The organism is Sphingomonas sp. Leaf34 (genome assembly GCF_001421805.1).
Classification (GTDB): Bacteria; Pseudomonadota; Alphaproteobacteria; order Sphingomonadales; family Sphingomonadaceae; genus Sphingomonas.
The window spans coordinates 112601-570157 of sequence record NZ_LMLC01000005.1; the positions used below are offsets into that span (position 1 = coordinate 112601).

General features: G+C 66.6%; 417 protein-coding genes, 3 tRNA genes, 1 other RNA gene and 5 pseudogenes (2 of these 426 only partly in view). 222 read left to right on the plus strand and 204 right to left on the minus strand.

Annotated elements, in window-relative coordinates:
* The 3 genes in view from ASF00_RS14915 to petA are tightly spaced (at most 21 nt apart) and all read right to left on the minus strand, a layout consistent with a single transcriptional unit that may run on beyond the window.
* Positions 1 to 210: the start of a cytochrome c1 gene (locus ASF00_RS14915; protein WP_055880987.1), read on the minus strand. The gene continues 633 nt to the left of window position 1, outside the view; 210 of the gene's 843 nt are visible here — the first part of the coding sequence; it begins with the start codon at positions 208 to 210; its stop codon lies beyond the left edge, outside the window.
* A gap of 21 nt (positions 211 to 231) precedes the next feature.
* Positions 232 to 1551: a cytochrome b gene (locus ASF00_RS14920; RefSeq protein WP_055880990.1), complete on the minus strand. Its 1320-nt coding sequence runs from the start codon at positions 1549 to 1551 to the stop codon at positions 232 to 234.
* 10 nt (positions 1552 to 1561) lie between these two features.
* Positions 1562 to 2128 (minus strand): ubiquinol-cytochrome c reductase iron-sulfur subunit, encoded by a 567-nt coding sequence (gene petA / locus ASF00_RS14925; protein WP_055882319.1) that lies wholly within the window; start codon positions 2126 to 2128, stop codon positions 1562 to 1564.
* 193 nt (positions 2129 to 2321) lie between these two features.
* Here petA and ASF00_RS14930 point away from each other — a divergent pair, with 193 nt between their 5' ends.
* The 3 genes from ASF00_RS14930 to ASF00_RS14940 all read left to right on the plus strand — a co-directional run bounded on the left by ASF00_RS14930 (position 2322) and on the right by ASF00_RS14940 (position 4403).
* Positions 2322 to 2771, plus strand: coding sequence for a tRNA (cytidine(34)-2'-O)-methyltransferase (locus tag ASF00_RS14930; RefSeq protein ID WP_055880993.1), 450 nt, complete (start codon positions 2322 to 2324; stop codon positions 2769 to 2771).
* Positions 2772 to 2965: 194 nt separating this feature from the next.
* Entirely contained in the window at positions 2966 to 3808 is an 843-nt protein-coding gene (hemF, locus tag ASF00_RS14935) for an oxygen-dependent coproporphyrinogen oxidase (protein ID WP_055880996.1), read from the plus strand.
* A gap of 1 nt (position 3809) precedes the next feature.
* Positions 3810 to 4403 carry a GNAT family N-acetyltransferase gene (locus ASF00_RS14940; RefSeq protein WP_055880999.1) on the plus strand — a complete coding sequence of 198 codons (594 nt, stop codon included), beginning with the start codon at positions 3810 to 3812 and terminating at the stop codon, positions 4401 to 4403.
* A gap of 115 nt (positions 4404 to 4518) precedes the next feature.
* On the opposite strand, the gene ASF00_RS14945 is transcribed toward ASF00_RS14940, so the two are convergent.
* Both ASF00_RS14945 and ASF00_RS14950 read right to left on the minus strand, forming a co-directional pair.
* A complete protein-coding gene (locus ASF00_RS14945; RefSeq protein WP_055881002.1) occupies positions 4519 to 5259 on the minus strand; it encodes a hypothetical protein in 741 nt (246 codons plus the stop codon).
* Positions 5256 to 6077, minus strand: coding sequence for a hypothetical protein (locus tag ASF00_RS14950; RefSeq protein WP_055881007.1), 822 nt, complete (start codon positions 6075 to 6077; stop codon positions 5256 to 5258). Before ASF00_RS14950 ends, ASF00_RS14945 begins: the two co-directional genes overlap by 4 nt.
* A 128-nt stretch (positions 6078 to 6205) precedes the next feature.
* Here ASF00_RS14950 and lipB point away from each other — a divergent pair, with 128 nt between their 5' ends.
* The 3 genes from lipB (at position 6206) to ASF00_RS14965 (ending at position 8229) form a co-directional block, all read left to right on the plus strand.
* Positions 6206 to 6874 (plus strand): lipoyl(octanoyl) transferase LipB, encoded by a 669-nt coding sequence (lipB, locus tag ASF00_RS14955; RefSeq protein WP_200910555.1) that lies wholly within the window; start codon positions 6206 to 6208, stop codon positions 6872 to 6874.
* Positions 6875 to 6962: 88 nt separating this feature from the next.
* Entirely contained in the window at positions 6963 to 7229 is a 267-nt protein-coding gene (locus ASF00_RS14960; protein ID WP_055881015.1) for a hypothetical protein, read from the plus strand.
* Between the two features lie 292 nt (positions 7230 to 7521).
* A complete protein-coding gene (locus ASF00_RS14965) occupies positions 7522 to 8229 on the plus strand; it encodes a hypothetical protein (protein ID WP_055881019.1) in 708 nt (235 codons plus the stop codon).
* A 176-nt stretch (positions 8230 to 8405) separates the two neighbouring features.
* Here the strand turns inward: ASF00_RS14965 and queE are convergent, their stop codons facing one another.
* From queE to parE, 8 genes are all read right to left on the minus strand, one after another.
* Positions 8406 to 9038, minus strand: a complete 633-nt coding sequence (gene queE, locus ASF00_RS14970; RefSeq protein WP_055881022.1) for a 7-carboxy-7-deazaguanine synthase — start codon at positions 9036 to 9038, stop codon at positions 8406 to 8408.
* A gap of 2 nt (positions 9039 to 9040) precedes the next feature.
* Complete coding sequence (gene queC / locus ASF00_RS14975) at positions 9041 to 9745, minus strand: 7-cyano-7-deazaguanine synthase QueC (protein ID WP_055881027.1); 705 nt, start codon at positions 9743 to 9745, stop codon at positions 9041 to 9043.
* A gap of 300 nt (positions 9746 to 10045) precedes the next feature.
* On the minus strand, positions 10046 to 10951 hold the full coding sequence (gene hslO, locus ASF00_RS14980; RefSeq protein ID WP_055882322.1) for an Hsp33 family molecular chaperone HslO: 906 nt from the start codon (positions 10949 to 10951) through the stop codon (positions 10046 to 10048).
* Between the two features lie 289 nt (positions 10952 to 11240).
* Entirely contained in the window at positions 11241 to 12161 is a 921-nt protein-coding gene (gene argF, locus ASF00_RS14985) for an ornithine carbamoyltransferase (RefSeq protein ID WP_055881031.1), read from the minus strand.
* Between the two features lie 141 nt (positions 12162 to 12302).
* On the minus strand, positions 12303 to 13493 hold the full coding sequence (locus ASF00_RS14990; protein ID WP_055881033.1) for an aspartate aminotransferase family protein: 1191 nt from the start codon (positions 13491 to 13493) through the stop codon (positions 12303 to 12305).
* A 106-nt stretch (positions 13494 to 13599) separates the two neighbouring features.
* On the minus strand, positions 13600 to 13860 hold the full coding sequence (locus ASF00_RS14995) for a BrnA antitoxin family protein (RefSeq protein ID WP_055881037.1): 261 nt from the start codon (positions 13858 to 13860) through the stop codon (positions 13600 to 13602).
* Positions 13853 to 14110, minus strand: a complete 258-nt coding sequence (locus tag ASF00_RS15000; RefSeq protein WP_055881040.1) for a BrnT family toxin — start codon at positions 14108 to 14110, stop codon at positions 13853 to 13855. The genes ASF00_RS14995 and ASF00_RS15000 overlap by 8 nt, the downstream gene beginning before the upstream one ends.
* A gap of 39 nt (positions 14111 to 14149) precedes the next feature.
* The gene (gene parE, locus ASF00_RS15005; protein WP_055881043.1) at positions 14150 to 16159 is read right to left on the minus strand and encodes a DNA topoisomerase IV subunit B; all 2010 of its coding nucleotides are present in this window, start codon (positions 16157 to 16159) and stop codon (positions 14150 to 14152) included.
* A gap of 158 nt (positions 16160 to 16317) precedes the next feature.
* On the opposite strand from parE, the gene ASF00_RS15010 reads away from it, so the two are divergent.
* Positions 16318 to 17166: an outer membrane protein gene (locus ASF00_RS15010; protein WP_235525894.1), complete on the plus strand. Its 849-nt coding sequence runs from the start codon at positions 16318 to 16320 to the stop codon at positions 17164 to 17166.
* 245 nt (positions 17167 to 17411) lie between these two features.
* On the opposite strand, the gene ASF00_RS15015 is transcribed toward ASF00_RS15010, so the two are convergent.
* Positions 17412 to 18197, minus strand: coding sequence for a GcrA family cell cycle regulator (locus tag ASF00_RS15015; protein WP_055881051.1), 786 nt, complete (start codon positions 18195 to 18197; stop codon positions 17412 to 17414).
* Positions 18198 to 18275: 78 nt separating this feature from the next.
* On the opposite strand from ASF00_RS15015, the gene ASF00_RS15020 reads away from it, so the two are divergent.
* Together ASF00_RS15020 and ASF00_RS15025 are read left to right on the plus strand one after the other, a co-directional pair.
* Positions 18276 to 19130, plus strand: coding sequence for an ABC transporter permease (locus ASF00_RS15020; protein WP_055881054.1), 855 nt, complete (start codon positions 18276 to 18278; stop codon positions 19128 to 19130).
* Positions 19112 to 20401 carry a serine hydrolase gene (locus ASF00_RS15025; protein ID WP_235525897.1) on the plus strand — a complete coding sequence of 430 codons (1290 nt, stop codon included), beginning with the start codon at positions 19112 to 19114 and terminating at the stop codon, positions 20399 to 20401. Before ASF00_RS15020 ends, ASF00_RS15025 begins: the two co-directional genes overlap by 19 nt.
* 236 nt (positions 20402 to 20637) lie before the next feature.
* Here the strand turns inward: ASF00_RS15025 and ASF00_RS15030 are convergent, their stop codons facing one another.
* The 10 genes from ASF00_RS15030 to thrS all read right to left on the minus strand — a co-directional run bounded on the left by ASF00_RS15030 (position 20638) and on the right by thrS (position 31462).
* Positions 20638 to 21165 (minus strand): GNAT family N-acetyltransferase, encoded by a 528-nt coding sequence (locus tag ASF00_RS15030; RefSeq protein WP_235525899.1) that lies wholly within the window; start codon positions 21163 to 21165, stop codon positions 20638 to 20640.
* A gap of 41 nt (positions 21166 to 21206) precedes the next feature.
* Positions 21207 to 21989 (minus strand): LysR family transcriptional regulator, encoded by a 783-nt coding sequence (locus tag ASF00_RS15035; protein WP_055881064.1) that lies wholly within the window; start codon positions 21987 to 21989, stop codon positions 21207 to 21209.
* A 10-nt stretch (positions 21990 to 21999) separates the two neighbouring features.
* Positions 22000 to 22398 (minus strand): Co2+/Mg2+ efflux protein ApaG, encoded by a 399-nt coding sequence (gene apaG, locus ASF00_RS15040; RefSeq protein WP_055881070.1) that lies wholly within the window; start codon positions 22396 to 22398, stop codon positions 22000 to 22002.
* The gene (locus ASF00_RS15045) at positions 22395 to 23600 is read right to left on the minus strand and encodes a trans-sulfuration enzyme family protein (protein WP_055881074.1); all 1206 of its coding nucleotides are present in this window, start codon (positions 23598 to 23600) and stop codon (positions 22395 to 22397) included. Before ASF00_RS15045 ends, apaG begins: the two co-directional genes overlap by 4 nt.
* 115 nt (positions 23601 to 23715) lie before the next feature.
* Positions 23716 to 24816, minus strand: coding sequence for a glycosyltransferase family 2 protein (locus ASF00_RS15050; protein ID WP_055881077.1), 1101 nt, complete (start codon positions 24814 to 24816; stop codon positions 23716 to 23718).
* Entirely contained in the window at positions 24813 to 25859 is a 1047-nt protein-coding gene (gene leuB, locus ASF00_RS15055) for a 3-isopropylmalate dehydrogenase (RefSeq protein WP_055881081.1), read from the minus strand. Before leuB ends, ASF00_RS15050 begins: the two co-directional genes overlap by 4 nt.
* Before the next feature lie 40 nt (positions 25860 to 25899).
* Positions 25900 to 26631 carry a DNA repair protein RecO gene (recO, locus tag ASF00_RS15060; RefSeq protein ID WP_055881083.1) on the minus strand — a complete coding sequence of 244 codons (732 nt, stop codon included), beginning with the start codon at positions 26629 to 26631 and terminating at the stop codon, positions 25900 to 25902.
* An 83-nt stretch (positions 26632 to 26714) separates the two neighbouring features.
* Entirely contained in the window at positions 26715 to 28640 is a 1926-nt protein-coding gene (gene uvrC / locus ASF00_RS15065; RefSeq protein WP_055881087.1) for an excinuclease ABC subunit UvrC, read from the minus strand.
* A gap of 197 nt (positions 28641 to 28837) precedes the next feature.
* Positions 28838 to 29368 carry a translation initiation factor IF-3 gene (infC, locus tag ASF00_RS15070; RefSeq protein WP_031396176.1) on the minus strand — a complete coding sequence of 177 codons (531 nt, stop codon included), beginning with the start codon at positions 29366 to 29368 and terminating at the stop codon, positions 28838 to 28840.
* A 102-nt stretch (positions 29369 to 29470) separates the two neighbouring features.
* A complete protein-coding gene (gene thrS / locus ASF00_RS15075; protein ID WP_055881091.1) occupies positions 29471 to 31462 on the minus strand; it encodes a threonine--tRNA ligase in 1992 nt (663 codons plus the stop codon).
* Positions 31463 to 31597: 135 nt separating this feature from the next.
* Here thrS and ASF00_RS15080 point away from each other — a divergent pair, with 135 nt between their 5' ends.
* Entirely contained in the window at positions 31598 to 32149 is a 552-nt protein-coding gene (locus tag ASF00_RS15080; protein ID WP_156348391.1) for a hypothetical protein, read from the plus strand.
* Between the two features lie 159 nt (positions 32150 to 32308).
* Here the strand turns inward: ASF00_RS15080 and ASF00_RS15085 are convergent, their stop codons facing one another.
* A complete protein-coding gene (locus ASF00_RS15085; RefSeq protein ID WP_055881098.1) occupies positions 32309 to 33124 on the minus strand; it encodes an LD-carboxypeptidase in 816 nt (271 codons plus the stop codon).
* Between the two features lie 52 nt (positions 33125 to 33176).
* Here ASF00_RS15085 and ASF00_RS15090 point away from each other — a divergent pair, with 52 nt between their 5' ends.
* From ASF00_RS15090 to ASF00_RS15135, 10 genes are all read left to right on the plus strand, one after another.
* Complete coding sequence (locus tag ASF00_RS15090; protein ID WP_055881101.1) at positions 33177 to 34574, plus strand: glutamate ligase domain-containing protein; 1398 nt, start codon at positions 33177 to 33179, stop codon at positions 34572 to 34574.
* 25 nt (positions 34575 to 34599) lie between these two features.
* Entirely contained in the window at positions 34600 to 34854 is a 255-nt protein-coding gene (locus ASF00_RS15095; protein ID WP_055881104.1) for a DUF6356 family protein, read from the plus strand.
* A 181-nt stretch (positions 34855 to 35035) separates the two neighbouring features.
* Positions 35036 to 35440, plus strand: a complete 405-nt coding sequence (locus ASF00_RS15100; RefSeq protein ID WP_055881108.1) for a hypothetical protein — start codon at positions 35036 to 35038, stop codon at positions 35438 to 35440.
* Positions 35437 to 35640, plus strand: a complete 204-nt coding sequence (locus ASF00_RS15105; protein WP_055881111.1) for a helix-turn-helix transcriptional regulator — start codon at positions 35437 to 35439, stop codon at positions 35638 to 35640. Before ASF00_RS15100 ends, ASF00_RS15105 begins: the two co-directional genes overlap by 4 nt.
* A 9-nt stretch (positions 35641 to 35649) precedes the next feature.
* Positions 35650 to 36450, plus strand: coding sequence for an alpha/beta hydrolase family protein (locus tag ASF00_RS15110; RefSeq protein ID WP_082463485.1), 801 nt, complete (start codon positions 35650 to 35652; stop codon positions 36448 to 36450).
* Entirely contained in the window at positions 36447 to 37310 is an 864-nt protein-coding gene (locus ASF00_RS15115) for a hypothetical protein (protein WP_156348392.1), read from the plus strand. Before ASF00_RS15110 ends, ASF00_RS15115 begins: the two co-directional genes overlap by 4 nt.
* A 66-nt stretch (positions 37311 to 37376) precedes the next feature.
* Entirely contained in the window at positions 37377 to 37793 is a 417-nt protein-coding gene (locus ASF00_RS15120; RefSeq protein WP_055881114.1) for a VOC family protein, read from the plus strand.
* A gap of 7 nt (positions 37794 to 37800) precedes the next feature.
* The gene (gene gloB / locus ASF00_RS15125) at positions 37801 to 38526 is read left to right on the plus strand and encodes a hydroxyacylglutathione hydrolase (protein WP_055881117.1); all 726 of its coding nucleotides are present in this window, start codon (positions 37801 to 37803) and stop codon (positions 38524 to 38526) included.
* Positions 38527 to 38566: 40 nt separating this feature from the next.
* A complete protein-coding gene (locus ASF00_RS15130) occupies positions 38567 to 38983 on the plus strand; it encodes a hypothetical protein (RefSeq protein ID WP_055881121.1) in 417 nt (138 codons plus the stop codon).
* Positions 38983 to 39336 carry a hypothetical protein gene (locus ASF00_RS15135; RefSeq protein ID WP_055882330.1) on the plus strand — a complete coding sequence of 118 codons (354 nt, stop codon included), beginning with the start codon at positions 38983 to 38985 and terminating at the stop codon, positions 39334 to 39336. Before ASF00_RS15130 ends, ASF00_RS15135 begins: the two co-directional genes overlap by 1 nt.
* Before the next feature lie 246 nt (positions 39337 to 39582).
* On the opposite strand, the gene ASF00_RS15140 is transcribed toward ASF00_RS15135, so the two are convergent.
* Complete coding sequence (locus ASF00_RS15140; RefSeq protein ID WP_055881124.1) at positions 39583 to 40377, minus strand: crotonase/enoyl-CoA hydratase family protein; 795 nt, start codon at positions 40375 to 40377, stop codon at positions 39583 to 39585.
* Positions 40378 to 40471: 94 nt separating this feature from the next.
* On the opposite strand from ASF00_RS15140, the gene ASF00_RS15145 reads away from it, so the two are divergent.
* Complete coding sequence (locus tag ASF00_RS15145; RefSeq protein WP_055881127.1) at positions 40472 to 40927, plus strand: PaaI family thioesterase; 456 nt, start codon at positions 40472 to 40474, stop codon at positions 40925 to 40927.
* Positions 40924 to 41313, plus strand: a complete 390-nt coding sequence (locus tag ASF00_RS15150) for a PaaI family thioesterase (RefSeq protein ID WP_055881130.1) — start codon at positions 40924 to 40926, stop codon at positions 41311 to 41313. The genes ASF00_RS15145 and ASF00_RS15150 overlap by 4 nt, the downstream gene beginning before the upstream one ends.
* A gap of 121 nt (positions 41314 to 41434) precedes the next feature.
* On the opposite strand, the gene ASF00_RS15155 is transcribed toward ASF00_RS15150, so the two are convergent.
* Complete coding sequence (locus ASF00_RS15155; RefSeq protein ID WP_082463486.1) at positions 41435 to 42574, minus strand: PQQ-dependent sugar dehydrogenase; 1140 nt, start codon at positions 42572 to 42574, stop codon at positions 41435 to 41437.
* Positions 42575 to 42752: 178 nt separating this feature from the next.
* Between ASF00_RS15155 and rimP the strand changes: the two genes are divergently transcribed.
* The 6 genes and pseudogenes from rimP to rbfA all read left to right on the plus strand — a co-directional run bounded on the left by rimP (position 42753) and on the right by rbfA (position 49581).
* On the plus strand, positions 42753 to 43349 hold the full coding sequence (gene rimP, locus ASF00_RS15160; protein WP_055881131.1) for a ribosome maturation protein RimP: 597 nt from the start codon (positions 42753 to 42755) through the stop codon (positions 43347 to 43349).
* Positions 43349 to 44956: pseudogene (gene nusA / locus ASF00_RS15165) on the plus strand (transcription termination factor NusA); the annotation flags it as partial. The gene rimP and the pseudogene nusA, both read left to right, overlap by 1 nt.
* A gap of 161 nt (positions 44957 to 45117) precedes the next feature.
* Positions 45118 to 45357, plus strand: a complete 240-nt coding sequence (locus tag ASF00_RS15170) for a tautomerase family protein (RefSeq protein ID WP_055881134.1) — start codon at positions 45118 to 45120, stop codon at positions 45355 to 45357.
* A 124-nt stretch (positions 45358 to 45481) separates the two neighbouring features.
* On the plus strand, positions 45482 to 46222 hold the full coding sequence (locus ASF00_RS15175) for a DUF448 domain-containing protein (protein ID WP_055881137.1): 741 nt from the start codon (positions 45482 to 45484) through the stop codon (positions 46220 to 46222).
* Entirely contained in the window at positions 46219 to 49065 is a 2847-nt protein-coding gene (gene infB, locus ASF00_RS15180; RefSeq protein ID WP_055881139.1) for a translation initiation factor IF-2, read from the plus strand. Before ASF00_RS15175 ends, infB begins: the two co-directional genes overlap by 4 nt.
* Positions 49066 to 49185: 120 nt before the next feature.
* On the plus strand, positions 49186 to 49581 hold the full coding sequence (gene rbfA, locus ASF00_RS15185) for a 30S ribosome-binding factor RbfA (protein ID WP_055881142.1): 396 nt from the start codon (positions 49186 to 49188) through the stop codon (positions 49579 to 49581).
* On the opposite strand, the gene ASF00_RS15190 is transcribed toward rbfA, so the two are convergent.
* Entirely contained in the window at positions 49578 to 50072 is a 495-nt protein-coding gene (locus ASF00_RS15190) for a hypothetical protein (RefSeq protein WP_055881145.1), read from the minus strand. The two genes, rbfA and ASF00_RS15190, sit on opposite strands and share 4 nt — an antisense overlap.
* Positions 50073 to 50169: 97 nt before the next feature.
* Between ASF00_RS15190 and ASF00_RS15195 the strand changes: the two genes are divergently transcribed.
* From ASF00_RS15195 to ASF00_RS15225, 7 genes are all read left to right on the plus strand, one after another.
* Entirely contained in the window at positions 50170 to 50745 is a 576-nt protein-coding gene (locus ASF00_RS15195) for a thymidine kinase (RefSeq protein ID WP_055881148.1), read from the plus strand.
* Between the two features lie 215 nt (positions 50746 to 50960).
* Positions 50961 to 51956, plus strand: coding sequence for a tRNA pseudouridine(55) synthase TruB (gene truB / locus ASF00_RS15200; RefSeq protein WP_055881150.1), 996 nt, complete (start codon positions 50961 to 50963; stop codon positions 51954 to 51956).
* 18 nt (positions 51957 to 51974) lie between these two features.
* Positions 51975 to 52244, plus strand: coding sequence for a 30S ribosomal protein S15 (rpsO, locus tag ASF00_RS15205; protein WP_055881152.1), 270 nt, complete (start codon positions 51975 to 51977; stop codon positions 52242 to 52244).
* A 240-nt stretch (positions 52245 to 52484) separates the two neighbouring features.
* Positions 52485 to 54899, plus strand: coding sequence for a polyribonucleotide nucleotidyltransferase (gene pnp / locus ASF00_RS15210; RefSeq protein WP_055881154.1), 2415 nt, complete (start codon positions 52485 to 52487; stop codon positions 54897 to 54899).
* Positions 54900 to 55040: 141 nt separating this feature from the next.
* Positions 55041 to 55409 (plus strand): response regulator, encoded by a 369-nt coding sequence (locus ASF00_RS15215; RefSeq protein WP_055881156.1) that lies wholly within the window; start codon positions 55041 to 55043, stop codon positions 55407 to 55409.
* Positions 55410 to 55662: 253 nt separating this feature from the next.
* Entirely contained in the window at positions 55663 to 56307 is a 645-nt protein-coding gene (locus tag ASF00_RS15220; RefSeq protein WP_235525901.1) for a GDSL-type esterase/lipase family protein, read from the plus strand.
* The gene (locus ASF00_RS15225; protein WP_055881162.1) at positions 56304 to 57452 is read left to right on the plus strand and encodes an acyltransferase family protein; all 1149 of its coding nucleotides are present in this window, start codon (positions 56304 to 56306) and stop codon (positions 57450 to 57452) included. Before ASF00_RS15220 ends, ASF00_RS15225 begins: the two co-directional genes overlap by 4 nt.
* 91 nt (positions 57453 to 57543) lie before the next feature.
* On the opposite strand, the gene ssrA is transcribed toward ASF00_RS15225, so the two are convergent.
* Positions 57544 to 57899, minus strand: a transfer-messenger RNA (tmRNA) gene (gene ssrA / locus ASF00_RS18130).
* A 110-nt stretch (positions 57900 to 58009) separates the two neighbouring features.
* Here ssrA and ASF00_RS15230 point away from each other — a divergent pair.
* The gene (locus ASF00_RS15230) at positions 58010 to 58441 is read left to right on the plus strand and encodes an RrF2 family transcriptional regulator (protein WP_055881164.1); all 432 of its coding nucleotides are present in this window, start codon (positions 58010 to 58012) and stop codon (positions 58439 to 58441) included.
* A gap of 146 nt (positions 58442 to 58587) precedes the next feature.
* Here the strand turns inward: ASF00_RS15230 and mscL are convergent, their stop codons facing one another.
* Positions 58588 to 59058 (minus strand): large conductance mechanosensitive channel protein MscL, encoded by a 471-nt coding sequence (gene mscL / locus ASF00_RS15235; RefSeq protein ID WP_055881167.1) that lies wholly within the window; start codon positions 59056 to 59058, stop codon positions 58588 to 58590.
* Between the two features lie 105 nt (positions 59059 to 59163).
* Here mscL and ASF00_RS15240 point away from each other — a divergent pair, with 105 nt between their 5' ends.
* The 4 genes from ASF00_RS15240 to ASF00_RS15255 are packed head-to-tail and all read left to right on the plus strand — an operon-like array spanning position 59164 to position 61846.
* On the plus strand, positions 59164 to 59760 hold the full coding sequence (locus tag ASF00_RS15240) for a LemA family protein (protein WP_055881169.1): 597 nt from the start codon (positions 59164 to 59166) through the stop codon (positions 59758 to 59760).
* Positions 59761 to 59776: 16 nt separating this feature from the next.
* Entirely contained in the window at positions 59777 to 60673 is an 897-nt protein-coding gene (locus ASF00_RS15245) for a TPM domain-containing protein (protein WP_055881172.1), read from the plus strand.
* A gap of 1 nt (position 60674) precedes the next feature.
* Complete coding sequence (locus tag ASF00_RS15250) at positions 60675 to 61346, plus strand: TPM domain-containing protein (protein WP_055881175.1); 672 nt, start codon at positions 60675 to 60677, stop codon at positions 61344 to 61346.
* The gene (locus tag ASF00_RS15255) at positions 61343 to 61846 is read left to right on the plus strand and encodes an NUDIX hydrolase (RefSeq protein WP_055881178.1); all 504 of its coding nucleotides are present in this window, start codon (positions 61343 to 61345) and stop codon (positions 61844 to 61846) included. The genes ASF00_RS15250 and ASF00_RS15255 overlap by 4 nt, the downstream gene beginning before the upstream one ends.
* A gap of 130 nt (positions 61847 to 61976) precedes the next feature.
* On the opposite strand, the gene ASF00_RS15260 is transcribed toward ASF00_RS15255, so the two are convergent.
* Entirely contained in the window at positions 61977 to 62258 is a 282-nt protein-coding gene (locus tag ASF00_RS15260) for an ETC complex I subunit (RefSeq protein WP_055881180.1), read from the minus strand.
* Between the two features lie 10 nt (positions 62259 to 62268).
* On the minus strand, positions 62269 to 64791 hold the full coding sequence (gene hrpB / locus ASF00_RS15265) for an ATP-dependent helicase HrpB (RefSeq protein WP_055882335.1): 2523 nt from the start codon (positions 64789 to 64791) through the stop codon (positions 62269 to 62271).
* A gap of 292 nt (positions 64792 to 65083) precedes the next feature.
* Between hrpB and ASF00_RS15270 the strand changes: the two genes are divergently transcribed.
* The 3 genes from ASF00_RS15270 (at position 65084) to ASF00_RS15280 (ending at position 69560) form a co-directional block, all read left to right on the plus strand.
* Positions 65084 to 67600, plus strand: coding sequence for a penicillin-binding protein 1A (locus tag ASF00_RS15270; protein ID WP_055881182.1), 2517 nt, complete (start codon positions 65084 to 65086; stop codon positions 67598 to 67600).
* A gap of 113 nt (positions 67601 to 67713) precedes the next feature.
* Complete coding sequence (gene prfB / locus ASF00_RS15275) at positions 67714 to 68841, plus strand: peptide chain release factor 2 (protein ID WP_055881185.1); 1128 nt, start codon at positions 67714 to 67716, stop codon at positions 68839 to 68841.
* A 23-nt stretch (positions 68842 to 68864) separates the two neighbouring features.
* Positions 68865 to 69560: a class I SAM-dependent methyltransferase gene (locus tag ASF00_RS15280; protein ID WP_055881188.1), complete on the plus strand. Its 696-nt coding sequence runs from the start codon at positions 68865 to 68867 to the stop codon at positions 69558 to 69560.
* A 158-nt stretch (positions 69561 to 69718) separates the two neighbouring features.
* Here ASF00_RS15280 and ASF00_RS15285 read toward each other — a convergent pair whose 3' ends face one another.
* The gene (locus ASF00_RS15285; RefSeq protein WP_235525903.1) at positions 69719 to 70090 is read right to left on the minus strand and encodes a JAB domain-containing protein; all 372 of its coding nucleotides are present in this window, start codon (positions 70088 to 70090) and stop codon (positions 69719 to 69721) included.
* 106 nt (positions 70091 to 70196) lie between these two features.
* Between ASF00_RS15285 and ASF00_RS15290 the strand changes: the two genes are divergently transcribed.
* The 7 genes from ASF00_RS15290 to ASF00_RS15320 all read left to right on the plus strand — a co-directional run bounded on the left by ASF00_RS15290 (position 70197) and on the right by ASF00_RS15320 (position 77266).
* The gene (locus ASF00_RS15290) at positions 70197 to 70991 is read left to right on the plus strand and encodes a thymidylate synthase (protein WP_055881192.1); all 795 of its coding nucleotides are present in this window, start codon (positions 70197 to 70199) and stop codon (positions 70989 to 70991) included.
* A 75-nt stretch (positions 70992 to 71066) separates the two neighbouring features.
* Complete coding sequence (locus ASF00_RS15295; RefSeq protein ID WP_031395906.1) at positions 71067 to 71585, plus strand: hemerythrin domain-containing protein; 519 nt, start codon at positions 71067 to 71069, stop codon at positions 71583 to 71585.
* 102 nt (positions 71586 to 71687) lie between these two features.
* A complete protein-coding gene (locus tag ASF00_RS15300) occupies positions 71688 to 72152 on the plus strand; it encodes a dihydrofolate reductase (RefSeq protein WP_055881195.1) in 465 nt (154 codons plus the stop codon).
* A gap of 117 nt (positions 72153 to 72269) precedes the next feature.
* Positions 72270 to 73196 carry a bifunctional riboflavin kinase/FAD synthetase gene (locus ASF00_RS15305; protein WP_055881198.1) on the plus strand — a complete coding sequence of 309 codons (927 nt, stop codon included), beginning with the start codon at positions 72270 to 72272 and terminating at the stop codon, positions 73194 to 73196.
* Positions 73197 to 73373: 177 nt separating this feature from the next.
* A complete protein-coding gene (locus ASF00_RS15310; protein ID WP_055881202.1) occupies positions 73374 to 76364 on the plus strand; it encodes an isoleucine--tRNA ligase in 2991 nt (996 codons plus the stop codon).
* Entirely contained in the window at positions 76357 to 76860 is a 504-nt protein-coding gene (gene lspA / locus ASF00_RS15315) for a signal peptidase II (RefSeq protein WP_055882336.1), read from the plus strand. Before ASF00_RS15310 ends, lspA begins: the two co-directional genes overlap by 8 nt.
* Positions 76853 to 77266 (plus strand): DUF3035 domain-containing protein, encoded by a 414-nt coding sequence (locus ASF00_RS15320; RefSeq protein ID WP_055881204.1) that lies wholly within the window; start codon positions 76853 to 76855, stop codon positions 77264 to 77266. The genes lspA and ASF00_RS15320 overlap by 8 nt, the downstream gene beginning before the upstream one ends.
* 385 nt (positions 77267 to 77651) lie before the next feature.
* Here ASF00_RS15320 and ASF00_RS15325 read toward each other — a convergent pair whose 3' ends face one another.
* The 4 genes from ASF00_RS15325 to ASF00_RS15340 form a co-directional block, all read right to left on the minus strand.
* Positions 77652 to 78506, minus strand: coding sequence for a TorF family putative porin (locus ASF00_RS15325; protein ID WP_055881207.1), 855 nt, complete (start codon positions 78504 to 78506; stop codon positions 77652 to 77654).
* A gap of 255 nt (positions 78507 to 78761) precedes the next feature.
* A complete protein-coding gene (metC, locus tag ASF00_RS15330) occupies positions 78762 to 79958 on the minus strand; it encodes a cystathionine beta-lyase (RefSeq protein WP_055881209.1) in 1197 nt (398 codons plus the stop codon).
* Complete coding sequence (locus tag ASF00_RS15335) at positions 79955 to 80785, minus strand: sulfurtransferase (RefSeq protein WP_055881212.1); 831 nt, start codon at positions 80783 to 80785, stop codon at positions 79955 to 79957. The genes metC and ASF00_RS15335 overlap by 4 nt, the downstream gene beginning before the upstream one ends.
* Before the next feature lie 23 nt (positions 80786 to 80808).
* On the minus strand, positions 80809 to 82365 hold the full coding sequence (locus tag ASF00_RS15340) for a cryptochrome/photolyase family protein (RefSeq protein WP_055881215.1): 1557 nt from the start codon (positions 82363 to 82365) through the stop codon (positions 80809 to 80811).
* Positions 82366 to 82385: 20 nt separating this feature from the next.
* Here ASF00_RS15340 and queF point away from each other — a divergent pair, with 20 nt between their 5' ends.
* From queF to ASF00_RS15355, 3 genes are all read left to right on the plus strand, one after another.
* Entirely contained in the window at positions 82386 to 82844 is a 459-nt protein-coding gene (queF, locus tag ASF00_RS15345) for a preQ(1) synthase (protein WP_055881218.1), read from the plus strand.
* Positions 82845 to 82990: 146 nt separating this feature from the next.
* The gene (locus tag ASF00_RS15350) at positions 82991 to 85261 is read left to right on the plus strand and encodes a glycosyltransferase family 4 protein (protein ID WP_055881222.1); all 2271 of its coding nucleotides are present in this window, start codon (positions 82991 to 82993) and stop codon (positions 85259 to 85261) included.
* 64 nt (positions 85262 to 85325) lie between these two features.
* Positions 85326 to 86609, plus strand: a complete 1284-nt coding sequence (locus ASF00_RS15355) for a glycoside hydrolase family 130 protein (RefSeq protein WP_055881225.1) — start codon at positions 85326 to 85328, stop codon at positions 86607 to 86609.
* A gap of 317 nt (positions 86610 to 86926) precedes the next feature.
* On the opposite strand, the gene ASF00_RS15360 is transcribed toward ASF00_RS15355, so the two are convergent.
* Together ASF00_RS15360 and ASF00_RS15365 are read right to left on the minus strand one after the other, a co-directional pair.
* A complete protein-coding gene (locus tag ASF00_RS15360; RefSeq protein WP_055881227.1) occupies positions 86927 to 88912 on the minus strand; it encodes an OPT family oligopeptide transporter in 1986 nt (661 codons plus the stop codon).
* 160 nt (positions 88913 to 89072) lie between these two features.
* Positions 89073 to 90314 carry an N-acetylmuramoyl-L-alanine amidase gene (locus ASF00_RS15365; RefSeq protein ID WP_055881229.1) on the minus strand — a complete coding sequence of 414 codons (1242 nt, stop codon included), beginning with the start codon at positions 90312 to 90314 and terminating at the stop codon, positions 89073 to 89075.
* A gap of 562 nt (positions 90315 to 90876) precedes the next feature.
* On the opposite strand from ASF00_RS15365, the gene ASF00_RS15370 reads away from it, so the two are divergent.
* The 5 genes from ASF00_RS15370 to ASF00_RS15390 all read left to right on the plus strand — a co-directional run bounded on the left by ASF00_RS15370 (position 90877) and on the right by ASF00_RS15390 (position 98178).
* Positions 90877 to 93789 carry a ribonuclease E/G gene (locus ASF00_RS15370; RefSeq protein ID WP_055881231.1) on the plus strand — a complete coding sequence of 971 codons (2913 nt, stop codon included), beginning with the start codon at positions 90877 to 90879 and terminating at the stop codon, positions 93787 to 93789.
* Positions 93790 to 94261: 472 nt separating this feature from the next.
* On the plus strand, positions 94262 to 95617 hold the full coding sequence (locus ASF00_RS15375; protein ID WP_055881234.1) for a M48 family metalloprotease: 1356 nt from the start codon (positions 94262 to 94264) through the stop codon (positions 95615 to 95617).
* On the plus strand, positions 95614 to 96324 hold the full coding sequence (locus ASF00_RS15380; protein WP_055881237.1) for a DsbA family protein: 711 nt from the start codon (positions 95614 to 95616) through the stop codon (positions 96322 to 96324). Before ASF00_RS15375 ends, ASF00_RS15380 begins: the two co-directional genes overlap by 4 nt.
* Before the next feature lie 166 nt (positions 96325 to 96490).
* On the plus strand, positions 96491 to 97420 hold the full coding sequence (locus ASF00_RS15385) for an ABC transporter ATP-binding protein (RefSeq protein ID WP_055881240.1): 930 nt from the start codon (positions 96491 to 96493) through the stop codon (positions 97418 to 97420).
* Positions 97417 to 98178, plus strand: coding sequence for an ABC transporter permease (locus ASF00_RS15390; protein ID WP_055881242.1), 762 nt, complete (start codon positions 97417 to 97419; stop codon positions 98176 to 98178). The genes ASF00_RS15385 and ASF00_RS15390 overlap by 4 nt, the downstream gene beginning before the upstream one ends.
* Here the strand turns inward: ASF00_RS15390 and ASF00_RS15395 are convergent.
* From ASF00_RS15395 to ASF00_RS15410, 4 genes are all read right to left on the minus strand, one after another.
* Entirely contained in the window at positions 98150 to 98902 is a 753-nt protein-coding gene (locus tag ASF00_RS15395; RefSeq protein ID WP_055881245.1) for a CPBP family intramembrane glutamic endopeptidase, read from the minus strand. The genes ASF00_RS15390 and ASF00_RS15395 overlap by 29 nt on opposite strands.
* A gap of 247 nt (positions 98903 to 99149) precedes the next feature.
* Complete coding sequence (gene glpX, locus ASF00_RS15400) at positions 99150 to 100166, minus strand: class II fructose-bisphosphatase (protein ID WP_055881247.1); 1017 nt, start codon at positions 100164 to 100166, stop codon at positions 99150 to 99152.
* A gap of 16 nt (positions 100167 to 100182) precedes the next feature.
* Positions 100183 to 101001 (minus strand): 2,3,4,5-tetrahydropyridine-2,6-dicarboxylate N-succinyltransferase, encoded by an 819-nt coding sequence (gene dapD, locus ASF00_RS15405; protein ID WP_055881250.1) that lies wholly within the window; start codon positions 100999 to 101001, stop codon positions 100183 to 100185.
* The gene (locus ASF00_RS15410) at positions 100998 to 101663 is read right to left on the minus strand and encodes a pyrimidine 5'-nucleotidase (protein ID WP_055881253.1); all 666 of its coding nucleotides are present in this window, start codon (positions 101661 to 101663) and stop codon (positions 100998 to 101000) included. The genes dapD and ASF00_RS15410 overlap by 4 nt, the downstream gene beginning before the upstream one ends.
* 132 nt (positions 101664 to 101795) lie before the next feature.
* On the opposite strand from ASF00_RS15410, the gene ASF00_RS15415 reads away from it, so the two are divergent.
* The 12 genes from ASF00_RS15415 to ASF00_RS15460 all read left to right on the plus strand — a co-directional run bounded on the left by ASF00_RS15415 (position 101796) and on the right by ASF00_RS15460 (position 111396).
* A complete protein-coding gene (locus ASF00_RS15415; RefSeq protein ID WP_082463490.1) occupies positions 101796 to 104090 on the plus strand; it encodes a S8 family peptidase in 2295 nt (764 codons plus the stop codon).
* Positions 104091 to 104253: 163 nt separating this feature from the next.
* Positions 104254 to 105252, plus strand: coding sequence for an LLM class flavin-dependent oxidoreductase (locus tag ASF00_RS15420; RefSeq protein ID WP_055881256.1), 999 nt, complete (start codon positions 104254 to 104256; stop codon positions 105250 to 105252).
* Between the two features lie 724 nt (positions 105253 to 105976).
* The gene (locus ASF00_RS19345) at positions 105977 to 106696 is read left to right on the plus strand and encodes a helix-turn-helix domain-containing protein (protein WP_082463491.1); all 720 of its coding nucleotides are present in this window, start codon (positions 105977 to 105979) and stop codon (positions 106694 to 106696) included.
* The gene (locus ASF00_RS15425) at positions 106602 to 107309 is read left to right on the plus strand and encodes a hypothetical protein (protein WP_055881258.1); all 708 of its coding nucleotides are present in this window, start codon (positions 106602 to 106604) and stop codon (positions 107307 to 107309) included. Before ASF00_RS19345 ends, ASF00_RS15425 begins: the two co-directional genes overlap by 95 nt.
* Complete coding sequence (locus ASF00_RS15430; protein WP_156348394.1) at positions 107302 to 107568, plus strand: hypothetical protein; 267 nt, start codon at positions 107302 to 107304, stop codon at positions 107566 to 107568. Before ASF00_RS15425 ends, ASF00_RS15430 begins: the two co-directional genes overlap by 8 nt.
* 35 nt (positions 107569 to 107603) lie before the next feature.
* On the plus strand, positions 107604 to 108134 hold the full coding sequence (locus tag ASF00_RS15435; RefSeq protein ID WP_055881264.1) for a hypothetical protein: 531 nt from the start codon (positions 107604 to 107606) through the stop codon (positions 108132 to 108134).
* 132 nt (positions 108135 to 108266) lie between these two features.
* Positions 108267 to 108761, plus strand: coding sequence for a hypothetical protein (locus tag ASF00_RS15440; RefSeq protein WP_055881267.1), 495 nt, complete (start codon positions 108267 to 108269; stop codon positions 108759 to 108761).
* 1 nt (position 108762) lies between these two features.
* Entirely contained in the window at positions 108763 to 109251 is a 489-nt protein-coding gene (locus ASF00_RS15445) for a hypothetical protein (RefSeq protein WP_055881270.1), read from the plus strand.
* A gap of 200 nt (positions 109252 to 109451) precedes the next feature.
* Positions 109452 to 109811, plus strand: a complete 360-nt coding sequence (locus ASF00_RS15450; protein WP_055881272.1) for a helix-turn-helix domain-containing protein — start codon at positions 109452 to 109454, stop codon at positions 109809 to 109811.
* On the plus strand, positions 109808 to 110365 hold the full coding sequence (locus ASF00_RS15455) for an ImmA/IrrE family metallo-endopeptidase (RefSeq protein ID WP_055881275.1): 558 nt from the start codon (positions 109808 to 109810) through the stop codon (positions 110363 to 110365). Before ASF00_RS15450 ends, ASF00_RS15455 begins: the two co-directional genes overlap by 4 nt.
* A gap of 357 nt (positions 110366 to 110722) precedes the next feature.
* Positions 110723 to 110848 (plus strand): hypothetical protein, encoded by a 126-nt coding sequence (locus tag ASF00_RS19195; protein WP_268795104.1) that lies wholly within the window; start codon positions 110723 to 110725, stop codon positions 110846 to 110848.
* A 62-nt stretch (positions 110849 to 110910) separates the two neighbouring features.
* Positions 110911 to 111396, plus strand: coding sequence for a hypothetical protein (locus ASF00_RS15460; protein WP_156348395.1), 486 nt, complete (start codon positions 110911 to 110913; stop codon positions 111394 to 111396).
* Between the two features lie 1492 nt (positions 111397 to 112888).
* On the opposite strand, the gene ASF00_RS15465 is transcribed toward ASF00_RS15460, so the two are convergent.
* On the minus strand, positions 112889 to 113425 hold the full coding sequence (locus tag ASF00_RS15465) for a hypothetical protein (RefSeq protein ID WP_156348396.1): 537 nt from the start codon (positions 113423 to 113425) through the stop codon (positions 112889 to 112891).
* A gap of 284 nt (positions 113426 to 113709) precedes the next feature.
* Between ASF00_RS15465 and ASF00_RS15470 the strand changes: the two genes are divergently transcribed.
* The 4 genes from ASF00_RS15470 (at position 113710) to ASF00_RS18880 (ending at position 116482) form a co-directional block, all read left to right on the plus strand.
* Positions 113710 to 114027, plus strand: coding sequence for a hypothetical protein (locus tag ASF00_RS15470; protein WP_055881283.1), 318 nt, complete (start codon positions 113710 to 113712; stop codon positions 114025 to 114027).
* Positions 114024 to 114308 carry a hypothetical protein gene (locus ASF00_RS15475; protein WP_055881287.1) on the plus strand — a complete coding sequence of 95 codons (285 nt, stop codon included), beginning with the start codon at positions 114024 to 114026 and terminating at the stop codon, positions 114306 to 114308. Before ASF00_RS15470 ends, ASF00_RS15475 begins: the two co-directional genes overlap by 4 nt.
* Before the next feature lie 65 nt (positions 114309 to 114373).
* Positions 114374 to 115012, plus strand: a complete 639-nt coding sequence (locus ASF00_RS15480) for a MerR family transcriptional regulator (protein ID WP_055881290.1) — start codon at positions 114374 to 114376, stop codon at positions 115010 to 115012.
* A 210-nt stretch (positions 115013 to 115222) separates the two neighbouring features.
* On the plus strand, positions 115223 to 116482 hold the full coding sequence (locus tag ASF00_RS18880) for a hypothetical protein (protein ID WP_200910556.1): 1260 nt from the start codon (positions 115223 to 115225) through the stop codon (positions 116480 to 116482).
* A 16-nt stretch (positions 116483 to 116498) separates the two neighbouring features.
* Here the strand turns inward: ASF00_RS18880 and ASF00_RS15490 are convergent.
* Positions 116499 to 116573, minus strand: a tRNA-Val gene (locus ASF00_RS15490).
* A gap of 44 nt (positions 116574 to 116617) precedes the next feature.
* Positions 116618 to 116995: a cell cycle two-component system response regulator CpdR gene (gene cpdR / locus ASF00_RS15495; protein WP_055881295.1), complete on the minus strand. Its 378-nt coding sequence runs from the start codon at positions 116993 to 116995 to the stop codon at positions 116618 to 116620.
* Positions 116996 to 117106: 111 nt separating this feature from the next.
* On the opposite strand from cpdR, the gene ASF00_RS15500 reads away from it, so the two are divergent.
* A complete protein-coding gene (locus ASF00_RS15500) occupies positions 117107 to 117994 on the plus strand; it encodes an N-formylglutamate amidohydrolase (protein ID WP_055881298.1) in 888 nt (295 codons plus the stop codon).
* Here ASF00_RS15500 and ASF00_RS15505 read toward each other — a convergent pair whose 3' ends face one another.
* Together ASF00_RS15505 and ASF00_RS15510 are read right to left on the minus strand one after the other, a co-directional pair.
* On the minus strand, positions 117995 to 121141 hold the full coding sequence (locus ASF00_RS15505) for a TRCF domain-containing protein (RefSeq protein WP_327196365.1): 3147 nt from the start codon (positions 121139 to 121141) through the stop codon (positions 117995 to 117997).
* 141 nt (positions 121142 to 121282) lie between these two features.
* Positions 121283 to 121996: a FadR/GntR family transcriptional regulator gene (locus ASF00_RS15510; protein ID WP_055882344.1), complete on the minus strand. Its 714-nt coding sequence runs from the start codon at positions 121994 to 121996 to the stop codon at positions 121283 to 121285.
* A gap of 231 nt (positions 121997 to 122227) precedes the next feature.
* Between ASF00_RS15510 and ASF00_RS15515 the strand changes: the two genes are divergently transcribed.
* The 9 genes from ASF00_RS15515 (at position 122228) to ASF00_RS15555 (ending at position 130400) form a co-directional block, all read left to right on the plus strand.
* Positions 122228 to 123091 (plus strand): 2-dehydro-3-deoxygalactonokinase, encoded by an 864-nt coding sequence (locus tag ASF00_RS15515; RefSeq protein ID WP_055881304.1) that lies wholly within the window; start codon positions 122228 to 122230, stop codon positions 123089 to 123091.
* Complete coding sequence (locus ASF00_RS15520) at positions 123088 to 123729, plus strand: 2-dehydro-3-deoxy-6-phosphogalactonate aldolase (RefSeq protein ID WP_055881306.1); 642 nt, start codon at positions 123088 to 123090, stop codon at positions 123727 to 123729. Before ASF00_RS15515 ends, ASF00_RS15520 begins: the two co-directional genes overlap by 4 nt.
* A 199-nt stretch (positions 123730 to 123928) precedes the next feature.
* Entirely contained in the window at positions 123929 to 125050 is a 1122-nt protein-coding gene (locus ASF00_RS15525) for an 8-amino-7-oxononanoate synthase (protein ID WP_055881311.1), read from the plus strand.
* The gene (gene bioD, locus ASF00_RS15530; RefSeq protein WP_055881314.1) at positions 125047 to 125664 is read left to right on the plus strand and encodes a dethiobiotin synthase; all 618 of its coding nucleotides are present in this window, start codon (positions 125047 to 125049) and stop codon (positions 125662 to 125664) included. Before ASF00_RS15525 ends, bioD begins: the two co-directional genes overlap by 4 nt.
* A complete protein-coding gene (locus ASF00_RS15535; RefSeq protein ID WP_055881317.1) occupies positions 125661 to 126920 on the plus strand; it encodes an adenosylmethionine--8-amino-7-oxononanoate transaminase in 1260 nt (419 codons plus the stop codon). The genes bioD and ASF00_RS15535 overlap by 4 nt, the downstream gene beginning before the upstream one ends.
* Positions 126921 to 127011: 91 nt before the next feature.
* Complete coding sequence (locus ASF00_RS15540) at positions 127012 to 128121, plus strand: extracellular catalytic domain type 1 short-chain-length polyhydroxyalkanoate depolymerase (protein WP_055882347.1); 1110 nt, start codon at positions 127012 to 127014, stop codon at positions 128119 to 128121.
* Between the two features lie 169 nt (positions 128122 to 128290).
* Positions 128291 to 129661, plus strand: coding sequence for an MATE family efflux transporter (locus ASF00_RS15545; protein ID WP_055881319.1), 1371 nt, complete (start codon positions 128291 to 128293; stop codon positions 129659 to 129661).
* A gap of 88 nt (positions 129662 to 129749) precedes the next feature.
* A complete protein-coding gene (locus tag ASF00_RS15550) occupies positions 129750 to 129968 on the plus strand; it encodes a hypothetical protein (RefSeq protein ID WP_055881323.1) in 219 nt (72 codons plus the stop codon).
* A 36-nt stretch (positions 129969 to 130004) separates the two neighbouring features.
* A complete protein-coding gene (locus tag ASF00_RS15555; RefSeq protein WP_055881326.1) occupies positions 130005 to 130400 on the plus strand; it encodes an MAPEG family protein in 396 nt (131 codons plus the stop codon).
* 3 nt (positions 130401 to 130403) lie between these two features.
* On the opposite strand, the gene mmsB is transcribed toward ASF00_RS15555, so the two are convergent.
* From mmsB to ASF00_RS15590, 7 genes are all read right to left on the minus strand, one after another.
* Positions 130404 to 131279, minus strand: coding sequence for a 3-hydroxyisobutyrate dehydrogenase (mmsB, locus tag ASF00_RS15560; protein ID WP_055881330.1), 876 nt, complete (start codon positions 131277 to 131279; stop codon positions 130404 to 130406).
* A gap of 187 nt (positions 131280 to 131466) precedes the next feature.
* Positions 131467 to 132243, minus strand: coding sequence for an enoyl-CoA hydratase (locus ASF00_RS15565; protein ID WP_055881333.1), 777 nt, complete (start codon positions 132241 to 132243; stop codon positions 131467 to 131469).
* Between the two features lie 104 nt (positions 132244 to 132347).
* On the minus strand, positions 132348 to 133388 hold the full coding sequence (locus tag ASF00_RS15570) for an enoyl-CoA hydratase/isomerase family protein (protein ID WP_055881336.1): 1041 nt from the start codon (positions 133386 to 133388) through the stop codon (positions 132348 to 132350).
* 112 nt (positions 133389 to 133500) lie between these two features.
* On the minus strand, positions 133501 to 134646 hold the full coding sequence (locus tag ASF00_RS15575) for an acyl-CoA dehydrogenase family protein (RefSeq protein ID WP_055881340.1): 1146 nt from the start codon (positions 134644 to 134646) through the stop codon (positions 133501 to 133503).
* Positions 134647 to 134698: 52 nt separating this feature from the next.
* Entirely contained in the window at positions 134699 to 135544 is an 846-nt protein-coding gene (gene purU / locus ASF00_RS15580; protein ID WP_055881342.1) for a formyltetrahydrofolate deformylase, read from the minus strand.
* A complete protein-coding gene (locus ASF00_RS15585) occupies positions 135541 to 135924 on the minus strand; it encodes a VOC family protein (protein WP_055881347.1) in 384 nt (127 codons plus the stop codon). Before ASF00_RS15585 ends, purU begins: the two co-directional genes overlap by 4 nt.
* Complete coding sequence (locus tag ASF00_RS15590) at positions 135924 to 137450, minus strand: CoA-acylating methylmalonate-semialdehyde dehydrogenase (RefSeq protein WP_055881350.1); 1527 nt, start codon at positions 137448 to 137450, stop codon at positions 135924 to 135926. Before ASF00_RS15590 ends, ASF00_RS15585 begins: the two co-directional genes overlap by 1 nt.
* A gap of 106 nt (positions 137451 to 137556) precedes the next feature.
* Between ASF00_RS15590 and ASF00_RS15595 the strand changes: the two genes are divergently transcribed.
* Positions 137557 to 138462 carry a LysR family transcriptional regulator gene (locus ASF00_RS15595; RefSeq protein ID WP_055881354.1) on the plus strand — a complete coding sequence of 302 codons (906 nt, stop codon included), beginning with the start codon at positions 137557 to 137559 and terminating at the stop codon, positions 138460 to 138462.
* 54 nt (positions 138463 to 138516) lie between these two features.
* Positions 138517 to 138834 (plus strand): hypothetical protein, encoded by a 318-nt coding sequence (locus ASF00_RS15600; RefSeq protein ID WP_055881359.1) that lies wholly within the window; start codon positions 138517 to 138519, stop codon positions 138832 to 138834.
* A gap of 179 nt (positions 138835 to 139013) precedes the next feature.
* On the opposite strand, the gene ASF00_RS15605 is transcribed toward ASF00_RS15600, so the two are convergent.
* From ASF00_RS15605 to ASF00_RS15620, 4 genes are all read right to left on the minus strand, one after another.
* Positions 139014 to 140093, minus strand: a complete 1080-nt coding sequence (locus ASF00_RS15605; RefSeq protein ID WP_055881362.1) for an acyl-CoA dehydrogenase family protein — start codon at positions 140091 to 140093, stop codon at positions 139014 to 139016.
* Positions 140094 to 140097: 4 nt separating this feature from the next.
* A complete protein-coding gene (locus tag ASF00_RS15610; RefSeq protein WP_055881365.1) occupies positions 140098 to 141294 on the minus strand; it encodes an acyl-CoA dehydrogenase family protein in 1197 nt (398 codons plus the stop codon).
* A 172-nt stretch (positions 141295 to 141466) separates the two neighbouring features.
* Positions 141467 to 143023, minus strand: coding sequence for an alginate export family protein (locus ASF00_RS15615; protein ID WP_235525904.1), 1557 nt, complete (start codon positions 143021 to 143023; stop codon positions 141467 to 141469).
* Between the two features lie 52 nt (positions 143024 to 143075).
* Positions 143076 to 144422, minus strand: a complete 1347-nt coding sequence (locus ASF00_RS15620; RefSeq protein ID WP_268795105.1) for a dicarboxylate/amino acid:cation symporter — start codon at positions 144420 to 144422, stop codon at positions 143076 to 143078.
* Positions 144423 to 144628: 206 nt separating this feature from the next.
* Between ASF00_RS15620 and ASF00_RS15625 the strand changes: the two genes are divergently transcribed.
* Both ASF00_RS15625 and ASF00_RS15630 read left to right on the plus strand, forming a co-directional pair.
* Positions 144629 to 146428 carry a sensor histidine kinase gene (locus tag ASF00_RS15625; RefSeq protein ID WP_055881368.1) on the plus strand — a complete coding sequence of 600 codons (1800 nt, stop codon included), beginning with the start codon at positions 144629 to 144631 and terminating at the stop codon, positions 146426 to 146428.
* A complete protein-coding gene (locus ASF00_RS15630) occupies positions 146425 to 147750 on the plus strand; it encodes a sigma-54-dependent transcriptional regulator (RefSeq protein WP_055881372.1) in 1326 nt (441 codons plus the stop codon). The genes ASF00_RS15625 and ASF00_RS15630 overlap by 4 nt, the downstream gene beginning before the upstream one ends.
* 139 nt (positions 147751 to 147889) lie before the next feature.
* On the opposite strand, the gene ASF00_RS15635 is transcribed toward ASF00_RS15630, so the two are convergent.
* The 14 genes from ASF00_RS15635 to rpiA form a co-directional block, all read right to left on the minus strand.
* Positions 147890 to 148945 carry an AbrB family transcriptional regulator gene (locus ASF00_RS15635; RefSeq protein ID WP_200910557.1) on the minus strand — a complete coding sequence of 352 codons (1056 nt, stop codon included), beginning with the start codon at positions 148943 to 148945 and terminating at the stop codon, positions 147890 to 147892.
* A complete protein-coding gene (locus ASF00_RS15640; protein WP_055882357.1) occupies positions 148942 to 149604 on the minus strand; it encodes a hypothetical protein in 663 nt (220 codons plus the stop codon). Before ASF00_RS15640 ends, ASF00_RS15635 begins: the two co-directional genes overlap by 4 nt.
* Complete coding sequence (locus tag ASF00_RS15645; RefSeq protein WP_055882361.1) at positions 149604 to 150896, minus strand: Hsp70 family protein; 1293 nt, start codon at positions 150894 to 150896, stop codon at positions 149604 to 149606. The genes ASF00_RS15640 and ASF00_RS15645 overlap by 1 nt, the downstream gene beginning before the upstream one ends.
* Before the next feature lie 107 nt (positions 150897 to 151003).
* On the minus strand, positions 151004 to 151477 hold the full coding sequence (locus ASF00_RS15650; protein ID WP_055881378.1) for a YaiI/YqxD family protein: 474 nt from the start codon (positions 151475 to 151477) through the stop codon (positions 151004 to 151006).
* Between the two features lie 285 nt (positions 151478 to 151762).
* Positions 151763 to 153529, minus strand: coding sequence for a DEAD/DEAH box helicase (locus tag ASF00_RS15655; protein ID WP_055881382.1), 1767 nt, complete (start codon positions 153527 to 153529; stop codon positions 151763 to 151765).
* A 56-nt stretch (positions 153530 to 153585) separates the two neighbouring features.
* Entirely contained in the window at positions 153586 to 154767 is a 1182-nt protein-coding gene (locus ASF00_RS15660) for an NAD(P)/FAD-dependent oxidoreductase (protein ID WP_055881384.1), read from the minus strand.
* A 372-nt stretch (positions 154768 to 155139) separates the two neighbouring features.
* A complete protein-coding gene (locus tag ASF00_RS15665) occupies positions 155140 to 155322 on the minus strand; it encodes a hypothetical protein (protein WP_055881387.1) in 183 nt (60 codons plus the stop codon).
* Positions 155322 to 155789, minus strand: coding sequence for a GreA/GreB family elongation factor (locus tag ASF00_RS15670; protein ID WP_055881389.1), 468 nt, complete (start codon positions 155787 to 155789; stop codon positions 155322 to 155324). The genes ASF00_RS15665 and ASF00_RS15670 overlap by 1 nt, the downstream gene beginning before the upstream one ends.
* 4 nt (positions 155790 to 155793) lie before the next feature.
* The gene (locus ASF00_RS15675; RefSeq protein WP_055881392.1) at positions 155794 to 156537 is read right to left on the minus strand and encodes an HAD-IIB family hydrolase; all 744 of its coding nucleotides are present in this window, start codon (positions 156535 to 156537) and stop codon (positions 155794 to 155796) included.
* Positions 156534 to 157361, minus strand: coding sequence for an HAD family hydrolase (locus ASF00_RS15680; RefSeq protein WP_235525905.1), 828 nt, complete (start codon positions 157359 to 157361; stop codon positions 156534 to 156536). The genes ASF00_RS15675 and ASF00_RS15680 overlap by 4 nt, the downstream gene beginning before the upstream one ends.
* Positions 157358 to 158350: a phosphogluconate dehydrogenase (NAD(+)-dependent, decarboxylating) gene (gene gnd, locus ASF00_RS15685; RefSeq protein WP_268795106.1), complete on the minus strand. Its 993-nt coding sequence runs from the start codon at positions 158348 to 158350 to the stop codon at positions 157358 to 157360. Before gnd ends, ASF00_RS15680 begins: the two co-directional genes overlap by 4 nt.
* 121 nt (positions 158351 to 158471) lie before the next feature.
* Positions 158472 to 159596: a transaldolase gene (gene tal / locus ASF00_RS15690; protein ID WP_055881398.1), complete on the minus strand. Its 1125-nt coding sequence runs from the start codon at positions 159594 to 159596 to the stop codon at positions 158472 to 158474.
* On the minus strand, positions 159596 to 161686 hold the full coding sequence (tkt, locus tag ASF00_RS15695) for a transketolase (RefSeq protein WP_055881401.1): 2091 nt from the start codon (positions 161684 to 161686) through the stop codon (positions 159596 to 159598). Before tkt ends, tal begins: the two co-directional genes overlap by 1 nt.
* Before the next feature lie 68 nt (positions 161687 to 161754).
* Positions 161755 to 162429: a ribose-5-phosphate isomerase RpiA gene (gene rpiA, locus ASF00_RS15700; RefSeq protein ID WP_055881404.1), complete on the minus strand. Its 675-nt coding sequence runs from the start codon at positions 162427 to 162429 to the stop codon at positions 161755 to 161757.
* A 437-nt stretch (positions 162430 to 162866) separates the two neighbouring features.
* Between rpiA and ASF00_RS15705 the strand changes: the two genes are divergently transcribed.
* The 3 genes from ASF00_RS15705 to ASF00_RS15715 are packed head-to-tail and all read left to right on the plus strand — an operon-like array spanning position 162867 to position 168973.
* Positions 162867 to 164102 carry an efflux RND transporter periplasmic adaptor subunit gene (locus tag ASF00_RS15705; RefSeq protein WP_055882366.1) on the plus strand — a complete coding sequence of 412 codons (1236 nt, stop codon included), beginning with the start codon at positions 162867 to 162869 and terminating at the stop codon, positions 164100 to 164102.
* Between the two features lie 6 nt (positions 164103 to 164108).
* Complete coding sequence (locus tag ASF00_RS15710; protein ID WP_055881408.1) at positions 164109 to 167384, plus strand: multidrug efflux RND transporter permease subunit; 3276 nt, start codon at positions 164109 to 164111, stop codon at positions 167382 to 167384.
* Complete coding sequence (locus tag ASF00_RS15715) at positions 167381 to 168973, plus strand: efflux transporter outer membrane subunit (protein WP_055881412.1); 1593 nt, start codon at positions 167381 to 167383, stop codon at positions 168971 to 168973. The genes ASF00_RS15710 and ASF00_RS15715 overlap by 4 nt, the downstream gene beginning before the upstream one ends.
* Positions 168974 to 169112: 139 nt before the next feature.
* On the opposite strand, the gene ASF00_RS15720 is transcribed toward ASF00_RS15715, so the two are convergent.
* The gene (locus tag ASF00_RS15720; RefSeq protein WP_055881415.1) at positions 169113 to 170252 is read right to left on the minus strand and encodes a Gfo/Idh/MocA family protein; all 1140 of its coding nucleotides are present in this window, start codon (positions 170250 to 170252) and stop codon (positions 169113 to 169115) included.
* 322 nt (positions 170253 to 170574) lie between these two features.
* Between ASF00_RS15720 and ASF00_RS15725 the strand changes: the two genes are divergently transcribed.
* The 4 genes from ASF00_RS15725 to ASF00_RS15740 all read left to right on the plus strand — a co-directional run bounded on the left by ASF00_RS15725 (position 170575) and on the right by ASF00_RS15740 (position 178779).
* Positions 170575 to 173232: an EAL domain-containing protein gene (locus tag ASF00_RS15725; protein ID WP_055881418.1), complete on the plus strand. Its 2658-nt coding sequence runs from the start codon at positions 170575 to 170577 to the stop codon at positions 173230 to 173232.
* 95 nt (positions 173233 to 173327) lie between these two features.
* Entirely contained in the window at positions 173328 to 174050 is a 723-nt protein-coding gene (locus tag ASF00_RS15730; protein ID WP_055881421.1) for a haloacid dehalogenase type II, read from the plus strand.
* Positions 174051 to 174137: 87 nt separating this feature from the next.
* Positions 174138 to 176231: a PAS domain-containing protein gene (locus tag ASF00_RS15735; RefSeq protein ID WP_055881425.1), complete on the plus strand. Its 2094-nt coding sequence runs from the start codon at positions 174138 to 174140 to the stop codon at positions 176229 to 176231.
* 628 nt (positions 176232 to 176859) lie between these two features.
* Entirely contained in the window at positions 176860 to 178779 is a 1920-nt protein-coding gene (locus ASF00_RS15740; protein WP_055881428.1) for a ribonucleoside-diphosphate reductase subunit alpha, read from the plus strand.
* 100 nt (positions 178780 to 178879) lie between these two features.
* On the opposite strand, the gene ASF00_RS15745 is transcribed toward ASF00_RS15740, so the two are convergent.
* Positions 178880 to 179140, minus strand: a complete 261-nt coding sequence (locus ASF00_RS15745) for a DUF2171 domain-containing protein (protein ID WP_055881432.1) — start codon at positions 179138 to 179140, stop codon at positions 178880 to 178882.
* 56 nt (positions 179141 to 179196) lie between these two features.
* Between ASF00_RS15745 and ASF00_RS15750 the strand changes: the two genes are divergently transcribed.
* The 4 genes from ASF00_RS15750 to ASF00_RS15760 all read left to right on the plus strand — a co-directional run bounded on the left by ASF00_RS15750 (position 179197) and on the right by ASF00_RS15760 (position 181967).
* Complete coding sequence (locus ASF00_RS15750; protein WP_055881435.1) at positions 179197 to 179400, plus strand: hypothetical protein; 204 nt, start codon at positions 179197 to 179199, stop codon at positions 179398 to 179400.
* A gap of 60 nt (positions 179401 to 179460) precedes the next feature.
* A complete protein-coding gene (locus ASF00_RS15755; RefSeq protein ID WP_055881438.1) occupies positions 179461 to 180513 on the plus strand; it encodes a ribonucleotide-diphosphate reductase subunit beta in 1053 nt (350 codons plus the stop codon).
* A 153-nt stretch (positions 180514 to 180666) separates the two neighbouring features.
* Positions 180667 to 181179, plus strand: a complete 513-nt coding sequence (locus ASF00_RS18615) for a hypothetical protein (protein ID WP_156348399.1) — start codon at positions 180667 to 180669, stop codon at positions 181177 to 181179.
* Positions 181176 to 181967: a DUF1828 domain-containing protein gene (locus ASF00_RS15760; protein ID WP_055881443.1), complete on the plus strand. Its 792-nt coding sequence runs from the start codon at positions 181176 to 181178 to the stop codon at positions 181965 to 181967. The genes ASF00_RS18615 and ASF00_RS15760 overlap by 4 nt, the downstream gene beginning before the upstream one ends.
* 300 nt (positions 181968 to 182267) lie before the next feature.
* On the opposite strand, the gene ASF00_RS15765 is transcribed toward ASF00_RS15760, so the two are convergent.
* The gene (locus ASF00_RS15765; RefSeq protein ID WP_235525907.1) at positions 182268 to 183053 is read right to left on the minus strand and encodes a thermonuclease family protein; all 786 of its coding nucleotides are present in this window, start codon (positions 183051 to 183053) and stop codon (positions 182268 to 182270) included.
* 546 nt (positions 183054 to 183599) lie between these two features.
* On the minus strand, positions 183600 to 184265 hold the full coding sequence (locus ASF00_RS15770; RefSeq protein ID WP_055881446.1) for an outer membrane protein: 666 nt from the start codon (positions 184263 to 184265) through the stop codon (positions 183600 to 183602).
* Between the two features lie 295 nt (positions 184266 to 184560).
* On the opposite strand from ASF00_RS15770, the gene ASF00_RS15775 reads away from it, so the two are divergent.
* The gene (locus ASF00_RS15775; RefSeq protein ID WP_055881450.1) at positions 184561 to 184776 is read left to right on the plus strand and encodes a hypothetical protein; all 216 of its coding nucleotides are present in this window, start codon (positions 184561 to 184563) and stop codon (positions 184774 to 184776) included.
* Between the two features lie 36 nt (positions 184777 to 184812).
* Here the strand turns inward: ASF00_RS15775 and ASF00_RS15780 are convergent, their stop codons facing one another.
* Both ASF00_RS15780 and ASF00_RS15785 read right to left on the minus strand, forming a co-directional pair.
* Entirely contained in the window at positions 184813 to 185157 is a 345-nt protein-coding gene (locus ASF00_RS15780; RefSeq protein WP_055881454.1) for a hypothetical protein, read from the minus strand.
* Between the two features lie 79 nt (positions 185158 to 185236).
* Positions 185237 to 186496, minus strand: a complete 1260-nt coding sequence (locus ASF00_RS15785; RefSeq protein WP_055881458.1) for a multidrug effflux MFS transporter — start codon at positions 186494 to 186496, stop codon at positions 185237 to 185239.
* A gap of 136 nt (positions 186497 to 186632) precedes the next feature.
* Here ASF00_RS15785 and ASF00_RS15790 point away from each other — a divergent pair, with 136 nt between their 5' ends.
* The 4 genes from ASF00_RS15790 to ASF00_RS15805 all read left to right on the plus strand — a co-directional run bounded on the left by ASF00_RS15790 (position 186633) and on the right by ASF00_RS15805 (position 193072).
* The gene (locus ASF00_RS15790) at positions 186633 to 187121 is read left to right on the plus strand and encodes a hypothetical protein (RefSeq protein WP_055881461.1); all 489 of its coding nucleotides are present in this window, start codon (positions 186633 to 186635) and stop codon (positions 187119 to 187121) included.
* 224 nt (positions 187122 to 187345) lie between these two features.
* Positions 187346 to 188302 (plus strand): isopenicillin N synthase family dioxygenase, encoded by a 957-nt coding sequence (locus ASF00_RS15795; RefSeq protein WP_055881463.1) that lies wholly within the window; start codon positions 187346 to 187348, stop codon positions 188300 to 188302.
* Positions 188303 to 188664: 362 nt separating this feature from the next.
* Positions 188665 to 191439 carry a DNA polymerase I gene (gene polA, locus ASF00_RS15800; protein ID WP_055881466.1) on the plus strand — a complete coding sequence of 925 codons (2775 nt, stop codon included), beginning with the start codon at positions 188665 to 188667 and terminating at the stop codon, positions 191437 to 191439.
* Positions 191440 to 191557: 118 nt separating this feature from the next.
* Positions 191558 to 193072: a lipopolysaccharide biosynthesis protein gene (locus ASF00_RS15805; RefSeq protein ID WP_055881469.1), complete on the plus strand. Its 1515-nt coding sequence runs from the start codon at positions 191558 to 191560 to the stop codon at positions 193070 to 193072.
* Here the strand turns inward: ASF00_RS15805 and ASF00_RS15810 are convergent.
* Complete coding sequence (locus ASF00_RS15810) at positions 193069 to 194385, minus strand: Nramp family divalent metal transporter (protein WP_055881472.1); 1317 nt, start codon at positions 194383 to 194385, stop codon at positions 193069 to 193071. The two genes, ASF00_RS15805 and ASF00_RS15810, sit on opposite strands and share 4 nt — an antisense overlap.
* Before the next feature lie 185 nt (positions 194386 to 194570).
* A complete protein-coding gene (locus ASF00_RS15815) occupies positions 194571 to 195194 on the minus strand; it encodes a DNA-3-methyladenine glycosylase family protein (RefSeq protein WP_055881474.1) in 624 nt (207 codons plus the stop codon).
* 60 nt (positions 195195 to 195254) lie between these two features.
* On the opposite strand from ASF00_RS15815, the gene ASF00_RS15820 reads away from it, so the two are divergent.
* The gene (locus ASF00_RS15820; protein ID WP_055881476.1) at positions 195255 to 195572 is read left to right on the plus strand and encodes a 2Fe-2S iron-sulfur cluster-binding protein; all 318 of its coding nucleotides are present in this window, start codon (positions 195255 to 195257) and stop codon (positions 195570 to 195572) included.
* A gap of 159 nt (positions 195573 to 195731) precedes the next feature.
* Here ASF00_RS15820 and rlmB read toward each other — a convergent pair whose 3' ends face one another.
* Positions 195732 to 196475 (minus strand): 23S rRNA (guanosine(2251)-2'-O)-methyltransferase RlmB, encoded by a 744-nt coding sequence (gene rlmB / locus ASF00_RS15825; protein ID WP_055881478.1) that lies wholly within the window; start codon positions 196473 to 196475, stop codon positions 195732 to 195734.
* Positions 196476 to 196625: 150 nt separating this feature from the next.
* On the opposite strand from rlmB, the gene ASF00_RS15830 reads away from it, so the two are divergent.
* From ASF00_RS15830 to ASF00_RS15860, 7 genes are all read left to right on the plus strand, one after another.
* Positions 196626 to 196711 (plus strand) — tRNA-Tyr (locus ASF00_RS15830).
* Between the two features lie 164 nt (positions 196712 to 196875).
* Complete coding sequence (locus ASF00_RS15835) at positions 196876 to 199302, plus strand: glycogen/starch/alpha-glucan phosphorylase (RefSeq protein WP_055881480.1); 2427 nt, start codon at positions 196876 to 196878, stop codon at positions 199300 to 199302.
* The gene (gene glgB, locus ASF00_RS15840; protein ID WP_055881483.1) at positions 199299 to 201461 is read left to right on the plus strand and encodes a 1,4-alpha-glucan branching protein GlgB; all 2163 of its coding nucleotides are present in this window, start codon (positions 199299 to 199301) and stop codon (positions 201459 to 201461) included. Before ASF00_RS15835 ends, glgB begins: the two co-directional genes overlap by 4 nt.
* Positions 201462 to 201548: 87 nt before the next feature.
* The gene (gene glgC, locus ASF00_RS15845; protein WP_082463496.1) at positions 201549 to 202811 is read left to right on the plus strand and encodes a glucose-1-phosphate adenylyltransferase; all 1263 of its coding nucleotides are present in this window, start codon (positions 201549 to 201551) and stop codon (positions 202809 to 202811) included.
* Between the two features lie 40 nt (positions 202812 to 202851).
* The gene (gene glgA / locus ASF00_RS15850) at positions 202852 to 204300 is read left to right on the plus strand and encodes a glycogen synthase GlgA (RefSeq protein ID WP_055881485.1); all 1449 of its coding nucleotides are present in this window, start codon (positions 202852 to 202854) and stop codon (positions 204298 to 204300) included.
* The gene (locus ASF00_RS15855) at positions 204297 to 205916 is read left to right on the plus strand and encodes an alpha-D-glucose phosphate-specific phosphoglucomutase (RefSeq protein WP_055881494.1); all 1620 of its coding nucleotides are present in this window, start codon (positions 204297 to 204299) and stop codon (positions 205914 to 205916) included. Before glgA ends, ASF00_RS15855 begins: the two co-directional genes overlap by 4 nt.
* A gap of 14 nt (positions 205917 to 205930) precedes the next feature.
* On the plus strand, positions 205931 to 206767 hold the full coding sequence (locus ASF00_RS15860; RefSeq protein WP_055881504.1) for an HpcH/HpaI aldolase/citrate lyase family protein: 837 nt from the start codon (positions 205931 to 205933) through the stop codon (positions 206765 to 206767).
* Positions 206768 to 206780: 13 nt separating this feature from the next.
* On the opposite strand, the gene ASF00_RS15865 is transcribed toward ASF00_RS15860, so the two are convergent.
* From ASF00_RS15865 to ASF00_RS15885, 5 genes are read right to left on the minus strand one after another with little or no spacing between them, the layout of a single operon-like run.
* A complete protein-coding gene (locus tag ASF00_RS15865) occupies positions 206781 to 207044 on the minus strand; it encodes a hypothetical protein (RefSeq protein WP_055881506.1) in 264 nt (87 codons plus the stop codon).
* Positions 207045 to 207092: 48 nt separating this feature from the next.
* Positions 207093 to 207674 (minus strand): ABC-type transport auxiliary lipoprotein family protein, encoded by a 582-nt coding sequence (locus ASF00_RS15870; protein ID WP_055881508.1) that lies wholly within the window; start codon positions 207672 to 207674, stop codon positions 207093 to 207095.
* Positions 207675 to 207682: 8 nt separating this feature from the next.
* Entirely contained in the window at positions 207683 to 208645 is a 963-nt protein-coding gene (locus ASF00_RS15875; protein ID WP_055881510.1) for an MlaD family protein, read from the minus strand.
* Positions 208645 to 209541 (minus strand): ABC transporter ATP-binding protein, encoded by an 897-nt coding sequence (locus ASF00_RS15880; protein WP_055881512.1) that lies wholly within the window; start codon positions 209539 to 209541, stop codon positions 208645 to 208647. Before ASF00_RS15880 ends, ASF00_RS15875 begins: the two co-directional genes overlap by 1 nt.
* Positions 209541 to 210650 (minus strand): ABC transporter permease, encoded by a 1110-nt coding sequence (locus ASF00_RS15885; protein ID WP_055881514.1) that lies wholly within the window; start codon positions 210648 to 210650, stop codon positions 209541 to 209543. The genes ASF00_RS15880 and ASF00_RS15885 overlap by 1 nt, the downstream gene beginning before the upstream one ends.
* A 62-nt stretch (positions 210651 to 210712) precedes the next feature.
* On the opposite strand from ASF00_RS15885, the gene ASF00_RS15890 reads away from it, so the two are divergent.
* Both ASF00_RS15890 and ASF00_RS15895 read left to right on the plus strand, forming a co-directional pair.
* On the plus strand, positions 210713 to 211429 hold the full coding sequence (locus tag ASF00_RS15890) for an HAD family hydrolase (RefSeq protein ID WP_055881518.1): 717 nt from the start codon (positions 210713 to 210715) through the stop codon (positions 211427 to 211429).
* Positions 211430 to 211725: 296 nt separating this feature from the next.
* Positions 211726 to 212337 carry a cupin domain-containing protein gene (locus tag ASF00_RS15895; RefSeq protein WP_055881520.1) on the plus strand — a complete coding sequence of 204 codons (612 nt, stop codon included), beginning with the start codon at positions 211726 to 211728 and terminating at the stop codon, positions 212335 to 212337.
* 429 nt (positions 212338 to 212766) lie between these two features.
* On the opposite strand, the gene ASF00_RS15905 is transcribed toward ASF00_RS15895, so the two are convergent.
* From ASF00_RS15905 to ASF00_RS15915, 3 genes are all read right to left on the minus strand, one after another.
* A complete protein-coding gene (locus ASF00_RS15905; RefSeq protein ID WP_055881527.1) occupies positions 212767 to 214035 on the minus strand; it encodes a DUF445 domain-containing protein in 1269 nt (422 codons plus the stop codon).
* 87 nt (positions 214036 to 214122) lie between these two features.
* Entirely contained in the window at positions 214123 to 217353 is a 3231-nt protein-coding gene (locus ASF00_RS15910; protein WP_055881530.1) for an efflux RND transporter permease subunit, read from the minus strand.
* A 5-nt stretch (positions 217354 to 217358) separates the two neighbouring features.
* A complete protein-coding gene (locus ASF00_RS15915) occupies positions 217359 to 218537 on the minus strand; it encodes an efflux RND transporter periplasmic adaptor subunit (RefSeq protein WP_055881533.1) in 1179 nt (392 codons plus the stop codon).
* Between the two features lie 230 nt (positions 218538 to 218767).
* On the opposite strand from ASF00_RS15915, the gene ASF00_RS15920 reads away from it, so the two are divergent.
* A complete protein-coding gene (locus ASF00_RS15920) occupies positions 218768 to 219499 on the plus strand; it encodes an SIMPL domain-containing protein (protein ID WP_055881536.1) in 732 nt (243 codons plus the stop codon).
* 197 nt (positions 219500 to 219696) lie between these two features.
* On the opposite strand, the gene ASF00_RS15925 is transcribed toward ASF00_RS15920, so the two are convergent.
* From ASF00_RS15925 to ASF00_RS15935, 3 genes are all read right to left on the minus strand, one after another.
* The gene (locus ASF00_RS15925) at positions 219697 to 219954 is read right to left on the minus strand and encodes a GlsB/YeaQ/YmgE family stress response membrane protein (RefSeq protein WP_055881539.1); all 258 of its coding nucleotides are present in this window, start codon (positions 219952 to 219954) and stop codon (positions 219697 to 219699) included.
* A 93-nt stretch (positions 219955 to 220047) separates the two neighbouring features.
* Entirely contained in the window at positions 220048 to 220347 is a 300-nt protein-coding gene (sciP, locus tag ASF00_RS15930) for a CtrA inhibitor SciP (protein ID WP_055881542.1), read from the minus strand.
* A 103-nt stretch (positions 220348 to 220450) separates the two neighbouring features.
* On the minus strand, positions 220451 to 220678 hold the full coding sequence (locus tag ASF00_RS15935; RefSeq protein ID WP_200910277.1) for a hypothetical protein: 228 nt from the start codon (positions 220676 to 220678) through the stop codon (positions 220451 to 220453).
* Positions 220679 to 220873: 195 nt separating this feature from the next.
* On the opposite strand from ASF00_RS15935, the gene mnmA reads away from it, so the two are divergent.
* The gene (gene mnmA / locus ASF00_RS15940; RefSeq protein WP_055881546.1) at positions 220874 to 221983 is read left to right on the plus strand and encodes a tRNA 2-thiouridine(34) synthase MnmA; all 1110 of its coding nucleotides are present in this window, start codon (positions 220874 to 220876) and stop codon (positions 221981 to 221983) included.
* A gap of 14 nt (positions 221984 to 221997) precedes the next feature.
* Complete coding sequence (locus ASF00_RS15945) at positions 221998 to 222246, plus strand: UvrB/UvrC motif-containing protein (protein ID WP_055881551.1); 249 nt, start codon at positions 221998 to 222000, stop codon at positions 222244 to 222246.
* Positions 222247 to 222401: 155 nt separating this feature from the next.
* On the opposite strand, the gene ASF00_RS15950 is transcribed toward ASF00_RS15945, so the two are convergent.
* The 3 genes from ASF00_RS15950 to pdxH are packed head-to-tail and all read right to left on the minus strand — an operon-like array spanning position 222402 to position 224712.
* Positions 222402 to 223193, minus strand: coding sequence for a PhzF family phenazine biosynthesis protein (locus ASF00_RS15950; RefSeq protein ID WP_055881554.1), 792 nt, complete (start codon positions 223191 to 223193; stop codon positions 222402 to 222404).
* Positions 223190 to 224137 carry a cation diffusion facilitator family transporter gene (locus ASF00_RS15955; RefSeq protein WP_055881558.1) on the minus strand — a complete coding sequence of 316 codons (948 nt, stop codon included), beginning with the start codon at positions 224135 to 224137 and terminating at the stop codon, positions 223190 to 223192. Before ASF00_RS15955 ends, ASF00_RS15950 begins: the two co-directional genes overlap by 4 nt.
* Positions 224134 to 224712, minus strand: a complete 579-nt coding sequence (gene pdxH / locus ASF00_RS15960; protein WP_055881561.1) for a pyridoxamine 5'-phosphate oxidase — start codon at positions 224710 to 224712, stop codon at positions 224134 to 224136. Before pdxH ends, ASF00_RS15955 begins: the two co-directional genes overlap by 4 nt.
* Positions 224713 to 224821: 109 nt before the next feature.
* On the opposite strand from pdxH, the gene ku reads away from it, so the two are divergent.
* The 4 genes from ku (at position 224822) to ASF00_RS15980 (ending at position 232142) form a co-directional block, all read left to right on the plus strand.
* The gene (ku, locus tag ASF00_RS15965) at positions 224822 to 225688 is read left to right on the plus strand and encodes a non-homologous end joining protein Ku (RefSeq protein ID WP_055881565.1); all 867 of its coding nucleotides are present in this window, start codon (positions 224822 to 224824) and stop codon (positions 225686 to 225688) included.
* A gap of 77 nt (positions 225689 to 225765) precedes the next feature.
* On the plus strand, positions 225766 to 228309 hold the full coding sequence (gene ligD, locus ASF00_RS15970) for a DNA ligase D (protein WP_055881568.1): 2544 nt from the start codon (positions 225766 to 225768) through the stop codon (positions 228307 to 228309).
* A gap of 268 nt (positions 228310 to 228577) precedes the next feature.
* Positions 228578 to 231085, plus strand: coding sequence for a circularly permuted type 2 ATP-grasp protein (locus ASF00_RS15975; RefSeq protein WP_055881572.1), 2508 nt, complete (start codon positions 228578 to 228580; stop codon positions 231083 to 231085).
* Between the two features lie 163 nt (positions 231086 to 231248).
* A complete protein-coding gene (locus ASF00_RS15980; RefSeq protein WP_055881575.1) occupies positions 231249 to 232142 on the plus strand; it encodes a transglutaminase family protein in 894 nt (297 codons plus the stop codon).
* A gap of 124 nt (positions 232143 to 232266) precedes the next feature.
* On the opposite strand, the gene ASF00_RS18620 is transcribed toward ASF00_RS15980, so the two are convergent.
* Positions 232267 to 232413 (minus strand): hypothetical protein, encoded by a 147-nt coding sequence (locus ASF00_RS18620; protein WP_156348401.1) that lies wholly within the window; start codon positions 232411 to 232413, stop codon positions 232267 to 232269.
* A 95-nt stretch (positions 232414 to 232508) separates the two neighbouring features.
* Between ASF00_RS18620 and ASF00_RS15985 the strand changes: the two genes are divergently transcribed.
* The 6 genes from ASF00_RS15985 to ASF00_RS16005 all read left to right on the plus strand — a co-directional run bounded on the left by ASF00_RS15985 (position 232509) and on the right by ASF00_RS16005 (position 237315).
* Complete coding sequence (locus ASF00_RS15985; protein WP_082463497.1) at positions 232509 to 233444, plus strand: DnaJ C-terminal domain-containing protein; 936 nt, start codon at positions 232509 to 232511, stop codon at positions 233442 to 233444.
* An 82-nt stretch (positions 233445 to 233526) separates the two neighbouring features.
* Positions 233527 to 234417 carry a YihY/virulence factor BrkB family protein gene (locus ASF00_RS15990; protein ID WP_235525940.1) on the plus strand — a complete coding sequence of 297 codons (891 nt, stop codon included), beginning with the start codon at positions 233527 to 233529 and terminating at the stop codon, positions 234415 to 234417.
* Between the two features lie 8 nt (positions 234418 to 234425).
* Positions 234426 to 235217: an enoyl-ACP reductase FabI gene (gene fabI, locus ASF00_RS15995; protein WP_055881582.1), complete on the plus strand. Its 792-nt coding sequence runs from the start codon at positions 234426 to 234428 to the stop codon at positions 235215 to 235217.
* 77 nt (positions 235218 to 235294) lie between these two features.
* A complete protein-coding gene (locus ASF00_RS18145; protein ID WP_082463498.1) occupies positions 235295 to 235711 on the plus strand; it encodes an endonuclease domain-containing protein in 417 nt (138 codons plus the stop codon).
* Entirely contained in the window at positions 235708 to 236775 is a 1068-nt protein-coding gene (gene aroC / locus ASF00_RS16000; protein ID WP_055881586.1) for a chorismate synthase, read from the plus strand. Before ASF00_RS18145 ends, aroC begins: the two co-directional genes overlap by 4 nt.
* A 57-nt stretch (positions 236776 to 236832) precedes the next feature.
* Positions 236833 to 237315 (plus strand): hypothetical protein, encoded by a 483-nt coding sequence (locus ASF00_RS16005; protein WP_082463499.1) that lies wholly within the window; start codon positions 236833 to 236835, stop codon positions 237313 to 237315.
* Between the two features lie 58 nt (positions 237316 to 237373).
* Here ASF00_RS16005 and ASF00_RS16010 read toward each other — a convergent pair whose 3' ends face one another.
* The 4 genes from ASF00_RS16010 to ASF00_RS16025 form a co-directional block, all read right to left on the minus strand.
* Positions 237374 to 238663, minus strand: a complete 1290-nt coding sequence (locus ASF00_RS16010; protein WP_055881592.1) for an adenylosuccinate synthase — start codon at positions 238661 to 238663, stop codon at positions 237374 to 237376.
* 30 nt (positions 238664 to 238693) lie between these two features.
* Positions 238694 to 239794, minus strand: coding sequence for an ATP phosphoribosyltransferase regulatory subunit (locus tag ASF00_RS16015; RefSeq protein ID WP_055881595.1), 1101 nt, complete (start codon positions 239792 to 239794; stop codon positions 238694 to 238696).
* Positions 239795 to 240136: 342 nt separating this feature from the next.
* A complete protein-coding gene (serA, locus tag ASF00_RS16020; RefSeq protein WP_055881598.1) occupies positions 240137 to 241714 on the minus strand; it encodes a phosphoglycerate dehydrogenase in 1578 nt (525 codons plus the stop codon).
* Positions 241715 to 241894: 180 nt separating this feature from the next.
* A complete protein-coding gene (locus ASF00_RS16025) occupies positions 241895 to 243049 on the minus strand; it encodes a phosphoserine transaminase (RefSeq protein ID WP_055881603.1) in 1155 nt (384 codons plus the stop codon).
* Positions 243050 to 243234: 185 nt separating this feature from the next.
* On the opposite strand from ASF00_RS16025, the gene ASF00_RS16030 reads away from it, so the two are divergent.
* Together ASF00_RS16030 and ASF00_RS16035 are read left to right on the plus strand one after the other, a co-directional pair.
* Positions 243235 to 243906 carry an extensin family protein gene (locus ASF00_RS16030; protein WP_055881606.1) on the plus strand — a complete coding sequence of 224 codons (672 nt, stop codon included), beginning with the start codon at positions 243235 to 243237 and terminating at the stop codon, positions 243904 to 243906.
* A gap of 46 nt (positions 243907 to 243952) precedes the next feature.
* The gene (locus ASF00_RS16035; protein WP_055881608.1) at positions 243953 to 244837 is read left to right on the plus strand and encodes a TIGR00730 family Rossman fold protein; all 885 of its coding nucleotides are present in this window, start codon (positions 243953 to 243955) and stop codon (positions 244835 to 244837) included.
* Positions 244838 to 245066: 229 nt separating this feature from the next.
* On the opposite strand, the gene ASF00_RS16040 is transcribed toward ASF00_RS16035, so the two are convergent.
* Positions 245067 to 245783: a c-type cytochrome gene (locus ASF00_RS16040; RefSeq protein WP_055881612.1), complete on the minus strand. Its 717-nt coding sequence runs from the start codon at positions 245781 to 245783 to the stop codon at positions 245067 to 245069.
* A 105-nt stretch (positions 245784 to 245888) separates the two neighbouring features.
* Between ASF00_RS16040 and ASF00_RS16045 the strand changes: the two genes are divergently transcribed.
* Entirely contained in the window at positions 245889 to 246791 is a 903-nt protein-coding gene (locus tag ASF00_RS16045) for a prephenate dehydratase (protein WP_055881615.1), read from the plus strand.
* Between the two features lie 143 nt (positions 246792 to 246934).
* Here ASF00_RS16045 and ASF00_RS16050 read toward each other — a convergent pair whose 3' ends face one another.
* From ASF00_RS16050 to ASF00_RS16060, 3 genes are read right to left on the minus strand one after another with little or no spacing between them, the layout of a single operon-like run.
* A complete protein-coding gene (locus ASF00_RS16050; RefSeq protein ID WP_443024420.1) occupies positions 246935 to 248341 on the minus strand; it encodes an ATP-binding protein in 1407 nt (468 codons plus the stop codon).
* 19 nt (positions 248342 to 248360) lie between these two features.
* Positions 248361 to 249026: a response regulator transcription factor gene (locus tag ASF00_RS16055; RefSeq protein ID WP_055881618.1), complete on the minus strand. Its 666-nt coding sequence runs from the start codon at positions 249024 to 249026 to the stop codon at positions 248361 to 248363.
* Positions 249027 to 249049: 23 nt separating this feature from the next.
* Positions 249050 to 249361, minus strand: a complete 312-nt coding sequence (locus ASF00_RS16060) for a hypothetical protein (RefSeq protein WP_055882382.1) — start codon at positions 249359 to 249361, stop codon at positions 249050 to 249052.
* A 121-nt stretch (positions 249362 to 249482) separates the two neighbouring features.
* On the opposite strand from ASF00_RS16060, the gene ASF00_RS16065 reads away from it, so the two are divergent.
* Both ASF00_RS16065 and ASF00_RS16070 read left to right on the plus strand, forming a co-directional pair.
* Positions 249483 to 251258 (plus strand): ABC-F family ATP-binding cassette domain-containing protein, encoded by a 1776-nt coding sequence (locus ASF00_RS16065; RefSeq protein ID WP_055881620.1) that lies wholly within the window; start codon positions 249483 to 249485, stop codon positions 251256 to 251258.
* A gap of 89 nt (positions 251259 to 251347) precedes the next feature.
* The gene (locus tag ASF00_RS16070; RefSeq protein ID WP_055881624.1) at positions 251348 to 251596 is read left to right on the plus strand and encodes a hypothetical protein; all 249 of its coding nucleotides are present in this window, start codon (positions 251348 to 251350) and stop codon (positions 251594 to 251596) included.
* A 42-nt stretch (positions 251597 to 251638) separates the two neighbouring features.
* Here ASF00_RS16070 and ASF00_RS16075 read toward each other — a convergent pair whose 3' ends face one another.
* From ASF00_RS16075 to ASF00_RS16095, 5 genes are read right to left on the minus strand one after another with little or no spacing between them, the layout of a single operon-like run.
* Complete coding sequence (locus ASF00_RS16075; RefSeq protein ID WP_055881627.1) at positions 251639 to 252442, minus strand: DUF815 domain-containing protein; 804 nt, start codon at positions 252440 to 252442, stop codon at positions 251639 to 251641.
* 52 nt (positions 252443 to 252494) lie between these two features.
* Positions 252495 to 254495 (minus strand): tetratricopeptide repeat protein, encoded by a 2001-nt coding sequence (locus ASF00_RS16080; protein WP_055881630.1) that lies wholly within the window; start codon positions 254493 to 254495, stop codon positions 252495 to 252497.
* A complete protein-coding gene (prsR, locus tag ASF00_RS16085) occupies positions 254488 to 255846 on the minus strand; it encodes a PEP-CTERM-box response regulator transcription factor (protein WP_055881633.1) in 1359 nt (452 codons plus the stop codon). Before prsR ends, ASF00_RS16080 begins: the two co-directional genes overlap by 8 nt.
* Positions 255843 to 257882, minus strand: a complete 2040-nt coding sequence (prsK, locus tag ASF00_RS16090; RefSeq protein ID WP_055881635.1) for an XrtA/PEP-CTERM system histidine kinase PrsK — start codon at positions 257880 to 257882, stop codon at positions 255843 to 255845. The genes prsR and prsK overlap by 4 nt, the downstream gene beginning before the upstream one ends.
* A 19-nt stretch (positions 257883 to 257901) precedes the next feature.
* Positions 257902 to 259290 carry a TIGR03013 family XrtA/PEP-CTERM system glycosyltransferase gene (locus ASF00_RS16095; RefSeq protein WP_055881638.1) on the minus strand — a complete coding sequence of 463 codons (1389 nt, stop codon included), beginning with the start codon at positions 259288 to 259290 and terminating at the stop codon, positions 257902 to 257904.
* A gap of 157 nt (positions 259291 to 259447) precedes the next feature.
* On the opposite strand from ASF00_RS16095, the gene ASF00_RS16100 reads away from it, so the two are divergent.
* Both ASF00_RS16100 and ASF00_RS16105 read left to right on the plus strand, forming a co-directional pair.
* Positions 259448 to 260524, plus strand: coding sequence for a mannose-1-phosphate guanylyltransferase/mannose-6-phosphate isomerase (locus tag ASF00_RS16100; protein ID WP_082463500.1), 1077 nt, complete (start codon positions 259448 to 259450; stop codon positions 260522 to 260524).
* A gap of 434 nt (positions 260525 to 260958) precedes the next feature.
* Entirely contained in the window at positions 260959 to 262770 is a 1812-nt protein-coding gene (locus ASF00_RS16105) for a DUF885 domain-containing protein (protein WP_055881644.1), read from the plus strand.
* A gap of 145 nt (positions 262771 to 262915) precedes the next feature.
* Here the strand turns inward: ASF00_RS16105 and ASF00_RS16110 are convergent, their stop codons facing one another.
* The gene (locus tag ASF00_RS16110; protein ID WP_055881648.1) at positions 262916 to 265228 is read right to left on the minus strand and encodes a glycoside hydrolase family 3 C-terminal domain-containing protein; all 2313 of its coding nucleotides are present in this window, start codon (positions 265226 to 265228) and stop codon (positions 262916 to 262918) included.
* A 267-nt stretch (positions 265229 to 265495) separates the two neighbouring features.
* Between ASF00_RS16110 and ASF00_RS16115 the strand changes: the two genes are divergently transcribed.
* On the plus strand, positions 265496 to 266008 hold the full coding sequence (locus tag ASF00_RS16115) for a MucR family transcriptional regulator (protein ID WP_055882386.1): 513 nt from the start codon (positions 265496 to 265498) through the stop codon (positions 266006 to 266008).
* Between the two features lie 87 nt (positions 266009 to 266095).
* On the opposite strand, the gene ASF00_RS16120 is transcribed toward ASF00_RS16115, so the two are convergent.
* The 13 genes from ASF00_RS16120 to ASF00_RS16180 all read right to left on the minus strand — a co-directional run bounded on the left by ASF00_RS16120 (position 266096) and on the right by ASF00_RS16180 (position 276866).
* Positions 266096 to 267001: a flagellar motor protein MotB gene (locus tag ASF00_RS16120; protein WP_055881652.1), complete on the minus strand. Its 906-nt coding sequence runs from the start codon at positions 266999 to 267001 to the stop codon at positions 266096 to 266098.
* Between the two features lie 4 nt (positions 267002 to 267005).
* Entirely contained in the window at positions 267006 to 267869 is an 864-nt protein-coding gene (gene motA / locus ASF00_RS16125) for a flagellar motor stator protein MotA (RefSeq protein ID WP_055881656.1), read from the minus strand.
* Positions 267870 to 267979: 110 nt separating this feature from the next.
* Positions 267980 to 268906, minus strand: a complete 927-nt coding sequence (locus tag ASF00_RS16130; protein ID WP_055881659.1) for a flagellin N-terminal helical domain-containing protein — start codon at positions 268904 to 268906, stop codon at positions 267980 to 267982.
* Positions 268907 to 268911: 5 nt separating this feature from the next.
* Positions 268912 to 270258, minus strand: coding sequence for a flagellar hook-associated protein FlgK (gene flgK, locus ASF00_RS16135; protein ID WP_055881663.1), 1347 nt, complete (start codon positions 270256 to 270258; stop codon positions 268912 to 268914).
* Positions 270255 to 270578, minus strand: coding sequence for a rod-binding protein (locus ASF00_RS18625; RefSeq protein WP_055881665.1), 324 nt, complete (start codon positions 270576 to 270578; stop codon positions 270255 to 270257). Before ASF00_RS18625 ends, flgK begins: the two co-directional genes overlap by 4 nt.
* Complete coding sequence (locus tag ASF00_RS16145; RefSeq protein ID WP_055881667.1) at positions 270575 to 271735, minus strand: flagellar basal body P-ring protein FlgI; 1161 nt, start codon at positions 271733 to 271735, stop codon at positions 270575 to 270577. The genes ASF00_RS18625 and ASF00_RS16145 overlap by 4 nt, the downstream gene beginning before the upstream one ends.
* Before the next feature lie 74 nt (positions 271736 to 271809).
* A complete protein-coding gene (locus ASF00_RS16150) occupies positions 271810 to 272541 on the minus strand; it encodes a flagellar basal body L-ring protein FlgH (RefSeq protein ID WP_055881670.1) in 732 nt (243 codons plus the stop codon).
* A 14-nt stretch (positions 272542 to 272555) separates the two neighbouring features.
* A complete protein-coding gene (gene flgG, locus ASF00_RS16155; RefSeq protein WP_055881672.1) occupies positions 272556 to 273344 on the minus strand; it encodes a flagellar basal-body rod protein FlgG in 789 nt (262 codons plus the stop codon).
* Positions 273345 to 273357: 13 nt separating this feature from the next.
* Entirely contained in the window at positions 273358 to 274110 is a 753-nt protein-coding gene (locus ASF00_RS16160) for a flagellar basal body rod protein FlgF (RefSeq protein WP_055881674.1), read from the minus strand.
* Between the two features lie 25 nt (positions 274111 to 274135).
* A complete protein-coding gene (locus tag ASF00_RS16165) occupies positions 274136 to 275404 on the minus strand; it encodes a flagellar hook protein FlgE (RefSeq protein ID WP_055881675.1) in 1269 nt (422 codons plus the stop codon).
* A gap of 28 nt (positions 275405 to 275432) precedes the next feature.
* Positions 275433 to 276113, minus strand: coding sequence for a flagellar hook assembly protein FlgD (locus ASF00_RS16170; protein ID WP_055881677.1), 681 nt, complete (start codon positions 276111 to 276113; stop codon positions 275433 to 275435).
* 2 nt (positions 276114 to 276115) lie between these two features.
* Positions 276116 to 276526, minus strand: coding sequence for a flagellar basal body rod protein FlgC (gene flgC / locus ASF00_RS16175; protein ID WP_055881682.1), 411 nt, complete (start codon positions 276524 to 276526; stop codon positions 276116 to 276118).
* Between the two features lies 1 nt (position 276527).
* Positions 276528 to 276866 (minus strand): flagellar basal body rod protein FlgB, encoded by a 339-nt coding sequence (locus tag ASF00_RS16180; protein ID WP_268795231.1) that lies wholly within the window; start codon positions 276864 to 276866, stop codon positions 276528 to 276530.
* Positions 276867 to 277527: 661 nt separating this feature from the next.
* Between ASF00_RS16180 and ASF00_RS16185 the strand changes: the two genes are divergently transcribed.
* From ASF00_RS16185 to ASF00_RS16220, 8 genes are all read left to right on the plus strand, one after another.
* Complete coding sequence (locus ASF00_RS16185) at positions 277528 to 278202, plus strand: motility protein A (protein WP_082463502.1); 675 nt, start codon at positions 277528 to 277530, stop codon at positions 278200 to 278202.
* Complete coding sequence (locus ASF00_RS16190; RefSeq protein WP_055881687.1) at positions 278199 to 278735, plus strand: hypothetical protein; 537 nt, start codon at positions 278199 to 278201, stop codon at positions 278733 to 278735. The genes ASF00_RS16185 and ASF00_RS16190 overlap by 4 nt, the downstream gene beginning before the upstream one ends.
* Positions 278732 to 279226 (plus strand): flagella basal body P-ring formation protein FlgA, encoded by a 495-nt coding sequence (locus ASF00_RS16195; protein WP_055881690.1) that lies wholly within the window; start codon positions 278732 to 278734, stop codon positions 279224 to 279226. The genes ASF00_RS16190 and ASF00_RS16195 overlap by 4 nt, the downstream gene beginning before the upstream one ends.
* Before the next feature lie 84 nt (positions 279227 to 279310).
* A complete protein-coding gene (gene flgM, locus ASF00_RS16200) occupies positions 279311 to 279628 on the plus strand; it encodes a flagellar biosynthesis anti-sigma factor FlgM (RefSeq protein WP_055881692.1) in 318 nt (105 codons plus the stop codon).
* Positions 279615 to 279932 (plus strand): hypothetical protein, encoded by a 318-nt coding sequence (locus ASF00_RS16205; RefSeq protein ID WP_055881695.1) that lies wholly within the window; start codon positions 279615 to 279617, stop codon positions 279930 to 279932. The genes flgM and ASF00_RS16205 overlap by 14 nt, the downstream gene beginning before the upstream one ends.
* 200 nt (positions 279933 to 280132) lie before the next feature.
* Positions 280133 to 280990, plus strand: a complete 858-nt coding sequence (locus ASF00_RS16210) for a hypothetical protein (RefSeq protein ID WP_055881699.1) — start codon at positions 280133 to 280135, stop codon at positions 280988 to 280990.
* Positions 280991 to 280993: 3 nt separating this feature from the next.
* Positions 280994 to 283081: a flagellar biosynthesis protein FlhA gene (gene flhA / locus ASF00_RS16215; RefSeq protein WP_055881702.1), complete on the plus strand. Its 2088-nt coding sequence runs from the start codon at positions 280994 to 280996 to the stop codon at positions 283079 to 283081.
* A complete protein-coding gene (locus ASF00_RS16220; protein WP_055881705.1) occupies positions 283078 to 283842 on the plus strand; it encodes a sigma-70 family RNA polymerase sigma factor in 765 nt (254 codons plus the stop codon). The genes flhA and ASF00_RS16220 overlap by 4 nt, the downstream gene beginning before the upstream one ends.
* Here ASF00_RS16220 and ASF00_RS16225 read toward each other — a convergent pair whose 3' ends face one another.
* The 3 genes from ASF00_RS16225 to ASF00_RS19245 form a co-directional block, all read right to left on the minus strand.
* Complete coding sequence (locus tag ASF00_RS16225; protein WP_055881708.1) at positions 283843 to 284829, minus strand: helix-turn-helix domain-containing protein; 987 nt, start codon at positions 284827 to 284829, stop codon at positions 283843 to 283845. It abuts the gene before it with no gap.
* A 254-nt stretch (positions 284830 to 285083) separates the two neighbouring features.
* Entirely contained in the window at positions 285084 to 285647 is a 564-nt protein-coding gene (locus ASF00_RS16230) for a septal ring lytic transglycosylase RlpA family protein (protein WP_055881710.1), read from the minus strand.
* 13 nt (positions 285648 to 285660) lie between these two features.
* Positions 285661 to 286347: a cell wall hydrolase gene (locus ASF00_RS19245; protein ID WP_156348403.1), complete on the minus strand. Its 687-nt coding sequence runs from the start codon at positions 286345 to 286347 to the stop codon at positions 285661 to 285663.
* Between the two features lie 145 nt (positions 286348 to 286492).
* Here ASF00_RS19245 and ASF00_RS16240 point away from each other — a divergent pair, with 145 nt between their 5' ends.
* The 11 genes from ASF00_RS16240 (at position 286493) to ASF00_RS16290 (ending at position 303709) form a co-directional block, all read left to right on the plus strand.
* A complete protein-coding gene (locus tag ASF00_RS16240; protein WP_082463504.1) occupies positions 286493 to 288160 on the plus strand; it encodes a L,D-transpeptidase family protein in 1668 nt (555 codons plus the stop codon).
* 338 nt (positions 288161 to 288498) lie between these two features.
* The gene (locus ASF00_RS16245; protein WP_156348404.1) at positions 288499 to 290817 is read left to right on the plus strand and encodes a TonB-dependent receptor domain-containing protein; all 2319 of its coding nucleotides are present in this window, start codon (positions 288499 to 288501) and stop codon (positions 290815 to 290817) included.
* Between the two features lie 154 nt (positions 290818 to 290971).
* Positions 290972 to 294367: a M10 family metallopeptidase C-terminal domain-containing protein gene (locus ASF00_RS16250; RefSeq protein WP_055881717.1), complete on the plus strand. Its 3396-nt coding sequence runs from the start codon at positions 290972 to 290974 to the stop codon at positions 294365 to 294367.
* Positions 294368 to 294391: 24 nt separating this feature from the next.
* On the plus strand, positions 294392 to 295789 hold the full coding sequence (gene pelG, locus ASF00_RS16255) for an exopolysaccharide Pel transporter PelG (protein WP_055881718.1): 1398 nt from the start codon (positions 294392 to 294394) through the stop codon (positions 295787 to 295789).
* Complete coding sequence (locus tag ASF00_RS16260; RefSeq protein ID WP_235525908.1) at positions 295786 to 296670, plus strand: endo alpha-1,4 polygalactosaminidase; 885 nt, start codon at positions 295786 to 295788, stop codon at positions 296668 to 296670. The genes pelG and ASF00_RS16260 overlap by 4 nt, the downstream gene beginning before the upstream one ends.
* Positions 296667 to 298361 carry a tetratricopeptide repeat protein gene (locus tag ASF00_RS16265; protein ID WP_055881720.1) on the plus strand — a complete coding sequence of 565 codons (1695 nt, stop codon included), beginning with the start codon at positions 296667 to 296669 and terminating at the stop codon, positions 298359 to 298361. The genes ASF00_RS16260 and ASF00_RS16265 overlap by 4 nt, the downstream gene beginning before the upstream one ends.
* Positions 298358 to 299824, plus strand: coding sequence for a hypothetical protein (locus tag ASF00_RS16270; RefSeq protein ID WP_156348405.1), 1467 nt, complete (start codon positions 298358 to 298360; stop codon positions 299822 to 299824). Before ASF00_RS16265 ends, ASF00_RS16270 begins: the two co-directional genes overlap by 4 nt.
* On the plus strand, positions 299821 to 300786 hold the full coding sequence (locus tag ASF00_RS16275) for a hypothetical protein (protein WP_055881724.1): 966 nt from the start codon (positions 299821 to 299823) through the stop codon (positions 300784 to 300786). Before ASF00_RS16270 ends, ASF00_RS16275 begins: the two co-directional genes overlap by 4 nt.
* Positions 300783 to 301667 carry a hypothetical protein gene (locus tag ASF00_RS16280; protein ID WP_055881727.1) on the plus strand — a complete coding sequence of 295 codons (885 nt, stop codon included), beginning with the start codon at positions 300783 to 300785 and terminating at the stop codon, positions 301665 to 301667. The genes ASF00_RS16275 and ASF00_RS16280 overlap by 4 nt, the downstream gene beginning before the upstream one ends.
* Positions 301664 to 303175 carry a GT4 family glycosyltransferase PelF gene (pelF, locus tag ASF00_RS16285; protein ID WP_235525910.1) on the plus strand — a complete coding sequence of 504 codons (1512 nt, stop codon included), beginning with the start codon at positions 301664 to 301666 and terminating at the stop codon, positions 303173 to 303175. The genes ASF00_RS16280 and pelF overlap by 4 nt, the downstream gene beginning before the upstream one ends.
* Positions 303176 to 303181: 6 nt before the next feature.
* Positions 303182 to 303709 (plus strand): AAA family ATPase, encoded by a 528-nt coding sequence (locus tag ASF00_RS16290; RefSeq protein ID WP_055881729.1) that lies wholly within the window; start codon positions 303182 to 303184, stop codon positions 303707 to 303709.
* A 74-nt stretch (positions 303710 to 303783) separates the two neighbouring features.
* Here ASF00_RS16290 and ASF00_RS16295 read toward each other — a convergent pair whose 3' ends face one another.
* The 3 genes from ASF00_RS16295 to ASF00_RS16305 are packed head-to-tail and all read right to left on the minus strand — an operon-like array spanning position 303784 to position 308490.
* Positions 303784 to 305385, minus strand: coding sequence for a TolC family protein (locus ASF00_RS16295; protein ID WP_055881730.1), 1602 nt, complete (start codon positions 305383 to 305385; stop codon positions 303784 to 303786).
* Positions 305375 to 306748: an HlyD family type I secretion periplasmic adaptor subunit gene (locus tag ASF00_RS16300; protein WP_055881732.1), complete on the minus strand. Its 1374-nt coding sequence runs from the start codon at positions 306746 to 306748 to the stop codon at positions 305375 to 305377. Before ASF00_RS16300 ends, ASF00_RS16295 begins: the two co-directional genes overlap by 11 nt.
* Positions 306745 to 308490 (minus strand): type I secretion system permease/ATPase, encoded by a 1746-nt coding sequence (locus ASF00_RS16305; protein ID WP_055881734.1) that lies wholly within the window; start codon positions 308488 to 308490, stop codon positions 306745 to 306747. Before ASF00_RS16305 ends, ASF00_RS16300 begins: the two co-directional genes overlap by 4 nt.
* Positions 308491 to 308677: 187 nt before the next feature.
* On the opposite strand from ASF00_RS16305, the gene clpB reads away from it, so the two are divergent.
* Positions 308678 to 311257 carry an ATP-dependent chaperone ClpB gene (clpB, locus tag ASF00_RS16310; protein ID WP_055881736.1) on the plus strand — a complete coding sequence of 860 codons (2580 nt, stop codon included), beginning with the start codon at positions 308678 to 308680 and terminating at the stop codon, positions 311255 to 311257.
* A 78-nt stretch (positions 311258 to 311335) separates the two neighbouring features.
* Here the strand turns inward: clpB and ASF00_RS16315 are convergent, their stop codons facing one another.
* Complete coding sequence (locus tag ASF00_RS16315; protein ID WP_055881739.1) at positions 311336 to 314461, minus strand: TonB-dependent receptor domain-containing protein; 3126 nt, start codon at positions 314459 to 314461, stop codon at positions 311336 to 311338.
* Between the two features lie 281 nt (positions 314462 to 314742).
* Between ASF00_RS16315 and ASF00_RS16320 the strand changes: the two genes are divergently transcribed.
* Positions 314743 to 315267, plus strand: coding sequence for a hypothetical protein (locus tag ASF00_RS16320; RefSeq protein ID WP_055881740.1), 525 nt, complete (start codon positions 314743 to 314745; stop codon positions 315265 to 315267).
* On the opposite strand, the gene ASF00_RS16325 is transcribed toward ASF00_RS16320, so the two are convergent.
* The 3 genes from ASF00_RS16325 to xseA are packed head-to-tail and all read right to left on the minus strand — an operon-like array spanning position 315264 to position 317740.
* A complete protein-coding gene (locus tag ASF00_RS16325) occupies positions 315264 to 316106 on the minus strand; it encodes a M23 family metallopeptidase (protein WP_055881742.1) in 843 nt (280 codons plus the stop codon). The genes ASF00_RS16320 and ASF00_RS16325 overlap by 4 nt on opposite strands.
* Positions 316103 to 316303, minus strand: a complete 201-nt coding sequence (locus ASF00_RS16330; protein WP_055881745.1) for a DUF2093 domain-containing protein — start codon at positions 316301 to 316303, stop codon at positions 316103 to 316105. Before ASF00_RS16330 ends, ASF00_RS16325 begins: the two co-directional genes overlap by 4 nt.
* A gap of 12 nt (positions 316304 to 316315) precedes the next feature.
* Positions 316316 to 317740 carry an exodeoxyribonuclease VII large subunit gene (xseA, locus tag ASF00_RS16335; protein ID WP_055881747.1) on the minus strand — a complete coding sequence of 475 codons (1425 nt, stop codon included), beginning with the start codon at positions 317738 to 317740 and terminating at the stop codon, positions 316316 to 316318.
* On the opposite strand from xseA, the gene purD reads away from it, so the two are divergent.
* The 3 genes from purD to ASF00_RS16350 all read left to right on the plus strand — a co-directional run bounded on the left by purD (position 317739) and on the right by ASF00_RS16350 (position 321258).
* Complete coding sequence (gene purD / locus ASF00_RS16340) at positions 317739 to 319001, plus strand: phosphoribosylamine--glycine ligase (RefSeq protein ID WP_055881750.1); 1263 nt, start codon at positions 317739 to 317741, stop codon at positions 318999 to 319001. The genes xseA and purD overlap by 2 nt on opposite strands.
* 97 nt (positions 319002 to 319098) lie before the next feature.
* A complete protein-coding gene (locus tag ASF00_RS16345) occupies positions 319099 to 319929 on the plus strand; it encodes a hypothetical protein (RefSeq protein WP_055881754.1) in 831 nt (276 codons plus the stop codon).
* Between the two features lie 165 nt (positions 319930 to 320094).
* Positions 320095 to 321258, plus strand: coding sequence for an MlaA family lipoprotein (locus tag ASF00_RS16350; protein WP_055881756.1), 1164 nt, complete (start codon positions 320095 to 320097; stop codon positions 321256 to 321258).
* Between the two features lie 142 nt (positions 321259 to 321400).
* Here ASF00_RS16350 and ASF00_RS16355 read toward each other — a convergent pair whose 3' ends face one another.
* On the minus strand, positions 321401 to 322702 hold the full coding sequence (locus ASF00_RS16355; protein ID WP_055881758.1) for a hemolysin family protein: 1302 nt from the start codon (positions 322700 to 322702) through the stop codon (positions 321401 to 321403).
* Positions 322703 to 322886: 184 nt separating this feature from the next.
* Between ASF00_RS16355 and ASF00_RS16360 the strand changes: the two genes are divergently transcribed.
* Positions 322887 to 323558 carry an OmpA family protein gene (locus tag ASF00_RS16360; protein ID WP_055881766.1) on the plus strand — a complete coding sequence of 224 codons (672 nt, stop codon included), beginning with the start codon at positions 322887 to 322889 and terminating at the stop codon, positions 323556 to 323558.
* A gap of 43 nt (positions 323559 to 323601) precedes the next feature.
* Here ASF00_RS16360 and ASF00_RS16365 read toward each other — a convergent pair whose 3' ends face one another.
* The 3 genes from ASF00_RS16365 to asd all read right to left on the minus strand — a co-directional run bounded on the left by ASF00_RS16365 (position 323602) and on the right by asd (position 325701).
* Positions 323602 to 323961: a tRNA-binding protein gene (locus ASF00_RS16365; protein WP_055881769.1), complete on the minus strand. Its 360-nt coding sequence runs from the start codon at positions 323959 to 323961 to the stop codon at positions 323602 to 323604.
* Entirely contained in the window at positions 323948 to 324622 is a 675-nt protein-coding gene (locus ASF00_RS16370; RefSeq protein ID WP_055881773.1) for a glutathione S-transferase family protein, read from the minus strand. Before ASF00_RS16370 ends, ASF00_RS16365 begins: the two co-directional genes overlap by 14 nt.
* Positions 324623 to 324849: 227 nt before the next feature.
* On the minus strand, positions 324850 to 325701 hold the full coding sequence (gene asd / locus ASF00_RS16375) for an archaetidylserine decarboxylase (RefSeq protein WP_055882404.1): 852 nt from the start codon (positions 325699 to 325701) through the stop codon (positions 324850 to 324852).
* A 246-nt stretch (positions 325702 to 325947) separates the two neighbouring features.
* Here asd and ASF00_RS16380 point away from each other — a divergent pair, with 246 nt between their 5' ends.
* Positions 325948 to 326175 (plus strand): hypothetical protein, encoded by a 228-nt coding sequence (locus ASF00_RS16380; RefSeq protein WP_327196367.1) that lies wholly within the window; start codon positions 325948 to 325950, stop codon positions 326173 to 326175.
* Positions 326176 to 326420: 245 nt separating this feature from the next.
* Here ASF00_RS16380 and ASF00_RS16385 read toward each other — a convergent pair whose 3' ends face one another.
* Both ASF00_RS16385 and ASF00_RS16390 read right to left on the minus strand, forming a co-directional pair.
* Positions 326421 to 327113 (minus strand): VIT1/CCC1 transporter family protein, encoded by a 693-nt coding sequence (locus ASF00_RS16385; protein WP_055881776.1) that lies wholly within the window; start codon positions 327111 to 327113, stop codon positions 326421 to 326423.
* Between the two features lie 370 nt (positions 327114 to 327483).
* A complete protein-coding gene (locus ASF00_RS16390; RefSeq protein WP_162233600.1) occupies positions 327484 to 328362 on the minus strand; it encodes a glycosyltransferase family 2 protein in 879 nt (292 codons plus the stop codon).
* A gap of 192 nt (positions 328363 to 328554) precedes the next feature.
* Here ASF00_RS16390 and ASF00_RS16395 point away from each other — a divergent pair, with 192 nt between their 5' ends.
* The 4 genes from ASF00_RS16395 (at position 328555) to ASF00_RS16415 (ending at position 335211) form a co-directional block, all read left to right on the plus strand.
* Positions 328555 to 329688 (plus strand): glycosyltransferase family 4 protein, encoded by a 1134-nt coding sequence (locus ASF00_RS16395; protein ID WP_055881783.1) that lies wholly within the window; start codon positions 328555 to 328557, stop codon positions 329686 to 329688.
* Positions 329689 to 329844: 156 nt separating this feature from the next.
* Complete coding sequence (locus ASF00_RS16400; protein WP_055881786.1) at positions 329845 to 330984, plus strand: NAD-dependent epimerase/dehydratase family protein; 1140 nt, start codon at positions 329845 to 329847, stop codon at positions 330982 to 330984.
* Between the two features lie 133 nt (positions 330985 to 331117).
* Positions 331118 to 332209, plus strand: a complete 1092-nt coding sequence (locus tag ASF00_RS16405; protein WP_162233431.1) for an acyltransferase family protein — start codon at positions 331118 to 331120, stop codon at positions 332207 to 332209.
* A gap of 1202 nt (positions 332210 to 333411) precedes the next feature.
* On the plus strand, positions 333412 to 335211 hold the full coding sequence (locus ASF00_RS16415; protein WP_162233601.1) for a glycosyl hydrolase family 28-related protein: 1800 nt from the start codon (positions 333412 to 333414) through the stop codon (positions 335209 to 335211).
* Here ASF00_RS16415 and wzx read toward each other — a convergent pair.
* Positions 335201 to 336589, minus strand: a complete 1389-nt coding sequence (wzx, locus tag ASF00_RS16420; RefSeq protein WP_055881797.1) for an O-unit flippase-like protein — start codon at positions 336587 to 336589, stop codon at positions 335201 to 335203. The genes ASF00_RS16415 and wzx overlap by 11 nt on opposite strands.
* Positions 336590 to 336777: 188 nt before the next feature.
* On the opposite strand from wzx, the gene ASF00_RS16425 reads away from it, so the two are divergent.
* Positions 336778 to 337749 (plus strand): hypothetical protein, encoded by a 972-nt coding sequence (locus ASF00_RS16425; RefSeq protein WP_055881801.1) that lies wholly within the window; start codon positions 336778 to 336780, stop codon positions 337747 to 337749.
* 68 nt (positions 337750 to 337817) lie between these two features.
* On the opposite strand, the gene ASF00_RS16430 is transcribed toward ASF00_RS16425, so the two are convergent.
* The 3 genes from ASF00_RS16430 to ASF00_RS16440 are packed head-to-tail and all read right to left on the minus strand — an operon-like array spanning position 337818 to position 341980.
* Complete coding sequence (locus tag ASF00_RS16430) at positions 337818 to 338981, minus strand: hypothetical protein (protein ID WP_235525916.1); 1164 nt, start codon at positions 338979 to 338981, stop codon at positions 337818 to 337820.
* Positions 338982 to 339039: 58 nt separating this feature from the next.
* Complete coding sequence (locus tag ASF00_RS16435) at positions 339040 to 341250, minus strand: GumC family protein (RefSeq protein WP_055881809.1); 2211 nt, start codon at positions 341248 to 341250, stop codon at positions 339040 to 339042.
* A gap of 25 nt (positions 341251 to 341275) precedes the next feature.
* A complete protein-coding gene (locus tag ASF00_RS16440) occupies positions 341276 to 341980 on the minus strand; it encodes a polysaccharide biosynthesis/export family protein (protein ID WP_235525918.1) in 705 nt (234 codons plus the stop codon).
* Between the two features lie 277 nt (positions 341981 to 342257).
* On the opposite strand from ASF00_RS16440, the gene ASF00_RS19105 reads away from it, so the two are divergent.
* The 13 genes and pseudogenes from ASF00_RS19105 to ASF00_RS16500 all read left to right on the plus strand — a co-directional run bounded on the left by ASF00_RS19105 (position 342258) and on the right by ASF00_RS16500 (position 355587).
* Positions 342258 to 343694 (plus strand): exopolysaccharide biosynthesis polyprenyl glycosylphosphotransferase, encoded by a 1437-nt coding sequence (locus tag ASF00_RS19105; RefSeq protein ID WP_082463505.1) that lies wholly within the window; start codon positions 342258 to 342260, stop codon positions 343692 to 343694.
* A 185-nt stretch (positions 343695 to 343879) separates the two neighbouring features.
* Positions 343880 to 345208 (plus strand): O-antigen ligase family protein, encoded by a 1329-nt coding sequence (locus ASF00_RS16450; protein ID WP_162233602.1) that lies wholly within the window; start codon positions 343880 to 343882, stop codon positions 345206 to 345208.
* Positions 345201 to 345773, plus strand: coding sequence for a dTDP-4-dehydrorhamnose 3,5-epimerase (gene rfbC / locus ASF00_RS16455; RefSeq protein ID WP_055881821.1), 573 nt, complete (start codon positions 345201 to 345203; stop codon positions 345771 to 345773). Before ASF00_RS16450 ends, rfbC begins: the two co-directional genes overlap by 8 nt.
* A gap of 11 nt (positions 345774 to 345784) precedes the next feature.
* A complete protein-coding gene (rfbB, locus tag ASF00_RS16460) occupies positions 345785 to 346840 on the plus strand; it encodes a dTDP-glucose 4,6-dehydratase (protein WP_055881824.1) in 1056 nt (351 codons plus the stop codon).
* The gene (gene rfbD / locus ASF00_RS16465) at positions 346837 to 347748 is read left to right on the plus strand and encodes a dTDP-4-dehydrorhamnose reductase (RefSeq protein WP_235525921.1); all 912 of its coding nucleotides are present in this window, start codon (positions 346837 to 346839) and stop codon (positions 347746 to 347748) included. Before rfbB ends, rfbD begins: the two co-directional genes overlap by 4 nt.
* Positions 347745 to 348614 carry a glucose-1-phosphate thymidylyltransferase RfbA gene (gene rfbA, locus ASF00_RS16470; RefSeq protein WP_055881831.1) on the plus strand — a complete coding sequence of 290 codons (870 nt, stop codon included), beginning with the start codon at positions 347745 to 347747 and terminating at the stop codon, positions 348612 to 348614. The genes rfbD and rfbA overlap by 4 nt, the downstream gene beginning before the upstream one ends.
* A gap of 1119 nt (positions 348615 to 349733) precedes the next feature.
* The coding region (locus tag ASF00_RS18635) for an FAD-dependent oxidoreductase (protein WP_156348425.1) at positions 349734 to 350083 on the plus strand (350 nt) is incomplete at its 3' end.
* Position 350084: 1 nt separating this feature from the next.
* A pseudogene (locus ASF00_RS18640) lies at positions 350085 to 350414 on the plus strand (FAD-dependent oxidoreductase); the annotation flags it as partial.
* A 62-nt stretch (positions 350415 to 350476) separates the two neighbouring features.
* Positions 350477 to 350924 (plus strand): annotated as a pseudogene (locus tag ASF00_RS18645) (FAD-dependent oxidoreductase); the annotation flags it as partial.
* Position 350925: 1 nt separating this feature from the next.
* Positions 350926 to 351618 (plus strand): annotated as a pseudogene (locus ASF00_RS18160) (FAD-dependent oxidoreductase); the annotation flags it as partial.
* 19 nt (positions 351619 to 351637) lie between these two features.
* Positions 351638 to 351995: pseudogene (locus ASF00_RS16490) on the plus strand (FAD-dependent oxidoreductase); the annotation flags it as partial.
* A gap of 164 nt (positions 351996 to 352159) precedes the next feature.
* On the plus strand, positions 352160 to 353974 hold the full coding sequence (locus ASF00_RS16495) for a hypothetical protein (RefSeq protein ID WP_055881844.1): 1815 nt from the start codon (positions 352160 to 352162) through the stop codon (positions 353972 to 353974).
* A gap of 11 nt (positions 353975 to 353985) precedes the next feature.
* On the plus strand, positions 353986 to 355587 hold the full coding sequence (locus ASF00_RS16500) for a hypothetical protein (RefSeq protein ID WP_055882414.1): 1602 nt from the start codon (positions 353986 to 353988) through the stop codon (positions 355585 to 355587).
* Here the strand turns inward: ASF00_RS16500 and ASF00_RS16505 are convergent.
* The 4 genes from ASF00_RS16505 to ASF00_RS16520 form a co-directional block, all read right to left on the minus strand.
* A complete protein-coding gene (locus ASF00_RS16505; RefSeq protein WP_055882417.1) occupies positions 355535 to 356695 on the minus strand; it encodes a GNAT family N-acetyltransferase in 1161 nt (386 codons plus the stop codon). The genes ASF00_RS16500 and ASF00_RS16505 overlap by 53 nt on opposite strands.
* Positions 356696 to 356859: 164 nt before the next feature.
* Positions 356860 to 357324 (minus strand): RidA family protein, encoded by a 465-nt coding sequence (locus ASF00_RS16510; RefSeq protein ID WP_055881847.1) that lies wholly within the window; start codon positions 357322 to 357324, stop codon positions 356860 to 356862.
* Positions 357325 to 357562: 238 nt separating this feature from the next.
* The gene (locus ASF00_RS16515; RefSeq protein WP_055881851.1) at positions 357563 to 358189 is read right to left on the minus strand and encodes a hypothetical protein; all 627 of its coding nucleotides are present in this window, start codon (positions 358187 to 358189) and stop codon (positions 357563 to 357565) included.
* Entirely contained in the window at positions 358186 to 358455 is a 270-nt protein-coding gene (locus ASF00_RS16520; RefSeq protein ID WP_055881855.1) for a DUF3572 domain-containing protein, read from the minus strand. The genes ASF00_RS16515 and ASF00_RS16520 overlap by 4 nt, the downstream gene beginning before the upstream one ends.
* Positions 358456 to 358491: 36 nt before the next feature.
* On the opposite strand from ASF00_RS16520, the gene ASF00_RS16525 reads away from it, so the two are divergent.
* Positions 358492 to 358854, plus strand: coding sequence for a response regulator (locus ASF00_RS16525; RefSeq protein WP_055881859.1), 363 nt, complete (start codon positions 358492 to 358494; stop codon positions 358852 to 358854).
* A 387-nt stretch (positions 358855 to 359241) separates the two neighbouring features.
* Here ASF00_RS16525 and rpmG read toward each other — a convergent pair whose 3' ends face one another.
* Positions 359242 to 359409, minus strand: a complete 168-nt coding sequence (gene rpmG / locus ASF00_RS16530) for a 50S ribosomal protein L33 (protein ID WP_055881863.1) — start codon at positions 359407 to 359409, stop codon at positions 359242 to 359244.
* A gap of 192 nt (positions 359410 to 359601) precedes the next feature.
* Here rpmG and ASF00_RS16535 point away from each other — a divergent pair, with 192 nt between their 5' ends.
* The 5 genes from ASF00_RS16535 (at position 359602) to ASF00_RS16555 (ending at position 363336) form a co-directional block, all read left to right on the plus strand.
* Entirely contained in the window at positions 359602 to 359934 is a 333-nt protein-coding gene (locus tag ASF00_RS16535; protein ID WP_232090185.1) for a hypothetical protein, read from the plus strand.
* Between the two features lie 3 nt (positions 359935 to 359937).
* Positions 359938 to 360504 carry a TMEM165/GDT1 family protein gene (locus ASF00_RS16540; protein ID WP_055881868.1) on the plus strand — a complete coding sequence of 189 codons (567 nt, stop codon included), beginning with the start codon at positions 359938 to 359940 and terminating at the stop codon, positions 360502 to 360504.
* A gap of 107 nt (positions 360505 to 360611) precedes the next feature.
* On the plus strand, positions 360612 to 360797 hold the full coding sequence (locus ASF00_RS16545; protein WP_055881870.1) for a DUF1328 family protein: 186 nt from the start codon (positions 360612 to 360614) through the stop codon (positions 360795 to 360797).
* A gap of 101 nt (positions 360798 to 360898) precedes the next feature.
* On the plus strand, positions 360899 to 362491 hold the full coding sequence (locus tag ASF00_RS16550; protein WP_055881873.1) for a cisplatin damage response ATP-dependent DNA ligase: 1593 nt from the start codon (positions 360899 to 360901) through the stop codon (positions 362489 to 362491).
* A gap of 71 nt (positions 362492 to 362562) precedes the next feature.
* Positions 362563 to 363336: an AcvB/VirJ family lysyl-phosphatidylglycerol hydrolase gene (locus ASF00_RS16555; RefSeq protein ID WP_055882424.1), complete on the plus strand. Its 774-nt coding sequence runs from the start codon at positions 362563 to 362565 to the stop codon at positions 363334 to 363336.
* Between the two features lie 250 nt (positions 363337 to 363586).
* On the opposite strand, the gene ASF00_RS16560 is transcribed toward ASF00_RS16555, so the two are convergent.
* Complete coding sequence (locus ASF00_RS16560; RefSeq protein WP_055881876.1) at positions 363587 to 364411, minus strand: glutaminyl-peptide cyclotransferase; 825 nt, start codon at positions 364409 to 364411, stop codon at positions 363587 to 363589.
* A 34-nt stretch (positions 364412 to 364445) separates the two neighbouring features.
* Positions 364446 to 365294 (minus strand): cold-shock protein, encoded by an 849-nt coding sequence (locus tag ASF00_RS19250; protein WP_055881879.1) that lies wholly within the window; start codon positions 365292 to 365294, stop codon positions 364446 to 364448.
* Positions 365295 to 365598: 304 nt separating this feature from the next.
* Between ASF00_RS19250 and ASF00_RS16570 the strand changes: the two genes are divergently transcribed.
* The 5 genes from ASF00_RS16570 (at position 365599) to rpoN (ending at position 369984) form a co-directional block, all read left to right on the plus strand.
* The gene (locus ASF00_RS16570) at positions 365599 to 366219 is read left to right on the plus strand and encodes a ribonuclease D (RefSeq protein ID WP_055881883.1); all 621 of its coding nucleotides are present in this window, start codon (positions 365599 to 365601) and stop codon (positions 366217 to 366219) included.
* On the plus strand, positions 366216 to 366872 hold the full coding sequence (lptC, locus tag ASF00_RS16575) for an LPS export ABC transporter periplasmic protein LptC (protein WP_055881886.1): 657 nt from the start codon (positions 366216 to 366218) through the stop codon (positions 366870 to 366872). Before ASF00_RS16570 ends, lptC begins: the two co-directional genes overlap by 4 nt.
* A gap of 5 nt (positions 366873 to 366877) precedes the next feature.
* Entirely contained in the window at positions 366878 to 367417 is a 540-nt protein-coding gene (locus ASF00_RS16580; RefSeq protein WP_055881890.1) for an LptA/OstA family protein, read from the plus strand.
* A gap of 131 nt (positions 367418 to 367548) precedes the next feature.
* A complete protein-coding gene (gene lptB / locus ASF00_RS16585) occupies positions 367549 to 368331 on the plus strand; it encodes an LPS export ABC transporter ATP-binding protein (protein WP_055881895.1) in 783 nt (260 codons plus the stop codon).
* Between the two features lie 153 nt (positions 368332 to 368484).
* A complete protein-coding gene (gene rpoN, locus ASF00_RS16590) occupies positions 368485 to 369984 on the plus strand; it encodes an RNA polymerase factor sigma-54 (RefSeq protein ID WP_055881898.1) in 1500 nt (499 codons plus the stop codon).
* A 218-nt stretch (positions 369985 to 370202) separates the two neighbouring features.
* Here rpoN and ASF00_RS16595 read toward each other — a convergent pair whose 3' ends face one another.
* The 3 genes from ASF00_RS16595 to ASF00_RS16605 form a co-directional block, all read right to left on the minus strand.
* Complete coding sequence (locus ASF00_RS16595; protein WP_055881901.1) at positions 370203 to 371855, minus strand: S10 family peptidase; 1653 nt, start codon at positions 371853 to 371855, stop codon at positions 370203 to 370205.
* 186 nt (positions 371856 to 372041) lie between these two features.
* The gene (locus tag ASF00_RS16600; protein WP_055881905.1) at positions 372042 to 373040 is read right to left on the minus strand and encodes a ligase-associated DNA damage response exonuclease; all 999 of its coding nucleotides are present in this window, start codon (positions 373038 to 373040) and stop codon (positions 372042 to 372044) included.
* A 164-nt stretch (positions 373041 to 373204) separates the two neighbouring features.
* The gene (locus ASF00_RS16605) at positions 373205 to 373711 is read right to left on the minus strand and encodes a hypothetical protein (RefSeq protein WP_156348407.1); all 507 of its coding nucleotides are present in this window, start codon (positions 373709 to 373711) and stop codon (positions 373205 to 373207) included.
* A 191-nt stretch (positions 373712 to 373902) separates the two neighbouring features.
* Here ASF00_RS16605 and ASF00_RS16610 point away from each other — a divergent pair, with 191 nt between their 5' ends.
* The 3 genes from ASF00_RS16610 (at position 373903) to ASF00_RS16620 (ending at position 378950) form a co-directional block, all read left to right on the plus strand.
* Positions 373903 to 376326: a ligase-associated DNA damage response DEXH box helicase gene (locus ASF00_RS16610; RefSeq protein WP_082463528.1), complete on the plus strand. Its 2424-nt coding sequence runs from the start codon at positions 373903 to 373905 to the stop codon at positions 376324 to 376326.
* Positions 376327 to 376524: 198 nt separating this feature from the next.
* Positions 376525 to 377493: a retroviral-like aspartic protease family protein gene (locus tag ASF00_RS16615; protein WP_082463507.1), complete on the plus strand. Its 969-nt coding sequence runs from the start codon at positions 376525 to 376527 to the stop codon at positions 377491 to 377493.
* 59 nt (positions 377494 to 377552) lie between these two features.
* A complete protein-coding gene (locus ASF00_RS16620; RefSeq protein WP_055882432.1) occupies positions 377553 to 378950 on the plus strand; it encodes a M20/M25/M40 family metallo-hydrolase in 1398 nt (465 codons plus the stop codon).
* Between the two features lie 161 nt (positions 378951 to 379111).
* Here ASF00_RS16620 and ASF00_RS16625 read toward each other — a convergent pair whose 3' ends face one another.
* Complete coding sequence (locus ASF00_RS16625) at positions 379112 to 381103, minus strand: potassium transporter Kup (protein WP_082463508.1); 1992 nt, start codon at positions 381101 to 381103, stop codon at positions 379112 to 379114.
* Positions 381104 to 381238: 135 nt separating this feature from the next.
* Here ASF00_RS16625 and pdeM point away from each other — a divergent pair, with 135 nt between their 5' ends.
* Positions 381239 to 381901 (plus strand): ligase-associated DNA damage response endonuclease PdeM, encoded by a 663-nt coding sequence (gene pdeM, locus ASF00_RS16630; RefSeq protein ID WP_055881915.1) that lies wholly within the window; start codon positions 381239 to 381241, stop codon positions 381899 to 381901.
* Between the two features lie 157 nt (positions 381902 to 382058).
* On the opposite strand, the gene msrA is transcribed toward pdeM, so the two are convergent.
* On the minus strand, positions 382059 to 382718 hold the full coding sequence (gene msrA, locus ASF00_RS16635) for a peptide-methionine (S)-S-oxide reductase MsrA (protein WP_055881919.1): 660 nt from the start codon (positions 382716 to 382718) through the stop codon (positions 382059 to 382061).
* On the opposite strand from msrA, the gene ASF00_RS18650 reads away from it, so the two are divergent.
* On the plus strand, positions 382702 to 382962 hold the full coding sequence (locus ASF00_RS18650; RefSeq protein ID WP_156348409.1) for a hypothetical protein: 261 nt from the start codon (positions 382702 to 382704) through the stop codon (positions 382960 to 382962). The genes msrA and ASF00_RS18650 overlap by 17 nt on opposite strands.
* A 301-nt stretch (positions 382963 to 383263) precedes the next feature.
* Here the strand turns inward: ASF00_RS18650 and ASF00_RS16640 are convergent, their stop codons facing one another.
* On the minus strand, positions 383264 to 384463 hold the full coding sequence (locus ASF00_RS16640; protein WP_055881923.1) for a pyridoxal phosphate-dependent aminotransferase: 1200 nt from the start codon (positions 384461 to 384463) through the stop codon (positions 383264 to 383266).
* A 51-nt stretch (positions 384464 to 384514) separates the two neighbouring features.
* Entirely contained in the window at positions 384515 to 386275 is a 1761-nt protein-coding gene (gene pabB / locus ASF00_RS16645; protein ID WP_055881926.1) for an aminodeoxychorismate synthase component I, read from the minus strand.
* A gap of 80 nt (positions 386276 to 386355) precedes the next feature.
* On the opposite strand from pabB, the gene ASF00_RS16650 reads away from it, so the two are divergent.
* A complete protein-coding gene (locus ASF00_RS16650) occupies positions 386356 to 387015 on the plus strand; it encodes an MBL fold metallo-hydrolase (RefSeq protein ID WP_055881929.1) in 660 nt (219 codons plus the stop codon).
* A 259-nt stretch (positions 387016 to 387274) separates the two neighbouring features.
* On the opposite strand, the gene ASF00_RS16655 is transcribed toward ASF00_RS16650, so the two are convergent.
* Both ASF00_RS16655 and ASF00_RS16660 read right to left on the minus strand, forming a co-directional pair.
* Complete coding sequence (locus ASF00_RS16655; protein WP_055881931.1) at positions 387275 to 388900, minus strand: M28 family metallopeptidase; 1626 nt, start codon at positions 388898 to 388900, stop codon at positions 387275 to 387277.
* Positions 388897 to 389340: an MAPEG family protein gene (locus ASF00_RS16660; protein WP_055882438.1), complete on the minus strand. Its 444-nt coding sequence runs from the start codon at positions 389338 to 389340 to the stop codon at positions 388897 to 388899. Before ASF00_RS16660 ends, ASF00_RS16655 begins: the two co-directional genes overlap by 4 nt.
* A gap of 225 nt (positions 389341 to 389565) precedes the next feature.
* On the opposite strand from ASF00_RS16660, the gene rpmF reads away from it, so the two are divergent.
* The 5 genes from rpmF (at position 389566) to ASF00_RS16680 (ending at position 392585) form a co-directional block, all read left to right on the plus strand.
* Positions 389566 to 389745, plus strand: a complete 180-nt coding sequence (gene rpmF / locus ASF00_RS18165) for a 50S ribosomal protein L32 (RefSeq protein WP_056054400.1) — start codon at positions 389566 to 389568, stop codon at positions 389743 to 389745.
* 41 nt (positions 389746 to 389786) lie between these two features.
* Positions 389787 to 390815 carry a phosphate acyltransferase PlsX gene (gene plsX, locus ASF00_RS16665; RefSeq protein WP_055882441.1) on the plus strand — a complete coding sequence of 343 codons (1029 nt, stop codon included), beginning with the start codon at positions 389787 to 389789 and terminating at the stop codon, positions 390813 to 390815.
* Complete coding sequence (locus ASF00_RS16670) at positions 390812 to 391780, plus strand: beta-ketoacyl-ACP synthase III (protein ID WP_055881934.1); 969 nt, start codon at positions 390812 to 390814, stop codon at positions 391778 to 391780. Before plsX ends, ASF00_RS16670 begins: the two co-directional genes overlap by 4 nt.
* 94 nt (positions 391781 to 391874) lie before the next feature.
* The gene (locus tag ASF00_RS16675; RefSeq protein WP_055881937.1) at positions 391875 to 392174 is read left to right on the plus strand and encodes an integration host factor subunit alpha; all 300 of its coding nucleotides are present in this window, start codon (positions 391875 to 391877) and stop codon (positions 392172 to 392174) included.
* Between the two features lie 33 nt (positions 392175 to 392207).
* Positions 392208 to 392585 carry a MerR family transcriptional regulator gene (locus ASF00_RS16680; protein ID WP_055882447.1) on the plus strand — a complete coding sequence of 126 codons (378 nt, stop codon included), beginning with the start codon at positions 392208 to 392210 and terminating at the stop codon, positions 392583 to 392585.
* 126 nt (positions 392586 to 392711) lie between these two features.
* On the opposite strand, the gene ASF00_RS16685 is transcribed toward ASF00_RS16680, so the two are convergent.
* From ASF00_RS16685 to rpmI, 7 genes are all read right to left on the minus strand, one after another.
* A complete protein-coding gene (locus ASF00_RS16685) occupies positions 392712 to 394280 on the minus strand; it encodes a peptide chain release factor 3 (protein ID WP_055881941.1) in 1569 nt (522 codons plus the stop codon).
* A gap of 314 nt (positions 394281 to 394594) precedes the next feature.
* Positions 394595 to 395479 carry an aldose 1-epimerase family protein gene (locus tag ASF00_RS16690; protein WP_055881944.1) on the minus strand — a complete coding sequence of 295 codons (885 nt, stop codon included), beginning with the start codon at positions 395477 to 395479 and terminating at the stop codon, positions 394595 to 394597.
* A gap of 156 nt (positions 395480 to 395635) precedes the next feature.
* The gene (pheT, locus tag ASF00_RS16695) at positions 395636 to 398050 is read right to left on the minus strand and encodes a phenylalanine--tRNA ligase subunit beta (protein ID WP_055881945.1); all 2415 of its coding nucleotides are present in this window, start codon (positions 398048 to 398050) and stop codon (positions 395636 to 395638) included.
* Positions 398047 to 399141: a phenylalanine--tRNA ligase subunit alpha gene (pheS, locus tag ASF00_RS16700; protein ID WP_200910411.1), complete on the minus strand. Its 1095-nt coding sequence runs from the start codon at positions 399139 to 399141 to the stop codon at positions 398047 to 398049. The genes pheT and pheS overlap by 4 nt, the downstream gene beginning before the upstream one ends.
* Positions 399142 to 399163: 22 nt before the next feature.
* On the minus strand, positions 399164 to 399505 hold the full coding sequence (locus ASF00_RS16705; RefSeq protein WP_055881950.1) for a GIY-YIG nuclease family protein: 342 nt from the start codon (positions 399503 to 399505) through the stop codon (positions 399164 to 399166).
* Positions 399506 to 399751: 246 nt separating this feature from the next.
* Complete coding sequence (gene rplT, locus ASF00_RS16710) at positions 399752 to 400117, minus strand: 50S ribosomal protein L20 (RefSeq protein ID WP_031395288.1); 366 nt, start codon at positions 400115 to 400117, stop codon at positions 399752 to 399754.
* Between the two features lie 19 nt (positions 400118 to 400136).
* Complete coding sequence (gene rpmI, locus ASF00_RS16715; protein ID WP_031395289.1) at positions 400137 to 400340, minus strand: 50S ribosomal protein L35; 204 nt, start codon at positions 400338 to 400340, stop codon at positions 400137 to 400139.
* 200 nt (positions 400341 to 400540) lie between these two features.
* Between rpmI and ASF00_RS16720 the strand changes: the two genes are divergently transcribed.
* Positions 400541 to 402676: an AsmA family protein gene (locus ASF00_RS16720; RefSeq protein ID WP_156348410.1), complete on the plus strand. Its 2136-nt coding sequence runs from the start codon at positions 400541 to 400543 to the stop codon at positions 402674 to 402676.
* A 256-nt stretch (positions 402677 to 402932) separates the two neighbouring features.
* On the opposite strand, the gene ASF00_RS16725 is transcribed toward ASF00_RS16720, so the two are convergent.
* Positions 402933 to 403784 (minus strand): inositol monophosphatase family protein, encoded by an 852-nt coding sequence (locus ASF00_RS16725; protein WP_055881954.1) that lies wholly within the window; start codon positions 403782 to 403784, stop codon positions 402933 to 402935.
* Between the two features lie 102 nt (positions 403785 to 403886).
* On the opposite strand from ASF00_RS16725, the gene ASF00_RS16730 reads away from it, so the two are divergent.
* From ASF00_RS16730 to ASF00_RS18655, 3 genes are all read left to right on the plus strand, one after another.
* Complete coding sequence (locus ASF00_RS16730; protein ID WP_055881957.1) at positions 403887 to 404423, plus strand: peroxiredoxin; 537 nt, start codon at positions 403887 to 403889, stop codon at positions 404421 to 404423.
* 145 nt (positions 404424 to 404568) lie between these two features.
* Entirely contained in the window at positions 404569 to 405639 is a 1071-nt protein-coding gene (locus tag ASF00_RS16735; RefSeq protein ID WP_055881959.1) for a GGDEF domain-containing protein, read from the plus strand.
* Between the two features lie 282 nt (positions 405640 to 405921).
* Entirely contained in the window at positions 405922 to 406065 is a 144-nt protein-coding gene (locus ASF00_RS18655) for a hypothetical protein (protein WP_156348411.1), read from the plus strand.
* Between the two features lie 7 nt (positions 406066 to 406072).
* Here the strand turns inward: ASF00_RS18655 and ASF00_RS16740 are convergent, their stop codons facing one another.
* Both ASF00_RS16740 and ASF00_RS16745 read right to left on the minus strand, forming a co-directional pair.
* Positions 406073 to 406690: a YbhB/YbcL family Raf kinase inhibitor-like protein gene (locus ASF00_RS16740; protein ID WP_055881961.1), complete on the minus strand. Its 618-nt coding sequence runs from the start codon at positions 406688 to 406690 to the stop codon at positions 406073 to 406075.
* Between the two features lie 4 nt (positions 406691 to 406694).
* Entirely contained in the window at positions 406695 to 407213 is a 519-nt protein-coding gene (locus tag ASF00_RS16745; protein ID WP_235525922.1) for a hypothetical protein, read from the minus strand.
* Positions 407214 to 407353: 140 nt separating this feature from the next.
* On the opposite strand from ASF00_RS16745, the gene ASF00_RS19200 reads away from it, so the two are divergent.
* Positions 407354 to 407479, plus strand: a complete 126-nt coding sequence (locus tag ASF00_RS19200) for a hypothetical protein (protein ID WP_259466878.1) — start codon at positions 407354 to 407356, stop codon at positions 407477 to 407479.
* Between the two features lie 115 nt (positions 407480 to 407594).
* On the opposite strand, the gene ASF00_RS16750 is transcribed toward ASF00_RS19200, so the two are convergent.
* From ASF00_RS16750 to ASF00_RS16760, 3 genes are read right to left on the minus strand one after another with little or no spacing between them, the layout of a single operon-like run.
* On the minus strand, positions 407595 to 408236 hold the full coding sequence (locus ASF00_RS16750; protein ID WP_055881965.1) for a heme exporter protein CcmB: 642 nt from the start codon (positions 408234 to 408236) through the stop codon (positions 407595 to 407597).
* Positions 408233 to 408805: a heme ABC exporter ATP-binding protein CcmA gene (gene ccmA / locus ASF00_RS16755; protein WP_055881967.1), complete on the minus strand. Its 573-nt coding sequence runs from the start codon at positions 408803 to 408805 to the stop codon at positions 408233 to 408235. Before ccmA ends, ASF00_RS16750 begins: the two co-directional genes overlap by 4 nt.
* Positions 408802 to 409224 carry a metallopeptidase family protein gene (locus ASF00_RS16760; protein WP_443024419.1) on the minus strand — a complete coding sequence of 141 codons (423 nt, stop codon included), beginning with the start codon at positions 409222 to 409224 and terminating at the stop codon, positions 408802 to 408804. The genes ccmA and ASF00_RS16760 overlap by 4 nt, the downstream gene beginning before the upstream one ends.
* Positions 409225 to 409272: 48 nt before the next feature.
* Between ASF00_RS16760 and ASF00_RS16765 the strand changes: the two genes are divergently transcribed.
* A complete protein-coding gene (locus ASF00_RS16765) occupies positions 409273 to 409569 on the plus strand; it encodes a 4a-hydroxytetrahydrobiopterin dehydratase (RefSeq protein WP_055881974.1) in 297 nt (98 codons plus the stop codon).
* A 146-nt stretch (positions 409570 to 409715) separates the two neighbouring features.
* On the opposite strand, the gene ASF00_RS16770 is transcribed toward ASF00_RS16765, so the two are convergent.
* The gene (locus ASF00_RS16770) at positions 409716 to 410510 is read right to left on the minus strand and encodes an SDR family oxidoreductase (protein WP_055881977.1); all 795 of its coding nucleotides are present in this window, start codon (positions 410508 to 410510) and stop codon (positions 409716 to 409718) included.
* Between the two features lie 54 nt (positions 410511 to 410564).
* Between ASF00_RS16770 and ASF00_RS16775 the strand changes: the two genes are divergently transcribed.
* Both ASF00_RS16775 and ASF00_RS16780 read left to right on the plus strand, forming a co-directional pair.
* The gene (locus ASF00_RS16775) at positions 410565 to 411323 is read left to right on the plus strand and encodes an ATP-binding cassette domain-containing protein (protein WP_055881980.1); all 759 of its coding nucleotides are present in this window, start codon (positions 410565 to 410567) and stop codon (positions 411321 to 411323) included.
* 13 nt (positions 411324 to 411336) lie between these two features.
* Complete coding sequence (locus ASF00_RS16780) at positions 411337 to 412875, plus strand: ABC transporter permease/substrate-binding protein (protein ID WP_055881982.1); 1539 nt, start codon at positions 411337 to 411339, stop codon at positions 412873 to 412875.
* Between the two features lie 26 nt (positions 412876 to 412901).
* Here ASF00_RS16780 and ASF00_RS16785 read toward each other — a convergent pair whose 3' ends face one another.
* A complete protein-coding gene (locus ASF00_RS16785; RefSeq protein WP_055881986.1) occupies positions 412902 to 415514 on the minus strand; it encodes a TonB-dependent receptor plug domain-containing protein in 2613 nt (870 codons plus the stop codon).
* A gap of 84 nt (positions 415515 to 415598) precedes the next feature.
* Positions 415599 to 416921: a sugar porter family MFS transporter gene (locus ASF00_RS16790; RefSeq protein ID WP_055881990.1), complete on the minus strand. Its 1323-nt coding sequence runs from the start codon at positions 416919 to 416921 to the stop codon at positions 415599 to 415601.
* Between the two features lie 174 nt (positions 416922 to 417095).
* Here ASF00_RS16790 and ASF00_RS16795 point away from each other — a divergent pair, with 174 nt between their 5' ends.
* Positions 417096 to 418112, plus strand: coding sequence for a spore coat protein U domain-containing protein (locus ASF00_RS16795; RefSeq protein ID WP_055881993.1), 1017 nt, complete (start codon positions 417096 to 417098; stop codon positions 418110 to 418112).
* On the opposite strand, the gene ASF00_RS16800 is transcribed toward ASF00_RS16795, so the two are convergent.
* From ASF00_RS16800 to ASF00_RS16850, 11 genes are all read right to left on the minus strand, one after another.
* Positions 418109 to 420502, minus strand: a complete 2394-nt coding sequence (locus ASF00_RS16800; RefSeq protein ID WP_055881996.1) for a DUF3772 domain-containing protein — start codon at positions 420500 to 420502, stop codon at positions 418109 to 418111. The genes ASF00_RS16795 and ASF00_RS16800 overlap by 4 nt on opposite strands.
* A gap of 339 nt (positions 420503 to 420841) precedes the next feature.
* Positions 420842 to 422926, minus strand: a complete 2085-nt coding sequence (locus tag ASF00_RS16805) for an acetyl-CoA carboxylase biotin carboxylase subunit (protein WP_055882000.1) — start codon at positions 422924 to 422926, stop codon at positions 420842 to 420844.
* A gap of 55 nt (positions 422927 to 422981) precedes the next feature.
* The gene (locus ASF00_RS16810) at positions 422982 to 423344 is read right to left on the minus strand and encodes a lysozyme inhibitor LprI family protein (protein ID WP_055882002.1); all 363 of its coding nucleotides are present in this window, start codon (positions 423342 to 423344) and stop codon (positions 422982 to 422984) included.
* Positions 423335 to 424423 carry a biotin synthase BioB gene (gene bioB / locus ASF00_RS16815; RefSeq protein WP_082463510.1) on the minus strand — a complete coding sequence of 363 codons (1089 nt, stop codon included), beginning with the start codon at positions 424421 to 424423 and terminating at the stop codon, positions 423335 to 423337. The genes ASF00_RS16810 and bioB overlap by 10 nt, the downstream gene beginning before the upstream one ends.
* A complete protein-coding gene (gene scpA / locus ASF00_RS16820) occupies positions 424420 to 426690 on the minus strand; it encodes a methylmalonyl-CoA mutase (protein WP_055882005.1) in 2271 nt (756 codons plus the stop codon). Before scpA ends, bioB begins: the two co-directional genes overlap by 4 nt.
* A 130-nt stretch (positions 426691 to 426820) precedes the next feature.
* The gene (locus tag ASF00_RS16825; protein ID WP_055882008.1) at positions 426821 to 427600 is read right to left on the minus strand and encodes an enoyl-CoA hydratase-related protein; all 780 of its coding nucleotides are present in this window, start codon (positions 427598 to 427600) and stop codon (positions 426821 to 426823) included.
* Positions 427600 to 428025: a methylmalonyl-CoA epimerase gene (gene mce / locus ASF00_RS16830; RefSeq protein WP_055882011.1), complete on the minus strand. Its 426-nt coding sequence runs from the start codon at positions 428023 to 428025 to the stop codon at positions 427600 to 427602. Before mce ends, ASF00_RS16825 begins: the two co-directional genes overlap by 1 nt.
* Positions 428022 to 428243 carry a hypothetical protein gene (locus ASF00_RS16835; RefSeq protein ID WP_055882014.1) on the minus strand — a complete coding sequence of 74 codons (222 nt, stop codon included), beginning with the start codon at positions 428241 to 428243 and terminating at the stop codon, positions 428022 to 428024. Before ASF00_RS16835 ends, mce begins: the two co-directional genes overlap by 4 nt.
* Positions 428240 to 428548 carry a hypothetical protein gene (locus tag ASF00_RS16840; RefSeq protein ID WP_055882017.1) on the minus strand — a complete coding sequence of 103 codons (309 nt, stop codon included), beginning with the start codon at positions 428546 to 428548 and terminating at the stop codon, positions 428240 to 428242. Before ASF00_RS16840 ends, ASF00_RS16835 begins: the two co-directional genes overlap by 4 nt.
* 54 nt (positions 428549 to 428602) lie before the next feature.
* Positions 428603 to 429118, minus strand: coding sequence for a hypothetical protein (locus ASF00_RS16845; RefSeq protein ID WP_055882019.1), 516 nt, complete (start codon positions 429116 to 429118; stop codon positions 428603 to 428605).
* 135 nt (positions 429119 to 429253) lie between these two features.
* Positions 429254 to 430780, minus strand: a complete 1527-nt coding sequence (locus ASF00_RS16850; RefSeq protein WP_055882022.1) for an acyl-CoA carboxylase subunit beta — start codon at positions 430778 to 430780, stop codon at positions 429254 to 429256.
* A 101-nt stretch (positions 430781 to 430881) separates the two neighbouring features.
* Here ASF00_RS16850 and ASF00_RS16855 point away from each other — a divergent pair, with 101 nt between their 5' ends.
* Positions 430882 to 432276 carry a helix-turn-helix domain-containing protein gene (locus tag ASF00_RS16855; RefSeq protein ID WP_055882024.1) on the plus strand — a complete coding sequence of 465 codons (1395 nt, stop codon included), beginning with the start codon at positions 430882 to 430884 and terminating at the stop codon, positions 432274 to 432276.
* A 63-nt stretch (positions 432277 to 432339) separates the two neighbouring features.
* Here ASF00_RS16855 and ASF00_RS16860 read toward each other — a convergent pair whose 3' ends face one another.
* Positions 432340 to 432747: an acyl-CoA thioesterase gene (locus ASF00_RS16860; RefSeq protein WP_055882460.1), complete on the minus strand. Its 408-nt coding sequence runs from the start codon at positions 432745 to 432747 to the stop codon at positions 432340 to 432342.
* Between the two features lie 145 nt (positions 432748 to 432892).
* Positions 432893 to 432966: transfer RNA gene (locus tag ASF00_RS16865), tRNA-Gln, on the minus strand.
* A gap of 185 nt (positions 432967 to 433151) precedes the next feature.
* Between ASF00_RS16865 and ASF00_RS16870 the strand changes: the two genes are divergently transcribed.
* Entirely contained in the window at positions 433152 to 434192 is a 1041-nt protein-coding gene (locus tag ASF00_RS16870; RefSeq protein WP_055882028.1) for a Ppx/GppA phosphatase family protein, read from the plus strand.
* Complete coding sequence (locus ASF00_RS16875) at positions 434189 to 434869, plus strand: RlmE family RNA methyltransferase (RefSeq protein WP_055882031.1); 681 nt, start codon at positions 434189 to 434191, stop codon at positions 434867 to 434869. The genes ASF00_RS16870 and ASF00_RS16875 overlap by 4 nt, the downstream gene beginning before the upstream one ends.
* A gap of 381 nt (positions 434870 to 435250) precedes the next feature.
* Here ASF00_RS16875 and rpoZ read toward each other — a convergent pair whose 3' ends face one another.
* The gene (rpoZ, locus tag ASF00_RS16880; RefSeq protein WP_055882033.1) at positions 435251 to 435595 is read right to left on the minus strand and encodes a DNA-directed RNA polymerase subunit omega; all 345 of its coding nucleotides are present in this window, start codon (positions 435593 to 435595) and stop codon (positions 435251 to 435253) included.
* Positions 435596 to 435714: 119 nt separating this feature from the next.
* Between rpoZ and ASF00_RS16885 the strand changes: the two genes are divergently transcribed.
* Positions 435715 to 436875, plus strand: a complete 1161-nt coding sequence (locus tag ASF00_RS16885; RefSeq protein WP_055882463.1) for a phospholipase D-like domain-containing protein — start codon at positions 435715 to 435717, stop codon at positions 436873 to 436875.
* 51 nt (positions 436876 to 436926) lie between these two features.
* On the opposite strand, the gene ASF00_RS16890 is transcribed toward ASF00_RS16885, so the two are convergent.
* Positions 436927 to 437541, minus strand: coding sequence for a class I SAM-dependent methyltransferase (locus tag ASF00_RS16890; protein WP_055882467.1), 615 nt, complete (start codon positions 437539 to 437541; stop codon positions 436927 to 436929).
* A 194-nt stretch (positions 437542 to 437735) separates the two neighbouring features.
* Here ASF00_RS16890 and ASF00_RS16895 point away from each other — a divergent pair, with 194 nt between their 5' ends.
* Positions 437736 to 438059 (plus strand): antibiotic biosynthesis monooxygenase, encoded by a 324-nt coding sequence (locus ASF00_RS16895; protein WP_055882037.1) that lies wholly within the window; start codon positions 437736 to 437738, stop codon positions 438057 to 438059.
* 47 nt (positions 438060 to 438106) lie between these two features.
* Complete coding sequence (locus tag ASF00_RS16900) at positions 438107 to 439363, plus strand: MFS transporter (RefSeq protein WP_055882039.1); 1257 nt, start codon at positions 438107 to 438109, stop codon at positions 439361 to 439363.
* Positions 439364 to 439722: 359 nt separating this feature from the next.
* Here the strand turns inward: ASF00_RS16900 and ASF00_RS16905 are convergent, their stop codons facing one another.
* The gene (locus tag ASF00_RS16905; RefSeq protein WP_055882042.1) at positions 439723 to 439920 is read right to left on the minus strand and encodes a hypothetical protein; all 198 of its coding nucleotides are present in this window, start codon (positions 439918 to 439920) and stop codon (positions 439723 to 439725) included.
* Positions 439921 to 440101: 181 nt separating this feature from the next.
* On the opposite strand from ASF00_RS16905, the gene ASF00_RS16910 reads away from it, so the two are divergent.
* From ASF00_RS16910 to ASF00_RS16920, 3 genes are read left to right on the plus strand one after another with little or no spacing between them, the layout of a single operon-like run.
* Positions 440102 to 441241 carry an acyltransferase family protein gene (locus ASF00_RS16910; RefSeq protein ID WP_055882045.1) on the plus strand — a complete coding sequence of 380 codons (1140 nt, stop codon included), beginning with the start codon at positions 440102 to 440104 and terminating at the stop codon, positions 441239 to 441241.
* A complete protein-coding gene (locus ASF00_RS16915; RefSeq protein WP_055882047.1) occupies positions 441238 to 442158 on the plus strand; it encodes an isoaspartyl peptidase/L-asparaginase family protein in 921 nt (306 codons plus the stop codon). Before ASF00_RS16910 ends, ASF00_RS16915 begins: the two co-directional genes overlap by 4 nt.
* Positions 442155 to 443018 (plus strand): S1/P1 nuclease, encoded by an 864-nt coding sequence (locus tag ASF00_RS16920; RefSeq protein WP_055882050.1) that lies wholly within the window; start codon positions 442155 to 442157, stop codon positions 443016 to 443018. The genes ASF00_RS16915 and ASF00_RS16920 overlap by 4 nt, the downstream gene beginning before the upstream one ends.
* Positions 443019 to 443179: 161 nt before the next feature.
* Here ASF00_RS16920 and pal read toward each other — a convergent pair whose 3' ends face one another.
* The 9 genes from pal to ASF00_RS16965 form a co-directional block, all read right to left on the minus strand.
* The gene (gene pal / locus ASF00_RS16925; RefSeq protein WP_055882052.1) at positions 443180 to 443707 is read right to left on the minus strand and encodes a peptidoglycan-associated lipoprotein Pal; all 528 of its coding nucleotides are present in this window, start codon (positions 443705 to 443707) and stop codon (positions 443180 to 443182) included.
* A gap of 52 nt (positions 443708 to 443759) precedes the next feature.
* Complete coding sequence (gene tolB / locus ASF00_RS16930; protein ID WP_055882055.1) at positions 443760 to 445172, minus strand: Tol-Pal system beta propeller repeat protein TolB; 1413 nt, start codon at positions 445170 to 445172, stop codon at positions 443760 to 443762.
* Positions 445173 to 445354: 182 nt separating this feature from the next.
* The gene (locus tag ASF00_RS16935) at positions 445355 to 446428 is read right to left on the minus strand and encodes a hypothetical protein (RefSeq protein ID WP_055882057.1); all 1074 of its coding nucleotides are present in this window, start codon (positions 446426 to 446428) and stop codon (positions 445355 to 445357) included.
* Between the two features lie 13 nt (positions 446429 to 446441).
* Positions 446442 to 446879, minus strand: a complete 438-nt coding sequence (gene tolR / locus ASF00_RS16940; protein ID WP_055882060.1) for a protein TolR — start codon at positions 446877 to 446879, stop codon at positions 446442 to 446444.
* A gap of 1 nt (position 446880) precedes the next feature.
* Positions 446881 to 447573, minus strand: coding sequence for a protein TolQ (gene tolQ / locus ASF00_RS16945; protein WP_055882062.1), 693 nt, complete (start codon positions 447571 to 447573; stop codon positions 446881 to 446883).
* Positions 447570 to 448028 (minus strand): YbgC/FadM family acyl-CoA thioesterase, encoded by a 459-nt coding sequence (locus tag ASF00_RS16950; RefSeq protein WP_055882066.1) that lies wholly within the window; start codon positions 448026 to 448028, stop codon positions 447570 to 447572. Before ASF00_RS16950 ends, tolQ begins: the two co-directional genes overlap by 4 nt.
* A 200-nt stretch (positions 448029 to 448228) precedes the next feature.
* A complete protein-coding gene (locus ASF00_RS16955) occupies positions 448229 to 448987 on the minus strand; it encodes a hypothetical protein (RefSeq protein WP_055882069.1) in 759 nt (252 codons plus the stop codon).
* A gap of 435 nt (positions 448988 to 449422) precedes the next feature.
* Positions 449423 to 450481 carry a nitronate monooxygenase gene (locus ASF00_RS16960; RefSeq protein WP_082463529.1) on the minus strand — a complete coding sequence of 353 codons (1059 nt, stop codon included), beginning with the start codon at positions 450479 to 450481 and terminating at the stop codon, positions 449423 to 449425.
* A 61-nt stretch (positions 450482 to 450542) separates the two neighbouring features.
* On the minus strand, positions 450543 to 451796 hold the full coding sequence (locus tag ASF00_RS16965) for an aspartate kinase (RefSeq protein WP_055882470.1): 1254 nt from the start codon (positions 451794 to 451796) through the stop codon (positions 450543 to 450545).
* A 52-nt stretch (positions 451797 to 451848) separates the two neighbouring features.
* On the opposite strand from ASF00_RS16965, the gene ubiG reads away from it, so the two are divergent.
* Together ubiG and ASF00_RS16975 are read left to right on the plus strand one after the other, a co-directional pair.
* A complete protein-coding gene (gene ubiG / locus ASF00_RS16970) occupies positions 451849 to 452589 on the plus strand; it encodes a bifunctional 2-polyprenyl-6-hydroxyphenol methylase/3-demethylubiquinol 3-O-methyltransferase UbiG (protein WP_055882074.1) in 741 nt (246 codons plus the stop codon).
* A gap of 226 nt (positions 452590 to 452815) precedes the next feature.
* On the plus strand, positions 452816 to 454249 hold the full coding sequence (locus ASF00_RS16975; protein ID WP_055882076.1) for a hypothetical protein: 1434 nt from the start codon (positions 452816 to 452818) through the stop codon (positions 454247 to 454249).
* Here the strand turns inward: ASF00_RS16975 and ASF00_RS16980 are convergent.
* Genes ASF00_RS16980 through ASF00_RS16990 form a run of 3 tightly spaced genes read right to left on the minus strand, consistent with a single transcriptional unit; the run spans position 454191 to position 456928 of the window.
* The gene (locus tag ASF00_RS16980) at positions 454191 to 455375 is read right to left on the minus strand and encodes a glycosyltransferase (RefSeq protein ID WP_055882078.1); all 1185 of its coding nucleotides are present in this window, start codon (positions 455373 to 455375) and stop codon (positions 454191 to 454193) included. The two genes, ASF00_RS16975 and ASF00_RS16980, sit on opposite strands and share 59 nt — an antisense overlap.
* Before the next feature lie 24 nt (positions 455376 to 455399).
* Complete coding sequence (locus ASF00_RS16985) at positions 455400 to 455915, minus strand: DUF2141 domain-containing protein (RefSeq protein WP_055882080.1); 516 nt, start codon at positions 455913 to 455915, stop codon at positions 455400 to 455402.
* Positions 455912 to 456928 carry a hypothetical protein gene (locus ASF00_RS16990; RefSeq protein WP_235525923.1) on the minus strand — a complete coding sequence of 339 codons (1017 nt, stop codon included), beginning with the start codon at positions 456926 to 456928 and terminating at the stop codon, positions 455912 to 455914. The genes ASF00_RS16985 and ASF00_RS16990 overlap by 4 nt, the downstream gene beginning before the upstream one ends.
* Before the next feature lie 54 nt (positions 456929 to 456982).
* Here ASF00_RS16990 and ASF00_RS16995 point away from each other — a divergent pair, with 54 nt between their 5' ends.
* On the plus strand, positions 456983 to 457557 hold the 5' portion of the coding sequence (locus tag ASF00_RS16995; RefSeq protein WP_055882082.1) for a glycosyltransferase. Its footprint extends 484 nt past the window's final position; 575 of the gene's 1059 nt are visible here — the first part of the coding sequence; it begins with the start codon at positions 456983 to 456985; the stop codon falls past the right edge of the window.

Below are 457557 nucleotides of genomic sequence, written 5' to 3' on the forward strand. Positions count from 1 at the left end.
GACCTGGAAGCCGCGCTGGAGCTGGCGACGGTCGAACTTGCCGAACACGCCGTTGGAGGCAAGCTCGAGTTCCTTGGGATGCTTGTGCGCGACGCTCTCGGCCGAGGGCGCGACGGGGTCGGTGATCGCCCCCGAGATGCTGCCGAAGAGCGCGATGCCGAGCACCAGCACGAAGGCCGCGCCGACGATGGATGCGATGAGACGAACCATGTGTGTGTCCTCGAGTTCGTATCAGTGCGCGGCGTGCGGCGTGGACGACGTCGGCGACGTCTCAAGGGCGGTATGCGCGGGGCTGGTCCCGCCATGATTGGCCAGCACCGCCTCGGTGATCGAGTTGGGCAGCGGCCGAGGCCGTTCCGACCGCGAGATCAGCGGCAGGATGATCAGGAAATGCGCGAAATAGTATGCCGCGCAGATCTGGCTGAGGATCACGTAGAACGCGTTGGCAGGCGCGCCACCGCAATAGCCGAGCACCAGGATGTCGGCGACCAGCACCCAGAACGCGATCCGCGCCTTGGGACGGTAGTTCATCGAACGGACCGGCGAGCTGTCGAGCCAGGGCAGGAAGAACAGCAGCAGGATCGAGCCGAACATCGCCAGCACGCCCCACAGCTTGGCCGGCAGGATGAAGTCCGCGGTGAAGGCGCGCAGGATCGCGTAGAACGGCCAGAAATACCATTCGGGGACGATGTGCGCGGGCGTCGAGAGCGGGTTCGCCGGGATGTAATTGTCCGGGTGGCCGAGATAGTTCGGGAAGAAGAACAACAGGCTGGCGAACACGAGCAGGAAGATGCCGAGCCCGAAGCCGTCCTTCGCGGTGTAATAGGGGTGGAAGGGCACGGTGTCCTGCTCGCCCTTCACGTCGACGCCGGTCGGGTTGTTCGAACCCGGGATGTGCAGCGCCCAGATGTGCAGGATGATGACGCCCGCGATCACGAACGGCAGCAGGTAATGCAGCGAGAAGAAGCGGTTGAGCGCGGCGTTGTCGGGCGCGAATCCGCCCAGCAGCCAGATGCGGATCGTGTCGCCGACGAGCGGGATCGCCGAGAAGAACCCGGTGATGACCTGCGCGCCCCAGAAGCTCATCTGCCCCCAGGGAAGGACATAGCCCATGAACGCGGTCGCCATCATCAGCAGGAAGATGACCACGCCGAGCAGCCACACCATCTCGCGCGGCGCCTTGTACGAGCCGTAATAAAGCCCGCGGAAGATGTGCGTGTAGACGACGATGAAGAACATCGACGCGCCATTGGCGTGCGCATAGCGCAGGAACCAGCCCGCGTTGACGTCGCGCATGATGCTTTCGACCGAATCGAACGCGACCGCGCCGTTGGCGGCGTAATGCATCGCCAGCACGATGCCGGTGATGATCTGGATCGCCAGCGCGGCGCCAGCGAGGACGCCGAAGTTCCAGAAGTAATTGAGGTTGCGCGGGACGGGATAGCCGCCGCCGAGTGAATTGTAGACGAGCCGGGGAACGGGAAGCCGCTCGTCCAGCCACCGCGTCAGCGGCAGCTTCGGTTCGTATTGCTTGGCCCAGGGAAAGCTCATGTCGTTTTCCTCAGCCTACCGTGACGACGGTGTCGGAGTTGAAGGCATAGTCCGGCACGTGGAGGTTGGTCGGTGCGGGGCCTTTGCGGATGCGCGCGGCGGTGTCGTAGGCCGAGCCGTGGCACGGGCAGAAATAGCCGCCGAACGGGCCCTTATTCTCGCCCTCGCCCGCGCCGAGCGGGACGCAGCCGAGATGCGTGCAGACGCCCAGCGTGATCAGCCAGTTCTTCTTGCCCGCCTTGGTGCGCTGCTCGAGCGTCTGCGGATCGCGCAAGGTCGAGATGTCGACCGCGTCGGCTTCCGAGATTTCCTTCGGCGTCAGGTTGCGGACGAACAAGGGCTGCTTGCGGAACGACGTCTTGATCGCCTGGCCGGGGAGGATCTTCGACAGATCGATCTCGGTGGTCGACTGTGCGAGCACGTCGGCCGAGGGGTTCATCTGGTTGATGAGCGGCAGGACGATCGCGACCGCGCCGACCCCGGCGAAGGAAACCGCTGCAATATTGATGAAATCACGGCGGCGAGGGTCATGGTCCTCTTCGTGAAACGGCTCTGGCGATTCGCCGGGAGGAACCATGTCGTCGACTGTCGCCATTCATCTCGCCCTTGCACGTTATTTTTTTCGTGGCCGACTGGGTTGCTCGGTTTCGCGAAACCCTATCCCCAATCCACCCGACCGTCCCCACGGAGGCTGCGTTCTGATAGACGGCGTGACCGCGCTTTGCCAACTCCCTTTTGCTTTGGGTTACTGCCACGCTAGAGGATCCGGTATGCGTATTGCCCTGTATCAGCCCGATATCGCCGGAAATGTCGGCGCCATCCTGCGCACCGCCGCGTGCATGGGGATCGGCGTCGACCTGATCGAACCAATGGGATTCACCTGGAGCGAAAAGGCCGTGGCGCGCTCGGGCATGGATTATGTCGGCGCGGTCGACGTCGTTCGCCATGTCGACTGGGAGACGTTCCTGCGCCAAGCGACGGGGCGGATCGTACTGCTGACGACGAAGGGTGCGGTGCGGCTGGACGTGGCCGCGTTCCGCGACGACGACGTGCTGCTGATGGGCAGCGAGGGGGCCGGCGTGCCCGACGCGGTCCATGCGCGCGCCGACCTGCGCGTGCTGATCCCGATGCGGCCCGGCTTGCGATCGATGAACATCTCGGTGGCGACGGGGATCGTCGCGGCGGAGGCGCTGCGCCAGACGGGCGGCTGGCCAGCCTAGCGCGTGGTCGGACGAACACGGTCGATTACGCGCGCCCGTCATCCTGACGAAAGTCAGGACCCAGGGCCACAAACGGCGGCGCCCGTTACCCTGGGTCCTGACTTTCGTCAGGATGACGGGTGGCTGTGATAGGCGCCGTATGCAGATCACCTGCCCCCTCCCCGTCCCGGGGAGGATTTGGTAGGGATGGCGCCATGATCGACCTCGACCCCCAGCAAGCCGCCGCCCGCCACTGGTTCGAATCGCTGCGCGACCGCATCTGCGCCGAGTTCGAGGCGATCGAGCGCGAGGCCGGCTCCGACGCCGCGTTCGCCTATACGCCGTGGGATCGCATCGACCCGTCGGGCGGGCCCGGCGGCGGCGGCGTGATGGGCGTGATGAAGGGTCGCGTGTTCGAGAAGGTCGGCGTCAACGTCTCGACCGTCGGCGGCACGTTCGAGGGCGAGTTCGCCAAGTCGATCCACGGCGCGGGCGAGGATCCCCGCTTCTTCGCGACCGGGATCAGCCTGGTCGCGCACATGGCCAACCCGCACGTGCCCGCGGTGCACATGAACTGCCGCTTCCTCAACACCACCAAGCGCTGGTTCGGGGGGGGCGGCGATCTCAACCCGCCACTGCCGATCGAGGAGGACACGGCCGACTTCCACGCGACGATGAAGGCGGCGTGCGACGCGCATGATCCGGCGCACTATCCGCGGTTCAAGGAGTGGGCGGAGACCTATTTCTACATCCCGCACCGCAAGGTCGGCCGCGGCGTGGGCGGGATCTTCTTCGATCATCTCGACGGCGATTTCGAGACCAACTTCGCGTTCACGCGCGATGTCGGCGAGGCGTTCCTCGACGCCTATCCGCGGATCGTGCGGCGGCGGATGAACACGCCGTTCGATGCGGCCGACGAGGCGCGGATGCTCGAATGGCGCGGGCGCTATGCCGAGTTCAACCTCGTCTATGATCGCGGCACGCTGTTCGGGCTGAAGACCGGCGGCAACATCGACGCGATCCTGATGAGCCTGCCGCCGCGCGCGGTGTGGTCGTAGAATGGCGCTGATCCCGGTCGCCGGCGACACGCTGGCGACGATCGTCACGACGCTAGAGATGCGGACGCGGCCGCCGCTTCGGCCGAGCCCGGGATCGCGGTTGCGACTGGTGCGGTGGGATAAGCCAGCGCTGGACAAATACCGCGCACTGTTCCGGCGGATCGGCGGTCCGTGGCTCTGGTTCTCGCGGCTGGTGATGGCGGACGATGCGCTCTCGGCGATCGTTCATGATCCGGGGATCATGGTGTATGCGGTGCTCGATCCGGCGGGGATCGAGGTCGGAATGCTCGAACTCGATTCCCGGCAAGCGGGCGCGTGCGAAATCTCGTATTTCGGGCTGATCCCCGAGCTGGCGGGGCAAGGTCATGGCCGCTGGCTGATGGCCGAGGCGTGCGCGCGCGCCTGGGCGAAGGGCGTGACGCGGGTCTGGCTGCATACCTGCACGCTCGATCATCCCAGCGCGCTGGGCTTTTACCGCGCGCAGGGGTTCGTGGCGGTGAAACGGACGATCGAGACGTTTCCCGATCCGCGGGCGTCGGGGGTGCTGCCGCCGGAGACCGCGCCGCAGATCCCGTATCTGGCGAAGCTGGGGTAGCTCGCAAGACATGGTTCTCCCGCGAAGGCGGGGACCCAGACTGGGCTCCCGCCTTCGCGGGAGACCAAGGAGGCGGAAGGTGCCGGCGTCTTGCGCTGCCTCTTGAGTCGTTGCCCTACCGTGCCAGACGGCGGTAGGCCGAGATCGCGATCAGCGCCATCGCGATGCCCGCCGCCATGGCCGCGACCGCGGCGCCCGCATCGACGATCGCGAGCGCCACGGGATTGGGCTCGCCCCCGTCGCGCAGCGCGCGGTCGAGCATCATGAACGGCGCGCCCGCAAGCCAGCCCGAGATGTAGCTGAACGCCGCCAGCCCCATCAGCGGCAACCCCGCGCCCCGGCTCAGCACGAAGCTGCGGCGGATCGCGCCGAGTGCGCCGAGCGGGGCTTCGGCGAACAGCGCCGGCCCGGTCAGCATCGTCCGGCCAAGAATGTAGAGGCCGGGGATCGCATACAGCAGCAATCCCGCCCCCGCCGGCAGCGACACGATCACCATCGCCAGCAGGAAGCGCGGGAAGATCCGCAGACAGCGCGTCAGGCTGGTGCGCAGGTCGAGCCGATCGCGGTCGAGATACAGCGCGTAGAACAGCGACGTCCCGAAGAAGCTCGTCACATAGGCGAGCAGATACCAGCCGCCATGCGCCGCCGCCCAGCTCTGCACCGCATCGGCCCAGGCCATCGCCTGCACCTCGTTGTCGCCGGCACCCGCCACCGGCATCGGCGGATCGGGGACGACGAGCGCGAGCGCGAAGGCAGGCAGGAACAGGAACGGCGCGGCGATCCGCAGCAACAGGTCGCGGTCGCGCTTGAACAACGTCCAGGCATCGGTGAGGACGGTCGCGAAATCGAGCTTCATGGGACGGCGTGTTTCTCTCTGACGGCGACATAGAGCTGCGCGGTGAAGACCGCGGCGAGCACGGTGAAGGCGGTGGTGACGATCGTCGCGGCGATGCCCGACAGGAAGGTCGCGGTCACGATCCCGTCGGCGCCGAGCGCGAGGCGGAAGATGACCCCCGTCACGGACTGTGCGGCCCAGGTGGAGACGAGCATGACGATCGCGAACAGGATCAAGACGCCGATGATCCGCCATGTCAGCCCCCTGGTCAGCTGGACCGAGCGCCGGATCGCGCCGATCCCGCGGCGTTCGTTGAGGATGACCGGGTTGAGCAGCACCAGCCGCGCGCCGATCCAGAGCGCCGCGACCAGATAGGCCAGCGCGTAGAGCCCGGTGAACCCGGCCGCGCCGGCGCTGGGCGGGGTCATCTGCACGCTGCTGCCACTGGCGGCGGCGGAAACATCGAACCCCGACTGGATGAGGACGATCACCGGCGGCACCGCCAGCAGCAGCGCGAGGACCGTGAGCAGCGCGGTGACGCCGAGTGCGGGCAGCAGGCGCGCCCCCGCCTGGCGACGCGCGGAGGCCGCGTCGGTGGCGGGATCGGTCGCGATCGCCACGATCGCGAGTTGCGCCCAGAGCAGCGCGGCCAACGTCCCGATCGCCAGGATGACCCCGACCAACGCAAACGATATCGTGCCCGGCGTCGCATAGGCGACGAAGCCGTCCCGAACGACGCTGGGCAATAGCATGCCGACCAGCGCGATCGGCGCGATCATGCCGGTGCGACCGTTGAGCACCTCGACCGTGCGGTCCCAGACTGTTCCCATCTTCACCATGCGCCGAACTCCCCGTTCTCGTTCCTGCGCGGACTAGCCCAACCCCCCGCGCTTGACCACATGGTTGCGGGATAGATGCTGGGCGCGTCGTGGTTGCAACTTGGGCGACGGGTGCGCAATTGGGATCGGTGACCAGCCCCCTTCCCCCCGAGATCGAGTGGCGCACCAGCGCCGGCCTCACCCCCTATGCCGATGCGCTCGCCGAGATGGAGGCGCGCGCGGCCGCGGTCGGCGCCGGCGACGCGCGCGAACTGCTGTGGATGCTCGAGCACCCGCCGATCTACACCGCGGGGACCAGCGCGGAGCCGGGCGACCTGATCGATGCGCGCTTTCCGGTGATCCCGACCGGGCGCGGCGGGAAATACACCTATCACGGGCCGGGCCAGCGGATCGGCTATGTCGTGCTCGACCTCACCAAGCGCGGGCGCGACGTGCGCTGCTACGTCCATGCGCTCGAATCCTGGGTGATCGCGGCGCTCGGCGAACTTGGCGTCGCGGCGTTCGCGGTCGAGGGCCGCGTCGGCATCTGGACGCTCGATAACGGACGTGAAGCGAAGATCGGTGCGATCGGCGTACGCGTGAAACGCTGGGTGACGCTCCACGGCTTTTCGGTGAACGTGGCACCCGACCTGGCCCATTTTGGTGGCATCGTCCCGTGCGGCCTTCCCGAATACGGTGTTACCAGCCTGCAATCGCTTGGCATTTCGGCGGACCTTGCAACCTTCGACGCTGCGCTTGCGTTGACGGTCGATGCTTTCCTTGAAACAGTTTCTTGTCCTCAAGAAAACGAGGCTTGAGGGCAAAGCGTTATCGGATTAATGTCCACTACGATTTGGGTATTAAGGGCGAGCAGCCAGCCAAATCCTCTATCTAGGGAGCTTCCACATGCGTGCACTCATTTCCAAGGTCCTGACCGGTTCGCTGATCGCCAGCGCGGCACTCGCCGTGTCGGCCTGCGGTCCGAAGACCGAGACGACCACCGACAACACGATGGTCACCGACATGAACGCCACCGAGGGCATGGACACCATGACCGACAACATGACCGCCGTTGACGGTGCGTCGAACGGTGGCATGATGGCCAACGACACCATGATGGCGAACGACACGATGATGTCGAACGACACCATGATGACCAACAACGCGATGTAATCGTCGCGAGGGCCAGCCGCCTCGGCAGCCGGCCTTCAAAGACATTGCTTGTGTGAAGGGCCGTCCGGGCAACCGGGCGGCCCTTTCGCGTTATCGTGCACCGGGACGCGATACCGGGGATGATGAGGCAACCCGGCCGGTGCGCAAATGGCCGTAGAGCTGGGTCGTTTCGCAGCCGTCGAATCGACCGGCGGCCCGCGCGAAATCGTCCTGCCCAAAAGGTTAAAATCGCTTGGGGGTTTGACGGAAACGCTTTAGATTCGTCGACTTGGAATGCCCTGGGGAGGTTTGAATGAAGGTGTTGCGTACCGCGCTCGCGCTATGCGTAGCGTCGAGCGGGCTCGCTATGGCGCAGTCGGCGTCGGCGCAGTTTTTCTTGCAGTCGCGCGATTTTTCGGGGGCGGCTGTCACGGGTGATGAATCCGACCTGGGTCAGGTGTTGCCCGGCGCCACGTCGACGGAGACGCGCGCCGCTTTGGTGTGGCACATGCGCGCCGCGCTCAACGTCGCGGCGCTCCAGTGCCAGTTCGAACCGACCCTGCTGACGGTGCCGAACTATAACGCGATCCTCGCCGATCACGGCGAGGAATTGAAGGGCGCGTTCGACACGCTGACCAAGTATTTCCTGCGCGTGAACAAGGCAGCGGGCCCCAGGGCGGGCCAGGCCGCGCTCGACCAGTTCGGCACCCGGACCTATTCGAGCTTCGCCACCGTCGCCGCCCAATATGGCTTCTGCCAGACGGCGGCGTCGATCGGTCGCGATGCGGTATTTGCGCCCCGCGGGCATTTCGCCGACGTGGCGCTCGCCCGCTCGCGCGAGTTGCGCAACAGCCTGATACCGTGGGGCGAACAGCGTTTCCCGCGCTATATCGGCCGGGACCGCAACGCCCCCATCGTGCGCTTGGACGCGATCTGCTGGGACAAGAAGGGCGAGTGGGTCGTCAAGAAATGCGGTGCGCAGAACTGGCCGCCGGTCGGCCTGGGCATAGCCGGACGGTAACAAGGCCGTCCTGCTGGAGGCCGCCACCCTCCGGGGCGACGTCCCGGCGGACGCCGCCCCTCTCTTTTGAGACAGGGCGCGGCGGCGATGGTCAACGGTATCGGGCGGGTCGGCGCGTGCCGGGATGACGGACGCGCGACAGCAGCATCGCAGACCCCATCTTCCCCGCGGGTCGTTCAGCGCAATCCGAGCAGCTTGTGCGTCTGCAACGACAATCGCCACTGCGGCCGCTGCATCACCGTCTCCACGCACGCCTCGCGGTTCGCGTCCGCCTGCGGATCGTCGAGCGGCTGGAGCAGCAGGTTCGCGAAATCCCAGGTTTCGATATCGGCGATATCGGTGCCCGGTTGCGGCCAGACCAGTTTCAGTTCGTCGCCGGTGCGCTGGACGACGATGCTGCCCGCCTTGGGGCTGATGCAGACCCAGTCGATGCCGGGATGCGCGGCAATCGTCCCGTTGCTCTCCATCGCGATCCGGAACCCCTCGGCATGGAGCGCATCGACGATCGCGTCGTCGATCTGGAGCATCGGTTCGCCACCGGTCAGCACGACGAAGCGGTCGCGCACGCCCTCCCCCCAGAGGCCCGCAACCGCCGCGGCGAGCGCCGCCGCATCGACGAACCTGCCGCCGCCCAGCCCATCGGTCCCGACGAAGTCGGTATCGCAGAACCGGCACACCGCGGTGCTGCGATCCTGTTCGCGCCCCGACCACAGGTTGCAGCCGGCAAACCGCACGAACACCGCGCGACGCCCGGCGTTGACGCCCTCGCCCTGCAGCGTCAGGAACATCTCCTTGACCGCGTAGCTCATCGTCAGACGGGCTTCACGGCGTAGCGCGTCGGGTCGGCGATCCCCGCCTCGTCGAAGCCGCGCGCGCGCAGGCGGCAGCTGTCGCACTCGCCGCAATGCAGACCACCCGGCGCGGGATCGTAGCACGACCAGCTCAGGCCGAGGTCGAGCCCGAGCCGCGTACCTTCGCGGACGATATCCGCCTTGGTCATGGTCTGCAGCGGCGCCTGGATGCGGAACGGATCGCCCTCGACACCGGCCTTGGTCGCGAGTTCGGCGAGCCCTTCGAACGCGGCGATGAACTCGGGGCGGCAATCGGGATAGCCCGAATAATCGAGCGCGTTGACGCCGATATAGATGTCGCGTGCGCCCGCCGCTTCCGCCCAGCCGAGCGCGAGGCTGAGGAAGATCGTGTTGCGCGCGGGGACGTAGGTCACCGGAATGCCGCCGCCGTCTTCGGTCCCCACGCCGTCCTTCGGCACGTCGATATCGGCGGTCAGCGCGGAGCCGCCGAATGCGGACAGGTCCATTGGCAGGACGATATGGCGTTCGGCGCCGAGTGCATCGGCGATCCGCCGCGCGGCGGCGAGTTCGACGCGGTGGCGCTGGTTATAGTCGAACGAGAGCGCGAGCAGACGTTTGCCCGATTCACGCGCCAGCGCGGCGGATATCATCGAGTCGAGCCCGCCCGAAACGAGCGCGACCGCAAAAGGAGCAGGAGATGTCATGATGCGACGTCCGCTAGGCCAGCGGCGCGCAAAAAGAAAGGGGCCGCCCAGTGAGCGGCCCCCGAAGGTTGGCGCGAACCGCGCCATAAGGGAGAAAAAACGTGCCGAATAAAAGCACCGGTTCAGGGCTAGCGGCAAAGGGTGAAAAGGACGTTAACGCTCCGTTTATCCCTCTCGCCCCCAAGACGAGCCAAGGCAGCGCCCTAGGAGACGGCCCCTGGCCTGGGCGGCCCCACGATCAATCCCCTCACCTCGCATGCGTGCGTCGCGGGCTGGTCTGGCTTTACCAAGGACGAGGAATTACTCACCCACCGCCACTGGGAATTTCTTCGCGCAGAATGCGCAGTCGACGATGATGAACCCCGTCTCGTCCGCCATCGAGCGCCGTTCCTCGATCGGGAATTTCGAGATCACGCCCTTGATGTACGCCGGATCGCAGCGGCAGCCGCGCGTGATCGGGATGTCGGCGAGGATGCGGACATCCTCCTCCTCGTTGAACAGCCGCCACACGAGCGTCTCGAGCGGCAGCGCGGCGTCGGTCAGTTCGTCCACGCCCATCGTGTTGCCGAGCGTGGCGACATGCTCCCATTCGGGATGGTCGAGCTTGGTATGCAGCCGCTCGCGGCCGTCCTCGCCTTCGGGCAGGTGCTGGAGGAACAGCCCGCCCGCGACGCAGCGACCGTCGGGGCCCTTGGCCATGCCGGTGCGGACCATCGTCGGAATCTGTTCGGACTGCGTGAAATAGCTCTGCGCCGCCTCCGACAGCGTGTCGCCGTCGAGCGGGACGATGCCCTGATAGCGCTCGTTGCTGCTCGCCATGTCGAACGTAATCGCGAGATAGCCCGCGCCGAACAGCGCGAACAGCGATGGCTCGGCGGGCGCCTCGGCGAGCTTGTCCGCGTCATATTCGATATAGCCGCGGACCTCGCCGCCGCGGTAATCGCAGACCAGCAGCTGGACGACGCCATTGTCGGTCCGCGTCTGCATCGTCAGCTGGCCGCTGGCGTCCTTCAGCGTCGAACCGATCAGCGCGGCGAGCGTCAGCGCCTCGGCGAGCAGCTTCTCGATCGCGGGCGGATAGGCGTGCGCGGCGAGCACCTCGTCGAGTGCGGTACCGAGCCGGACGATCCGGCCGCGCGCGCTGCGCGCGGGGATCGCAAACGCCAGCGCGCGATCGAGATCGGTCATGTTGGGGTCGTTCACCATCATTCCTTCGTCATTCCCCACCGCGTCGTGATCCCCGCGCAGGCGGGGATCCAGAGCGGCAAACGCTCACGGTCTCAACGCCGGCTCGGAGTTTATGGATTCCCGTCTCCACGGGAATGACGGAAATGGGGGCGCGCAGGCGCTCGATCAACCGATCGGGTAATCTGGCGATCGCCCGATCTCGCTCCCGTCCGTCACCCCAGCGAACGCTGGGGCATCCCGATTGGCGGACGCAGCGGCCCAAACGGGGGGATCGCAGCTTTCGCTGGGATGACGGACGGGGTTCAGACTAGCCGATCTGCCCGAAGCACCAGCGCAGCACCGATTTCTGCGCATGGAGGCGGTTTTCGGCTTCCTGCCAGATCAGCGACTGCGGGCCGTCGATGACCTCGGGCGTGACCTCCTCGCCGCGATGCGCGGGGAGGCAGTGGAGGAACTTCGCGTCGGGCTTGGCCATCGCCATCAGCGCGGCGTCGACCTGATACGGTGTCAGCGCCTTCAGCTTGGTCTCGGCATGTGCCTGCCCCATCGAGATCCAGGTGTCGGTGACGATGATGTCCGCGCCCTCGACCGCCTCTTGCGGCGACGCGACGACGCGCGCGCGGCCCTTGCCGAGCGCGACGTCGGCCTCGGTCGGCTGGTAGCCTTGCGGACAGGCCGCGGCGACGTCGAAGTGCATCAGCCCGGCCGCCTCGACGATCGAGGCGAGCACGTTGTTGCCGTCGCCAAGCCACGCGACCTTGAGGCCGGGCAGCGTCTTGCCGCTCTCGATGATCGTCAGCAGGTCAGCCATGATCTGGCACGGATGCGACGCGTCGGTCAGGCCGTTGATGACGGGGACGCTGGCATAGTGCGCCATCTCCTCGATCTTGGCGTGATCGTCGGTGCGGATCATGATCGCGTCGACATAGCCCGACAGGATGCGCGCGGTATCCGCGATCGATTCGCCGCGGCCGAGCTGCATCGAGCCGGCGTCGGACACGATCGAGGTGCCGCCGAGCTGGCGGATCGCCATGTCGAACGAGAAGCGCGTGCGGGTGGAATTCTTCTCGAACACCATCGCGAGGGTGTGACCGGCGAGCGGCGCGTCGGCATCGGCACGACCCTTGGGGAAGCCGGCGCGCGCGGCCTTGCGATCGAGCGCGTCGGCCAGCATCGCGGCGATGCCGTCGGCACCCGCGTCGGTGAGATTCAGGAAATGGCGGGTCATATTATCCTCCCCGGCACGGGGAGGGGGACCGTTCGCATGGCGAAGGGTGGAGGGGGCCCTCCACGAACGCAACACCGCGGGGCGATCCCCCTCCACCATGCTTCGCATGGTCCCCCTCCCCGCATGCGGGGAGGATCGGTTTTAATCGTCGGCGGCGGGCACGTAGACACGCGCGGCGGTCGACAGCTTGTCGATGCACTCGGCGATATGGCTCTCGTCGATCACCAGCGGCGGCAGGATGCGGATGACGTTCTCGCCCGCCGACACCAGCAGCAGATTGTGATGATCGCGCGCAAACGCGACGAACGCGCGGCTGTCGCTCTTGAGCTTCAGCCCGAGCATCAGCCCGGTGCCGCGGACGCTGTCGAACAGATGATCGTGATTGGGAATCATCTGCTCGAGCCCCTGCCGCAACCGGTCGCCCATCGCGGCGACGTGGTCGAGGAACCCGTCCTCCAGGATGACGTCGAGGATCGCCTCGCCCGCCGCCATCGCCAGCGGGTTGCCGCCATAGGTCGAGCCATGCGTGCCCGCGACCATGCCCTTGGCCGCCTCCTCGGTCGCGAGGCACGCGCCGAGCGGGAAGCCGCCGCCAATGCCCTTGGCGACCGACATGATGTCGGGGGTGATGCCGTACAGCTCGTGCGCGAAGAACTTGCCGGTCCGGCCATAGCCGCACTGGACCTCGTCGAGGACGAGCAGCAGGCCGTGCTCGTCGCACGCTTTCCGCAGGCCCTGGAGAAATTCCGGGCTCGCCTGGCGGATACCGCCCTCGCCCTGGATCGGCTCGACCAGGAAGCCCGCGGTGTTGTCGTCGATCAGCGCGAGCGCGCCTTCGAGATCGTTGAACTTGGCATAGGCGAATCCGGGCAGCAACGGTTCGAACCCGTCGCGCATCTTGGCCTGGTTGGTCGCCGAGATCGCGCCGAGCGTGCGGCCGTGGAACGCGGTGTCGAACGTGATCAGCGTGTGCCGCTCAGGATTGCCGTTGGCGAAATGATAGCGCCGCGCGGTCTTGATCGCGCATTCGACCGCTTCCGCACCCGAATTGGTGAAGAAGACGGTGTCGGCAAAACTGTTGTCTACGAGCCGCTGCGCGAGATGCTCGCCTTGCGGTGACCCGTACAGGTTCGACACATGCATCAGCGTGGCGGCCTGGTCGGCGATCGCCTTAGTCAGATGCGGGTGCGCGTGGCCGAGCGCGTTGACCGCGATGCCGCTGGCGAAATCGAGATATTGCTGGCCGTCCTCACCGAAGAGGTACGCGCCCTCGCCTCGGACCGGACGCACGCCACACCGCGGGTAGACGGGCATGAGCGGGGTGATGGTCACAGGCGCTTCCTCTTCGAAACGAGAAGGGCGGCCCCGATGGACCGCCCGGAATGCCTAATACGGGCGGTGAGGGAGGTGCGTCAACCTTGGCCGGACGTGGCGCGGCTCAGACCTTGGCCTGTCGCAGCGCCTCGTTCATCCGCGACTGCCACCCCGGGCCGGTGGCCTTGAACTTGTCGAGCACGTCCGGATCGAGGCGAAGGGTCACCGTCTTCTTGGTCGGCGCGGCCTGCGGCCCGCGGCGGCGTACCAGCAGCGCGGCGACGTCGGGGGGCAGGACTTCGGATGCGGGGCGGGCCTTGGCGAAGTCCTCTTCGGTCCACTCGGGATTCTCGTCGAAGTCGGGCGGTGGGGGCATCCTATTCATAACGCCGCATCTCCTTTTCATGCGCTCGTCGAAAACTGATGAGGCGGATCATCGCCTCTCTCCGCATGAAGATGATACAGAAACCGCGGCCAGCGATCCGGCCATACGCACGGTAGCGAACTTCCCCATATTCGTATCGACCGTCGATCCTGACGATCGGATCATCGTCAAACCCTGCGAACGCCGCCAGAGACACGCCATGCTTGGCGATGTTGGCCGCGTCTTTTTCAGGGTCGAACGTAAATTCCACCTAAGCCCACCCCGCCAAATTGTCAATACGATTAGCGTCTCACGCGTCGATCGCTTCCTCGTCCATCCGGCCCGCATTTTCCTGGATGAAGGCGAAGCGGTGGGCAGGGTTGTTGCCCATCAGGCGGTCGACGAGATCCTTCACACCAGCCCGCTCCTCATATTCCTGCGGGAGCGTGATGCGGAGCATGCCGCGCGTGGCGGGGTCCATGGTGGTTTCGCGGAGCTGGCCGGGGTTCATCTCGCCAAGGCCCTTGAAGCGGCCGACATCGACCTTCTTGCCCTTGAACACAGTGCGTTCGAGCTCGGCCCGGTGCGCGTCGTCTCTCGCATAGACGCTCTTGGTGCCGACGGTCAGGCGGTAGAGCGGCGGCTGCGCGAGGTAGAGATGCCCGCGGCGGACGAGTTCGGGCATCTCCTGGAAGAAGAACGTCATCAGCAACGTCGCGATGTGCGCGCCGTCGACGTCTGCGTCGGTCATGATGACGATGCGTTCGTAGCGCAGCGTGTCGGGCGTGCAGTCCTTGCGCGTGCCGCAGCCAAGCGCCAGCGTCAGGTCGGCGATTTCCTGGTTGGCGAAGATCTTCGCGCTGGTGGCGGACGCGACGTTGAGGATCTTGCCGCGGATCGGGAGGATCGCCTGCGTCTTCCGGTCGCGCGCCTGCTTGGCCGAACCACCGGCCGAATCGCCCTCGACGATGAACAACTCGGTGCCTTCGGGCGAGTTGGCGGAGCAGTCGGTGAGCTTGCCGGGCAGGCGGAGTTTCCGCGCGGAGGTCGCGGTCTTGCGCTTGACGTCGCGTTCCTGCTTGCGGCGCAGGCGTTCGTCCATCCGCTCGAGCACATAGTTCAGCAGCGCCTTGCCGCGATCCATGTTGTGGCTGAGGAAATGATCGAAATGATCGCGGACCGCCTTTTCGACGAGGCCGGCTGCCTCGGGGCTGGTGAGGCGATCCTTGGTCTGGCTCTGGAATTGCGGTTCGCGGATGAAGACCGAGAGCATCAGTTCGCTGCCGACCATCACGTCGTCCGCGCTGATATCCTTGGTCTTCTTGTTGCCGACGAGATCGCCGAACGCGCGCAGGCCGCGGACGAGCGCCTGGCGCAGGCCCTGCTCGTGCGTGCCGCCGTCGGGGGTCGGGATGGTGTTGCAATACCAGCTGTACGAGCCGTCGCTCCACAGCGGCCACGCAACGGCCCATTCGACGCGCCCTTGCGTCTCGCCGTTCGCGCTCGGGAAATCCTGCGAGCCCGAGAAGAAATCGGAGGTCGCGCATTCGCGGCCGGCGATCTGGTCGCGTAAGTGATCGGCGAGGCCACCCGGGAACTGGAAGACAGCCTGTGCGGGCGTGTCGTCGCCGATCAGGTCAGGCGCGCAATGCCAGCGGATCTCGACGCCCGCGAACAGATACGCCTTCGAACGGACGAGCTTGTAGAGGCGCTGCGGCTTGAAGTTCAGTTCGGTGCCGAAAATCTCGGTATCGGGGGTGAACGCGACGCTGGTGCCGCGGCGATTGGGCGTGGGCCCGAGATGCTCGATCGGGCCGAGCGTCTGCCCCTTGGCGAAGCGCTGTCGGTAGAGCTGTTTGTCGCGCGCGACCTCGACGACGGTGTCCGACGACAGCGCGTTGACGACGCTGATGCCGACGCCGTGCAGGCCGCCCGAGGTCGCGTACGCCTTGCCCGCGAACTTGCCCCCTGAGTGCAGCGTCGAGAGGATCACCTCGAGCGCCGACTTGTCGGGAAATTTCGGATGCGGATCGACCGGAATGCCGCGGCCATTGTCGACGATCGTCAGGCGGTTATTGGCGTCGAGCGTCACCTCGATCCGCGTGGCATGCCCCGCCACCGCCTCGTCCATCGCATTGTCGAGCACTTCGGCGGCAAGGTGATGCAGCGCGCGCTCGTCGGTGCCGCCGACATACATGCCGGGGCGGCGGCGTACGGGTTCGAGTCCCTCGAGGACCTCGATCGAGGAGGCGTCATAGGTAGTGGCGGCGGGTTTGCCGACGCCAGGTGCGCCCGGGGACGCGAACAGATCTTCAGCCATGCGCCGAGCGTAGCCGCAGGCGTCGGACAAAGCCACAGGCTCCGTTTGTTCTCGTGTAACCCGAAAGCCACATTGACGCAGATTATTGTGGCGAAGGGATAAATTTTCCGTCGATCGCCGTTTATGAAAAACCTGTCATGTGGTTTCCGGGAGTGAATATGAGCAAGAGAATGATGTCGGCCTTGATCGGGAGCGCCGCATTGGGATTCGCCGCAACGCCTGCCGCCGCGCAGGAGGTCACCGCCGACGCACCGTTCAGCGGCGTCTATGTCGGCGGATCCTTCGGCTATGACGTCCAGCCGAACGATGTCGGCGAGACGATCGAGTTCGATCGCAATCTGGACGGTGTCTTCCGCGATACCATCTCGACTGCGACCGTCGCCAACGCGTTCTCGCCCGGTTTCTGCAACGGCCGCGCGACCAGCAATATCGCACCCGGCAACGGTGGTCGCGGATGCCGTAGCGACAAGGATGGCATCGGCTATTCGGCGCGCGTCGGCGCGGATTACCAGCGCGGCAACATCGTCGTCGGCGTCGTCGGCGAGTTCGGCAAGAACGAGGTCAGCGACAGCGTTTCGGCGTTCAGCACCACGCCCGCCTTCTACACCATGACGCGCGACCTGAAGTGGGAAGCCTCGGCGCGCGGTCGCCTCGGCTATGCGGCGAACACGACGCTGTTCTACGGCACGTTCGGCGTCGGCTATGCCAACATCGACAACAGCTTCACGACGGGCAACACCGCCAACACCTTCACCACCAACGGTGGCAGCAAGGAATGGGGCATCGTCGGCGGCGGCGGTATCGAGCAGAAGCTGGGCAAGAACTTCTCGGTGGGCCTCGAATATCAGTACCACCAGTATGAAGACACCGACTACCGCGTCCGCGCTTCGGGTGGACCGACCGGCGGCCCCTTCACGCGCGGCAACGCGTCGGGCACCGATTTCCGTCGTAACTTCGATTATTTCCGCTGGCACAGCCTGCGCGCCACGGCCGCGTTCCGGTTCTGAGGCGAAGGGCGGCCGCTGCCACGCTGGCAGCGGCCGCCCAAGCCCCGGCCGGCGCGGCCCGCCGCGTCCCCCGCCGCGTCCGACGACATGGGCTTTGCCCATGCCTAGCTAATACAGAAGAGGCCGCTTCCCCAGCTGAGGAAGCGGCCTCTTCTATGTCACGATCGATGTACCACCCACTCCGTCATCCTGACCCAAGTCAGGATGACGGATGAGGTTTGCGGCCCGCCCGCATCGAAGCAGGCTTATCGAGGCCGAGGACCGCCAAACGGGAGCGGCGGAGTCGGACGGCGATCGCGCCGCGGCAGCTGCGCCTGATAGGCATGGCCGCAATGGTCGACGCAATAGGGGAAGCCGGGGTTCACCGCCTTGCCGCAGAAATGAAAGTCGGGCTCGCCAGGATGGCCGAGCGGCCATTTGCAGATCCGATCGTTCAGCTCGAGCAGGCTCGTCTTGTTCGCCATCTCGGCGGACGGCTTGGCGGGCACCAGACGGCGCGGCGGCGCGGGCGTGCTCGGCGGCTGCTGTTCGCCGGGGGCCTGGCGGAGGAAGCCGCCGGGGCCGACCGAGCGCAGGATCGGCTGTGGCGCGCGAGCGGCCGGTGCCACCGGAGCGACCTCGTCCTCGTCCCCGTTCTCGTCCCCGTCCTCGTCGCCGTTCTCGTCCTCAGCGTCCTCGGGCTCTTCAGCGACCGGCTCGGGCGCGACCGGCGCAGCAGGCTTGGCCGCCGCGCTGGGCGGTGCCGCCACCGGCGGCGCGACGGGCGCAGGCTCGGGCGTGACGAATACCGGCTCGGCCGCGTCCGCCGCAACCGGGGCCGAAGCCCCTGCCCCTGCAGCAGCCGCCGCCGCCTTCGCTTCGGGATCGTTCGGCTTCACCGGCGACGGGCGCGCCTGCAGCTCGAGGCGATGCGCCTTGCCGATCACGGCATTGCGGCTGACGCCACCCAAGGCTTCGGCGATCTGGCTGGCGGTCTGCCCCGCCTCCCACATCGTCTTGAGCGTCTCGATGCGCTCGTCGGTCCAGGACATATTCGTTCCTTAGTCAGCGTCAGCCGGCCAGTGTTAAGCGGTTGCGGGCGGCGGCGGCAGCGATTACCCGCAATGCCTATGAGCAGCCAGCCCCCAATCGGTGAAATCCATTCGGCGGTGCACTCCGCCCCCGGCGTTCCCGTCATCAAGAGCGTGAACTGGGAGGGACTGCGCACCCTCTATATCAAGGAGGTGCGCCGGTTCTTCAAGGTGCAGCTTCAGACGGTGTGGGCGCCGGCGATCACGACGCTGCTGTTTCTGATCGTGTTCACCATCGCGACCGGCGCGAAAAGCCCGGTTCCGGTCGATGGCCAGATCGTCGCGTTCGCCGATTTCATCGCCCCCGGGCTGATCATCGCGCAAGGGATGATGGGGCCGGCATTCGCCAATGCGAGCTTCTCGCTGCTGGTCGGCAAGATGCAGGGGACGATCGTCGACTATCTCCAGCCGCCGCTGTCGACGGGTGAGTTGCTCGCCGCGCTGGTCGGCGGCGCGGTGACGCGCGCGGTCATCGTCGGGGTCGTGGTGTGGGCTGCGATGGCGCTGTATCCCGGCGTGCACGTGACGCCGCATGCACCGCTCGCGATCATCTGGTTCGGGTTGCTCGGCGCGGTATTCCTGGCATTGCTGGGCGTGCTGACGTCGATCTGGGCGGACAAGTTCGATCATGCCGCCGCGGTCACCAACTTCGTGATCGCGCCGCTCTCGCTGTTGTCGGGCACCTTCTATTCGGTCGACAAGCTCGCGCCCGCCTTCCGCGCGTTCAGCCATGCCAACCCGTTTTTCTACATCATCTCGGGCTTTCGCTACGGGTTCCTGGGGATCGCCGATTCGCCGGTGATGATCGGCGGGATCGTGATCCTGGTGATCGACGTGGTGCTCGCGACGCTCTGCTACCGACTGCTCAAGAGCGGGTGGAAGCTGAAGAACTGATGCGCAGGCTGGCGCTCCGGCTGCTCGCGATCCTGATGGCGCTGTTGCCCGTCGGAGTCGGCGCGCAGGGGGTTCAGCCAGACCCGGCGTTGCGCGCCAGGGCGGACGCACTCGTGGCGATACTGGACGGTCGCGGGGCGTACAGAACCTATTTCGCCGCGAGCTTCCGCGACAAGGTGCCGGCGGCGCAGCTGTCGGCGATCGCCGCGCAGTTGAAGGCGGCGATCGGCGCGCCGCAAAGGATCGACGCCTTCACCGCGACCTCGGCATGGTCGGCCGACCTGACCGTCAGGTATGCGCGCGGCACGGCGAGCGTCCGCCTGGTGATCGATCCCGCCCCGCCGCATGCCGCGACCGGGCTGCTGATTACCGGCACGGCGCCGCGCGACGACAGCATGGCCAAGCTTGAAGCCGAGTTTCGCGCGCTGCCGGGGGCCAGCGGGTTCGGGCTGTATGCGCTGGGTCAGGGCAAACCCGTGCCGATTCTCGACTATCGTGCCGACGTCGTCGCGCCGCTCGGGTCGGCGTTCAAGCTGTGGGTGCTGGCGGAGTTGGCGCGACAGGTGGCGGCGGGCGAGCGGCACTGGGCGGACGTCGTGACGGTCGGCGCGCCGTCGCTCCCCTCGGGTGTGTTGCAGACCTGGCCGGCGGGATCGCCGGTGACGGTGCAGACGCTGGCGACGCTGATGGTCTCGATCAGCGACAATACCGCGACGGATACGCTGCTGGCGACGCTCGGACGCGCAAAGGTCGATGCGATGGCCGCATTGGCCGGCGGCAGCGTGCCGGTGATGACGACGCGCGAGATGTTCGCGGTGAAGGGCGATGCCGCGCTGACCAGGGCCTGGGCGGCAGGCTCGGTCGATGCGCGCCGGTCGCTGCTGGCCGAGACGGCGGCGACGATCGCGACGGCCACGCTCGACCCGACCGTGTTCGCCGGCAAGCCGGTGGCGATCGACAGCGTCGAATGGTTTGCCAGCCCCGCGGCGATGGCGGGGCTGCTCGATCGGTTGCGCGGGGCGGATGCTACGACCCGGGCGATAATGTCGATCAACGCGGGGGTGGATCCGGCGATCGCCAAGCGGTTCGGCTATGTCGGGTTCAAGGGCGGCGGCGAGCCTGGGGTGCAGACGTTGAACTACCTCGTCCAGGCCAAGGACGGACGCTGGTACGCCGCGACCGGTAACTGGCACCGCGCAGATGACGCGGTGAGCGAGGTCCGGTTCGCGGGGCTGATGGGGCGGGCGCTGGCGTTGCTGGCGGCGCGGTAAATAGCTTCATCGCACCACGGTTCCCCCGCGAAGGCGGGGGCCCAGGATACCAAACGCCATCGCCCGCAACCTGGACTCCCGCGTTCGCGGGAGAACGGCAGTGGGGCCTGTGGAGCTGGAGCCCCCCCCGGCGAAGGCCGGGGCCCAATTGGGGACCGTCGCTAACTAAGGGCGGCGCTTCGTTACGCCGACCTTTCCAGTTGGGCCCCGGCCTCCGCCGGGGTGGGAGAAACGGCCTAGGCGCGCCCGGCGGCCTGCCAGCTGTCCGCGCACAGACCGTAGATCAGGCTGTCGCGCAGGCCGAGATGCGTTTCCCATTCGTCGCGCAATAGTCGCTCGCGGCGAAATCCCAGGCGCTCGAGCAACAGGATCGACGCGGTATTCTCGGTATCGGCGTCGGCGAACACGCGTTTGCGCCCCTCGGCGAACAGCCGGTCGATCACCGCCGACACCGCCTCGCGCGCAATCCCCCGTCCCCACGCCTCACGCGCGAGGATGAAACCGATCTCGGTTACCCCGGCCCCGTCGGCCTCGCTGCCCGAGACCCAGCCGATCGCGCGGTCGTCGCCGGTGCGTGTGATCGCCCAGGTGCGCTGGTTGCCCGGCGCGGCCTCCTCGGCGAGATAGCTGCGGACATCGTCGACGCTGTCGAGCGGGCCGTCGGCGGAATAGGCCATCAAGTCCGCATCGGCGAGCATCGGATGCAACGCCGTCGCATCCCCCTCGACGAGCGGGCGCAACCGGAGCCGGCGGGTCTTCAGCACCGGCGAAACGCCGGCACGCCGCGGTCTGCGCCCGGGCTGCCTCACGCGGTGAGCGCGTCGACGAGCGCGCGGACCTTCTTTTGGCGCCATTGCGGCAACGGGGCGACCAGCCAATATCCGCCCTTGGACGGCTGCGACTCGCCGATCAGCCGCACGCGGGCCTGCGCCAGATCGCGCCGCGCCAGCAATTCGGGGACGGTCGCACGCCCCAGCCCCGCCGCCGCCGCATCGATCGCGAGCCCGGCGTCGGTAACGCGGACCAGTGCCACGCCCTCCTCACCAGACCACGCGATCGCCGAGTCGCCGTCCATGCCGGGCGCGGCGATCGTCACCATGCCTTCGGACTCGAGCGCCTCGCCCTCATGCTCGCCCGGGCCATCGCCCCAGCGGATCGCGAGATCGAGATTGGCTTCGGTGAAGTCGACATTCTCGTCCGCGGTGATCAGCACGAAGCGGAGTTCGGGATCGGCCTCGGCGATCTGCGCGAGCCGCGGCATCAGCCATTTTTCGGTCAGGTCGCGCGGCGCGGCGATCGTCAGTGACTTGGACGACTGGCCAGCCTGCATCGCGCGCACGGCTTCCTCGAACTGGAGGAAGCCGCCGCGCAGCGCGCCCAGCCCCGCCTCCGCCTCGGGGGTGAGTTCAAGCCCGCGCGTGGTGCGGCGGAACAGGACGACGCCGAGCGTATCCTCGAGCGCACGGATCTGCTGGCCGACCGCGGCCGGCGTCACCGCCAGCTCGTCCGCGGCGCGCGTGAAGGACAAATGCCGCGCCGCCGCGTCGAGCACGCGCAGGCCGTTGAGCGGGAGATGCGTGCGCTTCATCGCGGACTTCTCAATGCAGCACCGCGGGTGCGAGGAGCGCGAAGCGGGGGATTTCGACGTCGAAGATCGCGCCGTCCTCGCGGACCATCCGGTACGTGCCCTGCATCGCGCCCGACGGCGTCGCGAGCGGGCAGCCCGAGACGTAATCGAAGCTCGCCCCCGGCTCGATCACCGGCTGCTCGCCGACCACGCCCTCGCCCTCGACCGAGTGACGTGCGCCACGGCCGTCGGTGATAACCCAGTGGCGGGTGAGCAGCTGGACGCTCTCGTCGCCCCCGTTCTCGAGCCGGATATGATACGCCCAGAACCAGCGGCCGCGATCGGGCTCGGACTGTTCGGGCAGATAGCTGACCGACACGCGGACCGTTACCCCATCGGTCGTCGCCGCGTTGGGGAACAGCGCCTTCACAGGCCGGCCTTGCTCAGGGCCTGGTCAAGATCGTCGATCACGTCCTGCGCGTCCTCGAGCCCGACGTTGATTCGCAGCAGCCCTTCGGTCACGCCCATCTCGGCCTGCTTGTCGGGCGAGACGCTCGCATGCGTGGTCGAGGCCGGATGCGTCATCAGCGAGCGCGAATCGCCGATGTTGTTCGAGATATCGACCAGTTCGAGCCCGTCGAGCAATGCGTGCGCCTGCTCGCGCCCCTCGACCTCGAACGCGAAGATCGGGCCGCACGCATCCATCTGGCGCATCGCGAGCTCGTGCTGCGGGTGGCTCGGCAGGAAGGGGTGCAGCACGCGCGGCACCCGGCCTTCGAGGAATTGCCCGACCTTCATCGCGTTCTCGGACTGGCGGTGGATGCGCAGGTCGAGCGTCTCGAGCCCCTTGAGCACCACCCATGCGTTGAACGGCGACAGCGTCGGGCCGGTGTTGCGCGTGAAGGGCAGCAGCGTGTTGGTAATGAAATCCTCGGTCCCGCAGACCGCGCCGGCGAGCACGCGGCCCTGCCCGTCCATCATCTTGGTCGCGCTATAGGCGGTGACGTCGGCGCCGAACTCCATCGGCCGCTGGAGCGCCGGCGTCGCGAACGCATTGTCGACCACGGTGGTGATGCCGCGTTCGCGCGCGATGTCGCAGATCGCCTTGAGGTCGGCGATGTCCATCGTCGGGTTGGCGGGCGTCTCGAAGAAGAACACCTTGGTCTCGGGGCGGACCGCGTCGAGGAACGCCTGCGGATCGCGCGCATCGACGATCGTCGTCGCGATCCCGAACTTCGGCAGCAGCGTGTCGGTCAGCCAGCGGCACGAGCCGAACGCCGCGCGGCCGCCCACCAGATGGTCGCCGGTCTGGAGCTGGCATAGCAACGCCGCGGTCATCGCCGCCATGCCCGTCGCCATCGTCCGGCACGCCTCGGCGCCTTCCAGCAGCGCGATCCGCTCCTCGAGCATCTGCACGGTCGGGTTCTGCAGGCGGGAATAGGTCATCCCCTCCTGCTCGCCGGCAAAGCGCGCCGCGGCGTCGCCCGCCTTGTCGTAGCAATAGCCCGAGGTGAGGAACAACGCCTCCGACGTCTCGCCATATTCGCTGCGGGCGGTGCCGCCGCGGATGGCGCGCGTCGCGGGACGCCAATTCTGGGTGATCGAACGATCCTGGCCGGTCTTGCGCTTCATGCCCGCCGCTTTGCCGCTGGGGAGCCGCGATGACAAGCCTTGCGGTCTTGTCGGGCGGCGGAGATGCACCGTGCCGTCTCCATCCTCCCCCGCCAGGGGGACTATGGAGACGTCGCTAGTACCGCCCCCAGGTGAATTTGGACGACAGCGCGTAGTTCCACACCGCGCCGACCAGCACGCCGACCAGCGCCGACGCCGCCCACGCGCCGTTGCGGAAATCGTGGAGGAACGCCGCGACGCCGACGTTGGCGACGGCCCCCACCGCGCAGATCAGCGCGAACGACACCCAGCCGTCGAGCATCTGCCGCCAGCCCTTCAGGCGGCGGTCGCGATAGGTGAGCGCGTTGTTGAGGAAGAAATTGAGCGTCAGCGCGGCGAACGTCGCGAGGATCTCCGCGGGCAGGAACGGGATGCCGAGCCCGAGATAGGAGGCAGTGAGCACGCCCATATGCACGCCGACGCCGAGCACCCCGATCGCGGAGAACATCGCGAACCGCACGGGCACGACGCGCCCGAACATCCGGTCGTAGATCGCGATCAGATATTCCATCGCGACGACGTGATCGAGCTTGCTCTCGCCCTCGGTGCGGCAGCGGAAGGTGTAGGGGACCTCCACGAAGCGGAGCGGCGTCGGCGACGCGGTGAGCAGGTCGAGCAGGATCTTGAAGCCGATCGCCGACAGCGCGGGGGCGAGGCGGCGGACGATATCGGTGCGGATCATGAAGAACCCGCTCATCGGATCGTTGAGATCGCATTTCAGCACGCGGCGCGACATGCGGGTGGCGAGCGCCGACTTGGCGACCCGGTCGCTGTCCCACTCGCCGGTGCCGCCGCCACTGACGAAGCGCGAGCCGATCACCACGTCGGTCTCGCCATCCTTGAGCCGGTCGAGCATCGCCGGCAGCAGCGTCTCGTCATGCTGCAGATCGCCGTCGATCACCGCGACGACCGGCGCCGCGGTCGCGCACATCCCCTCGATACACGCCGAGGACAGCCCGCGCCGGCCGATCCGCTGGATCACGCGGACGCGCGTGTCGAGCCGGGCGATCGCGCGCGCGGCGTCGGCGGTGCCGTCGGGACTGTCGTCGTCGACGAAGATCGCCTCCCAGTTGCGCCCGGCCAGCGCTTGGTCGAGCTTGGCGATCAGCGTCGGGACATTGGCCTTTTCATTGAACGTCGGGATGACGACCGCGAGTTCGAGCAGGTCGGGCGTCAACCGAGCGTGGCCAGCACCGCATCGCCCATCGCGGACGTCGTCAGCGTGCCACCGAGGTCGGGTGTGCGCGCACCGCCGAGAATCGCCGCCGCGACCGCAGCCTCGATCCGGTCGGCGGCGTCGGGCAGGTCGAGCGAATGGCGCAGCATCATCGCCGCGGACAGGATCGCGGCGCACGGATTGGCCTTGCCCTGCCCGGCGATGTCGGGCGCGCTGCCGTGGATCGGTTCGTACATGCCCTTGTTCGAGTCGTTGAGCGCAGCCGACGGCAGCATCCCGATCGAACCCGCACACATCGACGCCTCGTCCGACAGGATGTCGCCGAACAGGTTGCCGGTGACGATCACGTCGAACTGGCCCGGGTTGCGGACCATCTGCATTGCCGCGTTGTCGACATACATGTGGCTGAGTTCGACATCGGGATAGTCGGCCGACACCTCGATCACGACGTCGCGCCACAGCTGCGAGGTCTCGAGCACATTGGCCTTGTCGACCGACAACAGCTTGCCCTTGCGCGTGCGGGCGGTCTCGAAGCCGACGCGCGCGATGCGCGCGATCTCGGTTTCGTCGTAGCGCATCTCGTCATGGCCTTCGCGCAGACCGTCGGCGGTGGTGCGGATACCCTTCGCGCCGAAATACACGTCGCCGGTCAGTTCGCGGACGATGACCATGTCGATCGACCGGGCGATCTCGGGCCGCAGCGCGGACGCATCCTCGAGCCCGGCGAACAGCTTGGCGGGGCGCAGGTTCGCAAACAGCCCAAGGTCCTTGCGCAGGCCGAGGATCGCTTGCTCGGGGCGGAACTGGCGTTCGAGCGCATCGCAGTCGGGATCGCCGACCGCGCCGAACAGGATGGCGTCGGCACGCCGCGCGAGGTCGAGCGTCTCGGGCGGCAGCGGATGACCCGCGGCCTTGTACGCGGCGCCGCCGACGAGACCCTCTTCATAGGTCAGGTCGAGGCCGAGCGCATCGAGCACCCGGCGCGCTTCCGCGGTGACTTCGGGTCCGATGCCGTCGCCGGCCAGTATCGCGATCAAGGGCATGTGCGTTCCTCCTGCGCGGCCCTTGCCGGGCGGTGCGCACTCACGCAACCGCCCTTTTGAGCCGATCGACCAGCCGATCGCGTGCCGCCAACGGGTCGGCGCGCCGGTCGACGAGGATGTCGCGCGCGAGGAAATGGCCGGTCAATCGCAGCCCATCGAAGATGTCGGGCCAGTCCGCCTCGCCGCCGACCATGAGGAAGCTGGGCAATCTGAGCAGCTTGGCCTCATAGCCGAACGCGGCCGCGCGCGAGACCGCGGCGCCGCTCTTGGGGCTGACGAAACCGAGATCGTCCGCGATGCCGCTCGCGACGCACCGGTCGAGGTCGAGGCCGAAGCCGAGTTCCGCGAGCATCAGCAATTCGTACCGCACCAGCGCCGCCGCCCAGCCACGCGCCGACGGCGCCGCCTCGATCGCGCCGAGCACGCCGTCGAGCGCGTCGTGGATCTGCGGATAGGGCTGTGCTTCGGGCAGCGCCGCCGCGGTCAGCGCGGTCGCCCATTCGAGCGCCCCCGCGGCGAGCGGCTCGCCGTGCATCTGCGCGCGACTGTGGATCAGCTCGGCGGTGAGCGAGGCGAGCTGTTCGCCGGTGCGCGCCCGCCATTCGCCCTGGATGACGTTCGCCTGCAGCAACACCGGCCGCATCGCCCGCGACCGCCCGCCGCGGACATAGCCGGGCTGGACGCCGTCGTTCCTCGTCAGCGCCCGCACGATCGCGCCATGCTCGCCATGCTGACGGACGGCGACGACGATGGCGGCTGCGCGGAGGTGCATGATCGTCCTTACCCTTCCCGTCGCGGCGAGGGCATCCCCCGCAGACGACGCATCACAGGGCCGTGCGCTGGACGGTCCAGACGCTACCGCGAATGATAGAAGTCATACACCTGTTGCGCGACGCCCGCCGAGACGCCCGGCGCCTGTTGCAGATCCTGCAGGCTCGCATTGCGCACCGCGCGGCCGGTGCCGAAATGCATCAGCAACGCCTTTTTCCGCGCGGGGCCGATGCCGGGGACCTCGTCGAGCGGGCTCGCGCCGATCGCCTTGCTGCGCTTGTCGCGGTGGACGCCGATTGCGAACCGGTGGACCTCGTCGCGCAGCCGCTGGAGGTAGAACAGCACCGGCGCGTTGACCGGCAGCTGGAATTCGCGGCCGTCGAGCATGTGGAACACCTCGCGCCCGTCGCGGCCATGCTGCGGCCCCTTGGCGATCCCGACGAGGCACACGTCCTCGACGCCGATCTCTTCGAGCGCGGCCTTGACCGTGTTCAGCTGCCCCTTGCCGCCGTCGATCAGCACCAGGTCCGGCCATTCGCCCGAATCGCGATCGGGATCCTCGGCCTGCGCGCGCGCGAAGCGGCGGGTAAAGACCTCGCGCATCATCCCGAAATCGTCGCCCGGGATAGTGTCCTTGTCCTTGATGTTGAACTTTCGATACTGGCCCTTGCGGAAGCCCTCGGGCCCCGCGACGACCATCGCGCCGGTCGCGGCGGTGCCCTGGATATGGCTGTTGTCGTAGATCTCGATCCGCTGCGGCGGCTCGGCGAGGTCGAACAGGTCGGCGACCTCGCGCAGGAGCTTCGCCTGCGTGGTCGATTCGGCCTGGCGACGCTCGATCGCCTCGATCGCGTTGCGCTTGGCCTGATCCATCAGGCGACGGCGATCGCCGCGCTGCGGGACCTGGAGCGCGACCTTGTAGCCCGCGCGCTCGCCCAGCGCCTCGACGAGCAGCGCTGCTTCAGGGAGTTCGCGGTCGAGCAGGATCTGCCTCGCGGGCGGCACGTCCTCGTAGAACTGGCCGAGGAAGCTGGTGAGCACCTCGTCCTCGGGCACGTCGTTGGTGTGCTGCGGGAAGAAGCTGCGATGCCCCCAATTCTGGCCGCCGCGGATGAAGAACGCCTGGATGCCGATCAGCCCGTCCTTGCACGCCATCGCGAAGATGTCGGCGTCGCCCACGCCCTCGGCATTGATCGCCTGCGTGCCCTGGATGAACGTCAGCGCCTTCAACCGGTCGCGCAGCAGCGCGGCGAGCTCGAAGTCCATATTCTCGGCGGCGGCCTGCATCTGCGCGCCGAGCTTGGCCTGCACGCCGGTCGACTTGCCCGCGAGGAAGCTCTTCGCGTCCTCGACCAGCTCCTTGTACGCGGCCTCGTCGATCCGGCCGACGCACGGCGCGGAGCAGCGCTTGATCTGGTAGAGCAGGCACGGCCGGTCGCGCGTCTTGAAGAAGCTGTCAGTGCACGATCGCAGCAGGAACAGCTTCTGGAGCGCGTTGAGCGTGTTGTTGACCGACCCTGCGCTGGCGAACGGGCCGTAGTAATTGCCCTTCGCGCGCCTGGCGCCGCGATGCTTCTGGACGCGCGGGAAATCGTGATCGTCGCGCAGCAGGATGAACGGGAAGCTCTTATCGTCGCGCAACAGCACGTTGTAGGCGGGCCGATAGCGCTTGATGAGCTGCGATTCGAGCAGCAGCGCCTCGGCCTCGTTGTTGGTCGTGACGATCGTCATCGACCGCGTCTGCGACACCATCCGCTGGAGGCGCTTGGTCAGCCGCTCGACCTGGACATAGTTGGCGACTCGATTCCGCAACGCGCGCGCCTTGCCGACGTAGAGCACGTCGCCGCGCGCATCCTGCATGCGATAGACGCCGGGACGGACCGGCAGCGTGTCGAGCACGTTGCGGATTGCTGCGACGCCCGCCGCAAGGTCGGGTGCTTCACCACCGCCGCGCACCGCGAACGTGGATTTGTCTTCGTTGAATCGATCGGGAGAATTGGGAGAGGACATTGCAGGGGAATCTAGGCGCTACCCCCCGCTTCCGCCACCGTTGGAAAAAATCTTAGATCCCGCGCGGTTGAACCGTGCAGTCCGACCGTTGCAGACCCGACCCCGACCGCGACCGCCGCGGACATGACAAAGGCCGGCCCGACCCCTGTCGAACCGGCCTTCCAGACCTGCATGCGCTGATACCAGCGCCGCCGGGGTTATTTCGGCGCGAGTACCATCAGCATCTGACGGCCTTCCATGCGCGGATATGCCTCGATCTTGGCGATCTCCGCGACGTCGTCCTGGACGCGCTTCAACAGGTTCATGCCGAGCTGGCCATGGCTGAGCTCACGGCCGCGGAAGCGCAGCGTGATCTTGACCTTGTCGCCCTCGCCGATGAAGTCGTTCACCTTCTTCATCTTCGTGTCGTAGTCATGGTCGTCGATGTTCGGACGCATCTTGATCTCCTTGATCTCCTGCGTCTTCTGCGACTTGCGTGCGAGGTTCGCCTTCTTCTGCGCCTCGTACTTGAACTTGCCGACATCGAGGAACTTGGCGACGGGCGGATCGGCGTTAGGCGACACCTCGACCAGGTCGAGGCCATGCTCGGCTGCCTGCTCGATCGCTTCGCGCGTGTACATCACGCCCAGATTCTCGCCCTCGTGATCGATCACGCGGACCTTCTGGCTCTGGATGAATTCGTTGAATCGCGGGCCGTTCATTGCGGGCGTCTGCATCGGCCGGCGCATCGTGGGAGGACGTATGGGGGTTGCTCCTGTTGTTTCTGACAAAGTATTTGGGCCGGCATATAGCGCAAATTCGCACTCGCGAATAGCCGGCCCGTTACGGACTCACATATCGGGAGCGCGAGCCTCCACCGCAACCCGTGCCGCTGCATCGTCGAGACTCATCATCTCCTGCCCCTGGCTGCCGAGCCGACGGATCGCCACCGTGCCTTCGTCCGCCTCGCGCTTGCCCACCACGAACAGCAGCGGCACCTTGGCCAGCGAATGCTCGCGCACCTTGTAGTTGATCTTCTCGTTGCGCAGATCGGTCTCGACGCGGAGCCCGGCCTTGCGCAAGGTCGCAGCGACCTGATGCGCATAGTCGTCGGCATCGGACACGATCGTCGCGACCACCACCTGCACCGGTGCCAGCCACAGCGGGAAGCGCCCGGCATGATGCTCGATCAATATGCCGATGAACCGCTCGAACGTGCCCAGGATCGCGCGGTGGAGCATCACCGGCCGGTGCCGCTCGCCGTCCGCACCCACGTACGACGCGTCGAGTCGCTCGGGCAGCACGCGGTCCGACTGGATCGTGCCGACCTGCCACGTCCGCCCGATCGCATCGGTCAGGTGGAATTCGAGCTTGGGTGCATAGAAGGCGCCCTCACCCGGCAGTTCCTCGAAGTTCGCCTTGATCGTGTCGCTCAGGCCTGACTGCATCACCGCCTCGCGCAGCTCCGCTTCGGCCTTGTCCCACATCGCATCCTCGCCGAACCGCTTTTCGGGGCGCAGCGCGAGCTTCACCGCATACTCCTCGAAGCCCAGATCCTTGTAGACGCTGTCGAGCAGCTCGCAGAATTTCCGGACTTCCTCGACCAGCTGGTCCTCGCGGACGAAGATATGCGCGTCGTCCTGCGTGAACTGGCGGACGCGCATGATGCCGTGCAGCGCGCCATGCGGCTCGTTGCGGTGGCAGCAGCCGAACTCCGCCATCCGGATCGGCAGGTCGCGATACGACTTGATCCCCTGCTTGAAGATCAGGACGTGCGCCGGGCAGTTCATCGGTTTCAGCGCCATCAGGTCACCCTCGCCCGACAGGACCGCGCCCTCGTCCTCAACGTTCGGGATCTCGTCGGGCACCACGAACATGTTCTCGCGGTACTTGCCCCAGTGGCCGGACTGCTCCCACTGCTTGGCGTCCATCAGCTGCGGGGTCTTCACCTCGGCATAGTCGGCCGCATCGAGGCGGCGGCGCATATACGCCTCCATCTGGCGCCAGAGCACGAAGCCCTTGGGATGCCAGAACACCGACCCCTGCGCCTCGGACTGGAGATGGAACAGGTCCATTTCCGCGCCGATTTTCCGATGATCGCGCTTGGCGGCTTCCTCGAGCCGGAAGAGATGCTGGTCGAGCTGCTTCTTGTTGAGCCAGCCGGTGCCGTAGATCCGGCTGAGCATCGCGTTCTTCTGATCGCCGCGCCAGTAAGCCCCCGACACGCGCGTCAGCTTGAACGCGGCAGGGTCGAGCTTGCCCGTCGAGACCATGTGCGGCCCCCGGCACATGTCGAGCCACTCGCCCTGGCGATAGATCGTCAGCTCCTCGCCCTCGGGAAGCTCGGCGGCCCATTCGGCCTTGAACGTCTCGCCCTGCGCGGTCCAGCGGTCGATCAGCTGCTGGCGGCTCCACACCTCGCGCAGGAACGGCTCGTTGCGGGCGATGATCGCCCGCATCTCCGCCTCGATCGCTGGCAGGTCCTCGTCGGTGAACGGCCGGTCCTTCGGCGCGAAGTCGTAATAGAAGCCGTCATCGGTCGCCGGCCCGAAGGTGATCTGCGTACCGGGGAACAGGTGCTGGACGGCTTCGGCCATTACGTGCGCGAGATCGTGCCGGACGAGTTCGAGCGCCTCCGCCTCGTCGCGTGCAGTGACGAGCGCGAGCTGCGTATCACCCTCGAACGGCCGGCTGAGATCGCGGACCTGCCCGTCGATCCGCGCGGCGAGCGCGGCCTTGGCGAGCCCCGGCCCGATCGCTGCGGCGACGTCTGCGGGGGTAGTCCCGGGCGCAACCTCGCGGACGGAACCGTCGGGAAGCGTGATTCGGAACATTGCAGACATGGGAGACTTTCTCTCGGGATTGGTGCGTACGAGCGCGCATCGCGCCGTGCGTATATAAGGCGATCCGCGAAGAGGGCTACTCTAGACGGACATGACGGACCGGTGCAGCATGGCGGCAACGTTTGGGAGACAGGAATGCTGGGTGCTTTGCTGATGTTGTCCGCCGCCGCTGCGCCTGCACCACGATGCGCGCCAACCCGACTTGCGGCGTGTCGCGATACGAACCAGCTGATCATGGCGCCGGCGTTCACCGCCGCGGTCCGGCGGTTCATCGGCACGCGCAAGGCGTCGTACCTGTACGCGAATGGCGACGTCGCGGATCAGCAGATCGAGGTCTTGCACGGACCACCCGACGAACCGACGCGGATCGGAAGTCTCTATCGCTTCACCGCGTGTCGCGCGCATAGCTGCCCGGAAAAGGGCGCGGCGGTGCTCGATCCCGCCGGGAAAATCGTGGCGCTGGCGATCCTCTATTCGCCATGCGCGACGGCGGACGCGCGCGACTGCAACCGACGCAACGATCTGGTCGTGTTCATGCGCGAGCGGGATCGGCAGCAGCGGATCGAGGTGGTCGCGAATCTGCGCGCCTGGGCGGTGGATCAGGTGGCGGCGAGCTATACCTTGCCGGGGCAGCCCAAGGTGCGGTTTGGCGGGATGCAGCTGATCGATCCGACGGCGGTGCGATAAAGCGCATCTTCAGGAAGAGATACCTCCCCGGCGGAGGCCGGGGTCCAATTGGGAAACGGTGCTAACGGCGGATCACGCTTCATTACGCCGACCTTTCCACTTGGGCCCCGGCCTCCGCCGGGGAGGTGCTGGTTCTTATCGCGCGCGCCGTTCTACCGCTCAGACCACACCGAACGGCACCACCCGGTTCGCCTGCGTGTGCCCGATCTCCGCGCGCCCGAGATACGGTACGCCCATGTCGCGCGACCAGCGGATCATCATATAGTCGAGCGTCTCGCCCCAGGGCGGATCATTCTCCTGCACCGCCGTCACCGCCCCCAGCCGCAGCCCCGCAATGCCCTTCAACTGCGTGGCGTTGGCGACTTTGAACAGCATGCGGTCGATCGCGTACATCGGCTCGGACACCTCCTCGACGATCAGCACGTGATCGGTGAGGTCGGGCAGCCACGGCGTCCCGATCAGCGAGGTCAGGATGCTCAGGTTGAACGCCGCCGACGGCCGCCCCTCCAGCCCCGGCTCCAATCCTGCCCGATCGCCGTGCACCATCCAGCCAAGCGACCGCGCGACCGTCGCTTCACCATCGTGGCGGTTGATGTCGCTGACCATCGGCCCGTGCACCGGCCGCCCGATCCTGCGCGCATAAAGCGCCCCGAGCAGGAACCCAACGTCGGAATAGCCGAGATACGTCTTGTGCCGCGCCGCGCGGCCGAGTTCGGGCATCACCATCGCGAGGATGCGGTTCGCGCCATAGCCGCCGCGCAGGAACCAGAGCGCGTCGAACGCCGGGTCGTTGGCGTATTCGAGAAATGCGGCGGCACGGCGAAAGTCGGAGCCCGCGAAATGGCCGTCGGTCTCCAGGCATTGCGGATGGAAGACGAGCTCGACCTCCGGGAAGGCGGTCGCCGCATACGCGGTGATCTTGGCAATCGCCGCGGGATTGGTCCGGCTCGACGCGGCGAGGACACCGATGCGCATTGTTCGTGTTCCCGACCTTGCCCCGTTACCGAACCGCCCATATCGCGGGCCGATGGATATCAGCAAATCTTGTTTCTTCGTCGGCATCGGTGGCTCGGGCATGATGCCGCTCGCGATGATCCTCGCGGGCCGCGGCGCGACCGTCGCGGGATCGGACCGCAACCTCGACCAGGGGCGCGTCCCCGCCAAGTTCGACGACCTTGCCGCCAAGGGCGTCGCGCTGTTCCCGCAGGACGGCAGCGGGATCGCCTCGGCGGACCAGTTGGTGATCGCCTCCGCCGCGATCGAGGCGAGCGTGCCCGACATGATCGCCGCCGACGCTCTGGGCTGCGAGCGCGCGACGCGGGCGTCGATGCTTGCGTCGCTGTTCAACGACAGCCGGCTGCCGATCGGGGTCGCGGGGACGAGCGGCAAGTCGACCGTGACCGGGATGATCGGCTGGATCCTGCATGCCGTCGGGCGCGATCCGACGGTGATGAACGGCGCGGTGATGAAGAACTTCGCGACCCCCGACGCACCGTTCGCGAGCGCGCTGGTCGGCGCGGGCGAGGTGTTCGTGAGCGAAGTCGACGAAAGCGACGGATCGATCGCGGGCTATGCGCCGAAGATCGCGGTGCTCAACAATGTCAGCCTCGATCACAAGTCGCTCGACGAACTCCGCCTGCTGTTCGGCAACTTCATCGCCGTGGCCGAGACGGCGGTGGTCAATGCGAACGATCCCGACGCCGCGGCACTCGCCGCGCGGCTGCCGCGCGGTCAGGTGACGACGTTTGCGATCGATGCGTCCGCCGATCTGCGGGCGGAAAACCTGAAGCCCGAGCCGTTCGCGATCCGCTTCGATCTCGTGTCGCGCGGCGTGCGGACGCCCGTCAGGCTGGCCGTTCCGGGCCGGCACAACGTGTCGAACGCGCTGGCCGCGATCGGCGCGGCGATGGCGGCGGACGTGTCGCTGGGCGACGCGGTCAAGGCGATCGCGGGGTTCACGGGCCTGCGTCGTCGCTTCGATCGCGTCGGAGATGCGGCCGGCGTCGCGGTGATCGACGATTTCGGGCACAACCCGGACAAGATCGCCGCCACGCTCGACACGCTTCACGCGTTTCCCGGGCGACTGCTCCTGCTGTTCCAGCCGCATGGTTATGGCCCGCTGAAGGTGATGGGTCGCGAACTCGTCGCGACGTTCGTCGACCGGATGGCGGAGGAGGACGTGCTGGTCCTCCCCGACCCGGCCTATTACGGTGGCACCGTCGATCGCGCGGTCACCAGTGCGGATATCGTCGGGCAGATCGTCGCGGGCGGTCGCGACGCGCGGCACATCGCCGACCGCGCCGAGGCCGCCGCCGCGCTGGTCGCCGAAGCCCGCCCCGGCGACCGGATCGTCGTGATGGGCGCGCGCGACGACACGCTGAGCGTCTTGGCGGCGGGGATGGTCGACGCCCTGGCCGCGCGCTGATATAGCGGAGAGCAGGAGACTGCCGATGTTCCGCCGCCTGTTCCTCGATCACCCCGCCACCGTCGGCGAAAGCTATGCCGAGCATTTCGGCGTCGCCGGACGCTTCGGTATCACGATGATCAAGGGCGGCCTCGGCGCGCTGGTCCATGCCTTCGTGCCGGCACTGTGCAAGACGCGCGGGAGCGAGACGGTCGCCGAACTGCACCGGCAGATGGTCGAGAAGCGCGGCGCGGTCGCGGCGGACCAGGTGCAGATGAAGACGGTCGAGTTCATCATCTGACGATTGCCGGGAAGCCCGCGGGCTTCCAAAGGTTACGATAAAGTCACGCCTGGAACGCTTCTGCGATCGTCCCCCGCCAGGGGGAGGATTGTGATGACGTGTGTGATGACGTGTAAAGCTTCATTGACTCTGCGCGGTGACAATGACAAGTTTCCTTTACCGATTCGAAAGGACGCTTTCCATGCTCACGAACCCTGCCATTCGCCGGTATAACCGGCGCGTCATCGTGCTCAGTCTCGTCTACGTAGCGCTGCTGTTCGCCACGATTTATCTATTCCGGCGTGGCGCGCTGCACGGGCCGATCGCCTATGTCGCCGCGCTGCTGCCTGCGCTGCCGCTGATCGGCATCTTCCTCGTGCTCGGCCGCTATATCGTCGAGGAAACCGACGAATATCTGCGGATGCTGATGATCCGCCAGTCGCTGGTCGCCAGCGGGTTCATGCTGAGCGTGATGACCGCATGGGGATTTCTCGAAGGCTTCGGGCTGGTGCCGCACATCGCCGCCTATTACGCGGCGGTATTGTGGTTTGCCGGTCTGTGGGTCGGCTGGGGCTATAACATCGCCACGATGCGTCGCGGCGCATGAAAAACCGTCTCAAGGTGCTGCGCGCCGAGCGCGACTGGAGCCAGGGCGACCTGGCCGAGCGGCTCGACGTGTCGCGGCAGAGCGTCAACGCGATCGAGACGGGGCGTTACGATCCGTCGCTGCCGCTGGCGTTCAAGATCGCCGAACTGTTCGGGCTGGCGATCGAAGACATCTTCACCAGCCCCTCGAAGACGGTCTAAAGCTGCGGGATGACCGATACGACCACGCCGCCCGCCGCCCCGCACTCTGCCGACACGCCGTCTGCTGATACGCCGTCTGCTGATACGCCGCCCGCCAGGGAGCGCCCGCGCCTCGCCTATCATCACACGCCGGGCACCGCGCCGACGATCGTGTTCCTGTCGGGCTACGCGTCCGACATGGCCGGGACCAAGGCGGTGACTCTTGAGGCGTGGGCGAAGTCCGAGGGGCGCGCGTTCCTGCGGTTCGATTATGGCGGGTGCGGACAGAGCGAAGGCGCGTTCGAGGAGCAGACGCTGGCCGATTGGCGCGACGACGCGCTGGCGATGCTCGACGCGCTGGTCGAGGACAGCGCGGTGATCGTCGGGTCGTCGATGGGCGGGTGGCTGATGCTGCTCGTGGCGAAGCTGCGCCCCGATCTGGTCAAGGGGCTGGTCGGGATCGCGCCCGCGCCCGACTTTACCGACTGGGGCTTCACCACCGACGAGAAGATGGCGTTGCTGACCAACGGGCGGCTCGAGCGCAAGAACCCGTACGGTCCCGAGCCGACCGTCTATACCCGCGCCTTCTGGTCGTCGGGCGAGGCGAACCGGCTGATGTTCGGCGAGATCGCGATCGACGGCCCGGTCCGGCTGGTCCAGGGGCAGCGCGATCCCGACGTGCCGTGGCACCGCACCGCGCGGCTGGCCGAGCTGTTGCGTTCAGCCGATGTGCAGACATGGCTGGTCAAGGACGGCGACCACCGCCTGTCGCGCGACAGCGACATTTCCCTCATCATCCGGGCGGTCGAGGATGTGATCGCCGCTTTATGATCCTGCCATTGCTGCTTCTGTCGCTGGCGCAGGCTGGCCCCGCGGCCGCCACGCCCAAGCCCAACGTGGCGTCAATAAAGCCGAACGCAGCATCGCCCAAGGCGATGGCGGGCCCGCTCGACATCCGGACCGACCGGTTGCAACGCTGCGTCGCGCTTGCCGAGAGCGATCCGGCGGCGGCGCGCGCCGAGGCGGGACGCTGGCGGATCGCCGGCGGGCGTTTTCTCGCGCGGGGATGCGCCGGGCTGGCGTTCGCGGCGGAGAAGAGTTGGCCCTCCGCCGCGGGCGAGTTCGAGGAGGCCGCGCGTGCGGCACAACTCGCCAAGGATATACGCGCCGCGACCTACTGGGCGCAGGCGGGGAATGCATGGCTGGCTGCGGCACAGCCTGCCAAGGCGCGCGCGGCGCTCGATTCGGCGCTGACCGCGGGGACGCTCACCGGTCTGCCGCTGGGCGAGGCGCAGCTCGACCATGCGCGCGCGCTGGTCGCGACGGGCGATCTCGAATCGGCGCGGACCGATATCGATCTGGCGCTGACCAATGCCGCGGACGATCCGCTCGCGTGGCTGTTGTCGGCGACGCTGGCGCGGCGCGAGGGCAATCCCGCGCGTGCCAAGACGGATATCGGCGAGGCGTTGAAGCGCGCGGCGGACGACGCGTCGGTGCAGCTCGAGGCGGGCAATATCGCGGCGCTGGCAGGCGACGAGGCTGGCGCGCGCGCGGCGTGGGGACAGGCGGCGCGGCTGGCGCCCGAGACCTCGGTGGGACGGAGCGCGGTGACCGCGCTGCGGCAGTTCGACGCGGGCGGCAGCGCACCGCGTGCCGACCCGCCCAATGCCGGCGTTCCGGTCGGACGCTGACGTCGCGCCCTTTCACCACCCCCTCCCAGTGCCTATCTCCCGTTCCGAACAACCCTCGGAGCAAGCATGAAATACCTCCACACGATGATCCGCGTGACCGATCCGGCCAAGACGATCGCGTTCTTCGAGCTACTCGGGCTGAAGGAGGTCCGCCGGATGGAAAACGAGAAGGGCCGCTTCACGCTGATCTTCCTGTCGGTCCCCGGCGACGAGGGCGCCGAGGTCGAGCTGACGCACAATTGGGATCCCGAAGAGTATGGCGAGGGTCGCAATTTCGGGCATCTCGCCTACCGCGTCGACAATATCTACGACACCTGCCAGCGGCTTCACGATGCCGGCGTGACGATCAATCGGCCGCCGCGCGACGGGCACATGGCCTTCGTGCGGACCCCCGACAACATCTCGATCGAGCTGTTGCAGGCCGACGGTGCGCTCGATCCGGCCGAGCCCTGGGCGTCGATGCCGAACACTGGCAAGTGGTAAGAGGCTGATGCTTGATATCGTCCGCGTCCCCGTCCTTTCCGACAATTATGCCTGGCTGATTCACGACACCGTCTCGGGTGAGACGGTGGTGGTCGATCCGGGCGAGGCGGGGCCGGTGATCGCCGCCGCCAAGATGCGCGACTGGCGGATCGACCGGGTGTGGACGACGCACTGGCATCCCGATCACACCGGCGGCAACGCCGAGATGAAGGCGTATGGCGCGACGATCGTCGGCCCGGCGGCAGAGGCGGACAAGATCCCGACTCTCGACGAGCAGGTCGGCGAAGGCGATGTCGTGCGGATCGGCGCGCATGCGGCGACCGTGATGACGGTGCCGGGGCATACGCAGGGGCATATCGCGTTCCATTTCGCCGCCGATTCGGCGATCTTCACCGGCGACACGCTGTTCGCAATGGGGTGTGGCCGGTTGTTCGAGGGCACGCCCGCCGACATGTTCGCGAACATGCAGCGATATGCGATGCTGTCGGACGAGACCGAGGTGTTCTGCGGGCACGAATATACGCAGAGCAACGGCCGCTATGCGCTGGTCGCCGAGCCGGACAATGCCGATACCGTCGCGCGGATGGCCGAGGTGGACGCGGCGCGCGCGAAGGGTGAGCCGACCGTGCCGACGACGATGGGGCTGGAGCGCGCGACGAATCCGTTCCTGCGGGCGACGTCGGTCGAGCAGTTGGCGGGCTATCGCGCGGCGAAGGATGCGTTTCGCGGGTAAGAGGCGTATGGAGGTGGCAAGACTTTCGAGGAGCGTTGCGATGCGTATGCTTTTCCTGCCACTCCTGATGCTGCCGGCGGCGCTGCTCGGCGCGTGTACGCAGACGCAGGCCGATGTCGAGCGCGCACAGGTCCGCGAGGCGGGCGTGCAGGAGAAGCTGGCGAAGGAACTGGCGGGGCTGGTGCCGGGCAAGCCGGTAAGCTGCATCAACCAGTTCCCGCAAAAGCAGAGTTCGGGCTATGGTGCGACGATCCTGTACCGCGCCAGCGGCAACCTGGTCTATCGCAGCGATACCGTCGGCGGGTGCGAGGGGATCGCGCGCGGCGACGTGCTCGTCACGCAGACGCCGACCGGGCAGCTGTGCCGAGGCGACATCGCCCGGACGTTCGACCAGGCGTCGCGCTTCCCGACCGGCAGTTGCAGCTTCGGCGCGTTCGTACCGTATCGGAAGCCATGATGCGCGCACCGGTTCTCGCGGCGGTGGCGCTGATGCTGGTGGCGGGCAAGTCCGACCCGCTCGCCGGGCGACCGGCGGGCGCCCCGGTGCGGTGCATCAACCTGCAACAGCTGAACGGGCCCGAGATCGTCGATTCGCAGACGATCCTGTACCGGCAATCGGGCAAGCGGATCTGGAAGACCGGGCCGGTGGGCGGGTGCCCCTCGCTGCGGCCGCTCGATACGATGATCGTCGATGTTTACGGCGGGCAGCTTTGCCAGAACGACCGCTTCCGGACGGTGTCGCCGGGCATGTCGATCCCGTCGGGCTATTGCCGGTTCCGGGATTTCACGCCGTACGACAAGGTGAAGTAGCGGCACCCCCCCAATCCGTAACACACCACCCCGGCGAAGGCCGGGGTCCAGTTGGGCGATGCTGATGGTGTAGGACGGCGCTTCGTTACGACAACCTTTCCAACTGGCCCCCGGCCTCCGCCGGGGTGGTAACGAACGCCCTCCCCCGTCATCCTGACGAAAGTCAGGACCCAGAGTACCACGCGCCGCCCTCCGCAACCCTGGGTCCTGACTTTCGTCAGGATGACGCGCGCGCCCGCGGGGGCCTTAGTCGACGAACACTGCCGCGCGCTTCTCCATGTTGGCCCGCACCTGTTCGACCTGGTTGGGCGTGCGGATGACCTTCAGCTGTTCCTCGGTCTCGGCGTGCAGGATCGCCACCGCGTCCGCATCCGCCGCGAGGTTGTAGAGACGCTTCGCGCCCTGGATCGCGTGGGGGTTCCTGGCGGCGATCTCGCGCGCGAGCATCATTGCCTCGCCGAGCGGGTCTTCGGACAGCCGCGTGACGAAACCGTGGCGCACCGCCTCCGCGCCGTCGAACTCGCGCGCGGTGTAGGTGAGTTCGCGGAGCACGTCGTCGCGCGCCAGCGTGCGCCACAGCGCGATGCCGGCCATGTCGGGGACGAGGCCCCAATGGCTTTCACGGATCGCGAAACGCGCGCTTGGATGCGCGATTCGGATGTCCGCGCCCGACATGATCTGGAACCCCCCGCCGAACGCGACGCCGTGGACCGCGGCGATCACCGGCATCGGCAACGTGCGCCAGCCCCACGCGACCTGCTGCGGGAGGTTCGCGCCGCCCGCGGTCCGGTCGCCGAGCTCCAGCCCCGACCCGCCGCTCGCCATCGATGCCATGTCGAGCCCGGCGCAGAACGCCTTGCCCTCGCCCGACAGCACGACGCAGCGGACGTCCTTCATGGCCGCGAGCTGGTCGATAGCCGCGGCGATGCCCGCGAACATCGCCGGGTCGATCGCGTTCATCTTGTCCGCGCGATTGAGGCGGACGTCGGCGACGCCCTCGGTGACGGTGATGGTGACCCGGTCGTTGCTGGCATCGTTCATTTAGGCGATCCTCTCGATCTTTGCGGCGACGCTAACCGCGCCCGCGCTCGCCCGCAATGTTGCGCCCCGACGCGCGGCGTGTAGAGGCGGGCGGATGGCTGGTTTTGATCCACAATGGTTTGCGACGCGCGGCTTCGGCGGGCACGGCGCCGCGCTGGGGATGCGCTATCACGCGCATGGCGACGACTGGGCGGAGCTCGCGCTGCCCTATGACACCAAGCTCATCGGCGATCCGGCGAGCGGCGTGATCGCGTCGGGGCCGATCATCACGATGATGGACATGGCGACGAGTCTGGCGATCTGGATCAAGCGCAACGCGTTCGTGCCGCACGCGACGCTCGACCTGCGCGTCGATTATCTGCGCCCCGCCACGCCGGGGAAGACGGTGATCGGGCGCGGCGAATGCTACCGGATCACGCGCTCGATCGCGTTCGTGCGCGGGCAGGCGCATGACGGTGATCCGAGCGATCCGCTCGCGCACGTCGCGGGGACGTTCATGGTGGTGGGCGATGTCGCGGGCATGGGCCTCAACCGAAGGATCGAGGCATGAGCATCGGCCTGCCGCCCTATGCGGAGATCCTGCGCGTCTCGGTCGAGATCGAGGAAGGCGCGCCGCCCGTGCTGCTGATGCCGTTTGCGGACGACGTTTTGGGCCGGCCGGGGTTCTTGCATGGCGGTGCGATCTCGGGGTTGCTGGAGATGGCGGCGATCGCGGCGTTGCAGCATGCGCTGGAGGCTGAAGGTGGCGGCGCGATCAAGCCGGTGAACGTCACCGTCGATTTCATGCGCGGCGGCAGGGATAAGCCGACGCGGGCGGCGGGCGTGGTGACGCGGCTGGGCACGCGCGTGGCCAATGTCGAGGCGACCGCGTGGCAGGACGAGCGCGACAAGCCGATCGCGGCGGCGCGGATGAACTATCTGATCGTGAGAGACTGATCTTCTGCTCCCCTTCCGCTTGCGGGAGGGGTCGGGGGAGGGGCGCGCGCCACCAGCCTGACGCCGGTACGTACGTAGCCCCCTCCCCTAACCCCTCCCGCAAGCGGGAGGGGATTGTGGCCTACTTCGCGGTCAGCTTAATCAACCGGCCTTGCGAATCGCCGCCGTCCTCGAGCACCCAGATCGCGCCGTCGGGCCCCTGTTCGACGTCGCGGATGCGCGCCCCCATGCCCCACTGGTCACCCTTGGCCGCATTCGTGCCGTTCAGGTCCACGCGGACGAGCGATTGCGACGACAGCCCGCCGATGAACGCATCCCCCTTCCACTGCGGAAACATCGCCCCCGAATAGATCATCAGGCCGCCGGGCGAGATCACGGGGTTCCACGACACCTTGGGCGGCTCATAGCCGTCGCCCGGCTTGTGATCGGGGATATCCCGGCCGTCGTAATGGCTCCCGTTCGACGCGTTGGGCCAGCCATAGTTGAGGCCGGGCTTGATCAGATTGACCTCGTCGCCGCCCTTGGGCCCCATCTCCTGCTCCCAGAGATTGCCCTGCGCGTCGAACGCGATCCCGAGCAGGTTGCGGTGGCCGTAGCTCCAGATTTCGGGCGCGAAGCCCTTTGCGGCAAGCGGATTGCCGGGCGCGGGTTTGCCGTCGAGCGTTAGCCGCAGCACTTTGCCGAGCGTCATCTTCGGGTCTTGCGCGGGGGTGAACTTCTGGCGCTCGCCGTTGGTGAAGAACAAATATTTGCCGTCGGGCGAGAACGCGATGCGGCCGGAATAATGGCCGTTGCCCTCGACGAACGGGCGGGCACGAAACAGTTCCTCGACACCCTCCAGCCGCGGGCCGCGGTTACTCAAGACAAATTTGCCACGCCAAAGCGCGACGCCCTTACCCCCTTCGCCGACGGTCGATCCCGAAAAATAGACGAGATGGTTTCGTGCATAATCAGGAGCCAGAACCACGTCCATCAAAGCCCCTTGCCCGGCGGAGTCGATTTTGGGGACGCCGGCGACGGGCATCGTAGCCACGACACTGCCTTTTGCTCCGGAACCAAGCATCAGGAAGACCATCCGGCCGTCCTTTTCGGTCACCAACGCACCTTCTGGCAACACCGTCATCGCCCAAGGCGACTCGAAATCGGCGACCACCGTCTCCTTGAACGGCTTCCCAGCCGCCGCGGGTTGCGCGGAACAGGCGGTTGCGGCGAGCGGCGTGGCGGACAGCAGAACGGTTGCAAACAGAGTGCGACGGATCATGATTCTCTCCCGGAAATCCCTGTGCAAACGCGGCGTGACGAACGAAGGTTGCTCCCGCTTGCGGAGCGACACCAGCCGGCGTATAGAGACATCACTTCTCTACATCGCCAGGTGAAGAGGCTGCGGGGCTTGCTCCGCGGCGGAAACCCCCTGTGCTTTGGCCCTGTTTGGAATTTCGATGGCGAATATCGCCCTGCTGACCGACCTGATCGAACCCGAAGCCAAGGCGCTCGGCCTCAGCCTCGTGCGCGTGCGCATGCAGGGCGGCAAGTCCGACCCGACGCTACAGGTGATGGCCGAACGCCCCGACACCCGCCAGCTGGTGATCGAGGATTGCGCCGAGCTGTCGCGCCGCATCTCGGACAAGTTCGATGCGCTCGAGGCCGAGGGCAAGGACCCGGTCGGCGAGGACGCGTATCGTCTTGAGGTATCGAGCCCCGGTATCGACCGCCCGCTGACCCGGCTCCAGGACTTTGCCGACTGGGAAGGCCAGGAGGCGCGTATCCGCCTCGTCGAGCCGTTCGAGGATCGCAAGCAGATCTCGGGCAACCTGATGGGCGTCGAGGGGACCAAGATCACCGTCGACGTGAACAAGCACAAGATCATGACGATCGACTTCAGCCAGGTCGCCGATGCCAAGCTCGTCATGACCGACCGACTCATCGCCGCGACCGCGCCGCTCTCGATCGAAGGCGCGGACGAAGTTTTCTATCAAGACACGCCCACCGATGAGCCTGACGCTCACGAGGCCGACACCGAAGAAGGACAGCATTGATGGCCACGGCAGTCACCGCAAACCGCGCGGAACTGATCGCGATCGCGAATTCGGTCGCGTCGGAGAAGATGATCGACAAGGCGATCGTGATCGAGGCGATGGAGGACGCGATCCAGCGCGCCGCCCGTTCGCGCTACGGCGCCGAGAACGACATCCGCGCCAAGCTCGATCCGAACACCGGCGATCTGCGCCTGTGGCGCGTCGTCGAGGTGGTCGAGGCGGTCGATGACTATTTCAAGCAGGTCGACGTCAAGGGCGCGCAAAAGCTCCAGAAGGACGCAGCGCTCGGTGACTTCATCGTCGATCCGCTGCCCCCGATCGAGTTCGGCCGCATCGCCGCACAGGCCGCCAAGCAGGTCATCTTCCAGAAGGTCCGCGACGCCGAACGCGAGCGCCAGTTCGAAGAGTATAAGGACCGCGCGGGCGAGATCATCACCGGCGTCGTCAAGCGCGTCGAATTCGGCCATGTCGTCGTCGACCTAGGCCGTGCAGAAGGCGTCATCCGCCGCGACGCGCAGATTCCGCGCGAAGTGGTACGCGTCAACGACCGCATCCGTTCGCTGATCCTCAACGTCCGCCGCGAGAACCGCGGTCCGCAGATCTTCCTCAGCCGCGCCCACCCCGACTTCATGAAGAAGCTGTTCGCGCAGGAAGTCCCCGAAATCTACGACGGCATCATCGAGATCAAGGCTGCGGCCCGCGATCCCGGTTCGCGTGCCAAGATCGGCGTCATCAGCCATGATTCGTCGATCGATCCGGTCGGCGCCTGCGTCGGCATGAAGGGCAGCCGCGTGCAGGCCGTCGTGCAGGAAATGCAGGGCGAGAAGATCGACATCATCCCCTGGTCGCCCGACATCGCGACCTTCGTCGTCAACGCGTTGCAGCCGGCATCGGTCAGCCGCGTCGTGATCGACGAGGAAGAAGAGCGCATCGAGGTGGTCGTTCCCGATGACCAGCTTTCGCTGGCGATCGGCCGTCGTGGCCAGAACGTGCGACTCGCGTCGCAGCTGACCGGCAAGGCGATCGACATCCTCACCGAGGCCGATGCTTCGGAGAAGCGCCAGAAGGACTTTGTCGAGCGCTCGGCGATGTTCGAGAAGGAGCTCGACGTCGACGAGACGCTCGCGCAGCTGCTGGTCGCCGAAGGGTTCACCAGCCTGGAAGAGGTCGCCTATGTCGAGGTCGAGGAGATCGCCGGCATCGAGGGCTTCGACGAGGATCTGGCGGGCGAGCTGCAGAACCGCGCGACCGAGGCGCTCGAGCGTCGCGACGCGGCCAGCCGCGAAGAGCGCACCGCGCTCGGCGTGGAGGACGCGCTGATCGACATGCCGTATCTGAACGAGGCGATGCTCGTCACGCTCGGCAAGGCGGGGATCAAGACGCTCGACGACCTCGCCGATCTGGCGACCGACGAGCTGGTCGAGAAGAAGCGCGTCGAGCCACGCCGTCGCAACGACGACGCGCCCAAGCGTCCCGAGCCCAAGGGCGGCATTCTCGCCGAATACGGCCTGAGCGACGAGCAGGGTAACGAGATCATCATGGCCGCGCGTGCGCACTGGTTCGAGGACGAGGCCCCCGAAGCTGACGCCGACGAGGCGGACGAGGCTCCGGTGGAAGCGGCTTCGGCTGATGACGCCGTGGTCGAGGACGCTGCAACTGAAGAGACGACGGCCGACGAAGCCGTGGCTGAGGACGCTCCGGCGGACGACGCTTCGGTCGAGGACGCTGCGGACAAGACCGACACGAAAAGCGAGGGCGACAAGGCCTGATGCCCTTCGTCAGCATTCGCATCTCGGGGTCTGCCACGAAGGACCAGAAGTCCGGCATCGTCGCCGACGTCACCCAGTCGCTCGTGCAGCGGCTGGGAAAGAACCCGGCTGCGGTGCAGATCGTGATCGAGGAAGTCTCGACCGAGAATTACGGCGCGGGCGGCCAGCTGCTGGTCGACCGCGACGCGCCCAAGACAACTCCAGCGCAGGAGGACGCACATGCGGAACCCTCCCGATGAGACGCTAGGCGCTACCGACGACCTTCCTTCCTCCCCTCCCGCTAGCGGGAGAGGACCGAAGGGTGGGCGCCCGGCCTCGGCCAAGAACAAGGATGGTGCCGGGCGCAAGCCCAAGCCATCTCGCTTGCGCGAGGGGGATGAAGACGCCCCCATCCGCAAGTGCATCCTGTCAGGCGAGCGCGACGTTCGCCCGCATCTGGTGCGACTCGCGCTGGCCCCCGATGGCCAGATTCATCCCGACGTGCGTGCCAAGGCTCCTGGCCGCGGTGCGTGGATCGGGGTGACGCGACTCGAACTCGAGGCGGCGATCAAGAAGGGCAAGCTGAAAGGCGCGCTCGCGCGAGCGTTCAAAACCGGCGAGTTTACCATCGCACCCGAGCTTCCAGCGATGATCGAATCCGCACTTGCGCGTAACGCGCTCGACCGGCTCGGGCTCGAATCGCGCTCGGGGACGGTGCTGATCGGCTCCGACCGGATCGAGCAGAACGCACGCCAGGGCAAGCTGAAGGCGCTGTATCACGCGTCCGACGCTGCCGAGGATGGCAACCGCAAGCTCGACCAGGCCTGGCGCATCGGCAACGATGTCGAGGGCTCGGGTTTGCGGGGGTTGGCACTGCCTGCGTCGCGCACCATATTGGCGTTGGCGCTGGGACGGGAAAATGTGGTACACATTGGCCTGACAGACCGCGCTGCAGCAAAGCGGGTGAGCGAAGCGCTTGACCGTTGGCTGCATTTTATCGGCTCCGAACCTTCTTCCGTGTCTTGCGAAACGGCCTCGCAGGGCGCATCGGCGTCACAAAATATAGGGGCGTCCGGATCGACCGGACAACGCCCGGCCGTGGACATGACTGAGGAATTTGAGTGAGCGACACGGACAACGAGAAGCCGAAACTTGGCATGCGCGCACCTTTGGGTGTGAAGCGCACGGTCGAGACCGGCCAGGTGAAGCAGAGCTTCAGCCACGGCCGATCGAATACGGTGATCGTGGAAACCAAGCGTGCGCGCGTGCTGCGCCGTCCGGGCGAGCCCGACGTGCAGGTTGCGGACGCGGCACCGATTGCCGCGCCCGCCCCGGCGGCTGCCCCCGCAGCCCCGGCACCGCAGGCGCGCGCACCGCAGCCTGCGCCCGCCCCTGTGCGTCAGCAGCAGAGCAATCTGTCGCCGCAAGAGCGCCAGGCCAAGCTGCTCCGCGAGGCTGAAGAGCAGCGCATGAACACGCTGGAAGAAGGGCGTCGTCGCCAAGAGGCCGAGCGCGCCAAGGCGATCGAAGACGAGCGTAACCGCGTCGCTGAGCGTGCGCGTGCCGAGGCTGAAGCCAAGGCGCCGAAGCCCGTCGAGGCTCCTGCGCCCGCACCCGCTCCTGTGGTCGAAGCGGCTCCCGCTCCGGTCGCAGCACCGACGCCAGCGCCTGCGCCGGCTCCGGTCGAAGCCCCCGTTGCTGCGGCGCCCGCCCCGGCTCCGGTTGCTGCACCGAAGCCTGCGCCCGCGCCGGTTGCCGCGGCGCCTGCACCGGCTCCCAAGCCTGCGCCGGCGCCTGTCGCACCGCCGGCACCGCCGCCCATCATCGAACTGACTCGCGATCCGGCATTCCCGGCACCGCGCCGGTTCTCGCCGGTCGCACGTCCAGAGCGTCCTCCACCGCCGCCGAAGCCTGTCGCTGCCCCCGCTGCCGCGGCGCCGGCAACGACCGGCAACGCCGGCACGACCGCCGCTCGCCCAGGTGCAACCGGTGCGAATGCTCCGGCCGGTGGCGTCCGTCGCGACGCAGTGCCAGCGCGTCCGCAGCAGCGTGACCGCAAGGGTGACGATCGTCGCACCTCGGGCAAGCTCACCGTCAACCGCGCGCTCGGCGATGGTGATGGTGCACGTGCCCGCAGCCTCGCCGCGCTGAAGCGTGCGCGCGAGAAGGAGCGTCGCGGCACGGGTGGTCCGCGCGAGGCGCAGGCCAAGCAGATCCGCGACGTCGTCGTCCCCGAGGCGATCACGGTGCAGGAACTCGCCAACCGCATGGCCGAGAAGGGCGCCGACCTCGTCAAGGCGCTGTTCAAGATGGGCATGCCCGTCACGATGACGCAGACGATCGACCAGGATACCGCCGAGCTGCTCGTCACCGAGTTCGGCCACAACCTGACGCGCGTCAGCGATGTCGACCAGGATCTGGCCAACGACACGATCGACGATGCCGAAGAGACGCTGAAGCCCCGCGCTCCGGTCGTCACGATCATGGGTCACGTCGATCACGGCAAGACGTCCCTGCTCGACGCGCTGCGCGGCACCGACGTGGTGCGCGGCGAAGCGGGTGGCATCACTCAGCATATCGGCGCGTATCAGGTCACGCTGAAGGACAAGTCGAAGATCACCTTCCTCGACACGCCGGGCCATGAGGCGTTCACGCAGATGCGTGCGCGCGGCGCGGACGTCACCGACATCGTCATCCTGGTGGTGGCGGCGGACGACGGCCTGATGCCGCAGACGGTGGAGGCGATCGCCCACACCAAGGCAGCGGGCGTGCCGATGATCGTCGCGATCAACAAGATCGACAAGGAAGGCGCCAATGCCCAGAAGGTGCGCGAGCGCCTGCTGAGCGAGGAGATCGTGGTCGAGGACATGGGCGGCGACGTCCAGGACGTCGAAGTCTCCGCGACCAAGAAGATCGGTCTCGACACGCTGATCGAGAAGATCCAGCTCCAGGCCGAACTGCTCGAACTGCGCGCCAATCCGGATCGCGCGGCCGAGGGTACGGTGATCGAGGCCAAGCTCGACAAGGGTCGTGGCCCGGTCGCGACGATCCTCGTCAACCGCGGTACGCTCAAGGTCGGCGACATCTTCGTCGTCGGCGGCGAGAGCGGCAAGGTCCGCGCGCTGGTCGACGACAAGGGCAAGCAGATCAAGGAAGCGGGTCCGGCCATGCCGGTCGAGGTCCTGGGTCTGTCGGGCGTGCCGTCTGCGGGCGATCCGTTCCAGGTCGTCGAGAACGAGGCACGGGCTCGCGAAGTCGCGGAATATCGTCGCAGCGTGAAGACCGACAAGCGGACCGCCTCGGTTCCTGCCAGCCTCGAGAGCATGTTCTCGGCGCTCAAGGAAAAGCAGGCGATCGAATATCCGCTGGTCGTCAAGGCCGATACGCAGGGCACGGTCGAGGCGATCGTCGGGGCGATCAACAAGATCTCCACCGATCTGATCAAGGCGCGCGTGCTCAGCTCGGGCGTCGGCGGCATCACGGAGTCGGACGTCACGTTGGCGGCGGCATCGGGTGCACCGATCATCGGCTTCAACGTCCGTCCGAACGCCAAGGCACGCGAGATCGCCGAGCGCCAGAAGGTCGCGTTCAAATATTACGACGTGATCTACGACCTGATCGACGAGATCCGGGCGGGGATGGCCGGTGAGCTTGGGCCGGAAGCGTTCGAGACGGTCGTCGGTCGTGCCGACATCCGCGAGGTCTTCTCGGCGGGCAAGCATGGCAAGGCGGCGGGTCTGCTCGTCACCGAAGGCAATATCCGCAAGGCGCTCAAGGCGCGCATCACGCGCAACGACGTCATCATCTACCAGGGCGAAATCGCATCGCTGCGTCGCTTCAAGGATGATGTCGCGGAAGTCCGCGCCGGGCTGGAATGTGGTGTGACGTTCACGTCGAACTTCGTCGACATCAAGGCCGGCGACGTCCTCGAGACGTTCGAAGTCGAGATGCGCGAACGCACGCTTTGATGACGTAGAGCCCTTTCCTCCTCGGAGGAGAGGGTCGGGTGAGGGGCTGCCCCGGGCGATAGCGTTCGCGGCCTCCCCTCACCCCCACCCTCTCCCCGGAGGGGCGAGGGAGAGAGAAGAATGAAAGCCGATACCTCAGAAGTAAAAGTCGTCCGCAGCTTGCGGGTCGGCGAACAGGCGCGTCACGCGCTGTCGGACATCCTCGCACGCGGCGACGTCCATGATCCGGTGCTCGAAAAGCACCTCGTGACGATCACCGAGGTGCGCATGTCCCCCGACCTGCGTCACGCCACCGTCTTCGTGAAGCCATTGCTCGGCAAGGACGAGGAAAAGGTGCTGAAGGCGCTGCGGACCAACACCGCCTATCTCCAGCGCGAAGTCGCGAACCGGGTGCAGATGCGGTATGCCGCCAAGCTGAAGTTCCTCGCCGACGAGAGCTTTGACGAGGGCACGCATATCGACACGCTGCTGCGCGACCCGCACATCGCCCGCGATCTGGCAGCCGACGAGGGCTAGAAGAGGACGCCTCGTCGCGCCCGTTGGCCGATGGCGACGCAGCTTGCCCAAAGAATGATCGCGCAGGGAATACCCGTTGCGGTGTGCCGATCCGCCCCGGGCAGCAGCAAAGCGACCGCGCCCGTCGCGATCATCGCCAGCCCGGTCGCATAATAGACCGGCATCGGGATGCCGCGCGCGAGCGGCAGGAAGTGCAACCCGACGACGATCGCCAGGATCGGAACCGCGGCATCGGGGATGCCGAGCTTCGGGGTCAGCGCGAACGTCGCGAATATCGCGACTCCCTCGACCATCGTCCAGATTCCGATCAGCCGACCGATGCGCTTGGAGTCCGCCGCTGTCCGCTCCGGCGCGGGTATACGGCTCGCCCAGGTGATTAAAATAACCGAGATCACCATCGGGATAGCCTTCGCCGGCCATCCGAACCCGGCAAGACCGATAGCGCCCCAAACCGTCGCGAAGATATTAAGAACCCAGATGGCACCGCGCATGACAATCCCCCGATATCGTCGCCGATGGTATCTGGCCGGGATGCAATGTCCATACGCGCAGTGGACGCATCATAGGGCGCACGCCTAGAGACGCGCCATGGCCAAGCTGTATTTCTACTACGCGTCGATGAACGCGGGGAAGTCGACGAACCTGTTGCAGGCGGACTTCAACTATCGCGAGCGGGGGATGCGGACGATGCTGTTCACCGCCGCGATCGACGACCGGTTCGCGGCGGGCACGATCACCTCGCGGATCGGACTGGAGGCACCCGCGATCTCGTTCGATGCGACGACCGATATCGGTGCGTGCGTCACCCAGCAGCACGGGGAGGAGGCGATCTCGTGCGTACTCGTCGACGAGGCGCAGTTCCTGACGCCCGCACAGGTCGACCAACTCGCCCATGTCTGCGACGTCGTTGGCATTCCGGTGCTGGCGTACGGGTTGCGCACCGATTTCCAGGGTGCGCTGTTTCCGGGGTCGGCGCGGTTGCTGGCGCTGGCGGACTCGCTGGTCGAGATCAAGTCGGTGTGCATGTGCGGGCGCAAGGCGACGATGAACCTGCGCGTCGATGCGGGCGGGCGGGCGATCGCCGAGGGGCAGCAGACAGAGATCGGCGGCAACGACCGCTATGTCGCGCTATGCCGCCGGCATTTCACCGAGGCTTTGGGGTAGCTCCGCCGCCCTCCCATTACCCCCTTCCGTTCGTGCTGAGCGAAGTCGAAGCACTCGTGCCAATGCCCTTCGGCTTCCCACTACCCCGTCATCCTGACGAAAGTCAGGATCCAGAGTTACGGATCGCGGCCTACATGGCTCTGGATCCTGACTTTCGTCAGGATGACGGAGCGTGCGGGGCTCGCCCCGACTTACGATCTTCAAGGACTTTTCTCATGCATGGCTGGATCATTCTCGACAAGCCACTCGGGCTCGGCTCGACCCAAGGTGTGTCCGCGGTGAAGCGCGCGCTGCGTGAGGGCGGCTATGGCAAGTTTAAGGTAGGCCACGGCGGTACGCTCGATCCGCTCGCGACCGGCGTGCTGCCGATCGCGGTCGGCGAGGCGACCAAGCTTGCCGGGCGGATGCTCGACAGCGACAAGATCTATGATTTCACGGTGATGTTCGGGGTGCAGACCGACACGCTCGATGCCGAGGGAGTGAGCATCGCCACCTCCGACGTGCGACCGACGATGGCGGCGGTCGAGGCGGTGTTGGCGCAGTTCACCGGGCCGATTTCGCAGGCGCCACCGGCCTATTCGGCGCTGAAGGTCGATGGCGAGCGCGCCTACGACCTCGCGCGCGCCGGGCAGGACGTGGTGCTGGCCAGCCGCAACGTGACAATTTATTCGCTATCCTCCCCGGTACGGGGAGGGGGACCAGCGAAGCTGGTGGAGGGGGGCTTCGGCGAACGGGACGGTCTCGGCGAGTCCCCCTCCACCACCGTCCAAGCGGACGTTGATCCCCCTCCCCGTTCCGGGGAGGAATTGGACGAAGTCACGCTGACCGCGCACGTCTCCAAGGGCACCTATATCCGCAGCCTCGCGCGTGACATCGCGCTGGCGCTCGGCACGGTCGGTCACGTTACCATGCTGCGCCGCATCAAGGCGGGTCCGTTCGACCTCTCCGCCGCGATATCGCTGGACAAACTGGACGAACTCGCTAAGGCCTCCGCGCTTGAAGATGTACTTCTGCCCTTGAGGGTGGCGCTGGACGACATCCCGGCTCTCTCCCTCACCCCCGACCAGGCAGGGGCGCTCCGACAGGGGCGTATCTTGGCCGGGATCGCCGCAGACGATGGCCAATACTTTGCCGAGCTGGACGCCGTCCCGGTCGCGCTGGTCGAGGTCGAGGACGGAGACGTCCGGGTCGTTCGCGGTTTCAATCTGTGATGTCGTAGGACGAATTTCATGACGATTACCGCTGAACGCAAGACCGAGCTCGTCAAGGAGCATTCGCGCGCCGAGGGCGATACCGGTTCGCCGGAAGTCCAGGTCGCGATCCTGACCGAGCGCATCAAGAACCTGACCGAGCACTTCAAGGGCCACAAGAAGGACAACCACTCGCGTCGTGGTCTTCTCATGATGGTCAACAAGCGCCGGACGCTGCTGGATTATCTCCGTCACAAGGACGGCCAGCGCTACCTGGATCTGATCGCGAAGCTCGGCCTTCGCAAGTAACCGAAGGGGCGGCCGAAAGGTCGCCCCTTTTGGCATTATGGCAAAAAGATTCTAGAATGGCGGCGCGCGCGACACGCAGTGTACCCCGATTGGGCCCCGGCCTTCGCCGGGGAAGACTTAAGGGAAAGGCAATTCGGCCGATCCCTTTAGGAGCGACAACTCGCTCCACACCGCCGCGAGCCGGCTTAGCTCGCACATAGGCCCCGGTCGGCATCTGGCCGCCGGAGTGAAGGAAACGAAATGTTCGATACCAAAACAGTAAGCGCCCAGTGGGGCGGCAAGACGCTGACGCTCGAGACCGGCCGCGTGGCCCGTCAGGCAAACGGCGCCGTGCTCGCCACCCTCGGCGAGACCGTCGTTCTGTGCGCCGTCACGGCTGCACGGACCGTCAAGGAAGGGCAGGATTTCTTCCCGCTCACCGTCCATTACCAGGAGAAGTTCTCCGCAAGCGGCCGCATCCCCGGTGGCTTCTTCAAGCGTGAGCGCGGCGCGACCGAAAAGGAGACGCTGACCAGCCGTCTCATCGATCGCCCGATCCGTCCCCTCTTCCCAGAGGGTTTCTACAACGAGATCAACGTGATCTGCCAGGTTCTGTCGTATGACGGCGAGAACGAGCCGGACATCCTCGCGATGGTCGCGGCATCGGCAGCGCTGACGATCTCGGGCGTGCCGTTCATGGGCCCGATCGGCGCAGCGCGCGTCGGCTATGTCGATGGCGCCTACATCCTCAACCCGACGCTCGACGAAGCCAAGGCGGGTGATCTCGACCTCGTCGTCGCCGCCACCGGCCAGGCCGTGATGATGGTCGAATCGGAAGCCAAGGAGCTTTCGGAAGAGATCATGCTCGGCGCGGTCCAGTTCGCGCACAAGGCATGCCGCGAAGCCGCCAACCTGATCATCGATCTGGCCGAGCAGGCCGCCAAGGATCCTTGGGAAATGGCCGAGCAGGCCGACCTGTCGACCGCCAAGGACAAGCTGAAGAAGCTGATCGGCAAGGACATTGCGGCTGCCTACAAGGTGACCGACAAGTCCAAGCGTTCGGACCTGCTGAACGCCGCTCGTGGGAAGGGCAAGACCGCCTTTGCCGATGCGACCCCGCAGGACCAGATGGCGGCCGGCAAGCTGATGAAGAAGTTGGAGGCGGAGATCGTCCGCGGCGCCATCCTCAAGGACGGCACCCGCATCGACGGCCGCACCACTACGCAGATCCGTCCGATCGAGGCGATGGTCCACTTCCTCCCGCGCACGCATGGCTCGGCGCTGTTCACGCGCGGCGAGACGCAGTCGATCTGCACCACCACGCTCGGCACGCGCGACGCAGAGCAGATGATCGACGGCCTGAACGGGCTTTCGTACGAAAACTTCATGCTGCACTACAACTTCCCGCCCTACTCGGTCGGTGAAGTCGGTCGCTTCGGTGCGCCGGGTCGTCGCGAAGTCGGCCACGGCAAGCTCGCCTGGCGCGCGCTGCACCCGGTGCTGCCGTCGAAGGAAGAGTTCCCGTACACGATCCGCGTTCTGTCGGACATCACCGAGTCGAACGGCTCGTCGTCGATGGCGACGGTCTGCGGCGGTTCGCTGTCGATGATGGACGCTGGCGTTCCGCTGAAGCGTCCGGTGTCGGGCATCGCGATGGGCCTGATCCTCGAGGGCAAGAACTTCGCGGTTCTGTCGGACATCCTGGGCGACGAGGATCACCTCGGCGACATGGACTTCAAGGTGGCTGGCACGTCCGAGGGCATCACCACGATGCAGATGGACATCAAGATCGCCGGCATCACCGAAGAGATCATGGGCAAGGCGCTGGCACAGGCCAAGGAAGGCCGCGCGCACATCCTGGGCGAAATGGCCAAGGCGCTCGACCACACGCGTGAGGAGCTGTCGGCACACGCACCGCGGATCGAGACCTTCACGATCGAGAAGTCGAAGATTCGTGAAGTCATCGGCACCGGCGGCAAGGTGATCCGCGAGATCGTCGCGCAGACCGGCGCCAAGGTCGACATCGACGACGAGGGCGTGATCAAGGTGTCGTCGTCCGACCCCGCGCAGATCGAAGCTGCAATCAAGTGGATCAAGGGCCTCGTCGAGGAAGCCGAAGTCGGCAAGGTCTATGACGGCAAGGTCGTCAACCTGGTGGACTTCGGTGCGTTCGTGAACTTCATGGGTGGCAAGGACGGTCTCGTCCATGTGTCCGAAATCAAGAACGAGCGCGTCGAGAAGGTCTCGGATGCGCTCAGCGAAGGCCAGGAAGTCAAGGTCAAGGTCCTCGAGATCGATCCGCGCGGCAAGGTTCGCCTGTCGATGCGCGTCGTCGACCAGACGACCGGCGAAGAGCTGGAAGATACCCGCCCGGCGCGTGAGCCCCGTGAGGGTGGCGATCGTGGTCCGCGCGGCCCGCGTCGCGATGGCGATGGCGGTCGTGATGCCGGTAACGGCGGCGGCGGTCGTGGTCCGCGCGGCGAAGGCGGCGGTGACCGTGGTCCCCGTGGCCCGCGTCGTGACGGCGATGGCGGTCGTGATGCCGGCGGCAACGGCGGTGGCCGTGGCCCGCGTCGTGACGGCGGTGGCGGCGAGCGCGCACCCCGCGCCGAGCGTTCGGACGGCGACAAGGCCCCCGAGTTCGCGCCGGCGTTCCTGACGGGCGATCGCGACTAAGTCTTTGCGACTTAACATAAATTAATGCAGGGGCTCGGGAAACCGGGCCCCTTTCTCGTTAGACCAACCGCCTGCCGCATTGTTTCACGAAGAAGACGGTTAATCTCGGAACGGAGCAATGGGCCAGCAGTTCGAACCGATATGAATTGCACCCTGAAGTCCGTCATCCTCGTCGTCGACGACGATCCTCTCGTCCGCGTCCACTCTCACTTGGCCCTAGAGGACGCAGGTTTCGAAGTAGTCGAGGCCAGTAACGCCCGCGACGCCTTGGCGCGTCTCGAGGAACGCCCCGACATCGGCGCGCTGTTCACCGACATCAGAATGCCGGGCCACCTCGATGGCGTGGGCTTGGCCAACGCGGTTTACGATCGGCGTCCGGACATCGCCATTCTCGTCACGTCGGGTGCGGGCGAGATTTGCGAGACGACGTTACCCGGGGAGGCCCGCTTCATCGCGAAACCCTATACCGGCGCGCAGTTAAGCCGGCTGTTGCACAAGCAGCTCGATTGACAGCGTTCGCGACGACCGTCGCGGATTAACGTTTGGCTTACGCCCCGCCGCTATGTCGCCCTACCGAGGCAATAGGTGAGGCGCAGTGGCGCGAGGCGACAACGATATTCCTGCGGCCCGGCGTCATGAAGGTCTTAGACGCTTCACGCTGTCCACATCGCGATTGGCTGAACTCGGCAAGCTAAGCGTCGCCGTTTTGGTTTTTGCGGTAATTTTCGGGGGCGGTCTGTTCGTGATGCAATCGCGCGCCGCGATGCGGGCAGCATCCGCGACGCTGCCCAACCGCGCGCACCCAAGCGAATGCCCGCTGTGGTTTATCGGCAGTTCGACAATCCAGAAATGGACGACGCTGGCGAGCGACATGGCGCCTTTTGACGTCCGCAACCGCGGGGTCGACGGCGCGACGATGCCCGAGTTGCTGCAAATGGTCCGTAACGAACCCCATGGAGCGCCGCCTCGCGCGATCGTCTTCTACGCGGGTGAGAACGATATCGCCAAAGGAGCAAGCGCCGCCGACGATGTCGCCAATCTACGGACATTCCTGGCACTTAAGTCGGCGAAATGGGGTAATGTCCCGGTCGTGATCGTGTCGCTCAAACCGACGCCGACCCGGTGGGGCAACCTCCCAGAACAGACCAGCTTCAATACTGCCGCGCGCGCGATCGCGCGGCGTACGCCCGGCGCGACCTTCGTCAACATCGTCCCGCTCTTCTTGGTCAACCATCGGCCCGGTGCATTTTATGTCGATGACGGCATCCATCTGAATTCGAAGGGCTATGGCAGGCTGACCTCTGCGATGAAGCCGGTACTGACGGCAATCGTTCGACACACGTCTGCACGGGCGTGTCCGCCATCGCTCGAAGCGCGGTCCACAGGTCCGGCGATCGTTCGGCTATGAGCCCGGGCGCAGCTGGCACCAGGATCGAAGGTCTGTCGATGTGGCGGGCGATCCTGATGCTCGGCGGCGTCATCCTGCACGGTGCGATCGGCTTGGAACATATCCCCGTATTTGCCGCGATCCCGCTGATATCGCACGCATTCCGGATGGGGAGCTTCATGCTGATTTCCGGGCTGTTGTGCGGGTACGCCTTGGCGCGCCGCCGGTCACCGCTGGCATGGCTGGGTCGGCGCACCGTTCAGATCGGCATGCCGCTGCTGGTCGGGCTACTCGTGATATGTCCGCTGATCGGCTACATGCTCGACGATCTTCCCGATCGCACGCGCTGGCCCTTTGTGATCGCGCAGGACTGGTATCACCTCTGGTTCCTTGTCGCGTTACTCGCCTACGCGCCGCTCAGCTACGCGTTCCACCAGTGGGATCGCCGCTCCGGCGCAATCGCTCGGATCGAGCGCGCTCTCACCAATCGTTCAATTGGCTCCAGCCGGTCGGCGCAGACAATCATCCTCCTCGCGACCGCGCTTGCTTGCTGCGCGCTGATGATGCTTACGCGACAGGTTCTGGCGGGGCAAACCCCGCCGCGCTATGCCGCGCCTTTGTCGCACATCCAGCTGATGCTCGGTTATGCGCCTTTCTATCTGCTCGGGTTCCTGCTCGCGCGGTCGCCGATGCTGTTCCGGACGATGACTCACTCGATCCGGACACCGGTCATCATCTTGGTCTGCGTTGGTATCACCTATGCGAGTTGGTTCGGCGGCGCGAGCCTGGCGCTTGATCCGCTCCGCCGGGCGATCGTCGGCGATCTCGTCGAGCTTATCGGCATGGCGGTCTGCCCGCCCGCCGCATCGATCTTGATCCTGCGCTCGGCCGTGAAGATACGGACCATCCCGACGATCGTTCGGCAATTTGCCGATGCATCGTTCACGATTTATATCCTGCACTTCCCTATCATCATCGCGACAAAGTTGATACTCGTGCGCGTGTCGTGGAATCCTTATGCCGCGTTCGCATTCACCGTCGCGCTGGCATCGGCAGTCGCATACGCGGCGCACGTCCTGCTGGTCGAACGCTACGCACCCGCGGCGTTTCTCTTGAACGGGCGCTATCTGGAGGCGGCAAAGGCATCTGCCGACACGATCGCGTGAGGATAACGACCGCCGTGGCCTAAAAGCCGCATCTTGGACTGACCATGCATGAAGTGGGGAGCTTCTGTTGCTCGGTGCCCCCCGTACCGCCGGTGTCCACTTCTGTTGCCCGGTGTGGCCCGAACCGCGCTTTCGTCCGTATAACTTAGGTCGTTAGACCGTCAGTTATGCGGCAATTGCGAGTGCTTCGTTATCGTTGGCACTTGTGTATGGGCCGTTGCGGTGGTCCCATTCCGAGCGAAACATAGCGTCGTTGAACACACGTCGATCCTAGTTCGACCCCGTCATCGTCCCCCTCTTGCGAAGAGGGCGGTGGTGGAGTCGCCGGGTACTGCCCCCGGGTCCGCTGTGTCTATGACACGCCACGGTTTATCGCCATAGCCGCCAAGAGAGAATTCCCCCAACGGCAAGCCCGATATAGGGAAGGCGCAGCGCGATGAAAAGCCCGGCTTATGCTGCTTTCTTGGCCCGATCGGCCCCGATCGCCATTCTCACCGCACGCAACGTGCCAAACCGCCTTCCACTCGCCACAAACCGCGTGCATAGCAATTTGCATTATGTTGACGCAGCGCTCCCGCTACGCGCTTCGCGCGATGATCTTTCTTGGCGGGGCCCCCGTCGGTGGCCCTCCGATCCCGATGACTCGCATCGCTGCCGAAGCGAACGTGCCGCGCAAGTTTCTCGAGCTGATCCTTGCCGATCTGCGCGAATCCGGCCTGCTCCACAGCCATCGCGGCAAGATGGGCGGCTATCGCCTGTCGCGCCCCAGCCACCTGATCTCGCTCGGCGAGATCATCCGGATCATCGAGGGGCCGCTCGCGCTCGTCCCGTGCGTCAGCCGGACGGCCTACCGGCCCTGCCTCGACTGCAAGAGCGAGGCGGATTGCGCGATCCGCTATGCGATGATGCGCGTCCGCGACGAAACCGCGCGGATCCTCGACGGCACGAGCCTGGCGGATGCAAACGCCGAGGATCTCGCCGCCGCGTGAAGTTTTCCTTCTCCCCATCGGGGAGAAGGTGGCGCGGCAGCGCCGGATGAGGGGGTGTTGGGATCCCGCGCCGAAGCCTCAGGCCCCTCACCCTTCCGTCGCCTAACGGCTCCTTCCTCTCCCCGCAGGGGAGAGGGACAGGGCGGTCACCCCCTAGCCTTCAGCTCGTCGCGGATCTCGCGCAGCAACGCGATCTCGACCGGCTCGGGTGCAGGCGCGACCGGGGTCGCCTCTTCCTCGCGCTTCAGCCGCGCGGTCTCGCGCTCGATCAGCGCCGCGGTGCGGTTCACCACGCGCAGGATCATGAAGATGATGCCAGCGACGATCACGAAATTGACGAGCTGCGTCGCGAACGCGCCATAGCCGAGCAGCGGCACGCCCGCCTTCTTGAGCGCCGCGTAATCGCTGAGCGAGCCCGCATAATTCGCCGGCACTGGCCCCATCTGCCAGAAATAGCTCGAGAAATCGAGCCCGCCAAAGATCTTGCCGATCACCGGCATCAGCACGTCGTCGGTCAGCGACGTGACGATCTTCCCGAACGCCGCGCCGATAATCACCGCGATGGCGAGATCGAGCACGTTGCCGCGCATGATGAACGCCTTGAATTCCTTGAGCATCCGCGCCCCCTTCTTAAATCCCGCATAAAGTTAACCGCCGATTTCGGTTTCGCCAACCCTGCCGGCTGTCCTATGAGGGCGATACAGCTATTCAGGAGAACCCCGATGTCACGTGCCCCAATCGCCCGCGGCGGCGCCGCGATCCTCCTCGCATTCGCGCTCGCGGGCTGCGGGATCAACAGCATCCCAACCGCCGAGGAAAATGTGAAGGCGCGCTGGGCCGACGTGCAGAACGACTATCAGCGCCGCGCCGACCTGATCCCCAACCTCGTCGCCACGGTGAAGGCGGCGGGCGCGCAGGAGAAGGATATCCTAGTCCAGGTGACGCAGGCACGTGCTGCTGCGAACTCGGTCCAGGTGTCGGCGGACGATCTCTCCGATCCGGCCAAGATGGCGCAGTATCAGCGCGTCCAGGGCGCGGTCGGAGTCTCGCTCCAGCGGCTGCAGGAGGCGTATCCCGAGCTGAAGAGCCAGGGCAACTACACCACGCTGATGAGCCAGCTCGAGGGTACCGAGAATCGCATCACGATCGCGCGCCGCGATTACAACGGCGCGGTGCAGGCGTACAACACCAAGATCCGCACCTTCCCCGACGCGGTCGGCGCGAAGATCTTCTACGGTGCCAAGCCGATGGTGCCGTTCGCGGCGACCACGCCCGGTGCAGAGACCGCGCCGACGGTAAACTTCGGCAACGCGAGCTGATGATGGGGTCTGCGCGATGACCCGCTACCTTGCCACGCTGGCCTGCGCGGTGCTGCTGGGAAGCGGCACCGTCACCGGGGCCGCCACCGCGCAGACCTTGCCCAAGTTCACCGGCTTCGTCGTCGATGCGGCCAATGTCATTCCGCCCGACCAGGAAGCGGCGCTGACCAAGCGGCTCGACGATTTGAAGAAATCGTCGGGCAACCAGCTCGTCGTCGCGACCGTGCCCGATCTCGAAGGCTATCCGATCGAGGATTACGGCAATCGCCTGATCCGGGGCTGGGGTGTCGGGTTGAAGGATGCGAACAACGGCGCGATCCTGCTGGTGGCGCCGAACGACCGCAAGGTGCGGATTGAGGTCGGCTACGGGCTCGAACCCGTACTGACCGACGCGTTCTCCAGCGTCGTCATCAACCAGCAGATCCTGCCGCGGTTCAAGGCAGGCGATATTCCCGGCGGCATCGTCGCGGGGACGAATGCGGTCGCGGACCAGCTCGCGCTGCCCGATGCCGAGGCGCGCGCGAAAGTGGCGGCGGCGGCGGCCGAATATGACAAGACGCATCGGCGGTCGACGTCGGGCGGCGGCGGCGTGCCGATCGGGCTGATCTTCTTCGGGATCGTGCTCGCGGCGATCATCATCCCGATGCTGTCGCGGCGCGCCGGCGGCAGGCGCTATACCGATGGCGGCAGCGGTGGCGGCAGCGGCGCCCTGCCGATCGTGCTGTGGAGCATCGCCGACGCGATGACGCGTGGCGGCGGTGGTGGTGGCGGCGGCTGGAGTGGCGGCGGCGGTGACAGCGGCGGCGGTGACAGCGGCGGCGGTGACAGCGGCGGCGGCGGCTGGGGCGGCGGCGGTTTCGGCGGTGGCGGCGGTGGATCCGGCGGCGGCGGCGGCGCATCGGGGAGTTGGTGACATGCGGTTGAGCGAAACCGATCACGACCGGGTCACCGCGGCAGTGACGCAGGCGGAGACCGCGACGACCGGCGAGATCGTCACGATCGTCGCGCGGCAGTCCGATTCTTATCACGACGTATCGATGCACTGGGCCGTGCTGGGCATGCTGCTGACGCTGGCGCTGCTCGCGTTCCGGCCGATTGTGGCGGATCATATCTATGTGCGTCTCGTCGATCCCTGGGCGCAATCCGCCCCGCAGGGCGCGCTCTATGCGATCGCGCTGGTGCTGGTGACGCTGGTGTTCCTCGGCGTGCGGCTCGTTCTGGCGGCGACCTCGGTGCGCGTCGCGCTCACCCCCGGCGCGACCAAGGCGCGTCGCGTCCGGCGGCGCGCGCTGCTCCTGTTCCGCGCGGGCGCCGAGAAGCGGACCAAGGGCGCGACCGGCGTGCTGCTGTATCTGTCGCTTGCCGAGCACCGTGCCGAGATCATCGCCGACGATGCGATCCACTCGCGCGTGCCGAACGAAACCTGGGGTGCGGCGATGGCGGCGGTGCTGGCCGGCGTCCGCGACGATCGCCCCGCCGACGGCATGGCCGATGCGGTCGCGCAGATCGGCCGCGTGCTCGCCGAGCATTTCCCGCGTACCGGTGCGCCGGTCAACGAACTTCCCGACAGGCTGATCGAACTATGAGCAAGACCGTATGGGCGGGCAAATTCCTGACCGTCCAGACCGAGGGCACGTGGGAATTCGCCGCGCGTCAGGGCCAGATCGCCGCGGCGGTCATCGTCGCGATCGACGATGGCGACGTGATTCTGGTCGAACAGTTCCGCGTTCCCTTGGGCCGCGCCTGCCTCGAACTGCCCGCGGGGCTGGTCGGCGACGAGACCGCGGGCGAGAGCGTCGCGGTGGCGGCCGGGCGCGAGCTTGAGGAAGAGACCGGCTACCGCGCCGACTCGATCGAAGATCTGGGCGTGTTCTACTCGTCGCCCGGGATGACCTCGGAATGCTTCACGCTGGTGCGTGCGACCGGGCTGACCAAGGTCGGTAACGGCGGCGGCGACAGCGACGAGAACATCACCGTGCACCGGGTTCCGCTGGCCGAGGTGCCGGCGTTCGTCGCGGCGAAGCGCAAGGCCGGCATCGCGATCGACACTAAGATGCTGCTGATCCTGGCGGGGTCCATACTCTAGCCCAGCCCCAGGCCGTCATCCTGGGCTCGACCCAGGATCCAGAGCCACGAGCGTCCGTGCCCGTAACTCTGGATCCCAGCCTTCGCTGGGATGCCGGTAAGACAGCAGCCGCGCGGCGAGCGCGCCCCGCTTACTTGAAGTTGTCGGCGTAGCTCTGAAGCTTCAGCGTCTTCTGCGGCGCAGGAACGACGGTGTACCCGAACCCTTCACGCTCGCAGTGCGCGATCGCCGCCTCCGCGGTCGGGAACAGCAGCCGGAGCTGGTCGCGCGTGTCGCCGCTGCCGGCCCAGCCGGTCAGCGGGTCGGGGCGCTTGGCCTCCGAGGGTTCGAATTCGAGCTGCCAGGCGTCGGTCCGGTGTTTGCCGGACTGCATGGCGTTCTTGGGGCGCTGGAAAATACGGGCGGTAGGCATGGATGCTCCCTTATCGCGAACCGGCGCCCCTTGCATCCGCCTTTTTCGTCCGCAGCGTGGCCGAGGCCGCGGCGGGGTCGTCGGGCCAGGGATGCTTGGGGTAGCGCCCGCGCATTTCCTTCGCCACCGCGGTCCAGCTGCCCGCCCAGAATCCCGGCAGGTCGCGCGTCGTCTGGATCGGTCGGCCGGCGGGCGATGTCAGGCTCAGCACCAGCGGCACGCGGCCCTCGCCGATCACCGGATGCACGCCGAGCCCGAACAGCGCCTGGACGCGGAGTTCGACGCGCGGGCCGCCCTCGGCCGCATAGTCGATCGCGTGCGTGCTGCCGGCGGGGCTGGTGAAATCGGGCGGGGCAAGGCGGTTGATCGTCTGCATCGCGTCCCAGCCGAGCAGGTTGCGCAACGCTTCGGCCAGCGCACCGGGCGCGATCGCATCGAGCCGGCGCTTGCCCGCCAGTAGCGGGGCGAGCCATTCCTCCACCCGGTCGAGCAGCGTCGCGTCGTCGAGCGGCACGCCGGCATAGGTGGCACGGTCACGCAACGCCTGCGCGCCGTCGCTCCACGCGAGTTGGCCGAGGCCATGCTCGCGGACGCCGGCCAGCAGCGCGGCGAGAATCGAGTCCGGATCCGCGCCGCTATCGGGGCCGCTGGACAGACGAATCGCGCCGAGCCGGCGTTCGCGCAACGCCTGGATCCCGCCGGTCGTGGAATCGAACACCACCGTGCGGCGCGATTCGATCCGGTCCGCGAACAGCGTTTCGACCGTGGCCTGCTCGATCGCAACGGCCGAGAGAATGCGTGCGCCCGCCGCCGAGCCTTGCGTGTCGGCGACCGCGAGCCATTCCGACCGCGCCAGCGGCGAGGTCGGGTCGAGCCGGAACCCCCGCCCGCCGACCGAAGCCCAGGTCTCCCCGGAGGCATCGCGCCGGCGCGCGACCCGATCGGGGAAGCCAAGCGCGACGCATACCTCTGCTCCCCTCCCGCCTGCGGGAGGGGTCGGGGGAGGGGCTGACCCAGCAACGCCGCGCCCCTGGTGTATGTCACGCCCCCCCCCAACCCCTCCCGCAAGCGGAAGGGGGGCAAGTTTCGCCCATCTCTCGGCCATCCCCCGCGCCGCCTGCGCCTTCGGCCCGCGCTCGGTCTTCCACCGGCGAAGACGCGTTTCGAGATCGACGTCCTGCCCGCCAATCCCGCGCTCGCCGAGCAGCACCGCAACCTGCGCCGCGACCGGCGCGAGGCCGCGCTCCCCCGCCCGCAACAGCATATGCGCCAGCCGTGGGGGCATCGGCAACTTCGCGATCGCGCGTCCGTGCGGCGTCGGGCGGCCGTCCTCGATCGCCTCCAGCGTCGTCAGTCGCGCCATCGCCTCGTCGATCGCAGCAGCCGGGGGCGGATCGATCCAGCGCAACTCACGCGGATCGCCGACGCCCCACAGCGCGCAGGCGAGCACCAGCGCCGACAGGTCCGCCTCCAGGATCTCGGGCGGATCGTAGCGCGGCAGCCCCGCGGTCGCCGCCTCTTCCCACAAGCGATACGCGACGCCCGGCCCAAGGCGGGCAGCGCGGCCGGCGCGTTGCGTCACCGCGGCCTGGCTTGCGCGCTCGGTCACCAGCCGAGTCATCCCCGCGGCGCGGTCGTAGCGTGGGCGCCGGGCGAGGGCTGAATCGACGACGATGCGGATCCCGTCGAGCGTCAGGCTGGTCTCGGCGATGCTGGTGGCGAGCACGACCTTGCGGCGGCCATCGGGTTCGGGAAGGATCGCGGCACGCTGCGCGGCGGGGTCGAGGCTGCCGTGAAGCTCGTGCAGCACGATATCGTCGGGAAGATTGGCGAGCCGGTCGGCGGTGCGTTCGATCTCCGCGACGCCGGGAAGGAAGGCGAGCACGCCGCCTTCCGCTTCGCCGAGCGCGCGACGGATCGCCGACGCGACCGAATCCTCGATCCGCAATTCCGCCTGGCGGCCGATATGGCGCAGCGTCAGCGGATAGCTACGCCCTTCGCTCTCGATCACCGGAGCGCCGTCCATGAGCGCAGCGAACCTAGCGCCATCGAGCGTCGCCGACATCGCGACGATACGCAGGTCGGGCCGGAACGCCGCCTGCACGTCGAGCGCGAGCGCGAGACCGAAATCGCCGTCGAGACTGCGCTCATGCACCTCGTCGAACAGCACCGCGGAGATGCCCGCGAGTTCGGGATCGCCCTGGATTCGCGCGACGAAGATGCCCTCCGTGATCACCGTGACCCGGGTCGCGGCGGACCGCTTGCTGTCCATGCGGGTCGCATAGCCGAAGGTCTGGCCGACCGGTTCGCCCGCGGTCGCCGCCATCCGCTCGGCCGCCGCCCGCGCCGCCAGGCGCCGCGGCGACAGCAGCAGGATCTCGCCGGCGCACCATGGCTCGGCTAGCAGGGCCGGCGCAACCGCGGTGGTCTTGCCCGCACCCGGCGGCGCGACGAGCACCGCCGATGATCGCGCGCGCAAAGCGGCGAGCAGGTCGGGCAGCACGGCAAGGATCGGCAGAGCAGGCGGAGTCATCGGCGCCTGCTGCCACAAGCAAAGCCGCGGCGACAGCGTTCGGGCTGCAAAACGTCGCATGCCGCGGTTCAATCCTCCCCCGCCAGGGGGAGGTGGCGCCGAAGGCGACGGAGGGGGAGGACACGGAACAGGCGTTTCTCCTTCCTCCCCCTCCGTCAGGCTGATGCCTGCCACCTCCCCCTGGCGGGGGAGGATCGCTTGCGATCGGCTTCGGCGACGGCGACTGGCCCACCCCTGCGCCACCGAAGGCTGGCAAGCGCCCGGGAACCTGCTAGATGCGACGCCAATATTTATGGCGTCCGACCCCTCCCCCAATCCGACGACGGCGACCCGCCGCACCACCGACAGGTTGCGGGGCGGGTTGTCGCGCGCCTGGGCAAGCCGCTGGACCAAGGCCGCGCTCGCGCTGGTCGTGCTCGGTTTCGTCGCGATCTTCGCGTTCTGGCTCGCGGTCATCCGCGACCTGCCGTCGGTCGATACGCTGCGCACCTACGAGCCGCCGTTGCCGACCAACGTCCGCGGGATCGATGGCGCGCCGATCCACAGCTATGCGCGCGAACGCCGCGTCGAGCTCAGCTATGCCGAATATCCGCCGCTGCTGGTGAAGGCGTTCCTCGCCGCGGAGGACAAGTCGTTCTTCGAGCATCACGGCGTCGACTATCCCGGTCTTGCGGGCGCGGTCTATGATTACGCGACCAAGCTCGGCACCGGCAAGCGCGCCAAGGGCGGATCGACGATCACGCAGCAGGTCGCGAAGAACCTGTTGATCGGCAACGCCTATTCGCCATCGCGCAAACTGCGCGAGGCGGTGCTGGCGTACAAGATCGAGGATACGCTGACCAAGCAGCAGATCCTCGAGCTCTATCTCAACCAGATCGCGCTTGGTCGCAACGCGTTCGGCGTCGAGGCGGCGAGCCATGCCTATTTCGACAAGGAGCTCGACCAGCTCGATCTCGCGCAGATGGCGTATCTCGCGATCCTGCCCAAGGGTCCGTCGAACTATGATCCGGTGCGCAATGCCGAGCGCGCGATGATCCGCCGCAACTACGTACTCAACCGGATGCTCGACAACGGCTTCATCACGCGGGCGCAGCATGACCAGGCGAATGCCGAGCCGCTGGGTGCGGTGTTGCGTCGCACGCCCAAGTTCGAGAGCGTCGGCGGCTATTTCGTCGAGGAGGTCCGCCGCCAGCTGATGGCGAAGTTCGGCGAGAACGCGAAGGACGGCCCGTACAGCGTCTATTCGGGCGGGCTATGGGTGCGGACCTCGTTCGACGCGAAGTTGCAGGATCTCGCGCAGCAGGCGCTTCGTGATGGCCTGGTGCGGTTCGACAGCGGGCGCGGCTGGAACGGCCCCATTCGCCATGTCGATATCGAGGATGACAACTGGCTCCAGCCGCTGCTCAACAGCAATATCGCGCTGGATTACCGCGACTGGGTCGCGGCGATCGTGACGGGCAAGGACGGCAACGCCTGGAGCCTCGGCTTCCGCACCGGCAAGACCGGCACGCTGCCGCGCTATGCCGCGCAGATGGCGGTGCGCGGCAAGGGCGGCAACGCGTTCGGCGCGATCAAGACGGGTGACATCATCGCGGTGGCGCCCGACGGCAGCGACTTCTCGTTGCGCGCTATTCCCAAGGTGTCGGGCGCGTTCGTCGTCGAGGAGCCCGCATCGGGCCGCGTGCTGGCGATGCAGGGCGGGTTCGACGACCGGTTGCAGGCGTTCAACCGCGCGACGCAGGCGATGCGGCAGCCGGGATCGACGATCAAGCCGATCGTCTATTCCGCCGCGCTCGACAACGGCATGACGCCCGCCTCGATCATCGTCGACGGGCCGTTCTGCGTCTATCAGGGCGCGCGGCTTGGGCAGAAATGCTTCCGCAACTTCGGCAATTCGCGCGGTGCCGGGCCGCACACGATGCGCTGGGGCATCGAGCAGTCGCGCAACCTGATGACGGTGCGCACCGCCGCGCAGACCGGGATGCCGAAGGTCGTCGCCACCATCAAGAAGATGGGCGTCGGCGACTATGCGCCCTATCTCTCGTTCGCGCTGGGTGCGGGCGAGACGACGGTGGGACGGATGGTCAACGCCTATTCGATCCTCGCGAACAACGGCAAGGGCGGGCCGCCCTCTCTGATCGACTTCGTCCAGGATCGTCACGGCAAGGTGATCTGGCCCGAGAACTGGCGCGCCTGCGACCGCTGCAACGCCCCCGACTGGGACGGCAAGCCGATGCCGCGTCCGGTCACGCGCCAGCGCCAGGTGCTCGACGCGATGACCGCGTACCAAATGGTCCATATCACCGAAGGCGTCGTCCAGCGCGGTACCGCGGTGACGCTGCGCGATCTCGACCGGCCGATGTTCGGCAAGACCGGGACCAACAATGGCCCGACCGACGTGTGGTTCATCGGCGGCACGCCGCAGTTCGTCGGCGGGCTGTATATCGGCTTCGACACGCCGCGGAACCTGGGCGGGGCCGCACAGGGCGGCACGCTCGCCGCACCGATCTTCAAACAGTTTGCGGTCAAGGCGTATGAGGATCTGCCCAAGCTGCCGTTCCGCGCGCCGGCGGGCATCCGCATGGTCCGGATCGATCGCGCGAGCGGGCGTCCCGTCTACGGCACATGGCCCAACACCGACGATCCCAAGCCCGCGGTGATCTGGGAAGCGTTCAAGCCCGAAAGCGAACCGCGCCGAGCCGCACGCCGCGCAGGCCCCGCCCCGGCGGCCGCCGCGACAGTCGCCGTGAAGAAGGCCGAAGCGCCGCGCGACAGCGATTTCTTGCAAAGAGAAGGCGGAATCTACTAGCGCAGTTCCTACATCGTCATCCCAGCGTACGCTGGAATCTCTGCCTACACCCGCGCGCTCGCGAACGGGGATCCCGGCGTCTGCAGGGATGACGGACATTTTGGAGAATACCCATGCGCGCCGAAGCGCAGGCTCACGTAGACACCATCAAAGACGCGCTGGCCTTGCTGCGCCGCTTCCTCGACTGGGACCGCGCGCTGCGTCGTCTCGACGAGCTGAACGCGCGCGTCGAGGATCAGGCGCTCTGGTCCGATCCCAAGGCCGCGCAGGAGGTGATGCGCGAGCGTCGTCGGCTCGACGAGGCGATCGGCGCGACCCGCGCGATCGAGAGCGAGCTGGCAGACACGTCCGAGCTGATCGAGATGGCCGAGGCCGAGGGCGACACCGCGATGGAGGCGGACGGCGTCGCCGCGCTCGCCGAACTCGCCGCGCGTGCCGACAAGGACAAGATCAAGGCGCTGCTCGCGGGCGAGGCCGATGGCAACGACACCTATATCGAGGTCAACGCCGGCGCCGGCGGCACCGAGAGCCAGGACTGGGCGGGGATGCTCAGCCGGATGTATTCGCGCTGGGGCGAACGCCACGGGCTGAAGGTCGAGCTGATCGACCAGCATTCGGGCGAGCAGGCGGGCATCAAGTCCGCCACGCTGCTGCTGAAAGGCGAGAATGCGTATGGCTATGCCAAGACCGAGAGCGGCGTCCACCGCCTCGTCCGGATCAGCCCCTACGACTCGGCCGCACGCCGCCACACCTCGTTCGCCAGCGTCTGGGTCTATCCGGTCGTCGACGACAATATCGAGGTCGAATACAACGAAAGCGACCTGCGCATCGACACGTACCGCGCGAGCGGCGCCGGCGGTCAGCACATCAACACGACCGATTCCGCGGTGCGTATCACGCACGTGCCAACCGGCATCGTCGTCCAGTGCCAGAACCAGCGATCGCAGCACAAGAACAAGGCCGAGGCGTATAACCAGCTCCGTGCGCGTCTGTACGAGCGTGAACTGGCGATCCGCGAAGCTGCCGCCAATGCCGAGAATGCGGGCAAGACCGATATCGGCTGGGGCCACCAGATCCGCAGCTACGTGCTTCAGCCGTACCAGATGGTGAAAGACCTCCGCACCGGGGTCGTCTCGACCAGCCCGTCGGACGTGCTCGACGGCGATCTCGAGCTGTTCATGGCCGCGGCATTGTCGCAGCGCGTGACAGGCGAGGCGGTCGAGGTGGAGGACGTCGATTGAGGCTGAGGGGTGCCCTTGCCCTGATGCTGTCGCCGGTTTTCCTGCTTGCGGCCTGCGATGGCAGCAAGCCGCTGATCAAGCGCGAGCCGAAGCAACTGGCGTTCCCCGCCGCCGATCGGCCGGTCGCGTCGATCGTCTCGGCGCGCTGGTCGAACGAGGAGGCGCGCGACCGGCTCAACGAGGCGGGCGAGGTCATGAACAAGGCCGAGATCCGCAAGGGCATGACGGTCGCGGACATCGGCGCGGGCGAAGGCTATTACACGATTCGCATGGCCGCCCGTGTCGGCAAGGACGGACGCGTGCTGGCCGAGGACATCGTCGCGAGCGTCCGCGACCAGCTGGCGGAGCGGGTCGCGCGCGAGGATCTGGCGAACGTCAGCGTGAAGCTGGGCGAGGCGAACGACCCGAAGCTGCCCGATGCAAGCTTCGACAGGGTGGTGATGGTGCACATGTATCACGAGATCGAGCAGCCCTACGAGTTCCTGTGGCGGTTGCGACCGTCGCTGAAGCCCGACGGGCTGGTCGTGGTGGTCGATGCGAACCGCCCGACGCAGGACCACGGGACGCCGCCGGCGTTGCTGAAGTGCGAGTTCGCCGCGGTGGGATACACGCAGGTCGATATGGACGAGATGCCGTCGGCCGGCGGCTATCTCGCGACGTTCCGCGCGACCGGGCCGCGGCCGGCGCCGGAGGCAATCCGGGGGTGTCGCTTGCAGTGAGTTTTGGCTTCGGCCCTGACCGAACCAGATGCACCACCCCGGCGGAGGCCGGGGCCGAAGTGGAGAGGTCGCAGTAACTGCGTACTGGACTCCGTTAGCACCATCCCCAATTGGGCTCCGGCCTCCGCCGGGGTGGTGCCGGATAGAAGACCCGTCGCTCACACGACGCCCATCGCCCGCAGGCTCGTGACCTTGCCCCCAGCGATCACCAGATGGTCGAGCAACACCACCTCCAGCGTCCGCAACGCCGCCGCCAGCGCGCGCGTGAACGCCAGGTCGCGCGCGCTCGGCGTCGCATCCCCGCTGGGATGGTTGTGCGCGATCACCACGCCGGCCGCATCGAACGCCAACGCATCGGCCGCGACCGTCCGGATCGAGATCGCGACATGGTCCCTCCCCCCGACGATATGCCGCAGGCCCAGAAGCCTCCGATTCGGATCAAGATACGCGACCGCCGCCATCTCGACGCAGGCCTCACCCAACCCCGCGAACAGCGCACACGCGGTGGCAAGGTCGGTGACAGAACGCAAAGGCTCGGGCGATGGCGGCACGGATCAGCCTGCCCCGCGCCATTCGCGACCACACGCGCAACTACATCCGCTTGAGCCCCCGCCCCCCCGCCGCTACGCAGGCCCAATGCGCCAATATCTTGACCTCATGGACCGCGTGCTCTCGACCGGCGTCGAGACGATGGACCGCACCGGCACCGGCACGCTGAGCGTCTTCGGCGCGCAGATGCGGTTCGATCTCGCGGCGGGCTTCCCTGTCCTCACGACCAAGAAGCTCCACCTCCGCTCGATCATCGTCGAGCTTCTGTGGTTCCTGCGCGGCGACACCAATGTCCGCTGGCTGCAGGAGCGCAAGGTCGCGATCTGGGACGAATGGGCGGACGAGGCCGGCGATCTTGGCCCGGTCTATGGCAAGCAGTGGCGCGACTGGGCGACCGCCGACGGCCGCCATATCGACCAGATCGCCGCGCTGATCGACCAGATCAGGACCAACCCCGCCTCGCGCCGCCAGATCGTCAGCGCGTGGAATCCGGGCGACCTGCATGCGATGGCGCTCGCGCCGTGCCACTGCCTGTTCCAGACTCACGTCGCGAACGGCAAGCTGTCGCTCCAGCTCTATCAGCGCTCGGGCGACATCTTCCTCGGCGTGCCGTTCAATATCGCCAGCTATGCATTGTTGACGCACATCCTTGCGCAGCAATGCGGGCTCGAGGTCGGTGAGTTCATCTGGACCGGCGGCGACTGCCATCTCTATGCGAACCATCTCGAGCAGGCGCGGCTGCAGTTGAGCCGCGACCCCGGCCCGCTCCCGCGGCTCGATATCGTCCGCAAGCCGGACTCGATCGACGCGTATGAGTATGAGGATTTCGTGCTCCACGACTATGTCGCGCAGCCGCACATCAAAGCGCCCGTCGCCGTCTGAACAGAGAGCGAATCGCAATAGGAACTGGGTGCCGTCCGCACGGTTGACCGTCCGAACCTATTCGGAAGGCCTATCATGGACATCACCCAGCTCATCCTCGACGAACACGCGCAGCAGCGTGCGCTGTTCGCGCAGATCGATTCGATCGACGCCAAGGATACCGAGGCGCTGTCGGCACTGTGGACCCGCCTCAAGAACCTGCTCGACGCGCATGCCGAGGCGGAAGAGCGATTCTTCTACCCGCGGCTGATGAAGATCGGCACCGGCGGCAACGACGCCGACTCGGCGGCCGAGGAGACCGAGGACGCGATCGAGGATCACAACGACATTCGCGAGACCGGCGAAGCGGTCGACAAGCACCCGGTCGGCTCGGACGCGTGGTTCGAGGCGGTCGGCGAGTGCAACAAGGCGAACAGCGATCACCTCGCCGAGGAAGAGCGCCAGGGCCTGACCGACTTCCGCAAGCATGCGACGCTGGAAGAGCGGCACGAGCTGGGCGTCCGGTTCGCGGCGTTCGAGGCGAACCACCTGAACGGCGTGAAGGTCGTTGAGAAGGATCCCGAGGCGTATGTGAAGGAACACGCCCCGAACTGATCCCTTCACCACCACCCCGGCGAAGGCCGGGGTGGAGGAGGCTGGGGTGCCACCCTATACGGGGGAGTAGCCCCCAGCCCCCCGATCCGGCATGATGTCCGCATGATCACCTTCTACATCGCCCGCGCCAGCAACGGCGTCATCGGCCGCGACGGCCAGCTCCCCTGGCGCCTCCCCGCCGACCTGAAGCGCTTCAAGGCGCTGACCATGGGCAAGCCGATGGTGATGGGCCGGAAAACGTTCGAGAGCTTCCCCAGCCCGCTTCCCGGCCGCCGCCACATCGTGCTCACGCGCGGCCACTGGCACGCCGATGGTGCGGAGGTAGCGCACTCGATCGACGAGGCGCTCGCGTTGGCCGGCGACGACGTCGCAGTGATCGGCGGCGCGCAGATCTATGCGCAGCTGCTCCCGCATGCGGACCGGATCGAACTCACCGAAGTCCACGACGAACCCGAAGGCGACGCCATCGTCCCCGCGTTCGAGGGCTGGCACGAGATCGCCCGCGAAGACCATGCAGGCGAAAAGCAGCGCCCCGCCTTCAGTTTCGTCACCCTCACCCGCCGGTAAGGGCACGACTCCCGCGAAGGCGGGAGTCCAGACGGGGCTGCCGCCTTCGCGGGAGAACAAGGCGCGGGGAACAAGAGGTGTAGCGTGCCCCCTTCCTCGCCCCTATAGCCCGCCCCCATGCAGCGGCTCGACGGCGGCGCGGCCATTCCTTCGCAGCTTGCGGGCGGGATCGTCGCGCTAGGCAACTTCGATGGATTTCACCTCGGTCACCAGGCGGTCGTCGCGCGCGCGATCGCGTGGGCGAAGGCGGAGGGCCGCCCGGCGCTCGTCGCCACCTTCGACCCGCACCCGGTTCGCCATTTCCGCCCCGACGCGCCCCACTTCCGCCTGACCACGCTCGACCAGCGCGAACGGCTGTTCGCCGAGGCGGGTGCCGATGCGATGGTGGTGTTCCATTTCGACGGCGATCTCGCCGCGCTGACCGCCGAGGAGTTCATCGCTAAGCGGCTGGGGGATAATCTCCGCGTCGGCGGCGTCGTTACCGGCGAGGATTTCACCTTCGGCAAGGGCAAGGCCGGCACGGTCCACACGCTGGCGTCGCACGGCCCAGCGCACGGCTTTCGCGCGGTGTCGGTCGCCGCGGTGTCGCTGAACGACGAGACCGTATCCTCGACCCGTATCCGCGACGCGCTGCGCGCCGGCGACATGGCGACCGCGACGCGCCTCCTCACCCGCCCGTTCGCGATCCAGGGCGTGGTGCAGCACGGTGACAAGGTCGGCCGAACGATCGGCTACCCCACCGCGAACGTGGACATGGGCAAATATCTCCGCCCCGCCTACGGGATTTACGCGGTCACCGCGCGACTGGAGGATGGCCGCGTGCTGAAGGGCGCCGCCAATCTCGGCATCCGCCCCAGCTTCGACCCGCCGAAGGAATTGCTGGAGCCGTATTTCTTCGATTTCTCGGAGGATCTGTACGGCCAGACGATCGAGGTCTCGCTGATCGCCTATCTCCGGCCGGAGGCCAAGTTCGACAACCTCGACGCGCTGATGACGCAAATGGATGCCGATTGTGCGCGGGCACGCGCGATTTTGGCGCGCTAGACTTACCTCAATCCGTCGCCGCCATTTGCCTCATACCGTCACACCACGGAAAGCTGGCGTATCCCGGTCATGGAACCGGGCCCCGCCGCACGAGATCCGGGCTTTCGTTGGGGTGACGGCAGAGGTGGGAGGGGGGATGGCAACGCGTCCTCCGCTCGGCTACAGCCCGGCCCACTTATGACCGATACTCCTGCGCCCGCCCGCGATTACCGCGACACCGTCTTCCTGCCGAAGACCGACTTCCCGATGAAGGCGGGCCTCGCCGCCAAGGAGCCGGCGATCCTCGAGCGCTGGGCGAAACTCGGCATCTACGACCGGCTGCGCGAACAGCGGCTCGGGCGCGAGCGGTTCATCCTGCACGACGGCCCCCCCTACGCGAACGGCGACATCCACATGGGTCACGCCATGAACAAGGTGCTGAAGGACATCATCGTCCGCTCGCAATCCTTGATGGGCAAGGACGCACCCTATGTCCCCGGCTGGGACTGCCACGGCCTGCCGATCGAGTGGAAGGTCGAGGAAGCGTATCGTGCCAAGAAGCTGAACAAGGACGACGTCCCCGTCGACCAGTTCCGCGCCGAATGCCGTGCCTATGCCGAAAAATGGGTTGCCGTGCAGAAGGGCGAGTTCGAGCGGCTCGGCGTGATGGGCGACTGGGCCGATCCGTACCTGACGATGAAATACGACGCCGAGGCGACGATCGTCGGCGAGCTGCTCAAGTTCGCCGAGAGCGGCCAGCTGTACCGCGGCGCCAAGCCCGTAATGTGGTCGCCGGTGGAAAAGACCGCGCTGGCCGAGGCCGAGGTCGAGTATGAGGACATCGTCTCGACTCAGATCGACGTCGCGTTCGAGATCGTCGACGCGCCGAACGCTCGTGAGCTGGAGGGCGCCTATGCGGTGATCTGGACGACGACGCCGTGGACGATCCCGGTGAACCAGGCGCTGAGCTATGGGCCTGAGATCGAGTATGCTTTGGTAGACCTTGGCTACAACGCTGGCGTCGTTGGCATGGCCAGTCTTGAAACAGAACTAGCCAATCATCCGTTTCGGAATTTGTGGGAAAAGCAGTTCATTGTCGCGTCGTCTCTGGTCCCATCCCTTGAGGCTCGTCTCCGAGAGGAACTGAAGCGCATCTCAGCACCGCTTGCTGGCGGTTCGACGTATGGCGTTTGGGCGAACGTCGTGAAAACAGTTCGAGGATCCGACCTCGCCGACGCCACAGCACGCCACCCGATGCACGCGCGCGGCGGGTTCTTCGCAAAGCCGCGCCCGTTCCTACCCGGCGACTTCGTCACGACCGACGCGGGCACCGGGCTCGTCCACATGGCGCCGGACCACGGCGAGGACGATTTCGAGCTCTGCAAGCAATACGGCATCGACCCGGTCTTCGCGGTCGACGGCGCGGGGATGTACCGCGCCGACTGGGCCTGGCTCGGCGGGCAAGGGTCGGTCATCAACAAGAAGTTCGTGGCCGCCGACGGTCCGATCTGCACCGATCTGCGCGCGACCGGCGCGCTGCTCGCGGCGAGCGACGACTTCAAGCACAGCTACCCGCATTCGTGGCGCTCGAAGGCCAAGGTGATCTTCCGCGCGACCCCGCAATGGTTCATCCCGATGGATGCGCCTTCATCGGTCGGGACCGAAGGTGCTTCGACTGCGCTCAGCACGAACGGGGTTGGGGATGCATCCACACCCACCCCGTTCGCCCTGAGCGAAGTCGAAGGGCCTGGGTCGAGCAACGGCGCCACGCTCCGCGAAATCGCGCTCGACGCGATCGCCGCGACCACCTGGATCCCCGCGCGCTCCGAAAACCGGATCACGTCGATGGTGCAGGGCCGACCCGACTGGGTCATCTCGCGCCAGCGCGCCTGGGGCGTCCCCATCGCGCTGTTCGTCAACCGCGCCACCGGCCAGTATCTGAATGACCCCGCGGTCAACGCGCGCATCGTCGAAGCCTTTCGCGAGAACGGCGCGGATGCGTGGTATGCCGACGGCCACCAGGCGCTGCTCGGCCCCGACTACGCGCTCGCCGACTATGAGGTCGTGAAGGACATCCTCGACGTCTGGTTCGATTCGGGCTGCACGCACGTCTTCACCGTCGAGGCGCGCTACGGCGAAGGCACCCGCGCGAACCTGTATCTCGAAGGCTCGGACCAGCATCGCGGCTGGTTCCAATCGTCGCTGCTGGAATCGTGCGGCACGCGTGGTCGCGCACCGTACGACGCGGTGCTCACGCACGGCTTCGCGCTCGACGGCCAGGGCCGGAAGATGTCGAAGAGCCTCGGCAACGTCGTCGATCCCTTGAAGATCATCGGCGAGAGCGGCGCGGACATCCTGCGCATGTGGGTCGCCTCGACCGACTATTTCGACGACGTGAAGATCGGCAAGGAGGTGCTCGCCACCGCCTCCGACGCATATCGCAAACTGCGCAACACGTTCCGCTACATGCTTGGCGCGCTCGAAGGCTTCGAGGAGTCGGAGCGCGTCGCGGTTTCCGACATGCCCGAGCTGGAGCGCTACGTCCTCCACCGCTTGCGGATGATCGACACCGAACTGCGCCAGGCGGCCGAAGCGTATGAGTTCAACCGCTACACGCGCCTGCTGACCGACTTCGCGAACGAGGATCTGTCCGCGTTCTTCTTCGATATCCGCAAGGATTCGCTCTATTGCGATGCGTCGGACGATGTGAAGCGACGGTCGTACCGTACCGTCCTCGACGTGCTGTTCCACGCGCTGGTCCGCTACGCCGCACCGGTGCTCTGCTTCACCGCGGAGGAAGTCTGGCAGGCGAGGTTCCCGAGCGACGACAGTTCGGTGCATTACCTCGAATGGCCGTCGCTCCCGTCGCTCGACGCGGACGACGTGGTCGGCAGCAAGTGGCGTGAGATCCGCGAGTTGCGCGTGGCCGTCACCGAGGCGATCGAGCCGCTGCGCCGCGAGAAGACGGTCCGCTCCAGCCTTGAGGCCGAAGTCACCGTCCCCGCGATGCTGCTCGACGCCGACGCGCTGGCCGAGGCGTTCATCGTCGCCAAGGTCACGCCCGGCGACACGGTTACCGTGACGCGCACCGACTTCCACAAATGCGGCCGCTGCTGGCGCCACCTTCCCGAGGTGAAGGTCGATGGCGAGCTATGCGATCGCTGCGAAGGGGTCGTGGCGCATGCGTAACCTCCCCAAGGTGGGGTTCGCCGCCGCCGCCGCGCTCTTCCTCGCCGACCAGCTGAGCAAATGGGCGGTGACGAAGCTGCTCGGGATCGATACGCTCGGCGATTCGCAGACGATCACGTCGTTCTTCGACCTGCGGTTCGTGCCGAATATCGGCATCTCGCTCGGGCTGCTCCCCGCCGACGGCCACCTGACGCGCTGGGCGCTGGTGCTGCTGACCGGCGCGATCGCGGTCGGCGTCGCGGTGTGGATGACGCGCGAGAAGAACCCGGCCGATCAGGTCGCGCTGGGCTTCGTACTCGGCGGCGCGATCGGCAACATCCTCGACCGGATCCGGCTCGGCTATGTCGTCGATTTCGCCGACCTACACATCGGCGAGTGGCGTCCGTTTTTGGTCTTCAATGTCGCCGATGCAGCGATTACTGTCGGCGTGCTCGTCCTGCTTGTTCGGGCGCTGCTCGTGCGCGAGAAGCCCCCTGTGGAGAATTCCCATGCGTAAGTTCGTACCCCTGGCTGCCGGTCTGGCGAGCGTCGCCCTCCTGTCCGGTTGCGGCGCAGGCCGAAGCCTCGACCGTGCGCGCCCGGACGAGTTCGCCGTAGCGCGCCAGGCCCCGCTCGTGATCCCGCCCGACTTCGCGCTGGTCCCGCCGCAGCCGGGTGCCGCCCGCCCGCAGGATACCGCCGCCAACGCGCAGACGCTCGACGCGCTGTTCGGCGGCGCCGCCGCGCGCAGCCCGGCGGAATCGGGGGTCGTCGCCAATGCCGGCGCGGACAGCGACGATCCCGGCATCCGATCGAGCGCGGGCGATCCGGGCACGACGGTCGTGGACAAGGGCTCGACGACGCGCGACATCGTCGCTGCGCCAGAGGGCGACGGCCAGGACGCGCGCACCACCGCGAACTGATCGCGACGAACGAAAAAGGGCGGCTCCCGCGCGGGAGCCGCCCTTTTTTTGTGCCGGTAAGACTTGCTCCGTAAGGCTTGGTCCCTCGTCGGGAAGGGCCCACCCCACCGTCATCCCAGCGCGCGCTGGGATCTCCCCCTGTGGCAGACGTCATCTGCCCCGAGAGATACCCCAGCGTTCGCTGGGGTGACGGGTTGGGAAGTCTCGGCGCGGCTCCCGTGTTCTCCCGAAAGAGTTGGGAAGTCTCGGCGCGCGCCTTGTTCTCTCGCGACGAAGTCCGCAAGTTTCATCTCGCCCTCTTGTTCTCCCGCGAAGGCGGGAGCCCAGTCTGGGTCCCCGCCTTCGCGGGGACGCAAGGGTCAGGAGCGCCGTCTTCCGAAACCGTTCAGAACGCCGCGGTGAGCGAGACGAGCACCTTGCCGTTGGCGATCGAGCCATTGCCGTCCTGCCCGCGGCTGAAGCTCGGCTGGAGATAGGCCGACTCGCCCTTGCCGATGTCGGTATCGACATACGCAACGCCAAGCGTCAGCGGGGTCGACGGGATCACATAGTCTGCGCCGAGCAGCCAGTCGAAATACTCGCCGGTCGGCGACACGCTGGTCGCGAACGGCCCGAGCCCCTTGTTGCCGTTCGAATAGCCGACATGCCCCTTCACGGTCAGCCCGGTGTTGGGAATACCGCTGCTGACGTCGCCCCACAGATACAGGTTGCTGTCCTTGGCGTTGACGCGGTCATAGCCGACCGCCACCGAGGCGCCGCTGCTGTACCACGGCCCCAGCGCCTGCTGCTTGGGCGCATAGGCGACGCCAGCGGTCAGCGCGACAGGTCCGGCGGTGCCCGACAGCTTGGCATAGGGTTCGATGAAGTCGGTGTTGTTGAAGCCCGACGGGTACATGTACCACGTCGCCCCGACGTCGAGTGTCCCGCCGCCGCCGACGGGCAGCTTGTAGCCCGCGATCAGGTCGAGCTCCATGTTCGCGCCGCCGAACGTACCCCAGCCCGCCAGGTTCGATCCCCAGGTGCCGATGTACAGCCCGCTCTTGTGCGCGATGGTGATGCCGCCCTGCACGGCGAGATTCTCGTCCGACTGAGACACGCCGCGAAAGCGATAGTCGCTGACCAGCCCGACCGAGCCCGAGACGGTAATGTCCTTGGGCGGTGCGGTCGCCTCGTCCTGTGCGAACGCGGGGGTAGCAGCGGCCAGTGCGATGCCGCCGAGAAGAAGTGTGGTGAAGCGCATCGTTTCCCTTTCGATACTGGAAATGCGATGTCCCCGCCTGCAACCGCGGACGCCGCATCTATCAAGGGCGTGCCCTCCGAGTGCGGTCTTTCCTTGCGATGACCAACATGTGACAGCGGAGCGCCGGCCGCACAAGATAATATTGCGCCAACCGTGGGATTGACGACACGGATGTTGCGCAACAGCCACAGTGATGCGCGACACGCGCGCGCGCATCGCGTCGAACCGAGCACGCACTTGCAAGGGTATTTGCGCTTACCCCCGCGCGACTGCGAACGCGGCCAGCCCTGCTTCGAGATCGGTCATGAGGTCGACGGGGTCTTCGAGGCCGATCTGGAGACGGACCATCGGCCCCGCCGCGTCGCGTCTGGTGACGCTGCGGTACCGCTGCGGGTCGGCGGGGATGGCGAGGCTTTCGAACCCGCCCCAGCTATAGCCAATCCCGAACAGCTCTAGCTTGTCGATCAGCGCAGCGCGCGCCGCCTCGTCGCCGCCGTTCAGCACGAACGAGAACAGCCCGCTCGATCCCTTGAAGTCGCGGACGAACAGGTCGTGGCCGGGGCAATCGGGGAGCGCCGGATGGAGCACCTGCGCGACCTCGGAACGCGCCTGGAGCCACTTGGCGATCTGGAGCGCGCTCGACTGGTGCTGCGCGAGGCGGACCGCCATCGTGCGCAAGCCGCGGCTGCCGAGCCAGCAATCGTCGGGGCTCGCGACCTGGCCGAGCTGGAAACTCGTCTCGCGCAGCTTCTTGAAATGCCCGGGGCCGGCGGTGACCGAGCCGAGCATCACGTCCGAATGGCCGACGACGTATTTCGTGCCCGCGAGGATCGTGAGGTCGACGCCGCGTTCGATCGCGGGGAAGAACAGCGGGGTGGCCCAGGTGTTGTCGAGCAAGGTCGTCACCCCCCGCGCCTTCGCGGCGGCGACGATCTCGGGGACGTCCTGCACCTCGAAACTGAGCGAGCCGGGGCTTTCCATGAAGATCGCGCGCGTTTTGTCGCCGATCAGGTCGGCGATGCCCGCGCCGATCATCGGGTCGTAATAGCGCGTCGTGATCCCGAACCGCTTGAGCAGCCCGCCCGCCATCCCGCGCGTCGGATCATAGGCGCTGTCGACCAGCAGCAGCTCGTCGCCGGGCGACAGCACCGACAGCAACGCCGCCGCGATCGCCGCGACGCCCGAGCAATAGAGGAACGTCCCCTCCGCACCCGGCTCGAGCGAGGTGAGCGCATCGGCAAGGCTCCACTGCGTCGGCGTCCCCTTGCGGCCGTAGAACAGCCGGTGATGCGTATCGCGCGTCGCGCTGTCGCGGAGGTGGCCGACCGAATCGTACAGGATGGTCGAGGCGCGCCAGACCGGCGGGCTGACGATGCCCTGCGTCCATTCAGGGCGACGACCGGCGAGAACGACCTTGGTCGCATCGCCGACCGACTTGTTCGTCTCGCTCATGCCGTTCCTGTCGCCTTGGGAGTCGTGGGATCGCCACCCCATTCGGACCAGCTGCCGTCGTACAGCGCCGCCTCGTTGCCGAGCAGATGCGCGCCGAACGCGAGCACCGCCGCGGTGATGCCGGAGCCGCAGGTCATCACGAGCGGCTTCGACAGATCGACGCCCGCCTTGTCGAACTCGGCCTTCAACGCGGCGCCGGTCTTCCACGTGCCGTCCGCGTTGAACACTGCGCCCTGCGGCAGGTTGCTTGAACCCGGAATATGTCCCGGCGCGGTGCCCGGCCGCGGGTCTTCCTCCGCACCGGTAAAGCGCGCCGCCGAGCGTGCGTCGAGCACCTGCTCCGCGCCGCTTTCGACGTTCGCCGTCATCTGGTCAAGATCGCGCACGCCCTTGAGATCCGCCCAGGTCGTGAAGTGGCGATGCCGCAGCGTTTCCTTGCCCGACGCCGTCTCGCGCCCCTCGGCCTGCCATTTGGCCAGCCCGCCGTCGAGGATCGCCACGTTATGCGCGCCGAACAGCCGCAGCATCCACCATGCGCGCGCCGCAGTATGCCAGGGCGAGCTGTCGTACAGTATGATCCGGCTGCCATCGCCCAAACCCAGCGTCTGCATCCGGCTCGCGAACTTCTCCGCGGACGGCAGCATGTTGGGCAGGTCGCTGTCGGTGTCGCGCAGCTCGGCGAGGTTCATGAACACCGCGCCGGGGATGTGCGCCGCCTCATATTCCGCCGCCGCGTCGCGTCCCTCGGCATAGGTCGCGTCGACGATCCGCAGATCGCTCGCACCCAGTTCGCTTGCCAGCCATTCGGTGGTCACCAACGCGTCCATATCCGGCTCCTTTTGCTGACGTATTAGTAGCCAGCGGGGCCGCTCGCGTCGAGGGAGGCGAGAAACTGCGCGGCCTGTGCGCGCGTCGCGTCGCGGTCCGCCTGCGTCTGCTTGGCCCAGTTGCGATACGGCATCGCCAGCCGGTTGTTGCGCCCGAGCTTGTCCTCGTGTCGCGCGAGGAAATCCCAGTAGAGCGCGTTGAACGGACACGCGTCAGGCCCGATCCGCTGCTTCACCTTGTACCGGCAAGTTCCGCAATAATCGGACATCCGGTCGATATACGCGCCCGACGAGATGTACGGCTTCGAGCCCAGCAGCCCGCCATCGCCGAACTGGCTCATCCCCAGCGTGTTGGGCAGCTCGACCCATTCATACGCGTCGACATACACCTCCAAATACCAGAGGTGCACCTTGGCCGGATCGGCCCCGATCAGCAGCGCGAAATTGCCCGTCACCATCAGCCGCTGGATGTGATGCGCGTGCGCGGTCTCCAGCGTCTGGCCGATCGCCTCGCGCAGGCAGTGCATGTCGGTCTCGCCGGTCCAGTACCAGCCGGGGAGTTCGCGGTGGTGGTCGAGGAAGTTGCGCTCGACGTAATCGGGCCCCTCGCGCCAGTAGATCCCGCGCATATATTCGCGCCAGCCGATGATCTGGCGGATATACCCCTCGACTGCGTTGAGCGGCGCACGCCCGGCGCGATATTCCGCCTCCGCCCGCCGGCACAGGTCGAGCGGATCGAGCAGACCCGAATTAATATAGGGCGACAGGATCGAGTGCCACAGATGCCGCTCGCCGGTGAGCATCGCGTCCTCGTAGTCGCCGAACTGCGGCAGCGCGTGTTTGAAGAAGTTCGCCGCCTGCCGCTCGGCATCGTCGGCGGTCACCGCATAGTCGAACCCGTCGAGGCTCCCCGGATGCTCGACGAACCGGTCGGCCACCAGCGCGAGCACCTCGGTCGTGATCGCATCCGGCTTGAACACCAGCGGGCGCGGCATCAGCAGGTCGTTCTTGGCGGGCTTGCGGTTCTCCTTGTCGAAGTTCCAGCGGTCGCCCTCGGGCTTGCCGTCGGTCATCAACAGCCCGGTACGCGTCCGCATCTGGCGGTAGAACCATTCCATCGTCAGCGACTTGCGCTCGGCCGCCCAGGTCTCGAAATCGGCATGGCTTGCCAAAAACCGGTCGTCGCTGCGGATCGTGACGGGGATGCCGAACAGCGTCTCCCAGCTTTCGAACATCGCCATCACGCGCCACTCGCCGCCCTCGGTGACGACGATCCGCGCGGGGTCGTGCCGCGCAACCGCGCGCGCGATCTCGCCGGTGAAGCTGCCCGCATTGTCGGGATCGTCGAGCCTGGTGTATTCCACCGTCCAGCCCGCCGCGCGCAACGCCTCGGCATGATGCCGCATTGCGGACAGGATATAGGCGATCTTGCGCTTGTGATGGCGGACATAGGTCGTCTCGTCGTCGACCTCCATCATCAGCACGATCGTCGTCGCGGGATCCTGCCCGCGCAGCGCGGCGAGGTCGATCGTGAGCTGGTCGCCGAGGATCGGTACGAGTGTGGTTTTCTTGCGCGTCATCGCATCCTACATGGCGGCGTATGACCGCTCCCCAGAACCCATTGCATCTTGGCCAGAACAGCGCCCTTCCCGCCTCTCCAGAAGAGGCCGTGCTCGATTATGTTCCGAACCCGCGGCCCGGACGGACCTATCTCGTGCGGTTTGCGGCGCCCGAGTTCACGTCGCTCTGCCCCGTCACCGGCCAGCCCGACTTCGCGCATCTCGTGATCGACTATGTTCCCGGCGAAACGATCGTCGAGTCGAAGTCCCTGAAGCTGTTCCTCAGCAGCTTCCGCAACCATGCCGGCTTCCACGAGGATTGCACCGTCGGCATCGGCGAGCGGCTGTTCGAGGAGATGAAGCCCGTGTGGCTACGCATCGGCGGCTATTGGTATCCGCGCGGCGGAATTCCGATCGACGTGTTCTGGCAATCGAGTGCACCGCCACAGGATCTGTGGCTGCCCGATCAGGGGGTCGCGTCGTACCGGGGCCGCGGATAGGGCTTGCGAAATATCAAATTGATTTGGATTGATATTTTTCCCGTGCTGCACTGCAGTATGGGATGAAACTTTATGCTACCTGAACCGTTCAAATGGATGCGCGACCGGGTTCTCTCAGAAGTGCGCGCTCAAACGAGGGACAGGGTATGGTGAAACCGGCGGACGGTGGGAATATCGCGCGACTGGCGCTGATCGGTAATTTCTTGCCGAGGCAGTGCGGGCTCGCCACCTTCACGACCGACGTTTTCACGGCCATGCGCGCGCGCTTTCCCGAAATCGCCGTCGATGTCTACGCGATGGACGATCACCCCGGTAAATACGATTATCCGGCCGAAGTCACCGGGACGATCCCCGAGCCCGAGCTGTCGGCCTATATCGACACCGCGCGGAAGATCGAGGCGAGTGGCGCGCAGGCGATCTGGCTCCAGCACGAATATGGCATCTTCGGCGGCCCCGCCGGCGAACATATCCTCGCGCTGCTCGACCGTACGACGCTGCCGGTGATCGTCACGCTGCACACCATCCTCGAAAAGCCCAACGCTGACCAGCGTCGCGTGCTCGAAGGCCTGCTCCGCCGCGCCGCGCGCGTGGTCGTCATGGCCGAGCGTGGCCGCGACATTCTGCAGCGCGTCTATGGCGCCAATCCGCGCCAGGTCGTCATGATCCCGCACGGCGTGCCCGATCGCGACCTGCTCGATCCCGCGACGCTCAAGGACAAGTTCGGCTGGGACGGCCGCAAGGTCATGCTGACGTTCGGCCTGCTCGCGCCCAACAAGGGGATCGAGACGGTCATCAACGCGCTGCCCGCGGTGATCGCGAAGCATCCCGACCTGCTCTACGTCGTGCTGGGTGCCACGCATCCGAACCTCGTCGCCTATGAAGGCGAGAAGTACCGCGACAAGCTCAAGGCGCTCGCCGCCGACAAGGGCGTGGCCGACAATGTCGCGTTCGTCGATGCGTTTCTCGAACATGGCGAGCTGCTCGACTATCTCCAGGCCGCGGACGTCTACGTGACGCCGTACACCAACCCTGCGCAGATCACGTCGGGTACGCTCAGCTACGCGATCGGCGTCGGCAAGCCCGTCATCTCGACGCCATACGTCCACGCGACCGAAATCCTCGCGGACGGCCACGGCGTGCTCGTGCCCTTCGGCGATGTCGACGCGTTCGCGCGCGAGATCGACACGCTGATGTCGAACGATCGCGATCGCAACCGGCTGGCCGAGCGTGCCTATGCGCGCGGTCGCACGATGATCTGGCCCAAGCTCGCCGAGGCGATGATGACGGAAATCCGCGCGATCGTGGCCGCACGCCCGTTCCGCCTTGCCAAGGTGCCCGCGCCGCTCAAGCAGCTCGCGCCCGATTTCGCCGCGGTCGAGCGGATGAGCGATTCTACGGGCATGCTCCAGCATTCGATCTATTCGATCCCGGATCGCCGTCACGGCTACTGCATCGACGACAACTGCCGCGCGCTGATGCTGATGAGCGCGATCCCCGACATGGACGAGGTCCTGCGCGACAAGTGGATGACGATCTACGCGTCGTTCGTGCAATATGCCTGGAACCCGGACACGCGCCGCTTCCGCAATTTCATGAATTTCGATCGCACCTGGTGCGAGGATGCGGGGTCGGAGGATTCGAACGGTCGCACGCTCTGGTCGCTCGGCGTGACCGCGCGCGATGCGCAGGCGGCCAAGCATCGCGACTGGGCGACCGCGATGTTCGATTCGACCGCATCGATGGCGCTCGAACTCGGCAGCCTGCGTGCGCAGGCGTTCGCGATGCTCGGCGCGGCGGCGATGCTCGAGGCCAAGCCCGGCCACCAGCTGTCGCTGTCGATCCTCGAGGCGTTCCCCAAGGTCCATCTCGACCTGCTCGCCAAGGCCCGCCGCCCCGAATGGCAGTGGTTCGAGATCGTGCTCGCCTATGACAATACGCGTCTCCCGCAGGCGTTGATCCGGGCGGGCCAGACGCTGGGGCGTCAGGACCTGATCGAGTGCGGCCTCGCCACGCTCGACTGGATCGTCGCCAAGCAGACCTCGCCCGAAGGCCGCTTCCGCGCGGTCGGGTCGGAGAGCTTCAACCGGCCCTATGCCGAGCCGTTGCAGTTCGACCAGCAGCCGCTCGAAGCGCAGGCGACCGTCGACGCGTGCGCCGCTGCCTATGACGCGACCGGCGACGTGCGCTGGCGCGACGAGGCGTTGCGCGCCTATGGCTGGTTCCTCGGCGTCAACGACCTCGATCTGCCGCTCGCGAGCGTCGCGGATGGCGGCTGCTATGACGGTCTGATGCCGACCGGGCTCAACCGAAACCAGGGCGCCGAGTCGATTTTGGCACTGCAACTCGCAAGTTGCGCCATTTCAGGGGTATCTAAAGCAGCGCAAAGCGTGGCAGGAGCCACCCGCGTCGTCGCTTAGCCGGACCTCAGCGGGTCCTGGTCTTGACGGCGCGTTGAGTGGAACGACGCGGGGCACTGCTACGATGGATCTGTTCAACCACCAGCTGCGGCTGCACGCGGACCCTTCGCGTGTCGTCGTCCGGCCGTTTCACATCGCCTGGGGCGGTCATGGCGGCGCGCCGAGCCGCACCGAGCGGCTCGTCGGCGAAGTGCTGGAAATGACGCCCGCACAAGCGCGGTCGCAGCTTGAGGTCGTGCTGAAGGATTTCGAGGCGCGCCACTGGCAGACGCGCCGCGTATTCATGACTCGCTACGACCAGATCGAGGACATGCTCGGGCTGAATGGTGCCGAGATCGGCGACGAGAAGCGCCAGCTGATCGGCGCCTATTTCTGCCACGAATACAGCTATGCCGCCGCCGCGCTGATGAACCCGAGCGCGGTGCCGCATTTCGACCAGTCGGGGATGCCGCCGGGCTCGATGCGCATCCTGATGAGCCTGCGCGCGGTCGGCGAGGGGCACATCTCGTCGGTCGCGTTCCGCGAAGGCATAATCACCTGCGAAAACCAGATGAAGCTCGCGCCCGAGCCGCCGTTCGCGACCGCGACCGATGCGGTCGGCAGCGGCGAGGACGAGATGCCGATCGGCCCCGTCACCGTCTATCGCCACCGCGACAGCACGCTGAGCGGCACGGTGATCTTCCCGATCACGCAGGCGCAGTCGAAGGGCCTCGAGGATCTGCGCATCGTCCGCTTCCAGCACGAGAACGGCGATTACGAATGGATCGGCACCTACACCGCGTATAACGGCTCGGTGATCCAATCCGAGCTCATGCGCACGCGCGATTTCCGCGCGTTCGATCTGGTGCCGATGACCGGCCCCGCCGCGCGGAATAAAGGTATGGCGCTGTTCCCGCGGAAAGTGAACGGCCAGTATATGATGATCGGTCGGCAGGACGGCGAGAACCTGTTCCTGCTCAAGTCCGATACGCTGACCGACTGGGACGATGGCGAAAAGATCCTGACGCCCGAATATCCGTGGGAGCTGGTCCAGATCGGCAATTGCGGTCCGCCGATCGAGCTCGACGAAGGCTGGTTGCTGCTGACTCACGGCGTCGGCGCGATGCGCAAATATTCGATCGGCGCGGTGCTGCTCGACAAGGACGATCCGTCGAAGGTGATCGGCCGCACCAAGCAACCGATCCTCGCCGCGAAGGACCAGGATCGCGAGGGCTATGTCCCCAACGTCGTCTACAGCTGCGGCGCGCTGAAGCATGGCGACACGATCTTCATGCCGTACGGGATCGCCGACAGCTCTGTGGGCTTCGCCTTCGTGCCGATCAAGGACATGCTCGCCGCGATGCTGTGAGGGGGCGTTCAGACGGACGCCAACTCATCCTACGCGATAGCACCACCCCGGCGAAGGCCGGGGCCCAATTGGGGGACGCAGATAGCGGCGGATTGCGCTCCGTTACTCCCACCTTTCCAATTGGGCCCCGGCCTCCGCCGGGTGGTGGAATGGGCCAAGGTCTCAGCCCAATCGTGTTCTCCCGCGAAGGCGGGAGCCTGGTCTGGATCCCCGCCTTCGCGGGGAAACACGCTTACCTTCCCCCCTCCCCCCCCCCTCGGGGGCGAGGGAAGGGCCCGCCCGGCTCTTGCCGGGATGGGAAGGGTGAGGGCACGCGTCTACAGCGACGCCGTCATCGTCCGCCGGTACATCACCCACGTCAGCACGCCGAACAGCAGCGTCCCGCCCACCAGCGCCACGCTAGCAAACCCGTCGCCGACCAGCGCCAACGGTGTCTCCTGGTTGGTCAGGTACACGATCCCCGCAAAGCCGACGCCCCACAGCGATTCCCCGACGATCATGCCGGTAGCGGTCAGCACGCCCATCCGCTTGGCCAGTTCGGGATCGCGCGCGCGGTCCGCCCAGCGGTCGTACATATAGCCGACGACCGCACCGATCGTGACCGGCAGCGTCACCGACATCGGCAGATACACGCCCAGCCCGACGCCGAGCGGCGGCAAGCGCAGCTTGCCCGCCTTGCCCAGCAGCTCGTCGACCGCGATCACCACCACGCCGGTCAGCGCGCCATAGCCGATCATCGCCCAGTTGAGATTGCCCCCGAGCACACCCTTCGCGAGCGCCGAGATCAACGCCGCCTGCGGTGCCGCCAGCGCGTTGGGCCCCGCCCCCGGCGCGCCCGCAAACCCCAAAGTGCTGCCGAGCAGATTGAGCACCGGCGGCACGACGATCGATCCGAACACCACGCCGATCAGCAACGCGACCTGCTGTTTCCACGGCGTCGCGCCGACCAGCTGCCCGGTCTTCAGATCCTGCAGATTGTCGTTCGAGATCGTCGCGATCCCGAACACGATGCCCGTCACGATCAGACCGTAAGCGACCAAAGCCTGCGTCGTCCCCGGCTCGACCGCGCGGCCGAACCACGACACCAGCAGGATCGAGGCGGCGAGAATGGCGAGGATGCCGATCCCCGAGACGGGCGAGTTCGACGCACCGATCAGCCCGGCCATATACCCGCACACCGCCGCGATCACGAGGCCGATGACGAGAATGAACATCAAGCTCCCCGCGATCAGCCCGATCGCCGACGCCTCGAGCGGACCGCCCTGCAAGACGGTCCAGAGCAGAATGCCAATCGGCACGAGCATCGCCAGCGAACCGATCCCGACGATCCCGATCGGAATGTCGCGCTCCTCCAGCGCCAGCACTTCGCCGCCCCGCTTGGCCGCCGACGCCGCCAGCGCCGAGCGCACGCCGCCGACCACGGGTCCTGCGATCTTGAGCAACGTCCAGATCGCCGCGACGCCGATCACGCCCGCGCCGAAGAAGCGGACGTCCGATCGGAATACCGTGGTCGCGATCACCTCCGCGGTCCCGGTGATGCTCCCGCCCGAGGTCAGGATCGGCAGCAGGATCCACCAGCCGATGATGACGCCCGCGAACATCGCCATGCCGACCGAGATGCCGACCAGATGGCCGGCGCCGAGCAGCGCGAACGACAGCCCGCCCGAAATCCCGGTCGCGCCTGCGCCGACGCGGAACCACGTCGCGGCCTCGGCGGCGACCAGCTTGGTCTGAGTCAGGATCGCGAAGCCCGCCGAGACGATGGCGTTGGCGACGATGATGCCGAGTCCCCGCGCACTCTCCTCGCCGCCCTCGCGACTACCCGCGCCGACCTTGAGCACCTCGGCCGCCGCGCGCCCCTCGGGGTAGGGCAGCACTGTGTCGACGACGAGCGCGCGGCGCAACGGCACCGAGAACAGCACGCCGAGCACGCCGCCGAACATCGTGATCGCCGCGGTGGTGAAGAACGGAAAGCCCTGCCACCAGCCGATCATAACGAGGCCGGGCAGCACGAAGATAATCGCCGCCAGCGTGCCCGCGGCGGATGCGATCGTCTGGACGATGTTGTTCTCGAGGATCGTCGAATCCTTGAACAATCGCAGCACCGCCATCGAGATCACCGCGGCGGGGATCGACGTTGCGAACGTCAGCCCGATCTTGAGCCCGAGATAGACGTTCGCCGCGGTGAACAGCAGCGTGATGATCCCGCCGAGCACGATCCCGCGAAAGGTAAGCTCGCGAATGCTCGTTTCGGGGCTCGTCTCGGGCCCCGTCTCGGGTGCGCCCCGCGTCGCGTCGGTCATGTCGTCAGCCTCAAAGCAATTCGGGCGACTTGTGGCATGATGTGGGGCGGGAGGAAACCGCAACGCCCGCCAGAAGCATGTTCTCCCGCGAAGGCGGGAGTCCAGACGGGGGCTCCCGCCTTCGCGGGAGAACAAGAAGGGGCTGCCCCCTCCCCAAACCCTATCGCGTCGCCATCCGCCGCGCGAAATTCACCTCGACTGCGCGCGTCACGCTTTCCGCGATCCGCTGCCGCCCCTCGGCGCTGTCGAGGAACGCCGCGTCCTGCGGGTTCGAGATATACCCCGTCTCGAACAGGATCGACGGCATGTCCGGCGCCTTGAGCACCATCAGCGACGCCATCCGGTGGAAGTTCGCTTTGAGCGGCATCAGCGGCTTGGCCTCGCGCCCGAGCAACCGCGCGAACGTCGCCGACGCGTTCATCGTCTCGCGCTGAGTCAGGTCGATCAGGATCGACGACACGTCCGCGGGCGCCTCGCCCAGGTTCACGCCCGAGATCACGTCCGCCTTGTTCTCGCGTGCCGCCAGCCGGGCTGCCTCCTTGTCCGACGCCACCTCGGACAGCGTGTACGCGGTTGCGCCGCTCGCGGTCTCGGTGCCGGTGCTGTCGCAGTGGATCGAGATGAACAGATCGCCCTTCAGCCGCCGCGCGACGCCGTACCGCTCGCGCAGGATCAGATAGCGGTCGTCGCTGCGCGTCAGCGCCACGCGCACGCGCCCCGATGCCAGCAATTCGTCGCGAATGGCCTTGGCGACCTTGAGCGTCACGTCCTTCTCGCGCAGCCCATTGGGCCCGATCGCACCCGGATCGACGCCGCCATGTCCCGCATCGATCACCACCAGCGGCCGCGTGTCGTCACCCTCCACGCGTGGCAGCCGGACCCCGCGCGCCTTGGGCGGCACCGGCACCGACACCTTGTATCTGGGCCGCGACGCCGCCCCGAAATTGAAAGGGAAGAAATTGATCGGCCCGGCGATCCCGGCCTGCGCGAACTGGGCGTCGTCGACCGTGCGCAGCGCCAGCGTGAGTTCGCGGCCGTCGGCATCAAACCCGCCATCGGTGACGATCGCCGGCTCGGCGAGATCGAACACCATCCGCATCCCCGAATGTCCGCTGCGCATTTGTGTGACGCCCGTCACCAGCCCGCGCGCCGCGACCTCGCGACCCGGCGTCGCGCCGGTCACGTCGACCGCGATCTGCCGCGGCCCGGTCAGCACGCGGCTGGCGGCATCGCCGACCGCCTCATCGAACCGGATCACGATCCGCCCGTCCCGGATCGCGACGCTCTGCACGGTCGCCGCCCAGGCGGGCACGCTCGCCAGCCAGCCGGCCATGAGGGCGATGACGGTCAACACCCCGCGTCCTTGCCGTGCGGACGTGCCGCCGGTCCAGCGAAAATCCATGCTACACCCCTTTGATCGATACATCCGATCGCTGCACGGACAGGTAAGCCCCGGTGTCACAAGGGCGCGTTGCGGTGTGCGGTTAATTTGCCGTTTGCCACGAATTTGCCGGCAACGCGCTGCCGCTCCGGCAATTCTGCGCCTTGCTGCCCCAGTTCCGCGGTGAAGCGCGCGTGTCTGCGGGCGGTTTGCCGACACAATGTGGCGCATTGCGGGATCGGGTATGCAGTGCTAGTCCTGTCGTACAGCCGTGTGTCGCCTGGTTTTGACCAGCGACGCGCTGGTCTCGACGCCCGCCTGCGGATCTTCGCCGGCGCGGCAATTCAGGTTGACGCTCGAATGACGCATTCCCCCCGCCCCGCTCTCCGACCGGCCTTCGCCGACGGGATCGCGGTCGTGCGGGCGCCGCAGGGAGAGTTCCCGCGGCATGCAAACCGAGCAGAGGCAGTTTCGCATACCTTCCGCGGCTCAGGACGTCCGTGTCCGACCGCCCCACCATCAAGCGCGCGACGGCTGCCGACAGGCCCGGCGCGCGCGCGGAGATTCTATAATGACAACGCGCATGCTGATCGACGCACGCCACCGGGAAGAAACCCGGATCGCCGTCGTCAAAGGTAACCGGATCGAGGAATTCGATTTCGAGAGTGCCGAACGCAAGCAGCTGAAAGGCAATATCTACCTCGCCAAGGTCACGCGGGTCGAGCCGTCGCTCCAGGCGGCGTTTATCGATTACGGCGGCAATCGCCACGGCTTCCTCGCGTTCAGCGAGATCCATCCCGATTACTACCAGATCCCCAAGGAAGACCGCGACGCGCTGCTCCGCGAGGAAGCCGAGCATGCCGCCGAGGAGGCCGCGCTGCGCGCCGACTATGACGCGGACGACGAAGAGGGTGACGACGAGGACGATATCGAGCGCTTCGAGGACGATGGCGGGGTAGATCCCGACGTCGCCGAGGAGCTCGAAGGCGGCGAAGCGGGCGACGCCCCGCGCCGCAAGCGCAAGTCGAGCAGCGACGATGCCGCGGTCGAAGACCTGCGCGAGCGTCGCATGAACCTGCGCCGCCGCTACAAGATCCAGGACGTGATCCATCGCCGCCAGGTGCTGCTCGTCCAGGTCGTCAAGGAAGAGCGCGGCAACAAGGGCGCGGCGCTGACGACGTATCTGTCGCTGGCCGGCCGCTACTGCGTGCTGATGCCGAACACGAGCCACGGTGGCGGCATCTCGCGGAAGATCAGCAACGCCGGCGATCGCAAGCGCCTGAAGTCGATCATGGCCGACATGCAGCTGCCGCCCTCGATGGGCTGCATCGTCCGCACCGCCGGGCTCCAGCGCAGCAAGGTCGAGATCAAGCGCGACTTCGATTATCTCGCCCGCCTGTGGGACGGGATCCGCGAGGCCACGCTGCAGGCGTCGGCCCCCGCGCTCGTCTATGGCGACAGCGACCTGATCAAGCGGGCGATCCGCGACATCTACAACAAGGAAATCGAAGAGGTCATCGTCGAGGGCGAGGACGGCTATCGCCAGGCGCGCGAGTTCATGCGCCTGCTGATGCCGACGCACGCGCGTCGCATCAAGCATTACGCAGACCCCGTGCCGCTGTTCCAGCGCGCGGGCGTCGAGGATCAGCTGTCGGCGATGTACCATCCGGTCGTGCAGCTGAAGTCGGGCGGTTATCTGGTCATCAACCCGACCGAGGCGCTCGTCTCGATCGACATCAACTCGGGCCGCTCGACGCGCGAGCATTCGATCGAGCAGACCGCGACCGCGACCAACCTCGAGGCCGCGCAGGAAATCGGCCGCCAGCTGCGTCTGCGCGACATGGCCGGGCTCGTCGTCATCGACTTCATCGACATGGATAACAATTCCAACGTCCGTAAGGTCGAGAAGGCGATGAAGGAGGCGCTCAAGAACGATCGTGCGCGCATCCAGATCGGCCGCATCTCGTCGTTCGGCCTGATGGAAATGAGCCGCCAGCGGCTGCGCACCGGCGTGCTCGAAGCATCGACGCGCGCCTGCCCGCATTGCGAGGGCACCGGGCTGGTCCGCACGGCATCGTCGTCGGGCATCTCCGCGCTCCGCCTCATCGAGGACGAGGCCGCCCGCGGTCGCGGCTCGCTGCTGACGCTGCGCGCGAGCCAGGAGGCTGCGGTCTACATCCTCAACCGCAAGCGTGCGGACATTGCCGAGATCGAGGATCGCTACGGCGTGATCGTCGAGATCATCCCCGGTCAGGACGAGGAAGGCGCGCACATGACGGTCGAGGCCAGTGGCCCGCCGCCCGCGCACGCACCCAAGTTCGTCCAGATCATCGAGGAAGACGAGGACGACCTCCCCGAGGAGATCGAGGACGAGATCGAGGAGGACGAGGTCGAAGAGGCCGAGGCCGAGCAGCCGCGCCGTCGTGAGGGGGGTCGTGAAGGTAATGGCGAGCAGCGCGCGCCGCGTGAAGGTCGCGATGCGGACGGTGAAGGCGGCAAGAAGCGTCGTCGTCGCCGTGGTCGTCGCGGTCGTGCGCGTCCCGGTGAAGAGGGCGCGGTCGAAGGCACCAACGGCGAGGGTTCGTTCGAGGACGCCGACACCAACGTCGAGGAAATCGACGCGGTCGAGGGCGACATCGTCGAAGTCGGCGGTGGCGAGGAGGCCGAGACCATCATGTCGGCCGAACAGGCCAACGGCGTGGAGGGCGAAGGCCGTCGTCGTCGCGGTCGTCGGGGACGTCGTGGCGGTCGCCGCAACGAGCAGGGGTCGGAGAACGGCCAGTCGGTCGCCGTCAGCAGCATCGACGATGCCCAGCTGATCGCCGAGGCCCCCGAGCCCGAGGCGTATGAGCCGGTTGAATCGACCTATGCCGAGCCCCCCTACGAGCCGGCGCAAGAGCCGGTCGTTCAGGAGGCGCCGGTCGCAGAGGTCGCGGACGGTCCGAAGATGCGCCGTCGTCCCCGCGCCCGCGCAGCAGCCGCTGCGGCAAACATCGCCGAGCCGGTTGCAGAGGCAGCCCCCAAGGCCCGCCGCGGTCGCAAGCCGCGCGCGGTCGAGGCGGACGTCGAGACGGTCGCGCCGGAGCCCGTCGCGGCCGAGCCGGCTGCGCCAAAGCCGAGCCGCCGTCGTCGTGAGGCGATCGCCGAAGCGACGATGGACGAGGTGAGCGCAACGCCCGCCGAGACTATCGAGGCTGCGGCGCCGAAGCCCAAGCGTGCGCGCCGCAAGGCGTCGGACGCGGTGGCCGAAACGCCCGTCGTCGAGGAAGCGCCTGCCAAGGCCGCCAAGCTCCGCGGTCGCCCGCGCAAGGCTGCCGTGGTCGACGCCGGCGATGCCGCGCCGACCAGCGAACCGCTCGATACGCCGATCGACACCGTCCCGCCCAAGGCCGAAGTCCAGCCGCAGGACGTCGCGACCGACCGCACCGACGATGGCACCAACGACGGCCCCGACGGCGCTCCCCGCCGCGGCTGGTGGCAGCGCACCTTCGGCTAACGCCGGACGCTGTTACCAAAGAAACGGGCGCGACCGAAAGGCCGCGCCCGTTTTCGTTTGTGGAGGGCAAGCACTCTCGGTGAACCGCTCCCTGTGCGAAAACCTGTGTCCCCGCGAAGGCGGGGACACAGTCTGGGCTCCCGCCTTCGCGGGAGAACAAGGAGGCGGGCGCGATGCGCAGTTGGGACGTTTGGCGTGCTGAGGGTCGCGCCGCTCCCCCACCCACCCCCCACCCCGGCGAAGGCCGGGGCCCAATTGGAAAGGTGGCAATAAAGAAGTGCCACCCTCAGCCAGCACCGTCCCCCAATTGGGCCCCGGCCTTCGCCGGGGAGGTGGCCGGCAGAAGCGCCCCTTCCTTTACAGCGGGAGGGTGTCGACACGCGCGGGCGGCGAACGACCCCGCGTCTCCTACCACGCACACCCAACCCCCCAGCCATTGCCCCCCCGCCACCAATCGACGATAACCCCCGGCATGAAGCGCTTCGTAGCCGCCGCAGCCACCGCCCTCCTCCTCTGGACGCAACCCCTTCAGGCGCAGTCGATTCTTCGCGACGCCGAGACCGAGACGATGTTCGCCGAGATGTCGAACCCGCTCATCAAGGCCGCCGGCCTGTCGACGCGCGACGTGAAGGTCGTCCTGATCAACGACGAGTCGATCAACGCGTTCGTCGCGGGCGGGCAGACCGTCTACGTTCACTCAGGCCTGATCCAGGCCGCCGACAACGCCAACGAAGTCCAGGGCGTCATCGCGCACGAGCTCGGCCACATCGCCGACGGCCATGTCGTCCTCGCCGACCGCGGCACCAAGCCCGCCATGGGCATGTACCTGCTCTCGATGGTGCTCGGCCTCGCCGCGATGGCCGCGGGCAGCGGCGAAGCCGGCGCGGGCATCATGGCGGCGGGTCAGCAGGCGGCGATGGGCAGCTATCTCTCGTTCAGCCGAGTCCAGGAATCGACCGCCGACGCGACCGGCGCGAAATTCCTGCGCGAGGCCAACGTCTCGGGCCGCGGCATGCTCAGCTTCTTCAAGAAACTGCAGCAGCAGGAATATCGCTTCGGCACCGCGAACATCGATCCGTTCATGCAGTCGCATCCTCTGTCGGGCGAGCGCGTCGCGACGCTCACCGCCGATCTGCAAGCCTCGCCCGCCTGGGCCAACAAGCCCGATGCCGCGCTCGAGGAACGCTTCCGCCGCGTGAAGGCGAAACTCGCCGGCTACGTCCTGCCCGCCGACCAGACGCTGCAAGCGTTTCCGCCCAGCAACCAGTCGATCTACGCGCACTACGCCCGCGCCTATGCCTATCACAAGGCCGGCTACCCCGAGAAAGCCGATGCCGAGGCGAACGCGCTGGTGAAGGCCGAGCCGACCGACCCCTATTTCCTCGAGATCAAGGGTCAGATCCTGCTCGAGGCGGGCAAGCCGACCGACGCTCTGGTGCCGTTGCGCGAGGCGACCGAAGGCTCGCGCAACAACCCGCTGATCGCGACCACCTTCGGCCACGCGCTGATAGCGACCGAGAACAAGGCGAACTATCCCGAGGCGACTCGCGTCCTGCGCACCGCGGTCGGCCGCGACGACCAGAACCCGTTCGCCTGGATGCAGCTCGGCACGGTCTACGAACTGACCGGCGACACCGCGCGCGCCGCGCTGGCGACCGCCGAGCGCGCAAGCATGGGCGGCGACATGCGGACCGCGTCGGCCAGCGCGCAATATGCGCTCGCCAATATCCCTGCGAACACCACCGACTGGATCCGCGCGCAGGATATCGCGATGGCCGCGCAGAACGTGATGGACGACAATCCCAAGCAGTATAAGCGCCGCAAATGAGCAAATTCACATTCCCGGCGATCGCTGTCGCCGGCGCCGTCATCGGAGGCCTCGCGGTCTGGGGTTTCGATCGGCAAGGCGGCGGCGTCGAGCGCGCGCAGGTCGAATCGATCGTCCACGATTACGTGCTGGCGCACCCCGAAATCCTCCCCGAGGCGATGGAGAAGCTGCGCGACCGCGAGTCCGGCAAAACCGTCACCGCGAACCGCGATGCGATTCTCACGCCGTTCGGCAGCGCCTGGGCGGGCAATCCCAAGGGCGACGTCACGCTGGTCGAGTATTTCGATTACAATTGCGGCTATTGCCGTGCGAGCCTGCCGATGATCGCCAAGCTGATCGCCGCCGATCCCAAGGTCCGCGTCGTCTTCCGCGAACTCCCGATCCTCAGCGCCGAAAGCCGCATTGCCGCACGCGCGAGCTTGGCGGCAGCACAGCAGGGCAAGTTCGCCCCGTTCCACGACGCGCTCTACGCCGGCGGCCCGGTCAGCGACGCCTCGATCGCCGCAGCGGCGGGCAAGGCCGGGGTCGACCTCTCGCAGGCGGGCTTCACGAAGACCGCCGACGCCGAGATCGCCAAGAACATGGAAACCGCCGCCAAGCTCGGCCTGACCGGCACCCCGAGCTGGGTCGTCGGCGACCGAGTCCTGTCCGGCGCGCTGCCGCTCGAAGACCTGCAAAAGGCCGTAGCGGCAGCGCGGGCGGGCTAACCCCACCCACTCCGTCATCCTGACGAAAGTCAGGACCCAGAGCCACAATCGGAACGTGCATGGTTCTGGATCCTGGGTCGAGCCCAGGATGACGGGATTTGGGTAGCCCGCCCCCTATCAATAAGCTCCCCCCACCCCCATCTCCCCCACACAAAAAGGGGTGCCAATGACCGAACCGATCCTGTCCGTCGCGGGCGTCACCAAGACCTACAAGAGCGGTACCACCGCGCTCCACCCCGTCGATCTCGACATCCGCAAGGGCGAGATCTTCGCGCTGCTCGGCCCCAACGGCGCGGGCAAGACGACGCTGATCAGCATCATCTGCGGCATCGTCACGCCCACCGCCGGTACGATCAAGGTCGCCGGCTACGACGCGATCCGCGACTATAAGCAGGCGCGCAGCCGAATCGGGCTGGTGCCGCAGGAACTCAACGTCGACATGTTCGAGACGGTGCTCGCCACCGTCACCTTCAGCCGCCGTCTGTTCGGCCGCTCCGGCCACAGCGCGTATATCGAACAGGTGCTCCGCGACCTGTCGCTGTGGGACAAGCGCCACGCCAAGATCATGGAATTGTCGGGCGGGATGAAGCGCCGCGTGCTGATCGCCAAGGCGCTCAGCCACGAGCCCGAGATCCTGTTTCTCGACGAACCAACCGCGGGCGTCGACGTGGCGCTGCGCCGCGACATGTGGAAGCTCGTCCACCGCCTGCGCGAAGGCGGCACGACGATCATCCTGACGACGCATTATATCGAGGAGGCCGAGGAGATGGCCGACCGTGTCGGCGTCATCAACAAGGGCAAGCTGCTGCTGGTCGACGACAAGGCGGCGCTGATGAAGCAGCTCGGCAAGCGCGAACTCGACGTGTCGCTCCAGGATCCGATGACCGTGATCCCCGCCGAACTGGCGGACTGGGACGTGTCGCTTCAGGACGACGGCAAGCGTCTGCGCTACGTGTTCGACGCGCAGGCCGATCACACCGGCATCCCCTCGTTGCTCCGCAAGCTCGCCGAACTCGGCATCGGCTTCAAGGATCTCGAAACCAGCAAATCGAGCCTCGAAGACATCTTCGTCGATCTCGTCGGAGAGCGCGCATGAATATCCACGGCATCTGGGCGATCTACCGCTTCGAAATGGCCCGCGCGCTGCGCACCTTGTGGCAGAGCCTCGTCACCCCCGTCCTTACCACCTCGCTGTATTTCATCGTCTTCGGCGGTGCGATCGGCAGCCGGATGCAACAGGTCGGCGGCGTCGGCTATGGCAGCTTCATCGTCCCCGGCCTGATCATGCTGTCGCTGCTCACGCAGAGCATCTCGAACGCGTCGATCGGGATCTACTTCCCCAAATTCACCGGCACGATCTACGAGCTCCTGTCCGCGCCCGTCTCGGCGATGGAGATGGTGATCGGCTATGTCGGCGCGGCGACCACCAAGTCGGTGATCCTAGGCCTCATCATCCTCGCGACCGCCTCGTTCTTCGTGGATCTGCGCATCGAACACCCGCTCGCGATGATCGCGTTCCTGGTGCTGACCGCGGTCGCGTTTAGCCTGTTCGGGTTCATCATCGGCGTCTGGGCGAACGGGTTCGAACAGCTGAACTTCGTGCCTGCGCTGCTGATCACGCCGCTCACCTTCCTCGGCGGCGCGTTCTACTCGATCGACATGCTGCCCGAGCCGTGGCGCACCGTCAGCCTGTTCAACCCGGTCGTCTATCTCATCAGCGGCTTCCGCTGGAGCTTCTTCGGACAGGGCGACGTCGCGGTGGGGATCAGCCTCGCGGTCACGGCGGGCTTCCTCGCCGCATGCCTCATCGTCATCGCGCTGATCTTCAAGACCGGCTGGCGGATGAAGAACTGACGCGCCACGCTCCGGCAAGGATCGGCCGTATGACCAATCCATTCAGGTCGATCAGCGCGTGAACTAGCATCGCCAGCCACAGCGATGCGGCCATGAGGTAAATCGCGGTCAACAAAGCGCCGACGACCGTCGTGGCGATGACGCCGGCCCATCCCTGATACCGGTGCATCGCCCCGAACAGCGCAAGCGACAGACAGAATGCGACGATCGCGCTGCCGCTGAGGAGCGCCAACAGAAGCGGGAGGAACAGCCGAAAGGCGAGTTCCTCGGCGATGCCTGCCGCGATCGCCATGGCGGCGGCGTTCGCGATCTCGGCGCGGTTGCGCGGCAGGAGCGATCCGACGTTGCCGATCGGCTTCAGCATGCGCCCGTTTCGCCGGGTCGCGAGGAACGCGCCGATCGCCAGTCCTGCAAGCGCACCGCCTCCCATTATCCCCAGCACAAACGCGCGACTGTCCCCCTCGAAACGCGGGAGCAGCATGCGAAGGTCGTCGAACTCCGACGGGATCATGATAAGTGCGTCGAGCCGCTCGAGCAGCGCGAGCCCAGCGGCGGCCGGCAGGACGAAGGCGATCACCGCCTTGGCGATCCACAGGCGGTAGGTCTTTTGACGTGATGCGGTGTCGGGGAGACGCTTGGTGCGACGATAGCCGAGCAGGTCGCCCTTGAGGAACCAGAGCATCGCCACGAGAGTGGCGAATAGAAGAACGGTCGGAAGCATCATGCCGGGCCCTCCTCCTCGTTCACCCGCGAACGCGGGAGGTCGGAATGGATCCCCGTGTTCGCGGGGAAACAGCATTGCGGTCCGCACCCCGAACCAAATACCTCACCCCGGCGAAGGCCGGGTCGCGATCGGAGCGGACTGGATACCGAAGCGCGTCGCCTGAGTGGCGACGCGCCCCGGCCTCCCGCCGAGGAACTGCCTATGCCAGCGGACGCCGTGGCCGAACGTTCGCCGGGTGTTGCCCCGATCAATCCGTCCGATGCTCGCCCTTGACCCAACGCACCGTACCCGACGACGCGCGCATGACCACGCTCTCGGTGGTCATCTTGCCCTTCTTCCGCTTTACGCCGGCCAGCAGCGAGCCATCGGTCACGCCGGTCGCGGCAAAGATGCAGTCGCCCTTGGCCAGCTCGGACAGGTCGTACTGCTTGTCGAGATCGGTGATCCCCCACTTCGCCGCACGGCCGCGCTCGTCGTCGTTGCGGAACAGGAGACGCCCCTTGAACTGGCCACCGACGCAGCGCAGCGCCGCACATGCCAGCACGCCCTCTGGTGCGCCACCCGAGCCCATATACACGTCCACGGTCGTCTCCGGATCGGACGTCGCGATCACGCCGGCGACATCGCCGTCGCCGATCAGCATCACGCCGCATCCGACCGAGCGCAACTCGGCGATCAGCTTTTCATGACGCGGGCGATCGAGCACGCACACGATCAGGTCGCGCGCGGGCACGCCCTTGGCGGCTGCAACCGCCATGATATTTTCGGTCGGCGTCTTGTCGAGATCGATGATGCCCTCCGGATAGCCCGGCCCGACCGCGATCTTGTCCATATAGACGTCGGGGGCGTTGAGCAGCCCGCCCTCTTCGGCGATCGCCAGCACGGCGAGGCTGTTCGGCCCTGCGGTGGCGCAGATTGTGGTGCCTTCGAGCGGATCGAGCGCGATGTCGATCTTCGGACCCTTGCCGATCGCCGAGCCGACCTTCTCGCCGATGAACAGCATCGGCGCCTCGTCGCGCTCGCCCTCGCCGATGACGACGGTGCCGTCCATGTACAGCGAGTTGAGCGCCTCGCGCATTGCCTCGACCGCGGCGGCATCCGCCGCCTTCTCGTCGCCGCGCCCGACGAGCGTGGACGCGGCGATCGCCGCCGCCTCGGTCACGCGGACCATTTCGAGAACGAGGACGCGGTCGAGCACCTGGCTGGCGGCAGCGGTCAAAATATTTCTCCTAGGTGTGTTTCGACCCGGATAGGCAGCGCCCATCCGGTTGTCGACCCGATCAGTCCCTCAGCAAGTCATTGATCGAGGTTTTGGAACGAGTTTGCGCATCGACCCGCTTTACGATGACCGCGCAGTACAAGGCAGGCTTGCCGTCGCCGCCGCCGATCGAGCCCGGCACGACCACCGCATAGGGCGGCACCTCGCCCTTGAACACCTCGCCGGTCGCGCGGTCGATGATCTTGGTCGACGCGCCCAGATACACGCCCATCGACAGAACCGCGCCCTCGCCGACGCGAACGCCCTCGGCGACTTCGGCGCGTGCACCGATGAACGCGCCGTCGCCGATGATCACCGGGTCGGCCTGGAGCGGCTCGAGCACGCCGCCGATGCCGGCACCGCCCGACAGATGGACGTTCTTGCCGATCTGCGCACAGCTACCCACCGTCGCCCAGGCGTCGACCATCGTGCCCTCGCCGACATAGGCGCCGATATTGACGAAGCTCGGCATCAGGATCGCGCCCTTGGCGATGAAGCTGCCACGCCGCGCGACCGCGCCCGGCACGACACGGATCCCCGCCGCGCGGAACTCGGCATCGCCCCAGCCGGCGAACTTCGACGGCACCTTGTCGAACGCAGGCGCGCCGGCCGAGCCGCCGTCTATCACGACGTTATCGTTCAGCCGGAACGAGAGCAGCACCGCCTTTTTGAGCCACTGATTGACCTGCCAGCCATCAGCCGTCGGCTCGGCAACGCGCGCGGTGCCCGCATCGAGCATCGCCAGCGCGGACTCCACGGCATCGCGAATCTCGCCCTTCGTCTCCAGGCCGAGGTTGGCGCGATCGTCCCAGGCGGCGTCGATGATGGTCTGCAAGGTCATGATGTCTCCAGGATGGTTTCGAGCCACGGTGCGAGCACCGGCACGGTGAAATCGATGTGGTCGCGCGCCGCGTCGGGCGACTGTTCGGAGCCGTTGTCGATCCACACGGTCGTCATCCCGATCGCCTTGGCCGGCGTCAGGTTGCGCGCCATGTCGTCGGCGAACAGCGATTGCGCCGGATCGATATCGAACGCCGCGCAGAACCCGGCATAGGCCGACGCATGCGGCTTCGGCATCAGGTTCATCGCATGGATGTCGTGGATCGCCTCGAAACTCTCGCTCAAGCCGAGCCGGTCGAGGATCCGCGTCGCGTACGGCGTGTCGCCGTTGGTGAAGACGAGCTTGCGCCCCGGCAGCTTGGCGATCGCGGCGACCAGGGGCGCGTCATGCTCGATCACGTCCATCTCGATATCATGGACATGCGCGAGGAACGCGTGCGGGTCGACGTGATGCTCGGTCATCAACCCCGACAAAGTCGTGCCGTGATTGTGGAAATACCCCTTCTGCACGCGCCGCGCTTCGGCATGATCGAGCCCCAGCAGATCCTGGATGAACCCGGTCATTCGCGCGTCGACCTGCGCGAACAGGTCCGCGCTCGCCGGGTACAGCGTGTTGTCGAGATCGAAGATCCAGTTGCGAACATGGTCGAGGCTGGCAAGCATGGCGCGAACCTCTAGGCACCGCGAACCGGGCGGGCAAGCCGGCTCCGACCGCCGCCGTGTCTGCCCGCTATGTTTACCATCGCGTAACGCTTTATATTCCAGTAGCTTGGCGGGGTAAAAGGGGTGGGACTCATGCGACGGATCAAGGCCGACCTGTTGCGATCGGCGCCAGTGGCAACAGGACTTCTCCTTGCGGCCTGTGGGGGCGGTGGCGGCGGCATCAACAGCACGCCGACTCCGCCGTCGGTGACGATTCCGGCACCGACCCCGCCCCCCGCTCCTACGCCGACCCCGACTCCGTCCAGCAACGACACCACCGAATATCGCGCGACCGTCGGCGCCGTCTCGATGAACGCGCTCGCGGCCTATACCGTCGGCGCGACCGGCAAGGGCGTCGGCGTAGGCGTGATCGACAGCGGCATCGACCTGCAGAGCCAGGAGTTCGGCAGCCGCATCTCATCCGCGTCGCAGGACGTCGCCGGCAACACGTCGATCGACGACGAGGGGGGCCACGGCACCGCGGTCGCATTCACGCTCGCCGGACGCCGCAACGGCACGGGCACGCACGGCGTGGCGTTCGACGCGACCCTGATCGTCCTGCGCGCCGACCGCCCCGGGACCTGCGCTACCGCAAGCAAGGACGACGAGGATTCGGGCTGTAAGTTCGGCACCGACGCAATCGCCAAGGGCCTCGACGCGGCACGGGTCGCGGGCGCAAAGGTCGTCAACATCTCGCTCGGCGGCTCCGATATGCCGCAAAGCCTGAAGGATGCGGTCGGCCGCGCCACCGCCGCGGGGCTCGTCGTCGTGATCGCCGCGGGCAATGACGGCTCGACCAACCCCGATCCGTTCACCAACGTCGCCAGCGAGGCGCAAGGCCGCAGCCAGGTCATCATCGCCGGCTCGGTCGGCGCGGGCGACGGCATATCGAGCTTCAGCGACCGCGCCGGCACCGGCGCCGCGCATTTCCTCACCGCAGTCGGTGAAAGTGTCCGCGCGCCCGACCAGACCGACACCGCCTATCTCTGGTCGGGCACGTCGTTCGCCGCGCCGCAGATATCGGGTGCGGTCGCGTTGCTGGCGCAGGCCTTCCCCAATCTCACTGGCGCGCAGATCGTCGATATCCTGTTCAGAAGCGCGCGCGACGTTGGCGCACCGGGCGTCGACTCAGTCTATGGTAATGGCGTGCTCGACCTGACGCGCGCATTTCAGCCACTCGGGGCGACCTCGATGGCGGGCTCGAAAGCCGTCGTCTCGACGAGCGGCAACGCCACGCTCTCTGCCCCCATGGGCGACGCAGTGCAGGGCGAACTCGGCGCGGTAATCCTCGACGGCTACAGCCGCCCGTTCGCAATCGACCTTGCCAAGACGATTGCCCGTCGCAGCCCGGAACGCTCGCTCGGCGGCGCGCTGCAATCGCGCTTCCGCACCGTCGCGCTAGCACAAGGCGGGATGACCGTATCCATGACGCTCGCCCCGCGCGCCAACGGCGACGTCGCGCTCGATCGCACATCGCTGTCCACCACCGACGCGACCAGCGCGCGCGCGATCGCCGGGATGGTGACGCAGCGGCTCGGCGGCAATTTGTCGTTCGGTTTTGGCTTCGCGCAGGGATCCGGCGCGCTAAGCGCGCAGCTTTCCGGCCAGTCCGAACCCGCGTTCCTGATCGCCAACACCGGCGGCATGGGCTTCGACAGCACCACGCGCGCCTCCAGCGCGATGCGGCAGAGCGTTGCCGGGTTCGGCTTCACCGCGGGGATCGAGAACGGCGACGTCCTGACGCAGCGCGGCGGCGACGTGCGGCTCCGCGATCGCTGGCAGCGCTCGGCCTATACCCGCGCCTTGCTGACGGTCGATCGTCGCTTCGGCAGAATATCCACGATGATCTCCGCCACCCGGATGGACGAGCGCGACACCGTCCTCGGCGCGCGCTTCGATGCGGCGCTCGGGGCGACGCGCGCAGCGACGTGGTTCGTCGATGCGAAGACACGATTCGACGCGGGCGCGGGCTGGAGCGTCGGCGGATCGATGCGGAAGGGCTGGACGCGTGCGCTGGTCCGCGGCGGGCTCGACGGCGATGGCCTGATCCGCACCACCGCGTTTGCCGCCGACATCTGCAAGGACGGCGTGTTCGGCCGCGACAGCTTGGGCCTGCGCATCGCCCAACCCTTGCGCGTCGCGCGCGGCGGCGTCGACCTCCGCCTCCCGACCTATTTCGACTATACCAGCGGCACCGTCACCGACTGGACCACGCAACGCCTCAACCTCGCCCCGCAAGGCCGCGAACTCGACGTCGAGCTGCGCTACGGGCTGGCCGCGTTCGGCGGCGGGCTCGACACGAACCTGTTCTGGCGCCGCGACCCCGGCAACATCGCCGCGCTGCCCGACGACCACGGCATGGCCGTGCGGTACAGTCTGGGGTTTTGAGGGCCACGCCCCCCCCAATCCGTCATCCTGACGAAAGTCAGGACCCAAAGCCAAAAGCGCCGCCCCCCGTAACCCTGGGTCCTGACTTTCGTCAGGATGACGGCGGTAGACGTCAGGATGACGGGGGGTGGATAAGCTACCGCTCGGTACCTATCTTTGACGGATGACACGCTATTCCCTGCTCGATCTCGTCCCCGTCGTTGAAGGCGGCACCGTCTCCCAGGCGCTCACCAATGCCGCCGATCTCGCGCGCCACGCCGAAAGTGTCGGCTTCCAGCGCTATTGGGTCGCCGAACATCACGGCATGACCGGGATCGCCTCCGCCGCGACCGCGGTCGTGATCGCGCATATCGCGGCAGCCACCAGCACGATCCGAGTCGGCTCGGGCGGCATCATGCTCCCCAACCACGCGCCGCTGACGATCGCCGAGCAGTTCGGCACGCTCGACGCGCTGTTTCCCGGCCGGATCGACCTCGGCCTCGGCCGCGCACCCGGCTCGGACCAGCGCGTCGCGCGCGCGATGCGCCGCACGCTGGAGACCGACGCCAACGCCTTCCCGCAGGACGTGATGGAGTTGCAGAGCTATTTCGCGAACGACGGCCAGACCGGCATCGTCGCGACGCCCGGCGCGGGCGCCGACGTCGACATGTGGATCCTCGGCTCCAGCACGTTCGGCGCGCAATTGGCGGCCGCGCTCGGTCTGCCCTACGCCTTCGCGTCGCATTTCGCGCCCGATGCGCTCGACGCCGCGCTCGCGATCTACCGCCGCGATTTCCGCCCGTCCGCGCGCCTCGCCAAGCCGCATGCGATGGCCGGGTTCAACGTCTTCGCGGCCAACACAGACGCCGAGGCCGAACTGCTCGCCAGTTCGCAGCAACAGTCGTTCGTCGCGCTGCGGACCGGCAACCCCCGCCAGCTGCCGCCGCCCGTCGCGGGCTACCGTGAGTCGCTCGGCGCGCAGGGCAACCAGATCCTCGGACATGTCCTGCAATGCTCGGCGGTCGGCAGCCCGGCCACCGTCGCGCGCGGGATCGCGGCGTTTGTTGCCCGAACCGGTGTCGACGAGGTCATGGTGACGAGCGCGATCTACGATCACGACGCGCGCAAGCGGAGCTTGTCGATCACCGCCGACGTGATGCAGGACCTCAAGATCGCAGCCTAGTTTGGTTCGATGAAACCGAAGCGCTTCTGGTGGTACGCCCGGACCGTATCCAGGCCGATTTCCGCGCTGCGATGATCGACGATAGGTCGCGTTCTTCGGTCATCGGCGCGGGCGGGTTCATTCCCGCTACGTAGCCACGGCGCGTCGGCACCGCCACCGTTGGCCATGCCTCGTCACACCACGGCAATTGAGGATCGTTCCCGTTCCTCACGAACCGGATTTCTGCGCGCCGGGCCGATCCAAGATCGACTGACCCGCGGTTCATCGCATTTTGGGGGGATCGACGCCGATACATCGCGCGTCGCGCGCACACCGTGCGGTGAAGCGGCTCTATCCGTCGTTTCCGCCGCAGGGCAGGAGATGACCGGATAGAGCCAATTCAATGGTGGGCGTGGCAAGGATTGAACTTGCGACCCCTGCGATGTCAACACAGGGGCACGGTTCAAAAACGGCAGATTTCCGCCACATACGGGCGTGACGCCGGCAGAACAGGCCACGAACAAACAGCGAAATGTTGCGAGTTTCACCGGACCGACACCGGAGCACCTGAAGCTGCGGTGATTGCACGGTACCGTCCACCGCCGCCCCCGGAATCAGAAACCCCCGTACCGGCGGCAACCGGAACGGGGGCTGAATTACCTCACCAGGCGGGCGGGCATCGATCGAATAGCATAGCTATTTGCCCTCGCCAACGGACAGTATCGCAGTTGCCGGAGCGCGTCGGATGAGCAGGGCCGCCTATTGGGCTGCTCGGCAAGCGCCCCCGCGTCCGCTCGATAAACTCGTGCTGATCGCGTTCGCGGATCACGCGGATAAAACGACGACTGAGTGCTTCCCATCCGTGGCAGCGCTTTGCGAGTGGACCGGCTGCGACCGCAAAACGGTAATGAAGTCGGTTGCCTCCCTCGAGGCTGCTGGACTGCTGATCGATACCGGCCGTCGGTGCGGACGGACGCGCCAAATCAAGGTCTATCGCCTCCCGATCGAAACAGTCCCGGAAACGGCACCCTTATCGGAAAGAGTGCCAGAAACGGGACCGTTAAACAGTACCGTTTTTCCCACGAAAGGGTCCCAAAAACGGGACACGGAACCTCCCAAGGAACCTATCTCTCAGAAGACTTCGTCTTCTTCGAGGAAGCGCGCGCACGCGAAAGCCGACATCCCGGCCGATTTCGCTCCGATCATGACAGGTAAAACCGCGGCCGTGGTCGCTGGTTGGCCTCCCGGCAGGCTGGAAGCTGAGATCGAGGCGATGGCCGATTGGCACGCAAAGGAAGGGAAGCTCAGCGCCGACTGGCAGGCTTCCTGGAGAACATGGGTTCGCAATTCCACACGATGGGAAACTTCGAATGAGCAATCTCGCCAGGCTGGACGATCGGCGCCAAATCGCGGCTCAGCCCGTGACGCCATCGTTACCGCGTTCGATCGCGTCGACTTTGGCTGACAATCGGTTCCGCAGCACGCCGTGGAATGCGGCCGACGCCATGTTTTCGATCGTGTCGACCGATGAACGCCGGCAGGTCGCGGATGGTGCACGAGCCTACCGCGCTTCGCTTGCGCCCTGCCCCCGCGACTGGCTGAAAAAACGGCTATCGTCGATGGCGTTGGCACACGGCCACGAGAAAGACCCCGACCGCGTAACCGCATGGCTTCAAGAGACCGGCCGGCTACTCCTGGACCTCCCGCACGATATCCTCGCCTATTCGATAGACGAGGCGATCAAGCGTTCCGAACGCGGCTTTATGCCCGTCGTAGGGCAAATCCGCGCGATCGCTGATCCGTTGGTCGCGACCCGCCGTGAGGAAGCCTACCGCCTAGAGGCGATGGTGCAGGTCATGGACGGCCGGACCCGCGGCGATGCCGACGCGAAGCCCTGGGAACGTGTGGTCGCAGCGGTCGCGCCCGAGGCTGATCGTATCCCAGCAGCCGACATTGCCGCCTTTAATCGGAACATGCGCAAATTCGGTACGGCCATGCGCGCTCGGGCGGACGGCTCGACGTACTCAATGGGACCAGGCGACCGCGAGCCCGACGACGAGGCCACGTCGAATGCATGAGTCTGCGCCAACCCGTCGTGACGGTCCAACGATCGAGGCGGCGGTCCGCCTGTTGCACATCGCGTTCGACATGATGCCGGACGGCAAAGCGGCATCCGCCGCGCTGATCGAGGCCGCCAGCGGCGCGGCGGTGTGCCTGTCGGACGACGTTCCGACTGCCGCTCTTGCCGCCCTCAACGACGCACTCACCCGCGCGTCCACCATCCTAGCCTTCGCTGGCGGTCCTTTGGACCTGATGCACCCTGACGGCTGCGCCTGATCGAATCCTACCAGTTCACAAGAGGAGTTACCCTAATGCCGAATGACACACCGCTACGTCTCGTGAAGGACGAGCCGCTATTCCGGCTCGGGCAACCGGGACCCGAGACCGATATGTTTCTGCCCGACGTCGCGCGCGAGGTGATGGTGAGCGCCATCGAGACGGCGCAGCACGAGCAAGGCAACACCGTGGAAGCAACCGAGACAGCGGCGCGCATCCTTCTGCTCGCCGCTGCTGATCTATGGTGGGGAGACATCGAAGTGGCGGGCCGGGGAATGCTCCTGTCCACGATGCTCTTGGCCGGGCTGGACGAGCTTCGCGAGCAACTCATTGCGCCGCCAGCACCTGCCGACGAGGCAGGCGTGCGTGCCAAGCTCGATGCAGCGGCGCGGGCCGGACTACGCGGGGATGATGCACCGCCCCGCGCCGCAGGCGACGGCGTACCGTTGGTTGTGCCTCAAGGCATGGGAGGCTTCACCCGCTCCCTGCTCGCCGCCTGCACACCGCCCAAGCGCGGCGGCAGCACCGAGGGTGACGGCGACGCCCCACCACCCCTCGCCGCGTAGGGCGCCACGGGGCGCGGGGGCGCGGGCCGCCCCCGCCCCCTTTTGGGTCCTTCCCTCGCCCCCGGGTAATACGGGCGGCAAAGGCGCATAACATTCCCAGCCATGAGCATCCCTAGGGGGGTTATAATAACCATGACGACGCAGAAGCAGGTAGCAGCGCACCTAGACCTATCGCAGGCGGCAGTGTCGCAACTGGTGGCATCGAGCATCCTGAAACCGACGAACGGGCGCGGCAGCTACAGCCTGGACGAATGCCGGGTGGCATATATCCGCCACCTACGCGAGGTCGCCGCGGGACGGTCGACCGGCGATCCCGAGGCGCCGAACCTCGTGCTCGAACGCGCCCGGTTGGCGCGAGCGCAAGCCGTCGCGCAAGAACGGAAGAACAGGGAAGCCGACGGCGAACTGATCGACATGCAGCAAGCCGAAAGCCTGTTCTTCGAGGTCAGCCGAACCGCGCGCGACGCATGGCTGAACTGGCCGTCTCGCATCTCGCCACTTATCGCCGCGACGATCAACACCCAGTTCGATCCGCTGTTCGCTGCCCTAAACGAGCATGTCCACCAGCAGCTATCGGATCTAGGCGACCCCGACCTTGCTACGGCGATGCTCGAGCGGAGGGATTGAGATGGCAACGCAGCGGGATATTGCCGATCATCTTGGAATCACTCAGCCTGCAGTCGCCGGCCTCGTGCGGGACGGCGTCATCACGCCGGCCGCGCGCGGCAGCTATGACCTGGACGTAGCCCGGCTGGCTTACTGTTCCCACCTTCGCGAACAGGCGGCGGGACGAGCCAGCCAGCCAGGCGCGGCCCTTGATCTTGCGACAGAGCGCGCTCGCTTGGCAGCGGCGCAAGCGGAAGCTCAGGAGAGGAAGAATGCGAGGGAGCGCGGCGAGCTTGTCGACCTTGTGGAGATTACGAACACCATTACCGGCCTGATCGAACTCACCAAAGCGTACCTCTCGCGGGTTGGTGCCGTCGTGGCGAAGGGAGATGCCGCGCTTCGGCAGCGGATCGACCAAGCCGTGAACGATGCTCTGATCGACCTTAGCGACATAGAAGTGATCGACATGACCGCTACCACGCAGACCGGTGCGATCGAGCCTGAGGGCTGACTTCCGACTCCACCCCGTCCGAAACGCTCGAACAAAGGCGCATGGCGTCAGCGCAGCGTCGAATCAGCAAGCCTCGGAACAAACCCCTTGCGCTTCCGTTTCACTTTTTGGTAAACAAATTCACCGGAGAGCAGGGGGCTGGGTATGACGAAGGTAGAGACGAGCAATGGGGGACACATTCGTGATCAAGGATTACAACAATGACCCCATTCGGAAAGGCCGTTCGGCATCTCCGGATCGAGCACGAGATGCTCTTGGGAAGCATGGCCGATTCGCTATCGGTAAGCTCGAGCTATCTCAGCCAGATCGAGTCCGGCAAAAAGCCCATCCCACCCGGTTTCGCCGATCGTGTGGCCGCTTTGATGCGTTTGGATATGATCGCGGCAGCCAAGCTGCGACAGGAAGCAGCCCTGTCCATGGCTGAGTTCAAAATCCAGATCGCCGACAGCGCGCCGGCTTCGGACCGAATTCTGGCGGGTGAGCTCGCGCACGAGTTTGCCCGCCTAACCCCAGAAGCGAAGGATGGCATCGCAAAGCTCCTCCGAGGGGGCAGCAAATGAATGGTCAGGTAGTCGTTGCGGCATTGAGCCGCGCTAGCATCGAGAAATTCGCCAACGACGTGAGGGCTGCGCTGGGTATCGGGTTGCATGATCGCATCGACATGCTGCGTCTGATCGAGTGGGTTTTGCCGAAAGTGATGGACGGGTTTCGGTATGAGATTGTCCCAGACCATGAGCTGGGCGTCGCCGAAGCAACGACTTCGACCACGGAACGCGTCATCAAGATCAGCGAATCTTGCTACGACGCGGCCCGTCGAGGTCATGCCCGATACCCCTTCACTTTGGCACACGAGTTTGGGCATCTTCTGCTCCACACCGGTAAGCCATTCTCGCTGGCGCGCGGCGAAATCAAGGCGTTCCTCGATCCGGAGTGGCAGGCGAACAACTTCGCTGGCTCGTTCCTGGCCCCCGAGGAAATGGCACGGTCCTGTAAATGCATCAGCGAATTGATGCTCAAGTCGGGATTGTCGCGTGACGCCGCAGAGGTTCGAAATCGGGTGCTCGGTCTGGGACTACCGTTCCTGCCAGCATCCCTAACGAATAAGGGGTGCTGACCTAAGGCCCGCACCCCTTAAACCTAGCTCAGAACCGCGGCCCCTGTGCAGGTGCGCGATCCGAAACTTCGCTTGGCAGCACGTGCGTTAGCACGACAAGATTCGGGACGCAAAGATCATCGGGCCGCCAACGAATGGAGGCGTTCATGTCGCCACCTCCCCGCGGTAAGCGGTGGGTGTGTCGTCCGTGGAAGACGCTGCCGGACGGTACGCGTATATTTGCTCGCCAATATGGCAAGCGCGCGTTCTGCTGGCTCGTTGACGACGAGTGACACCCTACCCCCGGTCGCAGCTTCGGCTGCGGCCGGGACCCCTTGGGTTGGCGCCTAGAAGCCTCTCCACCTTTGGAGACAGATAATGAAAATTGGACGTAACGCAGGCACTGGTAAGTTCACGACTGTGAAAAAGGCGCAAGGCGACAAGAAGGGTTCGGTCGTCGAGACGATCAAGCGTGCCCCAGCAAAGAAACCGACGAAGAAGTAACTTAGAAGGCCGGCGGCAGTGTCGCCGGTCTTTCTTGCAATCATCAAAGACAAGGATCGCCGATGTTCGTTCCATTCGATCAGATTACCGCTACGAGCCTTGGAACTACCAGAAACGGACTATTCCGCGCCAGCAAGCCAACCCCGGCTGGTGCCAACATGCTCGTCGTTACAGACCAAGATGGTCGATTTGCCGTTCTCCTGGACGACGGACCGCAACGGTTTCGCTTCTATCCGATCGAACAAAGCTGGGGCCGCATTACGGGTGCCACATTCCTGAGTGCACGCCTTGAGGTCGACCACGCCAGCAGTTTCGATCCCGAGCGGGGCGAGGCTCTAGGCGATCTCGTGATCGTGGGCGCCGTGCCAGCTATTGTTGTCACGAATGGGTCAAACTCCTGGGGCGACCCTATGCGGTTCTTCCTTGCGCCGCATGAAGCGAAGGGCGGCGGGCCGGCGGTAGGATTCCACCACTGGCGCTACGTCGTGGGGCCGGAGACGGCCCCCATCGTAGTTTGGGAGCACGCAGCAGAGCCAGCTGAGGGATAGGCCTCGACGACCGGCCAGTCGACACGAACAAACCACTGCGAGGATTTGGGACGAGGGCAGGATATGTTGAGTGGTAGCAGTGTTTAACACCGCCACCGGCGGCCTTGCACAGTGCAAGCCTCATCCTCCCTCATGTCCGATCGCGAGCCGCGTAAATCGAGGGTTTGGGGCTAGGGCAGGATATGTTCGGTGGTAGCAGGTTACTAACCGGCGGAGGTTGTGAGGCTTGCACAGTGCAAGGATCGAACCCCAACGCCTGTGATCGGACTAGGGCGGGATATTGTCGCTGGTGGCAGGGTATTACAGCAGCCTCGCCTGCGGAAACCGGCAGACGGTATTTGCGCCCGCCAGCGGGCAGGATGAAGGTCGATAAGGCCTGCGGCTCGGCACCAATCTCATTCGGGTCCAGCCATGGTCTCAGGCGGCGTGCTTTGCTATCACCTGACCAATTCAGGGGAGTGCGCCATTGGAAAGCCTAAACGTAGCGTTCTTTATAGGTATCTTGTGCGCTATCCCGCTAGCAATTTTGGCGAACCTTCTTACGCCGAAAATCCAGACTTATCTGGCCAATCGCGCCGCAGCAGGTGCGACTGCCCGTGCTCAGCAACTGAGAAAAAGGCTCGATTCGGTAGCGTCCGCGGCAGCAAATAATATCCAACCGTCTGAGCTACTGATTGAGGCGGTCGTCACATCGAGTCTGGTAGGAGCTATCGGAGCCGTAGCAGCAGGAATATGCTTTAGCGCGGTTACAGCCCTTGCCGCGATCCCGTCCTTATCGCCCACATATGTTGCCAGCTTGAGCCTCAACGTTTGGCCCGTACTTCAAACTACGGGAACTGTTGTTAGCGCATTAACGAGCCTAGTCGTAATAAACATTCTTAGCCGGGCGAAGAGCCGAGCTTCCGATTTGCGAAATAGCCGAGGTTTGGAAGAAGAGCTTTCAGCATTGACGCAAGTAAATCACGAGGAAACACAATGAACCATCTAACCGCCAATGAACTGGCTTCTATAGCGCGTAACGGCGGCGGCGTTACCGTAAGTGGTCGACGTTTTACTTCGAGTGAACTAGCATCTATCGCCCGAAATCTAACCGGATCGGCTGTGCTTCACGTATCGCACTGCGAACGGCTAACCGCGATGGAGATGGCTTCAATAGCACGTAATGCGCGTGCACCGGCTTATGCGATGTTTTCCGCGTCTGAGTAACTAGGCGTTCTTACCGGCTCAACTTTTCGTCAGGTTGCAACATTGACGTGAAAGGAGGCGCGCTCACCCGAAGCGCTTTCCGAGCAACACTTGTATTGCTTCCGGGCGACTTTGCGGTGTCGACTGCGAGGCTATCCAAGCATCCAGAAGCGCCCCGGCGGGCTTGCACAGTGCAAGCCTTATCCCTTCCTCATGCCCGGTCGCGAGCCCAGCAGATCGGGGCTTTGGGCTGGTAGTGTATTACAGGATCTCCGCCTGGAGGTTGTCTAGCGCGGTTCGTTCGCCCTCAAATTCCTGAACCGTACGCCCACTTGAGCAGCGCGAAGCCAACAATCATCACCAGACCATATTTCGTTAGCTGGAACGTTGCCTCGCCGTCCTTCACGCGATCCCACTCACGTTTCAATACCTGTTGAGAGAGAGCGGTAACTGAGTCCTGCAAAAGCTCAAGTTCGCCTGAAATGTCTTCTCCGTCGGTCCCTCGTTTAATGAGCTTCTCGGACTGCCTTATTAGCCCCTGGAGTTCCAAGTGATCGGGCTCCACTATGTTGAGCCTAAGTTCGACAAGAGAGAGGGACTTAGAAACTTTTCGCCAAGCCTCGGCAATCATTTCGGCATTATCATCGTCGATAATCATATCAGCGATAATATGCATAGCAGCAACTGCTGAGATTGCATCCGATATACTTTCACGAAGAGCGTTGATCCACTCTTGTCGGAACTCTGAAGTCTTGTTTTCCTTTGCAACGATCAAACCAATCAGCGATATGACCGCGGCAATTACCGCCGCGCCTACTGCGCCGATCGAAAAATCTCCTGACACTTACTTTGACGCCAAAATGCTGCGAAGGAGAGCTCGGATTGCCTCGGGGCGAGATGGTTGGGGCGTCGCCTGGCCTGCTATCCACTCATCCAATTGCGCCAACTGTTCGGGATGAAGGCGCACACCGACTACATGGCCTTGCCCTGTGGGCTTAGGGCCGCGTTTCCGTGTTAACGAAGTTTGTTGACCAGTCATATAAACCGCGTTAACGCAGAAACGAGCCGAGGGGAAGTTCGTACCTTCCCGCCCGGCTCTAACCGCAACCGATCCTATGGAGATCGATCATGGCTGTTCATGCCTTAAAGCCGGCCGCATCGCCGGCCAATACCGATCGCGCCCGTTTCAATCTCGCGCTGGCACACTGTGCCATAGCCGGGGACGCTCGGAACGCCCTGCCGTCCACTTCTACCATTCACGACGAAATCGCCGCCGGTGAAGCCCTCGAGCGCGCCCAGGCCGTGCTGGCAATGGCGATTGCTCCCGACCATGCGACGTTCGCCAAAAAGCTTCGACTGACGCTCTTGTGGGCCGGTGTACATCCGGCAGTGATCGATAGCCTTGTCGCGGACGTGTCTGCGCTCGATCGGAGAGCACAGGCATGACCTCGACACGCAGCATCGAGGGCAAGGGCCTTCACTTCCCCGCCTCGCTCGCAACCGACGAGTCTGGCGTAATTATTGCCCCGCCTATCGAGACCTTGCCGATGATCGCGGCGGCTGTCGAACCAACCCAGCTGCTCTATTTCGCGCAACGCCTGATCCGGGGCGTGAATCGCCGACGCCATCAGTTACGATGGTCAGCCATAAATGAGCAGCGCCTAGAATTGGCGCGGCTTTGCATCGCTCGCGCTATGTCGGATCCGCAAACCGGCTTTCCGGCGTAAGCGTGGCCGCCAAAGCGCCCGCAGTTCATGTTGACAATGATGATCGGTGGTCATACTCCGTCATTATGACTAACGATCATCATTCCCGCAGTGACATCGTACGGCTCGCTAAGGTCGAGAACGACGTGCTTACCGTCTGGCTCCGCCAAGGTTTGATCCGGCCAATCGACGCCGGAGTGGGTCGTGGGAAGTCGTTGCGATTCGATCCCTACCAAGTTCGGGTTGCCAGGGTCTTGGCGGACGGCCGATCGGTCGGCCTAAACCTCGACGCATTGAGGGCCATCGCTGAGGCCATACAAACGGCGATACAGACATTCTCAAAAGCGGACGTACACCCCCGGCTGCTGTCCTCGATCATAGAAGAGATTGAGGCGCCCGGGCACTTTCAGGATAACCTGGCATCAATTCGACGATTGGCGACTAAACACCCCAGCGATGAATTGACCGACCTGCTCGAGATGTATGAGCAGGATGGATTTGAAGAGGCCGTCAAAAAGGCCGCGGCAATTTTCTCCGCCAAGGATCTAGAACACCTTTGGCTTTGCGTTCAGCTATTCGGCGCCGAAGGCTATCTCATGGCCTATTGGGATATCTATAACGGGCTGTGGAAGGTCGAACGACATCCCACCCTGGACGGTTCAAGGCTCCCTTCGGCAGCTTGCATTCTGCTGGATCTTTCGCCGTTGTCGGACTTGCCGGAATGACCTCCGTCGGGAAAGCCGACCGGGTAAGTGACCTGTTCAATGTCGCTGCCTCATGAAAGAGCTAGTCGATCTTGATCGACGGTGGTCGAGGGCGTTGCAAGCCGGTCGGGGTCTGCGCCTTTCCGACTCCGACTTAGATTTACTCGCCTCGATCGGCGGCTACGCCGTACTGCATCAAGCAGCCGAACAAGCACTAAGGGAGCAGGCTCGATGCCGCGTGAGCCGAAGGAACTCTATCGACGGGGGCAATTCTGGCTCGGCTGGGATCGAAAGCTCGACGGCTCCCTTCGTTCCCCGTTCCTTGCCATCTTCTGGTACGATCCCGAGCGGGGACGCGAACGAAGCACTTCTACGCGCACAGCGGACGTTGAGCAGGCAAGGTACCGCCTAGATGCCCACTATCTTGAGCGCGATCGCGGTGCGTCGATCTGCCCTACTTGCGGGCAGCAACGTGCAGTGGCGTCTGGCTTCCTCGTGACCGACGCCATCTCAAACTATCAGATCCTGCACGGCCAGCTGCGCGCCTCTTCCGAGGCGATTGCGGCGAGGCTGGCGCACGTCGTCCGGTACATCGTGACCCTGCCAAGTGCGGCGGTCGCGTGTGAGCAGGTGAACGACGAATGGATACAGCGCTTCCGAACGTGGCTGACTGCCCAGCCGATTGTGAGCACCGGAGGCAATCATCGCTCTAGATCGGCATCGACGGTTGAAAACAGCGTCATTCAGCTGGCGGCGGTCATCAACGCGGCACATCGGCGCGGCGACGCTTCTAGGCCGGCGGGCTTTCGACCTATCCCCCTCAAGGAGCTTTCTGCGACCCCGCAGCATCGCGCTACGGTGCCCGAGCTCGCAGCCATGTTCCGGTACGCGCTCAGCCGTAGGCGGCAGAGCGACGGCGCGGGGCTTCATCGCTTCCTTATCGCATCTGTCTCGACCTTGGCCCGGCCCGATGCCGCGCACGAGATATCGACGGCCGCAGACCGCGGACAGTGGAATAGTCAGCGTCGCGTGCTCGACCTCAACCCTAGGGGGCGGCGGCAGACCAAAAAGTATCGGGCAACGGTGCGCGTGCCTTGGCAGTTTGCTGAGCACCTGGACAACGTCGCCGGGAAGTTCGTTCCAGTCTCGACTGTGCGATCTGCATGGCGTGGCATGGCGATCGAACTCAATCTGCCGGGGGATGGCGAAAGCGGTATGAAGCTGATTCGTCGTTCAGTCGCGCAGCTGTTGCGCGATCGCCGTGTACCGGCGGAAGAGATCGAGCTTATGATGGGGCACCGCAAGCTAGACGCCGTAACGGACCTCTACGCGGCTTTCCGCCCCGAGCATCTATCGAATGCTGTTACAGCCTTGGAGGGCATCATCGACGAAATCGAGAGCTTTGTTCCGGGTGCCTTCCACCGGAAGGACACCGGACAGACTGGGTCAAGTCTGAAACTTATTTCGGGCGGAGTAGCCAAAAATGGCTGAACTCCGCCAGAAACAATGGTGGGCGTGGCAAGGATTGAACTTGCGACCCCTGCGATGTCAACACAGTGCTCTACCACTGAGCTACACGCCCGCCGGAGCGCTCCACTAGCCGCGCTTATCGCGGGGCGCAAGCCTTCAATGCATCCCGGTGACATTATCCATCTCGAACAGCCGATCCACCTCGGCGACCAGGTCGCGCAGGTGGAACGGCTTCGACAGGACGCGGGCCTGCGGCATCGCGCGGCCGGCCTTCAACGTGACCGCCGCAAAGCCGGTGATGAACATGACGCGCAGGTCCTTGCACATCTCGCCCGCCTTCTGTGCGAGCTCGATCCCATCCATCTCGGGCATGACGATGTCGGTCAGCAACAGGTCGAACGTCTCGGTTTCGAGCAGCGGGATCGCCGCCGTCCCACGGTCGACCGCGGTCACGGCATAGCCCGACCGTTCGAGTGCCCGCGTGAGATATTCGCGCATGACCTGGTCGTCCTCGGCCAGCAGGATTCGCAACATCGATCTAAAGTCCTGTTTTCACGCCTACATTGAGACACTGTTCGTACGCGCAAAGCGGTTAACATTTCCAGATCGATTGCCCGCGCCGACGCGTCGCTATAGCGTGGCGCGATGCATCTCCCCTCCTTCGACGGGCCCTCCCTCGATGGGCCATCCTTCGACAGGGTCGACGCCGCGCCGCCGTCGAGCCCGGTGGTTATCTCCGTCCCGCACGCCGGGCGCGACTATCCACTAGCCCTGAAAACTGCGTTGCGGGTCCCGCTAGCGGCATTGCTCCCGCTCGAGGATCGGCTGGTCGATGCGGTCGCGCGGGCAGCGCGGACCGATCAGGCGATGATCGTCCAGCGCCGGGCACGCGCCTGGATCGATCTTAATCGCGCCGAGCACGAACGCGATCCGCTGCTCGACGAGGGTGCCGCGACGATCGCCGCCGCGCACCAATCCGCCAAATTGCGCAGCGGCCTAGGCTTGGTGCCGCGCCGTGTATCAGGCGCGGGCGATCTGTGGGCGCGGCGGTTCAGCGATGCGGAGGTGACGGCGCGGATCACGAACGATCACCGTCCCTATCATGCCGCGGTCGCCGCCGCGCTCGAGGCCGCCCATGCGCGGTTCGGCGCGGCGGTGCTGCTCGACCTGCATTCGATGCCGCCGCTTGGACCGGGCGGGACGCGTATCGTGCTCGGCGATCGGTTCGGCCATGCCGCCGCGCCGCGGTTCGTCGATCGGGCCGACGCGATATGTGCCACGCGCGGCTTTTCGGTTGCGCGCAACGCCCCCTATGCCGGCGGGCACATTCTCGAACGCCATGCCCGTCCGGCTATCGGCATCCACGCGATCCAGCTCGAACTCGACCGGACGCTGTATCTCGACCGCAAGCTGCACGCGCCGGGTGCCGGGTTCGCGCGCGTCGTCGACCTGGTCCGCGCCATACTGGCGGCACTGGCCGACGAAGCATTGCGTGGCGACGCGGGATCGATCCCGCTGGCCGCCGCCGAGTGATCAGTCGGCGAGCGTGTCGAGTATCGCCTCGATCCGTGCAGCACGCTCTACCGGATCGTCGATCGCGAGCCTGGCGATCCAGCGGCCGTTCTTCTTGACCAGATCGGCGGCGGGTACATTCCGGCGCCGATCGTGCGGCGTGAACGCGATCGCGGCGGGGCCGGCATCGATCCGGCGGATTCCCGCCGCGCAGGCGCGCAGGCGGATGCGGGTCGCCAGCAGCAGATGGTGGGCCGGATCGGGAATGGTTCCGAAGCGATCCTCCAGTTCCGCCTCGAACTGGTCGAGCGCGGCGACGTCTTCGAGCCGCGCGAGGCGGCCATAGAGCGACAGCCGGATTTCCTCCTCGGGGATCCACGCCTCCGGCAGGCTCCCACCGATGTCGAGATGCAGGTCGGGAACCCAGTCGTCGACGCTTTCGCCGCGCGCCAGCCGTAGCGCGCGGCCGAACAGATGCTGGTACAAGTCGATGCCGATCAGCTTCATATGGCCCGCCTGCGCTTCGCCGACGAGATCGCCCGCCCCGCGCAGATCGAGATCGCGTGCGCTGATCGCGAAGCCCGCGCCGAGCCTATCGAACGCCTGCAACGTCCGCAGCCGCTTAAGCGTCGCCTCGGCGATCGTCGCGTCGCCGTCGGTCAGCAGCATGATCTGCCCGCGCCGCCCGCCACGCCCGACGCGCCCGCGCAACTGATGCAGCTGCGACAGGCCGAACCGATCGGCGTGGTGGACGATCATCGTGTTGGCGCGCGGCACGTCGAGCCCCGCCTCGATGATGTTGGTCGCGAGCAGCACGTCGCCGTCCCCCGCGGCGAACGCGACCATCGCTTCGTCGATCTCGGCGGCGGCCATCTTGCCGTGCGCCTGGACGAGCCCGAGTTCGGGCACGAGCTTGGCGAGTTTCGCGGCGAGCGGCGCCATGTCGTCGATCCGCGGCACCACGACGAAGCTCTGCCCGCCACGCGCGCGTTCGCGCCGCAATGCCGCACGGACGGCGGCGTCGTCAAAGGTCGCGACCGCGGTCCGGATCGGCTGGCGACGCGCGGGCGGCGTCGCGATGACCGACAAACCCTGCAGCCCGATCATCGCCGATTGCAGCGTCCGGGGGATCGGTGTCGCGCTGAGCGTGAGCACATGGCCCGCACCGAGCGCGTGCAGCTTGGTCTTGTCCGCGGCCCCGAAACGCTGCTCCTCGTCGATCACGACGAGCGCGAGATCGCGATAGGCGACGCCCTTGCCCGCAATCGCGCCGGTGCCGATCACGACGCCGATCGACCCGTCCGCGAGCCCCGCCTTCACGCGGGCCTTTTCGGCCGTGCTCGAAAGACGGGACAGCCCGGCAACCGTGACGCCGGTGCCGGCGAAGCGGCGCGTGAACGTCTCGATATGCTGGCGGACGAGCACCGTCGTCGGTGCGGCGATCGCGACCTGCCGGCCCGCCAACGCGACCGCCGCCGCCGCGCGCAAGGCGATCTCGGTCTTGCCATAGCCGACATCGCCGATGACCAGCCGGTCCATCGGCGTGCCGCGCGCGAGGTCGGCCAGCGTGGTCGTGATCGCGCGCGCCTGATCGGGGGTTTCGGTGAAGGCGAATCCGGCCGCAAAACGCTCATAGGCGGCGCGGTCGGGGACGATCGGGTCGGTCGTACGCGCCGCACGTTCGGCGGCGAGCGCGGCAAGCGTGCGAGCGCTCTCCGCGATTGCCGCATCGATCGCACCACGTCGTTTCTGCCACGACGATCCATCGAGCGCGTCGAGCGTCACCGCATCCGCATCCGCACCATAGCGCCAGATACGATCCGCCTCCGCGACCGGCACAAGGCGACGGCCGTCCTTAGCATAGCCCAGGACGATCGCATCGCCACCGGTATCGGGCAGCATTTCCAGCCCGCGGACGATGCCGATCCCGAACTCCTCATGGACGACGACGTCGCCGCAGCGCAGTTCGCTCGACAGGCCGGCAAGCGCAGCGCCGCCGCTCGCGCCGAGTTCGTCACCGCGGGCACGGCCACCCAGCAGGTCGGCGCTCGCGACGACGGTGACGCCCGCCGCGACGAAGCCACGGTCGACCGGCGCAGCAAGCATCATCGCAGTGCCGGGCTTGGCGGCCGCCACCTCGGACCAGCAGGAGATCGTCGCGAATTGGATCTTCGCACCGCGTTCGAGCCGCGGCTGGAGGAACCGCAGGTCGCGCGGCGATCCCATCAGCACCAGCCGCGAATCGGCGAGGACATCGCGTGCCAGCCGCACAAACCCGCGCGTCGGATCGCGCAGCTCGATAAAGCGCGGTACCCGGTCGTCGCCCGGCGCGAGGGCAACGACGTCACGCTTGGCGACTGCGGCGTCCCACGCCTTTGCCGTGACCAGATCGGCGCTCGCCCTGCGCCGCGGCAGGCCATCGGCGGCGAGCGAGAGAAACCGGTCGCGACGACGATCGACGCCGGGATCGAACGCCACCGCCGCGCCGGGGAGATGCACCAGGATCGCGACGCCCTTGTCCGCCGATGGTTCGGTCGCACGGCCGATCTCGACGAAAGCGACGTCCGCCGACCCCAATTGCGACACAGGGTCATAATCCCGAAGCGCGGTGATCCGGCCATCGGCGAATTCGATCCTGACGGGCGAGGCGCGGTCGGCGGGAAAGATGTCGATCACGTTGCCGCGGACCGCGATCTCCCCGGGTTCGTCGATACGGTCGTCGACGCAATAGCCGATTTCCGCGGCGGTCGTGGCGAACGCGTCGCTGTCGATCGTCTCGCCGACCGCCAACCGCGGTGGCGCGGCGTCGAACATCGCAGGGTCGGGATAGCGCACCGCAGTAGCCTCGGCGGTCGTCACCAGCAGGATTGGTCCGGTTCCACTCGTGGTCGCAGCCCGCAAGCGACGGAGCGCAGCCACCCGCAAGCCAACATTGGCGGGCGATGCCGGCGAATCGTCACCTGGCAACGCATCGCTCGACGACAATGCGACGACGACCGCATCGGGTGCCAATGCGCTGGCGATCGCGGCGATCTCGGTCGCGCGCAGGTCATCCGCGGCGACATAGACCATGCCGCCGTGCGCCAGTCGGTCGACCAGTGCCGCCGCCACCGGCGCCGGCGCCATCAATTCTACACTATTCTCTACGCGTTCACTGATCTTGAGCACCGATCCGCATCCCTCTTTTGCAGATCAACGGCACGCCAACGGGCCCGTTCCGGCAATCCTATCGTGGATCAGCCAAGTGAATCGAAAACCGCCGGGAAAGGTGATCGAGGATAACGCCGCGCTCGCCAGATCGGCGGACGGTTACTCGTCGCCGATCAACGTCAGTACGTCGCCGATGATCCGCCGCATGGCGATCCGGGCGGCGTCCGGATCGCGTGCGGCGATCGCGGCCGCGACCGCACCGTGGTCGGCGACGTTCGCCGAGCGGCCCTTGATCCGGTTGGTGAAGCGGATTGAGGTCTGCAGCGCGGTCGATACGACAGACTGGAATTGTGCATAGAACGGGTTCTTCGACGCCCGCAGGATCGCGACGTGAAACGCGATGTCCGCATCGAGCGGGTCGCCCGAGCCGGCCTCCGCCGCGGCCATCCGGTCCAGCCCGCGGTGGATCGCCAGCAGGTCCGATTCGTCGCCGAACTGCGCCGCCAGCGCAGCACCTTCGGGCTCGATCGCGATCCGCAACTGGTTGAAGTGCCGCAACAGGTCGACCGAGAATTTACGCTCCAGCGTCCAGCGCAGCACGTCGGTGTCGAACAGGTTCCAGGTGCTCGATGGCTGCACCATCGTCCCCTGCCGCGGACGGGCGCTCACCAGCCCCTTGGCGGTCAGCATCTTGACCGCCTCGCGCGTGACCGAACGGCTGACGTCATGCTTGGTGGCGATGTCCGCCTCGGTTGGAAACGACCGCGTCTCGTAATAGCCGGTCACGATCGCGCGACCCAGCGTATCGAGCAGCGCCTGAGTCAGGTTCCGCCCGCCGGCCGTCACCGGGATCGCCCCATCATGCTCTGTCATGTCCGCCGTCATCGCCCGAAGTTCTGGCGCAAGATCAGCGCGCTGTCACCTGTCTGGATCGAGCGAGCATATAATGGCGTCATCAGGCACCCCACTGGACTTTGAACAATTGTCGTATAATTGTCCCCTAACGTCCAGAGCGTCGCTCTGGGGACATGATATGGGTTTGCCTGGAGACGGCCAGCGATATGCAGGCGCGAGAACCAGGCTGACGGGATCGAGGGTGCGGGGATGACGTCTTTCATCGCAGTCGACTGGGGCACCTCCAATCGGCGCGCGTTTCGGATCGACGATGGCCATGTAGCCGCGGTCGAGCGTGACGGACGCGGTGCGGCCAGCGTGAAATCAGACGATTTTGCGGGCGAGGTCGCCGGCATCCGCGATCGGCTCGGCGATCTGCCGATGCTGCTTGCCGGCATGGTCGGGTCGACCATCGGCTGGCACACCGTTTCCTATGTCGCTGCCCCCGCCGGGCTCGCGGAGATCGCCACCGCGCTCCACCGGATCGACGATAGAACCGCGATCGTGCCTGGCCTGTCGTACCGCGACGGATTGCACGCGGACGTGATGCGCGGCGAGGAAGTGCAGTTGCTCGGTGCGGTCGCTGCCGGGCTTGTGCCTGCCGACGCATTGCTGTGCCAACCCGGCACGCACTGCAAATGGGCGACGATCGAGCGCGGCGCGATTACCCGCTTCACCACCGCGATGACCGGCGAACTCTTCGCGCTGCTGCGGACGCACGGCATTCTCGCCAGCCAGCTCGGCCATCCGGTCGAACCCGGCCCAGCATTCCGCGAAGGCGTTAGCGAGGGCGCGAAACGCGATCTCGCCGCCAGCCTGTTTGCGATCCGCGCGCGCGGTGTGCTCGGACTCGCCGACGATGCGCACGCCGCCTCGTTCGCAAGTGGTTTGCTGATCGGGGCGGATACTGCCGCGCGGATCGAGCGCGGAACGACGGTACATATCCTTGCCGACCCCGCGCTTGGCGCACTCTATGCCGACGCGATCGATGCGCTCGGCGGCATCTCACACCATATCGACAGCCAGGCCGCGTTCGTGGCCGGCATCACCCGCATCCAGGATCTTGCAGCATGACCCCCGGCACAACGCACCGCCAAGCCTTTGACGACGCCTTCGCCAAATGCCCGCTGATCGCGATCCTGCGCGGCGTGAAACCCGATGAGGTCGAGGCGATCGGCGAAGCACTGGTCGAGGCGGGCTTTACGATCCTCGAAGTGCCGATGAACTCGCCCGACCCGCTCGACAGCATCGCGCGGCTGGCGCGGCGGTTCGAAGGGCGTGCGGTCGTCGGCGCAGGCACGGTCTTGCGCGTCGAGGACGTCGCGGCGGTCGGCGCGGCGGGTGGGACCCTGATCATCGCGCCCAACGCGAATGTGCGCGTGATCGCCGCCGCGGCAGAGCAGGGCTATGTCGCGCTGCCGGGCATCGCGACGCCGACCGAGGCGTTCGCCGCGCTTGACGCCGGCGCCGCTGCGCTCAAACTGTTCCCCGCCGAAGCCGCAAGCCCAACGGTGTTGAAGGCGATGCGCGCGATCCTCCCCAAGGACGCACGTGTCCTCCCGGTCGGCGGGATCGTGCCCGAGATCATGGCGGGTTGGCGCAAGGCGGGTGCGGCTGGATTTGGCCTCGGCTCTGCCCTGTATGCGCCAGGGATGACCGCAGCGGATGTCGGCGCGCGCGCGCGCGGGTTCATCGCGGCGTTAAAGGCCTAACCTAGCGCCGCGGGTGCGATTGGCCAGCGCGAGACTTTCGCGACGAGCGCGACTCGCGGGTGTCGATGTCCGGTCGTCGGAGTCGCGATATCGAGCGATGAGCGACGTGCCGTAGCATGAAGCGCCGTCCGCGTGCAGTGGCGCGAGGTTTGGACCCCGCGCTATCGTCTTCGCGCCGCATAATGACTAGGGCGGCGCGATGATGTTCGCCGACCAGGAACGAGACCTCGCCACGCTGACCGCCGCCGACCGGTACCGGTCGCTCCGCCCGCGCACAGGCATCGACTTCGCCTCGAACGACTATCTGGGGCTTGCCGGATCGGAGCGATTGCGCGCCGCGATGACCGAGGCTCTGGCGACCGGCGTACCGGTAGGCTCAGGCGGATCGCGGCTGCTGCGGGGCAATGCGCCCGAGCATGAGGCGCTGGAAACGGATGCCGCGCGATTCTTTGGGACCGAGGCCGCGTTATTCTTCGCCAGCGGATATGTCGCCAACACCATCCTGTTTGCGACGCTGCCGCAGCGCGGCGACCTGATCGTCCACGACGCGCTGATCCATGCCAGCGCGCACGAAGGGATGCGCCTGACGCGCGCGACCATCGTCGCGGCGGCGCATAATGACGCGGCCGCATTCGCGGACGCGATCGTCGCATGGCGCACGTCGGGCGGTACCGGTCGCGTGTGGATCGCCGTCGAAAGCCTCTACAGTATGGATGGCGACCAAGCCCCGCTCGCCGCACTCGCCGAGATCGCCGATCGCCACGACGCGATCCTGCTGATCGACGAGGCGCATGCGACGGGCGTGTTCGGCACCGATGGTCGTGGCCTTGCCGAGGGACTCGACGGGCGGGAGAACGTCATCAGCCTGCGCACCTGCGGCAAGGCGCTCGGTTGCGAGGGCGCGTTGCTGTGTGGCGCCGCGGTGATGCGCGACTTCATCGTCAATCGCGGTCGTGGCTTCATCTTCTCGACCGCGCCGTCGCCGCTGATGGCGCTGGCCGTCGGCGAGGCGTTGAGGATCATGGCGGACGAACCCGCGCGGCGCGATCGGCTGTGGGACCTCGTCGCGGTCGCCGAGCGCGTGCTGGCGCCCTATGACGTGGCGGCGACCGGGTCGCAGATCCTGCCGTTGGTCCTCGGCGATGCGGCGCGGACGATGCGCGTCGCGGGCGCGATCCAGGCGGCAGGGTTCGACGTGCGCGGGATCCGGCCGCCGACCGTGCCCGAGGGCGGGTCGCGGTTGCGGATATCGTTGACGTTGAACGCGACCGCGGCGGATATCGAGGCTTTGGGTGCGGTTATGAAAGAGGCGCTGCAATGACGATCGTCGTCACCGGGACGGACACCGATATCGGCAAGACCGTGTTCGCCGCGGGACTGACCGCCGCGCTCGGCGCGCGCTACTGGAAGCCGGTGCAGGCCGGGCTGGCGGACGGCAGCGATGCGGCGTCGGTCGTGACGCTCGGCGTCCCCGCGGACCGCGTCCTCCCCGAGGTCTACCGGCTGACGACGCCGTGCTCGCCGCATCTCGCCGCCGAGATCGACCGCGTGGCGATCGATCCGGAGCGGCTCGCGCTGCCCGAGGTCGACGGCGCGCTGGTGGTCGAGGGCGCGGGCGGAGTCATGGTGCCCGTCACGCGCGAGTTGATCTTCGCCGACCTTTTCGCGCGATGGGCAAAGCCCGTGGTGCTCGTCGCGCGGACCGGGCTCGGCACGATCAACCACAGCCTGTTGTCGATCGAGGCACTGCGCAACCGCGGCGTGCCGATCCTCGGCATCGCGTTCGTCGGCGACGCGGTCGAGGATAGCGAGGCGACGATCGCCGCGCTCGGTAAGGTCCGCCGGCTCGGCCGCCTGCCGCGTCTCGATCCGCTGAACGCCGCGACGCTGGCCGAAGCGTTCGTCGCGAATTTCGACCTGGCGGCGTTCCGGTGAGCGAGTCCCCCGTCTGGCACCCCTTCACGCAGCACGGCCTGCGCGAGCCGATCCCGCTCGTCACGCATGCCGAGGGCGCCGCGCTCTACACGGCGGATGGCCGGCGGATCGTCGATGCGATCTCGTCCTGGTGGGTGACCACGCATGGCCATGCCAACCCAAAGATCATGGCGGCGATCGCCGAGCAGGCGGGCAAGCTCGACCAGATCATCTTCGCCGGCTGGACGCATCAGCCCGCCGAGGACCTCGCGCGCGGCCTCACCGCGATCATGCCGCCCGAACTGACGCGCGTGTTCTTCTCCGACTCAGGATCGACCAGCGTCGAGTGCGCGCTGAAGATGGCGCTCGGCTATTGGCTCGACCGCGGCGAGTATCGCCACCGCATCCTCGTGCTCGAACATGGCTATCACGGCGACACGATCGGCGCGATGTCGGTCGGCGCGCGCGGCGTGTTCAACCGGGCATATGCGCCGCTGCTGTTCGACGTCGGGACGATCCCGTTTCCCGCCGCGGGGCGCGAGCAGGCGACGCTCGACGCGCTGGAGAAGGCCTGCGCCGCGCATCCGGCCGCGTTCATCGTCGAGCCGCTGCTGCTCGGCGCAGGCGGGATGCATATCTATCCCGCGCATATCCTAGCCGAAATGCGCCGCATCTGCGCGCGCCACGGAGTCCTGTTTATCGCCGACGAGGTGATGACCGGCTGGGGCCGCACGGGCACGCTGCTCGCGTGCGAACAGGCAGGCGTGGTGCCCGATATCCTGTGCCTGTCAAAGGGGCTGACCGGTGGCGCGATCCCGCTCGCGGTGACGATGGCGACCGAGGCAATCTACCAGGCGCATTACGGCACCGACCGGTCGCGGATGTTCTTCCACTCGTCGAGCTACACCGCCAACCCGATCGCCTGCGCCGCCGCCACTGCGAACCTGTCGATCTGGCGCGACGAACCGGTGCGCGACCGCATCGCCGATCTCGCCGCCCGTCAGGCGACGCGGCTGGAGGCACTCGCCCGACATCCCCGCATCGCCAATGCGCGCCAGATCGGCACCATCACGGCGGTCGAACTGCGCGGCGAAGACGGCTATCTGTCGCAGATCGGCCCACGCCTGCTCGCGTTCTTCGGCGCCCGCGACCTGCTGCTCCGCCCGCTCGGCAACACCGTCTACGTCATGCCGCCCTATTGCATCGACGATGCCGATCTCGACCGGATCTACACAGCGATTGGCGAAGCGTGCGACACGCTCGGGCAAGACACCTGACCTTTTTGCTGCAGTGCAGCAACAAATGATGTACTTCCCACGTTGAGACATGATCGCGGCCGAGTTCGCGTTGCGACGAAAGGCTCGATTTGTGAGAAACATCGCCGATACCATCGCCCGCATGGCGCGTGCCGGGGCACCAATCCCGCGCGACACTGCGCCGACCCGCCTGACACCGTTGATCGAATTCGGCACGAACCCGGGCGCGTTACTCGGCTACAGCTATGCACCGCCCGGTCTGCGCGCCGGCGCGCCTTTGGTCGTCGTCCTGCACGGCTGCACGCAGACCGCGGCGGGCTATGATCACGGGTCGGGCTGGTCGCAGCTTGCCGACCGGGCCGGCTTTGCGCTGTTGTTTCCCGAACAGACGCGCGCGAATAATCCCAACCTCTGCTTCAACTGGTTCGCCTCCGAAGACACCGCGCAGGCGGGCGGCGAGGCGGAATCGATCGCACAGATGACCGAGACGATGATCGCGCGCCACGCTCTCGACCGCAGCCGCGTGTACGTCACCGGTCTGTCCGCGGGCGGCGCGATGACGGTCGCGATGCTGGCCACGCGACCCGACCTGTTCGCGGGCGGTGCCGCGATCGGTGGACTCGCCTACGGCACCGCGACAGGCGTGTCGCAGGCGCTCGACCGGATGCGCGGGCATGGCGACACCAGCGACACGGCGCTGGTCGAGCTCGTCCGCAGCGGCGCGCGCGGTCATGACGGGCGCTGGCCGACCTTGGCGATCTGGCATGGCGGCGCGGACGCGACCGTTAGCGTCGCCAACGCCGACACGATCGCAAGGCAGTGGCGCGGCATCCACGGCGTCGACGCGAAAACGGTGCGTGAGGACCGCAAGGGAAACGCGGTGCACCGGACCTGGTCGGACGCGCAGGGGCGCGCGGTGGTCGAGGATTGGACCGTGCCGGGGATGGGGCACGGCACGCCGATCGATCCATCGCGCGGCGAACGGCTCGGCGCTGTGGGGCCGTTCATGCTCGACGTCGGGATTTCGAGCACCGCGGTCATCGCCAGCTCCTGGGGCCTGATCGACACCGCCGCCGCGCCCAAGCCCGCGGCGGGCGACCGCGTTGCGAAGATCGCGATTCCGGTGACGCCCAAGCCCGCCGCGAAGCCGCGCGCGGCGGCTCCGGCGGGGGTCCAGGCGACGATCGAACACGCACTCCGCGCCGCCGGGTTGATGCGATAGGGCGGCATACCGACTAGCGTTAAGGTCTTTGATGCGCACTCACCCCCCTTTCGTCAGGATGACGGAGTAGGTAGTGGCGGGGTCCTCGCCGCGAGCGCGCGCCGGATTGCCCCACGCCGAAGCATCGGTCGGTGATCGACTTGCCGGCGAACCGGGGTAAAGCCGGGACATGATCACCCCGCCCCGCCCCTGGCGCACCGAATTCAAATCCACGCTGACACTCGCGTGGCCGCTGGTCGCGACGAACCTCGCGCAAGCGCTGGTCGGCGCGACCGACGTGGCGATGCTCGGGCGGCTCGGGTCGGATACGCTGGCCGCGGCGACGCTGGGGCTCAACCTCTATCTCGTCTTCCTGATCTTCGGCATGGGCCTGACCACCGCGGCGGTGCCGATGATCGCGCGCGAGCGTGGCGCACGGCCGCATGCGGTGCGCGATATCCGGCGGACCGTGCGCCAGACCATCTGGGTCGCCGCCACGCTCTGCATCCCGTCCTGGATCATCCTGTGGAACGCCGAAGCGATCCTCGTCCACCTGCTCGATCAGGATCCGCGCCTCGCGCACGAAGCGGCGCGGTTCGTACGCGCGGTCATGTGGGGGATGTTGCCGAGCCTCGCCTTCCTGGTGTTGCGCGCGTTCGTCGCCGCGCTCGAGAAACCGGCCTGGTCGCTGGTGGTGATGGTCGGATTGCTGGTCGTCAACGCCGCGCTCAACTGGCTGCTGATCTTCGGCCATGCAGGGCTGCCCGCGCTCGGCCTGCTCGGGTCTGGCACCGCGAGCAGCATCGCCAACGGTCTGAGCTTCGTCGCGATGGCCGCCGTCATCGTCTACGTTCGGCCGTTCCGCCGCTACCGTCTGCTCGGCCGGTTCTGGCGCCCGGATTGGCCGAGGTACCGCGCGGTGTGGACACTCGGGCTGCCGATCGCGATCACGCTCGGGTTCGAATCGACCGTGTTTATCGCCGCCGTCTTCCTCATGGGCCTGCTGGGCACCGTGCCACTTGCCGCACATGCCATCGCGATCCAGATCGCGAGCGTCACCTTCATGGTCCCGCTCGGCATCGCGCAGGCGGCGACGATCCGCGTCGGTCTCGCCTCGGGGCGGGGCGACCGCGCCGGGATCGGCCGCGCCGGCTGGACGGCGTTCGCGATCGGCGAGGGCTTCATGGTGCTGACCGCCCTGCTGCTCGTGCTCGCGCCGCAACTGCTGATCGGTATCATCCTCGACGTCGACGCGCCTGCCAACGCCCCGGTCGTCGCGCTGGCGATCTCGCTGCTCGCGGTGGCTGCGGTGTTCCAGGTCGTCGACGGCGCGCAGGTGATCGGCGCGGGGATGCTGCGCGGGCTCGGCGACACGACGGTGCCGATGATCTTCGCGGCGATCGGCTATTGGGGGATCGGCATCGGCGTCGGCGCCTGGCTCGCCTTCGCACACGGCTGGGGCGGGGTCGGCATCTGGACGGGACTGGCGACCGGCCTGGCGGTGGTGGCGGTGCTGATGATGACGCGGTGGCACGCCCGCGAACGGCTTGGACTTGACTAAGCCTCGCTTGATCCCTTTGTCGTATAATAGTTGTGATACATAACCGCTTTGGCGTGTTAACATGTGTTACACTATGGGAGCCTGACACATGCCTGATCAAGACCGCATCGTCGCGATCGGGTTGCTCACGCAGCGCGACGTCTTCGCGCTCGGCCACGACCTGTCGCGAGTCTATCCGATCGACGAGGCGCCGTGCTTCGGTGCGTTGCTCGGCGCGATCGACGATGCCGACCGCGCGTTCCACCGCGCGCATGATGCGCGGCAGCTTGCCAGCGCACCCCGACACGGCGCAACCTCGCGCGGGTAGCGGCGTTCGAGACCCGCACCCCTGCGGAGATCGACGATGACGCTGCCTACCGAATTGCTGCTGCTGGGCTGGTCGACGGTCCTGCTGTTCGCCTATGTCATGATCCAGGGACAGACCGCGACGCGCGATCGCGGGCTCGACTGGAATGCCGGCCCACGCGACGGCGACCAGAAGCCGCTGGGCGAGATGGCCGGCCGCGCCGAACGCGCGCTGAAGAACTTCCAGGAAACCTATCCGGTGTTCGTCGCGCTCGCGCTGGGGCTGGCGGTGACCGATCGCACCGGCGGGCTCGGCGCGATCGGTGCTTGGCTGTGGTTCGGCGCGCGGATCGCGTACATCCCGCTATATCTGTTTGGCATCCGCTATGTCCGCAGCCTGTGCTGGCTGGCGTCGATCCTCGGGCTTCTGCTGATGCTGATCCGCTTCCTCTGAGATTCAGTCGCGCAAGGTGCGGATGATCGCCGAGAAGTCGAGCCCACCCTGCCCGGCCGCCGCGAACGCTTCGTAGCGCTCGGCGGCCTTCGCGCCCATTGGCGTATCCGCGCCGACGTCCTGCGCTGCCGCCATTGCGAGGCGCAGGTCCTTGAGCATCAGCGCGGCTGCGAACCCGCCCTGATAGTCATGGTCGGCGGGCGTGTCGGGCCCGATCCCGGGCAGCGGCGCATAGCTCGTCATCGACCAGCTCTGGCCCGAGGATACGCTGGCGATGTCGTAAAAGGCCTGCGGGTCGAGCCCGAGCTTGTCGGCCAGCACGAACGCCTCGCAGGTCGCGATCATCGTCGCGCCGAGGATCATGTTGTTGCAGATCTTCGCCGCCTGCCCCGCGCCGTTCGCGCCGGCGTGGATCACCGCTTTGCCCATGTCGGCGAGGATCGGCTGCGCGCGATCGAACGCCTCGCGCGAACCGCCGACCATGAAGGTGAGCGTCCCCGCATTGGCCGCACCGATCCCGCCCGAGACGGGCGCGTCGACCGCGGCGAGACCCTTGGCCTGCGCCGCCGTCGCGACCTGCTTGGCGGTCGCGACGTCGATCGTCGAGCAGTCGATCAGGATCGCGGAGGGCGATGCGACGCCGAACAGCGTGTCGTACACCTCGGCGACGTGCTTGCCGGCGGGGAGCATCGTCACGATCGCCTCGGCACCGTCCGCGGCTTCGGCGGCGGAGGCGACGGGCAGGCAGCCGGCGGCTTTCGCCCGGTCCAGCGCGTCGGTGCTCAAGTCGAACGCGCGGACGTCATGACCCTTCTTCGCGAGGTTGGCAGCCATCCCGCCGCCCATGTTGCCGAGCCCGATGAATCCGATGCGTGCCATGTTCTCTCTCCTAAATCTGCCGCGGCGACTGTGTCGCTCGCGATCCAACCCCGCGATCTGCGGCTACGTCCTGCCCCCCAAACTCCGTCGCCCTGACGAAAGTCAGGATCCAGAGCCAAGACCGACACCGCCCGTAACCCTGGATCCTGACTTTCGTCAGGATAACGGGCGGGCGGCGACGCGCCTGCTACTTCCCCGTCCAGCTCCCCGCGCGCTTCTCGACGAAGGCGGCCATGCCTTCGCTCTGGTCCGCGGTGCCGAACAGCCCGTGGAACAGCCGCCGCTCGAACTGGACGCCCATCGCGAGCCCCGTCTCGAACGCCGCGTTGACCATCTCCTTGTTCGCCAGCACCGCCAACGGCGCCATCGCGGCGATGGTGGCTGCGGTCTTCACCGCTTCCTCGACCAGCTCGTCGGCGGGGATGATCCGCGAGACGAGGCCTGCACGCTCCGCCTCGACCGCATCAATCATCCGCCCGGTCAGCACCATCTCCATCGCCTTGGCCTTGCCGACCGCATGCGTGAGGCGCTGCGATCCCCCCATGCCGGGGGAGACCGCAAGCTTGATCTCGGGCTGGCCGAACTTGGCGGTGTCCGCGGCGAGGATGAAGTCGCACATCATCGCAACCTCGCAGCCGCCGCCCAGCGCATAGCCCGCGACCGCGGCGATGATCGGCTTGCGCGTCCGCGTCACCTGCTCCCAGCCGGCGAAGAAGTTGCTGGCATACATGTCGGCAAAGCCCTGGCTCTGCATCTCCTTGATGTCCGCGCCCGCGGCGAACGCCTTGGCGCTACCGGTCAGCACCGCGCAGCCCTGCGACGGATCCGCATCGAACGCGGTGAATGCGGCGATCAGGTCCGCGAGCACCTGCGAATTGAGCGCGTTGAGCGCCTGCGGCCGGTTGAGCGTGACGAGCGTGACCTGCCCGCGCTGCTCGACGAGGATCGTTTCGTAATCGGCCATGTCAGTCTCCAATAAGCATCGTCATCCTGGACTTGATCCAGGATCCAGAGCCACGAGCGTCATCGCAAATGGCTCTGGATCCCGACTTTCGTCCGAATGACGGATTAACCCGGCGTCCACGCCTCGCTCTCCGGCAGCGGCGCGAAGATCTGGTCGATCACGTGATCGGTCACGTCCTCGGGCGTCGCCGGATCCCAGCGCGGCGCATTGTCCTTGTCGACGATCACCGCGCGGACGCCCTCGATGAAGTCGTGCCGCTGCACGACATGGGCGCCGACCGCGTATTCCTGTTTCATCTCGTCCGCGAAGCTCGCCATCGCCGCACCCTCGTGGAGCAGCCGCAGCGACACCTTCATCGTCTGCGGCGACTTGGTCCTGAGCGTCGCAAGCGTCTTTGCCGCCCACGCGCCACCATCGGCGTCGAGCGCGGCAAAGATCTCCTCGAGCACGTCGGACGCAAACAGCCGGTCGATATCCTCGCGATGCGTCATGATCTCGGCATCGTCGGGTACGTCGGACGACCCTTCGAGTATGACGTCGATCTCGCGCGGACGCTCGGCGATCCAGTCCTTCACGCTCTCGAGCTTGGCGCTCGTCAGATAATGCGTCGCCAGGCCTAGCGCCAGGCAATCGGCGCCGTTAATCCGGTGCCCGGTCAGCGCGAGATACTGCCCGATCCGCCCCGGCAGCCGCGACAGATACCATCCCCCGCCGACATCGGGGAACAGCCCGATCCCCGTCTCGGGCATCGCGAACTTGGTGTTCTCGGTCGCCACGCGATACGTACACGGCAAAGTGAGCCCGACGCCGCCGCCCATCGTGATCCCGTCCATGAAAGCGACGATCGGCTTGGCATAGACGAACAGCCGGTGGTTCATCCGGTACTCGGCATGGAAGAACGCCCGCGCCTCGACGCCGTCGGTTGCACCCGATGCGGCCAGCATCCGGATATCACCCCCGGCACAGAATCCGCGACCCTCGGCATGATCCACGACGATCGCCTCGACCGACGCATCCCCGCGCCACGCCTCGAGCGCCTCCAGCACGCCTTCGCACATGGCGAGGTTCAGCGCGTGCAACGCCTTTGGCCGGTTCAACCGTATCCGGCCGACAGGCCCCTCTTTCTCAACGATCAGGTCGGTCACGACGCAAGCCTTTCGGGCAACATCTCTGCGCTCTCTGCGCCTCCGCGCGAAAAATCTTTGCGCGCAGAGGCGCAGAGAGCGCGGAGAAGAAAGATGGGATCGCTGCGCGGGCTCATTGCCGGGTCAGTTCGCGGCCGACGATCATGCGCATGACCTGGTTTGTGCCCTCGAGGATCGAATGCACGCGCAAGTCGCGCCAGAAACGCTCGATCGGGTAATCCTGCAAATACCCATAGCCGCCGTGCAGCTGCAACGCGCGGTCGACCACCGACGAGCCGGTGTCGGTCGCCAGCCGCTTCGCCATCGCCGCGAACTTGGTCTTGTCGGGCGCGTTCGCGGTCACCTTGGCTGCCGCGATGTACAGCAGCGCGCGCGCCGCCTCCAATTCGGTCGCCATGTCGGCCAGCATGAACTGCGTGTTCTGGAAGTCCGCGATGGGCTTCCCGAACTGCTTGCGGTCGCGCGTATAGACGATCGCCTCGTCAAGACACCGCTGCGCACCGCCGAGCGAGCACGCCCCGATGTTCAGCCGCCCGCCATCGAGCCCCATCATCGCGATCCGGAACCCCTCGCCCTCGCCGCCGACCATGTTGGCACCCGGCACGCGCACGCCGTCGAAGATCACCTGCCGAGTCGGCTGCGAATGCCACCCCAGCTTCTTCTCGTTCGCGCCGAAGGACACGCCGGGCATGTCCTTTTCAATCACCAGGCAGGAGATGCCCTTGGGGCCGTCCTCACCCGTGCGGACCATGGTGACATACACCTCGTTCTCACCCGCCCCCGAGATGAACTGCTTCGAGCCCGTCACGATCCAGTCGTCGCCGTCGCGCACCGCGCGCGTCTTGAGCGCGGCGGCATCCGACCCCGAACCCGGCTCGGTCAGGCAATAGCTGGCCAGCCGGTCCATCGTGACGAGATCGGGAAGATACTTGTCCTTCACCGCGGCCGATCCGAACCGGTCGATCATCCACGCCGCCATGTTGTGGATGCTGATGAACGCGCTCGTCGACGGGCACCCGTACGACATCGCCTCCATGATCAGCGCGGCTTCGAGACGCCCGAGCGCGATCCCGCCGCTCTCCTCGCTGACATAGATCGCCGCGAAGCCGAGCTCGGCCGCCGCCTTGATCGTGTCACGCGGAAAGATGTGCTTCTCGTCCCACTCCGCCGCATGCGGGGTGATCCGGTCGGCGGTGAAGCGGCGCGCCAGCTCCTGGATCTCGCGCTGGTCATCGGTAAGGTCGAACTGGTTCATCATCTGTCCTTCAGCGCGCGGCGCCGGTTCCGGTCGTCCGCGCAAGTCCTCTCGTTCAGCGGAATACCACGGTCCGCTTGCCGTTGCGCAGCACGCGCCGCTCGGCGATCCATCCCACCGCCCGCGCGAGCACCTGCGCCTCGCTGTCGCGACCGATCGCGATCAGATCCTTGACGGTCGCGCGGTGATCGACCCGCTCGGCAGCCTGCTCGATGATCGGCCCCTCGTCGAGGTCGCTCGTCACGAAATGCGCGGTCGCGCCGATCAGCTTCACGCCGCGCGCATGCGCCTGGTGATAGGGCCGCGCGCCCTTGAAGCTCGGCAGGAAGCTGTGATGGATGTTGATGCACCGCCCCGCCAGCCGCTCGACCAGCCCGGCGCTCAGTACCTGCATATAACGCGCGAGCACCAGCAGGTCGGCCCCGCTCGTCTCGAACAGGTCGATCAGCGCCGCCTCCTGCGTCGCGCGGCTGTCCGCATCGACCGGCAGGTGATGGAAGGGCAGCCCGTGCCATTCGGTCAGCCCGCGCAACGCCTCATGGTTCGACACCACGCCGACCGGATCGATCGGCAGCGCGCCGGTCGACCAGCGATGGAGCAGGTCGTTCAGGCAATGCGACGTCGTCGACACCGCGACCAGCACGCGCGGCCGCGCCTCGGCGGCAACCAGCGCCCAGTCGAGCGCAAACGCCGCGCCGACGGTGCCGAGCCGCGCGCGCAACTCCGCCTCGCCGTCATCGAGCGCGCTGAACACGACGCGCATGAAGAAGCGCCCGGTCTCGAGATCGGCATATTGCTGGCTGTCGAGAATGAACCCGCCTGCCGCGGCGAGCGCGCTCGTCACCGCGGCGACGATGCCGACGCGGTCCTCGCAGGTGAAGGTCAGTATCTGCGTGGTCATGCGCGCGTCCCGATCAGGTCCCATCGGTTGCCGTATAGATCGGCGAACACGACGACCCAACCATAGGATTCGCAGCGTGGTTCCTCCTGAAAGGCCACGCCGCGTGCCCGCATCCGGTCATAGGCGGCGTGAAAGTCGTCGACTTCGAGGAAGAACGCGACACGCCCGCCAGCCGCACGGCCCAGCGCATCGGCCTGCTCCGATCCGACCGCACGCGCGAGCAACAACGAGGCACCGCCGCCCGGCGGGGCCACGCGGACCCATCGCTTGCCGTCGCCGAGATCGATATCCTCGACCAGCGCGAACCCGAGCGCATCGACGAAATAGCCGATAGCCTCGTCATAGTCGCGAACGACCAGAGCAACCGACGCGAGCCGCATCACCCCATCGTCGGAATGACGAACGCGTCGGTATTCCGCGCCGGCCCGCCATCCTCGGCCATCGCCGGCAATGCCGACCCATCCGGCCAACGCTGCGTGATCGTCTTGACCTTGGTCCAGAACTTCACGCCTTCCATCCCGTGCTGGTTGGTGTCGCCGAACGCGCTGCGCTTCCACCCGCCGAAGGTGTGATACGCGACCGGCACCGGAATCGGCACGTTGATCCCGACCATCCCGACGTTCACCCGCGCCGCGAACTCGCGCGCGGCGTGGCCGTTGCGCGTGAAGATCGCGACGCCGTTGCCATATTGATGCTCGCTCGGCAGCCGCACCGCCTCCTCGAAGTCCGTCGCGCGGACGATCTGCAGCACCGGCCCGAAGATCTCCTCCTTGTACGCCGACATCTCCGTGGTGACGTGATCGAACAGCGACGGGCCGATGAAGAAACCCTTCTCATGCCCCTGAAGCGCGAACCCACGCCCGTCGACGACGAGTTCGGCGCCTTCGTCGACACCCGTCTGGATCCAGTTCTCGATCCGGGTGCGATGCGCCGCGTTCACCACCGGCCCGTAATGCGCGTCGTTGTCGGTCGACACGCCCACGCGCAATGCGGCAATCGCCGGGATCAGCTTCTCGCGCAAAGCAATCGCGGTCTTCTCGCCGACCGGCACCACCACCGGCAGCGCCATGCACCGCTCGCCCGCCGAGCCGAACGCCGCGCCCGACAGGTCGGCGACGACCTGGTCGAGATCCGCGTCGGGCATGACGATACCGTGGTTCTTCGCCCCACCCATCGCCTGGACGCGCTTGCCCGCCTCGACGCCGCGGCGGTACACATAATGCGCGATGTCGGACGACCCGACGAAGCTGACCGCCGCAATCGCCGGATGATCGAGGATCGCGTCGACCATCTCCTTGTCGCCGTGGACGACCTGGAAGATGCCCTCGGGCAGCCCCGCCTCGACGAACAGCTCGCCCAACCGCACCGGCACCGACGGGTCACGCTCGGACGGCTTCAGGATGAACGCGTTGCCGGTGGCGATCGCGACGCCGCTCATCCACAGCGGGATCATCGCCGGGAAATTGAACGGCGTGATCCCAGCGCCGATGCCGAGCGGCTGGCGCATCGAATACACGTCGATCCCCGGCCCCGCCCCTTGCGTATACTCGCCCTTGAGGATGTGGGGGATCCCGCAGCAGAACTCGATAACCTCGAGCCCACGCTGGATATCGCCCTTCGAATCCGCGATCACCTTGCCGTGCTCGGACGAGAGCATGCGTGCCAGCTCGTCCATGTTCGCCTCCACGAGCCGCTTGAACTCGAACATGACGCGCGCACGACGCTGCGGGTTGGTCGCCGCCCAGCCCGGTTGCGCCTTCTGCGCGGCGGCGACCGCCGCATCGAGATCGACCGCACCCGACAGGCGTACGCGCGCCTGTACCTCGCCCGAATTCGGGTCGAACACGTCGCCGAAACGCTCGGCGGTGCTCGCTGCACCACTCGTGAAATTCTCGATGGTCCGCATGGCATCCTCTTCTAGTTGCGGGCATCGTCGGCCATAAGCGTTTCGCAGCCAAGTGGGGCTGTTTGCAGATCCGCTCTGCAAATGTGCAGCTTGAGGTGAGGCGGTCATGGATTGGGACGACGTCCGGTATTTCCTGGCCCTGGCGCGCGCGCACCGGCTCGGCCCAGCCGCAAAACTGCTCGGACAGGACGCGACCACAGTCTCGCGACGCCTGCAACGGCTCGAGCGCCGGCTCCAGACGACGTTATTCGAGCAGACCGTCGCGGGCTACGCGCTGACCGAGCGCGGCGCGGCACTCCTCGAACATGCCGAGACGATGGAGGCCTCCGCGCTCGGCATCCAGGAAGTCGTCGGCACCGATGCGGGCGTGCTCGCGGGGCCGATCCGGTTGAGCGTGTCCGAAGGGTTCGGCAGCCGTATCCTCGCGCCCCGGCTCGCCGCCTTCACCAACCAGTATCCGCGCATCGCGATCGACCTGATCGCCTCGACCGGGTTCCTCAACCCGTCGCGGCGCGAGGCGGATATCGCGGTGATGCTCGCGCGCCCGAAAAGCGGGCCGCTGGTCGCACGCAAGCTCACCGATTATCATCTCGGGCTCTACGCGCACCCCGATCACCTTGCGCGGAGTGGCCCGATCGCGACCACCGCGGACCTGATGCGGCACCGGCTGATCGGCTATGTCCCCGACATGATCTACGCGCCCGAGCTCCGCTATCTGGCCGAGATCGACAGCCGGCTCGACGCGTCGATCCGCAGCTCGAGCATCGTCGCGCAGGCCGAGCTGATCGCCGCCGGCGCCGGGTGCGGCATATTGCCGTGCTTCATCGGCGACGGCGTGCCGGGGCTGGTCCGCGTGTTGCCCGAGGCGGTCGATATCCAGCGCTCGTTCTGGCTGGTCGTCCACCGCGACGTCCGCCGGATCGCGCGGATCGACCGGTTCATCGCGTGGCTGGACGCGACCATCGGCGATCTGAAGCCGCTGATGCTGGGCACGATTGTCGCTCCCGGCTGAGGCTCGTATAGGCTGGCACTGACGCGGCACCGCCGTTTTTGTTCGGAGTGACGCGTGATCCCCAAACTCTATCATGATGCCATTATCTGGATCGGGGACGGCACCGGATTGCCCGACGCCATCCTCCATATCCACGCGGGCATGGCATTGTTGATGATCGCGCGGCTGGTCACGCGGCGATCGTTCGGGACGTTCATTCCGTGGTGGGTCGTCGTCGCCGGTGAAGCCTTCAACGAAATCATGGACCGGCTGAGCTTCGGGTCGTGGCGGTGGGAGGATACCTCGCTGGACATCCTCAACACCTTGCTCTGGCCGACCGTGATCTGCCTCGGCGTGCGGCTGCGCCCGATGATCGGGAAGCGCGGGCGGTAGGCTGCGCTTCCTTCCTGCCCCCCCTCACGGTCATCCCCTCACCGTCATTCTGACGAAAGTCAGGATCCAAAGCCACAAAAGCCGATGCCCGTGACCCTGGGCCCTGACTTTCGTCAGGGTGACGGGACAACTCGAAGTGACGGGGCGCGTCAGGACGACGGAGCGGCGGTGACGGGCTCTTACCCCAGCGCGATGTAGCGTTGCAGGTGATGATCCTCGTCGCCGAGCTGGTGGTCGATCATCACCAGCCGCTTTGCGTAATGCGACACCGCATATTCCCACGTCATGCCGATCCCGCCGTGCAGCTGGATCGACTCCTCCGCGACCAGCGCGCCGGTCCGCCCGATCGTGTACTTCGCCGCCGCCAGCGCCCGTGCGCGCGCCTTCGCATCGTCGCCGTCGAACGCCGAGGCGGCATTGATCACCGCGGACTGCGCCTGCTCGATCTCGAGCAGCACCGTCGCCATGCGGTGCTGGAGCGCCTGGAACTTGCCGATCGGCACGCCGAACTGCTTACGGTCGCGCAGATAGCCGAGCGTCGCCTCCTTGACGAACTCCATCGCGCCGACCGCCTCGGCCGACAACGCGAGCAACCCGGCGCCGACCGCCGCATCGACGATCGCCTGCCCCTGCCCTCCACTCCCAATGCGTGCGTCGGCGCCGAGCGTCACGCCATCGAACGTGACGTCGCCAGCGCCACCGCCCTCGACGACGTTGTAGCTGCGGACCGACACGCCGGCGGTATCCGCGGGCACGAGGAACACGAGCGGGTCGTCCTGCTCGACCACCACCACGAACACCGACGCCGCACCAGCCTGCGCCACGACCGCCTTGGTCCCGCTGAGCGTCCAGCCATCGCCGCTCTTCGTCGCGGTCACCGGCGTCGCGCCATCCTCCTGCGCAAACGCGGCGATCGTCTCGCCGGCGACGATCGCGGCGAGCGTCTCGTCATGCCCGCCGCCCGCGGCCAGCGCGCGACCGGCCATCAGCGCGCCCAGGAACGGCTCGACCACCAGCGCGCGGCCAAGCGCCTCGAACACCACCATGATGTCGAACCCGCTGCCGCCGAAGCCGCCCGCCGCCTCGTCGAACAGCGCCGAGACGATGCCGAGTTCGGTCAACTGCTGCCAGACCGCCGGGTCGTACCCGGCGTCGCTATACGCGCCCGCATTGCGCGTATCGATCGGATAGCCGTCCCGCAGCGCGCGAACGAGCGTGTCGGCGAGCATGCGGCGATCGTCGGTATGGTCGAAGTTCATGTGCTCAGAGACCCAGAATGGCTTTGGAGATGATGTTCTTCTGGATCTCGTTCGATCCGCCGAAGATCGACAGCTTGCGGTTGTTGAAATAGCTCGGCGCCGCCATCGCCGCATCCTCCGGCCCGACATCCTCGCCGTTCCACCCGGCTTCCAGAGCCTCGGGTATGTAGGGCGCAGCATAGGAGCCATAGGCGCGACGCGTCAGCGCGGTGATCTCCTGCCGGATCTCGGTGCCCTTGATCTTGAGCATCGAGCTTTCCGCCCCCGGCGCGCCGCCGCCCGCGACCGCGGCCAGCACGCGCAGGTTGGTCGTCTGCATGTTGGCGAGATCGATCTCGACGCGCGCCATCCTTGCAGCGAACAACGGATCCTCGGCGAGCGCCCGCCCGCCCTTCTTCTGCATCTGCGCGACTGCCTTCAACCGCTCGAACGACGCGATCGAGAAGCCGACGCCGGCGATGTTGGTGCGCTCATAGGTCAGCAGATACTTGGCATAGGTCCAGCCCTGATTCTCCTCGCCGACGAGGTTGGCGACGGGTACCTCGACATCGGTGAAGAACACCTCGTTCACCTCCTGCTCGCCGTCGATCAGCGTGATCGGGCGGACTTCGATGCCGGGCGACTTCATGTCGATCAGCAGGAACGAGATTCCCTCCTGCTTCTTGGCGGTCGCGTCGGTGCGGACGAGGCAGAAGATCATGTCGGCATGCTGGCCGAGCGTCGTCCAGGTCTTCTGGCCGTTGACGACATAGACGTCGCCGTTCCGAACCGCGGTGGTCTTGAGCCCCGCGAGATCGGAGCCTGCGCCCGGCTCGGAATAGCCCTGGCACCACCAGTCGGAGCCATCCAGGATGCGCGGCAGCCAATGCTTCTTCTGCTCTTCAGAGCCATATTTGATCAGCACCGGGCCGAGCATGTTCACGCCGAACGGCACCACGCGGGGCGCGTGCGCGAGCGCCGATTCGTTGTCGAAGATGAACCGCTGGATCACGCTCCAGCCGGGACCGCCCCACTCTTCGGGCCAATGGTTCGCGAGCCAGCCGCGTTCGTTCAGGATCGCGTGCCATTCCTCCATGTCCGCCTTGCGCAGGCGTTTGCCTTCGCGGACCAAAGTCGAGAGGCGGGCGGGGAGTTTGTCGCGGAAGAACGCGCGGACTTCGTCGCGGAACGATTCTTCTTCGGGCGTGAAGCTAAGATCCATGGCCATGTGCTCCTGATGTTGGAGTCCATGTGCCACAGTCGAACGCGAAATTGAAGGACCGGTATGGTCTAAATCGCATGGATCTTGACGCAATGTGTCGCAGGTTAATTCAGGCGGTATCACCGCCGTCCGCGTCATCCTGACTTGCGTCAGGATGACGGCGTGAGACCGATCAGAACCGGTAGCTGATCCAGCCGGCCAGGAAGTCCGAGCTCTTATAGCCCGCATTCGCCAGCGCGGGCCCGGCGATCAGATGCTCGTACCGCCCCGTGAACGACAGCCGCGAGGTGAACGGGTACACCGCCTGGAACCGGATCGTGTCGGCGATCTTCTTACCGCCAACATTCTGCGTGCCCGCAAACGCGGTCCCGTTCGCGCGGTACACCGCATCGCGTGTCGTATCGCGCCACGACAGCTGATATTCCGCGGTCATGCGCAACTTGCCGAACGGCGTGAACGTGACGTTCGGGGCAAGCGCCATCAGGTTGGTCGGCGTCGCGAACAGCTGGTAGCTGTAATAGATGTTGTTGCCGAACGGCGCGAGCGCGGTGCGCAGCGTGCCGTTCCCGTACGCGCCGCCACCGCTGGCATAGTCCGCATGGAAACCGATCCGCGGCGCGGTCTTGCCCTTCCCCAGCTGATACGTCTGCGCGAGCAGCAACAGCCACGCCTTGATCGAGCGGTTGTCGTAGGATCCGCCCTGATAGTTAATGGTCCAGTCGAGATTGACCGGCCCGGCATCGCCCCAGATGTGCAGCCCGTAGAAGTTACGGACTTCGCGGGCGGTGTCGGTGCCCCACACCGCCGAGCGGTTGCGCAGCCGCCACAGGAACGGATCGACATAGAGTTTCGACCCGCCGAACAGCGATTCCGGCACGACCAGCCCGGTCGAGATACCCGAGAACCGCCGTGCGCTCTCGGCATTGTCGTCCTGCGTCCCCCCGTTCCCATAAGCGGTCGGCTTGAAATCGAACACGTCGGCGCGGACGCCGGCGGTGCGCGCCCAGGCCCGGAACCCGTTGAACCCGAAATACAGCGTGTTGTTGTCGCGCGGCACCACCATCAGGTTCGGACCGTCGGCAAACGTCTGGCGACCATAGCGCACGCCGACATCGACATCGGCGACCGTCCCGGTCAGGTCGACGAACGCCTGCTGCACCGCCAGCCTGTTACGCAGGTTCGGCAGCGCGGTACCCAGGTTTTGCCCCTCCAGCGTGCCGTGCGCGAGTTCGCCATAGAAGCGAAGATGCTGGCCGACATGCAGATCGGCGCCCCCGAACAGGCGCAGAATATCCTGCCGCTGCGCTTCGGCGTTGCGCAGATTGGGATTGGTCGTTTCGTTGACGCGCAACCGCGCCTCGCCCGACAGCGTCAGATAGACGTCGCCGTCACGCGCGATCGAGATGAACTTGAGCTGGTCTACGATGTCCTTGCGCTTCTTCGGATCGCGCAGTTTCGACCAGTCCTCCGCCCAGCGCGACTGGTTGTAGCCGCCTGCGGTGACACCATCGCCGATCGCGGCATTGGGATAGGCCTCGGCGATCGGCGACGCTTCGGCCGTGCTGGACAGCTCCTTGGCGCCAATTCTCGCCTGCGTCGAAGGCGCGTCGTTGGCAGGCGCCGGCGCGGTCTGCGCGGCAACGGTGGTCGAAAGTGCGGCGGTGGTCGAAAGTGCGGCCGCGGCAAAGCCGGCCGCATACCGCAAGCGGCGCATCGTCGGTAGGGTCATGAGATAATCCGGTACTGGTGGGTGGGGACGGACCAAGCCGTCCCCACCGACATCAATGGGCAGTCGCGGCATCGGCGGGCAGCGCCGCCGGCACGAACTCGGGAAGCTTGCCCGACAGCGCCGCGTCGAGCTTGTCGCGGTCGAGTGCGCCTTCCCAGCGGGCGACGACGATCGTCGCGACCGCGTTTCCGATGAAGTTGGTCAGGCTACGGCACTCGCTCATGAAGCGGTCGACACCGAGGATCAGCGCCATGCCCGCGATCGGCACGGTCGGCACGATCGACAGCGTGGCGGCCAGCGTGATGAAGCCCGCGCCGGTCACGCCCGCCGCCCCCTTCGAAGAGATCATCGCGACGACCAGCAGCAGCAATTCCTGCCCGAGCGTCAGATGCGTGTTGGTCGCCTGCGCGATGAACAGCGCCGCCAGCGTCATGTAGATGTTGGTACCGTCGAGGTTGAACGAATAGCCGGTCGGCACGACCAGCCCGACGACCGACTTCTCGCAGCCCGCAGCCTCCATCTTCTGGATCAGGTTCGGCAGCGCGGCTTCCGACGACGACGTGCCGAGCACCAGCAGCAGTTCGGCCTTCAGATACTTGATCAGCTTGAAGATCGAGAAGCCCGTCAGGCGCGCGACGGTGCCGAGGATGACCACCACGAACAGGATTGCGGTCAGATAGAAGGTCGCGACCAGCGCACCGAGATTGGCGAGGCTGCCGATCCCGTATTTGCCGATCGTGAACGCGATCGCGCCGAACGCACCGAGCGGGGCTGCGCGCATCAGGATGCCGACCAGCTTGAAGACGATCAGGCTGAGCCGCTCGAGGAAGTTCAGCACCGGCTTGGCAGGCTCGCCGACCAGGCTGAGCGAAATGCCGAACAGGATCGCGACGAGCAGGATCTGAAGGATGTTCCCTTCGGTGAACGCGCTGACCATCGTGTCCGGGATGATGCTCATCAGGAACCCGGTGATCGTCGTCTCGTGCGCCTTGACGGTGTAGTCGGCGATGCCCTTGGTATCGAGCGAGGCGGCGTCGATGTTCATCCCCGCGCCCGGCTGGACGACGTTGGCGACGATCAGGCCGACGATCAGCGCGAGCGTCGAGAAGAACAGGAAGTAGGCGAACGCCTTGCCCGCGACGCGGCCAACCGACCCCAGTTCCTTCATGCCCGCAATACCCGTGACGAGCGTCAGGAAGATCACCGGAGCGATGATCATCTTCACCAGCTTGATGAACGCATCGCCGAGCGGCTTGAGCGCTGCGCCGTACGTCGGATAGAAATGCCCGAGTGCCGCGCCCAGCGCGATCGCGATCAGCACCTGGATGTAGAGCTGGCCGCTCCAGCGCTTGCGCGCGGGCGTTTCCGCGACGCCATATGTCTGGGATGGTAGGGTCAACATCGCCTCCTGAAAACCTTCGCCCGTTGTCACGGGACGTTATGGCGACGGTAATGCCGGGCCGGACCGCGGACTACAATACCGGGTCGGACCCTATCTAAAACGTTGGTTTTGCGTGGTTTATGGACATACCCTGTCTTCTGATGTGCGAAAAATGTCACTTTTCAGCGGTAGCGGGACGCTTTGGTGTGTGATAATCCGCACAAATGGCGCGGTTCAAATCCCCCCTTTTCATCACCGCGCTGGCCGTTCTGCTGGCATTCGCCGCGCTCGGCATCGTCGTCGCCGGAGTTGCCTCGATCTACGGCCCACGCGCGGTGGCGGACGCGACCGCGTCGGTGCGGCTGCGCGCGGTCCAGCAGACCCGCAGCAACCTTCGCCTGCTCGAGGCGGAGCTGCAGACCTATCGCCTGCTCCCGGTCATGCTCGGCGAATATCCGGACGTCCGTGCCGCACTCGCCTCGGGCACGGTCGACCCCGCGCTCAACGCGAAGCTGGCACTGTTGGCGGCGCGGACCGGCGCCCCGGTAATCTACGCGCTTGATACGCAGGGCATGACGATCGCCGCCTCGAACGCCGCACGCGCGGACAGCTTTCTCGGCCACGATTATCGCTATCGCGACTATTTCACCAAGGCGATGGCGTCAGGCGCGACCGAGTTCTTCGCGCTCGGCAGCGTGAGCGGGCGGCCTGGCCTGTATCTGTCGCGGCGTATCGATCGGGACGGCCGGCCGCTCGGCGTGGTGGTGGTGAAGGTCGAGTTCGGCAAGATCGCACGCGCGTGGATCCAGGACATGATGGCGACCTTCGTCACCGATCCCGATGGCATCATCCTGATCGCGAGCGATCCGAAGCTCGAATTCCGAACGACGCGCACGTTGCCCGCTGCGCGTCGCGCGGCACTGATCGCGACACGCCAGTTCGGCACCTCGCCGCTCGACCCGGCACCGCTGACGCTGCGTGGCGGCGTATGGCACGAGGGGGTGTCGCGGCTGCCCAACGGGTCGCCGGCGATCGCGGTCTCGCTCCCGGTGCCGATCGCAGGCTGGCGGCTGGTGCATATGGAGCCGCTCGACGCCGCGTTGCGCACCGCTGCGGCACGCACGCGCTGGGCGACCGCGATCGCGGCGCTGCTGACGATCGCGGTGATCGTTGCCGCCTGGTGGCTTCAGGCACGCCGCAAGCGCAACGCGGGCGCACGCGCCGAACTCGAGGCCGAAGTCGCGCGGCGCACCGCAGAGCTGCGCGCCACCGCCGACCGGCTGCAGATCGAGGTCGAGCAGCGCGAGGCGTCCGACCAGCGCTTTCGCCAGGCGCGCGAGGAGCTGGCGCACGCCAACCGGGTCGGCTCGATCGGCACGATCACCGCCAGCGTCGCGCACGAGATCAACCAGCCGGTCGCCGCGATCCGCACCTTCGCCGACAATGCCGCCGCCTTCCTCGCGCGCGGCGAACCCGCACGCGCGGCGACCAACCTCCAGTCGATCGTCAACCTCACCAGCCGGATCGGCACGATCACCGCCGGCCTGCGCCGCTACGCACGACGCGGCGCAGGGTCGATCGGCCCGGTCGCGCTCGACGAAGCCGTCGACGGCGTCCGCCTGCTCATCGGCGACCGCTTCCGCGCGAAGGGCGTGACGCTCGACCTCCCCACCGGTCCCGAGGCGCGGCTGACCGTGATCGCCGGCCGCGTCCGGCTCGAGCAGGTCCTCGTCAATCTCCTCCAGAACGCGCTCGACGCGGTCGCCGACCGGCGCGACGCCCGAGTCAGCGTCACGGTCGGCCGGAAAGGCCGCGACGTCGTGCTGACCGTCGCCGACAACGGCCCCGGCATCGCGCCCGCGATGGCCGACCATCTCTTCACCCCGTTCGAGACGAGCAAGAAGGACGGCCTCGGCCTCGGCCTCGGCATCGCACGCGACATCATGACCGAGTTCGGCGGCACGCTCGACCTCGTCCCAGCCCCCGAAGGCGCGATCTTCCGCATGATCCTGGTAAAAGCATGACAGAGCAGGCCGTTCTCCTTGTCGACGACGACGACGTCCTGCGCGGCGCGCTCGAACAATCGTTCGAACTCGCCGGGATCGCGGTGATCGCCGAGCGCGATCCGACCGTCGCGCTGGCCCGTGTGACCGCCGGGTTCGACGGCGCAGTGGTGTCCGACATCCGCATGCCGAAGATGGACGGGCTCGAGCTGTTCCGCCGGATCGCCGCGATCGACCACGAGATCCCGGTGCTGCTGATGACCGGCCACGGCGATGTCGCGATGGCGGTCGCAGCCCTCAAGAACGGCGCGTTCGACTTCATCCCGAAACCCTTCGCGACCGATCACCTGATCGCGGGCGCCAGGCGTGCGCTCGAAATGCGCCGCCTCGTCCTCGACAATCGCCGCCTGCGTGCGGCCGCCGAGGAGACGATCGGCGCCGAGCCGCTGATCGGCGAAACGCCCGTCATGGTCCGCCTCCGCGAAACCATGCGCCAGATCGCGCAGGCCGATATCGACGTGCTGATCGAGGGCGAGACGGGTACCGGCAAGGAGCTCGTCGCGGTCCTCCTCCACCGCTGGAGCAACCGCCGCTCGCGGCCGTTCGTCGCGGTCAACTGCGCCGCGCTGCCCGAGGCGGTCGCCGAGATCGAGCTGTTCGGCCATGACGGCGACTCGCGGCTGCCGCGCACCGGCCGGATCGAGGCCTCGAACCGCGGCACGCTGTTCCTCGACGAGATCGAGAGCACGCTCCCCGCGTTCCAGGCGAAATTGCTCCGCGTGCTGGAGGAGCGCGAGGTGATGCCGGTCGGCGGCGACCTGCCGCGCGCGCTCGACCTGCGCGTGATCGCTGCCGCCAAACCCGGGCTCGACCAGGCGGTCGAGGACGGCCGCTTCCGCGCCGACCTGCTGTTCCGGCTCGACGCGGTCCGCCTCCGCATCCCGCCGTTGCGCGAACGTCGCGACGACATTCCGCTATTGTTCGGCCACCTGCTCCACCAGGCTGCCGAGCGGTTCGGCCGCGACGTGCCGACCATCGACACCGCGACGCTCGCCTATCTCGGCCAGCACGACTGGCCCGGCAACGTCCGCGAACTCGACAACCTCGCCAAGCGGCTGGTGCTCCGTGTCGAGGCGGAGGACGCGGTCGACGAAGACAGCGACATCCCCCTCCCCGCGCGCGTCGACAAGTTCGAGGAAGCGACGATCCGAGCGACGCTGCAACAGGTTAGCGGCGACGTCCGCTCCGCGCTCGCGGCGCTCGGCATCCCGCGGAAAACCTTCTACGACAAGCTCAAACGCCACGACATCGACGTCGAAGCCTACCGCCCGACCAAAAGCTAGCTGATCCTCCCCCGCCAGGGGGAGGTGGCACCGCAGGTGACGGAGGGGGAGGACACGCAACCGCTGTTACCCTTCCCGCCCCCTCCGTCTGGCAAGTGCCAGCCACCTCCCCCTGGCGGGGGAGGATCAGCCGATCGCCCTAACTCGGAATAACCGGCGGCACCCCGCCCTGCCGCGTCGCCACGAACCGCGCGAGCGGCGGCCCGATCAGCAACACCCCGAGAAACCGCAGCACCTGCAGCGCCATCACGAACGGCACGTCGACCGGGCTCGACGCAGCGATGATCGCGACCGAATCCATCCCGCCCGGGCTGGTCGCGAGATAGGCGGTGACCGGATCGATCCCCCACCAGCGCGTCAACGCCGCCGCGATTCCGCCGCAGAACGCGATCAGCAGCGCCACTGATAGCAGGATTCGCGGCATCGCCCTGCCCGCGACGCGCAAGGTGTCGCGCGTGAACGACAGCCCGATCTTCCATCCGACCACCGCATAGCTGATCGCGAGCAGCCACTGCGGCAACACCGGCTGCGCGATCCCGGTGACGTTCAACGCTGCCCCCGCGACCAGCGAGCCGAGTAGCGCCCCCGCCGGCAGCCGCAGCGCGACACCAACCCCCGCACCAACACCGGCAATCGCGATCGTCCGCAGCACCGCAATCGGATCGACCGCCGCGAACCACGTCGCGGCAACGTGATGCCCGCTCCCGCCGCCGACCATCACCGCCGCCAGCACCGACGCGACCACCGCGACGCAGACGACGCGCGTATAGGTCATCACCGCGACCAGCCGCGAATCCGCGCCATACGCCTGCGCCATCAGCACCATCGCGCTCGCCGCCCCCGGCGTCGATCCCCACACCGCGACGGTGCCCGGCAACACCTGCCACCGGCTCAGCAGATAACCGAGCACGCTGCTCGCCGCGAGCGTGACGCCGTTGACCATCAGGAACACCGGCCAGTGATCCGCGACCGTCGCGACGATCCCCGTCGTGATCGAGCCCGCAATCAGCGTCCCCACCGCCGCCTGCGCCGCGCGAAACGCCGATAGGGGCACGCTCAACGACCACCCGCGCACCGCGAGCGCCACCGCCGCGATCATCGGCCCGAGCAACAGTCCCGCGGGCAGCCCGACGAGTTCCAGCACTGCCGCAACCACCGCCGACAGCGCGACCAAGACGGTCCAGCGCCCGATCAAGATTTGGTCGCGAACCAGATCACATGCCGCGCCCCACCCTTGCGCGTAGCCCGCGCGATAACCTCATCGACCGCGAAACCCGCCTCGTCGAGCCGTTTGGCGAACGGCTTGCTCGGCGCAGACGACCACACCGCCAGCACCCCGCCGGGCCGCAGCGCCGCGCGCGCACGCGCCAGCCCCGCCGCCCCGTACAGCCGATCGTTACCGGGCCGCGAAATCCCGTCCGGACCATTGTCGACATCGAGCAGGATCGCGTCCCACTCCCCCTCGCCGATCGCCGTCGCCACGTCGCCCTCGAAGATTCTAGTCCGCGGATCGGTCAGGCTCTCCCCATGCAGCGCCGCCATCGGCCCCTGCGCCCATTCGATCACCGCGGGCACGATCTCCGCCACAGCCACCTCGGCATCAGGCCCCAGCCGCGCGAGCGCCGCGCGCAACGTGAACCCCATGCCCAACCCGCCGATCAGCATCCGCACGCCTGGCCGCGCACCGATCCGGTCGCACGCCTGTTCCGCCAGCGCCTCTTCCGAGCCGCTCAGCCGGCTGTTCATCAGCTCGTTCGCGCCGAGCATGATCGAAAACTCGGCACCCCGCTGGAGCAGCCGAAGCTCGCCCCCGCCCGGGACCTGCGCCGTCCCCAGCAGAACCCGCGGCACCATCAGGCGGACCACGCCGCGATGTCGTCCTGATCGCCGATCAGGGCCAGCCCGTGCGCGATCGACGTCAGTTCGCCGCCGCTCATGATCGCCGCCTCGCCGAACCGCTCGACGAAGATCCGGCGGATGCGCGGGATCAGCGACGACCCGCCGGTCAGGAACACGCGGTCGATATCGCCCCCACCGACGTTCGCGACCTCGAGCGCACGGTCCACCGCCGCCTCGATCCGCACCACGTCGTCGGCGATCCAGCCCTCGAACTGCGCACGCGTCACGTCCGCCTCGATCTCCAGCCCCGCCCCCGCGAAGTGGAAATGCGCGTCCTCGCCGCTCGACAGCGCGCGCTTGAGCGACCCCACCGCATCGTACAACGGATAGCCCAGCTCATTCTCGATTACCGCGATCATCCGCCCGATCGCGTCCGGATCGACCGCGGTCTTCTGCAACCGCTCCAGCTCGGTCATCGTCTTGCGGTTGCGCATCAGCGCCAGCCTGGACCAGTCCGCGAAATCGGCGAAATAGGCGCGCGGGATCTCCAGCTCCTTGCCGAACGACTTGTACGCGCCGCCCTTGCCCAGCATCGGCAGCACCAGCCGGTCGAGGATCCGGTAATCGAACCGGTCGCCCGCAATCCCGACGCCCGCATGCCCGAGCGGCGTACACCGCCGCGCCGCGCCCGGCTCGGCCACGCGCACGACCGAGAAATCGCTCGTACCGCCGCCGAAATCCGCCACCAAGATCGTCGCCGGCTCGGTCAGCCGCGTTGCATAGCTGTACGCCGCGCCGAGCGGCTCATAGACATAATGGATCTCCGCGCCGAAGCCCTTGAACATGGCGTCATAGCGCGTCCTTGCCAGCGCCTCGTCGGGCCGCGCCCCCGCATATTCGACCGGCCGCCCGACCACGATCCGGTGCGGCCGCGTGTCGAGCTTGCCGCCCGCATGCGAAATCAGCTTCTCGAGGAACAGCTGCCCCATCTCCTCGAAGCGATAGCGCTTGTCGAAGACCGAGGCCTGCTCGAACGTCTTCATCGCCGCGACCGACTTGAACGACTGGATGAACCGGCTGTCGAGCGGGTATTCCATATATTCGGCGATCGCCCACGGCCCCGCATCCGACGCGAGCCCCTTGCCGCTGTCGTCCTGCCAGAAGCACAGCGCCGAGCGGAACACCGGGCTCGTCTCGGCGGGGGCGGCGAAGCTCACGAGTTCGGGGGCGCCGCCCTTCGTCCCCAAGGCCACGACGCTGTTGGTCGTGCCGAAATCCAGCCCCAAGGCCGGGCCGCCAGCGTCCATCTGCATGCGTCGTCCTTCAATGAACGCGCGCCTATGCCGATGCCGAGGCGGGCATGGCAACCCCGCGCGTGCTCGCCAGCCGGTAAAACGGGTCGTGCCGCGGGCGCCTAGCCGCGCTTCAGCCGGACCAGGGCCGCGTCCAGCGCGGACAGGAAACTCGACCGGTCGCTTTTCGAGAACGGCGCCGGCCCGCCGATCACGTCGCCGCCCGCGCGCAGATCGGCCATGATCGCCCGCGTCGCGATCGCGCCGCCGATCGAGCTGGTGGTGAACGGCTTGCCGGTGTTAGCCAGCACGGTAGCGCCGGCCTTCAGGCAGCGATCGGCGAGCAGGATGTCGGCGGTGATCACCACCGCTTTCGCATCGCTTTGCTCGGCGATCCAGTCGTCGGCGGCATCGAACCCGTCGCTGACGACGACGCGGCTGATCAGCGGATGGACGGGGATGCGGAAATGGCTGTTGGCGACGATCGTGACGGGCACCGCATGGCGCCACGCGACCTTGTAGATCTCGTCTTTGACGGGACACGCGTCGGCATCGACAAGGATACGCAGCGGGGATGGCAGGTCGGTCATAGTCATCTCACCCCTCTCGTCATCCTGACGAAAGTCAGGACCCAGGATCAAGCAGGACGGCGTTCGTTACTCTGGATCCTGACTTTCGTCAGGATGACGGAGGTAGGGGGGGGCGGCACCAGCGCACCGGGCGCAATCCGCAAAGCCGATCCCCCTCGATCCTCCCCCGCCAGGGGGAGGTGGCAGGCATCAGCCTGACGGAGGGGGAGGCATCCACAACATCCGTTGCGCGTCCTCACCCTCCGTCACCTTCGGCGACACCTCCCCCTTGTGGGGGAGGATCGCGATGGCTCAGCCCCGCTCGCGATTGCCGCGATACGGCGGCTTGCGGGTCGGAGCCGGACCGCCACGCGGGGCCGCCCGGTGCAGCGTCGAGCGCGGACCGCCCGCATTGCTGCGACCGCCGCCGCCGTCATGCCGCGCACCGCTCTCGGGCGCGCCCTGCATGGCTTCGATCGCGACGCCGCTCTCCTCTTCGCCCTGTTGCGCGGTGCGCTGGATCGCCGCCGAGAAGCGCGACGCCACCGCACGCGGGATCTCGAACGCGGTCTCGTTCGGGCCGATGCGGATCGCCCCGATCTCGGACTTGGTGATGTGCCCGCGACGGCAGATCAGCGGCAGGATCCAGCGCGGATCGGCGTTCTGGCGACGACCGATATCCATGCGGAACCAGACGGTGTCCTCAAAGCCCGCGCGCGGACCCTGCGAACGATCGTCGCTGACCGACTGCTTGCTCTGGTCGATCAGGTCCTCGGCCTGCGGCATCGTCGCGCGGTGCATGTGCACCAGGGCGGCGGCGATATCTTCCGGCGTCTTCTCGGCCATCAGGCGGACGGCGAGCGCGCGATCCTCCTCCTCGACCTCGACCGGCTGCAACAGCATGCCGATCAGCCGCTCGTGATCGTTCTTGCGGATGTCCTCGGCAGTCGGGGCGTTTACCCATTCCGCGTTGATCTTCGCACCGCGGAGCATCATCTCGACGCGACGGCGACGCGGGAACGGCACGATCAGGACGGCGGTGCCCTTCTTGCCCGCACGACCGGTACGACCCGAGCGATGCTGGAGCGTCTCGGCATCGCGCGGCAGCTCGACGTGCACGACGAGGCTGAGCGTCGGCAAATCGATCCCGCGTGCGGCAACGTCGGTCGCGACGCAGACGCGGGCACGGCGGTCACGCAGCGCCTGCAGCGCCGCGTTACGCTCGTTCTGCGAATGCTCGCCCGACAGCGCGACCGCGGCAAAGCCACGCTCGACCAGGCTCGCATGCAGATGGCGCACGTTATCGCGAGTCGCGCAGAACAGCATCGCCGTCTCCGCCTCGTGGAAGCGCAGCAGGTTGATCACTGCATGCTCGATCTCGGACGGCGAAACCGTGACGGCCTGGTACGAGATGTCGCCATGACCGCGATCCTCGCCGACGGTCGAGATGCGCAGCGCGTCCTTCTGGTAGCGCTTGGCAAGCGCCACGATCGGCCGCGGCATCGTCGCCGAGAACAACAGCGTACGGCGCTGCTCGGGCGATGCGTCGAGGATCTGCTCGAGATCCTCGCGGAAGCCCATGTCGAGCATCTCGTCGGCCTCGTCGAGCACCGCGACCTTCAAGGCCGACAGGTCGAGCGCGCCACGCTCGAGATGGTCGCGCAGACGGCCAGGCGTCCCGACGACGATGTGCGCGCCGTGTGCGAGCGAACGACGCTCTTTCGAGGCGTCCATGCCGCCGACGCAGGTCGAGATGCGCGCACCGGCCTTGGCATAGAGCCACATCAGCTCGCGGCTGACCTGGAGTGCGAGTTCGCGGGTCGGCGCGATGCAGAGCACGAGCGGCTTGTGGGGGGCGGGCAGGCGCTGGACGCCGTCTTCGCCTGCTTCACCAAGCAGCTCGCCGGCCATCGCCAGGCCGAACGCGACGGTCTTGCCCGAACCGGTCTGCGCCGACACGACGAGATCGCGACCGATCGCATTGTCCTCGATCACGTGCGCCTGCACAGGGGTCAGCGCGGTATAGCCACGCGCGGCGAGCGCCTCGGAAAGAAGCGATGGAATATTTGTAAAAGGCATGTACGTCCTACTTGGTGGCCGGCTTACGCAACGGCAAGGCTCTGGCGTGGTGGTCCCTACAGGACTTGACCCGCGGCCCACCCGCTCGACCATGCCCATTGGAAATTGTAGCCGCCGAGCCACCCTGTGACATCGACCGCTTCGCCGACTGCATACAGCATTGGTACGCGTTTGGCTTGCATTGTTTGCGAGGAGAGTTCCGCGGTGCTGATTCCGCCCGCGGTGACCTCGGCCTTGGCATAGCCCTCCGAGCCATTTGGCGTGAACTGCCAATGGCTTAGCGCGCGTTCGGCGTCCTGGAGCTTGCGATCGGTGAGCGTGGAAATCTCGTTTGCCATGCCCAATCGGTCGCTCAAAGTCTCCGCGAGTCGGTCCGGCAGCGTGTTTGCGAGCAGTTTGCGCAGAGTCGCACGCGGCGTGGTACGCTTGGCGGCGGGCAGCCAGCCGGAGTCGCGGTCGGGCAGAAAGTCGATCCCGATCGGCTGGCCGTTGCGCCAATAGGACGACGCCTGCAGGATCGCCGGGCCCGACAGCCCACGGTGCGTGAACAGCGCCGCCTCGCGGAACCTGATCTTGCCGGCGGTCGCGACGACATCCGCGGCGACCCCGGAAAGCTCGCGAAACAGGATTTCGTCGCCGCCCAGCGTCAGCGGCACGAGTGCGGGGCGCGGCTCGACCACCTTCAACCCGAATTGCCGCGCCAGGTCATAGGCGAAGCCGGTCGCGCCCATCTTCGGGATCGATGGCCCGCCGGTCGCGATGACGAGCGCCGGCGCGGTGACGGTGCGGCCGTCGAGCGACACCCGATATCGGCCATCGGCATGCTCGACCGCGGTGACCGCGCGGCCAAGCGACAGATCGACCCGCCCCTTGTCGCACTCGTCGAGCAGCATCTCGACGATCTGCTTGGCGGAGCCGTCGCAGAAGAGCTGGCCCAGCGTCTTCTCGTGCCACGCGATCCCGTAGGAGTTGACGAGCGCGATAAAGTCCTGCGCGGTGTAGCGGCCCAGCGCGGACTTTGCGAAATGCGGATTGGCGGAAATGTAGCGGTCAGCCGCGGTATGGACGTTGGTGAAATTGCACCGCCCGCCGCCGGAGATCAAGATCTTCTTGCCCGCCTGCTCGGCGTGATCGACGAGCAGAATCTTTCGACCACGCTGGCCGGCGACCGCGGCGCACATGAGGCCGGCGGCGCCTGCGCCAAGGATGATCGCGTCGTAGTCGGGAGAGATCGCCAAGACAGATCACCAAAGCTCCCCTTCCGCTTGCGGGAGGGGTCGGGGGAGGGAACGCATCCAGGAGCGAACCGGCGCGTATGCGGCACTGCCCTCCCCTAGCACCTCCCGCAAGCGGAAGGGGAATTTAGGGTAGCGCTTGCTCTCAACGAAAACACCACCCCGGCGAAGGCCGGGGCCCAATTGGGGGACGGGCATGACGCAGGTTGCGCGCCGTTACTACGACCTTTCCAATTGGGCCCTGGCCTCCGCCGGGGTGGTGCATTGGGTCGATTTTCCGTCATCCTGACGAAAGTCAGGATCTAGAGCCATAAGCGGCTACGCTCGTGGCTCTGGATCCTCGATCAAGTCCAGAATGACGTCAGGCGAAAGCCCCTACCGCAACTTAGCGATATTGAGCGAGTCTTCTTTCGCCCTTACCTTTACCGACTCCTCGCTCCGGGTCAGCGCCTTGGCGATCGCCTTCAGCGCCATGCCCTTCTTGGCGAGCGTGTGCAGCTTCTGAATCTCGTCCTGCGTCCACGCCTGACGATGCCGCTCGAATTTCGCTTCAGCCATCAGCCTTCATCCTTGTCGATCGCGAGCACCTCGATCGCATCTGCCTTATCCGCGAACGCGACCTTTTCGCCGACCGCTGCGCCCATCAGCGCGCGCGCTAAAGGCGCCGAGAACGCCAGCCGATCCTCGCCAGGCTCGGCCTCGTCGCCGCCGACGATCGCAATCACCCGCTCGACGCCGTTCATGCGAACCCGGACACGCGACCCGATCCCGACCTCGTCCTCCTCGGGCGACGGCGCGATCTCCGCGGTCGTCTGGCGCGTGTGCCGATAGCGCAGGTCGCGCAGGAGGACCTTGCGAGCCTGCTCGTCGGTTTCTGCCGCAACGGCAGCCTCGATCGCGTCCACCCGCTCGCCGATCAGCGCCAACCCACGCACCGTGACCAGATTGGGCCCCGGCGCGATCGGCTGTTCGAACTTCGGCTCGAGATGTTCCTCGTCGCTCTCCCGGCGAAACGCAACGCTCATGCGATCACTTCAGGCACGCGACGATCCCGGCGATCGCCGCCAGCGTCCCGTCGACATTCCTCACCTTCACGACATCGAGCCCAAGCTGCTCCGCCGGATAGTCGTTCCCGCCCGGGAAGATCGCGTCGCCGATGAACATCATCTTGTCGAGCGCGATGCCGCTCGCCTCGTTAAGCTTCTTGAGGCCATACGCCTTGTCGACGCCTTCGCGCGTGATATCGATCGAGGTCGCGCCGCCCATGTTGATCGACAGCCCCGGCAGGCGCTGGCGCAGATCGGCCTGGATCACCTTGCGCTTGGCGAAGTCGGGATCCCAGCTGTGCTTGGCGTCGATCGGCGCTTCCTGGCCCAGTGCCGAGAAGGTGATCTGGCTGCCGCGATCCTCAATCCGCTCGCCCCAGGTCTGCTCGGGCACGAACCCGGTCGCCTCGAGCGACTCGTCGAACGCGGTCAGGATCTTCTGCTTCTCGTCGTCCTCGAACAGCTCGGCATAGACCGCACGCCATTCGCCATCGAACCGGTACAGCTTGGTCCCCGTCGTCGGCATCAGCCACAGCTTGGTGCGATCGGCGCGCTCGGGCAGACGGCTCGCGACCTGCTTTTCGAACTGCGGCCAGTCGCCACCCGAGATCACCGCGACATGCGCGACGTCGAGCAGGTTCGCCAGCGCCTCGCCCATTGGCTCCTGCAAGGGCTGCTTGCTCTCGGCCAGCGTTCCATCGAGGTCGAAGGCAACCAACTCTTTCATGCGGAAACTCCATTCAGGATAAAGGTATCGATCGCGTGCGCGACGCCGTCAGCATCGTTTGGCGATGTAATCTCGTGCGCGACGTCGCGGACGGTCTGCGGCGCGTTGCCCATCGCGATCGCGAGCTTGGCGCGCTTGAGCATCGCGATGTCGTTCGCCTGATCGCCGATCGCCGCGGTCTGCGTCAAGCTGATGCCGAACGCGTCCGCCAGTTCCTCGATCCCGCTACCCTTGTTGCCCGCAACGGGCGTGATATCGAGATAATAGGTCTGCGACTGGACGATTGTCGCCTGCGTGTCGAACTTCGCCGCAACCTTGGCATGCAGGTCGCGCAGGAGATCCTCGTCGTCGCTGACGAATGTCACCTTGTCCGCCTTGGCAAGCAGATCGGTAAAGTCGGAGACGATCACCGGATCCTGCGCCGACGCCGTGCGCTCGCTGCCGACATGACCGCCCTGGTCGGTGCTGGCGTACCAGATGTCATCTGCGAAAAACCACGTATCGACCGGCGCATCGCCGACGATCTCCATCGCGCCGCGCACGACATCGACGTCGATCATGTGATGCTCGATCACGGTGCCATCGCGCTTGAACACGATCCCGCCGTTGAACGCGCCCATCGGCTCGTCGATGCCGAGCAACTCGGCGATTGGCATCATCCCCGAGCGAGGCCGTGCGCTGATGATCGTGAAGCCGAGGCCCGCCGCCTTGAGCCGCTTAACCGCATCGACGGTCGCGGGGGTGACCTTCTTCTCCTTGTCGACGAGCGTGCCGTCGACATCGGAAACGAGGAGCTTGATCGCCCCGCTCACTTCGCCGCTCACTGGGGCATCTCGACATGACCGCCAAAGCCATAGCGCATCGCCGACAACAGCTTGTCGCCGAACGTATGGTCCACCCGGCTACGATAGCGCGCATAGAGCGCGGCGCTCAGCACGTTAGCCGGCACCTTCTCCTCCATCGCCGCGTCGATCGTCCACTGGCCTTCGCCCGAGTCCGCGACGCTGCCGCTGAACCCTTCGAGCGTGCCGTCCTTCGCCAGCGCGATCGCCGACAGATCGAGCAGCCACGACGAGATCACGCTACCGCGACGCCACACTTCGGCGACGTCGGTCAGGTTGATGTCGAAGCGTTCCTCCTCGACGACATGCTCGCCCGACTTGCCCTTGAGGATGTCGAAGCCCTCGGCATAGGCCTGCATCAGGCCGTATTCGATACCGTTATGCACCATCTTGACGAAGTGCCCCGCGCCCGACGGCCCGGCATGGATATAGCCCTGCTCGGCGCGCGGATCGGCCTTGCCCTCGACGCGGCCGGGCGTGCGGACGATCTCGCCCATCCCCGGCGCCAGCGTCGCGAAGATCGGATCGAGCAGGTCGACGGTTTCCTTGTCGCCGCCGATCATCATGCAATAGCCGCGCTCGAGCCCCCACACGCCGCCCGACGTGCCGACGTCGACATAATGGATGCCCTTTTCGGCGAGTTCCTTCGCGCGGCGGACGTCGTCCTTGTAGAAGCTGTTGCCGCCGTCGATGATGATGTCGCCCGCGCTCGCCTTTTCGGCGATCGCCTGCACGGTGCTCTCGGTCGGCGCGCCCGCGGGCACCATCACCCACCAGATCGCCGGGCTCGCAAGCTTGGCGTGCATGTCGTCGAGCGACTCCGCGCCTTCCGCGCCGTCGGCGGCGAGTTTCTTCACCGCCTCCGCATCGCGATCATAGGCGACGACCTCATGGCCATCCTTCATCAACCGGCGCGCGATATTGCCGCCCATCCGGCCGAGGCCGATAAGTCCGATCTTCATAGGGGAAATCCTTGTCTTCTCCCTCTCCCCTCCGGAGAGAGGGTCGGGGTGAGGGGCAGTTCCGGGCGGAGGCGCTCTTGGCAGCCCCCCACCCCGGCCCTCTCCCCACAGGGGAGAGGGGGCAGAAGGCTCACGCCGTCGCGGGCTGCTTCTTGGCGATCGCGCCGAGCAGGTCGTCGAACGCCTTCACGAACGACGCCACGCCCTCTTCGACCAGCGTGCCCGTCACGCCGTCGAGGTCGAGACCCAGCCGCTCGGCTTCCGCCAGCGTGCGCTTGGCACCGTCGACGTCCTGCGTGATCGTCTCCGCCGACGTGCCGTGATCGCGAAACGCGTCCATCGTCTTCGGCGGCATCGTGTTGACCGTGTCCTTGCCGATCAGCGTGTCGATATACAGCGTGTCGGGATAGCTAGGATCCTTGACCCCGGTTGACGCCCACAACAGCCGCTGCGGCTGCGCGCCCTTGGCAGCCAGCGCCTGCCAGCGATCCGACTTGAGGAACTCGAGATACCATTGATACGCCATCTTCGCGTTGGCGATCGCGACCTTGCCGCGCACGGCCTTCAACGCATCCGCCTCGGCGTCGCCCTTTTCGAGCCGCGCATCGATCGCCTTGTCGATCGTCGAATCGATCCGGCTGACGAAGAAGCTCGCGACGCTGGCGATCCGGTCGATCGGCTTGCCCTCGGCAACGCGCTTCTCGAGCCCTGCCGCATACGCCTCGGCGACGCGCACATAGGCCTCGATCGAGAACAGCAGCGTCACGTTGACGTTGATCCCTTCCGAGATCGCGGTCGAGATCGCCGGGCCGCCCGCGAGCGTCCCCGGGATCTTGATCATCAGGTTCGGCCGGTCGACCGCCGCCCACAGCTTCTTCGCCTCGGCGATCGTCGCGTCGGTATCGTCCGAGATATAGGGCGACACTTCGAGGCTGACATAGCCGTCCTTCGCATCGAGCTTATCGTACACCGGCTTCAGCGTCTCCGCCGCCGCCTTGATGTCCTGGATCGCGAGATGCTCGTACCGGTCGATCGTCGCCGCGCCGGGGTTCTCCTTGTCGAACGTCGCCAGCGTCGAGTCATAGGCGTCGCCATGCCCCATCGCCTTTTCAAAGATCGACGGGTTCGACGTGACGCCGGTCAGGCCATCCTCGTCGACCAGCTTCTGGAGACCACCGGCCTCCAGGAACTTCCGGTCGACGAAATCGAGCCACACCGCCTGGCCGAAGCCTTCGAGATCGTTGAGCGCACCCATCACTTGGTCTCCATAACCTGGCGGGCAACCTTGACGACATTGTCGACGGTGAACCCGAACTTGTCCTGCAGTTTGGCGAGCGGTGCCGAGGCACCGAAGGTCGACATCGTCACGGTCGCGCCGTCGAGACCGACATAGCGGTCCCAGCCGATCGACCCGGCCATCTCGATCGCAACGCGCGCGCGCACCGAACGCGGCAGCACGCTCTCCTTGTACGCCGCGTCCTGCAGCTCGTAACGATACCAGCTCGGCATCGACACGACCCGGCTCTTCACGCCGTCCGCGACCAGCTTCTCGTGCGCGTCGACCGCGAGCGAGACTTCGCTGCCGGTCGCGATCAGGATCACGTCTGGCGTGCCGTCGCTGTCGGCAAGGACGTAGCCGCCCTGCGCGACGCCATCGGCGCTCGCATACTTCGCCCGGTCGAGCGTCGGCAGCGCCTGACGCGAGAGGATCAGTGCGGCGGGTGTGCTGGCGTCCTTCAGAACGGCCTTCCATGCTGCGACGACTTCGTTCGCATCGCTCGGACGGATCGTGTCGAGACCGGGGATCGCGCGCAGCGTGGCGAGATGCTCGATCGGCTGGTGCGTCGGGCCGTCCTCGCCGACGCCGATCGAGTCGTGCGTGAACACCCAGACCGCGCCGACCTCCATGATCGCCGACAGGCGCACCGGTGCGCGCATGTAATCGACGAAGACGAGGAAGGTGGAGCCGTAAGAGCGCAGATGCGACAGCGCCATGCCGTTGACGATCGCGCCCATGCCATGTTCGCGAATGCCGAAATGGAAGTTCCGGCCGCCATAATTTGCCGCCTCGAACGAGGGCTGGCCCTTGATGTCGGTCTTGGTCGACGGCGCGAGATCGGCCGACCCGCCAATCAGCCACGGCACCTTTGCGGCAATGGCGTTAAGCACCTTGCCGCCCGAATCACGGCTGGCGAGACCCTTGGGATCCGCCTCGAACACGGGGATGTCCGCATCCCAGCCCTCGGGCAGCTCGTCTTTGAGCATCATGTCGAGCTCGGCCGACAGCTCGGGATGCGCATCGCGATACTTGTCGGTCAGCGCGACCCACTCGTCACGCAGCTTGGCGCCACGCTCGGCGATCGCACCGTTGAAATTCTCGATCACGCCATCGGGCACGTAGAACGACTTGTCCTCGGGCCAACCGTAAGCCTGCTTGGTGAGACGGATATTCTCCTCGCCCAGCGGCTCGCCGTGGGCCTTCTCGCTGCCCGCCTTGGGGCTGCCGTAACCGATCACCGAATGCACGACGATGAAGGTCGGCTTGTCGGTGGTCGCCTTGAACGTCTCGATCGCACGGCTGAGGGCCGCGGTGTCGTTAGCATCGTCGATATGGATGACGTTCCAGCCATAGGCGTCGAAACGAAGCCCGACATCCTCGTCGAACGCGAGATCGGTCGCGCCCTCGATCGAGATATGGTTGCTGTCGTAGATCCAGCACAGGTTGCTGAGCTTCAGATGGCCGGCAAGACTTGCCGCCTCGGCCGAGACGCCCTCCATCATGTCGCCGTCGCCGCACAGCGTGTAGACGTCATGGTCGAACAGCGTGAAGCCGTCCTTGTTGTAGCGCGCCGCGAGCCAGCGCTCGGCGATCGCCATGCCGACCGAATTGCCGCAGCCCTGGCCGAGCGGCCCGGTCGTGGTCTCGACGCCCGTCGTGTGGCGATATTCGGGGTGGCCCGGAGTCTTCGACGACAGCTGACGGAACTGCTCGATATCCGCGAGGCTCACGGCCTCCTTGCCGGTCTTGTTACCCTCGGCGTCGATCTCTTCGATCTTGGCGAGGTGGATCAGCGAATAGAGCAGCATCGATGCATGCCCGACCGACAGCACGAACCGGTCGCGATTGGGCCAGTCGGCGTGCTTGGGATCGTAGCGCAGGAATTTCGACCAGAGCGTATAGCCGACCGGCGCCAGCGCCATCGGCGTGCCCGGATGGCCCGAATTGGCCTTCTGCACCGCGTCCATCGACAGGGTACGGATCGTATCGATCGCCAGACGCTCGGGCGAGCCATCCTCGTGCAGCATGGGGTCCGCCTTGGGGGCGACGGTTGCGGTATCGGTCATGAAAGAAAGCCTCGCTCTAGACTGACCGAACGCCGCGCATCCGATCTGGTTGCCAAGATAGGGAGCCTTTAGGCGGATGCACCCGAGCGTTCCAGTCGCGTAACGACGCCGTTCGTTGCGATATACGCCGCATCGACCTCGTCGAGGAACAGACCGTGGCCCAGAATCCCGGGGATTGCGGCGAGCGTGACGGCGGTAGCGCGGGGGTCTTCGATCGTGGCGAAGTGGCAGTCGACGACCAAATTACCTTGATCCGTCCGATACTTGTCGCGGATCACCGGCGCCGCTCCTAGCTCGGTCAGTGCACGCATCACAAAGGTCAAGGCGAACGGCAGCACCTCGACCGGGAGCTTGGCCGCGCCGATCCGGTCGACCTGCTTGGACCCATCCGCGATCACGATCATCCGTGCCGAGCTTGCGGCAACGATCTTCTCGCGCAACATCGCGCCCCCCGCCCCCTTGATCGCAAAACATCGCGCGTCGATCTCGTCGGCGCCGTCGATCGTCAGGTCGACGCGCGCGATGTCCGCAAAATCGAGGACGTCGATTCCCACGTCGCGCGCGAGCTTGCCGCTGGCGTCGGAGGTAACGACCGCACGGACCACCAAACCCATCGTGACCCGCTCGCCCAGCGCCCGGATCGCGAACGCGGCGGTCGACCCGGTGCCAAGCCCGACGAGCATCCCGTCCCGAACTTCCGCCACGGCAGCAACCGCGGCTGCCTTCTTGTCGTCATCGATCATAGCGCCCCCCAATCCGTCATGCCGGGCACGTTCCGGCATCACGCTTCAACACATCCGAGAGGATTTAGTTTGCGGGACCCGCGGACGAAGCACCACCCCGGCGAAGGCCGGGGCCCATTGGGGGGACTTCGCTGACGGAGCGCAGTCCGCCGTTACTACGACCTTTCCATCTGGACCCCGGCCTCCGCCGGGGTGGTGCCGTAATGGTGCGGACTCGCCACTGGTCTCCCGCGAAGGCGGGAGCCCAGTCTGGATCCCCGCCTTCGCGGGGAATCACGTCTGGACGTCCCCCGGCTGCTACGGCACCGAATACCCCCACCCAGCAAACCAGGTTACTCTTTCTTCCCTATTTCTCACGCCTGCTTTTCAACTGACATACTTCTGGTACATCCTCGTGGTTTAGCCCGACATACACCTGATCGCGGATACCAAACTTGATAGCCAAACGATTTTCTGCGCGCCGGTCCGCCGTTCTGCTCGTCCCCGCGCTGGCGCTCGCAGCCTGTTCCGGCGGCGACGACAAGGCCCAGGGCAAGGCCGGTCGTGCCGGCCAGCCCGGCCAGGGCACGCCGACCGTCGGCTATGTCGTCGTCCAGCCGACAAGCGTCGCGATGACCACCGAGCTGAGCGGACGCACGACCGCGTTCGAAAGCTCGGACGTCCGCCCGCAGGTCACCGGCATCATCCGCCGCCGCTTCTTCACCGAGGGTACGCTCGTCAAGAAGGGCCAGCCGCTCTACGAGATCGATCAGCGCCTCTACCGCGCCGCCGCCAACGAGGCGCAGGCGAACCTGCAGAGCGCACAGGCGAACCAGCAGGCGCAGAGGGTGCTCGCGGACCGCTACAAGCCGCTCGCCGAGATGGAGGCGATCAGCAAGCAGGACTATACCAACGCGGTCGCCACCTCGCGCCAGGCCACCGCCTCGGTCGCGCAGACGCGTGCCGCGCTCGAGACCGCGCGGATCAACCTCAAATTCACCACCGTCCCCGCGCCGATCACCGGGCGGATCGGCCGCTCGCTGTTCACCGTCGGCGCGCTGGTCTCCGCGACGCAGACCGATCCGCTCGCGCAGATCCAGCGGCTCGATCCGATGTTCGTCGACATCCAGCAATCCTCCGGCGACCTGCTCGCGCTGCGGCGTTCGCTCGGCCAGAACGGCATCGTACCGACCCGCGCCGAAGTCCGCCTCACGCTTGAAGACGGCAGCGAGTACGGCGCCACCGGCACCGTCGAATTCGCCGAGGCGCTGGTCAATACAGAGACCGGCACCGTGACCCTGCGCGCGCGCTTCCCCAATCGCGAAGGACTGCTGCTCCCCGGCATGTTCGTCCAGGCGAAGTTCGCGCAGGCGATCAACCAGCGCGCGTTCCTTGTGCCGCAGGCCGGCCTGTCGCGCGACGCCAAGGGCAATGCAACGGTCTATGTGGTCGATGCCAACAACAAGGCGGTGCAGAAGACGGTCAAGGCGGACCGGACGCAAGGCGCCTTCTGGGTGGTCACCAGCGGGCTCAACCCCGGCGACCGTATCGTGACGCAAGGCCTGTCGAAGATCGCGCCGGGCCAGGGCGTGAAGCCGGTCCCCGAAAACACCGCGCAAAAGATCGAAGCGCCCAAGGATGATGGCTCGGGCGAGTCCTCCGGTGGCCAGTCCAGCCAGAAAAAGGGCGGCTAAGCCCTTATGTTGTCCCGTGTATTCATCGACCGCCCGATCTTCGCCTGGGTGCTCGCGATCATCGTGATGCTCGGCGGCATCGGTGCGATCATGGCATTGCCGATCGCGCAATATCCCGACGTCGCGCCGCCGCAGGTCTCGATCCGGGCCAGCTTCCCCGGCGCCAACGCGCAGACGATCCAGAACAGCGTCACGCAGGTCGTCGAGCAATCGCTGACCGGCATCGACGGACTGATCTATTTCAGCTCGTCCTCGTCGTCGCGCGGCTCGGTGTCGATCACGGTCACGTTCGAGAAGGGCACCGATCCCGACATCGCGCAGGTCCAGGTCCAGAACCAGGTCCAGCAGACGATCTCCCGCCTGCCGCAACAGGTCCAGCAACAGGGCCTCGTCGTCCGCAAGTCGAACCCGGACAACCTCCTGATCGTCGGCGTCTATGACGAGACCGACAAGCTGACCAACCAGGACGTGTCGGACTATCTCGTCTCGAACCTGCAGGACCCGCTCGGCCGCATTCCGGGCATCGGCGACAGCAACGTCTTCGGCGCGCAATATGCGATGCGGATCTGGCTCGATCCGAACAAGCTGGCGAGCTTCCAGCTGATCCCGAGTGACGTCACGACCGCGATCCAGTCGCAGAACACCGAGGTCGCCGCGGGCGAACTCGGCGGTCAGCCCCAGCCCGATACGCAGATGCTCAACGCGACCGTCACCGCACAGTCGCGCCTGCAGACACCCGAGCAGTTCGCCAACATCATCCTGAAGACGACGAACGACGGCGCCACCGTGAAGCTGCGCGACGTCGCCCGGATCGAGCTGGGTGCGGAGAATTACAACGCACGCAGCCGCATCAACGCGCATCCCGGCGCCGGCATCGCCGTGCTGCTCGCGCCCGGCGCCGACGCGCTGAAGACTGCCGAACTGGTCAAGGCCTATGTCAACGACGCGGCGAAGCGGTTCCCGCCCGGCCTGAAATTCGCCTATGCCAACGACACGACGAACTTCATCAAGCTGTCGATCGACGAGGTCATCAAGACGCTGATCGAGGCCGTCATCCTCGTCGTGATCGTGATGTTCGTGTTCCTGCAAAGCTGGCGCGCGACGCTGATCCCGACGATCGCCGTTCCGGTCGTGCTGCTCGGCACGTTCGGCGTATTCTATCTCGCCGGCTTCTCGATCAACACGCTGACGCTGTTCGGCCTCGTGCTCGCGATCGGTCTTCTCGTCGACGATGCGATCGTCGTCGTCGAGAATGTCGAGCGCCTGATGGAGGAAAATCCCGACCTTTCGCCGCGCGAGGCGACGATCGAATCGATGAACGAGATCACCGTCGCGCTCGTCGCGATCGCACTCGTCCTGTCGGCAGTGTTCCTGCCGATGGCGTTCTTTGGCGGATCAACCGGCGTGATCTACCGCCAGTTCTCGCTGACGATGGTCTCGGCGATGGTGCTGTCGGTGCTGGTCGCGCTGATCCTGAGCCCCGCGCTGACCGCGACCTTGCTCAAGCAGAAGAAGAAGGACGCCGAGGGCAAGTCCGAGCAGAGCTGGGGCGAGCGCAAATTCCCGAAGGTGTCGCATTTCTTCACGCGAGCGGGCGACAAGTTCAATTCGACGTTCGAAAAGGGTACGCAGAAATATACCCGTGGGGTGCAGTCGGTGATCGACCGCAAATGGCTGTTCCTGCTGATCTACGCGGGGACCGTGGCCTTGCTGGCGGTGCTGTTTCTGCGGTTGCCGACGGGCTTCCTCCCGACCGAGGACCAGGGCACCGGGATCGTTCAGTTCCAGCTTCCCGCCGGCGCGACGCAGGGCCGTACCTTCGCGCTGCAAAAGCAGATCGAGCAATATTACCTGACCAACGAGAAGGCGAACGTCGGCACGATGTTCACCGTCAGCGGCGGCGGCGGCGGCGGTGCGAGCGGCCAGAACACCGGCCAGGGCTTCATCTCGTTCGCACCTTGGGACGAGCGCAAGGGCAAGGAGAATACCGCCGACGCGATCACCGGTCGCGCATCCAAGGCCTTCGCAAACTTCCGCGACGCTCAGGTCTATTCGCTCGTTCCGCCCGCAATCCGCGGCCTTGGCTCGTCGAACGGCTTCACGATGCAGCTGCAGAACAGCGGCAGCCTCAGCCAGACCCAGTTCAACGCCGCCCGCGACAAGCTGCTCGCGCTCGCCCGCGCGGATTCCTCGCTGACCGCGATCCGCCTCACCGAACTGCCCGACGTCGCCACGCTCCGCGTCGAGGCCGATCAGCAGAAGCTGTCGGCGCTCGGACTCACGCAGACGAACGTGAACTCGACGCTGTCGACGGCATGGGGCGGGCAGTACGTCAACGACTTCATCGACCGCGGCCGGGTCAAGCGCGTCTATGTCCAGGGCGACGCGCAATTCCGCTCGCAACCGTCCGACCTCAGCCAGTGGTTCGTCCGCGGCTCGAACGGCCAGATGGCGCCATTCTCGTCGTTCGCCAAGACGAGCTGGGGCCAGGCACCGACGACGCTGTCGCGCTTCAACGGCATTTCCTCTTACGAAATCCAGGGCTCGGGCGCGCCCGGCGTCAGCTCGGGCGACGCGATGGAAAAGATCGCCGAGCTCGCGGGCAAGATCCCCGGCACGTCGGTCGCATGGTCCGGCCTGTCCTATCAGGAGCGCCTGTCGTCGGGCCAGGCGCCGTACCTGTACGCGCTGTCGCTGCTCGTCGTGTTCCTGTGCCTCGCCGCGCTTTACGAAAGCTGGACGATCCCGATCGCGGTGCTGCTCGTGATCCCCTTGGGCCTCGTCGGCGCGATCCTCGCGGTGACGCTGCGCGGGCTGATCAACGACGTGTATCTCCAGATCGGCCTGCTCACGACGATGGGGCTCGCCGCGAAGAACGCGATCCTGATGATCGAGTTCGCCGAGCAGGAGGAGAAGAAAGGCAAGCGCGTCATCGAGGCGGCACTGTCCGCAGCGAAGATCCGTCTGCGTCCGATCTTGATGACGTCGTTCGCGTTCATCCTCGGCGTGCTCCCGCTGGCCCTCTCGACCGGTGCGGGCGCGAACAGCCGCATCGCGATCGGCACCGCCGTGGTCGGCGGCATGCTGACCGCGACGATCCTCGCGATTTTCTACATCCCGCTGTTCTTCGTCCTCGTCCGCCGCGGCGCCCGCGACGGCATCGCCAAGCTGCGTGGTCGCCCGACCGGTCATCAGGGCGGGCACCACGATAGCGACGGCGACCGCCACAAACCGCTGGGTCCGCCCGAACCACAGGGCCCTCACCGGCCGGAGCCCGCATGATGCGTCCGCTAGTCCTGATTCTCGCCGCCTCAACCGCGCTCGCCGGCTGTTCGCTCGCGCCCAAATATGCGCGCACCGAACTCCCGGTGCCGCCATCGCTCCCGATCGGCGACGCGTATCTGCGCCAGTCCGAGGCGACGCTGCCCGCGATCACCTATCGCGACGTGTTCCGCGACCCGCGGCTCCAGCAGATTATCGTCCAGGCGCTGGCGAACAACCGCGATCTCCGCGTCGCCGCCGCCAACATCGCCGCGACGCGCGCGCAATACCGGATCCAGCGCGGCGACCTGTTGCCGCAGGTCGATGCGAGCGGTCGCTACACCTATTCGGACGGTGGCAACGGCACGCGCAACACTGTCACCAGCGGCACCGGAACGGGCGGCAATACCGGCACCGGCACTGGTACGGGTGGGACGGGCACAGGCACGGGGGGCACGGGCACCGGGGGCACCGGGGGCACCGGCGGCACCGGATCGGTGGTCAGCTCGTCGAACTCGAACAGCGCCTTCTCGGTTGACCTCGGCACCACCGCGTTCGAACTCGATCTGTTCGGCCGGATCCGCTCACTCACCAGCGCCGCGCTCGACCGCTATTTCGCGACCGAAGCCGCCGCACGCGCGACGCGGCTGACGCTCGTCGGCGACATTGCCGATGCGTGGCTGACCTACGCGTCCGACCAAAGCTTGCTCAAGATCGCGCAGGACACGGTCGCCAGTTCGCAACGCAGCGTCACGCTGACCAACGCGCGACTACGCGGCGGCGTCGCGCCGCGTACCGATCTGCGCCAGGCGCAACAGATCCTGTTCACCGCGCAGTCCGACCTCGCGCAACAGCGCACCGCGCTCGCGCAGGACGTCAACGCGTTGCAACTCCTCGTCGGCGCACCCGTCGACATACGCCTGTTGCCAACCTCGATCGAGCAGACGTTGCCGACCATCGCCACGCTGCCGGCCGGGCTGGACAGCAGCATCCTCCTGCGCCGGCCCGACGTGGTCGAATCGGAATATGAACTGCGCGCGACCAACGCCGAGATCGGGGCAGCACGCGCCGAACTTTTCCCGAGGATCTCGCTGACCGGCATCCTTGGATTCGCCAGCACATCGCTCACCTCGCTCTTCAGCGGCGGTGCGTTCAACTATTCGGTCGCGCCCTCGGTCAGCTACCCGATCTTCCGCGCCGGTGCCGGGATCGCCGGTGTCGCCTATTCAAAGGCGCAACGCGACGCCGCACTCGCCACCTACGAAAAGACCATCCAGACCGCGTTCCAGGAAACCGCCGACGCGCTGGCGCGCCAGGGCACGATCGCCGATCAGCTCAAGGCAAACCAGGACTTCTCCGCCGCGGCGCAGGACACCTACCGGCTGACCGACGCACGCTATCGCGGCGGCATCGACACGTTCCTCAACTCTCTCGACGCCCAGCGCTCGCTCTATACCGCGCAACGCAATCTGGTGGCGACCCAATTGATCGGCGCGAGCAACCGGGTGACGCTGTACCGCGTGCTCGGCGGTGACTCGACGCTCGAAGCGACCGCCAACGGTCCGCAACCCGTGACGATGAGCGGCGCGCGGCGACCAGAAACCAACTGACGCGCCGCGTCGTCGGCACGCCGTTTGTTCCCACGTCTTAACGCCTCCCTTCCGTCATCCTGGCTTTCACCAAGATGACGGAAGGGGGTGCAAAACTATGCACCCCCAAAAACCATCACGGGGGCAGCGGCGCATCGCCTCACCCAGTCGGGCTGGCGGCATGCACGAGGTCGGGGGTCTTGACCGGCGACAGCGTCTGCGCCTGCTCCGCCGAAATTCGACGCGAGCGCACGAATGGCGGTAATGTCACCGGGGCACGCGTCTTCAGCGACTCCAGCACGCCCTCGATCACGCGCAGATCAGCAAGCCCCTCCTCCGCATCGGGCTCGGGATCGCGGTCTTCGAGGATGCAGTCGGAGAAATAGCGCATCTCGCCGCCGAACTGGTCGGTCGGCTTGAAGCTCTCATGGCTCTTCTTCTCGCCGATGGTCACGCGCTGCTCCATCGCATCACCAAAGCCATAGGCCGGGTCCATGTGGATGCTGCCCTTGGTGCCCGCGATCGTCAGACTGTCGACATTGTTGGCGGCATAGGAGACGGTGAACTGCGCGAGACGGTTGCCGGGAAAGCGCAACGTCACCGCGAACGTATCGTCGAGATCGCCCAGCCCCAGATCGGGATGTCGCGTCGCGACTGCCGAGACCACTTCGGTCGGCTCGGCGCCGAACAGATAGCGCGTGGCGTTAATCGGATACGGCGCCATGTCGAACAACGGCCCGGCCAGCACGCCGTTCTTCACGCGGTGATTGGCGGGATCGACCTTCTGCGTGAAGCATGACGTGAAGGCGATCAGTTCACCCAGCTCGCCGCTACGGATCCGCTCGATCGCCGCAAGCGTCGACGGCTCGAAATGCAGCCGGTACGCGGTCATCAGCTTGGCCGTCGACGCGCGCTCGGCATCGCGGATCGCCTCGGCCTTCTCGACCGAAATCTCGAGCGGCTTCTCGGACAGCACATGGATGCCCGCCTTCAGCGCGGGGATCGCGAACTCGGCATGCCGCCAGTTCGGCGTCCCCAGATAGACCGCATCGATAGTGCCCGAGGCAAGCAGCTGGTCGAACTGGTCGTAGCGATAGGTCGCCTCTACACCGTATTTCTTGCCCAGGTCGCGTGCCTTGACCGGATCGTCGGTGACGAGCGCGGTAATCTCCGAATTGCCGGTATGCGCGACGCCGGGCATCATCGACGCCTGCGAGATATCGCCGAGCCCGACGATCGCATAGCGGACCTTCTTCTTGCCCAACCCTAGGGCGGACGTGATCGTTGAAACTGCGCTCATGGGAAATGCCTCGCTGAGGGGTTTGCGTGTTGAACGCGGCAAGGCGGATAGTTTTCCCCCGGTGACGACGGAATCGGTCGAAGCGAACCCGACGCGACGACTCGAGCACAGCGCGAACCCCTTGTTTACGCAAAAGAAACCAATCCGGGTGGATTGTCGCCGCACGCGATTGATCGGGCATCGCGCACCGCATCCGGCCCCCGCCCCGCCTTGGTGATCACCGGATGACCGTGTTTGTTTCCCGTCGTCTGGCGCACGCCGGGGATGATGCCGCTGCCCCGAGTGCACTTTCGCAAGCTTTGCCCCGCTAAGGATGGTTCCGATGTACGCGCCGCTCCCCACTGCTGAACGTCGTGCGCAAAGCCGCCCGCGCAGCCTGCCCTTGCGCGGGCTGTTCGGGCTGACCGAAGACGATCGCGATCAGGTGAGCGATCTGTTGGTGGCAAAGCTCGCGCAGGTCGCGGCGGTCTGGCCGTTCACGCTGGCGATCCAGGTCGTCGCTTGCGCCTTGCTGTTCGCGCTGGCCGCGGTCGATGTCACGCGTGTCCCCGGACGGATCGGCGGGATCGCGATACATGCAGGCGTTCTCGCGATCGGCTCGCTGCTGGTGTTCGCAACCGTCCGGCTGCCGGCGTTCGGCGCGCTGGCCGCACACAAGCGTAACCAGATCGTCACGCTGTGCGCCGCCGCGTTGGCCGCGACGCTGACGTCGTTGCTGTGGGCGATCACCTCGGCTCCTGACGGCCCGGTCCAGTTCGCCAGCGCGATCGCCGTCGGCGGCGTGCTCGGCATCACCGCACTCAGCCTCCACCCGATCCGCGCCGCCGCTCTGGGTTTCAGTGCGGCGCTTGTCGCGACGCTCGCGATTCTTGCCGGACCGTGCATCCCGGTGGCGATCGCACTGGTGTTTCTGGGCTGCCTGGTCGCCGCGATCATCAGCCTGGCGCGGATCGATCACGCGCTCGAACTCGACCGCGCGACTGCGTCGATCGAAGGGCGTATTGCGGTCAAGATGATCGCCGAGTTCGAGGATCATGGCGCAGGCTGGTTCTGGGAGGCCGACCGCCAAGGTCGCGTCACGTATTTGTCGGCCAAGGTCGCGCACGATCTCGCACCCGGCGGCAGCGCGGTCGGCCGGTCGCTGCCCGAGCTGTTCCGGATGGATAACGACGCCCCCGGCACCGAACGCACGCTCGCCTTCCACATCTCGTCGCGGACGTCATTCGCGGACTATTCGGTATGCGCCGCGGCGGCCCCCGATAGCGAACGCTGGTGGTCGATCTCGGGCCGGCCGGTGGTCGACGATCTCGGTCGGTTCCAGGGCTTCATAGGCTCGGGCAGCGACCTGACCGAGAAACGCAAGTCGGAGGCGGAGATCACCCGGCTCGCGCTGTTCGACGGGCTGACGGGGCTCGCCAACCGCCAGCGGATGCGCGTCTCACTCGACAAGACGCTCGCACAGAATACCGGCCCCTACCGTGCAACGTCGCTGTTCCTGATGGATCTCGACCGGTTCAAGGCGGTCAACGACACGCTCGGTCACCAAGCCGGCGACACGTTGCTGCAACAGGTCGCGCAGCGATTGCAGCGCGGGGTCGGCGATGCCGGGCTGGTCGGACGCCTGGGCGGCGACGAGTTCAAGGTCGTGCTGCCGGGGATCGACAATCGCGACACGCTGGCGGCGCTCGCGCGCGATCTGATCGCGTCGCTGTCGCAGCCCTATTTCATTAGCGGGACCGCGGTCACGATCGGCTGCTCGATCGGCGTCGCGATCGCCCCCGACGATGGGGCCACGTCCGAAACGCTGGTGCGCAACGCCGATCTCGCTCTGTATGCCGCCAAGGGTGATGGACGCGGCGTCCACCGGTTCTTCTCCGACGATATGCTGGCCGGCGCCCGGACGCGCAAGCTGCTCGAAGACGATCTGCGCGTCGCCGTTACCGAGGGTGCATTCCATCTATGTTATCAGCCCGTCGTCAGCACCAAGACGGTGCGGATCGTCGGCTACGAAGCGCTGATACGCTGGAACCACCCGACGCGTGGATTGGTCTCGCCGGCCGACTTCATCCCGGTGGCGGAGGAATGCGGGCTGATCGAAGCGATTGGCGAATGGGTCCTGCGCACCGCGTGTATCGAGGCCGCGCGCTGGCCCGACACGATCCGCGTTGCGGTCAACGTCTCGCCGATCCAGTTCGCCAATCCGGTTCTCCCGGCGCTCGTCACCAGTGCGCTCGCACAGTCGGGGATCGCGCCAGGCCGGCTCGAACTCGAGATTACCGAGGGCGTATTCCTCGACGAGACGCGCTCGTCCGAACAGATGTTCAAGGCTCTCAAGGGCCTCGGCGTACGGCTCGCGCTCGACGATTTCGGCACCGGCTATTCGTCGCTCGGCTATCTGCGCAACGCGCCGTTCGACAAGATCAAGATCGACCAGTCGTTCGTGAAGGGCGCTGCCGAACCCGGCAACCGCAACGCCGCGATCATCAAGGCGATCGTCACGCTCGCCGACACGCTCGGCATGGAGACAACCGCGGAAGGCGTCGAGATCCAGGACGAGATCGACCTGTTGCGCAATCTCGGCTGCACGCACATCCAGGGCTATGTCTATGGACGCCCGATCCGCGCCGAGGAGGCACTCGTGCAACTCGGCCTCGAGAACGGCACGGCGACCGCAAGCGGCTTCAAGGTCAGCCGCGCACCGCGGACCAAGATGCTTCGCTCGGCCCGGATCCTGATCGGAGGGGTTCGCGGTGATGTGCGCATCCGCGACATCTCGACCTCGGGAGCGATGCTCGACGGGCTCAGGATCGACGGTAATCCCGATGGCGTCGAGCTGCAGATCGAACTGCTCGAAGATCAGATGATCCCCGCCCGTGTCCGTTGGGCCCGCGACGGCAAGGCGGGAATCGAGTTTCACGAGGCGTTCAACCTGGAGCGGTTGAATCAGGGCCAGGCTTCGCGCATCCGCCGCGTAGGGTGAGACGTCGCCTCGCGCGCCCCGTCGGGGAGGGAGAGGCGAAGATACGCGTCGGCGCCCGCGCGGAACCAACCACCCGCCAGCGCAGTCTTCCCCACATGAATAATCCTCCGATCAAGGCGCTCGCGTTCGACGTGTTCGGTACCGTCGTCGACTGGCGCTCCGGGATCGCGCGCGACGCCGCGCCGGTCCTTGCGCGCCTCGACCGCAGCGACATCGACCCGCACCGCTTCGCGGATGGCTGGCGCAAGCGGTATCAGCCCGCATTGGAAGAGGTGCGCAGCGGCCGGCGTCCGTTCGTCATCCTCGACACGCTCCACCGCGAGGCGCTCGAAGACCTGCTCCGCCATCACGCGATCGATCCCGCCACGCTCGACGAAGCCACGCTCGCCGACCTTACGCATGCCTGGCATCGCCTCGACCCCTGGCCCGATTCGGTCGCGGGCCTGACGCGGCTCAAGGCCAACGTCCCGATCGTCACGCTCAGCAACGGCAACATCGCGCTGATGCTGGCAATGGCCCGGCGCGCCGGTCTTCCCTGGGATGCGATCCTCGGCGCCGAAGTCAGCCGTATCTACAAACCGCTCCCCGACTCCTATCTGAGCACCGCGCGCATGCTTGGTATCGAACCCGCCGAGCTCTGCCTCGTCGCTGCGCATCACAGCGATCTCGCCGCCGCCCGCGCAGCTGGCTTGCAGACGGCCTATGTGGATCGGCCGTTGGAGTATGGCGGTCGTCGCGCGCCCGATGCCGATGCGGCGCAGGACTGGGAATATCGGGTCGACAGCCTCACTGCGCTTGCCGACATCCTGGGCGCGTGACCTGCAAACGCGCCGTTCGCATGGTGGATAAGGCCCCCACCATTCGCTATCGGATCGCGCCGAACGACGCGCGCGCAAGGACCTGAGATGACGGACGCCGATTTCCTGACCGGTGGCGGCGACATGGCCGCGATGATCCGCACGCACGACTGGTCGCGCTCGCCGCTTGGCCCGCCCGCGCGCTGGCCACAGTCTCTGCGTTCGATCGTATCGTTGATGCTCGCCTCCGAATTCGCGATGTGCGTGGCGTGGGGGCCAGAGCTCGGCTTCCTCTACAACGATCATTACGCGCGCATCCTGCACGATAAACATCCAGCCGCGCTGGGCGAGCCGTTACCCGAGGTCTGGGCCGAACTCTGGTCCGATATCGGCCCGCTGGTCGACCGCGCTCTCACTGGCAAGGCCTCGTATTTCGAGAATCTGCCGCTCGTCACGAATCGGAAGGGGTATGACGAGCAGACCTGGTTCACCTTCTCCTATTCGCCGGTCCGCGACGAAAGCGGCGCGGCGGCCGGCTTGTTCTGCACGACATATGAAAGCACCGAAAGCGTCGTCGCCGAGAGCGCCTTGCGCGACGAACGCGAGCGGATGGGGCAGATGTTCGCCCAGGCGCCGACCTTCATGGCGATGCTGCGCGGGCCCGAGCACCGCTTCGAACTGACCAATCCCGGCTACGACAAGCTGATCGGCCACCGCCCGGTGCTGGGCCGCACGGTCGCCGAGGCATTGCCCGATGCCGTCGAGCAAGGGTTCCTCGACCTGCTCGACAGCGTGTTTTCGACAGGCGCCCCCTTCACCGCGACGGGCATGCTGTATGCGGTCCAGGCCGAGCCGGGCGGTGCGGTTGATAATCGTTATGTCGATTTCGTCTACCAGCCGATCCGCGACGCGAGTGGCGCGGTCGTCGGGATCTTCGTCGAAGGCGCCGACGTCACCGATCGCAAGCGGCTCGAACGCGACCTGCAGGCGCTCAATGCCGATCTCGAACAGCGCGTCCGCGATCGCACGCAGGAATTGATCGAGGCTCAGGAAGCGTTGCGCCAGGCGCAGAAGATGGAGGCGGTCGGCCAGCTCACCGGCGGCATCGCGCATGATTTCAACAACCTGTTGCAAGGCATCACCGGCAGCCTTGAGATCGTCCAGCGCCGCGTCGCGCAGGGGCGGATCACCGAACTCGATCGCTTCATCCAGGGTGCGACCACCGCAGCCAACCGCGCGGCATCGCTGACCCACCGGCTGCTCGCCTTCTCGCGCCGCCAACCGCTCGATCCGCGCCCGGTGCAGGTCAACGCGTTGGTCGCCTCGCTCGAAGACCTGCTCCGCCGCACGACCGGCGAGCAGATCGATTTCGAGATGGTGCTCGCTCCGGGGCTATGGACCACGCTCTGCGATCCGCACCAGCTCGAGAACTCGCTGCTCAATCTGGTCATCAACGCGCGCGACGCGATGCCCGACGGCGGCAAACTCACGATTGAAACCTGCAACGCGCATCTCGACGATCACTTTGCCGCCAGCGGGCGCGACGTCCGGCCCGGCCATTATGTCTGCATCTGCGTGTCCGACACCGGCACGGGCATGTCCGCCGACACGATCGCCAAGGCTTTCGAGCCATTCTTCACCACCAAGCCGATCGGCCAGGGCACCGGGCTCGGGCTGTCGATGATCTACGGTTTTGCACGCCAGTCGGAAGGCTATGCAAAAATCTATAGCGAGCTCGACCATGGGACGACGATCAAGCTCTATCTTCCCCGCCATGATGGCGTGGCGGAGCAGGGCGAGGCGCTCCCGAGCCTGACCCGGGACCAAGGTACCAACGCGGGCGAGGTCGTGCTGGTCGTCGAGGATGACGGGGTCGTCCGGTCGCTGATCGTCGACGTGCTGGCAGAGCTCGGTTATCAGGCGGTCGAGGCGCATGACGGGCCCGCAGGGCTCGAGCGGTTGCGCACGATGGAACGCGTCGACCTCCTCGTTACCGATATCGGCCTGCCCGGGCTCAACGGCCGTCAGGTTGCCGACGCAGGCCGGGTGTTGCGTCCCGGACTCCGCGTGCTGTTCATGACCGGCTATGCCGAGAATGCAGCGCTCGCGTCGGGCTTCCTCGAGTCGGGCATGTCGATGATCACCAAGCCGTTCTCGATGGAAGCGCTGGCGATGCAAATCCGCACAATCATCGAAGGATGAGACACGCGCCGATTGCCACCACCCCAGGATCACCTCCTCCCCGGCCTCCGCCGGGGAGGTGCAGTAGGGATGGCGGTGGTGGATTGAACGTGGCGTGGACGTGATCCTCCCATCCCGTTCCCCCGCGCAGGCGGGAGCCCAGGACTCAAGCAGGGCGGCGCGCGTGCCCCCTGGGCCACCGCTTCCGTGGGGGAACGAGAAACGGCATCGCGCCGCTATACCGGGCACCGCCCCCTCGCCCAAACCAAAGCAACATTTGCCATCTTCCCCGCGTAAATAATTTTTCGTTCCCGCTTCGTCCCCTTGCACATCGCGAACCCCGCGGAAGTCCACGCGTCGCGAATCTCGCCGCTGCTCAACCCGCGACGGACACGACGAACCGAGCCCCGGACACCCCCCGCACCCCCTTGCGTCTCTGCGCGGTTTGGCACAATCTCTTGGGGTTGCGTTCGGGGGCGGACCCAATCGCTGGTAGAACAACCCTCGCATAGTCCTATGCGATATGACCGTAAGCGCGCCTTCCACCGCCGCGATGGTCACTTTTTGTTCTCCCGTTCGGGGCCGTCCGATGGTAGCATGGCAACATGACGCCGATTCGAACGAATACAGAACACTAGGAGCGGTTTCGATGGATTTCAGAGACAGCAGCCGGGATAGCGACATGACCACAGACACGATCGACCAAACAGCCCCCGCCATCGAAGCAGAGGCCCCGAAGGCGCCGCGCCAGGCGCAGGACAGCCACTCCGTGCGCGCGCAGATCTACCCGGTCGAGGTCGATCACAGCCGCGACGCGCTGCTGACCGAATTCGGCAAGGACACGCTCAAGGACCGCTACCTACTCCCGGGCGAGAGCTACCAGGATCTGTTCGTCCGTGTCGCCTCGGCCTATGCCGATGACGCCGGCCACGCGCAGCGCCTGTACGACGCCATCTCGAAGCTCTGGTTCATGCCCGCCACCCCCGTTCTGTCGAACGGCGGCACCGGTCGCGGCCTGCCCATCTCCTGCTATCTCAACTCGGTCCCCGACAGCCTTGGCGGGATCGTCGACACCTGGAACGAGAATGTCTGGCTCGCCTCGCGCGGCGGCGGCATCGGCACCTATTGGGGCAATGTCCGCGGCATCGGCGAGCCGGTCGGCCTCAACGGCAAGACCAGCGGCATCATCCCGTTCGTCCGCGTCATGGATTCGCTGACGCTCGCCATCTCGCAAGGGTCGCTGCGCCGCGGATCGGCTGCGGTCTATCTTGACGTCTCGCACCCCGAGATCGAGGAATTCCTCGAGATCCGCAAGCCGTCGGGCGATTTCAACCGCAAGGCTTTGAACCTGCACCACGGCGTGCTGATCACCGACGACTTCATGGAAGCCGTGCGTAACGGCGAGGAATGGCACCTCCGCTCGCCCAAGGACCAGGCGATCCGCGCCACCGTCGACGCGCGCTCGCTGTTCCAGAAGCTCGTCGAGACGCGGCTTCAGACCGGTGAGCCGTACATCGTCTTCGCCGATCACGTGAACAAGGCGATGCCCAAGCATCACCGCGAGCTCGGCCTCAAGGTCTCGACCTCGAACCTGTGCTCGGAAATCACGCTGCCGACCGGCAAGGATCATCTCGGCAACGAGCGGACCGCGGTGTGCTGCCTGTCGTCGATGAACCTCGAAACCTGGGATCAGTGGAAGGACGAGAAGGGCCTGATCGAGGACGTCATGCGCTTCCTCGACAACGTGCTGCAGGACTATATCGACCGCCACGAGCCCGGCATGGAACGCGCCGCCTATTCGGCGGGCCGCGAGCGCTCGGTCGGGCTCGGCGTGATGGGCTTCCACAGCTTCCTCCAGGCGCGCGGCATCCCGTTCGAGGGCGCGATGGCGAAGTCGTGGAACCTGCGGATGTTCAAGCACATCAGCAGCCAGGCGAACGAAGCCTCGATGCAGCTCGCGATCGAGCGCGGCCCCTGCCCCGATGCCGCCGATGTCGGCGCGATGGAGCGGTTCAGCTGCAAGATGGCGATCGCCCCGACCGCGTCGATCAGCATCATCTGCGGCGGCACGTCGGCCTGCATCGAGCCGATCCCGGCGAACATCTACACGCACAAGACGCTATCGGGCAGCTTCTCGATCAAGAACCCGTATCTCGAGAAGATGCTCGCCGAGAAGTCGAAGAACTCGGACGCGGTGTGGAACTCGATCCTCGAACAGGGCGGGTCGGTCCAGCATCTCGACTTCCTCTCGGTCGAGGAAAAGGACTGCTACAAGACGTCGTTCGAGATCGACCAGCGCTGGCTGCTCGAGCTCGCCGCCGATCGCACGCCCTATATCGACCAGGCGCAGTCGCTGAACCTGTTCATCCCGGCAGACGTGGAAAAGTGGGACCTGCTGATGCTTCACTTCCGCGCGTGGGAGCTCGGCATCAAGTCGCTCTATTACCTGCGCTCGAAGTCGGTCCAGCGCGCCGGTTTCGCCGGCGGGGTCGAGGCGGACAACACCATCGACCTGCGTCAGATCGACGTGGAATCGAAGGATTACGATGAGTGCCTTGCCTGTCAGTAAGGCCCTTCGCTGCGGCCTGACGCAAAAAACCCCGGCCCGCATGACGCGGACCGGGGTTCAAGCAGGCTCGGCGGCACGCGTTACGCGTACCGCCAGCGAGTCAGGCCTCTTCTTCGAACGTCACCGCCACGTCGGCGTTGGCCGAAAGGCGGACCTTGCCGTCCTCGATATCCGCAACCAGCCCGAGCGAGATGAAGTGATGATGCCCTTCATGGCTGCCCGTGCCCTCGTTGACCTGCGCGCCCGAGTCCTTCTTGGTCAGCTTGATGCGGTTGCCTTCGACCTTGTCGACGGTGCCGACATGGACGCCGTCCGCACCGATGACTTCGGCATGTTCCTGAATCTGGGTTGCATCGACCATGGTCGTTCTCCTGTGTTGGGTTCCGTCGCTGAACGCACGCCATGCGAGTTGGTCGCATGACATATGGTTCAGCTATCATGTTCGCGGTCGCAACTGTGCTCGGAATCGTCGGCATCGTAATGCTGTTCCGCTTGCGCAGCGACACCGTCACCGAACGGCAGACCTATGCGTTCAGGATGATCGGCATCATGCTCACGTCGGGCGCGATCGTACTCGCGATGTCTGCCGCCGCGATGTGGCGATGGAGCACGCAGATATGACACCCCCCATCTGATCCCACCAGTTTCACCTATTCAAGACATTCCCCGAAAGGCTTACCCATGTCCCTCCTTCACGCCTCCAAGCAGTACAAGCCGTTCGAATACCCCTGGGCGTTCGAGTTCTGGAAGCGCCAGCAGCAGCTCCACTGGCTCCCCGAGGAAGTGCCCTTGGGCGAGGATTGCCGCGACTGGGCGCAGAAGCTCAGCGACCACGAGCGCAACCTGCTCACGCAGATCTTCCGCTTCTTCACGCAGGCCGATGTCGAGGTGCAGGATTGCTACCACGAGAAGTACGGCCGCGTGTTCAAGCCGACCGAGATCAAGATGATGCTGACCTCGTTCAGCAACATGGAGACGGTCCACATCGCCGCCTACAGCCATCTGCTCGACACCATCGGCATGCCCGAGAGCGAATATGGCGCCTTCCTCGAATATGCCGAGATGAAGGAAAAGCATGATTACATGCAGAAGTTCACCGTCGACAACGACGAGGACATCGCGCGCACGCTGGCCATGTTCGGCGGCTTCACCGAGGGCGTCCAGCTGTTCGCGTCGTTCGCGATGCTGATGAACTTCCCGCGCTTCAACAAGATGAAGGGCATGGGCCAGATCGTCACCTGGTCGATCCGCGACGAGACGCTGCACTGCGAGGGCATCATCAAGATGTTCCACACCTTCTGCGCCGAGCGCCAGTGCCTGACCAAGGCGGTCAAGGACGACATCGCCGACGTGTGCCAGACGACGATCCGGCTCGAGGACAATTTCATCGACCTCGCGTTCGAGATGGGCCCGGTCAACGGCATGACGCCCAAGGAGATCAAGAAGTACATCCGCTACATCGCCGACTGGCGGATGAACCAGCTGGGTCTCAAGCCGATCTACATGATCGACGAGCACCCGCTCCCCTGGCTCGCCCCGATGCTCAACGGAGTCGAGCACGCCAACTTCTTCGAACAGCGCGCCACCGAATATTCTAAGGCCGCGACCAAGGGCCAGTGGAACGACGTCTGGGACTCGTTCGACAAGCGCCAGACCGCGAAGAAGGGCCCTGCGGCGAATGTGGACCTGAGCGAGGTTCGGGACATGTTCAGCGATTCGGTTGCAGCGGAGTAATTCACGCCACTGCGAGCAAATAGTAAAATCTAATTGCTCGCAGTGACACTCACGAAATAACAGGTGAGCTATAATTTGGCGATCGGTATTAATGTAATTATGTGACTTTGCTGGTAGATTGACGGCGGCGTAACAGTCGCGCATTCACGTGCCATGCGGGTTCAAGATGTCATACAAGGCGAGAAACACGGTCTGCACGTTTCCGATTGGGGAAACGGAAAAATGCCGAAAACGAAATTTCCACTTTCTAAGGCCGGAAAGAAGGCTTGGTCATTTGGGCCGGCTTGGGAATGGCGCTTCGCAGAGTTTAGTTTCTCAGGACGCCAATTCGTTGTCCGAATCCTGGTCTGCGAAGATAAGAGCAAGGCGCATATCCATCTTGGCTTGCGAACGGCGCGCGATACAATCGTACTTTGCAGCTATGAGTACCACGTGGACCATGTGACCGGCTGGCACCTTCACACCCTATGTGGAGAAAAGAACGATATCGACGCAGCGCCAATGGGTACGCTCGTCCACGGCCCTTGGATAAAGCGCCTGCCCGCTGCTCGTTCGCGCCATAATCGAACGGGGTTCAGCCGAGATGGTCATGGAGGACTGAAGCCTTGGCTTTGGTCTGAAACCGTGCGATTCTTCAAGCTGGATCCAAGGGACATGTTCGATTGAAAGAGGCTCTCTGCCAAGCCTTCTGCGGTGACTTGAAGCTGACCGACGTGCCGGTTGGCTACGCCGTCACGACTACGTTCCGTCGCGATGACGGCGATTCCGTAGCATTCTATATCGTGCGAGATAAAACACGCCCCGGCAGTTACAGGATTGAAGACGACGGGACGACCATTCCGTTTCTCGAGGCATCGGGAGTCGATTTTGGCACAGAGGCCCGCTCTGATGCATTCTCATCCCTCCTAGACAGTCATGGCGTCGAATTTGATGAAGACGATATGTTGCTTCACACGGCGGTCTTGCGCGAAGCTGAGTTGCCCAAAGCTGCCATGCGCTTTTTGTCACTTATGTTGCGCATCAATGACTTTCTGCTCCTAACCAAAGACAAGGTTGCGAGCACCTTCAAGGAGGATGCTGCCGCTCGCATACTTGAGAAAATGGAAGGGAAGGCTGTTGTCATTCAGGACGCTCCGGTTAGCGCCTCCCTGTCTGACACCATTCCAGACATGGTAATTCGTGCCCAGAATCGAGTGCCTGTTGCTGTATTTTTCGGCTCTTCCCCTCAGCGCGTAAATGACGCAATCTTTTTGCAGATGCAGGCGCTTTACGAAGTGCATGAGGACGTTCAAGTAATTGCTCTATTGGAACGCGAAAACGTGATCGGTCATGACTTACGCCGAAGGGCAGCCAACCGCCTAGCCGCGCTACCAATCTACAAAGGCGACGAGCCGACGGCTATCTCAAGGATTGAACGTGAAGCGCTCGGTTCGGCTCAGGAAACGCGACACTAAACAGCAGTTACGTTCAAATGCTGCGAAAATGCCGGGCTAGATATAGGCTTCCGTCGAGACAGCGTGATTCTTGAGGCGAATTCTTGACTAATCGCCGACCCGGGGTCGGGGCAGAGATTCGCTCGAACCCCATGACGACAGCCAGCGCTTGACCGCGTCGTGGCTGATCAATCGCGCACGTCCGCGTCGGCCCGCGCATCGGCCTCAGCCTCCGCTGCTGAATCACAAGTATCGAACAAGATGTTCTCAAGGATCACCCGTCAGAGATACACCCCAGCGCCAACCACGACCAGCGACAACTCACGCCCAACCACACCAAGGCGATCGCTTCCCCCCGCCATACTGCCGCGCGAGGCCGTGGCGGACCAGTTCCGCGCCCAGCGACTTGCCGTCGCGCTCGACGACGCGGAGTTTGCGGCCGTAGCGATCGACATTGCGCTTGATCGGGACCAGCGTGAAGGGGCCGGCGTTGAGCAGTCCTTGCATCTTCACCGTCGCAGCCTCCCCCAGCCGCCCCTCGCGGGCGCAGCGCGGCGGGTGCGTCTCCGGGGTGTCGATGTCGGCGATGCGGATTTTGGTGCCCGCCATCCAGAACGTGTCGCCGTCGACCAGGCAGTCGATCCGCTTGGCATGACCGCAGATCGTGAAGCGCGCGGAGACCGGCTTGCCGCCCGACAGCGCCGAGGCGAGCGCGGCGGCGGAGGACGCTGCGCCGGCCACCCCCGCCGCGGTGGCGAGCGCACGGGACGCGGCACCGGCATCGGCAGCAACGCCGGCAGTCGCGGTCGCAGCGGACGACGCCTCCGTTCTGGCCAGGTCCGCCCCCCAGCCCCAGCCGCCGGGTACGCGCAGATGCCCGGCGGGCCAGGCGATGCCGAACCCGGTCGGCCATTCGATCTTCAGCCCCGGCGGCACCAGCGCTGACCAGTCGATCTGGCGGATCACCGGCATCATCAGCCCCAGCAGCACGCCGTAGAACACCAGCCGAAGCTGCAGCAGGACTCCCGGCTGGGCACCGCGCGCGCCCCCGCGCCCCCGCGTGGCGCCAGCGCGATCGCCCCCGAGCAACCGCATGAAATCAAACACATACTCCATCATCGATCGCGCGTACGCGCGCGCGCGCGAAAGTCACCGTAGCGCGGCCCCGCCTTGCGGCGAGCGGAGTCGGAAACGAGGCGAACGCATCGTGAACATCGCTGATGACTCGTCTCCGGCGAAACGGACCAATGCCTCCGTCTCGCAGGCACGCGAGATTTCGCTGTCCTACACGGGGCCGACATGCCCAGTTCGCAGCATGCCGACCATCCACCCCCGGCCCGCACGGCGCGAACATACCCCCGCGATCCTGCCGGTGTCGGCGCGCGCGCCATCATGGTGCGAGCGTCTGCACTTCCTATACTTCACTCCCCGGTGCCCGCAGGCGCCAGGCGAACAAGGGGCGGGACAGTGCCGCCATCCCCCGCCCGCGTGCGGTCTCCGCCCGCTCCCGCGATCTCGCGCGAGCGTCTATACTTTCTATACTTCACTCGCTCGCAACGCTGCGGACGCCAGACGCACGAAGGGCGGGAAATGGCCCTAGCCACTCCCCGCCCCCGTTACGCGTCCAGCAATTCCCTCTTGCGAGGCAGGGGCTTAGAAGTGCGTGATGATGCCGAGCATCGGACGGAAGCTCTGCGCGTCGCCGAAGGTGTTGACCTCGGCGCGGATGCGGAAGCCTGCGTTGCCGGTGATGCCCTTCAGGCCGATGCTCTGCGGACCGACTTCGGCGCCGATGCCGTAGGTGATCGCGCTGTAGTCACGACCGGTGTCGCCACCGTTGGTCGAGCGTGCGGAGAACTTGTCGAAGTTGACCCACTGGTAGCCGACCTTGCCGTAGATCAGGCCGCTGTCGCCAGCGCGGAAGCCGAAACGGCCTGCTGCGCCATATTCCCAATCGATGTTGCCTTCGATGCCCTTGATCACGTTGCCTTCAGCGCCGACGAAAACCGGGCCGAGCGGCACGTTCACGCCGAGCACGCCCTGAACCAGCGAGCCCGACGGCTTGTAGCCGCGACGCAGCGAGTTGTCAGCGTTCAGCGCCTGCGGGATGCCGTGGCCACGCTCGTTGTCGAACTGCTCCCAGCCACCCATCACGCCGAAATACGGCTCGATGCCGAAAGCCTTCGAGCCGTCGGGCGCTGCTGCCTCGCCGGGCTGTGCGCTGTTGTCGGTGGGGGCCGGTGCCGACATATCCTGCGCGAAGGCGGGAACTGCGACCGTTGCGGCGGCGAGGGCGATTGCCAGGGAAAGCTTACGCATGCGTGTGACCTTATCTCGAGTGTTGCGTGGATCCCCGACTGCACGGTGCGTCGGTTGGTCCAGGCATGTCGAAACAGGCCGGCGGGCACATGGTTGCACAAAAACCGTCATATTCCGGGAACTCTTATGCTGTGTTGCGTTACAGCAACGGTTCCTGTCAGTTGGATGAACGAACCATGGCTACGCCACGGCGGACTGGGCAGAAATACAGCGGAAAAGCGGCAAAAAGCAGTCCTGCGCGGTCTAAAGCTGTGCGCTTACCGACTGGTGACGATCGGTGTGCGATGCAGCATCGATGGGGTTTTCCCGCCTGTTCCGCAGCCGCTGCCCCCCGTTCTGGTCGGCGGGGGCAGTGTGGACGGCGTATGACGTCGCCGCTGATGCACCGGAACCGGTCGCAACGAACGTGGTCTCGAGCGTTTCGGACAATGTGGTGGGGCAGTCGACCGACGCCGCCGGCACTGCATTCAACGCGGACGATCTGGCGATCCTGGCCAACGCCGTCGGGTGAGGGCGACGCGCCCGGTAACGGCGCGTCGCGGATCGTTCAGGGCCTTAGCGCGACGTCGTCGGCGTCCTTGAGATCCTCGTCCTCGTCGATGCTGCCGTCGTCGAGTTCGTCCTGGACATCGTCCTCGTCCATGTCGTCCTCATCCATCGTGACCGAGGAATCGGTCTCGCCGACCTCTTCGGAGTCCATCGCGGTCTCGTCGATCGCCTCGTCGTCGGTGTCGTTCTCGCCCAGGTCTGGGTCGAGGTCGGTCAGGATGACGCCGTCGCTCGGGCCGTTGCGCGTCGCCTCGAGGATCTCGGCGCGCTGGCTCTCGTCATAGCCTTCCTCGTCATAGCCGTCGTCGCCCGATCCGGCACTTGGCACCTGATGTCCGCCCATGGTCACACTCCCTCGTTCCAGGACGCCCGCACGGTGCGGGCCTACCCGATGCGAACGGTGGACGTGCGCGCTGGTTCCTTCAAGCGCGCGGCTGCACGGTGGATGCGGGCCGGAACAACCGCCCACGCTCGGTCACCAGAATGGCGACGAGCGCGGCGATCCCCGCGAACAGGAAGCCTGCGACCAGCGGCACGGTGGTACCGTCGAACGCCTGCCCGATCAGCGCCCCGAACACCGCACCAACAGTCACGCTCAGGAAGCCCTGCACGCTCGACGCGGTACCTGCGATCCGCCCCATATTCGCCATCGCCATCGCCGAGAAATTCGACGTCGCCAGCCCGAAACAGCCCAGCGTCAGCGCCTGGAAGACCGCGAAGCTGACCAATGTCTCGAAGCCGATTTCGATCGCGAACAGATGCACCAACGACACCAGGATCAGCACCGACAGCGCCCCATGGCTGATCAGCCGCGTCCCCAGCCGCATCACGATCCGCGCGTTGAGCAGGTTGCACGCCGCCATCGTCACCGACGTCGTCGCGAAGATCAGTGCGAGCAGCGTCGGCCGGTGGAACACGTCCGCCATGATCTGCTGGATCGAATTGAGATAGCCGTACAGCGCGCCCATCAGCGCGGTGGACGCGAGCGTGTAGCCAAGCGAATTGCGATCGGCGACCGTCTGGCGCCAGTCGCTCAGGATGCGTCTCGGCGTGATCGGCAGGACATTCTCGGGCGCGAGCGTCTCGGGCATCCGCAGATAGAACCAGACGAACACCCCCAGCGTCAGCACTGCGACCGTCCAGAAGATCGCGCGCCAGTCGCCGAACTGGAGCACCGTCCAGCCGAAGGTCGGCGCCAGGATCGGCACGATCATGAACACCATGAAGGCGATCGACATGACCCGCGCCATCGCCCGCCCGTGATAACAATCACGGACAAGCGCGATCGTCGCGACGCGCGCGGCGGCGATCACCGCCCCGCCGAACGCGCGAGCGGCGAGCAACAGCGTGAAGCTCCCTGCGGTCGCGCACGCGACGTTGGCGATGATGTACAGCACCAGCGACCAGAGCAGCACCGTCCGCCGTCCGAACCGATCCGCAAGCGGCCCGTGGACGAGCTGCGCGACGCCGAAGCCGATCACGAACGCAGTCACGACGAACTGCCGGCCGTTGTCCGACGCGACGCCGAGCGAGTCGCCGATCGCCGGCAGCGCGGGCAGCATCGAGTCGATCCCGAGCGCGGTCAGCGACATCAGCGAGGCGACGAGCGCGACGAACTCGACGAAGCCGATCGGCGCGCCACGCATCGACGGCGCGTCGGATTGGGGGTCCTGGGTCTGCATGATGCCAGCGCCTTACCCGCTCGGGCTGTCTTGCGAAACCCGTCAACCGGCGCAATCCGTACCGGCCGTGGCGGATTGCGCGATCGGGCCACACGCCCTACCTGTGTTGCGAACGCAACACACTCGGGAGACTGTCATGTTCCGCCCCCTTTTGCTCGCCACCGCCGGGATGCTCGCGCTGTCCGCCTGCGACCGCTCGAACGAACGCGCGTCGGTGTCGATCAACGCCGATGGCGGCAATGTGTTTGGCGCGATCAACGGCGAGACCGGTGAGATGAAGATCGACGTCCCCGGCTTCCAGGGCTCGGTGAAGCTGCCGAAGATCAAGATCGATACCGGCAATTTCGATCTCAACGGCGTGCACCTATATCCGGGGTCGTCGATCAGGACGCTCAACATCGTCGGCGACGATAAGACCGGCGGGCTCCGCGTCGCCTTCGCCAGTCCCGCCAACCCGGCGGTCGTGCGCGACTGGTTTGCAGAGCGGCTCGGCAAGGTTGGCTACCAGGTGCATGCCGAGGGTGCGAACCTGGTCGGCACGACTGATGAGAACAAACCCTTCCGGCTGGAATTTGCGCCCGACGGCGCGGACAAGGCGACAGGCACGATCGTCATCAGCGGCTAGTCCACAATCCTCCTCACCAGGGGAAGGTGGCTGGCGCTAGCCAGACGGAAGGGGGAGGCAAGGAAAATCGTCGTTGCGTGTCCCGCTTCGGTCACCTTCGGCGTCATTTCCCCCTAGCGGGGAGAACCGTTCGAAATGCGATAATGTCCCAGTCCTAATTCAGGCATTTGGCACCAAGCCTTTGCCCCCCTATATCGGACAGCCACCAATCCGGACACGCCCCCATGCTCGACACGCCAGCCGCCCAGGTCCCGACGCTTAGCCTCGCCACGCAGGACCCCGACCCCGATGGCTTCGCCGCCGCGTTCGGCGAGTCGTTCGAGCGATTCGGCTTTGCGATCGTTGCCGATCACGGCATCCCCGCCGACCTGATCGAGCGCGCCTGGGCCGAGACGAAACTCCTGTTCGACCTGCCCGAGGACGAAAAGCGCGGCTATCACATCGCCGGCGGCGGCGGTGCGCGCGGTTACACGCCGTTCAAGACCGAGATCGCCAAGGACGCCAAGGTCGTCGACCTCAAGGAATTCTGGCACGTCGGTCGCGAGCTGCCCGAGGGTCATCGCTATGCGGACACGATGGCGCCGAACGTCTGGCCGACGCGGCCCGAGGGCTTCAAGCCGGTCTTCCTCGAACTGTTCGCCGCGTTCGACCGCGCCGGCGACAAGCTGCTGTCGGCGATCGCGCGTCACCTGAAGCTGAAACCCGACTGGTTCGATCCCGCGGTCAAGGACGGCAACAGCATCCTGCGCCTCCTGCACTACCCGCCGATCCCCGCCGATGCGGAGGGTGTCCGCGCCGGCGCGCATGAGGATATCAACCTCATCACGCTGCTGCTTGGCGCCGAGGAAGCCGGGCTCGAACTACTCGACCGCGCGACCGGTCGCTGGCTGTCGATCAAGCCGCCCGAGGGCGCGATGGTCGTCAACGTCGGCGACATGCTCCAGCGGCTGACCAACAACGTGCTGCCCTCGACCACGCACCGCGTCGTCAACCCGCCGCCCGAGCGCCGCGGCCATTCGCGCTATTCGATGCCGTTCTTCCTGCATCCGGCGCCCGATTTCCTGATCGAAACGCTGCCGGGCACGATCACGCCGGACAACGCGAACCGCTACCCGACCTCAATCACCGCGCATGATTATCTGTACGAGCGGCTGGTCGAGATTGGGCTGATCAAGAAGTAACCCCTTGTTCCCCCGCGGAGGCGGGGGTCCAGGAGCCACATACGATACCGCCTGCGACTCCTGGATTCCCGCCTTCGCGGGAGAACAGCTTTCGGAGACCGTAGCGGCAAGCTACGCCGTGTTCCCCAAACTATGCCACCACCCCGGCGAAGGCTGGGGCCCAAATGGAAAGGTGGTCGTAATGACGCGCACCGCTTCGTTATTACCGTCCCCCGATTGGACCCCGGCCTCCGCCGGGGTGGTGCTCGGGGGAGGGCAGCGAGCGACGCCCCAAGAACCCCACCGCTTTTCCATCCGACTGATACCCAACAACCACGCTTCGCCCATTGGAGCCCGCCCCCGCATCCGCTAGACCGCGCGCGATGCCCCATCTCTATCTCGTCGACGGCTCCGGCTATATCTTCCGCGCCTATCACCGGCTGCCGCCGCTCACCAACAAGCATGGCGAGCCGGTCGGCGCGGTCTATGGCTATACCACCATGCTGTGGAAGCTCGCGGACGAGGTCCACGCCGCAGACGGCCCCACGCACATGGCGGTCATTCTCGACAAGTCGTCCAAGACCTTCCGCAACGATCTCTACGACAAGTACAAGGCGCAGCGTCCGCCGCCGCCCGAGGACCTAGTACCTCAGTTCCCGATGATCCGCGACGCCACACGCGCCTTCTCGCTGCCGTGCATCGAGACCGAGGGGCTCGAGGCCGACGACATCATCGCCTGTTATTCGAAGGCCGCGCTGGCGCAGGGCTGGTCGGTCACGATCGTCTCGTCGGACAAGGATCTGATGCAGCTGATCGAGCCCGGTCTCGACATGTACGACACGATGAACAACCGCCGGCTCGGCCCCGAGCATGTCGCGGAGAAGTTCTTCGGCATCACCCCGGCGCAGCTCGGCGACGTACTCGCGCTGATGGGCGACAGCGTCGACAACGTGCCGGGCGTCCCCGGCGTCGGCCCCAAGACCGCCGCCAAGCTGATCCTCGAGCATGGCGATCTCGAATCGGTGCTGGCGGCTGCCGACGGCATGAAGAAGAGCAAGCTGCGCGACAACCTGATCGAGCATGCCGAGATGGCGCGGCTGTCGAAGGTGCTCGTCTCGCTCAAATGCGACGTCGCGCTGCCCGAGCCGCTCGAGGATCTCGAGCTCAAGGGCATCCCCGACGCACCCTTGCGCGCGTTCCTCGAGCATCACGGCTTCAAGTCGCTGATCGCCAAATTGTCGGCGGTGGCCGAGGCGCCGGTCGCCGAGTCGCCCGTCGTGGCGGACATGGACGTGGACGAGCCCTGCAAGCACGACGACTATGAAACGGTGGTCGACGAAGCCGCGCTCGATCGCTGGATCACGATCGCGCGGCACCAGGGTTGGATCGCGATCGACACCGAGACGACCGGGATCGACGCGACGCGCGCGGATCTGGTCGGAATCAGCCTCGCGCTGCATCCGAACCTCGCCTGCTACGTACCTATCGCGCATGGCGGCACCGATTTGCTCGCGGAAAACCCGGTCCAGATCGACCGCGCGATCGTGCTGGCGAAGATGAAGCCGTTGCTGGAGGATCCGAGCATCCTGAAGATCGGCCACAATCTCAAATACGACATCATCGTCCTCGCCCGCGCCTATGCCGCCACCGGCGGCGTGACGATCGCGCCGTTCGACGACACGATCCTGATGAGCTTCGATCTCGACGCAGGGCTTCACGGCCACGGCATGGACGAGCTCGCCGCCACGCACCTCTCGCACACCTGCATCGCGTTCAAGGACGTGGTCGGCACCGGCAAGTCGCAGCGCAGTTTCAACGAAATCGACCTCAAGGCCGCGACCCACTACGCCGCCGAGGACGCGGACGTGACGCTGCGCCTGTGGCGCCGGTTCAAGCGCCGCCTGCCCGCCGAGGGTTCGACGCGCGTCTACGAGATGGTCGACCGCCCGCTCGTCCCCGTCATCGCGCAGATGGAGATGCACGGGATCAAGGTCGATGCCGCGAAGCTGTCGAAGCTCTCGACCGAGTTCGCCGCGCAGATGGCGAGCCTCGAAACCGAGATCCATGCGCTCGCGGGCGCGCCGTTCACGATCGGCAGCCCCAAGCAGCTTGGCGACGTGCTGTTCGAGAAGATGGGGATCAAGGGTGGCCGCAAGGGCAAGTCGGGCGTCTATTCGACCGACGTCACCGAACTCGAGCGGATCGCCGCCGACAAGGATTCGCCCGGCGCGGTGATCGCGCGGAAGGTACTCGACTGGCGTCAGCTGTCGAAGCTGAAATCGACCTATACCGATGCGTTGCAGGCGCAGATCAACCCGGCGACGGGCCGCGTCCACACGTCCTACTCGCTGACCGGCGCGCAGACCGGGCGGCTGTCGTCGACCGATCCCAACCTGCAGAACATCCCGATCCGCACCGAGATCGGCCGCCAGATCCGCGACGCGTTCGTCGCCGAGCCCGGCAACGTCATCCTTGCCGCCGATTACTCGCAGATCGAGCTGCGGCTGGCCGCGCACATGGCCAACGTCCCCGCGCTGAAGCAGGCGTTCGCGAACGGCGACGACATCCACAGCCTCACCGCGCAGGAGCTGTTCGGCGAGGTCAACCGCGACACGCGCGGCCGCGCCAAGACGATCAACTTCGCGATCCTCTACGGCATCTCGCGCTGGGGTCTCGCCGGTCGGCTCGACGTGAGCGCGGACGATGCGCAGGCGATGATCGACCGCTATTTCGATCGCTTCCCCGGCATCTCCAGCTACATCGTCGACACCACCGAGAGCGTCCGCGCGACCGGCTTCACGACGACGCTGTTCGGGCGGAAAACGCATTTCCCGCGGATCCGCTCGAAGATCCAGCACGAACGCCAGGGCGCCGAGCGCGCCGCGATCAACGCGCCGATCCAGGGGACGAGCGCGGACATCATCAAGCGCGCGATGGTCCGCATGGGCCCCGCGCTGCTCGAGGCCGGGCTGCCCAACGTGCGCATGCTGCTCCAGGTCCACGACGAACTCGTGTTCGAACTGCCCGAGGGCGACGTCGAGGCGGCCAAGCCTGTGATCGAACGCGTCATGGCCAACGCTGCGACGCCGGCGGTGACGCTCGACGTGCCCTTGGGTATCGAAATCGGCACCGGTCTAAGCTGGGGCGCGGCACATTGAACGTGCAGGGCGGCAGCCGGCCGCGCCCGGCTGACTCGCACAAGCGCGGCCGGCGGAGCGCTTGCTCCGACCGACGACGCGGCTTTGCCGGGGCGCGCCGCACCAACGGCGCCCGCCCGTGACCGAATCCACGCAAGATATCGACACGCTCGCCAAGGGCGGTCGGACCAACATCGCCGGCTTCGTCCTCCGCCTCGCCGCGCGCATCCCCTTCCTGTTCATCGCCGGCCGCATCTACGGCCCTGACCTGGTCGGCCGCTTCGCGATCGCGGTCGTGGTGGTCGAACTCGCCGCGTTGCTGGCCACGCTCGGCCTCAAGCGCGGGCTCGCGCAGGCGCTCAGCAGCGCGGACCGACCGCACGCCAATGTCGTGTGGGATGCGATGGCAGTCGCGTTCATCGCCTCGCTCATCGCCAGCGCGGTCCTCTGCACCTTCCCGCAGATCATGTATCCCAACAGCGCGATCACCGGGCTCGACCGGTTCCTGCCGCTGATCATCGTCGCGATCGCCTGGTCCGACGTCAGCCTCGCCGCGCTCGCCTACCGCCTCAACGTCAAGGCCGCGGTCACCGCGCGCGCGGTGGTCGAGCCATGGACGATCTCGATCGCCGCCTGGGCCTTCTCCTACTTCACGATCCGGGACGGCCTGGTGCTCAGCTATGTCGCGTCGATGACCGCGGCGCTGATCGCCAGCCTCGTGCCGTTCCTGCGCAGCTACGGCGTGCCGCGCGGCTGGTCGCCGCACCTGCGCCCGCTCTACGCGCTCGCCCGCGCCAACGTGCCGCTTGCCGGCGCCGACATCCTCGAATGGGGCAGCCGCAACGTCGACCGCTTCATCCTCGGCGTGATGTTCGAGCCGAAGGTCGTCGGCATCTATTACATGGCGCAGCAGGTCGCATCCCTGCCGCAGAAGCTGAAGACCAGCTTCGACCCGATCCTCGGCCCCGTCATCACGCATAGCCTCGCGATCAACGACCGCGCCGCGATCGCCAACCAGGTTCGCCAGGTCGCGTTCTGGATCATGGCCGCGCAAGGTGGTCTCGCGCTGATGGGCTCGATCCCCGGCGAGGCGGTGATGGGCGTGGTCGGCCCGCAATTCGTCGCGGGCACCGCCGCGCTCGCGTTCCTGCTGACGGCCGAATTCCTTGCCTCGACCGGTGCGGTCTGCGAATCGGCGCTCGTCTATATCGCGCGCCACCGCAACTTGATGATCTCGGCGGCGATGCTCGCCTTCCAGATTGGGCTGAGCTTTGCGCTGATCTTCGTCATCCGTCGCCTCGGCTATCCGGTCAACTACCAGGCGGCGGGGCCGGCGATCGCGCTGATGCTGTCGGTGGCGCTGACGTCGATCATCAAGTCCAAGCTGCTCGGCCGCCTGCTGGGCGCAAACGTGTCGCCGTGGCGCTGGCCGCTGGTCTGGGCCGCGCTCGCCGCGATCGTCGTCGGGGCCGGGTTCACGGCGCTCCCCAAGCGCTACGAATGGGTCGAACTGGCCGTCGGCGAGCCCGCGATCGCCGCGACCTATCTCTACATCCTGTGGAAATACGCGTTCGGGCCGGCAGATCGCGCCCTGTTCGCCAAGAAGCCCGCCAAGGACGCCAGCCTCCCCAACGCCGGTGCGCCCGTCGCCTAGAGCATCCCAACCAACAGCGTGGCGTTCAGCCCGATGATCACCGCGGCGATTCCCCAGGCGAGGATCTTCAGCCAGGCCGGGCTGACCAGATCGCCCATGATCGTACGGTCGCCGGTGAACTTGACGAGCGGCACGACCGCGAACGGCAGCTGCAGGCTGAGCACGACCTGGCTCAGCACCAGCAGCTTCGTCGCGCCCGAATCGCCCGTCGCGCCGATCACGAACACCGCAGGGACGATCGCGAGCAGCCGGGTCACCAGCCGCCGCGCCCAGACGGGCATGCGCAGGTTGAGGAAACCCTCCATCACGATCTGCCCGGCAAGCGTGCCCGTCACCGTCGAATTCTGCCCCGAGGCCAGCAGCGCGACCGCGAACAGGACGCTCGCGGCGCCCATGCCGAGCATCGGCGCGAGCAGTTCATACGCCTGATCGATCTCCGCGACGTCGGTGCGCCCCGCGACATGGAAGGTCGCCGCCGCCAGGATCAGGATCGCGGCGTTGATGAAGAAGGCGAGGCCCAGCGCGACCGTGCCGTCGATCGTCGCCATCGTGATCGCGTCGCGCTTGCCCGCCTCGTCCCGCGCGAAGGCGCGCGTCTGGACGATCGACGAGTGGAGGTAGAGATTGTGCGGCATCACGGTCGCCCCGAGGATGCCGATCGCGATGTAGAGCATCGCCGGGTTGGTGACGATCTGCGTCGTCGGCACCAGACCGCCGAGCACGCCCGCCATGTCGGGTCGCGCGAGGAACAGTTCGAACATGAAGCAGCCGGCGATGATGACCAGCAGCGCGACGACGAACGCCTCGAGCTTGCGGAACCCGAAGCGTTGCAGCGCGAGGATCAGGAATACGTCAAGCACGGTGATCGCGACGCCGTAGAGGAGCGGAAACCCGAACAGCAGCTTCAGCGCGATCGCGGTGCCGAGCACTTCGGCCAGATCGCAGGCGATGATCGCGATTTCGCAGAAGAACCAGAGCGCGAACGAAACCGGCTTCGAATAGTGCGCGCGGCAGGCCTGGGCGAGATCGAGCCCGGCAACGATCCCGAGCCGCGCGGACAGCGCCTGCAGCACCATCGCCATCAGGTTCGACAGCAGCACGACCGACAGCAAAGTATAGCCGAACGCCGACCCGCCGGCGATGTCGGTCGCCCAGTTGCCGGGGTCCATATAGCCGACCGCGACCATGTATCCCGGCCCGACGAACGCGAACAGCCGCCGCCAGAATGACGCGCCCTCGGGGATGGCGATGGTCCGATGACTCTCGGCGAGCGAGTTGGCGAAGTCCGAGGCGGGAAGATTGGGCGCTGACATCGGACGCTGCTTTGCCGGAGGGGGCGAGCGGGAACAAGCGCTTGCGTCCGGGCGGCGCGTCAAAGTCGCCACCTCCCCGTCCGTCACCCCAGCGAAAGCTGGGGTATCCCCGTTGGCGGGCGTCACGGCTTAAACGGGAAGATCCCAGCGTTCGCTGGGATGACGGGCGGTGGGGAATCCTCCCCTCAGATCACCTTCATGTCCGCCTGGTAATGATGCCAGGCGAAGATCGCCGCCGCGCCGCGGTGCGGGCGCCACGCCTCCGCCACTTCGCGCGTCAGCTTCTCGCTCGGGCGAGTCTCGTGGCCGAGGATCCGGCCGACCTCGATCTGGATCGCCAGGTCGCCCGCCGGCCAGATGTCGGTCCGCCCTTCCGCGAACAGCAAATAGATCTCCGCCGACCAGCGGCCGATCCCTTTCACGCGGACCAGCGCGGCGATCGCCTCCTCGTCGTCCTCGGGCAGGTTGGCGAGATCGAGCCGGCCGCTCGTCACCTCGTCGGCGAGGCTGCGCGCATAGCCGAGTTTCTGCCGCGACAATCCGGCGCTGCGCAGCGTCTCGTCGCTGGCGGCGGCGATCTTTGCGGGGTCGCCCGCGCCGCCGACCACGGTATCGAGCTTGGTCCACACCGCCTGCGCCGAGGCGACGCTCACCTGCTGGCCGACGATGGTGCGCAGCAACGTCGCAAAGCCGCGCTCGCTGATCCGCGGCGCCGGGTGCCCGGCATTGCCGACCGCCACCGCAAAGGCGGGCTCGATCTCGCACAAGGCCGCCATCGCGGTTTTGAGCTGGTCCGCGTTCAGGCCCATGATGCTTGATCCCGGCGCCACGCAACGGCATGAACGAAGTCAGATTTTTCGGAGAATGACATGCCCAAGCTTATCGTCGTGACGCGCGAAGGGGAAGAACGCGAGATCATGGGCGAAGCGGGGCTTTCGGTGATGGAAGTCATTCGCGACGCTGGCATCGACGAGATCCTGGCGCTGTGCGGCGGCTGCTGCTCGTGCGCCACCTGCCACGTCCATGTCGACCCGGCGTTTGCGGCCAAACTGAAGCCGATGGGGCCGGACGAGGACGACCTGCTCGATTCGACCAGCGACCGCGATGCGGGATCGCGCCTCTCGTGCCAGATCGAACTCACCGACGCGCTGGACGGACTGAAGGTCCGCATCGCCGCGGAGGACTGACTGTCCCTCGCCCCTCCGGGGAGAGGGAGGGAGGAGCCGAAGGCGACGGAAGGGAGAGGGGCGTTGGGACGAACCGTCCCGAGCCTCAAACCCCTCACCCTTCCCCCCGCAAGCGCGGCGGGGCCCTTCCCTCTCCCCGGCGGGGAAAGGGGTCTAAACTCACCGCGTCGTGACCGCGTAGAGCGCGATCGCCGCGGCGTTCGAGACGTTCAGGCTCTCGACCTTTTCCGAGATCGGCAACTTGGCGAGCTCGTCGCAATGCTGCTCGGTATTCTGCCGCATGCCCTCGCCCTCGGCGCCGAGCACGATCGCGATGCGCTGCGTGCCCATCGCCTCGCCCAGCGTCTGCGTCGCGTGGCCGGTCAGCCCGATCCGCCAGAAGCCGGCGGCCGCAATCTCCTCGAGCGCGCGTGCCAGATTGACGACGCGGATCCACGGCACGCTCTCAAGCGCGCCCGATGCGGCGCGCGCGATCGTGCCCGATTCGGGTGGTGCGTTGCGATCGGGGGTCACGATGCCCAGCGCATCGAACGCCGCCGCCGAGCGCAGGATCGCGCCGACATTGTGTGGATCGGTCACGCCGTCGAGGATCACCAGCGGGCGATTATCGTCCTTGCCGTGCTCGAGCAGGTCGGCGAGCCACATGTCCTCGAGCGGCTCGACCTCGATCACCACGCCCTGATGCGGCGCATCGCCGGGCACCAGCCGCGCCAGATCGGCTGCTTCGGCATAGGTCACGGGGACGTCGGCGGGCAGATCGAACCCGGCCAGCGCCTCGCGCGTGCCGAGGATCTTGCGCACCGTGCGCTCCGGATTGTTCAGTGCGGCGCCAACCGCGTGCTTGCCCCAGAAGCGGGGGCGGCCTGCCGGCGCCTTGCTCGGCCTGTGTCCCTTGCGTGCCATATTCGCTCTCGATCGTGTCTGTGTATGCGGCGTCCTTGTCGGCATTCTCCCCGCGCGGCAACAGCGAAGCGCGAAACTTCGCAAAACCTGCGTTGACACACAGGGCGCGCTTCGCCATTGAGCCGCCTCGCTTTGATAAGCGGCCCATCTGGACAGGTGGCCGAGTGGTTAAAGGCAGCAGACTGTAAATCTGCCCGTGCAAGCGTACGCTGGTTCGAATCCAGCCCTGTCCACCACTACCCTCGGGTAGTGTCTACCCAGACCCCGTCGACCGGCCTTGCACGCGGTCGACGTCTCCCCCCCCCCCGATACCGATTATCTTCCAAGCGGCGTCGAGCGCGCGTGACAACGCCGCGCGGCGAGCTACGATCAGCGCGACCGTAATCAAGCCGGAAGCCGCGTGACCTCAGACATCGCCGTACAGCAGCCCACCCAGGATCTTGCCGATTCGATCCTCGACACGCTCGTGCACCGGATCGGCAAGGACGCGCAGGCGGCGCTCCCGCACGACTGGCTTGCGGCGACGATCCTGACGGTGCGCAACGACATCGTCGAACGCTGGATGGCGTCGACCAAGGCGGCGCATGCGGCGGGCGCCAAGCGCGTCTATTATCTCAGCCTCGAATTCCTCATCGGCCGCCTGCTGCGCGACGCGGTGACGAACCTGCAGCGCAGCCGCGAAGTGACGCGCGCGCTCGCACTGCACGGCGTCGACCTCGCCGCGCTCGAGGAGATCGAGCCCGATGCGGCGCTCGGCAATGGCGGGCTCGGGCGGCTCGCGGCGTGCTTTATGGAAAGCATGGCGAGCCTTGCGCTCCCCGCCTACGGCTATGGTATCCGCTATGTGAACGGGATGTTCCGCCAGCGGATCGACGATGGCTGGCAGGTCGAGATGCCCGAAAGCTGGCTCGCGCACGGCAATCCCTGGGAATTCGAACGCCGCGAGAGCGCCTATTTCATCGGCTTCGGAGGCGAGGTGACCGCGACCGACAGCGGCCACATCCACTGGAGCCCGGCCGAAGCGGTCGAGGCGATGGCGGTCGATACCCCCGTCGTCGGCTGGCGCGGCAAACACGTCAACACGCTGCGGCTGTGGACCGCGCGCGCGTTCGATCCGATCAAGCTCGACCGGTTCAACGCGGGCGACTTCACCGGCGCGCTCGCCGATCAGATGCGCGCCGAGACGCTCACGCGCGTGCTCTATCCCAATGATTCGACCGCCGCGGGGCAGGAACTGCGGCTGCGGCAGGAATATTTCTTCTCGTCCGCCTCGATCCAGGACATCGTCCGCCGCCACATCCAGTATTTCGGCGACATCCGCACGCTGCCCGACAAGGCCGCGATCCAGCTGAACGACACGCACCCCGCGGTCTCGGTCGCCGAGCTGATGCGGCTGCTGATCGATCACCACGAATTCGCGTTCGACGAGGCGTGGAAGATCACGCGCGCCACCTTCGGCTACACCAACCACACATTGCTGCCCGAGGCGCTGGAGAGCTGGCCGCTGCCGCTGTTCGAGCGCCTGCTGCCGCGGCACATGCAGATCGTTTATGCGATCAACGCTAGACTGCTGCGTGAAGCGCGCGGCGTGGACGGCATCGACGACCGCGCGATCGCCGCGATCAGCCTGATCGACGAGGGCGGCGAGCGGCGCGTGCGGATGGCGAACCTCGCCTTTGCCGGATCGCATAGCGTCAACGGCGTTGCAGCGCTCCATACGCAGTTGATGAAAAAGACGGTCTTCGCCGATCTCCACCGCCTCTATCCGACGCGAATCAACAACAAGACCAACGGGATAACCCCGCGCCGCTGGCTCCAGCAGTGCAACCCCGGCCTCACGGCGCTGATCCGCGACGCGATCGGTGACGGCTTTCTCGACGATGCCGAACGGCTGATCGATCTTGATGTTTTTGCCGACGATGCAGCGTTCAGGGAGCGGTTTTGGGCGGTGAAGCGTTCGAACAAGGTGGCACTGGCAAATCAGATCAAGGACAGCATGGGGCTACGCATCGACCCCGACGCGCTGTTCGACGTGCAGATCAAGCGCATCCACGAGTATAAGCGCCAGCTGCTCAACATCATCGAGACGGTCGCGCTCTATGACCAGATCCGCAGCCATCCCGAACGCGACTGGACGCCCCGCGTAAAGCTGTTCGCGGGCAAGGCGGCGTCGAGCTATCACAATGCGAAATTGGTCATCAAACTGGCGAACGACGTTGCGCGTCGGATCAATGCGGACCCGTCGGTCGGCGGGCTTCTGAAGGTCGCGTTCCTGCCCAATTACAATGTGTCGCTGGCGGAGAAGATCATCCCCGCCGCCGATCTCAGCGAACAGATCTCGACCGCGGGGCTCGAGGCGTCGGGCACCGGCAACATGAAGTTCGCGATGAACGGCGCGCTGACGATCGGCACGCTCGACGGCGCGAATATCGAGATCAAGGACCGGGTCGGCGACGACAACATCTTCATCTTCGGCATGACCGCGGACGAGGTCGAGGCGAAGCGCGCGTCGGGCTATGATCCCCGCCGCGTGATCGACGGGTCGAACGAGTTGCGCCAGGCGGTATCGGCGATCGCCTCGGGCGTGTTCTCGCCCGACGATCGCCAGCGTTATGCCGGGCTGATGGGCGGGCTGTACGAAGGCGACTGGTTCATGCTCGCCGCCGATTTCGACAGCTATGCCACCGCGCAGCGTAGCGTCGACACGCGCTGGAACGATCGCGACGCGTGGGTCGCCTCGACCGTGCGCAACGTCGCACGCGTCGGCTGGTTCTCGTCCGACCGCACGATCCGCGAATATGCGCGCGATATCTGGACGGTGATGTGAAGCCACCCGAAGGCGCCATCGTTGCCCTGATCGAGGGGCGTCACGACGATCCCTTCTCGTTGCTCGGCGTGCATGCCGGACCCGGGGGCACGTTCGCGCGCGCCTGGTTGCCGGGCGCGGCAACCGCGGAGGCGCATGCGCTCGACGGCACGACGCTCGGCACGCTCCCCCTGATCGACGATCGCGGGCTGTTCGAGGGGCCGATCAACGGCGATCCGCAGCCGGTGAAATATCATGCCGAGGGTGGCGGTGCAGACTGGTGGGTGACCGACCCGTACAGCTTCGGCCCCGTGCTCGGCCCCGTCGACGACGTGCTGATGGCCGAAGGCACGCACCACCGCCTCCACGACAAGATGGGCGCGCACCTGATCGAGCATGAGGGCGCGCACGGTGTCCATTTTGCGCTCTGGGCGCCCAATGCGCAGCGCGTCTCGGTGGTCGGCGACTTCAACGACTGGGACGGTCGCCGCCATACGATGCGCAAACGCGGCGACGTCGGCGTGTGGGAGATCTTCATCCCCGACATCGCCGAGTATCGCGCGTACAAATACGAGATCGTCGGCCCCGATGGCCAGCTCCAGCCGCTGAAGGCCGATCCGTTCGCCTTTGCCAGCGAACTGCGCCCCGCGACCGCGTCGATCACGCGGACGCTGGCGCACGAATGGGCGGATACCAGCCACCGCGCGCACTGGGCCTCGGTCGATCCGCGCCGCGTGCCGATCAGCATCTACGAGGTGCATGCGGGATCCTGGGACCGCGACGCCGAGGGCTGGTTCCTGACCTGGGATACGCTCGCCGACCGGTTGATTCCGTATGTGGTCGAGATGGGCTTCACGCACATCGAGTTCATGCCGATCAGCGAACATCCCTATGATCCGAGCTGGGGCTATCAGACCACCGGGCTCTACGCGCCGTCTGCACGGTTCGGCGATGTCGAGGGATTTGCGCGGTTCGTCGACGGCGCGCATCTGGCCGGGATCGGCGTGCTGCTCGACTGGGTGCCTGCGCATTTCCCGACCGACGCGTTCGGGCTCGCGCATTTCGACGGCACCGCGCTCTACGAACATGAGGACCCGCGGCTCGGCTACCACCCCGACTGGAACACCGCGATCTATAATTTCGGGCGACGCGAGGTGTCGTCCTTCCTCGTCAACAACGCGCTGTTCTGGGCCGAGCGCTATCATATCGACGGGATTCGCGTGGATGCGGTCGCGTCTATGCTGTACCGCGATTATTCGCGCGAGGCGGGCGAATGGATCCCCAACGAGCAAGGCGGCCGCGAGAATTGGGAAGCTGTCGCGTTCCTGCGCGCCATGAACCGCGCGGTGCACGCACAACACCCCGGCATCTTCACGATCGCCGAGGAATCGACTTCGTGGCCGGGCGTCTCCGCCCCCGTCGGCGACGACGGCAAGAGCGGTGGCCTGGGCTTCGGGTTCAAGTGGAACATGGGCTTCATGCACGACACGCTCCAGTACATGGCGCGCGATCCGCTGCACCGGAAACATCACCATGGCGAGATCAATTTTGGCTTGGTCTATGCGTTCAGCGAGAATTTCGTCCTGCCGCTGAGCCACGACGAAGTGGTCCACGGCAAGGGGTCGCTGCTGACCAAGATGCCCGGCGACGACTGGCAGCAATTCGCCAACCTGCGCGCCTATTACGCGTTCATGTGGGGCTATCCGGGCAAGAAATTGCTCTTCATGGGGCAGGAATTCGCGCAGCGCCGCGAATGGTCCGAAGGCCGTGCGCTTGATTGGGATCTGCGCAATGCGCGCAGCCATGAGGGTATTCGCAATCTCGTCCGAGACCTGAACGCGGTCTATCGCGAGAAGCCCGCGCTCCACGCCCGAGACTGCGAGAGCGAGGGCTTCGAATGGCTGATCGCCGACGATGCCGCCAATTCGGTCTTTGCGTGGCTGCGCAAGGCACCGGGCGCGAAGCCGGTCGCGATCATCGCCAACATGACGCCGATCGCGCGTGCACCCTATCGCATCCCGCTCCCGCTCGACGGCCGCTGGTGCGAGATCATCAACAGCGACGCGCATGAATATTGGGGCAGCGGGCTCGGCAATCTCGGCGGCGTCGTTGCCGAGAAAGGTGCTGCCTGGGTCACGTTGCCGCCGCTCGCGACGATCATGCTGGAATATGAAGGCTGATCGAGTTCGAAGACCGATCCGGCGCAATGACGGAACAACCCGCGGGTGACGGGGCGTTATACCGCGGACGATTAGGGAGAGACGGACATGGTTGAACGGCGGGGACAGCCACTGGCGCGCGACGCGATGGCGTATGTGCTGGCCGGTGGCCGCGGCAGTCGGCTGATGGAGCTGACCGATACGCGCGCGAAACCCGCGGTGTATTTCGGCGGCAAGGCACGGATCATCGATTTCGCGCTGTCGAACGCGATCAATTCGGGCATCCGCCGGATCGGCGTGGCCACGCAGTACAAGGCGCATTCGCTGATCCGCCATTTGCAAAGCGGCTGGAACTTCCTGCGCTCCGAACGCAACGAGAGCTTCGACATCCTGCCCGCGTCGCAGCGGATCAGCGAGTTCCAATGGTATGAGGGCACCGCCGACGCGGTGTACCAGAATATCGACATCATCGAGAGCCACGCGCCCGAATACATGGTCATCCTGGCGGGCGATCATATCTACAAGATGGATTACGAGCTGATCCTGCAACAGCATTGCGAGACCGGCGCGGACGTCACGATCGCCTGTCTCGAAGTGCCGCGGATGGAGGCGGTCGGCTTCGGCGTGATGGCGGTCGACGAGCATGACAACGTCACCGCGTTCGTCGAGAAGCCCGCCGATCCCCCGGCGATTCCGGGCAATCCGGACATCGCGCTGGCATCGATGGGGATCTACGTCTTCCACACTCGGTTGCTGTTCGACGAACTGCGCCGCGATGCCGAGACGCCAGGCTCCGCGCGCGACTTCGGCAAGGACATCATCCCGTACCTCGTGAAGCACGGCAAGGCGGTCGCGCATCGCTTCTCGGACAGCTGCGTGCGATCGGAGGGCGAAGTCGAGGCCTATTGGCGTGACGTCGGGACGGTCGATGCCTATTGGGAGGCCAATATCGATCTGACCGACGTGGTGCCCAAGCTCGATCTGTACGACCGCAGCTGGCCGCTATGGACTTATTCGGAGGTCACGCCCCCCGCCAAGTTCGTTCATGCCGATGACGGGCGGCGCGGCGAAGCGGTGTCGAGCCTTGTTTCGGGCGACTGCATCATCTCGGGGTCGTCGATCCATCGCAGCCTGATCTTCACGGGCACGCGCGCGCACAGCTATTCGATGCTCGACCAGGCAGTGATCCTGCCGCATTGCGAGATCGGTCGCGGTGCGCGACTGTCCAAGGTGGTAGTCGATCGCGGCGTGGTGATCCCGGACGGCCTCGTCGTCGGCGAGGATGCCGCACTCGACGCGCACCGCTTCCGCCGTACCGACAATGGCGTGGTGCTCGTGACCAAATCGATGATCGACCGGCTGACCGAATGAGCATGCGACCGGCGCGGGCGTCGCTGCAACGGGAGTTCGAATGATGCGCGTCCTTTCGGTGGCGTCGGAGGCGTATCCGCTGATCAAGACCGGCGGGCTGGCGGACGTGGTCGGCGCGCTGCCCGCCGCGCTCGCGCATCACGGCGTCGCGATGACGACCTTCCTCCCCGGCTACCCCGCGCTCGCGGCAGTCACCAGGAAGGCGAAGGTCGTGCATCGCTATGCCGACTTGCTCGGCGTCGAAGCGCGGATCCTGGCGGCGAAGATTGGTGAGCATCCGCTCCTGATCCTCGACGCGCCCAGCCTGTTCGCGCGCGGCGGTGGCCCGTACGGCGACGCGACCGGCGCCGACTGGGTCGACAACTGGCTCCGGTTCGCCGCGTTCGGCCGTGCCGCCGCGGATCTCGCCTCGGGTGTGATCGAGGGGCAGGAGTTCGCCATCCTCCACGCGCATGACTGGCAGGCGGCGATGGCGCCCGCCTATCTGCGCTATGCCCCCGGCCCCGGTGCCCCGGCCAAGACGATCGTCACGATCCACAATATCGCGTTCCAGGGCCGCTATGGCGCGGAGATCTTCGCCGATCTCGCGCTGCCCGATGCGGCGTTCGCGCTCGATGGCGTCGAATATTATGGCGGTGTGGGCTTCCTGAAGGCCGGTCTCGAAGCGGCCGATGCGATCACCACGGTCAGCCCGACCTATGCCGCCGAGATCCGGCGCGGCGAATTCGGCATGGGGCTCGAAGGGCTGATCAACGTCCGGGCCGATCGCCTCACGGGGATCGTCAACGGCATCGACCCCGCAGTCTGGAACCCCGCCACCGACGCGGCGCTGCCGTCGCGCTACACCGCACGCACGCTCACCCGTCGCCGCGCGAACAAGCGCGCGGTCGAGACTCTCTATGGGCTCGACAGCGGCGACGGGCCGATCTTCACCGTCATCAGCCGGCTGACGTGGCAGAAGGGCATGGACGTCCTCGTCGCGACGCTCGACGAACTGGTCGCGCTCGGCGGCCGGCTCGCGCTGCTCGGCTCGGGCGATGCCGCGCTCGAAGGCGCCTTTCTCGCTGCCGCCGAGCGCCACCCCGGCCGGGTCGGCGTCCGCATCGGCTATGACGAGCCGGTCTCGCATCTGCTCCAGGCGGGCGCCGACGCGATCCTGATCCCGTCGCGGTTCGAACCCTGCGGCCTGACGCAGCTTTACGGCCTCGCTTATGGCTGCATCCCCGTCGTCGCGCGCACCGGCGGGCTCGCCGACACGGTGATCGACGCAAACGAGGCCGCGATCGCCGCGGGCGTCGCCACCGGCATCCAGCATGACGGCATCACGCCCGAAGCACTCAGCCATGCGTTGCGCCGAACGTTCGCGCTCTATGCACGCCCCGATCGGTGGGCCATGTTGCAGCGCAACGCGATGCGCGCGGACTTCTCGTGGGACGAGAGCGGTCGGCGTTACGCAAACCTCTATTCGAGCCTTCTGGAGCCCGCATGATCCGCACCGTTTCGACCACGCCCTATAGCGACCAGAAGCCCGGCACCTCGGGCCTGCGCAAGAAGGTGAAGGTCTTCCAGCAGCCCAATTACGCGGAGAACTTCGTCCAGTCGGTGTTCGACGTGGTCGCGGACAAGGCGGGCGCGACGCTGGTGATCGGTGGCGATGGCCGCTTTCTCAACCGCGAGGTGATCCAGGTCGCGATCCGGATGGCCGCGGCGAACGGTTTTGGCCGCGTGATCGTCGGGCGCGGCGGCATCCTGTCGACGCCCGCCGCGAGCCACATGATCCGCAAGCGTGGCGCGATCGGCGGGCTGGTCCTGTCCGCCAGCCACAACCCCGGCGGTCCCGACGAGGATTTCGGGATCAAGTACAACATCGCCAATGGCGGCCCCGCACCCGAATCGATCACCGACGCGATCAACGCGCGCACGCTCGAGATCGACCGCTGGCTGACCGTCGATGCGGCCGACATCGATCTCGACCAGGACGGCGAGGTCATGGTCGGTGACATGCCCGTCGAGGTCGTCGATCCGGTCGAAGACTATGCCGCGCTGATGGAGACGCTGTTCGATTTCGACGCGATCCGCGCCGCGAAGCTGACGATTGCGTTCGACGCGATGAGCGCGGTCACCGGGCCCTATGCGACCGAGATCCTCGAACGCCGGCTGGGCTTTGCGGCTGGCACGGTGCGCAACGGCATGCCGCTCCCCGATTTCGGCGGGCATCACCCCGACCCCAATCTCGTCCACGCGCACGCGCTGTACGAGACGATGATGGCCCCCGACGCGCCCGATTTCGGCGCAGCCTCGGACGGCGACGGCGACCGCAACCTGATCATCGGCAAGCACCGGTTCGTCACCCCCTCCGACAGCCTCGCGATGCTGGCGGCGAACGCGCACCTCGCGCCTGGTTATGCAGGCGGGCTCAAGGGTATCGCCCGCTCGATGCCGACCAGCGCGGCGGCGGACCGCGTCGCGGCAGCGCTGGGCATCCCCGCCTATGAGACGCCGACCGGCTGGAAATTCTTCGGCAATCTGCTCGATGCGGGGATGGCGACGATCTGCGGCGAGGAGAGCGCGGGGACCGGCTCCGACCATGTCCGCGAGAAGGACGGGCTGTGGGCGGTGCTGCTCTGGCTCAACATCCTCGCGGTCCGCGGCGAGAGCGTCGACGCAATCGCGCAGGATCACTGGGCCAAGTTCGGCCGCAACTATTACGCCCGCCACGATTACGAGGGTGTCGAGACGGCGCGCGCCGATGCGCTGATAGCGGCGTTGCGCACCAGCCTCGCCACGCTGCCCGGCCAGACATTCGACGACCTGACCGTCGAGACCGCGGACGAGTTCGCCTATACCGACCCGACCGACGGCTCGATCAGCCGCAACCAGGGCGTGCGCATCCTGTTCGCCGGCGGCAGCCGCGTCGTGTTCCGCCTATCGGGCACGGGCACCAGCGGCGCGACGTTGCGCGTGTATCTCGAACGCTACGACCCCGTCGGCGGCGACCTCGACCGCGACACTGGCGAGATGCTCGCGAGCATCGTCGCCGCCGCGGAGTCGATTGCAGGTATCACCGAGTATACCGGACGCCTGAAGCCCGACGTCATCACCTGATGCAGGCTGGCAGAATGACGCATCGACCACGCCGCAGCGCGCTCTACATGCCCGCGTCCAACCCGCGGGCGATCGCCAAGGCACGGACGCTCGCCTGCGACGTCGTCATTCTCGACCTGGAGGACGCCGTCGCGCCCGAGGAAAAGGGCGCCGCACGCGACCGGGTCGTTGCGACCGTGCGCGACGGGGGTTTCGGCGCACGCGAACTCGTGGTCCGGATCAACGGCCTCGAGACGCCATGGTACGCGGATGACATCGCTGCGGTACGCGGGATCGGCGTCGATGCGGTGCTGGTGCCCAAGCTGTCCTACCCGGCTGAGTTGAATGCGGTCCGCAGCTCGCTTGGCGACGACGGCACGCCAATCTGGGCGATGATCGAGACCTGTGCCGCGATCCTGTCGCTGCCGGCGCTGTCCGACGCTGCGGCGTCGGCGCGACTGACCGCGCTGGTGGCGGGCACGAACGATCTTGCCAAGGAGATGCGGTGCCGACTTGGAGCGGAGCGCACGCCGTTGTTCCCGGCGCTCGCGTCGATCTTGATGGCCGCTCGCGCCGCGGGGATCGTCGCGCTCGATGGCGTCTGTAACGCGCTCGACGATCCGGCGCGATTTGATGCCGAATGCGCGCAAGGCGCGATGCTGGGGTTCGACGGCAAGACGCTGATCCACCCCTCGCAGATCGAGGCAGCAAATACCGCCTTCGGTCCGAGCAAGGACGAACTGGCATGGGCGCGCGCGATCGTCGCGGCGTTCGCGGTTCCTGATAATGCGGACAAGGGCGCCATCCGCCTCGATGGCCAGATGGTCGAGCGGCTGCACCTCGCCCAAGCGGAAGCTGTGCTGCGGCTCTGACGCAGGCCAGCGCTCAACCCTTCGCGTTCGCGCGCCGGGTGGCCCAGCCCTTCTTCGCGGCGGCAGACCGGTCGCCTGCCCCCGATGCCGTGTGCGTATCTGGCTTGCCCCGGCCGGAGCCGGACTTGTTGCCGCCGCCCGAATCCTTGTTCACCGTGGCCCAGGCGCGCGCTTGCGCTTCCGGCTCGGGAACGCCGCTCGCCTCATAGCCGTCGGCGATATGCGCGGCCTTGCGCTTCTGCTTGTCGGTATACGCGTCCTTGTCGCCCTGCGGCATTGCAGCTCTCCTGGTCAGGGAGCGTCAACGTTCAGAGCGACGCCGCGTTCACCGCCCGATCCAGTCCGCCACCTCGGTCGCGACCTGGTTCGCCGCCTGGTTGATCCCCGCCGCCGCCGAGGGCGCGTCGATCGCCGACACCGGCACGCGCGCCTCGAAACGATGCTTCTCGACCGACGTCTTGCCGACGCGGGTGAGCGAGGCGTCGAACGTCACGACCGCCTCGCGCGTCGTCGCATCGAGGCCGAACGCGCGGAGTTCGCCGCCCAGCAAGCCGCCCGGATCGCCGATCGACTGCGCGGTCGACAGCACCACGAGTCCGGTCCGCGACGCGACCGTGTCCGATACCAACCGTGCGAACAGACGCGCCGGCGGCTCCGCCCACTGCGCATCGGTCACATAGGCGATCGAGGTCGGGGTGGCCTGCACGGGCACGCGCGCGGTCGCCAGCGACTGCGGCACGACGGGCACCTGGATCGTGATCGACTTGCTCGTCGCCGAATCCTGGTTCTGCCCGACCGTCACGGTCGACGCACTCGTCAGCGTCAGCAGCGTGGGGGGCGGCTTGGCGCCGAAGCTGATGCACCCGGCAAGCGGCAGCATCGCGATCAGGATGAGCGGTGTCTTCATGGCGTGCCTCACTTACCCTTGTAATCCGGGAGCTTCTGCTGCCCGATCAGCGAACTCGCACCCTGCTGGTCGACCTTTTCGGCGACCGACGACAAGGCCGCCGCGGTCGTCCGCAGATCGCGGACCAGACGGTTGGCCTCGGGGATCGTCGTCTTCGAAAAGGCCTGCAACCCCGGCCGCGCATCGCCGATCGCCGAATTCAGCGTATCGGCGCTCCGCTGCGCGGAGACGATCGCCTTGTTCAGATTGGCCATTGCCGGCTTCACGTCCTCGGACAGGACGCCGTTGGTGGTCTTGGCGAGAACGCCGAACTGTTGCGCGGCATCGCCGGCCTGCTGGATCGCAACGCGCGTCTGCGCAAGCGTCGCGGCGATCTCCGGACCGCGATCGGCGAGCGCATCGGTCAACCGGTTGGTGTTTTCGAGAATGCCCGCGATCGATGCCTGGTTACGGTCGGTCAGCAGCCCGGTCAGCCGCTCGGTCAGCGTCGACAGCCGCTCAAGCAACTGCGGGGCCGAGTTCAGGATCGCGCCGAGGCCGCCCTGCTTGGTCGGAATGACCGGTACGCCATAGGGGCAAGGCTGGCCGTTGACGTCGGGGCATGCGACTGCCGGAGCGCCCTTGCGCGCACCATCGAGCGATACCTGGCTGACGCCGGTGAAGCCGACGCCCGAGATCGACGCGGTCGTGCCCTGCAGCACCGGGGTCTCGTCGTTGACGCTGATCCGGACGCGGACGAACTGCGGATCGTTCTTCCACAGCGAAATCGTCTTCACCTGGCCAGACGGCACGCCCGAGAACACCACCGCGGACCCGCGCGCGAGCCCGTCGACCGACTGGCGGAAGAAGATGTCATATTCCTTCTCTTCCTTGCCGCCAAGCCGCGCGATCCACACGGTGAACAGCGCCAGCAAGGCGAGCAAGATCAGCACGACGGCGCCGACTAGGACGTGGTTCGAACGGGTTTCCATCAGCGCGTCCTTGCTTCTTTCTCGGCGTATGTCGCGTCGGCGTCGTCCGGCGCGGACTGCTTGGACTGGACTTCGGTAGGATGTTGTGCAGCTTGCTCGTCGGCGCGCGCGTGCGCCTCCTGCGTCGCGACCGCGGCACGACCGCGCGGCCCCTTGAAATATTCCTCGATCCACGGGTGATCGAGCGCGATCAGTTCATCGATCGTCCCGACCGCGATCACCTTCTTGTCGGCGAGCACCGCGACCCGGTCGCAGATCGCATAGAGCGTGTCGAGGTCGTGCGTGATCAGGAACACCGTCAGCCCCAGCGTCTTCTGCAACGACTGGATCAACCCGTCGAACGCCGCGGCACCGATCGGATCGAGCCCGGCGGTCGGTTCGTCGAGAAACAGCAGTTCCGGATCGAGCGCAAGCGCCCGCGCCAGCCCCGCGCGCTTCTTCATGCCGCCCGACAATTCGGCGGGAAACTTGTTCGCGGCGTCGGCAGGCAGGCCGGTCATCACGACCTTGTACGACGCGATCTCCGAGAGCAGCGCGCCTGTCAGGTCCGGGTAGAATTCGCGCAACGGCACTTCGACATTCTCGGCCACTGTCAGCGTCGAGAACAGCGCACCGCCCTGGAACAAGACGCCCCAGCGCTTGCGAATCTCGGTCGCTTCGGTTTCTTCGCGACCGATATTGGGCTCGCCGAAGACGCTGATCTCGCCCGCCGCGGGGGTCTGCAGCCCGATGATCGACCGCATCAGCACCGACTTGCCGGTACCCGACCCGCCGACCACGCCGAGTATCTCGCCGCGCCGCACGTCGAGGTCGAGCCCTTCGTGCACCACCGAGTCGCCGAATGCGTTCTTCAGCCCCTTTACGGAGATGAGGATATCGTCTGTCTTGCGGGGCATCAGTCCCAACCCAACCAGGTGAAGAACACCGCGAAGAACGCGTCGAGGACGATCACGAGGAAAATGCCCTGGACCACCGCCGAGGTGGTCCGCAGGCCGACCTGCTCGGCGTCGGATTCGACCTGCATCCCCTGGAAGCAGCCCGCGATCGCGATGATCGCGCCGAACACCGGCGCCTTGATCAGCGAGATGTACAGGTCGGTGATCGGCACGACCTCGCGGATGCGCGCGATGAAGGTGACCGGCGGGATCCCCAGCTGCACCCAGCACAGGAGGCCGCCGCCGATGATCGCGATGACCGACGCGTAGAAGCCGAGCAGCGGCATCATCACGATCGCCGCCAGGACGCGCGGCAGCACCAGCGCCTCCATCGGCGACACGCCGATCGTCCGCATCGCGTCGATCTCTTCGGTCAACTTCATCGTGCCGAGCTGGGCCGCGAAGGCCGAGCCCGAGCGACCGGCGACCATGATCGCCGTCATCAGCAAACCGAGCTCACGGATCGTCAGGCGGCCGACGAGATTGATCGTGAAGACTTCGGCACCGAACTGGCGGAGCTGGACCGCGCCCTGTTGCGCGATGACCATGCCGATCAGGAAGCTCATCAGCCCGACGATGCCGAGTGCGGCGACGCCGACCACCTCGAAGCGCTGGACGACCGCATTGAACCGGAACCGCTGCGGATGACGGATGACGCTGCCGAACGCGACCGTGGTGGCGCCGAGAAAACCGAGCAGCCCGAGCATCGTCTTGCCCGACAGCACGACCGCATCGCCGATCTCGCCGAGCACGCGGCTGACCGCGCCGACCTTGGCAGGCTTGGCGGCGATCGGCTGGTCGGAGGCGACGACCTGGTCGAACAGCGCCTGGTCATTGGCATCGAGCCCATCGATCGTCGCATCGTTGCGCGCGGCGAAGCGGTGGACGATCCAGGCGCCGATCGTGTCGATCCGGTCGACTCCGCTGAGATCGACATGCTTGACCGACGACGCATCGACCGACTCGAGCCGGTCGGGCAGATTGCCGAGCTTGGCCAGCGACAGATCGCCGGTAAACCGAAGCGTGCCGGTATCGGCACCGTCCTGTTGGAAATCGGCCATCGCGCTCATCGGCCGCACCTTTGCGGCAAACCGACTGGATCGGCAAGGTGAATGCGGCGTAAGTCGCGACGATGACCGAAATCTATCCTGCCCGCCCGTCCGGCGCGCCGTCCGTCCGCCTCGCTATCTACGATATGGACAAGACGATCACGCATATGCCGACCTGGACGCCGTTCCTGCTGCATACCGCGCGGACCAGCGGTGCGCCGTGGCGGCTGGCGCTGGTGCCGTTCGCCGGCGTGGCCGCGCTTGGCTATGTCGGGCGGCTGATCAGCCGGGGGCGGTTGAAGTACGTCATGCAGCGGATGATGCTCGGCAAGCGCCTGTCGCCGGCGCAGGAACGCCGCAGCGCGGAGGCGTTTGCCGACCGGGTGGTGCGCGACGGCGTGTTCGCCGGCGCGCGCGCGCGGATCGAGGCGGACCGCGCGGCGGGCTACCGGCTGGTCATGGCGACCGCGTCGTACCGTTTCTATGTCGAGGCGATCGCGCAGCGGCTGGGCTTCGACGCGGTAATCGGGACGGAGAGCCTGCGCGATGCCAAGGGCCATCTGCTGGCGGGTATCGACGGCGAGAACTGCTACGGCCCGGCGAAATTGCGCATGATCGAGGCCTGGATGGAGCGCGAGTGCATCGCCCGGACGGATGCGCATGTGCGGTTCTATTCGGACCATGTGTCAGACGCACCGACGTTCGATTGGGCGGACGAGCCGTTCGCGGTGAATGCGCATGGGCCGCTGCGGTTGCTGGCGAAGGCCAAGGGATGGCCGATGCCCGACTGGGAGCGCTGACGGCCCGCTGACGGCCCGCTGACGGTGGGTCGCCACCTGCGCCGACGATACCGCAGGACCGGCGTAAACATGGTCGAAAACCGATGCCGAAGCCGTCCCCGAAACGGGGCAGAACTGGCCCTTGATCCGGTATTCCGATACGGTGATCGCCGCGCACAGCGATGGCAGGTCCGTCATGTCCGGTCCGTCACGGCAGGTCCGTCACGGCAGGTCCGTCACGGCCGGCCCGTCACGGCCGGCCCGTCACGGCCGGCCCGTCACGAATGCCGTACTGCACGTCACCATCGGGAGGACGTATGGAACGCCGATCGATCTTGGCTCTTCCGCTGGCGATGCTGGCTGGCGGCACCGCGTCGCACGCGGCGTCGCACGACACGATCTCGCCGGCGCGCCTCGGTCCGGTTGGTGCTACGCCCGATCCGCGTTCGGCCGGCGCGTTGCCGGTCGCGGTGGTGCGGGCCGGCAGCGATCGGGCTGGACAGAAACGCCAGATCGGCGTCAGCGCGACAAGCTACAAGGTCGTGACGAGCGACGCGAAGGGCGACCTGTTCGTCATCGAACAGGCCAATCAGCGCCGGGGCGGCCCGCCGATGCATGTCCACCACGGCGAGGACGAACTCTTCTACGTCCTCGACGGCGAGTATGCGGTGCAGGTGGGCGAGACGCGCTACGCGTTGAAAACGGGAGACTGTATCCTGGGGCCGCGTGGCGTTCCGCATGCTTGGGCGTTTGTCGGATCCACGGCCGGCCGTCTGCTCCTGAGCTTTGCCCCCGCCGGCAAGATGGAAGCGTTCTTCAACGCGTGGGAGCAGGACGGCTTTAGTCCTGGCGGCTATTTCACCGAGAAGGACGATAGCTTGATGCGGTCCTACGGCATGGAGCGGCTCGGCCCCCCGCTCAAGCTCTGACCCGCGCCGGCGCGGCCGCGACGAGGATCATCGCCTGCTCGAGCCCGACGATGGGTTTGCCGTTCTCGGGGACAGCAATGTCGAAGATAAGCGTCGCCATGTCGGGCATAAAGACATGCCCTTTGGGCCGATCGCGTCCGGCCCTCCTCGCGTTCGTCGCCCAGCCTTCGCGCCGATGGATGCCTGTGACCGCAGCGATGATCGCCGCACGTCCCTCGGTCCGCTTCTCTGCGACCAGGACGCAGATGGCATCCTTATAGAACGACTCGAACGCCTTTGGATCATGACCAAGCAACCGGATGAGATGTCCGCGACCCTTGGTGCGGCGATCGCACGGATCGCTTGCAGACAGCGGCCGATCCTGTTCGGCGTGGCCGCGTATTGCCTGTCGCCGTGGAGGACCGCGAGCCGGTCGGATGCCGCTACCCGTTACACCAGCACGTCCACGCTGTGGATCACCAGCCCGACCAGGCCGCCGACGATCGTCCCGTTGACACGGATATATTGGAGATCGCGCCCGACTGCGTTCTCCAGCCGGCTGGTGATCGTGTCTGCATCCCAGCTGCGCACGGTGTCGGACACGAGCTTGACGATGCCGTCGCCATAATCCGCCGCCGCGCCGACCGCGGCGCGGCGCACGAACCGGTTGATCGTCCGCGACATCCGCGGATCATGCTGCAGCGTCTCGCCGAACTGGCGCAGCATGTCCCCGAGCTTGCCCGCCATCGCGCGTTCGGGATCGCGCGCGATTGCCAACAATGCGCCGCGCGCCTGTTCCCACAGTCCGTCGAGCCAGCGCTGCATCGCCGGATTGTCGAGCAGGTCGTTCTTCAGCCCCTCGACCCGTTCGCGCATACGGCGATCATATTGCAGGTCCCAGGCGAGCCGATCGAGGCCCTCCTCCGCCTTCAGTCGCAGTGGATGCTCGGGATCCTCCGCCATTTCGGCGAGGAGACGATCGAAACCGCCAATGAGCTTGTCCGCGACAGTGGTATCCAGCCCGGTCCAGCGCAGGATCGAGCCAGCCTTGTCATGGACCATCGCGCGGACGAGGTGATCGTTTGCCGCCAGCGTCTTGGCCGCCCAGCGGATCGCACTTTCGAGCAACGGGGCATGCCGGCGTTCGGCGATCGCCGCCTTTAGAAGCTGACCGAGAATCGGCGAGACCTCCGTCGCCCGCAGGCGGGCCGCGATCCCGGCCTTCACCATGCCGCCGAGCCGCGCAGGATCGAGCCCCTCAAGGATCTGCGCGACCAGTTTGGACGCGCCCTGCCGGAAACGTCCGCCTGCGCCTTCGGGCGGATCGGTCAGCCAGCGCGAGATCGCTCCAGCCACGTCGAGCCGGCGGGTGCGCCGCGCGATGACGACGGGGATCAGGAAGTTCGCGCGGAGGAACTGCGCCAGCGTGTCGCCGATCCGATCCTTGTTGCGCGGCACGATCGCAGTATGCGGGATCGGCAGCCCGAGCGGATGACGGAACAGCGCGGTGACCGCGAACCAGTCGGCCAGCCCGCCGACCATCGCCGCCTCCGCAAAGGCGCGCACGAACGCAAACGCCGGGTGCACGGGGACGAGCGCCCGGCTGACGAAAAACGTCGCCGCCATGACCACGAGCAGGCCGGTGGCGACGATCCGCATGCGGACGAGCGCCGCCGGGGCTGCTTCGCCGACCGGGCGCGTGCGGGATAAAAGCGTCATACCCGAAACAATCCCCCAGCGCGCCGAAGGTTCATGCCGGCGCGGCGGTTCGACCATCCAGGTGCAGCGAGGTGGGACGTCGGGACCTCATTCCGCGGGTTGCGTGCCGTCACCCTGATCGCGGCCATGACCCAGCTTGCCGGTTGTCGGGCCCAGCAGCGGGCCGGGATTGGGGCCGGCAATCCCGATCACGTCATCGCCATTGTCGCCCGGACGATAGGTGAGCAGGCGACGGCTGAGCCGCGGCCCGACACTGCGCTCGATCCCGACGGCAAGGCTGAACGCGGCGGGAATGATCAGCAGAGTCAGCAGCGTCGACAGCGCAAGGCCGCCGATCACGACCGTCCCCATCGGCGCGCGCGACGACGAATCGCCGCTGATCGACATCGCGGTCGGCACCATGCCCGCGACCATCGCGACCGTCGTCATCACGATCGGCTGCGCGCGCTTATGCCCGGCATCGATGATCGCGGTAAACGCATCGACGCCCTTGCTCATCTCGTCGAGCGCGAAGTCGATCAGCAGGATCGAATTCTTGGCGACGATCCCGAGCAGCATCAGAAGCCCGATATAGACCGGCAGCGACAGCGGCTGGCCGGTCGCCCACAGCGCGAGCAACCCGCCGAGCGGCGCGAGCAGCAGCGACCCCATGTTGACGAACGGCGGCAGCACGCGGCGGTACAGCAGCACCAGCACCGCGAAGACGAGGAACGTGCCCGAGATCACCGCGGTGATGAAATTGGTGATCATCTCGGCCTGCCACTTGCTCTGGCCGAGCGTGAGTTCGCTGACGCCGACGGGCAGCGCCTTCATCGACGGCAGCGCATGGACCTGCTTCATCGCGTCCGAGATCACGACGCCGGGCGCGAGATCGGCGCCCAGCGTGATCTGGCGCTGCTGGTTAACCCGGTCGATCTTCGTCGGGCCCGAGCCGAGGCCGATATCCGCGACGAGGTTGAGCGGCACCGAGCCCCCCGACGCGGTCGCGACCGGCAGGTTCTGGATCGTCGACAGGCTGGTCCGCGCCGACTGGTCGAGCGCGACTCGGATCGGGATCTGGCGATCCGAGAGCGAGAAGCGCGCCGAGTTCTGGTCGATATCGCCGAGCGTCGCGATCCGGATCGCGGAGGACAGGGCTTGTGTCGTCACGCCGAGATTGGCGGCAAGATCGAAGCGGGGGCGGATGACGATTTCGGGGCGCTGCATCCCGCCCGACACGCGCGGTGCGGTCAGCGACTTGAGCGCGCCCATCTCGGCGACGATCTTGTCCGCCGCCTGTTGCAGCTTGGCGGGATCGCTGCCACCGAGGACGATCGTCACGTCACGCCCACTGCCGCCCCAGCCGGACTGCGACCGGAACGACACGCGTGCATCGGGGATCGCGGTGAGTTGCGGCGCCAGGCGGCGTTCGAAATCGACCGACTTTTCCTTGCGATCCTCGCGCAGGTTGGCGGTCACGGTGCCGCTGCCGACGCGGGTACGGGCGTAGACCGTGCTGACCGCGGGTTGCTGGCCGAGCAAGGCGCTGACCCGTGCGACCACCGCGTCGGTCTGCGCCAGCGTGGTGCCGGGCACCATCTCGATCTGCGCAGTCGCATCATCCTCATCGCGGGTCGGCTGGAACTGCGAGGGGATGACGGTGAACATGAACAGCGTGATCGCGAACGCCAGGACGCCCGCGCCGATCGCCCACATCCGGTGATCCATGACGCGATTGAACATCTTGCGGATGCCGCCGCGCGCGCGCCAAGCCGCAGCCTTGCGGCTGTCGAGCGTCCAGTGGAGCGTGCGGACGTACCAGTCCATGACCTTACCTTCGCCGTGGCTCGCATGGCCGAACGACTTGAGGAAATACGCGGCGATCATCGGCGTCACGAGACGTGCCACCGCAAGGCTCATCAGCACCGCGGCGACGACGGTCAGGCCGAAATTCTTGAAGAACTGCCCCGCGATACCCGGCATCAGCGCGACCGGCAGGAACACCGCGACGATCGCCATCGTCGTCGCCAGCACCGCGAGACCGATCTCGTCGGCGGCGTCGATCGAGGCCTGATAGGCGGATTTGCCCATCCGCATGTGCCGGACGATGTTCTCGATCTCGACGATCGCGTCATCGACCAGCACGCCCGCGACCAGGCTGAGCGCGAGCAGCGTCATCCCGTTCAGGTCGAAGCCGAGCAGGTCCATGAACCAGAAGGCGGGAATTGCCGACAACGGGATCGCCAGCGCCGAGATCGCGGTCGCGCGCCAGTCGCGCAGGAACAGGAAGACGACGATGACGGCGAGGATCGCGCCCTCGATCATCGCGTGGATCGCGCTCTCATACTGTGCTTCGGTATAGTCGGTGCTGGTATAGCGCTGGACGAACTTGACCGACGGATTGCGCTTCTCGAGCGCGCGCAGCTTATCGACCGCGGCGTGATAGATGGTGACGTCGGACGCCCCCTTGGCACGCTGGAAATCGAACGTGATCGCCTGGCGCCCGTCAACGGTCGCCCGGCTGCGCTGCTCGGCGTAGAGATCGCGGACCTGCGCAATGTCGGCGAGGCGGACGGTGCGGCCATTGCCGACGTTGATCTGCGTCTGGCCCAGATCGCTCGCATCGCGCGCATTGCCGAGCACGCGGATCGACTGTTCGGAGCCGGCGATTTCCGCCCGCCCGCCCGCGGCGTTCAGATTGACCTGCCGCAACTGCGCGTTGACCTGGCTTGCGGTCAGCCCCTGGCTCTGGAGCTTCAGCGGATCGAGGATCACGCGGATCTCGCGGCTGACGCCACCGTTGCGGCTGATCGTCGCCATGCCCGGAATCGACAGCAGTTCCTTGGTGACGGTGTCGTCGATGTACCAGGACAGCTGTTCGACGGTCATGTCGGTGGTGATCGCCGCGAAGCTCGCGACGTCGTTGCCGCTGGTGTTGGCGCGGTAGACCTGCGGTTCGAGGATCCCGTCGGGAAGATCGCTGCGGATCTGCGCGATCGCGTCGCGCACGTCATTGACCGCGCGGTCGATCGGGGTGCCGATGGTGAGCTGGATCACCGTCTCCGAATTGCCTTCGGTCACGGTCGAGTTGATCTCGTCGATGCCCTGCAGCGAGCGGACCGCCGCCTCGACGCGCTGCGTGACCTGCGTCTCCATCTCGGTCGGCGCGGCACCCGGCTGGCTGACGACGACGATCGCGATCGGGAAGTCGATGTCCGGATCGCGGTTGACGTCCATCCGCATGAAGCTGACGATGCCCGCAAGCATCAGGGCCAGGAACAGCACGATCGGCGGGACCGGATTGCGGATCGACCAGGCCGAGATGTTGCGGAAGTTCATGGCTGTCAGCTCGCCTTCTTGGTGATCGGCTTGACCGTCTGTCCGGGCGCCAGGAAGCCGCCTGCGGACTGCACCACGCGCTCCGAGCCGTCGAGCCCGCCCGCGATCGTCACGCCGGCATCGGAGACCTGGCCGATCGTGACGTTGCGCCGCGCGATCTTGTCGCCAGGCCCGACGATATAGACGTAATTGCCCTTCTCGTCGCTCTGCAGCGCCGAATCGGGGAGCAGCGGCGCCTGTGTCACGCCGCCGACGATCGTCGCCGCGGCGAAGCCCCCGGGACGCAGCGCAGGATCATATTTGACCGCGATCCGCGCGATCCCCTGGCGGGTCTGCGGATCGATCACGGGCGAGACCTGCCAGACTTCGCCGGGATAGCCCTGCGTCGTGCCGACGGGCGTGACCGTCGCGCGTGCACCGGCCCGCAGCCCGGTGAGATCGGCCTCGCTCAACTGCGCGCGCATCTCCATCTGGCCGCCCATCGCCATGCGGAACAGCACGCCGGCCGACGGCCCGACGATCTGGCCGGGCTCGACGCCGCGGGTCAACACGAGCCCGGCGGCGGGCGCGCGGATATCGAGCCGGCCGTTGCGCGCGCGCGCCTCGCCGAGCGTGGCCTGCGCAACCTTCACGCGCGCCGCCGCGGCATCGCGAGTCGCCGCCTTGCGCTGCAGATCCGCCTTCGAGATGAAGCCGCGATCGACCAGCTGCCTGGCGCGATCGAGTTCGGCCTGCGCGATCGTCTCGTCGGAGCGTGCGACGCTGACCGACGCGGCGAGCGACGCCGCGGTCTCGGTCTGGACCGACCGATCGACCGTGGCGAGCACCTGCCCCGCCGCGACCCAGGCGCCGGGCTCGACCAGCACGCGCGTGATCATCCCGCCCTCGCCCGCGACGCCGACCGGCATCTCGCGGCGTGCCGCCAGCGTCCCCGTCGCGGAGATCGTCCGATCGACCATCTGCCGCCCCGGCACCACGACCGTGACGCTGGGCAATTGTGCCCCGGGGGCTGCCGCTGCCGCGTCCTTCTTGCCGGACTTGAACGCATAGACCGCGATGGCGATCGCGAGCACGAGAATCACCGCGATGATGATATTGCGGCGGCGGTGCGACGACGCACTATAGTCCGGCAACGCCAGCTGCTCTTCGCTCTCGCTGCCGACCATCTTCGTCTCGTAATTCATGCGCGCCACAATCCCAATTCCGACCGGTCTTGTCTCGACCCGCTTCGCCACTCACACGCTGTGTTATCCGAATAAGTCACCGTGCTCAAGCCCCTCGGCGAGCGCGGATCGGAGACATGCTTCGAATCCGATCTATCCGCAATGCCGTTCGCAGTGGTGGCGGGACGTTCAGCTTGCGTTGACCTGATCCGCGCGACACGCAGACACGTCATGATACGGGAGAGATATCCATGAAGACCGCCTCGTTCCTTACCGCGCTCGCCGCCGTCGCATTGCCGGGGGCCGCCGCGATCGCGCAGAGCGCGCCGACCACGGTCGAACCGATGGTTCCCGCCGCGGGCACCGTGCTCGACGTGACCGCGGAGGGGCGCACGACGCGCATACCCGATCTCGCGACGATCCGCGCTGGCGTCGTCTCGCAGTCGCCGACCGCCGCCGCAGCGCTGACCGACAATGCGCAACGCATGGCCAAAGTCCTCGCCGCGCTGAAGCGCGCGGGCGTGGCGCCACGCGACATCGCAACCTCGTCGGTCCAGCTCTCGCCGCAATATCGCTACGCCGACAACCAGCCGCCGGTGATCACCGGGTATCAGGCAACCAATACCGTCTCGATCCGCTTCCGCGACGTCGCGAAGTCCGGCACGATCCTCGACGCGCTGGTGGCCGAGGGCGCAAACCAGATCGACGGGCCGAACCTCTCGATCGACCAGCCCGACGCGGCGCTCGACGAGGCACGGACGAACGCGATCGCGCAGGCGAAGCGGCGCGCCGATCTGTATGCAAAGGCTGCGGGGCTGCGGGTGTCGCGGATCGTATCGATCACCGAATCGGGCCAGGACACGGGTGGCTCGCCGCAACCAATGATGATGATGCGCGCGTCGATGGCCAAGGACAGCACGCAGATCGCACCGGGCGAGAAGGACGTGACGGTCACGCTGTCGGTGCGGTTCCTGCTGAACTGACCATAGCGGCCGATCCCGGCCGCCGTGTCACCCCCCACCCCTGCGCCGGGTGGGGGCCTCCCTCTCCGACCGGCAGAGAGAGGGACACGAAGCCGGCGGTCGGTGAGGATGAGCGGATCGCCGTTTCGCGCATGCACGAAAAAAGGGCCGCCCGGTTACCCGGGCGGCCCTTTTTCTTCGCGTGACGAAGCGAACTTTTAGCGGACGCTACCGCGACGCACCAGGTTCACGATCGCCAGCAACACGACTGCACCGAGCAGCGAAACCAGGAACGACGTCAGCGTCAGCGGTGCGTTGTTGATCGAACCACCCGACAGGACGAGGCCGCCGATAAAAGCACCGACGATGCCGACAACGATATTCAGGAAGATACCCTGCTGCGCGTCGGTGCGCATGATCATGCTAGCAATCCAGCCGATGACGCCGCCGATGATCAGCCAAAGAATGAGACCCATGATATTTTCCCTCCGTTGAACCCGTATCCGGGCGATGGCGGAAAGACGAGCGAGCGGTTATTTTTGTTCCGCCCGCGTTTTGAGTTTTAGAATTCAATACTTTTGTTGGCGCTCGTACAACGACTTATAGTGCTGAATCCGCGTGACCCGCAGACCCGGCATGCCGGACCGGTCGATCGCGCGCTGCCACCCCGCAAATTCCTCGACGGTCAGGCCATAGCGGGCGCAAACATCGTCGACGCTGAGCAATCCGCCATTCACGGCTGCGACCACCTCCGCCTTGCGACGCACCACCCACCGCGTGGTGCTGGGCGGCGGCAGCGTGTCGAGCGTCAGCTGCTCGCCAAGCGGGCCAATGACCTTGCCGGGACGGATTTTCTGGTTCTCGATCATTTGAAACCTCTGATCGGGGCGGGGGGCCCCCTCTCGATACGCACACACGACACATAGTCGCAGGAGTTGAAGATCGGCTGAAACGCCGCGGTAAACCGCATCTTCATTCGTCCTTCCACCGGGTTAAAGCCGCTGCCATCGGCCCGTTGAATGCACCATGAAGCGGTGCGAACAGTTTCGGGTCGATCGCCGTTCGCGCGAAGCTGGCCTGCACCACCGCGGTCGGGCTCGCTGCCTGGCGGGCGGCGATACCGACGATCAGGACCGCGAGATCACCCGGAAGGACGGTGATCTCGGCGTCGCGATCAAAACGGGGAAAGCTCAGGTCCAACGGGATACTCGCGTTTACTCTTGGGAAGCCCGGTCTAGCGCGAGGGGGTGAAGGGACCGTAAAACTCGTCGAAAGATCTCGTGAACTTGTCGCTTTTTTGCAATCGCTGGTCGCGTTTTTCGCTCATTTCATCCTGACCCACGTTAATCATTGCATCTTTTTGCAACCGCACGCCGTCGCGCTTATGTGGGGACCATGGATCAGACCGATTTTCAGCTCGGGCCGGCGACGGCCGGAAAGCGCATCGTCGTGGCGATGTCCGGTGGTGTCGACAGCTCGGTGGTCGCCGCGCTCGCGCATGCCACCGGCGCCGAGACGATCGGCGTGACGTTGCAGCTCTACGATCACGGCGAGGCGATCGGGCGCGCGGGCTCGTGCTGTGCCGGGCGCGATATCCGCGACGCGCGCGCGGTGTGCGACCGGCTCGGGATCGCGCATTATGTGTTCGATCACGAGACGAGTTTCCGCGAACAGGTCGTCGACAAATTCGCCGACGAATATCTGGCAGGGCGTACGCCGATCCCGTGCGTCCAGTGCAACATGGGCCCCAAGTTCACCGACCTGCTGAAGCTGGCCCGTGATCTGGGTGCGGATTGCCTAGCGACCGGACATTATGTCCGGCGGGTCGAGGGCACGCACGGCGCCGAACTCCACCGCGGTGCGGATCCGGCGCGCGACCAGAGCTATTTCCTGTTCGCGACGACGCAGACGCAGCTCGACTATCTGCGTTTCCCGCTGGGCGGCCTGCCCAAGGCGCGGGTGCGCGAGATAGCCGCCGAACTGGGGCTCGGTGTCGCGGCCAAGCCCGACAGCCAGGATATCTGCTTCGTGCCCGACGGCGATTATGCCGGGCTGGTAAAGAAGCTGCGGCCCGAGGCGGCGGAGACCGCGGGCGATATCGTCGATCTGGGTGGTGCGAAGCTCGGCGAACATCGCGGGCTGATCCACTTCACCGTCGGCCAGCGGCGCGGGCTGGAGATCGGGGGCAGTCCCGAGCCGCTGTACGTCGTGCGCGTCGAGCCCGCGACGAAGCGGGTCGTCGTGGGGCCGCGGCGCGCACTGGCGGTCGCGGCGGCGCGGATGACCGATATCAATTGGCTCGGCGGCGACTTTACCGGGCCGCTCACCGCGAAGGTGCGGTCGATGGCGAAGCCCGTGCCCGCGCGTCTGGTCGGCGACCGGGTTGTGTTCGATTCGCCGGAATATGGCGTCGCGCCGGGACAGGCCGCGGTGCTCTATGCGGGCGAACGCGTGCTGGGCGGCGGCTGGATCGCGGAGACCGAGGCGGCACTCGCCGCCGCCTGACGCGTTGGGGCGGGATGGATATCGAAGACCTTCGCCGCCAGATGGAAGCCGCCGCCGCCGCGATGGACTTCGAAACCGCCGGGCGGCTGCGCGACCAGATCAGCGTGTTGCGCGGTGGCGGCGAGGTGGCCGACACCGCCGGACTGACCCGTCAGCAGCCTGGGGCGATGGGGCTCGGGACGAGCCAGCAGCGCATGACCCCGCCGCCGGGCTGGGTGAAGCCGAAAAAGCCCGATCCGATGACCAAGGGGCGGAAGCGCTAGGGTTGGCGTTCTTCTACCGAATACCCCCCGCCAGGGGGAAGCGGCAGGCGCAGGCTGACGGAGGGGGCGGTGAGCGATCACCTTGCGTTCCGTGCCCTCCCCCTCCGTCGCCTTCGGCGCCACCTCCCCCTTGCGGGGGAGGATTAGGGAGTGGCTCACGGCAGCAGGAACGTGCCTTCGATCGTCGTTACGCACGATCCGCCCAACACCACCCGGTCGCCGTCCAGCCGGCAGGTCAGTTTCCCGCCGCGCGCGCTCGCCTGATAGGCGGTGAAGCTGTTGCCCAGCGTCTGCGCCCAGTACGGTACCATCACCGCGTGCGCGGCGCCTGTTACCGGATCCTCGTTGATCGCGTAATAGGGCGTGAAGACGCGGCTGACGATATCGGTCGCCTGCCCGCGTGCCGCGACGATCGCGACGATCGGGAACGCTGCCAGCGCGGCAAAGTCGGGCTTCAGGTCGCGGACCATGCCCTCGTTCTCGACGATCACGAGCGCATAGCCCTTGTCGTGCCACAGGGTCTCGACGGGCGACTCGATGGTGAGCGCCGCGACGATCTCCGGGATCGCCTTCGGACTTGGCCCCCATGCCGGCAGCTCGAGCGTGTAGCCGCTCCCTGCACGCGCGACCTCGAGCATGCCCGCCTGTCGCGTCCGGAACCGGACCCGGTTGAGCGCGGTATCCGACGACAGCACGAAATGGCCGCTTGCCAGCGTCGCATGGCCGCACAGAGCGACCTCGGCGCCGGGCGTGAACCAGCGCAGGTCGAACTCGACGCCCTCTTCGTCCGACGCGACGATGAAGGCGGTCTCGCTCAGGTTGTTCTCCTGCGCGATGTTCAGGAGCACCGCGTCGTCGAGCCACGCCGCGAGCGGCATGACCGCGGCCTGGTTGCCGCCGAACGGCGTGTCGGCGAACGCATCGATCTGCGCGAACGGTATTCTCATAGACGTTTCCCAAACCAATGCGGCGTCACGTCCGCCTCGACCAGCGGATTGTCGGTGTCGACATGGCCCTCGGGATCGAGGTGGATCAGCACCTCGACCTTGGGGAAGGCGGTGCGCAGGTTGCGCTCGACCGCCTCGACGATGTCGTGCGCCGCGCCGACGGTCAGGTCGCGCGCGACCTCCATGTGGAACTGCGCGAACTCGTGGCTGCCCGAGCGCCGCGTGCGGAAATCGTGGATCCCGCGGATGCCGGGCTGGCGCGCGGCGACGTCGAGGAACTGCGCGCGCAGATCCTCGGGCCATTCCTTGTCCATCAGCTGGTCGATCGCGTTGGACGAGGCCGAGAACGCGCCCCAGGCGAGCCACAGCGCGATGACGATGCCGAAGATCGGATCCGCGCCGCTCCAGCCGAGATACTGGTCGAGCACCAGCGCGACGATCACCGAGCCGTTGAGCAGCACGTCCGACTGGTAGTGGACGTTGTCCGCAAGGATCGCGACCGAACCGGTCTGACGGATGATACGGCGCTGATAGGCGAGCAGGAACACGGTGGCGACGATCGCGATGACCGACACGCCAATGCCGAAATCCGCGCCGGTGGTCGGCTGCGGATCGTTGAACGCGAGGATCGCGCGCCACGCGATGCCCGCCGCCGAGGCGGTGATCAGCATGACCTGGAACAGCGCGGCCAGCGCCTCAGCCTTGCCGTGGCCGAAACGGTGATCGTGATCCGCGGGCGTCGCGGCGAGCCGCACGCCGTACAGCGTGACCAATGACGCGAGCAGATCGAGCGCGGTATCGGCGAGCGAGCCAAGCATCGCGACCGACCCGGTGGTCCACGCCGCAAAGCTTTTCAGCAGCAGCAGGAAGCACGCCATCGCGACGCTGGCGAGCGCCGCGCGGGTTGCGAGCGGGATGATCCGGCGCCGTTCGTCCTGCGTCATGGGAACAACAGTCCTTCGGTCCAGCTGCCCCCGTCTCGCGTGAACACCCGGCGTTCGTGGAGGCGGTGTGCGCGGTCCTGCCAGAACTCGATCCGGGTCGGCACGATCCGGTAGCCGCCCCAATGCGGCGGCCGTGGCACGTCCTGCCCTTCGAACTTTGCGGTCATCGCCGCGACGCGATGCTCGAACGTCTCGCGACTGTCGAGCGGACGCGACTGGTCCGAGGCCCAGGCGCCGATCCGTGAATCGCGACCGCGCGAGGCGAAATAGGCGTCCGACTCGGCGTCGGCCGCGTGCGTCACCGGACCTTCGATCCGGATTTGGCGGCGCAGCGACTTCCAGTGGAACAGCAGCGCGCCCTGCGGATTGGCAGCCAGTTCGCCCGCCTTGCGGCTTTCGCGGTTGGTGTAGATCACGAAACCGTCGGGGCCATGGCCTTTCAACAACACCATGCGCACCGAAGGCCGCCCCTCGGCATCGGCCGTCGCGAGCGCCACCGCGTTGGGGTCGTTCGGCTCGGACTCCTTGGCTTCGGCGTACCAGCTATCGAACAGCGTGAAGGGATCGTCTGACATGGGCGCGCCATAGCGGGGTTTGCGCGGGAGCGAAACTTTGGAACGACTCCACCGTGCCGATGATTGATCCAGGTAATCGAATCGTTTCCGCAACGAAGGAACACGCAAGGTGGCAGCGCGCGCGTATTGGCAGGGGCAGATCCGCCTGGCCCTCGTCTCGATTCCCGTCGAAATCTACTCCGCGACCAAGTCCGGCGCCGCGGTCTCGTTCAAGCAGATCCACGAGCCCTCGGGCCAGCCGATCCATTACGACAAGGTCGTCACCGGCGTCGGCCCTGTCGACACCGACGAGATCATGAAGGGCTATGAAGTCTCGAAGGGCGAATATGTCCTGCTCGAGCAGGACGAGATCGACGCGGTCAAGCTCGAATCGAAGAAGACGCTGGAGCTGACCCAGTTCGTCGATGCGAGCGAGATCGACGTGCTCTATTACGAGAAGCCCTATTTCGTGGTGCCCGCCGACGACCTGGCGGAGGAGGCGTTCATCGTGCTGCGCGAGGCGCTCAGGCGGACGAAGAAAGTCGGGCTCGGCCAGCTGGCGATGCGCGGGCGCGAATATGTCGTGAGCCTGAAGCCCTGCGGGCGGGGCATGGTGCTGGAGACGCTGCGCTATGCCGACGAGGTGCACAAGGCGCAGGGGTATTTCCGCGATATTCCCGACGACAAGCCATCCGAGGAGCTGCTCGAACTCGCCGAGGCGCTGATCACGAAGCGGAGTGGGGATTTCCATCCGCAGGACTTCCACGACCGCTATGTCGATGCGCTGAAGGACCTTATCGAGCGCAAGCGCAAGGCGAAGGGCAAGACGATCATCGACGACAAGAATACGGGCGCGAAGACGGGATCGAACGTGGTCGACCTGATGGCGGCGTTGAAAAAGTCAATGGAGAAGGCCGGCGGGACTGCCGCGGCGGAGAAGAAAACGCCCGCCAAAAAGGCTCCCGCCAAACGTGCACCGGCTAAAAAGCGTGCGTAGCGTGCAACATTGTGTCCTCGCGAAGGCGGGGACCCAGACTGGGCTCCCGCCTTCGCGGGAGAACATTGGTGGCTGAGGTGCCCGATCCCCTCGCACTGTACAATGCCAAGCGGGACTTCGCGAAGACCGCGGAACCCGCGGGCACGCTTGCCCCCGGTAACGGCCCTTCGACAGGCTCAGGACAGGCGCGCTTCATGGTGCAGAAGCACGATGCCACGCGCCTGCACTGGGACTTCCGCCTCGAGATCGACGGCGTGCTCAAGAGCTGGGCGGTCACGCGTGGGCCGAGCCTCGACCCGGACGAGAAGCGGCTCGCGGTCCGCACCGAAGACCATCCGCTGAGCTACGCCAGTTTCGAGGGCTCGATCCCGGCGGGCGAATATGGCGGTGGCACGGTCATGCTGTGGGACCGGGGAACGTGGTCGCCGATCAAGGGCAAGTCGGCGAAGGATCTCGACAAGGGGCATCTCCACTTCGTGCTCGAGGGCGAGCGGATGAAGGGCGAGTGGCTGCTGATCCGCCTCAAGCCGCGCGCGAAGGAGAAGCGCGAGAACTGGCTGCTGCGCAAGATCGACGATGCGGCGGCGGGCGGGACGGATGTGCTCGTCGAGCAGGCGCTGACGAGCGTCTCGACCGGGCGGACGATGGTCGAGATCGCGGAGGGCAAATCCTCCCCGGCACGGGGAGGGGGACCAGCGAAGCTGGTGGAGGGGGCGGGCCGCAAGCGTACCACCAGCCGTAAAGGTGACGCTGGGGGCAGCCCCCCCTCCACCCCCGCGAAAGGTCGCGGCGGTCCCCCTCCCCGTGCCGGGGAGGATTTTCAGGCGTTGCAACTCTGCACGCTGGTGGATGCCGTCCCGAGTGGTTCCGCGTGGCTGCACGAGGTCAAATATGACGGCTACCGCGCGCTCGTGTCCGTCGCGAACGGCAAGGCCAAGGTGTTCACCCGCAGCGGGCTCGACTGGACCGACAAGTTCTCGGCCATCGCCGAGGCCGCCGCCAAGCTGCCGGTAAAATCAGCGCTGATCGACGGCGAGATCGTCGCGTTCAAGGATGGGCACCCCGATTTCTCGACGTTGAAGGACGCGATTTCCAGCGGCGGGGACATGACGCTGTTCGCGTTCGATCTGCTCGCGCTCGACGGCGAAGACCTGACCGGGCTCTCCAACCTCGACCGCAAGGCGCGGTTGCAGCCGATCATCCCGGCGGACGACGACCGGCTGCGCTATTCCGACCACGTCGTCGGTGCGGGCGAGCAGTTGTTCGAGACGATGTGCCGCGAGGGGCTGGAAGGCATCGTCTCGAAACGCGCCGACGCGCCGTATCTCGGCAAGCGGACCAAGGCGTGGCTCAAGGTCAAATGCACGCACCGGCAGGAGTTCGTGATCGTCGGCTGGCTGCCCTCGGACAAGAAACGCGGGTTCAAGTCGCTGCTGCTCGGTTTGCGCGAGGGCAAGGGCTATCGCTATGCGGGCAAGGTCGGCACCGGGTTCGACCAGGCGATGATGGACGCGCTGCGCGACAGACTCGACGCGCTCGATCGCAAGACGCCGACGGTCGATGCACCCAAGGCCGCGGTGCGCGGCGCGAAATGGGTGACGCCGAAACTGGTCGCCGAAATCGCGTTCGCCGAGGTCACGCCCGATGGCGTGCTGCGCCATTCGAGCTTTATCGGACTGCGCGAGGACAAGGCGGCGAAGGACGTCGTCGCCGAAACCCCTGCCCCGCTGCCGCCCGCGGAAGACAGCGCGGCGCCGGTGACGACCGTCACGGTCAGCAGCCGCGACCGGCTGATCTTCGAAGACTCGGACGTCAGCAAGGGCGATCTCGCGGATTATTACGCCGCGGTGTCGGGGATCATGCTGCCGTTCGCCGCCAACCGCCCGATCAGCCTCGTCCGCTGCCCGCAGGGCCGGTCGCGCGCGTGCTTCTTCCAGAAACACGATGCGGGCAGCTTTGGCGACGCGGTCCACAAGGTGCCGATCCGCGAGAAGGACGGATCGACCGAGGATTATCTGTATGTCGACGATGCCGACGGGCTGGTCGCATGCGTGCAGATGGGGACGATCGAGTTCCATGGCTGGGGCTCGTCGAACGCGACGCTGGAGAAACCCGATCGGCTCGTGTTCGATCTCGATCCCGACGAGGGGCTCGACTTTGGCGATACGAAGACGGCGGCGGAGCATCTGAAGAACCAGCTGGCGGAACTGGGTCTGGTCAGCTTTCCGATGCTGTCGGGGGGCAAGGGCGTGCATGTCGTCGTGCCGCTGACCCCGGAGGCGGAATGGCCGGCGGTGAAGGACTTTGCGGACCGGTTCGCGCGCGCGCTGGCGGGGGCGGAGCCCGAGCGCTTCGTCGCGACGATGGCGAAGGCGAAGCGGAAGGGGCGGATCTTCATCGACTGGCTGCGCAACCAGCGCGGCGCGACGGCGGTAATGCCGTATTCGGCGCGGGCTAGAGCGGGGGCGCCGGTGGCGGCGCCGGTCTCGTGGAGCGAATTGCGCGATATCGAGACGGCGGCGCGCTGGGGTGTTCGGAATAGAGCGGAGCTGATCGAGCGGGCGGGGTCACGAGGTTTGGAGGGGTGGGGTGTGGCGGATCAGGTGCTGCCGGATTTGTAAGAGGCCCCTCCCCCATCCACCACCCCGGCGGAGGCCGGGGTCCAGTTGGGGGCCAGTGCTAATGACGGGCGGCGCTCCGTTACGACCACCTTTCCAACTGGGCCCGGCCTTCGCCGGGGTGGTGGCCTTCTCTTGGGGGCGGTGCTTCGCCACTCTATACTGTTGCAAGGGGACAGGGTGGCGGCGCCCCGCATGACATTTTATGTTGCGCCGCCGCGTCGAAAGGTGAAACACCGCCGGCTGTATTCAGGGGCTTGAGGCATTGGACATGGCGACGCACTCCGCGCCCCCGCTAGTTACGGCGCCGGCGACCGCGTTCGACGCGGCGGTCCATGCCGACCGCTGGATCGCCGACTATTGCGCGCGTAGCACCAGCGCCGACGTGCTGTGCCCGACCGCCGATGGCAGCGTCGATCCGGCGTGGCCGGCGATGTTCGCCGAGCTGGCGATGGTCGCCTCGGACGACCTCGGCCATATCCGCGAACGCGTCCAGCGGCACGCGGTCGACATCGGCACGGGCTTTCGCATTGCCGACGAACCTGACGAGCGCCCCTGGCCCGTCTCGCCCGTCCCGCTGCTGATCGAGGCCGGCGAATGGGCGGGTATCGAGCGCGGCGTAATCCAGCGCGCGACGTTGATGGAGACGGTGATCGCCGATCTCTACGGCGAGGGAAAGCTGGTCGCGGACGGCCATATCCCCGCCGCGCTCGTCACCGGCAGCCCGTTCTTCCTGCGGCCGATGGTCGGGCTCGAACCCCCCGGCGGCCGCCATCTCGATTTCATCGCGATCGACCTGGGCCGCGGCCCCACGGGCGAATGGCGCGTGCTCGCCGATCACCTGCGCGCGCCCGCGGGTGCCGGCTATGCGCTCGAGAACCGGATCGCGGTCGGCCGCACGCTCGGCGGGTTGCAGGATCGGCTCAACGTCCAGCGACACGCGCCGTTCTTCGCCGCGTTCCGCGCGGGGATCGCGGCGATGTGCAAGCGGACCGACCCGCGGATCGGGCTGCTGACGCCCGGCCGGTTCAACCCGAGCTATCCCGAACAGGCGCATCTCGCGCGCTATCTGGGGCTGTTGCTGGTCGAGGGCGCCGATCTCGCCGCACTCGAGGACAAGGTCTATGTCCGCACGATCGGCGGGCTGAAGCGGATCGATGCGCTCTGGCGGCGGCTCGACCCGCGGTTGCTCGATCCGCTGGCGTTCGACACGCATTCGCAGATCGGCGTGCCCGGCCTGATCGACGCCTATGCCGCGGGCAACGTCGTGCTGTCGAACGCGCCGGGCTCCGCGGTGCTGGAGGCGCCGGCCTTCTCCGCCTTCCTGCCCAACCTCGCGCGGTCGCTGCTCGGCGAAGACCTTTTGCTGCCCAACATCGCGACCTGGTGGTGCGGGCAGACCGCCGCGAAGGAGAGCGTCGAGGCCAATTTCGACCGCCTGCTGATCGGTCCGGCGTTCCATGCGCGCCCGCTCGGCATGACCGGCGGCCCGACCGCGGGCGCCGACATCACCGGCGACGCGCGCACGGCGCTCCTGGCCGACATGGCGAACCGGCCGCAGGATTATGTCGGGCAGGAACTGGTCCGGCTCTCGACGATGCCCGTCGTCGTCGGTGACGAACTCGTGCCCCGCCCCTTCACGCTGCGCGTGTTCGCGGCACGCGGTGGCGACGGCGAATGGACCGTGCTGCCCGGCGGGTTCGCGCGGATCGGCGAGCATCCGGACGCGCGCGCGGCGGTGATGGGCGAAGGCATCTGGTCCGCCGATGTCTGCGTCTATGGCGCGGAGCCGGTCGCGCCGGTGTCGCTGCTGACCGCCGCGGATTCGCTGCAGGTGCGGCGCAATCCGGGCACGTTGCCGAGCCGGGTGGCGGACAATTTCTACTGGCTCGGCCGCTATCTGGAGCGCGGCGAGGCGCTGCTCGGCGCGATCCGGGTGATGCTGGGCAATTCGATCGACGTCGATGGCGGCGCGGGGCTGTCGCCGACGACGGTGGGCAAGCTGGTCGGGCTGATCGTCGGCGCTGGCAGCGCGCCGCATCCGCCGAGCTTGCGCCGCGCCGACCTGACCGCGCTCGCGCGGACCGCGATGGAGGACGAGGCGTGGCAGTCGATCCTGACGCTCAACCGGCACGCGCGCGAGATCGGCGAAGGCTCGCGCGATCGGTTGTCGGCGGACATGGTGCGGCTGCTTGAGGCGCCCTTCCCCACGCATCGCGGGATGCTTGAGCGCGCCGGGTCGCTGCAACGCCGCTATGCCGCGATTGCGGGGCTGTCGGCCGAGCATATGGGGCGGACGGCGGCGTGGCGGTTCCACGATCTCGGCCGGCGAGTCGAGCGGGCGATGGCGATGGCGCGCGCGATCCGGTTGTTCGGGATGCCGGGGGCCTCGCCCGACGACCTGTCGGTGCTGCTCGATCTTGCCGACAGCCAGATCAGCTATCGCCAGCGCTATCCGACCGGGATCGCGCGCGTGCCGGTGATCGACCTGGTCGCGCTCGATCCGGGCAATCCGCGATCGCTGGCGTTCTCAGCGGAGCGGATCGCCGCGCGGCTGGCGGAACTGCCGGTGCTGAGCGACGACGAGATGGCGGAACCGCAACAGGCGCAGGCGACCGGGTTGCAGGCGATCGTGATGACCGCGACGGCCGCGGCGCTCGATGCCGAGACGCTGGGCGATATCGAGCGGCGGCTGGGGGCGGTGTCGGACGCGCTGGCGCGGCGGTATTTCCTGCAGGGCGCCGAGCCGTTGCGGACCAGTGGGCTGACGTTGGCGTGATAGGCGGCGTGAGAATCGTAACCCAAATCCTCCCCGGCACGGGGAGGGGGACCATGCATCGCATGGTGGAGGGGGCTCTCCACCAGCGCAACGCTCGCGGCGCCCCCCCTCCACCACCAGCAAGCGGCTGGCGGTCCCCCTCCCCGTGCCGGGGAGGATTTTGATGATCTACGATATCCGCCACGTCACGACGTTCGATTACGGCGCGAGCGTCAAGTTCGCGCGGTGCAATCTGCGCCTGAAACCGATCGACTGGCCGGGGCAGCACCTCGATTCCTATGCGCTGTCGGTTCACCCGGCTGGGCGGACCAGCGCCGCGCGCGCGGAGGCGGGGCTCGCCAATGTCACGCGGCTGGTGGTCGACAGCCCGGTGCGGCACCTGACGATCGAAAGCCGGTCGCGGATGACGGTCGACCGGCTCGTGCCCGTCCCCGACGCGAGCGATCCGACGCTCGGCGAAATCGCGGCGATGGCGCGGGCGAGCACCGATCTGTCCGCGGCGAGCCCGGCGAACTATATATACCCCTCGCCGCTGATCCCGCTCGACCAGGCGATCGCGGACTATTGCGCGATCGATCTCGATCCGTCGCGCGGTGCGCTGGAGGCGGGAATCGCGCTTGCACGGCGGATCCAGCAGGAGTTCGAGTTCGATGCGGATGCGACGCTGGTCGATACGCCGCCGCACGAGGCGTTCCTGCAACGCAAAGGCGTGTGCCAGGATTTCGCGCAGATCATGATCACGGGCCTGCGCGCGGCGGGGCTGCCTGCCGCCTATGCGTCGGGCTATATCCGGACGATCCCGCCCGAAGGCCAGCCGCGGCTGGTCGGGGCGGATGCGACGCATGCCTGGGTGCTGCTGTGGTGCGGGCCGGTGCGCGGCTGGGTCGGGGTCGATCCGACCAACGGGATCTGGATGGCGAGCGACCATATCGTGATGGCGATCGGGCGCGATTATGCGGAGATCGCGCCGGTCGACGGGGTGGTGCTCGGATCGGGCGCGCAGAACATGGACGTCAGCGTGGATGTCGCGCCGATGGACCAGGTTGCGCTCGGCTGACTTCTTCGCTTCCCTGTTCTCCCGCGAAGGCGGGAGCCCAGGAGCCGCGATCGTTGTCCCTGATTACCCTGGGCTCCCGCCTTCGCGGGAGAACAAGGTATTAAGGCCGGGTCCTGGAAAGACGCTATTTCTTGTCCTCATGCGGGTTCGGATAGGCGCCGCCGCCGCTCTCGCCGCCCTGCTCCTTGGCCGGTGGGTCGTTGACGCCGTCCTTCTCCTTGGCGCCGTCGTCATTCTTCGGCACGCCCTGCATCGGTTGCTTGTCGCTCATCATCGTTTCCTCTCGGAACATCAAACACCCCGCGCGCAATTGCGTTGCGGACGCCCTCGCCCCACATAGACGCGCAAGTAAGAATGGGGACGTAAGTGGCCGATCCGTACAAGACTCTGGGTGTAGCGCGCGACGCGACCGAAGCCGACATCAAGAAGGCGTATCGCAAGCTCGCCAAGGAGCTTCATCCCGATCGTAACAAGGACAATCCGAAAGCGTCGGAAAAGTTCAGCCAGGTCACCAACGCGTACGACCTGCTGAACGACAAGGACAAGCGCGCGCGGTTCGACCGCGGCGAGATCGACGGCGACGGCAACCCGGCCGCGCCGTTCGGGTTCGGCGGTGGCGGTGGCGGACGTCCGCACCCCGGCGGCTTCCGCAGCGAAGGCTATGAGGGCGGCGCCGGCGGGGCCGACATGAGCGATATCTTCGAAGGGCTGTTCGGCGGCGCACAGCGCGGCGGCGGCGGCGGCTTCTCCGGTGGATTTGGCCGACGGCCGCAGCCGAGAGGCGAGAACGTCGCCTATCGCCTGCAGGTCCCGTTCGTCGAAGCCGCCGCGCTGGAGCCGCAGCGCGTAACGCTGTCGGACGGCAAGACGCTCGACCTGAAACTCCCCGCCGGAGTCGAGACTGGCACGCAGATGAAGCTTGCCGGCAAGGGCGAGCAAGGGCCCGGCGGCGCGGGCGATGCGATCCTGACGATCGAAGTCCAGCCACACAAATTCTTTACGCGCGACGGCGACGACGTCCGGCTGGAGCTGCCGATCACGCTGGCCGAGGCGGTGCTGGGCGGTTCGGTCAAGGCGCCGACGGTCGACAAGCCGGTCATGCTGACGATCCCCAAGGGGACGACGTCGGGCAAGACGCTACGTCTGAAGGGCAAGGGATTTCACAAGAAGGGCGGCACGCGGGGCGACCAGCTGGTGACGTTGATGATCGACATTCCGGCGAGCGATGCGGCGCTGACCGCGTTCGTCGAGGGCTGGACCGGGCGCGAGGCGGGGAACCCGCGGGGGTCCATGGGCGTCTGAACGCGTTGTGAACGACAGTCCCCTTACGCCCGAAGCGCGCGCGCACCATCATGGCGTCACGCGCACCCGTTTCAACCGCGGCATGGCGAAGGTCAGGCCGGGAAGCCGCGCGTTTGAGGTGTTCAAGCGCGCGGCGATCGGTGTGTTCAACGACGGGTTTATCCATGCCGGGAACCTCGCCTATCTCGCGCTGATGACGGTGTTTCCGTTTTTCATCGTCGCAGCGGCGATCCTGTCGATCTTCGGGCAGAGCGTCGAGACGGTGCGCGCGGTCGAATCGTTCCTGAACGTGTTGCCGCCCAATGTCGGCGACCTGTTGCGCAAGCCGATCGCCGACGTGCTGGCCGCGCGGACGGGCTCGCTGCTGTGGCTGGGCGCGCTCGTCGGGTTGTGGACGGTCGGCAGCTTCGTCGAGACGATCCGCGACATCTTCCACCGCGCCTACGGGATCAAGGCGACCGCGCCGTTCTGGAAGTCGCGGCTCGGCTCGTCGGCCGTCATCATCCTGTCGGTGGTGATCGCGCTGCTCTCGTTCCTGGTGCAGGGCATCCTGACTGCGGCCGAGCAGTTTATCTACCGCCTCCTCCCCTTCGCGCAGGATGCCGCGGGCTGGGTCGGGCTGTCGCGGCTGATCCCCGGCCTCCTGATGTTCGGTGCTTTGTACCTGCTCTTCTATTCGGTGACGCCGTCGCGCTATCGCTATTCGAAGTGTCGCAAATGGCCGGGTGCGCTGTTCACCACCGCGTGGTGGGTCAGCGCGACGGCATTGCTGCCGGTGATCCTGTCACGGCTCGGCGGGTACGACTTGACCTATGGTAGTCTCGCGGGCGTCGTCATCATGCTGTTATTTTTCTATGTCATCGGGCTCGGGCTGGTATTCGGCGCGCATCTGAACGCAGCACTGGCGGAACCCCCCGAAACAACGCTAGAGCAGCCCGCTACGGATATGCAGGCAGAGGCGGGGACGGCGTGAACGGTTTGATGGCGGGCAAGCGTGGGTTGATCATGGGTCTGGCGAACGACAAGTCGCTGGCCTGGGGGATCGCCAAGAAGCTGTCCGAAGCGGGCGCCGAGCTCGCGTTCAGCTATCAGGGCGAGACGATGGAGAAGCGCGTTCGCCCGCTTGCCGAGCAGCTGGGCGTGGCGCGGCTGTTCGATTGCGACGTGTCGGACATGGGCGCGCTCGACGCGACCTTCGACAAGTTGGCGCAGGAATGGCCGACGATCGACTTCGTCGTCCACGCGATCGGCTTTTCGGACAAGAACGAGCTGCGCGGGCGGTTCGTCGATACCAGCCTCGACAATTTCCTGATGACGATGAACATTTCGGTCTATTCGTTCGTCGCGGTCGCGCAGCGTGCGGCCAAGATGATGACCGAAGGCGGCGCGATGCTGACGCTGAGCTACTACGGCGCCGAGAAGGTCATTCCGCATTACAACGTGATGGGGGTGGCCAAGGCCGCGCTCGAGACGAGCGTGCAGTATCTGGCGGTCGATCTGGGTCGCGACAATATCCGCGTGAATGCGATCTCGGCCGGGCCGATCAAGACGCTGGCCGCCAGCGGGATCGGTGATTTTCGCCTGATCCTGAAGTGGAACGAGCTGAACTCGCCGCTGAAGCGCAACGTGACGATCGACGATGTCGGCGGCGCGGGGCTGTACCTGCTGAGCGACCTCGCGAGCGGCGTGACGGGCGAGACGCACCATGTCGACGCTGGTTACAACGTGATCGGCATGAAGGCCGAAGACGCCCCCGACATCGCACTGGTCTAAGCAGACGCCGCATCGACCTTCCCCTCTCCCTTCAGGGGAGAGGGAGGGGCCCATGCAAAGCATGGGAGGGTGAGGGGATGAAACGGCCACCCGGCATCGCAGCGCGCGATCGCCTACGCCATGCGCGCAAAGCGCCCACCGAGCCCGAGCATCGCCTCTGGCAGATTCTCCGAAATCGCCAGCTGGGCGGCCTCAAATTCCGCCGCCAGGTCTGGCTCGGCCCCTATATCGTCGATTTCCTCTGCCCCGAGATCGCGCTCGTGGTCGAAATTGACGGCGACACCCATGCAACGCCCGATGCGCAGGCCTATGACAAACGCCGAACCGCGTTATTAGAGGCTGAAGGCTATCGGATATGCCGGTTCGGGAATGATGACGAGATGACGAATATCGACGGTGTGGCTGCGGCGATCGTCGCCCGCGCCAACGCCCCCTCACCCTCCCACCGCGTTGCGGCGGGCCCCTCCCTCTCCCCCAAGGGGAGAGGGTTTTGAGCGTTAACACGTTCGGGCGGATGTTCCGCTTCACCACCTGGGGCGAGTCGCACGGCCCCGCGCTCGGCGCCGTGGTCGATGGGTGCCCGCCGGGGATCGCGCTCACCGAGGCCGACATCCAGCCCTGGCTCGACAAGCGCCGCCCCGGCACCTCGCGCTTCACCACGCAGCGGCGCGAGCCGGATACCGTCCGCATCCTTTCCGGCGTGTTCGACGGGCGCACCACGGGCACGCCGATCAGCCTGATGATCGAGAATGTCGACCAGCGCTCGAAGGATTATTCGGACGTCGCCAAGGCCTATCGCCCCGGCCATGCCGACTACGCCTATGACGCCAAATACGGCTTTCGCGATTATCGCGGCGGCGGCCGGTCGTCGGCGCGCGAAACCGCAGCGCGCGTTGCCGCCGGCGCGATCGCGCGGCTGGTCGTGCCGCAGGTGCGGGTGCGCGCCTGGGTCGAGGCGATCGGTGGCAACGCGATCGACCCCGCCAACTTCGACGACGCGCAGATCGATCAGAACCCCTTCTTCTGCCCCGATGCCGAGGCTGCGCTACGCTGGGAAGCACTGGTCGATGCCGCGCGGAAGTCGGGGTCGTCGCTCGGCGCGGTGATCGCGTGCGAGGCGACGGGTGTGCCCGCGGGTTGGGGCGCGCCGCTTTATGCCAAGCTCGATTCCGAACTCGCCTCCGCCTGCATGAGCATCAACGCGGTCAAGGGGATCGAGATCGGCGACGGGTTCGCCGCCGCCGCGCTGTCGGGCGAAGCCAATGCCGATCCGATGCGCCCCGGCGAAAATGGCCCCGAATTCCTTGCCAACCATGCCGGCGGGATCGCGGGCGGGATCGCGACCGGCCAGCCGATCCGTCTGCGTGTCGCGTTCAAGCCGACCAGCTCGATCCTGACGCCCGTTGAGACGATCAGCCCGACTGGCGAAGCGGCGACGATAGCTACCAAGGGGCGTCATGATCCGTGCGTGGGCATCCGCGGAGTTCCTGTCGTCGAGGCGATGGTTGCCCTCGTGCTGGCCGATCAGGCGTTGCTGCATCGGGGCCAGTGCGGCTGATCAGGGAACCTCTGCCGCGCCGAAGCGCTTGCTCTTCAATAACTTAGGAGAGTGATAATGCGCATTTTGACTTCGATCGCCGCAGCAGCCCTGATCATTCCGGGCGTGGCCATGGCACAGACGAGCACTGGCGGCTCGATGGGCGGCACGATGGGCGGTACGGCGTCGGGCAGCATGAACGGCGGCATGTCGGGCAGCACCATGGGCCAGACCAAGTCCACGACCGCCGGTTCGACCGCAACGACGCGCACGCAGCGTGGCACGAAGGCACGTAGCCGCACGCGTGGCACGACATCGGGCACCGCCTCGGGCACGATGGGCACCGGCACGACCGGCAGCACGATGTCGGGTACGACTGGCAGCACGATGGGTGCCGACACGATGGGCGGCACGACCGGCCCGATGGGCACGACCGGAACGATGGGCAGCACGACCGGCACCATGAGCACCGGTACGATGGGTGGCACCACGGGCACGATGGGCGGTACGACCGGCGGCGCCATGGGTTCGACCACCGGTACGACCGGCACGCCGCGCTGATCACAGCCTCGGCTAACGAATGAGAGGCCGGGCGAGTGATCGCCCGGCCTTTTTCGTGTCAGTCGGAGAACGGGTCGCGGACGAGGATCGTGTCGGCACGCTGCGGGCTGGTCGACACCAGCGTCACCGGGCAGCGGATCAGTTCCTCGATGCGGCGGATATACTTGATCGCCTGCGCGGGGAGATCGGCCCAACTGCGCGCGCCGGCAGTTGTTTCCTGCCAGCCTTCCATCGTCTCGTAGATCGGCTCCACGAGCGCCTGGTCCGCTGCGTGCGCCGGGAAATAGTCGAGCGTCTCGCCGCGCAAGCGGTAGCCGGTGCAGATCGACACGGTCTCGAACCCGTCGAGCACGTCGATCTTGGTCAGCGCGATGCCCGTGATGCCACCAACCGCCGCCGCCTGACGTACCAGCACCGCATCGAACCAGCCGCAACGCCGCTTGCGCCCGGTCACCGTCCCGAACTCGTGGCCGCGTACGCCGAGGCGCTCGCCGGTCTCGTTCTCGAGCTCGGTCGGGAACGGTCCCGAACCCACGCGCGTCGTATAGGCCTTGGCGATGCCGAGCACGAAGCCGACCGCCGCTGGCCCAAGGCCCGACCCGCCGGCAGCGGCGCCCGAGATCGTGTTCGACGAGGTCACGAACGGATAGGTGCCATGATCGACGTCGAGCAGCACGCCCTGCGCGCCCTCGAACAGGATGCGCTTGCCCGCTGCGCGCGCGGCGTTGAGATCGCGCCATACGGGCTTGGCGAAGGGCAGCACGAAGCCGGCAATCTCGCGCAGCTCGGCGATCAGCCGTGCGCGGTCGATCGGCGGCTCGCCGAAACCTGCGCGCAGCGCGTCGTGATGCGCCGTCAGGCGATCGAGCTGCGGGCCCAGATCGTCGAGATGCGCCAGATCGCACACGCGGATCGCGCGGCGACCGACCTTGTCTTCATACGCCGGGCCGATACCACGGCGAGTCGTGCCGATCTTGCCGGCGCCGCTCGCATCCTCGCGCAGACCGTCGAGGTCGCGGTGGAACGGCAGGATCAGCGCGCAGGTGTCGGCGATCCGCAGCGTCTCGGGCGTCGCGACGACGCCCTGCGCGCCGAGCCGGGCGATCTCGTCCTTGAGCGCCCAGGGATCGAGCACCACGCCGTTACCGATGAACGACGGCGTGCCGCGCACGATGCCCGAGGGCAGCAGCGACAGCTTGTACACGTTCTCGCCGACGACCAGCGTGTGGCCGGCATTGTGGCCGCCCTGGAACCGTACGACCATATCGGCCCGCTCGGCGAGCCAGTCGACGATCTTGCCCTTGCCTTCGTCGCCCCATTGCGCGCCGATGACTGCTACGTTGGCCAAACTCTATCTCCTGAGGATTACCCGCAGCGCCTACAGCGCGCGGGGGCCGCCCGCTACCCAAAGATGCGTGCAGACCTGTGCTTCGGGGGTGTCGCCTGTCTCGAGCGCGGCGACGGTGACCCAGCCCTGCGCGCGCATCGCCGCGCCTTCGCTGGCCGACGTGCCGAACGGCAGGAACAGGCGGCGGCGATCGACGCTCGCGGTCTGGCCGACGAGTGCATCGGCGAACAGCGAGAAACCGGTCGCGGCTTCCTCCGCGCCGGTTTCGTGGACGATCGTGTAGGTGCCGCCGCGGCCGACCTCCCGCGCGCTGCCATCGGCGAACAGCGAAAAGCCGAGCCAGCTCTGATATTCGAACCCGTGCCGCTCGGTCGGATCGAGCGTTAGCGCGACGCGACCGTCGAGCGCGTCGGCGATCCGCGCGAGCGCGTCGAGGCGGGAGGCGAGCGCGCCGCTCGTGTCGAACGCGCGCAACCGCTCCATCGCCTGCGCGAACGGCCCGGCGGCCTCGATCAGCGGGAGGTAGGCGGGCGCGAGCGCGGCGACCGCACCGGCATCCTTCGCATCGAGGCGGTCGCGCAGCGTCGCGACATGCTCGGGCGCGACGTGGAGCGGGCCGGCGGCGAGCGTCGGCACGAGGTCGGGGAGCGTGAAGTCGATCGACGCGCCGGTAACATCGGCGGCGGTGATCATGTCGACCGCGACCGCGACGAGTTCCTGCGCGGCGGCAACCGAATCGAGCCCGATCAGCTCGCAGCCGATCTGCCGCGTCTCCCGCGCCGGCGCGAGCTGCGATGCGCGCAGTTTGAGAACGGAACCCGCATAGCTCAGCCGCACCGGGCGCGGGTGATGCCCCATCCGCGTCGCGGCGATCCGCGCGACCTGCGCGGTGATGTCGGGGCGGATCGCGAGCGTACGCTGCGACACCGGATCGACGAAGCGGACCGCGTCGTGCAGCCCGCCGGCCTTCAGCCGCATCTCGAGCCCATCGGCGAATTCGGCGAGCGGCGGATCGACGCGCTCGTAGCCGTGCAGCCGCGCGGCCTCGAGCACACGGGCTTCCAGTGCCGCCGCCGAATCGGCGAAGGGCGGCAGGCGATCTCTAAATCCCTCGGGGAGCAAAGCAGTCATGCGCGAGCCTCTAGAGCAGGTTGCCGCGAGATTGAACCGCGTTCGTCGGCATGACGTACGGGCTTAGCAGGCAGCAACAAAAACCGGCCCTTGCACGATCCTCCCCCGCCAGGGGGAGGTGGCAGGCGCAGCCTGACGGAGGGGGCGGAAGCGATAACGCCGGTTGCCCTATCCTCCCCCTCCGTCACCTTCGGCGCCACCTCCCCCTAGCGGGGGAGGATTGAGACATCCGGGTCGGATCGGGGGCGGGCCGGGGTGAGGGGCGCCGCGAGCGCTGCCCTTCCCAACGGCCCCTCACCCAACCCTCTCCCCGGAGGGGAGAGGGCTAAGTAAGTAGCGGCCTTAGAAGTTCAGACCCATTGCGGTCTTCACGCCCGGGAGCGCGCGGACCTTGGTCAGCAGGTCCGGCGTCACCGCCTCGTCGACCGACAGCAGCAGCACCGCCTCGCCGCCCGCCGAGCGGCGGCCGAGGTGGAAGGTGCCGATGTTGACGCCCGCCTCGCCCAGCGCAGTGCCGAGGCGGCCGATGAAGCCCGGCGCGTCGACGTTGACGACGTAGAGCATCGGCCCCGCCAGATCGGCCTCGATCTTCACCCCGAACAGCTCGACGAGGCGCGGCGCCTGGTCGCCGAAGAGCGTGCCCGCGACCGACCGCTCGCCATCCTCGGTGCGGACCGCGACGCGCAGCAGCGTGTGGTAATCGCCCTCGCGCTCGGTCCGGACCTCGCGGACCTCGACGCCGCGGTCGCGCGCGATCAGCGGCGCGTTGACCATGTTGACGGTCGCGGTCTGCGTCTTCAAGAACCCGGCGAGCACCGCGCTGGTGATCGGCTTGGGGTTGAGCTCGGCGGCGGCACCCTCGCTATGCACCGAGATCCGGTCGATCGAGCCGTGCGCGAGCTGGCCGACCATCGAGCCGAGCTTTTCGGCGAGTGCCATATAGGGCTTCAACCGCGGCGCTTCCTCGGCCGACAGCGACGGCATGTTGAGCGCGTTGGTGACGCCGCCCGACATCAGGAAATCGGCCATCTGCTCGGCGACCTGGATCGCGACGTTGACCTGCGCCTCGCTGGTCGACGCGCCGAGATGCGGCGTGCTGACGAAGTTGGGCGTGCCGAACAGCGGCGATGCCTTGGCGGGCTCCTCGACGAACACGTCGAGCGCGGCGCCGCCGACCTGCCCCGAATCGAGCGCTGCCTTCAGCGCGACCTCGTCGATCAGGCCGCCGCGGGCGCAGTTGATGATCCGCACGCCCTTCTTGGTCTTGGCGAGCGCCTCGGCCGAGAGGATGTTGCGCGTCTGGTCGGTCAGCGGCGTGTGCAGCGTGATGAAGTCGGCACGCGCGAGTAGCTCGTCGAGCGTGACCTTCTCGACGCCCATCTCGATCGCGCGCTCGGGCGTCAGGAACGGATCGAACGCGACGACCTTCATTTTCAGGCCGCGCGCACGGTCGGCGACGATCGAACCGATATTGCCCGCGCCAATCAGGCCGAGCGTCTTCGACGTCAGCTCGACGCCCATGAAGCGGTTCTTCTCCCACTTGCCGGCCTGGGTCGAGGCATCGGCCTCGGGCAGCTGGCGGGCGAGCGCGAACATCAGCGCGATGGCATGCTCGGCGGTGGTGATCGAGTTGCCGAACGGGGTGTTCATCACGACCACGCCCTTGGCCGACGCGGCGGGGATGTCGACATTGTCGACGCCGATGCCGGCGCGACCGACGACCTTGAGGTTGGTCGCGTGCTCGAGGATTTCCTTGGTGACCTTGGTCGAGCTGCGGATCGCGAGGCCGTCATACGCGCCGATCATCGCCATCAGCTCTTGCGGAGTCTTGCCGGTGATCTCGTCGACCTCGACGCCGCGCTCGCGGAAGATCTGGGCGGCGCGGGGATCCATTTTGTCGGAAATGAGGACTTTTGGCATGGGATTGCTCCTGGGAATTCGGGAATGGGGAATACTTTCCCCTCACCTCTCCCATTTCCGTCACCCCGGCGGACGCCGGGGCCCATGGTTGCGGTCCGCGTCATGAGCGGATGCTCCGTGTCCATGGGTCCCGGCGTGCGCCGGGATGACGGATAGGGGGTTGAGAGAGGCTAGGCCAGATCAGCCAGCCTTGGCGGTCGCGTAGGCCCAGTCCAGCCAGGGCCCGAGCGCTTCGATATCGGCGGTGTCGACGGTGGCACCGCACCAGATCCGCAGCCCCGGCGGCGCGTCGCGGTAGCCCGCGACGTCATACGCAGCGCCGGCCTTTTCGAGCGCGGCGGCCATCGCCTTGATCATCGCCTCGTCGGCACCCTCGACCGTCAGGCAGACGCTGGTACGCGAACGCGTCGCCGGATCGGCGGCGAGATGGCCGAGCCAGTCGCGGTCCGCCACGATCTTATCCAAAGCCGCGGCATTCGCGTCGGAGCGCGCGATCAGCCCGTCCTCGCCCAGCGACTTCGCCCATTCGAGGCTGAAGATCGCGTCCTCGACGGCCAGCATCGACGGCGTGTTGATCGTCTCGCCCTTGAACACGCCCTCGGCGAGCTTGCCCTTCGAAACGAGGCGGAACACCTTGGGCAACGGCCAGGCGGGGGTGTAGCTCTCGAGCCGCTCGACCGCGCGGGGGCCGAGGATCAGCACGCCGTGCGCGCCCTCGCCGCCGAGCACCTTCTGCCACGAGAAGGTCGCGACATCGATCTTCGTCCAGTCGATGTCGTAGGCGAACACGCCCGAGGTCGCATCGGCGAAAGAGAGCCCCTCGCGGTCATCGGGGATCCAGTCCGCGTTCGGCACGCGCACGCCGCTGGTGGTGCCGTTCCAGGTGAACAGCACGTCGTTCGACCAGTCGACCAAGTCGAGATCGGGCAGCTGGCCGTAATCGGCACGCACCACAGTCGGGTCGATCTTGAGCTGCTTGACCGCATCGGTCACCCAGCCCTCGCCGAAACTTTCCCAGGCGAGCGCGGTGACGGGCTTGGCGCCCAGCATCGTCCACATCGCCATCTCGTACGCGCCGGTGTCGGAGCCGGGGACGATGCCGATGCGGTGCGTGTCGGGGAGCTTCAGCAGTTCGCGCATCAGGTCGATGCTGTACTGGAGGCGGGTCTTGCCGATCTTCGAGCGATGCGAGCGACCGAGCGAGGCGGTGGCGAGCTTGTCCGCGGACCAGCCCGGAGGCTTCGCGCAGGGACCGCTGGAGAAAAAGGGGCGTGCCGGTTTGGTGGCAGGCAGCGCAGGCGCACCCGTGGCGGGGGCGTAGGTCGTATCAGTCATGTATCTCTCCTCACAGAGAGCACGCGCGGCGTTGGGACCGCGTGGCCCGTTGCCGGCCCTAAACACGTGGCGCGGGGAGTCAACCGCTCCGGACTCGCTCCACCGCGCCGCGCCCTCGCCCCGTCACCCCGCGCTTGTTCCGAGGCGGATGGTGCAGCACGTCGTCCATCATGCGGGGTAAGACGATGGGCGAACACGGGAATACTCGCAGCGTGACGGCGGTGGTGATGCTGGCGCTGGCGCTGGCCGCCTGCGGTCGCGCCGATCGCCCTACCGCGCCGCAACAGACGCGCCCCAACCTGTCGGTCCCGAGCAACCGCGAGACCGCGCAATGCCTCGCCGACCTGCGCGAACTTCACGTCTCGTTCCAGGTGCTGCCCGATCGCGAGACCGGGCCGGGCTGTGGCCTGTCGGGCACGGTGAAGCTCGTCGACATCGGCGTGCCCGTTGCCAATCTCACCGCGGTGCGCTGCGGCGCGGCGCGGGCGTTTATCGGCTGGACTCGCAACGCGGTCGCGCCTGCCGCGTACCAGATGCTCGGCAGCGAACTCGCGCGGATCGACAGCATGGGCAGCTATGCGTGCCGCAACGTCGTCGGCTCGGCCCGCGGCGCCACCCGCCGCTCTGGCCACGCGATCGCAAACGCGGTGGATGTCGGCGGGTTCGTGCTGAAGGACGGGCGGCGGATCACGCTCCTCAACGACTGGAATTCGCCCGATCCGCAGGTCCGGCAGTTCCTCCAGACCATCCGCGCGTCCGCGTGCAAGCGATTCGGGACGGTGCTCAGCCCCGACTACAACGCCGCGCACCGCAACCACCTGCATCTGGAGGACGATCGCGCGAATTTCTGCCGCTAGGACATCGGTCTAGCGGCGTGGCCGGGTTTCCTCTAATCGCGCCTGAATGACAGATACACGCATTCCCTCGCGCGTTTTCGCAAACGCCAGCCAGGACGCTGAAACCGCCCGCGACATCACGTCGACGCCGCAGACCCAGCATCCGCATTACCGCCTCGCCTTCCAGGACATGGACTTCCTGCTCCGCGAAGACCTGCGCCCGGTGCGGTTCCAGCTCGAGCTGCTCAAGACCGAGCTCGTCCTCGAGGAGGCGAAGATCGCCTCGACCTTCGTGTTCTACGGCTCGGCGCGGATCCCCGAGCCTTTGAAGGCCAAGGCGCTGCTCGAACTCGCCACCGACGAAAAGTCGAAGAAGATCGCCGAGCGGCTCGTCGAGAAGTCGAAATATTACGACGTCGCGCGCGAACTCGCCGCCAAGGTCAGCGTGCTGCCGCGCGACGAGCGCGGCTGGCGGCAGTTCGTCGTGTGTTCGGGCGGTGGTCCGTCGATCATGGAGGCGGCGAACCGCGGTGCGACCGATGTCGGCGCCGAATCGATCGGGCTCAACATCGTCCTGCCGCACGAGCAGGCGCCCAACCCCTATGTGACCCCGTCGCTGTCGGTACAGTTCCATTATTTTGCGCTGCGGAAAATGCACTTCCTGCTGCACGCGCGCGCGCTCGCCGCGTTTCCGGGCGGGTTCGGGACGTTCGACGAGCTGTTCGAGCTGCTGACGCTGATCCAGACGGGCAAGATCCAGCCGATCCCGGTGCTGCTGTTCGGCCGCGCCTTCTGGGAGCGCGTCGTGAATTTCGACGCGCTGGTCGAGGAAGGCGTCGTCAGCGAGAAGGATCTCGGGATCTTCCGCTATGTCGAAACCGCGGACGAGGCGTGGGACGCAGTCCAGTCCTTCTACCGCGAGCGGGCTGCGGGGGACGCGGCGGAGGGCTGAGTTTTTCTTCCGTTCCCCACTACCACCCTCTCCGTCATCCCAGCGCACGCCGGGACCCATGGACACGGAGCGTTCGCGTATGAAGCGGACCGCAACCGTGGGTCCCGGCTTCTGCCGGGATGACGGAGTGGAGCGGGATAGGACCGTAAACGGCGCCCCCTAATCCTGGAACCATCCTCCCCTACCGATGGGAGGATGAAGCCTCGCCGATCATCCCGGCCTGGAGCCATTACTTCTCCGAGCGGGCGCCCTTGCGCGCTGCTTCGGGATCGACCGACGGCGCGCCGGAGGCGGGCGTGCCGGTGTTGGCGATGTCCGCGGTGGGGGCGCCCTCGGTTGCTGCAGCTTCCGCGGCGTTCGCGGTCGCGGGCTGATCCTTTGCCGCCGCGTCCTTCGCCGCCGGCGCAGCGCCGGCCGCAGGCGCCGCCGGGAGCGGCAGGTTCGAGCCCTGCTGGTTAAGATACAGAATCACGTTCGCGCGGTCCTGCGCGTTGCCAAGGCCCGCGAACGTCATCTTGGTGCCGTTGGCGAACTTGCGCGGGCTGGTCAGCCACGCGTTGAGCTTGTCGAAATCCCACTTGCCGCCGACGCCGGCGAGCGCCGCCGAGAAGGCGTACCCGCCCTTGCCCTTGGCGATTTCCTCGCCGACGGTGCCATACAGGTTGGGGCCGACGCCGTTCGCGCCACCCTGGTTGATGGTGTGGCAGGCGGCGCACTTCTTGAACACTTCGGCACCCTTGGCGGCGTCGGCGGTCGGCAGCAGCGAGGCGATCGGCACGTCGGCGGCGGCACCGCCCGCGCCTTCCTCGACCACGCCCTCAATCGCGTAGCCCATCTTCTCGGGGCGTTCGCCGTGGAACATCATCCCACCGACGATCGACAGTCCGAGCGCCGCACCACAGCCTGCGAGCACCCAGCCGGCGATCGTATTGGTCCGATTGTCCATATTGCGCGTCCGCCCCTGTTCTGTTTGGGACAGCCATAGAAAAGGCGGGCGCGCACCGCAAGCCGCGCTTGAACATGCGCCACGGCCCCATTACCCGCCCGGCGCATGGAAAACTTCGCCGCACCCGCCCGCCCCATCGTCGCGCGGATGACAGAAGCCGCCGCTGCCGATCCCGCGCGCGCCGTCGCATTCCAGGGCGCGCCGGGCGCCAACAGCCATGTCGCGGCGGTCGAGGCGTTCCCGGATGGCCTCCCCCTGCCCTGTTTCGACTTCTCGGACGCGATCGACGCGGTGAAGGACGGCCGCGCCGATTGCGCGATCATCCCGATCGAGAATTCGCTGCACGGTCGCGTCGCCGACATTCACTTCCTGCTGCCCGAATCGGGGCTGGTCATCACCGGCGAGCATTTTCTGCCGATCCGCCACGCGCTGATGGGGACAGGCCCGCGCGACGGAATCCGCCAGGCGATGAGCCACCCGCAGGCGCTCGGCCAGTGCCGCCACTGGCTTAAGGCGCACGGGATCGAGCCGGTGAGCTATCCCGACACCGCGGGCGCCGCGGCGGTCGTGGCCGAGCTTGGCGATCCGGCGATCGCCGCGCTCGCGCCGCCCGCGGCAGCCGGATTGTACGGGCTGGAACTGCTCGCGACCGACATCGCCGATGCGGATCACAACACGACGCGGTTCGTGGTGCTGGCGCGGGGCGGCAAGCCGCCCGCGGCGCAGGAGCCGGTCGGGGGCGAATGGATGACGACGCTGATCTTCGAGGTGAAGAACGTGCCTGCCGCGCTGTACAAGGCGGTCGGCGGCTTTGCGACGAACGGGGTGAATATCACCAAGCTGGAAAGCTATCAGCGCAACGGGAGCTTCTCGGCGACGGAATTCTATGCGGACGTGGTGGGTAAGCCGGGCGACGCGAATCTCGACCATGCGCTGGAGGAATTGGGGTTCCATTCGAAATGGCTGCGCGTGCTGGGGACGTACCGTCAGGCGCGGACGCGGGGGTAGCCCGATCCTGATCCTCCCCCGCAAGGGGGAGGTGGCAGGCACAGCCTGACGGAGGGGGAGGTAAGGGTAAACCGCTGTTCCGTGCCCGCCCCCTCCGTCGCTTCGCGCCACCTCCCCCTTGCGGGGGAGGATCGTAGGAATTGCTAATTCGCCGCCGGCAACCTTAGCCGCACCAGCAAGCCGCCGAGATCCTCGCTCTCCTCGAGCGAGACCGTTCCCTCGTAGATCTCCGCAACGTCGCGGACGATCGCGAGGCCCAGGCCCGTCCCCGGCTTGCCCGTATCGAGCCGCACGCCGCGATCGAAGATGCGGACGCGCTCCTCCTCGGGGATGCCGACGCCGTCGTCCTCGACGAGGAACTCGACGAACCCCGATTGCGCGCCGACCGTGACGAACACGCTGCCGCCGCCGTATTTCGCGGCGTTCTCGATCAGATTGCCGAGCATCTCGTCGAGATCCTGCCGCTCGACATGGACCTGCAGCCCGCGCGGGCCGGTCACGTCGATCCGGACGTGGCGGTAGAGCCGCCCCACCGCGCGCTCGACCGATTCGAGGCTCGGCCACACATCGGCGCGGCTGTGCGCAGACCCGCGCCGACCCACCGCGCGAGCGCGCGCGAGGTGATGATCGACCTGCCGCCGCATCGTTCGCGCCTCGCGGATGACGGTGTCCGCAAGGTCGTCCGACTGCGCAGTGGCGGCGTTCATGATGACCGTCAGCGGGGTCTTCAGCGCATGCGCGAGATTGCCCGCGTGACGCCGCGCTTCCTCCGCCTGGCGCTCGTTATGCTCGATCAGCGCGTTCAATTCCTCGACCATCGGCGCGACCTCGACGGGCATCGCGCTCGACACGCGGTTCGACTGGCCCGCGCGCATCCGCGCGATCTCCTCGCGCACGCGGCGTAGCGGCCAGAGCCCATAGAAGGTCTGGAGCGCGGCCATCACGATCAGCCCGAGCGCAAGCAGCGCAAAGCTGCGGACGAGCGTGCGGCGCAGCGTCGTGATCTGCGCATCGAGCCCGTCGCGGCTCTGTGCGACCTGGAACCGCCAATGCACCTTGGAGCCCGGGATGACCGCGTCGCGCTCGACGATCCGCAGCTTCTCGTCTTGGAACTGCATGCTGTCGTAGAAATGCGCGGTACGATCGTCGTGCGGACTGCCGAACGCCAACTTGCGATCCCACAGCGACCGCGACAAAAGATCATCCTGTCCCTTTGCAGACACCTGATAATAGAGTCCGGAATAGGGTTCGAGAAAACGCTGGTCGGCGACGGCTTCGCGCGAGAAGATCACCTCGCCCTCAGGGCCGATTTCGGACGAATTGAGCAGCGAGCGCAAAACATATTCGAGCTGGTCATCGAAGTTGCGGGTCACCGCCTGTCGCAATACGCGATCGAGCGCGAAGCCGCCGCCGCTAAGCAGCACCGCGATCCAGACCGCCGCGATCAGGATCATCCGCCGGGACAACGACCCCTTGACCGCGGCCGGCACGCGGATCGGCCCGTCTGCTATCGGTGTCGTCGTCGTTATCGGGGCGTCGGTGACCGGCATGCTATTCATGACGCGACGATCAGGCGTCCGGATCTTCGAGGCTGTAGCCGAGGCCGCGGATCGTCGTGATGACGTCCTGGCCGAGCTTCTTGCGGATGCGCGTGACGAACACCTCGATCGTGTTCGAATCGCGATCGAAATCCTGATCGTAGATATGCTCGATCAGCTCGGTGCGGCTGACGACCTTGCCCTTGTGATGGAGCAGATAGCTCAGCAGCTTATACTCCTGCGCGGTCAGCTTCACCGGTTCGCCGGCGCGCGTGACCTTGCCGCTGCGCGTGTCGAGGCGGATGTCGCCCGCGGTCAGCTCGGACGAGGCGTTGCCCGACGCGCGGCGGATCAGCGCACGAAGACGCGCGATCAGCTCCTCGCTCTGGAACGGCTTGGCCACGTAATCATCCGCGCCCGCGTCGAGGCCGGCGACCTTGTCGGACCAGCTGTCGCGCGCGGTCAGCACGAGGACGGGCATCACCTTGCCCTCTTTGCGCCAGCGATCGAGCACGGTCAGGCCGTCGATCTCGGGCAGGCCGAGGTCGAGCACGACCGCGTCGTAATTCTCGGTCGAGCCGAGGAAATGCCCTTCCTCGCCATCGACCGCGAGATCGATCGCATAGCCGGCCCCCTCGAGCGTATTCTTCAACTGCTGGCCGAGATTCGGCTCGTCCTCGACGATCAGAACGCGCATGATACTCCTCTCGATTGGGGTTTTCAGCGACCCGTGCGGCCGACGATCTGACCGGTGCGGCCATCGACGTCGACCCAGATCACGGTTCCATCGCGCAGGAATTTGAGCGTGTAAATGGCACTGCCCGAATCATAGTCGGAGCCGAGATACTGCGCGCCCCGCATCGTCGGGATCACGCGCGACTCAATTTCGCGCAGCGACGGGGCACCGGTCCTGCGCGCCTGCAACGCCGACATCTGGTCGCTGCGGCGCTGTTCCGCGCCCGCCAGCAGCGGCGCAGCCGCGATCAGGAACGGCGTAGTGGCCAAGGTTGCAAGGAAAAGCAGCATCTTCATGGCGGTGGCATAGGCCTTCCGCATTGAACAGCCTGTGAATAGTCGCGTCAGCCGTCCGACAGCACGAAGCGTGCGAGGTGTAACTTGCCTGCATCACCTCGCCCCCCTACGTGGCGCGGACATGGCAGCACCAATCTTAGCATTCGAAGGCCTCGGGCTCGTCCAGGGCTCGGGATGGCTCTTTCGCAACCTCGACATCCATATCGGCCCGCGTGACCGCCTTGCGCTGATCGGCCGCAACGGTGCGGGGAAGACGACCTTGCTCAAGCTGCTCGGCGGCACCGTTCAGGCTGACGAGGGCCGCAGAGTGATCGTCCCCGGCACGCGCGTCGTGATCCTGGAGCAGGAGCCCGACCTGCGCGGCTTTGCGACGTTGCGCGATTACGTAATGGGCGGCGACGATGCGCCGGTCAGCTACGAGGCGGATTCGATCGCCGACCAGCTCGGCATCGACCTGTCGCGCGAGGCGGGGTCCGCCTCGGGTGGCGAGCGACGCCGCGCGGCGATCGTCCGCGCGCTGGCGCAGGACCCCGACGTGCTGTTGCTCGACGAGCCGACCAACCATCTCGACATCGGCGCGATCGAATGGATCGAGGACTGGCTCAAGCGGTTCCGCGGCGCGTTCGTCGTCATCAGCCATGACCGTACGTTCCTGACGCGGCTCACCAAGCAGACCTTGTGGCTCGATCGCGGCGCGATCCGGCGCGCGGAGATCGGCTTTGGCGGGTTCGAGGCGTGGACCGAGCAGGTCTATGCCGAAGAGCAGCGCCAGGCCGAGAAGCTCGATGCGCGCCTGAAGCTCGAGGAGCATTGGCTGCTGCGCGGCGTCACCGGACGGCGCAAGCGCAACCAGGGCCGCCTGACCAAGCTGCACGAGATGCGCGCCGAACGCGCGTCGATGATCGGGCCGCAGGGGTCCGCGAACCTGACCACCGCCAGCGACGACAGCAAGTCGAAGGTCGTGATCGACGCGAAGAACGTCACCAAGGCGTATGGCGACCGCACGATCATCGGCGACCTGACGCTGCGCGTGACGCGTGGCGACCGGATCGGCATCGTCGGCCGCAATGGCGCGGGCAAGTCGACACTGCTCAAGCTGCTGACCGGCGAGATCCAACCCGACAGCGGCTCGATCAAGCTGGCGCAGACCTTGGACGCGGTCGTGATCGACCAGCAGCGCAGCCTGATGGCGCCCGAGAAGACGGTGCGCGAAGTCGTCGTCGATGGCGGCGAGTGGATCGACGTGCTCGGCGTGCGCAAGCATATCCACGGCTATCTCAAGGACTTCCTGTTCGACCCAAACATGGTCGACGCGAAGATCGGGTCGCTGTCGGGGGGCGAGCGGTCACGCCTGCTGCTCGCGCGCGAATTCGCCAAGCCGTCGAACCTGCTCGTGCTCGACGAGCCGACCAACGACCTCGATCTCGAGACGCTCGACCTGTTGCAGGAAGTGATCGGCGATTACGACGGCACCGTCCTGATCGTGAGCCATGACCGCGACTTTCTCGACCGGACCGTGACGATCACGCTCGGGCTCGATGGCTCGGGGACGGTCGACGTGGTCGCGGGCGGGTATGAGGACTGGGAGAAGCGGCGCGCCTCGACGACCACGGGCAAGCGCGCGTCGAAGAAGGTCGCCGCCACGGCACCGCCCGCCGCCCCCCGTGCGAAGCTGACGTACAAGGACCAGCGCGACTACGAGTTGCTGCCCAAGCGGATCGAGGAACTCGACGCGCAGATGGCGGCGGATGCGGTCAAGCTCGCCAAGCCCGACCTGTACATGCGCGACAATGCCACGTTTGCGAAGCTGACCAAGGCGATCGAACAGGCTCGTGCCGAGAAGGACGCGGCTGAGCTCCGATGGCTTGAACTGGCTGAGATAGTCGAGGGCCGTTAAGCAACTAGAACCAGAGCGAGTTTAGCCAGGAACCAATTGACAAATGTTGCGTTGCAACGCATTGGACGACGACAATTCTGGAGATACTTATGAAGTTCAAGGCTCTTACTGGCGGCGCACTTGCTGCCGCAATGATGACCACCTCGGTCGCAGCATCGGCTGCTCCCGTCTCGAACGCTGCCAGCAGCCTGTCGGTTTCGCATGCGCGTGTCGGTTCGGCAACCACCAGCAAGAACAAGGCTGCCGGCGGCGGTCTGTTCGCACTGCTGATCGGTGCGGGCGTCGTTGCAATCGGCGTCGTGGCGATCGTCAAGGACGACAATTCGGACAGCAACTAAGGTTGCCGGGCCGGCGCTTCGGCGTCGGCCCATCCGTCCGGGCTAGAGCGATTGTCCTGCTCGCCCCACCAGATCGACGATATATTGCCATGCGACACGGCCCGACCGGCTTCCCCGTCGCGTCGCCCAGCCGATGGCCTCGCCCGGCTCGAATGTGAGATCGTACGACGCTGCATAGGCCGCGACGATCGCCAGATACGCTTCCTGATCCAGTGCGTGAAAGCCGAGGCTGAGACCGAACCGGTCCGCCAGCGCAAGATGATCGTCCGCCGAGTCGCGTGGATTAATCGCGCTTTCCTGTTCGGCGATATCGCGCGGCCCCAAATGACGACGGTTTGCCGTTACCAACAACCGGACATTGGCAGGCCGTGGCTCTGCCCCACCCTCCAGCATAGAGCGCAAGCGCCGCGCTTCGGCAGGCACCTCGAACCCGAGATCGTCGACGAACAGCGCAAATGCCCGGTCGACGGGCGCCAACACCGCGAACAGATCCGGCAAGCCGTTCAGATCGGACACCTCGACCAGCGCGAGATCGCCACCCTCGGCCTGGATCGCCGCGACCGCGCTTTTGACCAGTGCCGATTTCCCCGTACCACGCGCGCCCCATAGCAGGACGTCCTGCGCGGCATGGCGCCTGGCGAGGCGGTCCAGATTGGCACGCAACGCCGCCTTCTGCCGATCGAGCCCGATCAGCATGTCGAGCGGCAGTGGTGCAAAGCTTCGTGCCGGCGACAGCGTACCACAACGCCACACATAGGCGGGATGCGCCCGCGGATCGGCGACCGCGGGCGGTGGGGGCGCGAGGCGTTCGAGCGCGGCGGCGATGCGGTCAAGCGGGTCGGTCATCGCCCGGTCTTGGCAATACGATCCGCCCGAGACAAGCGTCCGGCGAAGCGCGTCAGCGCAGTTGGCGAAGATGTTCGGCGATCGCGGCGTCGCCGGGCTCCAGCAGCGCCGCCTTGGTCAGCAATTGCCGCGCCCCCACGGTATCGCCGTCTGCCGCCAGCGCGACGCCATAGCCGTCGGCAGCAGCCGCACGCCCCGGCGCGAGCGTATACGCTGCACGGCCATACCGGACGGCGATCGCACCGTCGTCGCTGCCCGCATACGCCCGTGCAAGATCGATCAAAACGGTACCATCGCGATTGCCGACGCGCCGCCGGACGCCCTCCAGCGTCTCGATCGCGGCGTCGAAGTCGCCCGACGCAACCTGCCAGTGGCCCAGCAGTCGCTGGCCCGCGAGGCTCTGCGGGTTCTGCGACAGATACAGCGCGAGCGCGGCCGCGGCATCGTTCGGACGCCCTGCCCGTCCCAGCGAATCGACCAGCCGCAACACCGTCGGCTCGTCGAACGCCAGGTCGGCGGCGCGCGCATAGACGCCCGAGGCTTCACCGTATCGACCGGCCGACATCAGCACGTCGCCCAGCGCAAGATAGGCGGCAGGTGCGCCGGGTCCGGCCGCGACGAGCGCTCGTCCGCGCGCGATGGCCCCTGCGGTATCACCGCTGGCAATCTGTCCGCGAATCACGCCAAGCACGTAGGTCGGGTCGCCGCCGGCCATCGCCGCGTCCGCCATGAGCGCGCCGATCGCATCGTCGGTCGCGAACACCGCCGCGGGTGCGACCGATGCCGATCCGGCCCGGTCGAGGAACACCGCCGCCGACTGGCGATCGCCGCGCGCTTCGAACGCACGCGCCATGAGCGTCAGCGTGTAGCTGTCGGCGTCGGCGCGGACGCCGATCGGGCGGAGGCTGTCGAGTGCATCCTGCGGACTGTCCGACCGCAGCAGCGCCGCGCCGAGCAACCGGCGCGCGCCGACATTGAGCGGTTGTTGCGCGACGAGTTGGCGCCATGCGGTCGCCGCCTGTTCGAACTTGCCCTGCGCATAATCCAGGCTGCCCGACAGCAGCAGCGCGCCCGGCAGGCCGTCGCTCGCGCCGCCCCGCTGGCGCAGCAACGAACGGGCAAGATCGATCCGGCCCGATCGTGCGGCGAGCACGGCTTGCAGATACAGGGCCTGCGGGCTGCCGGGACGCGCCAGCAGCGCGCGCCGCGTGGCCGCGAGCATCTCGCCATTGCGCCCCGCATCGCCGAGCGTAGCGGCATATTCGATCAGCGCGGGGTGGTAATAGGCATCGCTGTCCAGCGCAGCCTCGAACCATGCAAGCGCGGCGATCGGGCCATATCGGCTGCGGATCACGTCGCCCTGCAGCGTCAGCGCGGCGGGTTCCCTTGGTGCCAGCGTCACGGCCCTCGTCGCTGCGACCGTGGCGCCACCGATGTCGCCCGCGGTCAGGCGAAGCCGGCCGAGATCGGTCCATGCCGCGGCATCGGTCGGGGTTTGATCGAGCAGCGCTTCGAGCGCCGTCCGCGCCTCGACGACCTCGCCCCGCGATGCCCGCGCGCGCGCGCCGATGCGGGCGGCGTAGAGGGCATAGCGCGGCGCCGTCTCGGCAGCTTCGTCGAGCGCACCGTCCGGGTCGCCCTGCAACAGCAGTGCATGCGCGCGCAGCTGATGCAGACGATCCGCCGATAGTCCCGCACCTTCCGCGCGCATCAGTTCGGCTTCGGCGGCAAGCCCATCGCCCAGTTCGAGATAGGCGCGGGCCAGCACCGCATGCGCGATCGCCCAGCTTGGTGCCGCGGTGATCGCCGCCTGCGCGTTGCTTCGCGCCGCGCTGTAATTGCCGGCCTGCAACGTCGTCAGGCTGTCGATAAGCGACTTTCGCGCATCGGGGCGGGGCGAGCGCAGCGCCAGCGTAACGCCGATCGCCACGATGATCGCGCAGAGCAGGCCGATCGCCACCGCGCGCTCGCGATTGCCCATGACGAGGGCAGGCAGTTTCAGCCGCCGCCGTCGCTTGCGCCGCCGCAGCATCGGATAGCGCACCTCAGCCATGCAGGTCGTAGCTCTTCAGCAGGTCGTACAAGGTCGGCCGGCTGATCCCGAGCAGCCGCGATGCGCTCGAAATATTCCCGTCGGCGCGTGCAAGCGCCTGGCCGATCGCTTTACGATCGGCGATTTCGCGTGCGGCGCGCAGGTTGAGCGCGGCGACCGCCTCGCTTGTCCCGTCGAGGTCGAGGTCGGCCGCGGTGACGAGCTTGCCATCGGCCATGATCACCGCGCGCTTGATCCGGTTTTCGAGTTCGCGGACGTTGCCCGGCCAGCCCCACCCATCGATCGCGGCACGCGCGTCGGCAGCAAGTCCGGTGACCACGGGGTTCATCGCCTTGGCGTAGCGCGTGACGAAGTGCCGCGCGAGCAATACCGCATCGCCGGTCCGCTCGACCAGCGCCGGGATCCGCACGACGATCTCGGCGAGCCGGTAGTACAGGTCCTCGCGGAACCGACCGTCCGCGATCATCGCATCGACATTCTGGTGCGTCGCGCAGACGATCCGCGTATCGACCGCGATCGCCTTGCGCCCGCCGACCCGCTCGATCACGCGCTCTTGCAGGAACCGCAACAGCTTGACCTGGAGTGCCAGCGGCACGTCGCCGATCTCGTCGAGGAACAGCGTGCCGCCCGCGGCTTGTTCGATCTTGCCTTCGGTGGTCTTGACCGCGCCGGTAAACGCGCCCTTCTCATGCCCGAACAATTCGCTTTCGAGCAGCGTTTCGGGAATCGCCGCGCAATTGATCGCGACAAAGTTTCCACGCGACCGCGGGGATGCGTCATGCAAGCCGCGCGCGAGCAGTTCCTTGCCCGTGCCGCTCGCGCCGAGCAGCATCACCGAGACGTTGGCGGGCGCTACCCGCTCCAGCGTCCGCGTGACGACCGCCATCTCGGGCGAGGCGCTGATCAGCCCGCCGAACCCGCCGGCCTCGACGCGTGCGGCAAGTCGCCGGTTTTCGGCCTCCAGCGCATGGACGTGGAACGCGCGACCGACGATCAGCCCCAGCGCATCGATATCGATCGGCTTGGCATAGAAATCCCAGGCACCATCCGCGATCGCCTGCAGCGCGCTTTCCCGCGCACCATGGCCAGACGCGACGATCACCTTTGTATCGGGCTTCATCGCAAGGATATCGCGCAGCGTCGCGAACCCCTCGGTGACGCCGTCGGGATCGGGCGGCAGGCCGAGATCGAGCGTGACGACCGCAGGCTCATGTGCGCGGATCGCATCGAGCGCTTGTCCGCGATCGCTCGCGACGACGATCTCATACCCTTCATACGCCCAGCGAAGCTGACGCTGGAGCCCGAGATCATCCTCGACGATCAGGAGGATGGGACGCGCCTTGTCACTCATGCCGCGGCCTCCAGCGAAGCCGCCACGGGCAGCAGGACCCTGAACCGCGTCCCCTCGCCCTCACGGCTGACGACCTCGAGCGAACCACCCATCGCGTGCACCAACTGCCGCGCCTCGAACGCTCCGATGCCGAACCCGGCGGGCTTGGACGAAACGAACGGGCGGAAGAGCTGGTCGCGGACGAAGCCGGGCGTCATCCCGCAGCCATGGTCGATCACGTCGATCGCGACCTGATCGCCGATCGGTTCGATCGACAGCAGGATCGGGTCGTCCATGCCGCTCGCCTCGACCGCGTTCTGGACGAGTTGGCCAAGCACCTGTTCGAGTCGGGCGGCATGCCCGAGCGCCCAGGCCGTGCCGCCCCGCGCGACGATCGGATGCTGCGCCCGGCGGACGCTCGCGACACGCTCGACGATCGCGGCGACCTCAACCGGCTGGAGCGGCTCGCCGCGAACGGGACCGTGCTGCGAAAGGCGGGCGAGCAACGCAGTCATGCGATCGGAAGAGTCCTTGAGCGTGGCGACCATGTCGGCGCGGAAATCGGGGTTGTCGGCATGGCGTTCGGCATTGCGCGCGACCAGCGTCAACTGGCTGACGAGATTCTTGATATCGTGGAGGATGAACGCGAACCGCCGGTTGAACTCGTCGAACCGTGCCGCATCGGCCAGCGCGGCATGCGCCCGGTCCTCCGCCAGATAGCTTGCTGCCTGCCGTCCGGCGACACGCAGCAGGTCGAAGTCCTCCCAGTCCAGCGCGCGGTCGACCGGCGGACGCGCGAGCACGATCGCACCGACCAGCAGGCCGCCGTGCACCAGCGGTACGATCGCCCAGGCTTCGGGGCATTGGCGGACCCAGTCGGGAATGCTTGCGATCTCGTCGCGCGGCGCGCTGCCCGCGCGGACCGGATCGAGCTCGATGATCCGTGCGTCATGCGTCAGATACCGCGCCAGCGCGGCATCCTGCGCGCCATCGGCGGCGCACAGCCAGTTCCACATCGCGCCGGTGCCGAGCGACGCGCCGTCCGGGACCAGCAACAGCCCGCCGGGCGAGTCGGTCAAGTCGGCGATCGCCTTGATGACGCGCATGTCGAGCGATTGGACGCCGATCCCGGGTTTGCCCAGCGTATCGGTGAACCGCAGCCATTCGGCGCGATAGTCATAGCGGTGACGGAAGAGGTGCTTGGCGATCTTGACCCTGGTCCAGGCACGCAGCCATGGCGTCGATACCAGCGTCAGCACCCCCGCCGTCGCGCCGAACACGATCGCGGTCTGCGCTATTCGGGCATAGGCGCCGCCATAGCGCGCCGCGATGCTGGTCGCGAGCGCGGTGATCCCGGCGTAAAGGACCAGCGCCACCGCCGACAGCGCCCGCACCGCGATCGGCCGCGACAAGGCGAGCGTCCAGTCGCCGCTGCGATGCACGCCGACGACCAGCAAGACCGCCACACCGGTCATCACCACGCCGCGCCCGAACACCGTGATCGATACCCAGTTCGCCTCGAAATATATCGTGCCGGCGACGATCAGGTCGACGCCCCACATCGCCGCGAGCGCGAGCACGACCAGTCTGACGCCCCCCCGCGAGGCGGGCGCCGCCTGATAGAGATGGTGGATCAGCACCAGCGCGCTGACCGCCCCCATCATCCGGAACACCGTTCGCGCCGACCCGACCGCGGCGACCGCATCCCCGCCCAGATCGATCCGCTGGACGATCGCCAGCAGCAGAGCGGTGCCGGCAAGCGCCATCACGACGCAGTACACCGCCCCGATCGCATAATTGCCGGCCCGGTCGCGCCGGACGAGTGCGAGCATGAACGCGAGCCAGGCGATATCGCGCGCACCGGCGGCGATCCGCGTGACCATGTCGCGCGCGTCGATCCCGGCGACCCCCAACGCCCACAGGCTCGTCATCACGAGCGCGGTCATGAACGCGGCATGCGGCCAATGCCCGCTGGGGCGCCGGATCTGCGCGAATGCCAGCGCACCGAACAGCAACGCGGCAAGCGCGTGGCTCCACAGGATCATCGTCCCGATCATACCCGTGGCGTGCCGGCGGTCATCGCGCGCCGACCGGCCACAAGACCACGCGGAGTGTCTGCAACAGGATCAGCAGGTCGAGGAACGGCGAATAGTTCTTCGCATAATACAGGTCGTATTCGAGCTTGTGTCGGGAATCCTCGATTGACGCGCCATAGGGATAGTTGATCTGCGCCCAGCCGGTGATGCCCGGTTTCACCATGTGGCGCTCGGCATAGAAGGGCAGCTGGTCCTCGAGCTGCTGGACAAACTGCGGACGCTCGGGGCGCGGACCGACGAAGCTCATCTCACCCTTGAGGACGGTCCAGGTCTGCGGCAGCTCGTCGATCCGGACCTTGCGGATGAATCGGCCGATCCGGGTGATGCGCGGATCGTCCTCCGCCGCCCATACTGCCGTCCCCGCAACTTCCGCATCCTGCCGCATCGAGCGCAGTTTCACGATGTCGAACCCCTCATTGTACAGCCCGACCCGGCGCTGCCGATAAAAGGCCGGGCCCTTCGATTCGAGCTTGATCGCGATCGCGGTCAACACGATGATCGGCAGCGTGATCGCCAGCAACACTCCGCCCGCGATGATGTCGAACGCGCGCTTGAACACGCTCGACAACATCCGGCTGGAGGCGAAGCCATCAGAAAAGATCAGCCAGGACGGGTTGACGCTCTTCAGGTCGATGCGCCCCGTCTCGCGTTCGAGGAAGCTCGATATCTCGCTGACCTGCACCCCGGTGGTCCGAACACGCAGCAGATCCTTCATCGGCAGCGCGTTGCGGCGCTCGTCGAGCGCCAGCACGACTTCGCTGGCATTCTGATCGACGATGTGCGCGGCGAGGTTGGGAATTGCGCTGCGTGGCAGTGCCCCTTGCACCACCGGCTCGGCCTCGCCCATCAGGACGAACCCGGCGACGACGAAATTGACGCCCGGCTGCGCCGACAGGCTCTGGATCCGCGCGGCACGGACACCAGCCCCCAGTACGACGATCCGCCGCTTGAAGGTTTCGCCGCCCAAGGTCTTGCCGAGCAGCGCACGCACCGTCACCAGCAGGACGGTCGCGATCACCGTCGAATATAACAGGTTCGAGCGCCACAGCGCGAGCGGTGGCACCAGGAAGAAGACCAGCGACAATACCATCACGCCGAGCGAGAGCGCGACTGCGAGCCGCGCGGCCGCAAACCGCAGCGAGAGGAACGAAGCGACGCCATACGCACCGACGGCGACCAGCGAGATCTGCAGCGCGATCGAGAATGTCAGCAGCTGCGCGATGCGGCTGTGCATCGGCGTGACCAGCATGCCGATCTGATGCGCACGGATAACCCAGCCGATCTCCGCCGAAACGATCAGCAACACCAGATCGACCAGGCCCAGCATAAGGACCGCGTGAGGTACGTAATGCTTGAAGAGCCGTATCATCGTCCGCTATCCCGACGCATCATTGTAAACGCTACCGACACTGAACCGTATTTGGCAGCAATTCCCCAAAAAAGCCTAAAGACCGCGCTTCGGTTGGAGCATTCGTCGATTGCAGAGCGGCGTCTGGCGCTATAGCGACACGGCTTCAGGAGGATGCATGACCGCACGTAAGATAATTCCCGTAATACTTTCAGGCGGTTCCGGCACCAGACTCTGGCCGATGTCGCGCCCCGAAATGCCCAAGCAGATGCTCGCGCTGACCGCGGACGAAACAATGCTCCAACTGACCGCCTCGCGCGCGACCGGCGGACGCTTCGTTGCGCCGATCGTGGTCGCCAATGCGCGTCACGCCGATCTGGTCGAGCAGCAACTCGCCGCGGCGGGGGCGACCCCGCAAGCCCTGATCCTCGAACCCGCCGGTCGTAACACCGCGCCGGCGATCGCGCTCGCCGCGATCGCCGCCGGCGGCGGTGGCGACGCACTTCTCGTAATGCCATCCGACCACGTCATCGGCGACGTTGCCGCCTTTCATGCCGCGATCGAGGCAGCGATGCCGCTCGTCACGCAGGGTTGGCTCGTCACCTTCGGGATCGCGCCCGACGCACCCGAGACCGGCTATGGCTGGATACAGATCGGCGACGAGTTGCAGCCCGGCGTCAACCGCGTCGCGCGGTTCGTCGAGAAGCCCCCGCTCGACAAAGCGCAGTCGATGCTGGCGAGCGGCGATCATGCCTGGAACGGCGGAATCTTCCTGTTCCAAGCGGACGCCTATCTCGAGGCGCTCGCGCAGTTCGATCCGGGCATCCTGACCGCGACGCAGGAGGCGATGGACAAGGCGCATACCGAGGGCATGCGGATCTACCCGGACGCGGCTGCCTTTGCCGCCTCACCCGATGATTCGATCGACTATGCGGTGATGGAAAAGGCGGATCGTGTAGCGGTCGTACCGGTCGCGATGGGCTGGAACGACGTTGGCAGCTGGGATGCGCTTCACGCGATCAGCGACACGGACGGCGATGGCAACGCGCATCGCAGCCACGGCGACGGCAACGTGCTCGCAATCGATACGAAGAACTGCTTCGTCCGCAGCGATGGCGTCCGCGTCTCGTTGGTCGGCGTCGAGGACCTGATCGTGGTGGCAAGCGGCAACGATGTGCTCATCATGCCACGCGGTCGCAGCCAGGAAGTGAAGAAACTGATCGAGGCGATGAAGACCGCTGCCCCGACGGGTTGAGAGAGCACTCCGAGGTCGGTCCGGCTGTCCACCGGGCCGATCGGCTTATCGTGTCTTGCGCGTCTTCGGCACCTGCGACAACCGCGTCAAAAGCGTCGGGATATCCTCGGTGATCATCGTATCGGTCGGGGTCTGCCAAGACGAGCGCAGCGTTTCGCCGACAGTGTGCAACCGTGCGCCAGCGTCACGCCTGGATGTCTCGTTTCGCACGTCTACCTCACCTACGCATACATCCGACGACGTCCCAAGGGGTTGAGGATGACGCCGGTTCTCGGCTCAAACCGCCGATATCCGTGCTTGTTCCAGCGGTTTCGCGCCGCCCCCCTGTTCTGCGCCGATTCCGGTCGCGGACGCGTCGAACGCCAATTCGCGAAGCGCTGGCGATTTCTACAACGATCGGTCTAGATGCGCGAACGTTACCGGGAGAGTGGGTTATGGATCGTCGTCAGTTCCTCGCATCGGGAGGCGTGGCCGCACTTGCCGCCACGTTGCCGTCGTCGGCATTTGCGCAATCGAGCGGCGATACGGCGCTCAACGCGGACTTCGAACGGATCTTCCAGCGCAGCGTGGCGCGATCGCCGGAACTCGCAACATCGCTTGGCCTCGACAAGGGGCCGCGCGCGCCGCTGAAAAGCCTGCTCTCGCCGCGCACCGCCGAGAAGCGCGCGAGCGACCTCGCCGATACCAAGGCGGGCCTTGCCGCGCTTGCGCATTATGATGGCGCCAACCTGTCGCCAGCGGCCAAGCTGAATCTCGAAGTGGTGCGCTATTCGCTGACCACGCAAATCGCCGCGCCAGAGAAGTTCGGCATGGACAGCCCGATCCGCCCCTACCGAATTTTCCAGCAGGGCGGCGCCTATTTCCAGGTCCCCGACTTCCTCAACACCGCGCACACGATCACCGCGACCCCCGATGCCGAAGCGTATCTGGCGCGGCTCGACCAGTTCGGCACCGTGCTCGACCAGGAAAGCGCGATGCAGCAGGCCGAGGCGGCGCGCGGCCTGCTCGCACCGGGCTGGTCGCTCGACCTGACGCTCGGCCAGATGCGCAAGCTGCGGGGCCAGCCGGCGGCGACGTCGAGCATCGTCCAGTCGCTCGTCAAGCGTGCCGCGGCCAAGGGCCTCACCGGCGACTGGCAGGCGCGCGCGACGGCGATCGTCGACCAGAAGGTCTATCCCGCGCTCGACCGCCAGATCGCGCTGATGGAGAAGCTGAAACCGACGACCAAGCCCGGCGACGGCATCTGGCGCGTGCCGAACGGCGACGCGATCTATGCGATGGCGCTGAACCAGGCGACGACCACGACGATGAGCCCCGACGAGGTCCACCGCATCGGTCTGGCGCAGGTCGCCGAGATCACCGCGCAGCTCGACACGATCCTGAAGTCGCAGGGCTATTCGACCGGCACCGTCGGCGAGCGGCTCGCCAAGCTGAACGTCATGCCCGATCAGCTCTATGCGAACACCGCAGCGGGCCGGACCGAGCTGATCGGCGGGCTGAACGACGGCATCAAGGCGATGTACGCCAAGCTGCCCCAGGCGTTTTCGCAAGTTCCGACACAGCCGCTCGAGATTCGTGCGGTGCCGGTCGAGATCGAGGACGGCGCGGCCAACGGCTATTACAACCGCGCCTCGCTCGATGGCAGCCGCCCGGCGATCTACTTCGTCAATCTGAAGGACGTCGGCGACTGGCCGAAATACACGCTGCCGTCGCTGACCTATCACGAAGGCGTGCCCGGGCATCACCTGCAGATCAGCCTGGCGCAGGAATCGAAGGACATTCCGACGCTGCGCAAGATCGGCTTCTTCTCGGCCTATTCGGAAGGCTGGGCGCTGTATGCGGAGCAGCTGGCGGACGAGCTGGGCGCCTATGCGTCGCCGCTCGAACGCGCAGGCTATCTCCAGTCCTTCCTGTTCCGCGCAACCCGACTGGTGGTCGATACCGGCATCCATGCCAAGCGGTGGAGCCGCGAGAAGGCGACCGACTATATGGTCGCGACGACCGGCTTCGCACGGCCACGGACGCAGCGTGAGGTGGAGCGCTATTGCACGCAGGCCGGGCAGGCCTGCAGCTACAAGGTCGGCCACATGGCGTGGACGCGCGCACGGGTGAAGGCGAAGGCCGCACTCGGCGACCGGTTCGACCTCAAGCAGTTCCACGACATCCTCAAGGAAGGCGCGATGCCGCTCACGATCCTCGAACGCCGCGTGGACGAGCGGATCGCCGCGTTGAAGACGCGGGGGTAAATCAAGCGCGCCAATCCTCCCCCGCCAGGGGGAGGTGGCACCGAAGGTGACGGAGGGGGGCGGACACGAAACGGCGGTCGCCCTCTCCTCCCCTTCCGTCTGGCAAGCGCCAGCCACCTCCCCCTGGCGGGGGAGGATGAGTGGGTTACTTGCCGGTGCGATCTAGCGTCTGCGCGGCGATCTGCACCTTTACCGTCTGCACGACATCCGCCGCCGACGTCGCCAGCATCACGCTGTATTCGCCGCCTGCGATACGCCACCCGCCGCTCGCCACGTCGAACGTCGCGAGCAGGCGTGGATCGATCGTGACCGATACGGTCTGCTCGGTGCCCGGTGCGAGATCGACCTTGCGGAACGCGCCCAGCCGCTTCGGCGATTCCCAGCCCGCGCCCGACACATAGACCTGCGCGACCGCCTTGCCTTGCACGGCGCCGGTGTTCTTCACGTTGAACCCGGCCTTGATGCCCTTCCCATCCGCTGCGGCGGTCAGCCCGCTCATCGCGAAGCTGGTGTAGGAGAGCCCGTAGCCGAACGGGAACAGCGGCTTGGCGCCGGTCTTGTCGAACCATTTATAGCCGACGGCCGCACCCTCGATGTCGTAATTGCCCATCGGGTGCGAATCGCGGTCGAGCTTGGGATCGCCCTCCAGCACCGGCCGCGGCGTCTGCGCGAGCGATGCGGGGAAGGTGGCGGGCAGATGACCCGACGGATTGACCGCGCCGGTCAGCACGCGCGCGATCGCCTCGCCGCCTGCCGTGCCCGGATACCACGCCTCCAGCACCGCGCCGACCTTGCCCAGCCACGGCATGACCACCGGGCCGCCGGTCTCGAGGACCACGACGGTCTTCTTGTTCGCGCGCGCGACCGCATCGATCAGCGCGTTCTGGCCATCGGGCAGGTTGAGATCGGGCACGTCGATCGACTCGCCGGTCCACTGCTCGCCGAACACGACGACGACGTCCGCCGTGCGCGCCGCCGCAGCTGCGGCCTTCACGTCCTTGCCGTCGAGATAGGTGACGGTCGCGCCGGTCCGCGCCTGCAACGCCTTCATCGGCGACGAGGCGTGATAGGTCTTGGGGCCGGGGAACCCGCTCGGGAACGCGTCCGGCACGACGAGGCCGTTGGTCGGCGCGTTGTGCGAATAGACCTGGCTCGAGCCGCCGCCCGACAGCACGCCGACATCGGCATGCGCGCCGATCAGCAGGATCGACTTGGCGGTCTTGGCGATCGGCAACAGCCCGGCGGTGGTCTTGAGCAGGACGATGCCCTCCTCGGCATCGGCGCGCGTGACGGCGGCGTGCGCCGCATAGTCGATCTTGGTCGCCTGGTCGCCGGTCACGACCGTGTCGAACGCGCCGACCGAGACCATGCCCCACAGCACGCGCCGCGCCATGTCGGTCGCGCGCGCCTCGCTGACATGGCCGTTGTTGACCGCCTCGCGCAGCGCATCGGCGAAGTAGGCGGAGCGATCGAACGCCCAGCCCGATTGCTGGTCGAGCCCGGCATTGGCCGCCTCGCTGGTCGAATGCGTCGCGCCCCAATCGGACATGACATAGCCCTTGAAGCCCCAGTCGCGCTTGAGGACTTTATTCAGCAGCCAGTCGTTCTCGCACGCATAATGGCCGTTCACGCGGTTGTACGCGCACATCACCGAGCCGGGCTGGCCCACTTCGTTGGCGATCTCGAACGCGAGCAGGTCGGACTGGCGCGCGGCCTGTTCGCCGATCCTGTGATCAATGTTGTTGCGGTTCGTCTCCTGTCCGTTGAACGCGTAATGCTTCATCGTCGACACGACATGCTGCGACTGGATCCCCTTGATCTCGTGGCCGGTGATGACGCCCGCCAGCAACGGATCCTCGCCGCCATATTCGAAATTGCGTCCGTTGCGCGGTTCGCGCGTCAGGTTCATCCCGCCGGCGAGCTGGACGTTGAAGCCCGACAGGAACGCCTCCCGGCCAATCATCGCGCCGCCTGCCTGTGCGAGCTCGGGGTTCCAGGTCGCCGCGGTCGCGATCCCCGACGGCAGCGAGGTGCGTAGGCGCGGCGTCGGGCCGCGCTGGCTGGCGACGCCGACGCCGGCATCGGTCTGCCACTGGTTGGGGATGCCCAGCCGCGGGATACCGGGGACGATCCCGGCCGAGGCGGCCAGACCGTCCTTGGGATAGACCCAGTTCTTGATCGGCGTCTTCAGCCAGTCGGCGCTGGTCGCGAAGTAACCGAAGGTGAGCTGCAGCTTCTCGTCGAGCGTCATCTGCTTGAGCAGCAGGTCGACACGCGCGTCCGCACTCAGACTCGTATCCATCCATGGCCGCGCCTGGGGCGCCTGGGTCCGCGCTGCCGCGGCGGCGGGCGCGTTGTTGGTCGTCTGCGCCACTGCCGGAGACAGCGCGGCAAGGATCAGCACCGCCGAGCCCGCAAGACGTCGTCCGATAGGTGCCTTGGTGCCGGATGCGATCATGAACGTCTTCTTTCTTGCTGCAGTCTGCGCTCGGATACGCGGTGCCGCCGTCGTCGCCTAGAGGCTGGCGACGATCATGCTGCACTGGTGGTTCGATGAGACGATTCATCACCCAATATTTAACGTATAGCAATGACCATGATCTTTGCTCCATGGATCAGAGTATTTCTGTGCACGATTTTACAAAGTTTGCATCCTAAATCCCCGGAAGATGGTTGAACCCAGTGTCCGACGTTGTTACGGCGTAGCCAGCCAATGGAGCTTGAAATGACTGAAGATGCTACCGACCTCAATGCCATCGAACTCGCCACCGAACTGACCATTGCCTGGCTCGGAAATCCCAATACGCGCAGCTCGGCCGATGACGTGCCTGCCTTTCTGGGCAAGATGCATGATACCGTCGCCGCATTGCTAAGCGCTACCACGGAACCCGAACCGGTCGAAGCACCCACTGAATATACGCCCGCCGTGTCGGTGCGGAAGTCGCTGGCGTCGAAGGATCACATCATTTCGATGATCGACGGAAAGTCGTACAAGACTTTGCGCCGTCACCTCGCGACGCACGGTATGACGCCCGCTGAGTACCGCGAACGCTATGGCCTGAAGCCCGATTATCCGATGGTCGCCGAGAATTATTCCGAGAGCCGTCGCGCCATGGCGAAGAAGATCGGGCTGGGTCGCAAGCCCGGTGCCCGCAAGACCGATGGTCCCGCCGCCACCGCCGCCGCCGCGCCTGCCGCGACGACGCGCAAGCGCAAGACCGAGACCGCCGCGGCCTGATCCGCGGCGCCGTCTATGGCACGAAAAAGACCGGCGTCTCGCGACGCCGGTCTTTTTGTCGATCTGAGGGTGGGCTGACGGGGTGCGTTACTTGCCGAACGTTCCTCGCCGATAAAGCAGCGTGATCGCGACGCGGCGGTTACGCGGATCGGCCGGGTCGTTGATGATCAGCGGTTCGCGGTCGGCAACACCCTCGATCCGCTCAAAGCTTCGCTCGGGGGTGCCCCCCGCCAGCAGGCGACGGCGGGTCGCCTCGGCACGACCGGACGAGAGCATCCAGTTGTTCATCGCGCGCGGGTCGCCGTAAGGCACGCTGTCGGTGTGGCCACGGATCATGATCGGGTTCTGCATCCCCCGGACCGATCCCGCGATCATTCCGATCAGCGCCGCCGCCTCCGGATCGAGCGCGGTGGTACCGCTGGCAAACATCGAGTAATTGGCGTCGTCGACCAGGTCGATCCGCATCCCGTCCTGCGTCGGCACGAAGCGGACATGGCTTTGCAACCGCGACATTCGCGCATTGCCAGACATTTCACCGAGCACGCGCCGACGCAACGCCTGAAAGTTCTTCTGGTCTTCCTTCGTCATCGCGGTGCGGTTCTTCAGCGAGCCCTTGGAACCGGTGCCAGCGGACGGTCCACCCAGCCCGGCATCGGGAATCGCGAGCTGCGCCATGCTGGTCTGGCCGGGTTTGGGACCGATGCGATTCTTGTCGAGGATCGATTCGCCGCCGAACAGCCCGCCGCCGCCGATCCCGAGCGAGCGCGTGTTGAGGATGGTCGGTGCGAAGTAATCGGCGATGCCCTTGCGCTGTTTCTCGGTGGTCGCGCCGACGATCCACAGCAACAGGAAGAACGCCATCATCGCGGTCACGAAATCGGCATAGGCAACCTTCCACGCGCCGCCATGATGGCCGCCATGCCCCTCAATATAGATCTTCTTGACGATGATCTTCGGCGGCTGGTTGGTGCCGTGCGGCGCGCGTGCGGCCACCGGATTACTTCCCTCTCAGCCCGTCGAAGACTTCGGCGAAGCCCGGCTGGTTCTTGTGCGCGATCCCCGAGCGCGCGGCCTCGATCACCAGCGGCTGCGGGTGCCCGTGCAGCGAGGCGATAATGATCTGCTTGACGACGATGTAGATCGACGCGTCGGCGTCGAGCACCTGCTTCAGCCGGTTTGCGAGGGGGGCCACCATGCCGTACGCCAACAGCACGCCCATGAACGTGCCGACCAGCGCCGAGCCGATCATGGCGCCCAGGATCGATGGCGGCTTGTCGATCGAGCCCATCGTCTTCACCACGCCAAGCACCGCGGCGACGATGCCCAGCGCGGGCAACGCATCGGCGAGGCTGGCGAGCGTGCCGTGCGCGGCCTCCTCCTCGTGGTGATGCGTCTTGATCGAGTGATCCATCACCTCCTCGACCGCGTGCACGTCGAGCGTGCCCGACGATACGACGACCAGGCGCAGCGTGTCCGCGATCAGGTTGACGAGCGCATGGTCCTTCAGGAGCTTGGGATATTCGGCGAAGACCGCGGAGGACTGCGGATCCTCGACATGCGGCTCGAGCGCGATCGGACCGTCCATGCGGAGCATCTTCATCAGCTTGCTGACGAGGAAGATGACGTCGAGATAGTCCTGCTTCTTGTACTTCGGACCCTTGAAGACCTTTCCCAGGCCCGCGCCGAGGCCTTTGAGCTCCTTGCCCGAATTGCCGATGATCAGCGCGCCGGCGGCGGCGCCGCCGATGATCAGCATTTCGTGCGGGATAGCCTCCATGACGGGGCCGAGCGCACCGCCGGTGAAGGCGAATCCGCCGAACACCATGACGAGCAGAACGACGATGCCGATGACCGGAAACATGGTGTGCGAAATTCCCCCTGGGCCGACAGCGGCATTAGCGTAGCCAGAGAATTAACCGGATTTCGTAGCCAACCGGTTACCAAGGCGCCCCTGCGCGCCAATTAAATCGCTCAGCGCAGATAATCGAACAGCGACAGCGCCGAGAGCTTCGTGAAACTGGCCTGCGTCGCCGACAAAATCGTCATCGTCTTCTGCAGCTCGACGACCGTGGTGGTGATGTCGGTATCCTCGAGTCCCGACCGGGTCGCCTCGCGGTCCGCCGCGACGTCGGTGAGCCGCGCGGTTTCGAGATCGACGCGGGCGGCGCGCGCGCCGAGCGAGGCCTGCACCGTCGACACCTGATCCGACGCGGCGGCGATATCCGAGAGCGACGTGTCGAGCGCGCTCGCCTTGAAATCGTCCGACTGCAGCGCGGTCGCGATCGCCGATAGCATCGCCAGCGTGTTCGTGCCGCCCGCGATGCTTCCATCCGCCCTGGTCTTGCCGCCGACGGTAAAGACACGTGCGGCGGTTTCGTTCGCCTGGACGGTCTGGCCGTCGCCGATCGGGATTCCCGAAACCGGCTTCGCGGCGAGCGCATAGGTACCGTTGGCCGAGATCGCGACCGCGGGGGCACCATCGGCGCCGCCGAACAGGGCCTGCCCGCGTGCATCCTTGGCGTTGGCGAGGTTGGTCAGCGTCGCCACGAGGCCTGCGATCTGCTCGCCGATCGCCTTGCGGTTCGCCGCGTTCAGCGTCCCGGTCTTGGCCTGCGTCACCAGTTCGGTCGCGCTCTGAAGCTGGTCGGTGATCGCGGTAAGGCTGGTATCGCCCTGTTTCAGCACCGATTCGGCGGTGCCGAGATTGGCGACATAGGCCTTGTCGGCGACGGCATCGCGCTTGAGCCCGGCAAGCCGCTGATACGCCGCACTGTCCGACGACGGCGCCGCGAGCTTGGTGCCGGTCGAGATCTGGCTCTGCAACGCCTCCGCCTTCGCGCCGAGGGCGTTGATCGACGTCGACGAGCGATCATAGAAAAGGCTGGTGGCGACCTGCATGCGCGTTACCGTAGATCGAGGATGGTCTGGAGCGTGTCGCGCGCAGTCTGGATCACGCGGCTCGACGCCTGATAGGCCTGCTGGAAGCGCAGCAGGTCGACCGCTTCGCTATCGAGATCGACGCCCGACGAGGCCGCAAGCGCGCCGACCGCGCCGTCGCGGATCGCGCCCTGCGCATCGGCGACCACCTTGCGCTGTTCGAGCGCCGCGGCGTTGCCGGCGATCAGCGTCGTCGTGCGCGCCTCAAAGCCGCCGCTGGTGCGGACCGCCTGCAACGCGGAAAGATTGGCCGCATCGCGCTTGCCGCCGGTCGCGCTCGCCGCCGCGATCCCGCGTCCGTCCGTGAGTGCAACCGAGATATCGGTCGGCGTGGTCCCGGTCGCGAAGAGCGCCGCGCCGGCATTGCCGTCAAGATCCCGGCCCTGCGCCTGTACCGCGTTGATCCGGCTCGCGAAGTCGGTGGCGATCGCGTTGAGCGATCCTCGCGCCGCGGCGATCCGCTGCGCGCCCTCGGCGAACCCGGCCAGCGCACCGCCGGTCGGCGACAGCGCGGAAGTGACAGCCCCGCTAGTGACCGCGAACTGCATCGCGCCCTCGTCGTTGCGCGCAACGGACGCCTGCCCGCTGTCCCCACCCGCGACGAACACCGAACCCGCAGCACCGCCGAACCGGACGGTCGTCCGCCCAAGATCGTCGAACGACGTATTGATGTCGGTGATCGTGCTCATCTGTTCGAGCATCTGGTCGCGCTGATCGGCGAGCTGCGCCGCGGTCGAGGATCCCGGCGACGTGCGGGCGATGCCGTCGTTGATCCTGGCAAGCGCCGTGCCGAGCGCATTGAGCGACTGGACCGCCTGCGTCGCGGTCGTATCCAGATCGGACGCGGCGGTATCGAGCGAGCGACCGGTCGCGGTGAACGCGGCCGCGGCGGTGGCGGCAGATGCGAGCATCACCGCACGCGCCGGTTCAGAGGTCGGATCGGCGGCTAGTTTTTGCGCCGAGGTGAAGAAGCTGGTCAGACGATCGCCGAGCTGGTTGTCGCCCAGCGCCGTCTCGATCCGGTTCATCCAGGTGACGCCGGCCTCGGTCTTCGCCAGATCGGTGCCTGCCGAGCGGACTGCCTGCGACCGGTATGCGTCGGCGCTGCGACCTATCCCCGCGATGGTGACGCCGCTGCTGCTGACCGAACTCCGCGCGTTGAGCCCACCGCCGACCGACGACACTTCGGACAGAGTCGTCGTCCGCCGGGTATAGCCCGCAGTGCCGGTGTTCGCGATGTTCTCCGACACCGTGGACAGCGCGGTCTGGTACGCACGCACGCCCGAGGCGCCGATCGAAAGGAGATCGCTCATGGCGGCGAGTCTGCCGCGCCCTGGTTAAGATCGGATTGAGATTTCGCGAGAAAATCGGTCATCGCCTTGCCGATGCCGAGCGGCGTGTGCTCGGCCATCGACTTGGCGATCAACCCGTCCTGCATGTCGGTGAAGGTGTCGATCGCCTTCGAATCGAACAGCGGATCGGCGAGTTTGGCCTGACGCATGCTCTTCAGCATCATGCCGGTGAAGACAGCCTCGAACTTCTGACCTGCCTTTTCGAGATTGTCCTTCGACTGGAGGCGGCTCGTGTCGCTCGAGATGCCGGTCGTGGGGGCGGGCGCGTCGAGCGGGCTCACAGGACGATCAGCTCGGCCTTGAGCGCGCCGGCTTCCTTGAGCGCCTCGAGGATCGCGACCAGATCGGCCGGCGAGGCGCCAATCGCGTTGACCGCCTTGACGATGTCGGCGAGCTTGGGGCCGGGCGCGAGCAGGAACATCGGGCGACGCTCCTCCTCGACCGCGACCGCGCTGTTCGGCGTGACGAGGGTCTGGCCGCCGCTGAACGGCGCGGGCTGGCTGACCTGCGGCTTCTCGTCGATCCGCACCGTCATCTTGCCGTGCGTGATCGCCGCCGGGCCGACGCGGACCGCCGAGTTGATGACGACGGTGCCGGTGCGGGCGTTGACGATCACCTTGGCCGACGGTTCGGCGGAGACAACATCGAGATTCTCGATCGTCGACATCAGCGTGGCGCGGACGTCGGCGCCGACCGGCGCGCGCACCGCGACGGAGACGGCGTCGATCGCCTGCGCGCTGCCCAGGCCGAGTTTCGAGTTGATCGCGCCGGCGACGTTCTGCGCGGTGGTGAAGTCGGCGCGCGCGAGATTGAAGGTGAGCGTCGGCGCGCTGTCGAACCCGGTTGCGACCGCGCGTTCGACGGTGGCCCCCTCGGGGATGCGCCCGGTCGAGGGCACGTTGACGACGATCTTCGACCCGTCTGCGCCTTCCGCGCCGAGCCCGCCGACCGCGAGGTTGCCCTGCGCCATCGCGTAGATCTGGTTGTCGGCCCCCAGCAGCGGGGTCATGATCAGGCTGCCGCCGCGCAGCGACTTGGCCTTCCCCATCGACGCGACGGTGATGTCGAGCCGCTGGCCGGGCTTGGCGAACGGCGGCAGCTCGGCGGTGATCATCACGACCGCCGCGTTCTTCATGCCCGGGTTCGCGGACGGCGGCAGCTGCAGGCCGAAGCGCGAGGCGACGGCTTTCAGCGACTGTACGGTATATTCGAGATTGTCGTCGCCCGTGCCGGGCAGGCCGACGACGATGCCGTAGCCGGTCAACTGGTTCGATCGGATACCCTGGAACCCGCCAAGGTCCTTGATGCGGTCGGCGGAGGCCGGCGCGGCGATCAGGAGCGATGCCAGCGCGAGGACAAGCCACCCTGCCGTTCGTGTCGAGTAGCGACCAAGCGTGTCGAGAGCTCGTATCGCGATACAGGCCCCTCGATACGCCATCTCGACAAGCTCGATGGCTACCGGGGACGAACGGAATTTTGAGCAGAATGTGCGCGCGCGCATGAGCATTACCATCAAAACGGGCTGACGACGGAGAAGAAGCGGCTGAGCCACCCCTGGCGGCCAGCGCGGGCGACGTCGCCCTTGCCGGTGTACGAGATCTGCGCGTCGGCGACGCGCGTCGACAGCACGCGGTTGTCGCGGTCGACATCGGCGGTGCGGACGAGGCCCTTGATCTTGAGGAATTCATCGCCGCGGTTCAGTGTGACGCGCTTCTGGCCCTGCACCAGCATCGTGCCGTTCGGATAAACCTCGGCGACGGTGACGCTGACTTCGCCCGACAGCGAGTTCGCCTGGTCGGCGGCACCGGTGCCGTTGAAGGTGCGCCCGCCGCTGAGCGTCGCATCGGTCTTGTTGAACAGGTTGAGGAACCCGGTGGTCGGCGGCGTGATCGTTCCCGAGCCATTGCTGTCGAGTTTCGAGCCCGACGACTTCGACGCGGCGGTCCGCTCAACGAGCACGATCGTCAGCGGATCGCCGACCTTGCGCGCACGCCACCCTTCATACAGGGCCGCATAGCCGTCCTGCGCCTGAAAGATCGAGCCGGTGGCCACGACCGGCACCGGCGCGACCGGCAAAGGCCGCGCGACCGAAAAATCCTCGGGCGGCGCCTTCTTGCCGAAGATGCCGGCGTCCGCCGGTTGCGGGGTCATCCCCGCGACGATCAGCGCGCCGGCGATCGCCGCCAACGTGATCTCGATCCAGTGTGCGCCGAAGCGGAACGGCGTGGGTGCCTTGGATGCCATGATGTGCCCGGAAATCAGAGGTTCTGGTTGACGTATTTGAGCATGTCGTCGGTCGCCGAGATCATCTTCGAATTGACCTCGTACGCGCGCTGCGTCTCGATCATGTCGACCAGTTCCTCGACGACGTTGACGTTCGACGCCTCGAGCATGCCCTGCTTGATCCCGCCGCGACCGTCCTGGCCCGCGACACCGACATTGGCCGCGCCGCTCGCCGCGGTCTCGACGAGATAGTTGTCGCCGGTCGCCTGAAGCCCTGCGCCGTTCGGGAAGCTCGCGACCTGGATCTGGCCGATCTGCGACGCCTCGGTCTGGCCGGGTACGGTCGCCGACACGGTGCCGTCACGGCCGATCGTGATCCCGGTCGTCCCCTCGGGCACGGTGATGCCGGGCTGCACCTGATAGCCTTCGCTGGTGACCAGCAGGCCCTCGGCGGAGCGCGAGAAATTGCCCGCGCGGGTATAGCCGAGCGTGCCGCCGGGCATCTGCACCTGAAAATAGCCGTCGCCATCGAGCGCGAGATCGAGGCTGTTGCCGGTCGTCTGCATCGCGCCCTGCGTGTCCATCCGCGCGGTGCCCTGGATGCGGACGCCGGTGCCGAGATTCAGGCCGGTCGCGTATTTGGTCTCGGCGGTGCTCTGCGTGCCCGGCGTCGTGACGGTCTGATAGGCGAGCGTCTCGAACGCCGCGCGGTCCTTCTTGAAGCCCGTGGTGTTCACGTTGGCAAGATTGTTCGAGATGACTCGCATGCGCATGTCCTGGGCGTCGAGCCCGGTGCGCGCGATATGCATGGCTGCGGATGACATTCGTCTGTTCCCTCTAGCTCGGCAGGCGCATCAGCGATGCACCGCTTTCGTCGATTTCCTTGGCGGATTTCATCATGTTGGCCTGGACTTCGTAGGACCGCTGGTTCTCGATCATGTCGACCAGCGCCTGAGTCATGTTGACGTTCGATCCCTCGACCGCACCGCCCTGGACCCTCGCGTCGAGATCCTCTGGCAACGCCCCCCCGCCGCGCACGCGCAGCAGATTGTCGAGGCCCTTGACCGTGTCTGATCCCTTGGTGTCGGCGAGCTTGAGCTTATCGATGACCTGCGGCGCGTTGGCGTCGCCGCCCTGCGGCACGATCGAGATCGTCCCGTCGCCGGCGATCGTCAGCGACTGGTAGGGCGGCAGGGTGATCGGCCCCCCCGAGCCGATCACCGGATGCCCGTCGCCGGTCTGAAGCACGCCCGACGGCGCGACCTCCAGATCGCCGCGGCGGGTATAGGCCTCGGAGCCATCCGATGCCTGCACCGCCAGCCATGCGGTGGTGCCGGTGATCGCGATGTCGAGCGGTCGCCCGGTCAGCTGGATCGCCCCGGGTGCACGGTCCGCATCGGTCACCTCTTCCGAGGTCGGCGCGCGCGCCTCGATCGTCGAGCCGTCGCCCTTCAGGTCGAGCCGGTCGAACACCACGCGATCGGCACGGAATCCGGTGGTCGACGCGTTCGCCATGTTGTTGGCGATCGCCGCCTGCGCCGCCATGTGCGCGCGCAGACCCGTCGCCGCGGTGTAGACCAGCTTGTCCATTCAGGTTCCTCCCGCTCGCTCTTGCTTAGCTGCGGATGTTGAAGATGGTTTCGGAGATCTGATTGGCAGTATCCAAGGCCTTCGAGTTCGCCTGGAAGTTGCGCTGAGCCGCGATCAGATTGACCAGCTCCTCGGTGATATCGACGTTCGACCCCTCGATCGTCCCCGACATCAGCTTGCCGAAACCGTTGGTGTCCGCCGAGCCGAGCTTTGCCTCGCCCGAAATGCCGGTCGACGACCAATAGCTGCTGCCAAGCTGCCGCAGTCCTTCGGGATTCGCGAAATTGGCCAGCATCACCTGCCCCAGCACCTGCGTGTCGCCGTTCGAGAAACTGGCATTGACCATGCCCTTCTCATCGACGGTGACGCCTTGGATCTGGCCGACCGCCTTGCCGTCCTGCGAACGCGAGGCGACGTTGAACGCACTCGACAATTGCGTCGTGCCAGCGCCGAAGGTGAAATCGATCTGCTGGGGATCGGTCGAGCTCGCGGTGGTGAACTCGTCATATTTGATGGTTGCGGCAGGCGCGGTCATCTTGCCCGTCGCATCGAACGTCATCGTCGTCCCCTTGGCGCTCTCCGTCGTCAGTTCCTTGTCGCCGACGAAGCTGCGGACCTCCCAGCTGCTGGTCGCATTGGCATCGGTCGGGGCCGAGATGCGCTTGAAATAATTCGTCAGCGTCATCGCGTTGCCCGACGCGTCATAGACGGTGGTCTGCGCGGACTGGTTGTAGCTCGACGGATCGAACCGGTCGAACGTCGCCGTCGGCGGGACGGCCGAGTTCGCGTTGAGGTTCACCGTCATCGTGACCGCCTTGGTAGGGACCGGCGTACCGCTCGTCTCGGGCAGGCGCAGACTGAGCGCGGAATCGACGCCGGTCGCAACCACGGTGCCCGAGCCATCGACCGGGAACACCTGAAGATGCGACCCCTGCTTATCGACCACGTAGCGGTTGGAATCGACCAGGAAGCCACCGTTGCGCGTGTAGTTGACGGTCGCCGACTCCGCGTTCGGCTTGACCGCGAAGAAACCGTCGCCCGACACGGCGAGATCAAGGCTGTTCGACGACTGGATCAGATTGCCTTGCGAGAATTGCTGGCGGTTGGCCTTGACGACCGCACCCGAACCGATCTGCTGCGACGGCGCCTGCGACACGCTCGACGCGATCACGTCGGCGAATTCGGTGCGACTCTTCTTGAAGCCGTTGGTCGCGACGTTCGCAAGGTTGTGCGAGATCGTCGACATTTCGGTCTGGGATGCCTGCAGACCGGAGAGCGAGGTGTAGAAGGACATGGCGGTTTAGCTCCTGGAAACTCTGGGGTCAGCCGATCTGGCGGATGGCCGTGGCGGGGATTTCGCCAAGGCCGGAAAGCGTGAGGATGGCAGCGCCGGTGGTGGTCGACACCGACTGGACGGGCGCCCAGACCAGGCCCGTCGCGGCGACCGTGGTGCCGGCGTTCTGCGCGGCAACCGCGACCGTGAACGGGCCGCTGCCCGCGTCCGCACCTGCGCTGTCCTTGCCGTCCCAGTCGTAGCCGATCGTGCCCTTGGCCTGCTTGCCGAGCGACATGGTCTTCAGGACCGCGCCGTTCGCGTCGCTGATCGTGACGTTGACGTCGGTCGCGGCACCAGCCAGCTCGACCGACCCGGCGATGCCACCGGCCGCGCGGCCGTAGGCGGTGCCGCCCGCGGTCAGGACGGTCTTGCCGACATAGCCCATCGCTTCGCTGGTGCTGGTGACGCCCAGCTTGTCGGCGATCGCCTTCATCGTCGAGTTCATCTCGGAGATGCCCGAGGTGGTCGAGATCTGTGCCATCTGCGCGACCATCTGGGTGTTGTCGACCGGGTTGAACGGGTCCTGGTTCTGCATCTGCGCGGTCATCAGCTTCAGGAAGTCGGACTGGCCGAGCGCGCTGGACGACTTGGTCGTGGTCGCCGCCGCGGCCGACGAGGAACGCGTGATGCCGAGGTTGGACAGTGTGGTGTCGAAGGAGGTTGCCATGATCAGCGGCCTAGCTTGAGGGTATCAATGATGAGCGACTTGGCCGTGTTCATCACTTCGATGTTGTTCTGGTAGTTGCGTGCGGTCTCCATCATGTCGACCATCTCGCGGGTTTCATCGACCGCCGCCTCGAAGATGTTGCCATCCTTGTCGGCCATCGGATTGTCGGGATCGTAGCGCTTGGTCGGCGCATCGCCCGCGGTGACGACGCGTTCGACATCGACCGTCGACATGCCGCTCAGCCGGTCGAAGCTGGTACGGAACACCGGCTTCATCGTCTTGTAGGCGGTCTCTGCCGAACCGGTGGTACCGCCGGCATTGGCGAGGTTCGACGCGGTCGTGTTCATCCGGACGAGCTGCGCGGACATCGCGCGGCCGGCCACCTGGAAAATCGTCATGGGCTGACCGGACATCTTATTCCCCCTTCAGCGCGCGCGTGATCTGGCCGATCCGCCCGTTCAGGAACGACAAGGTCGTCTGATACTGGACGGCGTTCTCGGCGAAGGCGGTCTGCTCCTGGCTCAGCTCGACGGTGTTGCCATCCATCGAGGTCTGCGTCGGGATACGGTATTTCGTGGCGCCGCCGGTGCCGCCGTCATGCTCGACCGACGCGAGCGCCGACTGGAAATCGATGTCACGCGCCTTGAAGCCGGGCGTCGAGGCGTTGGCGATGTTCGACGCCAGCACACCCATGCGTTGCGAGCGCACCTCGAGTGCTGCCCCATGAACTCCAAAAAGCGTGTCGCCTGACACAAGCCCGTCTCCTGGCGCACCCATTGCGCAACCGGACATAAGCAATGGCTGTGCCAGTTTGCGCGGCAAGGGCGGGGGACGGTCGTTTGCCGGGTGGCGGCAGGTGGGCGGCAAGGCGAACGGCAAGCGATTGCCGGTGCGGTGGGGGTGAGCGGCAATCGGGTTGCCGGCTGGCTGGTTCAGGGTGGCAAACCGGCCTGGGGGCACTCGCTGTCACGATGTGTCCCTGCGAAGGCGAGGATCCAGACTGGGCTCCCGCCTTCGCGGGAGAACAAGGAGACGAAGGGTGTCGCTGCTCCCATCCACCACTCTGGCGGAGGCCGGAGCTCGGTTGGAAAGTTGGCAGTAACGAAGCGCAGCCTCAGTTGGCGACGTCCCCCAATTGGGCCCCGGCCTCCGCCGGGGTGGTGCTTGTGGGCATCGCTCATGCGCGAGACGCTTGCGCTACCCAATCCGTCACCCCGCACCTGTTCCGATGTGTCCTCGCGAAGGCGGGGACCCAGGCTGGGCTCCCGCCTTCGCGGGAGAACATGGGGCGGGGGGTTTCGCTGGTCATGTCCAACAACCCGGCGGAGGCCGGGGTGGCGCGGATAGGGTACGCTCGTATCCGGAGCGGCTAACCCCGCGCGATCTGGCCCATCCCTTGCATCACCCCCCGCACATGATCACGCTCGCCCAATTCCTCGACCCTGCAGCGCTCGCCATCGTCGGTGGTGGTACGATGCTGGCCGTCGTCCTCCGCACGCCGTTGCGCGATCTCGGCCGCGCCTTCGCGGCGATGACGACGCTCGGCCGCGGCCGGTTCGACGCCGACCCGCTCCTCCTCCAGATCACCGCGCTCGCCCGTATCGCCAGGCGCCACGGCGTGATGGCACTCGATCGCTCGGTCATCACCGATGCCGACGTCGCCGCCGGGATCGCTGCGATCGTCGACGGGGCCTCCGCAACGGACGTCGCAACGCTCGTCCAGCACCGCCGTCGCGCTCGCATCGAGCGTCACGTCGCCGCCGCCGACGTCTGGGCGGGTGCCGCCGAAATCGCACCGGCGATGGGGATGGTCGGCACGCTGATCGGCCTTGCGCAGATGTTCGCGACGATGAGCGATCCCGGCGCGATCGGCGGCGCGATGGCGGTCGCGTTGCTCGCAACGCTCTATGGTGCGCTGCTCGCGAACCTGCTCTTCATGCCGATTGCCAACCGGCTGCGCACGCAAGGGCGCAACGAAGCCTTCGAGCGCGCGCGGATCGAAGCCCCGCTCGTGGCGCTCGCCGAACGCGAGACGCCGCGCGGTTATGGCGCGCCTGTTACGCCACCGACGCTGGCAACCGTCGCGTGAACGCCAGCGAATATCCCGACGCGCCGACCGGCAAGCCACTCTGGCTCATCACGCTCGCCGACCTCGCTCTGCTGCTGGTCGGCTTCCTCGTTCTCCTCCAGGCGACCCAGCATATCGGCGGCGCCGGTCTGTCGAAACGGGATCTCGCCAACGGTATTCGCGAAGGCTTTGGCGCAAACGATACCGAACCTGCGCCGATGCCCGTCGCCGCCGCTGGCGTCCTCGATTTCGCAGCCGGCTCGGCGATCCTGCCGACGACGCCCGGCGCGCTCGTCGCCTGGGCCCGCGAAGCCGCGCGTGATCCGCGCGTGATGCTCACCGTCACCGGCTCCACCGACGGCACGCCCGCGGATGTCGACCGGGTCACCGGTAGCCGCGCAGTCCTTGCCGCCGACCGTGCGCGTACCGTCGCCGCCGCGCTCGCCGCTGTTGCCCCCTCTCGCGTTGCAATCGTCACCGCCACCAAACCCGGCCGTCGCGCCGCCATCGTCTCCGTCGCCTTTGTCGGCGACCCGCTTAGGACAACCCCATGATCCTTCCGTTCCTGCTCATGGCCGCGAGCTTCCAGGATACCGCCACGCTCGACGCCTCGGTAGCCGCCTTTACTGGCCGCCCGACCGGCGCGGAGGGTGGCGCGCGCGCGCCGGTGGACGCGCGGTTGCGGCTCGCGACCTGCCCGACCGTGTCGCTCTCGTGGCGCACCGAACAGCATGATGCGGTGGTCGTATCGTGCGCTGGGCCCGCCTGGCGGATCTTCGTTCCCGTCATCCGGCCGGCAAACGCCCCGGCCGCGATCGGCCCTGCATTCGTCCCCGTGATCAAGGCGGCACCGGTCGTCAAGCGTGGCGATCCGATCGTCATCGAGGCGGGAACCGAAGGGTTTTCGATCAGCCGTGAAGGCGTCGCGATGGGCGATGCCCCCCCTGGCGGCCGCTTCATGGTCAAGGTCGACGACACACGCACACCGGTCCAGGCAATCGCGGTCGAGGCGGGGCGCGCGACGCTTCCGGGCTGGTCGAACTAATTTCAGGCCAAAAATTAATTTTGCTAAAGGTTTTCGACGTGCGGCCGTTTCTCCTGATGTCAGCGCAAATTAGAGGATGCGGACATGGTGGACCCGATCGGCGCGAAGCCGTCTGTAGCAGGAGATCGCTCCGTTGCGCGCATCGCCGCCGCGACGCCGGCAATGGTCGTGCAAACGCCCGTAAAGACGCCTGCCCAGGCGCAGCCCCAGGCGGCGCCCCCGGCATTGCCCGAGTCGATCGCGCTCGTGAAATCGATGGCGTCGTCGCCGCCGGTCAACGCGTCGCGCGTCGCCGAGATCAAGAAGGCGATTGCCAGCGGCACCTTTCCGATCCTTCCCGCGACCATCGCCGATCGGCTGATGGCGCTCAGCCTGGCCTGGAATTCCAATGAAACGGCGTGATGCCCTAATCCGCGTTATCGACGCGTTGCACGCCGAGATCGCCGCGCTCAAATCGAACGACGTCGCCAGCCTCGAGCGCGCGACCGCGGACAAGCTTGCCGGGATCGAACAGGTCGCGTTGCTGGGCACCGGCCCTGCGGGCACCGAGATCCGCGAGCTCGCGGACGAGGCGAACCGGCTCAACGAGACGTGCCGCATCTATACCAACCTGATGGCGGCAAATGTTCGCCGCCGCCTGCAAACGCTGACCGGCGACGGTGCCGTTGCCGGCTATCGGCCGGGTCTGCGCGCCGCCTACGCCTGACTTTCGCGGACGAGACCTCCCCACCCTCGTCGTCCCAACGCAGGCGGTGAACCGTATACTCCGGCGTACCCAATTCTATCGCACCGGCAGCCAATATGCCTTCCCGCCTTCGCGGGAATGACGATTGGCGGTTGAGCATACTCCAAAACTGGCACGCCCCTTGCTGAGTAATCCCTGAACCAGGGGCACCACATACGGGCATGACCGTCAATTCCATCACTCCCGGCCGGATCCAGTCCGCGATCGCGCTTGCGAGCAGCAAGACCGGCGTGGATTTCGACTATCTGCTCGGCCAAGCAAAGCTCGAAAGCGGGCTCAACGCCAACGCGCGCGCCGGCACGTCGAGCGCCTCCGGCCTCTACCAGTTCATCGAGCAGAGCTGGCTGTCGGTCGTCAAGAAGCATGGCGCTGAGCACGGGCTCGGCTGGGCTGCGAACAGCATCGGCCAGTCCTCGAGCGGCCGCCTGTCGGTCGGCGACGCCGGTACCAAGGCGGCGATCCTTGCGCTGCGCAACGATCCCAACGCCGCCTCGCTGATGGCGGCCGAATATGCGTCGGACAACAAGGCGTCGCTTGAGGGCACGCTGAACCGTCCAGCGTCGGGCACCGACCTCTATATGGCGCATTTCATGGGTCTTGGCGGTGCGACAAAGTTTCTCAAGACGATGCAGGCCAACCCCAAGGCGAGCGGCGCGGCGTTGTTCCCCGCCGCGGCGCGCGCGAACCACAACGTCTTCTACGATAAGAACAATCAGCCGCGCACGCTGTCGGCGATCTACGACCGGTTCGCCGACAAGCTCGGCGGCGCGGCAGCGGGCGCGAGTTCGACCGCGAGCGCCACCAGCTACGCCGCGCAGGCGATCGACATGGACGGCAGCACGGTCATCACCGGCTCGAACGAAAGCGCGGACGATGCGCTCGCTTGGGCACAATCCGCCATGGGTTCGGCAATGGGCCGCTTCTCCGGCAAGACAACGCAGGCGGCGGTCAACGTGCTGCGGCCGACGCCCGACACCGCGCGGCTCGCCTATATGATGCTCGCACGGCTCGGCGGCTAAGCGATGAACCGCCTGCTCTCCAACGCCCGCGCATCCGTGCTGCCGCTCGCGATCCTGATGCTCGTGCTCGTCATGGTCGTGCCAATCCCGGCTTTCATGCTCGACATCTTCTTCGTCGCGAACATCGCGATCAGCCTCGCGGTGCTGATGGTCGCGCTGAACGCGCAGAAGCCGCTCGACTTCTCGGCCTTCCCGACCGTGCTGCTGTTCGCCACGCTGTTCCGCCTCGGTCTCAACGTCGCCTCGACGCGGATCGTGCTGGTCCACGGCCATGAGGGCGAAAGCGCGGCGGGCCACGTCATCGAGGCGTTCGGCACGTTCCTGATCGGCGGCGATTACGTCGTCGGCATCTTCGTCTTTGCGATCCTGATGATCATCAACATGATCGTCGTCACCAAGGGCGCAGGCCGCGTCTCCGAGGTCAGCGCGCGCTTCACGCTCGACGCGCTGCCGGGCAAGCAGATGGCGATCGACGCCGATCTCAACGCGGGGCTCATTACTCCCGACGAGGCCAAGGCGCGCCGCGTCGAGGTCTCGACCGAGGCCGATTTCTACGGCTCGATGGACGGCTCGTCGAAGTTCGTGAAGGGCGACGCGGTCGCGGCCATGCTGATCCTCGCCGCCAACATCATCGGCGGCCTGATCCTCGGGCCTGTCAGCCACGGCATGTCGATCGCCGACGCCGCGCACAATTACATCCTGCTCGCGATCGGCGACGCGCTCGTCGCGCAGCTGCCGTCGCTGATGCTGTCGATCGCCGCGGCGTCGATCGTCACGCGCGTCACCTCGGACAAGGATCTCGCCGGGCAGATCGGCGGCCAGTTCGGGTCCCCGCGCACCTGGACGCCAGTCGCGGTGATCCTCGCGCTGCTCGGCATCCTGCCGGGCATGCCGCACATGGTGATCCTGCCCGCCGCCGCCATCGCCGGGTTCGCCGCGTGGAAGCTGCGCCAGATCGAGCGCCGCCCTGCCCCGGTCGTGATCGTCCCCGTCGAGACGATCGACCAGTCGAAGATCGGCTGGGAGGAAGTCACCGACGGGATGCAGGTCAATCTTGACATCGGCTATGGCCTGGTGCCGCTCGCCGACGAACGTCGCGGTTCGCCGCTGATGGGCCGGATCACCGGTGTTCGTCGGCAATTGTCGAAGGAACTCGGCTTCGTCGTGCCGCAGGTCCGCGTCCGCGACGACATCAACCTTGCCCCCTATGTCTACCGCATCCTCGTCAACGGCGTCGTCGTCGGCGAGGACACCGTGTCGCCCGACGAGATGCTCGCGCTCGATACCGGCCAGGCATATGGCGACCTGTTCGGCAAGAAGGTGAAGGACCCGACCTTCGGGCTCGACGCAACCTGGGTCGATGCGAGCGACGCGGATGCCGCGACCGGTGCCGGCTATCTCGTGGTCGATCCCGGCACGGTGATGGCGACGCATCTGAACCATCTGCTCGGCCAGAACGCCGCCGAGCTGCTCGGCCAGGACGAAGTGCAGGCGCTGCTCGACGGCCTGAAGGAGCGTGCTGCACAGCTGGTGGCAGCCCTCGCGCCGCTGCCGATCACGACGTTGACGCAGGTGCTCAAGGGCCTGCTCGCGGAAAACGTGCCGCTCAAGGAATTCCGCCGCATCGCCGGCGCGATCGCGGTGGCGGCGCAGCGCACGCAGGACGCCGAGGAGCTCATCGAGACGATCCGTCCCGAGCTCGGCGCGCTCATCATCCAGAAACTGTGCGGCGTGCGCGAACCGCTGCGCGTCATGACGTTGGAGGGTCACTTGGAAGGTCTGCTCGGCCAGGCGATGCGCGCCGATCAATCGCGCCGCCACGTCATCGAACCCGATCTCGGCCGCCGCATCGTCGAGGCGCTGCAACGCGCCGCCGAACCGCTGATCGCCGAGGCGAAGCCGTTCGCGCTCGTCGTCCAGCCGTCGATCCGCCTCGCGATTCGCAAGCTGGTGAGGACGTGCCTGCCCGACACGCCGGTGCTGTCGTTCTTTGAAGTGCCCGAGGAGAAGGCGGTCGAAGTCGTCGCGGTGATCGGCGCGTCCCAGCCGGCGCAGGCCGGAAACTTTGGCCAACAGGCGCTGGCGGCATGAGCGCGCTGCCCCTGCGCGGTGCCTTCGCGGATGCTCAGTCTTTCGCAGGTCAACCGCTGACCTACCGCCCGCATCAACGCCCCGGCGGCGACGCCGACCAGCTCGTCAAACAGCATCTGCCGCTGGTCCGCCGGATTGCCTGGCACGTGCATGGCAGCATGAGCAGCAGCGTCGATGTCGAGGACCTGATCCAAGTCGGGCTGGTCGCTTTGGTCGAGGCGGCCGCGAATTTCGACGAACGCGGAATGCCGTTCAAGACCTACCTCGTCACCCGCCTGCGCGGCAGCATGATCGACGAACTCCGCCGCCAGGCGACGTCGACACGCGGCGCGATGCGGCGCCGCCGCCAGTACGCCGAGGCGATCTCGACGCTCACCGCCCGCACGGGCAAAGCCCCGGGAGAAGACTCGATCGCGCAGCATATCGGCGTCAGCGTCGAGAAACTGCGCACCGACTACGTCACCGCAGACTCGCTCCGGTTCGATTCGATCGACGAGATGTATGCCGACGACCTGCCCTGGTTCGCCGACGATGCGCCGGACGCGTTCGCGCAGTTGGCGGACAGCGATCTGCGCGACGCACTCATCGCCGCGATTTCGGCGCTACCCGAGCGCGAGGCGCAGGTGATCCAGCTCTATTATGTCGAGGACCTCAACCTCGAAGAAATCGGCGAAGTGTTCGGCGTCGGCTCAGCGCGGGTCTGCCAGATCAAGGCGTCCGCACACGCAAAGTTGAAAAAGGCATTGGCCCGCGCGGTGTGATCAGAGCTCGGGTTGGCCGCGTGTTCCGTCGTCATGATGCGGCTGCGAAAAGCGCGCGCGCGGCGCCCCGTCGTGCAGCGACGCGGTCGGCGCACCTAGCGCCATGAGCCGTGCCCGCAGACTGGCGCGCAGGAAGATTGTCTCGGCCGCGAGAAAACGGCGCGGCGTGGTACCCAGGAAGGTACCGGCATCGCGAAGGAAATGCGAGGCGTCAAAATAGCTGCTATCGATCGCCGAATAATCGTTGAGACCGTGATCCCCGATCAACCGGATGAACGAGCGCAGAAATCGCGCGCGTCGCAGCAGCATCTTGGGCGGCATCCCGAAATAGCGGGTCGCGACGCGGCGCAGTTCATGGGTCGGCACGTCGAGGCGCTCGGCGACGTCTTTCATCTCGATCACCCCGTCGGTGACCGTCAGCGCGGTGAACGCACGGATAAGCGGCTCGCGCAGGCTGGGCTTGGCGAAGAGCGGCACGAGAATGTCGTCGAGCAACGGCTTGATCGAGGTTTCGTCGTCCAAGACGTCGAGCCCTTCGCGCAACCGCTCTGCGAACTCCGCGCCCACTACCGAACTCAACGGCACGATCCGATTGTGGAAATCGCCGGCGTGACGTTGGGTCATCCGCGCCCAGCCGAGCGCGCTGAGACCGATGCCAATCGCGATGCCGCCATGCGTGACGGTACGAAAAGCGCGACTGGTCGGGCCATAAAGGCTGACGGGATCTAGCGGCCCGAACCGATGGTTGCCAAGCGACACGGTGATCGGTCCGGCGTCCAGCACGATCGAGATCATCGCCGGCGAGGGCAGATACCAGTTGACCATCGGCGCCCGGTCTTCCGCCGCATAAATCGCATAGCCGGTAACAAATTCGGCCAGCGCGCGATCCGGCGCGGCGTAGCGGACGTGCAGACCCGCGGGCATGTCGGCCGCCGATGACGGCATACCCGGCCGCAGGATGCCATTGGCGAACTGTACTGCCTTCATTCGAACGACCTTAACATAGGCTTCGTTACCTCGGGCGGTTGCATAAGACTTATGGGGTGGCAATTAAAACCACCAGATGAAGCACTTATCGCCGAGGTATTGGACAAAACGCGTCGACGCACAAGACACGGGCAGATGTCGCACCACCAATCGGCTAATGACGTGATTCCCCTATCCCACCCCTATGCCGCAACTGCGAAGGATTGGATACGCTAAGGCAACGATTAATTGTTCGAAGACACTGGCGAACGGCGTTAGAAACCGCTCGCGTCGAGCTGTGATCGAAGGGTCAGACGGTCATTTTCCGAAATCGGCGGGAGCGGATGCGCAGACTTGCCCTTTCGCAGACGCGCGCGATCGTCGGCGGATGGTTCGATGCGACGGACGCGGACCGCGACTGGCCCCATTTTGCGGAGGCCGAGCTGCTCGGCCGCGCCGCGCGACAGGTCGATGATCCTGGCGCTGCCGCCGGCAAACGGGCCGCGATCGTTGATCCGCAAAATGATTCGACGTCCGGTGTCGAGCGCGGTTACTTCGACATAGGTTGGCAGCGGCAACGTTTTGTGTGCGCCGGTCACCCAATCAGAGCGGAAACGTTCGCCGCTGGCAGTGCGGCTACCCGATTCCGTTCCGTACCAGCTGGCATAGCCGAGGGTGTTGTAGGTGGGATCGACAGCGGGAACATAGGTGGTGCCCCGGACGCGATAGGGGACGCCGAGCTTGACCGGCATGTCGCTGACCGGGCGGTAGTGGCCGCCCGCGCAGCCGGCGAGCGCCAGGGCGATGACGAGCGGCGCGACGCGCGAGAGAGTCAGCATAAGAGATCCTGCGTCATCGGCGCTGGTAGAAGATGTGCGAATCGACCGTCGCGACCTTGACGAGCGAGCCCCGCCAATAGGGCACCATCCAGTCGGTGTGATAGTGCGTCGCGCGGCCGACCGGCGCATAGACATAGCCGGCCAGCGCACGGCGCGCGGCGCGCCGTGCCTGCGCCCATCCGGCATGTTCGGGCCGGCGGGCCTGCGATCCGTCGCACGAAAACGAGAACTGGCAGCCGGTGGTGCGGTTCGCCCCCTGATAGACGACGCCGCACACGGTCTTGGGAAATCCCGCCGCGCCGACCCGGTTGAGCACGACCTGGATCACCGCCCGTTGGCTGTCGCGGTCGTCGCCGGCCTCGTACAGCGCCACCGTCGCAAGACACTCGGTGGCCTGTTCGCGCGCGGCTGGCCCACCTGCGAACCGGAATCGTGCCGCGGATCGGCGTTTCGCGGTCACGATCGGCACCCGCGCATTCGAGGCGCGGGCCTGCGCCATCGTCAATCGTTGCGGACGCCGCCGATCCGAGGTGGCTGTCGGCCAGGGCGAGTCCGTCAGCGACCCGAAAAGTGCCGCCAACACGACCGCGACGCCGAGCAGCAGCAGCCAATGCTCCGACGACGGACGGCGCGACGCCCCCCGCCCCCCGCGGGTGTGCAGTGGACGCGGTGGGGAGGATCTGGCGCGTCTGCTCGTCATCGCGCCTCTGTATCGGCGAAGACCGAGCAGGGAAACGGGCGGACGCCGTGCGTCTTTTGCAAACGCAGGATCCGCCCGTGCGGCCCTGGCGGCGTATTTTCCGGGCACGGATGATCCTATACGGCGGGCTGCACGTTGAACCGTGATGACAATCAGGAAATTGCGGGCACGGCTCGCCGTCGGCGTGGTGCCATTTTTGGGTTTGACGCTGGCAGGACCAGCCGTTGCGCAGGACGCGGCAACACCGGCGATCGCAGCCGAGGCGGCCGACACGGGCAAAACGGCCGACACGGCCGGGCCCGTCAAACGATCAGCCGTCATCGACAAGCAGACGATCACCGATCCGGTCCTGCGTGGGCTCTATGCCAAGGCGGGCTGGCGCGGTCTCTGGTCCACCTCGACCATTGCGGCGTTCGACCAGGTGCTTGCCGATCGCGCGCGGCACGGCCTCGACCAGGTCATTTTCCTGCCAACCCCGACGGAGGGGATGACGGCGGCCGACACCGACATCGCGCGCACGAAGGCGGCGCTCGATTATGCCACCGCGCTTGCGCAGGGCCGGGTCGATCCGACCACGCTGCAGCCGGTCTATACGCTGCCGCGACCAAAGGCGGATCTCGTCGCCGCGTTCGCCCGCGCGCTGGCGAAGGGCGATCTTGCGGCCTGGTTCGCCAGCTTGCCGCCGCAGGATCCGGAATATCGACAATTGTCCGACGCGTACCTCGCCTTCAGTACCAAGGCAGCCGCCGAGACCCACGTCGAGGCGATCCCCGCAGGATTGATCCGGGTGGGCAACCGGGATCCGCGTGTCGTCACGATCGTCGAGCAGCTCGTCGAAAGCGGGTATCTGGCCGCACCGTCCGGTCTGGCCCCGGTCTCCGCCCCAGTCTCCGCCCCGGCCCCCACCCCCGCTGCCAGCCCGGGCATAGCCCTTGGTACCGGGCAGCGCGTGGCTCCTGCTGCGCCGCTGTACACGTCGGCGATCGCCGAAGCGATGAAGGGCTTGCAGACCGATTACGGGATTGCCGCGGACGGGGTGGTCGGTCCGGAGACGCTCAAGGTGCTCAACCTGGGCGCGGGCGATCGCGCACGGGCGCTGGCGGTCGGACTGGAACGGCGGCGTTGGCTGGCGCGGACTCCGCCGGCGACGCGGATCGACGTCAACACCGCCGCCGCGCAGCTTCGCTATTACCGCGACGGGACGATGGTCGACCAGCGCAAGGTGATCGTCGGCGAAGCCGGCCACGAAACCCCGCCGCTATTCTCGCCAATCTATCGCCTGGTGGCCAACCCCACCTGGACGGTGCCGAAATCGATCCAGAATGGCGAGATGGCCAATGTGGGCGAGGAGTATCTGGCCGCACACGACATGGTGATGCGCGACGGCTGGATCGTTCAGCAGCCGGGGCCGAGCAATGCGCTGGGGCTGGTGAAGTTCGACATGGCGAACGATCAGGCGATCTATCTTCACGATACGTCCGCGCCGGCGTTGTTCGATCGCAGCCAGCGCCATCTGAGCCATGGGTGCGTTCGCGTCGAGGATGCGCTGGGGTTCGCGCAGACGCTTGCCGAGGACGAGGGCGTGACCGAGGCGTGGCAGACCGCGCAAAATTCGGGTGAGATGACGTTCGTACCGCTGCCGCGCCGGATTCCGGTCCGGTTGCTCTACCACAACGTCTATGTGGACGACGGCGGCAGGGTGGCGTTCCGGACCGATCCCTATGGCTGGAACGATCCGATCGCCGAGCAGCTCGGCTTCGCCAAGGCGTCGGCCAAGCGCGCCGAGGCGCAGGCGATCGACATCGGGCCGTAACCAGCGGGCCGTAACCGGCGGGCGCAGCGACCGGAGGGCGGAGAGGCCGGTGGAGCGGGCGCACCACCGCATGTAGTTGATCCATATTGCTAGTGCAGATTAGTATATGGACCTACAACTTGACGGGTTGCGGCTGGTCCGCGGCCCGATAAGAATCCCGCGCCCTCTTCGATTCACCGAGTCCACTCATCTTTTTTCCGAAGCCTTTCCGGTCGGTACATGCGGTAGTCATAGTGGCGACGGCGCTTTCGGCAGCGGCGCGGGCGGCGCCGCCGGCAGGACCGCCACCCCGCGGTCAGCCGCAGGCCGTGGCGCCATCGCCGCGGGACGAGGTCGTCGTGACGGGCACGAGCGCGGCGCGGCGCGCGCGCGACATGCCGCTGTCGATCGCGACGCTGGATGCGGATCAGCTTCGTCGGATCGTCGGGGCGAGCCAGGCCGATGTGCTGGCGACGCTGCCATCGATCAAGGCGGGGAGCAGCGGCGGCGAGATCGGCGTGAACCTGTTCCTGAAAGGGCTGCCGATCAGCAACAATTTCCAGGCGACCCCGCTGCAATATGACGGCATCCCGGTGTTGAGCGCGTTCGGGCTCAACGGATCGGGCTATGATGTCTATTTCCGCAACGACCTGGGGATCGAACGGCTCGAACTGGTCCGTGGCGGCGTTTCGAACCTGTTCGGCACGGGATCGGTCGCCGGATTGATCAACTATATCTCGAAGTCCGGGCACGACACGCCCGAAGGTATCGTCCAGCTCGAAGCCGCCGAACGCGGACGGTTCCGCGGCGATCTGGCGGCGAGCGGTCCGCTGAGCCGCGATGCCGGGCTGTATTACGCCGTATCGGGCTATCTGCGCCGCGACGAGGGGCCGATCCGGACCGGACTCGTCACCCGCGGCGGGCAGATCCGCGGCAATCTGCGGAAAGAGTTCGCCGACGGATCGGGGTCGGTCACGCTGTTCGCGCAATATATCGACGACCATGTGCAATTCTATCCGCCGCTTCCGCTCGACGGCGCGACGCGCGACCGGCTGGTCGGCAACGATAGCCGTCCGGTGCGATCGATGTTGACCGACGCGGTCGCCGACCTGGGATTCGCGCGGCCCGGCGGACGCTACCAGACTCAGGTGACCGACGGCGTCTTCACCCGCGGCGGGCAGATCGCGCTGGCCGCGACCAGAGACCTCGGCGGCGGCTGGGGCATCCGGGGAAAGGCGAAATATTCGCAGTACGCGCACCGCTTCGGCTTTTTCCTCGACGGCGACGGCATCGCCAACGTGCCGCAGTTTCAAGCGGATTTTCTCGTGCGACGACAGCTGCCGGGCGACGCGATGTTCACGCTGGCAGAGACCGGCGCAGCGCTGCCGGCGGACGCGCTCGTGTACGCCAACCGGATCCAGGACCGGATCCGCCCCACGCACGACAGCAGCGCGGAACTCGACCTGACCCGGACGCTGACCCATGGCGATGTCCGCCATATGATTACGCTGGGGGGCTATGTCGCCGACGCGTGGGCGCGCGACACCATGATCACGACCGCGTATCTCGGGACGTTCGAGACCAGGGCGCGGCTCGTCGATCTGGTCGTACGCGACGCCGCCGGCACGCCGACGATCATCGCCGACGACGGGCTGCTCGACGCCGGGCTCGGCTATACCGACGGCACCGCCCGGCAATCGCACCGCGCACTGTATCTCGCCGACCAGATCGAAGCAGGTCGGCTGGTGTTCGATCTCGGCGGCCGGATCGAGCGGGCGAAGGGCGTCATCACGCGCGCGGCGACCGCGACGACGATCACCGACGCGACGACTCCGAACCTGTCGACCGCGCTGCGTAACGTGGTTTGGGAAACTGGCGCGATCGCGCGCGGCACGGTTGCGGCGGACAGCTGGGCGCTGTCGGCGGGCGCGCTGTACAAACTGACGCCGGCGATCAACCTCTATGCCAACGCCAGCCGCGGATTCTTCTTTCCGGCGCTCAACTCGGTATCGATCAGCGCATCGGGACAGACGCAGTCGTACCAGCCAGAGATCATCCGCCAGGCGGAGGCGGGTGTGAAATATGATCGCGGCAGGGTTGGCGGATCAGTGTCGGTGTTCGTCAACGATCTCAAGAATCGCCGCTCCGTCGTGCTCGCCAATACGGCGAGCGGCGGGGTCATCGAACAGGTGACGATCGTTTCGACCAAGGCGCACGGGATCGAAGGCGCGGTGCGCGTCGGGGTGACCGATCATCTGCGGTTCGACGGCAATATCGGCCTCGTCCACAGCGTCTACACCGCGCTGGACGTGACCCGGCAGTTCATCGGCAACCGCGTCCCGCGGCAGCCCGACCTCGTCTACAATGCGGGGCTGTATTACGACGACGGCGCCCTCGACGCCGCAATCGCGACGACGCACACCGGGCGGCTGTTCACCGACGATGCGAACACCACGCGGCTCGACGGCTTCGACCTCGTGCGGCTGATCGCGGGTTATACCATGAAGATGGCGGGGCGGCAGGCGGTGCGGATCGCGGGTGACGTGTACAATCTGTTCGACACGGCAGCGCCGGCCGAGGCGTCGGCGCGCCTGCCATCGCAGGCGGCTGGCCCCTATTTCGTCGGCCGCCCGGTCCTGCCGCGACGGATCAGCGTCAGGCTGAGCTATAGTTTCTGACCGCGATGCCCGCGTACCGCGTTGGCACAAACCGACCTTTGCACAACGATCTTAGTGGTTTCGGACATCACCCGAGTCTTGGTAGGGCGCTCGCGCGGAACGCGAGGGGTCAAGGCCCGGCGCGGTGGGATACGCGATTTTACGGGGACTGAGCATGGCGAACGCGACATCGGTGACGCTGGACGGCACTCTCGACGAATGGGCCGTCGGCGACCGGATCGATCGCGGTCTCGGCGCAGGATACGCCATCTATGCCCGCAGCGACGGCGCGGACTTCGCGTTCGCGATCACCGCTCCCACCGCGATCGGCGCGAATACCACCGCATGGCTCAACACCGATCGCAACGCGACCACCGGCTATCAGGTGTTCGGATTTGCGGGCGGTGCGGAATACAACGTCAACTTCGCCGCCGACGGTACGGTATCGCTGTACAGCGGCGCGGCGGGGCAGACGCTGATCGCCAGCGGCCTGCAGGCGGCGTGGTCGGCGGATCGCACCACCGTCGAGTTCAAGGTGCCCAAGGCGGCGATCGGCAACCCGCAGGCGATCGACACGATCTACGACGTCAACGACACCGCGTTCCTGCCGGGTAACTATTCGAACCCCGCCTTCACCGTCTTCAACGACACCGGCATCGTCGCCGACCCGTCGCACCGGATCGCGATCGTCTGGTCCGATTCGACCGCCAACGCCTATTTCAGCAAGACCGCCTATTCGCAGCTGTTCATGGCCGCGCAGAGCCAGGCGATGCAGGCGGGCGTGCCGTTCGACATCCTGACCGAGGGCGACCTGACCAGCCTGGCGACGCTCGCCAAATACGACACGATCGTCTTCCCGTCGTTCCGCAACGTCGAGGCGAGCAAGGCCGACCTGATCGCGCAGACGCTGGAGCAGGCGACCAAGCAGTTCGGCATCGGCCTGGTCGCGGCGGGCGAGTTCATGACCAACGGCGCGGACAACGCAGCGCTCGCCGGCGACTCCTATTCGCGGATGAAGCTGTTGTTCGACGCCACGCGCGTGACCGGCGGCTTTCCGGCCGACGTGACGGTCAAGGCGAGCGATGCGTCGCAGCTCGTGCTCGACGGCTATGGCGACGGGCAGGTCATCCGCCAATATACCGGTATCGGCTGGAACGCGTTCACCAGCGTCAGCGGGACGGGCACGACGATCGCGACCGAGACGGTCAACGGCCAGACCTATTCGGCTGCGCTCGCCACACAGACCGGCGGGCGCAACGTGCTGTTCTCGAGCGAAGCGGTGATGGCCGACGACAATCTGCTGCAGAAGGCGATCGACTATTCGGTCAACGGCAACGGCCTGTCGGTCGGGCTGCAGATGACCCGCCAGGCCGGGCTGTTCGCGTCGCGCGTCGACATGGACCAGAGCCAGCAGACCGACGAGGTCAACCCGGTCGGCACCGCACCCGGGATCTACGACAAGCTGCTGCCGATCCTGACCGAGTGGAAGACGAACTATAATTTCGTCGGCAGCTATTACGTCAACATCGGCAACGATCCGGCCAATGGTCAGGCGACCGACTGGGCGGTGTCGCTGCCGTTCTACAAGGCGCTGCTCGATGCGGGCAACGAGATCGGCACGCACAGCTACACGCATCCGGTAGACACCAACCTGCTGACCGATGCGCAGATCGCCTTCGAGTTCGGCCAGTCGCGTGCCGAGCTGGAACAGCAGCTGAGCGCGTATCTCGGCAAGACCGTGACGGTCGGCGGGGCCGCAGTGCCCGGCGCGCCCGAGCAGATCGCGACGAGCCAGGAAATCCTGAAATATGTGACGTATCTCAGCGGCGGCTATTCGGGGGTGGGTGCCGGCTATCCCAATGCGATCGGCTATATGACGCCGCAGAACGCCGCGGACGACAAGGTGTATCTGGCGCCGAACACGTCGTTCGACTTCTCGCTGATCGAGTTCCAGAAGAAGACCGTCGCCGAGGCCAGCGCGATCTGGGCGAAGGAATTCGGCGCGCTGACCGCCAATGCCGATGCGCCCGTGATCGTGTGGCCATGGCATGACTACGGCCCGACGATGTGGGCCGCCGACGGCGCGACCAGCCTGTACACCAAGCAGATGTTCACGACCTTCATCGCGCAGGCCGCAGCGGCCGGAGTCGAGTTCGTGACGCTCGCCGACCTCGCGGGCCGGGTCAGCGCGTTCCAGAACGCGACGATCACCTCGACCGTGGTCGGCAACACGATCACCGCGACGGTCGGCGCGACCACCGGCACCTTCTCGCTTGACGTCGATGGGCAGAGCGGCGGCCAGGTGATCAAGGGCGTCGCCAACTGGTATGCCTATGACGCGGACACGGTGTTCCTGCCCAAGGCGGGCGGGACCTATGCGATCACGATGGGCGCGGTCGCCGACGACGTGACGCACATCACCGCGCTGCCGATGCGCGCGACGCTGACGACGCTGAGCGGCGACGGCCGCGACCTGGCGTTCACCGTCGAGGGCGAGGGCAAGGTGACGGTCGACCTGAAGGCGCCCGGCACCGACTGGACGACGCTGAGCGGCGGTACGATCGCCAGCCAGATCGGCGAGATCCTGACGATCGACCTCGGCGCGATCGGCGTGCACGACGTCAAGATCGGCCACCAGGCGAACGTCGATCCGGTGCTGACCGCGTTCGGCGGCGGCACCACCGGCGCGCTGTCGATCGCCGAGAACGGCACCGCGCTGACAACGATCACCGCCACCGACGCCAACATCGTCTGGGGCGATTCGATCAAATATTCGATCGGTGCGGGCGGCGACGGCGCCAATTTCTCGATCGACGCGACGACCGGCGTGCTCAAGTTCGTCACCGCGCCTGACTTCGAGGCGCCAACCGACGCCAACCGCGACAATATCTACGGCGTGACGGTGGTGGCCACCGACGCCCGCGGTGCGATCGACACGCAGACGCTGACGATCGGCGTGACCGATGTGGTCGGCATCACCAAGACCGGGACGTACTTCGCCGACGTGATCAACGGCACCGGCGAGCAGGACATGCTCGATGGCAGCTGGGGCAACGACCTCCTGAACGGGCTCGGCGGCAACGATCGCCTCATCGGCGGCATGGGCAACGACACGCTCAACGGCGGTGCGGGCAACGACACGCTGATCGGTGGCGACGGCAAGGACATTCTCGTCGGTGGCGACGGCAACGACATCCTGATCGGCGGCGACGACATGGACATGATGACCGGCGGCGCAGGCGCGGACATCTTCCGGTTCGAGGTGAAGGGCGACAGCCTGGCATCGACGTCGCGCGACGTCATCACCGACTTCACCGTCGGGCAGGACAAGATCGACCTGTCGATGATCGACGCCAACAGCTCGCTGTTCGCGCGCGGCGACCAGGCGTTCAGCTTCATCGGCACGACCGCGAAGTTTTCCGCACCAGGCCAGCTTCGCTACAGCTATCAGATGATCGGCGGGAAGGAATTCACGATCGTCGAGGGCAATACCGACAGCGGTTCGGCGGCCGATTTCTCAATCGCACTGACCGGCCATCATGTTCTGAGCGCGAACGATTTCTTCATGTAAAACGCCGCATAGGCCGGCGGTGATATGGCGGGCATAGGCTTTCAACTGGCGAAGACCGCGCGTGACGGTGGCATTGGCGGGATCGTCGGCGCCGCCGCGTTCGGTGCGGTGATCAGCGCCGGCCCCTGGCTGATCACCGCAGTGGCGATGGCGTTGCTGAACCGCTGGTCGGCCGTCCATCTCGGGTCTGACGGCGCGCGCACGGTGCAGACCGTCCTGGTCTATGCGTTCAGCCTGTCCGCACTCGCCGCAGCGCCGATCGGCATCCTGGCGACGCGGATGGTGGCGGACTGCATCTTCGCGCGCGATGCGGGCGGCGTCACCGGAATCATGCTGGTCGCGCTGGCGGCGGGAGGCGGGATCGCGCTGGCGATCGGCGCGGTGGTGTTCGGGATGCTGGCCGCCTTGCCGCTGGTGGAGGCCGCACTCGCCACGCTGATCCTCGCCTGGCTGACGCAAGTGTGGATCGCCGCGCCGTTGCTAACCGCGCTGCGCCGCTATCGCGCGATCCCGCTCGCCTATCTGCTGGGGATCGGCGTCGCCGCGCTGATGCTGATGCTGATCCCCCGGCCTGCGGTCGACTTGGTGCTGGCGGTGATCGCCGGCGGCGTCGCGCTGACGCTGGCGGCGATCATGCTGGTCATCCGCCGCCATTTCACCGCGGCGCCGGTGCTGCCACGGCGTGACGCGATGGCGCTGCGGCTCGCGCAGATCGTCGCAGCGGCGGGGATTGCGGGCGTCGCCGCGATCTGGATCGACAAATGGCTGTTGTGGCTCGGCCCCGATAGCGTCCGCGCGATCGGCGTGTTGCGGCTCAATCCGATCAACGACCAGGGGAGCTTCCTGGGGCTGCTGTCGATGGTGCCCGGGCTGACGCTGTTGCTGATCGTCACCGAGACGCGATTCGATCGTGCATTCGACGACATGATCGTGCGCTGCACCGGCACCTCGACGCTGCAACGAATCGAGGAGGCACGCGGCGACCTGATGCGGACGATGGTCGACGGGCTGCGGCTGATGGTGCTGGCGCAGGCCTTGGTCGCGGCGCTGGCTTGGGTGCTGGCGGTGCCGCTGTTCGAGGCGATCGGCGCGGATGCCCGCGCGATCTTCGCGTTTCGGCAGACCTCGCTCGGCACGGTGTTTCATCTGGTCGCGATCGCGACGACGGTCGTGCTCGCCTATTACGATCTGTTCGGCCGCATCCTGCTGACGTGGACCGCATTCGCGATCGGCAGCGCGGTCGCGACAATGCTGCAATGGGATGCGGGGTTCGCAGCGTTCGGTTGGGGGTATATGGCGGGTGCGGTGGTGGGCGCGTCGGTCGGCATCGCGCTGGTCGCCGAGGCCAGCGTCAACCTCACCTACCTGCTGTTCGTCGGCAACAATCCCTCGGTCGTGGGACAGGGAGGACGATTGCTATGACCGGATTTTCGGGGATCGCGCGGCGATTGATGCTGCGGCGGATGCTGGCGCTGGGCGCGATCGGGACGACACTGGGGTTTCGCGCACCGGCGCGCGCAACGGCGAACGACGATTGGCGCTGGGGCGTCGATTACGGTGCGGCGACCGATCCGGTGCTGGCGCGGGCATGCCGCCTGCTGGTGCTCGAGCCGCATCATGCGCGGCCGATCGCACCGCTGCGGGGGCCCGGGAGCAGCCTGCTCGGCTATGTCAGCTTCGGCGAGGTCGAGCGCAGCCGGCCCTATTTCGCGGCACTCGATGCGGCCGGTGCGCTGGGCCCGGCGAATCCGAACTGGCCCGACGCGCGGCTGGCCGACCTGCGGCACCCCGCGTGGCGCGCGGCGGTCCTCGATCAGCTCGTCCCCGCGATCCTGGCGCTCGGTTATGACGGAATCTTCATCGATACGATGGATAATGCGGAGGCGATGGAACGACAGGACCCGGTAGCCAACAGCGGCATGATAGCGGCCGGTACGACGCTGATCGCCGCGGTGCGTGCGCGCTTTCCAAAGATCCGCATCATGCTCAACCGCGGCTACGCGATGCTGCCCGAGATCGCGCCGCAGATCGACTATCTGCTCGGCGAGGCGATGGCATCGCGATGGAATTTCACGACCAAACGCTATGATGCGCTGAGCGATTCGGATTGGGCCTGGCAGGCGGCGCGCCTCAAGGCGGCGCAGGCGCGCAACCCGGCGATCACGCTGATGACGCTCGATTATTGGGATCCGGCCGATCGCAAGCAGGTCGCCGCACTCTATGCGCGCGAGCGGGCGGCGGGGTTCCGGCCCTATGTCGCGACGCTGGCGCTCGATCGGCTGATTCCGGAGCCAGCCGGTTGAGGATAGATCGACACAAGGGCCGCCTGGCGCTGATCGTTCCCGCGCTGGCGGGGCTGGGCCTGTTGGCGGGCGGGCTGATGCTGTTGCCCGGGCGGCGCGAGATCCTTCACGCCGAGCGTCGTGCGCAACCGGTCGCGGCGGTCAGCGCGCTGCCGTCGGCGGCGCCGGCGGTGACGCCGCCACCCTCGCCGCCGTCGATCGCCGCCGCGATCCAGACGGCCGATGCGGCCACGCTCGCGGCGTTGACCGCGCGGCTGATCGACGCGGGCGTCGCGGTGACGACGGTGCAGGTCGCATATGACCTCGTCGCGGCACAACGGCCGGCGGTGGCGCTCGGCTATCTGGCGGCGCGCCCCGATGGCGCGAGTCCGGCGACGTGGCGGCTGCGCGTCGATCTGTTGCACAAGACCGGGCGTACGGCCGATGCCGCGGCGCTGGTGACGCGTGCGACACGTACGCACGGCGTGGTCGCGGCCGATCTGATCGCCGCGGCCTATGCGATCGACCGCACGGACCTGGTCATCGTCGCGGCGGCAAACCAGGTCATTCCGCCACCCGATGCGGCGCTCGCGCTCGATCTGGCGCGGCGCGCGGACAAGGCCGGGCGCGACGACTTGATCGCGCTGCTCGACCGGACGCGCGTCGACTGGCGCGCGGCCGATCCGTGGCTGGCGATCCGCGTGGCCACGCGGACCGGCGATCGGGCGGCGGCATTGCGGGCGGCGGACCGTTTGCCGGTCGACCAGCGGGCAGCGGCGCGCGAGACGATCCTGGCGGGCGACCGCGAGGGCCTGCGAACCGAGCTGCTCGCGCGGGCCGACGCGCAGCCCGAGGCGATGGCGGAACGGTTGCTCGCCGCCGGGTATCGCGACGATGCGCGTGCGGTATTGCGACGGGCGGCGACCGATCTGCCGGTCGGCGCACCGGCGACGCAGCGGCTGTTGTACCTGATGGGACCGCGTCCGGCGGCGGAGGATCTCGGCTGGCTGAAACAGCGCATGACGCGCGGCGACGCGGCGGAGCAGCGCGGGTGGTTGGGCGTGTATGCCGAGCACGACCGGCCGGCCGAAGCACTCGCCGTCTTGGCGCGGCATCCGCTGGCGGCGCGGACCGACGTGATGCTGTTGCGGCTGGCGCTCGCGCGGGCGGCGGGCGATGCGGCGGCGGGACGTACGGTGCTGGCGGGGTTGCTCGACGGGCGGGCGCTGGATGCGGCGCAGATGCGCGCCTTGTCGGCAGCCGCCCCTGCCCGGCTCGATCCCGCGCAGGCGGGAGCGATCGCGCGGCGCCGGGTTGCGGCGGGTGTCGCCGATCCGCGCGACCAGCTCGATCTGGCCTGGACCGCGTGGAATGCGGGCGACGCGAAGGGTGCGGCAGGGTGGCTGCGCGATCACCTCGCCGCGGCCCCGACCGACCTGCCCGCGCTCAGGCTGATGGCGGACGTACAGGCGCGGCTTGGCGGCACGGCTGCCGCGCGGCCGTGGCTCGAACGCGCGCTCGCGCAGACGCCGGCGCAGAGCCGGGCGCGGGTGGAATTGCTCGAACGGCTGGGACGGCGTGGCGAGGCGGTCGCGCTGGTCGAAACGTTGCGCAACGACGCGCCGCAGGACCGCATGCTGGCGGCGTTGCACGCGCGGCTGCTGATCGCCCAGGGGCAGCCGGGACGCGCGCGCACGGTGCTCGCGGAATGATCATCCTCATGCTCCTGCTGGCAGACGCCCCCGTCATCGCGGTGCCGCGCGCGGTATTTGCGGATAGCCGCGTGGTTGCGCCCGAGCCGATCCTCGCCTGGCCCGACGACGCGACCGTGCGCGTTTCGGAGAGCGATGGCGAGCTGGTCGCGCGGTTCGATCGTCCGTTATCGCCCGCGCGGATCGCGGCATTCCGTGACGCGGCGGGCGATGCGATCGGCGATCTGCGCTGGAACGACGACAGCTTGGTGCTTCGCGCGGCACCCGGCTGGGACATGACGTGGCGGCAAACGGGGGCGATCGTCGCGCTGGCGTTCATGCCGCCATCGGGCGACGACGCGACCACGGACCTGGCCGACGATAGCGCGCCGGACACCGCGCTGGCGGCGATCGAGGCGGACGTCGCCGCCGGGTATCCCGGACCGGCGCTGCGGGCTGCGACTCGGCTGGCCGCGCGCTATCCCACCGATCGCCGCGCGGCGCGGCTGCTGGCGGATACGCGGATGGCGGATGGCGACGTGCGCGGCGCGGCGCGCGCGTACCGCGCGCTGGCCGCGGACGATGTGACCGCACGCCGGGCGATCGCTGCCGCCCCCGGCACCGCCAGCCTCGGCGTGACCGCGCGCGATGGCAGCGACCTGTCGCAGACCGAGTTCGCCACGCGGATCGATGCCGCGGTCGGCGACACGCTCGTGGCGGGCGGCGGCATCCGCCATATCGTCAGCCGAGTCGAGGGCGGCGCGCGAACCGGCGATACGGTGGTCGATGCCTCGCTCCTCGCGGCGTTGGAGAGCGGCGTCCGCGTCCAGTTGCTCGCCTCCGCCGCCCTCGACGATGCGGTGACGGGCGGCGGCGTGAAGGCCGTTGCCGGGTCCGCCGACGCGCAGGTCCGCGTGACGCTGACGCGGCACATGCCCGATTATTCGACACCGGCACAAGTGATCGCGGGCGGCTATCTGTCGCGTGCGCTGATCGGCACGACCTATCGCCTGACGCCGGGGCTGGTCGCGCAGGCCGATCTCGGCGCGAACCGCTACGGGCTGGCGGGGATGGCCGGGGCGAGCGACACGATCGTCGCCAATGCGGGGCTCGATTACCTGATCCGGCGGCAGTTCCCGGCGCTCGGGCTGACCTATCGGTTCGAGGCGGAATATGTCCAGCGGATGCGGGTCGGGCTGGACGGGCTCGCGGTCGTGCCGCTTGCCAGCCGCGAGAACCATACTGTGCAGGGACTGATCAGCGGCAGCCTGGGCGCGGTGCAGATGACCGGCCTGGCGGGCTGGACGGTCGATCGGTTCGGCGGCGACGGCCCGACCGCGAGCCTCGGCATCGCCGCACCGATCGCGGTCGCGTGGCGCGTCGAGGGAAGCGGCGGGATCACCTCGATCGCGCGACCGGGCTTTTCGGGGCGCCAGCTGTTCGCGCGCGCGCAATTGACCCATAGTCTGGGGGACGGCCGATGACCCAAATTTCGCGATGGAAACGCCCGCTACGGATCGCGATCGAGATGGCGGCCGGCTTCGCAGCGCTGGTCGCGGTCGATGCGTGGCTGACCGGCGGTACCGGCTTTGCGCGGATCGAGCCCAACCCGCTCTGGATCCCGGTGCTGGCGATGGCGCTGGCCTATGGCACGGGACCGGGGCTGGTCGCCGCCGCGGCAGCGTCGGCGTTGTGGCTGGCGCATGGCCACGCGGTGGCGCCCGAGCGCGATTATCTCGACCATGTCCTGCACCTGTCGGTGCAGCCTTTGTTGTGGTTCGTCGTCGCGATCGCGATCGGCGAGGTGACGATCCTGCGCACCGCGCGCCATCACAGGCTCGAAAAACACGCGCGGACCGCGACGCGCAACGTCGCGCGGCTGACCGAGGCGTTCGCGACGTTGTCGCGCACCAACCGCGCCTTGCAGGTGCAGATCGCGACCGAAGACCGAACCGCCGGGCATGTGATCGATGTCGCGACCCGGCTGTCGTCGGCGGATGCCGCGGAACGGCGCGACGCGATCGGCGCACTGATCGCGCTGTCCGCGCGGACCGAGGATTTCACCTGCTATCGGATCACCGGCCGCGACGCGCGCGCATGGCTGCACGGGCCGGTGACCGCGGGGCGGCGCGAGATCCTGCCGGCGGCCCTGCTCGAACGGGTCGAGCGCGCGCAGCAGGCCAAGCAGAGGGGCGGGATCCTGCATGTCGCGCGGCGCGGCGATCGCCGCGTGCTCGACGGGATCGGGGTTGCGGCGATCGCGCTGGCGGACCGTGCGTCCGGCGAGATCGTCGGGTGCCTGGTGCTGCATACGTTGCCGTTCGAGGCGCTTGATGCGCGCCGTACCGCAGACCTTGCCGAAATCGCGGCGTGGCTGACGCCGCTGCTGGCGGATACGCTGCGCGCGGCACCCTGGACGCTGCGATCGGCGGAACGGGTCGCATGAGCGCGCCTTCGCATGGCCATCTTGTCGCCGGCCTGCTCCTGCTCGCGGCGGTCGATCTCGCATTGCCGGTCGCGTGCGCCGCGTTCGGCCCGGCAATCGGCCGCACCGTCGGCTGGGCGTTGGCGGGGCATGCCGTCATTGCCACGATCAGCGTCGCGCTCTGGTTGCGGTGGGGCGCAAGCCGTGGATTCGCCGCGGCGATGCTGGGCGTGCTGGGGCCGATCGGGATCCTCGCGACGCTGCCGCTCGGCCGCGCGTCCTGGGCGGTGTCGCCGCGCAGCGACGACGCGATGTTCGGGCCGCGGGCGCGGCACAGCGCGCATCGCGGCGCCGGCCTGAAGGTGGCGCGGATGCTCGACGGGCGGGTGCATCACGCGACCCCCGACACGGTGAGTTCGCTCGTCACGATCATGCGCCACGGCGATGTCGCGGCACGCCGGCGCGCGCTCGAGACGGTGGTGCGGTCGTTCGAGCCCGCGCTGTCGCCGCTGATCGCGCTTGCGCTGACCGACGGCGACCAGACCATTCGCGCGCTGGCCGCCGCCGCATCGGCGCGGGTCGCGGAAAATCTGGTGCTGGCGCGCGCGCGACTGACCACGCGGATCGCCGACGAGTCCGATCCCGAGGCGACGACGACCCTGGTCGCGCTGCTCGCGGATCATGCGCGGGCCGACGTGCTGCTGTCGGATTCGCAGCGCGCGCATCTGCGCGAGGATGCGGTCACATTGCGCGGGGCGGCAGCAGCGGCGGGTGACGATGCGGGCACGGTGGTGCAGATCGAGGCGTTGTGGGCGGTCGGCGACTACGCAGCGATCGACCGGCTCACCGCGGCGGGCGATGACGCGATGGCCACGTGGTGGCGCGCGGAAGCAGCGGCATGATCCCGCTGACCGCACTGGCCGCGATGTCCGCGACCGCGCCGGCCGAGCCCCCCGAAGCGGATATCTGCCTGATCGTCGAAGGCGCGTACCCCTATGTGATCGGCGGCGTCTCCGGCTGGCTGCAGGACCTGATCACGCACCTGCCCGACATCCGCTTCGCGATCGCCGCGATCAAGCCGGGTGCCGGCACGTTGCCGTTCCGATTGACCCCGCCGCCCAACGTCGTGGCGGTCGTCGAGATCGGGCTGGCCCCCGCCCCGTCGGTCCCGCGTGCGATCCCCGACCGGATCGCGGTGCCGATCGCCGACGCGCTCGTCGCGTTCCTCGCGACCGGCGGCGGCGCGCGACTGGCGACGCTGATCGACCTGATCGCCGCGATGCCGCGCGCGCCTGCACCCGGCGATATCCTGTCGCACCCCGCGGTCTTCGCAAGGCTGCGGCGACATTACGAGGCGATGCTGCCCAAGGCGTCGTTCCACCATTATTTCTGGGCGATGCGGACGTTGCTCGGCGGGCTGCTCGCCGTGCTGACCGCGCCATTGCCGCGCGCCAAGGCGTATCACACGATCTCGACCGGGTTCGCCGGGCTGCTGGCCGCGCGGGCGGCGCGCGAGACCGGGCGGCCGGCATTCATCACCGAGCACGGCATCTACCTGCTCGAACGCCAGATCGAGGTGATGATGGCCGACTGGATCGGCGACCAGGTCGATACCGGACTCGAGCTCGATCGCAGCGTCCGCGATCTGCGCGACCTGTGGGTGCGCGCCTTCACCAGCTACGCCACCGCCTGCTATGACAGCTGCAACCCGATCGTCGCGCTGTACGGCGAGAACGTCGCGGTCCAGCGCCGGCTGGGCGCCGCCGCCGACCGCGTCCGGGTGATCCCCAACGGCATCGATTCGAGCCGGTTCGCGGCGCTGCCCGACCGCCGCGATCCGGCCTATCCCCTGGTCGCGCTGCTCGGCCGGGTGGTGCCGATCAAGGACGTGAAGACGTTCATCCGTGCGGCGGCGATCGCCCACGCCGAACGCCCCGACCTGCGTTTCGTGGTGCTGGGCCCCGAGGACGAGGATCCCGAATATGCCGCGGAATGTGCGCGGCTGGTCGAGAACCTGGCGCTGGGTGCGGTCTTCCGATTTGCCGGCCGGGTGCGGATCGAAGACTGGATGGCGACGATCGACCTGCTCGTTCTGACCAGCCTGTCGGAAGCGCAACCGCTCGTGATCCTGGAGGGTGGCGCGTGCGGGATCCCGGTGGTCGCGCCCGATGTCGGCAGCTGCCGCGAAATGATCGAGGGCCGCGGCGGTGCGGATTCGGGGCATGGCGGAATCGTCACGCCGCTGGTCAATCCGGCGGCGACCGCGGCGGGAATCCTGGCGATCGCCGGCGATCCCGCGCTGCGCCGGACGATGGGCGAGACGATGCGCGAGCGCGTGCGACGCGATTACGACCACGACACGATCATCGGCGCCTATGCGGCGTTATATGGGTCGCTGATGGAGGCGTAGACCGACATGACGCTCGACGATCTCGGCCCGCGAATCTGCATCATGGGGCCGTCGAACAGTGGCAAGTCGACGCTGGCGGTGGCGATCGCGCGGGCACGCGGGTTGCCACCGGTTCATCTCGATCAGCTGCACCATCACCCGAACACCGACTGGTTGCCGCGCCCCCACGCGGCGTTCGTCGCGTTGCACGATCACGCCATCACCGACGCCCGCTGGGTCATGGACGGCAATTATTCGCGATGCCTGCCGCAGCGTCTCGCGCGCGCGACCGGCGTGATACTGCTCGAATCACCGACCACGACACGCCTCGTGCGCTATTTCCGGCGATCCTGGTTCGAGCGAGCGCGACACGGTGCGCTCGATGGCGGCAGCGACCGCGTCACATGGGCCATGATCCGGCACATCGTCGTCACCACGCCCGGCAGTCGCAAGCGCGATGCGACGCTGTGCAAGCAGATCGGCCTGCCTAAACTCACGCTGTCGACAAGCCGCGACCTGGCGCACTTCTACCGCGCCGAGGGGCTCGAACGCTAGCGCGACGCGCCGCTGGCGTTGCGTCTCCTGCCCCCGGCGTCGAAGGACGGATCGGGGGCGACGCGAGTCCCTGTCTAAGCGCCGCCGGTGACGACCGCGTCGCTCAGGTCGGCGATCGCCGGGCTCGCGAGTACCGGGACTGGCGTGATCGGCAGCGTCGTGCCGAGCGGGCCGGGCAGGACCTGGACGATCGCAGGGCGGATCCGCGCGTCGGTGGCGGGGGCGACGACCGGCGCGGCGCGTGCATGCGTACTCGGCAATTGCGCGCGATCGATCGGCGCGAGGATCGGGTCGAACGGGCCGAACGTCTGCGCGCGCACGCGCCGCGTGTTGCGCGCGGGATCATAGGCCGGGACGCCTTGGTCGATCGCCGCCGCCTGGAGCCGCCCTAACGTCGTGAGCAGGCGCGCCTCCGCGGCGTAGGCGCCGTATGTCGCGTTGACGAAGACGATTTGCGCGGTGAGCAGCCGCTGTTCCGAATCGAGCACCTCGAAATTCGACCGAAACCCTTCCGCAAAGCCGCGCTGGACTCCGGTCAGCGCCGATTCCGCCGCCTCGGTCGCCAGTTGCCCCGCGGTCATCTGCTCGCCGCCAGCGACAGCCTGGTTCCAGGCGTTCTGCGCATTGGCGAGCGCGGCGCGACGCGCGGTCTCCACCTCGAAGCCGAGCTGCTGGCGTTCGGCGACCGCCGCGCGGACGCGCGATCCGATCACGCCGCCGCTCAGCAGCGGCATCGTCAACGTGACCGCGCCGCTCGCCTGCGCGCCCAGATCGCGCAACTGATAGGTATAGGGACTGGCATAGCCATAGCTGCCAGACAACGCGACGATCGGCGCGCGTTCGGCGCGTTGCGCAGCGATCCGCGCATCGCCAGCCTTGGTCGCGAGGATTGCCTGCCACAGGCTCGGGCTCTCCTTCTCGACGATCGCGAACGCGGCATCGAGCGAATTGGGCAGCCCCGGCAATGTCGGCGGCGCGAGTAGGATACCCGGATTGCGCCCGACCACCGCGGCGAACCGGCCGCGGCTCGCCTGCAGATTAACCGTCGCCTGCGCAAGCTGCGCGCGGATGATCTCGCGCTGCGCCTGCGCCTGCGCGATATCGGTACGCGTCAGGTCGCCGCCGCGTTCGCGCGCGATCGCCTGCGTCACCTGCCGCCCATAGGAGTCGAGCGAGCGTTGCTGGATCGCCACCAGCGCCTGGTCGCGGCGTACCGACACGAAGGCGTCGACGACCTCGTACAGGATCGCGTTCTCCGCCTCGCGCAGCCGTTCGCGCCCCGCCAGCACGCCCGCCTCGGCCGCCGAAACCTGCGCCGCGGTCCGTCCGCCGTTGAGCAGGATCTGCGACGCGGTGAGCGTGGCGCCCATGGTCCGCCCACGCGCCACCGCGAAATCGCCGAGTAGGCCGCGCTGGTCCTGCGACTGGTATTGCAGCGTCATGTTAACGCCCGCAGTCAGCCGGTAGGCCGCGCCGGCCTGGACGATCTGTTCGTCGAGCGCGCGGAGTTGCGCCCGCTGCCCCTCCAGCGACGGATTGGTGCGATAGGCGTCGGCGATCGCCTGACCGAGCGTCTCGGGCGCCGCGACCTGCGTCCCGACGACCCTCTGCGCGACCGCCGGCGCTGCGGGGAGCAGGAGCAGCGCCCCGGCGAGGCGGATCGTATCAGCGTTCATGGAGCGACCTGGAAAAGGCTTCGGTCAGCGGATCGAGCAGATAGTCGAGCGCGGTGCGCGAGCGGAGCTTGACCAGCACGGTGACGGGGACGCCCGCGCGGATGCCCGTATCGCGTCCGCGAACCGCCTCGATCTTGGCGATCTGGTCGCGCGGCACGGTGATCTCGGCGCTGAAATAGCTGCGACCGGTCTGCTCGTCGCGCAGCGAATCCGCAGATACCGTCTCGACCGTGCCGAGCAGGATCGGCAGGTCGCGTTCGTGCAGCGACAGGAACTTCACCTCCGCCTCACGCCCCGCGAACACGCCGTCGATATCGCCCGGCGAGAAGTTCGCCCGCACCACCAGCGGCGCCGCATCGGGGACGATGTCGAGGATCGCCTGCCCCGGCTGGATCACACCGCCGACCGAGAACACGCGCAGGCCGACGACGCGCCCGGTCACCGGCGCGCGGATGATCGTGCGTGCGAGTTGCTCGCGCGCGGCGGCGAGTTTGGGCATGACCTCGTTCAGCTGGAACTGCGTGTCGCGCAGCAGCGTGGCGCTGTCCTCGACATATTTGCGGCGGGTCTGGACGCCTTCGGCGCGCGTCTGGCCGATCTGTTCGCGCGCCGCGGCCGAACGCGAGACATAGTCGGCGTCGGTGCCTTCGAGCTGCTGGATCGATCGTTCGATCGCGCGCACGGTGTTACGCGAGACATAGCCTTCGTCGGCCAGCGCCCGCGTGCTCTCGAGCTGCTGGCGGAGCGACGCGCGCTGGCGAGCGGTCGCCTGTGCCTGTGCGTTGAAGCCGGTCGTCTGCTGCGCGACGGTCGCCGCCTGCTGGCGCAGCACCGCGCCGTTCGCCGCGAGCGCCGCCGAGCGCGCGGTGCGCTGGGCGACCTGAAGCGACTTGGCGCGGTCGACGAGGCGCCGGTCGTCGCCTTGCGCGGCCGCGAACTCGGCGGGCCAGACGATCGCGCCGCCGCGGACGTCCGCCTCCAGCCGTGCGCGCTGCGCCTGCAGGTCGATGACGCTGGCGGCCAATGCGCGCTCGCTCGCGGTGACTTCCGCGCCTTCGAGCCGGAACAGGACGTCGCCGGCGCGGACGTGCTGACCATCGCGCGCGGCCATCGCCGCGACGATCCCCCCCTCGCGGTGCTGGACCGTCTGGCGGTTGCCCGCGACGACCACCTGCCCCTCGCCCGCCGCCGCCGCATCGAGCCGCGCGAACGCCGCCCAGCCCAACCCGACGACGAAGAACAGGATCGCGACGAGCCCGCCGACCAGGATCGCATGACGCGGCGAGTCGTCGAGGCGGAGACGCTCGGCGAGGCTCGCACCGCCCGCGGCCGAAACCGGGCTGGCCAGGTCGGCGGGGATCATCGCGGCCCTCCCGCAGCGGCGACCTGGGGCCTGACGACCTTGGTCCGTTCGTCGAACATCTGGATCGTGCCACCGCGCAACACCATGATCTTGTCGACCGCCTGCAGCAGCCCGGTGCGGTGTGTCGAGACGATCACGGTCGCCCCCCGCTGGCGCAGTGCGGCGAGCGTCCTGACCAGCCGCGCCTCGCCGTCGCTGTCGAGATGCGCATTCGGCTCGTCGAGGAACAGGATCGTCGGCGCCCCGAACATCGCACGCGCCAGCGCGACCGACTGGTTCTGCCCCGCCGACAGCCCCGATCCGTCCGCCATGCTCAGCATCGTCGCATAGCCATTGGGCAGGCCGAGGATCACCTCGTGTGCGCCCGCCGCCTGCGCCGCCTCGACCACCGCGGCATCGAGCTGCTCGCTCTCGCCCGCGATGACCGACTGGAAGCGCGAGATATTGGTGTGCACCGAGGTCGGGAACAGCGACGGTGACTGCGGCATGTAGCCGACGTGACGCCCGAGCTGTTCGCGGTTCCAGTCGGACAGGCTTGCGCCGTCGATCCGGACCTCGCCGGTATCGGGCGACAGCGCCCCAGACAGCACGCGCAACAGCGTCGACTTGCCGGCCCCGCTCGGGCCGACCAGCGCGATGATCTCGCCGGGTGCGACCGCAAAATTAATGTCCGACAGCAACGCACGATCGCTGCCCTCGGCGCGGACGGTGACGCCGCGCACCTCGATCCGGCCGACCGGCGCGGGCAGCGTGGTGGCGTCGATCGACGGCCCCGGCAGCGCACAGAACGCGTCGAGATCGCGGTAGGCGTTGCGCGCGGCGGCAAGCGGCTTCATCGCGCCGAGGATCTGCTCGACCGGCTGCAGCGCCCGCCCGAGCAACAGCGACGCGGCGAAGATCGCACCGCCCGAAATATCCTGCCTGATCGCCAGTAGCGCGCCGAGCGCCAGCGCGAGCGATTGCAGCAACAGGCGGAGGAATTTGGTGATCGCGAGGAATTGCCCCGCGGTGCCGGCAAGCGCGGACTGGCGGCGGACCAGCTCGGCGCGCTCGAGCAGATGGCGGGTGATGAGCGCGTTGCGCATCCCCATCACGCGCGCCACCTCCGACCCGTGGATCGACACATCCTGTTCGCGCGTCGCCAGCACCGCGCGCGCATGCGTGTCGCGCGCGGCATGCGCGGTCACGCGGTCGCTGAGGATCGCGATCCCGCCGAGCAACAGCGCGCTGACCAGCGCCAGCACGCCGATCCACGGGTGGAGCAGGAACGCGATGCCGATATAGATCGGTGCCCAGGGCGCATCGAACAGCGCGACGATCGTCGGCCCGGTCAGCGTGCCGCGCACCGTGTCGAAATCGCGCATCGCCTGGCTGCGCTGACCGATCGTCGCGCCATCGGTGCCCAGAATCCGCAGCAGGATCCCGGGCGCGGCCTGACGTTCGAGCCGCATGCTCGCGCGCAACAACAGGCGCATGCGGACGGCGTCGAGGATCGCGAACACGATCAGCGACACGACGAGGATGAGCGTGAGCAACAGCAGCGTCGCGCCGCCGCGCGTCGGCACCACGCGGTCGTACACCTGCAGCATGAAGATCGACGGGACGAGGTACAGGATATTGACCAGCCCCGAGAACGCCGCCGCGAAGACGAGATGCCGCCGACACCCGCGGACGGCCGCGGCAAGTACGTTGCCGGCGCCGGCGGGATAAGGCGTGGGTCGAGGGGGGGCGGACGTCGGCATTGGATCCGCTCTAGCCGCGAAGTTTAAACGAACGGTTTCGGCCTCCCGGGTCTTTGTCCGTACCGGCCCCGGCTTTGTAAATCGCGCTTAGCCATGCTGGGCCCGCTTCGGCAACCCGCCTCTTGTGTTGCCCAAATGCAACACCATCTTTCACCCAGATACCGAACCAATCCCACAGGAATTCGTCATGAACATCGACAAATTCACCGACCGCGCGAAAGGCTTCCTGCAATCCGCGCAGACCGTCGCGATCCGCATGAACCATCAGCGGATCGCGCCCGAGCATCTGCTGAAGGCGCTGCTCGAGGACGAGCAGGGCATGGCCGCCGGGTTGATCAAGGCGGCGGGCGGCGACGCGAAGCGCGCGACCTCCGAAACCGATCTCGCGCTCGCCAAGATCCCCGCGGTGTCGGGCTCGGGCGCGCAGACCACGCCGGGCATCGACAACGACGCGGTGCGCGTGCTCGACCAGGCCGAACAGATCGCGACCAAGGCGGGCGACAGCTTCGTCACCGTCGAGCGCCTGCTCGTCGCGCTCGCATTGTCGCTCAACACCGCCGCAGGCAAGGCGTTGCAGGCGGGCGGCGTCACGCCCGAGGGTCTCAACACCGCGATCAACAGCGTCCGCCAGGGCCGCACCGCGGACACCGCTGGCGCCGAGGACCGCTATGATGCGCTCAAGAAATTCGCGCGCGACCTGACCCAGGCGGCGCGCGACGGCAAGCTCGACCCCGTGATCGGCCGCGACGAGGAGATCCGCCGCACGATCCAGATCCTCGCGCGCCGCACCAAGAACAACCCCGCGCTGATCGGCGAACCCGGCGTCGGCAAGACCGCGATCGCCGAAGGCCTCGCATTGCGGATCGCCAATGGCGACGTGCCCGATACGCTCAAGGACCGCCGTCTCATGTCGCTCGACATGGGGTCGCTCATCGCGGGCGCGAAATATCGCGGCGAGTTCGAGGAACGGCTCAAGGGGGTGCTCGACGAGGTGAAGGCCGCAGAGGGCGACGTCATCCTGTTCATCGACGAGATGCATCAGCTGATCGGCGCGGGTAAATCCGAGGGCGCGATGGACGCGGGCAACCTGCTGAAACCCGCACTCGCGCGCGGCGAGCTCCACTGCGTCGGCGCGACGACGCTCGACGAATATCGCAAATATGTCGAGAAGGACCCCGCGCTCCAGCGGCGGTTCCAGCCGGTGATGGTCGGCGAACCGACCGTCGAGGATACGATCTCGATCCTGCGCGGGCTGAAGGAGAAATACGAGCTCCACCACGGCGTGCGGATCACCGACGGCGCGATCGTCGCCGCCTCGACGCTGTCGAACCGCTACATCACCGACCGCTTCCTCCCCGACAAGGCGATCGACCTGATGGACGAGGCCGCGAGCCGGATCCGCATGGAGGTCGAATCAAAGCCCGAGGCGATCGAAAATCTCGACCGGCGGATCATCCAGCTCAAGATCGAGCGCGAGGCGTTGAAGCGCGAGACCGACGATGCGTCGGTCGACCGGCTCGACACGCTGGAGGGCGATCTCGTCAATCTCGAGGAGCAGTCCGCCGAGCTGACGACACGCTGGAAGGGTGAAAAGGACAAGATCAACGCCGAGGCACGGCTCAAGGAACAGCTCGATGCCGCGCGGCTCGAACTCGACCAGGCGCAACGCTCGGGCGATCTCGCAAAGGCAGGCGAGCTGTCCTACGGCACGATCCCCGGCCTGCAACGCCAGCTCGACGAGGCCGCCGGCGCGACCAAGGGCGCGATGCTGCGCGAGGAAGTCACTGCCGACGACATCGCCGGCGTCGTCAGCCGCTGGACCGGCATCCCGGTCGAGCGGATGCTCCAGGGCGAGCGCGACAAGCTGCTCGCGATGGAGGCGACGATCGGCAAGCGCGTGATCGGCCAGGCGCATGCGGTGAAGGCGGTCTCGACCGCGGTTCGCCGCGCGCGCGCGGGGTTGCAGGATCCGAACCGGCCGCTCGGCTCGTTCCTGTTCCTCGGGCCGACCGGCGTCGGCAAGACCGAGCTGACCAAGGCGCTCGCCGAATTCCTCTTCGACGATCCGTCGGCGATGGTCCGCATCGACATGAGCGAGTTCATGGAGAAGCACGCGGTCGCCCGGCTGATCGGCGCCCCCCCCGGCTATGTCGGATACGAGGAAGGCGGCGTGCTGACCGAGGCGGTCCGCCGGCGGCCCTATCAGGTCATCTTGTTCGACGAGGTCGAGAAGGCGCATGGCGACGTGTTCAACGTGCTGTTGCAGGTGCTCGACGACGGCCGCCTGACCGACGGCCAGGGGCGGACGGTGGATTTCAGCAACACGCTGATCATCCTGACGAGCAACCTTGGCAGCCAGTATCTCGCCAACATGGCGGAAGGCGACGACGTGTCGTCGGTAGAGCCGCAGGTGATGGAGATCGTCCGGTCGCACTTCCGGCCGGAGTTCCTCAACCGGCTCGACGAGGTGATCCTGTTCCACCGCCTCGGCCAGTCGCACATGGCACCGATCGTCGACATCCAGGTATCCCGCGTCGACAAGCTGCTGGCGGACCGCAAGATCGTTCTCGACCTGAGCGATGCCGCGCGCGCGTGGCTTGGCCGGGTGGGCTATGATCCGGTGTACGGCGCACGGCCGTTGAAGCGGGCGGTCCAGCGCTATCTGCAGGATCCGCTCGCCGACATGATCCTGCGCGGCGAGGTGAAGGACGGGTCGACCGTCAAGGTCGACGAAGGCGACGGCAAGCTGGAGCTTCACGTCGCCTGATCCGCCGATCGTCGAATGATAAAAAAAGGGGCGGCGGATCGATGATCCGCCACCCCGATTTCTGTCCCGAAGGATCGCTTACATATCGATGGTCAGACCAACGAACAGGTAACGACCGATCGCGTCGTAGATACCCGGATAGGTGTTGCCGTTGCCGAACGAGCCGATCGGCGATGCCGTTGCGCTCAGGATCGGCGGGGTCTTGTCGAGGATGTTGTTCACCCCGAGACGGAAGGTGAACTTGTCCTCGACGCGAACCGTGCCGGCCAGATCGAAGTAGTTCTGCGCCTTCACGCGGGCATCCCGTGCGTAGAACGCACCCGACAGATCGGTGTCGCCGCTGGTACGCTCGAACTTGGTCGCCGACAGGTAGCGCCAGTTACCCGACAGACCGATGCCGTTCGGCGTGGTCAGCGAGATGCGGGCCTGGTGACGCCACTTCGACATCGGGTACAGGCACTGCGCGCCGTAGAGCCCCGCGCAGTCGAACTTCGCGCCGGCCTTGTCCGACGTGAACTTGTCGACATACGTGCCGTTGAACGACAGCCCGATCGTGCCGATGCTGTCCGAACGGTAGGTGTAGCCCGCCGACGTCTCGATACCCTGCGTGGTCAGCGAACCCGCGTTGACGTTGGTATCGACGATGAAGCCGTTGGTACCCTGCCACAGCGTGCCGTTGGCATCGCGGTTGATGGCGCTGCAGAACTGCTGCTGGCCGGTCTGAAGGCACTGCGCGATGATCGTGTCGGCACCGATGACGCCGATCCGATCCTTCAGCTTGATCCGGAACCCGTCGACCGACAGGTTGAAGCCCGGCAGGAACGAAGGACGCAGGATCACGCCGGCGGTGAACGTATCGGCCTTTTCAGGCTTCAGGTTCACATTGCCGCCGACCAGGCCGTTATACTGCTCCGAAGGATTGTCCTGGACCAGACCGAAGCGGCTCGCCGGAACGCCGGTCAGTGCGCACTGCGCCGGCGTGTTGCCGTTGACCAGGCCGTTGACGGCCAGGCCTGCGCACGGATCGGTCGCACCATCGATCTGCACCGACTGCTGGGCGAACAGTTCCTGCGTGTTCGGGGCGCGGACCGCACGGTTGTAGCCGCCGCGGAAGCGGATGTCCGAGATCGGCGCCCAGACCAGCTCACCCTTGTACGAATGCGCCGAACCAGCCGTGCTGTAGCTCGAATAGCGGTAGCCGCCGTTGACCGTCAGTTCGTTGAAGAACGGGCGATCGCTGACGAGCGGCACCTGGAGCTCGCCGAACGCTTCCTTGACGTTGTAGCTGCCACGGATCGGCAAGGTCGCACCACCCTGGCCGGCGAGATCGCCGCTCAGGAAGCCATTGTCGACCTCGAGGCTCAGCGACTCCTTGCGGTACTCGCCACCGACGTTCAGCGCGATGCCTTCGCTCGCGAACGGCGACTGCACGCCGTACTCGGCACCCTTGAAGGTGAACGAGCCGTTGACGACCGTTTCCTTGTTCTCGCCCGACTGGAAGCCCGGGGTCTGAACATAGCTCAACGCGCCCGGCGTGATGCCTGCGGACCCGAAGATGTTGAGCGGGACGCAGTTCGGATCGGTACCGTCGACGAACGAGCGACAGACCGCCTGGCCGGTCGTGGCCAAGCCGGGACGCGTGTCGGTGATCGCGTCGAGCGCGCGCGTGGTGCGCGAGATCGAGAACTCGTTGCGATACACCTGGTTGAACACGGTGCTGCCGAACTGGCCATAGGCCTCGTACGAAACACCCTTGCCAATGTCGCCGCGCGCGCCTGCGACGTAACGATACTGGGTATGACGAAGATCGGCCTGACGACCGCCGCCCTCGACGTTGCGGCGACCGATCGTGACGTTCGCCTGCTGGTACTGCGTGCCGTCGGGGTTGGTCAGGTTGATGACGTTGCCGTTGGCATCGCGCAGGAGGTTCGTGTTGCGGAAGAACGTCGCGCGCTGTGCCGCCGACAGGAACGGGTTGTTGCTGTTCAGCACGGTGGTGTTGCTGAAGTCACCCGACGGCGCGATCTGCGCGACCGAGCGATCGTCCATGAACATGAACTCGGCATAAGGCTTGAACGCCTCGCTCACTTCATAGTTGGCGAGGAAGCCCGCGGTATAGCGCGTATCCGGACGCTGGTAATAGTTCAGCGGGTTCGCATTGTAGAGCGTCCGCCCGGGGATCAGCGCCCCCGCACCGTTCAGCGTGTATTGCTGCTGCAGGCCGCTTGCCGCGCCGTTGACGACCGCATCGCCGAGCGAGAAGTTCGCCGGGAACGCGGTGGTCGAACCGCCGCAGACATAGTCGTTGCCGACGTTGCCCGCCGGTGCGTTCAGACCGCACGAGCTATAGTCGCGCGAGCCCTGCAGGATCGCACCGATCTTGCGGTAGCCACCATAGCCGACGACATGGCCGCGGCCGTCGCTGGTGCCGGCACCGACCTTGAAGTTGATGTCGAACTGCGTGCCGTCGAACGACTGGCCGGTGGGCGCCGGATAGCCGCGCGCGGTGTTGAGCGCCTTGAAGCGCGCGCTGCGGTTGTTGTGGTTGTAGATGCCACCCGAGGTATCGATGCTGAACCCTTCGTAATCGGTATCGAGCACGAAGTTGACGACGCCGGCGATGGCGTCAGACCCGTAGACCGAGCCGGCGCCGCCGGTCAGCACGTCGACGCGCTTGAGCAGCGAAGCGGGGATCATGTTGACGTCGGCAGCAGCGCTGGCGGTGCTGCTCGACGACGGGTTGCCCGGCATCAGGCGGCGGCCGTTGACCAGCACCAGCGTGCGCGATTCACCGAGGTTGCGCAGGTTGATCGTCGCGGTGCCGGTCGAACCGTTCGAGACCGACGAGGTCTGCGTGGCGAACGACGACGGCAGGCTGTTGAGCACGTCCTCGATACGCGTCGCGCCGCGCAGCTTGATGTCCGCAGCGTTCACGACCGTGACCGGGCTGGCAGAGGTCAGGTTAGGGTTCGAAATACGCGAACCGGTGACGACGATGTCGCCGCCGCCTGCCGTACCCGCAGCGGCGGGATCCTGGCTTGGCGTATTGGAGATTGCGGGCGTGGTCGCCGCCGCGCCGTCATCGCTCGTCGTACCCTGGGGCGCTGGCGCCGGGGCATTCTGCGCGAAGGCCGGCAGCGCGATGACCGCGCCTGCGATCATCGTCGATGCCAGCAGGCAGTCGCGAAACATGTGGTTGCGCATGGTTATTTGGTCCCTTTGAATCGGCGAATTTTTCCGCCCGACACGATCCATTGTGCGACCGAAGGGCCGCAGCTGAGGGCGATGTCGCAAGACGCGACGCCCTTGTCCAAAAGAAAGTAACAAAGCGGCGCCCGTTCGTCGCATTGCGATCCGGATGTCACCAAATAGCAACATCCGTTTCGATGCCGACACGACCGCCCGACGCGCTGGCGCGACGAGACTCTTGCCGCACTGCGGGCGTCGGCCTACGCCACGCGTGTTGCAACGGGGGCTGGACGACGATGCGGATCGCGATGATTATGGTTGCCTGGGGAGTGGCGATTGCCGTGACGGGCCCCGCCATGGGGGCGACAAAACCCCGAAAGACGGGACGCGCGCCGCTGCTGATGGCAGTGACGCAATGCCGGACGATTGCCGATCCGGCGGCGCGCCTGACATGCTTCGACACATCGGTGGCCGCGCTGGACTCCGCAGAGAAAACCCAGACCGTCGTCGTGATCGATCAGCAGCAGGTTCGCGAAACCCGACGGAACCTGTTCGGCATCAGCCTGCCCGATATCGGCCTCTTCGGCAGCGGCGATGACCTGCCGCAGATCGAGACGACATTGGCCAACGCCTCGGTCGACGACGCAGGGCGTTGGAGCTTCATCCTGGCGGACGGGGCGCACTGGGTGCAGACCGACGACAACATCATCGCGCGTCGGCCAAGGGCGAACGACAAGGTGATCATCAAGCGCGCCGCACTCGGCAGCTTCCGGTTGAGCGTCGGCGGCCAACCCGGGGTGAAGGCCAAGCGCCAGAATTAGGGGCGCATCGGTCCCGCCACCAGCATCGGGTCGAGCTTCGCGTCGTTCCACCGCAGGCTCCAGTGGAGGTGCGGGCCGGTCGCGCGACCGGTCATGCCCACGGCACCGATCGGCTGCCCCTGTGTGACGTGATCGCCGGGCTTCACATCGATCCGCGACAGATGCAGGAACGCGCTGTTGAGGCCCATGCCGTGGTCGAGCATCAGCAGATTGCCCTCCAGCGTGAAGGGGTGATCCGCCGCGAGGATCACGACGCCGTCGGCGGGCGCGGTGACGACCGCGCCGGTGGTCTTCGCGATGTCGGTGCCCGAATGATAGCTGCCGGGTTCGCCCTTGTAGACGCGCTGCGATCCGAACAGCCCGGAGATGCGACCGGTGGCGGGCCACGCGAACGCCCGACGCCAGCCTTGCGCATCGGTCATGCGCGCGCGGGCGGCGACGATCTGCGCGAGTTCGGGCGGGCGGAGCCTCGCGAAGACCGGGTCAGGCGCGGGGAATTTCGGGAGCGTGTCGAGGCGCTCGATCCGCCACGCGCGCGGCGCGATCCTGAGACTTTGCGTAACATTGCGACCGTCGCCGAATGTCGCGGTCAGCGACGCTTGCGGGCCGGCGTCGCGGTCGAAGCCGGCGAGGAAGCGGCCGTCAGGGGCCAGTGCGATCGGCTTGCCGTTCAGCGTGACCGCCCGCGTTCCGGTAGGCGCTGTGCCGAGGATCAGCCCACCCTGGCTCAGCGTGCCGGTCCAGCGGAATGCGGGCTGGCTCGCGGTGGTAGGCGGCGGCGCTTGCTGGGCAGTCGCACTGGTCGCTGCCAGCAGGACGAGCACCGCCGCGCGGATCATCGTGGCGCCATCGCTTCGCTGGCGGCGGCGGCAGTGGCATAGGCCTCCTGGCGGGCGACGCTCCAGTAGCGCAGATCCTCGAGCGCGATGCGGTGGCCGGTCGCGGCGCAGGCGACATGGTCGCCCGGGCTGAGCACGCGAAAACCATTGGCCATATAGTGCAGCCGCGCGGCGCGGTCGGAGTTGGACATCAGCATGATCGGGCTCTTCTATAGAAGGGTGGGCTGGCGGGGCAACGCGTCCGGCGCGGGCCTGGCCTTGGGCGCAGCATAGGTTTTGGCGGCGGGGCGCTCAAGACCGGTGTCGGTCACCGCGTCGACCACGCCGTCACGGAAGTGGAGGGTCAGCGTGCCCGCCTCGCGCGCCGCCTTGGCCGAGGCGAGCGTCTCGCCGCCGGGACGCGCGGTGACGCGGGCATAGCCGCGGTCGAGGATCGCGTCGGGGTTGAGCGACTGGACGAGGCGCCATGTCGCGTCGAACTGCGCGCGTTTCGCCTCGAGCTTGCGCTCGAGCGTGGCGGGACGCAGCGCGGCGCCCGACCGATCGAGACTGCCGCGCGCAAGCGTCAGCCGCCGCTCCAGCCCGCGATCGAGCCGCTGGCCGAAATCGTCGGCGCGCTGGCGCTGCGGGCCGAGCAACTGGTCGCGCTTCGGCAGCAACCGCGCGAGCGCGTCGAGCCGCTCGCGGCCGCGCTCGACGTGGCGGCGGGCGCAGCGTTCGGTGCGGTTGCGGTGGCTGTCGATCGTCAGTCGCAGGTCGGCGAGCACGGGCACCGCGATCTCGGCCGCCGCGGTCGGCGTCGGCGCGCGCAGATCGGCGGCGAAATCGCACAAGGTCGTATCTGTCTCATGTCCGACCGCGGAGATGATCGGGATCGTGCAGCCGGCGACCGCGCGCACCACGACCTCCTCGTTGAACGACCAAAGATCCTCGACCGAGCCACCGCCGCGCGCGACGATGACGAGATCGGGGCGGGGCACCGGTCCGCCGGGCGCGATCGCGTCGAACCCGCGGACCGCGGCGGCGATCTCGTTCGCCGAGCCCTCACCCTGCACCTTGACCGGCCAGACGATGACGTGCGTCGGGCAGCGATCCTCCAGGCGGTGGAGGATGTCGCGGATCACCGCGCCGGTGCCCGATGTCACGACGCCGATCACCCGCGGCATGAACGGCAGCGGTTGCTTGCGCGCCCGGTCGAACAGCCCCTCGCCCGCCAACTTCGCCTTGAGCTTTTCGAGCAGCGCCATCAGTGCGCCCGCGCCGGCCAGCTCCATCCGCTCGATCACGATCTGGTATTTCGAGCGGCCGGGATAGGTGGTCAGCTTGCCGGTCGCGATCACCTCGATGCCGTCCTGCGGCACGAAGGCGAGGCTCGACGCATTGCCCTTCCAGATGACGCCATCAATCACCGCCTGGTCGTCCTTGAGCGACATGTAGCAATGCCCCGAGGCAACGCGCTTCCAGCCGGAAATCTCGCCGCGCAGGCGGACATGGCCGAATTCGCCCTCGACCATCCGCTTCAGCTTGAACGCGAGCTCGCCGACCGACATGGCGAGTGCGTTGTCGCCGGCGACCGGCTCGGCTACCAGCCGCCCCATGTCACTCGACACGTCATCGGAAAAGGGATCGGGCATGAACGTCCTGCTGCTGGGCTCGGGGGGGCGCGAACATGCGCTCGCGTGGAAGCTGGTGCAATCGAGAGGCCTCGATACGCTGTATGCGGCGCCGGGCAACCCCGGGATCGCACGGCTTGCGACGCTCGTGTCGCTGGATGCGACGGATCACGCCGCCATCGTCGCGTTCGTGCGCGACCATGCGGTCGGGCTGGTCGTGATCGGGCCGGAGGCGCCGCTGGTCGACGGGCTGGCGGATTCGTTGCGCGCAGCGGATATCCCGGTGTTTGGCCCCTCGAAGGCGGCGGCACAGCTTGAGGGGTCGAAGGGCTTCACCAAGGATCTGTGCCTGCGCGCCGGGATTCCGACCGCGGGCTATGTCAGGGTCAAGACGCGCGCCGAGGCGGATGCCGCGCTCGCGCGCACCTTCTCGCTGCCGGTCGTCATCAAGGCGGACGGCCTGGCCGCGGGCAAGGGCGTCGTCATCGCGTTCAGCGCCGCCGAGGCCGAGGCTGCGCTCGATGCGCTGTTCGCCGATGGGGAAGCCGAGGCGGTGATCGAGGAATTTCTCGACGGCGAGGAAGCGAGCCTGTTCGTGCTGACCGACGGCGTGGCGCTGATGCCGTTCGGCTCCGCGCAGGATCACAAGCGCGTCGGCGAGGGCGATACCGGGCCGAACACCGGCGGGATGGGCGCGTACAGCCCCGCGCTCGTCCTGACGCCCGCGCTGGAAAAGCGCGCGATCGACGAGATCGTCGCGCCAACGGTGGCGGCGATGGCAGCCGAGGGCATGCCGTTCTCGGGCGTGCTGTATGCGGGGCTGATGCTGACGCCGCAGGGGCCCAAGCTGATCGAATATAATGCGCGGTTCGGCGATCCCGAGACGCAGGTGCTGATGATGCGCTTCCAGGGAGATCTGCTCGCGACGATGCTGGCGACCGCGGAAGGGCGTCTCGGCGAGATGCCCGCGGCGCAGTTCAGCGACGAGACCGCGCTGACGGTGGTGATGGCCGCGGACGGCTATCCGGGCACGCCCAAGGCGGGCGGCGCGATCATCGGGCTGGATTCGGCGCGCGATGCCGGCGGCACCGTGTTCCACGCGGGGACGCGGCTCGAGGACGGTGGGCTGGTCGCATCGGGCGGCCGCGTGCTGGCCGTGACCGCCACCGGCGACGACGTCGCCGTGGCGCAGGCGAACGCCTATCGCGCGGTCGAGGCGATCGACTTCGCGGAGGGCTTCTATCGCCGCGACATCGGCTGGCGCGAAATTGCGCGCGGGTGATACGCTGGCTATCCCCCCCGCCAGGGGGAGGATCAGACATGACCGCCTTGCCGATTAGGCCTCGCCGCCCTTCGCGCGCATCGCTACGAGTATGAGCATGAACGAAACTTCCGCGACTTCCGCCTCGGGTCTGAGCCTGCTGCCAGACGGCATCGCCACGCTGACCGCGATCCACTTCACGATCATCGCCGTCGTGGCGATCCTGGTGATCATCGGTCTGCTGTGGGGCATCAAGGCGAAACGCGGCCGCGTACAGGCATCGCGCGACGTGATCGCGAACGCCGAGGAAGCCGGCGTTCCGGCACTGCCGGTTCCCGATCCGGGCAAGGCCACACCCGATCCTTTCAACGCCTCACAGTCGCAGCGGCAGGCGCAGACCGTAGCACCCGTCGCACCGGCGCAGGCCCAGGCGCAGGTCCCGATCCAGCCCCAATCCGAGCCCGAGCGCACCCCTGAGGCGCGAAATGCACCGGCACCGATTTCCGACATCCCGCGCGCCGCCCCCCCGGCAACGCCGCACCGGATGGCAGACGAGCCGATCGCCGCCGCCGCGCCGCCGGAGGCGCGCCCTGCGACCGAAATCACACCGCCGGCAGCCGTCGAACCCGATGCGGTCAAGTCCGCCCCGATCAAGCCCACCCCGATCGCGCCCGACCCCGTCGAGTCGAGCCAGCCAATGCCTGCCTATGCGGACGGCCCCGTCACGCAGTTGAAGGGGCTTGGACCGAAGGTCGCCGCGCAGTTGGCGTCGCTCGGCGTTGCGACGGTCGGTCAGATGGCAGCGCTGTCAGAGAGCGAGGCGCAGCGTATCGACGCGCAACTCGGCAATTTCACCGGGCGCATGGGCCGCGATCGCTGGATCGAGCAGGCACGGCTGCTCGCGGCGGGCGACAAGGCCGGGTTCGAGAGCGTGTTCGGCAAACTGTGAGCGATGCCATCGCCACCCGCGTGATAGGCCGCGCGTTCAACACGTAACAGCCTGCCAACACGCCCGGTACTGTCGATTGGCTCTATGCCGGACGCGTGCCGACGGGCATGTCTCGACGCGTCGCACCTCGAAGTATGAGGGCGGTAGACAGGGCGATGAGTTCACATGCTGGTAATGATGAGTGCGATGCTGTTGACGGCCGCTCCGGTGCATCTCCCGGCTGGTCCGGTCGTGATCGGAGACGATGCGTGGGCGGTGTCCGGCGTATCGCCCGGTGCCGTGCCATCGCCGTTTACCGATGACGTCCCCGCGATCGCGTCGATGGCCGTCTCTGCGCTGGCGTTAAACGCATCGCTTCCGGCGGTCACGCTTCAGACACAGGCTGGTCAGACACAGGTCGGGCCGCAAGGCGTGCCGACCCAGCAGATTCCGCCGATCGGCCCTCCCCCGATCGGCACCCCCGCTTCGGAACGGTCCCCGTCTGATATCGTCGTTACCGGACGCAAGGAAACCGCGGGTGATCCGCTTCGCGCGGTCAATGCCGAATCGTTCGCGGTGACGCAGAAGGTCGACGACGCCGTGATCGGTCCGGTCGCACGAACCTACAAGAAGACCGTGCCGAGCCCGATCCGGCGCGGCATCCACAATTTCCTGTACAACCTGCGCGAGCCGATCGTCTTCCTGAACTTCCTCCTGCAGTTCAAGCCGGGCAAGGCAGCGGAGACGGTCGGGCGGTTCGCCATCAATACGACGATCGGCGTGGCCGGCGTGATCGACATGGCGAAGCGCAAGCCGTTCCACCTGCCGCGACGGTCGAACGGGTTTGCCAACACGCTCGGCTATTACGGCGTGAAGAACGGCCCGTTCCTGTTCCTGCCGATCGTCGGTCCGACGACGATCCGCGATCTGTTCGGTGGCGCGATCGACCGATTGATCCTGCCGGTCGGCGTCGGTCATCCGTTCAACAGCACGTCGTACACGGCTCCGGCGGGGATCCTGGGCGCACTCGACCACCGGTCGGAGTTCGACCAGACGTTGAAGGACCTGCACGACAATTCGCCCGATCCGTACGCGGCGACGCGGTCCTTCTATCTCAACCGGCGGCAGGCGGAGATCGATCATCTCCACGGCCGTGTCGAGGGAGACCCCGCGGGCATGTCCGGGCCACCGCCGAGCGTGGTGCCGTTCGTGCCGAGCGATCTGGAACCTGGGGCAAAGCCGGTCTCGGAGACGCCTGCCGCCGGGGCGCCCCCCGTCGATACGTCCGCCGATACGTCCGTCGATACGTCCGCCGATACGTCCGTCGAACGGCCCGCAAGCGCACGCTGACGCGCCGGCAGCAAGGCCCGGGTCGCGCATTCCAACGGGATATCCCAGCCTCTGCCGAGAGGAGGCGATTTTGAGGCGGCGGCGTCTGATTTACCGGGGGTGATTTACCGGGGGATCTTCCGGAAACGCAGGCGCACCGGCGTCAGACTTCACTCACCAGCAGCTTGTCGATGCGACGGCCGTCGAGATCGACGATCTCGAACTTCCAGCCCTGTTCGACGAAGCTCTCGCCCTCGCCCGGCAGATGGCGGAACACCGACAGGGCAAGACCCGCGACGGTGGCGTAATCGCGGTCCTCGGGCAGATCGATGCCAAGGCGGTCGGCGAGCGAATCGGCCGCCATCGTCCCCGCCACGAGCAACGAGCCATCGTCGCGGACGACCACTGAGGGCGCGTCGTCCGGATCCGAATCCGACTTGAACTCGCCGGCGATCGCCGCGAGCAGGTCGGCGGGCGTGACGATGCCTTCGAAATGGCCGTATTCGTCGTGGATCAGCGCCATCGGCACCTCGGCCTCGCGCAGCGCGAGCAAGGCGTCCATCGCGTCGATCTGGTCGATCACCACCGGCGCTTTCCGCATCAGCACGCGCAGGTCGAGCGGTTCGCCGCGAAACAGCGCGGCGGCGATGTCGCGCGCCTGCACGACGCCCTGGACCTTGTCGATCGAGCCGTCGCCAACCGGAAGCCGCGTGTGCTGCGAACCGAGCAAGGTGCTGCGGATCTCGTCGCTGGTGCCGTTGCAGTCGAGCCAGTCGATCTCCGTGCGCGGCGTCATCACTTCGCGAACCGGGCGATCCGCGAGGCGCACCACGCCCGAGATGATCGAGCGCTCATGTTCCTCGATCACACCCGACTTGGACGCCTCGGCGACGATCAGGTGGAGTTCCTCGGCGGTGACGTGCTCCTCGCTCTCGCGGTCGAGGCGGAGCAGGTGGAAGATCAGGCCACTGGTCGAATCGAGCACCCAGACGATCGGCGCAGTGCCGATCGCGAGCCAGCGCATGACGGGCGCCATGAACGACGCGATCACCTCGGGCGAGCGCAGCGCGAATTGCTTGGGGACGAGCTCGCCGATGATCAGCGAGGCAAACGTCGTCAGGCCGATGACGATTGCGAACCCGGCGGTTTCCGCGGTCGCGGCCGACAGTCCCCAGCCCTGCAGTCGCGCGGCGGTCGGCATGCCGAGGCTCGACCCCGAATAGGCACCGGCGAGGATGCCGATCAGCGTGATGCCGATCTGGACGGTCGAGAGGAACTTGCCGGGGTCTGCCGCGAGCAGCAGCGCGGCGCGCGCGCCCTTCTTGCCCGAGCGTGCCATCGCCTCGAGCCGGGCCTTGCGCGCCGAGACGATCGCGAGTTCGCTCATCGCGAACACGCCGTTCAACGCGACGAGCGCGAGGATGATCGCAACGTCGATCCAGGGGAAGGGGGGAAGCGGTGCCATTGGCTCGACCGCTCTTTGCAGGACAACGGGCGATCGCACAACCGTCCTTGCATGTTAGCGCGACGACGGAGTTGGGCATAGTTGCGCCGCGGCTTGATGCGCAGGCGGAACAATCGCTACCGAAATCGGGTTATCGGCCGTATCGGGCATATCGTTGCCGTCCATCGTTCCAGGGAGAGTGTTTATGAAAACCAAGATGTTCGCGGGTGCGGCACTGGCTGCGCTGATCGCCACCAGCGGCTGCACCACCGATCCGGAGACCGGTCGCCAGACGATCTCGAAGACCGCGCTGGGCGGCATCGGCGGCGCGCTCGGCGGCTATCTGCTCGGCGACGTGGTCGGTGGGCGTCGCGATCGTACCGAGAAGCTGCTCGGCGCGGGCATTGGCGGCCTGGCCGGCGCAGGGATCGGCGCGTACATGGACAAGCAGGAGCGCGACCTGCGCGCCCGCACCGCTGGCACCGACGTCCAGGTGATCCGACAGGGCGACGACCTGGTGCTCAACATCCCGTCGGGCATCACCTTCGCATATGACAGCGCTACCGTGCAGCCGCAGTTCCAGCGTACGCTCGACCAGGTCGCGGACACGCTGGCGCAGTACAACCAGACCTATGTCGACGTGTACGGCCATACCGATTCGACCGGCAGCGACCAGTATAACCAGGCGCTGTCCGAACGCCGCGCGCGCTCGGTCGCGGATTACCTGTCGGGTCACGGCGTGCAGAGCGCCCGCATCGGCACGCGCGGCTATGGCAAGACGCAGCCGATCGCGTCGAACGATACCGATGCCGGCCGCGCTGCGAACCGTCGCGTCGAGGTGAAGATCGTGCCGATCACGCAAAGCGACCTGCGGTAGTCAGAGGCGCCACTCCTCCCCCGTCGTGGGGAGGAGCAGCCATCTAGAACAACCGACCGCCATTCGGGACCTGCGCGGTCGGCGAGATTAGAACCACCTTCCCCGCCGCATCGGGGAAGCCGAGCGTCAGAACTTCGGACATCATCGGCCCGATCTGGCGGGGTGGAAAATTGACCACCGCCGCGACCTGGCGACCGATCAGCGTCTCCGGTGCATAATGGTCTGTGATCTGCGCGGACGAGCGCTTCTCACCGATCTCCGGACCGAAATCGATCCGCAGCTTGAACGCGGGTTTGCGCGCTTCGGGGAAGCGTTCGGCCGCGACGATCGTGCCGACGCGGATGTCGACCTTCTCGAAATCGGGGAAGCTGATCTCAGGGGACGGCATCTCAGAAATCAACATTGTCATAGTGCGACGGGGGCGAGATCAGTTCCATCCGTTCGGACAGCAGCGGGCGGAAGCTCGGGCGGCTCTTGAAGCCGCGATACCAGCGCGCGGTCTGGTCGTGCCCCTTCCAGTCGATCCCGCCGAGATAATCGGTGACCGAAATCTGCGCGGCCGCGGCAAGATCGGCGAGACTCATCGTCGCACCGCCCAGCCAGTTCCGATGATCGAGCAGATAGTCCATGTAATCGAGATGCCCGACCGCGGCCTTCATCGCCTCGCGCAGGCCCTTGGCATCGGGTGCGGCGCGATGCGCAAGCCGCTTGACCATGCGCTCGTGCAACAAGGGTCCGGTGACGTCGCGGTAGAAATGCGTATCGAACCACGTCACCAACCGGCGGATTTCAGCGCGGTTGGTGGCGGTGCCGTTGATCATCGCGGCTTTTTCGACGGTCTCCTCGAAGAACTCGCAGATCGCCATCGAATCGATCAGCGGCGCCACGCCGCGCGACGCGTCGACCATCACCGGCGTCTGCCCGGCGGGATTCATGTCCATGAACTCGTCGCGCCGATCCCAAGGCGATTCGCGGACGAGTTCATACCCGACCCCCTTCTCGCCCAGCAGCAGGCGCACCTTTCGCGAGAAGGGACATAAGGGGAATTGGTAAAGCTGCCACATCCCCTCCGTTTAGGCGGTGCGAGGCGGGTGTGTCACTAGCGCCGAGAGCGAATAGCGCACGGTGCGTTCGGGCGCTCTGCCGCGGCCGCAGGCTCGCGTCCGAAAGGATCGAGCCGTATCGACAGGGTGTCCCCCCGCCCCCGCCGCCGCCGCCGCCGCCGCCGTTACCGCGCACGCATACGCTTGCCGCCATGCTCCGGCCCGATCGGGCGTTTAGGTCCCGGCGATCAAACCGGACGATCGCCCATGCGTTCGCCGAGCCGCACCGGCCGCGCCGGCCCCCAGTTTTCGTCAAACGCGATCGCGCCCTGCCGGAACAGCATCACGATCGTCGAGCCAAGCAGGAAGCGCCCCATTTCTTCGCCCTGTTCGAGCGCGACGTTATGATCGGCATAGTGCCATTCCCTCAGCGTGCCGGTACGTTTCGCATTCACGACGCCGTGCCATGCGGTCGCGATGCTGCCGACGATGGTCGCGCCGATGAGCACCATGACGAATGTGCCGTGCTCCGCACTCTCGAAGACGCACACAAGGCGTTCGTTGCGCGCGAACAGATTGGGCACTCCGCGCGCCGTGACGGGGTTCACCGAGAACAGGCTGCCGGGAATGTAGCGCATCCCCGTCAACCGGCCGGCGCACGGCATATGGAGACGGTGATAGTCCCGCGGCGACAGATAAAGATTTGCGAAACTGCCATGACGGAACTCCGCGGCCAGTGTGCCGTCACCGCCGATCAGTTCGGTGGTGGTGAACCGGTGCCCCTTGGCCTGCACGATATGATGGTCGTCGATCGCACCGACCTGACTGATCGCGCCATCCACCGGACAAATGAAATCGGCATCCGCCAGCGGCCGAGCGCCCGGCCGCAGCGGCCGCGAGAAGAAGTCGTTGAAGCTGGCGTAGCTGGCGATGTCCGGATTGTCGGCTTCGCTCATATCGACGCCGTAGCGCACGACGAACCAGCGGATCAGCCGGGTGGTCATTGCACCGCCCCGCGCCCGCGCGATACGACCCGCCAGACGGGTCAGCCGCTGTTTCGGCAGGGCATATTGCAGCAGGACGGTAAAGCGATCGGACATTGAGGATCCTTGAAGATCGGCCAGCGGATGGACGGCGCGATTGTTCCCCGTCATGCGCGTCGCATCAAGCCCATCCCGGAGCGTCCCGCACCGACACGGTCTCGAAAATGCCCGCGGAATGCGCATATGGTGCGCATGGGCGGTCGCGTGAAACGGATAGCTGGGCTGGCGGCGGCTGCCGCAAGAGCTGCACCAGAGCAGGACGATCCGTGCTGCGCCTTATGCGGGCGGCGTCTTGGGCAACGCGTGGAGCGACATCATAGTGTTCCCAAGAGCGAGGGCGGCACGACGACCGTGCCGGTGCATCCGATCTGCCATCGCACCATCCATGCCTTTGTCGCGAACCACGCGTTGGCTTCGTCCTATGCGACGATGGACCAGCTGCGCGAACGCGAGGATATCCGGCAATATCTTCGCTGGATCGCTGGCAAGCCGCCCGACTTTCGCGCGCCTACACGGCGGCGCAAGGCGTGACGAAACGCACCGGCACGCGGTCCGTCCGCAACGGCCACCACATGCTGACCATAGCATCCTTGTCGATGCCATCCCGCGCCTGTTCAAGCCGTTGACGTGGCCTGGTGCGGTTGCAGAGCGCGATGACGATGCCGCAGATCGCCGAGGCCGACGGTACGCGATGGGAAGACTAAGCGCGCGCACGGCGGATCGTCTGGGCTTGTGTCGCATTCTCCGAGCTATGCTGCGCCCGGGTACGGCCATGCTCATACCGCAGTGCCGACGAGGTGGCCGATCCCGGCGGTCGCCGCCATCGCCGCCGCCCCCCAGAGCAACACGCGGACGGCAGGGCGAAACGGACGCGCGCCTCCAACCCTCGCGCCGACGATCCCGAGGATGGCAAGACAGACCAGCGTCGCGCCGATCACGACAGCCAACCGCTGCGGCGCCGGCGCCAGTGCGGCGACCAGGAGCGGGACAACCGCACCGGCAACGAAGCTGACCGCCGATGCGAACGCGGCCTGTACCGGGCGCGCGAGGACGATCTCGGAGATGCCGAGCTCGTCGCGGGCATGCGCCCCGAGTGCATCATGCGCCATCAACTGCCCGGCAACCTGACGCGCCAGTGTCGCGTCGAGACCGCGCGCCACATAGATCTGCGCGAGTTCGTCATGCTCGTGCGCCCAATCGCTCGCGAGTTCGGCATGCTCGCGCGTCAGGTCGGCGGCCTCGCTGTCCGCCTGCGAACTCACCGAGACATATTCGCCCGCCGCCATCGACATCGCGCCGGCGACCATCGCCGCCGAACCCGCGACCAGCACCGTACCGGTACTCGCCCCCGAAGCCGCAACGCCGGCGATCAGGCTGGCGGTCGAGACGATGCCGTCGTTTGCACCGAGCACAGCCGCGCGCAACCAGCCGGTGCGCGAAACCAGATGCCGTTCATCATGCTTGCTCATGGCTGTTTCCTGATGGTTTTGTCGGGTGTGACGAGGGTAACGCCCCGTTTGCGGACAATCAGATGGTTTTGCGCCACCGGTCGATCGGCGGACAGGATCAGCCATGGATCGACCGCATGCTGGCTTTCATCGGAACGTGGAGGCGAAGCCGGATCCACCGACTTTCAGTCAGCCTATCGTCAGTTCACCCATCGCCCAAGCGTCGGCTAAATTCGCGTTTCCAGGCGCAGTAAATTGAAACATTATCGTACGCAGCGACTCCTCAACCAGATCGATCACGACAACCTGGCTGATCCTGAGCATCATGCCCAATGCAGACTTTGTACTTCATCATGCGCCTCATTCGGCAACGCAATTCTTCACGTTTTCGTCAACCACGCAAGCCCGAGGCAATTCCTCGATACCAGCTTTTAAGACCCCGAATCTTCATCCTTCCCCGAATTACGTTCAATACCGCTTTGGCAAGGGAAACACATATCACCAGCGCGGTAATGACCTTACCGAAGTGATCGCGCACGAAGATCATGTGACCACGTGTAAAGTGATAAATCGAGAAAGCGCTGAATGACCCGCCGGTCGAAACCGAAACCTTGTGCCGGCACTCCAATCGCGTATCAACAACAATTCGCTGACCGGCCGCCGCCATCTTCATACAAAGCTCGGCGTCTTCCCAATACACAAAGTGGCGCTCGTCAAAGCCATTCATCGCCTCGAATGAATCGATGTTGAATGTGATGCAGCACCCCGATGCGAATTTGGTGTCTTCGATCGCTTTCATCGGCACTTCACGGCGCAGGCGACCGATGTGGTCGTGAAACGGTATGATGCCCCGTGCCAACCTAAAAGAACCAGTCACAAACCATATCCGGTCGGGCTGCGAATAATATGTGATGAGCGGCACGAGGGCGTCCGCCTTTTGCTCCTCCAACGAGCCAACCATCGCATGCATGAGGCTGTCATTAAACTCGGTATCGTTGTTGATGAAGGTAATATGGGTGGCACCGTGACTGCGCGCGAAAGCTAGCCCCTGATTGCAGCCTTTCGCAAATCCAACATTCTCATCATTCAGAATGACGTGCGTGTTGGGTCGGTCAAGCTGACGCAAATAATCCGCCGTTCCATCGGTCGAGGCGTTATCCACGATGAGCAGGATGAAATCGCGATTGCGTTGCGCTTCGATGGAGTCCAGAAATGGCTCGAGAATGTCGTCGTTGAGCGCGTTGAAGGTGACGGTAACGATAACGTTCATGGGCAGCCTTTCCATGGCACCTTCTGTGCCGCTGCGCTCCCGTAGCGGAGAAGCCAGTGCAAAAGGAAGCACCGGGCTAGCGCCGCCTCGCTGGTACCCCGCCGCCCCGATCCGACGGTCTATCGCTCATGGATAAAAAGGTGCCGCGACCGCCCTCGCCATGACTTGCTTTTCGCGATACCTCGCCAATCGATGACATTGCCAATCGAAATTCCCCTTTATGCGATACGCCATGGCCAAATCGGCGGGACCGAATTCGCGATCTACAACCTGATACGCGGCCTAGCCGCGACCGACGTGCCGCTGGTGCTAAATTACGGTCGTGACGCTGATCTTTCGCCCGATTTCCTGGACTGGACGAGAGGCGTCCCTGGTATATCGATGCGTCGAGGCGGCGGACTGCCCGGACCGAAAAGCACGCGTTTCATCGAAGAAGCGCTGTTCCAAAACCGGCGTCGTGGCGACAAGTGGGCGATCTTTCCCAATTATTTCTGCCCGCCCGCGCTCGTCGGCCGCCGGGGCAGGAACTGCGTGATCCTGCACGATATCCAGTATAAGCGTTATCCTGAATATCATTCGCCGAAGCGGCGCGCCTGGCTTGATTTCTATCTACCGCGGATGCTCCGTTCGGCCGATGCGATCATCCTGATCTCCCAATCCGAGCTCTCGCTCGTGCGCGAATATTTCGGGGAGGCGATCGCGGCCCGCTGCGACGTCGTACCCAACGCGATCGATTTCGTGCGCTTGCAGGGCGGCACCGGCAAGCCGAGCGCCGAGGCCCGCCAAATGGTCGGGAAGCGGTACATATTATCGGTATGCCATCAGTTCCCCCACAAAAACGTGCCCACGCTGCTCGCCGCCTTTGCCAACGTGGCGCAGCGGGATCCGTCGCTGCAGCTCTACCTTGTGGGATCGTCCTCGGCGGCCAATCGGGATTTTGTCCGGGCAGCATCGACGCCGGCAATTATCGACCGGGTCCATCTGACCGGTTTCGTCAGCGATGCCGATCTGGGGCTGTTGTATGCGCATGCCCAACTATTCGTTCTGCCCTCGCTGTACGAGGGGTTCGGCATGCCGGCCGTGGAGTCGCTGGGTCTGGGCATACCGACCCTAGTGAGCAACGCGTATGCCTTGCCTGAAGTCACATTGGGGCACGCGGGGGTGATCGATCAGCCTCGCGACCCGGCAGTATGGGCGGATGCCATCGAAGCAGCGCTCGCATCCGGCAATCGCCCATCTTCCGCCGCGATCGCCGAGATCCGCGCTACCTATGAGCCCGCTACGGTCGCGCGCAAACTGGTAAAGGTGCTCTCCGCTCGCGGGTAAAGCGTGCTTTATCCATTACCGTCGGACACCCGTGGTACGCCATGGCTATGGCCGTATCCCCCCGCGTTGGCTAAGGACGGCGCGGATTGCCGATCGTCCGCGGCCAGCGCCTGGTCGATAGCCGTTGACTTGGTTACAAGTGGAGTCGAAAATATCATGAACGTGCTCATCACCGGCGGCGCCGGGTTCATCGGTTCGCGCCTTGCGCACAAGCTGCACCAGGGCAATGCCACGGTCACCGTCATCGACAATTTGAGCGAGCAGATTCACGGGGCCGGACGCGCGTTTCCCGACGGGCTGGAAGACGTCGCCCGTTGCATCATCGGCGATGTGCGCGACCGTGACGCAATGCGCGCCGCGATCGCTGGACAAGAGGTGATCGTCCACCTTGCCGCCGAGACCGGCACGGGCCAGTCGATGTACCAGGTCGAGCATTATGCCGACGTCAATTTGCAAGGCACCGCCGTCCTTCTTGATCTGCTCGTCAACGAACGCCCGCCCGCGTTGCGCAAGCTCGTCGTGGCCTCCTCGCGCGCGATCTATGGCGAGGGCCAGTATCATTGCGCGGAGCATGGCAGCATTTACCCAGATGCACGCACGGTCGAGGCGATGGACGCGGGCCGCTTCGATCCCGTCTGCCCAACCTGTGGCAACGCCGTAACGGTAGAGCCCACCGCGGAAGCAACCCCCTATGGCCCTTCGTCCTTCTATGGCCTGACAAAGCAGGTCCAGGAGCAGATGGTGCTGATGTTCGCCGCGACGCTGGGCGTCGATGGCTTCGCCATGCGGTATCAGAATGTCTATGGGCCGGGACAGAGCCTGAACAATCCATATACCGGCATCCTTGCGGTATTCTCGAACTTGGTGCGCCAGGGCAAGGGCCTCAATATCTTCGAGGATGGCGAGGAAAGCCGCGACTTCGTCTTCGTCGACGACGTGATCGACGCCACCGCCGCCGTTTGCGCTCCCGATGTGCATGGAGTGATGTCACTCAACGTCGGCGCGGGTGTGCGGACCAGCGTGCTGGACGTTGCGCGCACGGTGATCGACTATTACGGCGCGGACGTCCCTGTCGCGGTGACCGGTGCCTACCGCCTGGGCGATATCCGCCACAACGTCGCCGACATTTCACGCATCCAGGCCCTGACCGGCTTTACCCCGAAATGGGCGTTTGCCGACGGTCTCAAGGCATTTCTGGACTGGGCCGGCGGGCATGAGGCAGCCGACTCGGGATTCGACAAGTCGCTGAAGGAATTGAGTGACCGCCAGCTTCTGCGCACGGGCAAGGTAGCCTAAAGTGTTGCCGCGCTGGTACAATCAAGGGCTTTTGCCTATGCTGTGCCAGCGCCGAACTTGTGCGACCGCGCAAACCTGCGTTCGCTGACGGGACTCTGCTTCTTTCATGACCAAAACGATATTTGAGTCCGATGTGCCGACCTCCACATCGGTAGATGCCCCGCAGCATGCGCCGCAACCGGTCCAAAGCCGGCTCCGCGTAAACAATTTCGACGGCCTGCGGCTGATCTTCGCGGCGATGGTGGTGGTTTTCCATGTGGCGCTGCTTTCGCAGGCACCGCAGTTGGACTGGCTGTACCGCTACGTATCGTCGGGCTTCGCGGTTCAGGCGTTCTTCGTCGTCAGCGGCTTCCTCGTGACGATGAGCTTCGATAATACCACGTCCTTGGTGAGCTATGCCAAGAAGCGTATCTTCCGGATCGCACCGGCGTACATCGTCGTCATCCTCGTCGCGGCTTTTGCCCTCGTCGCGATATCGACGCTGTCGCCGGGGCAGTATTTTGCCGATCCCCGCTGGCGATCGTACGTTGCATCAAATTTGATGCTGTCGAACTTCCGTCAGCCCACCTTGCCCGGCGTCTTCACCAACAACTTCGAGCCCGCGGTCAACGGGTCGCTGTGGACCATCAAGCTCGAGGTGATGTTCTACTGCCTGGTGCCCTTCATCGTCTGGGCCAGCCGGCGGTTTGGTTACAAGCCGGTCGTTGCGGCATTGTTCGTGTTCTCGATCCTGTGGCACGGCGCCTTCGCCTATTATGCCGATGCGCATAACTCCGATCTGGCCGCACGCTTTGCAAAGCAGCTGCCCGGCCAGCTCGCCTTCTTCGCCGGCGGAACATTTGCGTATTACAGAACGCGCGATGGCCTCCCTCCACCTGCCGCGTGGATGGTCGTGTGTGCCGTCGCCGGCTATGCGCTGACGCAGGGCATGGTCTTTTTGGTCCTGGCGCCCATCTGCGTGACGTTAATCGTCTACTGGGCATCGATCCGGGTGCCGCAGCTGTGGAGCGCAAAGCGTTCGGGCGACCTGTCCTATGGCCTATATCTCTATCATTTCCCGATCGTGCAGGTCCTAATTGCACTTGGCGCGTTCAAGGCGGCCCCGATCGCAAGTCTCTTCGCCGTGTGCGGACTTGCGTTTGCCGCCGCGTTGGTTTCGTGGCACGTGATCGAAAAGAACGCGCTCCGGTTCGCGCACTCGCGCACGACCGCACCGCGTGTATGAGTAGGCGTGCATGAGTAGGTTTCGAACGTGCTGAATTTGATCGCAGTGCTTGCGCTGTCGGCGCAGCTCCTTGCACCCTATCTCGTGTGGCGCAGCCGCTGGAACATTCCGACGCATATCTCGGCGGGGTTCTGCGTTACGGCCTATGCCATCCCCGGCCTCTTCACCGACGTATGGGATGGCGTTCCCGCCTCGACGGTGGACTTTTTCATCCAGGTGAATGTTCTAGGCGCCGCCGCCTTGTGCGTAGGCGTCCTGTTCGGCAGTTTCCTTGCCAAGCAGCGCGGGCTTCACATGCTTGCGCAAGGACCGCGCTTGTCGCTCAATGCCTCTCCGATGGTGCGTCGTGTCATCATCGTGGCCGCGCCGTGCGTGATTGGCATGTGCGTGGCCTATGCGATCATGGGCTTTATCCCGATGTTCGCGGCCGATCCGTTTTCGGCAAAGCAGTTCAAAGGCGCCTACCGCGATCCCTATTATCGCGCCGCCTATCTGTTCCGTTTCTGCTTTTCGGTCCTGCAGGCATCGATCCCGCTGTTGCTGACGATTGGCTGGTATCGACGGTCGCCTTTCCTGATCGCGCTGGCCACCGCCAGCTTCGTCGTCCTGCTCATATCCCTCGCCCGCGGCGCCACCGCCACCGGCGTCATATTCTTCCTCGGAATTCTGGCGGCGCAGAACCGTGGCTGGCTCAAATGGTACATCGTCCTCGTCATCGTCATTTTCCCGTTCGGCAGCGTCTTTTACTACGTCCTTGGCCAGATCCTGGAGGTGCAGGCGCTTCGTAGCGGTTACGTCGGCGAGGATTTCTCGCAATTCATCGCGGCAGGCGCGCCTGACATCATGGACCAGCTCAACTGGCTCCACGGCTTCGTGCAAGGCGAGTATTTCTCGATGGGCCGCACGGTGTTCGGCGGCCTCGTTCCCAGCAACTACGCCTGGAACCCGCAGGTCTGGACACTGACGTACAACGATGTCGGCGGGGATATCTCCGAACTCGTCACTGGTGGCCTGCGCCTGACGACGGCGGAATGGGGATATGCCAATTTCGGCTGGCTCGGCGTGATCCTGATACCCCTGCTCTCCGGCATGGCGAATGGTGCCATTCTGGAGAAGCTCAAGGCGTTGCTGCCACGACTGAGCGTGTTGCAGGCCGCCGTCGCGCTCATGATCTATACCACGCTCGGGCAATTCATCGTGCAATGGTACACGCTCAGCATCCATGCGCTGCCTGCGATCGCTGCCGCGCTTTATTTCTGGTGGGCGTTCAAGCCGATCAAGCAGGCCGAGGTGCCCACCGACCGACTTTCATCACGAATGTCCGGAACGCACCCCGTTTGACGTCGCCGCCACCAATTCGAGTAGGAACGATGACAGACACCCCCGATACCGAACCCCTGTGCGTGGAAGCACGGCCCGGCCTGACACGTCGCGCCAGCTGCGGGCTGCTCCTGACTCTGCCCCTGTCGGGAGCCGCTGCACAGACGCCACCACAGGTACGGCCGACACCCGGAGCAGCGGGCATGTTCACGGCGAAGGCCGAGGGTGCGCACACGCGCAGCTTTGCCGAAAAACTCGACGATTATGCGCTGTCGGTGATGGACTTTATGTCGCCCGAGCAGATTTCGGATGCTCGGCAGCGGCTGGGCAGGATCGATTGCACCGCGGCGTTCAATGCCGCCTTCGATGCGGCGCAGCGCAGCGGACGCACCGTGTACGTGCCGGACGGCGTCTATCTGGTCGGAAACCTCCGCTTCGGTTCACAGAGCACGTCAGCCGGTTCGCTATCGCCGCTGGGCCTGCTGGGGCAAAGCAAGCTCGGCACGATATTGCGCGCACGCGCCGGCCTGACCGGCACGGTTCTCCAATCCTGGTCCGTCACCGGCGTAACCTTTTCGGATTTCACGATCGAAACCGCCGGAACGGCGGCGATGGCCTGGGATTGCCGTTGGAAAGCGGGCGACGGACCGTCGACCCAAAATGTCATACGCCATATCATCGTTACCGGTGGCACAGCACCGGTTCACGTCAACTGGGACAATCTGAACGATACCTATCCGACCGAGGTCACGGTACGCGTCGATGATCGCCAGGCGGCGTCATGCGGGATCTCGATGGTCCAGGGCGGCGGGCTCAGCCTGCTCCGCGGATGCATCTGGTCGGGATGTTTTTTGCGCTTCGGCTCGCAGAACGGCAAGATCGACGGCTGCTGGGGTCACGGCATCGAATTTGCCAAGGGCTGCACCAACCATGTCGAGATCAGCGCGGGCTATTTCTATGGCAACCCGACACACAAGAGCGTGTTCTGGTCGCAAAGCTACAGTTCGTTCAACTCGGTGCGCGCCCTGGTCTGCACCGCAACCCAGTTCGTCACCGAGAACACGCCGACGGCCGCCTATTTCGATCTCAACGCATACAGCATCCTCAAATTCACCGCCTGCCAGTGGCTCGGGCCAACGCCTGCCCTGATCGGCGCACGCGCACGCACCGACAGCTATGCGACTGTTCTCGTGCGGATCGAAGGTGGTACCCACACCGGCAAGCTTACGCTTGGCGATCGCCCCGGATTCGAGATCGAATGCGACGCATTCATGAACGACGCCACCGGACGAATGGTGACCAAGGCGCGGGGCGGGAGCTTTGTGCCCGAGGTGCGCGGCAATGGCCGAACCCCGGGCACCTATGCGCGGGGCGGCAAGACCTTCGGCCGGTATCGTCGTCAGGGCAACATCGTCCATTTCCGCCTTCGCATCGAATGGTCGGGGCACAGTGCGGCAGGAAACAATGCCAGCCTCTATATCCTAGGCTTGCCGCTCGAGTTTGATGCCGATGGCGTGGAAACGGTGACGCTCGAATATTCCGGCAGCAGCTTTGCGGGCCGCAATGTCCGCGCAAATTTCGCAAACGGCGCAATAGCCTTTCTGACCGCCGATGGAGGCCCCATAGCGCTGCCGCGCGATGGCGATCTGATCCTGTCCGGGAACTACAGCGTCACAGCTTGATACGGGGCGAGTCGTTTAGAAGCGGCTCGTCTCGGGGCGGCGCCAGGTCCTTCCAGACCATCAATGGCCATTTCCAGTTGTTGTACGCCGCTTGGGTCAGCCCTTGAGCGGCGATCACGCCTATCACGCCAAGACCCAGCCAGCAGCTCGTGGTCGCCAATATCGCCACCACCACGCCGGATACCAGCGATGGTATCACGAACGGAACCTTGTTCGCGGTCGTGATGATGAACGCGTGCACCGAATGGTTACCCTCCAGCACCATCGTGACGGCCAGCAGGATCATGGTCGCCGATGGCAGCGGTGGCACGCTGCTCTTGAGAAATACCAGCAGATATGGCGCCAGTACAATCACCGCGATCGAGCCGGAAACGGCAATGACGAAGAAGCCGACCACGCCGCGCAGGGCAAGCTGGCGTAAGCGCGTGCGGTCGCGCGCCATGCGGGCTTCGACGATCCGGGCGAGCGAGATCTGCGCCGGCAACTGGGCGACGGTCGTTACGGCCATCAGCATCTGGAGGCTGATCGAAAACGAGCCGGCAGCCTTCAGGCCATAAAAGGACGACACGACAAAGACGCTCAACCGGGTAACAAGGAAGGCCCCGATGCCGACGAGGCCGAGACGGGAGGCGTTAGGGGCGATTTCGCGCAGCAGCGCACGCGATCGTTCCGCGTCGCGCGTACGGCTTTTCAGCGGCAGTCCCTTGAGGAACATCGCCCCACCGATGCGGGCAATGATCTGCGCCAGCAGAAACGCCGCCGACAGTCCGATCAATCCGCCCCCCGCGAGCAGTGCACCGATCCCGAGCGCGGCGGACCCTCCGCGCGCGAGCACCAGAAAGCTGTAGTTTTGCGCGATCCGCCCCGATCCGAGCAGCAGCGCTGGAATCCAGAGAAAATAGACGCCAAGCGCCGTGGCCGTCGAGAAAATGGTCCAAGCCATCAATACGGGCGTCGTTGCAAGTCCGCCCGCTCGCGCGAGCGGCAAGACGTAGAATGCCCCCGCCGCCGCCAGGAGCAGGAACAGGCCCGTCGCCAGGCCGGCATATAGCCGCCGTGCGGTCACGATCAGGTTGGCAAGCAGCGGTAGATTGGGCGCGTGCGAGCCCACGTTCCCCTCGGTCGGGTCGTCGAAACTCGATCCCCCGGACCAGACAAGCGACACGTATCGGGCGATAGTCGGCTGAAAACCGAAATCAGCGACCGCTGACAACCCTTGCGCGGCGATGAAGATATACCAAAGCCCGACCTCCTGTGCGCTCAGCATGCGTACGACAAGCGGCAGCAGCAGCAGGCCCGAGCCATATTGCAGGGCCTGTGCGACCGCCGCGATCGCTAGCCCGCGACGCGCAATGACGGCTCGAAGCAGCTGTCTCATCGCAGGTGCTCGCAACGGTGATCCGACACGCAGGGTCGGCATTCGAATGAGGGCAATGGTTCCGCCTGTGGTCTGGGCGCGCGATGGCAGGGCGCCGGTCGCCTTGCCCGCTTGCTACCGGTTAGTCAAAGTCACGATCACGACGCCGCCCCTTCCAGAAGCCTTGTATTCCGGGCTAGGAGAGCCCGATGGACACGTTGCTTATCTCGACAAACTTTTTCGGCTATCCGCAGGAAATCGTTAAGGCACTCGCCGAACGCGGCCGTTCGGCGCTCTGGTATGACGATCGCCCCGCGTCAGACACACTTACCAAGGCTCTGGTCCGATTGTCGCCCCGCGTCATCCAGCGCCGCAGCGACGAATATTTTGCCAAGATCTTCGCCGATGCGGCACGTCACGACATCCGCGACATTCTGGTCATAAAGGGTGAAGCGCTATCGGTTTACATGATCCGCCGGATGCGCGCGCTTTTTCCGAAAGCCAGGCTCACATTGTATTTCTGGGACAGTTACCGGAACATGCCGAAGGGGTCGGCCGACAAGGTGGACCTATTCGATCGCGCCTTCAGTTTCGACCTGGAAGACGTCAAGACCGATCCCCGGCTGAAATACCGCCCGTTATTCTACATCGAGCAATATGCCGATGTCGGCGCCGTCGAGCAGGATATCGATCTCCTGTTTCTGGGGACCGCGCACAGCGACCGGGTTACGGTCCTCGACAAAATCGCGCGAGCCATGCCACCCGGCTATGATTTCCGAAAGATCCTATTCGCGCGCAGCCAGATGCTGCACAGAATTCAGAATGTCGTGAGCGCGCCATATCGCCGAACCGACGAACGCGATTTTATTTTCAGCCCTATTCCAAAGCACGAAGTGCAGAAGCTCATCGGCCGTGCCAAGATCGTTCTCGACATCGAGCGCGACGTTCAGACCGGTTTCACGATGCGGACGATCGAGATGCTCGGCGCGTCACGCAAGCTTATCACGACCAATCCTTCGATCGCGAAGGCCGACTTCTATCATCCCCAGAACCAGTCCTATGTCGACCGTGATCGGCCGGTGATCGACCCGTCGTTCTTGGACTCGCCTTGGCTGCCTCAGGATCCTGCGCTTCTCAGGAGCTACAGCTTGTCAGGATGGCTGGACGACATGCTCGGGTAACGCACGCTCGTCCTGCTCCCGGACCTTGCTCCCGGACCTTGCTCCCGGACCTTGCTCCCGGACCTTGCTCAGCGCGTGGCGGTGAGGTTGTCGAGCCAGATATTGGTATCTACCGCCGGGGCAGTCACGATCGTTACCCACTGCAGTGCGCAGTCGGTTGCGGGCACATCGAACGCAAACCGGAAGCTGCGCCCATTCGGTCCAGCGGACGGTAGCGAGAACCGCGACAGCGGCTTTCCCGTCTCGCAGGTGACGTTGATCGTCGGCCGTGCGGTCTGGTCGGTCGACACATCGCCGGCGCGACCCTGCATGATGTAACGGCCGGCGGCGAGACCGATCAGCTGCTGGGCCACCCCCCCGGACGCGCCCGAGCTCGTCTCGATCCGCAGGCCCATGCCGCCATCGGGAACCGTATCGCGAAATGCGCGGATGCTGTCCTCGTCGCGCATCCACCACGCAAACGGAACCAGGCCGTCCGCTGTTTCGAAATCACCCTCACGTATCGACCGGGTCGATCCGGGCACGCGTTCCAAACGGTTCGCGGCACGCAGCGCGCCGCGGCCGTCCTTGAGCGCCACCATTCTCCGAAGGATCGCCTGCGCGAGTCCCCGTTCATCGGGGTTGCGAATATCGGTGCGCGTCGCCGCGAGTGCGAGCGCCATCGCGGTCGGATCTGCCCCGCTCGTCCCAAGTTGCTGCAGATAGTCCTTCCACCACAGCGGGCGCTTTGCCAGCAACGGCAGAAGTTCCTTGCGAATGGCTGGATCGGACGATGCCTGGGCCAATACCGGGAGAAGCGTCGTCCGCGCTTCCGACGATACGAGCATAGCACGATTATAGTGCTTGATCGCTTCTGCGACATCGCCACGAGCAACGGCATCTTCGATCAGCCAAAACTGAGTGAGCACATTGCGGCGTGACACGGTTTCCGAAGCGCGAAAGAGCGCCCGCGCCCGGCGCGTATCATTCCGAAGTTCATCGAGCGCCGCCAGAGTGCCGAGTGCCTGCGTGTTCACGGGTTCGCGCAACGCTGCGTCGCGCAAACTCGCGCGAACAGGGTCGATGTCCGTTACAGGCTGCTGGGCGGCGGTCGTCAGCAGCTCACGGCCCCGGGTCACCTTGGCCGTGACGCCGACGGGCCACCACGACGCAGACGGCGCGGGTTGCAATCGCGCGATCGTCAGGTTGAGGGTAACGCCAATCGACACCCAGAGGGCGACCGCGCCGCCCACCAGGATGACGACGACCCGAAGAACACCAAGCCCTCTCGACACGACGAGCGCCCCCTCCTTACCGCTTCGCTTTCGTCGCGCTTTCGCCATAGCCATAGCCATAGCCATAATCGTAGCCGTAGCCGCTGAAGGCGCGCTTGGAATTGAACTTCGTCACGATCGCACCGAAGATCGTCGTGTCGGCGCTACGCAGACGCGAGATTGCCGTCCGTGCGCTCGACTTGTTCGTTCCATGGGCCTCGATGACAAAACAGACGCCTTCGACCTGGCTGGCGATCAGCGGTGAGTCGGCAAATCCCATGACGGGTGGCGCGTCGATCACGATATGATCGAATGTCTCGAGCAACGCTACGACCATATCCTTGAAACGTCCGCCCGACAGCAACTCGGCCGCGCTGGGCGGCGTAGGACCGGCGGCGATAACCGAAAGATTGGCGATACTGGTCTGCTGCACGGTATCCTGGATCGAAGCCGCGTTCGTCAGGAGACTGCTGAGGCCGGGTGTCGCTTCGAGATCCAACATATAATGGACGCTTGGCGAGCGCATGTCGGCATCGATCAGCAACACGCGACGGCCTTGCACCGCCAGCGTCTTCGCCAGGCCGAAGGATGTCAGCGACTTGCCCTCGTTGGGACGCGAACTGGTGATGACGAGCGAGCGCGGGAATCCGTTCATCGTTGCCAGTGCGAGCGAAGTCTGCACCGAGAAATACGCCTCGCTCAGTGGCGACTTCACATCCAGCAGCGCTGCCAGCGGTTCCTCGCTGACCTGCGGCACAACGCCGATCAGCGGGACGCGCAACAGTTCTGCCACTTCGGCCGGGTCGGAGAGCGAGTCCTCAAGCTGCTCGAGCGCAAAGGCCAGCGACGCACCGACGATCAACCCACCGATCAACGCGAATGCGAGGTTCAGCAACAATTTGGGGCTGGACGGCTTATCCGGCAGATCGCCCGCATCGACGACGGCAATATTGTTTGCGCCGACACCGCCTGCCACGCCGATTTCCTTATAACGCTGCAACAACGCGTCATACAGTTGGCGATTGGTATCAACGTCCCGCATCAGGATGTTATATTGCGTGCTGCGCCGACGGAGATCGAACAGGCTCGATTTCAGGCCGTCGACCTTGCTCGCAAGCGCCGTCTCGCGCTCCTGAGCTGCGTTATAGGTTTCCTGCAGCGTGGATCGGACACGACCTTCTTCACGCCCGATGGATTGATCGAGCGTCGTTATCTGCGCACGCAGCGCTTGCGCAGGTGGGTAAGCCGGATCGAACTTCTGGATCATTTCGGCATATTCCGATGACAAGTCCGCCCGCTTGGCGCGCATCTGCGAGATACCGCTGTTCGACAGCGCCTCCTGAACGTCACCGCCCTTGGCGCCTAGCCGGCTTTGCGCTTCGATCCGTTCGCCCGTGGCGGTTGCCAGTTCCTTGTTGAGCGCGACCAGATTCTCGGCGACCAGCGAGCGCTCGGGCGCCGCACCCGACCCCGGGGTCGAGGCGACTTCGCTTGGCAAGTTAACGATATCCTGGCGAGCCGCGTAATCAACCAGCTGCCGTTCGGCCTGATCGATACGAATGCGCAACTGGCTCAGCCGGTCTTCAAGAAACTTACGCGCATACGCAGTAGCGGCATATCGGCGGTCGAGCGTCGCCTGAACGAAATGTGCAGCCCACGAATCCACGATCTTTTTCGAAAAACCGACTTCCGGACTTGTGAAGCTGATCGTAGCAAGCCTGGACTGCCGCTGGATGAGTATCTTGATGTGGTCGAGCAAGATCTCGCTTGCCTCGCGAACCCGCTCATCGCGCGTGGACGCACGCGGAACGAGCTTCCCGTTGTCGAACCAGTTCTTCGCCTTGCTCGATTTGAACATCGTGAAAAATGCCGCGCTGTCTTGCAGGCGACTATCGGTCACTACACTTCCCGCAAGCGCGACGGACCGCAACAGCCCGGCCTGCGTCTCGTAAAATTCGGAATCGACGGCGGACGGTGAACGCGAATCCACCCCGTCTACATTGGTGAAATTCCGCGTTTCTCTCTGGATTTCAACAACGGAAACAGATGTATATTGCGGCGTCATCAATAGCGTTATGACGATACCAAGCAGTAGCGCGCCGACCACGGATCCGATGATCAGCCACTTCCGCTTCTTGAGGATCGCAAGAAGGTGACTGAGCGAGAAGTTCGACTTTCCGCCGCCTCCGACGTCAATCAGTGGCCCATCAAGGTCGCGCATCGCATCCGGGGTGCGTTCGTACTGCATAGCTTTTGTCTAACTCTGATACGATTTACTGAGTGACCAAATAGATCAACGGCGCGGAAAGCAGCGGCGCAGCAGCTATAACATCGCGGAATAGGCGTCGAGCCGGATCATCACCGACATAGATCACGTCGTTGGAGAAGATCTCGGGATCCTCATATATGCCCTGACGGATCGCGCGCAGATCGTACAGCGCAGCATATCGCTTGCTATTCACATTGCGGAATACGACCACATAGTTTTCACGCGCGAATTCCGAGGTGCCGGACGCACGCGCGATCGCGCGCATCAGCGACATCCGACCCAATAGCGGGTAGATTCCCGGCGTGGTAACGGACCCGTCGACGGTAATGACCTGGCTTGCAGCAGTGACGATGTTCACCGTTACCTGTGGCTTACGCACATAGGCCCGACGCAGACGCGATACCAAGTCAGCCGTGAGCTCGTCTGCCGTCATCCCAGACACCTTCAGCGAGCCTACAAGCGGCAGCGCAATCTGGCCCGTCAGGTCGACCGTTACGTTCTTGCTAAGTTCGTCGATGCCAAAAACGTCGATCGACAACTGATCTGATGGGCCAATGACGTAAGGCCGGGACGGGATCACCAGGTCCTGACGAACCGGCTCCGGAAGCGGCTTGTTGTCAAAGACGGTGAGATCCGGCCGACCTTCAAAACGAGGTGAGGCACAGGAGGAAGCTGTCAGCGCAACAATCAGCACGCCGAAGGAAAACACTCTACTATTCATTGAGACCTTGCCAGCTGCAGGCCCTGTTGGGCTCCGGGGGATTAGCTCCGCCGCACCCAAGTTGCAACCCTCGCCGGGCCGATCAGGCACAGGGCCGCACGTCCAAACCCGGCCGCTTTCGTCATTGCGCTCGAGCTCGGAGCACTCTGGTTTTGCTATCGCCTAAACCTGAACGGCGGAGTATGCAGAGTCGCAATTACGCGCTGGCTGCGCCGCTACATCAGATCGGCTTGATTTTTATTTTGCCGAGAGCGGCCAGCGTACCATGAAACAATTTGTATGCGTGAGCCACATGCCGAGCAGCCAGCCCCCCCGAACCTCATTCGATTCTCCACCGCCAACCTACGAGAAGCAGCGCTTTCAGTCCGGAGCGACAAAGCATGGCATCCGAGTGAGACTGCTCACCTTTCTCGCGTTGCTCGACCTGCTTATGATCAGTGCCGGACCAATAGCCATTGCGTGGCTGTATCTGGGCAGCATCGATCACGAACGCTTGCTGAGATTTCTTCCGCTGCTTATCCCGATCTATTATCTCAGCGCGATCAGGCAGCGGGCGTATCGTCTGGCGGTCGTGATCAGCGCATCGCGCAGTACGCGACGCGCGGGCCTATCCCTGCTCACCGCCGTCCTGATCGTGATAAGCGTTACGTTCATCATCAAGTCCTCCGATGCGCTATCCCGGGCGATCGCGATCGGCGGCACGCTGACAAGCTGTGCGCTTCTTATTGTCGGACGCACCGCGTTTGCAAAATACGCCTTCGCGGCGCTCGATGGCAGCCCTGAAAGCGAAATCGTCCTGATCGATGACTTCGCTCCGTTGGAAGGATGCACAGCCTTTAAGATCGACGTCAACGCGATCAATATCCGCCCCGATATCAACAATCCTGCCATGCTCGATCATCTCGGCCGGATCATTCACGAGACGGACCGCGTCATCGTCGCCTGCCAACCGGACCGGCGCGCCGCATGGTCGCTTGCCCTGAAGGGCGCAGGCGTCAATGTAGAGGTTCTGACGCCTGAACTCGATGCGATTGGTGCGATCAGCACGACACGCTACTATGGCGTCGCAACCACCCTCATCGCGACAGGACAACTCAACGCCGTAGATCGTGCGACCAAGCGGTTGTTTGATCTGGCGATTGCAGTACCAGCCCTTATCGTTTTGGCGCCCCTACTCTGCGTTATTGCGATCCTGATCAAACTCGACTCTCCCGGCTCGGCGCTTTTCGTTCAGCCGCGTATCGGGAAAGGCAACAGGCTGTTTCGCATGTTCAAGTTTCGTAGCATGCGGACCGATCGACTTGATCACAGCGCCAGCAAGCTCACGACGCGCAACGACGCTCGCGTAACGCGCATTGGGCGGTTTATCCGTAAAACGAGCCTGGATGAACTCCCGCAACTTTTTAATGTGGTGCGCGGCGATATGAGCATCGTAGGGCCACGGCCGCACGCCACGGGCGCTTTGGCTGGCAAGGCCTTGTACTGGGAAGTCGCATCCGAGTATTGGAGCCGGCATGCCGTGAAACCAGGACTTACCGGCCTTGCGCAGGTTCGTGGGTTTCGCGGCAACACTGAAACCGGCGATGACCTGATCAACCGCCTTCAGGCAGACTTGGCCTACTTAGAAGCCTGGTCTATCTGGCGCGATTTTATGCTGGTCATCCAAACGTTTGGCGTTTTGACTCATCGCAACGCGTTTTGAATATCGTTGGCGAATACACTTTGGGTGCCTAAGGAGCCCGGAGTTCCGCCACGCTGCGAATGCATTACCGCTTTTACACATCGAAGAGACGGGATCGACACGTGCCTCCAAGTCATGCTCGCTCGCACAGACGGCATCGCACCGGGTTTAACCTCGGCGCGTTGGGCCGCCCCTCCGTAGCGGTCGTGGCGTTTGCCGTCTTGGCCGTCGTGGTGGCATTTCTCGGCGGGTCTTCGCGCCCCGACATCAACTCGCTGCTCATTTTGCGGCCAGTATGTGTGTTGTGCATCGTCGCCATGCTGCTGAAGAGCCGGGTCGAATGGAATAGCGTCAAACCGCTCCCTCTCCTGCTGGCGCTGTTTGCCGCAACGATAGCCCTCCAGCTCATCCCGCTACCGCCATCGCTCTGGTATGGCCTGCGAGGTCGCGAAAGCTATGATACCGTGGCTAAGTTGCTGGGCGGAACCGACCTTTGGCACCCCCTTGCCCTATCGCCCGACCGTGCGTGGAATAGTTTGGTGTCGCTCCTTGTCCCGCTCGGTGTCATGATCGGTTTCGGCACGCTCACCGACCGTCAACGCCGCCTTTTGCTTTTGCCGGTATTGGGCATCGTCGCCGTCAGCATGGTGCTAGGCGTGATGCAGGTTGCTGGCGGCGAGACGTCGCCGCTCTACTGGTACAGGGTGAGCGGTCGGGGACAATTGATCGGCCTGCTTGCCAATCGCAATCATCAAGGCGCGTTGATGGCCATTGCGCTACCGCTGCTGCGTGCATGGACGCTATCTCCCACGTCGCGCAAGCAGACGGCACGAGCGCGAAACATCATCGGCTTGGCGGTGGCGGCCGTCATTATCCTATTCGTTCTCGTCCTTGGGTCGCGCGCCGGTCTGGTCCTCGTGTTGCTAGGCCTGATCACGGCATTCCTTGTCGAGCCATCGACGGGCGCAAGCCGATTGTCCGCCCGGCAACGCTGGTTGATGGCCGGGGGGCTGGTCATCGGCGTTTCCGTCTTGTTGGCAGTGGCACTAACGGCCGACCGCGCCGTTGCGATCGGTCGCTTCGTCGACAATGACTTGGGGACGGAAGGCCGCCTGGCCGCTCTGCCAACACTTCTTCACATTATCGCGCAGACGCTACCCTTTGGTACCGGCTTCGGGTCGTTTGTTGCGGTCTACGCCAGCTACGAACCGGATGCCCTGCTCAAGACGAGCTATTTCAACAACGCACATAACGATCTGATCGAACTGGCCATTACCGGCGGCGTACCTGCTTTGCTGGTTCTTGCCGGGTTCGTCGTCTGGTGGATCCGGGCTAGTTGGCAGAGCATCGTCATGCCTCCTGCTAGCCCGTGGCGCGCCTTGCAGCGTGCTTCAGCATTCGCCATACTGATCCTGCTGCTTGCGAGCCTGACGGATTATCCGCTGCGAACGCCTTTGCTTGGAGCCGTTTTCACGATCCTGTGCTGCTGGCTCGCCCATATCCCCACTACCGGAACGCACCACGAAAATGACTGAAGCTCTTTCCCCCGTACAACTCATCCGCCCCAAGCGCTTCGGCGATGCCCGTGGATGGTTTACCGAAGTGTATTCGATACCGGCATTCGAAAAGCTCGGCATCACTTGCGCCTTTGTGCAAGATAACCATTCCTTGTCAGTGCCCGCGTTCACGCTGCGCGGCCTGCATTTCCAAACACCCGCTCGCGGTCAAGACAAGCTGGTGCGCTGCGTCCGCGGGCGTATCTTCGACGTGGCCGTCGATGTTCGCAAGGATTCGCCGACCTATGGCCAGTGGGTCGGCGCAGAACTGTCCGCCGACAACGGACACCAGCTGTTCATTCCGATTGGCTTCGCGCACGGCTTCGTCACGCTGGAGGAAAACTGTGAGGTGACGTACAAATGCTCGGATACCTATGCTCCTGACCACGATGGGGGTATACGCTGGGACAGCGCGGGAATTGATTGGCCAATCCCTATCGATATCAAACCTGAGCTGAGCGCGAAGGATGCAGTGCAGCCAGCCCTTGCCGACTTCGACAGCCCCTTTCCCTATGACGGCCGCCCGCTGGCGCCGCTCGCCTGAAGGACAGACCTATGCGTATCTTCGTCACCGGCGGGGCCGGCTTTATCGGCTCGGCTCTCGTCCGTCACCTGATCGAGAACACCGACCATGAGGTCCTCAACTTCGACAAGCTGACCTATGCCGGCACGCTGTCGACGGTCGAGCGCGTCGCGAGTTCGAACCGCTATCGCTTCGTCCAGGGCGACATCTGCGACGCCGACGCCGTCAAGGCCGCGATCGCCGAGTTCAAGCCCGAAATCGTCACGCATCTCGCAGCCGAAAGCCATGTCGACCGCTCGATCGACGGTCCGGGCGCGTTCGTCCAGACCAACGTCGTCGGCACCTTTACGATGCTGAGCGAAGCGCGCGCCTATTGGCTCGGCCTTGACGACGAGGCCAAGGCTGCGTTTCGCTTCCACCATATCTCGACCGACGAGGTCTATGGCTCGCTCGGCGATACCGGGCTGTTCACCGAGGAAACGCCATACGACCCGCGCTCGCCCTATTCGGCGTCGAAGGCGGGTTCGGATCATCTCGTCAGCGCCTGGGGCCACACCTATGGCCTGCCGGTGCTGATCACCAACTGCTCGAACAATTACGGGCCGTACCACTTCCCCGAAAAGCTGATCCCGCTGATGATCGTCAAGGCGCTCGCCGGTGCCGATCTGCCGGTCTACGGCAAGGGCGACCAGGTCCGCGACTGGCTGTTCGTCGAGGATCATGTCCGCGCACTGCACGCGGTGTTTGAGAAGGGCGAGCCCGGTCGGACCTACAATGTCGGCGGGAACAACGAGAAGCAGAATCTCGAGGTCGTGAACACCGTCTGCGCGATACTCGACCGCTTGCGGCCGCGCGCCGATGGCCAATCCTATGCGACGCAGATTACCTATGTCGCCGACCGACCTGGTCACGATAAGCGCTACGCGATCGATGCAAGCCGCATCAAGGACGAGCTCGGTTGGGAGCCCGCTGAAACCTTCGAGACCGGCATCGAGAAGACGGTCGCCTGGTATCTCGACAACCAGGGATGGTGGGAAGCGATTGTCGCCGAACACAAGGCCGATCAGCGCCGCGGGCTTTCGGTATGAGCGACGTGAAACGGATCCTCGTTACCGGCGGTAACGGCCAGCTTGGAACCGAACTCAAGCGCTACGCATGGCCTGATGGCTGGGCGGTCACCGCGATCGATATCGACGAGCTCGACCTGCGCGATACCGCGGCGATCGGCGCGATGGTCGCATCTGAGCCCTGGGCGGCCGTTATTTCGGCTGGCGCCTACACGGCCGTCGACAAGGCCGAGAGCGACATCGTCACCGCCTGGGCCGTCAATGCGATGGCGCCCGCCGCGTTTGCGGAGGCCTGCGCCAAGGCCGGTATCCCGATCGTCCAGGTTTCGACCGACTATGTCTTTGACGGCGCGCGCGACGGCGCGTGGGAGGTGACCGATCCGGTTGCCCCGCTCGGTGTCTACGGCGCGTCGAAGCTCGGCGGTGAACTCGCCGTGCAGACCTCGGGTGCGCGCCACGCGATCGTCCGCACCGCCTGGGTGGTCAGCGCGCACGGCAACAATTTCATAAAGACGATGCTACGCGTCGGCGCGACCAACCCGCGCTTGCGTGTCGTCGACGACCAGCACGGCAGTCCGACGTCGGCGACCGATCTCGCGGCGGCACTCGCGACGATCACGATGCGCCTCGTCGACGATCCTGCGGCCCCCACCGGCACCTATCATTTCAGCAACGCCGGCGCGGTGACCTGGGCCGGCTTTGCGCGTGAGATTTTTGCGCAAAGCGCGGCACGCGGCGGCGTCAATGCCGAGGTGGAGGGTATTACCACCGCCGAATATCCGACCCCGGCGACGCGGCCCGCCAACTCGTTGCTCAGCCATGATGCGATCACCCGCGACTACGGCATCCATCCGCCCGCATGGCAGACCGCCCTCGGCAATATCCTCGACGACCTGCTCGGGGCACCCAACAAGGAGACACGCGCGTGAAGGGCATCATTCTGGCAGGCGGTTCGGGCACGCGCCTCCATCCGGCCACGCTGGCGGTCAACAAGCAGCTGTTGCCGGTCTACGACAAACCGATGATCTATTACCCGCTCTCGGTGCTGATGCTCGCCGGCATACGCGACATCCTGATTATCTCGAGCCCCGAATATATCGGCAATTACAAGAGCCTGTTCGGTGACGGTTCGGCGCTCGGTCTCACCATCGGCTATGCCGAGCAGCCCAAGCCAGAGGGTCTCGCCCAGGCCTTTACGATCGGCGCGGATTTCATCGGCGACGACAATGTCGCGCTGGTGCTCGGCGACAATATCTTCTTCGGCGCCCACCTGACCGATCTGCTGGCGAGCGCGGTCGAGCGCAAAAGCGGCGCGACCGTGTTCTCCTACCGCGTCGAGGATCCCGAGCGCTACGGCGTGGTCGAGTTCGGCGAAGGCGGTAAGGCGATCAGCCTCGAAGAAAAGCCCGCACGTCCCAAGTCGAACCACGCGGTCACGGGCCTGTATTTCTACGACAACCGCGTTGTCCAGCTCGCGCGCGACCTGAAGCCGTCACCACGCGGCGAACTCGAAATCACCGATCTCAATCGGCTCTACATGGACGCCGGCGACCTGTTCGTCGAACAGATGGGCCGTGGCTACGCCTGGCTCGATACCGGCACGCATGATAGTCTGCTTGAAGCCGGCGAATTTGTGCGGACGATCCAGCACCGGCAAGGCATCCAGGTCGCATGCCTAGAAGAGATCGCGTTTCACCAGGGCTTTATCAACGCCGACCAGGCAAGCCAGGCCGGTGAGCGGTTCAAGAAGACCGCGTATGGTCGTGCAATCCTCAACGCCGTCGCCGGGGAATAACCCGGCGACTACCCAATCTCAAACGTTACATTATACACCGTTTGCGTAGGCTGGGGCGTGCGCGAGATGTCCAGGCCACGTTGCACTTCGGCCTTACGTCGGTCGGTGAAGCTTAGGCACGTCGGTCCTAATTCGGGAAATATCCACCCATTGCCGTACGGCGCATAGGATGTCCGAAGATAGTTCACGAACGCGGTTTTGACGAAGGCCATATCCGACCGAGAGCGAAAGATCGCCGATATGATCAGCCCCGAGCCGCGCGGGCTCGTACTGGGGGATTTGCAGTACACGAATGCTGGCGGCGCCGGCGCCGCAGCAGCGGTGGCGCCCGTCCCTAGCATCAGAAGGGCGATTGCTCCCCGTATCCTCAACGGGGATTAGCCTGCGCTACGACACAACCATTAACGCTCTTGGACTCGTCCATGTCGCCCTCAGTCCCCATGACTGCGACTTGAGTTGGATACACATCGTCACGACTATTCGGTCCAACGCTGTAGCTCAGACCGGGATTGCGTACGGATGCGATCACAAACCGTCCGTCGACGGATTGCGCGGTGCTACCGATGGCCGTGGCAATACACGCTGCGACCGTTTGCTGGTCCGCCGTGGTATAGACGCCACTTGTTGCGCCTTGCGGCAACGTTCCAGGAGAGACCGAACCTTCGGCGCATCCTGCGACGCCGAGAGCCATTATCGAGAGGCAAATTGGACGAAACATTGCATTCTCCTTGCCGATCATACGGCGTGGGTCAATTGCCGATATAGCCGCTCGCTATACCAATGTGTGAACCCCACCTATCGCATTATGCGCCGGGACCGCTGTTTGATCCTGCGGTTTGATAGCGTGATCCCAACGTCAGGATGAAGGGATCCGTATGGATCGCTATGACATGGGAGCGGCACGACCACGCCTCTGATCCGCGAGGGCAATACATGGAGCATCGGCGTTTCGACCCGAACCACCCGTGAACCATCGGTGGGGTCGAGCGGATGAACCGCACGACGAACCAGGCCACCGTCATGCGCCTTCAGGACTGCACCAATGCAGTCGACACCTGTAAGTTAACCACGTCTTAGGCTCGCATACGCCATGGCATTTTGCAGCTTATGGAGAATGCGATGATCTCAGATCCGAGCGTGGACGTCGCGATCATCGGAGCCGGTCCTGCCGGTCTCACCGCCGCCTATCTGCTCGGCAAGGCGGGCTATTCGGTCACCGTGATCGAAAAGGACCCCGTCTATGTCGGCGGGATCAGCCGGACCGTCGAGCATGAGGGCTTCCGATTCGACATCGGCGGGCACCGGTTCTTCTCGAAGTCGCAGCCGGTGGTCGATCTCTGGAACGAGATCCTGCCGGACGATTTCATCGAGCGCCCGCGGATGAGCCGGATCTATTACGAGGGCAAGTTCTACAGCTATCCGCTGCGCGCGTTCGAGGCGCTCGGCAATCTGGGCATCTGGCGCTCGACNGGCGTCGGTCGTGAACGTGCGGTGCCGGACGATTTCATCGAGCGCCCGCGGATGAGCCGGATCTATTACGAGGGCAAGTTCTACAGCTATCCGCTGCGCGCGTTCGAGGCGCTCGGCAATCTGGGCATCTGGCGCTCGACTTKGTGCATGGCGAGCTATGCCAAGGCYAAGCTGCGCCCCAATCCCACCGTCCGCAGCTTCGAGGACTGGGTGGTCAACCAGTTCGGCCACAAGCTGTATTCGATCTTCTTCAAGACCTATACCGAGAAGGTCTGGGGCATGCCGTGCGACACGATGTCGGCGGACTGGGCTGCGCAGCGGATCAAGGGGGACAGCCCCTTTCCCTATGACGGCCGCCCGCTGGCGCCGCTCGCCTGAAGGACAGACCTATNAGTTCGGCCACAAGCTGTATTCGATCTTCTTCAAGACCTATACCGAGAAGGTCTGGGGCATGCCGTGCGACACGATGTCGGCGGACTGGGCTGCGCAGCGGATCAAGGGCCTCAGCCTTGGCGGCGCGGTGCTCGACGGGCTGAAGCGCTCGCTCGGGCTCAACAAGACGCCCAATGACGGGATGCAGACCAAGACGCTGCTCGAGAGCTTCCGCTATCCGCGGCTCGGGCCGGGGATGATGTGGGACGCGGCGCGCGACAAGGTGCTGGGGCATGGCACCACGATCCTGATGGGGCATGCGCTGAAGCAGCTGGCCGAGGATTCTACCGGTCGCTGGCGCGTCACCGCGACCGATCGCGACGGCGCGACCGTCACGATCGATGCGGGCCATGTGATCAGCAGCGCGCCGATGCGCGAGCGCCTTCTCGCTCGCGGTCAGCATCGTCANGCCGAGGATTCTACCGGTCGCTGGCGCGTCACCGCGACCGATCGCGACGGCGCGACCGTCACGATCGATGCGGGCCATGTGATCAGCAGCGCGCCGATGCGCGAGCTGGCGGGCCGGTTGCACCCGTTGCCGACGACGTTGCCGCAGGCGAGCGCGCTCCGGTATCGCGATTTCCTGACCGTCGCGCTGATGATCAAGTCGCCCGACCTGTTCCCCGACAACTGGATCTACATCCACGATTCGAAGGTGAAAGTGGGCCGCGTCCAGAATTTCCGCAGCTGGAGCCCCGAGATGGTGCCCGATCCGGACATTGCGTGCGTCGGGCTCGAATATTTCTGCTTCGAAGGCGACGGCTTGTGGGCGTCGAGCGACGCCGACCTGATCGCGCTGGCGACGAAGGAAATGGCGATCCTGGGCTTGKGCGATCCGGCGCACGTCACCGGCGGCGYGGTGGTGCGGCAGGAGAAGGCGTATCCGGTGTACGACGAGGACTATCGCGACAATGTCGACGCGCTGCGCGAGGAGATCGAGGCGCGGCATCCCACGCTGCACTGCGTCGGCCGCAACGGAATGCATCGCTACAACAACCAGGATCACGCGATGATGACCGCGATGCTGACGGTGCGCAACATCCAGGCGGGGGCCCGGATCCACGACATCTGGAGCGTCAACGAGGACGCSGAATATCACGAAGTGAAGACGAGCTGATCGNGGGCGATCCGGCGCACGTCACCGGCGGCGCGGTGGTGCGGCAGGAGAAGGCGTATCCGGTGTACGACGAGGACTATCGCGACAATGTCGACGCGCTGCGCGAGGAGATCGAGGCGCGGCATCCCACGCTGCACTGCGTCGGCCGCAACGGRATGCATCGCTACAACAACCAGGATCACGCGATGATGACCGCGATGCTGACGGTGCGCAACATCCAGGCGGGGGCCCGGATCCACGACATCTGGAGCGTCAACGAGGACGCCGAATATCACGAGGCGGGGAACGAGGGCGAGCAGGCGGGGATTGCCGCGGCGCTAGGGAGCGTGCGGGCGGTGCCGGAGCGGCTCAAGGCGGCGTGATGGGGCGACGCTTACATCATTTGTGAGCACCACGCCGGCGAAGGCCGGCCCAGTCGGAAAGGGTGTAGTAACAGCGCAATGCCCTTCGTTAGCGACGTTCCCCAACTGGTCCCCGGCCTTCGCCGGGGTGGCATGAGTGGGGCTATCGCTGGAACGAGTACGGCATGACGGATGATGTCCCACCCTCCCCAACCGAGCCCCCGGCCGCACGCCTCTGGCCGACCGTGCTCGGCGGCTGGGTGCTTGCCGCGCTCGTCCTCTGCCTTGCGTTCGCAGGCGCCATCGCAAGTCTCCGCTTTCCCGATCCCGACGACGCGATGCGGCTGCTCGAAGTACGCGACTGGCTTGGCGGGCAGAGCTGGTGGGACGTCGGCCAGCACCGGCTGAACGGGGGCGACTTCGCGATGCACTGGTCGCGGCTGGTCGACCTGCCGATCGCCGCGGCGATGCTGGTGCTCGACCCGTTTTTAGCGCCCGCTGCGGCGAACCGGATCGCGATGACGGTCGTGCCGCTGCTCACGCTGCTCGCGCTGATGGCGCTCGCCGCCGACCTGACGCGGCGCGTGAGCGATGTCGAACGCGCCAAGCTCGCGCTGCTGCTCGCGCCGCTATCGATCCCGCTCGTCTATCAGATGCGACCGCTGCGGATCGATCATCATGGCTGGCAGGTGGTGCTGGCGATGGCGGCGACGACTCTGCTCGTCGGGCGTGCGACGGCGCGGAACGGGATGCTCGCGGGACTGGCGCTGGCGACGCTGGTGACGATCTCGCTCGAAGGGTTGCCGGTTGCCGTCGCGATTACCACGGTCGCAGCGCTCGCCTGGGCGTGGGAGCCGTCGCGGCGCGCGTTCCTCGTGGGGCTGGCGACGTCATTATTCGCAGCGGCGGTGCTGCTGCATGTCGTGACGCGCGGCCCTGGGATGTTCGCCGCGGTGTGCGATGCGGTGTCGCCGGCGTGGCTGGCCATGCTCGGCGTCGCGGCTGTCGGCCTGTCGATCGCGACGCAGTTCGGCGCGCGATCGCTGGCAATTCGGCTCGGGGCGCTGGCGGTAGCCGGCCTGGCCTGCGCGACGACGTTGCTGCTCGTCGCCCCGGACTGCCTGCGTGGACCGTTCGCGACGCTCGATCCGCTGGTGTACCGGATCTGGTATCAGAACGTGCCCGAAGGGCTGCCGATCTGGCGACAGGATGCGGGCTGGGCGGCGATGACGATGGGCTTTCCGATCGTCGGAGTGATCGGGACGGGTCTTGCCTGGCGTCGCGCCGGCGGCACGGCGAAGATGCGCTGGGCGATCCTGCTCGCCATTCTGGTTTTCGCGAGCGCATTGTCGTTGCTGGTGATGCGGACGGGGGCGACCGCGAATGCACTGGCGTTGCCGGGTGGCGCCTGGGCCTTGCTGGCGATGCTGGAGCGGACGCGGCGGATCGGGCCGGTGCTGGTGCGCACGCTGGCGACCGCGGGCGCGTTGCTCGCCGCGTCGCCGGGGCTCGTCGCCGGCGCGCTGTTCGCCGCGACACCGGGATCGACGGCGCATCCGTCCGTCACCAGGTCGAACGCCCCCCCCTGCCAGGGCGTCGCGGATGTTCGCGCCCTCGCGCAACTCCCGGCGAGCACGCTTTTCGCGCCGATCGACGTTACGCCCGAGATCGTCGCGATGACGCACCACCATGCGATCGCCGGCGGCTATCACCGCAACACGCACGCGCTTCACCGCGTGATCGCGGGCTTCACCGACACCCCCGAGGCCGCACGCGCAGCCATCATCGCAAGCAGCGCCACATATCTCGTTGCCTGCCCCGGCGCGGTCGAGATGGATATCTATCGGGACGCGGCACCGGGCGGCCTCTGGGCGCGACTCGATCGCGGCGAGCGATTCGCGTGGCTCGTCCCCGTTTCGATCCCCGGGTCGTCGGTTCTTGCATGGCGCATCAACAACTCGTCGCGCGCACCCTTGTCTGGAGCGCCCGTCCGCCCCTAGGGTCCGACGATATGAATACTCAGGGGGAAACGCTGCACTGGTGGCAGACGCGGGGCTTCGTCGTCGCGGTGGCGCTCGCGTCGATGATACCGTTGCTGTGGCCGGAGATCCCGCCGCTGGTCGATCTGCCGGGACATATGGGGCGGTACCGCGTCCAGCTGGCGATCGGCGAGAATCCCTGGCTTTCGCAGTGGTATACCTTCCGCTGGCAGATGATCGGCAACCTCGGAATCGACCTGTTGATCGAGCCGCTCGCGCCGATCTTCGGGTTGCAGCTGGCGGTCAAGCTGATCGTGATGGCGATCCCGGCGCTGACCGTGACGGGGCTGCTATGGATCGCGCGCGAGGTGCATGGGCGCATTCCGGCGACTGCCTTGTTCGCGTTGCCGCTCGCCTACAGCTATCCGTTCCAGTTCGGGTTCGTGAATTTCGCGCTCGCGATGGCGCTCGCGCTCAACCTGTTCGCGCTGTGGCTGCGGATGGGGCGGCTCGGGCGCACCACGTTGCGGACCGCGATCTTCATTCCCGTCTCGTGCCTGTTGTGGCTGTGCCATACGTTCGGCTGGGGCGTGCTGGGGGTGCTCGCCTTCTCCGCCGAACTGATCCGCCAGCACGACATCCGCCGCGACAGCGATCCCAAGAGCTGGGCGCATGGCTGGTTCAGGGCGTTCGTCCAGGCGGGGCTGAACTGCCTGCCGCTCGCGCTGCCGATGGTGATGATGGTGGTGTGGCGATCGGGCGACCATGTCGGCGGCAAGACGCAGGACTGGTTCAACTGGCGCTGGAAGATGAACTGGATCACGATGGTCCTGCGCGACCGCTGGATGGCGTTCGACATCGCATCGGTCACCGTGCTGTTCGTGATCCTGTTCCGCGGCGTGCGCGACCAGACGATCGAATATTCGCGCAACCTGGGGCTGTCGGCGCTGTTCCTGGCGGCGGTGTACGTGGTGCTGCCGCGGATCGTGTTCGGGTCGGCCTATGCCGACATGCGACTCGCGCCGTTCGTGCTGGCGATTGCGGTGATCGCGCTGCGGCCGAGGCATGGGCTGTCGTTGCGTGGCGCAGCGGTGCTGGCGGTGCTGGGGTTTGCGTTCTTCGGCGTGCGGTTGGCCGGAACGACGATCAGCTATCTCATTTACGACCGCAGCTACGACCAGGCGATCGCGGCGATCGATACCGTCCCCGAGCGCTCTCGCGTCGTGTCGTTCGTCGGGCGGCGGTGTCGCGACGACTGGGCGTATTCGCGGCTCGAGCATGTCCCGGCGCTGCTGCTCGAGCGGCGCCTCGCCTTTACCAACGACCAATGGTCGATGGCCGGCGCGCAGTTGCTGACGACCAATTACGCGGCGGCAAGGGGCTTTGCGCACGATCCGTCTGAGGTGGTGACCAATATCCGGTGCCGCGGCCAGTTCTGGCGGCCGATCTCGCTGGCGCTGGCGAAATTTCCGCGCGATGCGTTCGACTATGTCTGGCTGATCCACCCGCAGCCGTTCGATCCGGCGCTGGTCCGCGACCTCACGCTGATCCGGCGCGATGGCACGAGCCTGCTCTACCGCGTCAACCGGGGCGTCGCGGGTCAACCGGGTGCTCGCCCCGCCGGAACGGAGTAAGCTCGCCGAGATACTCCTGCTGCTCGGCGACCGCCTCGCGCTCGCGGACGAGATAGTCGGCGATCGCGCGGCGGAAGCTCGGGTCGGGGATATAGTGCGCGGAATAGGTCGCGACGGGGGCATAGCCGCGCGCGAGCTTGTGTTCGCCCTGTGCGCCCGCCTCGACGGTCTGCAGGCCACGCGCGATGGCGGCGTCGATCGCCTGGTAATAGCAGAGCTCGAAATGGAGGAAGGGCACTTCCTCGGTCGCGCCCCAATAGCGGCCGTAGAGCGTGTCCGCGCCGATCAGGTTGAGCGCGCCCGCGATGGGGACGCCGTCGCGCTCGGCGAGGATGAGGAGGACCTGGTCGCCCATCGTCTGGCCGATCTGGTCGAAGAAGCTGCGCGTGAGATAAGGCTGGCCCCATTTGCGGCTGCCGGTGTTCTGGTAGAACACCCAGAATGCGTCCCAGTGCGCTTGGCTGATCTCGGCGCCGACGAGGTGGCGGATCGTCAGGCCTTCGACCGCGGCGGCGCGCTCCTTGCGGATCGCCTTGCGCTTGCGGCTGGCGAGGACGGCGAGGAAATCGTCGAAGCTGGCATAGCCGTCGTTCTTCCAGTGGAACTGCGTGCCCTGGCGGATCAGCCAGCCGGCCGCCTCGAACAGAGCCACCTCGTCGGGGTCGATGAAGGTGGCGTGCGCCGAGGACAGCCTGCTCTGGTCGGTAACGGCTTCGAGCGCGGCGATCAGCGCGGGGGCTTGTTCGGGATCGCGGAGCAGCAGACGCGGGCCGGGGACCGGGCTGAACGGCGCGGCGATCTGGAGCTTGGGGTAATATTGCCCCCCTGCCCGCTCCCATGCGTCGGCCCAGCCCTGGTCGAAGACATATTCACCCTGGCTGTGACTCTTGGCGTAGGCGGGCGCGATCCCCGCGGGCTTGCCGTCGGGGCCATCGACTACCACCGGCAGCGCCTGCCAGCCCGAGCGGCCACCGACGCTTTTCGAGGCTTCGAGTGCGGAGAGGAAAGCGTGGCCGATAAACGGGTTGGCGGTGCCGGAGCACGCCTCCCAGTCCTCGGCCGCGATCGATGTGACGCCTTGGGCGATGCGGGCTGTGACGGCGTTCATCCGCGACATTTGGGGTGGCGAGCGGCCGATAGCAAAGGCCGGGTCGCGCTACCGTTGGGAAAAGGCGACGGTAAGCACACTGTTCTCCCGCGAAGGCGGGAGCCCAGGACCGCGAGGGATGCGCTTGGCAACCCTGGGCTCCCGCTTTCGCGGGAGAACAAGGGTCAGGCGGAAACCTGGACGATCGCGTCGATCTCGACCGCGGCGCCGAGCGGGAGGACGGGGACGCCGACCGCGGAGCGCGCATGCTTGCCGGCATCGCCGAACAGCGCGACCATCAGGTCCGAGGCGCCGTTGGCGACCTTGGGCTGGTCGGTGAAGTCGCCGGTCGAGTTGACGAACACGCCGAGCTTCACGATCCGCTCGACGCGCGCGAGCGTACCGAGCGCCGCCTTCATCTGCGCGACGAGCATGAGCGCGCAGAGCTTGGCCGCGTCCTGCGCGTCGTCGAGCGAGACACCGTCTCCGACCCGGCCGGTGACGAGCTGTCCGTCCTTGAACGGCAACTGGCCCGAGATGTGGAGCATGCCGTTCGCCAGCACGGTCGGGACGTAGGACGCCACGGGTGCGGCAGCCTGCGGAAGGGTGAGGCCCAGCTCTTCGAGCTTGCGGTCGATACGATCGGTCATGGGGTCGGTATCACCACAGCGGTGGGGGATGGGTCAAGGGACTCTGCCACCGTCAGTTTCGCGAAGACGGGACGCCGTGGCGAGACCCGGCCGCCCCGATCAATCCTCCCCCGCCAGGGGGAGGTGGCGCCGGAGGCGACGGAGGGGGCGGACACGGAGCAGATGTTTCGCTTACCGCCCCCTCCGTCAGGCTGCGCCTGCCACCTCCCCCTGGCGGGGGAGGATTATTCCGGGCGCGTCAGGCGTCCGCCGGCAAACCCGCTTCGAACCGGGTCGCGATCCAGTCCGCGGCTTCGCGCCAGTCGTCGATGCGCGCATGTGCCTCGGGCGCCTTCGGGACGTTCACCGCCAGCGTCGGCTCGGACACCATGTGCAGCCGGTGTACCCCCGGGGCGTGCTTGGCGACCGATTCGTGGTGCACTGCCAGGTCGTCGACGAACACCGTGACCGGGTTGCCATATTCCGCGACCAGCCGCGAGACGGGCGTGCCCTTGCCGCCCTGGTTGCACTCGACCCGGTGCGCGATGCCGAACTTGGCCAGCTGCTCGATCCGCGGCTGGCGGCATTCGTCCTGGAGGTTGGTGAGGATGACGATGTCCGCCACCTGCGCCAGCCGCTCGAGCGCCTCGACCGCATGCGGGACCAGCGTCTGGCGGTGCATCTCGGCGGGGAAGAACTCGCCGAGCATCGCCCACATATCCTCGCGCGAGGGCGGTGGGCCACCGTCGCGGCGGGTCATCGCGGTCGAGAAATCGCCGTGCTGGATCGCGAAATCGATATCGTGGCGCTCGTCGAGCCAGACGCCGAAATGCTTGACCATGTGCAGCAGCACTTCGTCGCAATCGCTGATCAGCAGCGGCCTCATGCGTCGAGCTCCATCCGCGCGCGAACCAGCGCCTCGGGCTTTACGCCGAGCGATTCGGCACAGGCGATCAGGTCCGGCTCGTGGTTTTCGAGAAAGCCGAGCGCGGCGGACAGCACGCTCGGGTCGCTCGCCCGCGCGCGCAGGTCGTGCGGCTCGAGGCCGGTGACCGACAACAGCCGCATCGCGCGGTCGGGCTCGACCAGGGTCCATACCAGCGCGCGCAGCGCGAGCGCCTCGGCGTCTTCGTTTGAATCGCGGTCGCGCATTGCCTATCGTGCCCTCTTTCCGGATAAGGTGCGGCGGTGACAAAGAAGGTGCTCGTTGTCGAGGACAACGAACTCAACCTCAAACTATTCTGCGATCTGCTGCGTGCGCACCAGTTCTCGGTCGAACCCGTGCGCGACGGCCGCGACGCGGTGGCGCGCGCGCGCGACTTCACGCCCGACCTGATCATCATGGACATCCAGATGCCGCACGTCACCGGCTATGAGATCATCCTCGAACTGAAGGCGGACGAGGCGTTGCGCGCGATCCCCGTGATGGCGGTGACGGCCTATGCGGGCCGCGACGACGAGGAGCGGATCCGCGCGGCGGGGGCGGATTCCTATGTGTCGAAGCCGATCAGCCTCGCGCGGTTCATGGACGCGGTCGGGGCGCTGGTCTGAGAGGGGGGGCGGTCCATTGAGTTTGACCCGGCATGCCGCGTCCACCCCCGTCCTGTGCCTTGCCCCACTCCCGTTCGTGCTGAGTAGAGACCGAGTAGCTCCGCAAGGAGCGTATCGAGGGCGCGTGCCGAGGCACGCGTTCCGCGCGCCAACCTGTCCTTCGATACGCCCTCTCGATACGCCGCCTATGGCGACTACTCGACGGCTACTCAGGACGAACGGAAGGTGTACCTCGCCCCTCTCGCTAGGAGCGGGCCCTAGCGGCACGAGATCCCATCTTTCGCTGGGATGACGGAGTCTTCAACGCACAAACGCCAAAAGCCGCGGGGGATGCCCGCGGCTTTTCGGATCTTCGCAATCAGTCGGCGGCTCGCACCACCGGCCGGATTACTTGATCTTGGCTTCCTTGAACTCGACATGCTTGCGCACGACGGGATCGTACTTCGAGAAGGAGAGCTTCTCCGTCTTGGTACGGGGATTCTTCTTGGTGACGTAGAAGAAGCCGGTGTCAGCGGTGCTGAGCAGCTTGATCTTTACGGTGGTCGGCTTGGCCATGAGCCCAATTCCTATGGCTTGAAAATGCGAAAGCGGCGAACTCGCGCCGCCGCTCCATCAGGGGCGGCGCATGGCGGACGGCTGCGGCGAAGTCAAGCTTTACCCCATCGTCGCAGGGGAATCACGCGCATTTAACCCGCTATTCACCACCCGGCGCGCAGAGTAACGTCAGATAAAGGCAGGAGCGGGATCGTGGGGCAGGCGCTGGTTCGAATCGACGACATGGTCGCGGTGAAGGCCGATCTGGCCGCGCGAATCGCGGCGATCGACGTCCGCGCGCCCTATTCGCGCCCCTGCGACATCGCCACCGAGATCGACGCGATCCGCGTGATCGCGCACAGCAATGGGCTGAACCCGGCGGTCACCGTCGCGCACTTCGTCGATTCGGCGCTGTCGCGCGGCGAGCATGGCGCGCTGGTGCATGGCTGGCTGGCGATCCTGCGCGACGCGGTCGGCTGCGAGCGGCAGGACGTCCAGGCGTGCCACGCGTTCGCCGCCGCCTGCTCGGTGCGGCTCGCTGGATAATTCATGGACGCATTGATGGCGGCCGTCGTCGCGGCCGCGCTCGCGCAGGTCGGCGATCGCACCGCATGGCTCGCCGCGATCCTGTCGGACCGGTATGGCAGCCCCGCGCGGATCATCGCGATGGCCGCGCTTGCCCTGCTCGCCGCAAGCGGGCTCGCTGCCACGCTGGGCACGGTGATCGGCCCGAAGCTCGCGCCCAATGCGCAACAGCTGATGCTCGCGCTTGCGCTGCTGCTGCAGGGCGGCGGCGCATTTTTCCCGGCCAAGGCGCCCGACCGGCTCGACCGCTGGCGAATCGGTGCATTCGCGACCGCGATGCTCGGTCTCTTCATCCTCGCGTTCGGCGACGGGGTGCAGTTCATCGTCCTGACGCTGGCCGCACGCACGCCCGTCCCCGCGCTCGCCGCGGTCGGCGCGACGATCGGATCTCTCGTCGTGATCGTCCCCGCCGCGCTGATGGGCGAGGCGGCTTGGCTGAAACTGCCGCTCAAGCCGCTGCGGATCGCGATCGGCGGGGTGTTCGTGCTGTTCGGCCTCGTCTTCGCGCTCGGTGCATTGCGGCTCGTCTGACCCGAGCCGGGCGCTGGCACCCTGCGCTGTCCCGGTCCGATCGTTACGGATCAGGAACCAACTGGTTGTGACACCGGTTGAGTGACCTTACCACATTGGAGGCCGTCATGCTGAAGCTCGCAATCACCTTTCTCGTCATCGGTGCCGTGCTCGCGCTGCTCGGCTTCGGCGGCATCGGCGGGGCGTTCATCGGCATCGCCAAGATCCTGTTCTTCATCGCGATCGCGCTGTTCGTGATCTTCCTCGTGCTCGGCCTGCTCGCGGGCAAGGGGATCAAGAACGCGATCGACTGAGGCGCCTCGCTTAGATCGGACCATAACGACCGTCGCCGGACCCTCCGGCGGCGGTCGTTTCGTGTCTGCATCCCTTCGGGTAAGATGCGCGTTCAACGACGATGCATGCCTTTGCCGCCCTGCTCGACTCCCTTACCTATACCCGGTCGCGCAACGCGAAGCTGAAGCTGATCGCGGATTACCTGCGCGCGACGCCCGATCCCGATCGCGGTTGGGCGATGGCGGCGCTGACCGGTGATCTCGACCTCAAGGGCGTGAAGTCGGCGGTGATCCGCGGGTTGATCGAGGAGCGCGTCGATCCAGTGCTGTTCCGGATGAGCCGCGATTATGTCGGCGATACCGCGGAGACCGTGGCGCTGCTCTGGCCCGAACCCACGGTTCCGGTCGATCCCACGCCTTTGTCGATCACCGACGTGGTCGAGCGGCTGGCGGCGTTGTCGCGCGCGGATGCCCCCGCCGCGCTGGCCGACATGCTCGACCGGTCGGATGCCGAGGAACGGTTCGCGCTGCTCAAGATGGCGACGGGCGCTCTGCGGATCGGGGTGTCGGCGCGGCTGGCGAAGACCGCGCTTGCCGACGCGTTCGGGCTCGATGTCGATGCGGTCGAGGAGGTCTGGCACGGGCTCGATGCGCCGTATCCGAGCCTGTTCGCGTGGGCCGAGGGGACGGGCGAACAGCCGACGCCTGCCGATGTGCCCGTGTTCCGGCCGTTCATGCTCGCGCACGGGCTGGAGGATCTGCGCGTCGATCTGGCCGACTATGCCGCCGAGTGGAAATGGGACGGGATCCGCGTGCAGATCGTCCATGTCGCGGGTGAGACGCGGCTCTACAGCCGCACCGGCGACGACGTGACCGCCAGCTTCCCCGAGATCGCCGCTGCGTTCCGGACGCCGGGGACAGTCGATGGCGAGTTGCTGGTGAAGGGCGAGCATCAGGGCGGTACGCTGGAGGATGGCGGGGGTGCGGCCAGCTTCAATGCGCTCCAGCAGCGCCTCGGGCGCAAGACGGTGTCGGCGAAGATGCTGGCCGAGTATCCCGCGTTCGTACGGCTCTACGACCTGTTGATCGATGGCGAGGAGGATCTACGCGCCCTGCCCTGGACCGACCGGCGTGAACGGCTGGAAGCGTTCATGCCGCACCTCGATCCCGAGCGGTTCGATCTGAGCCTGGTGATCGACGCGGACGACTTCACCGCGCTGGAGGCGATCCGCGCGACCGCGCGCGACGCGGCGATCGAGGGCGTGATGCTCAAGCGCCGCGACTCGCCTTATGTCGGCGGGCGTCGTGCGGGGCTCTGGTACAAATGGAAGCGCGATCCGCTGACCGCCGATTGCGTGATGATGTACGCGCAGCGTGGCTCGGGGCGGCGTTCGTCCTATTATTCGGATTACACGTTTGGCTGCTGGACGGAGGAGGGCGAACTGCTGCCGGTGGGTAAGGCGTATTCGGGGATCACCGACGAGGAGTTGAAGATGCTCGACAGCTTCGTGCGCAACCATACGCAGAACCGGTTCGGGCCGGTGCGCGAGGTGGAGAAGACGCTGGTGCTGGAGATCGCGTTCGATTCGCTGCATGATTCGAAGCGGCACAAATCGGGCGTGGCGATGCGCTTTCCGCGGATCGCGCGGATCCGGACGGACAAGCCCGCGGCGGAAGCGGACCGGATCGAGACGCTGAAGCGGATGATTACATAATCCGCGCGTCATCGAAGCGGGCGGCATTGCGGGGTATCGCCGCCGATCTTGGCGAGCGTGAGGATGGTCCGGTGAATACAACGAAACATCCCCGCACGGCGGCGGCACGACGGTGGCGGCGTGGCGTGTGGGTGAGCGGTATCCTGTCCGCGATCATCGTGCTGTTCGTCTATCTCGCGGGGTATTTCGACCGCGATCCGGTGCATGTGTACCCGGCGATCGGCATCCACGCGTCGGGCGCGCCGCCGATCGCGGTGGTCAATTTTTCTGGCGACATGGGGCTGCGGTTCCTGCTCGGCGCGTCGACTTCGCGTGGGCTGGCCGAGCATCGGATTCCGGTCGTCGGGATCACCACCCCTGCGCTGTTCGCGCGCCATCGGTCGCGGGAGGAACTCGATGCGATCGTCGCGGACGGGGTTCGCGCGGCGCTGGCGCGGACCGGGGCGAAGCGGGTGGTGGTGATGGGCCAGTCCTACGGCGCGGACATCGTCCAAACCGGGCTGGCGGATCTGCCGGCGTCGCTGCGGCCGCGCGTTGCGGGGATCGTGTTGATCCTGCCGGGGGACACGGTGTTCTACCGCGCGGATCCGTCGGGGCTGCTGTACGATCACGGGACGCCCGACAGCATGGGGGTTTCGACGGGCAACCGGCTCGATTGGGCGCCGCTCACGTGCATTTACGGGGTCGAGGAAACCGACAGTTTGTGCCCGTTGCTGAGCGTGGCCGGCGTACGGAAGGTCGGGATGCCTGGGGGGCATAACATCCATCATGATGCGGATGGGCTGCTGGGGCATGTGCTGGCGGCGATCGAGGCGGTGGCACCGGGGACGGAACGCGGGTCCTGAGGGGGCGCTGGCCTGTGCCTTGGTCTCCAGCGGTGGCAGCGGAAGCGCGCCACACGGGGATACCCCAGCTTTCGCTGGGGTGACGGGGGAGGCGGGGTGACGGATGAGGTGTGGTGACGGGATTTGGGTGCGGCAGGTTGGCACGTCCCGGATCGCCACCTTGTTCTCCCGCGAAGGCGGGGGTCCAGTCTGGGCTCCCGCGTTCGCGGGAGAGCAAGGGCATGGGTAGTGTAGAGCGGCAAGCAGCGACTTAGCGCGGGGCGTTGATCTTAATCTCGAACAGCGTGGGCCAGTATTTGCCCGTCACGAACAGCCGGTCGGCCTTGGCGTCCCAGGCGATGCCGTTCAGGACCGCCTCGGGGTCGGTCGCGGCGATTTCGGCGACCAGCGGGCGGAGGTCGATGATCGCGGTCACCTTGCCCGTGGCGGGATCGATGCGGACCAGGAAGCCGGTGTGCCAGACGTTGGCGAGCACGGCGCCGTGGACATATTCAAGCTCGTTGATGTCGCGTAAGGGACGACCGTCGATCGTCACCGCGACCCGGTTGCGTTCGGCCAGCGTCAGCGGGTCGCGCATCATCAGGCTGTCGCTGCCGTCGGACTGGATGAACCCGCGCGAGTCGCTGGTCAGCCCCCAGCCCTCGCCGGTGTAGCGGTTCTGGCCCCTTGGCTTCAGCGTGCGGACGTCCCAGCGATGCGCAATGCCGTCATGCCAGGTGAGGCTGACGAGCTGGTCCTTCCACAGCGCGAGACCTTCACCGAACTGCGCGGGATCGATTCGCGCCTTGGCGAGGATCTTGCCATCGGCGAGCGAGACGCGGCGGACGTCGGATTGCCGTTCCTGCCCCGTGCTCTCGTACAGCGCGCCATCGTGCCAGAGCAGGCCTTCGGTGAACGCGGTACGATCGTGCGGATAACGCGCGACGATCGTCGCGGACAGCATCGGCACGCGCACATCCGGCGCGGCGGCCGCCTGTACGCGGGCGGGTGCCGCCGACGACAGCACCGATGATGAAACGAGAACGGCCGGCCCCGCAAAAGCGAGGCCGGCCGCGATCGTTATCCTACCAAACATGGTATGGATCAGCGTTCTGCTTCAGTCAGCTGGATCAGCCGCCTGCGCTCAGGTTCACCGCTGCGTACTTGCCGCGACGATCGACCTCGAGCTCGAACTCGAGCTTGTCGCCCTCGTTCAGCGTCGCCATGCCGGCGCGCTCGACGGCCGAGATGTGGACGAATGCGTCAGGCTGTCCGTCGTCGCGCTGGATGAAGCCGAAGCCCTTCATCGCGTTGAAGAACTTGACCGTACCGGTTGCCTTCTCGCCGGTGAGCTGACGCTGTGCGCCACCACCGTCACGGTCACCACCACGGGGTGCACCCGGGCCGGCATCACGGTCACGCGGCGGGCCGCGATCGGTGACGGCCATCGGCTCGCCGTCGATCTTGAGGTCGGTTGCCGAGATACGGCCACCGCGGTCGACGAGCGTGAAGCCGAGCGGCTGACCCTCTGCGAGCGCGACCATGCCGGCCTGCTCAACAGCGCTGATGTGAACGAACACGTCCTCGCCGCCGTCATCGCGAACGACGAAGCCAAAGCCCTTCTGCGCGTTGAAGAACTTTACGACACCGGTGCCTTCGCCGACGACCTGGGGAGGCATGCCGCGACCACCGCCGCCGCCGCCACCGCCCGAGAAGCCGCCGCCACCGCCGCCGCCGCGGTAACCACCGCCGCCACCGCCGCCGCCGCCGAAGCTGCTGCCGCCGCCGTAGCTGCTGCCACCGCCGCCGCCGTAGCTCGAACCGCCGCCGCCGCCATAGCTGTTGCCGCCGCCGAACCGGTCGCCGCCGCCACCAAAGCTGCTGCCGCCGCCGAACTCGTTGTCGCCGCCGCCGAAGCTGTCGCGCTTATCGCGGCCACGCCCGCCACGGTTCCCGCGGCCACCTTTATCGAAACCCATAAGCTCTGTTCGTCTTCCCGGTTCGCCCGCAAATTTCTCAAAACCCTTGTGCCGGACGACGAACGCGGGTTTTCCAGCGCGAAACCTTTTGCGCCTTGAGGGGACCCTTAGCGCAAAATACAAGCGGTCGCGAATAGAATCTGATGCGACGGCCAGCGAATTGGACCGATACTGACGCAAGTGTCGCTTGTGCGCCACGGCTCGTCGCACCGGCGCCGGGCGAGCCATCTTATTGCCCGATTCCGTACGGCAGCGCATGACAGAGCCATTGAGCGTTCAGCCGCGGGCCGCTACGGCCACGGTCATGACAGTTTATCTCCACGAAGGCGACATCCCCGCCGATCTGTTCGCGGCGGGCGCCGCGATCGCCGTCGATACCGAGACGATGGGTCTCATCACCCCGCGCGACCGGCTGTGCCTGGTCCAGCTGTCAGATGGCGGCCCCGACGAGCATCTCGTCCGCTTCGCCGCGGGCGCCGGCTATGACGCCCCCAATTTGAAGGCGCTGCTGGCCGACCCGGCACGCGTGAAACTGTACCATTTCGGACGATTCGATATCGCCGCGGTCCAGCATTATCTCGGCGTCGTCGCGGCGCCGGTCTATTGCACCAAGATCGCCTCGCGGCTGGTTCGGACCTATACCGATCGCCACGGCCTGAAGGAGCTGGTCCGCGAACTGCTCGGCCAGGACATCTCGAAGCAGCAGCAATCGTCCGACTGGGGCAGCCCCGAACTGTCGGACGCGCAGAAGGATTATGCCGCGTCTGACGTTCGCTTCCTCCACCGGTTGCGGACCGAGCTCGACAAGCGGCTGATCCGCGAAGGCCGGATGGAGCTCGCCCAGGCGTGCTTCGACTTCCTGCCGACCCGCGCCGCGCTCGATCTCGCCGGCTGGCCCGAAATCGACATCTTCGCACACGCATGACGCATACGCCGCCACCTTCTCCGGTAGCCCGCCGCGCCCGCACCGCGCGGGAGGACTGGGCCGCGCCCGGCGGCAGCCATGATCGCTTCGTGGCGATCGCGCGCGTCGCGCTGCCGACCGCGATCGGCGTGCTGGCGGCGTTCCTGGTGATGGCGCCGCTGACCGCGGGCGGCGACGTGTCGTTCCTGCTCGACAAGAACAAGGTCGACGTCGCGCAGGAGCGGATGAAGATCCAGGCGGCACGCTATCGCGGCGAGGATGCCAAGGGCCAGGCGTTCACGCTCGACGCCGCCTCCGCGATCCAGAAGAGCTCGGCCGAACCGATCGTCCAGCTCAACCAGCTCGCGGCGCAGATCCAGCTGACCGACGGGCCCGCCAACATCAAGGCGAACACCGGCCGCTACGACATGGACACCGAGAAGGTGCAGCTGTTCGGCCCGCTCAACGCGACCGCGGCGGGCGGCTACGACCTGAAGACCACTAACGCGACGATCGACATGAAGGCGCGCACGCTCGAAAGCGGCGGGGCGGCGACCGGCACCGTGCAGCAGGGCACGTTCAGCGCGAACAAGCTGCGCGCGAACTTGGAACAGCGCACCGTGACGCTTGATGGCAATGCCCGCTTGCGGATCATCCCCAGAGGGCCGAAATAACAGCCATGCGCGTCCCCCATATTCTTGCCGGCTTGTCCGTTCTGCTCTCCACGACCGCGGTCGCGCAGCAGCCACACAACTCCAACGCCCCGATCAACTTCGGTGCGGATCATATCGAGCTGCAGGACAAGGCGAATCGCGCCGTGCTGGCGGGCAACGTCGCGGTCAAGCAGGCCGAGATGACGCTCAACTCGGCGCGGATGACGGTGGCCTATACGGGCCAGGTGATCGGCGGAAACCCGCAGGTCTCGCGGCTCGACGCGTCGGGCGGCGTGACGGTACGGCGCCCCGACCAGACCGCCAAGAGCCAGTATGCGATCTATGACCTCAACAAGCGCGTGATCACGATGCTCGGTGCGGTGACGCTGAACCAGGGCGGCAATGTCGTGAACGGCGGCCGGCTGACGATGAATCTTGACACCGGTCGGGCGGTCATCGACGGCTCGTCGGTCGGCGGCAGCGCGGGGGCGACCGCCGGCGGCGGCACCGTGACTCAGTCGGGCGGACGCGTGACCGGCACCTTCTCGGTCCCCAAGCGCAACTGACGCATCGGCACGTCGCGGGGGCTTCCCTCCGGCGGCGTGGTCATGCATGTTTCCTGCCAATCCCCGCCGACTTTCGCGGCGACACCCCATGCCGGACGTCCGGCAGCTGAATTTTGCGAGGGCCTGATCCCATGGACGCCACCACGCTGCCCCCGATCGAAGCGGTAGAGCCGATCTCGGAGCCGCCCGTCAGCAACGGGCTGCAGGTCGTCTCGATCGCCAAGTCGTACGACAAGCGAGTCGTGCTGACCGACGTGTCGGTGTCGGTCGGTCGCGGCGAGGTCGTCGGGCTGCTCGGCCCGAACGGCGCGGGCAAGACGACGTGCTTCTATTCGGTGATGGGGCTGGTGAAGCCCGATTCGGGCCGAATCATGCTCGACGGCGAGGATATCACGAAGCTACCGATGTACCGGCGCGCGATCCTCGGCCTCGGCTATCTGCCGCAGGAGACGTCGATCTTCCGCGGGCTGACGATCGAGAAGAACATCCTGACGGTGCTCGAGCTGTCCGAACCCGACAAGGCGGCGCGGCAGCGCAAGCTCGACACGCTGCTCGAGGAATTCGGGCTGACCCGGCTGCGCGCGGCACCGGCGATGGCGCTGTCGGGCGGCGAGCGGCGGCGCGCGGAAATCGCCCGTGCGCTTGCGGCGGATCCGTCGATCATGCTGCTCGACGAGCCGTTCGCCGGGATCGACCCGATCTCGATCGCCGACATCCGCGATCTGGTGAAGGACCTGAAGCGCCGCGACATCGGCGTGCTGATCACCGACCACAATGTCCGCGAGACGCTGGAAATCGTCGACCGCGCGTACATCATCTATGACGGGCGCGTGCTGTTCTCGGGGTCGCCTGCCGAGCTGGTCGCCGATGCGAACGTCCGCCGCCTGTATCTGGGCGAAGGCTTCTCGCTTTAGATTTATGGACAGGCTGGTGCATCCATTCCTCCCCGGCACGGGGAGGGGGACCAGCAAAGCTGGTGGAGGGGGGCCTCCGCGAACGCAGCGTCTGACGCGCGCCCCCTCCGTCGACGCTTCGCGCCGCCACCTCCCCTTGCAGGGGAGGATCTGGTGAGCCTCGCCCCTCGTCTGGACATCCGCCAGTCGCAGTCGCTGGTGATGACCCCGCAGCTTCAGCAGGCGATCAAGCTGCTGGCGCTGTCGAACCTGGAGATCGAGGGGTTCATCGCCGAGGAAGTCGAGCGCAACCCGCTGCTCGAATCGAGCGCCGCCGAGGATAGCGACGCCCCCGACCGCGAGCCCGTGCCCGAGGTTCGCGACGAACGCGTGGCCGCCGACGAGCTGGTCGCGGGCACCGGAGACGGCGGCGAACCGGCGCTCGACGTCGATTATGCGACCGAAAGCCACCAGCAGGACAGCGTCGCCGACGGCGGCAGCGGGATGGACGGCGCGCTGTCGATGACCGGTGCGAGCGCAGGCGGGCTCGGCGGCGAAGACGGCCCCGATCTCGAGGCGTTCGCGGATACCAGCCTGAGCCTGGCGGACCATCTGCTCGCGCAGGCGGGCCCCGCAATCCCCCACGAGGACGCGTTCATCGCGGCGCACCTGATCGACCAGATCGACGAGGCGGGCTATCTCACCGCGTCGCTGCTCGACGTCGCGAACCGTCTTGGCGTGCCGCTGGTGCGCGTCGAGCGCGTGCTCGCGACCATCCAGACGTTCGACCCGACCGGTGTCGGCGCGCGCGATCTCGGCGAGTGCCTCGCGTTGCAGGCGAAGGAGGCGGATCGCTACGATCCGTGCATGGCGCGGCTGATCGACAATCTCGACCTGCTCGCGCGCGGCGAACTGACCCGGCTCAAGCGCATGTGCGACGTCGACGACGAGGACATGGCGGACATGATCCGCGAGCTGCGCGGCTATGATCCGAAGCCCGGCTGCCGCTACGGTGGCGAGCCTGCGCAGTCAGTGACGCCCGACCTGTTCGTCGCGCGCACGAAGGCGGGATGGGCGATCGAGATCAACGCCGCCACCCTGCCCCGCGTGCTGGTCAACCGGAGCTATTATACCGAGCTGTCGGGCGGGCAGCAGGACAAGGCGTCGAAGGCGTGGCTGAGCGATTGCCTCGCCAGCGCGAACTGGCTGGTGAAAGCGCTCGACCAGCGCCAGCGGACGATCATCAAGGTCGCGACCGAGATCGTGAAGCAGCAGGAGGCGTTCTTCCTGAAAGGCGTCGCGCATCTCCGGCCGCTGACCTTGCGCCAGGTCGCCGACGCGATCGAGATGCACGAATCGACCGTCAGCCGGGTGACGAGCAACAAGTACGTGTCGTGCGCGCGCGGGCTGTACGAGCTGAAATACTTCTTCACGAGCGCGATCCAGTCGGCGGATGGCGGCGAAGCGGTATCGGCGCAGGCGGTGAAATCGGCGATCCGCGCGCTGATCGATACCGAGGGCGCGAAGATCCTGTCGGACGATACGCTGGTCGAGCTGCTCAACGCGAAAGGCTTCGACATCGCGCGGCGGACGGTCGCGAAATACCGCGAGGCGCTGGGGATCGGGAGTTCGGTGCAGCGGCGGCGGGCGAAGGCGCTGGAAGGGGTAAGGTAGGGGCGCGTTAGTGGCGCGCGGCTCGAACGCCAGTCCGTCCTCAGAAGCACACCTCCCCGGCGAAGGCCGGGGTCCAGTTGGAGCGTCCGGAGTAACGACGCGCACCATTCCTCAGCGACGTTTCCCAACTGGACCCCGGCCTTCGCCGGGGTGGTATAGTGTCTGGGGAGGTGTATTTTCGGGGGAGGTGTAGTTTCGGGTGGCGTGGGTTGAAGCGCTCAGTTCGGTACCTGCCCTGCCCCATCCGCGCCGGAAACGCTCGCGCCGCCCGGTGGCGTTGCACTCCGCGCCTCCCCTACTGCAACGTCGTACCAGCGCGACAGGTCGGCCTTCATCTGGTGCAGCGCTTCGGGGTTGAGATATGTCATGTGCCCCGCGGGATAATAGCGGAACGCCAGGTTCCGCTGGCGCGAGGGATCGAGCATCATGTGGCCGAGATCGTTCTCCGTCCCGAAGAACGGCGTCGCCATGTCGTAATAGCCGTTCATCGACAGCACGTTGAGATACGGATTCTCGCGCATCGCGGCGGCCAGGTCGACCGCGGTGTTGGGGTTGTTCTGCGACTGGCCGCCGCGGCCGGGGGCGTCGTGCTTCCAGTTCCACGTCCAGCCGGGCGCGTCGCGGGCGCTGAGGCGGTACGGCATCTCGGTCTTGTAGCCGAGCGTGTGCGTCACATAATCGTTGAAGGTGGCGATGAACGCGCCCGCGATCGCGGTGTCCGACGCGTCGGTCTCGGGCCGCTCGCCCGCCGCGTCGCTATCGACGCCGGTATAGCGCGAATCGAACCGGCCGAGCGTGAGCCGCTGATCGCGCAGCAGCTCCTTCTGGAAGCGCGCGAGGTCGATCCGCAGATTGGCGCGCTTGATGAAGTCGGGCGAGATGCCGATCAGCTGGCTCATCCGCGTCGCGACCGAATCGCGTTCCGCGTCCGAAATCGTCTGCCCCTTCGACAGCGCCGCGGCATAGGGCCCGGTCGCGAACGCACGCGCCTCGGCCACCGTCATGGCGACGTCGGCGGGACGGTTCTGCAGGCGGTTGTGATACCAGGCGCTGGCCGCATAGCTTGGCAAATAGTTGAGGTAGATCTCGTCGAGCCCGGGCTGACGGTACCCATAGTTCATGATCGACGACAGCAGCACGACGCCGTTGAGCGCCATCCCGCGATCCTGCAGCTGATAGGCGAGCGCCCCCGACCGGGTGGTGCCATAGCTTTCGCCGAACAGAAATTTGGGGCTGTTCCAGCGGCCATATTTGGTGGCGTAGCGCAGGATGCCCTTGGCAAATGCGTCGGCATCCTCGTCGACGCCATAGAAGGCGGACGGCTTGGTATCGCCCAGGGGTCGCGAATAGCCGGTGCCGACCGCGTCAATGAACACCATGTCGGTCTTGTCGAGCAGCGTGTCGGGATTGGGGCCAAAGTCATAGGGCGCGGGCCTGATATATTCGGGGTTGGCGGTCCGGAGGCGGACGGGCGCGAACGACCCCATGTGCAGCCAGAAACTGGGCGAGCCCGGACCGCCATTGTAGAAGAACGTCACGGGGCGCCGCGTGCCGGGCTTGGTGCCGTCGAGCGTGTAGCCGGTGTAGAACAGGCTCGCGGTCGGCTTGCCCTCGGTATCGCGCAGCGTCAGCGTGCCGACCGTCGCGGTATAGCCGAGCGACTTGCCGCCGACGGTGACGCGGCCCTTGGTCTTGACCTCCTGCTCGGCGACGGGGGCGTTGGCGTAATCGGCCTCCGCCTCGGCCTTCATCCGATCGGCGTTGCTCTCGGTCTTGTCCGTCTTGGGCACGTCCTGCGCGATCGCGGGCGGCGGGGCAGTCGTGGAGAGCGCGAGCGGCAATAGAGCGGCGAACTTCGTCGAACGGGCCACGGATCATCCTTGCGACAGGGGTAATGCCCTATCCTGCCGTTTGGCGAGCGAAGCGCAAGCTTCACGCTGGTTATCGCGGTCATCCTGACGAACGTCAGGACCCAGGGTTACAAACGATCCGCTCCGTGGCTCTGGGTCCTGACGTTCGTCAGGATGACGGGCGGCGGGGCCGGCGGCGCGCGCGGGTCAGTCGTCCTCGTCTTCGAACCCGACCAGCGCCAGCGCGCGCGCCTTGATCTGGCGGGTCATGCACCAGTGGACCAGCGCATCCTCGCGGCCGTGCGTCACCCAGACTTCGCGCGGCGCGATCTCGGTCAGCGTCGCGATGAGCTCGTCCCAGTCGGCGTGATCGCTGAGGATCAGCGGCAGCTCGACATTCTTCTGTCGCGCGCGGCCGCGGACGCGCATCCAGCCGCTCGCCATCGCGGTGATCGGATCGGGCAGCCGCCGCGACCAGCGATCGTTGAGCGCGCCGGGCGGGCACATCACGACATGCCCCGCCATGTCCGCCTTCTTTGTATCCGCGACGGGCAGCAGTTCGCCGAGCCGGACGCCGTGATCCGCGTAGAGATCGCACAGCCGTTGCAGCGCGCCGTGGATGTAGATCGGCGCGTGATGGCCGCGCTCGCGCAGTTCGGCGATCACGCGCTGCGCCTTGCCGAGCGCATAGGCGCCGACGACGACGCAGCGATCGGGGTTGGCGTGGAGCGCGGCGATCAGCTTGTCGATCTCGTCGCCGGTATCGGGATGGCGGAAGACCGGCAGGCCGAACGTCGCCTCGGTGATGAAGACGTCGCATTTGACGGGTTCGAACGGCGTGCAGGTCGGGTCCGCGCGGCGCTTGTAATCACCCGAGACGACGATCCGCTCGCCGCGGTAATCGAGCACGATCTGCGCGGAGCCGAGCACATGGCCGGCGGGCACGAAGCCGATATCCACCTCGCCCATCCGGATCGTCTCGCCATACGCGACCGGGTTGCCGGCTTGCGGGCCGTAGCGCGCGTCCATGATCGCGAGCGTTTCGGGGGTCGCCCACACCGCCTCGTGACCGCCGCGCGCGTGATCGGCGTGACCGTGCGTGACGAGCGCCTTCGCGGTCGGGATCGAGGGGTCTATCCACGCGTCGATCGGCTTGACGAGGATGCCGTACGGATGCGGTTCGAGCCAGTCGCCGAGTTTTGCCATGCGGGGGTAACGCGTGGACCGGGGTGCGGTGCCGTGATCGCGTGGCGCTGGGGTGAGACGGATACACGGTGGGGACCGCAGCACGGCGTATCACCCAAGCCCCGTCATCCTGACGGAAGAAAGGGGAGCGGGCGCCGCTCGCCTTGCCGGATGCAGCGCTCGGATCAGCGTCGACCGCCGACCTTGATCGTCGCCAGGATCGCGTCCATCTGCGCCGCTGCCGCCGCCTGGGTCGGTGCATTGCGCGGAGGCGGGGCACCGGCCTTGACCGCGTAGGTTATGCGATCGATCGCGTAGCACGCGCCGTTGATGACGCTGCGGAAATTGGTCGCGCTCACCTGCTGGCTCATTCCCGCGTCGCCGTTGGTGTAGACCGTCCAGCGATGCCCGCCGAGCATCCGGTTGGGAAGCCGCCGAGCATGACCCGCGACCAGCCCCTCGGTACCGCATGTGGCCACCACGCCCGCGCTCCGGCTGAAGCCGACCTGGAGCATCTCGGTCACCTGCCCCTGCCCGCCGGTCGGTTTGGCGACTTGCCAGAACCGGACGATGCCGACGCCGCGGCCGACCGCCGAGCCGTCCCACATCTGCCGCCAGCCGCTGTTCAGCAGCGCGCGACCGGCGAAGTTGCGGGTCGGTATTACGCTGGATGGATGGGAGAGCCGAACCATTCCTCCGCCCCCAACGAACGACTTGTCGGCGGCGACGGCATTGGCGAAGGGCAGGAGTGCAAGCAACGGGAGCGGCAGAAGATAGCGAAAAAGCGACACCGATTGTCTTTCACAACAGAGCTTTGGCCGAAATGCCGGTCGTTCTGCACGCGGTCCATAGCGGTGCGGCGCGTTGCCCCCATATGACGACGATGCGTGAACAGGCCGTGAGCGACCTTCCCCTCCCCCTGGAAAACTGGTTCGCGACGCGGGGATGGCGTCCGCGGCGGCATCAGCGCGAGATGCTGGCGGAAGGCCGGGCGGGCCATCACGCGCTGCTGGTGGCGGCGACGGGCGCGGGCAAGACGCTCGCGGGGTTCCTGCCGACGCTCGCCGAGCTGATCGAGGCGCCGACCGCGGGGCTGCACACGCTCTACGTCTCGCCGTTGAAGGCGCTCGCGGTCGACGTGCAGCGCAACCTGCTGACCCCGATCGACGAGATGGGGCTCGATATCCGCGTCGAGACGCGCACCGGCGACACGCCCTCGGACCGCAAGGCGCGGCAACGGATCAAGCCGCCGCAGATCCTGCTGACGACGCCTGAGTCTCTGTCGCTGCTGCTGAGCTATCCGGACAGCATCACGATGTTCGACACGTTGCGCACGATCGTCGTCGACGAGGTGCACGCGTTCGCGACCGGCAAGCGCGGCGACCTGCTGTCGTTGTGCATGGCCCGGTTGCAGACAATCGCGCCGGGGATGCGCCGGGTCGCGCTGTCGGCGACGGTCGCGGATGCCGACGGCTATCGCGCATGGCTCGCCCCCGACGGCGATATCGACCAGGTCGCGATGGTGCGCGGCGAGGCGGGTGCCGATCCCAACATCGCGATCCTGCTGCCCGAGGGTCGCGTGCCATGGTCGGGGCATTCGGGCCGCTATGCCGCCGCGCAGGTGATGGCGGAGATCGAGACGCACGAGACTTCGATCGTGTTCTGCAACACGCGCAGCCTCGCCGAGCTGATCTTCCAGGATCTGTGGAAGGTGAATGCGGGCAATCTGCCGATCGGTGTCCATCACGGGAGTCTGGCCAAGGAGGCACGGCGCAAGGTCGAGAACGCGATGGCCGAGGGCAAGCTGCGCGCGCTGGTCGCCACCTCGAGCCTCGATCTGGGGGTCGACTGGGGCAATGTCGATTGCGTGATCCAGATGGGCGCGCCCAAGGGATCGTCGCGGCTGTTGCAGCGGATCGGACGCGCCAACCACCGGCTCGATGAATCGAGCCAGGCGATCGTCGTGCCCGGCAACCGGTTCGAATATCTGGAGGCGCGAGCAGCCCTCGACGCGGTCGAGGCGGGGGAGCTCGATTCGGACATCTTCCGCGTCGGTGCACTCGACGTGCTGGCGCAGCATGTGATGGCGTGCGCGTGTGCGGCGCCGTTCCGCGAGGCGGATCTGCTCGACGAGATTCGCTCCGCGCTGCCCTATTCGGCGCTGCCGACCGAAACGTTCGAGCGCGTGCTCCATTTCATCAGTGACGGCGGCTATTCGCTGAAGGCGTATGACCGGTTCAAGCGGCTGACCAAGGACGCGGATGGCACGTGGCGGGTCAGCCACCCCAAGTTCATCGGCCAGCACAGGCTGAACGCGGGGATCATCGTCGAGGCGACGATGCTCAATGTGCGGTTCGGCAATGGCCGCGTGCTGGGTCGCGTCGAGGAGGCGTTCGCGGCGCAGCTGAGCCACGGCGACACGTTCTTCTTCGCGGGGCTCAGCCTCGAGGTGATGAAGATCGACCTCGAGGACCTGGTCGTGCGCGCGACGTCGAAGCCGGCGCGGATCCCGACCTATGGCGGCAGCCGGATGCCGCTGTCGACCAACCTGGCCGACCGGGTTCGCGGGTTCCTCGCGCATACAGGCGACTGGGCGCGGTTTCCCGACGACGTGCGCGAATGGCTGGAGATGCAGGCGTATCGGTCGGTGATGCCCGAACCCGGCCAGCTGCTGGTCGAGACGTTCCCGCGCGAGGGGCGGCATTACATGGTCGCGTACAGCTTCGAGGGGTGGAACGCGCACCAGTCGCTGGGGATGCTGATCACGCGGCGGATGGAGACGCAGGGACTTAAACCTCTCGGCTTCGTCGCGAACGACTATGCGCTGGCGGTGTTTGGGCTGGAGAAGATCACCGATCCGGCGGCTTTGTTCTCGGCGGATATCCTCGAGCATGAATTCGTCGAATGGGTGCAGCAATCGCATTTGCTCAAGCGCGCGTTCCGTGAGGTCGCGGTGATCGGCGGGCTGGTCGAGCGGCAACATCCGGGCAAGCGCAAGACCGGCAAGCAGGTGACGTTCTCGACCGACCTGATCTACGACGTGCTGCGCAAATACGAGCCGACGCATCTGTTGCTGGAGGCGGCGTGGGCGGATGCGCGCGCGCGGATGACCGATGTCGGGCGGCTGGCGTCGCTGCTCGACCGGGCGGCGGCGACGATGGTGCATGTCGACCTGGAGCGGGTGACGCCGCTGGCGGTGCCCGTGCTGACGCTGATCGGGCGCGAGAAGGTGACGACGAGCAGTTCGGAAGACGCGCTGCTGATCGAGGCGGAGGCGATGATCGCCGACGCGATGCGGCCGGATTGAGGGGGGACTTCCTAAGTTCTACTACCCCGGCGGAGGCCGGGGCCCAATTGGGGGACGCTGCTAATTGGGGGAAATGCGCTGTTACGACCACCTTTCCAATTGGGCCCCGGCCTCCGCCGGGGTGGTGGTTTGTGGAGCGTCGTTCTCCCCCAACAACGCCAGTTGCGCGCGGTTGAAATCCGGCGCAGCATTTGCAGCATGCGCAGGTGGTTGGGCCCGTTGCTGTTCGTGATCACCGCCCAGGCAAGCGCCCAGGACGGCGTGCTTCCGCGCCAGAATGCTGCACCGCCAACGGCTGCAGCATCCGCAGCAGACCCCGATGCCGCGACGCTGTTGTTCGGCGACGACCAGACGCGGATGACGGTGCCGGTGACGATCGCGGGCGCGGGGCCCTTTCCGTTCGTCGTGGACACGGGGGCGCAGCGGACCGTCATCGCGCGCGAGCTTGCTGCGACGCTCGGCCTCGCGCCGGGCCGTACGGTGCGCGTGACGGGGATGACCGGATCGGAGCGCGTGGCCACCGTCGTCATCCCCTCGCTCAAGGTCGGCGTGATCGGCAGCGCACCGATCGAGGCGCCGGCGATCGGCGCGATCAACCTCGGTGCGCGCGGGTTGCTTGGGATCGACACGTTGCAGGATCATGCGGTGACGATCGACTTCGACACCAACGTCATGACCGTCACCCCCTCGCGCAAACGCCGCCTCCGCGAGCGCGCCGCCCCCGACGAGATCGTCATCCGCGCGCGCAGCCTGTTCGGGCAGCTCGTCGTCACCGACGCCTATTGCAACGGCATCCGCATCCGCGTGATCCTCGATACCGGCACCTCGATCAGCATGGCCAATGCCGCGCTGCGCCGGAAGGTGACTCGCAAGGCGCTGGGAGGCGCGAATCGGACTCAGTCGGTGTCGTTGACCGGGGTCACCGGCGAGACGGTGGTTGCCGACTATACCACGATGGACCGGGTCTCGATCGGCAGCCTGACGCTGGGCGACCTGCCCGTGGCGTTCACCGCGGTCGACGCGCCGCCATTCGCGGTATTCGGCCTGGCCGAGCGCCCCGCGATGTTGCTGGGAATGGACGTGCTGCAGCTGTTCCGCCGCGTCGACATCGACTTCGCCAACCGCGAGGTACGGCTGGCGTTGCCGCGCGGCACCCGACGCCGTTGAGGTTGCGTCCGCCCCCGTTCGCTGCAACGCTCCGGCATGACACGATAAAGGGGACGATGATGCGGGCGACAGGTTGGCTACTTACGGCGGCGGTTCTCGCCGCGCCCGTCTCGGCGCAGGCCCAATCGCGGCCCGACCAGAAGGCGTTTCTCGGGCTTTACAAGGAACTGGTCGAGACCAACACGACGCTGTCCGCGGGCAGCTGTACGCAGGCTGCGGCGCAGATCGGCGCGCGGTTGAAGAGCGCGGGCTATGCGGATTCCGACATCACCTATTTCTCGGTGCCCGAGCATCCCAAGGACGGCGGGCTGGTCGCGGTGCTCAAAGGATCGGACGCAAGCGTCAAGCCGATGCTGCTGCTCGCGCATCTCGACGTGGTCGAGGCCAAGCGCGAGGACTGGGTGCGCGATCCGTTCACGCTGATCGAGGAGGGCGGCTATTATTATGCGCGCGGCACCGTCGATGACAAGGCGCAGGCGGCGATCTGGTCCGACGCGATGATCCGCTTCAAGACGTCCGGGTACAAGCCCAGGCGCACGATCAAGCTGGCGCTGACCTGCGGCGAGGAGACCACGTTCGCGTGGAACGGCGCGCAGTATCTGGCGAAATCGAAGCCCGACCTGATCGCGGCGGAGTTTGCGCTGAACGAAGGTGGCGGCGGGCGGCTCGACGACAGCGGCAAGCGCCAGTTGCTGGCGATCCAGGTCGGCGAGAAGGCTGCGCAGAACTACACGTTCCTTGCCACCAATCCCGGCGGACACAGCTCGCAGCCGACGCCGGAGAACGCGATCTACGAACTCGCCGATGCGGTGAAGGCGGTGCAGGGCTATGAATTCCCGGTGACGTTCACCGACACGACCAGGGCGTTCTTCACGGCCAGCGCGAAGGCGATGCCGGGCGAGATGGGGAGCGCGATCACGGCGTTGCTCGCCAATCCGGAGGACAAGGCGGCGGATGCGATCGTCAGCCGCGACAAGGCGATGCATTCGACGCTGCGCACGACCTGCGTGGCGACGCTGCTGAGCGCAGGGCATGCGGAGAACGCGCTGCCGCAGCGCGCGACCGCGAACATCAACTGCCGGATCTTTCCGGGGGAGACGGTCGACGGCACGCTCGCCAAGCTGAAGGAGCTGGCGGGCGCGAAGGTGACGGTGACCGCGAACCAGCCGGTGCGCCCGACCGCAATCCCGCCGACGCTCGATCCGAAGATCATGGGCCCCGTGGCGAAGGTCGCGGCGAAGCATTTTCCGGGGCTGCCGATCCTGCCGATGATGTCGACGGGCGCGACCGACGGCATCTTCTTCGAGGCGATCGGGATCCCCGTCTACGGCGTGCCGGGGATGTTCATCGACAAGGACATGGGCGGGATCCACGGGCTGAATGAGCGGATCCGCGTGGCGTCGCTCTACGACGGCCGCGATTATCTGTTCGATCTGGTGAAGGCGTTCGCGGGGTGACCCCGAATCCCTCTCCCCTCGGGGGGTGAGGGAGGGAGGATCCCTAGGCGACGGAAGGGTGAGGGGCGGTGGGATCAGCGTCCCGAGCCTCACGCCCCTCTCCCTTCCCACCCGGCTTCGCCGTGCGGGCCCCTTCCCTCCCCCCGGAGGGGAGAGGGAGTTTAGACGGTGACCTGTTCGCCTAGCTCGAGCACCTTGCCGGGGGGGATCTTCAAAAAGTCGGTCGGGTCGCTGGCGTTGCGCTGCAGGAACAGGAAGATCCGGTCCTGCCACGGCGGCATGCCCTTTTCCGCATCGGGCTTCAGCGTGTTGCGGCCGATGAAGAACGAGGTGCGCATCGGGTCGAGCCCGAGCTGCTCGGTCTTGTTGCCCACCCCGAGATCGCGCGGCACGTCGGGCGATTCCATGAAGCCATAGGTCAGCACGACGATCGAGAAATTGTCGTCGACACGCTCGACCTTGGCGCGGCTCGCCTCGTCGACGAACGGGCGGTCGGCGGTGCGGATGCTGACGATCAGGTTGCGCTCGTGCAGCACCTTGTTGTGCTTGAGGTTGTGCAGCAGCGCGCCCGGCGTCGCATGCGGGTTCGCGGTCAGGAACACCGCGGTCCCCGAGACGCGCTCGGGCGGGCGCTTCTCCAGCGCGGCGGCGAGGTCGCTGAGCGGGATGCTCTGGCGCTTCTCGAACGCGCTGACGATCTTCTTGCCGCGGACCCAGGTGTAGATGATGAGGCCGATCGACGCGGCGATCACGAGCGGCACCCAGCCGCCCTCGATCACGCGGAGGATGTTCGCGCCGAAGAAGATCAGGTCGAGCGTCAGGAACGGCAGGATCGCCGCCAGCGCCAGCGGGCGCGACCAGTTCCAGCGATGCCGCACGACGATGTAGGCGAGCAGCGTGGTGACGACCATCGTGCCGGTCACCGCGATGCCGTACGCCGCGGCCATCGCCGACGACGTCTTGAACTGGATCACCAGCACCAGCACGCCGATCAGCAACAGCCAGTTGATCGCCGGAAGATAGATCTGGCCGGCGAACACCGCGGAGGTCTGACGGATGCGCAGGCGGGGGAGCAGGCCGAGCTGGATCGCCTGCTGCGTGAGGCTGAACGCGCCGGTGATGACCGCCTGGCTGGCGATCACGGTCGCAAAGCCTGCGAGGATGATCAGCGCGGGGCGCAGCGATTCGGGCGCCATCAGGAAGAACCAGTCCTGATTGACGAAGGGAATGCCCTGCCGCGCCGCATCTTCTAGCTTGGCGAGCGCGAACGCGCCCTGCCCCAGATAATTGAGCGCGAGCGCGGGGAACACGAGGAAGAACCAGCCGATGCGGATCGGCAGCTTGCCGAAATGGCCCATGTCCGCGGTCAGCGCTTCCGCACCGGTGACGGTCAGGAACACCGCACCGAGCACGAACAGCCCGGTGACGCCGTGCGTGGCGAGGAACGAAATGCCATAGGTCGGCAGGAACACGCGGACGATCGAGGGCTCGTCGGCGATGTGCCAGATTCCGAGCGCGCCGATCGTGACGAACCAGAGGATGCAGACCGGGCCGAACAGCTTCGACACCTGCGCGGTGCCGCGCGACTGGATCATGAACAGCGCGATCAGGATGCCGATCGTCAACGCGCGCACCACGCCCTCGTTGAAGATGTGTGCCGCGCTCGGGATCGTCCGCAGCCCCTCCATTGCGGACAGCACCGACAGCGCCGGCGTGATGATTGCATCGCCGTAGAACAGCGACGCCCCCGCCGCGCCGAGCACGATCGCGATGCGCGACCGCATGCCGAGCGCGCGACGGGCCAGCGCAGCAAGCGCCAGTACGCCGCCCTCGCCCTGGTTGTCCGCGCGCATCAGGAAGATGACGTATTTGACGGTGACGACGAGGAACAGCGACCAGAGCGCGAGGCTCAGCACGCCGAGGATCTCGCTCGGGTCGATGCCACCCGCCGACGTCTGGCCCAGCGCTTCGCGGAACGCGTAGAGCGGGCTGGTGCCGATATCGCCGAACACGACGCCGATCGCGCCGACGGTCAGCGCGGCCAGCGCCGGATGAGGATGCAGATGCGCCGCGGACAGATCGGCCGGCGCCGATTGATCGGCGGTCGGTTCGGTCACAACTGCGGTCTGGGGTGTTCCGGCTACGGACGTCATGGCGCGAAGAGCGCTCCTCCTGATGGGACGGCGCGCTTTACGCCGATTGGGGGCATGCGCAAGTCCTGCCGACCTGTTGCCGCTTTGACGCGAAGGCGGGTTGATTCACCGCGCGCACAGCGGCATGGCAGGCGAATGGTTCCCTTTTCGTTCGGCGGACATGCGCTTCTGGCGTTGGCGCAAGGCGCGCTGTTCTGGCCGGAGCGGCGCGCGCTGCTGGTCGCCGACCTGCATTTCGAGAAGGCGAGCTGGTTCGCGCGGTCGGGCCAGATGCTGCCCCCCTATGATTCGATTGCGACGCTGGCCGATCTGACCGCGCTGATCGCGGCGACCGGCGCGCGCGAAGTCTGGTGCCTGGGCGACAGCTTTCACGACAGCGACGGGTGCGAGCGCTTGCCGCCGCGCGCGCAGGCCATGCTCCAGGCGATGACGCAGGCCACGCGCTGGACGTGGATCACGGGCAATCACGATCCGGCGATCCTCGACCGGTGCGGCGGGACCGTGGTGGACGAGGTCGTCGTCGACGGGCTGATGCTACGCCACGAGGCGGACCGCGCGGAGACGCGGCCCGAACTGTCGGGGCATTTCCACCCGAAGCTGCGGCTGCGCGTGCGCGGCAAATCGGTGGCGCGGCGGTGCTTCGTGGCAACCGCGACGAAGCTGATCCTGCCTGCGTTCGGATCGCTGACCGGGGGGCTGGATGTCGACCACCCCGAGATCGTCCGCGCGGTCGGGGCGGGCGCGGAGGCGATGGTGCCGGTGGCGGACCGGATGCTGCGGTTTCCGGTTGCGGCCTGAATCGGGTCGCTACTCGGGGCTCTAGGCCACCACCCCGGCGGAGGCCGGGGCCCAATTGCGGGCCGCGTGTAACGGAGGATGGTCCGCGGTTACTTAAGCCTTCCCACTTGGGCCCCGCCCTTCGCCGGGGTGGATCATTGGGAAAGCTGGTAGTCTCTCAGCTCGAAATCGTCGGAAACGCTGCGCGGAATGCGGCGAGCTTGGGCTTGTCCCATGTTACCACATAGGGATGCGTCGGGTTCCGGTCGGCGAAGTTCTGGTGATACGCCTCAGCCGGATAGAAGGCGCCGGTTTCGAGCTTTGTCACGATCGGGCCGGAGAACGCGCGCGTCGCACCTAGCTGCGCGATGTACGCACGGGCGACCTGCGCCTGCGCGGGCGACTGCGGGAAGATCGCCGAGCGATAGCTGGTGCCGCTGTCGGGGCCCTGCCGGTTCAGCGTCGTCGGATCATGCGCGATCGAGAAATAGACTCGGAGCAGCGTGCCATAGCTCACGACTCGGGGATCATAGGCGATCCGGATCGCTTCGGCATGGCGGGTCGTCTCGGCGGAAACCTGATCGTAGGTCGCGGTGGCCTTGGTGCCGCCTGCATAGCCGGTCGTGACCGTCTTCACGCCCTTCACATGCTCGAACACCGCCTCCATCGTCCAGAAGCAGCCGCCGGCGAGCACCGCGGTCTGGATACCGGGCGCGGGCGGCAGGTCGGTCTTGACGGCGGGGATGACGACGGCGCGGGCGCCTTGCGCTGCACCGGTGGCAAGAATCGCACCGGCGATACCGACGGCGGCGAGCGTGGCGATGAGCGGCTTTTTCATGTTTAGATACATGGGGTTGCCGCTCCGTTTCGCCAAGCCGTCCGGGTGTTTATCGCGTGGTGGACGCGCTGTGTTCGAAATGGCTTGCGAAGGTCTGGCGGGCTTCAGCGGGCTGCAGCGCGAGCAAGCCGATGGCGCCGAGGACGAAACCGCCGCTGAACTGCCAGAAGAAACTCGACTTTACGATGCTGCGCATGATGCGATCCCAATGAAACCAAGTGATGACGCCAACCGGATGGGTTAGCATCAGCTACGAACCGGCATGTCGTAGAGATGCCGGCCAACCACAATGTCGTTTTTAGAAACTCTCGATTAACGCGGCGTGGCCGATGCGTTCATCGTGCAGCAGGGATCTCCCGGCAGGATTGCCGGGCGATGTCGCCGCGTTTCCGAAATGTTGCTCCAGCCGCAAATCCTCTCCCGCCAGGGGGAGGTGTCGCCGAAAGGTGGCGGAGGGGGAGGACACGGAGCAGAGGTTATTCCTTTCCTCCCCCTCCGTCTGGCAAGGGCCAGCCACCTCCCCCTTGCGGGGGAGGATCAGGCAGTTACTTCAGCGCGGCGCAGGCGGTCTGGATGCGCGTGCATGCCTCGCGCAGCAGCGCGTCCGAGGTCGCATAGCTTATCCGGAACGCCGGGCTGAGGCCGAACGCCGCGCCCTGCACGACCGCGACCTTGGCGTCGTCGAGCAGATACCCGACCATCGCCTCGTCGGTGTCGATCAGGCGACCGTTCGGGGTCGTCTTGCCGATCAGCGCGGCGAACGACGGGTAGACGTAGAACGCGCCCTCCGGCGTCGGGCATTCCATGCCGTCGATCTCGTTCAGCATCTTCACGACCAGGTCGCGACGGCCTTGGAACGCTGTGTTGCGTTCGGCGAGGAACGACTGGTCGCCATTGAGCGCGGCGACGGCGGCGGCCTGCGCGATCGAGCACGGGTTCGAGGTCGACTGCGACTGGAGCTTGGCCATCGCCTTGATCAGCCAGCTCGCACCGCCGGCATAGCCGATCCGCCAGCCGGTCATCGCATAGGCCTTCGAGCAGCCGTTGACGGTCAGCGTGCGCTCGAACAGCTCGGGGCACGCCTCGGCGATCGTCGCGAACTTGAAGCCGTCATAGACGATATGCTCGTACATATCGTCGGCGAAGATCCAGACGTGCGGGTGCTTCGCCAGCACCGCGCCCAAAGCCTTCAGCTCGTCGATCGTGTAGCCGGCGCCGGTCGGGTTCGACGGCGAGTTGAGGATCACCCACTTGGTCCTGGGCGTGATCGCCGCGTCGAGTGCCGCGGGATCGAGCTTGTAGCCGACCTCGGGGCCTGCCTTGACGATCACGGGCACGCCGCCGGCGAACTGCACGACGTCGGGATAGCTGACCCAATAGGGCGCGGGGATGACGACCTCGTCGCCCGGATCGATCGTCGCGACCATCGCGTTGAACAGGGTGTGCTTGCCGCCGACGTTCACGCTGACCTGGTCGGTGGTGTAGATCAGGCCGTTGTCGCGCGCGAACTTGGCGACGATCGCCTGCTTCAGCTCGATCGTGCCGTCGACATTGGTGTATTTGGTCTTGCCGTCGCGGATCGCCTGGATCGCGGCCTCTTTGACGAAGTCGGGCGTGTCGAAATCGGGTTCGCCCGCGCCCAGCCCGATCACGTCGACGCCCGCGCGCTTCAGCTCGAGAACGCGGCTGGTGATCGCGAGCGTCGGCGAAGGGCTGATGCGACCGAGCGCGGCGGATGCGTGCATGATGGAACCTTTGCGGTTGTCCGCAGTTTCGAGCCGCGGAATTCGCGCGGGCTATACGCCCCGGGTGACCGATTTCGCAACCGCAACAATCGCCGGAATGAGGCCACGGACCGCATTTCCGATGAAGAAACCGCCCGTGAGGTCGGCGCGAGTGAGCGGCACCTCGATCGCGCGCGCCGATTCGAGCATTTCGGCGCGGAGAATACCGGGGAGCAGGCCATGCCGTAGCGGCGGAGTCGCAAGCACGTCGCCGCGCGGCACGAACAGCGAGGTGAAGCTGCCTTCGGTCAGGAAGCCGTCGGCATCCTCGAACACGACCTCGAACGTTCCTGCGTCCTTGCGCGCCGCGTCGTAGAAGCCGCGCGCGCTCGTCTTGTGGCGCAGGCGAAAGTCGGCGGGCCCGACCGGCAGCGGAACGATCGCGACGTGCGCCTCGGCCGGCGAGTGCGGCAGCGGTGCCGCCTCGATCGCGATCGCGCCCGACGGGCTGAGCAGCAGGCGGATCCGGCGGGGGCCGCGCAACCGGAAGGTCGCGGCCTGCAGCTCGTTGCGCGCGGTGTGGCGATCGAAGGTGAAACCGAGCCGCTCCGCACTCGCCTTCATCCGTGCGAGATGCGCTTCGAGGCGGGTGAGCCCGTCTTCGGGATCGAATGCCATCGTCTCGATCAGGTCGAAGGGGCGCTGGCCGGCGGTGACGAACGCGCCCTTGGCGTGGCATTCCGCCCACTCGGCGTCGGCCGCGCTGTCGGCGACGATGCCCGAACCGAGACTCATCGCGGCCGCACCGTCCTCGATCGCGATCGTGCGGATCGCGACATTGAAGATCGCATCGCCACTCGGATCGAAGCGACCGATCGCGCCGGTGTAGATGCCGCGGGTGCGCGCGTGTTCGACCTCGGCGATGACCTCCATCGCGCGTTGCTTGGGCGCGCCGGTGATCGAGCCGCACGGGAACAGCGCGGCGAGCACGTCGACCGCGTCGCAATCGGGCTTGCGCGTGGCAGTGACGGTCGAGGTCATCTGGTGGACGGTCGGATAGGTCTCGACGGTGAACAGGTCGGGGACCGCGACGTGGGTCGCGACGCGCGACAGGTCGTTGCGCATCAGATCGACGATCATCAGGTTTTCGGCGCGCTGCTTCGGGTCGGCCGCGAGCGCCTCGGCCAGTGCGCGGTCGATCTCGGGCGTGTCGCCGCGTGGTGCCGTTCCCTTCATCGGGCGGCAGGTGAGCGTGTCGCCGTCGAGCGCGAAGAACAGTTCGGGGGAGAGCGACAGGAAGCGCGTCTCGCCGGTGTCGATCAGCGCGCCATAGCCCGCGCCGGCCTGGCGGCGGAGCCGGGCGTAGAGCGCGAGGGGGTCGCCGACGAACGGCACGGTCGCGGCGAAGGTGAGGTTCGCTTGGTAGATGTCGCCCGCCGCGATCAGCTCGAGCACGCGCTTCAGGCTGACGTCGTAGGTGTCGCGGTCGATATGCGGCCGGGGTGCGCCGGTCCACGCCCCGGCGGGATCGGGGAGCAGCGCGGCGACGTCGTGCGCGGCGATCGTCTCGTACCCGGCGAACAGGCCGAACCAGAGCAGCGGACCCTCGGTGCGGACATCGACGGGCTTCGATGCAAGCGCAGCGCCGGCTTCGTAGGTCAGGTAGCCGGCGGCGTGGAGAGCGTCCGCACGGGCGGCGCGCAGCGCGTCGAGCGCGGGGCGGACTTCGGCGAGCGTATCGGCGCGGACGATCCGGATAGGATCGCGGTACAGCCGGGCTGGAGCCCCGCCCTCGCGGGCGTCGTCGAGCAAAACGAAGGGCGCAGTCCACATCGTTGCGACTGTTGCACGGGCCGCGGTGCAAATCGCAAGCGGCGATTGCTCCAACCGATGCGCTATCCTATTTCGAGGCCATGACAAATCCTCCCCTCCGCGCCGCGATCGTCCCCGTCACGCCGATCCAGCAGAACTGCACCATCATCTGGTGCACCGCGACGATGAAGGCGGCGGTGATCGATCCGGGCGGCGACCTGCCGCGGATCATGGCGGCGGTCGAACAGGCGGGCGTGACGGTCGAGAAGATCCTGCTGACGCATGGTCATATCGACCATGCCGGCGGCGCCAAGCGGCTGTCGAACGATCTGGGCGTGCCGATCGAGGGGCCGCACGAGGCGGACCGGTTCTGGTTGCAGCGGCTCGATCAGGACGGGCCGAAATACGGCATCAGCGGCGTGAATTTCGAGCCCGACCGGTGGCTGGTCGAGGGCGACACCGTGTTGGTCGGCGACCTCGTGCTCGATGTGTACGAGACGCCGGGGCATACCGAGGGGCATGTGATCTTCCACCACGCGCCGTCGAAGTTCGCACAGGTCGGCGACGTGCTGTTCCAGGGGTCGGTTGGGCGGTCGGACATGCCGGGCGGGAATCATCAGGTGCTGGTGAAGTCGATCGTCGAGAAATTGTGGCCGCTGGGGAGCGATACGAGCTTCATCCCGGGGCATGGGCCGGCGAGCACGTTTGCGCATGAGCGGGCGACGAACATGTTCGTGAGCGATCGGGCTTTGGCGGCCTGACGTCCGTTCGCAAACCTACCCCTTCCCCCGCGGAGGCGAGAGCCCAGGGTATCAGGCGGTGGCGTTCGTGACCCTGGACGCCCGCCTTCGCGGGAAAACAGGAAGGGGCTGAAGAGGCGCCGCCTCCCAGCCGCCCCACCCCGGCGGAGGCCGGGGCCCAATTGGGGGGCGACGATTGGCGAAGGTGGCGCTCCGTTACAGCAACCTTTCCAATTGGGCCCCGGCCTTCGCCGGGGTGGTAGTGCGCGTGGGCTAGATCCTACTTCCGCTCGCCCGCCGTCTCGGCCCGCACCGACTTGAACTCGGAGCCATCGCGCCATTCCGGCCACGACCGGCTGTTCGCTAGCTTCGACCCGATCGTCTGGAACAGACCGACATCCTGCGCGGCGCCGCGCAGATCCCAGTCCGCCCCCCAGGCGTCGCACGTCTGATGGTAGCATTTCATATAGCCGTCGAGCCAAGCCTGCCCCGCAGTCCGCCCGCCCGTCACCAGATCGGGCGCACCGCTGATCGCCATCAGCAGCAGCGTCGGCACGCCGCGGCGCGCGACCGAGAAATGATCGGCGCGGTAGAACAGCCCGCGTTCGGGAAGCGCTTCGGGGGTTACCGCGCGGCCCTGCGCCTTGGCGGCATCGCCCAGCATGTCCTCGAGGCTGTTCTGGCCTGCGCCGACGAGCATGACGTCCTTTGCGGGACCCGCGGTCTGGAGGATGTCGAGCGTCAGGTTGGCGACCGTCTTCGCGGCGGGATAGACCGGGTTCACCGCATAGGTTTCGGAGCCGAGCAACCCGCGCTCCTCGCCGCTCCAGAGCGCGAAGACGAGACTGCGGTCGGTCCGCGGTGCCTTGGCGAAGGTGCGCGCGAGTTCGAGCACGCCCGCCACGCCCAGCCCATCGTCGTTGGCACCGGGCCGGATCGTGCGGCCCTGCGCATCGGGCGCGCCGATCCCGTAAGCATCCCAGTGCGCGCCGAACATCACGACCTCGTCCGGGTGCTTGGTCCCGGGAAGCTTTGCCAGCACGTTGCGGCTCTCGGCGGTGTCGTGCTTGACCGGCAGGTCGGTAGTGAACGCCTGTTTCAGCGGTACCGGGCGGAAATCGCTGCGGCGGGCGGCCTTGCGCAAGCCTGCGAGGTCGAGGCCGGAGGCGGCGAACAGCCGAGTCGCGGCACCACCCTCGAGCCAGCCCTGGAGCATCACCCGCGAGTCGGGATCCTTCCGCACGATGTCGTAATTCTCGCCCGCCGGCGCGGTGACGGTGTTCCAGCCATAGCCAGCTCCCGGCGTGTCGTGGACGATCAGTGCGGCGACGGCACCCCGTCTTGCCGCCTCCTCGTATTTGTACGTCCAGCGGCCGTAATAGGTCATCCGGCGATCGCCGAACTTGCCCTTCGAATCGTCGCCCGCGATTGCCTCGAAATCGGGATCGTTGACGAGGAAGACCGCGACCTTGCCCTTGAGGTCGAGCCCCTTGAAGTCGTCCCAGCCGCGTTCGGGCGCGCTGACGCCGTAGCCGACGAACACCATCGGCGCGTTGGCGATGGCGACGCGGTCGACCCCGCGGACGGTGCTGAGATAGACGTCGCGGCCCTGCACCAGCGGCGTGCCGCCCGCGCGGACGGTGCCGGTGCCCATCCGCGTGTGGACGAGCGGCACGGGCTGCGTCCAGCTGCCGTTCGGGCCGCCGGGCTGTGCCTTCATCGCCTTGAACTGCGCGATCAGCCAGTCGATCGTCTTGGTCTCCCCCGGCGTGCCGGGCGCGCGGCCCTCGAACGCGTCGGACGCGAGCGTCTTCACGTCTGCGGACAGGCGTTCGGGTGCCCCTTGCGCGACGGCAGGCGACGCCGTCAGCAGCGCTGCGGCGACGAACAGGCGGCGCGCGCTCATGCGCGGCCACCCGACGGCACGACCTGGAAGGTCGTGGCAGCCGGCACCGTGTTGGCCTGATAGGCGATCGTCAGCGCCCAGCCGGCGAGCAGCGCCATCAGCGCCCAGGTCGCCAGCGCCCCGCCTGCGCGCGGTACGCTCGACGTCGGCCGGTCCATCCCGAACGCGTGCGCGACGCGGGCGATCACGAACACCGCGCCGGCAATCCACAACCACAGCGTCGACCCACCCGCCAGTTCGATCAGCCCGAGCAGGATCAGGATGAACGGCGCATATTCGGTGAAGTTCGCATGCGCGCGCATCCGGCCCTGCAACAGCGCATCGCCGTTGTCGCCGATCAGGACGTTCCCCTTCACGCGCATCGGCACGATTCGGAACGCGAGCCATAGATTGACGACGGCAGCAGCCGCTGCGATCGTCAGCGTCACGGGTAATATCACGGCGTTGCCCCTCGTTTGATGTCGCACCAGCTCCTGCCACCCGCGACCCATGGTTGCAACGCGAGGGCCAATGCTTGCAACGCGGCACGAAATCGCTATAGCGCCACGCTTCGCGAGCGTCAGGCCGCATGGGTTGCTTCAGGCGGCCGGCATTCATGTCGGTTGCCGAGTTCCGTGTCCGGGCGTACTCAGAGCCCCGACCTTTAGATTGAACAAGGTGCCGAAATGGCCGTCCCCAAAAGAAAAACCTCGCCCTCCAAGCGCGGCATGCGCCGTGGCCACGACTCGCTCACGATCGCGTCGTTCCAGGAATGCCCCAATTGTGGCGAACTGAAGCGTCCGCACAACCTGTGTGGTTCGTGCGGCCACTATAACGGTCGTGAAATCCTCTCGATCGAGGGCTGAGGCTTCCGTCCGGAACCTCTAACTTGAACGAAGGATTGACGATGCCCGACAGCGGCTGGATCGCGGTCGATGCGATGGGTGGCGACGACGGGCTGGCAGTGATGCTTGCCGGTGTCGCTCGCGCGCGTCATCAATTCGAGGTCATGCGTTTCCTGCTGGTCGGAGACGAAGCTGCGATTCGCGAGGGGCTGAAGGCGCATCCGAACCTGTCGCAGCATTCGGAGATCGTCCACGCGCCGGAAGTCGTCGGGTCGAGCGAAAAGCCGACCCAGGCGATCCGACGTGCCAAGAAGACCTCGATGGGCATCGCGATCGACCTGGTCAAACAGGGTCGCGCCGCCGCCGCGGTGTCGTCGGGTAACACCGGTGCGCTGATGGCGATGGCGAAGCTGTCGCTCCGGATGCTGCCCGGGATCGACCGGCCGGCACTCGCGGCGCGCCTGCCGACTCTGGGCGACACCGACATGGTGATGCTCGACCTCGGCGCGAACACCGAGTGCGATGCGCGCAACCTCGTCCAGTTCGCGATCATGGGCGCGGCCTATGCGCGCACTGCGCTCGACATTCCACACCCCCGCGTCGCGCTGCTGAACATCGGCAGCGAGGACATGAAGGGCACCGACGAGATTCGCGATGCCGCAGCCCAGCTGCGCGCGACTCCGGCGGTGGATATGCAGTTCAACGGCTTTATCGAAGGCGACCGGTTGTCGCGCGGCGAGGTCGACGTGGTCGTGTGCGACGGCTTTTCGGGCAACATCGCGCTGAAGACCGCCGAGGGCACCGCGCGATTCGTCGCCGACCTGCTCAAGCGCGCGTTCCGCAGTTCGGTGCGCTCGAAGCTTGGCTTCCTGATTTCGAAGCCCGCGACGGAATTGCTGCGCGATCACCTCGATCCCAACAATCACAACGGCGCGGTCTTTCTCGGCCTCAACGGCATCGTCGTGAAGAGCCATGGCGGCGCCACCGATCGCGGCGTCGCGACTGCGATCGGCAATGCCGCCAAGATGGTCCGCAACGATCTGATCCGGCGCATCGCCGACGATCTCGGCAATGTGGAGAAGGCGGCATGATCCGTTCGGTCGTCATCGGCACGGGCTCCGCCCTGCCCGCCCACCGGGTCTCGAACGCCGAGCTCGCGGAGACCGTCGATACCAGCGACGATTGGATCGTCGAGCGCACCGGCATCCGCTTTCGCCACATCGCCGGCGAAGGCGAGACGACCGCGACGCTGGCGGCCGACGCGTGCAAGGCCGCGTTGGCGGCCGCCGGGATCGACGCGCAGAGCATCGACCTGATCGTGCTCGCCACCGCGACTCCCGACCAGACGTTTCCATCGAGCGCCACCAAGGTGCAGGCGATGCTCGGTATCGACGACTGCGTCGCGTTCGACGTGGCCGCGGTCTGCTCGGGCTTCCTCTACGCGGTCCAGGTCGTCGACAGCATGATCCGCAGCAACGTCGCCAAGCGCGCGCTAGTGATCGGTGCGGAGACGTTCAGCCGCATCCTCGACTGGGAAGACCGGACGACGTGCGTTTTGTTCGGTGACGGCGCCGGCGCGATCGTGCTGGAGGCGCAGGACACGGCCGACGAGGGCGGGCGCGGTATCTTGACGACCAAGCTGCACGCCGATGGGCGGCACAACGAGCTTCTGTACGTCGATGGCGGCGTCTCGACGACCGGCACCGTCGGCAAGCTGCGCATGAAGGGCCGCGAGGTCTTCCGCCATGCGGTGACGAACCTGGCGTCGGTAATGACCGAGTCGCTGGCGATGGCCGGGCTCGACGCGGACCAGGTCGACTGGGTCGTGCCGCATCAGGCGAACGCCCGGATCCTCGATGCGACCGCGCGCAAACTGGGCCTCGCACCCGCCAAGGTCGTCGTCACCGTCGACCAGCATGCCAACACCTCGGCGGCCTCGGTGCCGCTCGCGCTCGATGTCGCGGTCCGCGACGGGCGCATCCAGCAGGGACAGATCGTCATCCTCGAAGCGATGGGTGGCGGCTTCACCTGGGGCGCCGCGGTTATCCGCTTCTAATCGTTTCCAAACATGCCGGGTCGCTTCTAGAACAAAAGTTCTTCCGCTCGCCTGCCCGCATGTGTAGGAGAAACGCCGGGTGTGGGAGCATGCAATGACGATGACCGGTACTTTGACGCGGGCCGATCTGGCCGAATCCCTCCACCGCGAGGTGGGGCTGTCGCGTGCCGATTCCTCCAAGATCGTGGAACAGATTCTTGCCGAGATGTGCGGTGCACTGTCCGGCGGCGAGAACGTCAAGATCTCGGGATTCGGTACGTTCGTGCTTCGCGACAAGGGCGAGCGCGTGGGGCGCAACCCCAAGACCGGCATCGAGGTGCCGATCGCGCCGCGCCGCGTGCTGACGTTCCGGGCGAGCCAGATGATGCGTGAACGCATTGTCGGCGCCAACTGATCCAGCGTGCCTGACGACGCCGATGCCGTCTCGATGAACGACGATACCCCGCCACCGACGACCAAGGCGGGGGCAGCGTTCCGGACGATCGGCGAGCTGTCGCGCGATACCGGTTTGCCGCAGCATATCCTGCGCTATTGGGAAACGCGCTTTCCCCAGCTCAAACCGCTGCAGCGCGCAGGCAACCGGCGCTATTACCGGCCCGAGGACGTCGCGCTGGTGCGGCGGATCGACCAGTATCTGAACCGTGAGGGCTATACCGTCCGCGGCGTGCAGCAGTTGCTGGCGGGCGAGAAGACCGCGCCGCCGGCAATACCCGGCCCCGCCGAGTTCGTCGCGCAGGCCGAGTCGCCGATGCCCGCGCTGCGCGCGATCCGCGACATGCTCGCCGAGGCGCTGGCCGCGGACTGACCCGGTCTCGTCATCCCCGCGCAGGCGGGGATCCATAGTGACTGACCGTAGCGATCAATCCACAGGCGTTTGAGCATCCGGGTCCCCGCCTCCGCGGGGATGACGATGGATGGCGGTTGCGGTCCCTTACCGTTCCCGCGTGGCAGCGAAGCGGATCTTGGCATAGCGCTCGGCGATGTAGTTCACTTCCCAAGCGCTTTTCGCGAGGAAGACGGGGTTGCCGTCGCGATCCTTCGCCATTGCGCCGCGGTTGATCTCGGCGAAGGTCTTGAGTTCCTGCGGGTCTTCCGCCGAAATCCAGCGCGCGGTCTCGTACGGCGCGGGCTCGAGCCCGGCTGCGACCTTGTACTCCGCGTCGAGGCGCGAGAGCAGCACTTCGAGCTGCAATTGCCCGACGACGCCGATGATCCAGTTCGAGCCGATGTCGGGGTAGAAGACCTGAGTCACCCCCTCCTCGGCCATGTCGTCCAAAGCCTTGCGCAACTGCTTGGTCTTGGTGAAATCCTTCAGCACGACGCGGCGCAGGATTTCGGGCGCGAAGTTCGGCAGGCCGGTGAAGCGGATCGCGGCCTTTTCGCTCAGCGTATCGCCGACGCGCAGCGTGCCGTGGTTGGGGATGCCGATGATGTCGCCGGGGAACGCCTCGTCCGCCAGTTCGCGGTTCTGCGCGAAGAACAGGATCGGCGAGTGGACCGCGATCGGCTTGCCGTGGCCAGTCGGCGTCAGCTTCATGCCGCGCTTGAACACGCCCGAGCACAGTCGCATGAACGCGATGCGGTCACGGTGGTTGGGGTCCATGTTCGCCTGCACCTTGAACACGAAGCCGGTGACTTCGCTCTCTTCGGGCGAGATCGGCGCGGGCTCGGCGGGCTGCGCGCGCGGTGGCGGCGCATAGTCGGCGAGCGCGGCGATCAGTTCGGCGACGCCGAAATCCTTGAGCGCCGAACCGAAATACACCGGCGTCAGATTGCCCGCGCGGTACGCCTCGGCGTCGAAGCTCGAATACCCGCCCTGGGCGAGTTCGGCTTCGTCGTTCAGGCGGGCGATGCCTTCGGGGCTGAGGATCTTGGCCAGCTCCGGGTCGTCGATGCCCGCGAACGGGATCGCCTTGCCCATGAACTCGCGGCTGTCGCCCTCGGGGCGGCTGAGCGTGTTGGCGTACAGGTCGTACACGCCCTCGAACTCGCCACCCATGCCGACCGGCCAGCTCATCGGGCAGACGTCGAGCTGGAGCATCTCCGCTACCTCGTCGAGCAGCGAGAACGGGTCGCGGCCCTCGCGGTCGACCTTGTTAACGAAGGTGATGATCGGCACGTTGCGCAGGCGACAGACCTCGAACAGCTTGCGCGTCTGCGGCTCGATACCCTTGGCGGCGTCGATCACCATGACGGCCGAGTCGACCGCGGTCAGCGTGCGATACGTGTCCTCGGAAAAGTCTTCATGGCCCGGCGTGTCGAGCAGGTTGAAGGTGATACCCTGGCGTTCGAACGTCATCACCGACGAGGTGACCGAGATGCCGCGCTGCTGCTCGATCTTCATCCAGTCGGAGCGCGCGCGGCGGTTCTGGCCGCGCGCCTTCACCTCGCCGGCGAGATGGATCGCGCCGCCGAAATACAGGAGCTTTTCGGTCAGCGTGGTCTTGCCGGCATCGGGATGCGAGATGATCGCGAAGGTACGGCGGGGAAATTGGGTCATGGCGTGGATCCGGGGAGCCGAGTCGGGGCTCGGAAGTTAAGGAAGTTCAGGCTACGTACCGCTCGGAATCCCCTCCCCGCGCGGGACGCGGCGGGAGCGGGAGGAGAAGGCTTGCAGCGATCATCGCGTGCTATTGGCAGATGCGGGGCGTGTAGGACAGAGGGGTCCTTGACCACACCGTCATCCTCCCCCGCAAGGGGGAGGTGGCAGGCGCAGCCTGACGGAGGGGGCGGGAAGGGAAACGCTCGTTCCGTGTCCTCCCCCTCCGTCGCCTTCGGCGCCACCTCCCCCTGGCGGGGGAGGATCGTTTCGGGTCAGCGCGCGGGTGGGACCAGCGTGACGCGGAGTGCGATCCGCTTCACGTCCCCCGGCGCCACCTCGAACACACCGGGCTTGTCGCGGAACTCGCCGGTATAGCCTTCGGGGTCGGCGATGCCGTGCCAGGGTTCGACGCAGACATAGGCGGCGCCGGGCTTGGTCCAGAGGCCGAGCTTGGGCGTGTCGGGAAAATCGATCCGCAGCTGCGGGCCGTGCTCGGCGCCATAGGTGACCGAGTCGGAGCGGACCGTGTCCCAGACCAGCGCGTCCTTCGCGAACAGGTCGTCGCGCAGGCGCAGCGTGCGGCCCTCCAGCGGCGAGGGACGCTCGCCCTCGGCGATCGTGCCGTCGTCGGCGATCATGCGCAGCGTGTCGGGCTCGTCGGCCGAGAAGACGATGCGGTGGTCGGCGCGATCCTGCCCGTAAGGCAGCGGCCAGGCGAAGGCGGGGTGGAAGCCGAAGCTCGCCGGGAGGGCTTGCGCGGCGGGGTTGGTGATCGCGACGTCGATGGCGAGCGTCGCGTCGGCCAGGACGAAGGTGATCGTCAGCGCGAAGTCGAATGGATAGACCGCGCGCGTCTCGGGCGTGGCCTCGAGCGTGAAGGCGACCGATCCGGGCTGCTGTTCGGACACGGCGAACGCCATGCGGCGCGCGAAGCCGTGCTGCTTCATCGGGTATTCGGTGCCGTCGATGCGGATCGTGTCGCGGTAGGGGCGACCGACGACGGGGAAGAGGATCGGCGCGTGGCCGGTCCAGAAAGCCGGGTCGGCATCGGTCATGAGCTCGCGGCCGGCCGCGTCCTTGAGCGAGGTGAGTTCGGCGCCGAGCGGGTTGATCTGCGCGGTCAGGTGGTCGTTGGCGATCGTGATGAGGTCGGTCATGTCTGTACTCCGCTACGGTCGGCCATTTTGTACGCTACGCCGCGCGTCATCCCCGCGGAGGCGGGGATCCAGAGTGGCAGCGCTCCCGATAGAAGCGCTTGGTCAGCCAGTATGGATCCCCGCCTTCGCGGGGATGACGAAGGGTGTTGGGGAGCGTTACGCGCGTAGGCTCGCGCCTTGTTTCGTCGCCGCGGCGACGACCTTGTCGGCCACCGCCTTGATCTCCTCGTCGGTGAAGCTCTTGGCGGTGGGTTGCAGGACGATCTCGACCGCGACCGACTTGTGGCCGTCCTCGACGCCCTCCCCGGTGAACACGTCGAACACGCGCGCCGAGACGATCGCAGCCTTGTCGGCGCCCTTGACCGCGCGGACCAGCGTGTCCGTGGCGAGCGCCGCCGGCACGAGGAACGCGAAGTCGCGGCGGACCGCCTGGAGCGCGGGCGGCGTGTAGGCGGGGCGGGCGAAACCTGAGGCGCGCTTGGGTGGGATCGCGTCGAGATAGACTTCGACGGCCGCGACCGCGCCGTCGAGGTCGAACGCTTTCAGGACCAGCGGGTGGAGCATGCCGAAGCTTGCCAGCACGGTCTTCGGCCCGAGGCGCAACGTGCCAGACTGACCGGGATGCCAAGCATCACCCGCCTCCCCCATCACTTGCAGATTGTCGGCAGGTGCGCCCGAGGCGGCGAGGAGGGCGATCGCCTCGGCCTTCGCATCATAGGCGTCGAAGCTCGCGGCCTTGCCGTCGCGCCAGCCGCGCGGGCGGCGGTCGCCGGCCAGCACCACGCCGAGCGTCGCGCGTTCGGCCTCGGCGAGGTAGCGGCGGCCGATCTCGAACAGGCGGACGCTTTGCTGGCCGCGCTTGAGGTTGCGTGCCGTGGCGGCGAGCAGGCCGGGGAGCAGCGAGGGGCGCATGACCTTCAGGTCTTCGCTGATCGGGTTGGCGAGCGTCCACGCGCCGCCGCCGAACGGTGCGGCTTCGGCCTCCGAGAGGAAGCTCCACGTCACTGCTTCGTCGAGCCCGCGGGCTGCGGCGGCGCGGCGTGCCCGGCGTTCGAGCTTCTGTTCGGGCGTGGCGGTGGGCTTGGCGACGCCGGGTAGGCGCGGCAGCGGGGTCGAGGGGATATTGTCGATGCCTTCGATCCGGACGACTTCCTCGACGAGGTCGGCGGGGCCGTCGACGTCGCGGCGCCACGTGGGGACCGTCACCGGCCATTTGCCCTCGATCGTCGAGAACAGCGCGTCGCTGAACGCATCAGCGGACTTGATCGCGCCGATCGTGAAGCCGAGCGACAGGAGCGTGCGCGCCTGGCGTTCGGGGGCGACGTGGAGGCCGCCCAGGTCTGCGCTGAGGCGGGGGTCGTAGTGGATCACGCGGGGCTCTACCGGTGCTTCGCCCGAGCGCGTGACGGCGCTCGCGGTGCCGCCGCAGATGTGGAGCACGAGCGCGGTGGCGATCGCGAGGCCGTCGTCGAGGAACGCCGGATCGACGCCACGTTCGAAGCGGCTGCGCGCGTCGGAGGTGAGCGTGAGCTTCTGGCCGGTGCGCGCGATATGGTCGGGATCGAAATAAGCGCATTCGATCAGCACGTCGGTGGTGTCCGCGGAGACGCCCGAATGCTCGCCGCCCATGATGCCGCCGATATCGTGGACGGCGGTGTCATCGGCGATGACGGTCATGGTTTCGTCGAGGGTGTAGGTCTTGCCGTTGAGCGCGACGACCTGTTCGCCGTCCTTCGCTCTCCGCGCGACGAGGCCGCCCGACAGCTTGGCGCGGTCATAGACGTGCAGCGGGCGGCCGAGGTCGATCATCAGATAGTTGGTGATGTCGACCAGCGCGGAAATCGGCTTCTGGCCGATCGCGAGCAGGCTGCGGCGCATCCAGTCGGGCGAGTCGCCGTTGGTCACGCCGGCGACGGTCTGCGCGAAGAAGGCGGGGCAGCCGGCGGTGTCCTCGGTGCGGACCGACGGGCCAGCGCCGTCGGTGACGATCGGATCGAAGATCAGTGGCGTGAGCGTGCCCATGCCGGCAGCGGCGAGGTCTCGCGCAATGCCGCGCACGCCCATGCAGTCCTGGCGGTTGGGCGTGATCGCGACGTCGATGACGGGATCGGTGAGCCCGGCATAGTCGGGGTACGGCGTGCCGATCGGCGCGTCCTCGGGCAGTTCGATGATGCCGTCATGGTCCTCGCCGAGCTCGAGTTCGCGCGTCGAGCACATCATGCCGTTCGATTCAACGCCGCGGATGCTCGCGAGCTTCAGCGTGACGTCGAGACCGGGGACGTACGCGCCCGGCGCACCGAACACGCCGACCAGCCCGGCGCGCGCGTTGGGCGCGCCGCAGACGACCTGGAGCGGGCCGTCACCGGCGTCGACCGACAGGATCTGCAGTTTGTCGGCTTGCGGATGGCGTTCGGCGCTGAGCACCTTGGCGATGCGGAACGCGGCGAGCTTCTCGCCGGGATTCTCCACGCCTTCGACTTCGAGGCCGATGCGGGTCAGCGCGTCGACGATCTGGTCGAGCGTGGCGGTGGTGTCGAGGTGCTGCTTGAGCCAGCTGAGCGTGAACTTCATGCGCCGACTCCTGCCGACAGAGTGGGGACGTCGAGGCTCGAGAAACCATAATGTTTCAGCCAGCGGATATCGCCGTCGAAGAACGGGCGGAGGTCGTCCATGCCGTATTTGAGCATCGCGAGCCGGTCGATCCCGCAGCCGAACGCGAAGCCCTGCCACTCGTCGGGATCGAGCCCGCACGCCTCGATCACTTTCCGATGGACCATGCCGCTGCCCAGAATTTCGAGCCAGCCATCGGGCTCCGCGCCGCCGACGACGCGCTTGCCCTTCACCAGCGTGTAGCCGACGTCGATCTCGACCGAGGGTTCGGTGAACGGGAAATAGCTCGGGCGCATCCGCAGCACGATGTCGTCGCGCTCGAAGAACGCTTTCACGAAGGTTTCGAGCGTCCACTTCAGGTGGCCGAGCGTGATGCCCTTGTCGATCACGAGGCCCTCGACCTGGTGGAACATCGGCGTGTGCGTGGCGTCCGAGTCCGAGCGGTAGGTGCGGCCCGGCGCGATGATGCGGATCGGCGGCTTTTGGCTCAGCATCGTGCGGATCTGGACGGGCGAGGTGTGCGTGCGGAGCAGCGAGAAGGTCGTCTTCTCATCGGCGGTGCCCGCGGCCTTCGCGTCGATCCCCTGCTGGAGATAGAAGGTGTCGTGCATCGCGCGCGCCGGATGCGTCTCGGGGATGTTGAGCGCGGAGAAATTGTGCCAGTCGGTCTCGATCTCGGGCCCGGTCGCGACCGCGAAGCCGAGGTCGGCGAAGATCTCGGCGAGTTCGTCCATGACCTGGCTGACGGGATGGATCGTGCCGGGCGTGGGCGCGTCGGCGGGGAGCGTCATGTCCAGCGTTTCGCTGGCGAGGCGTGCGTCGAGCGCGGCGCGTTCGAGCGTCGCCTTGCGCTCGGCGATGCCGTTCGCCACGGCCTCACGGAGCCCCTGGATGAGCGGGCCCTGCACGAGGCGCTCGTCGGGGGTCATCTTGCCGAGCGTTTTCAGCAGCGCGGTGATCGTGCCCTGCTTGCCGAGCGCCTCGACCCGGCACGCCTCCAGCGCGTCGAGGCCGGATGCCGCGGCGATCGCCGTCAACATGTGTTCGCGCATCTGGTTCAGGTCTTGCGTCACGTCATACTCCCAGGGCGGGTTCGGTCGGCAGATCGGGTAGGCGGGGCAGCCCCAGACCGATACCCAGATCGTCCCAATTTTCGTTGTGCGCTTCGATCAGTTCGATCTTCCACGCTCTTCGCCATTCCTTCAGCCGCTTCTCGCGAACGATCGCGGCCTCCATACTGTCGAACATCTCGTAATAGGCGAGACGTCTGATGCCGTACCGGCGAGTGAAGCCGGGGATCAACCCCTCGCGGTGCTGAACCAGCCGCGCGAGCAAGTTTGAGGTGACACCGATGTAGAGCGTGCCGTAGCGGCGGGAGGCGAGGATGTAGACGCAGGGCTGAAAGGTTTCGCGCATTTCTTGCTCCCCCTTGATCGCCCTCCCCCCGGATCTTCTAAATCCGTCATCCCGGCGGACGCCGGGACCCATGGCTGCGGGCCGGGTGATGATAGCACGTTATCGCTGGGTCCGCCGTAACCGTGGGTCCCGGCGTTCGCCGGGATGACGGAGGGGGGGATGGCGGGTCGGCGAACCCCAGACACGAAAAGGGCGCCGGTGGTTTCCCACCGGCGCCCTTTCGAACCTCAACCTGCAGATCGCGAGTTACGCGGCCTGGGGGAGTGCGGCCTTCGCCTGGGCGACGATCGCGCTGAAGGCTGCGCCCTCGTGCATGGCGATGTCGGCCAGGACCTTGCGGTCGAGCTCGATACCCGCAAGCTTCACGCCGTGCATGAACTGCGAATAGGTCAGACCCTCGGCGCGGACGCCGGCGTTGATGCGCTGGATCCAGAGGCCGCGGAACGTGCGCTTCTTAACCTTGCGGTCGCGATATGCGTACTGTCCGGCCTTTTCGACGGCCTGACGGGCGATGCGGATGGTGTTCTTGCGACGGCCATAATAGCCCTTCGCCTGAACCAAAATACGCTTGTGCTTGGCGCGGGTGGTAACACCCCGTTTTACGCGTGCCATTGTCTAATTCCTTCTCAGCTCAACGCAGGCCGTAAGGCGCCCAGGCCTTCACTGCTGCGGTATCGGCCTTGGACAGCAGCTTGGTGCCGCGGTTCTGACGGATGTACTTGCCGTTGTGATGCGCCAGACGGTGACGCTTGCCGGCGACGCCGTGCTTGAGCAGGCCGGTGGCGGTGAGCTTGAAGCGCTTTTTGACGCCGCTCTTGGTCTTCAGCTTGGGCATTTTCATCCTTTCGGTTGACGAAGGGAAACGCTGAAATCGCCGCGGCAGCCCACACTGGCCGGGCGATTCGTCGAATGCGTATCCCTTCGAGGAAGCGGCGCCGATACCCGCATCGGTCCGAAATCTCAAGTCGCATTCCCGCAATAATGCGGCATCCGACCATAGTGGAACCGCTACGCCCGCCATGCGATAGGCTTATCATGGACGCCAGCCCGACGCAGCCGATCGACGCCCCCTCCCCGGCCCCAGGACCCGCGGACCCGCCAGCGCGTCGCAAGCGGCGGATCCTGCGGAACATTCTGATCGGGATCGTCGCGGTGATCGCGGCGATCTGGCTGGTGCTCTACATCACAAAGGGGCGCTTCCTGAAGCATCCGTTCGAGCGGATCGTCGGGTCGATGACGCACCGCACGGTGACGGTCGGCGGCGACTTCCAGCTCTATTTCGCACCGTTCCGAATCAAGTTTTACGCCGAGCGCTTCACGCTCTCCAACCCCGATTGGGCGAGCCGACCCAACCTGTTTCAGGCGGACAAGCTTGACACGCGGATCGCACCCTTGTCGCTGATCTTCGGCAAGCGTCGGCTCTACTGGCTCGATCTGGTCAACGGCGCGGTCGATCTGGAGTGGAACGCGGCGCATACCGCCAATACGTGGACGTTCAGCGAGAAGAAGGGCGGCAAGCCGCTCGAATTCCCGCGGATCGACGTGGCGACGGTGACGGGCACGAGCGTGCGCTATCTCGATCCGCGGATGCGCGTGCTCGCCAATCTCGACGTCGCCGACATCCGCTCGGTCGATGCGACGATCGGACGCGCCGTCGGCCTCAAGGGCACCGGCCGCCTGCGCGAGACGCCGTTCACGGTGACCGCGCAGCTGCTGTCGCCCGACGCGACCGCCAATCGGGGGCAGAACAAGCTGGTCGCGCGGATGCGCGCGGCGGGCAACGTGATCGACGTCGCGGGCACGCTGCCCAGCATTGCCGATATCGAGAACGTTCCGCTCGCCGTCACCGCACGCGGCGCCAACCTGTCGACGCTGCTGGGTGTGATCGATGTCGCGATCCCGAACACGCGCACCTACCGGCTGCGCGGCCAGATGGTGAAGCATGGCGAGGAATATCGCTTCACGCATATCAAGGGCGTCGCGGGCCGCACCGATCTAGCGGGCAAGCTGACGATCGTGAACGGCGATCGCATCCATCTCGATTCGGTGCTGGCGACAAAGAGCCTCGACATCGTCGATGCCGCGCCGTTCATCGGCTACAATCCCGACATCGTCGAATCGAAGGGCGCGGTCGCCGCAGCGGCGGCGACGGGGGCGGCACCGCAACGTCTGCTGCCCAACGCGGCGCTGCCGATCGAGACGATGCGGCTGTTCGATGCCGATCTGAAATGGACGATCGGCGTCGTCAAATCGAAGAACATCCCGATCTCCAACGTCGACCTGACGCTCGACCTCGAGCGCGGGCGGCTTGCGCTGTCGCCGCTGACCTTTGCGATGGCGCGCGGCAATGTGGCGTCCGACGTGGTATTCGACACGCGCGCACGGCCGAGCGCGGTGTCCTACGACATCCGGCTCGCACCGACGCCGCTTGGGCGGCTGTTGAAGGGATATGGGCTCGCCGAGGCGGGAACGACGGGGACGATCAAGGGCCGGATCGAGTTGAAGGGCCGCGGCGATTCGGTCCATGATTCGCTCGCATCGTCGCGCGGCCGGATCGCCTTCGTGATGCCGTCGGGTGCGCTGTCGGTGCGCAACATCCAGCTCGCCGAGCTCGACATCGGCACGTTTGCGCAGCGGATGTTCCAGGGGAAGCTCAAAGAGCCGGTGCAGGTGAATTGCGGGCTGATCGGCTTTACCGTGCGCGGCGGCGTGGCGGCGGCGGATCCGATCCTGATCGACACGCGCAAGAACGTGATCGTCGGCCGCGGCGGGTTCAGCTTCCGCAACGAGGCAGTCGACCTGGCCTTCCGTGCGGATTCGAAGAAGTTCAGCCTGTTTGCGGGCCAATCGCCGGTCGGCGTCGGCGGCATGTTCGCGGCGCCGAAGCTGAACGTGATCTCGAAGGACCTGCTGGCGCGCGTCGGAAGCGGGCTCGGGCTCGCGCTGGTCGCGACACCAGTGGCGGGGATCCTGGCATTCGTCGATGTCGGCGATGCGAAGTCGACCGCGTGCGGGCCGGTACTGGCGGGCGCGACGGCGAAGGCGCAGCGGACGACCAAGGGCGAGGCGCGCGACGACGTCGGCCGGGGAACGACGGCGAAAGGTGAAGACGGCAAGGCATCCGATGCCGAGAAGAAGGGGCAGACGAAGAAGTTTCTCGGGATTTTCTGAGGGGGGGGGCGCGCCTTTGGCGGCGGTCGCGTTCGTAGGGGCAGACGTTTAGGTGCGCATCGATTGGCGGTGGGGCCAAGCTGCGAGTCCATTCTCGCCCACCACACCTCTCCCGTCACCCCGGCGAACGCCGGGGCCCATGGTTACGGCCAGCGCAGTTGGCGGACGTTCCGTGTCCATGGGTCCCAGCTTTCGCCGGGATGACGGAAGGGGGGCTGGGGATGGACGGCGATGACCGTCGGTCGCCGATACGACTTTAGTGGCCGTGGTCGTGTGGACCGTCGTCGTGGCTGCCATGATCGTGCGGATCGGCCTGGATCCGGTGCATCGCCTCGAGCACGTCGTCGAGCCGCGCCGGGTCGCCGATCGCGAGCACATGGCCTTCGCTGTCGGCGGTCAGCGGGTCGCCGTTCCAGTCGCACATCATCCCGCCCGCGCCTTCGACCACCGGGACCAAAGCGGCGAAATCGTAGATCTTGAGCCCCGACTCGCACACGACATCGAGATGCCCGCTCGCGAGCAGCCCGTAATTATAGCAGTCGCCGCCATAGACCGGCCCCTGCCGCGGATTGCCGCCCGAGATCGCCGCGACCAGCGCGAGGTACGGCGCCACGTCGACCTCGTCGAACAGATGCGGACTCGTCGTGGCGATCGTCGCGCCCTTCAGTTCGCGGCACATCCGCGTCCGCACGGGCACGCCGTTGAGCGTCGTTGGCCGCCCCGCCACGCCGACCCAGCGTTCGCGCTGGATCGGCTGGTCGATGATCCCGAGCACCGGCCAGCCGTCCTCGACAAGCGCGATCAACGTCCCGAAGATCGCGCGGCCGACGGTGAAGCTGCGCGTGCCGTCGATCGGGTCGAGCACCCATTTGCGGTTAGTGACGCCAGCCTTCTCGCCATATTCCTCGCCGATGATGCCGTCGCCCGAGCGTTCGGCATCGAGCAGCCGGCGCATCGCGGCTTCGGCCTCGCGGTCGGCGCGCGTGACGGGGGACTGGTCGTCCTTGATCTCGACGCCGTGCTCGTGGCGGAAATAGGGTCGGATGACGTGGCCCGCGGCATCCGCGAGGCGGTGCGCGAGATCGATATCGGCTTGGGTCACTGGCATTGTCCCTGCCTATCGGCGACCGGCATCAGGAGCAATGGCGCGAGCAATGGACGGATCGTCCGCGGCGGCGTAGGCCGTTGCAATCCAACCGGAGTATCGTCCATGCGCCTCGTCTCGACCCTCGCCACCGCCGCTCTTCTCGCCGCAACGCCGGCGTTCGCGGCGCTCGCCCCCGGCGCCAAGGCGCCGGACTTCACCACGCGTGGCGCGATCGCCGGCAAGGTGTTCACGGTGCATCTCGCCGAGCAGCTGAAGAAGGGCCCGGTCGTGCTCTACTTCTTCCCCGCGGCCTATACCGGCGGCTGCAACGCCGAAGCACACGCGTTTGCCGAGGCGATTCCCGCCTTCACCAAGGCGGGCGCGACGGTGATCGGCATGTCGGCGGACAATGTCGAGACGCTCAGCAAGTTCTCGGCGGAGAAGTGCGCGGGCAAGTTCGCGGTCGCCAGCGCAGGCCCCAACGTCGTCAAGGGCTACGACGTCGCGCTCGGCCAGCAGATTGCGGGTCGCGACGTGACCAAGCGCACCAGCTACGTCATCGCCAAGACCGGCCGGATCGCGTTCGTGCACGACGAGATGAACCCCACCGCGCATGTCGCAACGACGCTGGCGGCGGTGCAGAAGCTGACGGGGAAGTAATCGTTTCCCACCGGACCGGCAGATATCTGCCGGTCCGGTGACAGTATGATAACGCTTTCGGGTCTATCTGTTCGGCGAGACGCGGGGATTTATCATGCAGGACACGGGACCAGCCAGAAGGGACGCGGGCCTATCGCAGGCCGGCATGGCGAAGACGGTGTCGTCGGCGAGCCCTCGGCGCTCGGATTCCGTGTCCGACGAGCATGGCACGCTGTTCGATAGGATAGGACACTTCCTGACCGCGCAGGGGCTGAGCCCCGCACCGCCCCATTATGAGTTCGCGTTCGCGATACTCTCCGCGCCCGACATGCCCCTTGCCAAGGCGGTCGCGCGACTGACCGAGAATGGCGTCCGCCTGACCCGGCGCGACATCGAGCGCCTGGGCGGACGTGTCGTCGATGGCGCCCCGCTGATCCAGCCCTCGCCACCGCGCGCGGCACGCGCCGATCCGGTCCGCCGCGAAGAGGTCGATACGGCGATCGCGCTGGTGGTGGAGACGCAGCAGCAGGTGGACGGCTTCGCGCGGATCGTGCGGACGATGCAGGACGAGACGCGCGGCTTTGGTCGCGATCTCGCCCGGAGCGCCGATGCGATCACGCAGATGGCCGAGATCGACGAGATCGCGCAGATCACCAGCACGATGATCAGCCGGATCCACGACAGCGAAGTCCGGCTGGCCGAGGCGACCGCCGAGGCCGACGGGTTGCGGGCCAAGCTTGCCGAAGCGCAGGAAAGCGCGCGACGCGACGTGCTAACCGGATTGCCCAACCGCCGGGCGTTCGAAGAGGCGCTTGCGGCGCGCGATACGCGCGCGGGTCCGCACTGCGTCGCGGTGTGCGACATCGATCGGTTCAAGCACATCAACGACATTCACGGCCACGGTGTCGGCGACCGCGTGCTGACCGCGATCGGGCAGACGATCGCGGCCGAATGCGCGCCGCATCTCGTGGTTCGTCACGGCGGCGAGGAGTTTGCGGTGCTGCTCAGCGGCGTCGATCTGGCCGATGCCGCGATCTTGCTCGATTCGGTGCGGGGGGCGGTCGCCGCCAAGCGGTTCCGCAATCGCGACACCGATACCCCGCTGGGGGCGATAACCTTCTCCGCCGGGATCACCGCAATCCATGCCGACGAGGCGCCCGAAACCGCGTTCGTGCGCGCCGACCGACTGCTCTACGCCGCGAAAGACCAGGGGCGGGACCAGGTCTGCGCGGGGTAATCCCGAAGATTGGCGCGATCTACGGTGCCGATGTGGCACCATGTCCCAACTTGCCTGGCGCCGGACCAGGTTTTCTCCATGATCTCAGCCGGTTAAGAAACTGGCACGCGCCATGCAAAGCATTCGATATCGGGGGCCGGATGGTCCGACACCCCGCCAATCGAAGGAAATCACCATGTCGTTCCGCTTTGAAACCGCTCAGCGTATCGCCCTCTCGTGCGTCGGCGCACTGTTCTTCGCCGCGATCGCCGTCAGCGCCGCCACGCCGATCATCCCGATCGCATGATCCCGCGCGGTCGGTTCCCCCGCCGCCTCAACCTCGTGCCACGGAGCGCCATCATGCGTCGCAGCATCCTCGTCGGGCTTGCCGCCTTTTCCACCACTGTCCTGTTGATCGTCACCCACGCCGGCACGACGCTCGCCTGAACCCGGGTCAGACCGCCGCGCCGACTCCGACCGGGCCGACCGGCGCCTCCTCGTCCCTCGAATAAAGCCCGATCAGCAGCCCCGCCGCCAGCACATGGCCGTTCATCGCCGCGACAACAGCAGAGCGTCCCGGCGTGACGCCGACGTCCCCTGCCCCTGCACCAACCGCGAAAAGCTGGAACGCATAGCGGTGCTCGCCGTGCCCGCTGGGCGGATCGGGTGGAAGCCAGCCCTCGCGTAGATAGGAATTGCGGCCGACGTCGCGACCGCCCGTATCACCCGCGCCATCGGCGACGATCGCGCCCTCGGCCAGATGCCCCGAGTCCGCCTCGAGCCCCCAGACGATCGCGTGGACCAGCGGTTGCGGTGTGGGCGCATCGGCATCCTCGACGATCAGCACCATGCGCGCGGTGCCGGCGGGCGGCGCGCTCCAGACGAGCGGCGGCGAGACGCCCTCGCCATCCGCAGTGAATCGCGGCGGCAGGCGGGCCTCGTGCGCGAACGCCGGGCTGGTCAGATCGAGCGTGGCGAAATCGCCCTCGAGCTGGGCGATCGCCAGGGTATCGGCACCGGCGCGCAGGCCGCTCATCGCGTGGCCGAGCCAAGCGGGAATGTGTTCGAGCATCGGCTCAGCTTTCCGAAGGACAGGTTTCGGCGCGGCGGACGGGGGCGGCACCGTCGTACCAGTCGCTTCGTGCGCCCATTTTGGCGGCGTCGTGATAGCAGACCTCGGTCTTGGCGTGCTTGGCATCGACGATCACCGTCCAGTTGTGATCGCCGCAATCATGCTGTTCGCATCCCCAGGCCGCGACGCGGTCGCCGAGCGTGAAGATCGGCGTCTCCGGGCCCGAGCGACCGCGGATCGTCTCGCGGAGCTTGGCATCGCCGACCGCGGCGACCAGACCCGAGGCGACGTCGGTGCGGTCGAAGAAATCGACGCCGTTAACCGCGTCATGCGGGTATTTCCCGATATAGGCCGTGATCGGCGTGCTCTGCGCCTGTCCCGGGATCGGCGTCGGCGCGCGGGTCTGCGGCGGCGTGAAATTGCCCGCGGCAAGCGTGTCGGTCGGATCGTCGCTCTTGCCGCAACCGCTCAGCAGGGGAAGTGCGAGCATCGCCGCCATCGCGATCGTGATCATCGTCTTCATGCGCCACCTCTTTTATTGACGGATCAACGTATCGCCCCTCGCCAGAGTTGCGTCGTGTCGAGCGGCGCCGATAAGACGGGCATCGCGGACGACATGGGTATAGGATCGATCCGGGGCCTTCCGCCTCGCGAGGTGACGTCATGGCCAAGAGCCAGAAGAAATCGAACAAGGAAGTCCGCAAGCCCAAGGCCGAAAAGGCGCCCAAGGCGAATGCGTCGAACCCGACCAGCAAGGGCAAGGCCGTGGAGATGACGACGCTCAACTGAACGCGGACCGGAGGGCGGCGCGAACCGCGCCCCCCTCACCCTTCCCACAGCCGGGTGGTCGCGGAGGAGTCCGCGAGCGCGGATCGCGCTTACTCCAACGCCCCGCGGATCGCGCTTACTCCAACGCCGCACGGATCGCGGCGGCGGCGATGAACGGCGCGCCCGCGACCAGCACGAGACTGACCGCGGCGAGCAGTTTTATCGCGCCCGCGCCGCCCGCCGGATCGAGCGAGCCTGCGCCAAAGATCAACAGCGGCACCGCGAGCGGGAGCATCACCAGCCCGGTGACCGCACCGCCGCCGCGCACGCCCGCGACGAGCGCGCTGGTGACGACCGCCAACGCAGCGAGACCCGGCGTGCCGATCAGCAAGCCGATCTCGACGCGCAGCAGCATGTCCGCCGAAAGATTGAGCAACCCCGCGGCAAGGACCGCAGCGAGCATCAGCGGCGGACCGAAGCTCAGCCAAAGCGCGATCGTCTTGGCCACCGCGACCGCCGCCATCGACAGGCCGCGCACCGAGAACTGATCGAACACGCCGGTCTCCAGATCGGGACCGACCAGCCGCTCGACCGGAAGCAGCGCCGCGAGCAACGCCGCGGTCCAGATCACGCCGCCGCCGATCTTGGTCAGCAGCGCGGCATCGGGGCCTATCGCGAACGGGAACAGCGTCGCCACCAACAGGAAGAACGCGACCACCAGCGTCGCACCGCCGCTCGCCACGCTGCGCCGGAGATCGCGGCGGATCACCGCGATCACAGCGCGATCTCCCGCGCGCCGGGTAAAGCCAGCGGCAGATGCGTGGCGACCAGCGCCATGCCGCCGGCTGCCCGGTGGGTGGCGATCAGCGCTTCGAGCCGCGCGACGGACGCCAGGTCGAGTCCGTTGGCAGGTTCGTCGAGCAGCCACACCGAGGCAGCGCTCGCCGCGACCCGCGCGATCGACGCACGACGGCGCTGGCCGGTGGAAAGCAGGCGGACGGGAATGCCCGCCAGCGCCTCGAGATCGAGCGCCTCGACCGCGCGGGCAACGCGCGTGTCCGGATCGGGTGCGCGGTCAAGTCCAGCCCAGAAGCGCAACGCGGCGACGAGCGATCGGTCGGTGTCGAGCGCGCTCGCTTCGGTGAGCAGCGCCCTGTCCACCTCACAGGTAACGGCACCGTCGAACGGTGCGAGCAGGCCGGCGGCGATACGGATCAGGCTCGACTTGCCGATCCCGTTGGGCCCGGTGACGATCGCCGCATCCCCCGGACCGAGATCGAACGAGACGCCTGAAAAGAGCAACCTTCCGCCCCGCACGCACGCGACGTCGCGAAACGCGAGCGTCACGGGGCCGAATCTTCCAGCGCGTGCATGTCGTCGTCGCTGAGACCGAAATGATGGCCGATCTCGTGGATCGTCACATGCGCGACGAGATCGTCGAGACGGACGCCGGTCTCGACCCACTCTTCCAGGATCGCGCGACGGTACAGCACGATCCGGTCGGGCATCGCGCCTGACTCCATCGACGATTTCTCGCTGAGCGGGCGGCCGTGGTAGAGGCCGGACAGGTCGAGCGGGTGGTCGAGGCCAAGCGCCGCCAGCGTTTCGTCGTCGGCGAATTCCTCGACCGCGAACACGATGTCGCCGAGATGGACCGCGAACTGCGCCGGCAGTCTGGCGATCGTCGCACGCGCGATCGCCTCGATCACGTCGGCATCGGGTGCTTCCCCATACCCCCCACTCTGGATTGCAGCTTGCCCGCTCATCCGACCAGCCATAGTCGTTGCCTGAGGATAGCGGCAAGGGACACGCGAATGATCGAAGCGTTGAACGATACCGAGCGGGCCGAAGCGCTCGATGGGCTCGACGAGTGGGATTACGATGATGCGCGCGATGCGATCACGCGGACGATCGTGTTCGCCGATTTCGTCGAGGCGTTCGGCTTCATGACGCAGGTCGCGCTGATCGCCGAACGCGCGAACCACCATCCGGAGTGGAAGAACGTGTGGAATCGGGTCGAGATATTGCTCACGACGCATGACGCGGGCGGCTTGAGCCCGCGCGATATCGAAATGGCGGAAGCGATCGATGCGATCGTCGGCGACGCCTGAGGGTGAGACGGCACCGACGATCGCCCCCTCTCCGGTGGAGTTGGGGGTCGAGGTGGAAAGGTCGATGACACGAAGCTCTCGGCTTCGTTAGCGGCGTCCCCCCTGCGCCCCGACCAGTATCGGCGCGGTGCTGGCCTGCGGTGCGGTCACCGTTCCTCGCGAAGATCCCGGCGCATCCGCTTGCGGAGTGCGCCCGGCATCCAACGGGCCGCGAACGCCATGCGGTGCGCGGTCTTGCCGACATAGGTGTGGATTCTATCGCCATGGACCGCGGCCCACGCGGCCTCCGCGACCTTTTCGACGCCGGTCAGTTCGAGCCCCGCGCCCGTCACCGTCTCGCGGATCGAGTGATTGGTGTCGCCCGCGACCGAATCGAGCAGCGGCGTGTCGATGAAGCTCGGCACGATCGCGCGCACCTTGATGCCGTCCGCCGCCCATTCGCCATCGAGCGCCTCGGTGATCGCGCGAACGCCGAACTTGGTCGCCGAATACGGTGCGAGCCCCGACGAGCCATAGATCGCCGAGGCGGATGCGGTGTTGAGCAAACATGATCCGGGGGTGCGCTTGAGATAGGCATAGCCGATCCGCGCACCGTTGATCGCGCCGATCAGGTTGATCGCGATCACGCGGTCGATCTCGGCGAAATCGGTTTCCGCCAGCGGACCGCCCGAGCCGATCCCGGCATTGTTGAACAATACGTCGAGGCGTCCGCCGGTGGTCGCGACGAACGCATCGAGGCACGTCACCCAGGCCTCACGGTCGCGCACGTCCATCTGGTAGCTGGTCGCCATGCCCGCCGGGAGCAGCGCGACGGTTTCGGCGAGGCTTGCGGCATTGACGTCCGCCAAGCCGACGCGCCAGCCCTTACGCGCGAACAGGATCGCAGTGGCTCGACCGATTCCCGATCCCCCGCCGGTGATGAAAATGCTCTGCTCGGTCATGACGCCTCTCTCTTGATTTGATTTTCCGGTATGTTTCCCGCATCCTGCAGGCAGATGCCAGACAATTCCCCCGCGCTCGCTTTCGAACGCGTCACCAAGACCTACGGGTCGACGATCGCGGTCGATGCGGTCTCGCTGGAGGTCGCGGGCGGGAGCTTCGTCGCGCTGGTCGGCACGTCGGGATCGGGCAAGTCGACCCTGCTCAAGACGATCAACCGACTGGTCGAGCCGAGCGAAGGCCGCGTGACGATCGATGGCGCCGATGTCGCCGCCGAGCCGGCCCCCGACCTGCGCCGACGGATCGGCTATGTCTTCCAGAATATCGGCCTGTTCCCGCACATGACGATCGCCGAGAATATCGCGATCGGGTTGCGGATCGCCGGGCGCAAGGATGACGCGAAGGTCGGCGAACTGCTCGATCTCGTCGACCTGCCGCGCGCTATCGCCGCACGGATGCCGGAGGCGCTCTCGGGCGGACAACGCCAACGCATCGGTATCGCACGGGCGCTTGCACCGGGCGCCAAGCTGCTGTTGCTAGACGAGGCGTTCGGCGCGCTCGATCCGGTGACGCGCGATGCCTTGGGGACGCGGATCCGCGAACTGCACGACCGGCTCGGGCTGACGACCATCCTGGTGACGCACGACATGGCGGAGGCGCTGCTGCTCGCCGACCGCGTGCTGGTCATGAAGGCCGGCCGGATCGTCGCCGATGCGACGCCTGCCGAACTGGCGTCGGGCAAGGGCGGCGACGACGCGCAGGCGCTCGTCCAGGTACCACGCGCGCAGGCCGAACGATTGCAGGCGCTGCGATGATCGGAAGCGTTTCGTGACCGCGTTTCTCGACGCGCTGGGCCGCGTGCCGCCGTTGCTCGCCGCGCATGTGCTGCTGTCGGCGTCGGCGCTGATGCTGGGGATCGCGATCAGCCTGCCGCTGGGGATATGGTCGGCGCGCAACGCCACCGTCGCGCGCGTATCGCTCGGGTTTGCGAGCCTGGTCCAGACGATCCCGAGCCTGGCACTTCTCGCCCTGTTCTATCCTGTGCTGCTGAGCCTGTCGGCACTGGTCGGCGGCGGGATCCCCGCGCTCGGCTTCCTGCCGTCGCTGATCGCGCTGACGCTGTATGCGCTGCTGCCGATCATCCGCAATGCAGTGGCAGGGCTGCACGGGATCGACCCCGCCGTGATCCAGGCGGCGGATGCGGTCGGCATGACGCCTGCGCAAAAACTGCGACTGGTCGAAGCACCCTTGGTGGCACCGGTGCTAATCGCGGGCATCCGCACGGCGGCGGTGTGGACGATCGGCGCGGCGACGCTGTCGACGACGGTCGGCCAGCCAAGCCTGGGCGACATGATCTTCGCGGGGTTGCAGACCCAGAACTGGGCGCTGGTGCTTGCGGGCTGCGTATCGGCAGCGGCGCTGGCGCTGGCGGTCGACGCGCTGATCGGTGGGATCGAATATGGTTTTCGCGCGCGGCGGCGGTGGGTGTGGCTCGCGAGCGCAGTCGTGCTGGTCGCAGGGACGGCGGTCGCGACCCTGCCGCTCTGGCCGAAAAGTGGCGGCGACCGGACCGTGGTGGTCGGCGCGAAGAACTTTTCCGAGCAATACATCCTTGCCCGTTTGATCGGCGATCGACTGGAGCGTGCAGGCTACACCGTCGAATATCGTGACGGGCTCGGATCCGCGGTGGTGTTCGGTGCGCTCTCGGGCGGCGATATCGACGTGTATGTCGATTATGCCGGGACGATCTGGGCGAACGAAATGAAGCGCAACGATGTCCCCGAGCACGCCGCGATGGTCGCGGCGATCGGTGCGTGGGCGAAGCGCGAACACGGCGTCGGGCTGATCGGCTCGCTCGGGTTCGAGAATGCCTATGCGTTCGCGATGAAGGGCGATGTGGCCAAGGCGAAGAACATTTCGAGCCTCGACGATCTGGTGAAGGCCGCGCCGGCGATGACGCTGGGCAGCGATCTGGAGTTTCTCGAGCGCCCCGAATGGGCAGCGGTAAAGCGCGCCTATCCGCTGCGGTTCGCCAAGACCACGCCGTACAGCCCCACCTTCATGTACCGCGCGCTGGAAAGCGGGAATGTCGACGTGATCTCGGCGTTTTCGTCGGACGGGCGGATCGCTGCAGACGGGCTGGCGGTGCTGAGCGATCCGCGGCGGGCGATTCCCGGCTACGATGCGATCCTGATGGTCGCGCCGAAGCGCGCCGGGGATGCCAAGTTCGCTGCCGCGCTGAAGCCGCTGGTGGGCCGCATCCAGGTCGAGGCGATGCGCGCGGCGAACTACCGCGTAGACCGGGATGCAGACAAGCAGACGCCCGAGGCGGCGGCGCGGTGGCTGGCGGCGAAGGTCGGGCTATAGTCCTTCGCCGCTCCAGGTAGAGGGCCTCAGAAGAACAGTTTGCGGATGCTGAGGCGAACGGTACGGCCGAGAGGATCGAGGTAATCCGGCTGGTAGGTGTTCGGCGTCGCGCCGGTTGCGTCCGTGACCCGCTGGCGGGTGTTGAACACATTGTCGACCGACAGGCTGACCCGCATGCCGCGCAACCACGGGTGCGCCTTCACCCATTCGAGCCGCTGGCCGAGATCGGCGAACAGTCGCGCGTTCGCGGTCGCGAGTCCGCCGAAGTTGAGCGTCTCCGGGGCGGCCGCAGTGCCGCCGTTGACGCGCGTACCGGTTGCGTAATTGGCGGAGATTCGCGCGCCGAGGCCGTTGTTGGTGTAGCCCGCCTGCGCCTCGAGTTCATGGCGCGATTGACCACCGCTGTTGCCGATCGCGTCGCCGTTCAGCAGATTGAGGCTCGGGCCGCCGTTCGCGACGAGCACGCGGTCGGTGAAATGCCACGTGTGGTAGACCGCAAACTGGAGGCGGCCACCCGCCTGCCCGCCACGCCCGCCGAACCCGCGCCCGCCGCCACCCGGACCGCCACCGCCTGGGCCGCCGCCGCCTTGTCCGCCGCCGCCTCGTCCGCCGCCACGGGGAGTACCACCCCCCACACCCTCCGCACGACGGCCACCGCCGGGCGGGCGCAGCCCCTCGAACGGATTGGGACCGGTCCCCGCGCGATACGCCTCGAGTTCCTTCTGGATCTTGGACTTGAGCGGCGCGGAGAAATTGATCCCCCAGCGCAGTTCGGAACGGTCGCTGCGCGCGAAATTGATCGGCCGACGGTCGACCTGCAGCAGGTTTCTCTCGGCGTCGCGCGTGAACCGATCGGGAAACGCCGCTTCGATTGCCGCGGTCGCCGACGGGAAGGCGGCGATCGGATTGTCGACCCGGCTTTCGACATAGTTCGCGGTGATCGACAGGTCCTTTGCCGACCACGGCTTCAGCGTCAGCCCGACTTTCTTGACGTGGTTGTTATCCGAGACGAGCCCGGGATTCCCGCCGCTGATCGTCGTGACGGTCGCTGTCGTGCCGCGGACGTAATCGAAGATACGGACGTTGGGCGTAATGATCGACGGGTTGCCGAGCTGTTGCGCGGTCGGTGCCTCGTCGGTGTCGGTGACCGATGCGATGACGCGCACGCCTTCGATCGGCGACCAGTTCGCACCATAGCCGAGCGTGGTCAGCGTGCCGAAGTCGGACAGATGATCCGCAGCGAGATTGAAGTTCGCCGACAGCGTGCCGAGGAACGGCAGCACGTCCCTCGACCGGCTTGTCAGCGGCAGGTCGACATTGACCTGGCCGTTGACGGTATCGCGTGACACCTGGCCGCGCTGTGTCAGGCCCGCACGATAGGAACGGCTGTCGAAATCCGCGGTCTGCCCCCCGAACTTTATCGTCGTCGAGACCGCGCCCGCGGGCAGGCTGAAGAGATTGCCGTTCGCCACCGCATTGATCTCGCCGGTGTTCTGCGTCGCATAAGCGCGGTTGCCGGCGGCGGCGCCGATATCGCCGGTGGTGAGGCGCGCGAACGGGTTGGCAGTCGGATCGCCAGCCCTGAGCCGTGCCTGGAACGCGCTGGCATCCACCCCATTCTCGGTAAAAGTCTGCGTGTCGCTGCGGTCGTAATTACCCGTGACGTTCCAGCGCCACGTGCCGACATCGCCGTTAAGCGTGGTGCCGAGATGCGCCGCGATCGATGACGTGCGCTGGGTGAGCGGCAGAAAGCCATCGTCGTTGAGCGCCCGGTACAGCGGGGTGGCGCCGCCGAGGTCGAGCGTCGCGACGGGCAGGCCGTTGCGGCTGCGGCTGTCGGTCGATTCGAGGCGGCCGTTGATCGTCGCCCCGACGTTGCCGAAGATGTTGCGTGCATACACGCTGTTCACGGTAAAGGTGCTGCTGGCCGACTGGAGCGTGCGGAACGGCCGCTGATCGACGATCGCATTGTCCGCGCCGACCGCACTGGTCGCGGTCGGCGCGGGGGCCGTGATATCGCGCTCGGCCTCGGTCAGCGCCGAGGTCGAGCTGTATTCCGCATGCAGGTTGACGCGGCGGTCGCGCGCGATGCTGAGCAGGTCGAGCTTGCCATTCGGGGACGTGCTGCCGCCTTCGGTGGGCATCTTGTCGACGGCCTCGGCGGTTACCGCGCGGAAGCGGCGGCGCAGGACGAAGTTCACGACCTTCTGGTCCGCGCGATAGCCGTATTTGAGCGCGACCTCCTCGGGCAGGATTTCGACGCGCTGGATCGCCTCGGTCGGGATGTCGCGGATTTCCGAGAAGCTGGAGATCCGGCGGCCGTTGAGCAACACGACCGGCGCGCCACCGCTGCCGCGACCGCTGGTGGTCTGCGGACTGAGTTCATTCAGCAGGTCGGAGATCGAGCTGACGCCGTAGGATCGGATTTCCGCCTGGCCCAGCGTCTGGTCGGGCGGAATGTCGCCGATCACCGCGCCGGGCAGTTTGCGCGATCCGGTGACGACGATCTCCTCGGACTCGGCGCCCTCGTCCTGCTCCGCCGCCTGCGCGGCGGGAGTGGTCGCGGGTCGCGATGGCGCGGTTTGCGCCGCCGCCATCGCGGGCAGGCTCACCGCCAGAACCAGACCCAGTTTACGCATACTCGTCACCCCGAGGATCGACCGTCGACCCGGTGTTCCCCCTAGCCGAGAATTGTCGCAGGACTATGCCGGTTCGACGACCGATCAGCGCGCCATCAGCGCGTCCATCTCCTCGAGCGGTACGCCCTTCGTCTCGGGGAAGTAGAGGAACACCGTCACGAACTGCACCGCCATCATCGCGGCGAAGAACAGGAAGGGTAGCCCTGCCGACCATGCCGCGGCGATCGGGAAGACCTGCGCGATCACCGCGTTCCAGCCCCAATGGCTCGACGAGCCGATACTCGAGCCGCGCGCACGTACATTCTGCGGGAACACCTCCGAGATATAGACCCAGATCACCGCACCCGAGCCGGGGGCGAAGAACATGATGAAGACGATCAGCGACGGCAGCAGCAGCCAGCCCGGCAGCACGCCGAGCAGCGCCAGCCCGCCGACGGTGAGCGCGGCGGTCATCCCCGCCGAGCCCCATAGCAGCAGCGTCCGCCGTCCGATCCGGTCGATCAGCAGCATCCCGAGCAGCGTGAAGACCATGTTGGCGACGCCGATCATCACCGCCTGCAGGTCCGGCGACAGGCTGCCGCCAGACGCCTTGAAGATGTCGTTGAGGTAATAGAGGAACGCGTTGATGCCGCTGAACTGGTTGAACATCGCAACCAGGAAGGCGAGCGTGATCGGCTTGCGGTGTCGCATCCAGGAGAGCGACGAATCGCCCTTGGGCGCATCGAGGTCGGCGCGCGCGACGTCCGGACTCATGCCGACCAGCGCGAGCACCTGCTTCGCCTCCGCGTCGCGCCGCTTGGCAAGCAGCCAGCGCGGCGAGTTCGGAATGCGGAAGAGGAGCGCAAAGAACACCAGCGACGGTGCCACGAAGGTCCCCAGCTTCCACCGCCACTCGACATCGCCCAGGTCGAGCGCGCCGATGATCGCGTTCGAGACATAGGCGAGCAGGATGCCGAGAATGACCGCAAACTGGAACCCGCCGACCATCTTGCCGCGCTGTGCCGGCGGTGCGAGTTCGGCGATATAAGCGGGTGCGAGCACCGACGAACCGCCGATCGCGATGCCGTTGATGAAGCGGAAGCCGATGAAACTGTGCCAGTTCCATGCCAGCGCGCAACCAAGCGCGGTGACCACGTAGAGGAAGGCGAGCATCCGCAACACGTTGCGGCTGCCGTAGCGATCGCCGAGCGTCCCCACGAACAGCGCGCCGATCAGCGTACCCCAAAGTGCCGACGAGACGGTAAAGCCGAGCCACGCCTCGCTGAGCGCGAATTTCGCCTTCAGCGCGCCGGTGACGCCGGCGATCACCGCGGTATCGAACCCGAACAACAGGCCCGCCAGCGCGGCGGTGGCGATGCTCGCGATCAGGACCGTACCGGGGCGGGTCGTCGGTGGCTGTGCGCTCATGCGCGGCGGGTTCCGGGGGAAGCGTCCATGCCCCCGTTTCGAACAGTTCGCGGTTTGCGGCAAGGCCACTGCACGCCGTTTCAGACAGCAAAAACACCCGTATCAAGTCTTTGAAGGCGCGTTAACGACTTGGCCCCTAGCCCATCCCGGCGACAGGGGCGAAGGGGCGAGACGTTGACGACCGGATTGACGAAACTGCTGTTCGCCGCCGCCTGCGTCGCACCATCCCCGGCATGGGCGGCGTGTACCGTCGCCAATACCGGGCCGACCTCGATCGGCAGCTATCCCTCGTCGACGATACAGGCGGGCACCGCGATCTACGCGAAAGTGCCGGCCGGGTTCGACTGCGCCGACGCGATCCTGACGGCGCTGAGCGGCGACAGCCTGAGCGTCACCGCTACCAGCACGCAAGCGTTCAAGCTGACCTCCGCCACCACCGGCAGCAGCGTCAGCTATGTGCTCGCCGCCGACAGCGCCGCGACCAAGCCGATCACGCCCGGCACCAGATTCTTTTATCTGAACGGCACGCTCATCAACCTGCTTGGGCTGCTCGGCAACAGCGTCCGCAACGTCCCGATCTACGTCAAACCCACCGCCACGGCGGAGATTGCACCGGGCACCTATACGGGCAATTTCCAGCTCGCCTGGGAGTGGAAGCTGTGCACGGTCGGCGTCGCGGTCTGCCTTGGCTCGACGCAGAGCACGGGACCGGTGACCGCGACGGTGTCGATCACCATGGTCGTGCAGGCCAAGCCGGTCGGGGTCGTCATCACCACGCGCACGACCTGGGACCCGCAGTCGACGACGGTCAATCCGCGCGCCATCCCGGGCAGCAAACAGCGCACGTCGATCACGCTGAGCAACCCCAACATCGTCGCGGTCGACGCCAATACGCTCGCCGTCGTCGTGCCGACGCCGACGCGCGGGGCGATCGCACTCGACGGCGACGGAACCGCCTCGACGGCCTATCTCGTTCCCACGGAAGGATCCCCCGCCTCGTCGCTCGGCGCCACCTACACCGCGCCAGGGAGCACGACCGACGACGTCGATTTCTCGTCGGACAACGGCGCCACCTGGACCTATGATCCGACGACCGCGCCGAAGGCGGTCACCACTGTCCGCGTCCGCCCGCGTGGCACGATGGCGGCGGGATCGAGCTTCAGCGTGTCGTTGCCCTATGCGCTGTTCTAACCGGAATTATCGTCCCCGGCCTGCGGGGTCGGGGCGAACGACCCGACCAGCTCCATCTTGGTCGCGGTTGTCCCCACCTCGATCCCCGCCTCGCGGAACTGGCGGAGCAGCGTGAACAGCAGTTCGCTGCGGATCGGATAGGCATCGCGCGGGCTCGCCACATAGGCAAAGCAGTTGAACTTGGCGCGGCCGGCGTCGATCGAATCGATGAACACCTTCGCCTCCGGGTCGTCGAGCACCTCGTGCTTGTCTGCGAACGCGGCGAACAACATGGTGCGCACGGCATCGAGATCCTCTTCGAGCGGGACCGAGAATTGCAGCTGGATGCGGCCTAGAGGGGCGGCCAGCGTCATGTTCTGGATCGTCTTGGTGATCAGCTCTGAATTGGGCACGATCAGCGTCGATCGATCCGCCACCTGGATCTCGGTTGAGCGGACGTTGATCCGTTTCACGTCGCCCTCCATGTTGCCGATCCGGACGAGATCGCCGATCTTGACCGGGCGTTCGGCGAGCAGGATCAGGCCGGAGACGAAGTTCTGCGTGATCGCCTGGAGGCCGAAGCCGATCCCGACCGACAGCGCGCCTAGCACGACCGCGAGCTTTTCCATGCCGATGCCGAGCGCCCCGAGCGACCACAGCACCGCGGCGATGATCCCGGCATAGCGCGCGACCATCGTCACCGAATTCTGCGCGCCCGCATCCATCGCGGTCGTCGGCAGGTAGCTGTTCACCAGCCAATGCTGCAGCCCGCGCATGATCGCGAGCGCGACGAACAGCACCGCGAGCGAGCGCAGCACCGCGCCCGGCGAGATCGTGACCTGGCCGATCGTGATGCCGTTCGCGACCGTCCCGAACAGTTCGAACGCCGAGCCGACGCCCGCGCCGAACGGGGCCATGACCGCGCCGACCGCCAGCATGATCAGCAACAGCCGCAGCACCGCGGACAGCAGCACGCCGATCTGGTCGACGGTCTTGTTGTCGACGCCGAAACCGCTGTTGGCCGAGCGGCCGAGGCGGTTGCCGCTCGACAGCAAGGTCCGGCAGGCGTCGTCGGTGAAGGTCATCATCAAGTACAGGCTCGCCCCGACGATCGCGCCCCAGACCAGCCATGTCGCGACCTTCAGCGCAAAATTCACATAGCCGATCAGCCCGGCGATCAGCGCGACGATCAGAACCAGCCAGACGAGCGTCGCGACGATCGCGAGCAGCGTGTTGCGCGCGGGTTTGGTCGGATCGGGCAGCGCGGCGGCGCGCAGCCGGCCAAGCGTGACGAGGATCGCGCCGAGCAGGACGATGTGCAACAGCGCGACGACCGCGTTGGCCGCGCTCGATGCGGGCGCGCTGACGCCGATCAGCGTGTTGGTCGCGATCAGCAATTGGCCGCCGAAGATCAGCGCAGCCGCCATCCAGCTATACGGCCTGAGCGCCTGCGCGGCGGCGTCGCCGATCGGCAGCAGCCGCCACGTCGGCTGGCTCCGCAGCAGCAGCGCGCCGCCCAGCGACGAGACGAACGCGCAGAACCACGAGATCCCGACGAAGATCGCGCCGAACCGGCTCCACGCGGGCGTGACGAGCCCGCCCCAGCGCAGCGACGCGACGATCGCCCACGCCGCAAACCCCGGCAGTGCGGTCCCGATCACCACCAGCCACAACGCATAGGCCGAGCGGCGCAGCCGGCCGCCGGGCGTGTGATTGGCCGCATAGCGACGCCCGACGCCGTGCAGCCAGCGCCGCAGCGGGATGATCAGGACGAGCGCCGCCAGCAGCCCGACTAGCAGGCCGGTGCCCGCGCGCGTATCGAACCGCGCCGCGAACTGGCGCAGTTCGGTGGTGGCGAACCGCGTGAGCCGCGCGGTGTCGCGCGGCAGGTGATCGATGATCGCCGCCCACAGCGTCGGCGACAGCGGCGAGCCGGTGTTCTCGGACAGTTGCTGGCCGAGCTCCTCCGCCTCGGCCGCGCCGATATCGTCGATCTGCTGCTTGGCCTCGATCCCGATCAGCTTGGCGCGCTTGATCGCCGAGTCGATCGCCGACTGGCTCTGTGCGAGGAGCCGGCGCTGCTGGCGGATCTCGGGCGCCTCGACCACGCCCGGCGTCGCCGCGCCGAGTTCGGCAACGCGCGCCTGCACTAGCGCCATCTCGGGGGTCAGCGTGCGGACCGCGTCGGCGGCGGTGGTCTGCACCGCCTGCGCACGATCGCGCAACGCCTGGCGCGCCTTGTCGTCGCGTGCCGCCGGCGTGGCATCGTCGATCGCCTGGAGCTCGGCCGAAGCCCGGGTGAGGCCGGCGGCGACGGTCGCGACCCTGGTCTCGTTTTGCGCGGCGGCGGGGAGTGCGGTGATCGCGGCGACCGCGAGGAGCAGCGCGGCAAGGTAACGGAGGAGAGTCATCCGGGGTGCTTTACAGCGCTGGGCGGGTAAACGGGAGGGGGCGGCGGAATCACCAGGCCAAGATGCACGCCGCTGCCCTCGCAAACACCACCCCGGCGAAGGCCGGGGCCCAATTGGGGGCCGATAATGGTGAAAGTCGGCGTGCCGTCACAAGGGCCTTACCACTTGGGCCCCGGCCTTCGCCGGGGTGGTGTTCCTATGGGGGCGTGGTCGCGAAATACAGACGCCCACCCCCTTGTTCTCCCGCGAAGGCGGGAGCCCAGACTGGGTCCCCGCCTTCGCGGGGAAACACATTGCGCCCCCGTCACCCCGGCCTAGACCCGGCCCGCTCGCGCGCGCTCAGTCGAGTTCGAGGATCACCTGGTCGACCGCAAGGCTGTCGCCGGTCTTCGCCGCGACCGACTTGACCGTGCCGGTCTTCTCGGCGCGCAGGATGTTCTCCATCTTCATCGCCTCGACCACCGCGAGCGGCTGCCCCGCCTCGACTTTGTCGCCCGCCGCGACGTCGAGTCGGACCAGCAGCCCCGGCATCGGGCAGATCAGGAACTTCGACAGATCGGGCGCGACCTTCTCGATCATGTGCGCGGTATAGGGGGCGACGCGCGCCGGCAGCACGCGCGCGACGTGGCTCGCGCCCCGCGTGGTGAGCTTGAAGCCCGCGCGCGCCTTGGCGATGCGGATCGTCAGATGCTCGTCGCCATCGACTCCGTGACCGTCGGCGACCACCATCCGGTCGCCGGGCGTGTATTCGAGCGACAGGTCGAGGTCCTCGCCGTCGACCGCGATGCCGTCGGTCGAAACGCTTACCGCATGGTCGATCTTGTCGATCGTCACCGACCAGTCGGCGGGCGGGCGGAGGCGCTTGCCGAGTTGGCCGTCGATACGGCGCGCACGGTCGGCCTCCGCCGTGGCGGCGAAGGCGGCGACCGCGGCGAGCGTCTTGAGCAAGCCGGCATCGGCGGGCGCACCGTGGAAGCCGTCGGGATATTCCTCGGCGATGAAGCCGGTGGTGAGCGCGCCCGACTGGAAGCGCGGGTGCTGCATGATCGCCGACAGGAAATCGATGTTGTTGCCCGGCCCCTCGAGCTCGAACGCATCGAGCGCGGCGATCTGCGCGGCGATCGCGGCGTCGCGGGTGGGGGCCCAGGTGATGAGCTTGGCGATCATCGGGTCGTAGAACATGCTGACCTCGCCGCCCTCGCGGACGCCGTCGTCGACGCGGACGCGGGGTTCGGCGGACTCCGCGCCTCCCACCCCGTTCGTGCTGAGCGCAGTCGAAGCACCTTCGCGCGAGCCATGCCCTTCGACTTCGCTCAGGGCGAACGGGAGAGGCGGGTTGTACCGGACCAAACGCCCGATGCTCGGCAGGAAGCCGCGATACGGGTCCTCGGCGTACACCCGGTTCTCGATCGACCAGCCGTTGAGCTTCACGTCGTCCTGCGAAAAGCCGAGCGGCTCGCCGGCGGCGACGCGGATCATCAGTTCGACCAGATCGAGCCCGGTGATCTCCTCGGTCACCGGATGCTCCACCTGGAGCCGGGTGTTCATCTCGAGGAAGTAGAACCCCTCCCCCGTCGTATCCGCCCCCGACACGATCAGCTCGACCGTCCCGGCGGAATAATAGCCGACCGCGCGCGCCAGCGCGACCGCCTGCTCGCCCATGGCTTTGCGCATCTTGGGCGTGACGAACGGCGACGGCGCCTCCTCGACGACCTTCTGGTGCCGCCGCTGGATCGAGCATTCGCGCTCGTTGAGATAGATGATGTTGCCGTGCTGATCGCCGATCAGCTGGATCTCGATATGCCGCGGGCTTTCGATGAATTTCTCGATGAACACGCGGTCATCGCCGAACGACGCCAGCCCCTCGCGCTTGGTCGCCTCGAAGCCTTCGCGGACGTCCTGCTCGCTATAGGCCAGGCGCATGCCCTTGCCGCCGCCGCCCGCCGATGCCTTCATCATCACCGGATAGCCGATGCCGCCTGCGATCTCGACCGCGTGATCGGTGCTGTCGATTTCGCCGAGATAGCCCGGGACGACGTTGACGCCCGCCGCCTTGGCGAGCTTCTTCGATTCGATCTTGTCGCCCATCGCGGCGATCGCGGCCGGCGGTGGCCCGACGAACGCGATGCCCGCCTCGGCGCACGCCAGCGCGAAACTCTCGCGCTCGGACAGGAAGCCGTAACCGGGGTGGATGCAGTCCGCGCCCGTCTCCTTGGCGGCGAGCAGGATCAGCTCGGCCTTGAGATAGCTGTCGGCGGCGGGTGCCGGCCCGAGCCGGACCGCCTCATCCGCCATCAGGACGTGCGGGCTGCGCGAATCGGCATCGGAGTAGACCGCGACGGTCTTGATGCCCATCGCCTTGGCGGTCCGCATGACCCGACACGCGATCTCGCCGCGATTGGCGACCAGGATTTTCTTGAACATCTCTCGCCCTACTCTGTGCCGTCTCCCCGGACATGGCCCGGGTGCGGACTTGGGGTTACTGGTACCAAATCATCGATTTGAGCTGCGCCGTCCGGGCCTTGGTCAGGTCGGTGCGGCACCCGGCGGTCGTCATGCCCTGCGCCGAACCGCCGGCATATTGCCCGCCCTCGATCACGCATTGCGTGTCGCGGAACTTGAGCCAGGCGCGCTGGCTCTCGAGCAACGCCGCGGCATAACCGAACCCGCCGCCGCGCGACCCGTCCTGCGCATCGCGCCGCTTCATATAGGCATAGGTGCGCTTCCACTGCGCGGTCATCGCCGCATCCGCCTGCGTGTAGCTCGTGCCCGCGGACCGGTTCATGTCGGCCTGCGTCTGGATCGGCGCGGCGGCGGTCAGCAACAGCGCGATCAGCAGCATGTCTTGGCCTCGCGCATCGGTTCCGGCCCGACCATCGGCGTCATCCCCAGCTTCGCGAGCAATGTTGCATCGGCGCTGTCGCCGGCGTTGCCCGTGGTCAGCAGCTTGTCGCCGGTGAAGATCGAGTTCGCGCCCGCCATGAAGCAGAGCGCCTGAGTCGCCTCGGACATGCTCTCGCGCCCAGCTGACAGCCGCACCATGCTCAGCGGCATCGTGATCCGCGCGACCGCGACGGTCCGGACGAATTCGATGTCGTCGATTCGGCCCAGCGGCGTGTCGGCGAGCATGTTGCCCAGCACCGTCCCCTTGACCGGGACCAGCGCGTTGACGGGAACGCTCTCCGGGTGACGCGGCAGCGTGGCGAGCGCGTGGACGAAGCCGACGCGGTCGCTGCGCGTCTCACCCATCCCGACGATCCCGCCGCAGCACACCGAAATGCCCGCGTCGCGGACGTTCGCCAGCGTCTCCAGCCGATCGCCGAAGGTGCGCGTGGTGATGACGTTGCCGTAATTCTCCGGCGAGGTGTCAATATTGTGGTTGTAGTAATCGAGGCCGGCGTCGGCGAGCTGCTTCGCCTGGTCCGCGTCGAGCATGCCGAGCGTCATGCACGTCTCGAGCCCCATCGCGCGGACGCCCTCGACCATCGCCACGACCTTCGGCATGTCGCGCGGCTTAGGGTTGCGCCAGGCGGCGCCCATGCAGAAACGCTGCGAGCCGGCCGCCTTGGCCTGCGCGGCGTCGGCGAGGACGGCGTCGACGTCCATCAGCTTTTCCGCCTTGAGGCCGGAGTCCGACGAGACGGACTGCGAGCAATAGCCGCAATCCTCGGGGCAGCCGCCGGTCTTGATCGACAGCAACGTGCACAGCTGCACTTCGCTGACCGCGTGATGCGCGCGGTGGACGGTCTGCGCGCGGTACATGAGTTCGTCGAACGGCAGGTCGAACAGCGCGGCGATTTCCGGGCGGGTCCAGTCGGTCCTGGTGGTCTGCTGCGCGCGCGGGAGCCCAGTGTCGCGAACGCCGCGCTCTGAAGACTGGGCTCCTGCGGGCGCAGGAGAACGGAGAAGGGTATCGGTCATTCTGCGGCTTCCTCTTGCGGGCCCATATTGTGGCCGAGGAGCTTCAAGACGTCCTCGGCGGCCTGGATCAGGTTGGTGCCGGGTCCGAAGATCGCCTGGACCCCGGCATCACGCAGCGCCTGATAGTCCTGTGCGGGAATAACGCCACCCGCGATCACCTTGATATCCGCGCGCCCCGCCTCGCGCAGATGGCCGATCAGCTCGGGGATCAGCGTCTTGTGCCCTGCCGCAAGGCTGGAGGCGCCGACGATGTCGACGTCCTTGGCAAGCGCCAGCGCGGCGACCTCCGCCGGGGTCTGGAACAGCGCGCCCGGCACGATCTCGAACCCCAGGTCGCCGAACATCGATGAGACGAGGTTGGCGCCGCGGTCATGCCCGTCTTGCCCCATCTTTGCGACAAGCATGCGCGGTTTGCGACCAAGACGGCGCTCGGTAGCTTCGACACCGTCGGTCAGCCGCGTCCAGCGCGCATCGTCCTCATACGCGCCACCATAGACGCCCGACACGGGGGTGGGCTGCGTGCCGTAGCGCCCGAACACGTCCTCCATCGCCGACGAAATCTCGCCGAGCGTCGCGCGGGCGCGGGCGCATTCGACGGCGAGCGCGAGGAGGTTGTTCTCAAATCCTCCCCGATCCGGGGAGGTGGCAGCCGAAGGCTGACGGAGGGGGGTGTCCACGGGCGTATCCGTGTGTGGAGCCCCCCCTCCACCAGCCGTTGGCTGGTCCCCCTCCCCGTTCCGGGGAGGAATTCGCGCGCCCTCGCGCAGCGCATCGAGCGCGGCACGGCACGCATCCTCGTCGCGCGTCGCCTTCACGCGCGCGATCCGTTCGACCTGGCCGGCGCGCACCGCGACGTTGTCCACGTCGAGGATCTCGATCGCGTCCTGTTCGGCGAGCTTGTACTTGTTCACGCCGACGATGACGTCCTCGCCGCGATCGACGCGCGCCTGGCGGCCGGCGGCGGCTTCCTCGATCATCGCCTTGGGCCAGCCCGCCGCGACCGCCTTGGCCATCCCGCCCTCGGCCTGGATCCGCTCGATCAGCGTCCACGCGCCGTCGACCAGGCTCTGCGTCAGGCTCTCGATATAATAGCTGCCACCGAGCGGATCGACGACCTTGGTCATCCCCGTCTCTTCCTGCAGCACGATCTGCGTGTTGCGCGCGATGCGAGCCGAGAAATCGGTCGGCAGCGCGATCGCCTCGTCGAGCGCGTTGGTGTGGAGCGACTGCGTGCCCCCCAGCATCGCCGCCATCGCCTCGATCGTCGTGCGCATGACGTTGTTGTACGGATCCTGCTCGGTGAGCGACACGCCCGACGTCTGGCAATGCGTGCGCAGCATCTTCGAGCGTTCGTCCTGCGCGCCGAGCTGCGTCATCGCGCGGTGCCACAGCACGCGCGCGGCGCGCAGCTTGGCGATCTCCATGAAGAAGTTCATGCCGATCGCGAAGAAGAACGAGAGCCGGCCGGCAAACTTGTCGATGTCGAGCCCGCTCGCGACGCCGTATTTGACGTATTCCATGCCGTCGGCGATCGTGAAGGCGAGCTCGTGGAGCTGCGTCGCCCCCGCCTCCTGCATGTGATAGCCGCTGATCGAGATGCTGTTGAACTTGGGCATCTCGCGGCTCGTATAGCCGAAGATGTCCGAGATAATTCGCATGCTCGGCTCGGGCGGGTAGATATAGGTGTTGCGGACCATGAACTCCTTGAGGATGTCGTTCTGGATGGTCCCGTCGAGCAGGTGCCGCGGCACGCCCTGCTCCTCGCCCGCGACGATGAAGAAGGCGAGGATCGGGATCACCGCGCCGTTCATCGTCATGCTGACCGACATCTTGTCGAGCGGGATGCCGTCGAACAGGATCTTCATGTCCTCGACCGAATCGATCGCGACGCCTGCCTTGCCGACGTCGCCGGTGACGCGCGGATGGTCGCTGTCGTAACCGCGGTGCGTGGCGAGATCGAACGCGACCGAGAGCCCCTTCTGCCCCGCGGCAAGGTTGCGGCGGTAGAACGCGTTCGACGCCTCCGCGGTGGAGAAGCCCGCATATTGCCGGATCGTCCACGGGCGGCCGGCGTACATCGAGGCGCGGACGCCGCGCGTGAACGGCGCGAAACCGGGGAGGCCGGGGTCGGCGGTGACATCGTCCGCGGTGTAGAGCGGCTTGACGTCGATCCCCTCCGGGGTGGCCCAGGTGAGGTCGGCGCCTTTGACTTCCTTGGCGGCGAGCGCCTGCCAGTCGGCGAGGGTTGGGTTCGGTTTGTCAGTCATGCTTAAAACACCACCCCGGCGGAGGCCGGGGCCCAATTGGAAAGATCGCAGTAACGCAGCGGAGCACCGGCCAATTCGCCGCCACCCAATTGGGCCCCGGCCTTCGCCGGGGTGGTGCGGAAAACGGAAGTCACTTTCCCGTGAACACCGGCTTGCGCTTCGCCAGGAACGCGATGCCGCCCTCCATCGAATCCGCCGACCCGCGCGCCGCGCGCTGGTTGACCGCCTCGGCCTCCATCGCGCCCGCATAATCGCTCTCATACGCCGCGGTGATCGCGCGCCGCATCAGCCCGAGCGCCACCGTCGGCATCGCCGCCAGCCGCTCGGCCAGCGCAAACGCCTCGCCGTCCAGCGCGTCGTCGGCGACGACCTTGTGCACCATCCCCCAGTTGAGCGCCTTGGCCGCGGGCACGCGCTCGCCCAGCATCATCATCTCGGTCGCGCGCGCGCGCCCGATCAGCCGCGGCAGCATCCACGACGCGCCGCCATCGGGCACGAGCCCGATATTGACGAACGCCTGGAGAAAATACGCACTCTCGCTCGCGACGCAGAAATCGGCGGCGAGCGCGAGGCTGCAGCCGATCCCCGCCGCCGGCCCGCGCACCGCGCTGACCACCGGCACCGACAGGTCGGCGATCGCCACCATCGTCGGATTATAGCTGCCGGTCAGCGCCGCATAGGTCGCCTCGCCCGGATTGTCCGAGCCGAGCGCCCCGCCGCCGACGTCCGCGCCCGAGCAGAATGCGCGCCCCGCGCCCGCGATCAGCACCGCGCGCGCGCCGTCCAGATCGCCGAGTGCCGCCGCCAGTTCCTCGAACATCGCAGGCGGCGCGGCATTCAGCCGGTCGGGGCGGTTCAGCGTCAAAACCAGCACGTCGCCGCGCCGTTCGCTCAGGATATGCTCGGCCATCAGTGTGCGCCCTTCGGTGTTTCCATGAGTTCGACGAGCATCCCGCCAAAGTCCTTCGGGTGCACGAACACGATCGGCGTGCCATGCGCGCCGATCCGCGGCGCACCCAGCACGGTCGCGCCCTTCGCCTTCAAATCGGCGACCGCCGCGTCGATATCCGCGACCTCGAAGCAGACATGATGCTGCCCGCCCGCCGGATTCTTGCGCAGGAACCCCGCGATCGGCGAGCTCTCGTCATACGGCTCGATCAGCTCGATCTGCGTGTTGGGCGCGTCGATGAAGCACACCTTCACCCCCTGCGCCGGCAGATCGAACGGCTCACCGATCGCAGTCGCACCGAGCAGCGTGCGATACGTCTCGATCGACTTCGCGATCGACGGCGTCGCGACGCCGACATGGTTGAGGCGGCCAAGCACAGCGGTCATCCCTCGATCCTCGGGCTGTCGGGCGTCCGGCGCGCCATCGCGGCGCCCTCGATCAGTCCCTCGATGCGGCTGACGCGTTCGCGCAACGCGACGTGGCTGTCGGCGAGGCGCGCGAGCCCCGCGCTCAGCCCGGTGAGTTTCGCGTCGAGCCCATCGAGCCTTTCCTGGTACGTCAGCAACGCCTTGATGACGCCGAATGCCTTCTCGGTCGCGCTCATGCGGCGTGGCTCAGCGGGACCGGGTCGCCCGCCAGCGCACGCTCGATCGCCTCGAGCGCGCGGTCGATCGACTGCTCCATCGAATCGATCTTCGCATGCCAGTGCGGCAACATCGCCTCTATCTCCGGCAGGATCAGCGCCAGCGCCTTGTCATCGTCCCCGTCGGCACGGTCCTCCGCCGCGAGATACCGCGTGGAGGCCTCGCGCAGGACGTGGCCGACGGATTTACCGTTGCTGGCGGCAAAGGCATCGAGCGCCGCCTTGTGATCGGGCGAGGTCAGAAACGTCACGCGTTCGGTCTGCATGTCACGACTCCTTATCATGACATGATAATGTGCGGCTGGCAGCGATACAACGCGTCATTCGGCCGACTCCGCAGCGGGCTTGGCGGGCACCGGGGGAACGACCCCGAGCGTGTACCCACAGACGCCGAGCACCTGCCGCACCATCGCATCGCTGGCCGGCGCGGCGAAGTTCGCCTGCACCGCAAAGCTTGCGCCATTGGTCGTCTCGACGCGCACCGTCTTCGACTTGACCAGGAAACTGGTCAGCTTGGTGATCGCCTCGGGATCGGTGACATAGGTCCCCGTCCCCGGAAACTGCCAATTATAGGTGAACGCCGGCCCGCCATCGAACCGCACCGCGACGGGCTTGTCCGCACCGGACCCGAGCGGCTGCGGCTGGATGAACTGGATCGACACGATCGGTTCGGACGCGACGTCGCATTTCACGACGAACCGTGAGAGCCCGTCATTGCCGGTAACCGATGCGGAGATGCTGCGCACGCCCGCGGGACTGGTGCGGTCGGCGAGCTTCCAGGCGGGGGCGGCTGGCGCGGGTGCGGCGGCCTGGAGAAGCAGGAGAAACGCTAGCATGATACCTCCGTCCCCCGGCACCTCATCACTCCAGCGGATACCGAAGTTTCAGCACGCGAACCACACCCCGCCCGCGCCAGATCCCAGCAGTCGCTGGGGTGACGGAGGCCGGGCCGGACCGCATGACAAGCGGGGTCACAGCGGAATGTTATCATGCTTCTTCCACGGATTCTCCAGGCTCTTGCCGCGGAGTTTCCGTAGACCGAGCGCAATCCGGCGGCGGGTCGAGTGCGGCTGGATCACCTCGTCGATGAACCCCTTTGACGCCGCGACGAACGGATTGGCGAAGCGCGCCTCGTACTCCGCGGTGCGCTCGGCGATCTCCTCGGGCGTCTTGCCACGGAATATGATCTCGACCGCGCCCTTCGCGCCCATCACCGCGATCTCCGCGGTCGGCCACGCATAGTTCAAGTCGCCGCGCAGATGCTTCGACGCCATCACGTCGTACGCACCGCCATAGGCTTTGCGCGTGATGACGGTGATCTTGGGCACGGTCGCCTCGGCATAGGCGAACAGCAGTTTTGCGCCATGCTTGATGATGCCGTTATGCTCCTGCGCGGTGCCGGGCAGGAAGCCGGGGACGTCGACGAACGTCACGATCGGGATCTCGAACGCGTCGCAGAAGCGCACGAACCGCGCCGCCTTTTTCGACGAATTGATGTCGAGCACGCCCGCCAGCACCATCGGCTGGTTCGCGACGAAGCCGACGGTGCGCCCCTCGATCCGGCCGAAGCCGGTGATGATGTTGGCCGCATGCGCCGGCTGCGTCTCGAAGAAATCGCCCTCGTCGACGACCTTTCGGATCAGCTCGTGCATGTCGTAGGGCTGGTTCGCCGATGCGGGGACCAGTGTGTCGAGGCTGTTCTCGATCCGGTCCCATTCGTCCGCGGTCGGCCGCTCGGGCACCCCGGCGCGGTTCGATTCGGGCAGGAAATCGAAGAAGTCGCGCGCCGCGAGCAGCGCCTCGATATCGTTCTCGAACGCGTTGTCGGCGACCGACGTTTTGGTCGTGTGCGTCACCGCGCCGCCGAGCGCCTCCTGCGTCACGACCTCGTTTGTCACCGTCTTGACCACGTCGGGGCCGGTGACGAACATGTAGCTCGAATCCTTCACCATGAAGATGAAGTCGGTCATCGCAGGGCTGTAGACCGCACCGCCGGCGCAAGGCCCCATGATCAGCGAAAGCTGCGGCACCACGCCACTGGCGAGCGCATTGCGCTGGAACACCTCGGCATAGCCGCCGAGCGAGGCGACCCCCTCCTGGATGCGCGCGCCGCCGCTGTCGTTCAGCCCGATGATCGGCGCGCCGACCTTCATCGCGCTGTCCATCACCTTGCAGATCTTCTGCGCATGACGCTCGCTGAGCGACCCGCCGAATACCGTGAAATCCTGGCTGAAGACAAAGACGAGGCGGCCGTTGATCGTGCCCGAGCCCGTGACCACGCCGTCGCCGGGGATCACCTGGTCCTGCATGCCGAAATCGACGCAGTTATGCTCGACATACATGTCGAGCTCCTCGAACGACCCCTCGTCCAGCAGCACGTCAAGGCGCTCCCTCGCGGTGAGCTTCCCCTTGGCGTGCTGCGCTGCGATCCGCTTGATACCCCCGCCCACTCTTGCGGCTTCGCGGCGTCGTTCAAGCTCTTCGATCGTCGATGACATCGTCTCTCCGTCCTGTTGCTGGCCTTCACAGAGCGGGACGCTTCGCGCAAATGCAATGTTGCAAACTTGTGCCGCCCATGTTTGCAAACTAGGCACAGAGTATGACCACGCCCCCTCGCCGCCTCTTCGTCGGACACCGGTTGCGCGCGCTTCGCGGGACGCTCGGGATCAGCCAGGCGGCGATGGCGGTCCGGATCGGCATCTCGGTCAGCTATCTCTCGCAGATCGAGAATGGCGATCGCCCGGTGAGCGAGGCGGTGCTCGTGACGCTCGCGCGCGAATTTCCCGCCGACTGGGGCAGCATCGATGCCGCGGATGACACCGCACTGCTGGTCGCGACGCTCGAGGCGGTCACCGACACCAGCGTCGCCGCCCCGACGCTCGACGAAAGCGCGATCCGTCGCGCGGTGAAGCACCAGCCGTTGCTCGCGCAGCGGCTCGTCGCAATGCACGACGCCTATCGCCGCGCGCAGGAGCAGTTGCGCGCGCTCGACGACCGGCTGGTCGCGGGATCGGGCGCGCCGGGGCTGCTCCCCTGGGAGGACGTGCGCGACTGGTTTCACGCGGCGGGCAATTATGTCGACACGCTCGACCGCCGCGCGGAGGAGATTGGCGAGACGCTTGGCAGCGACCGGATCGCGGCGCTCGAGGCGCGGCTCGCGGCGCGCGGCGTATCGGTGGCCATCTCGGGCGCACTCGCCGCGCCGCTGCGCGAGTATGACGGCGCGACGCTGCGGCTCGATGGGTCGCAGCCGGGCGAGACGATCCTGTTCTCGCTCGCGCATCAGGTCGCACGGCACGAATTCGGCGACGTGATCGGCGGGATCGTCGCCGCATCGGAGATGGTGTCGGAAACCGCGCGCGCGCTGCTCACCGCGGGGCTCACCAATTACGCGGCAGGGGCGATCGTGATGCCCTATACCCGCTTCCGTGCCGAGGCGCGCAACGTCCGCCACGATATCGACCGGCTGCGGCGGATCTTCGGGACGAGCTTCGAGCAGACCTGCCACCGGCTCTCGACATTGCAGCGCCCCGGTGCGCTCGGCATCCCGTTCTTCTTCTGCCGGGTCGACATGGCGGGCAACATCACCAAGCGGCATTCGGCCACGCGGTTGCAGTTCGCGCGGTTCGGGGGGGCGTGCCCGCTGTGGATCGTTCACGAGGCGGTCGCCATCCCCGACCGGATCCTGACGCAGTTGATCGAGACGACCGACGGGATCCGCTACGTCTCGATGGCGAAGGGGCTGGTGAAGCCGTCCGAGACCTATACGCGGCCGGCGCGGCGCTATGCTGTGGCGCTGGGGTGCGAGGAGGCGAATGCGTCGGAGTTCATCTATGCGGACGCGCTGGGGACCGGAGGCATCGCGACCCCGATCGGGTCGTCGTGCCGCATCTGCCTGCGCACCGACTGCGACCAGCGGGCGTTTCCACCGGCGGCCAGCGACATCCGAGTCGATCCGAACCGCCGCGGGGCTGTGCCGTACGAGGTCGTGTAACGCGCTTGATTCGACGCACCATCCCGGCGAAGGCCGGGGTGGTGGCTCTATCGTCGGGCGATATCAATCCTTCGGGAAGAAGCGCTCGACCACGTTGCTCGCGAGTCGCGAGGGTCGCAGCGTTTCCGCGTCGAGGCAGCACCAGCTCGACTTCACCTCGGCGAGCACATCCTCGCCGCGCTTGATGATCGTCTCGTAGAACGCGCGCGCGCCCTGCACCTTTTCGAGCAGCACCGTCGCGATGACGTCGTCGTCGAGGAACGCCGGCTTGCGGTACGTGATCTCGTGCTTGAGCGCGACCCACAGATGCCCTGCGACCGCATCGGCAGGCGCGAGCCGCTGCCAATGATCGATCACCGCCGCCTGAACCCACTTCAGATAGTTCGCGTTGTTGACGTGACCCATGAAGTCGATGTCGGCCGGCTCGATGCCGATGGCGTATTGATGAGGGAGCGCTGTAGACACACGCATCCTATAGCATGCGAACCTGAACATAGCGATGACGGGCGTGCGAACGCGGCGACCATCCGTCTCATGATCCAAGAATTTGCGCGTATCGGTGTGCAAAAGCACTCGGCGGCGCATCGGCAAGGGGACGCAAGCGGCCAGAACGCGCTGGATGCCCCGTGAGGATTCGAACCTCAATAGGCGGTATCAGAAACCGCAGTCTTACCATTAGACGACGGGGCATCAGCGAGGGCGCGATCTAGGCGGGCGGTTTCGTGCTGTCAACGCTAAGATGATACCGATTCGCCACTTCGCTTGCGTAATCGTGCCGCCGCGCTACATTCGGCCTCAAGCACCGGGCGGGTATTTTCCCGCGGCGGCAGATATAGATAGCGAGTTTTACGGCGATGGGGGATGTTTCCGCCCGAATGCCGTTCCGGCAGGGCAGTCCTGCCCGTCCGGCGGCGACCCGGCCCAGTCGAGGGCGGTGGGCCGATGCGCAGGCATTTGCCGCGCTGGATCTGGGTACCAACAATTGCAGATTGCTGATCGCGCGGCCGCAGGCGGGCGGGTTTGCGGTGATCGATGCGTTCTCGCGAATCGTCCGGCTTGGCGAGGGCCTGGCGTCGACCGGCAAGCTGAGCGACGCGGCGATCGAGCGGACGATCGCCGCTCTGCGAGTGTGTTCCGAAAAGCTTCAACGGCGCAATGTAACCCTGGCGCGATCGGTCGCGACCGAGGCGTGCCGGCAAGCGTCGAACGGCCCTGCGTTTATCGCACGCGCGCTGGCGGAAACCGGGATTCACCTCGATATCATTTCGGCCGAGGAAGAGGCGCGGCTGGCCGTGCTCGGCTGCCATGCGTTGATCGAGCCCGGCGAGGACCCGGCACTCGTGTTCGATATCGGCGGCGGGTCGACCGAGCTTGTACTGGTCGATACCTCGACGCCAATCCCGACCGTACTCGACTGGCACTCCGCACCATGGGGCGTCGTGTCGCTCACCGAACATGCCGGCGGCGGCGAAGGCGAAGACGGACGTCGTGCCGCCTATGCACGGATGCGCACCGTCGTCGCGGACAGTTTCGCGGGATTCGCCGCGCGGTTGCCGCGACACATCGAACGACCGCGGCTGCTCGGCACCAGCGGCACGGTGACGACGCTTGGCAGCGTGCATCTCGGGCTCAGCCATTACGACCGGTCGGTGGTCGACGGGCTGATCGTGCCGGCGTCGGCAATGCGGCGGATCAGCGCCGACCTTTCCCATATGTCGATCACGGAGCGCGCCAAACTGCCGTGCATCGGCAACGAGCGCGCCGACCTGGTGGTCGCGGGCTGTGCGATTCTGGAGACGATCATGGATTTGTGGCCCGCCGAGCGGCTCGGCATCGCCGACCGCGGTATTCGCGAAGGCATCCTCCGCCGGCTGATGGGTGCCCCCAAGCCGGGCAAGTCGGGGATCGCAGCGTGAGTCGGGGTGGGTCCGGCGGGCATGTCCGCGTCCTCACCGCGCGCAAGCGCACCGCGCAGTCGACGCGCTGGCTCGAGCGGCAGCTGAACGATCCCTATGTGAAGCGCGCCAAGGCCGACGGCTATCGCAGCCGGGCGGCGTACAAGTTGATCGAGCTCGACGAGCGGTTCGAGTTGATCCGCGGAAGCAAGCGCGTGGTCGATCTGGGGATCGCGCCGGGCGGCTGGGCGCAGGTTATCCGCCGGCGGATCCCCAAGGCGGCGGTGGTCGGGATCGATCTGCTCCCGGTCGATCCGATCGACGGCGTGACGATCTTCGAGATGGACTTCCTCGACGATGCCGCCCCCGGCAAGCTGATCGAAGCACTGGGCGGCGCACCCGACCTGGTGCTGTCGGACATGGCCGCGAACACGGTCGGCCATCCGCAGACCGATGCGCTCAGGACGATGGCGCTGGTCGAGACCGCGCTGCACTTTGCGTGCGAGGTGCTCGAGCCCGGCGGGACGTTCGTGTCGAAGGTGTTCGCAGGGGGTGCCGATTCCGAGCTGGTCGCGGAAATGAAGCGGAACTTCAAGACAGTGAAGCATGCCAAGCCGCCGGCGAGCCGGAAAGGCTCGGTCGAGTGGTTCGTGGTGGCGCAGGGGTTCAAGGGTCGGTCAGCGGATCAGCCTCGCTGATCCGCGTCGCGGACCGCCCCCGGCCAGCGTCGCGCAGCGACGACTGACGACGCGGCTTCGCCGCGACGCTCTGCCTCGGGGTGATACCAACCGCACCGGCTCGTGACAAAATGTGTGTCCCGCGAAGGCGGGGACCCAGCCTGGGCTCCCGCCTTCGCGGGAGAACAAGGAGCCGGGACTCGCGCGGCGCCTGCCCTCCCCTTTCCGAGGGTGAACGGTGCGTCCCTCTACGGAAACCAGTCAAAGAAAAAGCCCGTGGACTTGGGTCCACGGGCTCTCTCTATGTCGGGCGCCGCGGCAAAGCCGCGTCGTCGGTCGGGCGATGCCCGACGGCCGGGGTTTCGGCCGAGCCGCGGATTAGCTTTCGCTAATCCCGCTGCCTCAACCTTCGTAGTCCGCACCCAGATTCTGGTTCCGCGGCGGTGCAGCGGCGGTCAGGCGAAGCGCCTCGGCCGATGCGGCCAGGCTGCCGACGGCATCGACTTCATCGTCGTCGTCGACGCGAACCTTCTGCAGACCCTGGATGACCTGTTCCTTGAGATGCGCCGGCTTGACGTTCTCGTCGGCGATCTCGCGCAGCGCGACGACCGGATTCTTGTCGCGGTCGCGGTCGAGCGTCAGTTCGGCGCCGCCCGAGATCTGGCGCGCACGCTGCGCCGCGAACAACACCAGGTCGAACCGGTTTGGGATCTTGTCGACACAATCCTCGACGGTAACGCGCGCCATGCGGCTTCCTTCGTAACAACGATAGAATGAGAATGCGTCGCCTACGGGCGATGGCCCGCAAAGTCAAGAAAACCGCCGCGGGTTGCAACCGCCGCCGCCGCGTGGTCATCACTCGCGCCATGGACGATCCCGCAGACCAGCCGACCTTTGCCGTCGACGGCAACCAGATGACCCTGCTCGACACCGGCCCCCGGCGCCTCGACGCGGTGCTGGCGCTGATCGATGGGGCCGAGCGGTCGTTGCGCGTGCTCTACTACATCTATGCCGACGACGAGTCCGGCAAACGCGTCAACGCGGCGCTGATCGCCGCCGCCGAGCGCGGTGTCGCGGTCGCGCTGATCGTTGACGGCTTCGGCAGCGACGACGCGCCGCATGCCTTTTTCGAACCGCTGGAGTCCGCCGGCATTTCGGTCTGCCGCTTTTCCGCGCGGTTCGGCCGCCGCTATCTGCTGCGCAATCACCAGAAGCTCGCGCTCGCCGACGAAGCCCGGATCATCATCGGCGGCTTCAACATCGAGGACGATTATTTCGGGACCGCCGCCGACCAGGCCTGGCGCGATCTCGGCCTGCTGGTCGAAGGGCCGGCAGCGGGGCGGCTGGCGGGGTATTTCGATGCGCTGAAGGACTGGATCCACGACCCCAAGGGCAAGCTGCGCCACCTGAACGCCGCGCTATCGCGCTGGAGCGAGACGACGGGCGCGACCCGCTGGCTGATCGGCGGACCGACCCGCAAGCTGTCCCCCTGGGCGCGCGCGGTGCGCGACGACATGCGGCGCGGACGGCGGATCGACATCATCGCGGGCTATTTCACGCCGAGCCCCGCCTTGTTGCGGCGCCTCGACAAGGCGGGACGGCGACAGGCCGGCGTCCGGATCGTCACCGCCAGCAAATCGGACAACAACGCGACGATCGCCGCCGCGCGGTTCACCTATGCGGGGCTGTTGCGCAAGGGCGTCCGCGTGTTCGAATACCAGCCGACCAAGCTCCACACCAAGCTCTACGTGATCGACGATGCGGTCCATATCGGCTCGGCCAATTTCGACATGCGTAGCCTGTTCATCAACATGGAGCTGATGCTGCGGATCGAGGATGCCGCGTTCGCCGCGCACGTCCGCCGCTATGTCGACGGCGAGATCGCCAAGTCGACCGAAGTGACCGGAGCGCTTTACCGCGCCAACACCGGCTGGGTGCAGCGGATCAAGCAGTTCGCGGCCTATTTCGTCGTTGCGGTCGTCGACCCAAGCCTGTCGCGCGGGTTGAACTTCGGGATCGACGAATAGGCGCGGCCGCCCCTCCCCGCCAGAGCGAGGTGGCGAGGTCTGCGGTGCGCGTCAGTCCTTCCAGGCCCAGTACAGCTGCGCCGGCGGTACGTTCCACCACTCCATGTCGTGATCGATCGACTCGAAGTGCGGGGTGAGGAAGTCCTTCACCTTGGGCGAGAACTGATAGACCAGAAATGCACCGCCGCTGCGCAGTACGGCATGCGTCGCGGTGGCGATCGCCGGACCGACGCCGGGAGGCAGCGTCGAGAACGGCAGACCCGACAGGACGTAATCGGCCTTTTCGAAGCCATGATCGGCGACGATCGTCTCGACCTCGTCCGCCGAGCCCAGCACTGCGAAGAATCGCGGATCGGTGATCGTGTGGCGCAGATATCGGATGAAATCGGGGTTGGTGTCGATCACCACCAGCTTGGCATCGGGTGCCATCCGGTCGAGGATCGGGCGGCAGAAGGTGCCGACGCCCGGGCCGTATTCGACGAACAGCTTGCAGTTTGCCCAGTCGACCGGGTCGAGCATCTTGCGGATCAGCTTGTCCGACGACGGCACGATCGATCCGACCATGACGGGATGTTTCAGAAACCCCGAAAAGAACATCTGCCACGGAGACGGCACGCCGGCGGGGCGGCTGCGTGCGCGCCGGGTGGCGGTGGTCGAACTGGGCATCGTGTTCCTTACGGTCAGGGGTCCCGCAACGACGGCGAGGCTTTGCACCTCCCGTCGCACGAATTCCGAACGCGTTTCAAGGCCTGCGAGTTGCATGCGGCGACGAACCGAGCGCGACATCATGCCGCGCCCGTGGGTTCGGTCGATGTTCCGCCGGCGTTGCCAAGCCTGTCCGATCGCTTAAGCAAGCGATCATGAACGACGATCGTACAGGACAGATAGCGGTGATTTTCACGTCGTTCCGTAACGACGCGGACGCCATCGGCTATGCCGAGGCCGCGGCGGCGATGGACGCACTCGCTGCCGTGCAGCCAGGCTATCGTGGCGTCGACAGCGCGCGCGAGGCGGACGGCATGGGGATCACCGTCAGCTATTGGGCGGACGATGCGGCCGCGATCGCGTGGCGCGACCATCCCGAGCATGCCGCGATTCGCGATCGGGGCCGCGCGCGCTGGTACGACCGCTATGCGGTGAGCGTGACGCGGGTCGAGCGCGCTTATGCCTGGACGCGGCCGTGACCGGAGCATCGACCGACACACCGAGGATCGATCGGCGGTTCGCACTGATGTTTCTCGTGATGCTGACGATCGCAGCGGGGAACACCGCGCTGCAATCGGTGCTGCCGGCGCTCGGCCGGTCGCTCGGCGTCGCCGACAGCGCGGTTGCGGCGGCGTTCTCGGTATCCGCGCTGCTGTGGGTGATCGCCGCGCCGTTCTGGGCGAAGCGATCGGACCGGCATGGTCGCCGGGCGATGATCCTGCTCGGCGTCGGCGGGTTCAGCGTGTCGCTCACCGTGTGCGGCGTCTTCCTGCTGGCGGGGATCAACGCCTGGATTGGCGGGACCGCGGCGTTCCTGTGCTTCATCGGCGGGCGACTGATCTACGGCACGTTCGGCGCCGCCGCGCCGCCGGCGGTACAGGCGCTCGTCGCGGGCGAGACGACACGCGAGGAACGGACCAAGGCGCTGACCCTGCTCGCCTCCGCATTTGGTCTCGGCACCATTTTGGGGCCGGCGATCGCGCCATATCTGATCCTGGGGTCGATCGGTGGCGTCGAGATCGGCCTGTCGGGCCCGGCGTTCCTGTTCGCGGTGTTCGGGGTGGCGGTGTGGATCACCGTGCGACGGATGCTGCCGGACGACCGAATCGTCGCGTCGCACGAAACGCATGGTGCCAGCTCCGCCTATCCCTCGATCGGTGGCGCGCCGACCGGGGCCTCGGTCGCCGCCGCGACCGAATCGCACGCCGAGCATGTCGCCTATACCGATCCCCGGATTCGTGCCTGGATGATCGCCGGGCTGGTGATGGGCCATGCGCAGGCGATGACCGGACAGGCGATCGGCTTCCTGGTGATCGACCGCCTCCACCTTGCACCGGCGTCCGCGCTCGAGCCGACCGGGATCGTGCTGATGATGGGCGCCGGCGCCGCGCTGCTCGCACAATGGGGGATCATCCCGCGGTTGAACCTGACCCCGCGCCAGCTTGTGCTGACCGGGCTGGTGCTGGCCGCGGCGGGCACCGCGCTGACGGGACTGGCGACGTCGCTCTACACGATCGCGACCGCCTATGCGCTGGCGAGCCTCGGTTTCGGCTTCACCCGGCCGGGGTTCACCGCGGGGTCGTCGCTGGCGGTCGGCGCCAATGCGCAGGGCTCGGTCGCGGGGAAAGTGACGAGCATCAACGGCGCGAGCTTCGTGCTTGGCCCCTCGATCGGCGTCGGCCTGTACGAAGCCCAGCATTCGCTGCCCTACCTGGTGGCAGGCGCGGCATGTATCGCGATGATCGCCTATGCCTATGTGGCGCTAAAGGATGCGGGAAGCTGAGGCGTCCCCTCGCCCGCGCTCTATCGCTGGCGCATCATTCCGGCTCGCGGCCGCTCCGATGACGGCCCGCAACCCGTGGCCCTTGGTCCGAAGAAGCACGGACGAGGCGGCCGTCGGCCAATTGCCCGCTCAGCGGTCCTGGGAGTGGTCGTGCGGATCGCCCCCGCCGGCATGCCGCGCAAATGGCCAGGGCTGGGGGGTGTGTTCATCGCTGGGGGCGACATCCTGACGGACAGCGGCGCGACGGCGAGCTCCTCTACGGTGGCGTCGCCCCCAAGTGTGCGAGCCGAGCCGCCTCGCGTCATCGCAGGGATCGGACCTCGCTTCCGATAGGCCTGACGCCGATGCACCGAGGAGCGTTACAGGCTGAGATTGCGTTTCAGCACTTCCGCAGAGGCCATCTCGCCCAACGGGCCGCGCCCGTCGCCGGAAAATATGTCCGCCAGGTCGAGCAGGTCCTCGTCGCCAAGCGCCGTCACCGACGCCTGTACAGCGGCAAGCCGCACGACCGCGTGGTCGGCCTTTGCCGCGCGTCTTTTGATCCGTGTTCTCAACATTTTCGGCAGATAGCAGGATCGCGCCGCCGATGGCAGGTCCGAATGCAGACCAATCCACGTCCGAAGCAATGGCTGGCCGTTTGCGCATTTTCGAGCAAGATGCTGAATACCGGCGCGTTCTGGACACCACCCCGCCCGTCTCGCGCTTGCCGCACTGCCCCCCGCCCCCTACTGCGCTGCGATGACCCGGCACTACGGCATGGACTGGCTGCGGATCGGCGCGTTCGCGCTGCTGATCCTCTACCATATCGGCATGGTCTTCGTGCCGTGGAACTTCCATGTGAAGTCGCTCCATGTCGAGAACTGGGTGCGGCTGCCGATGCTGGCGAGCAATGCGTGGCGGCTGATGCTGCTGTTCGTCGTCTCGGGCTATGCCAGCCGCGCGCTGCTGAACCGGTCGCGCGGCACGGGCGCGTTCTTCGCCAATCGCTGCTACCGGTTGCTCGTGCCTTTGCTGTTCGGCATCGCGGTGGTCGTGCCACCGCAACCCTGGGTCGAGCTGGTCACCAAGCATGGCTATGCCGGCAGCTATCTGACGTTCTGGAGCCACGACTATTTCCGGTTCGGCAAGCTCGCCGGGATCATGCTGCCGACGTGGAACCATCTCTGGTTCGTGGTCTATCTCTGGGCCTATACGACCGCGCTGACGCTCGGCCTGATCGTCATCCGCGGCCCCTGGCTGCAACGCGCGTTCGATTGGATGTTTGGCAGCCCGGCGGTCCTCCTTCTCCCCGTCGCATGGCTCGTCTTCGTGCATGGCTGGTGGTTCCTGATGGCCGCCGAAACACAGGCGCTCTATGGTGACTGGGTCGCGCACGTCACCTATTTCCCCGCCTTCCTGTTCGGCTTCGGCCTCGCCCGCTCCGACCCCGCAATGGCGGCGATCGCGCGCTGGTGGAAAGCCGGCGCCGCGGTCGCGCTGCTCGGCTATCTCGCGGTTCTTGCGGTCGAGCTGGAATGGCCGGGCGACATCGTCGCACCGCGCTGGATCTACCCGGCGTACGGCGTTGCGCACGCGCTCGAGCAATGGGGCGCGATCGTTGCGCTGATCGGGATCGCCGAACGCCACTGGAACCACGACCATCGCTGGCGCCCGGTGCTGACCGAGGCGGTGTTCCCGTTCTACCTGATCCACCAGACGATCATCGTGCTCGTGATGTACGCGCTGCTCCCGGCCGGGCTGCCGGGCTGGGCGGAGTTCGCCTGCCTGCTCGCCGCGACGATCGTCGGCTGCATCGCCTTCTACCGGATCGGCCGCGGCATCGCGCCGCTCCGCCCGCTCATCGGCCTGCGCGCCCTCCCCTCGAAAGACTCAGCATGACCTGGACTCTCGTCATCCACGGCGGCGCTGGCAAACTCGACAGCGAGATGGTCTCGCCAGAGCAGGACGCGGGCGCGCGCGCCGGCCTGTCGAACGCGCTCGACGCCGGATCCGCGGTGCTGGCGGATGGCGGCAGCGCGCTCGACGCGGTCGAGGCGGCGGTCCGGGTGCTGGAGGACGACCTCCACTTCAATTCGGGGCGCGGCGCGGTGTTCACGCATGACGGCACGCTCGAGCTCGATGCCGCGATCATGGACGGGCGCACCCGCGCCGCTGGAGCGGTCGCGGCGGCCACCGCCACGCGCAATCCGGTCGGCCTCGCCCGCGCGATCCTCGACGACGGCCGGCACGTCTTTCTCGCGGGCAAGGGCGCCGACGCCTTTTCGCGCGAACACGGGCTCGAACAGGCGGGGGCGGACTGGTTCGCCACGCCCGAGCGCACGCGCCAGTTCGCCGAGTTCCAGGCCGATGGCGGCGGGTTCGACGTCGACATGAAATACGGCACCGTCGGCGCGGTCGCGTGTGACGCGCACGGCCATGTCGCCGCTGCCACCTCGACCGGCGGCGTGACCGGCAAGCGCTGGGGCCGGATCGGCGATTCGCCCGTGATCGGCGCAGGCACCTTCGCCGACGATCGCGCGTGCGCGGTGTCGTGCACCGGCTCGGGCGAGTTCTTCCTGCGCATCGGCGTCGGCCATGAGATCGCCGCACGAGTCCGCCTGGCAGGCGAATCGCTGCAGGTCGCCGCCGACGCGGTACTCGCCGAAGTGAAGGCGCTCGGCGGCACCGGCGGCGTGATCGTCGCAGGCCCGGACGGCGACATGGCATGGGGGTTCAACACCGTCGGCATGTACCGCGGGACGGCATCGTCCGCGGGGTGCCGGACCGTCGCGATCTACGCTAACGAGCCGGTATGAAGCGCTTTATCCTCGCCGCGGCATCGTCCGCGCTGGCCATGCTCGGCCTCGCCTCCCCCGCCACCGCGTTCTGGGAATATGGTCACCAGACCGTCGCGCAGATCGCCTATGCCAACGTCACGCCCAAGACCAAGGCGGCGATCCGCCGGCTGCTGGCGCAACAGGCGTTGCTCGAGACGCCCGAATGCCCCGCCGGCACGATCGAGGAAGCCAGCGTCTGGGCGGACTGCATCAAGCCGCTGAAAACCGCCGACGGCAAGTCGCGCTTCGGCTTCGCCTATAGCTGGCACTACCAGAACGCCGACGTCTGCGCGCCGTTCGACCTGACGCCCGCGTGCAAGGACGGCGACTGCGTCTCGGCGCAGATCGACCGCGACGTGACGCTGCTGCGCGATCGCGCCACTGCGCCGAAGGACCGCGTCCAGGCTCTGGCATTCCTGATCCACTTCGTCGGCGATCTCCACCAGCCGCTCCACGCCGGCGATCGCCACGACAAGGGCGGGAACGACGTGAAGGCGGACTACGGCATCTATGGCCCGGCGCGGTTCAACCTGCATTCGGTCTGGGACGGCCCGCTGGCGGAGCGCGCGATCTCGACGCCGCCGTCGCTGGTACGGCGCTATCCGGCGGCCGAGCGCGCGAAGATCGGCGCGGGGACGGTCGTCGACTGGAGCCGGGAGTCGTGGGACGCCTCGCACACGGCGTATGCGGCGGCGCTTGGCGGCGATGCGTGCGGTGCGGTGCCGGCGCGGGTGAAGATGGACGATGCGACGATCGCGAAGATGGTCCCGGTCTCTCGCGAAGAGATTCGCCGCGGGGGGATCCGGTTGGCGAAACTGCTCGACAAGGCGCTGGGCTGAAAGTCCCCTCTCCCCTCCGGGGAGAGGGAGGGGCCCGCGTGCTCTTGCACGTGGGAGGGTGAGGGGCGTGAGGCTCGCGACGCGAATCCCAAAGCCCCTCTCCCTCCCGTCGCCTTCGGCTCCTCCTTCCCTCTCCCCGGAGGGGAGAGGGACACGCAACGTCAGTTCAGCACCACCGTGACCGCGCGACGGTTCGCCGCCCAGCTCTGGTCGTCCGAGCCCATCGCCACCGGGCGCTCCTTGCCATAGCTGATCGTCGTCATACGCGACGACGACACGCCCCGCGCCGCCAGATAGTTCTTCGTCGCGTTCGCGCGACGATCGCCGAGCGCGAGATTATATTCGCGCGTGCCGCGCTCGTCGGCATGGCCTTCGATCGTGATGCGCTGGTTCGGGAACTTGGCGAGCCACTGCGCCTGGCTGTCGAGGATCGCGCGCGCGGTCGGATCGATATCGTACATGTCGAGCGCGAAGTTCACCGTGTTCGAGCTGACCGAGCGCTGGAAGTCGGCATCCGAGCCCGGCACGATCGCGCCGCCGACATTGCCGTTGTTCATGCCCGCATTGGTATCGACCGAACCGCTATTGTCGACCGGTGCAGGCGGCAGCACCGCGGGACGCTTCTTGGCACAGCCGGACACGGCGATCAGCGCGGTGCACGCGAGCAAGATGTTGGAAAGCTTCGACATAGATAGTCTCCCGTAGAAAATCACGTTTCCCCGTTATGCCCCCATAGCAGGTTTAGGGCCGCAGCGGGCCCCATGCCGGATCCGAGCCGTCGAGCGGCGTCGGGATCTTGCGCTCGTTGACGCCCGTCAGGTCGACCGACCAGAGGTCCGCCTTGCCGCCGCTGCCGCGTCCCGAGCGATAGAAGTTGATCACGCGACCGTTCGGCGACCAGCTCGGCCCCTCGTCCTGCCAGTCGTTGGTCAGCAATTTCTCGCCGCCGCCGCTCGGGCTCATGATGCCGATCCGGAAGCCGCCGCCGAGCTTGGTGAACGCGATCAGATCGCCGCGCGGGCTCCACACCGGCGTCGCATAGCGCCCGCCGCCGAAGCTGATCCGCTGCTGGTTCGAGCCGTCCGCGTTCATCACGTAGATCTGCTGCCCGCCCGAGCGATCGCTCTCGAACACGATTTTCGAGCCGTCGGGCGAATAGCTGCCGCCGGTATCGATCCCCGGCGAGTTGGTCAGCCGCTGCGGCGTCCCCCCTTGCGACGATACGCGGTACACGTCGGTGTTGCCGCCCTGCGCCATCGAGAACAGGATGTTGCGGCCGTCGGGCGAGAAGCGCGGCGCAAACGTCAGGTTGGCGTTCGCCACGACCAGCCGCTGCTTGCCCGAGCCGATATCGTAGACATAGATCGCCGGGCGATTGTTGAGATAGCTCATATAGACGATCGACTGCTGGTTCGGCGCGAAGCGCGGCGTCAGCACGATCGACTGGCCGTTGGTCAGGAAGCGGTGGTTGGCGCCGTCCTGGTCCATGATCGCGAGCCGCTTGATCCGGCGTCCCTTGGGTCCGGTTTCAGAGACATAGACTACGCGGCTGTCGAAATAGGCGCCCTCGCCGGTGAGGCGGGTGTAGACCATGTCGGCGCATTTATGCCCGGCACGACGCCAGTCGGATGGCGACACGACGAACCCGGTGCGCGTCAGTTCGGCTTTGGACGAGACGTCGTACAGATAGCAGCCGACCGTCAGATTGCCGTCGCCGGTCGCGCGGATGAAGCCCTGCACCAGCGCCTGCGCGCCCGTGCTGCCCCAATAATCGAAACCCGGCGCGGTGACTTCGGGGAAGGTGATCGGGCGCAGCTGGCCGGGCGAGAGCGGCGTGAACAGGCCCGAATTGCGCAGATCGTTGGTGACGATCTCGGCCAGCTGGCGGCCGAGCACGTCGGTCGAGCCCGCCGGCGTCGAGACCACCGCGGCGGTCGGCATCACGGGGATCGCGATCGGCATCGGGGCGGAGATGCCGCCGGTCACGTCGACAACGAGTCCGCCGGACTGGTCGCCGGCTGGTGCGGGTGCGGCCGGGTCGGCGGGGGCCTGTTGTGGGGCGGGCGCGGGTGCGTCCTGCGCGCTGGCGGCGGCGGAGACAAAAGCCAGCAAACCGACCGAGGCGAGGATCGATCGAGCCTTACGGCCTCCCATCACAGCCCCCACCCCGGCGAAGGCCGGGGCCCAATTGGGGGACGCCGCTGAGGGCGCGTTGCGCATCATTACATCGGCCTTCCCAATTGGGCCCCGGCCTCCGCCGGGGTGGAGTTTCTCAACTAGAAGCGTCGTGCGTGACAGGCGAAAACCCAGATCGAATCGAGTCATAACGGACATCCTCAGCCGGGAAGTTTGTAGCGCAGGCTGAAATTGCTCCAGCCATTCTGCACATCATACAGGTCGTCGGGCAAACCGCGCAGCGGCGAGCACCCGACAAAGGTCGCGATCGCCAGATCGTCGACTCGGTCGACATAGCGCCGGTTGTCGTCGTCGACGCCGGCATGGCCGCTGATCGTAGGCCGCGATTTGAGCGTGCCGTCGCGGTTGAGCTTCAGGTTGATCGTGACGCGGATCCGCTCGGCGCCCGGCCCCGGCGTGACCTGGCGATTGGCGCAGGGCTGCACCTGGCGCAGGATCGCCGAGCCGATATTCGCCGCCGCCTGTGCGCCGAGCTTGGCGGCCTTGGGCGCGTCCGACTTGCTCGGCGACGGATCGGCCGACAGCCCTTTCAGGAAATTGTCGCCGAGCCGCGAGCCGCGCGGGCGCGATGTCTTGGCTTCCGCAGTCGAGCCTGAGCCCTTGGTCGCGGACGGTTTGGCGGGCTTGGCCGACGACGCAGACGACGTCTTGCCCGACGTGGAGGACGTCTTGGCCGGAGCGGCACTCGGCTTGGCCGCGGACTTGGTCGGCGCGGACTTCGCCGGTGCAGCCTTCGCGGGCGCAGACTTGGTGGGCGGCGCTTTCGCAGGCTTGGGCTGTGGCTTCACGACAGGCTTGGCGACCGGCGCCGGCTTCGCGGCGGGCTTTGGTGGCGCAGGCTTGGGTTTGGGCTGCGGCTTTGGCGCGGGCTCGGGCGCTGGCTGCGGCTTGGGTGCAGGCTTGGGTGGCGCGGGCTTCGGCTGCGGCGCCGGCGGCACGGGATCGGGCTTCGGCTCGGGCTCGGCCTCTTGCGGCGCCGGCGGCGCGGCATCCTCGGGCGCGCCCTCGTCCGGCGCGATCGACTGCGCGGGCGCTTCGGTCGATTGCGGCGCCGTCGCCTCGAGCGCGACGTCGGGCACGAGACTCACGTCGATCGGCTGCTGCTGGATCTTCGGCGGTTCGGGCGCATCGAGAAACCCGACCGACAACAGGCCGAACAGCACGACATGCCCGACCAGCGCGACGCCTAAGCCGATCTTCTCCGAGCGATCCATCAGCCGAGCGCCATCAGTTCTGATTACCCTCGACGGTGACCAGCGCGACGCGGTTCAGCCCGGCGCGGTTGAGTTCGCCCATCACGCGCATCACGCGGCCGTAATCGAGCTTGCGATCCGCGCGCAGCAACACCTGCGGCTCGTCGCCGACCGCGCGGCTGGCGGCGATCGACGCGAGCCTGATCGGCAGCGCGTCGTCGGTCACCTGATCCTTGTCGATGAACAGCGCGCCGGTCTCGTCCATCGAGATCTCGACGGGCTTCTGCTCCTGGTCGAGCGCCTTGGCGCGCGCGTCGGGCAGGTTCACCGGCACGCCCGCGGTCATCAGCGGCGCGGTCACCATGAAGATGATCAGCAGCACCAGCATCACGTCGACCAAAGGCGTGACGTTGATATCCGCCATCGGCGCGCGACGCCCGCGCCCGCGGGAAGAAGGCAGGTTCATCGCCACCTTAGCGCGACCCGTCCAGCTGGCGGCTCAGCGTCGTGTGGAAACCGTCGGCGAACCGGTTGAGGCTCGCCTCGATCCGGTTGATGCCGTGGCTGAAGCGGTTGTACGCGATCACCGCGGGGATTGCCGCGAACAGGCCGATCGCGGTCGCGAACAGCGCCTCCGCGATGCCCGGCGCCACCACCGCCAGCGACGTGTTCTGCGCGGCCGCGATGCTGGTGAAGCTGCGCATGATCCCCCACACCGTGCCGAACAGCCCGACGAACGGCGCGACCGAGCCGACCGTCGCCAGCACGTTCAGCCGATCCGACAGCTTGTCGATCTCGCCTGCAACGGCTGCGCCCATCGTCGTCGCCAGCCGCTCGCGCGTGCCGCTCTTGTCGATCGTGCCGCCCGCGGTCGAGCGGCGCCACTCGGTCACGCCCGCCGCGAACACGCGCGCGGACGGCAGGTCGCTCTCGCTTTCGGCCTTGTAGAAGACGTCGATATCCTCGGCTTTCCAGAAATCGCGCTCGAACCGGGTCATGTTCTTGCGCGTCTTGCCGATCCGCCGCCAGAACGCGACGATCAGCGCCCAGGTCCAAATGCTGGCGAGCAACAGCCCGATCATCACGCCCTTCACCACCCAGTCGGCCTGGAGGAACAAGTGAATCGGCGACAGCGTCGCGCTATCCATAGTCAACACCGGATTCATGCTTCCCCCTGCCAGACAAGGCGTTCGTAGATATCGATCCAGGCGCGCGGCTGGCGGCGCGGGCGGCCGTTGGGAGCGACCAATGCCGCCACCACGTCCGCCTCGGCCAAGACAAGCCCGTCGCGCATGACTCTTTGATGAATGGCGACCCCGGCCGCACGCACTTGCGTCATCCGCGAGACGACGATCAACGCGTCGTCGAGCCGGGCCGGCGCCGCGTAACGGATCGCCATGCTCACGATCGCATAGGATCCCTCGCCCGCCTCGAACGTCGCCCGCTGGTCGATCCCGCCGAGCCGCAGCATGTCCGAGCGCGCGCGCTCCATGTAGCGCAGGTAATTGGCGTGATAGACCGCACCCGACAAATCGGTGTCCTCGAAATAGACGCGCACCGGAAACCGGTGCTCGCGCCCTTCGAAGCGGCCTTCCGCCGGACGATCTGAAACCTCAGCCATTCCCGCGGCTGTTAACCCAGTCTGCGCAGGGAAGCCAAGCTTTGCTGCAATATGGTCGGGATACGCGGCGATGCGATCCTCCCCCGCAAGGGGGAGGTGGCGCCGTCAGGCGACGGAGGGGGAGGACACGGCACAAAGGTTTCCCTTGCCGCCCCCTCCGTCAGGCTGGCGCCTGCCACCTCCCCCTGGCGGGGGAGGATTTACTGGAAGACGCTGGCGTCGAGCTTCAGCCGGGGCTGCGCGGGCGGTACCGGCTGCGAGACCGGCTGGAGGCGCGCCTGCGTGATCGTCTGGACCGGCATGTTCGACGCATATTGGCGCGAGGCCATAACGGGCTGGGCAGGCCGCGGCACGGCCCGCCCGCGCCACACATCGACCGCACGGTAGAAATCGGTGAACGGCCGCTCGAGGACGGGCAGGTTCTGCGCGGCGAACGCCGGCAGCGCCTCGGCCGACAGGCCCGCGCTCTGGGCGAGGACCGTATTCGCCGCGGTGCAGAAGTCGTCGCGCGCGGGCGATTGCGAGAAGAAGTTGTACAGCCGCGTCATCGAATCGTCGTAGCGATCCTGCCAGTCGCCGCCGCCGGACTTATATTCGCTGGCATAGGTCGCCTCGGCCTTGGCGAGCACCGGCTTCTGCGCCGACAGCAGCGCGTTGTAGCCCGCGACGATCACCACTTCCTGCGGCCCGCGACACGCGAGCGCGGCGACGTTCAACGCCGCGCGCAGATGCCAGACCTTGGCTGAGGTCGTCAGGTTGCGATTCGGCGTCGGATAGGTGCCGTCGGCGAGCGCCACGGGGATGACGATGGTCGGCGACGCGCCCTTGGGCATCACCGGCGCGGGCACGGGCACCATGATGACGGGCGGCGCGACCGCCGCCACCGTCCGAGGCTTTTGCGCGCAGCCGGCCAGCAGGCCAAGCGCGGTAACGGACAGCAACGCAAACCGACGACTCATCGCAACACCTCGTAACGTCCCCCGACCGGACACCTTTTGCCACGCATAAGGTTAACGAGGCGTAAGCCGTACGCGGTTTGCGGCGAATGGAGCGGGGGCGGGGTTGGGCCCGTGCCGAGCCGGGGGGCTCGCGGATCACCTCCACCCCGGCGGAGGCCGGGGCCCAAGTGAAGAGGTTGCGGTAACGGCGCGCGACCTCCGTCAGCGACGTCCCCCAATTGGGCCCCGGCCTTCGCCGGGGTGGTGGTGGTGGGAGGCCACTGTTCAGAATGCTGGCTCAATGAGAAAACGCTCGGCTCGATCCTCCCCCGCAAGGGGGAGGTGGCAGGCGTCAGCCTGACGGAGGGGGAGGTCAGCGCTGACCGCTGTTCCGTGTCCTCCCCCTCCGTCGTCTTCGGCGCGACCTCCCCTTGGCGGAGGAGGATCACGATCGTCTCAGGCCGCGCGTGCTTCGAGCGCAGCCGCGGCCTGCGCCATCAGCCCGGCGATGATGTCCGCGACCGGCTCCTCGCGCTTGACCATGCCGACCGACTGGCCCGCCATCACCGAGCCATGCTCGACATCGCCGTCGATCACTGCGCGGCGCAACGCGCCTGCCCAGTAATGCTCGATCTGCAACTGCGCCTCGGCCATTTCCACGCGGCCACCGTCGAGGTGCCCGGCAACCTCACGCTGCTTGGCGGTGAACAGCTCGCTCGACGCGTTCTTGAGCGCGCGGACCGGAATGACGGGTAACCGCGCATCGATCTGCACGCTGGCGATCGCATCGCGTGCCGACGCGCGGATGAACGCCTTTTTGAAATTGGCATGCGCGATCGATTCGGTCGCACACACGAACAGCGTGCCGAGCTGGACACCCGCCGCGCCCATGTCGAGATAGCCCGCAATCGCCTCGCCGCGGCCGATCCCGCCCGCGACGAACACCGGCACCTGCTCGGCGATCTCGGGCAGCATCTCCTGCGCGAGGACGCTGGTCGAGACCGGGCCGATGTGCCCGCCGGCTTCCATGCCCTCGATCACCAGCGCGTCGACGCCGCTGCGGATCAGCTTCTTGGCGAGCGCCAGCGCGGGCGAAAACGCGATCAGTTTCGCGCCGGTTTCCTTGATCGCCTCGATGCTGCCCTTGGGCGGCAGGCCACCGGCGAGCACGACATGCCCCACCTTGTGCTTGGCGCACACCGCGATCAGCTCGAACAGATCGGGGTGCATCGTGATCAGGTTCACGCCGAACGGCTTGTCGGTCAGCGCCTTGGTCGCGGCGATCTCGGTATCGAGCAGCGCCGGCGTCATCGCGCCGCACGCGATCACCCCGAACCCGCCCGCGTTCGAGATCGCCGAGACAAGATGCCGCTCGGACACCCACGACATCGCACCGCCAAGGATGGCGACCTGCGATCCGAGGAACTCCGCGCCGCGCGCCATGCGGCGTGCGAGCCGCTCGGCGCCTACCGAGTGAAGGGGGGCGGGGGAGGAAGTAGCCTGAAGCGCGGACATGTCGGTCATCCGACCCGCCTAGCCCTCCCCCGACCCCTCCCGCAAGCGGGAGGGGAGAGATTTACGCTGCATCCTCGGCATCGAGCCCGTAGGCGGTATGCAGCACGCGCACCGCAAGTTCGGTATAATCCTCTTCGATCAGCACGCTGACCTTGATCTCCGACGTCGCGATCGCCTGGATATTGATCCCGCGTTCGCCGAGCGTCGTGAACATCGTCGAGGCGACACCCGCATGGCTGCGCATGCCGACGCCGACCACCGAGACCTTGGCGACGCGCGTATCGTGGACGATCGTCGCATAGCCGATCGCGTCCTTCGCCTTGTCGAGGATATCGAGCGAGCGCGCGAGGTCCGCGGCGGGCACGGTGAAGGTGACGTCGGTCGAGCCGGTCGAATGCGCGACGTTCTGCACGATCATGTCGACGTTGATGCCGCCGTCCGCGAGCGGCGCGAAGATCGCCGCGACCGAGCCGGGGCGATCGCTGACCTGCGTCAGCGTGATCTTCGCCTCGTTCTTGTCGTGGGCGATGCCGGTGATGAGCTGGCGTTCCATATCGTCGATTTCCTCTTCGCCCACGATCAGCGTGCCGCGGTGGCCGTCATTGGTATCGCCGTCTTCGAACGAAGACAGCACGCGCACGCGCACATTCTCTTTCATCGCCAGGCCGACAGACCGGGTCTGCAGCACCTTGGCACCGACGCTGGCGAGTTCCAGCATCTCTTCATACGTCACCTTGCCGAGCTTCCGCGCGCGAGGGACGATCCGGGGATCCGTCGTGTAGACGCCGTCGACATCGGTATAGATGTCGCAGCGATCCGCCTTCATCGCCGCCGCCATCGCGACCGCCGACGTATCCGACCCGCCACGCCCCAACGTCGTGACGCGCTGGCCCTCCGCCACGCCCTGGAACCCCGGGATCACCGCGACGACGCCATCGGCCAGACTCGCGTCGAGCGCGGCGGTATCGATCTCGCCGATCCGCGCCGAGCCGTGCGCGTCCGAGGTGTTGATCGGCAGCTGCCAGCCGAGCCACGACCGCGCCTTGCAGCCCGCCGCCTGCAAAGCGATCGCAAGCAGCCCGCTCGTGATCTGCTCGCCGGCCGAGACGACGACGTCATATTCCTTCGCATCGTACAGCGACGACGCCTCGCGGCAGAAGCCGACCAGCCGGTCGGTCTCGCCCGCCATCGCCGAGACGACGACCGCGACCTGGTTGCCCGCATCGACTTCGCGCTTCACGCGCGCGGCGACGTTGCGGATCCGCTCGATCCCGGCCATCGACGTGCCGCCGAATTTCATCACGATACGGGCCATGAACTGCGCAAATCCCTTTGGGTCGAAGCGGCGGCCCTGATAGGTAGCGCGCATGATACTGGCAAGTGACACCGTAAACGGCGCAACAATCGATCCGCGCGAGGCCGCGCATTTCGGCACGATGGCAAAGGACTGGTGGGACCCCAAGGGCTCGTCCGCGCCACTCCACAAGCTCAACCCACCGCGGCTGCGCTATATCCGCGAGCAGGTCGACGCGCATTGGGGCGGCGACGGTGCGACCTTCACGCCGCTGGCGGGCAAGACCGCGCTCGACGTCGGCTGCGGCGCGGGGTTGCTCTGCGAGCCGCTCGCCCGGCTCGGCGCGGCGGTGACGGGGATCGACGCCGCGCCCGAGAATATCGCGGTGGCGGAGATCCATGCGGCGCAGAGCGGTCTGGCGATCGACTATCGCGCGGGCGGCGTCGAGGGGCTCGTCGGCCAGTTCGATCTCGTCACCAGCCTCGAGGTGATTGAGCATGTCAGCGATCCCGCCGGATTCGTGCGCGGCCTCGCCCGCGTGCTGGCGGACGGCGGGTTGCTGATCCTGTCGACGCCCAACCGCACGCCGCTGTCGCGGCTCGCGATGATCACGCTGGCGGAGGGCACCGGCACGATCCCCAAGGGCACGCACGACTGGAACAAGTTTCTGACGCCCGAGGAACTGACGGCGTTGCTGAAGGATGCGGGGCTGCGCGTGACGGACACGCGCGGCCTGAGCTTCTCGCCGGCGACCGGCTTTACGCTGAGCGATTCGACCAGCCTCGATTACTTCCTGACCGCGGTAAAAGCCTGATCCGTGGCCTCTTCCCCTCCACCCCGGCGGAGGCCGGGGCCCAATTGGGAAGGCCGTGGTAACGAAACGCTGCCCCTGATCACCGCCGTCCCCCAATTGGGCCTCGGCCTCCGCCGGGGTGGGGCCTATCAGGATGGTGGCATCAGTGGTTGAGCGCCCCCCTCCCCAACGCTGTTCACCCGCGAAGGCGGGGGCCCAGTCTGGGCACCCGCCTTCGCGGGTGAACATGCTTCTGTTGCTCGCGGCGCCGGCGATATTCCTTATCACCCTCGCCCTCCTCCGCCCCGTCGACCACGACGAAAGCCAGTACGTCGCCGCCGCCGCGCTCACTGCGCGCGGGCTGCTCCCCTATCGCGACTTCGCGTACCTCCAGACACCACTTCAGCCCTACCTCTTCGCCCCCCTCGCACTGCTCGCCCGCGCATGGACCTGGCCAGCGCTCCGCATCGCCAACGCGCTGCTGGGGTTCGCCACGATCGCCGCGGTCCACCGCGCCGCGCGGATCGGTGGCGCCGGCCCCCGCGCCGCCGCCATCGCGGCCGCGCTGTTCGCCACCTGCGACATCCTGCTCTTCAGCATCGGTACCGCGCGCAACGACGCACTCCCCGCCGCGTGTCTCGCGCTCGCACTCCCCGCCATCGTCAGGACCGCGCGCACCCAGGCGCGCCGTCGCGACGCGCTCCTGATCGGCGCACTGCTTGCCGCCGCCGCCGCCGCCAAGATCTCCTATGCGCTGCCCGCGCTCACCTACGGCATCTGGACTCTGCTCCGCGCCGACCGCCGCCCCTGGTGGACGCTGCTCGGCGCGCTCCCCTTCGCGGCACTTACTGGCGCAGTGTTCCTCCAGGCCCCCGACGCCTTCCTGTTCGGCGTGCTCGGCTTTCCCGGCCGGGCGCCGACCGAATGGTATCAGGCGCTCCCCTGGAAGCTATCGAACGCAGCGAAGCTCATCGACACGCTCAAGTTCCTCGCGCTCGGCCCCGCCCTGCTGGCGATCGTCGCCACCACGGGCAGGCGCCACCGTTGGCACCTGATCCTAGACCTGCTGATCCTCGCCGGCCTGATCGCAGCGCTCGCACCGGTGCCGACATGGCGCCAATATCTGCTCCCGATGTTGCCCGCCCTGTTCGTGCGCCTGGCGCTGGTCTGGCACGCACACCCACCCGGCAAGGCGATGCGGATCGCCGCTGTCGTGTTTGCCTGCGCCGGTCTTGCGCCGACCGTCGAGGCCGTGGCGAACGGCGGCATCCCAATGCGCGACGCGCTGCGGACCGCCACCGCGGTGCGGAAGACGCTGGACCGCGCGCACGTCACCGGCCCGGTCGCGACGCTCTCCCCGCAATTCCTCCCAGGCGCGGCGATCGACCCGCGCTTCGCCCCCGGCCCCTTCTATTTTCGCAGTACGGCGCTGCTCGACGCCGGGCAGGAACGCCGCCTCCACCTCGTCTCGCACGCGCGGGTCGGACTGCTCGGCGATCCGCCCGCGATCCTGACCGGCGGCGAAGGCGCCTGGAGCAGCGGCGACGACCGGATCGACGCGCTGCTCGCCGCCTACGCGATCCGCCGCGGATACCAGGCGGTACCGGTCCCCGGCACCCGCTTCACGCTGTACGTCGCACGCCCTGCTTCGCCGCGACCAGTCCCGCATAATAGTCCATGAGCTCGACCGCATGCTCGCGATCGCTGCGAACGTGCCGGGCCGCCACCGCTGCCGCGCGCCTGAGCAAAATGCGGTCGCGCGCGAACAGCCGACCGATCGCCGCCGCCGCGCTCTCCGCCTCGCGCGCTGCGTAGAGCTCGCTCGCGTGGGCGTCCGCGACTTCCGCGCAGCCCCCCGTGTCGGGCACGATCAGCGGCAGGCCCGACGCCATCGCCTCCGACGCGACCAGCCCGAACGGCTCGGCTTCCGACCCGTGGATCAGCGCATCGCAGCTCGCCATGATCCGCGCCAGCCGCTCGCGATCATAGACCGGCGCGAACATCCGGATATGCGGCGATCCGCCGATCCGCCGCGCGATCGCCTTGCTCTGTGCACCGGTGCCGATCAGGATCAGCCCGACCGGCAACGTCGCGCCGGCCCGCGCCACCGCATCGACCACCAAAGGCCAGCGCTTCTCGCCGTGATGCCGCCCGAGCCCGAGCAGCAGCATACCGTCCTCGGGCAGGCCGCACTGTTGCAGCAAGGCCGCCCGCAACCGCGGGTCGCGCAGGTCCGGCGAGAAATGCCCGCGTTCGATTCCCAGTGGCATCGCCACGTCGATCCGCACGCCGCGCGCGCGCAAACGCTTTTCCAACGCCGGGCCGTTGGTGACGACGACGTCGTATTTCTCGAGGAAGCGCCGCATGTACCGGCTGTACCAGCCAAACCCGCGCTCGATCTGGTCATGGCTCGCCACGCCCGCGAACCAGCGCTGCGCATAGGCCGCGATGTTGTCGTTGTGCATGAAGAACGCCTTGACCGCGCGGCCCTGCCAGTCGCCGACGAACCACGCGGGCCGCCACGGCGAGCAGCATTCGACCACGTCCGGGTCGAGGTCGTCGAGGACGCGGTGGATCGCGCGCTCGTTCCAGAACAGCCCGTAGTTGCTATCGAACGGCATCCCCGGCGACTTGAGGTATAGGATCCGCCCGCCGCCCGGCCGTTCCTCGATGCGGTCCTCCTTGCCCGGCGCGACGACGATCAGTTCATGACCCATATCCGCCATGATCCCCATCTTGCGGTCGACATAGGTCCGCACGCCCCCACCGGTCGGCGAGTAAAACTCGTTGACGTCGACGATCCTCACGCTCCGATTCTCACGTCACGATCCTCATGGCGTGACCGGCCCGAACCCGCCGAGCCCGCGCAGATATTGCGCGGCGATCTGCACGCTCGTCACGCCGGCCCCCACCTCGACCAGCGCCTGCTCGACCTTGGGCCGCGACCGCCCGAGCTTTACGTTGCTTGCAAACCCCGCGCCGTCGGACCAGACGCTGAACTTGTTCTTCCCGTCGCGATTGTGCGTCAGCAACAGCGCGTAGCGGCCCGGCCGCGGCACCCGGATGCACATCGTCGCAGGGCCGCTCGCGGGCGTCGGCACGACCACCCGTCGAAACGTCTTGCCCGCCGCGATCAGATCGCGGTCGTCCTTCAGAAAATCCGCTTCGTCGCCCGGATAAAGTTCGAGCTTCAACGCGCCCGTGCGATCCTTCAGCCCAGTGATCTCGACCGCGATCGCCGGGCCTTCTCCCGGCCGGCACGCCGCCGCGTCGCTGCCGAGCACCTGCGCGCGCGCGGGTCCCGCCGATACGACCGACGCGATCACCGCCAGACCATAGCGAATCATGCCCGCATCCTGGTCAGCGCCGCGTGGATGCCGAACAGCACGATCAGGCCGACATGCACGAGCAAGGTCGCGGCCGCGGTAAACGCGATCAACTCCGACAGCGCCTGATCCTGGCCGATCAGCAGGATTGCGATATTGGCAAACAACAGATCCTTGTTCGGCACCAGCGGCAGGCGCGACACGAGCAGACGGCCCGCCGCGAGGAACAGCCACATCCCCATCGGCACCCCCGGCAGCGCGTAATGCCACGCGAACGCGATCAGCACCGATCCGCACAACAACCGCATGCAGTGGATCCCGAACACCCACCACAGCCGCGCGCGGGGCAGCGAAAACACGCGGCGCGAGAAGATCAGGAACGGCAGCGAAATCGCCAGCGTCACTCCTGCCGATGCCAGCACCGTGCGGAACTGGTCGTGCGTCAGCAGATGCCGACCAAGCGGCAACGCGATCGCCACCAGCAGCAGCGTGACCGCATTGCCTGCGATCGCCGACAGGATCGTGACGTCCTTCACCGCGCCGAACGGCGACGCCACCATCCGCGCCCTGGCCCGCGCCCACGCATAGAAATAGGCGTCGCCCGAATAGCCGAACACGACTTCGTTCGCGATCCGCTTCTTGATCAGCGCGACGAGGCCGCCGAGCGGGATACCCCACAACCGACGGAAGATTACAAAGTCGCCGGTCGGCGGCGACATGTAGAGCAGCGCGAAGCACAGATAGAAGCGCGGATCGTGCGGCACCGAGCGCGACAGCCCGGCAAGGCCCTGCCCGAGCAATGCGCGGCCGAGCCCCGCGATCATCGCCAGCGTCAGGACCGCGCCGATGATGGCTGGCCAGCGACTGCCGATCGTCTTCAGCGGCTCGAGGCCGGCGCGTGCTATGTCCGCATAGCTGTCGGCATCGGTCGACTTCGCTCGCGTGTTCAATTGCCGGTCCTCAAGCCGTTCTGCCGCGTGTCGCGCGGTCCAATAGCCGCCCGTCGGCGCGCATGCACGTAAAGTCGGTTTCATTCGGTCGCGATCTCCGCTCTACCAATCGCGCATTATGATGACCGCCATATTTCAGTGACGTCCCCGCCACCGCGCGCGCGGCACATCCTGACCTACGCCGAGGACCTGCGCGGTGGCGGCGTCGAGCGTGCCCAATTGCGCCTTGTGCGCGGCTGGCTGGCGGCGGGGCGGCGGGTAACGCTGGCGATCGAGGATCTAGCTGGGCCGCTGGCGGTTGAACTGCCGGACGGGCTGGAGATCGTTTCGCCGTCGCGGTTGCTGGCGCTTCCGAACGTGGTGCGCCGTCTCGCGCCCGACGTCATCTTCTGCCCCGGCAACTTCTACACCGGCATCGCGGCATGGACCCGGCTCCGGCTCGGCCGGGATTGCCCGCCGATCGTCGCCAAGATGTCCAACGCCCCCGCACGCGCGGATCACGGCCGGCTGATGCACGCCGCACACCAGATCTGGCTCGCGCGGCACGGCAGCTTCCTCGACCACCTCGTCGCGATGACCCCGGCGACGGCGGACGAGGCGGCGCGCGCGACGCACATGGTCGGGCGAACGAGCGTCATCCCGAACCCGCCGGCGGTACGGATCCCGGGTGCAGTGCCTGACCTGCCGGCACGCTACATCCTCGGCGTCGGTCG

What these genes read in the sequence shown, in the direction of transcription:
- ASF00_RS16890 (WP_055882467.1), bottom strand. Translation starts at nt 437,541, where the DNA reads ATGCCCAGTTCGACCACCGCCACCCGGCGCGCACGCAGCCGCCCCGCC.
- ASF00_RS15310 (WP_055881202.1), top strand. Translation starts at nt 73,374, where the DNA reads ATGACCGATACTCCTGCGCCCGCCCGCGATTACCGCGACACCGTCTTC.
- ASF00_RS15590 (WP_055881350.1), bottom strand. Translation starts at nt 137,450, where the DNA reads ATGCGGACCATCGAGAATTTCACGAGTGGTGCAGCGAGCACCGCCGAG.
- mscL (WP_055881167.1), bottom strand. Translation starts at nt 59,058, where the DNA reads ATGCTCAAGGAATTCAAGGCGTTCATCATGCGCGGCAACGTGCTCGAT.
- ASF00_RS15870 (WP_055881508.1), bottom strand. Translation starts at nt 207,674, where the DNA reads ATGAAGACACCGCTCATCCTGATCGCGATGCTGCCGCTTGCCGGGTGC.
- ASF00_RS15755 (WP_055881438.1), top strand. Translation starts at nt 179,461, where the DNA reads ATGTCCCTCCTTCACGCCTCCAAGCAGTACAAGCCGTTCGAATACCCC.
- ASF00_RS15740 (WP_055881428.1), top strand. Translation starts at nt 176,860, where the DNA reads ATGGATTTCAGAGACAGCAGCCGGGATAGCGACATGACCACAGACACG.
- parE (WP_055881043.1), bottom strand. Translation starts at nt 16,159, where the DNA reads ATGGCTGAAGATCTGTTCGCGTCCCCGGGCGCACCTGGCGTCGGCAAA.
- ASF00_RS15665 (WP_055881387.1), bottom strand. Translation starts at nt 155,322, where the DNA reads ATGGCTGAAGCGAAATTCGAGCGGCATCGTCAGGCGTGGACGCAGGAC.
- queC (WP_055881027.1), bottom strand. Translation starts at nt 9,745, where the DNA reads ATGACATCTCCTGCTCCTTTTGCGGTCGCGCTCGTTTCGGGCGGGCTC.
- ASF00_RS15975 (WP_055881572.1), top strand. Translation starts at nt 228,578, where the DNA reads ATGGCGACGCACTCCGCGCCCCCGCTAGTTACGGCGCCGGCGACCGCG.
- ASF00_RS15145 (WP_055881127.1), top strand. Translation starts at nt 40,472, where the DNA reads ATGGCTGGTTTTGATCCACAATGGTTTGCGACGCGCGGCTTCGGCGGG.
- ASF00_RS15640 (WP_055882357.1), bottom strand. Translation starts at nt 149,604, where the DNA reads ATGGTGCCGCGGGTTCTGCTGGGGACGGCGCAGGTCCCGGGCGGGGGC.
- pelF (WP_235525910.1), top strand. Translation starts at nt 301,664, where the DNA reads ATGATCCCGCTGACCGCACTGGCCGCGATGTCCGCGACCGCGCCGGCC.
- plsX (WP_055882441.1), top strand. Translation starts at nt 389,787, where the DNA reads ATGCCCGACAGCGGCTGGATCGCGGTCGATGCGATGGGTGGCGACGAC.
- ASF00_RS15865 (WP_055881506.1), bottom strand. Translation starts at nt 207,044, where the DNA reads ATGCCGCAGGGCGACAAGGACGCGTATACCGACAAGCAGAAGCGCAAG.
- mce (WP_055882011.1), bottom strand. Translation starts at nt 428,025, where the DNA reads ATGACCGCTGTGCTTGGCCGCCTCAACCATGTCGGCGTCGCGACGCCG.
- ASF00_RS15440 (WP_055881267.1), top strand. Translation starts at nt 108,267, where the DNA reads ATGACGACGCAGAAGCAGGTAGCAGCGCACCTAGACCTATCGCAGGCG.
- ASF00_RS15035 (WP_055881064.1), bottom strand. Translation starts at nt 21,989, where the DNA reads ATGAAGCGCACGCATCTCCCGCTCAACGGCCTGCGCGTGCTCGACGCG.
- ASF00_RS16520 (WP_055881855.1), bottom strand. Translation starts at nt 358,455, where the DNA reads ATGCGCGACCGCGATTCAAACGAAGACGCCGAGGCGCTCGCGCTGCGC.
- ubiG (WP_055882074.1), top strand. Translation starts at nt 451,849, where the DNA reads ATGATACTGGCAAGTGACACCGTAAACGGCGCAACAATCGATCCGCGC.
- ASF00_RS16680 (WP_055882447.1), top strand. Translation starts at nt 392,208, where the DNA reads ATGAACGACGATACCCCGCCACCGACGACCAAGGCGGGGGCAGCGTTC.
- thrS (WP_055881091.1), bottom strand. Translation starts at nt 31,462, where the DNA reads ATGTCTGCAATGTTCCGAATCACGCTTCCCGACGGTTCCGTCCGCGAG.
- ASF00_RS15565 (WP_055881333.1), bottom strand. Translation starts at nt 132,243, where the DNA reads ATGGCCGATTACGAAACGATCCTCGTCGAGCAGCGCGGGCAGGTCACG.
- ASF00_RS15925 (WP_055881539.1), bottom strand. Translation starts at nt 219,954, where the DNA reads ATGGGTCTCATTCTTTGGCTGATCATCGGCGGCGTCATCGGCTGGATT.
- ASF00_RS16060 (WP_055882382.1), bottom strand. Translation starts at nt 249,361, where the DNA reads ATGAAGATGCTGCTTTTCCTTGCAACCTTGGCCACTACGCCGTTCCTG.
- ASF00_RS14960 (WP_055881015.1), top strand. Translation starts at nt 6,963, where the DNA reads ATGCGTGCACTCATTTCCAAGGTCCTGACCGGTTCGCTGATCGCCAGC.
- infC (WP_031396176.1), bottom strand. Translation starts at nt 29,368, where the DNA reads ATGCGCCGGCCGATGCAGACGCCCGCAATGAACGGCCCGCGATTCAAC.
- rpmG (WP_055881863.1), bottom strand. Translation starts at nt 359,409, where the DNA reads ATGGCCAAGCCGACCACCGTAAAGATCAAGCTGCTCAGCACCGCTGAC.
- ASF00_RS16600 (WP_055881905.1), bottom strand. Translation starts at nt 373,040, where the DNA reads ATGGCAAAACTCGGCGACTGGCTCGAACCGCATCCGTACGGCATCCTC.
- ASF00_RS16210 (WP_055881699.1), top strand. Translation starts at nt 280,133, where the DNA reads ATGACCGTCAATTCCATCACTCCCGGCCGGATCCAGTCCGCGATCGCG.
- ASF00_RS16920 (WP_055882050.1), top strand. Translation starts at nt 442,155, where the DNA reads ATGAAGCGCTTTATCCTCGCCGCGGCATCGTCCGCGCTGGCCATGCTC.
- ASF00_RS15610 (WP_055881365.1), bottom strand. Translation starts at nt 141,294, where the DNA reads ATGGATCTTAGCTTCACGCCCGAAGAAGAATCGTTCCGCGACGAAGTC.
- ASF00_RS16320 (WP_055881740.1), top strand. Translation starts at nt 314,743, where the DNA reads ATGCGGATCGCGATGATTATGGTTGCCTGGGGAGTGGCGATTGCCGTG.
- ASF00_RS16260 (WP_235525908.1), top strand. Translation starts at nt 295,786, where the DNA reads ATGACCGGATTTTCGGGGATCGCGCGGCGATTGATGCTGCGGCGGATG.
- ASF00_RS16295 (WP_055881730.1), bottom strand. Translation starts at nt 305,385, where the DNA reads ATGAACGCTGATACGATCCGCCTCGCCGGGGCGCTGCTCCTGCTCCCC.
- tolB (WP_055882055.1), bottom strand. Translation starts at nt 445,172, where the DNA reads ATGGGAGGCCGTAAGGCTCGATCGATCCTCGCCTCGGTCGGTTTGCTG.
- uvrC (WP_055881087.1), bottom strand. Translation starts at nt 28,640, where the DNA reads ATGTCCTCTCCCAATTCTCCCGATCGATTCAACGAAGACAAATCCACG.
- ASF00_RS15615 (WP_235525904.1), bottom strand. Translation starts at nt 143,023, where the DNA reads ATGACCCTACCGACGATGCGCCGCTTGCGGTATGCGGCCGGCTTTGCC.
- ASF00_RS16500 (WP_055882414.1), top strand. Translation starts at nt 353,986, where the DNA reads ATGAATACTCAGGGGGAAACGCTGCACTGGTGGCAGACGCGGGGCTTC.
- ASF00_RS15090 (WP_055881101.1), top strand. Translation starts at nt 33,177, where the DNA reads ATGGATATCAGCAAATCTTGTTTCTTCGTCGGCATCGGTGGCTCGGGC.
- ASF00_RS16690 (WP_055881944.1), bottom strand. Translation starts at nt 395,479, where the DNA reads ATGACCGACCTCATCACGATCGCCAACGACCACCTGACCGCGCAGATC.
- ASF00_RS15990 (WP_235525940.1), top strand. Translation starts at nt 233,527, where the DNA reads ATGGCGAAGGTCAGGCCGGGAAGCCGCGCGTTTGAGGTGTTCAAGCGC.
- ASF00_RS15785 (WP_055881458.1), bottom strand. Translation starts at nt 186,496, where the DNA reads ATGCAGACCCAGGACCCCCAATCCGACGCGCCGTCGATGCGTGGCGCG.
- ASF00_RS15260 (WP_055881180.1), bottom strand. Translation starts at nt 62,258, where the DNA reads ATGCCTACCGCCCGTATTTTCCAGCGCCCCAAGAACGCCATGCAGTCC.
- ASF00_RS15955 (WP_055881558.1), bottom strand. Translation starts at nt 224,137, where the DNA reads ATGACGCAGGACGAACGGCGCCGGATCATCCCGCTCGCAACCCGCGCG.
- ASF00_RS16345 (WP_055881754.1), top strand. Translation starts at nt 319,099, where the DNA reads ATGAACGAAACTTCCGCGACTTCCGCCTCGGGTCTGAGCCTGCTGCCA.
- ASF00_RS16955 (WP_055882069.1), bottom strand. Translation starts at nt 448,987, where the DNA reads ATGAGTCGTCGGTTTGCGTTGCTGTCCGTTACCGCGCTTGGCCTGCTG.
- ASF00_RS15010 (WP_235525894.1), top strand. Translation starts at nt 16,318, where the DNA reads ATGAGCAAGAGAATGATGTCGGCCTTGATCGGGAGCGCCGCATTGGGA.
- prsR (WP_055881633.1), bottom strand. Translation starts at nt 255,846, where the DNA reads ATGAGTGACAAGGCGCGTCCCATCCTCCTGATCGTCGAGGATGATCTC.
- ASF00_RS15280 (WP_055881188.1), top strand. Translation starts at nt 68,865, where the DNA reads ATGCTGTCGCCGGTTTTCCTGCTTGCGGCCTGCGATGGCAGCAAGCCG.
- ASF00_RS16220 (WP_055881705.1), top strand. Translation starts at nt 283,078, where the DNA reads ATGAGCGCGCTGCCCCTGCGCGGTGCCTTCGCGGATGCTCAGTCTTTC.
- bioD (WP_055881314.1), top strand. Translation starts at nt 125,047, where the DNA reads ATGACGATCGTCGTCACCGGGACGGACACCGATATCGGCAAGACCGTG.
- ASF00_RS15750 (WP_055881435.1), top strand. Translation starts at nt 179,197, where the DNA reads ATGACATATGGTTCAGCTATCATGTTCGCGGTCGCAACTGTGCTCGGA.
- ASF00_RS15860 (WP_055881504.1), top strand. Translation starts at nt 205,931, where the DNA reads ATGACGCATCGACCACGCCGCAGCGCGCTCTACATGCCCGCGTCCAAC.
- ASF00_RS16030 (WP_055881606.1), top strand. Translation starts at nt 243,235, where the DNA reads ATGGGCGAACACGGGAATACTCGCAGCGTGACGGCGGTGGTGATGCTG.
- ASF00_RS15295 (WP_031395906.1), top strand. Translation starts at nt 71,067, where the DNA reads ATGGACATCACCCAGCTCATCCTCGACGAACACGCGCAGCAGCGTGCG.
- msrA (WP_055881919.1), bottom strand. Translation starts at nt 382,718, where the DNA reads ATGAAAAAGCCGCTCATCGCCACGCTCGCCGCCGTCGGTATCGCCGGT.
- ASF00_RS15250 (WP_055881175.1), top strand. Translation starts at nt 60,675, where the DNA reads ATGCGGTTGAGCGAAACCGATCACGACCGGGTCACCGCGGCAGTGACG.
- recO (WP_055881083.1), bottom strand. Translation starts at nt 26,631, where the DNA reads ATGCACCTCCGCGCAGCCGCCATCGTCGTCGCCGTCCGTCAGCATGGC.
- ASF00_RS15215 (WP_055881156.1), top strand. Translation starts at nt 55,041, where the DNA reads ATGAATTGCACCCTGAAGTCCGTCATCCTCGTCGTCGACGACGATCCT.
- asd (WP_055882404.1), bottom strand. Translation starts at nt 325,701, where the DNA reads ATGTCCGATCGCTTTACCGTCCTGCTGCAATATGCCCTGCCGAAACAG.
- ASF00_RS15630 (WP_055881372.1), top strand. Translation starts at nt 146,425, where the DNA reads ATGACAGAGCAGGCCGTTCTCCTTGTCGACGACGACGACGTCCTGCGC.
- pnp (WP_055881154.1), top strand. Translation starts at nt 52,485, where the DNA reads ATGTTCGATACCAAAACAGTAAGCGCCCAGTGGGGCGGCAAGACGCTG.
- ASF00_RS15775 (WP_055881450.1), top strand. Translation starts at nt 184,561, where the DNA reads ATGGGGTTTTCCCGCCTGTTCCGCAGCCGCTGCCCCCCGTTCTGGTCG.
- ASF00_RS15735 (WP_055881425.1), top strand. Translation starts at nt 174,138, where the DNA reads ATGACGGACGCCGATTTCCTGACCGGTGGCGGCGACATGGCCGCGATG.
- hrpB (WP_055882335.1), bottom strand. Translation starts at nt 64,791, where the DNA reads ATGACTCCGCCTGCTCTGCCGATCCTTGCCGTGCTGCCCGACCTGCTC.
- ASF00_RS16850 (WP_055882022.1), bottom strand. Translation starts at nt 430,780, where the DNA reads ATGTCATCGACGATCGAAGAGCTTGAACGACGCCGCGAAGCCGCAAGA.
- ASF00_RS16395 (WP_055881783.1), top strand. Translation starts at nt 328,555, where the DNA reads ATGACATTGCCAATCGAAATTCCCCTTTATGCGATACGCCATGGCCAA.
- scpA (WP_055882005.1), bottom strand. Translation starts at nt 426,690, where the DNA reads ATGACTGACAAACCGAACCCAACCCTCGCCGACTGGCAGGCGCTCGCC.
- ASF00_RS15340 (WP_055881215.1), bottom strand. Translation starts at nt 82,365, where the DNA reads ATGACGCGCAAGAAAACCACACTCGTACCGATCCTCGGCGACCAGCTC.
- ASF00_RS16950 (WP_055882066.1), bottom strand. Translation starts at nt 448,028, where the DNA reads ATGGCTGAGGTTTCAGATCGTCCGGCGGAAGGCCGCTTCGAAGGGCGC.
- ASF00_RS19195 (WP_268795104.1), top strand. Translation starts at nt 110,723, where the DNA reads ATGAAAATTGGACGTAACGCAGGCACTGGTAAGTTCACGACTGTGAAA.
- tal (WP_055881398.1), bottom strand. Translation starts at nt 159,596, where the DNA reads ATGGGTGCGCTCAACGATCTCGAAGGCTTCGGCCAGGCGGTGTGGCTC.
- truB (WP_055881150.1), top strand. Translation starts at nt 50,961, where the DNA reads ATGCATGGCTGGATCATTCTCGACAAGCCACTCGGGCTCGGCTCGACC.
- sciP (WP_055881542.1), bottom strand. Translation starts at nt 220,347, where the DNA reads ATGATCGAGAACCAGAAAATCCGTCCCGGCAAGGTCATTGGCCCGCTT.
- ASF00_RS16225 (WP_055881708.1), bottom strand. Translation starts at nt 284,829, where the DNA reads ATGAAGGCAGTACAGTTCGCCAATGGCATCCTGCGGCCGGGTATGCCG.
- ASF00_RS15135 (WP_055882330.1), top strand. Translation starts at nt 38,983, where the DNA reads ATGCGCGCACCGGTTCTCGCGGCGGTGGCGCTGATGCTGGTGGCGGGC.
- ASF00_RS15655 (WP_055881382.1), bottom strand. Translation starts at nt 153,529, where the DNA reads ATGCCTTTTACAAATATTCCATCGCTTCTTTCCGAGGCGCTCGCCGCG.
- ASF00_RS15585 (WP_055881347.1), bottom strand. Translation starts at nt 135,924, where the DNA reads ATGCGGCTCGCGTCGGTTGCTCTGGTCGTTCGCGACTATGACGAGGCT.
- metC (WP_055881209.1), bottom strand. Translation starts at nt 79,958, where the DNA reads ATGAGCGAGACGAACAAGTCGGTCGGCGATGCGACCAAGGTCGTTCTC.
- rfbC (WP_055881821.1), top strand. Translation starts at nt 345,201, where the DNA reads ATGACTGAAGCTCTTTCCCCCGTACAACTCATCCGCCCCAAGCGCTTC.
- pheS (WP_200910411.1), bottom strand. Translation starts at nt 399,141, where the DNA reads ATGCGCGAACACATGTTGACGGCGATCGCCGCGGCATCCGGCCTCGAC.
- ASF00_RS16170 (WP_055881677.1), bottom strand. Translation starts at nt 276,113, where the DNA reads ATGGCAACCTCCTTCGACACCACACTGTCCAACCTCGGCATCACGCGT.
- ASF00_RS16560 (WP_055881876.1), bottom strand. Translation starts at nt 364,411, where the DNA reads ATGTTTGGTAGGATAACGATCGCGGCCGGCCTCGCTTTTGCGGGGCCG.
- ASF00_RS15945 (WP_055881551.1), top strand. Translation starts at nt 221,998, where the DNA reads ATGGATATCGAAGACCTTCGCCGCCAGATGGAAGCCGCCGCCGCCGCG.
- ASF00_RS15710 (WP_055881408.1), top strand. Translation starts at nt 164,109, where the DNA reads ATGTTGTCCCGTGTATTCATCGACCGCCCGATCTTCGCCTGGGTGCTC.
- ASF00_RS19245 (WP_156348403.1), bottom strand. Translation starts at nt 286,347, where the DNA reads ATGACGAGCAGACGCGCCAGATCCTCCCCACCGCGTCCACTGCACACC.
- ASF00_RS18620 (WP_156348401.1), bottom strand. Translation starts at nt 232,413, where the DNA reads ATGAGCGACAAGCAACCGATGCAGGGCGTGCCGAAGAATGACGACGGC.
- rpoZ (WP_055882033.1), bottom strand. Translation starts at nt 435,595, where the DNA reads ATGGCGCGCGTTACCGTCGAGGATTGTGTCGACAAGATCCCAAACCGG.
- ASF00_RS16860 (WP_055882460.1), bottom strand. Translation starts at nt 432,747, where the DNA reads ATGCGTGTGTCTACAGCGCTCCCTCATCAATACGCCATCGGCATCGAG.
- ASF00_RS15155 (WP_082463486.1), bottom strand. Translation starts at nt 42,574, where the DNA reads ATGATCCGTCGCACTCTGTTTGCAACCGTTCTGCTGTCCGCCACGCCG.
- rlmB (WP_055881478.1), bottom strand. Translation starts at nt 196,475, where the DNA reads ATGGCACGCAAGGGACACAGGCCGAGCAAGGCGCCGGCAGGCCGCCCC.
- ASF00_RS18615 (WP_156348399.1), top strand. Translation starts at nt 180,667, where the DNA reads ATGCGGGTTCAAGATGTCATACAAGGCGAGAAACACGGTCTGCACGTT.
- ASF00_RS16610 (WP_082463528.1), top strand. Translation starts at nt 373,903, where the DNA reads ATGCGTGAACAGGCCGTGAGCGACCTTCCCCTCCCCCTGGAAAACTGG.
- ASF00_RS16505 (WP_055882417.1), bottom strand. Translation starts at nt 356,695, where the DNA reads ATGAACGCCGTCACAGCCCGCATCGCCCAAGGCGTCACATCGATCGCG.
- ASF00_RS15520 (WP_055881306.1), top strand. Translation starts at nt 123,088, where the DNA reads ATGACCCCCGGCACAACGCACCGCCAAGCCTTTGACGACGCCTTCGCC.
- lptC (WP_055881886.1), top strand. Translation starts at nt 366,216, where the DNA reads ATGACGCATACGCCGCCACCTTCTCCGGTAGCCCGCCGCGCCCGCACC.
- ASF00_RS16760 (WP_443024419.1), bottom strand. Translation starts at nt 409,224, where the DNA reads ATGAGCGGGCAAGCTGCAATCCAGAGTGGGGGGTATGGGGAAGCACCC.
- pheT (WP_055881945.1), bottom strand. Translation starts at nt 398,050, where the DNA reads ATGAAGTTCACGCTCAGCTGGCTCAAGCAGCACCTCGACACCACCGCC.
- glgC (WP_082463496.1), top strand. Translation starts at nt 201,549, where the DNA reads ATGGTTGAACGGCGGGGACAGCCACTGGCGCGCGACGCGATGGCGTAT.
- ASF00_RS15650 (WP_055881378.1), bottom strand. Translation starts at nt 151,477, where the DNA reads ATGACTATGACCGACCTGCCATCCCCGCTGCGTATCCTTGTCGATGCC.
- ASF00_RS16730 (WP_055881957.1), top strand. Translation starts at nt 403,887, where the DNA reads ATGCGCCTCGTCTCGACCCTCGCCACCGCCGCTCTTCTCGCCGCAACG.
- ASF00_RS16845 (WP_055882019.1), bottom strand. Translation starts at nt 429,118, where the DNA reads ATGCTAGCGTTTCTCCTGCTTCTCCAGGCCGCCGCACCCGCGCCAGCC.
- ASF00_RS16735 (WP_055881959.1), top strand. Translation starts at nt 404,569, where the DNA reads ATGGCGAAGACGGTGTCGTCGGCGAGCCCTCGGCGCTCGGATTCCGTG.
- ASF00_RS16615 (WP_082463507.1), top strand. Translation starts at nt 376,525, where the DNA reads ATGCGCAGGTGGTTGGGCCCGTTGCTGTTCGTGATCACCGCCCAGGCA.
- ASF00_RS15820 (WP_055881476.1), top strand. Translation starts at nt 195,255, where the DNA reads ATGCCCAAGCTTATCGTCGTGACGCGCGAAGGGGAAGAACGCGAGATC.
- ASF00_RS15220 (WP_235525901.1), top strand. Translation starts at nt 55,663, where the DNA reads ATGCGGGCAGCATCCGCGACGCTGCCCAACCGCGCGCACCCAAGCGAA.
- ASF00_RS15575 (WP_055881340.1), bottom strand. Translation starts at nt 134,646, where the DNA reads ATGATGAACCAGTTCGACCTTACCGATGACCAGCGCGAGATCCAGGAG.
- ASF00_RS15350 (WP_055881222.1), top strand. Translation starts at nt 82,991, where the DNA reads ATGGTGAAACCGGCGGACGGTGGGAATATCGCGCGACTGGCGCTGATC.
- ASF00_RS16935 (WP_055882057.1), bottom strand. Translation starts at nt 446,428, where the DNA reads ATGGATCGCTCGGAGAAGATCGGCTTAGGCGTCGCGCTGGTCGGGCAT.
- glpX (WP_055881247.1), bottom strand. Translation starts at nt 100,166, where the DNA reads ATGGGCGCTGCCTATCCGGGTCGAAACACACCTAGGAGAAATATTTTG.
- pdeM (WP_055881915.1), top strand. Translation starts at nt 381,239, where the DNA reads ATGGTTCCCTTTTCGTTCGGCGGACATGCGCTTCTGGCGTTGGCGCAA.
- ASF00_RS16250 (WP_055881717.1), top strand. Translation starts at nt 290,972, where the DNA reads ATGGCGAACGCGACATCGGTGACGCTGGACGGCACTCTCGACGAATGG.
- ASF00_RS15445 (WP_055881270.1), top strand. Translation starts at nt 108,763, where the DNA reads ATGGCAACGCAGCGGGATATTGCCGATCATCTTGGAATCACTCAGCCT.
- tolQ (WP_055882062.1), bottom strand. Translation starts at nt 447,573, where the DNA reads ATGAATCCGGTGTTGACTATGGATAGCGCGACGCTGTCGCCGATTCAC.
- ASF00_RS16110 (WP_055881648.1), bottom strand. Translation starts at nt 265,228, where the DNA reads ATGATCGCATCCGGCACCAAGGCACCTATCGGACGACGTCTTGCGGGC.
- ASF00_RS16145 (WP_055881667.1), bottom strand. Translation starts at nt 271,735, where the DNA reads ATGGCGTATCGAGGGGCCTGTATCGCGATACGAGCTCTCGACACGCTT.
- ASF00_RS14965 (WP_055881019.1), top strand. Translation starts at nt 7,522, where the DNA reads ATGAAGGTGTTGCGTACCGCGCTCGCGCTATGCGTAGCGTCGAGCGGG.
- ASF00_RS15130 (WP_055881121.1), top strand. Translation starts at nt 38,567, where the DNA reads ATGCGTATGCTTTTCCTGCCACTCCTGATGCTGCCGGCGGCGCTGCTC.
- ASF00_RS15670 (WP_055881389.1), bottom strand. Translation starts at nt 155,789, where the DNA reads ATGAGCGTTGCGTTTCGCCGGGAGAGCGACGAGGAACATCTCGAGCCG.
- rfbD (WP_235525921.1), top strand. Translation starts at nt 346,837, where the DNA reads ATGAGCGACGTGAAACGGATCCTCGTTACCGGCGGTAACGGCCAGCTT.
- ASF00_RS16810 (WP_055882002.1), bottom strand. Translation starts at nt 423,344, where the DNA reads ATGCTGCTGATCGCGCTGTTGCTGACCGCCGCCGCGCCGATCCAGACG.
- prsK (WP_055881635.1), bottom strand. Translation starts at nt 257,882, where the DNA reads ATGATCGGGACGATGATCCTGTGGAGCCACGCGCTTGCCGCGTTGCTG.
- ASF00_RS16355 (WP_055881758.1), bottom strand. Translation starts at nt 322,702, where the DNA reads ATGGCACCGCTTCCCCCCTTCCCCTGGATCGACGTTGCGATCATCCTC.
- ASF00_RS15105 (WP_055881111.1), top strand. Translation starts at nt 35,437, where the DNA reads ATGAAAAACCGTCTCAAGGTGCTGCGCGCCGAGCGCGACTGGAGCCAG.
- ASF00_RS15190 (WP_055881145.1), bottom strand. Translation starts at nt 50,072, where the DNA reads ATGCGCGGTGCCATCTGGGTTCTTAATATCTTCGCGACGGTTTGGGGC.
- ASF00_RS15595 (WP_055881354.1), top strand. Translation starts at nt 137,557, where the DNA reads ATGGATTGGGACGACGTCCGGTATTTCCTGGCCCTGGCGCGCGCGCAC.
- ASF00_RS16675 (WP_055881937.1), top strand. Translation starts at nt 391,875, where the DNA reads ATGACGATGACCGGTACTTTGACGCGGGCCGATCTGGCCGAATCCCTC.
- ASF00_RS16240 (WP_082463504.1), top strand. Translation starts at nt 286,493, where the DNA reads ATGACAATCAGGAAATTGCGGGCACGGCTCGCCGTCGGCGTGGTGCCA.
- ASF00_RS16105 (WP_055881644.1), top strand. Translation starts at nt 260,959, where the DNA reads ATGGATCGTCGTCAGTTCCTCGCATCGGGAGGCGTGGCCGCACTTGCC.
- rpiA (WP_055881404.1), bottom strand. Translation starts at nt 162,429, where the DNA reads ATGATCGATGACGACAAGAAGGCAGCCGCGGTTGCTGCCGTGGCGGAA.
- ASF00_RS15360 (WP_055881227.1), bottom strand. Translation starts at nt 88,912, where the DNA reads ATGACCGACGCGACGCGGGGCGCACCCGAGACGGGGCCCGAGACGAGC.
- ASF00_RS18650 (WP_156348409.1), top strand. Translation starts at nt 382,702, where the DNA reads ATGAGCGGCTTTTTCATGTTTAGATACATGGGGTTGCCGCTCCGTTTC.
- purD (WP_055881750.1), top strand. Translation starts at nt 317,739, where the DNA reads ATGAACGTCCTGCTGCTGGGCTCGGGGGGGCGCGAACATGCGCTCGCG.
- ASF00_RS15320 (WP_055881204.1), top strand. Translation starts at nt 76,853, where the DNA reads ATGCGTAAGTTCGTACCCCTGGCTGCCGGTCTGGCGAGCGTCGCCCTC.
- ASF00_RS15885 (WP_055881514.1), bottom strand. Translation starts at nt 210,650, where the DNA reads ATGAGCGCGATGGCCGATTTCCAACAGGACGGTGCCGATACCGGCACG.
- ASF00_RS19345 (WP_082463491.1), top strand. Translation starts at nt 105,977, where the DNA reads ATGAGCAGGGCCGCCTATTGGGCTGCTCGGCAAGCGCCCCCGCGTCCG.
- ASF00_RS16370 (WP_055881773.1), bottom strand. Translation starts at nt 324,622, where the DNA reads ATGTGGCAGCTTTACCAATTCCCCTTATGTCCCTTCTCGCGAAAGGTG.
- ASF00_RS15460 (WP_156348395.1), top strand. Translation starts at nt 110,911, where the DNA reads ATGTTCGTTCCATTCGATCAGATTACCGCTACGAGCCTTGGAACTACC.
- ASF00_RS15085 (WP_055881098.1), bottom strand. Translation starts at nt 33,124, where the DNA reads ATGCGCATCGGTGTCCTCGCCGCGTCGAGCCGGACCAATCCCGCGGCG.
- ASF00_RS15015 (WP_055881051.1), bottom strand. Translation starts at nt 18,197, where the DNA reads ATGTCCTGGACCGACGAGCGCATCGAGACGCTCAAGACGATGTGGGAG.
- ASF00_RS16390 (WP_162233600.1), bottom strand. Translation starts at nt 328,362, where the DNA reads ATGAACGTTATCGTTACCGTCACCTTCAACGCGCTCAACGACGACATT.
- ASF00_RS19250 (WP_055881879.1), bottom strand. Translation starts at nt 365,294, where the DNA reads ATGGGTTTCGATAAAGGTGGCCGCGGGAACCGTGGCGGGCGTGGCCGC.
- gloB (WP_055881117.1), top strand. Translation starts at nt 37,801, where the DNA reads ATGCTTGATATCGTCCGCGTCCCCGTCCTTTCCGACAATTATGCCTGG.
- ASF00_RS16655 (WP_055881931.1), bottom strand. Translation starts at nt 388,900, where the DNA reads ATGAGCGCGCGCCGCCTGTTCGTCGCCGCAGCGCTGCTGACGGCGTCG.
- ASF00_RS15895 (WP_055881520.1), top strand. Translation starts at nt 211,726, where the DNA reads ATGGAACGCCGATCGATCTTGGCTCTTCCGCTGGCGATGCTGGCTGGC.
- ASF00_RS16720 (WP_156348410.1), top strand. Translation starts at nt 400,541, where the DNA reads ATGGACGCCAGCCCGACGCAGCCGATCGACGCCCCCTCCCCGGCCCCA.
- ASF00_RS15195 (WP_055881148.1), top strand. Translation starts at nt 50,170, where the DNA reads ATGGCCAAGCTGTATTTCTACTACGCGTCGATGAACGCGGGGAAGTCG.
- ASF00_RS15370 (WP_055881231.1), top strand. Translation starts at nt 90,877, where the DNA reads ATGCTGATCGACGCACGCCACCGGGAAGAAACCCGGATCGCCGTCGTC.
- ASF00_RS18655 (WP_156348411.1), top strand. Translation starts at nt 405,922, where the DNA reads ATGATCCCGCGCGGTCGGTTCCCCCGCCGCCTCAACCTCGTGCCACGG.
- ASF00_RS16385 (WP_055881776.1), bottom strand. Translation starts at nt 327,113, where the DNA reads ATGAGCAAGCATGATGAACGGCATCTGGTTTCGCGCACCGGCTGGTTG.
- clpB (WP_055881736.1), top strand. Translation starts at nt 308,678, where the DNA reads ATGAACATCGACAAATTCACCGACCGCGCGAAAGGCTTCCTGCAATCC.
- ASF00_RS15305 (WP_055881198.1), top strand. Translation starts at nt 72,270, where the DNA reads ATGCAGCGGCTCGACGGCGGCGCGGCCATTCCTTCGCAGCTTGCGGGC.
- ASF00_RS16915 (WP_055882047.1), top strand. Translation starts at nt 441,238, where the DNA reads ATGACCTGGACTCTCGTCATCCACGGCGGCGCTGGCAAACTCGACAGC.
- rpmI (WP_031395289.1), bottom strand. Translation starts at nt 400,340, where the DNA reads ATGCCCAAGCTGAAGACCAAGAGCGGCGTCAAAAAGCGCTTCAAGCTC.
- ASF00_RS16885 (WP_055882463.1), top strand. Translation starts at nt 435,715, where the DNA reads ATGGACGATCCCGCAGACCAGCCGACCTTTGCCGTCGACGGCAACCAG.
- ASF00_RS16305 (WP_055881734.1), bottom strand. Translation starts at nt 308,490, where the DNA reads ATGCCGACGTCCGCCCCCCCTCGACCCACGCCTTATCCCGCCGGCGCC.
- ASF00_RS16705 (WP_055881950.1), bottom strand. Translation starts at nt 399,505, where the DNA reads ATGCGCGAAACCTTTCAGCCCTGCGTCTACATCCTCGCCTCCCGCCGC.
- ASF00_RS16040 (WP_055881612.1), bottom strand. Translation starts at nt 245,783, where the DNA reads ATGGACAATCGGACCAATACGATCGCCGGCTGGGTGCTCGCAGGCTGT.
- xseA (WP_055881747.1), bottom strand. Translation starts at nt 317,740, where the DNA reads ATGCCCGATCCCTTTTCCGATGACGTGTCGAGTGACATGGGGCGGCTG.
- ASF00_RS19105 (WP_082463505.1), top strand. Translation starts at nt 342,258, where the DNA reads ATGAAACAATTTGTATGCGTGAGCCACATGCCGAGCAGCCAGCCCCCC.
- ASF00_RS16425 (WP_055881801.1), top strand. Translation starts at nt 336,778, where the DNA reads ATGGACACGTTGCTTATCTCGACAAACTTTTTCGGCTATCCGCAGGAA.
- ASF00_RS15355 (WP_055881225.1), top strand. Translation starts at nt 85,326, where the DNA reads ATGGATCTGTTCAACCACCAGCTGCGGCTGCACGCGGACCCTTCGCGT.
- rfbB (WP_055881824.1), top strand. Translation starts at nt 345,785, where the DNA reads ATGCGTATCTTCGTCACCGGCGGGGCCGGCTTTATCGGCTCGGCTCTC.
- ASF00_RS15395 (WP_055881245.1), bottom strand. Translation starts at nt 98,902, where the DNA reads ATGATGCTTCCGACCGTTCTTCTATTCGCCACTCTCGTGGCGATGCTC.
- ASF00_RS16095 (WP_055881638.1), bottom strand. Translation starts at nt 259,290, where the DNA reads ATGATACGGCTCTTCAAGCATTACGTACCTCACGCGGTCCTTATGCTG.
- ASF00_RS15455 (WP_055881275.1), top strand. Translation starts at nt 109,808, where the DNA reads ATGAATGGTCAGGTAGTCGTTGCGGCATTGAGCCGCGCTAGCATCGAG.
- ASF00_RS15385 (WP_055881240.1), top strand. Translation starts at nt 96,491, where the DNA reads ATGACCGAACCGATCCTGTCCGTCGCGGGCGTCACCAAGACCTACAAG.
- ASF00_RS15110 (WP_082463485.1), top strand. Translation starts at nt 35,650, where the DNA reads ATGACCGATACGACCACGCCGCCCGCCGCCCCGCACTCTGCCGACACG.
- bioB (WP_082463510.1), bottom strand. Translation starts at nt 424,423, where the DNA reads ATGACCGATACCCTTCTCCGTTCTCCTGCGCCCGCAGGAGCCCAGTCT.
- ASF00_RS16315 (WP_055881739.1), bottom strand. Translation starts at nt 314,461, where the DNA reads ATGCGCAACCACATGTTTCGCGACTGCCTGCTGGCATCGACGATGATC.
- ASF00_RS16045 (WP_055881615.1), top strand. Translation starts at nt 245,889, where the DNA reads ATGGAAAACTTCGCCGCACCCGCCCGCCCCATCGTCGCGCGGATGACA.
- ASF00_RS16650 (WP_055881929.1), top strand. Translation starts at nt 386,356, where the DNA reads ATGACAAATCCTCCCCTCCGCGCCGCGATCGTCCCCGTCACGCCGATC.
- ASF00_RS15420 (WP_055881256.1), top strand. Translation starts at nt 104,254, where the DNA reads ATGACACGCTATTCCCTGCTCGATCTCGTCCCCGTCGTTGAAGGCGGC.
- flhA (WP_055881702.1), top strand. Translation starts at nt 280,994, where the DNA reads ATGAACCGCCTGCTCTCCAACGCCCGCGCATCCGTGCTGCCGCTCGCG.
- ASF00_RS15950 (WP_055881554.1), bottom strand. Translation starts at nt 223,193, where the DNA reads ATGAGAATACCGTTCGCGCAGATCGATGCGTTCGCCGACACGCCGTTC.
- mnmA (WP_055881546.1), top strand. Translation starts at nt 220,874, where the DNA reads ATGGATCAGACCGATTTTCAGCTCGGGCCGGCGACGGCCGGAAAGCGC.
- ASF00_RS16400 (WP_055881786.1), top strand. Translation starts at nt 329,845, where the DNA reads ATGAACGTGCTCATCACCGGCGGCGCCGGGTTCATCGGTTCGCGCCTT.
- ASF00_RS16035 (WP_055881608.1), top strand. Translation starts at nt 243,953, where the DNA reads ATGACAGATACACGCATTCCCTCGCGCGTTTTCGCAAACGCCAGCCAG.
- ASF00_RS15625 (WP_055881368.1), top strand. Translation starts at nt 144,629, where the DNA reads ATGGCGCGGTTCAAATCCCCCCTTTTCATCACCGCGCTGGCCGTTCTG.
- ASF00_RS16545 (WP_055881870.1), top strand. Translation starts at nt 360,612, where the DNA reads ATGCTGAAGCTCGCAATCACCTTTCTCGTCATCGGTGCCGTGCTCGCG.
- ASF00_RS16350 (WP_055881756.1), top strand. Translation starts at nt 320,095, where the DNA reads ATGCTGGTAATGATGAGTGCGATGCTGTTGACGGCCGCTCCGGTGCAT.
- ASF00_RS16775 (WP_055881980.1), top strand. Translation starts at nt 410,565, where the DNA reads ATGCCAGACAATTCCCCCGCGCTCGCTTTCGAACGCGTCACCAAGACC.
- serA (WP_055881598.1), bottom strand. Translation starts at nt 241,714, where the DNA reads ATGCCAAAAGTCCTCATTTCCGACAAAATGGATCCCCGCGCCGCCCAG.
- ASF00_RS15715 (WP_055881412.1), top strand. Translation starts at nt 167,381, where the DNA reads ATGATGCGTCCGCTAGTCCTGATTCTCGCCGCCTCAACCGCGCTCGCC.
- flgM (WP_055881692.1), top strand. Translation starts at nt 279,311, where the DNA reads ATGGTGGACCCGATCGGCGCGAAGCCGTCTGTAGCAGGAGATCGCTCC.
- ASF00_RS15725 (WP_055881418.1), top strand. Translation starts at nt 170,575, where the DNA reads ATGTACGCGCCGCTCCCCACTGCTGAACGTCGTGCGCAAAGCCGCCCG.
- ASF00_RS16330 (WP_055881745.1), bottom strand. Translation starts at nt 316,303, where the DNA reads ATGCTGATGTCCAACTCCGACCGCGCCGCGCGGCTGCACTATATGGCC.
- ASF00_RS15875 (WP_055881510.1), bottom strand. Translation starts at nt 208,645, where the DNA reads ATGGAAACCCGTTCGAACCACGTCCTAGTCGGCGCCGTCGTGCTGATC.
- ASF00_RS15435 (WP_055881264.1), top strand. Translation starts at nt 107,604, where the DNA reads ATGCCGAATGACACACCGCTACGTCTCGTGAAGGACGAGCCGCTATTC.
- ASF00_RS15100 (WP_055881108.1), top strand. Translation starts at nt 35,036, where the DNA reads ATGCTCACGAACCCTGCCATTCGCCGGTATAACCGGCGCGTCATCGTG.
- ASF00_RS16360 (WP_055881766.1), top strand. Translation starts at nt 322,887, where the DNA reads ATGAAAACCAAGATGTTCGCGGGTGCGGCACTGGCTGCGCTGATCGCC.
- ASF00_RS15910 (WP_055881530.1), bottom strand. Translation starts at nt 217,353, where the DNA reads ATGAACTTCCGCAACATCTCGGCCTGGTCGATCCGCAATCCGGTCCCG.
- ASF00_RS16005 (WP_082463499.1), top strand. Translation starts at nt 236,833, where the DNA reads ATGCGCATTTTGACTTCGATCGCCGCAGCAGCCCTGATCATTCCGGGC.
- purU (WP_055881342.1), bottom strand. Translation starts at nt 135,544, where the DNA reads ATGACCACGCAGATACTGACCTTCACCTGCGAGGACCGCGTCGGCATC.
- ASF00_RS16910 (WP_055882045.1), top strand. Translation starts at nt 440,102, where the DNA reads ATGACCCGGCACTACGGCATGGACTGGCTGCGGATCGGCGCGTTCGCG.
- hemF (WP_055880996.1), top strand. Translation starts at nt 2,966, where the DNA reads ATGATCGACCTCGACCCCCAGCAAGCCGCCGCCCGCCACTGGTTCGAA.
- flgK (WP_055881663.1), bottom strand. Translation starts at nt 270,258, where the DNA reads ATGAGCGATCTCCTTTCGATCGGCGCCTCGGGCGTGCGTGCGTACCAG.
- ASF00_RS15810 (WP_055881472.1), bottom strand. Translation starts at nt 194,385, where the DNA reads ATGTCAGCGCCCAATCTTCCCGCCTCGGACTTCGCCAACTCGCTCGCC.
- ASF00_RS15380 (WP_055881237.1), top strand. Translation starts at nt 95,614, where the DNA reads ATGAGCAAATTCACATTCCCGGCGATCGCTGTCGCCGGCGCCGTCATC.
- ASF00_RS15480 (WP_055881290.1), top strand. Translation starts at nt 114,374, where the DNA reads ATGACTAACGATCATCATTCCCGCAGTGACATCGTACGGCTCGCTAAG.
- ASF00_RS16900 (WP_055882039.1), top strand. Translation starts at nt 438,107, where the DNA reads ATGTTTCTCGTGATGCTGACGATCGCAGCGGGGAACACCGCGCTGCAA.
- ASF00_RS15515 (WP_055881304.1), top strand. Translation starts at nt 122,228, where the DNA reads ATGACGTCTTTCATCGCAGTCGACTGGGGCACCTCCAATCGGCGCGCG.
- ASF00_RS19200 (WP_259466878.1), top strand. Translation starts at nt 407,354, where the DNA reads ATGGCCAAGAGCCAGAAGAAATCGAACAAGGAAGTCCGCAAGCCCAAG.
- ASF00_RS15855 (WP_055881494.1), top strand. Translation starts at nt 204,297, where the DNA reads ATGATCCGCACCGTTTCGACCACGCCCTATAGCGACCAGAAGCCCGGC.
- ASF00_RS14920 (WP_055880990.1), bottom strand. Translation starts at nt 1,551, where the DNA reads ATGAGCTTTCCCTGGGCCAAGCAATACGAACCGAAGCTGCCGCTGACG.
- flgG (WP_055881672.1), bottom strand. Translation starts at nt 273,344, where the DNA reads ATGTCATCCGCAGCCATGCATATCGCGCGCACCGGGCTCGACGCCCAG.
- ASF00_RS16540 (WP_055881868.1), top strand. Translation starts at nt 359,938, where the DNA reads ATGGACGCATTGATGGCGGCCGTCGTCGCGGCCGCGCTCGCGCAGGTC.
- ASF00_RS16025 (WP_055881603.1), bottom strand. Translation starts at nt 243,049, where the DNA reads ATGACTGATACGACCTACGCCCCCGCCACGGGTGCGCCTGCGCTGCCT.
- prfB (WP_055881185.1), top strand. Translation starts at nt 67,714, where the DNA reads ATGCGCGCCGAAGCGCAGGCTCACGTAGACACCATCAAAGACGCGCTG.
- ASF00_RS15390 (WP_055881242.1), top strand. Translation starts at nt 97,417, where the DNA reads ATGAATATCCACGGCATCTGGGCGATCTACCGCTTCGAAATGGCCCGC.
- ASF00_RS15365 (WP_055881229.1), bottom strand. Translation starts at nt 90,314, where the DNA reads ATGGATTTTCGCTGGACCGGCGGCACGTCCGCACGGCAAGGACGCGGG.
- ASF00_RS15150 (WP_055881130.1), top strand. Translation starts at nt 40,924, where the DNA reads ATGAGCATCGGCCTGCCGCCCTATGCGGAGATCCTGCGCGTCTCGGTC.
- ASF00_RS15780 (WP_055881454.1), bottom strand. Translation starts at nt 185,157, where the DNA reads ATGGGCGGACATCAGGTGCCAAGTGCCGGATCGGGCGACGACGGCTAT.
- ASF00_RS16065 (WP_055881620.1), top strand. Translation starts at nt 249,483, where the DNA reads ATGGCAGCACCAATCTTAGCATTCGAAGGCCTCGGGCTCGTCCAGGGC.
- ASF00_RS14950 (WP_055881007.1), bottom strand. Translation starts at nt 6,077, where the DNA reads ATGGTGAAGATGGGAACAGTCTGGGACCGCACGGTCGAGGTGCTCAAC.
- ASF00_RS15225 (WP_055881162.1), top strand. Translation starts at nt 56,304, where the DNA reads ATGAGCCCGGGCGCAGCTGGCACCAGGATCGAAGGTCTGTCGATGTGG.
- wzx (WP_055881797.1), bottom strand. Translation starts at nt 336,589, where the DNA reads ATGAGACAGCTGCTTCGAGCCGTCATTGCGCGTCGCGGGCTAGCGATC.
- ASF00_RS16965 (WP_055882470.1), bottom strand. Translation starts at nt 451,796, where the DNA reads ATGGCCCGTATCGTGATGAAATTCGGCGGCACGTCGATGGCCGGGATC.
- pdxH (WP_055881561.1), bottom strand. Translation starts at nt 224,712, where the DNA reads ATGTCAGACGATCCCTTCACGCTGTTCGATAGCTGGTACGCCGAAGCC.
- ASF00_RS16365 (WP_055881769.1), bottom strand. Translation starts at nt 323,961, where the DNA reads ATGTTGATTTCTGAGATGCCGTCCCCTGAGATCAGCTTCCCCGATTTC.
- lspA (WP_055882336.1), top strand. Translation starts at nt 76,357, where the DNA reads ATGCGTAACCTCCCCAAGGTGGGGTTCGCCGCCGCCGCCGCGCTCTTC.
- ASF00_RS16985 (WP_055882080.1), bottom strand. Translation starts at nt 455,915, where the DNA reads ATGATTCGCTATGGTCTGGCGGTGATCGCGTCGGTCGTATCGGCGGGA.
- ASF00_RS15425 (WP_055881258.1), top strand. Translation starts at nt 106,602, where the DNA reads ATGAGCAATCTCGCCAGGCTGGACGATCGGCGCCAAATCGCGGCTCAG.
- ASF00_RS15880 (WP_055881512.1), bottom strand. Translation starts at nt 209,541, where the DNA reads ATGCCCCGCAAGACAGACGATATCCTCATCTCCGTAAAGGGGCTGAAG.
- ASF00_RS16725 (WP_055881954.1), bottom strand. Translation starts at nt 403,784, where the DNA reads ATGCCAGTGACCCAAGCCGATATCGATCTCGCGCACCGCCTCGCGGAT.
- ASF00_RS14930 (WP_055880993.1), top strand. Translation starts at nt 2,322, where the DNA reads ATGCGTATTGCCCTGTATCAGCCCGATATCGCCGGAAATGTCGGCGCC.
- ASF00_RS15240 (WP_055881169.1), top strand. Translation starts at nt 59,164, where the DNA reads ATGTCACGTGCCCCAATCGCCCGCGGCGGCGCCGCGATCCTCCTCGCA.
- ASF00_RS16870 (WP_055882028.1), top strand. Translation starts at nt 433,152, where the DNA reads ATGCCGTTCCGGCAGGGCAGTCCTGCCCGTCCGGCGGCGACCCGGCCC.
- ASF00_RS15120 (WP_055881114.1), top strand. Translation starts at nt 37,377, where the DNA reads ATGAAATACCTCCACACGATGATCCGCGTGACCGATCCGGCCAAGACG.
- rbfA (WP_055881142.1), top strand. Translation starts at nt 49,186, where the DNA reads ATGAAAGCCGATACCTCAGAAGTAAAAGTCGTCCGCAGCTTGCGGGTC.
- ASF00_RS16435 (WP_055881809.1), bottom strand. Translation starts at nt 341,250, where the DNA reads ATGCAGTACGAACGCACCCCGGATGCGATGCGCGACCTTGATGGGCCA.
- ASF00_RS16510 (WP_055881847.1), bottom strand. Translation starts at nt 357,324, where the DNA reads ATGACCGATCGTATCGACCGCAAGCTCGAAGAGCTGGGCCTCACCCTT.
- rplT (WP_031395288.1), bottom strand. Translation starts at nt 400,117, where the DNA reads ATGGCACGCGTAAAACGGGGTGTTACCACCCGCGCCAAGCACAAGCGT.
- petA (WP_055882319.1), bottom strand. Translation starts at nt 2,128, where the DNA reads ATGGTTCCTCCCGGCGAATCGCCAGAGCCGTTTCACGAAGAGGACCAT.
- ASF00_RS15325 (WP_055881207.1), bottom strand. Translation starts at nt 78,506, where the DNA reads ATGCGCTTCACCACACTTCTTCTCGGCGGCATCGCACTGGCCGCTGCT.
- ASF00_RS16230 (WP_055881710.1), bottom strand. Translation starts at nt 285,647, where the DNA reads ATGCTGACTCTCTCGCGCGTCGCGCCGCTCGTCATCGCCCTGGCGCTC.
- ASF00_RS16070 (WP_055881624.1), top strand. Translation starts at nt 251,348, where the DNA reads ATGAAGTTCAAGGCTCTTACTGGCGGCGCACTTGCTGCCGCAATGATG.
- ASF00_RS16050 (WP_443024420.1), bottom strand. Translation starts at nt 248,341, where the DNA reads ATGCCGGTCACCGACGCCCCGATAACGACGACGACACCGATAGCAGAC.
- ASF00_RS15290 (WP_055881192.1), top strand. Translation starts at nt 70,197, where the DNA reads ATGCGCCAATATCTTGACCTCATGGACCGCGTGCTCTCGACCGGCGTC.
- ASF00_RS15080 (WP_156348391.1), top strand. Translation starts at nt 31,598, where the DNA reads ATGCTGGGTGCTTTGCTGATGTTGTCCGCCGCCGCTGCGCCTGCACCA.
- ASF00_RS16840 (WP_055882017.1), bottom strand. Translation starts at nt 428,548, where the DNA reads ATGCAGACCGAACGCGTGACGTTTCTGACCTCGCCCGATCACAAGGCG.
- ASF00_RS16165 (WP_055881675.1), bottom strand. Translation starts at nt 275,404, where the DNA reads ATGTCCTTCTACACCTCGCTCTCCGGTCTGCAGGCATCCCAGACCGAA.
- ASF00_RS16855 (WP_055882024.1), top strand. Translation starts at nt 430,882, where the DNA reads ATGACCACGCCCCCTCGCCGCCTCTTCGTCGGACACCGGTTGCGCGCG.
- cpdR (WP_055881295.1), bottom strand. Translation starts at nt 116,995, where the DNA reads ATGTTGCGAATCCTGCTGGCCGAGGACGACCAGGTCATGCGCGAATAT.
- ASF00_RS16055 (WP_055881618.1), bottom strand. Translation starts at nt 249,026, where the DNA reads ATGCGCGTTCTGATCGTCGAGGACGAGCCGAATCTCGGCCAGCAGTTG.
- ASF00_RS15555 (WP_055881326.1), top strand. Translation starts at nt 130,005, where the DNA reads ATGACGCTGCCTACCGAATTGCTGCTGCTGGGCTGGTCGACGGTCCTG.
- ASF00_RS15815 (WP_055881474.1), bottom strand. Translation starts at nt 195,194, where the DNA reads ATGGGCCTGAACGCGGACCAGCTCAAAACCGCGATGGCGGCCTTGTGC.
- ASF00_RS16150 (WP_055881670.1), bottom strand. Translation starts at nt 272,541, where the DNA reads ATGGCATCCAAGGCACCCACGCCGTTCCGCTTCGGCGCACACTGGATC.
- ASF00_RS15140 (WP_055881124.1), bottom strand. Translation starts at nt 40,377, where the DNA reads ATGAACGATGCCAGCAACGACCGGGTCACCATCACCGTCACCGAGGGC.
- ASF00_RS15500 (WP_055881298.1), top strand. Translation starts at nt 117,107, where the DNA reads ATGCATCTCCCCTCCTTCGACGGGCCCTCCCTCGATGGGCCATCCTTC.
- leuB (WP_055881081.1), bottom strand. Translation starts at nt 25,859, where the DNA reads ATGCCCTTGATCGCGATACTGGCCGGCGACGGCATCGGACCCGAAGTC.
- motA (WP_055881656.1), bottom strand. Translation starts at nt 267,869, where the DNA reads ATGTTTCCGGTCATCGGCATCGTCGTTCTGCTCGTCATGGTGTTCGGC.
- flgC (WP_055881682.1), bottom strand. Translation starts at nt 276,526, where the DNA reads ATGTCCGGTCAGCCCATGACGATTTTCCAGGTGGCCGGCCGCGCGATG.
- ASF00_RS16280 (WP_055881727.1), top strand. Translation starts at nt 300,783, where the DNA reads ATGAGCGCGCCTTCGCATGGCCATCTTGTCGCCGGCCTGCTCCTGCTC.
- ASF00_RS16185 (WP_082463502.1), top strand. Translation starts at nt 277,528, where the DNA reads ATGATCACGCTCGCCCAATTCCTCGACCCTGCAGCGCTCGCCATCGTC.
- ASF00_RS15645 (WP_055882361.1), bottom strand. Translation starts at nt 150,896, where the DNA reads ATGGACGCTGGCGGCCCGGCCTTGGGGCTGGATTTCGGCACGACCAAC.
- ASF00_RS15915 (WP_055881533.1), bottom strand. Translation starts at nt 218,537, where the DNA reads ATGAATTACGAGACGAAGATGGTCGGCAGCGAGAGCGAAGAGCAGCTG.
- ASF00_RS16270 (WP_156348405.1), top strand. Translation starts at nt 298,358, where the DNA reads ATGATCATCCTCATGCTCCTGCTGGCAGACGCCCCCGTCATCGCGGTG.
- ASF00_RS15730 (WP_055881421.1), top strand. Translation starts at nt 173,328, where the DNA reads ATGAATAATCCTCCGATCAAGGCGCTCGCGTTCGACGTGTTCGGTACC.
- ASF00_RS15245 (WP_055881172.1), top strand. Translation starts at nt 59,777, where the DNA reads ATGACCCGCTACCTTGCCACGCTGGCCTGCGCGGTGCTGCTGGGAAGC.
- ASF00_RS15795 (WP_055881463.1), top strand. Translation starts at nt 187,346, where the DNA reads ATGCTCGACACGCCAGCCGCCCAGGTCCCGACGCTTAGCCTCGCCACG.
- ASF00_RS15095 (WP_055881104.1), top strand. Translation starts at nt 34,600, where the DNA reads ATGTTCCGCCGCCTGTTCCTCGATCACCCCGCCACCGTCGGCGAAAGC.
- ASF00_RS15745 (WP_055881432.1), bottom strand. Translation starts at nt 179,140, where the DNA reads ATGGTCGATGCAACCCAGATTCAGGAACATGCCGAAGTCATCGGTGCG.
- ASF00_RS18880 (WP_200910556.1), top strand. Translation starts at nt 115,223, where the DNA reads ATGCCGCGTGAGCCGAAGGAACTCTATCGACGGGGGCAATTCTGGCTC.
- ASF00_RS16325 (WP_055881742.1), bottom strand. Translation starts at nt 316,106, where the DNA reads ATGATCCGCGCGGCGGTGCTCGTCCTGCTGGCAGCGACCAGTGCGACT.
- ASF00_RS16160 (WP_055881674.1), bottom strand. Translation starts at nt 274,110, where the DNA reads ATGGACAAGCTGGTCTACACCGCGGCGACGGGTCTGCGCGCGCACATG.
- queF (WP_055881218.1), top strand. Translation starts at nt 82,386, where the DNA reads ATGACCGCTCCCCAGAACCCATTGCATCTTGGCCAGAACAGCGCCCTT.
- ASF00_RS15720 (WP_055881415.1), bottom strand. Translation starts at nt 170,252, where the DNA reads ATGAGCGCAGTTTCAACGATCACGTCCGCCCTAGGGTTGGGCAAGAAG.
- ASF00_RS16670 (WP_055881934.1), top strand. Translation starts at nt 390,812, where the DNA reads ATGATCCGTTCGGTCGTCATCGGCACGGGCTCCGCCCTGCCCGCCCAC.
- ASF00_RS14945 (WP_055881002.1), bottom strand. Translation starts at nt 5,259, where the DNA reads ATGAAGCTCGATTTCGCGACCGTCCTCACCGATGCCTGGACGTTGTTC.
- ASF00_RS15605 (WP_055881362.1), bottom strand. Translation starts at nt 140,093, where the DNA reads ATGAACTTCGACCATACCGACGATCGCCGCATGCTCGCCGACACGCTC.
- ASF00_RS16740 (WP_055881961.1), bottom strand. Translation starts at nt 406,690, where the DNA reads ATGCTCGAACACATTCCCGCTTGGCTCGGCCACGCGATGAGCGGCCTG.
- ASF00_RS16115 (WP_055882386.1), top strand. Translation starts at nt 265,496, where the DNA reads ATGACTGAAGATGCTACCGACCTCAATGCCATCGAACTCGCCACCGAA.
- ASF00_RS15470 (WP_055881283.1), top strand. Translation starts at nt 113,710, where the DNA reads ATGGCTGTTCATGCCTTAAAGCCGGCCGCATCGCCGGCCAATACCGAT.
- ASF00_RS16975 (WP_055882076.1), top strand. Translation starts at nt 452,816, where the DNA reads ATGCTTCTGTTGCTCGCGGCGCCGGCGATATTCCTTATCACCCTCGCC.
- ASF00_RS15410 (WP_055881253.1), bottom strand. Translation starts at nt 101,663, where the DNA reads ATGCTTGCCAGCCTCGACCATGTTCGCAACTGGATCTTCGATCTCGAC.
- ASF00_RS16580 (WP_055881890.1), top strand. Translation starts at nt 366,878, where the DNA reads ATGCGCGTCCCCCATATTCTTGCCGGCTTGTCCGTTCTGCTCTCCACG.
- ASF00_RS15255 (WP_055881178.1), top strand. Translation starts at nt 61,343, where the DNA reads ATGAGCAAGACCGTATGGGCGGGCAAATTCCTGACCGTCCAGACCGAG.
- tkt (WP_055881401.1), bottom strand. Translation starts at nt 161,686, where the DNA reads ATGACCGATACCGCAACCGTCGCCCCCAAGGCGGACCCCATGCTGCAC.
- ASF00_RS15375 (WP_055881234.1), top strand. Translation starts at nt 94,262, where the DNA reads ATGAAGCGCTTCGTAGCCGCCGCAGCCACCGCCCTCCTCCTCTGGACG.
- ASF00_RS15230 (WP_055881164.1), top strand. Translation starts at nt 58,010, where the DNA reads ATGTTGACGCAGCGCTCCCGCTACGCGCTTCGCGCGATGATCTTTCTT.
- ASF00_RS16905 (WP_055882042.1), bottom strand. Translation starts at nt 439,920, where the DNA reads ATGTTGAGAACACGGATCAAAAGACGCGCGGCAAAGGCCGACCACGCG.
- ASF00_RS15300 (WP_055881195.1), top strand. Translation starts at nt 71,688, where the DNA reads ATGATCACCTTCTACATCGCCCGCGCCAGCAACGGCGTCATCGGCCGC.
- pelG (WP_055881718.1), top strand. Translation starts at nt 294,392, where the DNA reads ATGGCGGGCATAGGCTTTCAACTGGCGAAGACCGCGCGTGACGGTGGC.
- ASF00_RS16495 (WP_055881844.1), top strand. Translation starts at nt 352,160, where the DNA reads ATGACGGATGATGTCCCACCCTCCCCAACCGAGCCCCCGGCCGCACGC.
- ASF00_RS16100 (WP_082463500.1), top strand. Translation starts at nt 259,448, where the DNA reads ATGACCGCACGTAAGATAATTCCCGTAATACTTTCAGGCGGTTCCGGC.
- ASF00_RS16785 (WP_055881986.1), bottom strand. Translation starts at nt 415,514, where the DNA reads ATGCGTAAACTGGGTCTGGTTCTGGCGGTGAGCCTGCCCGCGATGGCG.
- rimP (WP_055881131.1), top strand. Translation starts at nt 42,753, where the DNA reads ATGGCGAATATCGCCCTGCTGACCGACCTGATCGAACCCGAAGCCAAG.
- ASF00_RS16195 (WP_055881690.1), top strand. Translation starts at nt 278,732, where the DNA reads ATGATCCTTCCGTTCCTGCTCATGGCCGCGAGCTTCCAGGATACCGCC.
- ASF00_RS14940 (WP_055880999.1), top strand. Translation starts at nt 3,810, where the DNA reads ATGGCGCTGATCCCGGTCGCCGGCGACACGCTGGCGACGATCGTCACG.
- ASF00_RS16805 (WP_055882000.1), bottom strand. Translation starts at nt 422,926, where the DNA reads ATGTTCAAGAAAATCCTGGTCGCCAATCGCGGCGAGATCGCGTGTCGG.
- queE (WP_055881022.1), bottom strand. Translation starts at nt 9,038, where the DNA reads ATGAGCTACGCGGTCAAGGAGATGTTCCTGACGCTGCAGGGCGAGGGC.
- ASF00_RS15545 (WP_055881319.1), top strand. Translation starts at nt 128,291, where the DNA reads ATGATCACCCCGCCCCGCCCCTGGCGCACCGAATTCAAATCCACGCTG.
- ASF00_RS15790 (WP_055881461.1), top strand. Translation starts at nt 186,633, where the DNA reads ATGTTCCGCCCCCTTTTGCTCGCCACCGCCGGGATGCTCGCGCTGTCC.
- hslO (WP_055882322.1), bottom strand. Translation starts at nt 10,951, where the DNA reads ATGGTGAACGACCCCAACATGACCGATCTCGATCGCGCGCTGGCGTTT.
- ASF00_RS16895 (WP_055882037.1), top strand. Translation starts at nt 437,736, where the DNA reads ATGAACGACGATCGTACAGGACAGATAGCGGTGATTTTCACGTCGTTC.
- lptB (WP_055881895.1), top strand. Translation starts at nt 367,549, where the DNA reads ATGGACGCCACCACGCTGCCCCCGATCGAAGCGGTAGAGCCGATCTCG.
- ASF00_RS15335 (WP_055881212.1), bottom strand. Translation starts at nt 80,785, where the DNA reads ATGGACGCGTTGGTGACCACCGAATGGCTGGCAAGCGAACTGGGTGCG.
- ASF00_RS15980 (WP_055881575.1), top strand. Translation starts at nt 231,249, where the DNA reads ATGATCTACGATATCCGCCACGTCACGACGTTCGATTACGGCGCGAGC.
- mmsB (WP_055881330.1), bottom strand. Translation starts at nt 131,279, where the DNA reads ATGGCACGCATCGGATTCATCGGGCTCGGCAACATGGGCGGCGGGATG.
- ASF00_RS15450 (WP_055881272.1), top strand. Translation starts at nt 109,452, where the DNA reads ATGACCCCATTCGGAAAGGCCGTTCGGCATCTCCGGATCGAGCACGAG.
- ASF00_RS16300 (WP_055881732.1), bottom strand. Translation starts at nt 306,748, where the DNA reads ATGATCCCCGCCGACCTGGCCAGCCCGGTTTCGGCCGCGGGCGGTGCG.
- ASF00_RS16605 (WP_156348407.1), bottom strand. Translation starts at nt 373,711, where the DNA reads ATGGTTCGGCTCTCCCATCCATCCAGCGTAATACCGACCCGCAACTTC.
- ASF00_RS16770 (WP_055881977.1), bottom strand. Translation starts at nt 410,510, where the DNA reads ATGACCGAGCAGAGCATTTTCATCACCGGCGGGGGATCGGGAATCGGT.
- argF (WP_055881031.1), bottom strand. Translation starts at nt 12,161, where the DNA reads ATGACCCGCCATTTCCTGAATCTCACCGACGCGGGTGCCGACGGCATC.
- rpmF (WP_056054400.1), top strand. Translation starts at nt 389,566, where the DNA reads ATGGCCGTCCCCAAAAGAAAAACCTCGCCCTCCAAGCGCGGCATGCGC.
- ASF00_RS16835 (WP_055882014.1), bottom strand. Translation starts at nt 428,243, where the DNA reads ATGAGCGCGACCGAGAAGGCATTCGGCGTCATCAAGGCGTTGCTGACG.
- ASF00_RS16275 (WP_055881724.1), top strand. Translation starts at nt 299,821, where the DNA reads ATGACCCAAATTTCGCGATGGAAACGCCCGCTACGGATCGCGATCGAG.
- ASF00_RS16765 (WP_055881974.1), top strand. Translation starts at nt 409,273, where the DNA reads ATGATCGAAGCGTTGAACGATACCGAGCGGGCCGAAGCGCTCGATGGG.
- ASF00_RS16990 (WP_235525923.1), bottom strand. Translation starts at nt 456,928, where the DNA reads ATGAAACCGACTTTACGTGCATGCGCGCCGACGGGCGGCTATTGGACC.
- dapD (WP_055881250.1), bottom strand. Translation starts at nt 101,001, where the DNA reads ATGACCTTGCAGACCATCATCGACGCCGCCTGGGACGATCGCGCCAAC.
- ASF00_RS15890 (WP_055881518.1), top strand. Translation starts at nt 210,713, where the DNA reads ATGACCGAAATCTATCCTGCCCGCCCGTCCGGCGCGCCGTCCGTCCGC.
- pabB (WP_055881926.1), bottom strand. Translation starts at nt 386,275, where the DNA reads ATGTGGACTGCGCCCTTCGTTTTGCTCGACGACGCCCGCGAGGGCGGG.
- ASF00_RS16825 (WP_055882008.1), bottom strand. Translation starts at nt 427,600, where the DNA reads ATGGCCGAGCATATCCTGAGCGAACGGCGCGGCGACGTGCTGGTTTTG.
- ASF00_RS16790 (WP_055881990.1), bottom strand. Translation starts at nt 416,921, where the DNA reads ATGAGCGCACAGCCACCGACGACCCGCCCCGGTACGGTCCTGATCGCG.
- ASF00_RS15525 (WP_055881311.1), top strand. Translation starts at nt 123,929, where the DNA reads ATGATGTTCGCCGACCAGGAACGAGACCTCGCCACGCTGACCGCCGCC.
- ASF00_RS14995 (WP_055881037.1), bottom strand. Translation starts at nt 13,860, where the DNA reads ATGAATAGGATGCCCCCACCGCCCGACTTCGACGAGAATCCCGAGTGG.
- ASF00_RS18145 (WP_082463498.1), top strand. Translation starts at nt 235,295, where the DNA reads ATGAAACGGCCACCCGGCATCGCAGCGCGCGATCGCCTACGCCATGCG.
- fabI (WP_055881582.1), top strand. Translation starts at nt 234,426, where the DNA reads ATGGCGGGCAAGCGTGGGTTGATCATGGGTCTGGCGAACGACAAGTCG.
- ASF00_RS15170 (WP_055881134.1), top strand. Translation starts at nt 45,118, where the DNA reads ATGCCCTTCGTCAGCATTCGCATCTCGGGGTCTGCCACGAAGGACCAG.
- glgA (WP_055881485.1), top strand. Translation starts at nt 202,852, where the DNA reads ATGATGCGCGTCCTTTCGGTGGCGTCGGAGGCGTATCCGCTGATCAAG.
- ASF00_RS15905 (WP_055881527.1), bottom strand. Translation starts at nt 214,035, where the DNA reads ATGACGCTTTTATCCCGCACGCGCCCGGTCGGCGAAGCAGCCCCGGCG.
- ASF00_RS16290 (WP_055881729.1), top strand. Translation starts at nt 303,182, where the DNA reads ATGACGCTCGACGATCTCGGCCCGCGAATCTGCATCATGGGGCCGTCG.
- ASF00_RS16685 (WP_055881941.1), bottom strand. Translation starts at nt 394,280, where the DNA reads ATGACCCAATTTCCCCGCCGTACCTTCGCGATCATCTCGCATCCCGAT.
- ASF00_RS15115 (WP_156348392.1), top strand. Translation starts at nt 36,447, where the DNA reads ATGATCCTGCCATTGCTGCTTCTGTCGCTGGCGCAGGCTGGCCCCGCG.
- ASF00_RS16625 (WP_082463508.1), bottom strand. Translation starts at nt 381,103, where the DNA reads ATGACGTCCGTAGCCGGAACACCCCAGACCGCAGTTGTGACCGAACCG.
- ASF00_RS16640 (WP_055881923.1), bottom strand. Translation starts at nt 384,463, where the DNA reads ATGCACGCATCCGCCGCGCTCGGTCGCATCAGCCCTTCGCCGACGCTC.
- ASF00_RS16015 (WP_055881595.1), bottom strand. Translation starts at nt 239,794, where the DNA reads ATGACTGCTTTGCTCCCCGAGGGATTTAGAGATCGCCTGCCGCCCTTC.
- pal (WP_055882052.1), bottom strand. Translation starts at nt 443,707, where the DNA reads ATGTCGAAGCTTTCCAACATCTTGCTCGCGTGCACCGCGCTGATCGCC.
- ASF00_RS15770 (WP_055881446.1), bottom strand. Translation starts at nt 184,265, where the DNA reads ATGCGTAAGCTTTCCCTGGCAATCGCCCTCGCCGCCGCAACGGTCGCA.
- ASF00_RS15510 (WP_055882344.1), bottom strand. Translation starts at nt 121,996, where the DNA reads ATGACAGAGCATGATGGGGCGATCCCGGTGACGGCCGGCGGGCGGAAC.
- ASF00_RS16745 (WP_235525922.1), bottom strand. Translation starts at nt 407,213, where the DNA reads ATGAAGACGATGATCACGATCGCGATGGCGGCGATGCTCGCACTTCCC.
- rpsO (WP_055881152.1), top strand. Translation starts at nt 51,975, where the DNA reads ATGACGATTACCGCTGAACGCAAGACCGAGCTCGTCAAGGAGCATTCG.
- polA (WP_055881466.1), top strand. Translation starts at nt 188,665, where the DNA reads ATGCCCCATCTCTATCTCGTCGACGGCTCCGGCTATATCTTCCGCGCC.
- ASF00_RS15270 (WP_055881182.1), top strand. Translation starts at nt 65,084, where the DNA reads ATGGCGTCCGACCCCTCCCCCAATCCGACGACGGCGACCCGCCGCACC.
- ASF00_RS16415 (WP_162233601.1), top strand. Translation starts at nt 333,412, where the DNA reads ATGGTACACGCTCAGCATCCATGCGCTGCCTGCGATCGCTGCCGCGCT.
- ASF00_RS15430 (WP_156348394.1), top strand. Translation starts at nt 107,302, where the DNA reads ATGCATGAGTCTGCGCCAACCCGTCGTGACGGTCCAACGATCGAGGCG.
- ASF00_RS16800 (WP_055881996.1), bottom strand. Translation starts at nt 420,502, where the DNA reads ATGACTCTCCTCCGTTACCTTGCCGCGCTGCTCCTCGCGGTCGCCGCG.
- ASF00_RS16515 (WP_055881851.1), bottom strand. Translation starts at nt 358,189, where the DNA reads ATGAGGCCGCTGCTGATCAGCGATTGCGACGAAGTGCTGCTGCACATG.
- ASF00_RS16130 (WP_055881659.1), bottom strand. Translation starts at nt 268,906, where the DNA reads ATGCAGGTCGCCACCAGCCTTTTCTATGATCGCTCGTCGACGTCGATC.
- ASF00_RS16205 (WP_055881695.1), top strand. Translation starts at nt 279,615, where the DNA reads ATGAAACGGCGTGATGCCCTAATCCGCGTTATCGACGCGTTGCACGCC.
- ASF00_RS15475 (WP_055881287.1), top strand. Translation starts at nt 114,024, where the DNA reads ATGACCTCGACACGCAGCATCGAGGGCAAGGGCCTTCACTTCCCCGCC.
- ASF00_RS15020 (WP_055881054.1), top strand. Translation starts at nt 18,276, where the DNA reads ATGAGCAGCCAGCCCCCAATCGGTGAAATCCATTCGGCGGTGCACTCC.
- ASF00_RS15415 (WP_082463490.1), top strand. Translation starts at nt 101,796, where the DNA reads ATGCGACGGATCAAGGCCGACCTGTTGCGATCGGCGCCAGTGGCAACA.
- ASF00_RS16960 (WP_082463529.1), bottom strand. Translation starts at nt 450,481, where the DNA reads ATGTCCGCGCTTCAGGCTACTTCCTCCCCCGCCCCCCTTCACTCGGTA.
- ASF00_RS16570 (WP_055881883.1), top strand. Translation starts at nt 365,599, where the DNA reads ATGACAGTTTATCTCCACGAAGGCGACATCCCCGCCGATCTGTTCGCG.
- ASF00_RS16620 (WP_055882432.1), top strand. Translation starts at nt 377,553, where the DNA reads ATGCGGGCGACAGGTTGGCTACTTACGGCGGCGGTTCTCGCCGCGCCC.
- ASF00_RS15550 (WP_055881323.1), top strand. Translation starts at nt 129,750, where the DNA reads ATGCCTGATCAAGACCGCATCGTCGCGATCGGGTTGCTCACGCAGCGC.
- ASF00_RS15045 (WP_055881074.1), bottom strand. Translation starts at nt 23,600, where the DNA reads ATGAAGCGCAAGACCGGCCAGGATCGTTCGATCACCCAGAATTGGCGT.
- ASF00_RS15920 (WP_055881536.1), top strand. Translation starts at nt 218,768, where the DNA reads ATGAAGACCGCCTCGTTCCTTACCGCGCTCGCCGCCGTCGCATTGCCG.
- ASF00_RS16075 (WP_055881627.1), bottom strand. Translation starts at nt 252,442, where the DNA reads ATGACCGACCCGCTTGACCGCATCGCCGCCGCGCTCGAACGCCTCGCG.
- ASF00_RS15675 (WP_055881392.1), bottom strand. Translation starts at nt 156,537, where the DNA reads ATGAAAGAGTTGGTTGCCTTCGACCTCGATGGAACGCTGGCCGAGAGC.
- ASF00_RS16550 (WP_055881873.1), top strand. Translation starts at nt 360,899, where the DNA reads ATGCATGCCTTTGCCGCCCTGCTCGACTCCCTTACCTATACCCGGTCG.
- ASF00_RS16080 (WP_055881630.1), bottom strand. Translation starts at nt 254,495, where the DNA reads ATGGCTGAGGTGCGCTATCCGATGCTGCGGCGGCGCAAGCGACGGCGG.